Here is a 461,373-nt window from a genome sequence, read left to right as displayed (position 1 = left end):
CAACCAGCTGCAAGGACGGTACCTGTGAATAACCGCCCAATGTTGGGTAGGCAGCTGAAGACAAACCCGCCGAAACAGAAGATTTACTTAGTTGTGAAATGGCGTTGTCAATAGACAGGATGAAAGTATTAATCATTACAGGTCCCCCAAATACTTCGTAAGCAGATTGTCCACGGGTTTACATAGTTCTTCGGTCAAATCGGAATCATCTTGGCCAGTGATATCGACTGCAAACCCCAACGATCCGCGTTCAGTTTCAACGGACGCAATACAGTATGAGAGACCAATTGGGGTTGTCATTGTGTATGTAACCCCGTCGTGGACTCCGTTTTGCCGGTCAATTGGAAGCCCACCGTAACTGGCGAGGTTGGGATGTGCGATCGAAGCTCGCCAAATTCCGAAAACCTCAGACAATGCTGAACTTTCGGAACCTATGATGCATCCGAGTTGCCTTGTTCCTTTTACGCGTTGAGAAACCTCAGACTGCTCCCGGAACCCCAGCCTGTCTAAGCGCCCCATAATCTCAGGGTCGTCACACGGATTGGTCAGGACGAATTCGGGTGCGTCGTAGTTGTAGTGCCCATCGGGACCAAGTGGAGCATCACCGGGCTTCGGCGGATTGTTGGGTGGAAGCACACCCGCAGGTAACGTCACGCCCGAGTCAGTAGTGATGGTTGTCGCATTGTCGCCGACAGGTTGAACGTCCTCGCCGGATGCCTCGGTCGATGCGCAACTAGTCCCCGTTACTCCCCATAGAAGTGCTGACACTAGGGCGGCAGTAGGCGCCTTTTTCAATTTTCCCTCCCCAAAGAATTTGTGTGAGAAAGATATAACACTGCGATCACACTCGCGCTTGCTGAGAAGCCGAAAAATAGAGCGACTGTGGATAACTTTTTAGGGGTGTGGACAACGCGGTCGATGCGCAGAACCACGCCTCTGCACAGCCGCAACCTGCACCTTTAGAGTGTGTTCTCCGTGCCGTCGTTAAGCGTTGGCGGCAAACGTGGGTGTAATGACCGAAGTAATCCGAACGATTGGTTAGACTATGAGGCGCATTACAAAACCACGGGAGTGCCAACCGAAATTCCGGCACTGAGAGGACGCTAGGGATCGAGCGTCGACCGGACGAACCTGAATCTGGGTAATACCAGCGTAGGAAAGGGATGTGTTGCTTCATGGCCGCACGTGTATCTGTATCCGCTCCGCCGAAAGAGGGCGAGGTTACAACTGGCCCGATTTACCGCAGCAACAAGCATTACGACGAGGTTGCGTTCAGCAACGATTTCGGTGAGGCGAACCTGCGGATTCCAGTTCGTCGGATCAATCTGACGGACGGTACTCACTTCGATGCGTACGACACCTCGGGTATCTACACCGAGGAAAACCCGGAGCTGAACCTGAAGGAGGGTTTGGCTAAGACTCGTGACTCGTGGCCGAAGGCTCCGGCGGTGCCAGCGGTTGCGGGTTCTGAGGAGGCTCCGAAGGTCAAGACCCAGCTGGCTTGGGCGCGCGCGGGAATTGTCACTCCGGAGATGGCTTTCATTGCTGCTCGTGAAGATGTGGATCCGGAAGTTGTGCGCGAAGAGGTCGCTGCGGGTCGTGCCGTGATTCCGGCGAACCACAAGCACCCGGAGACTGAGCCGATGATTATCGGCAAGCGTTTTGCCACCAAGATCAACGCAAATATCGGCAACTCGGCCGTGACTTCGTCCATCTCTGAAGAGGTGGAGAAGATGGTGTGGGCAACCCGTTGGGGCGCGGACACGATCATGGACCTGTCCACTGGTAAGGACATTCACGAAACCCGTGAGTGGATTCTGCGTAACTCCCCGGTGCCGGTTGGTACGGTGCCGATTTACCAGGCGCTGGAGAAGGTCAAGGGTGACCCGGCCAAGCTGACCTGGGAAATCTACCGCGAAACCATCATTGAGCAGTGTGAACAGGGCGTGGATTACATGACCGTTCACGCGGGTGTGCTGCTGCGCTACGTGCCGCTGGCCGCCAATCGCGTGACGGGCATTGTTTCCCGCGGTGGCTCAATCATGGCCGCATGGTGCCTCGCGCATCACCAGGAGAGCTTCCTCTACACGCGCTTCGCTGAGCTGTGCGACATTCTGGCGCAGTACGATGTCACGTTCTCCCTCGGTGACGGCCTGCGTCCGGGCTCCATTGCCGACGCTAACGATGAGGCTCAGCTGGCTGAGCTGCGCACCCTCGGTGAGCTGACCAAGATTGCCAAGTCCCGCGGCTGCCAGGTCATGATCGAAGGTCCAGGCCACGTTCCGATGCACAAGATCGCCGACAACGTGAAGTGGGAAGAGGAGTGGTGTGAGGAAGCTCCGTTCTACACCCTCGGCCCGCTGGCAACCGATATCGCGCCGGGCTATGACCACATCACCTCGGCTATCGGTGCGGCCATCATTGCGCAGGCTGGCACCGCCATGCTTTGCTACGTCACGCCGAAGGAGCACCTGGGTCTGCCGAACCGCGACGACGTCAAGGTCGGCGTGATTACTTACAAGATTTCTGCGCACGCCGCTGACCTGGCAAAGGGCCTGCCACGCGCTCAGGAGCGTGACGACGCGTTGTCGAAGGCCCGCTTCGAATTCCGTTGGCATGACCAGTTTGCACTGGCTCTGGATCCGGACACTGCGCTGGATTACCACGATGAGACCCTGCCTGCAGAGCCGGCAAAGACCGCGCATTTCTGTTCCATGTGTGGTCCGAAGTTCTGCTCCATGCGTATTTCCAAGGACGTACAGGACTACGCGAAGGAACACGGCCTGGACTCCGTTGAAGCGATCGAGGCCGGCATGGCTGAGAAGTCCCAGGAGTTCGCTGATCAGGGCAGCCGCGTCTACCTGCCGATTACCGCGGAGTAGTTGGTTGTCTTAGAAGATGCTGAAGTAAGCCGCGGTCTAGCTCTATTGGGCTTGGCCGCGGTTTTCTTTTGATCTCACCTATTTCTGCCGGCCTCAGTGTTGAGCCTCAAATGGGGGTGGGTAAGGCACGCCTTAATTAAGGGATTAGGGAACCCTAACTAGTGGGATGTACATTGCTTATATGCACAGCCTGAGATTCCTGACTTTCGATAATTCCCACCGCCATCTCGCAGGTGCTCGCAACACTCGCAACACTCGCCGTTCATTCAGCTCTGAATCATCCACGGTTGGAGAAGACGTGCGTCGACCGGTGGGGCGGAGTGCGCGCAGAGCTGCTACTGCGGTTTCGCTGTCCGGCGCCATGGTCCTTTCGGCGTTTGTGTCTCCGGCAATGGCTGACACTGCGAAGCCAATCGTGCCGGACAATTTTCCCAATGTGATTAATCCAGCGGAGAACTTCCAGCCGCAGGATTCGCAGTATGCCGAATCTCCGGAAGTTACCGTTACTTTTGAGGACGGCACACCAGCTGAAGGTGCCACGGTTCATCGCGGCGATGTTCTTATTGTTCGCGGCAGTGGTTTCAATCCGTCGGCCAACCGTGGTGGTTACCCGCTGCCAATTCCTCCGGGTGTGCCCAATGGTGTTTACGTTCTCTACAGTGCGTTCCCGGACTCGTGGAAGCCGAGTGAAGGTGCTCCGTCCTCGTCGCGGAAACATCCGCACGACAACATTGCCTGGGTCACGCCGGCTGGAACTCTCGAGGCGATACCGAACCAGGGCGTCGATATGCGGCGTTCTATCGCTCGTCAGGCTACCCCGATGACAGATGACGGCAGTTTTGAAGCCCGCATTGTTGTTGACCCGCCAGAGACCCCAGCTGGTGATAACTGGGGTATTTACGTCTATCCGGCAGCCGGCTCTATTAATGAGGCCGAGGAAATCTATATTCCGTTGAATTATTCGGATGCTCCGGGCAAGAATGCCCCGGCTCCCTCCAGCGAGGATTTAGTAATTTCTGTATCTGCGCTGGAGAAGGTATTCGGCGCACTGGGTGGCGGAGTCACTGCTAAGAACGGTGCTCTAGAGCCTGAGGACGGTGTTGTCTCATTCACCCGCGACAATGACAACAGCGATGCCGAAGGGGAGAGCTACCGCGGAGAAGTTCACTTCACCGCGAAGTTCAGTCTGGTTCATGTGGTCGTTCGTAATCCGCGCATTGAGGACGGCCCGACTGGAAAGATTATTACGGCAGAGGTCTCGCAGGGCTACGATGTCGGTCCGGATGAGATGGAGCGTATGCCCATAGCCGCTGTTGTCAACAGTGATGGCGATCAGCTGATCACGACCATCGGCACTATCTCGCAGTTCCGGTAGTCCCTCCGGTCATCATGGCCGCCAATTGTTGTCCACCTGGCACTTCGTTCAAAGTAAGCCGTCATACCTTGCGGGTTCTTGTGGGGTTGTAACCACTGCCGTATTGGAATCACTACATTAGATAGAGGCGCTTACCAGCGATGAGGAGGAACGTGGGACGGCATAGTCGGGCAGAAGGACCGGTGTCACAGGATGGGGCATCGTCACAGGTTGCGGAGTCGCAACGTGCTGTTGCGGAGTCTCCGTCGCGGGCCTCGCGAAAAATATGGGTTCGCAAACCCAATCAGGCCCCTGCGCTGACGCAATCGCCTGTGATGAGCTGGCCTCTTATGCTGGTCTCGCTGCTCGGTGGTCTTGCCTCGCTGCTGGCCTGGAATGGCCGCACCCAGCCGGACGATTGGGCGTCGCTCTGGGTGGGCGGGCTACTGATGGACAGGGGACTTGAGTCCCATCTCTATGATGCCGATCCAATCGATTTCACCGCCATGAGCGGAGAGGTCTGGCCACGCCTGGCGCAGGAAGTGTCTGCGCCATTTACGCATCCCTTTGTGCAAAACCCTTTGTTTGCAAAGGCTCTGGGAGCGATATCCCACGTCATGAGCTTTGAAACCTCGGTTGCTTGGTTGCTGTTTCTTTCCGGAATGGCCGTTGTGGTCCTGGTCGCAGCTTCCTACCACCTGTGGTTTCGGTCGACCATGCCCTGGGGTATCGCAGCGCTGGTTACCGCATGCGTATTCGCCCTGCCGACCACTCTTAATTCGTTCTGGATTGGTCAGACGACACCGCTGATTGTCGCGGGCGTCGCCTATGGGCTTGCCGCCTCGCGCACTCGTCCTTGGCTCGCGGGCATCGTCCTCGGCATCGTCGCATCCATTAAATTGACTCCGTATGCGCTCATCGCCGTGATGCTCTTTTTCGCTTATCGACGGCGCGCAGCCCTCTGGTCGCTGGCCACCACGGCGGTACTGGCGGTCTGGATGTTTATCCGCATTGACATACCGGTTATTTCGGACTGGATTGATCGAATCGACGACATTGGTGCGTCGGTCTTGGTCGGTGGTGCGAATCAGTCGTTGGCGTCGACTTTAGCCACAGATCTGGGCAATCCTGATTTATTAGTAACAGTGGTTCGTGATTATCCGAGTCACGTGAAAACGATTCCACTGTGTATTGCGCTTGGCGTGGTGTTGATGGTCACGGCAGTTGCGTGGTTGAACCCGGTCTACCGGTTTGAGGTTCTAATCACCGGCGCGTGGCTTATTGCAGCCACATTCTCATCGATTCTTTGGACCCACTACATGTTGATGCTGGTCACGCCTGTGTTCGGTTTGGCCGCCATGGCGCGGACCCGATTGACCAGACAGTGGCCGTATATCGGTATTGCGTTGCTAGTGGTCCTGCTGACGTTCCCTGTGACAAACCCGATTGCTGCTACGCCGTATACCGGCGGATTTGTGTACTCGGGGATTACTGCGATGCTCTTGACGCTGGCATTGATGCTCATTATTGGTGGCTGCCACGCGTTTGCGGTACATCGGTACGGCGATGGTGATGCAGGCGAGGTTGGAGCTGGTTTTGGCAGTGAATTAGCTGCCGCGGAGACATTAAAATTTCCTCAGCCAGAGCCAATGGTCTTATTCGACTTGAGGAAGCGCTAGATTTAGCGGCTCAGCATAGAGACGATGTCACGGGCAGACATGTCGCTGTAAATCTCGTTCCGGGCGCTCTTAACCTGGTGGCCGAAGTGGACTGCGTTAGCGTCACTGCTGGTGTCGCGGGTAAGAGCTTCGCGCAGCGGCTGAGAGAAGAAGGCGCGCTTGGTAGTGAAAGAACGGGGGAACAGGTTTTCAAGGCTCACGGTATAAACCCTTTCTGTGGTCGGAATCCGGTCAGGATTCCGGTTTGAGAGTTTCTGTATTCAAATGGTTTTCTTTGATGCGGTTGCCACTATATGTCTGAATATGCCCGATATCGAGTTAAAACGGGCAAAAGTGACTAAGTGGATACCGTTCCCAACATGAAAGCTGCATCACACTGTGGACCGGCTTAATGCTCGGTCACGGTCAGTTGTGGGCTCCAATACAATGAAATCCGGAATCAAATGTGAAGTAGGAGTTTGGTTATGGCTATTTCTTCGGCACCCACCCCTGAGTCCCCGGATTCAGCGGATACCTCGGACGCGGCATCGCGCAGCGTTCCGGCGGCAGCGCTCAGTCACGTTGAGGATTTAATAGATTTTGTGGCTGCGTCGCCAAGCTCATTTCATGCGGCACAACAGGTCGTTGACCGTCTGAGTGCAGCCGGTGCCAGGGTCGTCGACGAGCACGAGCAGTGGCCAAGCGAGCCCGGTGCCTACGTCCTGCGTCGCGATGGCGCTGCCGTTGCTTGGGTCGTCCCGGAGACGCCGGCTGCCGATTTCACCGGTTTCCGTATTGTGGGTTCTCACACGGATTCGCCCGGTTTTCGTGTGAAGCCCAACGCGCGCACCTCCGCCGCAGGCTATGCGCAGGTCGCTGTAGAGGTCTATGGCGGCGCGTTGTTGGGAAGCTGGACCGACCGTGAAATCGAGTTCGCTGGTCGGGTAATTGATAAAAACGGCCATGAGCACCTTGCTCGCACTGGCCCGGTCGCGCGTATCCCGCAGTTGGCTATCCACCTCAATCGTGCGGTTAACGAAGAGGGGTTGAAGCTCCACAGGCAGAATCACACTGCACCAATCATCGGACTGGATACCTTCGGCACCGATGTGCACCAGATCATCGCTAATGCTGCGGGACTGTCTATCGACGACATCGTCGCCTGGGACCTCATTTCCTTCGACACTCAGCAGCCGCGCACCTTCGGTGCTCACGATGAGTTCCTGGCTTCTGGCCGACTCGACAACCTGCTCAGCGTCCACTCCTCCCTGGTCGCCTTCGAGACCTTGCTCCGTCAAAACTGGAGCACGTCAACCACCATCCCCGTCATGGTCGCTTTCGATCACGAGGAAGTTGGGTCCGCCTCCACCACGGGCGCTGCAGGGCCACTGCTTGCCGACGTTCTGTCCCGCATCGCAGCGGCCACGGGCGCTGACCTGGAACGCACTCAGCAGCTCTACCGCGGTTCCATCTGTCTCTCTGCTGACGGCGCACACGGTGTGCACCCGAACTATGCAGGCGAACACGAGCCGGGGCACCAGCCGGAACTCAATGCCGGCCCGGTGGTGAAGATCAATGCCAACCAGCGCTACGCCACCACGGCGGCCGGTCAGGCGGAGGTTGTCCGAATCGCAGCGGAAACCTCCAAGCGCATTGGCCAGGAAGTGCCGGTGCAGTATTTTGTCTCTGCGAACCACAAGCCATGCGGCTCCACTATCGGCCCGATCACTGCAACGCGACTGGGTATCGACACCATCGATATCGGAGCTGCGATGGTCTCCATGCACTCGGCGCGTGAGATGTGCGGCACGATTGACCCATGGTGGTTGGCCGAACTCACCGTGGATTTCTGGGGTGCCGGACACTAGCAGCTCGCTGGCAGCGCTGAAGTCTCCTCTAGCAGGGGAGATGTCGGGGCGCTGTGGCCGTCGTGAAGCGAAAATGGGTGAGGGAATTTCCGTAGCTGCTCGTCGTGGAGCCTATTTTCTGTCATGCTATGAACCATGACTGATGCTAACGACACCCTGCCGTCGCACCGCCTTGAAGTACCTATCGAAGAGGCGGTGGCATGGCGTCGCCAACTGCACCAGAATCCGGAGCTGAGCTTCCGGGAGTACAGGACCTCGGACATGATTGAGGATTTGCTCAATCAGTGGGACATCCCGACGTACCGGTTGACCCCGACGTCCGTAATTGGCGTCATCGAGGGAACAGCGGGCGACCCCAGCACTGGCCGTGTGATTGGCTACCGCGCGGATATTGACGCCCTGCCGATTCAGGAGGAAACGGGACTGCCGTATGCCTCGCGCACGCCAGGTGTGATGCACGCCTGTGGTCATGATGTTCACACGGCGATGCTGCTGGGCACGGCGAAGGTGCTCTCTGGAATGCGCGATCAGCTGCACGGCAAGGTGCTGTGCATCTTCCAGCACGCCGAAGAAATGCTGCCGGGCGGTGCTCGTGAGCTGGTCGACAAGGGTGCCGCCGATGACTTGGATGAGGTCTATGCCTTCCACGTCGCGCCGCATCCGGTGGGGCATGTGGGAATTTGCGCTGGGCGAGTGACAACCATGTCGGGCATTGTCTCCATCGCGATTCGTGGCCGTGGCGGTCACTCCTCGAACCCACAGCTGTCGATTGACCCGGTGCTCATCGCCAGTGAGGTGACTCTCATGCTGAACACGATTGTCTCCCGCGATGTGGATCCAAAGCACATGAATATCGTCAACGTCGGCTCACTGCATTCAGGTGAGGCCGGCAACGTGATTCCGGATACGGCCAACCTGGAAGTGTCCATCCGCTCGGTGGATGAGGCCGACTGGGAGATTGTCTGCCAGCGTATCGAGGCCGTCGTCAACGGCGTCTGCCAAGCTCACGGCGCACAGGCGACTTTCGACTGGCAGATTCCGTACCCGATGGTGGTCAACGCCGACATTGCAGTCAATCGTGCCTGGCATGCGGCGACGAAGGCAGTTGGCAACTCCAAGGTGTTCGCCGCCGATCCGTGGGCTCCTTCGGATGACTTCTCCTATTTTTCTCGTGAAGCGCCGGGCTGTTACATGTTCCTCGGCACCGGTGGCCCGGAAGCGGGTAATCCCTTCTTTCTCCACAATTCCAAGTTTAAAATTGTGGAGAGAGCCATGGTCAATGGCATGCGCACGGAAATCCAAATCGCGCTCGACGCACTGAACCCGTCGAAGAATCATCCGCCGGAGCGACCTGCCACATCTCCGACCATGCCCGCAGCAGGTTCCGTGCCTCCACGGCCGCGGAAGGCAGGCCTTGGCACGCCACAGTCGCATGCGGGCCAGGCGCGGGCGTCGTCAAGCGAATCGGCGGGGGAGACCTCACCGAGTCCTGAGGCGGCGGCATCAGATAATTCCAATCAGCCTCAGGCACCTAGAGAGGATGCATAGGACAATGTCCACGACCCCCAACGCCCCTAATAAGACGCTCGCTGCCGCACCTGAGTGGTCGAAGTGGGCGATTGGATGGCACGTCTATCCACTGGGGTTTGTGGGAGCGCCCATCCGTGAGAAGGATCGAGGCGCCGCGCCGGTCAATCGAATTCGCAAACTGATTGACTGGCTTCCGTACGTCCAGGAGCTCGGGCTCAACGTCCTGCAGCTGGCTCCAGTATTCGAGTCGACTAGCCACGGCTACGATACCGAGGACTACTACCGCATTGACTCGCGCCTGGGTACCGAAGAGGACATGAAGGCTGTCATCGAAGCTGCCCATGAGCGCGGCATCAAAGTGCTTTTCGACGGCGTCTTCAACCACATCGGGGCAGAGGCACCCGCGTTGAAGACCGCGAAGGAAAACCCTGACTCTGAAGAAGCACAGCTCTTTGCGTTTACTCACTCAGATGGCGACATGACCGCGCCGGTGTTTGAGGGCCATGAGAGTTTGGTCGAATTCGATCACACCAGTGACGCGACTGTTGATTTTGTCGTCAACGTGATGAATTACTGGCTGGCGCGGGGGATTGATGGCTGGCGACTGGATGCGGCCTACGCAGTGGACCCACAGCTTTGGCACAAGGTTTTGCCGCGAGTGCGTGCTGAGCACCCGCACGCCTTTATCTACGGCGAGGTCATCCACGGTGACTATGCGGAGATTGTGTCGGTGTCCGGCATGGACTCGGTGACGGAGTACGAGCTGTGGAAAGCGACCTGGTCTGCGCTGAAGGAGGAAAACTTCTTCGAGTTGGACTGGACTCTGAAGCGCCATAATACCTTCGCGGAGTCTTTTGTGCCGGTGACGTTTGTGGGCAACCACGATGTTTCACGCATTGCGACGCAGGTAGGGGCCGACAAGGCCGTGCTGGCGGCGACGGTGCTGTTTACCGTGGCCGGTGTGCCGCTGGTCTACTACGGCGACGAACAGGGTTACACCGGTCTCAAAGAGGAACGCATCGGCGGTGACGACCAGATTCGACCAGTGTTCCCGGATAGCCCGGAGGAACTCTCTGCGCTTGGTGAGGACCTCTACCGCGCTTACCAGCAGCTCGTTGCGGTGCGACGCCGGTTCCCATGGTTGCACTCCGCTCGCGTGGAGACTGATGAATTGCGCAATGGTTTTCTTCGCTACCGCGTGACCGCAACCGACGCGGCGCTCGTGGACGATGCTGCCGGAGCCTCGGGTGAGGCTGGAGCTTCCGGCGAGATGCCCTCGCTCGTTGTCGAGCTGAACCTGGAAAACGGCGCAACCAGCGCGGTGATCCGTGATGGTGACCACGTGGAATTTGAGTTTTCCTAGGCTCTCTAGGCGGCTCTAGGCTGCCCCGGAGAACCAAAACCGCCCGGACACAATGTCCAGGCGGTAATTCTTTCGTGCCCCATCGATGAGTGGGCACAAGGGGTAGTGACTGCGTTTATGTTTGCTGGCTACCCCTGTTTTCGCAGATGCAGTGATTACATCTCTGCGGTCTCAGCAGGGGTCATCTCGTCGGAGGATGCCGGAGTGGTGGCCTTCTGCTCGAAGGTCTCCGACGGGTTGGCCTGGTCGCCGACCTTCACGTCCGAGTCAACCTGATTCGGGGGAGAGCAAGCGACCAGGGCTGCTGCGGCAATGGCGGATGCGGCGATAGCGCCGGCGATGCGGTTACGCATGGATGTGGCTCCTCTGTCGGAAAAACAATAGCTACAAGGGGCTAATAAACTTTTCTCACATTATCTTAAAGCAATATCTTAGAGGATTCTTAACGGCTTGCGGGAACCAAGGGGCCAATCGCCCCCGCGCCGATGCATAGGGTTGCCCCCGGAGTCGCCTTTTCCACATCGACATGGAGAGTATTTCCGCCACCGTTGAGGTACACATAGCGCGGTCGCAGATCGTTGTTCATCTTCACGACTGTGGAACCACCGCGGGTTTGCTCTTCAGTCTCGAAAGGATTGGGGAGCGACAGGCGCACATCCATGTCCTCGGAGGCGGTGGCCGGGAACTCAAGCACCCAGTCACCGAGCTTGATGATGTTCTCCAACTTGATGTCCTCCGACGCGGTGCCGTCCTCGCCAACTGTGATGCGATGGCCACACTGCTCGACAGGGCCGTCAGTGACACGGGTGACCTCGGAGACCTTGGCGTCGATAAGCGAACCGTCTGTATTGAACATGCGCGGGTGACCGGTGACGCGCTCAAACGGCGGGCGATCGGAGACCGCATCAAACACCCGCGAGTACATGTTCATCGGAGCGGCGACGGGCACGAGAACTTCGAAGGGGACGGGCTGGTCGATGAGATTGTAGTCGATCGCCTTGTCGGGGCCAGCGGCATCGGCTTCCTCGCGCAGCGCGGACAGCGACGCCTTGGTGTTGCCGATCCACTCCATTGCGATGTCATCAGACCAGGCATTGCGGTAAGTGACCACGGAAATCGTGGAGGTGACAGCCAGCGCGATGCCCAGCGACCAAATCAGAATGTGCGTACGAGCCGGTAGCAGCGCTGGCGCCTCGTCCTTCGGTGGGAGTCCAGCCAGGGAGATCGCGACGCAGATTACGATCACGAGCGCGACATCAGAGTAGTAGTGCAAAGTGTGCGCCAGCACGCCAGAGGTGTTCTCTCCCGAGCGGAACAGGGTGATGGCGAACAAGGTGGTGAACATGTACGCCACCGATAGCGTCCACGGAGCCCAGCCACGGTAATCGCGGCCGATGAGGGTGGCGGACAGAATCAACAGGATAATGCCGCCGAGAGTAATCAGCTGAGACGAAGCGGAGGCAAACGGCTGTCCCGGAGCCCAGCGTTCCCAGCTTGTTGGTCCGCCGATGATGCCGGCAAAAATCTGGCCGAGGCCGTTGAAGAACAGTTCGGGCTGTAGCTTGTCGGAAATGAAGCCAGTGGTTTCGGCGGGGCCGAAGTAGTACCACAGTGCCCAGGCGCCGGTCAGCAGCATCGATGGGATCCAGATGACGAGGCCACGGCGGAGAACCTGCAGGATATTTCTGCGCTCCATGTAAGCCAAAGTGACGACAACCAGCATGGAGATCGGTGCGATAGCCAGGGACTTCTCAAAGAATCCCAGCGCCACTGCCAGCAGCACGAACAGGCCTACGGCTTCCCACGGGCGGGGGCCGAAGGAACGACGCATAGTGGTGCGAATGGCGACAATCATGAAAACCACGAATGCTAGGTGGAACGGCTGGGAATTGGCCGCGGCCGACCACCAGGTGTCGCCCGGAAGCATCAGCGGAGTCCAGGCGACGACCGTGATGAGGAAGAGCGATACCAGCGTGCGGCCGGTGAGAAGCTCAAAGAGTTTAGCTGTGGCGTATGTCAGCACTACCGACATCACGGCCATGGTGATAGCCGGTAGCCACCAGTTCCACGGCGCGATGAGGTGATAGAGGCCTTGCACCAAGAAGGCCAGTGGTGCAAGGTGCCCGTCGTGATCCTGAAGCAGGTAGTCCTTGCTCAGCAGTGGGGTGTCGTAAAGGTGGCCAACAATGATGAAGTCATCCCAGTAAAAAACATGGCTAGTCAGCACCAGAATGCGAGCGACAAGCTGTATCGCAATAACAACTCCGATGAGAGGCCACCATTGCTTCGCAGACAGGTCAAGTCTCTCGCCCCACGTCAATGTGGGCATGTAGTATGGGCGAGAACTTTCCTGCTCAGCGGTGTTGTCAGCACCAGGGGCCTCGGCAGTTTTCACTGCGGAATCCGCGACTGTCCCCTCATCGCCCACTGTCGGCGTATGAGGGGTTTGGGCAGTTGGGGTATCTCCTGTAGATGACCGCTCGGCTTTAGTCATGGTTCCTTATGTTATCTAGGCCATCTGCTGGGCGCGGTAGGGTAGGCAAAAGTTAGTGCTTAGGGCGTGTCGACACAGGCTTCATACGCCGCTAATGAATACATCAATAATGTTTGAGCAATACCGCTCGAGTTAAAGAAAAATAGGAGCAAGTGGGATGACGCAATCGGCGAGTGCAGCGCGCGCTAACTTCTCGTGGCGCAATATTGACATCATCATTGCAGCTGTTATCGGCGTGGCCGTTGGCCTGATTTTTGTTATCTGGAACATCATCGGCGGTGCGGGCTATGAAGCAGTCAACGCGCTTACTCCTGGTCTTGGCGGTTTGGTCGCTGGTATGTGGTTCCTCGGTGGTCCGCTCGGCGCGTACATCATTCGCAAGCCGGGTGCCGCTATCTTCGTCGAGGTAATCGCAGCGACGGTTTCAGCACTGATCGGTAACCAGTGGGGTATCTCCACCCTGTACTCAGGTTTGGCGCAGGGGCTCGGCGCGGAGCTGGTGTTCCTCATTTTGGCGTATAAGAGCTACAACCTGGTCACCGTGGTTATCTCGGGTCTCATGGCAGGTGTCGGCGCGTGGACTTTTGAGCTTTTCACCGGCAACCTGGCCAAGACTTTCGAATTCAACGTCATCTACCTGATCTCCACGGCGCTGTCGGGTGCCGTCCTCGCCGGTCTGCTGGCTTACTTCCTGGCTAAGGCACTGGCGGCAACTGGAGCGCTGGATCGTTTTGCCATCGGGCGAGAGCGGCACGACGACGTCTAGGAAAATCGATGACAGATGAGGCGTTGACGCGGGGGCCGTCGTCAAGCGGAAATGTCCCTGCGGTGAGCGCGCGGGGGTTCGGATATCGGCACGCGGGGCGCAAAGCTGCGGTACTGAACGACATCACGCTGGACATCGAGCGCGGTGAAAAGGTGCTGTTGCTCGGCGCGTCGGGGATGGGGAAGTCGACGCTGCTCGCCGCTATTGCTGGCGTGCTTGGCGACGACTCCGATGGCGAAGCCACCGGAAAGCTCCTGATTGAAGGTCGTACTCCTGCTTCCGCACGGGGTTCGGTGGGCTTGGTGCTGCAAGACCCTGACTCGCAGACGATTAGTGCTCGCGTTGGCGACGATGTTGCCTTTGGTGCGGAAAACCTGGGCGTTGCCCCAGCTGAGATTGGCAACCGAGTGCGCGCCAGCCTGGATTTGGTGGGGCTGGATTTGCCGCTGGATCATCCCACGCACAGACTTTCGGGTGGGCAGAAGCAGCGCCTCGCATTGGCAGGTGTGCTGGCAATGGGCGCACGGGTCATTTGTTTGGACGAGCCGACGGCCAACATCGACCCGGCCGGTGTGCCGGTACTACGCGATGCTGCGATTACCGCGGCGGAGAGGACCGGTGCGGCACTGATTGTGGTCGAGCATCGAGTGGATGCGTGGGTCGATGTGGTCGACCGCATCATCGTGCTGGGCCGCGGAGGTGTGATTGCCGATGGTGCACCGCATCGGGTCTTGGAAGACCACGGGCAAGCTCTGACGGATGCTGGGGTGTGGATTCCGGGAGCTCCGCCTGCGCTGCCGGACGCGCGTTCAGTTGCCCGCGACCAGGACGGGCACCCTAGCGGTGACATCGCGATCGAAACCCGTGGGCTGGACATCGGCTATGGCGCGAAGAAGTCGTGGTTCCGCGGTGGCGAAAATGTTGATCCGATTGCTCGCGATGTATCCGTTTCTATTCCATCTGAAGCTTCCACCTGCATTGTTGGTCACAATGGCAGCGGGAAGTCCACGTTAGCGCTGACGCTCGGCGGCCTGCTTGAGCCGATGGCGGGCACGGTCCAAGTGGCCGGCAGCGGTAGTGCGCCGTGGAAATGGCCGTCGAAGAAGTTGGCTACTCGGATTGGCACGGTGTTCCAGGACCCCGAGCATCAATTTGTCACTGGCACAGTGCTGGAAGAGTTGCAGCTTGGCCCCAAGCTTGTCGGTGTCAACGCTGATCAGCGCATCGAGGAATTACTTGAGCGGCTGCGGCTAACGGCTCTGACCAAGGCGAATCCGTTCTCGCTGTCCGGCGGTGAGAAGCGACGTCTGTCGGTGGCGACAATGCTGGCGACAGCGCCGGATATTGTGCTTCTCGACGAACCGACGTTCGGCCAAGACCGCCGGACATTCACCGAGCTGCTCACTTTGCTTCGCCAGCTTGCTGACGACGGCCGAACTGTTATCTCGATTACCCACGATCCATTGGTGGTACAAGCGATGGGGGACTACGTCATCGACATGGATTCGTTTCATCCGGAGCGGTCAGGCCGTGCGGCGCCGGGACAGCGTGGTTCAGGGGAGCAGGCCGGTCCGAGCCGCACTAGCGGTGCGCGCGGCCAGGGCGAAGCAGGAGGGAAATCGTGACTGAAGTCGGTTCCGCCGGTACGGCTGAAGGTACGCAGAGCGCCATTTCGAGTAAGCAGCCTTTCCTCGCGACGGTCAACCCGGTGGCGAGAGTACTGGGCCTATTCTTGCTCACCACACCGCTGCTGATTTCCATCGACTGGGTCTCCGCAGTGGTTGCGCTTGTCTGCACGCTTTTCTTGGTGCCGCTGTCGGGTTTGGGTTTTCGTCGTTTTCTAGGACGCAGCCTGCCACTTCTTATCGCCGCGCCCATCTCGGGCATCTCGATGGCGCTCTACGGCAACCCGGAGGGCAAAGAGTATTTCTCCTTCCTGCTTGCGCATGTGACGGATAATTCCATTTCCCTGGCCATCGCGATCATGTTGCGTGTGCTGGCTATCGGTACTCCAGTTGTCGTGTTGACAGCCAATATCGACCCCACCGATCTGGGCAATGGGCTGGCGCAGATTCTCAAGCTGCCCAGCCGGTTTGTGCTGGCAACGGTGGCGAGTTTGCGGCTCGTCGGCCTATTCATCAGCGATTGGCAGGCGCTGACCCGAGCCCGTCGAGCACGCGGTTTGGGTGACCACGGCGCAATCCGCCGCACTATTTCTCAGGTGTTCGCTCTGCTGGTGTTCGCGCTGCGCCGCGGCACCAAACTGGCTACAGCCATGGAAGCCCGCGGCTTTGGCGCACCGATTAAGCGTACGTGGTGGCACACCTCGACATTGGCCGCGCGTGACTATGTCACCATGGCCGCCTGCCTTGCCATCGCCGTCGCAGCAATCGGTATTTCCGTGTGGGCCGGGGAGTTCCGCTTCCTGGGTGTGGCGTAGCAAAGGCGTTTCGATCACGATGATTCTGCTTATCGATGGCCGTTCCGGCAGTGGCAAAACCACCTTTTCGGCAAAGTTGCACAGTATCCTCGGTTGGCCAGTTATCCACTTGGAGGATGTATATCCGGGCTGGTCCGGTCTGCAGAAAGCATCGGCCGCAGTTGCGGAGACCATTTTGAACCCCGCTCTACCGGCCGATGAGCGCGGGTATCGCCGGTGGGACTGGTACGCCAGTGAATTCGCCGAGTGGGTCCCCACGCCACCGGACTCCTCGCTCATCGTCGAAGGCTGCGGCGCTGTCACTGAAGCTAACCTTGCCGCTGCCCGCGCCATCGGCGACGGCAACGCCTGGGGAGTCTGGGTAGAGCTGGACACACAGACTCGATTTGCCCGTGCCATGGCTCGCGACGACCACTTCGAGGAACACTGGGACATGTGGGCCGAGCAGGAATCCCAGCATATGGCGAAGCACAATCCGCAACAGCTCGTCGACTGGACCATCAACGTCCCAGAACAGTTAGCGTGGAAGCTCTGATGAGAAAAACACTCGCGTGCCTCGGTGCAGGCTTCGGTTCCATGCTCCTCGTCGGCGGACTACGCGTCGCCGCTAATTCGGAGCTACGCCCACCACGCCTGCCCAATCGCAGACCTCCGCGGTGGGTTCTTCCCACAGTAGGTGCCGCGTGGACACTGGCCAGCTGCCGCGCCTACTACGCTCGCGCATCGCATCGCTTGACGACGCCCCTGCTCGCCGGCCTCGCAGTACCAGGAGCCGCAGCGATCGTTTTCGAGGCCGTTCGCCTTCGATGTGCAGCCCAAAAACCAACTCTGCCGCCACACACCGTGGTTGTACTGGGATGCGGATTGAAGAACAATCGGCCCTCGGCCCTGCTGGCCAGAAGATTACAGCGAGCAGTCTCAGCGTGTGATGAGCGTACCGAGCGAATCATCTGCTCCGGTGGGGTCGGCAGTGAAGCGGTGACAGATGCCACCTGCTCCGAAGCGGACGCCATGGTGGAGTGGTTGGAGGCGAACGCTGGGGACGTCGTAAAGCGCGGCGACATCGAGTTGATCCCCGAGGACCAATCGACGAATACGTCGGAAAACATTGACTATGCGTGCGAATTGATGCGCGGCATGGACGGTGCGTTGAGCGCTGGAACGGTTGTTGTGACCAGTGATTTTCATGCGCCACGGGTAGCGAAGCTCATGCGCGAACGGGGGCTGGAACCCTGGTGTGTCGTCGGCGCCTATACGCCGTTGAGGTACTGGGCGACATCGCTGCTGCGGGAATTCCTCGCGCAGTTTATTCTGTGGGCGCCGAGCGGCAACGCGAGAATTTTACGAATTTCGCGGGTAGAGCGAAGCGTTAGCCACTAGTATCGAACGAAGATAAATACGTCGTGCGGTGATAGTGCTGCGTAGAAATGCGTAGAGCGCGATATCGAACACGACATCGGAATCATTAAATCGGGAGGAACACCCACATGGCTTTGACCCCAGGATTCGACCTGTTCCAGCTGCCAGAGGAGCACCAGGAGCTCCGCGCCGTTATCCGTGATCTGGCGGAGAAGCAGATTGCTCCGTACGCAGCGGACGTCGATGAGAACGAGCGTTTCCCGGAGGAGGCCCTGAAGGCTCTCAACGAGGCTGGATTCAACGCCGTCCACGTGCCGGAGCAGTTCGGTGGTCAGGGTGCGGACTCGGTTGCGGCCTGCATTGTCATTGAGGAAGTTGCTCGTGTCTGTGGCTCGGCTTCTCTTATCCCGGCTGTGAACAAGCTGGGCACCATGGGCTTGATCCTCAAGGGCTCCGACGAGCTGAAGAGCAAGGTCCTGCCGGACATCGCCAACGGTGAAATGGCTTCCTACGCACTGACTGAGCGTGAGGCCGGTTCGGATGCCGGTTCCATGAAGACCCGCGCGGTCCGTGAGGGCGATGAGTGGGTCCTCAACGGCTCCAAGTGCTTCATCACTAACGGTGGCCGCTCCACCTGGTACACCGTCATGGCTGTCACCGACCCGGAGAAGGGTGCCAACGGCATCTCTGCATTCATGGTCCACAAGGACGACGAGGGTTTCCGCGTCGGTGGCCTGGAGCACAAGCTGGGTATCAAGGGTTCCCCGACCGCGGAGCTGTACTTCGAAAACTGCCGCATCCCGGCTGACCGCATCATCGGCGAAGAGGGCACCGGTTTCAAGACTGCCCTGGAGACCCTGGACCACACCCGCCCGACTATTGGTGCACAGGCACTGGGCATCGCGCAGGGTGCATACGACTACGCTGTTGGTTACGTGCAGGAGCGCCAGCAGTTCGGCAAGCCGATCGCTGCTTTCCAGAACACCCAGTTCATGCTGGCTGACATGCGTATGAAGATTGACGCTGCTCGTCTCATGGTCTACACCGCAGCCGCTAACGCTGAGCGTGGCACTGCTGAGGGCGGCGCTCGCCTGGGTCTGATGGCCGCAAACGCCAAGACCTTCGCCTCTGACGTTGCTATGCAGGTCACCACCGATGCCGTGCAGCTGCTCGGCGGTTACGGCTTCACCCGTGACTTCCCGGTTGAGCGCATGATGCGTGACGCCAAGATCACCCAGATCTACGAGGGCACCAACCAGATTTGCCGCATGGTCGCAGGTCGCCAGATTCTCGCAGACGCACAGAAGCGCTAATCACCAGCGCAAACTCTAAGCCCTCGCTGAAATGGCGGGGGCTTTTTCATGCTGCCACATCACTCAGAATTTGTCTCTTAACCCCAACGCGCGCTAGTGACTGCGTTTATGGTCGGCGGCGGTGGGGCGATGCGAGTTACTGACTGCGTTTATGACAGAAATGGCCCGAAAAACGGCTTCAAAGTGTCATAAACTCACACAGTTTCACATTTGCAGCCCGTAAATTTTGCGTTAAGTAGCAAGAAGCGTGTCCAATCGGCGTGCACCGGGGTCTACTTTTCTCTTAACCCCCGGTTTTTCGGCCGTCCCGCACGAGCACCGCACGAGTCCGGCACTCCAGCCCCGCACGAGTCCGGCACTACACCATCCACCAGCTCGCCTGCAGCCGCACGCATCAGCCTCGCTAATCACACCCTCATTTCGCCAACCAAGCACAGGCAGCTACAACGATTGCTTCTGCGCCCCGGTCAAGAGTGGGTTGGAGGTCAGGGGCAAAAGCTGGGTTGTGGTTGCCAACAGCGCTGCTCTCATCCGCGAAGCCGCCGAGCCCCCAGTACGTATATGGCACGCCAAGCGCATCGGGGATGATTGAGAAATCTTCAGAGGCGGGCACTGCGTCCAAGTCGGAGACTTCATCACCGAAGTACGCGTCGAATGCCTCGCGCACAGTATTCGTGGCGTCCCCGTCATTGTTCGTGAGGGGATAGCGGTCGTAGTAAGTGAACTGCGGGTCTTGAGGGCTGCGGGCAGCAACGCACTCTGCTCGTACAATGCGCTCGATTGCCTCTTTGAGGTGTTCGGTCACGGCGCTGTTGTAGGCACGAGTGTTGATGAGCAGCTCTGCGGAGTCAGGGATGATGTTGGACTTAGTTCCCGCCTGAATCGCGCCAACGGTCACCACTGCGGTCTCGGTGGCTGCTACCTCACGCGAGACAATCGTCTGAAGGCGCATCACAATGGTGGATGCCAAGACAACGGGATCGACACTGAGCTCCGGCATGGATCCATGGGAGCCATTACCGTGCACAGTGACTTTGACCGAGAATGCAGAGGAGAGAACTGGCCCGCGGCGAGTGCCCACATAGCCGCCGGGCAAGCTAGCTAGTACGTGTTGACCGAGATAAACATCGGGACGCGGAATAGCCTTCTCCAGATCTGCCGCCAGCATTGCGCGTGCACCTTCGGCGGTTTCTTCAGCGGGTTGGAAGATACCGATGAATGTGCCAGACCACTGATCAAGGTTTTCGTTGAAAGCCTGCAGCGCTGTGAGCAAAGACATCAGGTGGAAGTCGTGGCCACAAGCGTGGGCGACGGGGACCTCTGTGCCGGTCTTTTCATCAATCTGCGTTGCCGTGGAGGCGTAATCTTTGCCGGAAGTCTCCTTCACCGGTAGCGCATCAATGTCTGCGCGCATAGCCACAATCGGCCCGGCACCGTTCTCAATAATGGCAACGACGCCGGTGCCTCCGACGCGATGTGTGGAAATACCCGAAGATTCGAGCTCCTGAATAATCCGGTCCGCAGTGCTGTGCTCCTGCATGGAAAGCTCAGGGTGCTGGTGGAAATACTTGTACAGTTCCTCGCGCTGGGACTGGGTGGACGCGAGACCATTCAGAATCTTTCTGGCGCTCTCAGTATTAGTGCGCATACCTAAAATGTACGCCGACCTAAAGCGGACGGTGGAGGCCCTGGAAGGCATCCCCGTCCCGCCCCAAACCTCTAAGAGCTGCCTACGTCGTCACAAAGAACTTCTGGTTACGCTCGCCGCGGTAGGACTGGGCGGTTGCAGTTGCGGCGATGATAGAGGCAACGATCAGCAGGCCAGCTGTAATCAAACCGAGCACCGACGAGTCTCCGGAGCGTACCTGGGAAATCGTTCCGACCAGCGTCATTGATGCATTAATGACAAAAACTGCCGCCGCCACGGACAGCACCGTGCGCGCTGCAGTCGATCCTTCAAGGAGTTTGCCGGCAAGCCACCAGCACGCAATCGCCGTTGCCGTCTGCGCGATAATCGCGAACGCGAAGCTCACGGCCAAGCTGGTCTGCGCAGCAGAAACCTCGATGTTGTTGGCCTTTGCCGCTTCCGTAACAGTCGCGTCCCATTTCAATAGGGAACTGACCACGGTGAGGATTAGCGCTGGGACGTAAACATATACCGCGAGCCGCCACCACCTAAAGGACTGCGCCGCATGGAAAGGAACGTCTTTAGCCGAATTGACTGCCATAATTCCATACTCTAAACCACGCTGTCGCGGCGCGAAACGTCACTGCTAGGTTGAACTTATCGCTTGCCGACGAGCAGATAACCGGCAACCACCACAAAAGCTAACTTTTATACAGCGCTGGTGCGGTGCGGGTCGGTGAAGTCGACACCTTGGGTTTCCCACACGCGACGCAGTTCGTCAACGCCCTTAGCGCGAGCAAGGGCAAATTCGTTGGTCGTGGCGGGGACCGGCTGGAAGATTGTGACTTCGGTTTCCTCTATCGCGACCGGCGGGATTTCTGCCTTGAGCAGCACAAAACCGGTGAAGCGCGACTGATCCCACAGTGGCTGGCCGAAGTCGATTAGTGCCCCCTCGGTGAGGATGAGGCCTTCGATGCTTGGGGAAGCGGCAAGAATACCCAGCGGGCGGATGACTTCGTCCAGTCCACCACGAATAGGCAAGATGAGCTCGGCGCGCGGGCCAGAGTTGGTGTCCACCACCATTGCGGACGGATCCTGCATCGCCTCGGCACTGCAGCCGAGTGTTGCATAGGTGACAATCCGGTCTGTGTCAGGTCCGAAGCGCAGCATCTTCAGTGGCGCAGAGCCAAGGAAGGTCAGCTGGGCTTCGCCGGGTTTGGACTCTTCAAAGTAGGAGGTAAATGCTGCTCGGACGGCTTTGATGATCGCATTGCTATCAGGGCCGGCGGGAGGAATGGGGCCGGTTAAGTTATCGAACACGGGCGGTACTCCTTGTTGAGGTGGTCATTTTAGGTTGCGGGCGAAAGCTCAACAGCATCAGCCCACGTCGCATCGAGGTTCAAAGTCTGCATCCACGTATCAATGTTGTCACCGTGTGCAGCGATTGCGGCGCGTGCAGTCAGCGTGGTCTCGATAGCGAATTCGGTGAGTTCATCGCTAATCAGCCCTTGAGTGTGGGCCGCGACGAGCTCGTCGACATCTTCAACGCGAATCTGTGTGGTCGCATCGACAGGTAGGGGAGCTATGGCCTCAGGATCGGTCGGTGCCTGCAGGATGTCGAGATACAAATCGGTCATACGCCAGCACTGCGGATCAGTCCGGTCGATGCTGACAATATCGACGTAGCGTTGGTGTTCCACCTTCACGCCCGGGCGGAAGTGATAAATGCTGATGCGCAACCCCTCGTCGGCAAGCAGGAATGACTCAAGATATCCAAACTTTGGATGATCCATCCCACGGCGCATATAAAGGCGGCTGGGAGTGAGAGTTCGGAACTCGTCGACATTGCGCCGAAAGCCCTTGGGGTCGGTGTTGACCATTTCACGTAGGTCAAAGGTCTCGACTTTCGGAGGATGTGTGTCCTGACTCGAGCGAATTGGGGAGAGTGCAGGAGCTGCCGCGGTCGAAGCCGAAGTGGCCGGTGAAGTGGACATGCGAATACCTTAACGTGTAGGGGTTGCCTTTTTGGGCATAGAAAAGCCCTTTCTGCATACGTGATGCAAAAAGGGCTAGGGGAGAACTAGAAAAACTTAGTTCAGGCCGACCGGGAAGACACCGGCGGTCGGAGTGTAGCTGCAGTTGGTCGGACCAGGCTCTTCCTGAGTGGTGATACCGCCCTGCATGACAGCGATGACCACGCCCTTGCCCGTGTCAGCGGTGCCGTTGACAGCGCCCGGGCCCTCCTCGGCGTTGATGCCGTTGTTCTCCAGGGTGGTCTTGCCGTACTTGCCGTTAGCAACGTTGACCCAGTAGACATTCATCTCTGTGTCCTGCTGCTTAGCCAGCTGCTTGGTGCCCAGGCCAGTGAAAATGAAGCCAAGCTGGTTTTCTGGAACACCTGGCAGAGGCAGGTCTGCCGGGCCCGGAACGGTAGTGGCCAGGCCGAAGGAACGACCTTCGCCGCCGATGCACTTGTCGGCAACAGTAGGCAGCAGGAACTGGTTGGTCTTCGGGGCACCTTCCGGAACCTTGAAGCCCGGCTCGCCCTCGCCCTCACCAGTCAGGAAGTCAATTCCCTTGTTCAGTGCGCTGGAAATTTCCTCAGGAACGCCTGGGGAGTTAATGATGTCGCGCGCGTTGCCGTAGAGATTCGGCGAAGCGATGTTCAGGGAGTCCAGCGACGGGGAAGCAGAAGCGGCGGGAGTCATGCCCGCAGTGAGAATTGCAGCTGCACCCAAGGTCGCTGCGGCACGGCGCAGGAAGGAGCGTCCAGTCGAAACCACGGTGAAGAACCTCTCATTCGTGGGCTATTGGAGTCGGAATCAAAATTTCGGAATCGTTGCTCATCTTAGAACGACTCCAACGTGAAATGGAAAGATTTGAAAAAGAAATGTTCAGAATCTTCTCAGGAGATTAACGCACGGATTCCCGTGTGTCGCAAGTTAATTAGAGTGATTTTTGATGTAGAACGAGATGATTGTGAAAATTGAGGCGAAATGTGTATGTATGGGGTTAATGGTGTTTCGCAGTGTGTAAGCGGGTGAAGTCAAGTCTCATCCCGTGGGGTTACAACTATGGCATTTGGTCACATCTATCACATGGTGGGCTGAGAGATTGCCGTCGTGAAGCGTTGTGGCGCTGGCGGATATGCCGTTATGGCTGTCGGTAAAGCGGGGGTGCAGTAAGGGGGTAATTTATCCCTAAGGGTGGCGCGGCAGTGCCACTTTGCATGACGGATAGGTGCTCGGGGTTGCGAGAATCTCTGCCAGATGTGCAGGGGCATTAAGAAGGAGTACACTGTAGAACGCTTTATTACGCGTTGATGCGGGGCGTTAAAGGCAGTCGTAAAGACAGTCCTTTAGAGCAAGGCCGTATCTTTTTCTTTTAGTCCTCTTAGCTTGTTAGGAGCTATCCGCCTGTGAGCGATACCGAGTTCCGTAATGTCGCCATTGTCGCACACGTCGACCATGGCAAGACCACTCTCGTGAACGCCATGCTGGAGCAGTCCGGCGTTTTCAGCGACCACGAAGAAGTTGCAGACCGAGTGATGGACTCTGGTGACCTTGAAAAGGAAAAGGGCATCACCATCTTGGCGAAGAACACCGCTATTCGCCGAAAAGGTGAGGGCAAGAACGGCGAAGACCTCATCATCAACGTCATTGACACCCCTGGTCACGCCGACTTTGGTGGCGAGGTGGAGCGCGCACTGTCCATGGTTGACGGCGTCGTGCTGTTGATCGACTCCTCTGAAGGTCCGCTGCCGCAGACCCGCTTCGTCCTGGGCAAGGCGCTTGCTGCCTGCATGCCGGTGATTATTGTGGTCAATAAGACTGACCGCCCAGATGCGCGTATCGACGAGGTTGTCGAGGAAGCACAGGATCTGCTGCTAGAGCTAGCCTCCACCCTGGAAGACCCGGAAGCTGCAGAGGTCGCTGAGCGCAACCTTGAGCTGCCGGTTCTCTATGCCTCTGGTCGTGCCGGTAAGGCTTCGACCGAGAACCCGGGTAACGGCAACCTGCCGGAGTCCGAGAACCTGCAGCCGCTGTTCGACGTCATCACCGAGGTGCTCCCGGAGCCGTCCGCTGAGATCGATGCCCCGCTGCAGGCGCAGGTGACCAACCTGGACTCCAGCTCCTTCCTTGGTCGAATTGGTCTGATTCGTATCCACAAGGGCCGTATCCGCAAGGGACAGCAGATTTCGTGGATTCACTACGATTCCGAGGGCAATGAGCATGTCAAGAACGCGAAGGTTGCAGAGCTGCTGCGTACCGTCGGCGTGACCCGCGTTCCTGCTGAAGAGGCCATTGCAGGTGACATCGCCGCTATCTCCGGTATCGACGAGGTCATGATCGGTGACTCTCTCTGTGATGTCGAGCACCCGGACCCGCTGCCGCGCATCCTGGTCGATGAGCCGGCTATTTCCATGACCATCGGTGTGAACACCTCGCCACTGGCAGGCCAGGGTGGTGGCGATAAGCTGACTGCTCGTATGGTCAAGGCCCGCCTGGACCAGGAGCTGATTGGTAACGTCTCACTGCGCGTGCTGCCGACCGAGCGCCCGGATGCCTGGGAGGTGCAGGGCCGTGGTGAAATGGCGCTGTCCGTTCTGGTTGAAACTATGCGTCGTGAGGGCTTTGAGCTGACCGTCGGTAAGCCGCAGGTTGTTACCAAGACCGTCGACGGCAAGGTTCAGGAGCCGTACGAGCACCTGACCATCGATGTTCCAGAAGAGCACCTGGGTGCTGTCACTCAGCTGATGGCGGCTCGTAAGGGGCGCATGGAGCAGATGGGTAACCAGGGCACCGGTTGGGTGCGCATGGAGTTCCTCATTCCGTCCCGCGGTCTGATTGGCTTCCGCACTACTTTCATGACGGAGACCAAGGGCACCGGTATCGCCAATCACTACTCGGCCGGTTACGGCGAGTGGGCAGGCGAGATTAAGGATCGTCCGACAGGATCGTTGGTCGCTGACCGTACTGGCCAGATCACCGCTTACGCGCTGATTCAGCTTTCTGACCGCGGTACCTTCTTCGTCGAGCCGGGTGACCAGGCTTACGAGGGCATGGTCGTTGGCCAGAATCCGCGTGATGAGGACATGGACATCAACATCACCAAGGAAAAGAAGCTGACCAATATGCGCGCAGCCTCGGCTGATGCGACCGTGACTCTGGAGAAGGCGCACAAGCTTTCCCTCGATGAGGCTATGGAGTTCTGTGGCGCTGACGAGTGTGTTGAGGTCACTCCGGAGGGTATCCGCGTACGCAAGCAGATCCTCAGCGCTACCGATCGCGCTCGCGCTCGTTCCCGCGCGAAGGCCATGAATAAGAAGTAATTCGGGTTGCTAGGGGACTGGACCACCTGAAAAACCAGTCTCGGGGTAACTGACTCGACCAGGTGTCGAGTAATCTCGTGAATATGTTTATTCGCAGCCGTCGTCACGCAGCTTCTCGTCGATTTTTCGTAGCATCGACACTCTGCGTGACGGCGGCTTTGGCGTCTTCGTGCATGGCTCGCCCGTCGGACGCTCCGACTGTGCCCGGGCAGCAGGAAGCGCCGGTGCAACAGGAAGACACCGCTGACCAGGCCAAAAAGATGCGTGAAGTCACGGTCGGTGTCGACGAGTTTGTCGAAGGCTTCAATCCGCATTTGCTTGCCGACGTCTCCCCGGTGACCAGCCTGGTAGCGCGACTGACACTGCCTAGTGTTTTCACCCCTGCGCCGGTAGAGGGCGAGGCTGGTGACGCTAGTGCCTCCGCGCAAGCTCCCGGAGTGGTGGATAACGCTGCCAATGCTCGCTCGGCAGGAGCTCCCCAGTGGCTGCTCAACTCCGACTTGCTGGATTCCGTGCAGGTCATCGAGAGTGATGACAGCAAAGACGGTGACGCCAGAAACGGAGCTGGAAACGGGAAAGCGGCCGATGTTGACATCACGGATCCGACGGTAGCGGCAGAGCATGTCCGCTACCGCATTCGAAAAGGGGCGCAGTGGAGCGATGGCACGCCAATCAGTGGCGAGGACTTCCGCTACCTATTTTCCCAAGTCACGTCCACGCCAGGATCGTTGGATACGGCGACTTATGAGCTGATTAAATCCATTGATGTCTCCGACGGTGGCCGTCAGATTGATGTGACGTTCACTCAGCCGATTACGCATTGGCAGCGCCTGTTTGCACATCTCTTGCCAGCGCATTTGATGCGGTCGAACACTGATGGTTTTTCCGAAGGGCTGGCCAGCCGTTTCCCGGCCTCCGGTGGGCAGTACACCGTCGAGTCGATGGATGTCGGCCGCAACATCATTCGACTGGTTCGAAATGACCGCTACTGGGGTGAGCAGCCAGCAGCCTCGGAGGTTATTACGCTGCGTGCCATGCGTAGTGCCATCGATGGTGCGGAGCAACTGCGTTCGAAGCAGATCCAGGCCGTGCAGGTCCGTCCGACGGAGACGTCTGAGCTGACGTACGGTCTAGTCCCCGGTGTTGCTGAGTTCTTCCATGAGCCCAACCGGGAACTGGTTTTCAGTACCAACCTCGCGTCGAGCAGGCTTGCCGACGAGTCCGTCCGCCGGGCCATTCTGCGCACCATCAACGTTGCACAGGTCTCAGAGGTGGCCACCGGACGCCGAATCGCGGGTGGTTCTGGTGACGGTGGTGAACAGGAGAAATCCGAGGCACCTCAGGCCGGATTTACCGAGGACAATCCGCTACGAATCGGCATCATTAGCGACGGTATAGCGGCACGCGCTGCGGCTTTTGCGGTCGCTGACCAGTTGACTGCAGCTGGTATCCCCGCCACCGTTGTTTCGTATTCTCCGGCGGACATGCTGCGGTCTTCGTTGCCCTACGGAACCGTCGATGCCGTGGTGGCATGGGCAGAGCAGCCCAATTCCGTCCAGGCGGCCCGGGAACGCTATGCGTGTACGGAAGGCTCGATCAGTTCGCTACCGCCGAAGGACTTGGATGAAGCAGGCGCAGAGTCGGCTACCGAGTCTGAGTCAGAGGGCGTTGACAGTTCGACAAAACCTGCACCAAGTGAAGACCGGGGAAAGAGCGCTGAAGAGCAGAGCTCGCTGGACGGGACGACACCGTCTGAACGGTCCACATCTTCTACCTCAGCGGAACCGGCTGACCTAAATGGAGTACCTGTCGCTCCGAGATCGGCTGCTCGGAGCGAGAATCTTTCCGGCCTTTGTGACCCGCAGGTTGATGAGCTGCTCGCTCCCGACAGTTCTGCGTTGCCCGCTGAACTCGCCGATATCATTGCTGGCCACAGTATCGAGCTGACCTTGGTGAAAGACGGCTTGCTGACGGTCGTCAGCCCGGAAATTACAATTACTGGGCGGAAGGACTCTTCGCAGTGGACCGATGACCCAGTGTTGGGCCGCCTCGGTGTTCTGGGTGAGATTCGCCGAGTCGCGACGCAAAGCGGGACTCGAGAATCGTCGGAGAATTCTCAACCGGGAGATAATCCGCGCGAAGATACTGAGCAGGACGGTTCGGGTCAGAACCAAGAAGTCCGCGATAACGCCGGCCAGGAGAACAAGGGGAAGTAAGAAAGCCCGTGAAGTTACTTTTTGTTCACGCACATCCAGATGACGAGTCCATTTGGACAGGTGGTTTGATTGCGGCTGCCGCGCGCTCCGGAGCGTCGGTAAGCGTAGTGACCTGCACGATGGGCGAGCTGGGAGAGGTCATCGGCGCGCCGTACCAAGGGCTAGTTGCTGACGAAGCTGATCAGTTGGGAGGTTTCCGCGTCGCCGAGTTGCGCTCGGCGCTGCGTGCGCTGGGAGCCAATGGTCCGGACAATGTGCCGCATTTCCTCGGTGGTGCCGGGCGTTGGCGTGACTCCGGTATGGCAGGGGACAAGGGCAATGAGCATCCCCGTGCGTTCGTGAACTCAGGTGATGAGGCGGTAGCCCAGCTTCGCACCATCCTCGATGAGCTGCAGCCAGATCTGGTCATTACTTACGATGCCGATGGTGGCTATGGGCACCCGGACCACATTCGCGCACACGATATCACTGTCGCGGCGTGCGGAAATCGCTTTCCGACGCTGTGGGCGGTCACCGATCGTGAGGCAATGGCGGCGGGACTGGATGCCATTACCGTGGTGCCGGAGACCTGGCAGGCGTGCGATGTCGACGACTTCGCTACCGTGACCGGCCATTTCGAGGTTCAGCTGGATGATGCCGCTGTGGCGGCCAAGGTTGAGGCCATGCGCGCGCATGCGACACAAGTGTGGTTCGCCGATGGTTCCGTCAGCGAGGTTAATCCGGATGCTGTCTATGGGCAGACCGACGGCTCTGGTCGTGCGCGAGCCGTCTGGGCGTTTTCCAATTTGCTGTGTCAGCCGGTTACACCGACTGAGGCATACCGTTTTGGTACGGCGACCGCTGCGTCCCTGGAAGAGCTGGGGGAGCTGGTGAATATCCAATTACTGCCAGAGCCGGTAGCGAGCGTCGATTCTGTACCGAGTGTGGATTTGGAAGCGGAGGGGAGTGCGGACGATGAGTAACCCTCAGCCTCACGAAAGCGAAGACTTGATTAACGCTGCTGGCGGAAAGTTGAAGAACGAGCGCTTGAGTATTGAAAAGCGCACATTCGGGGATGAGCGCTATTGGGGGAATCCGGAACGTTCGCAGCCGCGCGAGAATTTCCATCAGGGCGAGGTCACGGTAGCGCTGGTCTGGCTGTCGCTGGCTGCGTTGGCAGCGTTGGTGATTGAAGTAGTTTTCCTCGGAGCGTGGATTACCATCGGCTCGGTTGCTATTCCGTTGCCGTGGACCATTCCGCTGGCCTATATTGCCAATCTGATCATTACCAACACAGCGTTGCTGTGGACTCGTGATCGCTCCAAAGCTGCAATTCCGACTGTCATCTGGGTGCTGGGCTTTGCAGGCATTCTGCTGTGGGCAGTGCTGCCCTTCGGTGGGGACTTGGCAATGGGGCAGTGGTTGCGAACAGTGCTGCTGCTTGTTTGCGGTGTGCTGGGCGGTGCCTGGCCACTGCGCCATCTGCGGGCACTCTAGCGAAAACCGCAGCGGATACTGCAGGAGACGGTGAGGAATTGATACAGGGCAGGCCCGCATCAATGTGGCTCTTTCTGGAGCCAGTTGAAAACAACACCCACGTTGGGTGTAGACTCCAATCTGAATATACCGCTCTGTCTATTTTGCTCTGTTTCTCGTCGGAACGGCATAATCGACAGATAGCGAAAGCCTCATCCCATATCTTGTGAGAAAGGTTCTTAAACCTAAAACCATGACTTACATCATTGCCCAGCCATGTGTTGACGTCCTCGACCGTGCCTGTGTTGAAGAGTGCCCGGTTGACTGCATTTACGAGGGCAAGCGCATGCTTTACATTCACCCTGATGAGTGCGTGGACTGCGGCGCTTGTGAACCGGTCTGCCCAGTCGAGGCCATCTTCTACGAGGACGATGTTCCGGATGAGTGGGTTGAATTCATCGATGCCAATGTCGACTGGTTCGATGAGCTGGGTTCCCCGGGAGGTGCCGCCAAGCTCGGCCCCCAGGACTTCGATGTGCCATTCGTGGCAGCTCTGCCGCCGCAGGCAGAAGACTAAAACCACAGAGGACTAAAGCTATTTCTTTCCCGGGAAGGACTTCATCACCGCCCATGTCAGCTGCCCGCAAGCGCGTAACTCCCGGTTCTCTTTTACCTCAGTTTCCGTGGGATTCTCTCACGCAGGCGAAAGCCACTGCGGCTGCGCATGAAGAGGGCATGGTGAATCTCTCGGTCGGCACACCAGTCGATGAAGTCGCTCCGATAATCCGGAAGGGCCTTACCGAAGGTGCTGCCGCACCGGGTTACCCACAGACCGTCGGCACGCCTGAGCTACGCGCGGCGATTGTTGCAGCGATGGCGCGGCGCTACGGCGTGACGGGACTGGAGTCAGCGGTCAATGGCGGCAATGTGCTTCCGGTCATCGGCACCAAGGAAGCGATTGGCTGGCTTCCCTTCCTCCTCGGCGTAGGCGCGGGGCATACCGTCGTCATCCCCGAGCTGGCATATCCCACCTACGAGGTCGGCGTTCGCATCGCAGGCGCTGAGCTGCTGCGTGCGGACTCGCTGACGCAAATCGGCCCCGCCTCGCCGACGCTGATGTTCATCAATTCCCCGGGCAACCCCAACGGCAAGGTCCTCGGTGTTGAACACCTGCGCAAGGTGGTTGAGTGGGCGCGTGCTCGGGAAGTCATTGTCGCCTCTGACGAGTGCTACCTGGGGCTCGGTTGGACTGAACAGCCAGTCAGTATTCTCGACCCGCGAGTGTGCGACGGTGATTTCACCAACCTGCTGGCTATTCACTCGCTGTCCAAGACGTCGAACATGGCGTCGTACCGCACCGGCTGGTTCGCTGGCGACGCGGACCTCATCGCCGAGCTGGTTTCCGTGCGCCGTCACATGGGGCTGATGATGCCGGGACCCATCCAGCACGCCACGATCGCCGCGCTTAACGACGACTCCCACGAGGCTGAACAAAAGCAGCGCTACAGTGACCGCCGTGAGATTCTGCATGATGCACTGGTAGCCGCAGGTTTTCGTATCGATGACTCCGAGGGCGGGCTCTATCTGTGGGCTACTCGCGGGGAAGACTGCTGGCAGACGGTTGATTGGCTGGCTGAACGCGGCATCCTGGTCGCACCGGGTAGCTTCTACGGGCCCAAGGGTGCGCAGCACGTACGGGTGGGGCTCACAGCGACGCTCAGCGACATCGAAGTGGCGGCGGCGCGTATTCGCGGCTAGCCCCGGCCAGATGTGCTGGCTCTAGCAGGCCGAATGCTGCAAACGGTGCCGACATCGGCATAGACCAAATCATAAAAAAAGGGAGTGTGCCGTGGGACGTGCCGCAGGCAACCGAGATGCGTGGTGGGGCCTCGAGAAGAACCGTAAGACTGCGCAAGTCGATGCCGCCGCTCACGAGTGCGAGGAGTACATCCCCTTTGAGCCGGCAATTGTGGCCGACACCGATGAGTTTCTGGTCGTAGACAAGCCACCTTTTCTGCCGGCGACTCCCAACGGCCGCATCGTGGCCAATACCGTGCAGGAGCGACTGCGACGTAGTCTTGAGGAACCGGAGATAGTGGCCGTTCACCGCCTGGATTTTCTGACCAGTGGGCTGCTGTTGCTTTCCCGGAATCCGGCTACCCGTGCGCGCTACCAGCAGCTTTTCCAAAACCAGGAAATCACCAAAGAATACGAATGCCTCACCGTGATGCCCGATGATTGGCATGTGGGGGAAACCAGGGATGTCACGCTTCTGCTCGATCCCAACCCGGCGGGGCGCGGAGTAAAAGTCGTGGAGACCGACGATTTCGCTCGCGCTGCCGCGAAGAATCCCAAGTTCAAGCTCGCACGCACAACCGTGACCTTCCTCGGCCGAGTAGCCGCGGACATCGGCGATGTGCTGGCGAACAGCCATGGCGGTGGTGCGACCAGCACCAGCATTCCGCTGCACGCAGTCGGCTGTGGTTGTGGGCATTGCGGGAGTCGCATGCAGGTGGGGCGCTGGCGGCTACAGCCCCATACGGGCCGCACGCATCAGCTGCGGGCGACGATGGACTGGCTAGGCTATCCCATTCTCGGTGAGGACACCTATGGCCGGAAAGCGGGGGCGCAGGGGCCGTCGGCAAGCGCGGGCAGCGCGCCAAAGTACACGCCGCAGCTGCGATTGACGGCAACCGCGCTGGCCTTTGTCGACCCCGTCACTGGTGAGCGACGTGTCTACCGGAGCGCGCGGAATATCGCGGCCCCGGCAGACGTGCCGACCACCCCTTAGTTAGCGTGCAGCTCCGCGCTGAGCTTCACCTTTTCGGCAGCCCATGGCACAACCTCGACTGCACCAGAGAGCGAGTTGCGGCGGAAGAGCATATTCGATCCGCCCGAGAGCTCGCGGGCCTTGAGCGTCTTCTTCACACCGTCTAGGGCAACGAGGCACTTGGTGCCGGCAGTGATGTAGAGCCCGGCTTCGAGTACGCAGTCATCGCCGAGCGAGATTCCGAGTCCAGCGTTCGCACCGAGTAGGCATCGCTTGCCGACGGACACAACTTCCTTACCTCCACCGGATAGTGTGCCCATGATGGACGCACCACCGCCGATATCGGAGCCGTCGTCGACGACGACCCCCTGAGAGATACGGCCTTCCACCATGGAGTGTCCAAGCGTGCCTGCGTTGAAGTTGACGAAGCCCTCGTGCATGACTGTGGTGCCCTCTGCGAGATGGGCTCCAAGGCGCACGCGGTCAGCGTCACCGATGCGGACTCCGGTGGGAGTGACGTAGTCGACCATGCGGGGGAATTTATCGATGGAGTAGACGGTGACAGGCCCGCGGCGTGACAGCTTGGCTCGGGTTACCTCGAAGCCTTCGACAGCACAGGGGCCAAAATTCGTCCACACCACATTGTTGAGCTTGCCGAAGATGCCGTCCAGGTTGATGCTGTTGGGGGTGGCCAGGCGGTGGGACAGCAGATGGAGACGCAGGTAGGCATCGATGGTGTCGACTGGTGCGTCATCGAGTGAAGCGATGGTAGCTGTGACCAGACGGCGGGTGGTGCCACGGTCCGCATCGGCTACGGCCAGATCTGTGAGGTAGGTGAAATCTTCGGGCAGTGCGTCGGCGTCGATGGTTCCGGTCGTGGTGGAGGTTGCCACGCCCTCTTCGATGAGCTTGGGGGCGGGGAACCAGACGTCGAGAACAGTATCGTTGTTAAAAGTGGCAATGCCGGTAGCTTGTGCTCCAAATTTCATGGAAAACAGGCTACCGGCATATCCCTATCTATGAAAAGTGTTCCGCAAATGTGTAGCAAGGAAATGTTCGGATAGGGGTAGCAGGGTGGTTAGGCCCTGCAGCCAGTTGCTAACGGCTAGTTGCTATCGCTGGACTCGAGAGCCTCGCGGGCCGCGGTGCGGCTCTTCTTAGTCAGTGCAGCGAGCACCGCGAGGAACGCAGTGACACACACAACGGCGATAACCTGCTGGCGAGCACCAGAATCGGTGAGCATGCCAACAGCGAGGCCCAGAATCAGGATGACCGCTACCCAGGACAGTGCCGGGTAGGCCCACATGCGAACGGAAAGCTCGTTGTTGGCCTCCATCTGCGGGCGCAGCTTAATCTCAGACAGGGCGATGACCAGCCAGATCACCAGCAAGCAGCCGCCGACAGCGTTCAGTAGGAAGACCAGGACACTCGAGCCGTCGAAGACAACCTGCAGGCCCACGGAGACGAAGGCGAAGACCATCGACATGATGACCGCACGGTTCGGAACTGCGCCTTCATTGGTGTGGGCGAAGAAGCGCGGTGCCTCACCGCGGGTGGACATCGAGTAGACCAGGCGAGAGGTTGCGTAAATCTGAGCGTTGAACGCGGACAGCAGCGCCAGAACGATAATGGCCTCCATGAAGCCAACGGCACCCGGAATGTTCGCCTGCTTCAGAACCTGGGTGAACGGCGACTCAGCTGCGGAGTCAGCGCCGTCAATCTGGGAGTACGGCAACAGCAGGATGATGACGGTCACGCAGCCCAGGTAGAACACAGAGATGCGGAAGATTACCGAGCGGACAGCAGCAGCGATGGAGCGCTGCGGATCTTCAGCCTCAGCAGCGGCAATTGTGACAATCTCGATACCGCCGAAGGCGAAGGCCACGGCCAACAGACCAGCGGCAATGCCGGACACGCCATTCGGGAGGAATCCGGACTCGGCAATATGCGTCGTACCGACGAAGCTGGTGCCTGGCAGCAGACCGAAGAAAAGAAGAACGCCAATGACCAGGAACGCGATAATCACCGCGACCTTGATGAACGCGAACCAGAACTCAAACTCGCCGAAACCGCGCACATTCGCCAAATTCACTACAGCGAAGAAGACAACACAGATCAGGCCTGGAATCCAGCCCGGAATACCGAACCACGCACCCATGATGGCACCGGCACCGGTAATTTCAGCGCCGAGCACCATGATGAGCATGAACCAGTAGAGCCAGCCGAGGACAAAGCCAGCCGAGGAACCAAAGGCCATCTCGGCATAGGTGGAGAAGCTACCCGGTGTCGGGCGGGCAGCGGCCATCTCGCCGAGCATCTGCATGACGAGGACGACAATGAAGCCAGCGATGACATAGGAAACTAGAACACCCGGGCCAGCTGCCTTAATGCCGACGCCCGTACCAAGGAAAAGACCGGCACCGATTGCGGAGCCAAGACCCATCATGGTCAGGTGTCGAACCTGCAGCCCCTTGCCCAGCTGAGCTGTCTCGCCGGAGGTGGAGGTAATTTGCGATTCGGTCATGTCGCAAACATTACCTCGCTGATAACAGGGGCAATAACCGTATTACGGGTTTACCCCCATTCACCGTTTTGGGGTCAACTAATGTGCCTTCACGAGCACCGAAAGTAGGTTATCCGGCCAGCTCATCCGGCACGTCGGCAAGCTGAGCGAAAGCAGCGGCACCTTCGTCATTGCCCGGGCGTTCCGTGCGGCGGACGCACACCGCCGAGTGGTCCGGGTGATGGTAGAAGTGCATGTTGTCGCGGCCCGAAATTTCCCATGCCTGAATACGGCGGTTCTCCGCGGGGACATCGATGGGCGTATCGGGGGCAATGAGGATGCTTCGGTCAATAATGCAGTCATTACCGAGGCTGACGCCGACGGTGCCGGCCGCGATATCGATGTGGCAGCGCTCGCCAACCGTGAGCGGCTTACGCTGACCGGAATCGTCATGAGCGGCAATGATGGAGGCTGACAGTCCCACCTTCGTGTGCGCGCCAATGACGACACCGGAGGATAGACGTCCCTCAATCTTGCATGGGCCCAGAGTGCCCGAGTTCAGCGAGACAAATCCCTCGCGCAGTACGGACGTACCCGGTGCCAAGTAAGCGCCCAACCGCACGCGCTCGGCCTCTGCAATGCGCACACCGGCGGGCAGCACATAATCGACCATGCGCGGCATGCGGTCGATGGCGTAAACGTGAATCAGACCGCGGACGCGCAAGTGGGTGCGCAGTTGCTCGAAGTTGTCCGGCAGACATGGCCCCTTGTTGGTCCACGCCACCACATGGAGTAGCTCGTAGAGCCCCTTGGTGTTTAGCTGGTGCGGCTTGACCAGGCGGTGGGAGAGCAAATGCAGGCGCAGGTAGGCATCGTGCGGGTCGACAGCAGGCTTGGACAAATCCTCAATGGACGTGCGCACTGCCACCTGCTCCACGCGGCGATCCTCGTCCAAAATCACCTGACGAAGCAACTGTGGGGTCAGATCAGCGGCGCCGAGCCGGTGAGTGCTCGATTCTACGACCTCATCGCTTAACTGAGGTGCGGGAAACCAAGTATCGAGAACTGTACCGTCCATTGCGATATTGGCGATTCCCGTAGCGACAGCACCAGATGTAATCATGATTCTTAATATTAGTATCCCTTTAAGGAATCTTCGCGGAAGGATGAACTATGCCCCTAGCTGGCCTTGAAAGCACACAGAAAATGAAGCAGTGGTTCTTAGTTAGCCTCATCATTGCTGTCAGTGTGCTCGGACTCGGCTTCGTCCTGTCCCTGCCGGTGGTCTTCTATGTCGGATTCGCACTGCTGAGTGCTTGGATTCTCGCCGTAGCCAGCTTCTTTGGTTTCGTTTTGCCGCCGCGAGCAATGCCAATTGGCGCAGTCGGTGTGGCTATTGCCGCAGTGGTTGCGCTCATCGCGCCGAACCGTCTTGTGCTGGTTATCGCAGTTGCCATCGCAGTGGGGCTCGGCGGTGGCATGATCGCCCGTCTTCTGCTGGAGCGCAAGAACCGCGATCAGCAGGCACGCATCGATGCCCTGCCGATGTGGGAGCGCGATGAGCTGGGCGATGTCGCCGAAACGCTTCGTCCTGCTTATCGACGAGACATCGATCCCACTCCAGTGCAGCTGCCACACGCAACGGCCAAGATTGTCGCGGCCGTCTGTAAGCCGCTGGCCGGTTCTACGGTGATTGTCAGCACGAATGAGCTGCGTCCGGTGATTGCGGTCTATGGCTCCCGTGTAGCTGTGGTCTATGGTCCCGGCGCGGGCGTTGTCGAGGAGGATGGCGGAAACGGAGAGGCGACCGATTCTGCGGGGGAGGAGCGGGCGCCGGGGTCGTCGACAAGCGAAACTCCGGAGGCAATCATTGCCCAAACTCTCCCGGAAGGAGCGAAAACCCTGGTCTTTGAGGTGGCTGATGGGCTTAAGCGCTCGGCGGAGGGGAGAATTGGTGTGACCTCCGCCGAACCGCATGAGCTGGCGTTGTTCCTCGGTGGTGGCGCGCCCGCCAATGGGGATGCGATCAATGGTCGTGCGGCGCATATTCATCACAAAATTCTGGTTTCGCTGGCGCACAATGGTTTGTACGCTTAATTGATGTGAAATCGAAGTTAAATCTGCTCCAAGATCCTGTAGACCTCACGGCGGCACTGGTGGACATCGAATCGGTGTCCCACAATGAGACCGCGATTGCGGATGCCGTCGAGGCGGCATTGCGTGAGGTCGCGCAGGCAAATGAGTCGATTGAGGTCCTGCGCATTGACAACAACGTGATTGCGCGGACCCATCGGGGGTTGCCGCAGCGCGTGATTTTGGCAGGACACCTGGATACGGTGCCGACTGCGGACAATGTGCCCTCGACGCGTGGGGTAGACGCGCAGGGGCGAGACACACTGTTTGGGTGTGGAACTGTGGATATGAAAAGCGGTGACGCAGTCTACCTGCATGCTTTTGCGACGCTGGCGGCAAGCCAGGAGTTGCAGCGCGACCTGACACTCATCATGTACGAATGCGAAGAAATCGCCGCGGAGTTCAACGGGTTGCGGCACTTGAGTGAGTCGCATCCGGAGCTCCTGGCTGGCGATGTCGCTTTGCTGGGCGAGCCCAGCGGCAATGTCATCGAAGCCGGCTGCCAGGGCTCTATTCGCCTGCGTCTGACCGCTCACGGCACACGTGCACACTCGGCTCGGGCGTGGCTCGGCGACAACGCCGTGCACAAGTTAGCACCGGTGCTGTCACGCATTGCCGCCTATGAACCGCAGACCGTGGATATCGACGGCTTGGCCTACCGCGAAGGGCTCAACGTCGTCTGGCTGGAGGCCGGGGTTGCCACCAATACGCTTCCCGACGAGGCGGTGCTGCGAGTCAACTTCCGATTCGCGCCCAACCGCAGCGCCGATGAGGCCATGGCACACTTCCGCGAGGTGCTGGGACTCGACGAGTTTGCGGCCGAGGACCTCACCGTCGATGTCGAGGATGTGAGCCCTGGGGCACTACCGGGACTGCATGCGGCTGCTGCGAAGGAGTTGGTTGCGGTCGCAGGCGACGTCGTAAAGCCCAAGTTTGGGTGGACCGATGTGGCGCGTTTTTCCGCGCTCGGCATTCCTGCAGTGAACTTTGGCCCGGGTGATCCGGCGTACTGCCACAAGAAGGATGAGCAGATTCCGGTCGAGTGCATTACGGCACTGTGGGAGGACCTGCGGCGGTACTTGACCACCGCGCCGGTGGCTGGGTGAGCCTAGAATCACACCCTGCCCTCGCTGAGCGGGTGCGCGTATGTCATTGCTGGCATACATTGTGAGGTTATGAAACCTGTACGTACTCCGTCCCCAGCTAAGCGCCGCGCACTCCGCGGCCCAATCGCGATTCGACAGGCGGGCGAACCGCAGGCGTCTACGACCGACCGCAGGCTGTTGTCACACAATCCGAACACGGACTGGCTGCACAACGACACCTGGCGTGTGCTGCGCATTCAATCGGAATTCGTTGACGGCTTTGGTGCGTTGGCGGAGATTCCGCCGGCGGTGACGGTGTATGGTTCGGCGCGTTTGCCAGAGGACAGCCCGTACTACCAGTGGGGCTTCGACCTGGGCAAAGCACTGGCGGAGGCGGGTTACGCGACCATCACTGGTGGCGGCCCGGGCATCATGGAAGCCGCCAACCGCGGCTGTTACGACGCCGACGGCCTTTCCATTGGGCTGGGCATTGAGCTGCCGCACGAGCAGCACTTGAATGACTGGGTCGACCTGGGCATGAACTTCCGCTACTTCTTCGTTCGCAAGACCATGTTCCTGAAGTACTCGCAGGCGTTTATCTGTCTGCCGGGTGGATTCGGCACGCTCGATGAACTCTTTGAGTCACTGGTGATGGTGCAGACCGAGAAGGTGGAAAATCACCCAATCGTGCTGCTGGGCACTGAGTTCTGGTCGGGGCTGGTCGATTGGATGCGCGAGAAACTGGTGGCCATGGAGCTGATTTCTCCGACTGATATGGACCTTTTCCTGGTCACCGACTCCATTGAAGAAGCGGTCGAGTACATCGAGGCCGCGCACGAAAAGTTGATGGAAGAGTGCGAGCCGACCTCTGACGTTCCCGAAAAGCTCCGCCGAGTCCGTCGCTTCAGCGAGAGGTAAGACGCTGTGCGGAGTTTTTATCAGGACTCCGCGGTGCCGACGGTGATGGCCATCGTCAATCGCACCCCGGATTCCTTCTATGACCGTGGCGCAACGGCTGCGGAGGAGGCCGCGCTTGCTCGCGTCGACGAAGTTGTAGCTACCGGCGCAGGCATTGTCGATATTGGCGGCGTCAAGGCTGGTATCGGTGCGGAAGTAACTGTTGCCGAGGAGATTGAGCGCGTGGTGCCGACCATCGCGAAGGTCCGCGAGCGCTATCCTGACCTGCACATCAGCGTCGACACCTGGCGCGCCGAAGTCGGGGAGGCCGCCATCAAAGCTGGCGCCAACCTCATCAACGACACTTGGGCAGGCCATGACCCGGAGCTGCTGGAAGTCGCTGGCGCCCACGGGATGGGTTACGTCTGCTCACACACCGGTGGAGCACTGCCACGCACCAATCCGGTTCGCGTGCGTTACGACGACGTCGTGGACGATGTCATCTCAGAAACCGGCAAGCTCGCCCAGAGGGCAGTGGACGCTGGCGTGCCGGAGGACCGCATCCTCATCGATCCCACCCACGACTTCGGCAAGAACACCTACCACGGCCTCGAACTTCTGCGGCGCTGCAATGAGCTCGTGGCTACAGGATGGCCGGTGCTCATGGCGCTGTCGAATAAGGACTTCGTCGGTGAGACTTTGGACCGCCCGGTCGAGCAGCGTGTGCCCGGCACCTTGGCTGCGACCGCCCATGCGGCAGCTGCCGGCGTTGCGGTGTTCCGTTCGCATCAGGTGTCCGAAACCCTTGATGTTTGCCGTATGACTCTGGCTATTTCCGGTGATTTTGCGCCACTGCATCCGGTGCGTGGGCTGGTGTAAGGGGCGTAGTTTGAGGCGCTTCACCCATGCCGCTGCGTGAAACAAAGGACTATGATGAAGAGAAGTAGTCGAAAATGCCGACAGGGATTCTAAACCGGGATCTTGAGCCGGGGTCGTAGACCGAGGTCTTGAACCGGGATTGTCAATCTCCTGGCTACCACAGCCGAGCTGGGGTGGCTGGTCGTCTCCTGCATCGACATTGTCTTAGAACGAAGGAGTTCACATGGCAGCAATGAAGCCGCGTACCGGTGATGGTCCGCTGGAGGCAGTTAAAGAGGGCAAGAAGATTGTAATGCGCGTCCCCGCAGATGGTGGTGGGCGCCTGGTGGTGGAACTGTCCCCGGAGGAAGCCAAGGAGCTCGGTGCAGAGCTTGTAGCAGTAGTGGAGTAGCAGAGTAGTGGGGTATCGGGTAGAGGCCGGGTAGAGGCGAGCCTGTCCGGTTTTGACCCAGCGGCGACCTACACAGGTGGTGTAGGTCGCCTTTTCTTCTTCAGGTGATAACGGCTCGAATGGAGGGGTTATGAACAAAAAGTACGGGCTGCAAATGTGAAACTGTGGGAGTTTATGACACTTTCAAGCCAGTTTTCGGGCAATTTTTGTCATAAACGTAGTCAGTAACTCGCATTGGAGTTACTTGGCTGAGCTCGTCACGGGCTAAGATAGTGAAAATTATTTTTCTAGCTCAGTTTGAGGAGTGACCGACGTGCTAGCTGACATCATTGATGTGCTTGCTGACCCCATCGATGGCACTGATTTGAAGTTTGGTGATGCCGAACGAATGACTCTGAAGTCCGAATCCGGACATAGCTATGATGTCGCCCGCCAGGGTTACGTTACGCTCGCCGGTGGGGCTGGTCTGCGCTACACCGGCGATGACGCCAAGATGATTACCGCCCGCGAGGAGTTCCTCTCTGGTGGCCACTATGCTCCATTCGTTGAGGCAGTTACAGGCAACGTCCAGGATGTGCTTGACGACGCCAACGTGTCCGAGGCCGCCAGGCCAGTCATCTGCGAAGTCGGTGCGGGCACTGGTTACTACCTCGCACACACGCTGGACAGCATTCCCAATTCCCGTGGTGTAGGCATTGATGTGTCTGTGCCGGCCGCCAAGCACCTGGCCAAGAGTCATCCGCGACTCGGTGCGGTTGTGGCCGATGCGTGGGCGCGTTTGCCGCTGCGTGATGGTTCCATCGATGCGCTTACGGTTGTCTTCGCACCTCGCAACGCGGAGGAGTTCGCTCGCGTGCTCAAGCCGGGCGGCCAGGTTGTGGTTCTGACGGCCACTACTGGTCATCTGGGCGAGCTTCGTGAGCCACTGGGCATCATCGATGTCGAGCGCGGCAAGGTCGAGCGCATGATTTCCCAGGCCGAGGGGCACCTCGTGCCTGTTGGCGACCCGGAGCTGGTGGAGTTCGGTATGAACCTCAACCAGAGTGCAATCGCCGCGCAGATCGGTATGAGCCCGTCGGCACGCCATATTCACCCGGAGGTGCTGCAGGAACGCATTGCAGCGCTACCTGCAGAGATGTACGTCACCGCCCGTGCCTACGTCACCCGTCTGGGGCGCCCGGGCGACTAGCGCCTACTCCTTGACCTCGGTTTTGTGAATCTGCTCATCCAGGTCTTCCGGATCCAGGTCAGCATCCGAGAATTCCGCCGTTAGCGGAAGGCGAAGCTGCAGGTCAGTGCCCGGGCACAGTTCGATAGTGCCCGAGCGCAGCTTAAAGTCCAGCACATGCCCGCCGCCGGTGCCGCCTTCCGCGAGGAAGTGCACGTGACAGCCGGGCACCGAAATTCCCTTCTCATAGACCGGCGTGCGGAAGCCCGCAATCGTGCCCTGCAGGTTCTCAAAATCAACCGAGGCGTCTTCTTCCGTCGCATCAACCATCTTCTGGTACGGCTTTTCCTGCTTTACGACGGTTCGAGTCTTCACCCACTCAAATTCGCCGGTAATCCGCAGTGCGTACATAAAGTTTTGGCTCGGCACCAGGGAATCGATGATGGGGCTAATTTCCTTGCGAGTCAGGTTTTCCGGCGCATCCATCACCGTGTGCGGGACGAAGTTGGTCACCACCGTGTAGGGGCTGCGCTGATCCATGGTGGCCCGGGTCGCGGAGCCGTCGTGACGCACCTGCCAGCAGACCCCGTCGAGGATTACCATTTCGCCATCGAGGCCGTCGAAGGTACCGATGCCGAAGTTTCCATGACCAAGGATTTCGCCAATGGTCATCTCGCCGTCGTAGATGCCATCGAGCAGTGCGGACATCAGTGAGTTTTGGAAAATTGTGTGTCGGACCGTTGGAAAATTCTCGTGAGTGGTCATGGAAGCCATTATATTCGCGATATTTGTAGCCCAAGCTGGGGCGGGTCGTCTGTTAGATGTCCGATCGGCTTGTGGGTAAGGAAATCGTGGCAAGAAAAACGCCCTGCGGAAAAATCCACAGGGCGCGATTTGGTGAATCGAGCGGTTGGTTCTACTTCGGCTGGATGGTGACTGTCACTTGGTCAGCAGTGGAGACGATATGAACGGTCTGGCCATCGGCAGCGACAGTGGCGTGACCGCCTTCGACATTCACTGTGAACCCATTCGGGAAGTTGATCGAGGGCACAACGAGCTCGCTGGTGGAACCAGGTGCGAAAACTCCGGTGCCGTCGACGCGGTTATTGTTCCAGCTGGCCTGGTAGACACGGGTGTCGCGGTTCCAGTCGGTAGCTTGCGGGGTGCCTGCGACCGCTCGCAGGTGTGGAGCGGCGAGGATGGTCATCTTGTCGCGGTTGAAGGCATCGGCACCTACAGGTCCTGGAACAGTAGGGTCGAAGACCATGCCCTGTTCCTTCTGGTTCTGCGTCGTCGGGTCGTTGCATCCGCAGTAGGACCAGTACTGCCAGCCGACCATGTGGCGGCGGGCAAGCGAAATTACGCCATTGAGGGTATCGGCATCGTCGGTCGCACCGAACTCGGACAGCAGTGTGGCCGAGCCGTTACCGGATGAGACGATTTCCGCATTGTCGAAGGTACGACCATCGAAGAAGTCACAGCCCGTGTAGGTGTTGAACAGGGCATTCGTGGTGCAGTAGACATGCCAGCTGAGGGCCGTACCAGCGGTTTCAGGAACCTCCGGGGCTGCCGGATTCGTGTTCAATCCGGTGTTCCACATGGAGTAGGGCTCGTAGTGGACAATAGCGTCCGGGTCCTTGTCGACAATCTGATTGGCAGCCTTCTGGTGCAGTTCATCGAGCTTTTCCTTAGCCGGGCCGCAGTCGCCGAGAGCCAGATAGCACAGTGGGTATGCGGAGCCTGGCCACGGTTCATTTATGATGTCGTAGCCCATCAGTCCCGGCATGTCGCCAAGGCGTTTGGCGACATGGCCCCACATGGCTGCGTAACGCTCCTGCAACCCAACGCCGCCTGGCCCTTCGCGGTTATTCAGGAAGTTGTCGTATGCCCTAATGAGTCCGATATTGAGAGCCTGGTTAGCGGGGAAGCCAACCTTTAAGAGGCTGGGAACCCCGTCGTCAATGACAGCCCAATCCGGGGCAAATTCGCCTTCGAACTTCTCGTTGTACATGTCCTGGTGGGCATCGACCAAGACCGCGATTCCACGCTCAGTGAGCATGGAGATAGTGCGGGCAATGGAATCCAGGTATTCGTCGTTGTACTCGCCGGGCTTTGGCTCTACTGCTTTCCAGATAATGCCGACTCGCATGGAGTCGAAGCCCTGCTGCACGAGCCAGTCAGCATCGTCCTCGTTAAAGCCTCCGGCCTCTGGGGTGTAAGGATCGTGCTTGTAGACGATGTTCGATCCCTGAGTGAGGAAAGCACGGCCGTCACCGTCGGTAAACCAGCGACCGGACTGTCCAAGGGGACCACGCTCGGTGATGGTAGCGGTACTAGGGGATGGGGCTACTTCTGTAGCGAGCGCCTGATGCGGTACTGCACCCGCTAGCGCTATGGCAATGGCGGCACCAACTGCTGCCACCTTCTTAGTGAATCTCATACTCAGTATGCTATTGACCAGGAATGATAAATTCAGCCAAAACTTAAATTAGGTTTAGGAAAGTGGGCAAAGGCATAAGTAAATGTCCTGAACGGGGTTAGTAAAAAGGCTAAAAAAGGCCCACCGCTTCCTTCTCGGAAGCGATGGGCCTTATGAGGAGACTCCGTTCGCCGCGCATCCGTGGCGTCTCGCAGACAGCCAGCTACATCAAAGACTTATAGACCTCGACGGTCTGCTGAGCGATGTTCTCCCAGCTAAACACATCTTCAGCGCGCTTCTTACCCGCCTGGCCAACCTTGGCAGCGCGGTCGCGGTCGGCGACCATGTTGTTGACAGCGGCAGCGATGCCTCGTTCGAAGCCCTCCGGATCGGACTCGTCGTAGTGAACCAGAGTGCCGGTTTCACCATCGACGACAACCTCCGGAATACCGCCGACATCAGAGGCGACAACGGCGGTGCCACAGGCCATAGCCTCGAGGTTAACGATGCCCAGCGGCTCGTAGATGGACGGGCAGACGAAGGAATCCGCGGCCGTCAGAATCTCCTGGATCTTCTCCTTCGGCAGCATGTCCTGCACCCAGAAAATGCCATCGCGCTTCTCCTGGAGGTCATGGACGAGCTGCTCAGTCTCCTTCGCGATTTCCGGGGTGTCCGGAGCGCCGGCGCACAGAACGAGCTGCACACCGTCGTCGAAAAGCGATGCGGCCTTGACCAAATGAGCGACACCCTTCTGACGGGTGATGCGGCCGACGAACGCGACCATCGGGCGAGACGGGTCAACGCCGAGCTCCTCCAGGACAGACCAGCCGTTCTGTTCCTTGGACTCTTCCCACGTCGGGCGCGGGTACCACAGCTCGGTGTCGATACCGTTCAGGACAACGTGGACCTTGTCGGGGGAGATACGCGGGTAGGCATCCAGGATGGCGTCCTTCATGCGCGCGGAAACAGCAATGACAGCGTCTGCGTACTCCATAGCATTGCGCTCGGACCAGCTGGAAACGTCGTAACCGCCGCCAAGCTGCTCGCGCTTCCATGGGCGGTGCGGCTCCAGTGAGTGCGCGGTTGCCACATGCGGAATGCCCTTGAGCAGACCAGTGAGGTGACCGCCCAGGCCCGAGTACCACGTGTGAGAGTGGACGACATCAATGTCGGTTGCCGCGGCGGCATTTGCCATGCGCAACCCCGTGGACAGCGTCTTAATCGAGGCGTTGGCATCCTTCAACTCCGGGTCAACGCCGTGGACATATACATCCGCCTCATCGCGAGGAGCACCCATGCAGTGCACATCGACGTCAACGCCGTCGAGGCCGCGCATGAAACGAGTCAGTTCAGTTACGTGAACACCTGCTCCGCCGTAAATCTCCGGAGGGTATTCCTTGGTCATCATGGCAACACGCATAGTTCCAGCGTAACCAGATTTGACAATTTCCGTCGCTTGATATGCCTGGGTGTGGGTAGCGGGGAGGGGAGACTGGCAGCGAGGAACGTAAATCGCATATAGGTTGGTTGGTGTGAGGAGTCAACCACATGTTTTGTCCATTGTCCTTGCCGGTGGCGAAGGCAAGCGTCTCTTCCCGCTGACGGAAGACCGCGCTAAGCCCGCCGTGCCTTTCGGCGGTAGCTATCGGCTTATCGACTTCGTGCTGTCGAACCTGGTCAACGCAGGTTTCTTGAAGATCTGTGTGCTGACCCAGTACAAGTCCCACTCGCTCGACCGTCACATTTCGCAAGCGTGGCAGCTGTCTGGCATCACCGGCCAGTACGTCACCCCGGTGCCGGCTCAGCAGCGTCTGGGTAAGCGCTGGTTCACCGGTTCGGCGGACGCGATTCTGCAGTCGCTGAACTTGGTTTACGACGAGGATCCGGAGTACGTCATCGTCTTCGGTGCCGACCACGTCTATCGCATGGATCCGCAGCAGATGCTGGAGGCCCACATCGAGTCTGGCGCTGGCGTGACGGTCGCTGGTATCCGCGTCCCGCGTTCTGAGGCCAGCGCATTCGGTGTCATCGATGCCGATGACAACAACCGAATCACCGAGTTCCTGGAGAAGCCGGCTGATCCGCCCGGCACCCCGGATGACCCGAACTCGACGTTCGCGTCGATGGGTAACTACATCTTCACTACCTCCGCGCTTATCGACGCTATTAAGCGTGACTCGGAAGATGAAAACTCCGACCATGATATGGGCGGAAACATTATTCCGATGCTGGTAGAGGAGGGCGAAGCTTTCGTCTGGGACTTCAAGGACAGCTACGTTCCGGGTGAGACCGAACGTGACAAGGGCTACTGGCGTGATGTCGGTACCATCGATGCCTTCTACGAGGCCAACATGGACCTGATTTCCGTCCACCCGGTGTTTAACCTCTACAACAAGAAGTGGCCAATCCACACCTTCTCAGAGGAGAACCTGCCTCCGGCCAAGTTTGTCCAGGGCGGTATTGCTCAGGCTTCGATGGTCGGTGCTGGTTCGATTGTCTCCGGTGGTACGGTCCGCAACTCGGTGATTAGCACCAACGTTGTGGTCGAGGATGGCGCGACGGTGGAGGGCTCGGTTCTCTTCCCAGGCGTTCGCGTCGGCCGCGGAGCAGTGGTTCGCCATGCGATTTTGGACAAGAACGTTGTAGTTTCCGACGGCGCCATTATCGGTGTCGATCCGGAGAAGGACGCAGAGCGCTTCAAGGTCAGCGCTGGTGGCGTTGTGGCCGTTGGTAAGAACCAGGTTATCTAGACTGTCTGAGTCCGACCGGCTGAAAAGGCACGTACCGTGGGGTACGTGCCTTTTGCCTTTAACCCTTTTTGCTACCTAGTTGCTACCTAGCCCCAAAACTGGCAGCCCTAAAAGTTGCGGGCTGCACCTGTGAATATGGGGTGCGCATGTGAATACGGGCATGGGCTGCAAATGTGAAACTGTGTGAGTTTATGACACTTTCAAGCCATTTTTCGGGCCATTTTTGTCATAAACGCAGTCAGTAAGTCGCAGTGGCCCACCGCTGCCGCTAGCCGGCCGGCCAACAGTAGAAAACTACTTCTTCACCAGCACAGTGGTGCCAGCTGCTAGAGGTAGGCGCATCACGTAAGCGTCGTCAAGCTGGAGCATATATTCGTCGGCTTCGCGGGCAGCGACGGTGTCACGGTCAGTGCGTGACGAGTCAGCGACAGTGCCGTCGAGGAGCGCGCCGGTCAGGACGAGCGCGCCACCGGAGCGAAGCAGCGGCCAGGCCTTTTCCTGGGCGGCGCGGAGGATCGCCGGGGCGACGTCCAAGTAGACCAAGTCGTAGGAGTCGGCGGCCAGTCGATCCATGACCTCCAGCGGCTGCGAAGGCAGGAAGCGCTGTCGGTTGGGGCGGATGCCTGCGGCTCGGAAAGCGGACTTTGCCAGAGACTGGTGCTCGAGCTCCGGGTCGATGCAGGTGAGAACGCCGTCATCGCCGAGGCCGGCGGCCAGGTGCAAACCGACTACGCCTGCCGCAGGCGATGCGATGACAGCGGCGGGGTGACCGTCGCGGCGGGCACTGGTCAGAGCCATGAGCGAGGTCAAAGCGGCGCCGGTCATCGTATCGGGGACGGCAACTCCGTATTCGCGAGCGCTCTCTCGGGCGCTTTCAAGGGCCTCGGAGACTACGGTCGTGTTGTTGACGTGCTGTGCAATAGCGTCACGTGCGGATAGCGGGGTAGCAGAAGAACTCGTTTCGGACACGTTCTATAGCGTAGGAAAAAACTTCGGGCAGGGCAGCGGGGCGCGCCGGTCAGTGCCGGACTAGGTGGGTAAACAAGCCTCAAGTTTGTCTGGACTCTCAAACTATTTTCAGGGTAAGGTCACTACAAACCTAAGGTTGGTAAGGAACACTGAACCTCATGCCCGAACGAGTCAAGTCCGAACGAGTCAGCGTAGGCGCCAGCCGCGAGGACGCCGCGTCCGCTGACGTAACTGAGCAACTGTCCGGCACCGCGGCTTTTGACGCAGGTGTGGGGGAGATGCCGTCGTGGTCGGAGCTGGTCCAGGCCCACGCGGATAGTGTTTATGGGCTCGCATATCGGTTGACTGGTAACCAGCAGGACGCGGAAGACCTGACGCAGGAGACATTCATGCGTGTGTTCCGCTCGCTGAAGTCATACCGTCCCGGCACTTTTGAAGGCTGGCTGCATCGGATTACCACTAACCTGTTTTTGGATATGGTCCGGCATCGGCAGGTCATCCGGATGGAGGCGTTGCCGGAGAACTACGACCGCGTCCCGGGTACGCTGAAGACCCCGGAGCAGGCCGTCGATGACGCGATGCTCGACCCGGATTTGGAAATCGCGCTGGCTGAGCTGCAGCCGGACTATCGCGCGGTGGTTGTCCTCTGTGATGTGGTGGGGCTGACCTACGAGGAAATTGCCAGCACCCTTGGGCTCAAGATGGGCACTGTGCGTTCGCGTATTCACCGGGCACGTTCCAGCTTGCGGGCGACGTTGGAGCGCCTGGAGAAGGAACGACAGGAGCTGCCGGAGTCGGTCACCGCAGGCTAGATTTCCCGCACTCAATCCGCGGGAGCGGCTATTGTGGGGCTAGTTAAATAGGTGCGATTTCTGGAGGTGCTGCAGTCTGTGATTCAGCAGGGCGATGACAAGCGTTTTTTGTCAACGGAGCATCTCGGCACCGAGGCGATTGCCGCTTTTGTTGACGGCGAGTTGTCGGTCGTAGCTGAGCGTCGTGCGCAGGCGCACCTGATGGCATGCCCGGAGTGTCGCCGGGAGGTCGCGAAGCAGCGGCAGGCAGCCAAGCGTCTGCGTGATAGTGCGCCCTTGCACATTCCAGCTGAGCTGCGCGCTCGTATTGCTGATTTCGCAGGCAGTTGCGAGGACTCAGAGCCCCATCGGTCGGCGCGGCATCTCACGCACCGTCCGCCGGAGTCGCTGAGTGCCGCGTTGGAGCAGATCGTTCGCGGTTTTCGTAAAGGTGGTAGTCACTAGTGGGCAAACATCGCTCTTTCGATGATTCCGCGTTCGCCCCGGACTCCGATCGTGCCGCCGCAACTGGCGGGTTACAGCGTGCTCCAGGGCAGAAGCTTGACGACGACACCAGTGCGACCGCCCAAGAGTATTCGCCGTGGCAGGATTCGTCGTCACGCATGACGACGGGGCGTCCAGCCCGCAAACCCGAAGCGAAAAAGAAGCCTCGCCCGAAGACGGCTCCCCGCGTCAGCGCGCGGGAAGTGATTTTTGGCCGCGAGGTGCCGTGGCGTGTGATTGCGGCATCGTCGGCCGTGGTGCTGCTCATTGGCGGTGTTGGCGGCTTTGTTGGCGGTTGGGCTGGCAAGTCTTTCCGCTCGGACTACCAGCGTGTGGAGCTGCAGCAGATCGAGGGGCGGCCGGGCAACGGTGATTTGACTGAAATCGGCAAGGTGGCGGAGGCTCTTCGTCCCGCGGTGGTGTCGATTGTGGTCAGTGCCGGTGAGGTCTCGGGCGTGGGCTCGGGGTTTGTCATTGATGGTGACGGTCATATTTTGACGAATAACCACGTCGTTTCGGCGGTGGCGGACCGGCAGGATATGCAGGTCTCCGTAACGTTTTGGGACGGCGGAAAGCTGAAGGAAGTGCCGGCCAAGATTATTGGCCGCGACCCGAAGACCGACCTCGCTGTGATTAAGGTCGAAGATGTTGCGGGGCTGACTGTGGCGCAGCTTGGTGATTCCAACGCGGTTGCGGTCGGTGACACAGTGATTGCGATGGGCTCGCCGCAGGGGCTTGGCGGCACGGTGACCTCGGGCATTGTCTCGGCGCTCAATCGCCCGGTGCGCCTGGCTGCTGAGGGGACCGACACGGACGGTTACGCCGATGCGATTCAGACCGATGCCTCCATCAACCCGGGTAACTCGGGTGGTCCACTGGTGGATATCCGCGGTGCCATTATCGGTATTAATACGGTGATTTTCAGTAGTTCGGGTGGCTCACAGGGGTTGGGCTTTGCGATTCCAATCAATTCAGCCGTTGCCATCGCGGAGCAGCTCATCGCCGGTGAGCAGCCGGTTCATCCGGGGATTGGCGTGACAGCGCGCACGGTTTCCAATGGCGCACTGACTGGTGCCGAGATTGCCAGCATCCTGCCGGGAGGCGTTGCCGACCGGGAAGGCCTGCAGGAAGGCGATGTGATTACGGCTGTGGGAGACCGCGCGGTATCGTCCGCAGATGAGCTCACGGTGGCGCTGTGGACTGTTGGCGCTGGTAATGAGGCGGTATTGAAGATCGTTCGCCACGGAGCCGAGCTGGAGGCGAAGATCACGCCGGAGTAGGGGGCGCTGGTTTCTGCGGATTTAGCAGATTTGGTGGATTTGGCCACGCAATGCTGCATGCGAGGTGCACTGTAACTAAGGTGGTATAACGTGTTTTCTAATGTTGGCTGGGGCGAGATTCTTGTCCTCTTTATCCTCGGACTAATTCTCATCGGACCTGAGCGGTTGCCGAAGGTAATTGAGGACGTCCGCGCATTGCTCTTGGCTGCGCGCACCGCAATCAATGACGCACGCGATAACCTCTCGGACGAGTTCGGCGAAGACTTCGACGATCTTCGCAAGCCGCTGCAGGAGCTCAACGATCTCCGTCGTCTCAACCCGAAGACCGCCATCACCAGGACGCTTTTCGACGGCGATGACACCTACCTGGACATGCTCTCCGGTAAGCCCGCAGCGGGTGGTGGCGGAACTGGTGCAGCCGGAGCTGCAGGAGCGGCCGGGCCTGCGGGTCAGCAGTACCAGCAGTCCAATACGAACCAGCCAGTGCAGCCGGCTCCGTCGCAGCAGCCGCTCCCGCAGCCGGGGACGTGGCAGGATCCAGTTGCCCAGGCCCGCCAACAGCAAGCACAGCAAACACCACAGCAGCCGCAACAACCTCAGCAGCCCCGTGGGGTGCAGGCCTGGGTCGACGACGACAACCTATAGAGGTTGCAAACCGTTCCCGACCGCAAGTTACTGACTAGGTTTATGACACTTTGAGCACAAATTTTGCCACGAAAGTGTCATAAACCTAGTCAGTAAGTGCACGCAGCCGCTTTGATGGATGCACCACCGAAAGCGCCCACAACACATACGCCCCAGACACCGCAGCCGCAAAAGCAGACGCCCCCTTCCCGGCACCGAAAATACCGGGGAGGGGGCGTCGCTGTGATCGTCGTAAAGCGAAGGCCTACTTCGGAGTTACGCCCAAGCCGAGCGACTTGCCTGCGAGCGACTCGCGACGAACAACCAGCTTGTCAGCGATAGCGTTCAGGGCCTCGCCCGCGCCCGAATCCGGCTTGGACAGGACAATCGGGGTGCCCTTGTCGCCGCCTTCGCGTAGCTCTGTGTCCAGCGGCACCTGGCCGAGCAGCTCGACCTTTCCGCCGGTGATCTGGGTAAGACGACGGGCAACGGTCTCGCCGCCACCTGCGCCGAAGACCTCCATCTTGGAGCCGTCCGGCATCTCCATCCAGCTCATGTTCTCGATGACACCGGCGATGCGCTGGCGGGTCTGCAGCGAAATGGTGCCGGCGCGCTCTGCGACCTCGGCGGCGGCCATCTGCGGGGTAGTAACAATCAGCAGCTCAGCGTTCGGCACGAGCTGCGCCACGGAGATGGCGATGTCGCCGGTTCCCGGGGGCAGGTCGAAAAGCAGGACGTCCAGGTCGCCCCAGAACACGTCCGCGAGGAACTGCTGGATAGCGCGGTGCAGCATTGGCCCACGCCAGACAACCGGTGCGTTGTCGTCGACGAAGTGTCCGATAGAAATCAGTGACACGCCGTGCGCCTGCGGAGGCATGATCATGTCGTCGACCTGGTGTGGCTTTTCCTCGGAGCCCATCATGTGCGGAATGGAGTGTCCGTAGACGTCGGCATCGAGGACACCGACAGACAGGCCCTTCGCGGCCAGCGCGGCGGCGAGGTTCACGGTCACGGAGGACTTACCGACGCCACCCTTACCGGAGGCGACGGCGAACACGCGGGTGCGGGAGTCCGGCTGGGCGAATGGGATCACCGGCTCGGAGGCGGTGCCGCGGACGGCGTTGCGGAACTCGCGGCGCTGCTCGTCATTCATCACATCGGTGGTGACGGTGACGTTGCCAACGCCCTCGATACCGTTCAGCGCCTCTTCGGTGCGCTCGATGATGGTGTTTTTCATGGGGCAACCGGCAATGGTGAGGTAAATCTCCACGGCCACGTCATTGTTGTCCGCCACCGAGATGGACTTGACCATGCCAATCTCGGTAATCGGGCGACGTACCTCAGGATCTTCGACCTGCGCCAGGGCGGTGCGAACTTCAGCTTCAGTAATCGTAGACATTATGTAGTGAATCTTATCGTGAGACCCCGCAAGACAAAGAACTACTGACAAAATCAGTAGTTTGCCGCTTCACGACGGTCACAGCGACCACCCCTCCGGCAAGCGCGGTGGCGGTGGAACGGGCGGCGGACCAGGCGGTGGAACAATTGCCAACCGTCTGACGTTGTCCTTGATAGAACGCTTTATAGCGATAGTTTTAGCAATATTTTTAGCAACTGAGTCACCTTTTACTGTGACAACAACTGCAAGGGAACGGTGAGAGTACCGATGGCAAATGGGGAAGCGGGCAGCGGTTGGGGGAGCGGCCGGGAACAGAGCATGAAGTCCCGGTTGCCTCAGCGCCAGGTGCCCGAGGGGTGGCCGGTGGGCAGTTTCACCAACTACTCCGACGCGCAGGCGGCGGTGGATTCGCTCAGTGATCGCGATGAGTTCCCGGTTTCCGACCTCACCATCGTCGGTGTTGACCTGATGCAGGTGGAGCGCGTGGTCGGCAGGCTGACTTGGCCGAAGGTGCTCGGTGGCGGCGCGCTGTACGGCCTGTGGATGGGCCTGTTCTTTGGCCTGATTCTGGGCCTTTTCCAAGAGGATTGGGCCAGTCCGCTGATTGTTGGCCTCGGCATGGGCGCCATCTTCGGCATTGTGCTGGCCGCAGTTCCGTACGCAATGCAAAACGGCAAGCGGGATTTCTCTAGCACTACGGAGATTGTTGCTCGTCGCTACGATGTCCTGTGCAATCCCCGCAATGCCGAGCGGGCCCGTGACCTGCTGGCGCAGCGGGCTCTCGGTGGGAACCGCGGGTAGGTTGCTGTATCCGTCGTAAAGCGATGCCTGCCAGAAGCAGTGTCTACAGCCACTTGTTGCGGCGCAGGACCCACACCAAAAACGCCACGATGGCAAACATGATGGCCAGGACGATGAAGTAGCCGTACTCCCAGTGCAGCTCGGGCATGTGGTCAAAGTTCATGCCGTAGATGCCGGCCAGGGCGGTCGGGACGGCGAGAATAGCCGCGTACGCCGAGATGGTACGCATATCCTGGTTCTGCTGCAGCTGGATTTTCACGGCGGCGGCGTCGATGAGGGCGGAGAGTCGTTCGTCGAGTCCGGAGACGAGGTCCGCGGCGGCGAGCTGGTGGTCGAGAACATCGGAAAGATAACGGCTGACGTCCTTAGGCATGATGTCTTCCCGCAGATTCATCAGGGAGCGCAGCGCCGGTGTCAGCGGATCGATCGCGTGGCGCATCTCCAGGATCTCTCGTTTGAGGATGTAAATGTCCTCAATATCCGAATCCAAGTTCGGCTCGAAGACTTCGTCTTCCATGATCTCCACGCGATCTTCCAGCTGCATCGCGATGCGCAGGTACGCGTCGACGAGGTTGTCCGTCAGCGCCCACAGCACGCCCGCGGGGCCGTAGTCGATGGCGTCGGTGGTGTTCTCCACGCGTGCGCTAATGCGCTGCATATCCGAGCTCGGCATGCCCATGCGAATGGTGATGACGTACTCCGGGCCGATGACAATCATCAGCTGGCCAGAGCGAATGATCTCATTTTCGTCATCCGCGAGACCTTCCGGGGAGTAGTGAATCGAGCGAATAACAAAAACTACGTGATCATCGTGGATCTCAATCTTGGGACGCTGGCGGTTAGTCAGTGCGTCCTCCACCGTCAGCTCATCCAGCCCGTAAAGCTCAGCGATGGCATCCATCTGTGTCGCGTTGGGGCGCGACAACGACAGCCACGTGAAGCCCTCACCAAAATTCCGTACCTCGGACAGCCCGGAGAAGTGGTCGTAGGTGCCGGGCAACCGCTTGCCGCCGATGTAGACGCCGCAATCGCGCAGGGCATCGCGCACCGCCCTCGACTGTCCTGTTCCTGTGCTTGACGACGAGCCGTTGGTGCGCGTCACCTTCGAGACAGCCGACTTCGCTGCGGATTTAGCCGCATTCGTCGCCCGAGCGGTTTTACCGGGTTTTGCTGTGGCCGACGGTTTTTGGCTTTGACCGGCCGAGCTAGTTCGCGGATTGCGAGCCTTCGCCGAAGCGCTGATGTTGCGGCTTTTCTCTTCGCCCATTCTGGGTGACCTCACAATCCGTTCGTAGGTTACGCTGGTGTCGATGATTGATTTTAGACGTGCGAACGCCGGGTTCCACTTTCGCATCCGCTCAATGGGGTGCAAGGGTAGCTCCACGGCTACTGCGTGCACTTTTACCGCCCTGGCGTTGGTCACTGGGGTGGCGGGGTTCGGTCTTGCCGCATGTTCTGATTTGGATCCGCAGATGCCCGTTCCTCCCGAGCAGGAGGCGGTAGTGACTGTCGGGGCAGACCTACGCAACCCTGAGCAAGCAGCTCTTGCGTACGTGTATGCGCAGAGCTTTGAGAGGATAGGTCGGCAAGCGGAGGTCGTTGGCATTCGCAATGCTGACGACCGGTTGCGGGCCGTACGCAATGAAGCGGTCCTGGTCTCCTTCGGATGCACAGGTGAGCTACTCGGCCTGAGCGACCCTGCGTCGGCGGCTTCACTGGCGGAGGAATACGCCGACGACTCCACCCCGGACAAGCAGTTCAGCGGAGAGTGGCGCGACCGCGTGTACGACGCATTTTCGCGGTCGCTGCCGGGCGAAGTAATGGCCACCGACGCGGGCATGGCACAGGGCTGCGCAGATGTGTCAGCTGACAATGCTGGGGCTGACTTGCCGCAATGGCTTGTGCCTTTCTACGTCAAGCCAGCGCTGGACCGAGATGATCGAGTCCGCGTGCTCAATGAAATTGCGGGTTCGCTGAGCACTGAGGACTTAAAGCTGATGACCCGGGCTGTGGCTGGTGGCGCCAGCCCTGAGTTGGTCGCTCAGGAGTGGCTGGATAAGGCGTAGTCGGGGTGGCGGGGGCTAGTTGTGGCGGTATCGGACGTGTATCTGCTGTTGGCTGCCGCCAAGTTTGTTGATTAACCCATGAATGCGGGCTGCAAATGTGAAACTGTGCGAGTTTATGACACTTTCATGCCATTTTTCGGGACATTTTTGTCATAAACGTAGTCAGTAACTCGCATTGAGGACTAAGTAGTAAATGGTGCCGACCCGGTGGCACGCCGACCGGACACGCTTTTTGACTATTCGCCCTTGATGCCTGGCAACGATCGCCCAAGCAACAAGAAAGGGGCTCCAACCGTTCGGGTGGAGCCCCTTAGCGTTTACACGCCAACTGGCGAAGACCAGTCAATGAGACCTACTTGAGAGCCTCTTCCAGCAGAGCCTTCTCCTCAATCTGGTGGACCTTAGCCACACCAGTTGCGGTGGAGGACTGTGCACGGCGGGAAACGCGGGTCAGCTTCGGCATATCCGGCAGAACCTCTGGGAGGTTCAGTGCCAGGAACGGCCACGGACCCTGGTTAGCCGGCTCATCCTGAACCCAGCGGACTTCCTCAAGATCCGGGTAGGACTCGAAGATGTCGCGGAGGCGGTTGTGCGGCAGCGGGTGCAGCATCTCCAGGCGAGCGATTGCAAGATCGTCGCGCTTGTCCTTCTTACGCTTCTTCTCCAGCTCCCAGTAGATCTTGCCGGAGCAGAGCAGCAGGGTCTTGATGCCGGACTTGTCCTTGGACTCGAAGTTCGGGTCATCGATGACCGAGCGGAACTTGTTCGGGTTGGTGAAGTCCTCGACAGCAGACGCTGCCATCTTGTTGCGCAGCATCGACTTCGGCGAGAACACAACCAGCGGACGGTGCAGGTCGGACAGGACGTGGCGACGCAGCAGGTGGAAGTAGTTAGCCGGCTCGGACGGCTGAGCAACGGTGTAGGAGCCCTCGGCTGCGAGCTGCAGGAAGCGCTCGATACGTGCCGAAGAGTGGTCCGGGCCCATGCCCTCGTAGCCGTGCGGTAGCAGCAGAATCAGCTTGGAGGTCTGACCCCACTTGGCCTCGCCGGAGGAAACGTACTGGTCAATGGTGGTCTGAGCGCCGTTGGCGAAGTCACCGAACTGTGCTTCCCAGAACACTGCTGCGTCCGGGTTACCCAGGGTGTAGCCGTACTCGAAGCCCATGCCTGCGTACTCGGTCAGAGCCGAGTTGTAAATCATGAAGCGACCACCGTTCTTGGACTTACCGTAGGCGTCGATCGGGTTGTATTCCGAACCGTCCTCGGAGTCAATCAGAACTGCGTGGCGAGAGGTAAAGGTACCGCGGCGGACATCCTCACCTGCGAAGCGGACGTCGATGCCAGCACCGGTGAAGGAGCCGATTGCCAGCAGCTCGGCCATACCCCAGTCGATGCCACCTTCCTGAGTCATCTCCGCGCGCTTCTTAGCGACCGGCGCAACACGCGGGTGAATCTTGAAGCCCTCAGGGAGGTTGACGTAAGACTGACCAATCTCGACGATTTCAGCCTTCTCGATGCCGGTCTTCAGACCATGCGGCAGCGGCTGAGAGCCTGCAATACCGGACTGTTCGCCCGGCTTTGCGTCCTGTGCTGCGCGGACCTCGTTGAAGACAGCTTCCATCTGGTCGTGGAAGTCTCGGCGAACTGCCTCGTACTCTTCCTCGGAAATGTCACCGCGACCAATCAGGTCCTCGGTGTACTGAGCGCGGACGCTTTCCTTTTCGTCGATGACCTTGTACATCAGCGGCTGAGTCATGGACGGGTCATCGGCCTCGTTGTGGCCGCGCTTGCGGTAGCAAACCAGGTCGATGAAGACGTCCTTGCCGTAGCGGTTACGGTACTCAACAGCCAGCTGGCCGACCCAGACGACAGCCTCCGGGTCGTCACCGTTGACGTGGAAGACCGGGCAGCCGTATGCCTTGGCGATGTCGGTTGCGTAGTAGGAGGAGCGACCGGAGTCCGGCGAAGTGGTGAAGCCGATCTGGTTGTTCACCACGATGTGGACGGTACCGCCGACCTTGTAACCACGCAGGGACATGAGGTTCAGGGTCTCCTGGACAATGCCCAGGCCGGCGAAGGATGCGTCACCGTGCAGCAGCAGCGGCATGACGGAGTAGCCCTCTTCGCCCTTGTTGATCTTGTCCTGGCGTGCACGAGCAAGACCCTCAACGACCGGGTTGACGGCCTCGAGGTGGGACGGGTTCGCAGTCAGGGTGACGTCAATCTCGCCCTCGCCGAACATCTGGATGTGACGGCCAGTAGTACCCAGGTGGTACTTGACGTCACCAGAACCGCCGACCTGTGCCGGGTCGATGTTGCCTTCGAACTCGGTGAAGATCTGGCGCAGTGGCTTGCCGACGATGTTTGCGAGCACATTCAGTCGACCGCGGTGTGGCATACCGATGACGACCTCATCCAGACCAGCACCAGCAGCGGTGTCGATGGCGGAGTCCATCAGCGGAATCAGCGACTCTGCGCCCTCAAGGGAGAAGCGCTTCTGACCGACGTACTTGGTCTGCAGGAAGTTCTCGAATGCCTCTGCGGCGTTTAGCTTCTGCAGGATGTACTTCTGCTCAGCGTGGGACGGCTTTGGCTGGCCGCCCTCAATGCGCTCTTCCAGCCACTCGCGCTCTTCGCGGTCGAGGATGTGAGCGTACTCGGAACCGACCTTGAGGCAGTATGCGTTGCGAAGGCGAGAGAGAACCTCGCGCAGCGTCATCGTCTCCTTGCCGCCGAAACCACCGACGTTGAAGGTACGGTCCAGATCCCACAGGGTCAGACCGTGTTCCTCAATATCGAGGTCAGCGTGGTTCGGAGCAGAAGTATTTGGCTGGTCAGAACGCAGCGGGTCAATGTCAGCCAGCAAGTGACCGCGGGAACGGTAGGCCTCAATCAGACGCATGACGCGGGTGTTCTTGTCAATACCCGTGTTCGGCAGATCCTGCGCCCAACGGATTGGGGTGTAAGGAACATGCATGGTCTGGAAGATGTGGTCCCAGAACTTGTCGTCGACAAGCAGATTGCTCATCGTGCGCAGGAACTCACCGGACTCTGCACCCTGGATGATGCGGTGATCGTAAGTAGAGGTGATGGTCACCAGCTTGCCGATGCCCATCTCTGCCAGACGGTCCGCGGAAGCACCGGCGAACTCAGCCGGGTAATCCATGGAGCCGACACCGATAATCGCGCCCTGCCCCTTGGTAAGGCGCGGGACGGAGTGGCGAGTACCGATACCGCCCGGGTTGGTCAGGGAAATGGTGACGCCCTGGAAGTCCTTACCGGTCAGCTTGCCGTGGCGAGCACGAACGACGATGTCCTCGTAGGCGTCGACGAACTGCTTGAAGGTCAGGGTTTCACACTCGCGGATAGCAGCAACTACGAGCGAACGAGAGCCGTCCTTAGCTGGCATATCAATGGCCAGGCCGAGGTTAATGTGCTCCGGGGTAACCAGAACTGGCTTGCCGTCAACCACCTTGTAGTTGTTGTTCATGTCCGGGTGGAGCATGACAGCCTTCACCATGGCGTAACCAATGATGTGGGTGAAGGAGATCTTGCCGCCGCGGGCGCGTGCCAGATGATTGTTAACCAGGGTGCGGTTTTCAAACATCAGACGTGCCGGCATATCGCGAACCGACGTAGCGGTCGGCATCTCCAGGGAGACATCCATGTTCTTAGCGATAGCCCGTGCGACGCCCTTCAGAGGCTCCTCGCCGGATTCAACAGCCGAAACCTTGGCTGCTGCATCCATTGGGGACTTCTTTGGCTTCGGGGACGCCGGCTTGTTCGGGGTCTTAGTGGGTTCGACTCCCTTGGATTCACGACGTCCGGTTGCCTTAGCTTCCTCCTTCGTGGCTGCTGCTGGCTTTGCCATATTGGAAAGGTCCTCGCCCTTTTGGGACGGGGTGTGGGTTGCGAAGAATTCGCGCCATTCCTGACCCACAGACTGTGGATCCTTCTGGAATTGCTGGTACATCTCGTCGACCAGCCATTCGTTCTGGCCGAAGCTCATGTCGCTGCTCACGGCAGGTACTCGCCTCTTTTCGTCTTAGTTTTACTAACTCACGTTTATTCTAATTAGCGCAAGCGTCAAAGTGTCATTCAAGGATAACGAAAATTCTGAATTACTACACCGTCGCGCTCCCCATATGGTACTTGCTCCAGAGCTCTGCGTATTGGCCACCCGCCGCTAGAAGCTCATCATGGGAGCCGTCTTCGACAATACGCCCGTGGTCAAGTACCAAAATCCGGTTGGCCCGAGCCGCTGTAGCCAGGCGGTGGGCCACAATAATTGCCGAGCGTTGACGCGACGCACGGTCAGTGGCTTCAAGGATTGCCGACTCTGTTGCAGGGTCGAGTGTCGCGGTGGCTTCGTCGAGAAGCAGCAGTTCAGGACGCATCATTTCGGCACGAGCGAGTGCGATGAGCTGACGCTGTCCGGAGGAGAGCCCTCGGCCATCTGGGCCGACGGGGTGGTGGAAGCCACCGGGCAGGCTGGCAATGGTGCTGAGGGCACCGACGTTTTTCGCGGCCTGCTGAATTTCAGCATGACTGCTGTCTGGCCGACCGTAGGAAATATTTGTTGCTACTGTCCCCGAAAACAGGTGTGATTCTTGGGGGACATAGCCGAGGGTTCGTCGCCAATCGTTAAGAGGGAAGTCGCGGATGTCAGTTTCGGAGGCTCGCACCACGCCGCCAACTGGGTCGTAGAAACGGGCAAACAACTTAATGATTGTCGATTTTCCGGCGCCGGTGGATCCGACAATTGCGACTGTTTCTCCGGCAGGAATCTGTAAATCGAGAGCATCGAGAACCTGCGGGCGTTCGTGCTCAGAGTTGGCGGCGGGGTAGGAGAAAGTCACCTTGTCTAAGCGCAAGTCGCCAGCAGCTGCGCGGGACGCGCCGTCAGTAGTGCCGTGATCTGGCATGGGGGCGGTCTGTAGGAGGTCATCAATGCGATTGAGGCCGACCTTCGCCTGCTGGTAGCCGTCGAAAACATGGGACAGCTGCTGAATCGGGCCAAAGAGCATTCCCAGGTACAGCGTGAAGGCGACGAGTACGCCGGGCGTCGTAGTTCCCGAGGCAACCTGTTGGGCACCGACAGCCAATACCGCGGCCGTTGCCAACTCAGAGACGAAGTTGATGCCGGGGAAGAATAGAGCCACAGCCAGCTGCGCTCGCTGACGGATTGCGCGGTACTTGTTGGATTCCTCGGCAAAGGAAGATTCGATATCGGCGACGCGGTGGTACATCTGAATCTCGCGAAGCCCACCAATGGTCTCCTGAAAATTAGCGTTGACCAAGGAGAGCTGCTCGCGTGCAGACTTGTATAGGCGCGAGGAGATTCGGCGGAATACCAGGGTGGCCACCACAATGATGGGAAGCGATGCCAACGCCACCGCGGCGAGTGACACCTGTGTGGCAAGCAACAGTGCTGTGACACCGAGCAGAGTAAACGCGGCGATTGCCCCTTCTGCCAGTCCCGTTTGCAGGAAAGAGGAGAGCGCATCGATGTCGGTTGTCATCCTCGTCATGATGGCGCCCGAGCGATTGGCCTCGAAGTAGTTAATGCCAAGCGACTGCAGGTGACGGTAGCAGCGCACACGCAGGGCATAGAGCAGCCGCTCACCAGTGCGCGCAGTAATAACAGCATTTGTGGCTACGGCAAGCCAACTGATGAGGACCGTCGCCAAGCCACCTGCGGCGCAGGCCCACAGCACGGCCTCATTGTGCTCACTGATGCCGTGGTCAATGGCGTAGCGCACGAGCATGGGGAACGCCAGATCGGCGACGGCAATGAGGGCGAGCAGCGCAATGACACTTATAAATAGGCCACGGACATAGGAGAGCAGCCGGCGCAGAGAAAAAAGCTCGGAGTTGTCGAGTGCCGCAGCGGGCACACGCGGTTTTTCGGTAGCGGGTGGGAGGTTTCGCACGCGCTCGAGAAGCTCAGGCGTCGCAGGAGCATTGGCGAGAGCCGCCCCCATGCCACCACGACCACCGCCGCGGCCACCTGGACCACCAGGTCCACCTGGACCGCCTCCGGCTCGGCCAACCCCGCGGCTCATTTGAGAAGTGGCACCTCCGAGACGGCGGGAAGAGGTGTCTGATGTGGAGTCGTCGGCGGTTGGAGCGGTTTCGTCGGGCCAGAGTTCCTCAGGGCTGGGGTCTTCACTGTCGATGGGGTCGAGAACAAGGTTTTCGATTTCGGGGTAGGCGCTCTGGTCGATGTCCATCAGCTCGGTGAAGCGCGGATGAGAAGAAATCAGTTCGGCCTTGGTACCAATGCCAGTGATGGCACCGTCTTCGAAAATGGCGATGTGGTCCGCCTGCTCGAGAGTAGAAGATCGATGCGCCACGATGACGATAGTCGTATCCGCCAGCTGCGAGGTTAGCGCGTTGAAGATTTCCAACTCTGTTGCAGCATCGATTGCTGAGGTCGCGTCGTCGAGAACCAAAACTCGAGGACGGGCGAGGAATGCCCGTGCTAACGCGACGCGTTGAGCTTGTCCGCCGGAGAGATTATGCCCGCGCTCGCCGATGGCTGTGTCCCACCCCTGAGGCAGGTCGTCGACGAAGTTGACCTGGGCGGTGGTCGCTGCGGCGACAATCTCTTCCTGGGACGCCGCGGGATTGGCGAATGCGATGTTCTCACGCAATGTGCCCGCAAATAGATAAGGAGTGTCCGGAACGACAGTAATAGCGTCATATACGTCGCTGGAGAGAATGCGCGCGGTATCTGTGGATGTGCCGTGGCTGGGCGCATCGATAGTGATAGTTCCCGAATCCGGCAGATAGTGACGGCCGAGTAACTCCGTGGCGATAGTCTTTCCGGACCCCGGTGGGCCAATCAACGCTAAGGTCGCCCCTGGCGCGACGGAGAATGAGACATCGTCGATAAGCGTGCGTCCGCCACGGCTGTGAGTGACGTGGTTGAAGGTGATGCCAACAGGGCCGTCGGGGAGAGGAAGCGCGTCGGTGGGTTCGGGGTTGTCTGGTCGGGCGTCGATGACATCGGAAATGCGGTCGATGCTTGCCGACGTCAGCTGTATCGAGATGACCATGTTGGAGACCAGACGCGACAGGGCAGTCAGGCTGGTGAGATACGTGGCAAAAGCTACGAACGTGCCTAGGGTGATGTGTCCGTTAATCGCGAGCCAGCCACCGACCGCGATATTTCCGACGAGGGACAGTTGCGGCAACGACTGTAGCGCCGGTTGGAATCGAGCGCTGAGTTTTGCCGCTCGCAGGCGTAGGGAATAGAGGAGCGACGAGTTACGCTCCATCTTCGCAACTTCGTTGTCACCCTGCGCAAACGCCTTAACAACGCGGATGCCGGAAACGGTTTCCTCGACTTGTCCGGCGATCTCGCCTGCTTGCTGTTGGGCAGCCCAGGTTGCGGCATGGAGTTTGTCACGAGAATTCACTGCAATGTAGACAATCGCTGGCACCACGGCGAGGCCGACCAGTGTCAGGGGCAGCGAGAGGGCGAGCATGATGCCGATTGTGATGAACAGCTTGACGACGGATCCCAGTGTCAACGGCAACATCGCCAGTAGTCCGGACACTGCCTGGAGGTCGGAAATTGACCGCGATACAACCTGGCCGGTGTTGACTCGGTCTTGTGCTGGACCATCGAGGTTTTGTAGGGAGCGAAGGATCTTTAGTCGCAGGTCGTGCTGAACATCAATGGAGAGTTTGCCGGAGAAGAATCTGCGCCCCACCTGGGCGACGAAGCGTACTAACGCGATGGCCAGAAAGACGGAAATGACTGCCTGCAGGGGAGTTAGGGAAGGCAGTAGGCGCGCGGGGACACCGCCATCGGAAGAGCCCGTTGCCACATCAATGGCATCTCTAGTGAGAAGCGGAAGTACGGACTCCAGCCCGACAACGATTAGCGCTGCGACAACGACGCCATAGAGCGGTAGTGGCCTGTGAAGAGACTGTTTCCACAAGAACTTCATGGGAGAGGTTCTGAGGGGTTTGCTCTGGGCCATGGTGGGTACCGCTCTTCCATTGAAAAACGTCGCTGAAGGGTAAGTCGCTGAAGGGTAATCGGGTAAGAGGAACTACTTATTCTTCTTTTTCTTCGGCCACTTCAGCGCCGAGGGAATAGAGAACCTAGATGACTTTGAGTCCTTCTTCGAGTCCTCAGAGGTGTTGGATTTAGCCGGTAGCTTTCGCTCAAAGTCCGACCAATCCTGGGGAAGTGGGCCCAGAGATGCGCGAGTGGAGCTGATAAGAATGCCACCGAGCTTGCGATTTGCGGAGGCCCCAACCACGGCGCCAATTCCAAATGGCAAAATCTTACCGATGATGGCCAGACGAGCGTTCTTCATCAAGCGCTTGCGTGCCTCGCGAATCAGCAGGCGGTTTGCTGCACCCAGCTGCGGAACACCAAGCCGTGGCAGTAGAGAATTCACGGAAGTTTTGGTCTGCTTCCGCAGCGATTCCTCGCCAAGCAGAGAGGCCATAATAGCTGTCCCCTCAGAACCACTCATGGCCGCAAGAATCAGCGTGCGACGGCGTTGCGGATTGGTGATGTCAATATTGCGCAGGGTTGCTGAGGCCAGTGTGTACCAGGCTGATGCTTCCAGGAACAGCAGTGATTCACCGGTAACCGCAGCCAAGCCCGTGATCATGCCGACGCCGGGAAGAACCGCACTGCCGCCGGCGGCACCACCGGTGCCAGTGACCAGGTTGAGGTAGTGGGAATCAATACGTTCCTGTACCTGCGCCGGAGTTTCATCTTTTTTGCGCTTGTGTAGGGAACTGACGTACCCGGTGATGGCAGACGACTGCCAGCTCATGGTCTTATCCAGGGTTTGGATAAGAAGGGTTCCCAGTTTTCCGGCATCACGTTCGATCGCTTCGGGGGTTGAGTTCACCGCATCAGTTACTGTGCGAGTTGAATCCTTCTTCGTCTTTTGGAACAAAGTAGTAGACCTCCTAAACGGGTCCGTTGAGAGCCATATGCCCATATAAACACTACTGAGCTGTGGGGAAATTCCGTAGTCGGTGGAAAAATAGACAGGTGTACGGCGATTAACACAGTCGATAGAAGGATGAGACTGGTGAACGATGTCACGCGGGGTGCCGCATTGCCTCCCGAGTACTCCCAGCTTTTGGCGGACTTTCCTCGGTTTTCCGCAGATGTCACGCCTCACGACGGCGCTGCGGAGTGGCACCTTTCTACCGAAGCTGTAGCCGCCGGAATTGAGGCTGGGAGAAAGCTGTTTCCCATGCCCGAGGTTGAGGTGGATACCCGTTTCCAGGCCCAGTTGTGGTGGTGGTCCATGTGCGGAGCATTGGTAGGGCCATCGCTGGCATGCGTGTTGGTGTCCGATCGAGTTCCAGTGTGGCAGTGGTCTTCTTGGCTCACATTTCTTCGAGATGACTATTGGGTTGGTTTCCAAGCTCAACAGTTTGAAAGCATTTCCGCTGAGGATGCGGATGAGCTGAAGGATTCCGGCGAAGCACTGGCTCATTTCTTGGAGCCGTTGGCTCAGGTTGTTGGAGAAGTCGGGGAAATCAAACCTGCCCCTCTTTGGGCCGTGGCTGCCGACTCCGTAGCTAACGCCGCAATATCCGCCGGTAATGAGCTGATGGAGCCCTGGCGCGGAGCGCTTATTGGCAAACATGTCGTTGAGGGAATACAGCGAGTACATCGGGTCCCTCTTCCTCGTTTCATGGATTCCTGCGGAGGCGAGGTGCGCCCCTGGGATGAAGCCGCTGCTGAATCGGGAGAAGAACCGGACTTCGATGTAGTTACTCACCTGGAGAGAGCTACTTGCTGCATGATTTATCACAGCCCAGATGCCGATCTGTGTGTCTCCTGTCCAAAACGTTCTCGTGAGGAACGCCATCAACTCTGGGCACGCTACTGAGCGCTCTGTTTTCGAGAATCGACAGCTGGCGGCCTGCTCCTCAACCGACCGCGTTGGCGGCTTTGCAGCAGCACGCACGCTGCCGGCGTGATCTTTCGCAGCAATTGCCGGGGGCATGAGCCACCCCATGATTGCGCGTTTGTCGCTACGATTGGCTGCGGGTAGAGGCCAATTATCTTTCAAGGGAGGATTCCACCCATGAGCTTTTTCGAGCAGATTGCTGCGGCACTGGACCGCGAGGGCATTGAAAGCCGTGTCAACGATGACACCCTCTTCGTCCCCATTACCTCTGACCTGGAGGTTCAGTTCGTCACCATTGATGAGGACATCCCGGCTGCCGAAGTTTACGTAGCCGCTGCCGATGTGGATGATGAGGACGACGAGTTCGAAGCTGTTCTGGTCTCCGCTGTATTCTCCGTCGAAGACGCCGTCGCGGCAGTCGCCCACCATGTAGCTACTGACCAGGTTGTTGGCCTGCTGCGCACTCTGCTCGATGGCGATGATGACCGCATTGCTGACCTGGAGTTTGAACAGGACCCCGAAGAGGCAACCCTGGTCACCTCCGAAGTTGGTACCTCCTCGTTGATTCAGGTTTTGGTAACTGCCCACAACAACGAGCCCAGCGCACACGTCCGCTTCATCTCCCAGGACGCAAACTTGGACGACATCGTCGACCAGGCCATCGCGGAGTTCTGGGACTCGGACACTGAAACGGTTCTCACCGATGATGACCGTCGCAAGATGTTCGCTGACCTCTACTCTGACATCCAAACCTTGCGCAATGAGGTTCTGACGCTGGGCACCTTCAAGGACTTTGACAAGTTGATGGATGTCCTTGCGCTCGTGGTAGACCGCGCAGAGGAATGGGAAGATCAGCTGGCACCCGTCGATGACGGGTATGCGGAGTACATCTACTCTGATCACGTTGCCTCCTTGGACGAGGATGATGACGACGAGGACGATGATGACCTCTACGACGATGGCGACTATGACGACGAGGACGACGAGGACGACGAAGAAGGCGACGACAGCGAGTAGCCGTACTGCGGCAGTGCTGTGACCAGTGCTAAGCCGCTGATGGGCTAGAAGAAAAGAGTTCGTTAGGACACGGCAGTGGCCGCGCGTCCCTGGTGCCAATCCAGCTATAACGGCGCCCGGGGAGTGCGAGGTCAGTGCCGTTTTCGTGTATCTTGCTGCAGTCCTGCGCACGATGGAGAGCCTCAGCCACAGCCCGAGTACGTCGGCGGTTTTCTTCCCGCGTCCGATTCGAACCGCCAATTCCGCGGAGGACTACCTCCGATGAGGATTCCACCTTGACGGAAACGGAGTACATGAACATGGGCTCATCCTTCAGGATGAAGTATTCCGCGTGCACGTCGGCAAGCTGAGAGACCAGTGCGCGAGGAAGCGCTATCCGTGATGCGCGGACGGTGACCACAGGCCCGTCGGGAAGCGAGAAGGTGTGATCTAGCGCGCCGGGCGAATGCCTACGGGCGATGGTGGGGTGGCAGAGGATTGTGCGGATGAGGTCGAGGTCTTCGAAACATTCTGCACGGTAGGTAGCGGATAGTGGGGGAAGAGCTAGGCGGCGATGAATGGGAAACTCGTCTGCTGTGTTCATGGCTCACAAGTTATCGAACGCCCCGGACTCATTTTTTCGAACATATAGAACGCATGTTCGAGATATGTTTAGCATCAATGGGTAACCCAAGTGGGGGTAGTCAATTGGCTAGGTATCTGGTGTTATTGCAGGGACACGTGGGGTTGTGGAAACGATTCGATAACGACTTTTGTAAAAGTCCAAGAGTCTGAGAAAACGCTATTTCTGGGGGTGGGGTGGTGGATTAGTGTAGGGGATGGTCCTAAAGGAAAACTAAAAATTTGAAAGATTCGTCTCAATGAAGCACGCAAGAAGTCGAATGGCGGTATCGGCTTTCGCAGCACTTTTGTCCTTGGCAGCCCCGGTCGCGGCACATGCTGTCGTGGTTGGTCCGGGTGACCCGATTCGAACTCCCATGGAGGGAAGCCCGTGGGATGGGCATCGAAATATCAACTCGCCGATGTGTTCGGCGGGTGTTCCTGGGACGGTGACGGACCGCAATGGGGAAAAGCATCGGGTCATGTTGACCGCAGGGCACTGCGTGAATGATGCTCCGGATGTGGGGCTGCCAATCGTTACCGGTGAGGTGTATGTGCCAACCACCGAAGGCGATAAGCGCATTGGTACGACAGGTGCTCACCGTTGGGAAGTGCCGCAGGAAGATGCCGGACTGGAGTCGTTGCCGGCGGCCTTTAATGGTGCAGACTATGGAGTAATCAACCTTGATCCGGACGTAGAAACTACCGGCGCAAGTTACTCCATCGATGAAAATGGTCAGAGCTACGGGGAGCCTGTAGCGATGACTGGCATTCAAGACAATGAAGACCTGCCGCGTGGCGAAGTCTCCTTCGATAATTTTGGCAAACCTATCTGTAAGGACGGCATGCGTACCGGACGTGCCTGTGGCTATCAGGTATTCCGGGCTCGAAACGGCATTTGGACGGTTGGTATTGGCGTTGACCATGGTGACTCCGGCGGAAATGCCTATGATCCGACCACTAACGAAGTTATTGGCGTAAATTCGATGACCTTCGGTCCGGTCTCGCGTGTGATGCCCGCAGATATCGCCATTCAGGAGGCCTACGGCATTCCCGACGGCCAGGTAAACGACCACTTTGAGGTATCGGATTCCACGGCTCAGCGCGACTCCACCTATCGCACCCTCAACGAGGATATGGCGGCGGATCAGGAGTACGCCCGGACGCAGAATTCGCAGGATTCTCAGGAAGGTTCTGTACCGCAGTTAACTGATCTTGTGGACCAGTTGCCGCAATCGCCGCAACTGCCTGAGCTGCCACAATCGCCCCAATTGTCACAATCGTCACAGCCGTTTGAGCTGCCTCAGTTGGCAGAAATTCAGCTTCCAAGCTTTGAGGGCTAGCACCAGTCTGAGAATCTGACAAAAATCACCCCCGAACCGTTAAGAGAGCCAGAATCATCCAAGGCGGATGGTTCTGGCTCTTGCATTGCTGTTGAACAAACCTTTTGATGTGTAATGCGCGTGCCGTGAAGGCGATTGAACGGTTCCTCGACTGAGAATTTCACCCTAGGTTCCATTTTTGGAGAGCTTTGTAAAGGTGTCCCCAATACACTGAGTGGGACAAGTTTTCTGTACAGAAATGGAGTATCGCACACTATGGTCAGTTCGAAGAAGGTCGCCACACTTACGGCTGCACTGTCGGTAGCTGCAGGTGGCTTTGTGCCCGGAATCGCGGTAGCTGAGGCTGCACCGGCAAACTCGGATGTTGTCATCGGCCCGGGCTCGCCGTTGCGAATGCCGTTCCCGAGCAGCAAGAACATCGATGGACGTCATGTTCAGTCCCCGATGTGCTCTCTGGGAGTTCCTGGCACCGTTGTGGATCAGAATGGCGTTTCGCATCGTGTCATCATGACTGCCGGCCACTGTGTTGTGGCGAAGGATACTGAAACCGGCGAAGAGGTCACCGGCCAGTTCTTCATCCCAACCAAGGATGGCGACAAGCTGGTCAACAAGGACTACATGGGCACCGATGTCATGCCGGAAGAGGGTGACTTCGACGAAAACACCACTATGCCGGAGTTCTTCAACGACCTCTTCAATAGCGGTGACTACGGCATCATTGAGGTTCAGGACGACATCAAGACCACCTCTATGTCCCACTCTGTTGATGAGTTCGGCAACGTCCACGGCGAGCCGGTTCAGATCGTCGGTATCGAGGACAAGCGCACTCTCGAGCCGATGGAGATTTCCTTCGACAACCTCGGTGAGCCCGTGTGCACCGACGGTTCCCGTACCGGCCGTGGCTGCGGCTTCCAGGTCTTCCGAGTCCGCAATGGTGTCTGGGCTATCGCTCCGATTGACCACGGCGATTCGGGCGGAAACGCTTTCAACCCGGAGACTCGCGAGGCCATTGGCGTTAACTCCATGGGCATCGGCCCGCTGAGTCGCTTCCAGCCGATTGACGTTGCTCTTGAAGAGCAGTACGACATCCCGGACGGCCAGGTCAACGAGCGCTTCAAGGTAGAGACCTCCACTGAACCGCAGTCCGAGTTCCGCACGATTGACGAGGACTCCCAGTACACCAAGCAGCACGTCCCACAGGAAGAGCCGGAGCTGGGCCCGATTGGCGAGCTGCTCCCAGAGGGCGTCGAGGTCCCGCCGGAGATTGCCGACATCATCTCGGAGAGCCCGTCTCTCCCGGAGCTGCCGATTCCGGAGCTGTCGGGTGCGACCGCTCAGGCAACGCAGTCTGTCAGCAACATTTCCTCGCAGGCGAACCTGCCGAGCCTGTTCTAATCAGGTCACCGCAGTCTCGTAGATAGGGCGTTCGCTTTACGACGCTCCGTTCAACCCCCTATTCCGCCACAGTGGCGGGGTAGGGGTTTGGCTTTCGTATTTTGGCCGCAAAATTATATAAGCTAAACGCACCAGCATACGAAAAGAGATATGCAGGAATCGAGTGATGGGACATTTTTTGCTATGAAGAGCTTTTCGACTGAGCTAGGCTATGACGATTCTGATGTGGAGTCAGTTGTAAACTACGCCGAAAAGATAGTCGGAAAATCTCTTCGAGAGGCACTTGGTGTCGAGGATTTGGATGATCCGAGGGTAAAGCGAGGGGCATTCGGTTCCGCGTTAGAGACACTCTATTTCAAGATTCCGGCTAACAGTAATGCAGAAGCAGACTTTACAAAAATAGGCGTCGAACTAAAAAGTACGCCGATGAAATTGACTAAAAAAGGTGATTATTCCGCAAAGGAACGTCTTGTCCTTTCGATGATTGACTACTTTTCACTCCCTGAGGAACAGTGGGTTGAGTCGCATCTGCTGGCCAAGATTAGCCGCATGCTATTAGTGGCATACCTTTTTGAAAAGGATAAGAATCCTGTCGATTACCAGGTTCTTCTCGCGAAGCTTTGGGAACTGTCGCAGGATGACATTGTCCAGCTTCGCAGTGACTGGGAATTGATTCAGGAGAAGGTCCGACGAGGACAAGCGCACACCATTTCATCTGGTGACACGATGTACCTGGAAGCCTGTACTAAGGCAGCGAATAGCACGATTACGCGGAAGCAGCCATTCTCGGATGAGCCGGCGAAGCCTCGGGCATGGGCCTTTAAGCGGAGTTATATTGATGTCATTCTCAACGGCATGCTTAATGCTCAAGAGATTGAACGAAAGCAATCAGAAGCAGATATGGATTTGCTTGGGCTGGTAAAGAAGCGATTCGCGCCGTATATGAATCGTACCCTTACTAGCTTGGCTGAAGGCTTGGGTTACAGTAACACCCGCCTTCCTAAGCATATTGGCAGTCTTATTGTTAAGAGTATTCTCGGTGTGGACAAGGAATCTGAAATTGCTGAGTTTGTAAAAGCTGGGATCGTCCCTAAGGTTATCCGTTTGAAGAGAAATGGAAAGCCCAAGGAATCCCTATCTTTTCCAAGGTTTTCCTACCGTGATTTGGTGGAGCAAGATTTCGAGCAAAGCGAGTTCAGTGAGCAGTTGGCGCAGAAGTACCTTTTTGTTGTCTTCTGCGAAGATGAGTCGAATCTTGGAGAGTTTCGACTAGCGGACGTACTGTTTTGGCAGATGCCTGACTCTGACTTGGTAGAGGCACGTGCATGTTACGACCTGATGCGGGAGCGTGTAATCGACGGGCGCGCTAGCGAGTCGGTTAAGAGTACGGAGAACCGTTGCTGTCACGTTCGGCCGAAGGCTCGAAACAAGGCAGATACAGCTGTTACTCCGCGAGGTGAAACTGTGGTCAAAAAGTCCTTTTGGTTGAACGCGGGGTACGTGGGTGATGAGATCAGTCGGGTTCTAAATTCCTAGAGATTTAGAAATAGTGTTCGAATAAGGCGGCGGTTTTGGTTAACTATCGGCCAGTTTGATCCGGCCTCTGTGTCATGGTTAGAATCACTCTGACGTATCAGAACACAGTAGCGATTGGAGAAACGTGTCTGATAAAACCATTCGCGTAGCCGAATTGTTCGCGGGAGTAGGTGGCTTTCGCCTCGGCTTAGACGGCTATCAGGATCAAAGCGACGGTATAGCATCTCTTCCGGCGGCAGGACCATTTGAGACCGTGTGGGCTAACCAGTGGGAACCACCAGGAACTCCAGCTCGCCAGTTTGCATGGCGCTGTTATGTAAACAGGTTCGGGGAGAACAGCTGTGTGAATGAAGACATCAACGTTGTTCTCGACAATGCGGAAGCCGGGCTGTTCGAAATTCCCGATGTAGACATGGTTGTGGGAGGGTTTCCGTGCCAGGACTACTCAGTTGCCAAACCGCTATCGCAAGCAGGTGGGATTGAAGGGAAAAAAGGTGTCCTCTGGTGGGATATCTACAGGTTCCTTAAGCTAAAGAGCCCCAAGTATGTCTTGTTGGAAAACGTTGATCGATTGCTGAAGAGCCCTGCTACTCAGCGAGGTCGCGACTTTGCAATTATGTTGTCGTGCTTCGGTGACCTCGGCTACTCCGTCGAGTGGAGGGTGATTAATAGTGCTGAGTATGGTTTTCCGCAGCGACGTAAGCGGGTCTACATCTATGCAGTTAAGAATCCCGGCACCTGGGAATTAGAGCAGCGCGCTAAGGATGGCATCATGGCCGCGGCTTTACCAATTGAGGAACCTCTGCATTTCACAGAAGTTGTGATTCCAGAGGATCCATATGAAGCAACAAAGACGTTTTCACTAGGTGCCAAGAAGTCTCCATTCGAAACTGGAGGCATAATGCAGAACTTCAAGGCGCTGACATTTTCTGTGGTTGAGTCCTATGATGGGCCTCGACAAGTTCTTGGGGATGTCCTTGTTGATGAGTCTGCTGTTCCAGATTCTTTCGTTATTCACGCGGATGAAGTTCATAAGTGGGAGTATCTGAAGGGTTCAAAGCGCGAAGAACGAGTCAATAAAAAGACTGGTTTTACGTATTTGTACAGTGAGGGGAGTATGTCCTTCCCGGACTCGACGGAAAAGCCCTCCCGAACGATTTTGACTGGTGAAGGCGGAAAATCGGCCTCCCGTTTCAAGCATGTGGTTAAGGTGGATGGAAGACTGCGTCGTCTAGTTCCAGATGAACTGGATGCTCTGCAAGGATTCCCTAAGGGATGGACGGACACAGGAATGACCGACGGCCATCGTGCCTTTTGCATGGGTAATGCACTAGTAGTTGGAATTCCTCATTTGATTGGCAAAGAGTTGGCCCGGCGAATTGAAAGTGAAATGGGCGACTCTGACTAGAGGTTTTAGAAAGGACCGTTACCTTGTCAGCTTCCCGTTCGCGCGACCTGCTTCGTCGTAAAGCAAAGTGCGAATCTCAGCCGGATATCGCATCGGAGGTGGGAAGCAAACCACAAGGTCGGGATTCTTGGCAGGGTGAATTAGACGGGACTAAACAGCCGATTCCGCGAGAGATTTGGATTCTGGTCAGCGCTGCGTTCATCATTGCGCTGGGCTTCGGTCTGATTGCACCGATCTTGCCGCAGTACGCGCGCAGCTTCGATGTGGGGGTGTTCGCGGCCAGCTTCGTGGTCAGTTCGTTCTCCATTTTCCGGCTAATCTTCGCGCCGGCATCGGGCTCACTGGTAGAGAAGCTCGGATATCGACGCACGTACCTAACCGGCATCAGTATTGTCGCGTTCTCGACTTTGCTTGTCGGTATTGCGCAGACATATTGGCAACTGCTGGCGTTTCGTGCGCTCGGAGGCATCGGTTCGACGATGTTTACGGTCTCGGCAATGGGGCTGATTGTGCGGATTTCACCGCCGGAGATCCGCGGTAAGAGCTCGGCCGCCTACGGCACAGCCTTCCTGTTGGGCAATGTCTTTGGCCCGATCATTGGTGCTGCAATGGGCGCATGGGGCATGCGGATGCCGTTTTTCATCTACGGTGGGGCGCTGATCGTGGCAACGATTGTGGTCGGCATGTCGCTGAGTGCGGAGCATCTTCGCCATGTAGTGCCCAAGCGCACGACCCCGGTGCTGAGGTTCTCCGAGGCAATCCGTGACTCGGCATATCGGAGCGCACTAGTCGGAGCCTTCGCCAACGGTTGGTCGAACTTCGGTGTGCGCGTCGCGATTGTCCCGCTGTTCGCCGCGGCAACGTTTTCCCATGTTGGCACCCCAGAACCGGGCAGCGATGGGGCAGTAGCCGCCACTGCCACAGCTGGTTTCGCGCTGACGGCCTTCGCGCTCGGCAATGTCACGGCACTGCAGTTTTCCGGCCGTCTCTCCGACCGCATCGGCCGTCGCCCTCTGCTCATCACGGGCCTGTTCATCAACGGCGTGTTCACGGGCGCTATCGGATTTAGCAGCGGTGCCATTCCGCTACTGATTCTCTCCGTCCTCGCGGGTTTCGGCGCTGGCATGATCAATCCATCGCAGCAGGCCGTGCTTGCCGACGTCATCGGCGCCAACCGCCAAGGTGGAAAGGTGCTGGCCAATTTCCAGATGGCTCAGGACTTCGGAGCGATCTCTGGCCCGCTGATTGTCGGCGCAATTGTGGATGCCGCAGGGTTCAAGGCCGGTTTCTTTGTTTGCGGTGTCATTTCGCTGGTCGCAATGGTGGGCTGGATCTTCGGGCGAGAGACTCTACCAGCCCACTCGTCGAACAGCGGAGCCAAAGAAGCCGAAGCAAAAACAGCTTAAGCAGAAGCGGATTTGCTAGTTTCCTTGCCTTCATCGACCTTTCGGCAAATAGCCACATAGATAGCGCCAGTAATGTTATGCACCACAGCGGCCACCGCGCCGGGAAGCGCTGCCTCCGGGGTAAAGAACTTCGCTGCCATACCGGAGGACAGGCCAGCGGACTGTGTGCCGACCTCCACGGCCACCGTGCGCTTGCCCGCAGTCGGCATCCCCACCAGCTGGCCTGCAAAGAAGCCGAGCACGTAGCCCAGAACGTTGTGGATGATCACAGCCACAAACACAATCAGGCCAATGTTCGCCAGGCTCTCAGCGTTCTTGGCCACGGCACCGAAGACCACGCCACCGATACCGAGAATAGAAATCCACGGCAGGATTGGGAGGATCTTGTTAATAAAGGTATCGGCCACAAAGCGGATAATCAGACCGCCAATCACTGGCAGGAGGACTGTCTGACAGAGGCTCCAGGCCATCCCGAGGCCGTCGACCTCCGTGTGCGCGTCGGCAAGCACGAGCATGAGAAACGGCGTCATGATTGGCGAAACTAGCGTCGACACGCTGGTCATAGCGACGGACAGCGCGACATCACCGCGTGCCAAGTAAGCGATAACGTTCGATGAGGTGCCGCCTGGGACGGAGCCCAGCATCAGCAGGCCGACGGCGAGTGCCGGGTTGAGTCCGAGGGCTTCAGCCACGGCAATCGCCAGCAGCGGCATGATGACAAACTGCGCAATGACGCCGAAGAGAATCGCCAACGGGCGCTTAGCGACCTGCTTAAAGTCCGGGATGGTCAGGGTGAGGCCCATCGCGAACATGATGATCATCAGGAAGTACGTGATGTAATCCGTCAGCGGAGTAAACGGGGCGGGGAAGAAGAATGCCAGCGCCGAACCCGCCAAAATAAAGCCCGGAAACCCGAGAACTTCAATCATTGCCGAGAGCTTCGACGGCTGTGTATCCGGCTGCCCGCCATTCCCAGAAAACTCGTCGGGATAATGTGGTTTTAGCGGGGACTGCCGGGGCGATGACGGCTGCGGTTCAGATGAATTACTATTGCTGGGCATTTTCGAGCGACCTTGGGTTTATACGTTGTGTAGTTGCAAAAGTCCGCCGAACGGTGGGTGTTCCACGGCGGAACATAGCTGATATGTGTACAAACTTGTAGGGAAAATGTTAGCCACCTCACCCCAGGAAATTACAAAATAGGCACCCCGAAGTGGGTGAAATGCGCTCGCTTAACGACGGCCCCAGCGCCGGGGCCTCATCCAAGAAATCGACCGCCTAGTGTTGTGACCTTGCGGACAGGAAATGGTTTTTTGACCGACGGTGGCGTAGTCTGGGCAATCGGTGTGAAATCCTGACGACAATGTCGCAGAGAATCTGGCAGCGGTATAAATTCGCTGGTGAAACGCTTGAAAGTGCATAGTGCATGATGGGCGCCCCTCCCCGGAAGTAAAAGCTGAATTGGGTTTGGGCGCAATTTTTCGAAGTATGTGCAAGAGAAGCGATGTCATCGCAATTCCGACGTGAGAGCACTGAAAAACAAGAACGTAAATTGGGCGGGTCATGTATGTGCGACCCAACTGTGAGTAATCAACTGTTGAATATTGAGTGTGCGGGCGAAAAGGCCCAGGAAGAGCCCCAAATGGCTAATAATGAAATGAATGGCAGCGTCGAGGAAAACCGCGAGGATCAGCGCGAAAACCGCGAGGACGCAATTGTGAAGGCCGAGGATGTAGTGGCCGGGGAAGCACCGGTGGTCGAAGAGAAGGCCGCTGAGGAAAAGACCGAAAAGGCCGAGGTCAAGGAAAAGTCCGAAAAGGCTGAGAAGAAGGCCGAAAAGAACAAAGACGACAACGACGACACCGTCGGCTTCGATGAGCTTGAGCTGCCGGATGACATTGTCAATGCAGTTCGCAAGGTTGGGTTTGAGACTCCGTCCCCAATTCAGGCTGCTACTATCCCGACTCTGATGAGCGGCCGCGACGTCGTCGGCCTGGCTCAGACTGGTACCGGTAAGACCGCGGCGTTTGCGCTGCCGATTCTGGCTCGCATTGATCGCTCCGTCCGCGCACCTCAGGCTCTGGTGCTTGCTCCGACCCGTGAGCTGGCGCTGCAGGTTGCGGACTCCTTCCAGTCGTTTGCTGATCACCTGGGCAAGATTCAGGTCCTGCCAATCTACGGTGGTCAGTCCTATGGAGTGCAGCTGTCGGGTCTGCGCCGAGGTGCGCAGATTATCGTCGGCACGCCTGGTCGTGTCATCGACCACCTGGAGAAGGGCTCGCTGGACATTTCCGACCTGCGTTTCCTGGTGCTGGACGAGGCCGATGAGATGCTGCAGATGGGCTTCCAGGAGGATGTCGAGCGCATTCTTGCCGACACCCCGGATGACAAGCAGGTCGCGCTGTTCTCGGCTACCATGCCGGCTGCGATTCGTCGCCTGTCCAAGCAGTACCTGACGGAGCCGGAAGAGATTACCGTCAAGTCCCAGACTCGCACTGCGGACAACATTCGCCAGCGCTTCCTGATGGTCAGCCACCGCAACAAGCTGGACGCGCTGACCCGCATCCTCGAGGTCGAGGAATTCGAAGCGATGATCATGTTCGTGCGCACCAAGCACGAGACCGAGGAGCTCGCCGAGAAGCTGCGTGCCCGCGGATTCTCCGCTGCTGCCATCAACGGCGACATCCCGCAGACTCTCCGTGAGCGCACGATTGATCAGCTCAAGGACGGTCGCCTGGACATCCTGGTGGCAACCGATGTGGCTGCTCGTGGCCTGGACGTTGACCGCATTTCCCACGTGGTCAACTACGACATTCCGCACGACACCGAGTCCTACGTCCACCGCATCGGTCGTACCGGCCGCGCTGGCCGCTCCGGCGAGGCGCTGCTCTTTGTCACCCCGCGTGAGGGGCGCCTGCTGCGCTCGATTGAGCGTGCGACCAAGTCCCAGCTGCACGAGATGAAGCTGCCGACCGTCGATGAGGTCAACGACTCCCGTAAGCAGAAGTTCGCTGATGATTTGACTGAGGCACTTGCCGATTCGCAGGTTCCGGTCTTCCGCGAGCTCATCGAGGAGTACGCAGAAGAGCACGACACTCCGCTGGTCGATATCGCCGCTGCTATCGCTGCGCAGGCACAGTCGGGCGACTTCCTGATGAAGGAGCCACCGCGTGGCCGTCGTCATGATCGTGACCGTGATCGTTTCGACCGCGACCGCAACCGTGGCCGCGATGGTCGCTCCCGCGGTGAGCGCGGTCAGGGCAAGCGCGCTGACCTGGTCGAATTCGAACGCGAGGGCACCGCAACCTACCGCATCAGCGTCGGTCGTCGCCAGCACGTCCGCCCGGGTGCCATCGTCGGTGCCATCGCCAACGAGGGTGGCCTGTCCTCCAAGGACTTCGGACACATCGACATCCGTGGCGATCACACTCTGGTCGAACTGCCGGCCAACCTGCCGCAAGAAGTCATCAACAACCTCTCCGATACCCGCATTTCCGGCCAGCTCATTGGGCTGAAGCTTGACGACGGCACCTCGGTCGACGACAGCGATGACTACCGCGGTGGCCGTGGTGGCTACCGTGGCGATCGGCGTGATGGCGGCCGCGGTCGCGGAGGATACCGTGGTGGTCGCGGTCGCGATGACCGTCGTGGTGGTGGCCGTGGCCGTGGTGGCTACCGTGGCAACTTCGATGACGGTGACGATTTCGGTGGCCGTGGTCGCGGTCGCGATGACCGTCGTGGTGGCGGTCGCGGTCGCGGTGGCTACCGTGGTGACCGTGATGACCGTCGCGGTGGTTACCGAGGCGGACGCCGCTAAACCTGCTAGGTGGGGTGAGCTGGGTGGTCGTCGTCAGGCGACAACCGACGACCGCCCTTGGCGCTGACCTAGAAAATAAAAAACTGCCGGTACGCATGTACTTTCAAACCCGATTAGTCGGGCCGAAACGTACAGACGCACCGGCAGTTTTATTGTGTCTGAGCGTGAGCTCTAGATGAAGAACATCAGGATGCCGGCGACAACCCACAGCAGGGAGAAGACGCCGGAGAACATAGCCAGCTGGCTCTTCTGCTTGTCCCAGTCGAGCTCTTCAGCCTTCTTGCGACGCTCGATGAACTCCGGATCGTCAGCATCCTCGTCTTCGTCAGCGATGCCGAGGCCGGCCATCATCAGACGCTGACGCGGAATGACCAGGAAGAACAGGAGTGCCCAAGCGATGATAGCCAGCAGGATTGCGGCGTGCATTGCCCCGGACTTCATGTAGGTAGACACATCGGTGAACATGACACCGAAGCCGAGCAGCGGCACGAGCAGCGACCACATGCCGTAGGTGCGCGAAATGGCGTGCATGGTGCGCGCGGCGCCGACCGTTCCTGCCTCTCCGCCGCGGGCTGCAAGCGCGAGCTTCGGGAACATCGAAATTGCGACAGTCACCGGTCCAAGCAGCAGGATTGCCGCCAGGACGTGAACCATAAGAACTACGTTTTGCACGTATTACCTTTCCACGACTGAATGTAGGCCTCGCGTTCAAGCGAGGAGTGGCCTGGATATTTCTTTATTAAGACCAGTCCTTAACTTAACGTGCTCGCACTATTTTCTCTATTTCGTGCCTTTCCTCGCGCGGATTCCACACGCAGCTGCCATCGCCTTCCAGTCTGCCGAGGATACGGGCAGGTCCCATTTAATGGCCACCGCTAAGTAACGATGCGAGTAGTCACACGCCTTTGCATCCTCGGGAAGCCATTCGGCCGGGCTGGCATCTCCTTTATCCCGGTTGACCGCGCTTCGTGTGGGCACGAGGTTGGTCTCGATATCGTTGCCAAATTGCCGACGCCTCTCGGAATCCCAGGCGTAGGCTCCGAAATCCCACGCCGCTGCCAACGGATAAATGTGGTCGATATCGACCTCATGCGCACCAACCGGGTCACCCGTGTAAGGGTCGGGGATTTCGCGCGGGGAGCCGTCGTCAAGCGAACACGCAGAGCCCCCGAACCAGGCCGCCAACACTTTATGGCGTGTATTGCAATCGGCAGAACCTGTCCAGACGTCAAAGCGCTCGCGTTTGTATCCGGTGACGGTGGGGCGGTCGGCGACGACGCGCACGGTGCGCAGTTGCTTGACGACGGCTTCCGTCTCCGAGCCCGCAGGGGAGGAGGTGACGAGAACTCGCGTAAGCGCAAAGGATGAGACAAAGGTGGCCGTCAGGGCGGCCAGGATGGCAAATAACAAAGGGCGCATACCTAGTTGGGCGCGAAAAATACTTTTTCGGTTCCCTTGTAGGTATGCGCCGGGGCTAGCTTGCGGGGCTAGCGGAGGCCAAGCCTAGATCAAAGCGTTAGACCAGAGCCTGCTTTGCTGCGTGGTCGAACTCTTCCTTGATCTTCTCGTTCGGCTCCTTGGTAAGCAGCGTGACAATGATCATCACGACAGTTGCAGCGGCGAAGCCCGGGACGATCTCGTAGAGAGTGTCGCTGAGCGAGCTCATGCCCCATGCGAAGGAGACAACCGCACCGGTGATCATGCCGGCAGCAGCACCAGGGGTGTTCAGACGCGACCAATAGAGGGCGGCCAGCAGCACCGGGCCGAATGCTGAGCCGAAGCCAGCCCATGCGAAGCCAACCAGATCCAGAATGGAGCTGTTCGGGTTAGCAGCGATGATTGCGGCGATGATGGCGATCAGCGCAACGGCGACGCGGGAGAGCGTCATGTAGGTCTTCGGACGCAGGGACTTGTTGACCGTTGCCTTGAACAGGTCCTCAATCAGCGCGGAGGAAGACACCAGCAGCTGCGAAGAAATGGTGGACATGATTGCTGCCAGCACTGCAGTCAGAATCAGGCCTGCAATCAGCGGGTGGAACAGGATGCGGGTCATGTCCAGGAAGATGGTCTCGTAGGAAGACGCATCAGTGACCGAAGCATCTGGGTTCGTAGCGAAGAAAACAGTTGCGGTCAGGGCCACGAGGACCGAGCCGAGCATGCACAGTGCCTGCCAGCCAACGCCCCAGCGGCGACCCTCAGTTGCGTCCTTTGCACTACGCAAAGCCATGAAGCGAACGATAATATGCGGCTGGCCAAAGTAGCCCAGACCCCAGCCGAGCAGACCGATAATCGTAATTAGCGGAATACCAGCGAACGGATCGAAGAAGGTCTCAACCGGCTGTCCCTCGCTGCCCGGGTACGGGTTGTTAGCAGCAAAGCTGAAGATGTCCGAGAAGGAGTTGCCGTTGTTAATCAGGTAGATGATGCCGACAGTCGGAACCGTCAGCAGCGCAATGAACATGATGATGCCCTGCACCGCGTCCGTGTAGGAGACAGCAAGGAAGCCGCCGAACAGGGTATATGCGACAGTGATCCCCGCAACCAGCAGCATGCCGACGAGGTAGCTGCCACCGAACGTCGACTCCCAGTAGCGGCCACCTGCGACCATGCCCGAGGAGACGTAGAAGGTGAAGAACAGCAGAATAATCAGGCCTGCGGCAACGCGCAGCACCTTCGACGTATCGTGCAGACGATTCTCCAGGAACGACGGCACGGTAATCGAGTTACGAGCAATCTTGGTGTAACTACGCAGGCGCGGTGCGGTGAACTTCCAGTTCAGCCATGCGCCTGCGACCAGGCCGATTGCAATCCAGGTCTGATTCAGGCCTGAAAGGTAAATCGCGCCGGGCAGACCCATCAGCAGCCAGCCGGACATGTCCGATGCACCCGCTGACAGTGCTGCGACGAACGGATGCAGACCGCGACCGCCAATCATGTATTCGTCATACTCTGCGGTCTTTTTCCATCCGGTCCAACCGATGTAGACCATCAACAGCAGATAAATGACTAGTGCGATGATGAACCATGTTTGTTGGTCCACAGGGCAACTCCTCATTATTTATTAGGCGTACAGTCGGACTCACGCACTGCCTAGCGCACCAAAAAGCATTTTCGGCGCACAACTCAATTTCGCTTAATCAAGTCTGCTTGACGACGTTCACAGCGCCGCGGCAGCATCGAGCCAAAAAGTGGCCGACGTCCACGGTGGAACCTGCGGTTCGCGATTCAGCACAGCTTCAGCTTCCGGACTATCTTCGACAGTCAGCGGAGCCTACTGGCACATGCGAACCATGGCAGAACTATTGCACGAGTCACACATTTTTAATTCTTGTGGCCTCTACGACGTTTTCATGTGATGCGCTGCATTGCAAGATAAAAAGCGTTGAAAAAGCTTTTAAAAATCGGTTAAGTGCGACAAATTACCTGGGAAAAGGGGTATTTGGGTAGAGGAGGAGTAATTTTTGCAAGATACATAATTCGAACATGCGTGCTAATGTTGTGGTGTGGTGGAAAAGCTGATCCGGGGTGCGTGGCAGAATCTTCATTGAACAAATATCTGGTGGCGAAGTCGCCGGGTGATTAGACGGTGATGACTGAGCAAGCAGTGGGGAGGAAGTAATGGACCAAGTTGCTAAGTCAGCGGTGCCGTTGCTGCTGCACGCGGTCTGGAAAGATGATTCGGGTCTTCACCTATGGGTGGAGCGGCCAGAGGGGCACCGGATTATTGCGGACGTGGATTTGCTGGAAGTCCCGGCGCATCAGCGTCGGCTTTTTGCAGTGCTGGACCAGGGGAGTCGAGCGCAACTGACGCTAAAACTGCGCACACCGAAGGGGCGGGCAGTAGAGAAAGCGGTACCCACATGGGTGTTCCCGCCATGGGCTGCGGTGACGGCACTGGTGCAATTGCAGGAGGAAGTTTCCTCGGCGGCGATGGCACCGGATCTTCGGTTCTTTGTGGATGTTGTACAGGGATTGGATGCTTTCGCACGCTCTGGGCGGGCATTGGTGGCGCTGACGTGGGAAGACAATGAGTGGTGGCCGACGTGGCGGATGTCGGAGGGGCTGAGTGAGATTGCTTGGCAGAGTCAGGTCATTTCTCGTACACCACCGGTATTGATTGATAACGGAGGCGCCACGGTGGCTGAGGATTTCATCAATCGGATGTTTCATTGGGTCACCAACGCGCTTCTGGCCGATCTGGATGAACCGGCAGAACAGCGGCAGAGTTTCGTGCGGTCGTTGTTGCAGTCTCAGTCCCTGGGGCGTGCGACGCCGGGGGTGGCGCAGTCACTGGCAAAGTGGAGGCTGTCGGCCGATGGTGAGGATGTTCGTCTGCAGCTAATGGTGCAGGAACCTGTTGGTTTTGAAGGCCAGCTGGAAGACTTGCCGGATGTGGATCTTCCGCAGCTGTTGGAGTTGCGGAATCGAGCGGATGAAGAAGGCGGCTCAGTAACTCGCTTCAATCCTCGTTCAGCTGCGGTGGAACATGAGACTCTATGGCCATTGCGGATGTACTACCGCATCGGCGTCGCAGCTCCGGAGCGCCTGAATCCAGAAATGTGTCGCCGGTCCGTGCTGTCGCTGCTTCGCCCGCAGCTATTGGCGGCACAGGAGGCATTCCCAACGCTCAAATATGCGAAAGCAGCGGGACACCCGGGCTTGGATCTGCTGCTGACCTCAGAGCAGCTGATAGAGCTTATGACTGATGGCATCTCGCAGCTGGCAAAGGTTGATATCGATGTGATGCTGCCGCCGAACTGGAAGTCAGTGGAGACCACCCTGCAGTTGCACACTGAAGTCGTCCAGTTAGATCCGACGGGGCCTGCTGGGCGCCGTTCGGAACCGAAACTCGGATTTGACCAACTGGTTGATTACGAGTGGAAGCTGGCCGTGGGGGATGCCGTACTGACGGAAGCGGAAATGCGTGAGCTCGCTGCATCGAGTACGGGGCTAGTGCATCTGCGAGACCATTGGGTGCACGCGAACCCAGAGGTAGCTAGGGAAGCCCTGAAGTTTTTGGTGGAGCAGACCAAGGCCGGGGAGGAAACCGGTAAGGGGCAAGCCACCCTGAAAGAGCTGGTCTTCGACGGTGGCTTAGAGTCGCAAGCTCCAGCAGCAGTGCCAGTCGCCCCCAGGGACCCCTCTTGGCTCAAGGCGTTGGTGTCGAAGTACTCAGACGGTTCCACGGCCCTCGCAGAGTCGGTCGAGGTGCCACCGAGTTTTGTCGGTGAGCTGCGGGAGTATCAACAGCGCGGTGTGGAGTGGCTGGCGGATATGTCCAACCGCGGCTTTGGTGTCATTCTCGCGGATGACATGGGGCTCGGTAAGACTGTGCAAATTCTGGCGCTGTTGGAGTATGAGCGCTGCCGTCGGAAAGCAGATGCTACGGCTCAAGGGCACAAGACTTCGCTGCTGGTGGTTCCGACAGGTGTGTTGCGCAACTGGGCAGCAGAAGCGGCAAAGTTCACTCCAGAGCTTAAGGTTGGGCTGCTGCATGGTTCAAACCGCCCTCATGGTGGGGAACTACAAGAATTTATCGGAAAACACGATGTTGTTGTGACGACCTATGGTGTTGCTACCCGCGATGTGAACGAACTCGCCCAAGTGCAGTGGGATCATGTGATTGCTGACGAAGCACAGGCAATTAAGAACCCCAACGCCCAGGTATCCAGAGCGCTGCGGAGCCTGGGCTCGCGGCACAACATCGCCATGACTGGTACTCCGGTGGAAAACGACTTGGGCGAGCTGCGCACCATCATGGATTTCTGTAATCCAGGCATGCTGGGGTCGGCGAATGCATTTCGCAACAAGTTTGCGATTCCCATCGAGCGTGATGGGAATGCGGAAATGCTACTGCAATTGCAGTCGATTACAGCACCTTTTATTCTGCGCCGACTCAAGTCGGATCCAGCTATTGCGCCGGACCTGCCCAAGAAGAATGAGCAGGTGGAGATGGTTCCTCTCACGACGGAGCAGGCTTTCTTGTATCAGGAAGCTGTGAAGGACATCGAGGACAAGCTCAAGCGCTCGAAGCGGAATCGCTCTGGCAACTTCGGGCGAAAGAGCATCATCCTCGGCGGCATCATGAAGTTGAAGCAGATTTGCAACCACCCAGCGCACTACCAGCACGACGGCTCAGGGCTGCTTAATCATGGGCAGCATCGCTCGGGCAAGGTTGCACGGCTGGAAGAGCTCGTCGATGAGATTGTCCAAAACGGTGAACGCGCGCTTGTGTTCACGCAGTTCGTGGAGTTCGGCAAGATGCTCGCCCCTCATTTCAGCAAGCGCCTGGGCGTGGACATTCCGTTTATCCAAGGGGCAATGACTCCGGCACAGCGCGAGAAAGTAGTGGCAGAGTTTAATGCCCCGGACGGCCCACCAATCATTTTGCTGTCTACTCTCGCGGCAGGTGTTGGCATCAACCTGGTTGCCGCCAACCACGTCATTCACATTGACAGGTGGTGGAATCCAGCAGTTGAAAACCAGGCCACGGACCGCTCTTACCGCATCGGTCAGCGTAAAGACGTACACGTGCACAAGCTGGTCAGTGTGGGAACGCTTGAAGAGCGTATCGACGAGCTGATTTTCGAGAAGGCAGAATTGGCGGATGCGGTTGTGCGCGCTGGTGAAACCAAGCTGACGGAGATGGACTTTCACCGTTTGCGGTCTCTGTGGCAATTGGACAAGGACAAGATTCAGTCACTGCGTGAATCGATGGACGCAGCGGAGTCAAAGTCCGGTGGGACGGTGACCGATGGGGTGAACCCGGAGGGCACGGCATCGGACTCCACAATCTCGGATGACGATTCGATTCCCAACAATGTGACCCCGTTTAGGGTCCAGAAGAGGTGGTACTGATGGCCGGTGACGGAGACGTGACATGGGGCGACAATGTCATCTTTGCCGAGTTTGGCAAGGGGCCCTCTGGAAAGCGTGGTCGTAAAAGGACTACGGCGCGAAGCGCGCCAGCAACCAGCTCGACGATTGAAAAGCTCCTGGCCACCCAGGACTGGGCTGGTGCATTTACCGGACAGCAGCGACGTGGAACCGCAGCGCGCGTGGCGGTCGAGCCACGTACTACTTTTGCCCGGTGGGTGTGGGAGTTCATCATCCGTGGCGCTGATTCGGGTCGTGTTCACAGAGGTGAGAAGTACAGGTTCGACGGCAATGTGCTGGGGCTTCGAATCGCGGATGGCTACATCATCGGTGAAGTGCAGGGCAGCCAGCCGGAACCATTTTCAGTCTTTATTCGGTTCCCACGGCGGGAGCAGAAACAAACTGACGACGTACTGCGGTGGTTGGTGAACAATCCGTCGGCCTTCACAGAGTTTGAGCACGGCGAGTTGCCGTATGAGCAGATGGAAATGCTGTTGTGCGATGGCGAAGAGCACATTTACAGCGAATGCACCTGCCCGGACCCGGCACCTGTGTGTAAGCACACCGTTGCAGTTGCCGCTCAACTTGTCGCTGATATCGACCGCGATCCGCTGTCGCTACTACAGCTGCGCGATTATCCGCAGCGCGAATTGCAACGCCGGCTTCAGGAACTAACACAGCTGCGAAACCGGACTGCGCCGAAGCGCCTCGGGCTTGGTGGCGCGGTTCGGGAGAATCCCAATAAAACCGCCCAGAAGTCGAATGACGCTGGTGGAAAAGATAGCGGTGACAACGAGCAGAAGAAGGTTGCCGAACTTTTCGCTGTCGAAGCCGACTACTGGGGCAATGATTTGGAACGAGTCAGTGTTCCTTCGCTCGAGGTTATTGACCCACTAACAGTTACCGACCGCAGTTTGCTGCATGAAGCATTGCAGCCAACCTGCGTAATTTCGAGAGAGACCATTCGTGCAGTCGCTGATTTGGAAGATTGTTGGCAACATCTGCAGGAATCGCTGAGCCTGGGACAAAAGGAGCGCTAGTCATGAAATTCATTCACACCTCAGATTGGCAACTGGGAATGACTCGGTGGTTCCTAGAGCTCGACGGCGGTGAAGCCCAAGCTAGGTTCCACGAAAGTCGACTCAACGCCATCGATCGCATCGGCGAGTTGGCGATTAGCGAAGGCGCTGAGTTCATTGTCGTCGCTGGAGACGTGTTCGATTCCAACACATTGCCGGACAAGGTGTTTTTGCGGGCTCTTGAGCGAATCGCCAAGCTACCCGTGCCGGTGTATTTCCTACCCGGCAACCATGATGCGCTTGATGCTTCTTCCATTTATCGACGTAGTGCTTTCGAATCTTTGGAAGACCGAGGAGTTTACGTAATTCGCGACAGCGCGCCCATTGCAATCCGTGACGGGGTGGAACTCATCGGTGTGCCAGTGCGCGGCAAGTATTCGGCAGACGACATCGTGGCGGAAATAGCCACGGAGCTTGAGCCCGCCGATGGAATCCGAGTGATGGTCGCACACGGCCAAGTAGAAGGCTTTGGTGCTGATGCAGGAGCCACCATTGATCTGACCAGCTTGGAACAAGCTATTGACCGCGGGGCGTTGCACTATGTTGCGCTGGGGGATTCCCACTCCACGAGCCAACTCGATCATGCTGGCAGAGTTTATTTCTCCGGCGCACACGAAACCACAGCGTACGACGACAAAGAACGGGATTCCGGCAATGCACTCGTCGTCGACATTGTAGAGAGCGGCCCCGAAAAGGACTCAGTTACCGTGGCCTCCCACCGAGTGGGGCAGTGGGCTTTTCATGCCATCGACATGGATATCACTGGTGCGGAAGACCTCGATGAGTTCTTTGCTGAACTGGACGGTATCGAGGCGAAGACAGACACAGCGGTGAAGTATTCATTGCGAGGAACCGTGACACTGTCGGAGTCGACTACCTTTGAAAATCGACTTGAGCAGTATCAACAGCTTTTCGCTGCACTTTATCGCCGGGAAAGTGGCTCCGATTTGACGGTGGTTCCGTCCGAGGGGGATATCTCTAATCTCAATCTCACCGGTTATCCGCTCATAGCTGCAGAAAAACTAACGGTCTTGAGCAAAGGGCGAACCGAGAGCGGCAGCCCCCTATCAGAATCTGAAACCACCGCAGCAGCCGATGCGCTTCGCTTGCTGGCGCGCCTGGCCGGAGAGAAGGAATAAATCATGCGTTTTCACGACATCGAATTACACAATGTACGTGCGATTGATTCACTCTCAATCACAGGGCTAGCCGAGCGGGGCGTGGTAGTGATTTCCGGTGAAAACGAGTCGGGTAAGACGACAATCGCCAAAGCTATTCACGTTGCGCTGACGACAAAATGGAAGTCCAGGTCAAGCGAAGCGCTTAGTCTGAACAGTCACTCCAGCCAGGAAAAGCCGCAGGTTAAGCTCCGGCTGGAGCTTGACGGCTACGAATTTACGCTGGACAAGATCTTTGGTAGCACCAAGGACACCGGCACAATCGTCACCGTCCACTCTCCGACAGCCGAGGTTCTTAAAGATGACCAGGCGGAAGAGTGGCTGGCCGCACGAATGCACAATGCTGACACCAAGAACCTGTGGCAGGTTTTCGTTGCTGAACAGGGGCAAGCGCAAAAGACACTCTCCTTGGGCGGTTATGCGCAGGTCACAAGCGCACTGCAGTCGGCATCGGGGCAGCGCGCGGAAACCGCAGAAGAGGTAGGTCTGTTTGAAGCCGTTGAAGCTGAATACGGCAACTATTTCCAAAAAAATGGCAAAGAGCGCAAGCAGCTTACCGACGTAGACAAGGAGCTGGCGGAAGCCCAGCGGGTGCGCGACGAAGCGGCGAAAAAGGTCCGAGAATTCGAAGCGCTCAATGAGGAAGCTGCTCGTAATGAAGAAAGCCAACACACGCAGCGGGCATCGTTGCCAGAAGCCAAAAACGAAGTCGAGCATTGGGCGCAGGCACTCGAAGAACTCGAAAAGTTCAGGGTTGCCGTGTCCCAGGCACAGGAGGTCTCTGCAGCGGCGAAGCAGCAGCTGGACTTAGCTAAACAGGCTCAGCAAGAGCGCGAAACCTTCATTCAGCAGGCACAAGATGCCAGGGATCAGCATTCCGTCGCAGAGAAGAAAGTTGCTGAACTTAAGGAAGCGTTCGATAAGGAGGTCGCAGCTTTAAAGAAGGCGCAGGAGGATCGCGATGCAGTTGTGACCGCGTACCGCGAAGCTCGAAAAGTAGAAGAGCTGGCTGCAGCTGAAGTCGCATTGGGGGAGAAGCGCGGCTTGGTCGAAGCTCTGTCGAAGCGAGTGGAGAAGCTCGATGAGCTCCGTGCACAATTGGCAGAGCACAAGGAGGTAATTGCACGAAATTCCGTTACCGAGGAGGTACTGGAAAAACTGTTGACCTGCGAACGCGAAGTTGTAACAGCCACCGCTGTGCTGGAGGCATCGAGCCCGAGTGTGCAGCTCTCGGCTAGTAGTGCGCAGGAGGTCACGGTCGACGGCGAGAAAGTGGGGCTAGCTCCGGAGGCTGAGACAGTTCAACGTGCGGTTACTAAGCCGTTGGCCATCGAAGTTGGCGACGTCACGGTTGCTATCCAGCCCGGAGACGGCTCAGATTCGCAGCAGCGCAAGCTAGAAAAAGCAGAGATATCGCTCAAGGAACAGCTTGAGGCGGCAGGCGCTGATTCCGTCGCGGAAGCACAAGAGGCACACACACGACGTCGTGAAGCGGAAAAAGCAAGATTCCAGGTGGAGACATCCATAACTGCGGTGTCCGACGGTGTGGAGTATCACCAGCTGACCGCAGAGTTGGACGATGCGAAGGAAGAAGCACGAGTACAGGGCGAGCGGTATCGGGAACTTGCGGGCGAGGATGCGCCGACGGAGATTGACTTGGTGTCGGCAAAGTCGCGGCTGGAAAAAGCTGCAGGGGGGCGTAGGGATGCCGAGTCGGAGCGTGACAACGCCGATATACGCTTGTCGAAGCTGGAAAAGCGACCTGCACACGCCAACTATACGAAGGCCAGCAGCGAGCTTGAAGGGGCTCGGTCCGTCCTGAAGGTCCGCGAAGATTCGCTTACGACGGCGCGAGAAAAAGCCTCGGATGCCGAGATTTTTGCTGCGGTGGAAAACCGAGGCAAGGACTATGAGGCGGCAGAAGAGCAACTGGCTGCGGCTCTGAAAGAGCTGGCGCAGCGGGATGCCGACGACGTGGAAGCATCGCTCGCGGGCGCTAAGCAGCGACGGGATGCAGTTGAGAATCGCCTGGCTGAGCTGGAAAAGCGCCGGCAAGAGATTCGGGTGCACTTGGACTATTTCGACAGCGCGAATGAGAAGCTGGCAGCTGCTGAGGGGGTAGTGGAGCGAACACAGCGAGATCGGGACTCGATGCGTCGCCGTGCAGCCGCCGCCAAGACTCTTATGGAGGTAATGACACAGGCACGTGCGGCATCGCGGAATGCGCTGGCTGACCCCTTGCTCCGCAAGCTCGAAGAGTACGGCGGCGGTGTGTTCGGTGCGGGAACCCAGTTCACGATGAATGAGGACTTGCAGATTGAGTCACGGTCTAATGCCGATGGCAAGTTCGATGTCGATGAACTATCTGGTGGAGCGCAAGAGCAGCTGGACATTCTGCTGCGCTTGGCCGTTGCCGGTGTCATGGAGGGCGGCCAAGGCGCCCCGGTGATTATTGATGATGCGTTAGGTTATTCAGACGAACACCGTTTGCGGCGGATGAATAATGCTCTTGCCAAAGCGGGGCGCGATATGCAGGTATTAGTCCTGACGTGCGATGAAGCTCGGTTTGATCGTGTGACAGGAGCGGAGTTTATGAAAATTCAGGATTTGGTTTCAAGATAGTAGGCTCTGTACATATGCAAGATGTTCCGTGGTTAAGTGATGAAGAGCAGCGGTTATGGCGCTCAATTCTGAACGCTAAACGGGCCGTTGACAGGTCAATCGACCTTCAGCTGCAAGATTCTCTCGATATTTCCACTGCAGATTTTTCGGTTCTGGTTGCTCTCTCCGAGGCTGAAGACAATGTTGTCCGCATGCGCACCCTGTGTGAGTCCCTGGAATGGGACCGCAGCCGAATGTCGCACCAAATTACTCGCATGGAGCGACGCGGACTAGTAACTAAGGAACGCTGCGCCTGCGATAACCGTGGTATCGATGTCACGCTTACTGAACACGGTCGAACCGTGATTGAGAAGGCGGCGCCGAACCATGTGAAGCTTGTACGTCATGTCGTGTTTGACGTGCTCGGTGAAAATATCGACTATCAGGGGATTTCCGCTGTGCTCGATAAGATTGCAGCGACCGCCAATGCTGCGGTCACCGATTCCGTCGACGGAAAAGCAGAGTAGTCAAAAGTTTTTCTGTGAGTGTTTTCTCATTTGTCTCCGCTTCGAGGCTCTCACCATTAGCCTAGAGCAGTATGAACTCATTTGAATGGCTGAGTGATGATGAACAGCTCTTTTGGCAGTCGATGGTAGCTGCTTTTCGCGAGGTAGAGCGCAATATTGAGCGGAGCCTACGCACTCGCACCGGGCTGACGTTCGCTGACTTTACCCTGCTCATCGCTTTGCATGAGGTGGAGGATGGGATTCTGCATGTTGACAAGATTTGTGATCGACTGAAGTGGAACCATCCCCGCGCGCTGCTGCATACCAACAGGTTGGAAAAGCGCGGATTTATTCACACCGAAGACCACGGCGAAGACCCGGACTCGGATTATGTCGTCGTCTTAACAGGCGTTGGTCGGCACGTGTTTGCCGAGGCGGCGCCGGATTATGTAGACACTGTTCGCCAGGAAGTTATTTCACCACTTGCTAATGAAGACCGCGAAGTGATGCTGAGGTGCTTCCAGTCGGTTCTCGAAAGGAAGTAAGACTTCCACGCCCTGCTAGTAAAACCACCACTAGCAGGGCGCTTTTTCTCTACGTTTCAAGCTGTAAGGTAAGGCGTGCCTAAAGCAAAGGGGTGACTGTTCACTTCTCTTTGTGCACCCTAAGTACCAAAAATTACGCAGAAATAAACAAGGCAGAAACTGAAACGCATGAGAGTCAATATTTTCGCCAAGGCTAAAACCGCGCCAAAGACCAAAACTCTGGCCGCAATCGGGTGTGCAGCGCTGAGCTTCGTCGCTACAGCATGCGGTGCGGACGCAGAGTCGAACGAGGCTGCCGACAACAAAGGAGAACTCACTGTCACTGATGTCGCAGGTCGCACTGTGACCTTCGACAAGCAGCCAGAACGAGTCGTGCTCGGTGAAGGCCGCGCCATGTTTGTCACCGCGATGCTTGACCAAGAAAACCCGGGTGACCACGTTGTCGCCATGGGCAGCGATTTGCATTCGGGCGCACCGTCGTTTGAAACCAAGCTTTTCGAGACGAACCCCGAGCTGAAAGACATGCCGACCATCGGCAATATCGCCAAGGGCGATGTCACAGTTGAAAACCTCATCTCCCACGACCCAGACGTGGTCGTCATGACCCTTGACCACAAGAAGGCCGCGGAGCAGTCCGGTTTCCTCACCAAGCTCGATCAGGCAGGTCTGAAGTACGTATTCACCGACTTCCGGCAAAAGCCCCTGGAGAATACCGCCAAGTCCGTCGAGCTCCTCGGCCAGATCGTCGATGAGCAGGACAATGCCAAGAAGTTCACCGACTTCTACACAAAGCGCGTCAACGAGATCACCGAACGTGCCGCCAAGCTCGAAGACAAGCCAAAGACCTTCGTCTGGCGAGCAGCCGGTCTCAAGGATTGCTGCTCGACCGTCAACAAGTCCAACCTCGGTGACCTTGTCACAGCAGCCGGCGGTGAGAACCTCGGAGACAGCCTCCTCGACACCGAATCGGGCGACGTGACCGCAGAGAAGGTCCTGTCCGTCCAGCCGGAGAAGATCATCGCCACCGGTGGTTCTTGGGCGCTCGATCCGAAGAAGCCGGAAGTGCTGCCACACGTCGAACTCGGCTACACCGCCACCCCAGAGACCGCACAGCGCACTCTGGAAGGCCTGCTGAAGACTCCGGGTTTTGACACCCTGACCGCGCCGAAGAAGGGTGATCTGTACGCCGCCTTCCACCAGTTCTACGACTCGCCGTACAACGTCTTCGCGCTCGAGCAATTCGCCAAGTGGATTCACCCAGAGGAGTTCGCTGACCTCGACCCGGTCGCTGACTTCGCCAAGTTCCACAAGGACTACCTGCCCTTCGAACTCAGCGGCACCTTCTTCACCGCGCTGGAGCCGACCAAGTAACCCATCTTCCACCATCGAAGAAGGAATCCGATGACTTACACCAATCTGCACGCTCCCGCGTCAGGGCTTGACGACGAACCCCGCGAGCCCACCTCCACCAACGACAGTGGCGGTCAAGAGTCGCAGCCCGCCACCGAACAGCACGAGTGTCCGTCGTCAAGCACGACCTACGACTCTGCGCGACAGTACCGACGACGCTCCGCCCGGAAGATTGCCGTTATTGCGGTGCTGGTGGGGCTGGCCGTGTGCGCGTTTGTAGTAGCGACGATCGTGGGGCCGATGTCACTGAGTGTGGGGGATGTCGTCCGGGGCATCGTGAGCCCGAATGATGTTGACGAAACCACTCGTACGGTGCTGTGGAAGCTGCGCCTGCCTGCATCAGTGATGGCAGTGCTGATTGGTGCAGCGCTGTCGCTTGCCGGTGCACAGATGCAGACAATCCTCGACAACCCACTGGCGGAGCCGTTTACCCTCGGTATTTCGGCTGCAGCGGCGTTCGGTGGGGCGGCATCGATTGTGCTGGGCTGGGTGATCATTCCGCATGCGCAGTTCAACCTGGCGGCCGTGGCCTGGGTATCATCCGTCATCGCGGTGGCGATTGTGGCGGCGGCGTCGGTATGGCGCGGCTCGGGTAAGGAATCGATGATTCTGCTGGGTATTGGTCTGGTGTTTCTATTCCAAGCGCTGTTGTCGCTGTTGCAATACCGCGCGACTACCGAGGCGCTCCAGCAGATTGTGTTCTGGACGATGGGCTCGCTCCAGCGCGCGAACTGGGTGGCCAACGGCATTATTGCGGCGGCACTGCTGATCGCCATTCCGTTCACCATTCGCTATGCGTGGGCGCTGACGGTGCTGCGACTTGGCGATGCCCGCGCAAAAGCCGTGGGCATCAATGTGGATAGGCTGCGCATTGCGACGCTGATTGTAGCCTCGCTGCTGGCGGCAACCGCAGTGGCCTTTGCCGGCATCATCGGCTTCATCGGACTGGTCGGTCCACACATTGCGCGCATGCTGGTCGGTGAAGAACAGCGCTTCTTTGCCCCGGCATCGATGGCGGCAGGCGCGGCGCTGCTGGCGGCAGCTCATGCGGTATCCATCACGGTGGTGCCGGGTGTGGCAGTGCCGATTGGCATCATTACCGCAATCGTCGGTGTCCCATTTTTTGTTGGCTTGGTTTTCCTGCGTAAGAGGACGGTGTGGAACTAATGGGCGTATTTCTCGATGTCAACGAAGTAGCTGCAGGCTATGGCAAGCGGAAGGTGCTGCGCGGGGCCTCAGTACGCACGCTGAAGCCCGGTACGGTGACGGGTTTGCTCGGGCCAAACGCTGCGGGCAAATCCACACTGATGACCACTCTGGCGGGGATTCGAAAGCCCATGTCCGGGGAGATTGCACTGACCCGTGACAATGAGCGGGTCATCGGCTCCGAACTGCGCGATGTGGTGGGCTACGTGCCGCAGGATCTGCCGGCTAGCGCCTCGCTGACCGCATTCGAATCGGTACTGGTCTCTGGTCGGCGCGCCGGGCGTCTGCGCGTGCGCGGCTCCGAGATTGAGCACACGGCGGAGGTTCTCCGGAAGGTTGGTATTGAGCACCTTGCCGACCGCTTCGTCGGCGAGCTCTCCGGCGGTCAGCGTCAGCTCGTCGCCGTCGCGCAGATGTTTGTCCGCGATCCCGAGGTCATGCTTCTCGACGAACCCACCTCCGCCCTCGACCTGCGCCACCAGGTGGAACTCCTAAAACTCGTCCGCGCGGAAGTCTCCTCACGGAGCTCCTTGGCGCTCGTCGCAATCCACGATCTCAATCTCGCAGCCCGCTACTGCGATGAGCTTGTCATGCTTCACGACGGCCACGTGGTTGCCCAGGGGAGTCCTGCTGACGTTCTCACACCGGATCTTTTGGCCCGCGTCTATGGAATTCGAGCCCGCGTGCTTAATGATGGAGGCGTTCCTGTGGTGTGTCCTATTGAGGAAGACCAGGTTTCTGAGGCCGCATAGTGCGGATTTGGCTGGGGTGCGGGGCATTTCGCTAATCGCCCCAGCCAAGTGGTAACATCTTTTCTCGTTGCACTTGTTGTGCTTGTGCCACACGCCCCCGTAGCTCAGTGGATAGAGCGCCGGTTTCCGGTACCGAAGGTCGGAGGTTCGACTCCTCTCGGGGGCACGTCTTATCCCTTAAGCGGTTAGGTTCGATTAGATTCGCCTGGTTGCTTGAGGGATTTTTGTTTCGGGTGTACCTGGCGGAAACGGGCCAATCCGAGTTACTGACTGCGTTTATGACAAAAATGACCCAAAAAATGGCCTGAAAGTGTCATAAACTCACACAGTTTCACATGTGCAGCCCGCCGGGGGATCCCGGTTAGTTGACCGGGCGACGAACCGTACCGTCCGGATAGCGGGCAAAGCGCCCCTCTTCAAAGGGTGCAACCGGATCGTTGGAATCAAACCGCCATGCGCCGAACTCGCCACGCTGGTAGGCATCGAATGCTTCAACGAGCTCTTCGCGGCTATTCGCGACAAACGGGCCATGCTGATACACGGGAGCGCCAATCGGTCGGCCTTGGAGGATGAGCGCGAAGGCCCCCTCGTCACCTGCAGAAATGTCCAGTGCCTCGGTTGAGCGCAGCACTGCGCCCTCTTGCACCAGCGTTTCGCCCTCGATAGTGAGGCTGCCGCGTAGAGAGTAGAGAGTCCGAATTGTCTCGGCATAATTGGTTGGTGGCAACGTTAGCTGTGCGTTCGGCTGCAAACGCAGCACCCACACGGCTACATCGGAATCTGGTGCAGCGGCCCAGGATTCCGGTGGTGGAGCAAGCGGCTGAGTATCGCCGAATGCGCCCGCGATGACCTTTATGTCGTAGCCGTGGCCATTGTCATCAGTGCCGGTGACATGCGGAGTGTCTTCTGCCCAGAACATCTGGAAGTGCGGCTTTGCCCCCTTGCCTTCGGGCGGCAGGTTCAGCCAAATCTGAAACATGTGGTGAGGATTGGGGCCGTCGTTATGCAGAAGCGGGAACATTTCAGCATGCGCAGTGCCTGCGCCGGTGGTCAGCCACTGCGTGTCGCCCTCGCCGTAACGAGCCTGTGCGCCCTCGGCGTCGGTGTGGTCAACAAAGCCTTCCTCGACGATCGAGATGGTTTCAAAGCCGCGGTGTGGGTGGGAGGGGAAGCCGGGGACGGTTGTGCCGTGGTACATGGACCAGCCGTCCTTGCCGGAAAAGTCCATGCCGATATTACGGCCGAGCAGAGAGGCATCGGGAGCCATAGTTTGGCCCTTGGCCTGTGGATATAGGTCATAGTGGTGGACGGCAAACAGGAATGGGTCCATACCTGGAAGCTGCGGATTATCGGCTACGGAGAATTTTTGAATGATTGCGCTCATGACAGGCTCCTTTGGCTAGCTAAATTCATCATCCACAACAAAATGTTGGCGTGTCAATCAAAATGCTAGCCAAGAACCGACCCGACTGTCTCTACTCAGCAATAATCACAATCAGCGTGCGCGGCCCGTGGACACCTTCGACTCGGGTGAGCTCGATGTCCGAGGTCGCAGAAGGCCCCGAAATCATAGTGATTGGAGCAGTGGGATCACTCTCGCGTAGACGGGAAAATGCCTCCGGAATGCCGTAGACGACCGTGGAAGCGGGCACAACGCAGATGTGAATATCCGGCACCAAGGTCAGCGCGCGGCGGCCAGAAGTGGCCGAACCGTCCAGGAAAATGGTGCCGGTCTCGGCGCAGGTGACAGCAGAGCTGGTGACAATCGCATCGAGCTCGTCCAGCTCTTCGGCGGTGAAACCGGTATCGACGCGAATCTCGGTGGTGGCCTTACCTCCACCAGACTCCAACCCCGCAACCCACTCGCGGTCTAGACCTTCGGGAATACCAATCAACGAGGCCCCGACATCAGCAATTGCCTTCTTCACAGCCTCATTGATGTCGGTTGCCGAGCTGCCACAGTGGCGCACGTCGGCCTTGTAATCGGCGATGCGCTCGTCGGCAAGCGAAATGATCTCTTTGGCCGTCAGGTCGGAGGAGCGCTCGTAGTCGCGGGGGATGTCGAAATGCGCGCCGGGCTCGCCAGGGATGATGCCCACGTCAGAGGCCAAGTCACGGCCTTCGAAGGCGATTTTCTGAGCATTGCGGATACGCTCGAGGATTTCGCTCTTGGCAATGTTTGCGGATGCTGAGGAGTGGGACATCGCTAGGCCTCCTTGCCGGATGTGTCGGACGAGTCAGATTGATCAGAACTCGACAGCCCATTAATCTTCGTCGGAACCTGATTGGTCGATTCGCGGGTCAGCTGCGCCGAGAAATCCTTCGAACCCCACAGTGAGCGGAACGGCTTCTTCGGCGGAACCGGCGTATCTCGCACATCCGACCACCCGCTGAGGAAGAGCGGCAGGGCGTGAATCTCGCCGTCCTTCAAACCGAGTACGCGGGCGAGGGAGGCCATCTTTGCGCTCATGTTCCAGAGCTTCTGATTGCCCATGATGAACCCGAGCGTGGCAAACAGCTTGCCCTCCACCGGCGGGCGGTGCTCCGTGACCTTACGGTGACGCAGCTCCAGCAGTGCCGCAGGGATGTCAATTCGCACCGGGCAGACCTCAAAGCAAGCCCCGCACAGCGAAGACGCATAGGGCAGCGAAGCATTCGGATCATCGTAGGAATCCATGCCAGTGAGCTGCGGGGACAAAATCGCACCAATCGGGCCCGGGTAGACCGAACCGTAAGCGTGACCGCCCACGTGCTCATAAACAGGGCAGATATTCAGGCATGCCGAGCAGCGAATGCACTTCAGCGCTTCACGCCCAATCGGATCTGCAAGAGTGGCCGAGCGCCCATTGTCCAGCAACACAATGTGGAAATTCTTCGGGCCGTCGCCGTCGGTCGTTCCCGTCCACAGAGAGGTGTAGGGATTCATACGCTCGCCTGTCGACGACCGTGGCAGTAGCTGCAAGAACACTTCCAGATCCTGGAAGGTGGGAAGCAGCTTCTCAATACCCATCACCGAAATCAGTGTTTCCGGCAGCGTGAGACACATACGGCCGTTGCCCTCTGACTCGACGACGGCCACAGTACCGGTTTCGGCCACACCGAAGTTGGCGCCGGAAATCGCAACCTTGGCCTCCATAAACTGCTCGCGCAGAAACTTACGGGATGCCTCGGCCAGATCGGCCGGATTGGCTTTCAAATCCGGGTCGACTCCTGGGATTCCATTGAGGAAGATCTCGCGGATATCCTCGCGATTGCGGTGGATAGCAGGAACCAGGATGTGGCTCGGCATGTCGTCGGCAAGCTGAACGATGAGTTCCGCCAGGTCGGTTTCGCGGGCGGTGATGCCGGCATCGGCAAGCGCTTCATTCAAGCCGATTTCCTGTGTGGCCATCGACTTAATCTTGACGACCTTTTCTTCGCCGGTCTCTTTCACCAAGTCCGTGATGATGCGGTTTGCCTCGGCGGCATCGCGCGCCCAGTGGACGTGACCGCCGGCATTCGTAACTGACTCTTCAAACTGCTCCAGCAGTTCCGGCAGACGCGCCATAACATCGCGCTTGATGTGGCTGCCCGCGAGCCGCAGCTGCTCCCAGTCATTCTTCTCGGCTACGACATGCGCGCGCTTCTGACGAATCGAACGCGTGGCATGACCGACATTTTCGCGCATGCGAGTGTTCTTGAGCTCCTCGTGCGCTGCGGCCGTGAACCCGCGCGTACCGCGCAGATGCCCGACGTTGTGCGGCGCGCGGGGAGGAAGGGCTGGCATGCCGACGTTAACTGCGACCATTACTGTTCACCTCGCAGGGAAGCTTCTTGGCGGTTGTGCACATCAAACGGGGTCTCCTTGGTGGAGGCCAGAATCTCGGCCATATGGATGGCGTGCACGCCAGAGTCCTGGCGACGCAGCGCGCCACCGATATTGAGCAAGCAGGAAGCATCGCCAGCGGTGACGAACTCCGCTTCCGTAGCGCGAATATTGGCTGTCTTGTCGGCAACCATTGCAGCGGAGGTCTCCGCATTCTTCACCGAGAAGGTGCCGCCAAAACCGCAGCACTCCGCCGCGCCAGGCAGCTCGCGCAGATCGATTCCATCGACTGCACTGAGCAGCCGCCACGGACGGTCGCCCACCTTGAGTACCCGCAAGCTGTGGCAGGTGGAGTGGTAGGTCACTGAGTGGGGGAAGTAAGCACCGACGTCAGTCACACCAGCGACATCGGTGATGAACTCGGAGAGATCCAGCGTCTTGTTCGCGCAGGCCTGTGCCGCGTGGACTTGGGCACGGGTACCGTAGCGGCCCGCAATCATCGGATGCTGGTGGCGAACGGCGCCGGCGCAGGAACCGGACGGGGCGACAACGTAATCAATCGAGGAATCTGCAAAAGCATCAGCGTAGGTGTCCAGCTGAGGAAGGACTTCCTTCTGGTACCCGGTGTTGACGTGCATTTGGCCGCAGCAGGTTTGTTGTGGTGGAAAGACCACATCGCATCCTAGGCGCGTGAGAACTCTGGCGGTCGCACTCACTGCATCTGGAAACATCATGTCCCCGATGCAGGTCGCGAAAAGTGCTACTTTCACGGTCGCTCCAAAAAGGGTTGAGGGGTAAGGCAATAATTTCCTACCTGAATGCTACGCCTAGCCCCGGATTAAATCTGTTCTCAACCTGAATTCGGCTGGATCGTGAAAGGGGCGCAGGACAGCCGGAGGCGGTGGCCTGCAGATACCCCTCAAATCAATCTTTTGGTGGCTGATGTTTCCACGACTGCGATTGACCTAATAGGATAGGCAATCGTGAATCCTGCTGATCTTGCTGTACTAGTCCGAAAAGTCACCGTCGAGGTTTTGACTGCCCACGATGCCGATGTCTCTATCGTGCCGGAAAACCCGACCGTCGAGCGTCCGCGTAACCCTGAGCACGGCGACTACGCAACCAATATCGCCATGCAGCTGGGCAAGCGCGTCGGCATGGTGCCGCGTGACTTGGCAACTGAAATTGCCACAGCGCTCGGCGCTTCTGAGGGCATCGATGAAGCAACCATCGCAGGCCCGGGCTTTATTAACATCCGCCTGGCCTCCGATGCCCAGGGCAAGATCGTCGAGGACGTCCTGGCAGCGGGGGAGAAGTGGGGCCATGCCGACTTCAACTCCAACCTCGACGTGAACCTGGAGTTTGTCTCCGCAAATCCGACCGGGCCGATTCACCTGGGTGGTACTCGCTGGGCAGCAGTCGGTGACGCTCTCGGTCGTGTCCTGTCTGCCACCGGTGCCAAGGTCACCCGCGAGTACTACTTCAATGACCACGGTCGCCAGATTGACCGCTTCTCCGACTCCTTGGTTGCAGCCGCTCGCAACGAGCCGACTCCGGAAGATGGCTACGGCGGAGAGTACATCCAGGACATCGCCGCTGCTGTGCTGGAGAAGAACCCGCAGGCACTCGAGGGCTCTGAGGAAGAGGTCCAGGAGCACTTCCGCGCCATCGGCGTGGACATGATGTTCGAGCACATCAAGAAGTCTCTGCACGAGTTCGGCACCGATTTCGACGTTTACTTCCACGAAAACTCGCTGTTCGAGTCCGGTCAGGTGGAAGCAGCTGTCAATTCCCTGAAGGAAAACGGCAAGCTCTACGAAGCTGACGGCGCATGGTGGCTGAAGTCCACCGATTACGGTGACGACAAGGACCGCGTGGTCATCAAGTCCGACGGCGACGCAGCCTACATCGCAGGTGACATCGCCTACGTTAAGAACAAGTTCGACCGCGGCCACAACCTGTGCATCTACATGCTGGGTGCCGATCACCACGGCTACATCGCACGTCTGCGCGCGGCCGCTGCAGCGCTCGGCTACAACGCCGATGGCGTCGAGGTGCTCATCGGTCAGATGGTCAACTTGCTTCGCGACGGCAAGGCTGTCCGGATGTCCAAGCGTGCGGGCACAGTGGTCACCTTGGACGACCTGGTTGAGGCAATCGGCGTCGATGCTGCTCGCTACTCGCTAATCCGTTCCTCCGTGGACTCCAGCCTGGATATCGACCTGGGGCTGTGGGCTTCGCAGTCCAGCGACAACCCGGTCTACTACGTCCAGTACGGTCACGCTCGTCTGTGCTCAATCGGTCGCCGTGCCGAAGAGGCCGGTGTGACCAGCGAAGGCGCTGACTTCTCCCTGCTGGTAGAGGACCGCGAAGGTGAGCTCATCCGCACTATCGGTGAGTTCCCGGCCATCATCAAGTCTGCTGCTGACCTGCGGGAACCACACCGCATTGCCCGTTACGCTGAGCAGCTTGCCGGTGTCTTCCACCGCTTCTACGACACCTGCCAGATCCTGCCAAAGGCAGACGAAGAGGTATCCGAGCAGCACCGTGCTCGTCTCGGCCTGGCTGAGGCTACCCGCCAGACGCTGGCCAATGCTCTGCAGCTGCTCGGTGTTACTGCACCTGAGCGCATGTAGTCGAACGCGCCCGTAAAACTACACCCCGTTGCTCCGCCCGGGTAACGGAGAAAGAGAGCTGTTTCGTGCCTATCGACGGCAATGGTTTCGAACTGGGTGGCTACACCCGACCCGATTCCACCCAATTTAATGAACTACCAGCGCATGTCTGGCCAACTACCGCCCGTCGTCGGGGCGATGACGAAGATAACCCCGGCTCGGTGGAAATTGGCGGCGTGAGCCTGGTCGACATTGCCAAGGAATTTGGCACTCCAGCTTTTGTCGTCGATGAGCAGGACTTCCGCTCCCGCTGCCGCTCGATGGCCAAGGCCTTCCGCGGTGCGGAGAATGTCCACTACGCATCCAAGGCTTTCCTGTCGAAGACCATTGCCCGCTGGGTAATGGAGGAGGGGCTGCATCTCGATGTCGCCTCGGGCAACGAGATGGCTATCGCTATGGCGGCGGGATTCCCAGCCAAGGACATGACCTTCCACGGCAACAACAAGTCCACCGCTGAGCTGCGTGATGCTATCTCCGCCGGCGTGGGCAAGATTGTGCTTGACTCCCGTTCGGAGCTGCGTCGCCTGTCCCAGGTGGCGGCTGAAGCAGGCGTGGTGCAGGACGTGCTCGTTCGCGTGAAGCCCGGTGTGGAAGCGCACACCCACGAGTTCATTGCTACTGCGCATGAAGATCAGAAGTTCGGCTTTTCCCTCGCGTCCGGTTCTGCGCTGGAAGCTGCGAGCGTAGTAGAGGATGACGACAACCTGCGCCTGATTGGCCTGCATTGCCACATCGGTTCCCAGATTGTCGATTCCGACGGTTTCATTCTCGCCGCCGAGCGCGTGTTCTCACTGGTGGAAAAGCTGGTCGAACGCCACGGCACTGAAATCTCGGAACACTTCAACACTCTCGACCTTGGTGGCGGTTTTGGTATCGCCTACACCGCAGGCGAGCAGCCCCTCGACGTTGCTCCGCTTGCCGACGAGATCCTCACTGCCGTAGACAAGCTTGCGCAGCGTATCGGCATTGCGACTCCGGCAGTGGCTGTTGAACCAGGTCGTGCCATTGTTGGCCCGTCCATGGTCACGGTGTACGAAGTGGGCACTTTGAAGGATGTGACCATCGATGATGGCATGACCCGTCGTTACGTATCGGTCGATGGCGGAATGAGCGACAATATTCGTCCGGCGCTTTACGGCTCGAACTATGATGGTCGCGTCGTTAATCGCGAGGTGTCCGGTTCCAGGATTCCCACCCGCGTCGTCGGAAAGCACTGTGAATCGGGAGACATTCTGATTAACGATGCGAACTACCCGAACGACATTGTCGAGGGTGATCTGTTCGCGCTCGCTGCTACTGGGGCATACTGTTACGCAATGGCCAGCCGCTACAACATGCTGACGCGACCACCAGTAGTGTCGGTGTGCGATGGTCAAGTGACCCAAATATTAAGACGAGAAACTGTACAAGACTTACTAAGCCTGGAGTGTGAAACGCCACGATGACTGCCGCAACGAATAATCCTGGAAAGGGCGAGGGCCACAAAGTTGGTGTCGCTATTTTAGGTCTTGGCACAGTCGGTACTGAGGTTTACCGCCTGCTCAACGAGAAGGCTGAGGACTTCGAGCGCCGCATCGGCGGACCGGTCGAGGTCGTTGGTATTGCTGTGAGCGACAAGACCAAGCCGCGTCCGAATGTGGATCAGGATCTTCTTACCGACGATGCTTTTTCGCTGGTTCAGCGCGATGACGTTGACCTGGTAGTCGAGGTCATCGGCGGCATTGATTACCCACGTCGCGTTGTGCTGGAGGCACTGCGTGCCGGCAAGTCGGTCGTGACCGCCAACAAGGCACTCGTCGCCGCTCACGGCGAGGAGCTCTCTGAGGCTGCCGATTCCTCGGGTGTCGACCTTTTCTTCGAGGCAGCTGTGGCTGCAGCTATCCCGGTCGTCGGGCCGCTGCGCCGTTCGCTGGCCGGTGACACTGTCAATAAGGTCATGGGTATTGTCAACGGCACTACCAACTTCATCCTTGATGCGATGGACTCCACTGGTGCGGACTACGACGAGATGCTGGCAGAGGCCACCCGCCTGGGTTACGCCGAGGCCGACCCGACTGCAGACGTCGAGGGCCACGATGCCGCTTCCAAGGCAGCTATTCTGGCCAGCCTGGCATTCCACACCCGCGTGACTGCTGATGATGTTCACTGCGAGGGTATTACCGAGATCACCGCTGACGACATCGCAGCCGCCAAGAGCGCAGACTGCACCATTAAGCTGCTGGCTACCTGTGAGCGGGTTACGGACGAAAATGGCAAGGAGTCCATTTCCGCCCGCGTGTACCCAGCGCTGATTCCACGTCGTCACCCGCTGGCAACTGTGCGTGAGTCTTTCAACGCTGTCTTCATTGAGGCCGAGGCCGCTGGTCGCCTGATGTTCTACGGCAACGGCGCTGGTGGTAATCCGACCGCCTCCGCAGTGCTCGGTGACCTCGTTGCAGCTGCTCGCAACATTGTCCACGGTGGTCGCGCACCGGGAGATTCCACCTACGCTAACCTGCCGATTCTCGACTTCGGTGACGTTCGCACCCGCTACCACATCGACCTGCACGTCGACGATCGCGTCGGAGTGCTTGCCGATGTCGCTCGTACCTTCTCTGATCACAACATCTCCCTGCGCACCGTCCGCCAGGAAGAGGGCGCCAACGGCGCTCGCCTGGTCATCGTGACCCACAAGGCACTGGAGAAGGATTTGGAAGCAACGGTCGATGAATTGCGCGCCAACGACGCGGTTTTGGCCGTCAACAACGTCATTCGTATCGAAGGAATGGATATCTAAATGGCACAGGAGCTTTTCCCGGGTCAGAAGGTCACCGTCACGGTTGCAGGTTCGTCAGCGAACTTGGGCCCGGGCTTCGACACCCTGGGGTTGGCAGTTGCGCTCTACGACATCGTCGAGGTCGAGGTCATCGAGTCCGGTGTCGTCGTTGAAATTCACGGCGAGGGCGAAGTCGACCTGCCGCGCAACGAATCTAATCTGGTTTTGCGCGCGATTCGCGCGGGCCTTCGCGCCGCAGGAGTCGAGGCACCGGGGCTGAAGGTTATTTGCCACAACACCATTCCGCAGTCGCGCGGTCTAGGCTCTTCCGCAGCCGCCGCCGTTGCTGGTGTCGCTGCCGCTAACGGTCTGGCGGGCTTCCCGCTTACCGATGACCAGGTAATCCAAGAATCCTCGGTATTCGAAGGCCACCCGGATAACGCTGGCGCATCCGTTCTCGGCGGGGCAGTGGTCAGCTGGACTGACAAGCCTGTCGATGGTCGCACCGCACCTCAGTACCGAGCAGTGAGCATTCCGGTGCATGAGTCCATTCAGGCGACCGCACTCGTACCGGCATTCCACGCCTCCACGAATGCAGTCCGTCAGGTGCTGCCGAGCGATGTTTCGCATGTCGACGCTCGTTTCAATGTCTCCCGTACTGCGGTTATGACCGCAGCGCTGCAGTCCCACCCGGAACTGCTGTGGGAGGGAACGCGAGATCGCCTGCACCAGCCGTACCGCTCCGACGTGCTGCCGGTGACCGCAGAGTGGGTCAACCGCCTGCGCAACCGTGGCTACGCGGCATTCCTCTCGGGTGCTGGTCCGACCTGTATGGTTCTGGGAACTACTGCAGTAGATGAGAAGATCTTGGACGATGCCCGCGAGGCTGGCATCAAGGTCATGGAGCTGGGAATCGGTGAGCCGGTTAAGGTCGTGGTCGACGGCTAAGCCGCAGCTGCGGCCAGGTGCCGGGCCAGTGGCTTAGCCTGCTACCTACTTTTCGCCCGGCCCCTTCAGTTTCACGATGCTGTACTGACCTGCGCTCAAGTGCGAGCGCAGGTCTTTCTTGTCGAACTTGCCCACTGAGGTCTTATCGATTGAGTCCACGAAGGCCCAGTACTCCGGCAGCATCCACTTTGGCAGCTTTGGCCGCAGTTCATCGCGGAGCATTTCAGCGGTCTCCTTGCTCTGTTCAACTTCCGGCATCAGCACCGTAATGGCCAGTGGGCGCTCACCCCACTTTTTATCTGGCATGCCGATAATCGCGCACTCGAGTACCTGTGGGCTTTCCATTACGAAGTTTTCCAGCTGAGCGGAGTAGATCCACTCACCACCGGAACGAATGACATCGCGAGCACGGTCATGAATAGTCAGGTAGCCGTCGTGAGTAATCGAGCCGACATCGCCAGTGCGGAGCCACCCGTCCTCGGTGAACTGTTCGCTAGCCTCGTCGACCTCCGCACCGCGGAAGAAGTGCGCGGTGCCTCCATCTTGAGCCTCCGGAGAGCTGTAGTAGCCTCCGGTGACCGTGTTGCCGCGCACCTGCAGCTCACCCTGGTTGCGGTCATGCAGGTCGAGCACGCGGTCGTTGTCATCAACAATGCGGAACTGCATGATGTCCGGGAAACGTCCTTGGCTGACACGGTAGCGTTCGCGGGCCTCACCGGAGGCGCCGTACGGAGGTCGTGCCACGGTACCGATAGGCGAAGTCTCGGTCATGCCCCAGAAGTGGATGACATCGACACCGTAGCGCTCTTCCCATAGCCGAATCAGTGCAGGTGGGACAGGGGAACCGCCCGAGAAAATCTCCTGCAGACTCATGCGCTTCGGAGGATTGCTGAGGTAGTGCGCCATGAGGTTAATCCACAGCGTCGGCACGCCCTGAGCTACGCGCGGCATTGAGGTTTCGATGATTTCTGCCAGACGCGGTGCGGACAGGTCCGCGCCGGGGAAGATCAGCGATGCCCCGCACATGAAGGAGGCCAGCGGCACGCCCCAGGACAGGACGTGGTAAATGGGCACACAGCAAAGCCACGGGTTTCCATGCGAAATGGCAAAGGAGTCAGTGGTGCGCATATTCAGGCTGTGCAAGTACAGCGAACGGTGGCTGTAGACGACACCTTTAGGTGCGCCCTCGGTGCCCGTCGAATAGCACATGGCTGCACCGGAGTTTTCGTCGAGCTCAGGCCAGTCGAAGCGGCTGGGGCGTCCGTCGATGAGTGATTCGTAGGAGTACCACGGGATGCCAGCCGGCAGTTGCTCAGCCACATCCGACAGATCACCAATACCGATAATGATAACGGCGCGGACGCGCGGGCAGTGCGGAAGAACCTCGGCGAGCAGCTCAATCTCGGTCGGGTCTGCGATGATGACCTGGTCATCGGCGTGATTGATAATGTGCACAATCTGATCCGGCATGAGCTGCTTGTTCAGCGGCTGGAATACCGCGCCCATGGAGGCGACGCCGAGGAAGACCTCGAAGTGTTCGGTGCAGTTGTACATCAGGGTAGCGATGCGCTGGTCACCGTCGATGCCGAGCTCATCGCGAAGTGCATGTGCCAGCGCACTAGCGCGCGCGGCGATGGCGGAAAAAGTGGTGGTCTCAGGTCCGTCACTGTTCCAGGAGGTCACCGGAGTCCGACCGTGAATGGTGCGACCGTATTCCACAATCTGAGCGATATTGAGAGGAATATGAGGCATCGTACTGCGCATGAGCTCTACAGTACCGACTCGCAGCCCCGCGACCTAGCGAAACGCAGGTGAGAACTAGTGTTGCTACCTGACTATTTGGTGACTATCCTTGGTCAATAGGTCGTTTTCAATACGCGGATAGATACGTACTTCTTCATGTACTCCGCATGCCGTTGACCTTCGCAGTTGTTCACACAACGCGATGGCGCAACGTGACATTGAAAACACATAAATCAGTAGTGCGACTACATAGTCTTGCGGTGCTGTGGACCTAAAATTTCCTAACCATCTTCAGCCCGGACGCTCGGGTTTGAGATGCGGAAATAATGTAGGCAAGATGCCTCGGTTTAGTTTCAACGTCGAGGTCTTTTGCCTGGCTTTTTCGATAATTTCCCGTCAGCTGCGGCTACTTTTCCGCACGTGGTAAAGGTTCGACGACGGAGCACACGCGGTGGCGGGCAGTAAGAGCGAAAAAGTGTCAATGACATAGCCCCCTGTAGAGAGTGACTACAGGGAAGGTCGATGAAAGGACATCCGTGACCGATACGGACACCACTGCCACGGCAGGCGGCCCAGAGAATCTTGCGGCCCTCCGAATGGCAGAACTGCGTGAAATCGCTTCCAGCAAGGGCATTCGCGGCATCTCCGCCATGCGCAAGCATGAGCTGATTGAGGCCATTAAGAATGGTGCCCCGGCTGCTGGTTCCGCTCCCGCTCGGAAATCCCGCGCGAAGAAGGCTGTGGCTGGGGCTGCGGATACCGGCTCCAAGGCGAAGGATGCCAAGGAATCGCCGTCGGAAAGAGCGGATAAGGGTTCCAATAAGAGCGCCGACAAGAGCGACAAGGGCAACGACAAGCGTGACGACGCCAACGCGGATGGCCGCGAGGAGATGTCCCGTTCTCAGCAGCGTCGAAATCGTCGTAACCGTGCTCGTCAGCGCGAGCAGGAGAATCAGGACGATCGCAGCAACGATAGCCGCGACGATTCCGATAACGGCAACGACCGCGGTGAGCGTAACGACAATCGCAACGATCGTAATGATCGTAATGACCGCGGTGATCGCAACGACCGTAATAACCGCAACGATCGCAACAACCACGATCGAGACAACGATGATGAAGGCCGCGGCAACCGCAACAACCGCCGCGGTCGCAACAACAATCGCAATAACCATGACGATGACGGTCGTGGCAACCGTAACCGCCGCAACCGTCGCAATCGCCGCGACCGTCGCGGACGCGATAACAACGGTGGGGGACACGGCGGCCAGGACGAGATCCGCGAGGATGACGTTCTCCAGCCGGTGGCTGGCATCGTCGATGTGCTAGATAACAAGACCGCATTCGTGCGCACGTCCGGATACCTGCCGGGCTCTAACGATGTGCTGGTGTCCGCGCAAATGGTTCGTAAGTACGGCCTGCGCAAGGGCGACGCCGTCACCGGTCAGGTCCGCATGCCGCGTGAGAATGGCTCGGGCCAGGTCACTCATGGCAACGGCCGTAATCGCCGCAAGTACAACCCGCTGGTCAAGGTCGAAACTGTAAACGGCATCGATCCGGAGCAGGCAAAGCAGCGGCCGAACTTCGCTAAGCTCACCCCGCTGTACCCGAACCGTCGCCTGCGTCTGGAGACCGAGCAGAAGATCCTCACCACTCGCGTCATCGACCTGATTATGCCGATTGGTAAGGGTCAGCGTGCGCTCATCGTTTCGCCGCCGAAGGCCGGTAAGACCACGATCCTGCAGAACATCGCGAACGCTATCGCGACGAACAACCCCGAGTGCTACATGATGGTCGTGCTTGTCGACGAGCGCCCGGAGGAAGTCACCGACATGCAGCGCAGTGTCCGTGGCGAGGTCATTGCCTCCACTTTCGACCGCCCGCCGTCAGATCACACGGCAGTGGCCGAGTTGGCTATTGAGCGTGCAAAGCGTCTGGTGGAACAGGGGCAGGACGTCGTCGTACTGCTGGACTCCATTACCCGCCTTGGCCGTGCGTACAACAACTCTTCGCCGGCATCGGGACGAATCCTCTCCGGTGGTGTGGACTCCAACGCTCTGTACCCACCGAAGCGCTTCTTGGGTGCTGCCCGAAACATCGAGGAAGGCGGCAGCCTCACCATCATCGCCACCGCGATGGTGGAGACCGGCTCCGCAGGCGATACCGTCATCTTCGAGGAGTTCAAGGGCACCGGTAACGCCGAGCTGAAGCTCGACCGTAAAATCTCCGAGCGCCGCGTGTTCCCGGCAGTGGATGTCAACCCGTCGGGTACTCGTAAGGATGAGCTGCTGCTCAGCACGGAGGAGGCTCGCATTATGCACAAGCTGCGCCGCATCCTCTCCGCGCTAGAGTCGCAGGCTGCTATTGACCTGTTGATTAAGCAGCTGAAGAAGACCCGGAACAATAAGGAATTCCTGATGCAGGTGGCTTCTTCTGCACCAATGGCCGCCGACGTTGATGTGGACGACATGCTTTAGCTGGGGTTAGCCGCAAACCACAGCACCTACTAGCATTTCACCCATCACAATCTGAAGGAATATTCAATGGCTAATCAGGTTTCCGCAGTTGACGACATCCTCTCCGAATACCACGGCCTTGAGGCGCAGCTGGCAGACCCCGAGCTGCACAACGACCCGAAGGCTGCCCGTAAGGTCGGCAAGCGCTTCAATGAGTTGCAGCCGGTCATTCAGACTCACAAGAAGTTGACTGAGGTCCAGGATGACCTGGAGGCAGCTCGCGAGATGGCATACGAGGACTCCGAATTCGCAGCTGAGGCTGAGCGTCTCGCTGTCGAGGCAGAGGAGCTCGAGGAAAAGCTCGCCGACCTGCTGGCTCCGCGCGATCCGCACGACAGCGATGACATCGTTATGGAGCTCAAGTCCGGTGCCGGCGGTGAGGAGGCAGCGCTCTTCGCAGGTGAGCTCGCTCGTATGTACCAGCGCTATGCAGAAAAGCACGGCTTTACCACCGAGATTCTCGGGCTGTCCGAGTCTGATCTCGGCGGCGTGAAGGACATGACTATGTCCATCCGAGCTAAGACTCCGTCCCGTGACGGTGCGTGGAGCGTGTTCAAGTTTGAAGGTGGCGTTCACCGCGTGCAGCGCGTGCCGGTTACCGAATCTCAGGGCCGTATTCAGACGTCCGCCGCTGGTGTGCTGGTCTACCCGGAGCCCGACGAGGTCGAAGACATTCAGATTGATGAAAAGGATCTGCGTGTCGACGTCTACCGCTCCTCCGGTAAGGGCGGTCAGGGTGTTAACACCACTGACTCCGCCGTTCGCCTGACGCACCTGCCGACTGGTCTCGTTGTTACCTGTCAGAAGGAACGCTCGCAGATTCAGAACAAGGCCCGCGCTATGCAGGTCCTTGCTGCTCGACTGCAGCAGATGAAGGAAGAGGAGATTGCCGAGGCCGCCTCTGACCAGCGTAAGTCTCAGGTGCGCAACATGGATCGCTCCGAGCGCATCCGCACTTACAACTTCCCGGAGAACCGCGTTTCCGATCACCGCATCGGTTACAAGGCTCACAACCTGGACTCGGTGCTGGGCGGCGACATGGATGACCTGCTCAAGGCCCTCCACGACGCGGAGCGCGCTGAGCGTCTTGAAGCCGAGTAGCCCCACGCCCGCAGAAAATAGCTCGCCGACGTTACCGGATTCCGTCCGTACCCTCGGCGAGCTGTTTCGCTATGCGCGTCGCACGCTTGACGACGCGGCGCTGGCTTCTCCGGATGCCGACGCGCGGGCGCTAATTGCAGCTGCTATCAATGCGGGACCGGCAGACATCATCTTCCGCGGAGACGAACCGTACACCGATGAGGACGGTCGCAAGTATCTGGCCGAGGTACTGGCCCGCAGAGTGGCTCGTGAGCCACTGCAGCACATCCTCGGTACGGCGCCGATGATGAGCCTGGAACTACAGGTTGGGCCCGGTGTTTTTGTACCCCGGCCGGAGACGGAACTGCTTGCGCAGTGGGCAATCGATCGAGCCCGTGAACTGGTCGCAAGTGGCGTCGTCAAGCCGAAAATCGTTGACTTGTGTACCGGATCTGGTGCGCTTGCGTTGGCGATTGCCGATGCCGTACCCGAAGCGGACGTGGTGGCTGTGGAGCTCTCTGAGCGGGCACGGGCGTGGGCTGCGAAGAATATCGAGACGTACGGCGATGGGCGTGTGCGTCTGATTGCTGGCGATGTCACGGATATACAGCTGATTGATGCTGGCGGTGAACTCGCAGATTGGGTAGATGAGACCGACATTGTTGTGTCCAACCCTCCATATGTGCCCGAAGACACCGAGGTTGCGCCCGAAGTGAGAGCTGATCCGCACTCTGCGGTCTTCGGCGGCGACGATGGGCTAGATGTCATTCGACCTATGATGAACCTAGTGGATGCGCTGGTGCGGCCGGGTGGAGTCATCGGCATCGAGCACGATGACTCTTCAGGAGACGATGTCAGTTCACTGCTGAAGGACACCTGGGATTACGCTGATGTAGAGATCCGCCGTGACTTTGCAGGCCGTGATCGTTTTACGGTGGGACGCAAAAATTAATCTTAAAAGCAAACTTTGAAGCAGGAGCAAATATCTGATGAGCAGGATTATGGACTGCAGCACAGATGAAAACCGCGAACGCGCAATTGCAGCAGCAGTAGATGCAGTGAAGGCAGGACGGCTGGTCGTTATGCCTACCGATACCGTCTACGGCCTTGGCTGCGATGCCTTTGATAACCAGGCCGTTGCCTCCTTGCTGCGTGCCAAGCACCGCGGCCCGGATATGCCGGTACCGGTGCTCGTGGGTTCCTGGAACACGATTGAGGGGCTCGTCCGCGAATACTCGCCAGCTGCTCGCACGCTGGTGGAGGCTTTCTGGCCGGGCGGACTGTCGCTGGTTGTGAACCAGGCGCCGAGCTTGCCATGGAACCTTGGTGATACCGCGGGTACGGTCATGCTGCGCATGCCGCTGCACCCAATTGCTATCGAGATTCTGCGCCGCACCGGTCCGATGGCCGTGTCCAGTGCGAACATCTCCGGCCAGGCACCGGCCACCAATGCCGTGCGTGCCAAGCAGATGTTGGGTGGGGAAGCGGCTGTCTACGTCGACGGCGGCGAAGCCACGATTGGCACCCCATCGACGATTGTCGATATCTCGACTCCAGTGCCGCGGATTCTGCGCGAAGGCGCTGTGTCAGCAGCGGCGGTTGCTGAGGTTTTGAGTACGACGCCCGAGCGACTGCTGGGGCAGTAGTCTTGGCTACCTAAGGTTTTTCCTGTTTAATATCTGCAGCGATTGTGTGGGTGAGTAGTACCTAGTGGCGGACATGAGCTTATTGGCAGCCCAGTCGGGTGGGGCAGGTGTGCCCATCCGCGAGCTCGCCATGCTCGTTTTAGTTTCCGCTGCTGTCAGTTATTTGCTCACTGGAGTAGTGCGTTTTGTGCTGGTTCGCTCGGGCTGGTTGGATGCGCCCCGCACGCGCGATGTCCACGATATTCCGAAGCCCAGGCTCGGAGGCGTGGCGATGTACTCTGGGGTGGTCGCAGCTATCGCCCTTGCCTCGGTTATGCCGGCCCTCAACCGTGGTTTTCCACCTATGACTCCAGATATGAGGGCAGTTGTGGCGGCCGCGTCGCTCTTGCTAATCGTCGGTATTTGGGATGACCTCTTTGACTTAGATGCCCTTACGAAGTTGGTGGGGCAGGTCGCGGCGGCACTGTTGATGTCATTTATGGGCGTCAATTGGTATCTGCTCTATATCCCGTTCAGTGGCGGCGCCACTCTCATTCTCGATCCAATCATGTCCACAGTCTTGACTGTCCTATTTACTGTGGCATTGATTAACGCCTTCAATTTTGTTGACGGAATTGATGGTCTCGCAGCTGGACTCGGCATGATTGCCGCAGCTGCAATCCTTGTCTATTCGATGGTCCTGCTTCACGACCAAGGCGGAACCGTGTCTGCCTATCCACCCGCGATGATCTCCGCGTGCCTCCTCGGCGCTTGCCTGGGCTTCTTGCCGCACAACTTCGAGCCCGCACGCATTTTCATGGGCGATTCCGGTGCCATGATGATCGGCTTGCTGCTCGCAGCGGCATCGGTGTCGGCGTCGGGACGCATCGCGCCCTCCATGTACGGCACCGCTGACGTCATCGCTCTAATCTCGCCGATTGTGGTCGTCATCGCAGCAATTAGCGTGCCAATGCTAGACCTACTTCTCGCTGTCGTTCGCCGCGTCAGTCAGGGCAAGTCACCTTTCTCACCCGACAAAATGCATATTCACCACCGCCTCTTGTCGATGGGGCACAGTCATCGCCGCGTGGTGCTAGTGCTTTACCTATGGGTGTCGGTCGTCGCGTACGCCGCCGTTGCCACCACCATTTTCCCCTTTGAATTCGTCGCTCTCACCTTCGGGGTCCTGCTTATCATCGCGGTTGTCTTCACCCTCCGTCGTCGCAATGCGCTTGCCGACGACCGTTCAAGGGGAGCGCGTCCCAGAAGTGGAAGTGGGGTCCGGCAGGTTATAAGACGTCGACGTGGACGCAGAAGGTACAATCTTCGACCGTGACTGAAAAAACAACTCCGGAGCCCGAGTCTAAATACGATGATTCGCGGCGACCGCTGCTGGCTGCTGCTCGCTCGGGCGCAATCGCGCTCGCTGTGATTACCGTGCTTTCGCTGCTGGTCTGGGGTGGCAAAAACGGTATGCCCGGTGTCTGGGGCGTACTCCTTGGAGCGGGCATTAGCGGAAGCTTCGTATTGCTTACCGTTCTAGGCATCCTCTTTACTGCTCGAACTTCGCCGTCCGTTACGCTTGCCGTTGTACTGGGTGGTTGGTTGTTGAAGATTGTCGTACTAATCGGTGTCCTGGTTGTTATTAGAAATCTTGAGTTTTATGACAACATGACTTTCTTCGTCACTGTTGTACTCACTCTGATGGTGACACTCGGTGCAGAAGTGTGGGGAATGTCGCAATCTAACCTCACTTATGTGCAACCAATGAAGGACGAATAGCTCGTTAATAACTTGTTGACCTGCTGAGAGGCTGCAATACGCTTCTAAAACCGCAGGTAATAAGCATATTGTCCAGTTTGTGCAGAAGATGCCACAAATAGAGGCCGAAACCCACAGAGGGGGTCGGCCTCTTTGTTGGATTCGGGGTCGGAAACGCGGGGGTGTACCGGGTGGGGAAAATGAGTCAGAACTGTTATCCTGAGTTTCGGGTAAGACGGCCTGTAGCGAAATAACTATCATTTCCACAGGTACGGTCCCCGTGAGCGCCGTGCTGATGAGCGAATGGAATCCGCGGCGCGACACGTTAAATGACGTCCTTCGCACCGCTTGACAATAGTTCTAGCGGCCCAATCACGGGAGAGAACGCTGAGCGTTACAACACTTGCCGAGATGCGGGGTGAGTTTCACTCACCCAACTTGCAGGAGGAGTATTTCCCGGGTGAACAATTTGGCGACTTCATTCTAGGTGGCAGTGGCGACTGGTACGCCATGGACCGCCTGATGATTGTTCGTCTTTTGATGGCCGTGATCGTCGCCGTGTTCTTCGTCGTCGCAATGCGTCGTCCGAAGCTCGTGCCGACTGGTCTGCAGAACGTTGCGGAGTTGATGCTGGACTTCGTCCGCATCCACATCGCGGAGGAGATTCTGGGTAAGAAGGAGGGGCGTCGTTTCCTTCCGGTTCTGGCCACCATCTTCTTCCTTGTTATCTCGATGAATATTGCGGCTATTATTCCTGGCCTCAATATTTCGCCGAACGCCCGAATCGGTATGCCACTGGTTCTGGCCCTGTTCGCATACGTTGCCTTCATTTACGCGGGCTCGAAGAAGATGGGCTTCTTCAAGTTTGTGAAGTCGGCAGTCGTTATTCCGAACTTGCCACCGGTACTCCACCTCATCGTGGTGCCGATCGAGATTTTCTCCAACTTCGTTCTCCGCCCAGTTACGCTGACCATCCGTCTGATGGCCAACATGCTGGCGGGCCACATGGTTCTAGTCCTGCTTTTCGGTGCCACGAACTTCTTCTTCTGGCAGCTGAATGGTTGGACCGCCCTGTCCGGGTTGACCCTTGTCGCTGCGGTAGCATTCACGCTGTTCGAGATGCTGGTGATTTTCCTGCAGGCATACATCTTTGCCCTGCTGAGCGCCGTCTACATCGAACTGTCGCTGCACGCAGACGAGCACTAACCCATAACTAATGAGGCCGCAACTTCGGCAACAAGGCCTCGCAAATTTAATAGCAAGACCCACTTGACCCACAAAAGCCCCGGGCCTACTTAGAACAATCTTTAATCCGGGGCCATCCTTTAAGAAAGGGAACGGTTCATAATGAACGACGTCATCCTCTCCGCCCAGGACGCTGTCCAGGCTGTCGACACCAACGCTGGCCTGAAGACCATCGGTTACGGTCTGTCCACCCTGGGCCCGGGCCTCGGTATCGGCATCGTCGCCGGCAAGACCGTTGAGGGTATGGCACGCCAGCCTGAGATGGCCGGCCAGCTGCGTACCACCATGTTCCTGGGTATCGCCTTCACTGAGGCTCTCGCCCTGATCGGCCTGGTCGCAGGCTTCGTTTTCTAAGTCCGGACCTTCAAGCGGAGAACACGTAAACCATGACAGATTTCACCTTTTTGCTAGCGGCGGGTGACCTCCCGATGGGAGAGTCCATTAACCCGCTGCTGCCAAAGACCTATGACATCGTCTGGTCCGTTGTCCCGCTGGTAGTTATCCTGGTTCTCTTCTGGAAGCTCGTTCTTCCGAAGTTCCAGGAGGTCCTGACCGAGCGGGAGGACCGGATTGAGGGCGGCATTGAACGCGCTGAAGCTGCACAGGCTGAAGCCAAAGCCGCTCTGGAAAAGTACAACAGTCAGCTCGCAGAGGCCCGTACTGAAGCAGCAAAGATTCGCGACGAAGCCCGTGCACAGGGTCAGCGCATCATTGCAGACGCTACGACCAAGGCTAATGACGAGAGCGCACGAATCATCGAGTCCGGTGAGAAGCAGCTCGCTGCCCAGCGTGAGCAGGTAGTCGCAGAGCTGCGCAAGGAAATGGGCCAGAACTCCATCAATCTCGCTGAGCGCCTTCTGGGCGAGCAGCTTTCCGACGACGTTCGTAACTCGTCGACGATTGACAACTTCTTGTCCAACCTTGACACCGTGGCCCCGGCCGGAAAGTAGGCGACATGCACGCAGCAAGCCGCGAATCCCTGGCAGCCCTTAGCCAGCGACTGGACGCCGCTATCAGTGGCGACAATGTCGCTGTTGCTCAGGCTGCTCAGACTGGTTCCGAGCTTTTCGACATCGTCGAGGTCCTGGACTCCGACCGCGGCCTGCGTGTCGCTGTCGCCGACACCTCGGCGACTGCGGAACAGCGTTCCGGCCTTGTCCGGAGCCTGTTCGCGGGCAAGGTATCTGAGACGACTCTTAACCTCGTCGTGGATGCTGCCGCGCAGGTATGGTCCACCCCGCGTGAAATGCGTGAGGGTTTGGTAGAGCTGGGCCGTCGAGCCCTCCTTCGCTCTGCCGAAGGCCAGGGACAGCTTGAGACTGTTGAGTCTGAGCTGTTCCAACTGGGACACATCCTGGCTGAGCAGTCGCAGCTTGAACAGCTGCTGGCCGACAAGGCCGCAACCCCCGAAGCCAAGCGTGGGCTCCTCGCCTCTGTGCTGTACGGCAAGGTCACTTCCGTGACCGAAACCCTCGCACTGCAGGCTGTTGGCCGCCCATCCAAGCGCCCCGCGGACGACATTGACTCCCTGTCCCGGCTAGCCGCCGGCCTGCGGAACCACGTCGTCGCTCGCGTGACCAGTGCCACGGCCGTCTCTGACGAGCAAGAGCGAGCACTGGCGGACAAGCTCGGCCGAGTCTACGGCAAGGCGATGTCCATCCACACCGTGATCGATAAGTCGATTCTCGGTGGACTGGTCATCCGGGTTGGCGACGAGGTCATCGACGGTAGCCTTTCAACAAAGCTTGAGAAGCTGCGCGTCGGCCTCGGCTGACGGATGGTTTAGACGATTAATCACTGGAAGAATATTACCGAGAGCAGGAAGAACATGGCGGAGCTGACGATCTCCTCCGACGAGATCCGTAGCGCGATTGCGAACTACACCTCGAGCTACTCCCCGGAGGCCTCCCGCGAGGAGGTTGGCGTTGTTATCAGTGCAGCTGATGGTATCGCCCAGGTTTCGGGAATGCCGTCGGTCATGACGAATGAGCTTCTGGAGTTCCCGGGCGGCGTTATTGGCGTCGCTCAGAACCTCGACACCGACAAGGTCGGCGTTGTGGTGCTGGGTAACTTCGAGTCGCTTAAAGAGGGTGACGAGGTAAAGCGGACGGGTGACGTCCTTTCGATTCCGGTCGGGGACAAGTTCCTCGGTCGCGTAATTAACCCCCTGGGCCAGCCGATTGACGGCCTGGGCGACATTGAGGCTGAAGAGGACCGCGTCCTCGAGCTGCAGGCACCGACCGTGCTGCAGCGTCAGCCGGTTGAAGAGCCGATGGCTACTGGTATTAAGGCCATCGACGCAATGACCCCAATTGGTCGTGGTCAGCGTCAGTTGATCATTGGTGACCGTAAGACCGGTAAGACCGCGGTCTGCCTGGACACCATCTTGAACCAGAAGGCTAACTGGGAGTCCGGTGACCCGAGCAAGCAGGTGCGATGCATCTACGTTGCTATCGGTCAGAAGGGCTCCACCATTGCTGGTGTGCGCCAGACCCTCGAGGAGCAGGGCGCACTCGAGTACACCACTATCGTTGCTGCCCCGGCGTCGGATGCCGCAGGCTTCAAGTGGCTTGCACCATTCGCAGGCGCCGCACTGGGTCAGCACTGGATGTACCAGGGCAAGCACGTCCTGGTCATTTACGATGATCTGACTAAGCAGGCAGAGGCATACCGTGCCATCTCGCTGCTGCTGCGTCGCCCGCCGGGACGCGAAGCTTACCCGGGTGACGTCTTCTACCTCCACTCCCGTCTGCTGGAGCGTGCTGCGAAGCTCTCCGACGACATGGGTGCAGGCTCGCTGACCGCACTGCCGATCATCGAGACCAAGGCAAACGACGTGTCGGCCTTCATTCCGACCAACGTCATTTCCATTACCGACGGCCAGGTCTTCCTCGAGTCCGACCTGTTCAACCAGGGTGTCCGCCCGGCTATTAACGTCGGTGTGTCGGTTTCCCGTGTTGGTGGTGCCGCACAGACCAAGGGCATGAAGAAGGTTTCCGGTAACCTGCGTCTGGACCTCGCGTCCTACCGCGACCTGGAAGCATTCGCAATGTTCGCATCCGACCTGGACGATGCCTCCAAGCGTCAGCTGGAGCGCGGTCAGCGTCTGGTTGAGCTGCTGAAGCAGAAGGAAAACCACCCGCAGCCGGTCGAGTACCAGATGACCTCCATCTACCTCGCTGGCGAGGGCGAATTCGACGATGTCCCGGTTGAGGACGTCCGTCGCTTCGAGGCCGAGCTGCTTGAGCACCTGCAGGACACTCAGCCTGCAGTCTTCGAGCAGATTGACGGCGGCGTCGCCTTCTCTGACGAGTCCAAGGCTGCTCTGAAGTCCGCTACCGCTAACTTCAAGAAGTCCTTCCAGACTTCTGAGGGCGCACCGCTGGCTTCCGAGGCTCCGGTCGAGGCACTCGACGAGGGCGAGCTCAAGAAGCAGCAGATTACGGTCTCCCGCAAGACTGCCCAGAACTAGGCAGGTTGAGCTACTCAATGACCGTTTTCGCAATTGAAGGGAGGGAATAGGACATGGCGAATCTTCGTGAACTTCGAGCCCGAATCAAGTCGGTGAACTCGACCAAGAAGATCACCAAGGCCCAGGAGCTTATCGCAACCTCGCGCATTACTAAGGCGCAGCGTCGCGTAGCAGACTCCCAGCCGTACGCCGACGAAATCGAGAAGGTCATCGGACGTCTCGCATCGGCTTCGTCGTTGGATCACCCGATGCTCGTAAAGCGTGAGGGTAACCAGCGTGTTGCAGTCCTGGTTGTCACCAGTGACCGCGGCATGTGTGGCGGCTACAACCACAACGTCCTGAAGAAGGCTGCAGAACTGCGTACCGCTCTGGAAGAGCAGGGGCATGAGGTCGTTCTCTACGTGACTGGCCGTAAGGGCACCGACTACTACGACTTCCGTGGTGTCGAGCTCGCCGGTACGTGGGAGGGCTTCTCCCAGGATCCGGACTACGCCGCAACCCACGACGTGCGTCGTCACCTCATTGATGGTTTCAACGCTACGGCCGAGGGCACTGCCAAGTACCGCGAAGGCCTGCGTGGCACCAACGGCGAGGCCGTTCAGGGCTTCGACCAGGTCCACGTTGTCTACACGGAATTCGTGTCCATGCTTTCTCAGATTCCGCGTGCACACCAGATGCTCCCGATTGAGCCTGTGTACGAGGATGTCGAGATTGCTCAGGGCGAGGACATGCTGTCCGATGGATCAGATGACCTCAAGCCGGACTATGAATTCGAGCCTGATGCAGACACCCTGTTGGCAGAGCTTCTGCCGCAGTACGTGTCCCGCACTCTGTTCGCAGTGATGCTCGAGGCCGCTGCCTCTGAGTCCGCTGCCCGTCGTAACGCTATGAAGTCCGCGACGGACAACGCTACCGAGCTGGTCAAGGACCTCTCGCGTGTTGCTAACCAGGCACGTCAGGCACAGATTACCCAGGAAATCACAGAAATCGTCGGTGGCGCCGGTGCGCTCGACGACAGCGGAGAAAGTGACTAGATATGAGCACAGCTCTAAGTGAGCAGAACACCACCACGGCTGTGGGCCGTGTTGTGCGTGTCATCGGTGCCGTCGTCGACGTGGAGTTCCCGCGTAACGAACTGCCGGCACTTTACAACGCGCTGACCGTGGAAGTTACCCTTCCTTCGGTCGCCAAGACCATTGTCCTCGAGACTGCACAGCACCTCGGTGACAACATGGTTCGTACCATTGCTATGGCTCCGACCGACGGCCTGGTCCGCGGTGCAGAGGTCAAGGACACCGGAAAGCCGATTTCGGTTCCGGTTGGTGACGTCGTCAAGGGTCACGTCTTTAACGCAATGGGCGACTGCCTGGATGAGCCGGGCCTGGGTCGCGATGGTGAGCAGTGGGGCATCCACCGTGAGCCTCCGGCCTTCGACCAGCTCGAGGGCAAGACCGAGATTCTGGAAACCGGTATTAAGGTCATCGACCTGCTGACCCCGTACGTTAAGGGCGGCAAGATTGGTCTGTTCGGTGGTGCCGGTGTCGGTAAGACCGTTCTGATTCAGGAGATGATTACTCGTATTGCACGCGAGTTCTCCGGTACTTCGGTCTTCGCCGGTGTTGGTGAGCGTACCCGTGAGGGCACCGACCTCTTCCTGGAAATGGAAGAGATGGGCGTTCTCCAGGACACCGCCCTCGTCTTCGGCCAGATGGACGAGCCTCCGGGAGTCCGTATGCGCGTCGCGCTGTCGGGTCTGACCATGGCAGAGTACTTCCGCGATGTTCAGCACCAGGACGTGCTGCTCTTCATTGACAACATCTTCCGTTTCACCCAGGCCGGTTCTGAGGTTTCGACCCTGCTGGGTCGTATGCCTTCCGCCGTGGGTTACCAGCCGACCCTGGCTGACGAGATGGGTGTTCTGCAGGAGCGCATTACGTCCACCAAGGGCCGTTCGATTACCTCTCTGCAGGCCGTCTACGTGCCTGCCGATGACTACACCGACCCGGCTCCGGCAACGACCTTCGCCCACCTCGATGCAACCACCGAGCTCGACCGCTCGATTGCATCGAAGGGTATTTACCCGGCAGTGAACCCGCTGACTTCGACTTCTCGTATCCTCGAGCCGTCGATCGTCGGTGAGGAGCACTACCGAGTTGCTCAGCAGGTTATTAACATCCTGCAGAAGAACAAGGAACTCCAGGACATCATCGCCATCCTCGGTATGGACGAGCTGTCTGAGGAGGACAAGGTGACCGTGCAGCGTGCACGTCGTATCCAGCGATTCTTGGGTCAGAACTTCTTCGTTGCTGAGAAGTTCACGGGTCTGCCTGGTTCGTACGTCCCGCTGAAGGACACCATTGTTGCCTTCGACCGCATCTGCAAGGGCGACTTCGACAACTACCCGGAGATGGCCTTCGACGGCCTGGGTGGCCTCGACGATGTCGAGAAGAAGTACGCTGAAATGCAGAAGAAGTAAGGGGCATCCTCATGGCTGAAATCACCGCTGAACTGGTTGCCGTTGAGCGACCGCTCTGGAAGGGCAAGGCCACCGTGGTCTCTGCCCAGACCACCGAGGGTGAGATCGGCGTGCTGCCCGGACACCAGCCGTTGCTTGGCCAGCTGGTCAACAACGGCACGGTGACCATCAAGACCGCAGACGGCAAGGTTCTTGTCGCTTCGGTACAGGGTGGGTTCATTTCCGTGTCTACCTCGAAGGTTTCGATCCTCGCGGATAAGGCAATCTGGGCTGACGAGGTTAACCTCTCCGAGGCCGAGTCCAACCTGACTTCGGATGACCCTGCAGTAAAGGCACAGGCTGAGTCGGAGGTCCGCGCGGCTCGTCGCGCTTCCACCAACTAGTCTTTTCGCCTGAACATCCGGTCGCACGACCGTATTCTTCCTGCTTCTTTAAACGGGGCGGGGAGCTCGCAAGAGAAATCTTGCCAGCTTCCCGCCCCGTTTTTCTTAGTTATTTTTCATGTCAGTGCAACAATCGGGTAGGGTTTGTAAAAAGCCTCTAAAGCGCTTTTGAACCAAGGTTCGTCGTCTATTCATCCGGATGCGAGGCTGGCAGATAGTGTTTTCAAGCGTAACCATGATGTCAATCATGTTCATGATTATCGGTGCGATGTTGATCGTCGGCGGGGTCCTTGCCCTGTGGCGTTTCGCCAGCCTGCATGCAAAAGGTACTCCTGTTATTGCTCGTCGCCTTCCTGCAGGTGATGGCAGTCATTGGCGCCATGGTGTCATTGTTTATTCAGAGTCGACGTTGAAGATGTACAAGCTACGTTCGCTGCGTCCTGGCTGTGATGCCGAATTTGCCCGTCACGATGTCACTATTGTGGATCGCCGAGATCCGACTGACATCGAGGCGGGTTTTTTCGCGCCCGGGCTTCGGGTAGTCAGGATTAAAACGGGGAAAAATACCGAATGGGAGTTTGCCGTGGACTCGTCCTCGGACACTGCGCTGGTGGCGTGGGTGGAGTCGAAGCCGTCGTCACGCCAGACTCGTGAGTTTCCTACAGATATTGAGCGACGCCTCCGTTCGGCTTATAACCGTGGCCGGGGAAGTCAGTACTAGTCTCTTACGACAGGCTATTGCTAAGGCTCTAGTGGGTATTGTTTTCTCCCGCGCGGCAGTCACGTTAGGGTAGGGGAATGCGCCTTGTGATTGCTGAATGCACCGTTGACTATGTCGGTCGCTTGAATGCCCATCTGCCTCATGCCCCGCGCTTGCTGTTGGTGAAAGCAGATGGGTCAGTTTCTGTGCATGCCGACGACCGTGCATATAAGCCTCTGAACTGGATGACACCGCCGTGCACGCTGACGGAGAAGGATATTCTCGACGAGTCGGGGGAAGACACTGGTGAAAAGCTCTGGGTCGTTGAGAATAAGAAGGGCGAGCAACTTCGTATCACTATCGGCAAGGTGCTGGCTGATAGCACGTACGAACTGGGAGAGGACCCTGGCCTGGAGAAGGACGGGGTAGAAGCGCATCTACAGGAACTGCTTGCAGATCAGTTCACAACGTTTGGCGAGGGCTACACCCTGATTAGGCGCGAATACCCAACCCCGATCGGACCGGTGGACCTGCTTGGCCGCGATGAAAACGGCGCCACCGTTGCAGTCGAGGTTAAGCGTCGGGGCGGTATCGATGGCGTTGAGCAGCTAACCCGTTACTTGGAGATGCTGAACCGCGATGAGCTGCTGGCACCGGTGGAAGGGATTTTTGCTGCCCAGGAGATTAAGCCACAGGCCAAGACTCTGGCAGAGGATCGTGGGATTCGCTGTGTGACCGTGGATTACGACGCCCTGCGTGGCCTGGAGTCCAATGAATTGCGGTTGTTCTAGCCATGCCTAGGCGAAACCACAAGCGGCGCGGTAATCAACGAGGCAACCAACGCGGCGGGCGTAATAACCACGGCCAGAATCGCGGCAGCCTGCCCACATTTGGCAGTTCTTTCCAAAACACCCGCACTGAATCTGGGCCTGCTGGTTGGCAGGACGTGGACTTTGCGGTGCGTAACATCAGCGCTGGACAGTCGAACAAGGTTTATCGCTGTCCAGGGTGCGACCAGGAAATCATGCCCGGGACCTCGCACATCGTAGCTTGGCCGCAGGATTATGGTGCAGGCGCCGATGACCGGCGCCATTGGCACACTAACTGCTGGCGCAACAGAGCTCACCGCACTATCACGCGCCGCTGGGGATAGATTTACTTAGCCGGCTCAACGAGCTCCAGCAGGACGCCACCGGCATCCTTCGGGTGGATGAAGTTGATGCGCGAACCTGCGGTACCGATCTTCGGCTCCGGATACAGCACCCGGGTGCCCTGCTCCTTCAGGTGCGCCATCAGCGCCTCCAGATCAGTGACACGAACTGCGTACTGCTGGATTCCTGGACCCTTCTTGTCCAGGTACTTTGCAATCGTGGACTGGTCATTCAGTGGCGCGAGAATCTGAACCAGAGTGCCACCTTCAACCTTGTCGGCCGGGCCGACCATGGCCTCGTGGACACCCTGCTCTTCATTGACTTCATCGTGGTAGTTGATGAAACCAAGGTTTGCGCGGTACCACTCGATAGCGGCATCAAAATCCGGGACTGCGACGCCGACGTGATCAACAGCGACTACGTACTTATGGGGAACGGGAATCTGTGTCTCACTCATAGTTCCCAGGGTACTCGCTATTATCGGCGCCATGATTGTCGCATTTTCTGTTGCCCCCACTTTCTCCGATCCTGAGCAGGGAATGGCTGAGGCTGTTGCTGAAGCCGTGCGTGTTGTGCGCGAATCTGGCCTGCCCAACGAGACCAATGCCATGTTCACCCTTGTTGAAGGCGAATGGGATGAGGTGATGGATGTCATTAAGCGAGCCACGGAAGCAGTCAGCCGTGTCAGTCCGCGTACTTCTCTGGTCATCAAAGCGGACATTCGCAACGGATATACCGGGCAGCTGCGTGCGAAAGTGGATGCGGTCGAGGATGCGCTGAAAGCCACCGACTAGTCTCTTGTTCGGATTGGACACGTAGGCTCTACATAGGTCTTTACATAGGCTTTACGACGACACTGGAGAGGAACCCCTTTGACGATGCCAGCTGGACATGGTCACGCACATGGCCATTCTCATGGTCACTCGCATGGAGCACACGGTCACCGCGAGTGCTCGACTCCGCCGCCACCACCCGGCACGGTTGATTTGGAGCAGCTCCACCAGCGCGCCGAAGCCGAACGTAAGCGCCGAGAGGAGATCGAGCGGGCAACCAGTGATCAGGGAAATGGGCTTCCTCCTGTAGTTGAGATTGTCCCGCAGACCCTTGAGGCAGAAGTCGTTCTGCGCTCGGAGCAGGTCCCGGTTATTGTCTTGATCGGCATGGCTGGAGCAGCTGATTCGTTGCGTCTTCGGGCTGAGCTAGAAGGCATGGCCCGTGAGGCTAACTTGAACTGGATCCTGGCGTGGGCAGATGCTGAGGAGCATCCGCAGCTGGCCCAGGCATTCGGTGTGCAGGCAGTGCCGACAGTCACGGCTGTGGCTATGGGCAGTCCCATTGGCATGTTTGTCGGCGAGAAAACCAGGGATTGGCTGGAGCAGTGGCTGGCGCAGGTTATGGAGGCCACTCGGGGTCGTCTCAAGGGGTTGCCGGCGGGAACTCGTATGGCTGGGGAGGGCAGCGGGCCGGAGGCTCCGGAGCCGACTGACTTCTTCGGCAATCCCGTACCCACCGATGACCCGCGTTTGGAGCAGGCTGAAGAGTTGCTCGAGGAGGGCGATTTCGACGGAGCGTTGGAGCTGTATGACGCTATGCTGCAGTCCGAGCCCGCAAATCAGGGGCTGAAGCGCGCTCACGCGAATGTGTCCTTCTTCGCCCGCGCTGCCAAAATCGATCGCAGCGCAGATCCAATTGCAAAGGCCGACGCTGCGCCGAAGGACGTCGCGCTCGCCCTCGATGCCGCGGATGTCACGATGCTTGTCGACGATCCAGCGAAGGCGCTCGATCGTTTGTTGAAGTTGCTCCCGCAGGTGTTTGGCGATGACCGTGAGGCCATCAAGTCGCGTCTACTAGAGCTGCTTGTGCTATTCGATACCGCAGATCCAGTGGCATTGGATGCACGCCGGAGGATGGCTAGCGCACTGTACTAGGAGTACTGGACTAGGGGCACTGTACTAGGAGCCTGGAAAGCGCTCAGGCTCCTAGCTTGAAGCGTCGGTGTATGGCCAGTCATCCGGAGCCATGAAGTAGTAGACGCTGCCCATTACAGCGGCCATAAACGCCATTAGCAACAGGAAAAGTGTTGCTTTCATTGCCACATGACGCTCCGCATACCAGGCGTAAAAGGCGTCCAATTTTGCTGCCAACCAGATGTTCAGGCGACGTGTCGGCGGATGCACCAACGAGAGAATTCCCAGTGCAACAAAGATGCAGAGCCATCCGGGAGCAGGAGTTGGCAAAATGATAATGCCAACAATGAGCAATACGAAGCCTGCGACGAGAAGAACCGGGGAGAGTACCGGCCCATACCAGGTGTTGCGCATATGGGCATGGCGAATCTGCATGCGGTCCATCAAGCGATGTACCTTTTCCTTCATTGCGATTCACTTCCTCCGATTTTCGGTGCCGTGCGCTATTTCTAGCAGCGGTCTCGGACGAGGCATCGTTGAAGCATTAAGCATCAAATGTGCAGCTCAACTGCCTGGGTGCACCGTTGGACATTGATTCTTTTAATCATGTCTATATTTAATCCATTGTTGCACAAAAGCTGCGCCCCAGTGCAACGAGATTTTTCGGAAGGTGGTAATCTTCCAACAGTTCTCAGTGGTTTACAGCAGTTACCACTGCATCTCATCCACCTGTTCACCTCAGACAGTTCATACTGCGCTAGGTGCCTTTGGTCTTCAGTTTTCTGCAGCCAGGAGTTTTGCATGCGACTTCGCCCCAAAGCCCTTCGCGCTACTTCCGCCTCGGTCATTGTTGCGCTTTCGGCCTCGACTCTGTTGGCGGGGTGCACCATCGATGTCCCAAGCACCACCGGGTCCAAGGCCACCACTGCTACCACAAAACCTAATGCTCCAGATAACGGTTGGGATGCTTCCGAGGAAGTCACCTGGTCTGATGCACAGGACGTCCTCGATACTGCGGCTAAGAGTTTCTCCGACAACTATGGCATTGATTTAGGTGTCTATTTGCGTGTCATTGACGGTCCATACAAAGGGCTCACGGCGTCGGTAGGCGAGGATACGAAGGAGTACTCCGCATCGACCATCAAGGCTCCGTTAGTGGTTACTGCGCTGAAGAAATTCGGCGATGACCTAGACAAGACGGTGACGGTCGATTGGGACAATGGTGTTGGCGGAAGCGTGATTGGCCCTGGCCAATACACGCTCGACGGGCTGTTGCAGTACGTGATGCGGTATTCGGACAACACCGCGGCGAATGGGTTGATTGACGCTGTCGGTGGTTTCGACGAGGTCAACAAAACCATCAAGGAAGCCGGTGTTGATGACAAGCGCTACCACCTGGGCAACAAGTTCAACATCCCCAATCCCAGCGGTGATCGGTCCTGGTTTACTCCCTCTCAAGCTGCGCTGTTCATGGCACGTCTCCAGGAAGTGGCCGATGGCACCTCAAAGCACAATTTCATTACCAAGGACACGGCACAAACTGCATTGACCTACCTCACTTACGGTGGTTCGCAGAAGTTTGTGATGTACGTCGGCTCCGCGGTCCAGAAGACCGGTGACACTGCCGAGGGCGTTAATGACCACGGTATTTTGTACACCGCAGCCGGACCCATCGCTTACGCCATTACGACGCGCTTTGATGAGGTGCCGCTCAATGAGCTTACCGACGGACTGCTCGGCCAGCTGGGTTCCCAAATAGCCCCGCTGCTGCCGGATTACAATCGCCTTGGTGAGGATGGCAAGCCACTGAGTGCTAAGCAGGCTGCGACGTGGAGTGCAGATGAGGATGGCGACGGCATTCCGGATCGCATCGGAACCGACAGCATGGATGGATCCGCGTACACCGATGATTCAGATTCTGCGAATTACAACGAATCTTTGGAACCTGACTGGTTCAATCCGTTCCGAGGATAAAACCTGGATACGCTCCCTAAAACAAAATTGCCCGTGAGTCAGGTTTTCAGGCCGAAACTCAGATCACTGAAAACCGTGCAGCACGGGCAATTCCTATGAGATTGTCTTTTGTTTGGCTTGATTCGGGACTAGCCCTGCCACTTCAGCCAAACGGCGGTGTTGGCCGGCAGCACCAAATCAATCGAGTGAGCCTGGCCGTTCCAACCGTGCTCAACCGCGGTCACAGTACCGTTTTCACCGTAGCCGGAGCCCTCGTAACGCGATGCGTTTGTGTTCAGGACCTCCGTCCATTGACCACCGCGCGGTACGCCAATCTTGTAGATTTCCTGCGTGGTTCCCGACAGGTTATAGACACAGGCGACGACCGATCCATCGGTGCCGTAACGGACAAAGGACACAACATTGTTTGTGGAATCATCCGCGTTAATCCACTGGAAGCCCTCTGGGCGGTCATCCTGGGTGTAGAACGCCGGGTTTTCCTTGTAGATGGCGTTGATGTCCTTAACCAGCAGCTGAATGCCGCGGTGGAATTCGCCGCTCCAACCTTCGAGGTTGTCCCAAGCCACGGACTCATCGTGGTTCCACTCGTGGTTCTGGCCAAGATCCTGACCCTGGAATAGAAGCTGCTTGCCCGGGTGTGCCCACATGAAGGTCAGGAAAGTACGTAGGCCTGCGGCCTTATCCCAATCGCCGCCCGGCATGCGCTCCCACAGCGAGCCCTTGCCGTGCACGACCTCGTCGTGGCTAATCGGCAGAATGAACTCTTCCGAGTAGGCGTAGACCATAGCGAAAGTGAGCTCATGGTGGTGGTAGGAGCGGTAAATCGGCTCCTTGCTGAAGTACTCCAGCGTGTCATTCATCCAGCCCATGTTCCACTTCATAGAGAAGCCCAAGCCACCGTGCTCGGTAGGTGCGGTCACACCCGGCCAAGAAGTGGATTCTTCGGCCACGGTGAGGAAGCCCGGGTTGTGCTTGTGTACCGTGGCGTTGAATTCCTGCAGGAACTGAACAGCATCGAGGTTTTCACGGCCACCGTACTGGTTCGGCAGCCACTCGCCTTCATTGCGGGAGTAGTCCAGGTACAGCATGGAAGCCACTGCGTCGACGCGCAGACCGTCGATGTGGAACTCTTCCGCCCAGTACAGTGCGTTGGCGTAGAGGAAGTTGCGTACCTCGTTGCGGCCGAAGTCGAAAACGTAGGTGCCCCAGTCGCGCTGCTCGCCGCGGCGCCAGTCCGGGTGCTCGTAGCAAGCCGTGCCATCGAAGCGGGCAAGTGCGAACTCGTCCTTCGGGAAGTGCCCCGGAACCCAGTCCATGATGACACCGATGCCAGCGGCGTGGAAGGCATCAACTAGACCGCGGAACTGATCTGGGGTGCCGAAGCGGCTGGTCGGAGCGTAGTAGCCGGAAACCTGATAACCCCAGGAACCGGTGAACGGGTGCTCACATACCGGCATGAACTCCACGTGGGTGTAGCCCATGTCGACCACGTAGCGCACCAGCTTCTCCGCCATAACTTCGTAGCTCAGGCCCTGCTTCCAGGAACCCAAGTGGACCTCGTAGATAGAGATGGGCTCTTCGGTCCAGTCAGTGTTGGCGCGCTTTTCCATCCACGCTTGGTCACCCCAGGCGTAGTCAGAGGTCGCAACAATCGACCCGGTAGCCGGTGGGAGCTCAGCAGCACGCGCCATAGGGTCGGCCTTATCGCGGCGCTGTCCCTCCGGTGTCGTGATCGCGAACTTGTAGACTTCGCCCTCACCCACACCCGGGATGAACAGCTCCCAGATACCTGCGCCACCCATAGAGCGCATTGGGTACTGCGCGCCGTTCCACATACAGAAGTCACCGACCACGGCGACGCCGCGTGCGTTCGGAGCCCAGACCGTAAACGAGGTGCCTTCGACCGTACCCAGCTCTGTGTCGTAACTGCGAAGGTGAGCACCGAGAACCTTCCACAGTTCCTCATGACGTCCCTCGCCGATTAGGTGTAGGTCACCAGCGCCGATAGTGGGGAGGAAACGGTAGCCGTCGGCACGCTCTACGGTCTCGCCGGAGTCCCACGTAATGCGCAGACGGTAGTCGAAGTCATCGCCGCCGGGGACGAGGGCGGTGAAGAAACCGTCGCCCAGGTTCTCCGCTTCAAACTCGCCGCGCGTGCTGACGACAGTAACTGCCTGAGCGCCGAAGACCCTCGTGCGAATAACCGTGTCACCGTCCACGACGTGTGCGCCGTAGATGCTGTGCGGATCGTGATGGGTGCAGTAGCGCAGGCGATCCATATCGCCGGAATCAATTGCGAGGCGGGGATCTGTGTGGGCTCCCATGGAAGGTCCTTCCGAAGCGTTTCTAGGTAGGTGAATGTGAAGTTGTTGAGTTCAGTTCTAAAGAATTAGAGGGAGGTAGGGGACAGTGGGCTGCTAACTCACCCGCCAGCCTAACGACGAATCGTTGCGACAGTAGTCAGGTCAGCGGCCCACTAACCCCGAAAGTTCCCAGCAAGCGTTCTAGCCCTCGTAGTCGGGTACGTCGCGCCAAGCCAACTTGTGGCGGAGCTTGACGTCGATTTCCGGCAGCTTGATGATGTGCGCAACGTTTTCCCACGGTGCCAGGCGGACGTAGTTGTCCTTGCCCCAGTTGAACTGGTTGCCGGTAATCAGGTCAGTGACATCCATGCGGTCGTGGTTGCGGAGCCCGATGCAATCCATGTCGAGGTGCACGGTAGCTTCCTGGGCATTCCACGGATCGAGGTTGAGAACAACGAGGATGGCATCGCCGGTGACCGGATCGAGCTTCGAGTAAGCCAGCAGGTTGTCATTGTCGATGTCGTGGAAGTGCAGGTTGCGCAGCTGCTGCAGAGCAGGGTGCTCCCGACGAATCTTGTTCAGCGTCGCAATGAACGGCTCCAGCGAGTTGCCGGTGGCCAGTGCCTGGTCGTAATCGCGGCTGCGGAGCTGGTACTTCTCGCTGTCGAGGTACTCCTCGGAGCCCTCCTTGACCGGAACGTTTTCAAACAGCTCGAAGCCGGAGTACATGCCCCACAGCGGAGACAGGGTTGAAGCCAGCGCGGCGCGGATGGCGAAGGCGCCACGGCCGCCCTTGACCAGGAAGTCATGCAGAATATCGGGGGTATTGACCCATAGGGATGGGCGAGCGATGTCCGCATGGCGGGTAATCTCCTTGCCGAATTCGGTCAGCTCTTCCTTCGTAGTCTTCCACGGGAAGTAGATGTAGGACTGAGTGAAGCCAGCCTTGGCCAGGCCGTAGAGGCGGGCCGGGGCGGTGAAGGCCTCGGCGAGGAAGATGACCTCCGGGTTGGTTTCGTGAACGGTTTCAATCAGCCATTCCCAGAAGTTGCCCGGCTTGGTGTGGGGGTTATCCACGCGGAAGACCTTGACTCCACGCTTGACCCAAAACTTCACTACACGCAGAACCTCTGCGTACAGGCCCTTGGCATCGTTGTCGAAGTTCAGCGGGTAGATGTCCTGGTACTTCTTCGGCGGATTCTCGGCGTAGGCAATGGTGCCGTCCGGCAGCACGGTGAACCACTCCGGGTGAGCCTTAGCCCAGGGGTGGTCCGGTGCACACTGGAGCGCTAGGTCGATAGCGACCTCGAGGTCGCGCTCCTTAGCAGCCTTGATGAATTCCTTGAAGTCCTTTTCGTCACCGAGGCTCGGGTGGATGGCGTCGTGGCCACCTTCTGCGGAGCCGATAGCCCACGGAGATCCGACATCGCCCGGTTCCGGGGTCAGGGTGTTGTTGCGACCCTTGCGATTGATTTCACCGATTGGGTGAATCGGGGGCAGATAGACCGTGTCGAAGCCCATGCGCTGAGCGCGATCAAGCTGTGCAACCGCAGTCTTGAATGTGCCGTGCAGCAGCTCGCCATTTTCGCCGTAACCACCGTTGGAACGGGGGAAGAACTCATACCAAGAGGAGTACAGGGCTTCGCGGCGGTCAACCTTGATCTTGCGGGTCTTTCCGCGGGTCAAAAGGTCGCGCACCGGGTGCGCCTGCAAAATGGCGCGGGTCTCGTCGGAAAGCGCGGCTGCAATGCGGGCGCGAAGATCGCCGTCGCCGCGCAGACCTGCGGCGATGGAGCGTAGGTGGTTGCGGTGGATAGCAGCGGCACCAGCGGCGGCGCGGTCGAAGAGAGCGGCGCCAATTTCTAGATCATTAGCGAGTTCAGCTTCGCTCTGACCGGCCTCGAACTTCTTGGTGATAGCGTTGCGCCACGTTGCCATCGGGTCGGACCAGGCATCAATGCGAATGGTCCACAGCCCCGGAACGTCTGGGACGAAGGTGGCATTGACCTGATTTGGATCATGGTCAGAAAAGTGCATTGGAATGCGCTGTGAGCGGGAAGCAAAAGCTGATTCCTTCGGCCCCTTGACGTTGAGCGTGGCGTTCATCGCGTCATGGCCTTCTCGCCAAATGACGGCAAAGGTTGGGACGACTTCACCCACTACGGCCTTCGATGGAGTTGCACCACCGTTGATTTGAGGACGGATGTCATCAATACCGATTCGACCAGTCATAAAAGACGTTCTCCTAATTGTCGGCGAGCTAGGTGAAAATCGAAGCAAAACCATCTCGAGTGAACTCGATTTGCTCTCTACCGAGGATAGATGAGAATGTCCAAGCGCACATTTGGGCAAAGTTAGGGCACCATGGATGTGTGGCTGAATTGGAAGAAGACTTTAACGAAGATTTGCTACTCGACTTTCGCGACGTAAACCTCATCCGTGGTGGCCGTACGCTGGTCGGGCCGGTCGATTGGCAAGTAGAACTTGACGAACGCTGGGTCATCATGGGGCCGAACGGTGCAGGCAAAACTTCTTTGATGCGCATTGCTGCAGCGGAGGAGTTCCCGTCTTCAGGGGTGGCCCATGTGATGGGCGAGCAGATTGGGCGCACCGACATGCGTGATCTGCGCACCATGATTGGTTTGACATCATCGTCGATTGCTCACCGCATTCCCAATGACGAAAAGGTCGCGGACCTTGTTATTTCCGCCAGTTACTCCGTCCTGGGGCGCTGGCGTGAGACCTATGAAGAGATGGATTTCGAACAGCTCTCCGAGATTCTCGAGCGCATGGGTGCTGAGCATCTTGCAGACCGCACCTGGGGCACTCTCAGTGAGGGAGAGCGCAAGCGCGTACTCATCGCACGAGCCATGATGGTCAACCCCGAATTGCTGCTTCTCGACGAGCCGGGAGCCGGACTCGACCTCGGCGGTCGCGAGGACCTCGTCGGTTACTTAGGCGAACTCGCACTCGACCCGGATGCGCCGGCGATGGTGATGATTACGCACCACCCGGAAGAAATTCCGTACGGCTTCACCCATGCGATGCTCCTCGACGAAGGCAATGTCATCGCACAGGGGCTTATTGACGACGTCCTGACCAGTGAGAACCTGACCAAGGCTTTCCACCAGGAAATCGTCGTCGATCGCATCGATGATCGCTACTTTGCGCGCCGGGCACGGCCTGCTGGAAAGCACCGGAAGAAGTAGAAGCTCATGGCGGTTCCGACACCTGAAACCCCGAATACACCCGCGTCGCCGAAACTGGCTGCGACTGTGTTGCTGCTCCGCGACACCCACTGCGGGCTCGAGGTCTACGTTCAAGAACGCGTATCCTCAATGCGCTTTGCGGCCAACATGACCGTGTTCCCCGGCGGTGGAGTAGACCAGCGTGATTTCCCCGCTGTCGCGAATGAGGTCATGGCCGTGACCGAGCCGTCGGAAGCCGACCCTGAGTCGCGGATCGCGCAGGCTTTTAACGTCGACTGCGCGCGGGCGCACGCGCTCACCTGCGCGGCCGTGCGTGAGACCTTTGAGGAAACAGGCACTCTGTTGGTTCGCGATGCTGGCGGTGAGATTGTCGCAGATGGTCACCGCTTCCACCGTCAGCGACGACAGTTGGAAGCCCACGAGTTGTCATTGACGGATTTCCTTAGCAATGAAAATCTGGCGCTCGATGCCGAACTCGTCAGTCCTTGGGCTAACTGGGTGACACCCGAATCCAACCCCATTCGCTACGACACCTATTTCTTCCTCGCCGCGCTTCCCGACGGTCAAAGGGCCGACGGTGACACCTCTGAGGCATCATCTTCAGGTTGGTTCCGACCGACTACGATTTTGGATGGATGGCGCCGTGGGCTACTTGGCCTCATGCCTCCGACCTGGGCGCAACTAACTCGCTTGGACGGCGTCAGTACTGTGGCCGAGGCTCTCGAGGCGGCCAGAAACACTCCGGTGCGACGCACCAGTAGTGACTTCCTCGGGGAACCTTTTATGGATGAGTACTTTGCCGTTGCCACCCACATGGGGCATTTGCGCAAACGTATGAACCGTTAGCCGACTACTCAACCCCCGTTAACCGGCTGATCCCTAGTTGGAAGGAGATAACGAGTGTCCCTGTCCGCTGCAGAGGTGGCCGCTGTTGCTGCTCACCCGGAGTGGCTAGATGAGGCCGACCAGCTCGCGCTCACTAAAAAGTCTCTGATTGCAGACTCCGCGCATCTACGCCAACACTGTGGCGAGTTTGGTCGCGCGGTCATTGAAGTTGCGGCAGCTCGGCGTTCGGCGGTCAGCAAACTGCCAGGGGACTGGATCTTCTCTTCCGAAGCAGCGCAACAGGCCACGCCCTTTGTCGTCGCGATGGCTCGCGCCCGTAGGCTTGCGGATCTCGGTGTCGAAGCAGTGGCCGATGTGACCTGCTCCATTGGTACTGAAGTGGCAGCAATTGACCACGAGGGCCTGACCGTCGTCGGGTCTGATCTCGACCTTGCACGGCTGGCCATGGCGCGGCATAACGTCGGCAAGAACATCTTCGCGCAGGCCGATGCTTTGCAACCGGCCTTTGACGCACCTGTCATTGTCGCTGACCCTGCACGCCGTTCCGGTGGGCGTAGGATCACCAACCCGGAGGACCTGCTTCCGCCACTGTCGGCGCTCATAGCCGCCTGGCCCGACAAAGAACTAGCTATCAAATGTGCGCCGGGCCTCGACTTCAGCGAGTGGAGCGGGGAAGTAGCTGTCACTTCGGTCGACGGTGCGGTCAAGGAGGCGTGTCTATATACGCCGGGGCTGGTCAGAGTTACCGAGGGGCAATCCGTAACGCGGTCGGCGATGGTTGTCCAGACCGTCGGTAAGCACAGGCCATTAGAGTTGTCGGCGGTGAACGTGCAGACATACGACGACACCATGCCTGACGACATCGACGTACGGGCGGCCGGTCGGTACATCATTGACCCGGACGGAGCAATCGTGCGCGCCGGGCTGGTGCGGCATTTTGCGGCGGCACATGGGCTGTGGCAGCTCGATGAACGGATTGCGCATCTTAGCGGTGATGCGTTGCCACAGGGCATTGCCGGGTTTGAAGTTATTGAGCAAGTGAATTTGAAGCAGGTTCGCAAGGCGCTGGCGGCGTTGGATTGCGGGGCGGCGGAGATTCTCGTGCGCGGTGTGGACGTGAACCCGGACGTGTTGCGCAAGCAGTGGAAGCTGAAAGGTGCCAGGGCATTGGCGGTGGTGATCACGCGTATTGGGCGGAGCGCGACGGCGTTTATCTGTGAGCCTCGAGAGATCGGTTAAGGACCGCGTTACGACGGAAAATTGGTGGGGGTAGCCTGTTGGGGATCGGTGTTTGCTGTTGGCGAATACCACGGAGGCAACTGCGATCGGTTGCGTATTATTAACCTCTGACATGCGGAAATGGCATGTTAGCGGGTGGGGTGGGCTCGTGACGTGAGAAAAAATTTAAAAAAATAACGACATTGTTATCTGGATCACCTTCGCATTGGCGACAGGTTCTGTTATCTTCAACACAGACGACCTAGAGCGTGGCCTGGTTCACTTTATTGTGAGGTGGCTTGCGAAGTAAGGTCAGATAAACGTTCACCAGTAATCAACCAGTAAGGACGACAGAAAAATGCCGAACATTGTGGTTCTGGTCAAGCAGGTTCCGGACACCTGGTCCGAGCGTAAGCTCACCGACGACAAGTTTGTCCTCGATCGTGAGTCTGCAGACGCAGTTCTCGACGAGATTAATGAGAACGCTGTTGAGGCTGCCCTGCAGCTGAAGGAAGAGCACGGCGGAAACGTTACCGTCGCAACTGTAGGCCCGGATCGTGCCATCGAGGCACTGCGCAAGGCTCTGTCCATGGGTGCTGACGATGCCGTCATTCTTTCGGACGACGCACTTGAGGGCTCTGACGCAGTCCAGACTGCATGGGCTCTGTCCAACGTCATTGACACCCTCGAGGATGTTGACCTCATCATCACCGGCAACGCCTCCACTGACGGTGGTACCGGCTCCGTTCCGGCTGTCCTCGGTGTTTACCGCGACCTCCCGGTTCTGACTCACCTGCGTTCCGTCGCTATCGACGGTGACTCCATCACCGGTGAGCGCGAGGTTGAAGACGGCATCTACCAGCTCAAGGCATCCCTGCCGGCAGTCGTCTCCGTCACTGAGAAGGCAAACAGCCCGCGCTTCGCATCCTTCAAGGGCATCATGGCCGCTAAGAAGAAGCCGGTCACCGAGCTGACCCTGGACGATGTTGCTGCTGAGGCAGAGCAGGTTGGTCTCGAAAACGCTGCTACCGGTGTCACTGGCTCCACTCCGAAGCCGGCTAAGACCGCTGGTGAGCGCATTAACGATGAGGGAGACGGCGGCGCCAAGCTGGCCGAGTACCTCAAGGCCCAGAAGTTCATCTAAGGCGCTTGACGCGAATAGAAGACAAATAGAGATACAAGTAGGAGAAAGATCACTATGACCGACGTCCTCGTTCTCGTCGAGCACGCAAATGGCGAGCTGAAGAACACCACCGCTGAACTGCTGACCGCTGCTTCCGCATTCGGCACCCCGGCCGCAGTTGTCGTGGGTACCCCGGGTACCGCTGCTGGCTTCGCAGACACCCTGGCCTCCTACGGCGCTGGCGAGATTCTCGCTGCTGAGTCCGACGATGCCGACAAGTACCTGATCACCCCTGAGGTTGACGTTCTCGTCGGCCTGGCCTCCGAGCGTGAGGTTCCGGTGCTGGTTTCCGCTTCCGCAACCGGCAAGGAAATCGCTGGCCGCGTCGCTGCGCTGACCGGTTCCGGTCTGCTGTCCGACGTTGTTGCTATCAACGATGACGCTTCCGTTAAGTACTCCATCTTCGGTGGCGAGTACATCGTTGACGGTGTCGGCTACGGCGCATCCCCGGTCTACGCTCTGCGTCCGGGCTCCGTTGACCCGGAGGAGAAGTCCGGTTCCGCTGACGTTACCGAGATTGCATTCCCAGAGATCGGCAACAACGCTGTCGAGATCGTTTCCTTTGCGCCGGCTGAGGGCGGCGACCGTCCGGAGCTGACCGAGGCTAAGCTGGTTGTTTCCGGTGGCCGCGGTGTCGCATCCGAGGATGGCTTCAAGAACGTTGTTGAGCCGCTGGCAGACGTTCTCGGCGCAGCTGTTGGTGCTTCCCGTGCTGCTGTTGACGCTGGCTACTACCCGGGTCAGTTCCAGGTTGGCCAGACCGGTAAGACCGTTTCCCCGGACCTCTACGTTGCTCTGGGTATTTCCGGTGCTATCCAGCACAAGGCAGGTATGCAGACCTCCAAGACCATCGTTGTGGTCAACAAGGACGAAGAGGCTCCGCTGTTCGAGATTGCTGACTTCGGTGTCGTCGGTGACCTGTTCGACGTTGTCCCGCAGGCTATCGAGAACCTGAAGTAATACGCACTTGCCTTAAGGCTGCTAGTTGCGTAAGGCTGCTGGCCGAGAGTCAACTCGGCTAGCAACTACCCGCTCGGGGTGGGCACAGATTTCCTGTCTGTTCCCGCTCCGAGCATTTTTTTGGTCCTACTCATCTGTTCGTGCAGACAGTGAGGTTTAACTATGGCGGATAGTGAGCATAAGCCGCACGCAGCGTTATACTGCCTGCATGCTTAATGACCACATCGTTGCCGCTCCGGACGAGAAGAGTGAAATGAAGTCTGCTGCGAAGACCCGTCACTTTGTGGATCATGCCGCGACTACGCCATTGCGCCCAGAAGCGCGCACGGCAATGGTCGAGAACCTAGGTCTGGCCAACCCCTCGGGGCAGTACGCCACCGCACGCATTGCGAAAAAGGTTCTGGAAGAGTCCCGAGAGGAAATTGCAGAGCTGCTCGGTGCCGATCCCATCGAGGTAGTTTTTACTTCCGGTGGAACTGAGGCCGACAATCTAGCGATTTCAGGCCTGTACTTCAAGGCCTCTGGCTCGGACATTGTGGTTCCACCAATCGAGCACGATGCAGTGTTGAAGACATGCCACCATCTGGAAAAGGAACACTGGGCCAAGATTGTTGAGGCTCCTGTAGGTGCTGATGGTCGCGTTGACATGGTGCAGTTCCCGGCGATGAGTCGGCAGAACACCGCGCTGGTGACGTGCATGTGGGCGAACAATGAGACCGGCACTATCCAGCCGGTGGAGGAGATTGCCAAGCGGGCGAAGGAGGCTCGCGTGCCTTTCCATATCGATGCTGTGCAGGCAGCCGGACATCTGCCAATTGATTTCCACGCAAGTGGCGCCACTACAATGGCCATCTCCGCGCACAAGTTCGGCGGTCCCCGTGGGATTGGGGCGCTGCTTGTTCGTCGTGAAGCGAAACTTACCCCGCATAACAACGGCGGCGGGCAGGAACGCGGACTGCGTTCGGGCACGCAGGACGTGGCGTCGGCGGCGGGCATGGCGGCAGGACTGCGCGCGGCGGTGGACGCGATGGCGACGGACAATGAACGAATCCGCGGTCTGACGCAGCAGCTCATCAGGGCAATCGTGCACATCGACGGTGCGATTATCCACACCAGCGAGCTCGCTTTGCCGGGGCACGTCTACGCTAGCTTCCCGGGCGCGGAGGCCGATAGTTTGATCATGCTGTTCGATGCGGCGGGAATTGACTGCTCTACGGGATCGGCATGTAGCGCGGGCGTTAACCGTCCCTCGCACGTGCTGATGGCGATGGGCGTTTCGGAGCCGGAAGCGCGGTCGTCGATTCGTTTTACGCTGGGGTACACCTCGACGCAGGCGGATGTCGACGCCGTCATTTCGGCGCTGCCGGAAACGGTCGAGCGGGCGCGGCGTGCGGGCATGGCTTAGTTTTTGCCCCGTGGTGGTACGGTGACACGTGCACAAAATCTAGAGGGGAAAGGTTGCAACGCAATGCGAGTTCTTGCAGCAATGAGCGGTGGTGTGGATTCTTCCGTGGCTGCGGCGCGTGCATTGGCCGCAGGTCACGAGGTCGTCGGCGTGCACTTGGCGCTGTCGAAAGATCCGCAGTCCGTTCGCGCTGGATCCCGCGGCTGCTGTTCGCTAGAGGACTCCGGCGATGCCCGCCGCGTCTGCGATGAGCTGGGCATTCCTTTCTACGTCTGGGATTTCTCCGAGCGCTTCAAGGAAGAGGTCATGGATGACTTCTACGACTCCTACGAGCGCGGCGAGACGCCGAACCCATGCCTGCGCTGCAATGAACGCATCAAGTTCGCCGCTCTACTAGAGCGCGGCATCGCGCTCGGCTTCGACGCTGTGGTCACGGGGCACTACGCTTTGCTTGGCGACGACGGCCTGTTGCGCCGCGGCCGCGATGCGAAGAAGGACCAGTCCTATGTCCTGGGCGTGCTGGATCGCGAGCAGCTGCAGCGCTCGATGTTCCCGGTAGGAAACACCGAGAAGCCAGAGATTCGTGAAGAAGCCCGCGGGATGGGACTAGGCACTGCCAACAAGCCGGACTCTTACGACATCTGCTTCATCCCGGATGGCAATACCAAGGCGTTCCTGGGCGCGAAGATTGGCCGTCGCCCGGGCACCATTGTGGATAAGGAAACTGGCGACACCGTCGCTGAGCACGACGGTGTCTACGGTTTCACCATTGGTCAGCGCAAGGGGATTGGCCTGGCGGGGCCGATGCCGGATGGCAAGCCGCGCTATGTCACCGGCATTGATGCAGAGACCGGCACGGTGACAATCGGCACGGCTGCGGACTTGAATGTCAACGTGCTCGAGGCCGACCGTGCCATCTGGCTGGCCAACCCGGATGAGGTACTCGCTGCCTCGGAGGCCGGCAAGCTGCAGGTGCAGGTGCGTGCGCATGGTCGCCCCATCGACTGCCGCATTGAAGTGCTGGCAGGACCTGACGATGACGTCACCGGACGCGGTGGCGCCTTCCGGCTGCACCTGAGCGATCCGCTTCGTGGTGTCGCGCCTGGTCAGGCCGCTGTTTTGTACCACACTGACACTGCGGGCGACTACGTGCTGGGCTCCGGCACGATTGTCTCGACCGCCCGTGAAGAGGACTTGTCGTGACCTCCTTTGTCGGCCTTGGCCCGATGCCGGGCCGCAATCCACACGAGGCGGCAGAGATTGTCATTGGCGAATGCCTGGAAGGTCACCTCACGCTACCGACGTTGCCCGCCCGTGGGTTCGGCGCCGATGCCGTCGGTCGCACGGCCGCCCTCATGGCTGACCTCGTCGTCGACAGGGGAGCGCGCTCCTGGAAAGTCGCCGACCGTCGTGGTCGCGCGAGTGCCTTGGCCACTGATTATCTCCACCGAGACATCGACGCGTGCGAGGAAGCGTGGGGACGCACCCCGCAGAAAATTCGCCTGACCGCTCTCGGCCCATGGACGATGGCGACTTCGGTGGAAAATGCCGCAGGCCATCTCATCGCCGTTGACCGCGGCGCCGTGAAGTACTTCGCGCAGTCGTTGGCCGCGGGATTGGCTTCCCACATCGCCGATGTCCGTCGGCGTTTCGACAGCGACATCGAAGTACTTCTGGCAGAACCCGCACTCGGCGCAGTCGTACAGGGCAAAATCAAGGCCCCGTCCATGCTGATGGGCAACGCGGGTTATCTCCCCGCCCAGGGGCACCGCGAGATCGCGGAGATCTTCCTCGAAGTCACAGGGCCGCTGCGTGACGACGAAATCGAAGTGACCATCGCGCTGTCGAGCCCCGATGGCCTGGCTGTTCAGGCCTTGGCGGATTCCGGTGCGGCCGGAGTGTGGCTACCTCGCAAAGAACTGACCACCACGCAGCAACTGGATTTTGCGGCTGCCGTGGTCGGTGCCGATATGTCCCTGGAGCTGGGTATTGTGCCAGTGACGGTCACGGAGCGAGAAGAGCACACGGGCGTCCCGGTGGCGACACCGGCTCGAGCACTCGCTGAGCAAGCAGCGCTGTTCTGGGATGAGCTGGGCTATTCGCGCCTACAGATTGCTGAGAGCCTGAATCTGGCGCCGATGGGCGGCTTTGCTGCCAGCTCCAATGAAGAAGCACAGGCGCAACTCGGCGCAGGCCGCAATGCCACGGAGCTTCTTCGTCGGGCAGCCGGTGACTTGGCTCGCGACGAATAGCGACCTTATTCCACCAGCGTATTGAGGTAGTCCGCGAAGTAGGGAAGTGTGAATTCCACGTATCCCGTCGACGCTGACACAATCAGCTCACGGTAAATCAGGTCATGGCGAAGCTGTGAGATGCCAGAGAGTTTGCGTCCCATGGTCTCTGCGATGACGCTCGTGGCCACGGGCTTTCCATTGGGGGAGAGGCGCGCCATCGCTTTGAGAAAATCAATCTGGCGAGGTGACACTTTCCGCAGGCTGGGCGCATGAACTTGCAGCCCGATGCGGCGGATGGATTCCGCTGCGGCATCCGAGACATGCTGAGCGGTAATGGTGTCCGAGTGGGCCAACCTGGCCTTCGCCCAAGCGACTGAGCCAATGGTCTGTATGAGATACGGGTAGCCGTGGCTGAGTTCAGCGGCCAGCTCGACGGCATCCTCGGTCATCGCGCGTTCGCCGAGTTCTGCAGTTCTGCGAATGATGTCCTTGGTGGTCTCCACGTCCAATCGGCCCAGAGACACGCGTTCGGCACGGCGTAAGAATGTTGCGCCCTCTAGCTGGAGCAAGTCTTCGATACCGCTGGGCAGCCCGGCTGCGACAAAGGCAATCTCCGCATCGTCGCGATTTAGGTCCTGGATTGCATGGGCAATTTCGTTGAGCTGTGCGGGTTCTGCACTTTGCACCTCGTCGAGAGTGAGCAAGATGCCGGATCCCTGTGGCATGAGGAGAGCCGAGAGATCCTGAAGTTGGCTGAGCAGATTCCTGCCGGGCTCGGGCTGAGAAGTGCTGACTTCCGTCTTAAACCCGCCAATGCCGGCGATGGACAGGCCGGTGAGGTGACGGCCCTTGCCCGTCGGTGCACTGTCAATGGCACTGAAAGCGCGCGGAATGGTGACATCGGTGAGCTCAGAAATCATTTCAGAGCCGATGTGAGCACGCAGCACAATCCATCCCAGTTGCTTTGCTGCGGCTTCAAACTCGTTGAGAAGTACCGTCTTGCCGATTCCGCGGGTACCGGAAATTAGCGCGGTTCGCCAGGGATTACCGGGGCCTTCCGCCAGAGCCAGCTCAAACGAGTCCAGCTCGACATCGCGCCCACCGATGATGGCCGGGGATCGGCCGAATGTGGGGTGGAAAGGATTGCGTGGGATGGAGATGGCCTTGTCGCTGCGAGTGGTCACGCATCAATAATAGCAATGGATAATCCACATCGACTTGGATAACTTGGATATCCCGCCGAAATTTGGATATTCGGTTTCCGTTGGATAATCACAAAAATCTGGATATTGGGAGAGCCGGGGAGGGTGAAGGGGTCGCTGCTCAGTCCATCGGCCACCCGAAGGTGAAGTCCGACGTATCCTTACCCTTTTCGGTCAGGTACTGCTGCAGGTTCTTCTTGTACTGGTAGTACGCGACGGCCTGCAGCTCCATCAGCTCTTCCCCTGATTTTTCGGTTAGCTCCCGGTAGTGGCGCGCCATCACCCATGCGATGCGCGCAGCCGCCAGAGCATCTTCGGTGGCATCATGTGCCCCGTCCAGGCGCACCTGATAATGGCGGGAGACATCAGTCAAAGTGCGTTTTTCACGACGTTCTGGGTCGACGTAATTATCCAGCACAAAGGGGTCGACGACGAGGCCGTCAACAGTAAAACTGGGATCCTGCGAGCGCAGTACCGTCAGATCATAAGCCGCGTTATAGGCCACTACGGTCAGACCATCGCGCCAGGCAGCTCGAAGGCCGGCAATGGTATCCGCTAGCACTTCATCGTGCGGGCGCCCCTCCGCGCGAGCTTTTTCAGTGGTGATGCCATGCACATCAGACGCAGCTTGTGGAATTTCGACACCGGGATTAGCGAGCATGATGGTGGAATCTTTGCCCTGCTCAGTCAGTCGGACCAGTGCGGAAGTGACAATCTTGCAGGTGCGAGGATCCGTGCCGGTAGTCTCCAGATCAAACGCGAGCATGCGTCGCGGATCGAAATTATGCATGTCTCAACTGTAGCGGAGAGTGCGGATTCGCTGAGGGGCAGGAACAAGGTCAAGAGAATTTCCGTGTCCTCCGGCGCATCCGGGCAATGACATAGAATGAGCGACGTGACTTCCTCGACCGATGAGAACTCCGACCTGTCAACCTCCGATTTGTCTTCGTTTTCCAGCGCCCCCGCCTCCGAGCCAGCGCCGGCGGACGTCCGGGAGAAGTGGCAAGATCTAGCAACTCGCATTCGTGAAAACGCTGCGCTGTACTACACCGCGCAGCCGGTTATCTCCGATGCTGAATACGACGAGATGTTCCGTCAACTGCAGCGGTTAGAGGAGCAGTGGCCCGATCTGGTGGTGCCGGACAGCCCCACGCAGCAGGTCGGTGCGCAGGTCGACACGCCTGCCGACGGGGAAGTGTTCGAGCCTGTTGAGCACCTCGAACGCCTTTACAGCTTGGACAATGTTTTCGATGAGCAGGAGTTGCGCGGCTGGCTGGCCCGCACCCCGGCCAGCACGTATCTGACCGAGCTGAAAATCGATGGCCTGTCTATCGATCTGGTCTATGAGAATGGCCGCCTTGTCCGGGCGGCCACCCGCGGAGACGGCCGCGTGGGGGAGAACGTCACCGCCAATGCGCGCACTATCGAAGATATTCCGCATGAAATCAGCGGCGAGAACATCCCCGACGTGCTCGAGGTGCGTGGTGAAGTCTTTATCTCGTTGGAAGAGTTCGAACGCATCAACGCCGATCGCGTCGAAGCGGGTCAGAAGCCGTTTGCCAACCCCCGTAACGCCGCCGCCGGTTCCCTGCGACAGAAGGATGTTGCAGAAGTGGCCAAGCGCCGGTTGTCCATGATTTGCCATGGAATTGGTCATATCGAGGGCTGGCGTCCACAGTCCCAGCACGAGGCATATCGTGCCTTGGACGAGTGGGGTTTCCACGTGTCGCCGTATACAAAGCAGGTTCATTCCGCGGATGACGTCGTTAAGCAGATGCAGTACTGGGGCGAGCACCGCCACGACGCCATCCACGAGATGGACGGGCTTGTGGTCAAGGTTGACTCCCTTTCCGAGCAGCGCGCGTTGGGCGCGACCTCGCGGGCGCCGCGCTGGGCGATTGCCTACAAGTATCCGCCAGAAGAGGTCACCACGGACCTGCTGGACATTCGAGTCTCCATCGGCCGAACTGGTCGTGCGACGCCATATGCCGTGATGAAGCCGGTCTTCGTGGCCGGGTCAACTGTCGAGATGGCGACGCTACACAACCCTTCCGAGGTGCACCGAAAGGGTGTGCTCATCGGGGACCGTGTGACCATCCGCAAGGCCGGTGACGTGATTCCAGAGGTACTCGGCCCCGTAGCCGATCTCCGAGATGGTAGCGAGCGAAAGTACATTTACCCGACTCTCTGCCCCGAGTGCGGTACTCGTTTGGCTCCGGCAAAGGACAGCGATGCCGATTGGCGTTGCCCCAATACCCGCTACTGTCCAGGTCAGCTGCGGCGTCGAATTGAATTCCTCGCCTCCCGCTCCGGGTTCGATATCGAAAACCTGGGGGAGAGGGGCGCTGCCGATTTGATTCATCGCGGCGTGCTTGCCGACGAGTCCCGCCTCTTCGACCTCACCGAGGAAGATTTGCTCGGCACTGAGGTCTACACTACGGCTTCGCGGAAAACCCTGAACGCCAATGGTAAGAAACTGTTGGCCAACATCGAGGCAGCTAAGGATAAAGAGCTGTGGCGCGTATTGGTCAGCCTGTCCATTCGTCATGTGGGTCCAACAGTGGCGCGGACCTTGGCACAGAAGTTCGGCTCGATGGAGGCGCTGCGCGCTGCGAGCCGCGAGGAGATTTCGGCCATCGATGGCATTGGCGAGATCATCGGCGATTCCGTGGCTGACTGGTTCGAGGTGGACTGGCACCGCGAGGTTGTCGAGCGCTGGGAAGCTGCCGGTGTGCGTATGGCCGATGAGGTCGCCGATCGTCCAGATCAGGTGCTAGAGGGATTGACCGTGGTAGTCACCGGCTCTTTGGAGGACTTCACTCGCGACAGCGCGAAGGAAGCCGTTATCTCCCGTGGCGGTAAGGCCGCAGGGTCGGTGTCGAAGAAGACCGACTACGTGGTGGTTGGCGAAAACGCCGGTTCCAAGGCCACAAAGGCCGAGGAGCTGGGCTTGCCCATCCTCGACGAGGATGGGTTCAAGCGATTGCTGGAAACTGGTCAGGCCTAGCTGGGGCTTGGCCCAGCCAGGATTTGACCCAGCCGGGCCTAAATCTTGGTCTCTTCCAGCTTCCAGACCTCATTGGCGTAATCGCGGATAGTGCGGTCGGAGGAGAAGCGGCCCGAACGGATGATGTTCAGGAAGCACTTCTTGGCCCACGCCAGCTCGTCGCGGTAGTCCTCGGCCATGCGGTCGCGGGTCTCGCGGTAGTCAGCGAAGTCGCCGAGGACGTAGTAGACATCGGCTGGCTCGTACCCGTTGGACTCCAGCAGCGAGAAGTGCAGGTCGTGGAACATTCCGCTGCCACCGTCAGCAAAAGTGCCGTCGACAAGCGAATCGACCGCGCGCTTGAGACCCGGCACCGTTTCGTAAGTGCCACGCGGGCTGTAGGTGCGACGCAGCTCCGGCAGCTCCTCTTCCAGCGCACCGAAGATGTAGGCGTTCTCTTCGCCGGCGGCGTCGACGATTTCGACGTTTGCGCCGTCCATGGTGCCCAGCGTCAGTGCGCCGTTCATCATGAACTTCATGTTCGAGGTACCCGAAGCCTCCTTACCGGCAGTGGAAATCTGCTCGGAGACGTCGGTGGCCGGGATGATGTGCTCTGCCGGGGTGACGTTGTAATTCTCAACGAAAGCGACCTGCAGGCGACCGTCCATGTCCGGATCGTTATTGACCTTGTCCGCGATAGCGTTGATGAACTTAATGATGGCCTTCGCGCGAACGTAGCCTGGGGCGGCCTTGGCACCGAAGATGAACACGCGCGGTGGCACGTCCAGCGCTGGGTCTTCCTTGATGCGGTAGTAGAGATCGAGGATGTAGAGCGCGTTGAGAAGCTGGCGCTTGTACTCGTGCAGACGCTTAATCTGGGTATCGAAGATGGCGTCCGGGTTCACCGAAATACCCTGGCGGTGCTCCAGCCAGGTGGCGAAGTCCTTCTTGTTCTCGTGCTTGATGTCGAGAATCTCACGCAACACGGCCTCGTCGTCAGCAAACTTTTCGAGCTCAGCGAGCTTGTCCAAGTCAGTGACCCAGGCGTCCGAACCCGACAGGCGAGTCAGCAGTGCCGACAGGCGCGGGTTGCACTGGTTGAGCCAGCGGCGCGGGGTGACGCCATTGGTCTTGTTGTTGAAGCGCTCCGGCCAGATATCGTGCCAGTCCTTCAACGTTTCGCGCTTAATAATCTCCGTGTGCAGGGCAGCAACACCGTTGATGGAGTACGCGGCGTAGCAGGCGATCCACGCCATGTGGATGCGACCGTGAGAAATCGGCGCCATGTAGTCAATCTTGCCCTGGTCGAAGCCGCGCTCCGCCAGGTCTTCGCGGAAGCGGCGGTCAATCTCGCGGGTGATCTCCAGAACGCGGCCGAAGAGACGGTCAAAAATGGAGTATTCCCAGGTCTCCAACGCTTCTGCCAGAACGGTGTGGTTGGTGTAGGCGAAGGTGTTGGACACGACGTTCCAGGCGTCGTCCCAGCTCATATCGTGCTCATCCAGGAGCAGACGCATCAGCTCTGGGATAGCGAGCACCGGGTGGGTGTCATTGAGCTGAATGGAGTTGTACTTGTGGAAATCGCGCAGGTCCTCGCCGTGATTCTCGATGTAAGAATCGATCATCGTCTGCAGCGAAGCGGAGACGAAGAAGTACTGCTGGCGGACACGCAGGACCTTGCCGTCATAGGTCGAGTCATTCGGGTAGAGCACGCGGCACAGGTCATGGACGCGCTCCCGTTCGACAATGGCGTCGGTGAAGCGCTGCGAGTTGAAGGCGTCATAGTCGAACTCACGCATCGGCTCCGAGTGCCACAGGCGCAGCGTGCCGACGTTATCGGTGCCGTAGCCGGTAATTGGCATGTCATATGGAACAGCGCGCACCACCAAGTCATCAAAGGTGACAATCTTGGACAGTTCCTCGCGACGAATGACGAAGGGGTAGCCCTCTTCCATCCACGGGTCCGGGTGCTCATCCTGGAAGCCATCTTCGAAGGTCTGCTTGAACAGACCGTAGCGGTAGAGGATGCCATAACCGGTCACCGGCAGATTCTGCGTGGCACAGGAATCCAGGAAGCAGGCGGCCAGACGACCCAGGCCACCGTTACCGAGAGCGGCGTCGTGTTCAGCCTCGAGCACGTCTGTCAGATTCTTGCCGTACTTTTTCACGGCAGCAGAGGCCTCATCCACCAGACCTGCATTGAGCAGGTTATTCAGCAGGGCGCGACCCATGAGGAACTCGGCGGAGAAGTAGTGCTGCTGGCGGGTAGCAGCGTATGCCTCCGTGGTGCGCTGCCAGTTGTCCGCTAGGTCATCGACAACAACCCGTGACAGACCGGACCAGAATTCCATCTCAGTGGACGACTGGGGGACACGGCCGGATTCGGCACGCACGTGGGATCCGACGAGGTCACTCAAGTTCGACATCAAAGAAGCTCCTTATTGACTGGTATCATTTCCAGACTTTACCGCTAAGCGTGAATCACTGCGCTCCATAGGGGAGGAGCCATAGGGTAAGAGCTTCGAGCAGAAGGGAGCAGCCCACAGAAGGGAGCAGCCCACTAGCCGCTGCTAGTCGATAATCGCACCGACAATCGTGCCAATACGTCCCAAGTGCTCAACCTCACTTGGCAGGAAGTCTGGCCCGCCGGGCCGGCCAATAACGAGAACGAGGCCCTTGCCCATTGGGGTAGCGGCAATGGAGGAGTCCATAACCGTCCAGTCCTCCGGAAGCCACGTTTCTTCGTCCGGATCCAGGTTTCGTGGCGAGTCAATCGGGGCTTCCGGCAGAGTCCGGCCGTTATCCTCTGGAGCAGCGGTAGAGGAAGCGCGACGTACCCACCGGCCATCGCTCTGTTCGCCGAGGACGATAGCCCAGCCGGCAGTCATAGTCTGAGGCAGGCCGTCGACGACATCTCCGAGGGCACGATCCAAATTCTTCGTGTGCTGTGAGAACTTGGCCAGCAGCGCAATCTGTCCGCGGCGGTCGACCGAGCCGGAAAAAGGCCTAATTGAATCGACTTCCACTCCGCTAATGGACTGAGCCGCCGTAATCAGTGTGTCTGGGAGCAGGCCCATGGGCAGGTCAACCACGATGTCGTCGACAACAACGCCATTAGCGCCGTAATCTACGACATCGACACTGCGAATATCACCTTCTACTTCGCCCAGGGCAGCCGCGACGTAGCCAAGTGCGCCTGGTTCGTCGGGAAGCTGGATGCGAAGGAGGTAACTCATGGCTGTGTGCACAACCTTTCGAATAATTGATAGTGATGCTTGCGGTGTAACTATAGAAGTAGTGATTTAGGCTACAGGGTAAACCTTTGAAATGTAAGACCCTGCGGACAACTACTTGGCGACAACGACTACTGTTGGCAAGTACAGCCCGCTCGCGCGGTTCAAAATCAGTTTCAACTAAACTTCTGTGCACTAGCTTCGTACGAAGAAATGAAAGGGGTACTAGCGTGCCAGCTATCTCACGCGATGAGGTCGCCCACCTAGCGCGATTGTCCCGTCTGGCTCTGACTGACGCGGAACTCGACGAGTTCGCCGGTCAGATCGACGGCATTATTAACCACGTCCAGGCCGTTCAAAAGGTGGCTGCGGATGATGTTGAACCGATGAGTCACCCCTCTTCGCTGTCCGGTGTGATGCGCGAGGACGTCGTCAAGCCGACGCTGACTGCGGAGCAGGCGCTGGACCAGGCGCCGTCGCAGGACCGCCAGCGCTTCGAAGTTCCCCAGATTCTCGGCGAGTAGGAGTACGTGGAAGAAATGATTGCAGCTAACCCGAACCTGCATGCCGCTGTTGCTGAGGACCCGATTCTGGGGCTGAGCGCTTTTGAGCTCGCACAGAAGATTCACGCTCGTGAGCTGACCTCGGTAGAGGTCACCCAGGCGTTCCTCGACCGTATCGCGGCAATTGATGAGGACATTCACGCATTCCTGCACGTCGGTGCCGAAGAGGCCCTGGCTGCAGCTCGCAAGGTCGATGAGTCGCTGGATGCTGGCGAGGAGCCGGCCTCCGCGCTGGCCGGTGTTCCGCTGGCGCTGAAGGATGTCTTCACTACCACCGATGCGCCGACCACCTGCGCTTCCAAGATGCTCGAGGGCTACATGAGTCCTTACGACGCAACGGTTACTGCCAAGCTGCGTGCAGCTGGCATCCCAATTCTGGGTAAGACCAACATGGATGAGTTCGCCATGGGCTCGTCGACTGAAAACTCCGCTTACGGCCCGACTCACAACCCGTGGGATGTTGAGCGCACCGCAGGCGGTTCCGGTGGTGGCTCTTCCGCGGCGCTGGCCTCCGGTATGGCTCCGCTGGCTATCGGTACTGACACCGGTGGCTCGATTCGTCAGCCAGCAGCTCTGACCGCAACGGTCGGTGTGAAGCCGACCTATGGCACGGTATCCCGCTATGGCCTGGTCGCTTGTGCCTCCTCGTTGGATCAGGGTGGGCCGACCGCGCGAACCGTTCTGGACACCGCGCTGCTGCACGAAATCATTGCTGGTCACGACGAGAATGACTCGACTTCCACGGAGCAGCCGATTGCCGATGTGGTTGCTGCTGCCAAGGAAGGTGCTACCGGTGACCTCACGGGGGTTAAGGTCGGCATCGTCAAGCAGTTCGACCGCACCGAGGGTTACCAGGCCGGCGTACTGGACAGCTTCCACGAGGCCGTCGACAAGCTTAAGGAAGCTGGCGCAGAGGTGGTCGAGGTCGATTGCCCGAACTTCGACCACGCACTGAGCGCGTACTACCTGATTCTGCCGTGTGAGGTCAGCTCCAACCTGGCTCGTTTCGACGGCATGCGTTACGGCCAGCGTGTTGGTGATGACGGTTCGCACTCGGCCGATGAGGTCATGGCTATGACCCGTGCCGCTGGTTTCGGCGATGAGGTTAAGCGACGCATCATCATTGGTACCTACGCGCTATCGGTCGGTTACTACGACGCCTACTACATCCAGGCACAGCGCGTCCGTACCCTGATTCAGCAGGACTTCGAGCGGGCCTTCGAACAGGTAGATGTCCTGATCTCGCCGACCACTCCGACCACTGCGTTTAAGTTGGGCGAGAAGATTGACGACCCGCTGAGCATGTACATGTTCGACCTGTGTACTCTGCCGCTCAACCTGGCCGGCATGTGTGGCATGTCCGTGCCGTCGGGCCTGGCTGAAGACACCGGCCTGCCGGTAGGCCTGCAGATTATGGCTCCGCGCCACGGTGACGATCGTCTGTACAAGGTCGGCGCTGCCTACGAAAAGGTTCGCGGCTCGATTGCATAAAGACGCTCAATAAGCCTTAGTCGGTTTTCTGCAACCGTCGTTTTCTCACTGAAGTGGGAGAGCGGCGGTTGTTGTCGTGTCGGGGAGAGTTTCATACATGCGCAGGAACGCAAACATGGAGAGAGTTAGATTTAAAAACCCACCGCGGTTTATGCCTTGGATCTATGGGCTGGTCATTGTCATAGCCATTGCCGTCAGTCTGGTCGCTGCGGTGGTCTTCGGCTCGGCGGATATCACCTGGTCCACCACGACACAGGTCATTTCGCATCACATCTTCGGCATTGAGCTCGATGAATCTGTGCCCGCCAGTTCGGACACCATCGTCTGGAATCTCCGCGCTCCCCGGGGTATTCTCGCAGCGATTGTAGGGGCGGGGCTAGCTGTCTCCGGTGTGGCTATGCAGACATTGGTCCGTAACCCGTTGGCAGACCCATATCTGCTAGGTATTTCCGCCGGCGCCGGTGCCGGTGCGACCGCGGTGATTATCTTTGGTGCTTTCTCCGGTAGCCCCATCGCGCCGCTGACATTCGGCGCACTCCTCGGTGCAGTCATGGCCACCCTCGCAGTCGGTGCTTTCGCCACTGCAGGCGGTGGGCTGACTCCGCTGCGCTTGGTGCTCTCTGGCGTTGTGCTCTCCGCTGCGTTTTCCGCGCTGAGTAGCTTCATGGTCTTCGCTGGGCCAGACCCGAGGGCCGCGCAGTCCGTGATGTTTTGGATGCTGGGCTCTGTTGCCGGTGCGACATGGCTGAAGACGCTGTTCCCGCTCATTGTCCTCATCGCAGTACTGTTGTTTTTCCTGGTCAAAGCCCGTCATCTGGACGCGCTGGCAACTGGTGAGAGCACCGCCGCGGCCGTAGGTATTGATGTTTCTCGGCTACGCACACAGGTATTTGTGCTCCAGGCTGTCCTCGTTGGCACGCTCGTTGCGGTCTCTGGCGGCATCGGGTTTGTCGGCCTGGTGATTCCACACTTGACCCGCATCTTGGTAGGGGCCACGCACCGCGTTGTCCTACCGGTTGCTGCACTCATGGGTGGACTGTTTCTCATCTGGGTGGACATCATCGCGCGCGTAGTGGGTGGAAGCCAGGAAATGCCGCTGGGAGTAGTCACGGGATTGGTTGGCGCACCACTTTTCCTCTACCTCATGAGCCGCTCGCACTACAGCTACGGAGGTGCCGAGTAAATGAGCGCTCTACAAAAATCTGTACTCGCCGCTAAAGATGTGCGCTGTGATATCGCTGGGCGCACGATTGTCAGCGGAGTCAACCTCAACTTCGGTGCAGAACCCATGACCGCCATCATTGGTGTTAACGGCGCGGGTAAATCCACGTTGCTGCGTGCGCTCGGTGGAATCACGAAACCGGCCACGGGCGAGGTCGAGATTAACGGCAAATCGATGAGCTCAATCAGCTCGAAGCACCGCGCCCGCGATTTGGCTTTCGTCTCGCAAAACGAGGTTCCACCCGCCGAAATGCGCGTGCGCGACTTTGTCTCCCTGGGGCGCTTGCCCTACCAGCGCCTTTTTGGTGGCAACACTGCCGAGGACAATTCCCACGTCGACCGTGCGCTGGAGCTCGTAGGTCTGGAAACGGTCGCGCAACGCCTGTGTGGGCAACTCTCGGGTGGGCAACGTCGTCGCGTGTGTCTGGCGCGTGCCATCGCCCAGGACTCGCCAATCATGCTTCTCGACGAGCCCACTAACCACCTCGACGTGCGCCATCAACAATCCGTCCTCCGTCTGGCCCGCTCCAGCGGAGCGTGTGTCATTGCCGCGATCCACGACTTGGACCTGGTGATGAACCACTTCGACCGCGTCATCGTGGTCGCGGACGGCGGTATCGCGGCCGACGGCATTCCCGCAGAAGTGCTTACCCGCGACTTTGTCGCCCAAATCTTTCAGGTTGAATCCTGTCAGCTCAATTCCCCCGCTGGCCGCCGCCACCTCGCAATCGATAGCGAGCTGGATGCTGCCACCATCAACTAGGAGTACTCCCTTGAATAACGCACATGCTTTCCGACGTCCCCTTCGTGCCTCAGCAGCTGGTATCGCTGTGGCTGCTCTGGCATTCGGAGCCGCCGCCTGTGGCTCTGATGAGGGAACGCAGGCCTCGTCGTCAGGCCTTACCCTCACCAACTGCGGTGAAGAAGTCAACTACCCGGGTGTAGCTAAAAAGCTGCTGATTAATGACGGCAATATTGCTTCGCTGGCGCTGGCTGTCGGTGCTGCGGATGAGATCACAGCGGTGAGCTCTATGGCCTCGCATCTGCCGGTGTTGACCGCAGCTTATGGCGATGCAATTGCGCAGAAGCCAGAAGTTGCGAAGGAATACCCGAATCTGGAGCAGGTCATTGCGGCCGAACCGGATGTGATGCTGGCGGGCTGGGGCTATGGCTTTAGTGAAGACAAGGGCATTACCCCGGAATCGCTTTCCGAGCACGGTATCGGTGCCTACACCCTGACGGAATCTTGTCGTACTGGTGACGCAGCCTCGGCGGGCAAGGAAGGCAGTGGCGACCCGGGGCATACTCGTGGTCTGGTGGATCCGTGGGAAGCTGTCAAAATTGATTTGAAGAATATCGCTACCTTGACCGGACACGACGGTGAGGGCGACAAGGTTATTGCAGATATTGATAACCGACTGCAAGCCCTGGATGCCGCGCCAAAGGGAGATAAGAAGCCAGTGGGCTTCCTCTTTGATTCTGTCGGTGAAGCACTATTTACCTCGGGTTCCTTTGGCGCACCGCAGGGCATCCTGGAAAAGGCCGGTGCAATCAATGCGACCGAGTCGATTAAGGACACTTGGACTACGACCTCCTGGGAGCATGTCGCGGAGATGAATCCTGACTTCATCGCGCTTGTGGACTACCCAGGTCAGACCTTCGAAGAGAAAATCAAGGTTTTGCGCACGAATCCGGCAACGAAGGATCTCGAGGCGGTCAAGGAGAACCGCTTTATTAACCTGCCGATTGCATTGTGGACGGAGTCTCCGCTGAACGTCGATGCCGCAGAGTACGTGCGCAAGGCGCTCGAGGAATATGGTCTTGTGCCGGCGTCGGAGGTGACGACGAAGATGGAGCTACCGTCTGAGCTACCAGGGCAGGAGTACCTGCAGAAGTAGTTTCGACCAAGGCCGTCAAGCACGAACTGACTAACGCGACTAAGGTGGGCATCATGCGAATTGCGACCCTTACCTCCGGTGGAGATTGTCCCGGTCTGAATGCCGTTATCCGTGCAATTGTCCGTACCAGCTCGAGCGAGTACGGCTCAACCGTCGTCGGTTTTGAGGACGGTTGGATTGGTCTTATGGAAGACCGTAGGGTCCAGCTTTACGACGATGAGCGGATTGACCGTATGCTGCTGCGTGGCGGCACGATGCTGGGCACCGGCCGCGTGCATCCGGACATTCTCATGTCTAACCTCGACCGCATCAAGGAAAATCTCTCTGATGCGGGCATCGATGCCCTGATCCCAATCGGTGGCGAAGGTACGCTGAAGGCCGGCAAGTGGCTTTCGGACAATGGGGTGCCGGTCGTCGGTGTTCCGAAGACTATTGATAATGACGTCAACGGTACGGACTACACCTTCGGTTTCGACACGGCTGTGGCTGTTGCCACCGACGCGGTTGACCGTCTGCACACCACTGCGGAATCCCACCAGCGCGTCATGATTGTTGAGGTCATGGGTCGACACGTGGGCTGGATCGCTTTGCATGCGGGTATGGCCGGCGGTGCTCACCACATTGTCATTCCGGAAAAGCCATTCGACATCAACGAGATTGTGAAGTCGATGGAGCGCCGTTTCCAGATGGGTGAGAAGTACGGCATTATCGTCGTCGCTGAGGGCGCCACCCCGAAGCCGGGCACCATGGAGTACGAAGAGGGCGGTGTCGACCAGTTCGGCCACCAAACCTTCAACGGCATTGGTCAGGTTATTGGTGCGGAGATTAAGAAGCGCACCGGGTACGACGTTCGCACCACGGTGCTGGGTCACATTCAGCGTGGCGGTACGCCGACTGCGTACGACCGCGTGCTTGCTACCCGCTACGGTGTCCACGCCACCCGAGCAGTACACGAGGGGGACTTCGGCAAGATCGTCGCTCTGCACGGTGAGAACATCGAGCGTATCGACATCGACGATGCGGTTGCTGAGTTGAAGGTTGTGCCGGATGGCCGTTACCGCGCAGCTGCTGCGCTGTTTGGTTAAACGCGTCGGTTAAGCACGCGTTGCTAAACATTTAGGCACATCTTCGTAACAAAATAGGCATACTGCCCGAGCTGGTGTATCAATCACCAGCTCGGGCAGTATGCTTTGTAAGGTTCCGGTTTTTGAAAAATAGACTTATATTTAGGATTTTCTCGTTATGTGGAAAAGAGCCACAACAATCGCGATGGCCTTTGTCGGCCTAACTGTCGGTGCCGGATTCGCATCCGGCCAGGAAATGATGCAGTACTTCGTGGCATTTGGCACTAACGGCTTGTGGGGCGTGGTACTTGCCTCCGTCGTGATGATTGCCAGTGGCCTGGCAGTGCTGTCAATTGCCAGCTACTTGCAGGCTGATGAGCACTCCGAGGTCTTCGACGTAATCACCCGCAGTTGGGTTTCGAAGATTTTGGATATCGCCGTGATGATCACGCTGTTCTGTACCGGCTTCGTCATGTTCGCCGGTGCCGGTGCGAACTTGAACCAGCAGTTCGGACTTGAGGTGTGGATCGGCGCCGTCATCATGGTTGCCCTGACTTTGGGTGTAGGCATGCTGGATGCCGACAAGGTCAGCCGCGTGATTGGCATGATCACTCCATTCATTATCGTGTTCCTGCTTGGAGCCGGTATCTACACTTTGTTCACCACCGACACGTCGATGTCGGAGGCCGCGCAGTACACCAATGAACTGTCGACATCGCTGCCACACTGGTCTATTTCTGCCCTGAACTATGTCGGTTTCTGTGTGATGGTGGCCGTATCGATGTCGATTGTCATCGGCGGTAGCTACCTGAACCCGCGTGAAGCTGGCATCGGTGGTCTCATGGGCGGGAGCATCTATGCAGGTCTGCTGACGCTGGTGACCTTTGCCCTCTTCTTCAAGGTCAAGGATGTTGGCCACGAAGATATGCCGACCCTGGCAATCGTCAATGACATCCACCCGGTCCTGGGTACCGTGATGGCAATCATCATCTACGCCATGATTTTTAACACGGCCATTGGCATGTTCTACGCGCTGGGCCGCCGCCTAACACGCAATACCCCGCACCGTTTCCGCCTGGTATTCATCGTGACCGTGCTGATTGGCTTTGGCCTAAGTTTCTTTGGGTTCAAGGCTCTGGTTGGCTCCATTTACCCGGCACTAGGCTATGTCGGTATCGCCCTAATCGTGATTCTGTGCGGTGCGTACCTGGCAGGACGCAACAAGCTGATGGAGGAGTCGAAGCGCCGCGGTCGTATCCGGAAGCTCGCACTCCGGAAGATGCATCCGAACAAGAAGTTCACCACCGCCGATCAGAAGAAGCTCGACCGCGCTTTGGCCAACTCCAACATTTCCAACGTCGATCTTCAGGAGAGCGTCCGCGACGACATCGTCGAGGAACTGGTCAGCGACGATAATGTTGAATTCACCGAGGATGACGCCGAGCGCATCGTAGAAAAGGATAATGAGCGCCTGGAGAAACTTTCCGAAATCGAGGAAGCCTCCGATGATGACAATCCTCGCGAGACCGCGAGGGACTCCTTCCCCGGCGAGGCCACAGCCACTGCGCCGAAGAAGCTTGCCGGACAGACTAAGAATGCATTCAAGCGCGTGGCTCACCCTAAGCCGAAGAAAGAAAAGTAACTAGCGCGACTAGGCAGCTCGAAAATTTAGGCAGCTTGAAAATAGAAGGCATCGCACCGGTAGGGAAGGGCGATGCCTTCTTCGTATGTGTGCCCCAAGTGTTCGTGGAGATACCAATGCAAGTTCGCCTCCACCTTGGCGCGAGTGGCGGGCTTGGAACGAAGCCAATAGGAACGGGTTCGTGCCAGCAGCACGATGTCCTCGATGGTCAGTGTCTGCTCCCAGGCCAGACGCACCTCATCGATTAGCTCCAGCTCCGGGTCAACCTCGGGGTAGAAACCGGGACGCAACACGTCGCCGGCGTGCATTATGCGGCTGAGCCGATGCACCCACGGTACGGAAACATCCAAGGTGTTCCACACCAACATAGCCACGCCATCCGCGCGTAGCACCCGAGTGAGTTCTTTACCTGCAGCTGTCGGGTCCACCCAGTGCCATGTCTGCGCACATGTTGCTACATCGACGCTGTTGGGCTCCAGTCCCGTGCGCTCCGCAGTGCCTTCCAGGCATTCCGCCGCTGGCACATTGTGCATCAGTGCTTGCCGCATCGCGGTGGAGGGATCGAGTGCCAGCAGGGTGGCATCGCGGTAGACGTCGGCAAGCGAGGCGGTGAGCTTTCCAGTGCCGGCGCCGATATCGGCGACTACCTGTGGGTGCGGTGCGAGACGGGTAAGCGCTTCGATGACGGTTGGAGGATATCCGGGGCGCACGCGGTGGTAGCCCGTGGCTCCGTCGGCGCTTTCCTGCAGGTCGTTGTCGAAAGTAGCGCCTGCGCGGTGGCGGTCAGCGGCGTCGCGGAACGTTGGCGTATCGCGTGCTGACGTCGGTGGAATCGGTGGGTGTTCGTTAACTCCGGGCACGACTTATACCCTAGGGCACGCGTGCGGGGCCATCGCTAGTAGACTCTACAAACATGACCGCTGCATACGCTGATGACTTGATGGACTTTGATGAGGTCCTCGAACGTTTTGACCCGGTAATGGGCATGGAGGTTCACGTCGAGCTCTCGACGAATACCAAGATGTTCTCCTCCTCCTCGGCGCACTTTGGTGCCGAGCCGAATAGCAACGTCGATCCCTGCAGCCTCGGCCTACCTGGCGCGCTGCCTGTGGTTAACCGTCAGGGCGTTGAGTGGGCCATCAAGATTGGCCTGGCGCTGAACTGCGAGATTGCTGAGTCCTCCCGCTTCGCGCGCAAGAACTACTTCTACCCGGACCAGCCGAAGAACTACCAGATTTCGCAGTACGACGAACCAATCGCCTACGACGGATATCTTGACGTTCAGCTTGACGACGGCACGGAGTTCCGTGTCGAAATCGAGCGCGCTCACATGGAAGAAGACACCGGCAAGCTGACGCACTTGGGCGGTGCCGATGGTCGTATTCACGGCGCCACGCGTTCGCTGGTGGACTGCAACCGCGCAGGTATTCCGCTGATTGAGATCGTTACTAAGCCAATTCTCGGTGCAGGGGAGCGTGCCCCAGAGGTTGCTCGTGCGTACGTTTCTGCGCTGCGTGACCTGGTGAAGTCCCTCGGTGTCTCCGATGCCCGCATGGACCAGGGCTCGATGCGTGTGGACTCCAACGTTTCCCTGCGCCCAATCGGCCAGGAGGAGTTCGGCACTCGTACCGAGACTAAGAACATCAACTCCCTGAAGTCGGTTGAACAGGCTGTTCGCTACGAGATGCAGCGCCAGGCTGCTGCGATTACTAATGGCGAGGAGATCGTTCAGGAAACCCGCCACTACCAGGAGACCGACGGCACGACCTCCAAGGGCCGCCCGAAGGAATCGCAGTCGGATTACCGCTACTTCAACGACCCGGATCTGCCACCTGTGATTGCGCCGCGTGAGTGGGTGGAGGAAATCCGCGCAACTCTGCCGGAGCTGCCGTGGGTGCGTCGTGCCCGTATTCAGGAAGAGTGGGGTCTGAAGGACGAGGAAATGCGCGACTTGGTTAACGCCGGCGCTCTCGACCTGATTGTCGACACCGTTGAGGCTGGTGCCGGCCCGGCTGAGGCTCGTTCCTGGTGGGTCGCTTACCTGGCACAGAAGGCCAACGAGGCAGGCGTGGAGCTGGCTGAGCTCGCGATTACCCCGGCACAGGTTGCACGTGTGATTGCACTGATTGAAGAGGGCAAGCTGACCAACAAGCTGGCCCGTAAGGCCGTCGACGGCGTGCTCGCAGGCGAGGGCGATGTTGATGAGGTCGTTGCTGCCCGTGGCCTGGAGGTCGTTCGCGACGACGGTGCTATTGAGAAGGCCGTCGACGATGCACTGGCTGCTAACCCGGACATCGTCGAGAAGTACCGAGCTGGCAACAAGAAGGTCGTCGGTGCCATCGTGGGGCAGGTCATGAAGGCCACCCGCGGCAAGGCAGACCCGGCTCAGGTCAACCAGCTGATTGCGAAGAAGCTGAGCTAGCCTCCCTGAAAGCTAATCCGGGGAACCGCCGGCGGCACCATCGCTCGGCAGTCTGACGACGCGTTCGTCGGACTCCGACGGTTGTGCCCCGGCGGTTTTGTTGGTCGTGGCACCCCAAACTTCAATACCCTGATTCGCTGCGACAGCCGCTACATACGAGATGTGGCCGAAGTCGCCGTCGACAAGCACTTCAGGGGAACCCTTGACCTCCCACGCCGCGTCGGGCCCACTTGACTTCGGACCCACCGGCATGGAGATGACCTTCTGCGCGTCTGGGATGGCAATGACCACGCGGTCACCCATCACTGCGCATCCACCGATGGAATCGTTCAGGTCCACACCGCCGAGGGGGTTAATCACAGGGCCGGTGAGCTGAACCAGCTGTGGGGTGCCGTCGAGAATGGCGGTTGCCAACGGCGGCATTCCGTCCGGACCATGGCAGAACTGCTGAAACTCAATGCCTGGATCTCCCACGAGCAATTTGCGCGGGGACAGGGTGTCCGAAGTTCGGTCAAAATAGATTCCGAGAATGCCGGGCTCGCTGAGGTCCGGAAGTTCGCGCACATCAGCGGTGCTGCCCTCCACGAGGGTGACGCGCGCAATGGTGTCGTCGTTACGCAAAACAAAGACCTGACGGTCCTCTTCAACCGAGGGACTGGGCAGCAGTTGTTTTGCAGGGGCGCCGAGCCGTGCGACCTCACGCGGTGTCTTACCCGGTGCGACAACGGTGAGTGCACCGTCGTCGGTGGCGACGAGAGCCTCCCCAGGGCCGGTTGAGGCTAGCGCGGTGGTAAGCGGTAGGCAGGCCGCGAGAGTGACATCGTCGAGGTCGCAGGGACCTTTGTCTTTGGCTTTGCTTTCCGTGGTTGGGACCGGGGTAGAGGGCAAATCAGGGGAGGAAAACTTCGGCATGGCAATGCCCGTCGGCTCTGACTTGTCTTCCGTAAACGGCAACTCAAGCGCGTTCGAGGCACTCATGCAGCCGGAAAGAGAGACCATCCCGATGACACCAGCGGCGAGCGCAGCACGACGACGCCGCCCGCGAGCGCGAGCCTGTGCACTGCTGGTGTGGACGAGGTGGAATCCCATAGGCATACACAATACAGCCTCGTTTCACGGCCACGCCTGCGACCAAAAGTGAGGCAGTAGATTTAATGTGGACGATGTGAGCGACTCAGAGAAGTACCCGAACGACCGCGCCCTCGAGAATGTGGAGGACGGATTCGATGACGATCTCGACGTCCCGACCTACCGCAAGCTCGCTGAGCCAATGAACGAAGAAACCAACCGTGATGACAGCGACAACACCGCAACGCAGGTTTTTCCGGGTGTGCCGGAAAAGCGCGTAGCGGAGGAGTCGGAGGCAGACCAAGAAAACCTGACTCCGGAACCTACCGCTGCATCAGAGACAGTGGCAGAGACAGAGGTTGAGCCGAGCTCGGAACCGGAGCCTGAAGTTCAGGATGAGCCGAAGAAGCGCTACGACGCCTACGCCGCTGCAGGCCGCACGGCACCTCAGGTGATTAGCCCTGCCGGTAAGCCTTCGCCGCGGGATGAACAGGCTGAAACTGAGTCAGCGCCCGCGGCTGATAAAGAGTCGGAGGTGGCCCCGGAGTCGGAGGCAACCGAAATCTTTGAGCAGCCGGCTCGTAGTGAGCGCGTTGATTCAGACGAGGATTTCAGCCAGCCGACGCAAGCCTTCTCGGCTTCTGAAGCGGCAGGAGCGTCCGCAGCGGGAGCTACTGCAAATAAGTCGGAAGCACAGCCAGCATTCGACGATGAGGCGGAGCCGACCTATGACTCTTCACGCAATTCCGCAGCTGAGACTCAGTATTTCGATGAATCGGATTTCGCTGAACCGGCTGCGTCCCGCGATACCGCTGGTGCAGCTGGCGCCGCTGGTGTTGCAGGAGCAGGCGTAGGAGCCGCCGGGGCAACTGCTGCTACGACTACCGCCGCTGCTGACGACGATGAAGACACGGACTTCTACGACGACAACGAACCGGAGTTCCGTCGCGGTACCACTGACTTCGGCCTCCTGCTGCTGCGTCTTGGATTGGGTGCGCTACTGCTGGTCCATGGTCTGACAACGCTGCTCGGCTGGGGCAACTCCGGTGGCACCACTGCGCTGGAGACACAGTTTAGCCAGAACAACTTTGCCCTCGGCCCTGTAATGGCCACTGCCATCCCAACGGTTCAGCTTATCGCGGGTGCCCTGCTTATCTTGGGTCTCGCGACACCGCTGGCCGCGGCGTTGGCGCTGGCATTGTCCGCCTACCTCAGCATGTTTGATGTGGCTACCTCTGCCAATGGTGTGAATATCGTTGGCCAGGACTCCAGTAACCTCCAACTACAGCTGTTGATGACCGCCATGGCGCTTGGCTTGCAGTTCACCGGCCCGGGCCGTATCGGCATCGATTTCGGACGCGGCTGGGCTCGTCGACCACTGGCATCGTCGTGGATCTTCGGAATTCTGTCCATCGCCGCAGCAATTGGCCTGTGGTGGCTGACGACCGGCACGCTGCCGTTTGTTGGCTAAGGCGGCTCGCAGCTGCACAAACAGTCGAGCGACCTAAACTAGGTTCTCCGTTAGGGCCGGGGTACAATGCCCCCTATGCCAAAGTCGAGACACGTACTAAAGACCACCCTCGCGGTGGTCTTTTTCATGTCTTCGATAGGCGCTACAACGTCGATTCACTCACCTTCGACAGCCGCTGCCGGCGAGCACAATGAGGTTGCAGCCTCCGTCTCGTCGGCAAGCGCCTGGCCGACTCATGAGGTGAGTCTGCCGCGCATGAACCTCAACGCCGAAGGGTTGATTGAGACTGACCCGCGCACGCAAATGGCGGTGAGCTACGAGCCGGTGGGCGTGGGGTACAGCAGCCAGGCATCGCAACGCCCGCTGCCGGCGCTATCCCTGATTAAGTTGTATATCGGTCAGTATGTGCTCGAACACGGCACTGCCGACGATGCCGAGCGCGTCGAAAAGATGATTTCGCGTTCCGACGACGATTTGGCCGCCGACTTTTACCGGAAGTACCCGGAATCGGTCGATTCCATTGCGACCGAGTACGGCCTGTTCAACACTTCCGGCGGAGAAAAGTGGGGAGTATCGAGGACCACCGCGGAAGATGTGGTGTCTTTTATTTCCCAGCTTCGTCTGAAGCATCCTAATTCTGAGGTGCTCGAGGCGATGCGACACTGGTCGCCGATTGCTGCCGATGGCTATCGACAGAATTTTGGTCTTGCCGGGCTGCCCGGCTCTGAAGGCGCGAAAATGGGCTGGTCCAACCGGCGTTCGTGGCACTCTTCCGTTGTTTTTGGCCCCGGATATGTAATGGCGGCCATTACCGAGGGCGGCAAATATGCACACACCGAGGACGTCGCTGAGGGGATTGCCGACGTCGAGTACCGGGATTTGGTGAAGCCCACGCAGAAGACTGGGCGCAAAGCCACTCTAGAAACGCCAAAGGCCCGTGCGGTAAGCACAGGCCTTTAAACGGGTTTGATCTAGCTAGTCGACAATGCGGATCGCGCCCTTATCCGCACTGGACGCCATCTTGGCGTATGCGCGCAGCGCCTTGGAGACCTTGCGCGGACGCGGCTTGTGCGGAGTAAATGGCTTATCGCGCTTGAGCTCCTCATCGCGACGAGCGGCCAGCTCCTCGTCGGACACCTGAATCTCAAGGCGTCGTTCAGCGACATCGATGTACACCGGGTCGCCGTTGCGGACGAGACCGATTGCGCCGCCGGCAGCGGCCTCCGGGGAAACGTGGCCGATAGACAGTCCGGAGGAACCCCCGGAGAAGCGACCATCGGTGACCAGTGCACAGACCTTACCCAGGCCAGCGCCCTTGATGAATGCGGTCGGGTGCAGCATCTCCTGCATGCCCGGGCCGCCGGAAGGACCCTCGTAGATGACAAAGAGAACTTCGCCCGGCTGCAAGGTGCGGTTCAAGATGACCGAGACAGCCTCTTCCTGGCTTTCTACGACGCGAGCGGTGCCCTCGAAGTGGAACTGATCCTCGCCGATACCGGCGGTCTTCAGGATAGCGCCGTCCTCGGCGATGTTGCCGCGCAGGACACACAGACCGCCTTCCTTCGTGTAGGCGTGGTCGAAGTCGCGGATGCAGCCATTTTCGGAGTCCGTATCCAGGCTCTCCCAGCGGTTGGATGTGGAGAACGGCTCGGTGGTGCGCACGCCGCCAGGGGCTGCGTGGAACAGTTCAATCGCTTCGTCAGTGGCCTTGCCGCCGCGGATATCCCAGTTGTCCAGGTGCTCCTCCAGAGATGGGGAGTGAACGGAGCGGACATTCATTTGCAGCAGGCCCGCGCGGCGCAGTTCGCCGAGGATGGCTGGAATACCACCGGCGCGGTGGACGTCCTCCATGTAGTAGTCCGAGTTCGGTGCCACCTTGGACAGACAAGGCACGCGGCGGGAAATCGCGTCGATGTCGGAGAGGTCGAAGTCGATCTCGCCCTCCTGGGCGGCAGCGAGAATATGCAGCACCGTGTTGGTGGAACCGCCCATGGCAACGTCGAGCGTCATTGCGTTGACAAACGCGTCGCGGTTGGCGATGTTGCGCGGCAGCACGGACTCGTCACCATCGTGGTAGTAGCTCTTCGCCAGGTCCACAATCAGTTCACCGGCGCGCGTGAACAAATCGCGACGCGCCTGCTGAGTTGCCAGGGTAGAACCGTTACCCGGCAGGGACAGGCCGAGGGCCTCGGTCAGGCAGTTCATCGAGTTTGCAGTGAACATGCCCGAGCACGATCCGCAGGTCGGGCATGCCGAGCGCTCGATGTCGAGCAGGTTCTTGTCATCGACCTTGTCGTTCGCGGATGCAGAAATAGCCGAGACGAGGTCAGAGCCGGGCTTGACGACGCCATCGATAACAATCGACGATCCCGATTCCATCGGCCCGCCGGAAACGAAGACCACCGGGATATTCAGACGCAGAGCCGCATTGAGCATGCCCGGCGTGATCTTGTCACAGTTGGAAATACAGACCAATGCGTCAGCGGTGTGAGCGTTGACCATGTACTCGACAGAGTCAGCAATAATCTCACGGGACGGCAGCGAGTAGAGCATGCCGTCGTGGCCCATCGCAATTCCGTCGTCGACAGCAATGGTGTTGAACTCACGGGGGACGCCACCGGCTGCGGTTACAGCTTCTGCGACGATGTCGCCAACGTCCTTCAGGTGCACGTGACCGGGAACGAACTGAGTGTAAGAGTTGGCAATTGCGATAATCGGCTTGCCGAAGTCGTTATCGGTCATGCCAGTTGCGCGCCATAGCGAACGCGCACCTGCAGCATTACGGCCGGCAGTGGTGACTTTAGAGCGAAGGGGAATCATGGGGGCTGCCCTTCCTAGATAGGGTGCAAGGTAATTAATTATCCATATTAATCACAAAAAGCCCCTAATGTCTCATTTCGTGGTCACTGGTGTCCGCATAATGAGATTTAGGGGCTTTGTGGACTGCTTATATGTTACTCGGCAGAGGCGTCACCTTTAGCCTTGGCATCAGCCTCAACCTCACTGACCTTCTTCATTACGGAGTGGCCATCGCGGTCGAAAACCTCGACCTTGTCATTTTCCGCCATACGAGCCGAAGCGATCGGATCTGGAATCAGACCGCCAGTGGCTTCCTTCAACTCCGGCAGCGAATTAAAAGAGATGGCCGGCAGGGCGATGCGCTCATCTGACTTGGTTACCGCAAAGGCGCGGCCGCCCTTGTTGAAGAAGATGCCCGCAAAATCGCTCCAGGGCACCGAACGGCGCTTGGACAATAGGTACACCGCAGTGATGCCGCGTGGCCCCACGGTGGTGCGTACTCGGAAAATCCAAAGCGTATAAATCAACGGTGCCAGGAAGGTAATGGCCAGCCACGGGGCAAAACCGGTGGCAATTACACACAGCACGAGCATGAACGCAACGATGAACAGATGCGTCTTCTGTGGGCGAAATCGCTGCGTCGCAATTTTTAGCTGTGGAGTCGAGTCAGTCATGGCCTTTGATTGTAGCGGGTGTTTCGGATTGGCTAATGCGCGGTAGGCAGTTGCGGGTTATTGCGTCCCTGCCGAGTTTGGTTCTGCGTTGTTAGTGGAGTCTGTCGACTGTGATCCGCCAGTGTTCTCGTTGTCGGTGTTGCTCTGAGTAGAGTCTGGCTCGGTGGAGGTGGCGGTCGAAGGTGCGCGGTTCTGCGTGCTCTGAGGCTGCTGTGAAGTCTCGGACGGCTGATTCTGTGATGTCTGAGTCTGCTGTGAAGTCTCGGTGGGCTGCACACTCTGTGTGGTGCTAGTCGGCTGCTTCGATGACTGCGGAGCTGACGACTCTTCCGAGTCCTCTTCCTGTGTCGTTACCCGATCGCTCCACCTGCTCGGTGCTAGCCATCCGGATGGGCCGCCCTCGGTCTCGACCGTCATGAGATTCAAAACGCCGAGGACAATTAGGGTTGCCAAGAGCATGATTGTCGAAACGCGAGCACGTCCACCTGCAGAGAGGATTCGCCGGATTTTCTGGCGCGTCGTGAGCGTCTTCCAGTCAGGGTGGCTAACCAGCTTGCGGATGGCGTTGTTGCTTCCGCTGTCCTCTTGCTCGCGTCGAGCATCATCGAGGTCAGCACCCGCATGCGGCAGGTCGGATCGCTCGTTCCCGTCTTGCTTATCGACGGTCTGAGTTTCCATCAGTTTGGTTTCTGCGGTATCCGGCTGGGCAGTAGTGTCCGCTACCGCTTCGACAACTTCGGTTGGAGCGCTGTCGCCGTCGTCAAGCTGTTGTTTTTTCTCTTGCTTAGCATCGGCCTGCCTGAGCTGTTCGATCATCGTGTCATCGCGGACATGACCGGTGATTTCTTCGGCGGGAGCAAACGGGGTCTGTTGGGCGCGCTCGCCGTAGTCATCCCACCAAGTGTCGATGACTGCGGCGCGGATGGCGCGCTCGATGAGCCATTGGTCGCCCGGTTTGCAGTCGACAATCAAGCGCATAGTGACGGTCCACGGCAGGCCCATAACCGTCGGCGGATTGAGCTCCGTGGAGGACTGCAGCTTGATCTCGGAGAGAACTGCATCCTTGACGGAGTCCAGTGCGATGGCACTCTTGGCGGCGGCGACAGTGCGCTCTTCCAGGTCCTTAATGGAGCCACCGGCGGTCATCGGTACGGGAACTTCAACAACAGCACGGGACCACTGTGAGGAGTAGTTGATACACATGCGTGCCTCGGAGTTCGGCACGATGATTTCCTCGCCGTTGAGGGTTCGGATCGTGGTGGCGCGCAATGTCATATTGACTACGTCACCTTGGACAGTGCCCGAAGGGGAGTGAAACTCTACCCAGTCTCCGATGCCGTACTGCTTCTCGGCGATGATGAACAGTCCGCCAAGGAAGTCGGCGATGACTCCCTGTGCGCCAAAACCAACAGCGGCGGAAACAACCGTCGCGGGGATAGCGGCGGCGGTCAGTGAGATTCCGAATTTCGACAGAATCGCGATGATTAAGACGAAGTATGCAATGACTTCGACGATGTAAACCACAGCGCCAATCAGTGCGCGCCGTCCCTTGGACTGCTCCTCTGAAGAGGAGATGTTTCCGTCCGCAATTGCCAGAACGAAACGTCGGATACGGGGAACAAGAATTAGCAGAATGGCCAGACATGCGATGGCAAGGCCGTTATTGGCCACCCATTGCCATGTCCGTAACAACATGTATTGCAAGAATTCCATGCCATCCACCGTAGGTCGTTCGCCTTAATATGCGCTGAGTTTAAAGGTAAAGAATTACGCATAAAGACGAGCTTTGGACTTGGGGCTTGCGGGGCTCGGGCGTGTAGGGCTCGGGTGTGCAGGCTTGGGTGTCCCCGGGGTCGTGGTCGGGGAGTTTCTGGGTAGAGTGATTCCCAAAGTTGGGGCGGGGTTCTCGTTGGAATCGGGTGGGTGCTCGGGGTGTGATACGGACGGCGTGTCCAATTGACGGGATTGACTTCTCACTATGTGGACGTTAGGGTTGTAGCCAACGCCACATTCGTAGCTTCTTTGCGTGAATGTGTGTTGAGTAGTTGCCCACCATGATCCAGGAGCGAAATCGTGAACGCGCACGAGCAGCACACCCCATCGCCCGCCCAATTCGCGGCTAAGGCGCGCACCAGCGCCCCCGAGCGAATTTCTGGTGCACAAGCCATTGTCCGATCCCTTGAAGAGCTTGGTGTCGAGGTAGCCTTCGGTATTCCCGGTGGTGCAGTGCTTCCGCTCTACGATCCGATTTATGACTCGGAAAAGCTCCGTCACGTCCTCGTGCGTCACGAGCAGGGAGCTGGCCACGCTGCCACTGGTTACGCGCAGGTTTCCGGCAAGGTTGGTGTCTGTATCGCGACTTCCGGCCCGGGTGCTACTAACCTGGTGACCCCGCTCGCGGATGCTCAGATGGACTCCGTTCCGGTTGTCGCTATCACTGGTCAGGTCGGTCGCCCGCTGCTGGGTACTGACGCTTTCCAGGAGGCTGACATCCGCGGTGTGACCATGCCGATTACGAAGCACAACTTCATGGTCACCGAAGCTGAGGACATCCCGCGCGCGCTCGCTGAGGCATTCCACCTGGCTTCTTCTGGTCGTCCAGGTCCGGTTCTGGTCGATGTCCCGAAGGACCTCCAGAACACGATGATCGACTTCACCTGGCCACCGGAGATCAACCTGCCGGGTTACCGTCCGGTGACAACCCCGCACCAGCGACAGATCGACGAAGCCGCTGAGATGATTGCTGCGGCAAAGCGTCCGGTGCTCTACATCGGTGGTGGCGTCATTAAGGCCGATGCTTCCAAGGGGCTGGTCGAGTTCGCCGAGCAGACTGGGGTTCCGGTCGTGACCACGCTGATGGCTCGCGGCGCATTCCCGGACTCGCACCCGCTGCACATGGGTATGCCGGGCATGCACGGCAAGGTGTCAGCCGTCGCTGCTCTGCAGAAGTCCGACCTGCTCATCACTATTGGCGCGCGTTTCGACGACCGTGTTACCGGTGATCTGAATTCCTTCGCGCCGAACGCGAAGGTAATCCACGCCGACATTGACCCGGCAGAGATTGGCAAGCTCCGCGAAGTTGATGTTCCCATCGTCGGCGATGCCCGCGAGGTCCTTGCCGCACTTAGCGAGTCCTACACCAAGCTCGGTCTTAGTCGCCCGCAGATTGCCGACTGGCTGAAGCTTCTCGACGGTCTCCGCGACGAGTTCCCCCTCGGGTGGGAAGAGCCCGCTGATGGTGCAATCGCTCCGCAGTTTGTAATTCAGACTCTGTCCGACATCGTTGGTCCAGAGGCCATCTATGCCGCTGGCGTCGGCCAGCACCAGATGTGGGCAGCGCAGTTCGTCCAGTACGAGAACCCGCGCACCTGGCTTAACTCCGGTGGTGCCGGCACGATGGGCTACTCAATCCCGGCTGCGATGGGTGCCAAGGCGGCTGCTCCAGAAAAGGAAGTCTGGGCCATCGACGGTGATGGTTGCTTCCAGATGACCAATCAAGAGCTGACCACCTGTGCAATGGAAGGTTTTCCCATCAAGGTTGCCTTGATTAACAACGGTAATCTGGGCATGGTTCGTCAGTGGCAGACGCTGTTCTACGATCAGCGCTACTCCAACACCAAGCTGCGCCCGGAGGATAACTCCTACCTGCCGGACTTCGTCCAGCTCTCCGAGGGGCTTGGCTGCGTGGCGATCCGCGTGACCAAGAAGGAAGATGTCGCGGCGGCGATTAAGAAGGCACGCGAGATTAATGACCGACCGGTGGTTATTGACTTCATTGTCGGTGAGGATGCTCAGGTGTGGCCGATGGTGGCAGCTGGCAAGTCCAATGATGAGGTCGAATACGCCCGCGGTCTGCGCCCGCTGTTCAACGATGAGAATTCAGCAGCTGAGGCCCCGGCTGACATCCACGGCACTGTTGTGGACAACGCCGAGGACGCCGCGAAGCAGCCCGACGCTAACCACCCGTCCATGAAGACCCGCTAATCGGGATCCGAAGCAACAGGAAGTGAGTCCCAAAATGGCTGAACTGCACACTCTATCCGTGTTGACCCTCGATGAGCCGGGTATTCTGGTCCGCATTGCGGGCATGTTCACCCGTCGAGGTTTCAGCATCCAGTCGGTTACCTCGGGTGAAACTGAGACCGAGGGAGTCAACCGCATCACCGTCGTGGTTGAGACGGAGACGCTGCCGATCGAACAGATCACTAAGCAGCTGAACAAGCTGGTGCCCGTGCTGAAAGTGGTCCGCCAGCCCCCAGAGACCATGGTGTCGCGCGGACTGCTGATGGTGAAGGTTTCCTGCGACAACACCAATCGTCCGCAGGTAGTCGATGCCGCCAATCTCTTCCGTGCCCGTGTGGTGGACGTTTCTCAAGAGTCTGTCATCATTGAGGCGACGGGTGAGCGCTCGAAGCTTGTAGCCCTGCTGGAGGTCCTCGAGCCGTTTGGTATCCGTGAGCTCATTCAGTCCGGTACCGTCGCAATGGCACGTGGGCCGAAGCCGATGCTCCAGGCCCGCTAACAACTAAACGCTAAGATTTTTAACGAATCCGATTCGAAAAGAGGCTAACTTTAATGGCTATTGAACTGCTGTACGACGACGATGCTGATCTGTCCATCATCCAGGGACGTAAGGTTGCCATCCTGGGCTACGGTTCCCAGGGCCACGCTCACGCTCAGAACCTGCGCGAGTCCGGTGTCGAGGTTGTTATCGGTCTGCGTGAAGGCTCCAAGTCCGCTGTGAAGGCTCGGGAAGCTGGCTTCGAGGTTAAGTCCAACGCAGATGCCGCTGCATGGGCAGACGTCATTATGGTGCTGGTTCCGGACACCACCCAGGCAAGGGTTTACAGCGAGGACATCGAGCCGAACTTGAAGGACGGCGACGCGCTGTTCTTCGGCCACGGTCTGAACATCCACTTCGACCTCATCAAGCCGGCTGACAACATCACCGTCGGTATGGTTGCTCCGAAGGGCCCGGGTCACCTGGTTCGTCGTCAGTTCGTCGATGGCAAGGGCGTTCCGTGCCTGATTGCCGTTGACCAGGACCCGAAGGGCGAGGGCCGCGACCTGGCTCTGTCCTACGCTGCAGCTATCGGTGGCGCCCGCGCTGGCGTTATCCCGACCACCTTCGAGGCAGAGACTGTGACCGACCTCTTCGGTGAGCAGGCTGTTCTCTGTGGTGGCACCGAGGAACTGGTCAAGGTCGGTTTCGAGGTTCTGGTTGAAGCTGGCTACGAGCCGGAGATGGCATACTTCGAGTGCCTGCACGAGCTGAAGCTGATTGTTGACCTGATGTTCGAGGGCGGTATTGCCAACATGAACTACTCGGTCTCCGACACCGCTGAGTTCGGTGGCTACCTGTCTGGCCCGCGCGTTATTACCGCTGATACCAAGCAGCACATGCGCGAGATTCTGTCTGACATTCAGGACGGCACCTTCACCAAGCGCCTGATTGCCAACGTCGAGGGCGGCAACAAGGAGCTCGAGGACCTGCGCGCTTCCTACAACAACCACCAGATTGAAGAGGTCGGCTCCAAGCTGCGCGACCTGATGAGCTGGGTTAAGGTCGACGCTCGCGCTGAGACTGCCTAAGTTTGTTGCTTAAGCGAATCCCTCGCTTGTTCGCGAAGTAGGGCTTCATCACTGAGCTTCACCGCCGTGATGAGGCCCTTTTCGTATCTCTCTCACTAGTATTCTTTCACTGAACCGTGTGGGGTAGACGTGTGGAATAAACGTCTGAGCCAAAAGCAACTACTGCCAAACGGGTGTAGCCCCAGTCCTATCCGGGGTTCTAATCTGGGTTGAAAGGTCTCCCTCAACAAAGACGTTCGATAGTCTAATCGTTGAAATCAAATCATTTCACGGAGGTAAATGTGCGAGTATCCGCAATGACGCGGCGCGTGACGGCAACCGTTGCCCTGACGGTCAGCCTGGCGTTGGGGTCAAGCGCCTTGGTCGCGTGTGGAAATTCCGACAGCGCTGTTTCCACGAAGAAGGTGGACGCTGAATCGACGGTGCTTAGCGACGACATCGCAGCGTCGGAAAGCCTGATCGACAGTTCGGAAGCGGTTGTCGTTTCCTCGGCAGGCTCTGCTGAGCAGCGTAGGGCGGCAGGCATCGCGGTTGCTGCTGGTCTGCCGATGCTAGTGGCTGGTTCTGCCGAAGATGCGGAAGATGACAGTACCGCCAAGAGCCCGAAGAAGGATGCTCGTGGCCGTGATACCGGCGCCGATATCGCCGATGTGGAAAAAGAGATTGACCGCCTGGGCGCAAAGACAGTCCTTACTGTGGGGGCAGTTGACCTGACTGGGGAAGAGGGCCGTCAGATCATTGCGGATCCGGGTACGACCGATGGCCTTAAGGAGCTCGTCGGTACCGAGTTTAAGGTTCTCAAGGAGACGGAGTCGAAGCCGACTCGCGCTGTCGTTGAGATGGATCCGGAGAAGCCAACTGTCGTCGAGGGCGATGCAACGAAGGATGGGGCAGCCAACCAGGAGGCTCAGGATCGCGCCAGCGATGGGCAGGACGACAAGGGACAGGAGAGCGTCACCCTGCCGAAGGGATCTCCGAAGGAGGTCAAGGACACATTGGCACTGGCCGCACCGGGTACCGGTTTGGCCTCCATTGCTACGGCCCGTGCCGCTGGCCTGAAGGTCAGTTGGTTGCCGGTGGGCGACGCGCGTGCTACCTCTGAGTCGATTTCCGCTGCTCGCGACGGCGAGTCCCTGATTGCTCTGGGTAAGGTTTTTGGCGATAAGGACAAGTTTGATCAGTCCATCGAGCTTGCCAAAGATGACAAGGTTAAGGAGCTGCCAGGTGGAGGCACACTGCTGTTCCCCGGTCGTCATCTGATTGCAACGTATGGTCACCCAGGTGTCGCTCCATTGGGCGTGATGGGCGAGGATGATCCGGAGGATGCCGTCGCACGTGCGAAGGACTACGTCAAGCAGTACGAGAAGTTCGCTGATGACCCGGTACTGCCGGCCTTCGAGATTATCGCTTCGGTCGCGCAGGCTGACCCGGGGCCACGCGGTGACTACTCCGAGCCGGCTCCGGTTGAGACTCTGAAGCCGTACGTCGAGGCCATGACCAAGGCCGGCGGCTACGTCATCATCGACCTGCAGCCGGGTAGTGCAGACTTCCTGGACCAGGCCAAGTTCTACGAAGAACTGCTGAAGATGCCAAACGTCGGTCTGGCGCTGGACCCGGAGTGGAAGATGGAACCGGGGCAGGTTCCGGCGACCCAGGTTGGTCACGTTAAGGCTGAAGAAGTCAACCGCGTTGCTGATTGGCTGGCTGAGCTGACTCGTAAGAACAACCTTCCGCAGAAGATGCTGATGCTGCACCAGTTCCAGCTACAGATGATTCGCGACCGTGAGACGCTGGATCTGTCGCACCCGGAGCTCGCATTCGTTCTGCATGCCGACGGCCATGGCACCGCGCAGGAGAAGTTTGAGACCTGGAACGTCATGCTGCAGGATTTGCAGCCGGAGATTTTCGAGGCGTGGAAGAACTTCATCGACGAGGATCAGCCGATGTTTACTCCTGAGGAGACCATGAACATCGAGCCGCGTCCGTGGTTGGTTACGTACCAGTAGGTTATAGACCAGCAGAAATAAAAATATAACGCGAAATATTTGCCGACTTGAATGTCGGGGGCAACGGCGCTTACTCCCTAAACAAAGGGTAGTAAGCGCCGTTTTGCTTAGGTAAGTCCCCCCGTGTCTCACCCCCAGAGTTTATGATGAGACGTAATGCGCGTGCACGCTTTAGTAGTTTTCTTAAGTGACACCGCACATACTGCATAAACTTTTCGAGACAAACCAGGAGATGCTTGTGAGCCAGAACGCTCGCCCCGTTGTCCTCATCGCCGACAAGCTGGCACAGTCCACTGTGGACGCATTGGGGGATTCCGTTGAGGTCCGTTGGGTAGATGGCCCGAACCGCGCTGAGCTCCTGGCTGCGGTTGGTGATGCTGACGCACTTCTCGTCCGCTCCGCTACCACCGTGGATCAGGAAGTCCTCGAGGCTGCTCCGAATCTGAAGATCGTCGGTCGCGCCGGCGTTGGCCTGGATAACGTCGACATCGATACCGCTACCAAGCGCGGCGTCATGGTTGTCAACGCTCCGACCTCCAATATTCACTCTGCATGTGAGCACGCAATCGCACTGCTGCTGGCCACCGCTCGCCAGCTGCCGGCTGCGGACGCGTCCCTGCGTGAAGGGGAGTGGAAGCGCTCTTCCTTCAAGGGTGTCGAAATCTTCGGCAAGACCGTCGGTATCGTCGGTTTCGGTCACATCGGTCAGCTGTTTGCGCAGCGTCTCGCTGCTTTCGAGACCAACATCATTGCGTACGATCCGTACGCGAACCCGGCCCGTGCTGCTCAGCTCGGTGTTGAGCTGGTTGAGCTGGAAGACCTGATGGCTCGCGCTGATTTCGTGACCATCCACCTGCCGAAGACCAAGGAAACCGCCGGCATGTTCGATGCTGAGCTCCTGGGCAAGGCCAAGAAGGGCCAGATCATCATCAACGCTGCCCGCGGCGGTCTCGTCGACGAGCAGGCGCTTGCCGACGCAATCAAGGCTGGCAACATCCGCGGTGCTGGCTTCGACGTGTACGCGACCGAGCCGTGCACGGATTCCCCGCTGTTTGGCCTGCCGGAAACTGTTTGTGCTCCGCACCTGGGTGCCTCCACCGTCGAGGCGCAGGACCGTGCAGGTACCGATGTCGCTAAGTCCGTACTGCTGGCCCTGGCTGGCGAGTTCGTCCCGGATGCAGTCAACGTTTCCGGTGGCGCTGTCGGCGAAGAGGTGGCCCTGTGGCTCGAGCTGGCTCGTGAGCTGGGTCTGGTTGCTGGCGGTCTGCTCGAGGGCGCTCCGGCTGCTGTTGAGGTCACCGCTCGCGGTGAGCTGCACACTGAGGACGTTAACGTTCTGGGTATGGCAGCAATCCGTGGACTGTTCTCTCTCATGGTGGAAGAACCGGTCACTTTCGTCAACGCTCCGCGTATCGCAGAAGAGCGTGGTGTGACCTTCACTGTCGAGACCGAGCCGGAGTCCGTCTCCCACCGCTCCGTACTCGAGGTCAAGGTCATCGGTGCTGATGGCTCCACCGCTACCGTCGTTGGTGCTCTCACTGGCCTGAACCGCGTCGAGAAGATTGTCCGTATCAATGGCCGCGGCATCGACATGCGCGCTCAGGGCCGTAACCTCTTCCTGCTGTACAACGACGTTCCGGGCGCTCTGGGTCGCGTTGCTACCACCCTGGGTGAGTCCGGCATCAACATCGAGGCTGCTGCTCTGTCTCCGCAGGAAGCAGATCAGACTGCCATCCTGGTGCTGCGCGTTTCCAAGGAGGTTCCGGAGGAGCTCGTCGGAAAGATTACCGAGGAGATCTCCGCTACCCACGCTCTGCAGCTCGAGCTGGACTAGTTCTGAGCGCCTAGGCGTTTTAGAGCTAGTCTCTAGCGCAGCTTCTACTGCATGAAAAAATCCCCTCCGCATGGAGGGGATTTTTGTTTCCCAGCTGATCTATGCAGCCGTAGCCCTACTGCCTAGCCCTTCATCGAGCCCTTCTCAATCATGTTGACGTGGAAGTCGAAGGCAGTACGCAGGTCGTGCGGGGTAGACATGCCCGGAGCGGTCTTCAGCGCGCGCTCGTAGTACTCCTCCAACAGTGGCTGGTACTCCGGGTGTGCAACGGAAATCATCTTCGCCACGCGGTCACGCGGTGCCAGGCCACGCAGGTCAGCGAATCCACGCTCGGTGATGATGACCATGGCGTCGTGCTCGGTGTGGTCAATGTGCGAAGCGAACGGAACGATAGTCGAAATCGCACCGTCCTTCGCCAGCGACGGCGAGATGAACGAGGAAACGAAGGCGTTACGGGTGAAGTCACCGGAACCACCGATGCCGTTCATCATGCGGCTGCCGTTGATGTGGGTGGAGTTGACGTTGCCGTAGATGTCGGCCTCAATCATGCCGTTGGTGGCGATTAGGCCGACGCGACGGACAACCTCCGGGTGGTTAGAAATCTGCTGCGGGCGCAGAATGATGTTCTCGCGGTAGCGAGCAGCCTCGTTGTTCATACGCTCGGCCGCTTCCGGAGACAGGGAGAAGGAGGTAGCCGAAGCGACGGTCATCTTACCTGCGTCAATCAGGTCAATCATGCCGTCCTGAATAACCTCGGTGTAGGCCTTGATGTTCTCAAACTTGGAGTCCAACAGACCCGCCATCACGGCGTTCGGAACGTTACCGACGCCCGACTGCATGATGTACTGGTCGTAAGCCAGGCGACCCGCGCGAACTTCGCCCTCGAGGAAGTCGAGGAAATGGCCGGCAATAGCCTTCGAGGTCTCATCCAACGGCTTGAACGGGGAGTTGCGGTCCGGCGCGTTGGTCTCGACAACTGCGACAACCTTGTCCAGGTTGATGTCGATGTAAGGGGTACCAATGCGGTCACCCGGGGCGTTGATCGGCACCGGCGTGCGGTTAGGCAGGTGCTGAATGCGGTAGATGTCGTGCATGCCCTCGAGTTCCTCGGACTGCCACGAGTTGACCTCGATGATGATCTTGTCAGCGTTGTCCATCCACTCGACGTTGTTGCCAACGCTTGACGACGGAACGAGGTGTCCATCTTCCGTAATACGAGTGACCTCAACAATTGCGGCGTCAATCGGCAGGAAGCCCTGCTCGATGTACAGCGCGGAGTGGGAGAGGTGGATGTCCTGGTACTTCGCCTTGCCGGAGTTGATGGACTTACGCAGTGCCGGATCGCCCTGGTACGGCATGCGGTAGCGAATGATGTCAGCTTCTGCCATCACGCCGTCACAGTCTGGGGCAGTGGAAGCGCCTGTGTAGATGTCGACAGCGAACTCTTCACCCTTGGCGTGAAGTTCCTTGCCACGGTTTGCCAGCGCAGTCGGCAGGGCCTTCGGGTAGCCAGCACCGGTGAAGCCAGAGATGCCGAGGGCATCACCATGATTGATAAACTGTGCAGCCTCGTCGGCGGTCATTACCTTGCCGCGCAAACCGGCATGTGCGATGCGATCAGACATGTCATCTCCTAGATAGACTGTTCGACTTTAGTTTTGTCGCCTAACCTAGCATGCGCTAACAGTGTGTTGCCACACCCGCAGGTTGAGAAGTGATTTATGACACTCTGATCGCTTCAGCGGGTCGTTTATCGGCGCTCTTCCAGGGGCTTTGTTACAGCAATTCCCGCACTTCTTCGTCAGTCAGCATGGCATCCTCGAATGCCTGCAGTGTGGCCTCTGGGTTAAATTTCACACCGATGAGTACGACCTCATTGGATGGTGGGACATCGGTCTGCGCCCACATGACGGCAGGGGTGATCTTCAGGTTCGGCCCCGCCTGACTCCACACGTGGGCGACTTCGAGGCGGTCGGAAATCCAGCAGTGCCCCTTGGATCGTACGAGCCCCTTTGTGCCGCGGAGAGCCTTAATCAGTCGTTCGCGGTCGAAGGGGCGGTTGCCTCGGAAAACAACCGAAGAAATGCCGTATTCTTCAGTCTCCGGCGTGTGGGGATTCGCAAGTTCTTCTGCATATCCGTGGAAAGTGGCCGCGGTACCTTCGTCGTAAAGCGATGCGTCGAGAATGGCAGAGGTGGCGATTTCGCCGTTAGTCACGCGGACGATGCGTGCGCGGGGGTTCATGGCGCGGATTGTTTCCTCGGTGCCGCCGGTGAGCTTTTCGCCGGCGAGGTCGGATTTGGTGATGAGGATGAGATCGGCGAATTCCACCTGGTCGACAAGGAGGTCAGCGACCGTGCGTTCGTCGTCAGGCAGTGCGCGTCCCTGGCGGAGACTGTCGAGGAATGTAGAGGCGTCGACGAGCGTGACCATCGTGTCGATGGGGGCGATGTCGGCGAGGCGACGGCCATCGTCGAATTCCCACTCGAAGGTAGCGGCGACTGGCATGGGCTCGGAGATGCCGGTGGATTCGATGACGATGTGCTCGAACTTGCCGCTGCGCGCGAGCTTGCCGACGTTTTCAACGAGGTCATCTCGCAGCGTGCAGCAGATGCAGCCGTTGGACATTTCGATGAAACGGTCCTCGCCGCGCTCGAGATATGTGCCTTGCTCGATGAGGGCGGCGTCGACGTTGACTTCCGAGAAGTCGTTGACGATGACCGCGATTTTGCGCCCCTGTGAGTTTGCCAGGAGGTTGTTGAGGAGGGTGGTCTTGCCGGCGCCCAGGAATCCGGACAGGACGGTGACGGGAGTGGTCTCGGTGGTGCTATCAGAAAATTCGGTAGAAGTCACCCGACAAGATTAGCGTACTGAAAATGATTATCAATAACTACTGCGCGAATTGAGCTAGGCGAGGGGTCGTAAATGTGTCGTACGGCTTATTGTCAGACAGTTGTGACGTAGGGCATAAAACGGTGTTGTAGTCGGCTTTAGTGTCGCGTGAAGTGTGCCTAAAATGGGGGCGCTTTCGGGCATCTGAATGAAAGGCACTAACCGCTTCGTTGATAGGGTTGGGGGTGTGCTTTGGTGTTCGAGGCACTACCCCGATAGTCGCGTTGGGGGATATAGAAAGGTGAATTCATGTCAGATCGTATTGCCCATGCTGGTCTCAAATCCAAGGTGATGACCGCGCAGGAGGCGGCGCAGTTCATTAACCACGGAGACATGGTGGGCTTTGCCGGATTTACCGGTGCTGGCTACCCGAAGGTTGTCCCGCCGGCTCTCGCTGAGCGCATGGAGGCCGCTCACGAGCGTGGCGACGAGTTCAAGATTAAGGTCTTGACCGGCGCGTCTACCGCTCCGGAACTTGATGGTGCGCTGGCGAAGGCCAATGGTGTTGAGTGGCGTATGCCGTACCAGTCCGACCCGGGAATGCGTAACCGTATTAATGCAGGCGATGCCTTCTATAGTGATATTCACCTGTCGCACTCTGGCCCGATGACTGAGCAGGGCTTCTTTGGCCCGGTCAATGTTGCTGTGGTCGAAGCTGTTCGCATTAAGGCCGATGGATCCCTGATTCTTTCCTCTTCGGTTGGTAACAGCATTTCTTACTTGAATGCTGCAGAGAAGATCATTATTGAGGTCAACTCCTGGCAGTCCGAGGATCTCGAGGGTATGCACGACATCTACAGTGTTGGGCTGCCTCCGAACCGTAAGGAGATTCCGATTGTGAACCCGGGGGACCGCATCGGCACTCCGGATGTTCAGATCGATGTCGATAAGGTTGTCGCTGTCGTCGAGACGAACGCCGAGGACCGTAACTCGCCGTTCAAGCCGCTGGACGATGACTCTAAGGCCATTGCCGGCTACCTGCTCGACTTCCTCGATGGGGAGGTCAAGGCCGGTCGTCTGCCGGAGAACCTGCTGCCGATGCAGTCGGGTGTCGGTAACATTCCGAACGCTGTGCTCGCAGGCCTGCTCGACTCCAAGTATGAGAACCTGACCTCCTTCACTGAGGTTATCCAGGACGGCATGGTCGACCTGATGGATGCTGGCAAGCTGACCGTGGCTTCCGGTACCGCATTCTCGCTGTCCCCGGAGTACGCAGCTCGTATGAATGAGAATGCTGCTGACTACCGCGAGAAGATTGTTCTGCGTCCGCAGGACATCTCCAACAACCCGGGTCTGGTCCGCCGCATGGGGCTGATTACCACCAACGGCATGATTGAGGCTGACATCTACGGCAACGTCAACTCCACTCACGTGGCTGGCTCCCGCATGATGAACGGCATTGGCGGTTCCGGTGACTTCACCCGAAACGCCTACATCTCTACGTTTGTGTCCCCGTCGCTGGCTAAGAATGGCGACATTTCCGCAATCGTGCCGATGGTCTCTCACGTTGACCACACTGAGCATGACGTGATGGTCATCATCACTGAGCAGGGTCTGGCTGACCTCCGTGGGCTGGCGCCGCGTCAGCGTTCCCGTGTTGTCATTGAGAAGTGTGCGCACCCGATGTACAAGGAGGCGCTGCTCGAATACGTTGAGCGTGCTGAGAGGGTCACCCCGTACCTGCATACTCCGCATGACCTGGGTACTTCTTATGACTTCCACCGTCGTTTCCTCGAAAACGGTTCCATGAAGCCGGTCGACTAGGTTTCTAGTGCGGTTCCCGCTTTACGACGAAGTTTGCGTCGTAGGGCGGGATTTTCTTTCGGCTTTAGTTCGAAATAGTGTTCGAGTAATGTGGAGATTTTTGGGGTGCGCAGCGGTTTGAATCCGGGGTGGGGGATATGGTGTGGGCGAATTGATAAAGAACTGTTCGTTAGAGGACCTCGTTAGGGAGGGGACAGTGCAATGTCAGAGTTGGAATCGTGTGGGGAATTTCGGTTCAGCCATGAGGTGAGGGCTCATTCGCTCGCTGAAGTGATGCGCGAGATTAATCGTCTGGAGATGGTTATCGCTCAGCGGGTCGCACCACCAGATGATGGCGATGTCGAAGCTCATTTGGCTTATTGGTCGGTGGTGCTTGGAATCTCACGCGCCGAAGTGAACAAATATATGGAAATTGGCTACATGCTTGGACGTATGCCGCAACTAGCGGAAATGTGTCAGGAGCGCGGGCATTTGTCGATGAGGCATTTAGCAATGCTTGGTAAACATACCCGACCTGTAGCCGATGACAAGGTTGACGCAGTGGAGTCGGGTCTCGTGGACGTCGTTAAGCCTAGGCGCGACGGGGAGGCACTCCGTGGCGTGCGTGCGATGGCAACGCGGGTGCAGCGAGTGATTGGTGAGTGTGCTCCGGAAGTGCGGCCACGTGATGTGGATGTCGCTGGGTTGCAGGCTGATAGGGTCCTGGCCCGGAATGTGGAGGCGACCGTAGATGCTGCAATTGATGCGGCGGCATACCAGGTCGAGGCGGATGGAGGGTCGGCGGATAATCCCGTGGAGTCGGAGGAGGTACGGGAGGTTCAAGCTGCGGCTCTCGACTACTTCGGCGATCGTATGACGGCTAAGGAGTTTATCGCAGTTGATGAACATGGTGACGCTGGAGTTACGACACTGACTACTGTACTCGAGCGGCATCATGCAGTGGAAGCCCTTGCAATTATCGACGCAGTGGCTAAGAAGATGAAAGTGAGTCGCGCGGCAGCTTTCATGCATGCGTTACGCGGTACTTGTGAGGTGGAGGTGAATCTGGAACTCTTCCGAGTGCTCTCTCCCGGGGAGGATGGCGAACCGGAAAACACTCCAGTGTGGCTCGCTGGCGCAGGTTGGCTTTCTTCGCTGGTGGCCGAGTCTTGGCTGAAGCGGGTATCGACATTGCGGGTGCTGGGGGATAGTGCGGTTGAGGGGTATCGGCCCTCCGAGTCTCAGCGTGCATTCGTGCGTGCCCGTGACGGTGTGTGTAGTTTTCCTGGATGCGATGTCCCCGCGGAAAAGTGCGATATCGACCATATTGTGGAATTTGATCACAGCCTTTCCGGTGGTGAGCGGCAAAAGGAAGGGGTCACGCACACAGATAATCTCCATTGTCTCTGTCGAAGGCACCACAACCTCAAAACTGCCGGTATGTGGCGAGTTGTTCGAGGTGATGATGGGATCGAAGCTTGGACGTTCCTCTCTTGTGATGAAGGGCCGTTTGCGCAGTCGGAAAAAGAGCACACTGGGCATGGTCGTTACACCTTTGCCTCGCAGACTGAAAAGAAGACCGCTGCGCTGGCTGAGCACAATGAGAAACGTCGCAAATTGCATGACAATCTCCGCGGCCTAGTGGATAAGGTGCGGCGGGATATGGAAAAGGAGAGAGCAGTAGGCGGGGTGGATTGTGAAAACGATGGAGATGGTAAAAATCGCGCAGACAGTGACGGGGGTGAGCGCTAGGTTCTGCTACACTCATTTGTGTCCATATAGTGAGAAGGGTATCTCAAAAAATGACTGAGGCAGGAAAGCTGAAGATCGCCGTCATCCCGGGTGATGGCATCGGCACGGAAGTTACGGCAGAGGCACTGAAGGTGCTCAAGGCTGCTATCGGCGAGTTCGACACCACCGAGTACGACCTCGGCTCGCGTCGCTACTTGCGCAATGGCGAACTGCTTACCGACGCCGATCTCGACTCCCTGCGTGAGCACGACGCTATTCTGCTCGGTGCTATCGGTGACCCGGCGAACGTTCCTCCGGGTGTTCTCGAGCGCGGCCTGTTGCTGAAGATGCGCTTCGCGCTGGATCACCACGTCAACCTGCGTCCTTCCAAGCTCTTCCCGGGTGTCGAGTCACCGCTGAAGAACCCGGGCGAAATTGATTTCGTGGTCGTCCGCGAGGGAACCGAAGGTGCTTACACCGGTAACGGCGGTGCGATTCGCGTCGGCACGCCACACGAGGTTGCCAACGAGACCTCCGTCAATACCCGCTTCGGTGCTGAGCGCGTTGTTCGCTACGCCTTCGAGCTGGCTATGACCCGTCGTAAGAAGCTGACCCTTGTCCACAAGACCAATGTGTTGGTGCACGGTGGCGGTATGTGGCAGCGCACGGTCGATGAGGTCGCTAAGGAATACCCAGAGGTAGATGTCGATTACTCGCACATCGACGCTGCGACAATCTACCTCGTCACTAATCCTTCGCGTTTCGACGTCATCGTCACCGACAACCTCTTCGGCGACATCATTACTGATGAGGCTGGTGCAGTGTCGGGCGGTATCGGCCTGGCGGCGTCCGGCAACATTGACGCCTCTAATACCAACCCGTCCATGTTTGAGCCCGTTCACGGCTCCGCTCCCGACATTGCTGGCAAGGGGATCGCTGACCCGACCGCAGCCATTCTGTCGGGTGCCATGATGCTGCGCCACCTGGGTCGTGAGGAAGACGCTCAGCGCATCGAGGCTGCTGTGGAAGCTGACATGGCTACTCGCGGTAGTGGCCCGATCAAGACCGCTGAGGTTGGCGACCGCATTGCTGCTGCTTTGAAGTAGCGCAGTAAAAAATAGGGGGGGAGAGGGCTAGGCAATCACAGTTTTGCCATCGACGGTAGTGATGTGAGTCTTACCGTCGGCGGTGTGCTCGATGAAGTCCGACGCATGTCCGACCTGGCGAAGTACATCGATGATGGTGTCAAGGGGGTATGGGGATGAGCTTCCTGCGCCGTTATCGGAATCATCCCCTCCCAGTCCTGCCACTAGCGCATCCCTCGTAATCTCCGCATGTCCCAGGTGCTGAGCCGCCTCGTGGAAGACATGCACAATCACGCCTTCGATGCTGCCGCACCACCAACGGTCCTTATCGGTAGGAATAACAGCAGGAGCACCAGCGCGGTCCACGCCTTGCAACTCCACCAGCGCGGATTCAATGGCCGCGCGGTCACGGTGGTAAATCTCCAGCCCTTCCGAAACACTGCAATGAGCAGAAAACTCCCCATCGCGATCACGGACATAATCACGCCCAAGGCAGACGCGCTCGAGCCAGTACCTCGCGGATCCGGTCACATGTCGTAACAGCACGGCCAGGGAGTTAATGGCTGGGATGGGGAGGGTTGCGTTGAAGGTGTCGTCGTCAAGCGTCGCGACGAGTGCCGCGAGCTTGTCCATCCTGCCGAGGATGTGGGCGTCGAGCGGCCATTCGGGATTTATTGAAGCGCTGTGTGTGGAATTGGTCATAAGGTCGAGTATTCCCGCAAATCAGTCCTATTGGGAGCAAAAATAGGGGATAATTGACCCCATGACCGTCGAGCTTGCGGAAATCGCAGACTTCCTCAGCCATACTCGCCCCTTTTCGGACCTCAACGATGAAGAGCGCGCGACTATCCCACCGCTTTTGACCATGCGCTATGCCCGTCGTGGAACGGAGATTATCCGGGCGGGTGCGGATAACAACAGCTGTTTCATTATTCGCTCCGGCATGGTGGATCTCTTTGACCCAGCTGGCACGCTGTTGGACAGGCGAGATGTGGGAGATCATTTCGGCTATTCGACGCTGCTGAGCAGTGACCCTTCGCTATACACGATGACGGCAGTGGAGGACTGCGTATTCCTAGTGATCTCCAAGGAGGTTTTTGACCAGCTCAATGAGCAGTTCGTAGAGGTCCGGCGCTATTACGGCGGTGAGAACGCGCGCATTCGCGCAGTGGCATCGAAGCTGCGGAGTACTGCGGCATCGGAGTCATTGCGCACACGGGTTGCGGATCTGATGGAAACATCGCTGGTGACCTGCAGTGCTGATGCGACAGTACAAGAGGCGGCGCAGATTATGACGGAGCGGAATGTCTCCAGTTTGCTCGTAATGGAGTCTGCAGGCGCCAACCAGAGCCCGCTCGTCGGCATCATCACTGACCGTGACCTCCGTCGTCGAGTGCTGGCAGAGGCGAAGCCCGCGGCGACGCTTGTAAGCGAAGTGATGACCGGGAACCCGGAAACCATCAGTCCCGACCTGCTGGTTTTTGAGGCCATGCTGCTGATGGCTGAGCGCGGTTACCATCATCTGCCGGTGCACGACGGGACGAGAGTGGTCGGCATGATTGTCATTGGTGACCTGCTGCGCAGTCTGCACACCGATCCCGTGTACGCGACGGCGACGCTGGCGCGGAAGAGCGATATCTCGGAGATTGCGGAGATTGCTCAGAACGCGCGGCGGATTGTCGGCCGGTTTATTGACCGAGGTGATTCGGGGGAGGAGGTCGCCAAGCTGCTGACTGCCGTGGCCGATGCTGTCACCCGACGCCTGGTTGCGCTGGCGGAGGAAAAGCTTGGGCCGCCACCAGTCAGCTACGCCTTTGCGGTACTGGGTTCGCATGGGCGCGGGGAGATGGGGCTCGCGTCCGATCAGGACAATGCGCTTGTTCTCGCCGACGACTACGACGCCGACGCTCATGCTGACTATTTCGCCGCGCTTAGCGACGAGATTTGCACCAACCTCGACCGAGTCGGTTATCCGCTCTGTCCAGGGGACATGATGGCCAGCAATCCTGCGTGGAGGATGACCAAGTCGCAGTGGCTGCGCACGTTCCACGGGTGGATTACCGCACCGGAGGCGGAGGCGCTGTTACATGCACAGACCTTCTTCGACATGCGAGCGGTAGCGGGCGATGTGCAACTGGTAGAGGAATTGCGCGCGGCCTACCTACCGCTGGCCCAGGGGTCGCAGCGCCTGCACGCGCACTTGGCCAAGCTCTCGGCCTGGCGGGAGCCGCCGCTCGGCTTCTTCCGTGGCCTGGTGCTGGAGAAGGGCGGCGAGCACGCAGAGACCCTGGACATCAAGAAGGGGGGAACTGCTGCTGTGGTGCAGATGGCGCGCCTATTTACTGTGGCGGCCGGGCTGCCGCAGCTGTCCACGCGTGAACGCTTGGCGGCGAGTGTGGGTGCCGGAAGCGTGAGCCGTCAGGGTGCGCAGGATCTGGCGGATGCGTTCGAGTTCCTGTGCACGGTGCAGCTTCATCACCAGCAGGCCCAGTTCAACGCTGGCGAGCAGCCGAATAACCACATCTACCCGAAGCGTCTCTCCAGCCTGGAACGCGAGCACCTGCGCGATGCGTTTGGTGTTATCCGCAAGTTGCAGCAGAGCCTCGGGGCGAAGTATCCCATCCGGGCGATGTCGTAGTTTAGCTGTGTGAGTTAGCTGTGTGAGCGCGCAATGTTGAAGTTTTTCAAACCCCGCAAGAGACTCTTGGACGCACCTATCCGCGACAATGCTTGGCTCGCGGTCGATGTGGAAACCACCGGTCTGGATCCCTCCAAAGATCAGTTGCTTTCCATCGGTTGGGTTGCCGTCGAAGGCCGCGACATCGTGCTGGAAGAGTCGGGTCACCTTCTCATTCGCCCAGAGCGCGAGGAGGTGAGCGTCGGCGAGTCGGCGACGGTGCATGGGCTTACCGACGACATGGTCGCAACCGGGGTAGAGGCAGAGGTGGCCGTCGGCAAGCTGTTAGAAGCTCTACGGGGACGGAAGCTGCTGGCGCACTACGCGCGGATGGAAGTTGGTTTCCTGGATCCGTTGTGCCGGAAGTACTTTGATGCGCGCTTTGATGTGCCGGTGGCGGACACGATGACACGCGAGTACGACGCAATTCTGCGAGCCAACCGCGAGCCGGTCCGTGATGAGCTGCGGTTGTGGTCACTGTGCGACAAGTACGGCATTCCCCGTTTTAAGGCCCATCATGCGTTCAACGATGCGCTGGCTTGTGCGTTGGTGTGGCTTGCGCAGGAATCGCGCGGAGTTTAAATCGTACATGTTTGAGAGTGGGGGTCATTGCATAGTTATTGCAATGTGACGTGTACCCTATTTTTATGCGTATTGCTCGAATCGCCCACCCAGAGGGCATGTGCTTCGCGCTCGTCGAGGGCGAAGGCAATGAAGTTACTTTGCACGAGATCGAAGGGCACCCTTTCGGTCAGCTGAATAAGACTGGTCGTTCCTGGCCGCTTGCCGACGTACGTCTGCTTGCCCCGATGCTGCCGTCGAAGGTCATCGCTATTGGTCGTAACTACGCTGACCACGTCGCCGAGGTGTTCAAGAAGTCGGCAGAATCGCTGCCGCCGACGATGTTCATTAAGCCGCCGACGGCCGTTATTGGTCCGGAAGCGCCGATTCGCATTCCGGATTTCGCCACTAACGTCGAGTTTGAGGGCGAGCTGGCACTGGTTATTGGTAAGCCGTGCAAGAACGTCAAGAAGGAAAACGCTCACGATGTGATCTTCGGATACACCATCGTCAATGATGTTTCTTCCCGTGACCTGCAGTTCGCCGACGGTCAGTGGGCGCGCGCAAAGGGCATCGATACCTTCTGCCCGCTGGGCCCGTGGATCCAGACGGAGCTGGACTACAACGAGCTTCCAATCAAGGCGCACCTGACTCACGAGGGTGTTACCGAGACTAAGCAGGACTCCAACTCCAACCAGATGATTATGTCCATCCCGGAGGTCATCGAGTTCATCACCGCCTCGATTACGCTGCTGCCGGGTGACGTCATCTGCACCGGCTCCCCGGCCGGTACCGCTGCGATGTTCCCGGGCGACCGCATCGAAATCGAGATTCCGGGTATTGGCAAGCTGGCCAACCCGGTGGAGCGGGCTTAAGCCGCTAGGGGCTTAAGCGCCCTTAACTCCAAAAGCGCGGAGCACAGTGCCCATTTTGGCGCTGGTTTCCGTGACTTCTTCTTCTGGGGCGGAGTGCGACACAATGCCGCCTCCGGCCCATAGTCGTGCCACGGACCCCTCAGTGTCGATTTCGGCACAGCGAATGGAGACCACGAACTCACCATCGCCATTCTCATCGCACCAGCCGACAGCGCCGGAGTAGAAGCCGCGGTCAGTCTCTACGGCCTGAATGACGCCGAAGGCGGATTCCGTCGGCGTGCCACAAATGGCTGGTGTTGGGTGCACCACCAGTGCCAAATCCAGCGCGGACAGCGACGGATCCTTCAATCGACCGCGGATATGCGTGGCCAAGTGCCACATCTCGGCAGTGCTCATCAGCTCGGGGCTGTCCGGAACATCCAGCGAACTGCACAGCGGCGCCAGGTTGTCGGCGATGTCATCGACAACGAAGGCGTGTTCATCCAGGTTCTTGCGCGAGTCCGCTAAACGACGAGCCGACGCCCGGTCCACCTCTTCATTCCGGGATCTCGGCAGCGACCCGGCCAAGGGAAATGCCTCAACGATGTCACCCGTACGGCGGACCAGCATCTCCGGGGAGGAACCGATGAGCAACTTGCCCTCATAATCGGAACCGGCGGGGGAGAGATCCACGACAAAGCCATCGCGGTTGGGGGATCCGTCGATCAGCCGCGATGCGAGTAGGAGCGGGTCAATCGGGGGATCGATTTCGAGTTCCACGGCGCGCGCGAGCACGACCTTTTCCAGCGCCGAGTACTCGATTGTGCGGATGGCTGCGGCGATGCGCTCAGCGTGCTCGTCGAGCGGGGGATCGTAAGCGACGATGTTGGCGTGGGGCTTCGGTGCGTTCCAACGGTAGTGCGCGGGTGGCTCCAGCGGCTGCGAGGAGCGGATGACTTCCCGGGGAACGGTCAGGGCGGCGGGCTTGTCCAAGTCGAAGGGCAATGCGCCGACTACCATCTTGTGAATGCCCGAGTGCAGTCCCTCGGCCGCGAGCCAGGGGTCGGAAAGCTGCTCTTCAATACCTTGCGTGCGGATGGAGCCGTGTGCCCGGGAGAGCAAAAAGTCCGGGGCGGTGGTCGGGCGGGACGTATCCCAGCGCGTCGAACGCTTCGGAGTCGCTGCAGGCTCGTTCGACGGGTGAGAATTCTCCTGCTTCTCTTCTTCGTTTCCGCCGCCCAGAGAGGGGTGGTTTTCCATGGACATAGCCCTAACCCGCCTCCTCAATCTAAACCCAGTTGTGCTTCAGTTTAAGGGGCAGGCTAACCCCTACCCAAAAAGGGCATACCCGCAGCGGTAATCGTCAGCTGATCGATGACTGCGCTCGCCGGCAGATTCGCGGCGTAGAGGAAGGTATCCGCAGCCTGCTTGGCATCGAACATTGGCTCGCTGCCTGTGAACGTCCCCAACAGGTCAGTCTGCGCATTGCCAATATCAATGCGCGTTGCTGTAATGCCATACTCGCGTCCGTCGAGGGCAAGCACATGGGTCATTCCGGCAAGCGCGCTTTTCGACGTCGCGTACGCCGCCGTATGGGCTCGAGGTACCTGCGCCGCGATAGAGCAGTTGACCAGGATTCGGCCGCCTGCTTGGTCCGCCTTCCCATCGCACCCCGCCTTCATCCGCGCGAACGCCTCGCGTGCGCATAGGTACGAGCCGACCACATTCGTATCGATGACCGCCCGGAAGTCCTCAATGTCGGTCTCTCCGAACTCTGCGGGCGTGCCGGGCAGCCCCGCATTGAGTACCGCAACATCAATGGTTCCCGTAGCCACCTGCGCGTCCTCAAACATCGCACGGACCTGCTCGGGGTCAGTGATGTCACACTTGGAGTAAGTGATGTTGTCCGCTTCGGCGGCAACGGCCTCGAGCGCGTCGATACGCCTGCCGCAGATATGCACGTGCCAGCCATCGGCGGCGAAAGCCAGAGCAATTTCGCGACCAATGCCCGCGCCGCCACCAGTTACTACTACCGTTTTGGTCATGAGCACTATTATTAACTGTTCTACGGTCTACGCACACATGTCCCCGCACGACGCCGTCAACGCCGCGCGTGACGACGGCTACCCGGCCGTGGAATTCTGGTGGCCATTTGACCTCGCAGTGCCCGCACCCGATGAGGTTTCCGGTTTTTGCGACCTCTTTGACGACAGCCTCGGTCTTTATGCCATGAATCTGTGGGGAGGGGACATGGCAGCGGGGCAGCGAGGAGTGCTCGATACGGATGGGCTGCCCGCGGGGCATCTGGAGGCAGTGAGCCAGATTGCGCGGGCCACTGGGCTGAAATGCTCGAACGTGCTGCTGGGGCGCTCGGGGGAGCTGACCGATTTGCAGGTGCAAAGACTGACTGAGATTACTGCCCAGCTGGAGCTCAGTGGGGTTCGCGCGTTGATTGAGCCACTGTCCGGGATGAGTGATTATCCCATTACAGATCCGTGGCAAGCCGAGGAGTTAGCTCAACAGACTGGTGCTGGTGTGCTCGCGGACTTTTACCATTTTGCAGCTAATGGCGTCGACGTGGATGCTTGGCTCACTGATGTGGAGACTGGAAGAGTGAGCCTGCCGGCGCACGTCCAGATTGCCGATTTCCCAGGCCGCGGTGCGCCGGGCACCGGTGAGGCACCACTGCGCAGCTGGGTTGAGCGGCTGCGAGCCGCCGGATACGCCGGCGAAGTGGCCGGGGAGTGGGCTCTGTAACCCTATGCAAACCCTATGCATGCCTGCAGGTGGGAGGGCGGGTATCGTGGGAAAGCATGTCAGATGTTCGCGTACGCTTTTGCCCGTCGCCAACCGGTACCCCGCACGTTGGCCTCATCCGCACCGCCCTGTTCAACTGGGCATATGCCCGTCACACTGGTGGCAAGCTGGTCTTCCGCATCGAAGATACCGATGCCGCTCGCGACTCCGAAGAGTCTTATCAGGCAATCATCGAGGCCCTGAATTGGCTCGGTATTGACTGGGACGAGGGCATCGATGTCGGCGGTCCGCACGGCCCGTACCGCCAGTCGCAGCGCAAGGACATCTACGCCGATGTATTGCAGCGTCTCATTGACGCCGGTGAAGCCTACGAGGCCTTTTCCACCGCTGAAGAGGTTGAGGAGCGCCACAAGGCTGCCGGTCGTGACCCGAAGCTGGGCTACGACAACTATGACCGCAACCTCACCGAGGAGCAGAAGGAAGCCTTCCGCGCAGAGGGCCGTAAGCCGGTGATTCGCCTGCGTATGCCGGACGAGGACATTGTCTTCGATGACCTCGTTCGCGGTCGTATCGAGTTCAAGGCCGGCCTGGTTCCGGACTTCGTTATTGCCCGCTCCAACGGTGAACCGCTCTACACCCTGGTTAACCCGGTCGATGACGCTCTGATGGAGATCACTCACGTCCTGCGTGGTGAGGACCTGCTGCCATCGACGCCGCGCCAGATCGCTCTCTACGAGTCGCTGAAGCGCATCGGTGTCGCCAAGTTCACCCCGGAGTTCGGTCACCTGCCGTTCGTTATGGGCGAGGGTAATAAGAAGCTGTCCAAGCGTGACCCGCAGTCCAATCTCTTCATCCACCGCGATAACGGTTTCATCCGCGAGGGTCTGCTGAACTACCTGGCACTGCTGGGGTGGTCTATGGACGGCGACCAGGACATCTTCACGATGGACGAGATGGTCAAGGCCTTCGATATCCACGATGTGCTGTCCAACCCGGCTCGCTTCGATCAGAAGAAGGCCGACGCTATCAACGCGGACCACATCCGCATGCTCGATCCGAAGGACTTCGAGCAGCGTCTGCGCACGTACCTGGAAAGCCACTTTGACTTCCCGGCCGACTACCCGGCGGATAAGTTCGCTTTCCTGGCAACGCTGCTGCAGACCCGTGTGAAGACGCTTTCCGACGCCTGGGACCTCTCGAAGTTCCTAGTTGTGGAAGAGGACGAGTTCACCTTCGATGAGCGCTCGGCACGCCGTAACTTCAAGGAAGACGCCGTCGCTGTCCTGGAGGCCACCATTGCAGCTGTGGAGCCGCTCAGCGAAGAGGACTTCGTCACCGAGAAGCTTGAAACTGCACTTCAGAAGGCCCTCATCGAGGACCTGGAGCTGAAGCCACGCAAGGCTTTTGGCCCGGTGCGCGTGGCCGTGACTGGTGCGCAGGTATCGCCGCCGCTGTTCGAGTCCATGGAGCTGCTTGGTCGCAGCCGCAGCCTGGGCCGACTGCGCAAGGCGCTCGAGGTCACTCCTTTTACTGCTGCTCAGTAAAGAGTGCGAGCTGGGCTGAGCGAAGCAGGTTCGTGTAAGAGCCCGCTTCCTTGCCCACCTTCTGCGGGTCGCGGTTCAGCATGTTCATGGAGGTTTCGCGGTAGTCCTTGACCAGCGACCCCATGTGGTTATTGAAGAACTCGTGCCAGTCGGTTCCCCAGTAGACCGTGCCGTCTTCGTTTTGCTTGAGCAGTGCGGCAAAGGCGTACACGAGTGGGTAGATGAACCCGTCCGGAATCGCGTAGCCGATGGGCTGGCGGTAGAACTTCGAGTACTTCTGTGGAGTTTTGCCAGTCCGCGGATTCTTCTTGTTGGCCTTGTCAACAGCATCAATGCCGCCGAATTTGCCGCCACTCTTGTTGTAGAGATCGGGTAGCTCCGCGTTGATGCGCTCGAAAATATCGATGAAGTCACGCGTGAGGTTCAAGGCACTGCGGACCTTCTCGTTGTAGAGAACGACCTCTTCGGTGCGCTCATTGATACTTTCAGTGCTGGGCTTAGTGACCTCTGGGGAACTCATGACATCCTCGAAGCGGTCAAGCAGCTTGGCCTTTCCGGAGTAGAGGCTGGTAGGGGTCGGTGCTTCAATCTGCTTGCCGTCGGCATCCTTCGGCAGGTCAATACAGGACAGTGGAATCCACGCCATAGCGATGACATCGCCCACCTTTAGTCGACCAGTATCGTTGGTGCGCCACTGCACGTTGTCGCTAATTCCCTGCGGCAGAGCATGCTTCAGATCGTCAAAGTAGCCGGCGCGATTGAGCTTTGCTTCCGCCTTGAGCTCCGCATTGTTGTTGCGGGCGGCACAGATATCGAGCAGAGCATCGGAGAAGTCCTGCACAGTGTCCTTGTCCCGAGCACCGGGAACGAGTACCTCTACCGGAACCTTGGCATCGAGCTCGGTGAGGCTTTCGTCGGCAAGCAATTCCTCGATTTCCTCGGAGCGCTCCATCCAGACCTCCTTCATTTCGGACCACGTCTTGATTTTGCGGCTAGGCGGTGGAGTGAGCTTGCCCAGGACGAACAGCGCAATAGCCAGCGAGTTGTGGCCGCCGTCGAGGATGCCTTCGATGCGACGGTTGCTGAAGGTGAAGCGGTAGAGATTGTCTTCACTGGTGAACTGAGTGGAGGCCAGGAGCACACCCTTGGACTTGTAGGCGAAGAGCTCCGGCGTGGTGTCGATGGTTTCCATGATGGCATCGGTGATGCGGCCGGTGCGGGACACGCGTGGGTTGGCATCGAGGTTGAGGCCCGAGATGATTTTCGCGAACTGACGGATAGTGACAGTGCCGATGACGCGGCCGATGGTGCCGTTCATTTGCTCCGTGATGTCGGAGAACTCCAGCTCGAGTGTGATGGGGGCGGTTGCTGTTGCCGTTGTTGTGGGGGAAGTCATGATGCTTGCCTTTCAGGGATGGTTTGTGGTGTGTGGCGGCTGTTTGCCAGCCGCTTCACCACGAAGTGTCTCCTGAAGGGCGGATCGACTTTGAGCTGCGATCGAATGGGCTTTCGATCTGGGATTGCGTTAGTTAGATGCACTGCATTGGTTATGCATTAGTTATGCGCTCTGCTGAGGTGGGCTGTGGGGAACTCGCGAATTTAAACGAACCTTTGACAACGAACCTTTGACCAGGTGATTTGCTCTTGTTCACGCCAATTGGCTATATTATTCCTCGTTGCGTTCAGCAGCGATGGCCTATGGTGTAATTGGCAACACAACGGTTTCTGGTACCGTCATTCTAGGTTCGAGTCCTGGTAGGCCAGCAGTGAAGAAGTTCATTGTTGAATGTATTCACTAACTGCAAGGTTCTAAGCCCCGTTCGTCTAGCGGCCTAGGACGCCGCCCTCTCACGGCGGTAACACGGGTTCAAATCCCGTACGGGGTACAAAGACAGCGCGAAAGCGCCAGTCTTTATTGGCCTATGGTGTAATTGGCAACACTACGGTTTCTGGTACCGTCATTCTAGGTTCGAGTCCTGGTAGGCCAGCGGAATTCGCTCACTCAGTTGGGTTGGATTCAGTTCTAAGCCCCGTTCGTCTAGCGGCCTAGGACGCCGCCCTCTCACGGCGGTAACACGGGTTCAAATCCCGTACGGGGTACAAAGTTACTCCCCAGTCAGTCGGCTGGGGAGTTTTTGTTTTTTAAGAATCGAGGCGACTATGACCAGGGGCGACTATGACCAGTGAACGTTTCGCACGACTGAAGCTTCTCCTAGGGGAGGAGGGGCTAGAAACGTTAGCTGAATCTACCGTCATGGTTGTCGGACTCGGAGGCGTGGGGTCGAGTTGTGCCGAAGCTCTTGCCCGAGGCGGCGTGGGCAACCTCATCTTGATCGACGGTGATGTCGTGGAGCCGAGCAATCTCAACCGTCAGGCGCTGGCTTTTGTCTCCACGATTGGCCGGGTCAAAGCCGAGGTCATGGAGGCGATGGTTGCCGATATCAACCCGGATTGTACGACCTATGCCCGCCAGATTTTTCTCACACGCGAAAACCTGGCGGAGACCTTCGAGCAGTTCCCGCGTCCGGATTACATCATCGACGCTATCGACGATGTCACCGGCAAGATTGAGATCGCGCAGTGGTGCGCGGAAAATCGTGTCCACCTCATTTCCGCTATGGGCGGCGGAAATAAGCTCGACCCAGCTCGGCTGACCTTCTCGAAAATCAATAAGACAAAGGTCTGTCCGCTGGCGAAGGTCGTCCGTCAGGTGTGTATCCGCCGACGCATTCGCGGTCTTGAGGTGCTGTACTCATCCGAAGAGCCAGTGAGAATTGCGGACAAGGGCAGCGGTACCAAGGCGGAAACCCTCGGTACCATGAGCTACATACCGCCAATCATGGGGCAGATGCTGGCCGGAAAGGTCATTCGCCGTCTGCTCGGGTTCGAGGAAACCCCGCTGGCCCCGCGCATCGGCGGTCCGGCCGACGAAAACCAGCCACCAACGGAAAAATGATGCGGCTCATCGATACCCACTTTCACTACGATTTCCTGCCACCGGCTTCGCGCGAGTGCTTCAAAGCCGATATTGCGCAGGAAGGCGTGGAGATCATCGCGCAGACAGTCCGCCCCTCCGGATTTGTCGAGCTAGAGCGCGAAAATCTCCCCATGGCCGCAGTCGGCTATCACCCGTGGTATATCGACGGCAACTACGAGCGCGAGCTTGAGATATTTCGCGAGGCCCTTCCACACACCCGTTTCGTCGGTGAGATTGGCTTGGACTTCGCGCCCCGCAGGCTTGACGACGTTCCCGCCGAGACTCAAATCCATGTCCTCACCGGCATCCTCGATGCTGTCCAAGCTTCGAGCCAGCCGCATATCCTGTCCATTCACACAGTCCGCAGCGCCGATACGGTGCTTGATCTGCTGGAACCACGCTTGGACTCCGGCAAAGGGGTAGGGCTCGGTCAGAATCTCGTGCCCATCTTTCACCGTTTCGGTGGCACCAACGATGAGCTGACCAGGCTTATCCGAGCCGGTGGCTACATCTCCGTCAATCCGCTCATGTTGCGGACCAAACGCGGACGGGCCTATGTGTCGCAGGTGCCCGTCGATAGGCTTTTGCTGGAAACTGACCTTCCGCGCGAGCCCGGAAGCGGTGATGCGGCGGAGGCGGTCTCTGCCGAGGTCATCGCCGCGTTGCGGGACACTGTCGCCGAAGTTGCGACTTTGCGAAGAATGGATGAAGCGGAGCTTAAAAACGCATTGGCAGAAAATGCGGAAACACTTGGAATTTAGTGCTTTGACCTGGTGATTTGCAGTTACTATCCACGTCTAGTGTATTGTTTAACAAGTCCGCAGCGCGCGGATGAAAGTTCTAAGCCCCGTTCGTCTAGCGGCCTAGGACGCCGCCCTCTCACGGCGGTAACACGGGTTCAAATCCCGTACGGGGTACAAAGATATATAGAGACAAGAGCCTTCACTCGTAATCGAGTGGAGGCTTTTGTCTTGCTGCTCACCCCTCCACCGCGGCACTGGATTTCCACAGTCCTAGTATCGAAACTATGAAACATTCAAAGCTCGTTTGTATTGGTCTCGGTCACGTCGGTTCGTATGTCCTGACATATGCCATGGAATCCGGGCTGTTCGCTGAGATTGCCACAATTGACACAGCACCAGGCGTCGCTCATGGCGAGGCTCTGGACCAATCCCAGTCCACTGGTGTTCCCGGCACGGACTATGTCAATGTGCATGCTGGCGACTACAGCGATTGCGCCGACACGGATATGATTATCGTCGCTGCTGGTGCGTCCATTCTCCCGGATCCGGACGACCCGGATTCCCGTCCGGACCGTGCCGGATTGGCCAAGCTCAGCGGGGAGGTGGTTCGCGATGTCATGCCGGGAATCGTGAAGCATACGCGCGATGCGATTGTCCTCTTTATTACTAATCCGCTCGATGCAGTGGTGCACTTGGCTCATACCGAGTTCGATTACCCCGCGGAAAAGCTCTTTGGCACCGGCACGATGCTAGATTCGGCCCGACTGCGCTGGGTAGTTGCCAAACAGCTCGGCATCGACCCGAAGTCAGTTACTGGCTACATGATGGGTGAGCACGGGCTTACGGCCGTCCCAATTTTGTCCACACTCAATGTTCAAGGTGTGGGGTGGACAGAACTGGAAAAATGGCATGGCACGCAGTTGCCTTCACCGCAAGAAATTCAAGATGCCGTAGTCGGGGCAGCTTACGATGTTCTCAATGCCAAGGGCTGGACTAATGCCGGTGTTGCACGCTCCGCTTTGGAAATTGCCCGCGCGGTGATGCTGGATCAAAACAGCGTCCACCCGGTGTGTACACGCTTGGATGGTGAATACGGGTTGACGGATGTCTCGCTGTCGATGCCAGCGGTGATCGGCCGAGGTGGAATCATTCGTCGTATGCCGCCACAGCTAAACAGCTGGGAGCTGGAGCGACTGCGTGAATCTGCTCAGTACATCTTGAGCACCGTCGAGAACATGTAGAAGAAATTATGTAGATTCCACTTTTGCCGAAAAAACACGGGGAAGTACTTTGCGCTCCTAAAATATTGGCATGAATTCGGCCAAGTCCACCTACGTTCCGGAGCTGACCAGCATTCGAGCCATCGGTGCGTTCGGTGTCCTGCTTACGCATGCCGCGTTCTGGACTGGACATTACACGGACGATTGGTGGGGGCGTCTCAACGGTCGATTCGAAATTGGCGTCACCATCTTCTTCGTGCTCAGTGCGTTTCTGCTCACAGGGCGTTGGCTCGGTTCGCCTGACGACGTCCCTGCGAATCGACCGGACTTGCGGAAGTACTTCACCAGTCGCGCGAAGAGAGTTCTGCCGGCCTACTGGATTGTGGTTACTGCGGCATTCCTCATTCATGCCGCAGATGACCCGCCACCATCGGGTGGGGGTTTGCAGGGCTGGCTGCGGTCGATGTCTTTTACTCAGACGCTCCAATTCGGCTGGATCCACCCGGGCTTGCCGCAGATGTGGTCGATGGTGGTGGAAGTCGGCTTCTACCTGGTGTTGCCACTGGTGGGACTTGGCATCTGGACGATTACTAAGGGGCGCCTGCGACCTGGCCCAACGTTGGCCATCATTATTGGTTTTGGTCTCATTGGCCCGGTCTGGACTGTGCTGTCGCATCAAGAAGAGCTGCTGCCGGTAGTGGCACGGCTGTGGCCGATGGCGTATTTCGACTGGTTCGCCATCGGTATGCTGCTGGCCTACGGGCGAAAAGTTGGCTGGCGCGTCAATTTGGCGGCCAGCTGGCTGATAGCGCTAGTCCTGTTTTTCCTATCCACAACCACCCACGTGGGGCCAGCAACCTTGGTGCCGGATGATGTCGACCAGGCGTTGTGGAAGACCACGCTGTATGGCCTGTCCGCTGGTGCATTCGTGGCCCCGATTGCGCTGGGTACGGAGGTCAGGTGGCTTCGTCATCCAGCCATGATTTGGTTGGGAGAGGTCTCATACGAGTCCACGTGCTGGTCATGGACTGGGTGATGACGTTGATGGGCTATCAGACCTTCCAAGGCTCGATGTTGGCAGTGGCAATCGTCACCGCTGCCTTTGCCCTGCCGCTGTCGTGGCTGCTGCGCCGCATCACTGATGTGCTTACGCGGCGACCGGGGCCTGCGAGCCCGTGGGCTACCTACCGATCGTCGTCGTCAAGCGGTCCGAGCTCAGCAACGAGCACTTCCTGCGCGACCTTCATCGCGGACAGTGCGGCCGGTGCGCCGCAGTAGCCGGAAGCGTGGACGATGGCTTCGGTGATCTCGGTGCGGGTCAGGCCGTTGGCGAGGGCACCCTTGATGTGGCCGCGCAATTCTTCGGTGGCGCGCAGAGCGACGAGCATTCCAATGTTGAGCAGGGAGCGATCACGCTTGGCCAGTCCTTCACGGCTCCAGACGGAGCCCCAGACGGTGGCGGTGATGTGCTTCTGCAGGGTCTCTCCGTCGGAGCCGGCGTTGCGAGAGAGGGCGGCATCGACGAATTCGTCGCCCATCACCTCGCGGCGAATTTGGATGCCGGCATCATAGCGGTCAGAGGAAAAGAGTTCATCATTGGGATTGCTCATGCTTGCTAAGTATAGGACTTGCAATGCGGATAAATTCCGAAATGTCCCCACTAGCTTCACTGCCGCGACGCATAACTACGCTGAGATTGCGAGTAAAACGGGTGCGGGTGGGGACGATGACGATGCGCCCGAGCGTTACCTGATCGCGAATTGCGCCGCGGGCGATGATTGTTGGCGCTGCCAGCGCAATCATGCCAGCACGCTGTGCCGAAAGGGAACCAAATTCTCCCGCGGGTTCGGCGAGATTCCCCAGTGTATCTTCCACGACCTTTCTACTGCCGGAACCGGGTTCGCGAATAACCAGCGGGGTAGTGCGCAGTTCCTCGATGAATATCTCGGCCCGCTCAGTCCACGGATGCCCCGTCGGCACAGCGAGGACCAGCTCATCGGTGCCGATGATCCGCTCTTCGAGGTCGTGTCGACCAGCCTCGCCCTCTACCAGGCCGAAGTCCACCGCACTGTTGGCCACTAGTTGCCGCACCTCACGGGAGTTTGCCTGCACCATTGACAGTTTGACTGCGGGATGTTGCCGGTGGAACTCGGCGGCCCAGCCGGGGTAGTAGAGCTCAGCGACAGTATTGGACACCGCAAGGGTGAGGTGGCGGGGAACATCGTCGGAACGCAAGCTGGCGGCAATGCCCGAAAACCTGTGGCAGGCGGCGAGGAGGTCTGGGAGTGCGTCGATAAGCACTTGCCCGTTTTCCGTGGGAGATACGCCGTAGGGGGAGCGTTCGAAGACGGTGATTCCCAGCGCTTTTTCCGCCCGCGCGATGCGTGCGGACATGGTCTGCTGATTGATGCCTAGCTCACGCGCGGCCTTGGAGATCGAGCCTGCACGGGCGGCGGTGAGAAGTGCTTCGAGTTCGGCCACAGCGGAGGGGTACATGCATTTATGGTACCCCTCACAGAGTTTGGTGATAGCTGTAGCTGTGGCAAGAACAAATACGGTATGAGCATGACCAACTCTTCTCGCCGTGATGTGCTGGCACCCGCCGGGCCCGCGTGGGCAGGATCTCTGATGGGTACGTCCATCTTCGCCACACTTGCGCACATCCATGAGGTGCCGGTGATTCCGGAGCTTCTTCTAGTCATGGCGGTGGGCATTCTCGGCTTTATGGTGGTCGGCTGGCTGCGCCTTCGAAACCCGCCTTTCCACTCGAAGCTGATGGCGCCGTGGGGCATGCTCTCGATGGGCATCATGGCTCTCGGTAGTGCTGCGACTGCGCTAGCTAGTAACTCATCGTGGCAGCTGATGTCCTGGTGGATCGGTGCGCCGCTGGCAATCTACGTCAGCCTTCGCCAACTGCGAGGATTCGAAGGCGAACCAACTTTTCAGTGGGGCCTCGCGCTAGTCGCCCCGATGGTGGCGGCGACAAGTGGCGCACAGCTGAGCGTTGACTACGGCACGTTCTATCACGTCTGCGCACAAATACTCTTTTGGATGGCGCTGATTACGGTTCTGCCGGTTTTCGTACGCTGCTACGTCGCGCTGTTCTCTGGCGCCATGCGCATCCCCGATTCCATCGCCGGTACTGCCTGGATTCCGCTCGGGCTGGTCGGTCAGTCCACGGCCGCTGCGCAGCTGCTTTTCAACCGAACCTCCGCTGTCGCTTACGGCACCGCTGTGCTCATTGTCGGTGTCTTCCTCGCCGCCATCGCTTTACGACGATTCACCCGCGCCGTAATCAGTTGGGCCGGATACAGCCCTGGTTGGTGGGGTGCAACCTTCCCCGTGGGCACTCTGAGTCTTGGTACGCACAGCCTGGGTGACATTACCGGCGTGCAGTGGCTATACGTGGCCAGCGCTGGGCTGCTGTGTTTGCTGGCTGTGCACTGGTGCGCGTGCGTGGCTCGATTTGTTTGGTGGGCGCGGAGCTAGCTAGTCAAGCTCGACCCGCACCCGCCCGTTGCGGTTCTGGTCTTCTCGTGGCGCAATACCCAGCGCGGCGGCGGGGAACAGAGCCGTGACGGCAAACAGCGCGGGGAAGCCCGCAGCGGCCACAATCGCACCCGAAACCGGAGGCGTTGCAGCGTAGATAATGTTCTGGAACGTGTTCTGCGTACCCATAGCGCGTCCGGACCAGAAGGGGCCTGCGTATTCAGCAACTGCGGTGAAGGCGAGTCCATTCGGGCTGACCACAGCAACGGCCAGTGCGCAGACCAGCAAAGTTCCAAGCGTGCGCCAATCAGCCCAGCTGGCAATCATCATTGCGACAGCCAAAACAAAGGTCGCACCCGAGACCCAGCGGTAGGGGCGGATGCGAGATCGCACTCGGTCAGAGACCACACCCATCAGTGCTCGCGATCCGGCACCGAGCAGCTGCGAGACCATCACAATTGTGCCCGCCGTGCCATCGGAGTACCCCACAGACAGCAACCACACCAGAATGTAGGCACCCATCATCGACTGCGGCCAGGACAGCAGCGCCGAGGCGATGTGGATGCGCACGAGGTACTTGCCGTCCCGGTAGGGGCTGGCCGTGACGGTGGGGTTCGAGGCATCAGGGCGAGGGGGATTCTTCACGCCTATCAGTACAAGCAACGCCAGCACGGCGCACAGGATTGCGGGCATCGCGAGTGCGACTCCGATGCTGTAATTCTGCGCGAGAGGGTGCAGGGTTACCGCTGATAGTGCAGCGCCGAGGGGCTGAGCCATTTGGCGAATGCCCATCGCAGTGCCGCGCTGATGCGGTGGGTACCAGCCCGACACCACGCGGCCGGATGCCGAATTCACGCTCGCCGCCGCACACCCGGCGAGAAAGAGCGTGGCCCCGAGCAGAGCCGGGCTTGACGACGAAGCTAGCGCCGCAAGCCCCGTCGTTAAGGCAGTAGAGGTCAGGCCGGCGAACAGAGCTGCGCGTTCGCCATAGCGGTCGACAAACCAGCCCCAGGCGATGAGCGTGAAGACAATACCGGCCGCCGGCATTGCTGCGACGAGGCCGGCGGCGGAGAGGCTTAAGCCGTTTTCCTGTAGGGATGGGATGAGAAAAGGCACACCCATGTGAACGACGGACGAACCGACCGCCGCGAACATGGACAGAAGAAGGACAAGGTGACGGTAAGCGGGCATTACAGTCGGGAGCTCATCTCTTCAGCGGCGCCGAGAACCTTTGCGCCCCAGCATTCGTAGGGCGACGGAGTCATGCGCTCCACGGGGCCGGAGACGGATAGGACTGCAATCATGCGCTGGTTGCTGTCGAAAACCGGGGCGGAGACGGAGGCAAGTGCGGGGTCGCGCTCACCCATGGACTCGGACCAGCCGAGACGTCGGCAGTCGTCGAGGTCCTGTTGGTTGAAGTCGGCGTCGGGAAGCATTCGCTCAGCGAGGTTGGCCGGGCCAAAGGCCAGGAGAACACGTGCGGCGGAGCCGGCGGTTAGCGGCATGCGAGAGCCAACTGGCACGGTGTTGCGCAGTCCGGTGGCGGGCTCCATGGAGGCAATACAGGTGCGGGTATCGCCGGTGAGACGGTAGAGCTGCACGGACTCTCCGGTTACCTCTACTAGCTTCGGCAGGATGTGCGCTGCGGCGTCGGCAAGCAGGTCGGTTGTGACAGGCGTGATCTCGGTGAGGCCGGGGCCCGTCGTCCAGCGGCCGTCCGGAGTGCGGGTGACAAGGCGGTGTACTTCCAACGCCGTGGCCAGCCGATGGGCGGTGGCGCGGGGCAGGCCGGTGTCGTCACAGAGCTCGGCGAGGGTGCGTGGAGTTTCTGCAACAGACTTGAGAATGAGTACCGAACGGTCGAGAACCTTAATGCCACTTAGAGCTGGCGTCTCGGATGTGCTAATCTGTCCCATGCCATGATATTAACATCTCATTCCTTGAGATAAAAGAGATATATCCGGAAGGCGGCTCACCCACTATGCGCACCACGGACACCAGCCCGAAGACTCTGGCCGAGAAAGTCTGGCATGACCACGTAGTCAAGCAAGGCGACAACGGCGAACCAGATCTGATTTATATCGATCTGCACCTCGTCCACGAGGTTACCTCGCCGCAGGCTTTTGATGGCCTCCGTCTGGCAGGGCGCAAGGTACGCCGCCCGGATTTGACCATCGCAACCGAGGACCACAACGTTCCGACCACTGTCGCCGGCGGCAAAATCAATCTGATTGAGGAGCCGACCTCTCGTACCCAGATTGCCACACTGCGCAAGAACGCCGAGGAGTTCGGTATCCGCCTGCATCCGATGGGCGACCGCGAACAGGGTATCGTGCACGTCGTCGGCCCACAGCTGGGCCTGACTCAGCCGGGCACCACCGTCGTCTGTGGTGACTCGCATACCGCAACCCACGGTGCTTTCGGTGCTATGGCCTTCGGTATCGGTACCTCGGAGGTTGAGCACGTTCTGGCTACCCAGACCCTGCCGCTGAAGCCTTTCAAGACCATGGCGGTCAACGTCACCGGCGAACTGCAGGATGGTGTTACCGCCAAGGATTTGATTCTGGCGATTATCGCCAAGATTGGCACCGGCGGTGGTCAGGGCCACGTTATTGAGTACCGCGGCGAGGCCATCGAGAAGCTGTCGATGGAAGCCCGCATGACCATTTGCAACATGTCCATCGAAGCCGGTGCCCGTGCCGGCATGATTGCTCCGGACGAGACCACCTTCGAATACCTGAAGGACCGCCCGCACGCGCCGCAGGGCGAGCAGTGGGACGAGGCAGTCGAATACTGGAAGTCCCTGGTTACTGACGAGGACGCGAAGTTCGACAAGGTCGTTGAAATCGACGGTTCCGCGCTGACTCCATTCGTTACCTGGGGTACTAACCCTGGCCAGGGCGTGCCGCTGGGGGAGACCGTGCCAGATCCGGAGTTCATCGCTGAGGACTCCGACCGCATCGCGGCCGAACGCGCACTGGAGTACATGGATCTGAAGCCGGGCACCCCGATGCGCGACGTCAAGGTCGACGTGGTCTTCGTAGGTTCCTGCACCAACGGCCGCATCGAGGACATGCGCGCCGTCGCCGACGTGCTGAAGGACCGCAAGGTTGCCGACGGCGTCCAGATGCTCATCGTGCCGGGCTCCGCAAAGGTCCGTGCGCAGGCTGAGGAAGAGGGACTGGGCAAGATCTTCGAAGAGGCAGGCGCCGAATGGCGTATGCCGGGCTGCTCCATGTGCCTGGGCATGAACCCGGATCAGCTGACCCCGGGCCAGCGTTGCGCTTCGACCTCCAACCGCAACTTCGAGGGCCGTCAGGGCAAGGGTGGTCGTACCCACCTGGTCAGCCCGGCTGTCGCCGCAGCCACTGCCGTCGCCGGTCACTTCGCAGCACCGGCTGATCTCTAACTGACTCTCACTGCCGATCTTTGTACAACAGACCCAAGCAGAACTTCTAAGGACCTTTCACTATGGAAAAGTTTGATACTCACACCGGCGTCGGCGTTCCCCTGCAGCGATCCAACGTCGACACTGACCAGATCATCCCGGCTGTCTACCTAAAGCGCGTCACCCGCACCGGATTCGAGGATGGCCTGTTCAGCAACTGGCGCAACAACGAGTCCGACTTCGTGCTCAACCGTCCGGAATACGCAAAGGGCTCCGTCCTCGTAGCAGGGCCGGACTTCGGTACCGGTTCTTCCCGCGAGCACGCCGTGTGGGCCCTGATGGACTACGGTTTCCGCGTCGTCATCTCCTCCCGCTTCGCCGATATCTTCCGTGGCAATGCCGGCAAGGCGGGGCTGCTCGCCGCACAGATGCAGCAGTCCGATGTCGAGCTGCTGTGGAAGCTGCTGGAGGCTAACCCTGGCATGGAGCTCACCGTCAACCTGGAGACCCGCACCGTCGAGGCCGGTGAGCAGGTCTTCCCGTTCGAGGTCGACGACTACACCCGCTGGCGTCTGATGGAAGGGCTTGACGACGTCTCCCTGACCCTGCGCAACGAAGCGGACATTGTGGCCTACGAGGAGAGTCGTCCGGCCCACAAGCCTAAGACGCTGTAGGTCAAAATCCTCACAAACTACTTCACCGGCAGCGCCGAGGCGTAGTAATCAGCCGTGGTCATCACACCGTCGTTGAAGCCCAGCACCCAGGCAGAGCCCTTCTTGCACAAGATTTCCTCGTCGAATGGCAGGGTGCCCTCAGCGGACCAGGCGGCAAGTAGGTCTGGGATGGTGATGCCCTGAGAGCAGATCACGCTGACTCCGCCGAGCGCGACAATGTCCTCGAAGGCCTTCTTGGACTCCACCTGGTTGGCAATCCAGTGCTCGTCGCCAAGCCGTTCGTCGACTGTGACCTGCATGCCCAGCTCTGCGGCGAGTGGCGCGACGGTGTCCTGGCAACGCACGGGCTCGGCGGAGTAGACCCGCTCGGGGCGGAAGCCTTCCAGGGCAGAGACGAGCAGTTCCGCTTGACGACGTCCCTTCTTATCCAGTGGCCGCAGTGCATCATTGCCGTTCCAGTTGGTGCGACGGTGCGCACGCCCATGGCGAACCAGAATGAGACGGGTGTCCGGTTCCTTGTTCATGCGCTTGCGGGCCTTGACCAGCACGTCGCGGTCGAGGTCGTAGGACAGCAGCTCCTCGGCTTCGTCCCAGGAGACCCAACGAAGCTCGTTGACCTCGGAGTTCTGTTCGAATTCGCCGTCTAGAACCTCAGCGGTCCAGTACCAGACCAGCTTCGTGCGTCCGGCGACAGGGTAAGAGACGTTGCCGACGAGCTTGCCCAGACGGACGCGGTAACCGGTCTCTTCCCAGATTTCGCGGACGGCGGTGGCAATGAGGTTCTCGCCGGCGTCGAGCTTGCCTTTCGGCAGCGACCAGTCGTCGTAGGAGGGACGGTGAATCACGCAGATTTCAGGGTTGTGGACATCGCCGCGCCATAGAACCGCGCCGGCCGCGAAGGTCGGCTTGGTGACATCCTGACCTGGCTTCGTTGGAATCTGGCGCAGGCGACCGGTCACGGAGGTATCGCCCTTGAGGTCCTTGTCCTCTTCGTGCATCATCGTGAATTCCCTTTCAATCCTTTGTCGCCGACCTAGTTTAGTATCGCAGTGTGAGAACGTCTCGCTAGACTTGTTGGAGATTAGAGACTAACGGAGGAAGGTCGCGGCGATGGTGCAGGTTTCAGTGATGGGTGCGGGCTCGTGGGGCACGACGCTCGCCAAGGTTTTTGCTGATGCGGGCAATCCTGTACGGCTGTGGTCGCGACGTGCGGAGCAGGCACAGCGTATTCAGATCAGCCGCGAAAACCACGACTACCTGCCTGGTCTGGGGCTGCCGCGCAACATCGAAGCCACCTCGGATGCAGAGGCCGCGCTGAAGGGCGCGGATGTGGTGGTGCTGGGCGTGCCCTCGCAGACTCTGCGTGACAACCTCAAGGTCTGGAAGGACTTCATCGGGCCGGAGACGATTCTGCTCAGCCTGGCCAAGGGTGTGGAGCGCGAGACACATCTGCGCATGAGTGAGGTCATTGCGGAGGTCACAGACCTGCCAGCAGAGCGTATTGCGGTGCTGTCCGGCCCGAACCTCGCCCGCGAAGTTGCGATGGAGCAGCCAGCGGCAACGGTGATTGCTTGCGCCGATGAGAACAACGCCAAGATGATTCAGGCGGCAGTTGCCACTAATTACTTCCGCCCGTACACCAACACCGATGTGATCGGCTGCGAAATCGGCGGTGCCTGCAAGAACGTCATTGCGTTGGCCTGCGGTATGGCCGCTGGTCAAGGATTGGGTGAGAACACGCTGGCAACCATTATCACCCGTGGCTTGGCGGAAATCACGCGTCTGGGCGACGCGGTTGGTGCAGAAGATAAGACTTTCGCGGGATTGGCGGGCCTCGGTGACTTGGTGGCCACTTGTTCCTCGCCGCTGTCGCGTAACCGTACCTTCGGCGATCGTCTCGGTCGCGGTGACACGATGGAGCAGGCGCAGCACGCTACGCGCGGTCAGGTGGCTGAGGGTGTGATTTCTTCAATCTCGGTCCGTGACCTCGCTCGTCGCAATGGCGTGGAAATGCCAATTACTGAGGCCGTTTACGCCGTCTGCCACGAAGGCGCGAAGGTCGATGAGACAATTCGCAAGCTGATGGGGCGCAGCCGCAAGTCGGAGTAACCACTTAAACGAGGTCGGGGCTAAACTTAGTCACCATGACTTCGTCGAATAGCTCGTCTGCAGATCGCATTTCCGTCGCCGTCATCTACGGCGGCGCAAGCCCTGAACACAGTGTTTCCTGTGTCTCGGCCGGCGCAATTATGGATCACCTGGATGAAGACCGCTTCCGAGTGGTTCCCATTGGTATTACCAAGGATGGTGTCTGGACCGTCGGCACGCGTGAGACGGATACGCTGCGCACGCAGGGGCGTACGATGCCTGAGGTCATCCCGGGCGAGGAGGTTGCGCTGAGCACCTCGCCGTCACGCCGCGGTGAATTCCGCTTCGTCACCGGTGATCGCGCCGGCGAGGTTTTCGACACCGTCGACGTTATCTTCCCGGTCCTCCACGGTCCGCACGGCGAGGACGGCACGATTCAGGGGCTCTTTGAGCTTTCCGGCATTGCTTATGTCGGCCCGGGCGTGCTCGCTTCCGCTGCGGGAATGGATAAGGAACGCACGAAGAATCTCTTGCAGGCAGCGGGGCTTCCTATTGGCAAGCAGGTTGTTTTGCATGTCGGCGAGTCGCTTTCCGACGAGGACAAGGAGACCCTTGGCCTGCCGGTGTTCGTTAAACCTGCCCGTGGTGGATCGTCGATTGGTATCTCCCGCGTCGATGATTGGGCGAATCTGGATGCGGCGGTAGAGCTGGCCCGAGAGCACGACTGGAAGGTCATTGTAGAGGCCGGTGTAGACGGCGCCGAAGTGGAGATTGGTGTGCTGCAGCGCGCTGACGGCAGCCTGCAGGTATCAGTTCCGTCGTTGCTGCGTGGCACGGAGGACTCTGACGAGGGCTTCTACGGTTTTGAGACCAAGTACTTGGATGATGTCGTCTCGGCGCAGATCCCGGCTGAGCTGCCGGAGGATGTTTTGAAGGCACTGGACACGGATGCTCGTCGGGCGTTCAGGGCACTGGGCTCTGATGGGCTGACTCGCGTGGACTTCTTTGTCACGGATAATGGCCCGATTATCAATGAGGTCAACACCATGCCGGGCTTTACCCCGATTTCGATGTACCCGCAGATGTTTGCGGCTTCCGGTGTTGCCTACGAGGAGCTGCTCAGCGCCCTGATTGAGCGGGCGCTAGTAGCTCGTCGATAGAAGTTGGTTCTTACTTTTCTTCGCTCGGCGAGATGTTCTCCAGGTTGTCCGCGATGACCGAGGAGAGCACCGGCATCAGTGAGCTGGCCTCCGACATCGGCATTTCAACGGCGACGAAGCGCTCCCGGCCCATGGCGTACCAGGTGGCGGAGGTACCGGAGGAAAGCGTTGGTTCGTTGAACCAGACAATGTCGCCAACCTGCGTCAGCTGCTGCGTGGTGGTGCTATAGCCAGCCGGCTCGTCGACACCACAGCGCAGCACCACCGGATCGGCTGGGGTGCCGCCCCAAATGACCATGTCCTTCGGCATGTCAGCCGGCATTTCCTCTGTGCTCAGACGGTGACGGTTGCCAAGCTCGCGGGGGAGGGCAGCCTCCAAGCCGCTGCAGCGCCTATCAGCTTCCGGAGCTGCCAGTTCTACCAGTGGGACGCCGCCGCGCTCCGGCTTGTTCTTGTACGCGGAGTCCGGGCGCAGCGCCTCGGCGAGGTCACTCAGGGCATCCTCCGCCTCTGCATTTCCTTCGGCGGTAATTGCAACAACCGGTTCGCGCCCGACGGTGAACCAAGTCGCCAAAGACTCGTCGGTACTGTCGACAACACGCAGCCACGAAATGCCCTTGACCTCTTCGGTCTTAGCCAGTTCGTTGTACTGGCTAGGTACGTTCGCGCCACAGCGCAGCGTGATGCGGTCTTGTTCCAAGTTTCGGTACACAGCGGCACCTTCTGGAGCTGGCTCTGCAATGTCGGCGCGAACCAGACCTGCGGCGCGATCTGGCAGTCGGTCGAGCAGTTCCGCACACTCGGGCGAGTCATTGGCGGGGAGCTCCGGGTTGGAAATCGCGACTGGCTTTGTCGCCTGATTATCCTGGTAAATCTTTGCGGCAAAAATGATGCCGAGGATAGAGATAATGGCGATAGCGAGTGCGATGCCCGCGCGTGTCCGGCTACCCTTGGACTGAACTGTTTCTCCCGATGGGGGTGCGTCTACCATGGGCCTGATTCTACGTTGTCCGGTACCAACTCCAATTGGTTGGGGGCAATACCGAGACGGGTTCCGCTATTAACGGTTAACCATCGACTATTAGGAATGTGACTCGACACTGTGACTGAATTGACCATTGGCGATATTGGCGAGTTTGGGGTCATTGAGGCCATCCGGGCTATCGCCCCGTCGGCACGCAATGGCGACGATGCCGCCGTCTTGACACAGACAACCCCCAACGCCCGTTTTGTCACTTCCACCGACATGTTGGTGGAAGGGCGCCATTTCCGCCTGGACTGGTCGACACCTCAGCAAGTTGGAGCTAAGGCCGCAGTACAGAACTTCGCCGATATCGAATCGATGGGTGCGCGTCCAACGGCCATGCTTTTCGCCATCTCAGCACCGTTGCATACTCCGGTGAGTGTGGTCACCGGTATCGCCGAGGGGTTGTGGCAGGAAGGCAAGCAATGTCCGGCGGAGCTCGTCGGTGGTGACATGGTCAGCGGAGATTCTCTGGTGATTTCCATCAGTGCGATGGGCGAACTCGGTGGGCTTGGGCGGCCGCTGCTGCGCTCAGCGGCACGCGCGGGGGATACGGTGATTGCGTCGGGACGCATCGGCTACTCTGCTGCGGGCCTTGCGCTGCTGCAGCACTGCGGAAGCCCGGCGAGGGTTCCGAGTGAGTTTGCGCAGCTGGTGGCAGCACACTGTACGCCCGAATTTGAATATCGCAGGGGTGCCACGGCGCGAGCCACAGGTGTGCGTTCACTGACGGACAATTCCGATGGACTGGTGGTGGATCTCCGCGCTATTGCGCAGGCCTCCAGGGTTACTTTGGAAGTTGACAGCAGTGCTATTGCGCCCGATGAGTTGCAGATTGCCGCTGGTGAATACCTGGGCATCGACCCGTGGGAGTGGGTGCTCACCGGAGGGGAGGACCATACACTGATCGGTTCGACGCCGGGGGAGCCTCCGACGGGGTTCCGCGCTATCGGTACGGTGTCGAAGGAAAAGTTCGATTCGGTGCTTATCGACGGCAAACCTCCTGCCCGCGATGCCGGTTGGGTTTCCTTTTAAGAGTTCGAAGAGGTTTTGAGAAGAAAGGCTGCATGACATGGATCCGTTGCCGGTCGAAGAAGGGTGGCAGAAGGTGCTGGAGCCAGTGGCCGATGACATCCACCGGATGGGGCAGTTCCTGCGCGAGGAGAACGCGGCCGGCTACGGTTACCTGCCCGCGGGCACCGATGTGCTGCGCGCCTTTACTTATCCATTCGATGAGGTCAAGGTGCTCATTATCGGTCAGGACCCGTACCCGACCCCGGGGCATGCGATGGGGCTTAGCTTCTCGGTCCAGCCGGATGTGAAGCCGGTACCGCGGTCGTTGGCGAATATTTTTAAGGAGTACTCCTCCGACCTGGGGCTCCCGGCTCCCTCCAACGGTGACCTCACTCCGTGGAGTAGGCAGGGCGTGGCCCTGTTCAACCGTGTACTGACCGTGCGCCCGGGTGCTGCTGCCTCGCACCGCGGTAAGGGCTGGGAGGCAATCACGGAGCATGCCATCAAAGCATTGGTCGCCCGTGATCAGCCTCTCGTGGCCATTCTGTGGGGACGCGACGCGCAGAGTTTGCAGCGTTGGCTCCCCGGCGTGGACTGCATCTGTTCGCCGCACCCGTCACCGCTGTCGGCATCCCGTGGGTTCTTCGGGTCGCGTCCGTTCAGCCGGGCCAATGAGTCGCTGATTCGTCAGGGAGCTACCCCTATCGACTGGACGCTAGAATAGGAATTCATGTCTTTGCAGATTGGTTCTGCCGCCATTGTCGGCTGGGTTGCCCGGGGGATTGACGCGCTTCAATCCCGCCGCGATGAGATCAACAGTCTCAATGTCTTCCCAGTACCGGATTCCGATACCGGGTCGAATATGCTCGCGACGTTGAGTTCGGCCTATGAGGAAGCGCAAAAGGCTGACGCTTCCGATGTTCGCGCAGTCACCGCGGCCCTAGCTGCCGGTGCAGTGCGCGGCGCCCGCGGTAATTCGGGCACTGTGCTCTCGCAGGTTTTTCGCGCGGTGGCTGAGGCTGCCTCCGGTAGTGGCATTGGCGTTGAGTCGGTACAACACTCGCTAAAGCTAGCTGTGCAACATGTTTCCCAAGCGATTGCCAATCCGGTGGAGGGCACGATTCTGACAGTCCTGCGGCACGCCGCGATTGCCGCGGAGGAATTTGAGGGCGACTCGATTGAGGAGCTCGCCGACACGATCGCGGATGCCGCTCGCGATGCGCTGGCGAAAACCCCCAGCCAGCTCCCGGCACTGCAGCAGGCGGGCGTGGTCGACGCCGGCGGCGCGGGGTTGGTCATTCTGCTCGACGCGCTTGCCGACGAAGTCAGCGGCCGCGCAGCCGCACCGGTCGATTTGCATGTCGACGCGCCACACGTAGCCACCGTTGAGATGGAGGTCATGTACCTGATTTCCTTGGCGGATACCCAGGCGGTGGAAGCGCTGCGAGAGCGGTTGAACCCGCTGGGCAATTCGCTCATCATCGCAGGTGATGCTGGTAATGCGCAGACCGCGCAGTACATGGTGCATATCCACACAGTGGAGCCGGGCGCGGTTATCGAGGCAGCACTTGACTTCGGTCGTCCGGAACGCATCCGTATCGAGGTGCTCGATGAGCCGGAGACAACACCTGACTCCACTCGCATCCTCATTGCGGTAGTGCCGGATGGTCCGCTGAATGATCTCATCACCTCCTCTGGGGCGATTGCTATCAGCCCGACCCCCGCTCCGACTCCCACATCCACTCCCACAGATCGCGCAGCCATCGCCGACCAGGAGTTCGCTGACAATGTGGTCACCAAGGCACTGACTGCCATGAGGGGCGCGGACGAGGTTATCCTGCTGCCAAATGGGCTGGTTAGCGACCAGGAATTGGCGGATATCGAATTCGCTGCTGCTGCGGCTAATCCGACTCTCGCGGTAGTGTCCACAGACTCCATTCCGGCTGGCCTTGCTGCCTTGGCCGTGCATTCGGCTGAGCTGCCGCTGGCGGTTGCTGCGTATGCGATGGGAGAGGCTGCCAATGGCACGCGAACGGCTGTAGTCGCTGCGGACGTCGATAAGCCCCTGGCTGACGCGCTCACAGAGACCATCTCAGACCTGTTGGCTGGCGGCGGGGAACTAGTGACTCTGCTGCTCGGGCGCGGAGCTGAGGGCGTGGACATAGCGCAAGTGCGGGCGCGGCTGGACAAGCCTGTGGAGGTCGTAGCCTATGATGCGACCGGCATCGATGAGCTGGTGCAGGTAGGAATCGAGTAGCGCGATGCTCGGATGGCTCGGCTCGGATTATGCGCGCACGCCCCTGAATATCGTGGTGGGGCCAAAGATTGCGAAGAAACTCCACACGGCTTTCGGTATGGAGACCGTCTCGGATGCGCTGACGAATTTCCCGAAGCGCTACGTGGCGCAGGGTAAGAGCTTAGATGTGTCATTTTCCGACATTGGCGACACCATCACCACAGTCGTGGAGGTGCACAGCATTTCGCCAGCGCCCGCCTTCGCAGACCGACGCAAGCCACTGAAAATCTATGTCAGCGACGGCGTACGCATTCTTCCGGCCGCGATTTTCGGTGCCGAATGGCTGCGCAATATGCTGCACCCCGGTGTGCGTCTGCTCATTGTTGGCACGCTCAGCGAGTTCCGCAATGAGCTGCAGCTGAAAAATGTTGACTGCATGGTGCTCAAAGCCGACGGTTCGGTAGGCGCAGCCACTGGCAAGCTGGCCACGCTGACGAAGACAGCCAAGGGGATTGCGGAGATGCAGCGGTTGCTGACGCGTCCTTACTTGCCCATTTACCGTGGCCGCAAAGGAGTAGCGGGTATTCACCTGGCTCTGTACATGCAGCGCATCCTCGAATGGTTGCCGCTGCAGCCAGACCCGTTGCCCGCCGCACCGGAGGGACTTACCGATTTCGATTCCGCGCTGCGTGGCGCACACTTTCCCTCCATCGCGGGCCCCGACATCGCACTTGCCCGACTGAAGTACGACGAAGCGCTTGAGCTCCAGCTCGCCGTTGGTGCACGCAAGCGTACTCAAGCGAGCCTCACCGCTCCGGCCTGCATGGAAGTCGCCGGGGGACTTCGCGGCGAGCTACGCCGAGGGTTGCCGTTTTCGCTTACCGACGGTCAGGTCGCGGTCGCAGCCGATATTGCGGACGATATGTCGCAGCCCAGCCCAATGAACCGCCTGCTAGCAGGTGAAGTCGGCTCGGGTAAGACCGTGGTGGCCCTACTGGGAATGCTGCAAGCAGTCGATTCCAGCAGGCAGTGCGCGATGCTGGCGCCGACGGAAGTCCTGGCCCAACAGCACTACCGATCGCTGACAGCGATGCTGGAGCAAGCCGGAGTAGCAGTGACTGTACGACTGTTGACGGGATCGATGTCGACGAAGGAGCGCCGGGCAACCCTGTTGGAGGCAGTCAACGGGGAGGCTGACATTGTCGTCGGCACGCATGCCCTGCTCAGTGAGGGCGTGGAGTTCTTCGATCTCGGGCTGGTGGTCGTCGATGAGCAGCACCGCTTTGGTGTGCGCCAGCGCGATCAGCTGCGAAGCAGGGGACGGGGTGGAATGACACCGCATCTGTTGGTGATGTCGGCAACCCCGATTCCGCGCACGGTAGCGATGACCATTTTTGGCGACCTCGCAGTTTCGCAGTTGACGGAATTGCCACGGGGACGTCAGGAAATCCAATCCTTTGTCGTACCGACGCTGGAGAAACCCCGCTGGGAGGCACGAACCTGGGAGCGCATTGGGGAAGAAGTGGCCAAGGGCAACCGCGCCTTCATTGTCTGTCCCCGCATTACCCGCGATGAGGAACAGTTCCTCGACGAGTCCGTGGAGGCGGTGTTCGACCGAGCGAGGAAAAAACTGCCCGGTGTACGTATCAGTCAGTTGCACGGCAATATGGCACCGGAGGACAAAGACCGCGTGATGCAGGCCTTTGCCACAGGACAGCTGGATGTGCTGGTGTCCACCACAGTTATCGAAGTCGGCGTGGATGTACCAGAGGCCACGATCATGATGATTCGCCGCGCCGAGAGCTACGGTATCTCGCAGATTCACCAGCTGCGCGGTCGTGTCGGCCGTGGTGACCGTGGTGGCCTGTGCTTCCTATGTACACACACGCATTCGCAGACACCGGAGCGCACCCGGCTGGACCGCATTGCCGCCACCACCGACGGCATTCAACTGGCGGAGCTGGACCTGGCCACGCGTAGTTTCGGCGATCTGCTCGGCGATGACCAATCGGGACTGGCAACCGGCCTCGGCCTGGTGGACCTCATCACCGACGGCGAAATCATCGAGCGCACCCGACATGATGCCATGGCTCTTCTCGATGTTGATGAGAGGCTTGTGGGAGAGCTTATCTCCGATATCGATGAAGAGCAGTCGAACTACTTGGACCGCTCCTAGTAAGACCAAAGTAGACTGTTGGGCATGGTAGATGTCTGTGCACCTTTTGCAGGAGTAGTCCGCTGGGAGGTCGCCGAGAAAGACTCGGTGACGACCGGTCAGGTTATTGCGGTCGTGGAGGCCGTCAAGCTAGAAGCGCCGGTTTTAGCGCCCTGCCCGGGCACGGTCGCGGAGGTGGCGGCAGATCAATTTGTGGATGTCGAAGGCGGTCAGCTGCTGGCAAGAATCACGCCAGCAACTCACAGCGCCACGGCACAGCACAACGGCAACGAGAACACATCGCACGAAGGGAAGTAGATGACCCGCATTATTGCAGGTGAGGCACGCGGTCGTAGGCTAGTCGCGCCTAAGGGAGAGACCACTCGGCCAACTAGTGACCGCGCGAAGGAAGCCATCTTTTCCTCCTGGTCCACACGCTTTGGGCTAGAGGGAACTCGCGTTCTCGACCTGTTTGCTGGCTCGGGTGCGCTCGGTTTGGAAGCGGCTTCTCGCGGCGCGCGTTCCGTCGTGTTGGTGGAAAACGATCCGAACGCCATTGCCGCTATTGAAAAGAACATTCGCACCGTGGGGCATCCCGATGTGGCCCTGTCTCCGATGAAAGTGTCGTCGTACCTTGCGGGCGCGCCGGGCGAGCCTTTTGACCGCGTCATCGCGGATCCGCCCTATGAGTTGGTGGGGGAGGCCGTTACAGAGATGCTCGAGGCGCTGCGTAGCTTCCTCGCGCCGGGCGCGGTCGTGACTGTGGAGCGTCACCGCGATGACGAGGAGACGCAGTGGCCCGAGGGCTACGAACAGCTCCAGCAGAAGCTGAAGCGTCGCATTCACGGTTTGGCGCGCTTCGACACCGCTATCTACAACGCTTAACGTTCTTCTTTACGCTTTACGACGGCCAAAGGTGGTTTGACCTCTATGACTCACGCATGCTGCCCCGGTTCCTACGATCCCATGACCTCTGGTCACCTCGATGTGATTGAGCGTGCCGCGCGCCAATTCGATCAGGTGACCGTGCTGGTTACCCACAACCCGAATAAGCAGGGCATGTTCAATGTCGAAGAGCGCATGGACCTCATTCGGCAGTGCACGCAGCACTTGGACAATGTGCAGGTGGACTCCTGGTCGAAGCTGTTGGTTGACTACACCTCCGCGCAGGGCATCTCCTGCCTGGTCAAGGGGCTGCGCTCGGCGGCGGACTACGAGTACGAGGCTCCCATGGCGCAGATGAATCGGCGCATGACGGGCATTGAGACTCTCTTTGTGGAAGCTGATCCGAAGTACGGTCATGTGTCGTCGACACTGATGAAGGAAGTTGTTCGCTACGGCGGTTCGGTGGAAGGGCTAGTTCCTGAGCCTGTCTTGCACGCCCTGCAGCGCCGACTGAAGTAGCATGTAAGTCATGTTTCGCGTCTTCGAATCTCTTGATGAACTGGTCCAGATCCTAGAAGAGGCACACGGCGTGCCACTGTCGGCCAATTGTATGGTTCCGCGTCAGCGTGTTCTCGAGTTGCTCGATGAGCTGAGGGATGCTTTCCCGGCTGAGCTCGATGACGCGCAGGATGTCTTGGACCAGCGGGATGAGATTATCAACGATGCTGAAGCCCGGGCGAACAACACCATTTCGACTGCGGATGAAGAAGCCCATCGCATTGTCGACGAGGCCGAGGCCCGCGCTAACCACACCGTCGAGGATGCCAATGCCCACGCAGCTGGCACCGTCGCGGCCGCTGAGGACGACGCCCGTCGCCTCCGCGAGGATGCTCAGCACGAGTACGACAGCATTGTGGATCGTGCTTCTGCCGAGTCCGATCGCCTGATTCACGCTGGTAACGAATCCTACGAGCGTTCCGTTGCGGAAGGCCGCGAGGAGCAGGCTCGCCTGGTCGCTGAGTCAACGGTCGTCCGCGAAGCCAACGACGAGGCGAATCGTCTGCTTTCCGACGCACACGCGGATTCCTCTCGCCTCCGTGAAGAGTGTGACCGCTACGTTGATTCCAAGCTCGCCGAGTTTGAACAGACTCTCCAGGAGACCCTGCGTAATGTCGGTCGCAATCGCTCGGTACTGCGTTCGGGGGCCGGTGCCGTCGGCGGTGGTGCAGGGGCACAGAGCGCGCCGTCTTCCTTCTCCGAGGGGCAGGAACGCCGCCGGTACGAGCGTTAGCGCATCTTCGGGGTAGACTGAGGTCTATCATGACTGACTCATCCCCATTTGTTCTGGACGTTTCGACATGTCTGCAGGGCGGCATGCCCGAGCAGTTCCGCAAGGTAGGCGATAGCCCCGTCCGCGTTGGTGTCGAGATGATTGGCATCGCCGCTGGCGAGGAGGTTGTCGTTGACGGCATTGTCACGAACCTCGGCAGTGGTGTCATGGTTGACGCGACTGTGACTGCCAAGGCCACCGGCGAGTGTGTCCGCTGCCTAGCCCCGCTGAATCCGGAGCTCAGCTTCCACATTTCGGCTGTCTTTTCCAACAACGAGGACTTCATCACAGGCGACGATGCCGAGGAAGAAGACCTTGAGGACGAAGTTGGCCAGATCGTCGACAATACGGTGGATATCACTCAAGCCGTCATCGATGAGGCGGGCTTGAATCTGCCCTTCAATCCGACCTGTCTGGATTTCGATTCCAGCTGTGCTGAGTCGGACTCAGAAGTGCCGGAGCCAGACGGCATCTCGGGTGAAGAGGAGCGCATTGATCCGCGTTGGGCTGGCCTGGCGGAAAAGTTTGGCTCGCTCGGCGACGAGAAGTAATCGACGACGACTTAGACGAAGACTTTAAAGGAGATATAACGGATGAGCCGCAAGCGTCGGCTAACCGGTGAGGCGGCTAGAAAGGCGGCTTTCGAGGCCGTCGATCACGCCCCGCTGCTGGAAAAACTCGGTGTTGAGCTATCAGAGGAGTCCCTGAAGCTCGCTTTGACCCACCGCAGTTTCGCGAATGAAAATGGCATGCTGACCAATAACGAGCGGCTAGAGTTCCTGGGCGACGCCGTGCTGGGCATGTGCGTTGCTGAAGAACTCTACCGTCGCTTCCCGGACCGCGCTGAGCAGGATATTTCCAAGATGCGCGCAGGTGTCGTGAACATGTACGCGCTGGCTGACCTGGCCCGCAGTATCGGGCTGGGAGAGCACATTCTCCTCGGCCGCGGTGAGAAGGCCACCGGTGGCGCGGATAAGCACTCGATTCTCGCGGACACCACCGAGGCGCTGCTGGGTGCTATTTACCTGCAGCATGGCTTCGAGGTTGCCCGCGAGACCGTGCTTCGCCTGTTCAACCAGATGATTGACGATGCCCCGACGGAGTCTCGCGGTCGGGACTGGAAGACGCTGTTGCAGGAGCGCCTGGCGGCCAAGCAACTACCGGCTGCCGAGTACACTGTGCGCACCACCGGCCCCGACCATGACCTAACTTTCTACGTCGACGTGCTGGTTGACGGCGTGGTTAAGGGCAGCGGTACCGGCGCCACGAAGAAGGAAGCCGAGATGCACGCCGCGCATCAGGCACATACTGCACTGGCATAATGCCCGAGCTTCCTGAAGTCGAGTCCGTACGCCGCGGTCTCGACACTTACGTCGTCGGTGGCCGCATCGACGATTCCTTCGTCTACAACGCTCGTGCCGTGCGGCGCCAACCCGGTGGTGCCGCAGAGTTTACCGGTCGTACGCGCGGGCGGACGGTTGTCGCTACGGATCGTCGTGGCAAGTTCATGTGGCTCACGCTTGACGACGACTCCGCAATCGCCATCCACCTGGGCATGAGCGGCCAATTGCGCGTGGAAGCTCCGTACACTCCCGATACGCTGCCTGGCCGTCACACCCGAGCCGCTTTCGACATCGCCCTGCCGGACGGCGCTCGGCACCTAATCAACTTCAACGATCAGCGCACCTTTGGTTGGGTCTGGGCCTGTGAAATGGTCGAATCCCATGGACGCGTGGTTCCGGAACCCGCAGCCAAGATCGCGCCCGATCTATTGGAGCCCACCGTCGATGTGGTTGCACTTGCACACCGCATGATGAAGTCGCGTTCACCGATCAAGGCCGTATTGCTCAACCAGAACATTGTGTCGGGTATCGGCAACATCTATGCCGACGAAATGCTTTGGGCGGCGAAGGTCGATGGTCGCGTGCCGGCGTGTGACCTTTCGGTCCGTCGTTTAGCGAAGCTTTTGCGCGAGGGACAATCCGTGCTCGAACGGGCGCTAGCGGCCGGCGGCACGAGCTTCGATGCGTTATATGTGCATGTCAACGGCGAAAGCGGCTATTTTGAGCGGAGCTTGAACGCCTATGGACAAGCGGGGGAGCCGTGCCCGAGGTGTGGGCGCGCAATTGTCCGTCTGCCATTTGGGAATAGATCGAGTTATCTGTGTCCCACCTGTCAGCGCTAGAATTTCCTTATGAGTTTCATGGAGCAAGCAACCGACTGGGTAAATGCTTGGAATGACAAGTACTGGCTGCTCATGATTGTTCTGCTGATTGGTACAGGTTTGTACTTCTGTTGGCGGACCATCATGGTGCAGATCCGGTACATCCCGGAGATGTTCAGGGCCATCACTGAAAAGCCCTCTGATATTTCTGAGGGCGTCAAGGGCATCTCGGCCTTTAAGGCCTTTACAATTTCGGCAGCCTCACGCGTGGGTACCGGAAACGTCGCAGGTGTGGCGGTGGCGATCACCACCGGTGGCCCTGGCGCGGTGTTTTGGATGTGGCTGCTCGCCGCGATTGGTGGCGCAACCAGCTTCGTGGAGTCTACGCTGGCACAGCTGTACAAGGTGCGGGATAAGGACTCTTACCGAGGCGGCCCGGCCTACTACATCACCAAGGGGCTAGGGGAGAACTGGCGCTGGATGGCCTCGCTGTTCGTCATCGCTATCACGGTGACCTACGGTTTCGTGTTCAACGCGGTGCAGTCCAACTCGATTACGGCGGCTGTGGCTCAGTCGACCGGGCAGGAGACACCGATCTTTAAGTTCTGTGTCGGTATCGTGCTGGCAATCTTGGCTGGTGTCATCATCTTCGGTGGTGTGCAGCGTATTTCGGCGGTGACGCAGATTGTCGTGCCGATTATGGCCGTGGCCTACATTATCCTCGGCCTGATTGTCTTGGCTCTCAACATCACCGAGGTGCCGGGCATGATCAAGCTGATTTTTGAGCACGCCTTCGGTATCCGTGAGATTGCTGGTGCTGCCGTCGGTACCGCCATGATGCAGGGTATTCGCCGCGGTCTGTTCTCCAATGAAGCCGGTATGGGTTCCACTCCGAATGCGGCGGCGACGGCATCGGTGTCGCACCCGGTCAAGCAGGGCCTCATTCAGACCATGGGCGTCTACTTCGATACCTGGGTCGTCTGTACCATCACCGCGGTTATCATCCTGCTGTCCGACCCGACTTTCGGCGGCGATGTAGAGGGCACCGCGCTGACTCAGACCGCGCTGTCAGCGCAGGTGGGTACGTGGGCTATCCACGCGGTTACGGTTATCATTTTCTTCCTTGCGTTCTCCTCGCTGGTGGGCAACTACTACTACGCCGAAGCAAATATCCCGTTCCTGTCTAAGAGCAAGGCTGTCCTGAATACCGTGCGCGTCCTGGTCATCCTGTGCGTTATTGGCGGAGCTGTCGGTTCCGTGCCGCTCGTCTGGTCGCTTGCAGATACTTTCTCCGCCCTCATGGCCACCATAAACATCATTGCCATTCTCCCGCTGGGTGGCGTCGCTGTCGCCCTGCTGAAGAACTACTCCGAGCAGAAGTCCAAGGGGCTCAATCCGGTATTCCACCGCGATGATCTGCCAAACCTCCGCGGCCACGACAAGATCGAGTGCTGGGACGGTTCCGACCCGATGACAGTGCGTGAGTCCGATGTCGCTTAACGACGTCCGCCTCACCGCGTGGGTACACGGTCGTGTTCAAGGTGTCGGTTTTCGCTGGTACACCCGCGCGACGGCTCTGGAGTTGGGGTTGGTTGGTTATGCCCAGAACTACCCGGATGGTCGGGTGTTAGTTGTTGCTGAAGGGCCACGGGCAGACTGTGAGAGTTTGCTCGCTTGGCTTGAGGGGCCGAATACTCCGGGCGATGTGACGGCAGTGGTGCCGTTATGGCAGGAACCGAAGGGTGCATTGAGCACGTTTGACCGTCGTTAAGGGGTGCCAACTGCCTTCCTCCCCCCCCATGTCGGTGTAGGAATCCGAAAAATTCGAAAACGTTCTATCCCTCGCTCTGCGCCATTGTTTTTACGCAGTTAGCGGGGGATTTTTCGTGTCTTGAGGTAGTCGATTGGGACGCTGAAGAGGTCTTAGAGCGCTGAACAACTACGCAAGTGAGAAAAAGAATACGTAAATACGGAAGTCGGGTGGTTTAAGTTAATAACTACCTACTGACAGACAGGGGAGGCACATATGACGCCTGAAGAAGTAATTGCACAGTCGGGAAACTCAGCGTGGATGCTGATTTCGGCTTCGTTGGTTTTGCTGATGACACCGGCGCTCGCGCTGTTCTATGGCGGCATGTCGCGACAGAAGTCGGTGCTCAACATGATGATGATGAGTTTTGGTGCGGTCGGCGTTGTCGGTGCCATTTACGTGCTGTGGGGCTGGTCGATGTCCTACGGATCGCAGTCGATCGGTGGTGTTTTTGCCAACCCATTCGAGTTCTTCGGTCTGCGTAACTCGATTACGGATGGTGACGGCAACTACATCGCAGGTGCGAACGGGTACCCGAACATCATCGACATCGGGTTCCAGCTCACGTTCTGCTCTATCTCGGTGGCGCTGATTTCCGGTGCGCTGGCTGAACGTGTGAAGTTCTCCACCTGGTTGATCTTCGTCGGCTTCTGGACGACGCTGGTGTACTTCCCAATGGCCTTCATGGTCTGGGGCGGTGGCCTGCTGAGCCACTCGGCAGAGGGGCTGTCGGCAAAGCTGTTCGGTACCGCTGACGGTGAAGCATTGATCGCTCCAATTGACTTCGCTGGCGGTACGGTTGTGCACATTGCTGCTGGTACTGCCGCTTTGGTGCTGGCGATTATCGTCGGTAAGCGCAAGTCCATCGATGGCAGCCAGCATCGCCCGCACAATCTGCCACTCGTCATGCTGGGTGCTGCACTGCTGTGGTTCGGCTGGTTCGGCTTCAACGGCGGTTCGGCATTTGCGGCCGACGGTGTCGCTGGTCTGGCATGGCTGAATACGACGGTGGCAGCGTGCGTGGGTATGCTCGGCTGGATTTCACTCGAGCGTATTCGTGATGGACATCCCACCTCGCTGGGCGCCGCTTCGGGTGTCATCGCAGGGCTTGTGACTATTACTCCGGCCGCAGGAGATATGAACCCAGTGACCTCGATCATTCTGGGCTATATCGGCGGTGCGCTGGGTTGCTGGGGAGTGGGCTTAAAGTACAAATTCAACTTCGATGACACCCTGGATGTGGTTGGTCTGCATTTGGTCGCAGCTATGTGGGGAACGATTGGTGTCGGTCTGCTGGCCAACGACCGAGGGCTGCTTACCGGCGGTGGCATCGACGGCCTGAAGTTGTTTGCCATCCAGATCATTATTGCTGTCATCGCAGCTGTGTTCTCGGGCGTGCTGACGTACATCATTGCCCGAGTCCTGAAGGTAACCGTCGGTTGGCGTATCCACGGCGAGCAGGAACATTCTGGTATCGACGTCGCTCAGCATGGTGAGTCGGCCTACACGTCAGCCAAGCAGGCGGCTGTGTAAACAACGCCGTGTAAACAATTTTGTGTAACAGGGGGCGTGCTTGGGGTAATTCAGCTCCAAACCGTAACTACGGGTAAGATATTGCTCCATGTATTTGAAATCGCTGACTCTGAAGGGCTTTAAATCCTTCGCTTCGGCGACGACGATGAAATTTGAGCCCGGCATCTGCGCAGTTGTCGGCCCGAACGGATCCGGAAAGTCGAATGTCGTCGATGCACTCGCGTGGGTCATGGGCGAGCACTCCGCCAAGACCCTTCGCGGCGGCAAAATGGAAGATGTCATCTTCGCGGGAACCTCCGGGCGAAAGCCCTTGGGGCGCGCGGAGGTCACTCTTACCATCGACAATTCCGATGGGGCACTTCCCATTCAATATAAGGAAGTCTCTGTCACGCGTCGCATGTACCGCGACGGCGCAAGTGAGTACGAAATCAACGGTTCTCGCGTCCGCCTCATGGACGTACAGGAACTCCTCAGCGACACCGGCATTGGCCGCGAGATGCACATCATCGTCGGCCAGGGCCGGCTTTCGCAGATTCTGGAGTCGCGGCCAGAGGAGCGTCGTGCGTTTATCGAAGAAGCAGCGGGTGTGCTCAAGCACCGCCGCCGCAAGGAGAAAGCGCAGCGCAAACTCCAGTCGATGCAGGCTAACCTCGACCGTCTGCAGGATCTGACAGGTGAGCTTTCCCGTCAGCTCAAACCGCTGAAGCGTCAGGCTGAGGCCGCCTCTCGCGCCCAGACTGTGCAGGCAGACCTGCGCGACGCCAAGTTGCGTTTGGCTGCCGCGGACTTCGTGGATTTGCAGGACAGCCTCAATGACATTGCTGGTCAAGCCAAGCTCATTGAGGAAAAGGTGGAGGCCGCCACGGAGCGAGCCGAGATTGCCGCTGAGCGCACTGCAGAACTCGAAGCCGAACTGGAGGACATCACTCCAGCTGCCGATGCTGCCCGTGACCTTTGGTTCCGTCTCTCCGCACTCGGTGAGCGTATTCAAGCGACGGCCCGCATCGCCGCCGATCGTGCGGCCGACCACTCCGTCGCTCCGTGGGTAGGCCCAGACCCGGACTTCCTGGAGCAGCGTGCCGACGATGCCGCCACCGAAGAGGCCACGCTCGCTGAGGCTGAGGCAGAGGCCCGTGAAAAACTGGAGGAAATCCGCGGAACGCTCTTCGACGCCGAGGAGACTTTCCGCGAAGCCGAAGCGGAGCACCTCGCGGCCGTTCGCGCAATCGCCGACCGTCGCGAAGGCGTGGTTCGTCTCATTTCCGCAGAAGAATCTCTGCGCACCCGATTGGAAGCCGCCGAGGCCGAAGCTGCACGCCTTGCCGAGCAAACCAATGAGGCCGACGAACGCCGTGCCGATGCCACTGAAGCTGTGGAAAACGCCGCGCAGGAGCTAGCCGAGGCAGAATTCGAAGGTCCCGAGCTGCAGAGTGCTTATGAACAGGCCAACCGGGAAGCAGAGCTGGCCTCTACACGGTTGAAAGAACTCCGCGCTGACGAGCGCGACCTCGAGCGCAGCGTCTCAGGTCTTTCCGCCCGCATCGAAGCTCTGGAGACCGCCCGCACCGCCGCTGCCAACGACGGCACCGCGTGGCTACGTGAAAAGCACGAGCTCGGCGTTCTCTCTGAAGTCATCGATGTCGACGCTGGCTGGGAAAAAGCGCTCACTGCCGCCCTCGGCGCGGCCGCCGAAGCACTGGTCAGCGAGGGCAGTGGAGATTCGCTTATCGACGAGCTTGTGGCCGCGGGCAAGGGTAGTGCCGTCGTTATCAATTCTGCGGATGCATCCGACTCCTGGCGCTTGGACATCACTCTACCCGCACAGGCATCCTGGCTGCTCGATCATGTGACAGTGCCCGCGGAGCTTTCAGGTTCGTTGACCTCTCTGCTCGTTGACATCGTGGCCTGCGACGACGAACAGGTCGCCCGTGAGCTGGTGACCCGGGATACTCGACTGCGCGTTGTTGACCGCGATGGTGTGCTGCGTGGCTCCGGTTGGGTAGCTGGCGGTGCTGGTGGCACTGCATCAGGTGTGGAAATCGCCGCCGACATTGCTAAGACTCGCGAAGAACTAGCAGAAGCACAGGTGCGTTTGAGTGACCTCGGTGGTGTGCTCTCCGGTGCACAGGCCGAAGAAGAGGACCGCCGCACGGACGCGGCGGCCGCCCGTGCTGCGCTGCGTGAACATCAGAGTCGTATGAAGGTCCTCACGGATGCCCGAACTCGGGCCACAGCGCAGCTGTCCGGCGTGGTGCATGATGCCGAACGCGCTGAGCAGCGCGGAGCCGAAGCCGCGGACCGAGTAACGAAGCTCCAGAAGGAGTTGGCGGAGGTCGCAGACCGCTTAGCTCGCGTTGACCGTGACCCCGAGGAGGGGGAACCGTCGACAAGCGAACGTGACCGTGCCTCGGAGGCGCTGACGGCTGTGCGCGCCATGGAAACAGAGGCGCGTCTGTCGCTGCGTACGGCAGAGGAGCGACTGTCGAGTGTACGAGGCAAGGCCGAGCGGCTCCGTCGCCAGGCTGCATCGGAGCGCGTAGCGAAGGCCCGCCATGAGCAGGCGCAGATGGCGAAGGTTGCCCAGCGCGAATTGGCAGAAGTCGTCGCGGAGCTGGCTGAGGATTTGCATGCGAAGGTCAGCGTGTCGTTGGCGCGGGCAGAGGCCGATCGCGACGATGCCGAGGCGCAGAAGAAGACGGTGTCGCAGGCACTATCAGCGGCCCGGACGGAGGCAAATACGGCGCAACGTGAGCTGGCACAGCTAACGGATTCCGCGCACCAGGGCGACATCGCCCGTGCGCAGGCGCAGGTCCGCGTGACCGAGGCTGCAGAGCGCATCGTCGACCAGTTGGGGCTGTCTGTCGATGACCTGCTCGCGGAATTTGCTCCTGATGAGAACTTCGACCGCGCAGCCGTGACGAAGCAGCTCAAACAGGCGGAGAAGGATCTGCGTGTGCTCGGCCGCGTCAACCCGTTGGCGCTGGAGGAGTATAAGGCGATGGAGGAGCGCTACTCTTTCCTATCCACGCAGCTCGATGATGTCCTCAAGGCCCGCCAGGACCTCACCGATGTTGTCGAGGAAGTCGATGCCACGATCCTGCAGCTCTTCACAGACGCGTGGAACGATGTCGAGGCAGAATTCCCCGCAGTTTTTCAAACGCTTTTCCCGGGCGGCGACGGACGACTGGTTCTCACCGAGCCGGACAACCTGCTCACGACAGGTATCGAGGTTGAAGCCCGCCCGCCGGGCAAAAAGGTTAAGCGGCTGTCGTTGCTCTCCGGCGGCGAGAAGTCGCTGACGGCGCTGGCAATGCTCGTCGCTATTTTCCGCGCGCGCCCGAGTCCCTTTTACGTACTCGACGAGGTGGAAGCCGCGCTTGACGACGTTAACCTGCGTCGCCTTATTGCGCTGCTCGAGGAACTCCGCGCGACCAGTCAGCTGATTGTCATTACGCACCAGAAGCCAACAATGGACGTTGCGAATGTGCTCTACGGCGTGACCATGCGGGGCGATGGTGTGACTCGAGTAATCTCGCAGCGAATGTCACCGGCATCCGCAACTCCGTCGACAGGAGCGGAGTAAGCGCGGAGTAAGTGAGGAAGAGTCGTTGATACTGCATAATGAGAGTTATGACTCCAACTCAGTGGATACTCCTTGTCGTCGCGATTGTCGTTATTATCGCGCTGCTCTTTGTTGTGGGCTATGTCCGCAGGAAGAACCAGCGCATTTCCTTTGCGAAGGAAGATACTAAGGAACTCACCCAGCAGGAGAAGTCTGGAAATTACCAGGCCACTAGTGGTTTTAACTTCGCTCCGGCCGGTGGTGGGACTGATACCCGCGAGAAGCAGCCGGTTGAAAAACCGATGTCGAAACCGGCGGAAAAGCCGATTGAAAAGCAGGCCCCGGAGCCAGAGGAAAAGCAGGCTGATATACCTGCCGATCAGCCGGACGGTTCACTGCTGAAACCAGAAGGTCGACTGGTTATTCCGGATAACCCCACCGAAATGGAGGGGGATTATGACCGCGTAATGCGGGAAATCCCAATCGATTTGCCAACGGCCGGGGAAGAGGAATCAGAGCCCGAGCCGGAACCACAACCAGAGCCCGAACCAGAACCGACGCCAGAGCCGGAGCCGGAAGCTGCGCCGGAGCCGACGCCAGAGCCAGAAGCAGAACAGCAGATTGACTCCATCGACCCGGCTGAGGGACGTCTGGGCCGCCTGCGCGGTCGTCTGTCACGGTCGCAGAATGCAATTGGCCAGTCTGTGCTCGGCATCTTGGGCGCGGGTGACCTTGATGAGGACGCGTGGGAAGAGGTTGAAGACATCCTGGTTATGGCTGACCTCGGTGCGGCTGCGACGCAGCGTGTCGTCGATAAGCTGCGCGAGCGTATTGCCAGCCAGAAGGTGAGCACGGAAGAGCAAGTGCGCGCCCTGCTGCGTGAGGTGTTGATTGAGGAGTGCAAGCCTGAGATGGACCGCTCCATCCGCGCACTTCCGCACGAGGGCAAGCCCGCAGTGATTCTGGTAGTCGGTGTCAACGGCACAGGTAAGACCACGACGACGGGCAAGCTGGCTCGTGTACTGGTCGCCGGTGGCCACCGTGTTGTTCTCGGCGCAGCGGATACCTTCCGTGCTGCTGCAGCCGACCAGCTGGAAACCTGGGGGCGACGCGTTGGCGCGGAGACCGTTCGCGGCGCTGAAGGCGCCGATCCTGCTTCTATTGCATTTGAGGCAGTTGCTCACGGTATCGAGTCCGGCGCTGATGTGGTGCTCATCGACACCGCCGGCCGCCTGCACACCAAGGTCGGTCTGATGGACCAACTGGACAAGATTAAGCGCGTGGTGGAGAAGAAGGCTCAGGTTGACGAAGTCATCCTGGTTTTGGACGCGACGGTTGGCCAAAATGGTCTACTGCAAGCTCGTACGTTCCGGGATGTAGTAGACATCACCGGCGTTGCCCTGACCAAGCTGGACGGTACCGCGAAGGGCGGCATTGTATTCCAGGTGCAAAACGAGCTCGGTGTGCCGGTGAAGTTGGTTGGCCTTGGTGAAGGTGCTGACCACCTGGCGCCGTTTGAGCCGGAGAGCTTCGTAGACGCACTGCTCGGCGGCCGCAAATAGTAACTAACATCGATGAGTGAATTTTCCATCGATTGGTGAGTACAGCGTCGCCCGTTGCCCCCGGCAAAAATAAAGGCCTCGGAGCCACCGCGTAGATTTCTGTAGAGGATACGCGGGGCTCCGGGGCCTTTAGTGTTGAGGTGCTAGGAATCTAGCGGAGAGTTGTGCTAGGAATCCTTTGAATTCTTGCGTGCGAGGCGGGTAGCTGCCACGCCACCGACCAGGAGTGCAAGAGCGGCACCGCCGAGGGCAGTCGCCTGAACACCAGTGACTGCTAGACCAGTGTTCTTGGTCCCGGTTTGCTTACCGTCATTCTTAGGGGTGTCGGGCTTGTCGCCTGGATTTTCCTCCCCAGGATTCTCGTCCTCCCCGGGCTGTTCGTCACCTGGGTTTTCATCGTCGCCCGGAGTGTCATCGCCTGGGTTCTCATCGTCGCCCGGAGTTTCGTCATCGGAGGTCGGACAGTAGCCGTAGACTCCGGTTGCCGGGTCGATCTTGCTCATATCACGCGGGGAACCGTCGGGGCACGTTGCGGTGTCATCGACTCCCGGCGGAATTCCGTCATTTTCTGGGGCATCTTCATCAGGCTCCGGAGTTGGGCCGGAATCATCTGAAGTGCCACAAGCACCGTAAGCCCCGGTTGCCGGGTCAATCTTGCTCATGTCACGCGGGGAACCGTCGGGACAGGTCTGGGTGTCCTCAACGCCCGGTGGGATACCATCGTTAGATGAACCTCCTGGATCCGGATTTGCAGAGTCATCTACACACTGGAAAGTACCGTCAACATTTTCAAAATGTTGACCGGCGGGGCATTCCGACGGGGCGGGGTCAGGAATCTGTGCGGTGGCAGCGCCAACGCCGATGAGCATGCCGGCTGAAGCGGCAGCGGCCACCATGGTCGAAGAGAGCTTCTTCATTTGGAAACCTCACAATGTCTATAGGAAAGCCCTGCAATCAAAGGACTTAAGGGGGAACACTGTTCACACTTTTGATTCTAATAACTAATTACAGTCTTTGGTGGTATGGGTTTGGGGAGGGGGTAAAGAGAAATTGTTGACTTGTCCAAACCCCAGCAAGGGGAAGTAGGAACTTATATTTACAACGCTGAGTGTGTACACCCGTTGTGGTTGGAGCATCTTTAGAACTCGCCACTGTTTACTCAGCAGGAGATTTTCCTGTCTTCGCTAGCGAAGCGTGGTACCTGATCGTGTCGGGTGGTGAAAGGCGGATGGGGCGTAGAGGTTCGGTAAAAAATCGGTGCCTGTGGGGTTTATGCTTCGAGCTATGGGAGTTATGACTTTTCGGAGGTATGGCGCACAAAAATGCTCCCGATGCTAAATAGGCATCAGGAGCATTTTATATTTCGTTACCGGGGTAGAACCCTAAGCTTCTTAGCGGTTCTTGCGGGCGATGCGGGTAGCGGCGACACCGCCGACCAGGAGAACCAGAGCGGCTCCACCCAGGGTGGTGGCGTCAACGCCGGTGGCTGCCAGGCCAGTGCTCTGAGTCGAAGAAGCCTTCTTGGACTCAGAGGTATTCTGCTCAGACTTCTTGGAGTCCGAAACCTTCTTTACGTTCTCGGAAGAGGTCGTCTTCTTGGACTCGGAAGCCTTCATCTCGGCCTTTTCCTTGGCCTTCTTCTCTTCCTTCGTGCACTTGTTTTCGTTCTTGCACTCAGCAGAGATCTTGATGTCAACGTTTACCTTGACATCCTTGCCGTCCTTACCTGGCTTACCGTCCTTGCCGTCCTTACCTGGCTTACCGTCCTTGCCGTCCTTGCCTGGCTTACCGTCCTTGCCGTCCTTACCCGGCTTCTCGTCGTCCTTGCCTGGCTTGTCAGCGTCCGGCTTGTCCGTGCCTGGTTTGTCAGTGTCCGGCTTCGCCTCGTCCTTGACGCAGACACCGAAGACGTTCGGGTTGCCTGGGACTGGCTTGCTCATGTCGAAGTGCTCGCCCTCCGGGCACTGCTTATCAGAAATGCCTGGGTTTCCCAGGTCGCCCGGCTGGGACTCATTGTCGCCCGGTGTTTCGGGCTTAGGGGCTTCCTGGTCCGCGACGCACTGGAAGGTTCCGCCGACGTTCTCAAAGTGCTGGCCGTCTGGGCACTTGTCAGGCATTGGGGCCGGAATTCCGTCAGTGGAATCCTGCTCAGGCTGGTCTGCGACGCACTGGAAAGTGCCTCCGACGTTCTCAAAGTGCTGGCCGGCGGGGCACTCGGTCGGCATTGAGTCCGGAATCTGTGCAGTAGCGGTGCCTGCGCTTGCAATCATGCTGGCGGAGAAGGCAGCGGCGGCGATAGCCGTGGTGAACTTTTTCATGAAAACCTCTCAAGGAGTCAAACGGTCAGAGACCAATGAATATGATTTCGCCGTTCATCCCTCGTCGTGCACGGCGGAAAATAAAACCAGGCCAACTGCGGTTAACTAGGTTCATGATTAACCATAAACTGGTTGATATATGAATCGTATTGGAGGTAGTTATAGGAATAACATCAGGTGCGCAGTGGCGTGCTTTGACCTGCTGCAATGCCGCCGGTTTGTTATTTGGCTTACACCATTCCGGGGGAGGTTCTCACTAAGGGTGCCCTTAGTAAAAGCTAGCCACTGGCGTTATCTTTCTGTTACCTAGCTGGTGGTAGCTGGGTTGGATAAACGTTCTTTATGTAGTAGGGCATTCATATCTGGAGGCTCGTTTAATTGTCACGTTAAAATAACGAACAGTAATCTAACGTCCTTGAGAATAAAAGAGCTTCATCCTATTGCTATTTTTTACTTCCTATTGTTTACACCCGAATCGGGGCATTTAGGGTGGGTGGGCTGCAATCGTTGTCGATAGGCGAAGCTGTAGATATGTGCCAAATGGAGTATCCAGCGGGTACGGTAGAACAGTTAAGAAAAAACAAGGCAAAAGGGGAGCTGGAAACTTGTTTGAGTCTCTTTCCGATCGTTTGACGGGTGCCCTGCGGGGGCTGGGCGGGAAGGGCCGCCTGACTGAGGCGGATATTAACGCCACCGCCCGCGAGATTCGGCTGGCTCTTCTGGAAGCCGATGTCTCCCTCGAGGTTGTCCGTACCTTCATCAAGCGCATCAAGGAACGCGCTAACGAAATTATTGGCAGCCAGACTGTCAACCCGGCAAACCAGATTATTGAGGTCGTCAATGAGGAACTGATTAACATCCTCGGTGGCGAGACTCGACGGCTGAATATGTCGAAGCAGCCACCAACGGTCATCATGCTGGCCGGTCTGCAGGGCGCTGGTAAGACCACCTTGGCCGGTAAATTGGCCAGGTACCTCACGGATCAGGGGCACACCCCGGTCCTCGTCGCCTGTGACCTGCAGCGTCCGGGCGCGGTGCAGCAGCTGGAAATTGTCGCTGAGCGTGCAGGCGTGCCGTGCTTCGCACCGTTCCCGGGCACCAGCCTCGATTCCACCCATGAAATGGGCACCAGCGAGGACAATCCAGTTGACGCCGCGTTCCGTGGCCTCGCTTATGCTCGCCAGCATCGCCACGATGTGGTGATTATCGATACCGCAGGTCGCCTGGGTATCGATGAGGTTCTGATGAAGCAGGCCCGCGACATTCGCGATGCCATCAACCCGCATGAAGTTCTGTTTGTCATCGACTCCATGATTGGTCAGGACGCGGTAGAGACCGCCAAGGCCTTCCGAGACGGCGTTGACTTCACCGGCGTTGTACTGACCAAGCTCGATGGCGACGCGCGCGGTGGCGCTGCACTGTCTATCCGTGAGGTCACCGGTAAGCCGATTCTGTTCGCCTCCACGGGCGAGAAGTTGGAGGACTTTGACGTCTTCCACCCAGACCGTATGGCCAGCCGCATCCTGGGGATGGGTGACCTAAAGACGTTGGTTGAGGTCGCTTCCAAGGAAATCGATCATGAGCAGGCTGCCAAGTCCGCCCAGAAGATTGGTTCCGGTGAGCTGACTCTCGAGGACTTCCTCGAGCAGATGATGATGGTCCGCAAGATGGGCCCAATCGGCAACATCCTCAAGATGCTCCCCGGCGGCGCGGAAATGTCCAAGGCCGCGGAAATGGTCGACGAAAAGCAGCTTGACCGCATCGAGGCGATTATCCGCGGTATGACTCCGGAAGAGCGCGAGAATCCGAAGATTCTGAATGCTTCACGACGTCGTCGTATCGCCAACGGTTCCGGTGTGTCCGTTTCAGAGGTTAACCAGCTCATCGAGCGTTTCAATGAGGCGCGGAAGATGATGGCGCAGATGGCCGGCCGATTTGGTATGGGCGGTGGTCGCCCATCGAACCGCAAGGCCAAGCGTGGTCGAAAGGGCAAGGGCAAGAATAAGCGCAAGGGCGCTAACCGTGGTCCAACGCCGCCGAAGGCAATGCGCGGTGGCGGGATGCCCGGTATGCCTGGAATGCCAGGTATGCAGGGCATGCCGGGTATGCCTAGCATGGCTGAACTGCAGAAGCTGCAGAAGCAGATGGGTAATCAGCTGCCAGAAGGTATGGAGGACTTTGACCTCAACAATCTCGACTTCGGACAGGGCAAGAAGTAGCGGGGACTAGAAGTAGCTAGTCCCGCAGAGCCTTCTGAATCTGGCGGTCCATTTCAGGACTGAAAGTGGCCGCTAGTTCATCGGTGATGTGATTGCTGTCGCGGTAGACGTAGATATTGCCAATAACTTTACGGCAGGTGGTCGGACCGCAGAAGATGTCGGAGAAATCTAGACTGTGCCCGTTGGGGAAGTTCGCAAGAATCTCCTCAGCGGGATTTTCTGCATTTAGGGCAGTTTTGCGGTGGATAGTGCAGTCTTCTTCCGCTTCTTCGCATACGCTGGGGGAGAATTGGTCCAAGTCCTCCCGTAGCGCCCATGGGTTATCGCGGATGGCGAAGAAATCAATTCCGCGTTCTTGCAGAGCAGCGAAAAACGAAACGTAACCATCCGGTGTGTAGTCGCCGGGCTGCGGTGGGTCCGCCTGGAACAGGGGTCTGGTTGAAGTGGTGAAAACCATCTCTGGCTGAATCTCGTCAATTTTCTGCAGAGCCTCGAAAGTCCAGGCCACGCAGATATCGCCGACTCCGTGGATCGGTTCTAAGGTCGCTGGACAGCCTTGTCGGAGAAGAACCACCACTCGGTACCCGTTGTTTTTGCCGTAGGCATCAATCGGGGCAAACCAATGTTCCATGTGCGAGCCGCCGACGATGACAATCGAGTCACTAGCATCTGGATCACCGTAGACACACGGCTGGGTCTCATCGCGCCAACGGCGATTCGGCGGGAAGTATCCGACGTCCTCACCGCCTGTCGCAAGGCAGCCATCGAGGGCAGGTTCCGGCCAAAGGTCCGTGATGAAATCGGTATTCGGCTTTGTGGCTGCCTTGGGGACCTCGTACCCGTCGGTAAGCGCGAGTGCACCTGGATAGACCTCTGAATCTAGGCTGGTGGCGGAGGCGCGATCGACGCGCACCTGTTGCACGTTGACAAGGCTGGACATGCCGACCAACGCAATGACGACAACAGTGCCGACTGCCGCTAGACGACGAGCCGGGCGACGATGCTTCATTGCGTGGATTGCATCGCCGACGACGGGCTGAGTCCGGGTCGGTCGGCGAGTCGATTGAGCCAGCGGCAGCTCGACATACTTGTTGGTGAGTTTGGCCAAAATAAAGGAAACGACGATCACTGCGGTGCCAAGCTTCAGCCCCGGAGTATCGCGGTTGAGGTAGTTTATGGCCAGGATGAGAAGAGGCCAGTGCCACAGGTAGAGCGCGTAGGCGCTCTGGCCTACTTCGCGCATTGGGCGGCTGGCCAGGAACTTGGAGATCCAGCCCGCCTCAGGGCCGGCGATAATAATCAGCGCAGCACCACCGAGGGGCCATAGGGTCCAAGGGCCTGGGAACTGTGCGGCGCCGTCGAAGATGAAACCGGTGGAGACTACCAGTGCGAGGCCGATGCTGGCTAACAGCACTCGAAGTGGCTTGGGCATGGGGATGGATCCCCGGACAAGAATCAGTCCGAGTAGTGCGCCGAGGCAGAGTTCCCAGAGGCGGCTGACAGTGGAGTAGTAGTTCCACCCCTGGTTCTCGGAGTGCATATAGAAGGCATAGGCAATCGAGCCGAGAGTGATAACTGCCAGCAACGGAGTGAGGATTCGGCGGAGTTTACCGCCGGTAGCGTCGGTGCGCTTCGCCTCCACCGGTGAGGTAACCGCGCCGACAATCTGGGGTGAGCGCGTCATCCAGGCGAGTAGGGAGATGAGCAAAATGGAGCCGAGATAAAACTGGCCCTGTACCGACATTGACCACAGGTGCTGCAGTGGGGAGGTTTCGCTCTCTGCGGCTGCGTAGTCCGAGCCCTGGAGTGCCAGTTCATAATTTTGGTAGTAGAGCAGGCTGGCGCGGAGTTGCTGGGCAATGTCGATCGTGCGAAGCGATGGAATGAAGTAAATGACAAACAGGGTTGTCGCAAAGAGGACCAGCACTAGTGTCGGGATTAGGCGACGCAGCGTGCGCCAGATGCTCCACCATGGATTGATGGACTGCCGGGGATTGATGGCATTGCGGTACTGCGCGCCGAAGAAGAAAAACCCGGAGAGCAAGAGGAATACGTCCACACCACCGGAAACGCGGCCGACGTAAACATGGAAAAGGACTACGAGGGCAATCGAAATGCCCCGTAGTCCGTCCAAGTCATACCTATATTGGGTGCCGGTGGTTTTCATAGAATGTTACGTTACCGCACTGTCAACGACGTTCAGCTTTAGTGGGTATGCAGCGTTTCGAGTGCGCAGTTTTGTTAATTTCCAAAAACTGCTGGTAACATACCTCGAGTTGTCTCAATGAGAATCCTCAACTGAGGCACGACTGCGAATTCATCGAATCCGGCCACGGCCGCCCGGTGGTCACGCGCAGTGTAAATATCCCAAGGGCAAAACCGGTCCGAGGTACTTCGTTAGTAATTACTCGTGAGCTCGGATGCATAAGTATTGTCCAGTGACATAGAAGAAAGAGGAACTCCTCATGGCAGTCAAGATTAAGCTGCAGCGCCTGGGTAAGATTCGTACTGCTCAGTACCGCGTCGTCGTTGCTGATGCTCGTACCCGTCGCAACGGTGCGGTCATTGAGAACCTGGGCATCTACCAGCCGAAGGAAGAGCCGTCGATCATCAAGATTGACTCCGAGCGCGTTCAGTACTGGCTGGGCGTCGGTGCACAGCCGACCGAGCCGGTTCTGGCTCTGCTGAAGGTCACCGGCGACTGGCAGAAGTTCAAGGGTCTCGAGGGTGCAGAGGGCACTCTGAAGGTTGCTGAGCCGAAGCCGACCAAGCTCGAGCTGTTCAACAAGGCTCTGGAAGAGGCCAACAATGGCCCGTCCGCTGAGGCCATCACCGCTAAGCGCCGCGAGGCCAAGGAAGCAGCTAAGGCTGCTAAGGAAGCTGAGGAGGCCGCAAAGGCTGCCGAGGCTGAGGCTGCTGAGTCCGAGGCTTCCGAGGACGCCGAGTAATAAGGACGCTGAGTACGCCGCTTAGCTAATCCGGGCGCTACCTTATACTTCAAGACGAAGTGTTGGGTGGCGCCTTTTTGCTTTACGCGGGGTGTTTTACAGAGCCTTTATAAGAGAGGGAGTGTGCGCGTGTCGGTAGCTGACATGGTGCTTATTGGCCGAGTGATCAAGCCCCACGGTGTGCGCGGGGAAGTCGTCGTCGATGCGACAACGGATGACCCGGAAGGGCGTTTCGCAGTCGGGGCCACGCTGTTGGGTGTACAGGCCGGCCGTGAGGAACAGCTGACTGTGAAAACGGCACGCCCGCACCAGGGGCGTTTGCTGATTCGCTTCGAGGAGATTCCGGGCCGCAATGAGGCCGAGCGTCATCGGGGTATGAAGTTTTATGCCGAGCCCGTCTTCGAAGACGAGGACTTTTATGACTTTGAACTTGAAGGCCTGCGCGTAGTCCATAACGGCACGGATATAGGCGAGGTCACTTCTATCGTCCGCGCGCCCGCTCATCGTCTCCTTGAAGTCACGCTTGACGACGGGGCCCGGGAGGTACTCATCCCTCTGGTAGAGGACATCGTTCCGGAAGTTGACCTTGAGAATACTACCGTCACCATCACGCCGCCGGAAGGACTGTTGGAGCTGTGAGCTTACGTCTCGATGTAGTCACAATCTTCCCGGAGTACCTCGAGCCACTGCGTCATGCGCTGCTGGGCAAGGCAATTGAGCAGGGCATTTTGAGTGTCGGCGTACACAACCTGCGCGACTGGGCGCCAGGTGTACATCAAGCCGTGGATGACTCGCCCTACGGCGGTGGCCCCGGCATGGTTATGAAGCCGGATGTCTGGGGCCCCGCCCTCGACGAGGTAGCGACGCTGAAAGCGGAGCAGTCGCTCACGTCCGCGGTGCCACATTTGGACAATGTCCGCCATGATCAGAAACTGGGTTTGGCCGAGGAATCTTCCTATGCTGCAGCGGAAGTGCCGTCGTTAAGCGAAGAAGATTCAGCGAAGCCCCTGCTGATCGTCCCGACCCCGGCGGGCGAGCCGTTTACGCAGCAGATGGCGCAGGAGTTCTCACACGAGGAGCACATTGTGTTCGCGTGCGGGCGCTACGAGGGCATTGACCAGCGCGTTATTGATGACGCTGCTAATCGTTACCGCGTGCGTGAGGTCTCTATTGGGGACTATGTGCTGATCGGCGGGGAAGTGGCGGTGCTCGTGATTGCGGAGTCCGTCGTGCGGTTGATTCCGGGTGTGTTGGGCAATCGCAAGAGCCACGAGGAGGACTCGTTCTCTGACGGTCTGCTCGAAGGGCCGTCCTACACCAAGCCGCGCGAGTGGCGTGGACTGGCAGTGCCGGACGTTCTCCTCAGCGGCAATCACGCGCTGGTGGACAGTTGGCGGCGCGATCAGTCACTCATTCGCACGGCCGAACGTCGTCCGGATTTGCTTGCCGACGTCGACCTCAGCGCCCGTGACCGGGAAATAATCCAAGGAGTCATTGGGGAAGTAACCGAGGAGAACTGCTAGTGGCACGTGTTCGAATTGCGCGACCTCGGCACGTCATTGGTTGGTTAGCTGTCCTAGGGGCACTGGCGTGGTTCACTCAGACGCAGCTGGCGGGGAGCGTGGATCAGTCGTTTGCGGGCTGGGTCAGTGACCTGCATGGGGCGCGGGATGGCCGCGTCGATAGTGTGATGCTGGCTTTGAGCGAGATTATCCGGCCGATTTACATCGCGCCGGTCACGCTTGTTGCTGCGGCACTCCTGTGGTTCCGCTTCCGTGCGTGGGCGTTGCTACTGCCGGCGTCATTCGGTTCGTCGATTGCGGTGACTTATGCCATGAAGTGGTTTTTGGGCCGCGACCGACCGGGTGAGGAGTTCTCACTGGTCAACCTGCACGATGCGGCGTTTCCTTCTGCACATGTGGCAGCGGTTACTTCCAGCGGTATGGCCGCGATGCAGCTTGCCATCCCCGTATTGCGCCGTACAGCCCGCAAGTTGCTCGACTTGGCCATCATCGCGCTTATCGGCGCTGTGGCACTGTCGCGCGTGTGGGTCGGGGCACACTGGCTCACCGATGTTATCGGCGGCCTCATCGCCGGAGTTATCGGCTTAGCAGTTGCGCTGCTAGTTCTTAGGAGATGGCCACGAGCACGGCGCTACGCGCTGCCTTAGTCTCCTCGTAGAAGGCCACGAGTTCGCGGTACCGCTGTGTCGCAGTGGCTTCGTCGATAAGCGAACCATTGTCCGTGATGCGGGCGGCAAGATCGATGCTTGCCAGCGTCTGGTGCACGTCGCCGACGCGATCGGCGCGGATGACTGCAGACAGCGGCTTGCGGCAGACGCGGTCGGCGCCGAGGATGGCCTCCGCCAGCGGGTCGCCGAGTGCCTGGCCGTCGATGGGATTGCCGGTCAACGTGCGCAGCAGGGACTCCCAGTCCGTGTCGATGTCCAGGGCATCTTCGTCCGGAACGTCGACGAAGTGCTGCAGGATAATCTTCTCCGCGCCGTCGGTAACAAGCCCCGCCGTGCCGCCGTCGCTGGTCGCCGCAGGTGCTGCGACCTCAACTAACCGCGCTGCCTCCTCATCGGAAATGCGCAGGTATTCGGCACAGAGTTTCTGCTTCATGGGGCTCCTTTTCCGGTGTTTACTGCGAGCCTTCTGTGGGGCGTTCGCCAATTGGTACTTCCACGATAGTAAAGTTGCCCGGGTGATTTCATCAGTAATTGCCCGAGAACTCGCCGCCACTGGTGCGGACGTTGCCGAAAGTGCCGTCGCCGCCGCTATCAAGCTTCTCGACGAAGGCAACACCGTGCCTTTCATCGCCCGCTATCGCAAGGAAGTAACCGGCGGGCTCGATGACACACAGCTGCGTTTCATCGAGGAACGCGTCGTTTACCTGCGCGAACTAGAAGAGCGCAAGCAAACGATTCTCGCCGCCATTGAAGAGCAGGGAAAGCTTAACGACGATCTCAAGGCCGCCATCCTCGCCTGCGACACTAAGGCGCGGTTGGAGGATCTCTACCTGCCGTACAAGAAGAAGCGCAAGACCAAGGCCGATATTGCACGTGAGGCCGGGTACGAACCGCTGGTGGAGGAGCTGCTGGCCGACCCAGCCGCGGACCCCGAGACTCTGGCCACTAAGTACGGCGAGGCAGCTGGTAAGGATGCGAAGGACGCTCTGACCGGTGCCCGTGCCATCTTGGTCGATCGCTTCGCTACCGATGCTGATTTGGTTGGCTCTGTCCGTGAGCAGGTGTGGTCCTCCGGTTCCGCCGCCGCTGCCGTGGTGGAGGGCAAGGAGACTGCGGGTGCGAAGTACCGTGACTACTTCGAGCACAACGAACCTCTGGACACCATGCCTAGCCACCGCGTGTTGGCCGTGCTGCGCGGTGAGGCCGAGGGCATCCTGACGCTCAACATCGATGCGGGTGAGGATGAGACCTACGAGCACATGATCCGTGAGGCCTTTGAGCTTCCCGACGGCGGTACCTCCAAGTGGATTGACCAGGCCGTTCGTTTCGGTTGGCGCACCAAGTTGGAGGTGTCCGCTGCCCTCGATGCCCGCACTCGACTGAAGGAGCGCGCCGAGGCCGAAGCCGTGGATGTCTTCGCCCGTAACCTGCGTGACCTGCTGCTGGCCGCACCGGCTGGCCAGCGCGCCACTCTCGGCCTGGACCCGGGATACCGCAATGGTGTTAAGTGCGCCGTTGTCGACTCCACTGGCAAGGTGCTCGACACTGCCATCGTCTACCCGCACCAGCCGCGCAATGACTGGTCCGGCGCCAAGGAGCAACTGGCCACTCTCTGCGCCACGCACCGCGTGGAGCTCATGGCCATCGGCAACGGCACCGCTTCCCGCGAGACCGAAACCCTGGCCCGCGAAATCGCTGACCTGATAGCTCAGGCCGGTGGCAAGAAGCCGACCCCTGTGGTGGTTTCTGAGGCCGGTGCTTCCGTCTACTCCGCATCGTCCCTGGCAGCAGCTGAGTTCCCGGACATGGATGTATCTCTCCGCGGTGCCGTATCGATTGCCCGCCGCCTGCAGGACCCGCTTGCTGAGCTCGTCAAAATCGATCCGAAGTCCATCGGTGTCGGCCAGTACCAGCACGACGTTTCCCAGACCAAGCTCGAGCACTCTCTCGATGCCGTGGTCGAGGATGCCGTCAACGCTGTCGGCGTGGAGGTCAACACCGCCTCTGCGCCGCTGCTCGGTCGCGTTGCTGGCGTGTCCTCGACTGTTGCGGACAACATCGTCGCTTACCGAGACGAAAACGGCGCTTTCACCTCCCGCAAGGAGCTGCTGAAGGTTCCGCGTCTTGGCCCGAAGGCCTTCGAGCAGTGCGCCGGCTTCCTTCGCATCCACGGCGCTAACAACCCGCTGGATGCCTCCGCCGTGCACCCGGAGTCCTACCGCGTCGTCGATGCCATCGCCGCTTCGACCGGCGTTAGTGTCCAGGAGCTCATCGGCAACTCCCGTGTCCTGTCCAAGGTGCGTGCTGCAGACTTCGTCGACGAGTCCGCAGGTATCGGCCTGCCCACCGTCCAGGACATCTTGACCGAGCTGGACAAGCCCGGCCGCGATCCGCGTCCCGAGTTCGTCACCGCCACCTTCAAGGAAGGCGTGGAGAAGGTCTCCGATCTTCAGCCCGGCATGATTCTCGAGGGCACCGTCACCAACGTCGCGGCCTTCGGCGCCTTCGTCGACGTCGGAGTCCACCAGGACGGCCTCGTCCACGTCTCCAACATGGCCCGCGGTTTCGTCTCCGACCCGCACGAGGTCGTCCGCTCGGGCGAGGTGGTCAAGGTGAAGGTTCTCGACGTTGACGTCGAACGCAACCGCATCGGTCTATCGCTCAGGCTTGACGACGACGCCTCGGATGCCAAGCCAAAGCGTGACGGCGGTCGCGGAGAAGGCCGTGGAGGCGGCCGAAAGCGTGGTTCCCAGAATAAGAAGCGCGGTGGAGCCAACCGCGGTGGAGGCGGCGGTTCCATGGCTGACGCGCTGCGCAGGGCAGGCTTTTAGCTCCTGATCTGTTAGCGCTTGATTTATTAGCGCATAGCCTATTGGCGCATAGCGTCGATGCGGCTGTTGATCTCACCCGCGACAGCCGCAGCCATTCCATCCGGTACGACGATGGTGTAATCGGACCCCGAGGTCTCAATCTTGACTGCCTCGCCTGACCGTGCCGCCACGGTGATGCGGCCATCATTGCCAAGTCGAAGCCCAATACCGCCACCGTCGGCCCAGTTATAAGTGGCCGGCTTCGCATATTTGATGGTTCGAAGCTCAATGGGGTGTTTCATCTTCAGCGGTCCACAGCCGTTAAAAACGGTAATGGAATCTGTCTTCGGGTCCGTGTCTAGTGTCATGCCGGTTTCATATGCGATGAGGAATAGCGGCGTGCACAGCAGAAAAACAATGCCGAGGCTTGGCAGGAACACTGCGAGCGCTACAGACACCACGCACCAGACTGCGAGGGTGACCTTGACCCCCTTAGAGATGGCCACACTGACATCGATGGGAGTCGGGGCTCCTTCTCGATGGGGCAACTGTGGCGATGTCGGCTCGGTGACCGTGGCGTCGGTAAGCGAGGAGTAGTCCTTGAGGCGGCGCGTCACGAGCAGGGCCGCTACTAGGCCGATGATGACGCCGGCTATTGCATAGATCCAGCCGATTCGGGCGGTCGTAGGGTCCGTCGTGCCGATCTGCGGGATGATAATCGCGAATTCAATGCCGATTAAGAAGCCGCAGAGGGCGAGGTTGGTTATTGCAATTGGCTTGCGCACGACAAGCGGCGTGCTGGTCTTTGCACCGAGCCAACCGATCTGCGCACATGCGATGACGATGATGGCCATAATCAATGTGCTTTGAATTGGCGGCATGAAACCGTTGGGAGTGCCGCTACCGCTCCAATGCGTTGCTAACTGCTCCGGTAGTCGGTCGGAAATGGCAATTACCCACAGAAGCTGTGCAATCGCCAGAACGCACGGGGCGATGATTGTTCCTCGAACAATCCAGGGGTCAAAGCGTGGAATCTGCTGCATGGAGACAATCTAGCAGTTGGGGGGGGCTTTGTAGCAACGGTCGGCAGCGGTCGTTATTGGAGTGCTGTATCAGCGTGACGTTGTAGCGAGCGGTTGTAGCGTGCCGTCTTAGTGTGCGCGGAGTTTCGCCAGAAGATGCACCTCGTGACATTTGATAACACGCTCAACAATTCACTCGAATGTACAAGCGAAAAAGTTTTATTAAAGGGGTTGCGCAATCGAATGGGTGTGCTAAAATGGAGGCATCAAGAACAAAGTGCTTGAGCTTCTCTTCTTGGCGTTGGGCTAGTGGTATTCACTGGTTATCGACACTGAGCGGGGTTGGGGCTTTGGGGGAACAATGTCTGAAAAAGATAGTCCGGCCAAACAACCGTCCGATGTTTACCAAGCGGCTCTGCTGCCTGAAGCGCCGCAGTTTTTCCACGAGTCATCCACGAACCAGTTGGCGGTGGCGGGTATCCAACGCAATCGCCTGGAACTGGGTATAGCTTGCGGTTGCACGCCGAAGTCGCTTGAGATTGATGTGGATGCATACATTGCTGAAATCGCACCCGAGTTGGGTATTTCCCGCGGTAAGGCGCTCGAGTATGTAGAGGTCGGCATTCAGTTAGCGCGTATGCCCCGGCTGGGTGCCTTTATTAAAGCTCGAGCTCATTTGCCCTTTGCGCATCTGATCACCATTGCTCGCGCGACAGCGCCGCTCCACGATCCAGAGGTGCGTGCAGCTGTTGAAGAAGAAATTGCCCGCTTTGTCATTCCCCGAAAGCATGGCGAGGCACTCCGGGGAGTTCGCAGCCTACATAAATTCCTGCAACGGGTTATCGAAGAAATTGAACCTCAGCTTCGCCCCAAAAACCTTCCGGGTGATGTCGATCCGCTGCTTCCTGCAGGAGAACGCGAAATAATAGGAGAGAGTATCGGTTTTGAAGAGAGCGACAACTTCGCGGAAGTTTTTATGGAGCTGGAAAAGACCCGCGCTCTCGAATTCAAAACCACCCTCGAGTCCATCTCCAGCTCAGCTGGCTGCACTCGAGTCGAAGCTTTGACACACCTCATCCGCGGCACCGCCGAGGCAAAAATCGTACTCAACCTATACTGTCCTGCCACAGAGGAGCGTCCCCGCACCGCCTGGCTTGGCGGCGTTGGCTGGATCTCGCAGTTAGCTACGCAGGCGTGGATTGATAAGGTCACGCATATTCGTATGCTTGCCGACGAAACCGCGGAGGGCTACGCCCCAACCGAAAGTCAGAGAGCCTTCGTTAAAGGTCGGGACGGAACGTGTCGCTTTCCGGGGTGTGATGTACCCGCGGAGCTCTGCGACATTGACCATATTGAGCCGTACGACAAAGAGCACCCAGAGGAGGGCGGGGCAACAGAAACGCCGAACCTCCACTGCCTCTGCCGCCGGCACCACAACATGAAAACAGCTGGTCTGTGGAATGTTGCACGTGATCGGGATGGGGTGGAACTGTGGACGTCGTCAAGCACGGGCAAAAAGGCGGTGAGCCTGGAAGACGGGCCGCTTGCCGGGCACGGGCGCTACACTTTCGACAAACGGGGACTGCGGATGACGCAGGCGCTGGCAGAATATAACGAGTATCGCCAGGAGCTGATAGAGCAATCACGGAAGCTGGTCGAGGAAGCGCGCAGGGGAGAAGACACCGATACTCCCAACCCGCAAGACCCCCAAGACTCGGAAGCTCCCCAAGACCCGCAAGACCCGCCGAACATGGAAGAGTTTGGTTTCTGACCAGGGGGTGTGTAATAATTTCCAGGTTGTCTTTATAGGCAGCTTTACCTGTTTCGGGCATGAACCGGCCGAGCGTCCCTCTGTGGGAAAGCGCCGCCAGGGTCCTCTGTCTATGCAAAAAGTAAAGGAATAAGTTTCCATGAACATTCTTGACAAGGTTGATGCAGCATACCTGCGCGACGACATTCCGGAGTTCCGCGCTGGTGACACCGTCGAGGTCGACGTAAAGATTGTCGAGGGTAAGACCGAGCGTATTCAGGTCTTCAAGGGCGTCGTTATCCGTCGTCAGGGCGGCGGCGTCCGCGAGACCTTCACCGTCCGCAAGGTATCCTTCGGTATCGCTGTTGAGCGTACCTTCCCGGTGCACTCCCCGAACATCGACGAGATTCGCGTTGTCTTCAAGGGCGACGTTCGCCGTGCGAAGCTGTACTACCTGCGCAACCTGCGCGGTAAGGCTGCACGCATCAAGGAGCGCCGCTAGTCTTTTGGCGCAAAATAATCCCCATCGAGTGTTGAGCTCGGTGGGGATTTTTCTATCGCGTATAGTCTTTTCCCATGACCGACGACGATTCTCGCGAACAGACTGACGGCCAAAAAGAAGACCGTACTGAAGGCTTGAAAGGCTTCCGGAAACTTGACGAGGAGCCTGAAAAGCACACTCCGTGGTACATCGAGATTCCAATCATTATCGTGATTGCCCTGCTCATCAGTGCTGGTGTGCAGTCCTTTATCGGCCGTGTCTACGTGATTCCATCCGAGTCGATGCAGCCGACGCTCAACGGATGTGTCGGGTGCACCGGTGACCGCATTTGGGTGGATAAGGTTTCCTACCAGTTCTCAGATCCCAAGCCCGGCGATGTTGTCGTCTTTAATGGCCCGGAGTCCTGGAATAGTAACTACGTGTCACAGCGTTCTACTAACCCGGTGGCAAACTCGCTGCAGACGGTTGGTTCCTGGATTGGCCTTGTCGCCCCTGATGAAAATGCGTTGGTCAAGCGTGTGATTGCCACGGGTGGGCAGACTGTGCAGTGTCGCCCAGGAGATCCCGGCATCATGGTTGACGGCAAGATGACAGACCAGGATTTCATTAAAACTCCAGCAGACAAGCCGGTGGTGGATAATCTTGGCTCAGAGCAGTGTGGTGGCCCGTACTTCGGGCCGGTAACAGTGCCGGAGGGGCATCTGTGGGTCATGGGTGATAACCGCACCAACTCCGCGGACTCTCGCTATCACATGGGCGACGAGCTGCAGGGTACTGTGCCACTGGATAACGTCGTCGGCAAGGTGCAGGCAATCATCCTGCCGTTTAACCGCATCGGTGGCGTCGATGATCCGGACATCCAGCACAACTAGTCAGCACAGTCTGCTCACGCCGCCGGCGCCGAAACTGCGGAGGCTGAAGCAGTCGCGCACGATAGAGGTCGCGCTGGCAAAGCGCGGCTTTGGACCTGTAGCCGGGGTCGACGAGGCTGGTCGCGGCGCCTGTGCAGGCCCGATAGTTATCGCCGCCTGCTGCCTTCCAGAACGCCCTATCGCAGAGCTGGATAAGCTCACCGATTCTAAAAAGCTCACGCCGGCCGCACGTGAACGGCTCTTTCCGCTCATCCAACGCTTCGCTACCTCTTTTTGCGTGACGACGATTCCCGCGTCCTACATCGACCAATTCGGCATTCAGGACGCGAATGTCACTGGAATGCGCCGCGCGGTAGCCGGGTTGGGACAGCGTCCTGGCTATGTGCTTACCGACGCACTCAAAGTGTCTGGCTTCACGGCACCCTATTTGCCCGTGATTGGTGGTGATTCCGCTTGCCGATGTATTGCTGCTGCGAGTGTCTTAGCCAAAGTCACCCGCGACCGCATTATGGTTGACCTATCGGAGAAGTATCCGGATTATGGTCTGGCGGGGCATAAGGGCTACGGCACGTCATCGCATATGGAAGCGATTTCACGCCATGGCGCAACCCCGGAGCATCGGTGGTCATACCGCAATGTGCGCTTGGCACACGCGGAGTATCTTGAGCACCCCGAATAGACCAACATGTACAAAAAGAGCAACATGTAAACACTCGAAGGAGCCGTCGCGGTCGTGAGCGCAGAAGATCTAGAAAACTACGAGGCCGACGTTGAACTATCCCTGTACAAGGAGTTCCGCGATGTCGTTAGTCAGTTTTCGTACGTTGTTGAGACGGAGCGCAGGTTCTACCTTGCTAATGCTGTGGAGCTGATTCCGCACAACAGCGAAAACGAGGTCTATTTCGAGCTGCGGATGTCGGATGCGTGGGTGTGGGATGTCCATCGCCCGGCTCGGTTTGTCCGCTACGTGCGCGTTATCACTTTCAAGGATGTCAATATCGAGGAACTGGATAAGCCGGACTTGCGACTGCCGTAGGTTATCGTCGCCTGTCATCGCTTGTTATGGCTAGCTGCTAACAGTTATCCACAGTCGAAAAATTATCCACAGTTAGGGCCCTCTGAGCATTTATCGGAGGGCCTTTGTCATGCCCGCTGTGCAAGAGTGTTTCCGAACCGCCAAGGCAGTAAACCGCCAAGGCACAATTCAACGGGGAACCAGGGGGACCAGGGCAATGACACAGAGCTTTGAAGAACTAACCACGAGACAGCTCGGCGCGTTTGGGGAGGATTTCGTCGCCGAGATGTTGGAGGATCAGGGGTGGGAAATTATTGCTCGGAATGAGCGGGTGGGGCGCTATGAGCTCGATCTTATTGCTGAAGATGTTGACGGCAGGCTGCATTTTGTGGAGGTAAAAACGCGGCGCAGCTCGCGAAGTAGTCAGTTTGGGGACGGCAGAGAGTCCATCACAGCAGCCAAGCTTCGTCATTTGCGCAAGGCGGCGGCACAGTGGCTGTCAGAGAGTTCTACCTACTGGTTAGAGTCCGTAGTTATCGACTGCGCAGAAGTCACAGTGTCCAGCCCTTCGTCCGGTCCTCCAGTCGTTGCAGTTACGTACATTCCCGCAATCAGCGACGCGATCATGTGGGACTGCTAGATGACTGTCGGTACAGCTCTTGCAGTCAGCCTCAGCGGCATTGAAGGAACTATTGTGCAGGTGGAAGCCGATGTTGGGCGTGGCTTGCCAGGAATGTATATCGGTGGGCTCGGCGATGCCGCCGTCGGAGAAGCCAAACATCGCGTGCGCACGGCGGTTGCTAACTCGCAGTTGCCCTGGCCGAAGACAAAGGTCGTGGTGAGTCTGTCTCCGGCGCATATCCGCAAGCACGGCACTAGCTTTGACCTCGCCATCGTCTGCGCCATCCTTATCGCAACCAGCGATGACATGGAGGCCCGAGGTCGTCTCCGCCACACGGTTCTCATTGGCGAACTTGGGCTCGACGGTTCCATTCGACCGGTGCGTGGAGTGCTGCCGCAAGTTCTTGCCGCCCGCGAGGCCGGTGCCCGTTGGGTTGTCGTCCCCGCCGCCAACGCCGCCGAGGCCGCGCTCGTCGACGGCATCGCAGTCTGCACCGCAGCCGACCTCACACAGCTATGGGGCTGGGTACTCACCGGCTCAGGTTTGACGACCGCGCTTAACGACGACCCCAGCGAACAAGCCTTCTCGGTAGACCTGGCCGATGTCGATGGCCAACCTGAGGCGCGCTTCGCCCTCGAGGTAGCCGCAGCAGGTGGGCACAATCTGTTCATGCAGGGTTCTCCGGGAACTGGGAAGTCCATGCTCGCTGAGCGCTTGCCCACAATTCTGCCGCCATTGCAGAAGTGGCAGCAGCTGGAGGTCACCGCGCTGCATTCGGTGGCCGGAGCGCTCGATACTGCGGACACTCTTGTCCAACATCCGCCGTTTGTGGCTCCACATCACAGCGCGACTGTGGCAGCGCTAGTCGGCGGCGGTGCTGTGCCCAAGCCCGGCGCGATTAGCCTTGCCCACCATGGGGTGCTCTTCTTGGACGAAATCACCCTCATGCGCCCGGCGGTATTGGATGCGTTGCGGATGCCGATGGAAAACGGGGTGGTCGTCCACCTGCGTACGCACCATCGAGTGACTTTTCCGGCGAGAACACAACTAGTCATGGCGACCAATCCCTGTCGGTGTGGGGCGGCGTATGCCAGCGAATGCACCTGTTCTAGTACCGAGCGAGCCAAGCATGGTCGCGCATTATCGGGCCCGCTACGCGATCGCATGGATCTCAACGTCACGCTCAGTCCTGCCGGGGCCAAGCTGGGAATTAAAAACAAAGCACACAATGAGCCCTCCGCGGCCGTTCGCGATCGGGTACAGGCCGCACGTGACCGTGCCCGCCATAGGTGGCAGGCCCTGGGGCTTGCCGACGAAGCAGCCGTCACCAACGCGAGTGTGCCACGCTCGCTTCTCCGTCGTCACGCGGGCTTAGACGAAGAAGCGATGGCGTTATTGGACTTCCAGTTGAGGAACGGAGAGATTACCCAGCGGGGAGTGGACAAAGTAATCGCAGTGGCGTGGACGCTCGCAGATCTCGGGGGAGTAGACGCGTTTACCTTCGAGCACGTGCAACGCGCCTGCCAGCTGCATGACCGCGAGGGCGGCTAATACAACCGAACCATTATCAAGGGGGAGAAATGGACGAAATTCACGCGTGGGCTTACCTGAATCGTGTGGTAGAGGCGACGCATCCGCAGATTGTGCGGCTCGTGACGGAGTTTGGGCCGGTAGAGGTAGCAGAGAGGATCAAGGCTCGCGCCGGGCTGCCGGAAGGTCTGCTCAATACGACGCAGGCACGGGCCGACGTTGACCAGAGCGGCCACGATTTGGAGCTGGCGGCAGCGATGGGGTGGCGTCTTATTTATCCGGGGCACCCAGAGTGGCCGGGGGAGCTGCTGTCCTGCTTTACGACGCTCGAAGTCCGTGACCGCGCCGATGCACCGCCACTTGCGCTGTGGGTGCGTGGCCGTGACTTGCGGGACGTGGTCAGTGAAGCGGTGGCGATTGTCGGAACGCGGATGGCCAGCAGCTACGGGACACAGGTGGCGGCCCAATTCGCGGGGCAGTTCGCGAATGCGGGGGTTAGTGTCATCAGTGGTGGTGCGTTGGGTATTGATGCCGCGGCGCATCGAGCTGCGCTCGACGCTGGCGGCACTACGGTTGTGGTCGGAGCCGGTGGTGTAGGGGTTGACTATCCGCGGGCGCATGCAGAACTCTTCGACGGGATTGCAGAGCGGGGTGCGCTGATTACGGAGTATCCACTGGGGGTGCGACCTGCGCGGCATCGGTTTTTGACTAGGAATCGTCTGGTAGCGGCCCTATCGCGAGCAACCACAATCGTCGAGGCGGGCTGGCGTTCAGGGGCGCGCAACACAGCGCACTGGGCAGTGAGGCTAAACAAGCCCTTGGGAGCAGTGCCGGGACCGGTGACGCTGCAAACTACCTCTGGCTGTCATGACCTAATCCGCAGTGGCGAGGCTGTCCTGGTGTGTAGTGCCGATAATGTGCGGTCGCTGTATCGGTCAGTTGGCACAGTGAACGAGGATGCTCAGCTTGAATTGTTGTGGGAAAAGTCGGCGGTGCAGAAGCTTTCTCGAAACGAGCTCGCTGTCTACGACTCTCTGAATTCTGCGGAGCCAACGCCGGTGGGAGAAGTCGCAGCGCAGGCGGGATTGGCCGTGGCGCTTACGACACATTTGTTGCTGGAGCTGCAGGGACAGGGGCTGACCAGTCGGGTGGAGGGTGGGTGGTTGCGCCAGGAACAGAAGCGTTAGTGAGGCGCTAATAAAGCCTTCTGCAGAGAATCTCGAAAAAATCTTGAATTAGGTATTGCAATTCTCTGTACGCTCAGTAATATAGGCAAGGCAAGCCTAAGTAACTGTTACGGAAACGGGCTTGTGACATGGGTGAGGCAATAGGGCAGTGGCTCTGGCGAAAGTCGGAGTCGCTGCCTTTTTCCGCTGTCTGGTGAGGTCTCGCGGTGTGCATCTACTAAGGTCAGAACCGTGAAGCGCGCAACCAATAACGACGACAGGACTGAGCTGGATCTCGGGTTATCCGCCAATATTGAGGCCGTGCTCATGGATTTTCTCGATGAGCTGACTTATTCCCGCAGACTCTCTGACGCAACCGTCCGTGCCTATCGAGCCGATCTCATCCCCCTCCTCGCCGGCCTGGACCACATCAGTGAACTCTCCACCCCTGTCATCCGTGCGCACCTCGGCGCGAAGCATGCGGAGGGTGCTGCGCGGTCATCGCTGGCTCGCTTAACGACGTCCATTCGCCAGTTCTGTAGTTGGCTCGTAGCTCGGCAAATTCTCGATGCTGATCCGTCGCTGCGGCTGTCAACGCCGAAGAAACATCAGCATCTTCCGGAAGTGCTCTCGCCGGAGAGGGTTGAGGAGGCAATCGAGAAAGTCTCATCCGAGGACAGCGCAGTTGCGGCTCGCGACTTGGCCATTGTGGAACTGTTGTATGCCACCGGGATGCGTGTAGAAGAGCTGTGCAAGGCCGACGTCTCAGATGTGGACTTTTCCCGCCACATCATCTCGGTAGTGGGTAAGGGGAACAAGCAGCGCATCGTGCCCTTCGGTGCACCAGCGGAGGCGGCACTCAAAGGCTGGCTCCAGGTGCGTGGAAGCTTTCATGCTTCCGCACAGGCCGAACATGCGCTTTTTCTCGGTGTGCGTGGAGGTAGATTGAATCCTCGTCAGGCGCGCCGAGTTATTCATAAATGGGCTGATGTTTCACCGCATGCTCTCCGACATTCTGCGGCCACGGCCATGGTGGAAGGTGGCGCTGACTTGCGTGTGGTGCAGGAGATGCTCGGTCATTCGAGTCTGGCGACCACGCAGATTTATACCCACGTCTCAGCGGATCGTCTCCGTGAAGTACATAAGCGGGCACATCCGCGCGCTTAATTGCGCAGGGTTGTTTAATTGCGTACAGGCTTGAGCACGATTGGTCTCCGCTGTATCAAATCCAGTGGGTTGAGATAGTCTTTGCCGCGCAGTGCGCCCCAATGCAGGCCCGGTTCGGGATGTTTGGCGTTGACCACAAGATGACCAATCACCTGGCCAGCGGCCACGTGGTCTCCCTTTTCTAACGCGGTATCTATGGGCTGATAGGTTGTGCGGATGCCATCGGCGTGCATGATTGACACGGAAGTCATTCCGGCGATCGAACCGGCGAAATGCACCACACCGGGAGCTGAGGCGCGGATTGGCTGGCCCGGGGAGGCGTTCAGGTCTACTCCGCGATGTCCAGGCTGCCAGCGTTTTTCCGGTGGGGTGTAGAAGCGTAGAACTTTGCCGTGCACAGGGAAAGTATGCGTAATAGCGGATATTGGCTCGCCGGTAGCTGCAGGTGGGCTTGGGGGTGTTGTTAGCGCGACAGCGAGCACGAATAGCGCTAATGTGCGCATTAGCGAGCGCCTGAAACTCTGCTTGGTTGTCATGCGCGATAGTGTGGCGGACGCTACACCCGTCGACAAGCGGCAGTGCATTGCAAACGGTTCTAGCTGTGGATGACTTTTTGTCCTGTGGATAGCAGGGCGTGTCAGATATTGCGACCTGCGCGATGTATCAGATAAGATTACGCTCGCGGTGTCTGCCTTAATGGGCGGTCATTAGCACAAAGACTACGCGCGCGACCCATTCCGGCTGGTTCACGGGTGCTCGGCAGGATATCTGTCGGGTGTGAGGCAGCGGGGGAGCGCTAGGGCACAGGGAAAGCCTGTGCGTGAACTGTAACCACCTATATCGGATAAGAAAGGAAGGGAAGCAGCCGCAGCCCTAGTCAGGCTGGACGTGAGGATCTTCCCTGAATATGACATGGCTGTTGTATCCATGCGAGAACTGCTCGATGCAGGTGTCCACTTCGGTCACCAGACCCGTCGTTGGAACCCGAAGATGAAGCGTTTCATCTTCACCGAGCGCAATGGCATCTACATCATCGACCTGCAGCAGACCCTGACCTACATCGACGAGGCTTTCGAGTTCGTCAAGGAGACTGTCGCTCACGGTGGCAACATCCTGTTCGTCGGTACCAAGAAGCAGGCTCAGGAAGCCGTTCAGAACGAGGCAGAGCGCGTTGACATGCCGTACGTCAACCACCGCTGGCTCGGCGGTATGCTGACCAACTTCGCCACCGTTTCCAAGCGCCTGGCTCGCCTGAAGGAGCTTCAGGCAATGGACGCTGCTGAGAACGGCTACGAGGGTCGCGGCAAGAAGGAAATCCTGATGCTGACCCGTGAGCGCACCAAGCTGGAGCGCACCCTGGGCGGTATTCGCGACATGTCCAAGGTTCCGTCCGCACTGTGGATTGTTGACACCAACAAGGAGCACATCGCTGTCTCCGAGGCTAAGAAGCTGGGCATTCCGGTTGTTGCCATCCTGGACACCAACTGCGACCCGGATGACGTTGATTTCCCGATCCCGGGCAACGACGACGCAATCCGCGCTGCTTCCGTGCTGACCCGCATCATCTCCACCGCTGTTGAAGAGGGCCGCAAGGCTCGCGCTGAGCGCGAGGCCAACGCTGCTCGCGAAGCAGCAGGCGACGCTCCGATCGAGTCCGCCGCTGAGAACACCGACCAGGCTGCAGAGATGGACGCCGAGGGCTCCGCTGCAACTGAGACGGCATCCGCTGAGTAAAGCTGAACTTTCTAACCACCACAAGTTCTAACCACCACAAGGAGGAACGCCCAGCATGGCGAATTTCACTGCTGCTGACGTCAAGAAGCTCCGTGAGCTGACCGGCTCCGGCATGAAGGCTTGTAAGGACGCACTCGTCGAGACCGACGGCGATTTCGACAAGGCTGTCGAGATCCTGCGCATTAAGGGCGCAAAGGACGTCGGCAAGCGTGCAGAGCGCACCGCTGCCGAGGGCCTGATTGCTGTTTCTGGTAACACCATGGTCGAGGTCAACTCCGAGACCGACTTCGTTGCCAAGAACCAGGAGTTCATCGACTTCGCCAACAAGGTCGCCGACGCTGCCGCAGCAGTCAAGGCAAACTCCCCGGAAGAGCTCGCAGCAGCTGACCTCGACGGTCAGACCGCAGCTGAGGCTACCCAGGAGCTCTCCGCAAAGATCGGTGAGAAGCTGGAGCTGCGTCGCGCTGCTACTCTCGAGGGCGACAACATCGCTGTCTACCTGCACCGCCGTGCAGCAGACCTGCCGGCAGCTGTCGGTGTTCTGGTTGCTTACACCGGTGAGGGAGAGGGCGCTGCAGAGACTGCTCACGCAGCAGCTATGCAGGTTGCCGCTCTGAAGGCTCAGTACCTGTCCCGCGAGGATGTCCCGGCTGACCGCGTCGAGGCAGAGCGCGCTGTCTACGAGAAGATTACTCGCGAAGAGGGCAAGCCGGAGCAGGCTATCGCCAAGATCGTCGAGGGCCGTCTGAACGGCTTCTACAAGGACGTTGTTCTGCTGGAGCAGCCGTCCGTCGCTGACAGCAAGAAGACCGTTAAGCAGCTCATGGAAGAGGCTGGCGTTACCCTGACCGGTTTCGTCCGCTTCGAGGTTGGTCAGCACTAATTCGCTGTAATTTGTGCTCTAACCTCTAGCTGCTAGCTAGTGTGAATGCCCCATCCGATTGCTTCGGGTGGGGCATTTTGCTGCCATGTTGCAGACAATGCGGAGCGTCAAGTGTGCCTTGCTGTCGTGACCGGGTAGACTCGTCTGCGACTTTTTAAACGGTGTGAGAAAGGTGCATGGTCATGGCAGAATCTGTCGAGCGCAATGGCTTCAAACGTGTGATGCTCAAGCTCGGTGGTGAGATGTTCGGTGGCGGCAAGGTTGGCGTTGACCCGGACGTGGTGCAAAACGTTGCCCGACAGATTGCGGAAGTTTCCCGAAAGGGCGTCGAGGTCTGTGTCGTCATTGGCGGAGGTAACTTCTTCCGTGGCGCACAGCTTCAGCAGCGCGGCATGGACCGCGCACGCTCTGACTACATGGGCATGCTGGGCACGGTCATGAACTGCCTGGCTCTGCAGGACTTCCTCGAGCAGGAGGGCGTGGACTGCCGCGTTCAAACTGCAATCAACATGGCACAGGTCTCGGAGCCGTACCTGCCGTTGCGTGCTAAGCGCCACCTGGAGAAGGGCCGCGTGGTCATCTTTGGTGCAGGTATGGGTATGCCGTACTTCTCCACCGACACCACCGCCGCCCAGCGCGCCCTGGAGATCGGCTGCGAGGTACTGCTGATGGCCAAGGCCGTTGACGGTGTCTACACGGCCGACCCACGTGAGGTGCCGGACGCAGAGCTGTTCGACGACATCACCCACCGTGAGGTTCTGGAACGCGACCTGCGCGTTGCGGATGCCACCGCTTTCTCCCTGTGCATGGACAACAACATGCCGATTCTCGTGTTTAATCTGCTTACCGACGGAAACATTGCGCGCGCGGTAGCCGGTGAGCAAATCGGTACTCTCGTCCACAGCTGATAAATTTGTTCGTAATACGTTCTTTCCACAGAGCGCTCTAGAACTATCTAGAACCCGCGTAGAAACCCGAGGTTAAAAACACAATGATTGATGAAGTCCTGCTTGACTGTGAAGAAAAGTACGGTAGCTCCGTAGAACACTGCCGCGAGGAGCTGACCCACATTCGCACTGGCCGTGCGAACCCGGCGATGTTCAACGGCGTTATTGCGGAGTACTACGGTGTTCCGACTCCGATTACCCAGATGGCTACCATTTCGGTTCCAGAGCCGCGCATGCTGCTGATTAAGCCGTATGAGCTGAGCGTCATGGGCGACATCGAAAACGCGATTCGCAACTCCGACCTGGGTGTGAACCCGACTAATGATGGCCAGGTCCTGCGCGTAACTATCCCGCAGCTGACCGAGGAGCGTCGTCGTGAGATGGTTAAGGTCGCACGTTCGAAGGGCGAAGACGCCAAGATCGCGATTCGCAATGTCCGTCGTAAGGGCATGGAAACTCTGAAGAAGATTCAGAAGGACGGCGATGCTGGCGAGGACGAGGTGCAGGCAGGCGAAAAGGAGCTGGACCAGGTCACCAAGAACTACGTCGAGCAGGTGGACTCCTTGGTTGAACGCAAGGAAGCGGAATTGATGGAGGTTTAGGCCTTCATATTCAACCGGGAGAGGGGATTTGAGGCGCCAATGCCAACGTCGAAGCCAGCGTCCAATAAGGAACGTGTTCTAGACGAACTACGGCTCATTAAGCCACGCAACTCAGCAGGTCGGAACCTGCCGGTTGCAATCACGGTGGGCGTAGCACTTGGTGCAGTCGTCATCATCGGCTTGCTACTGGGGGCGCTCGCCTGGACCGTTCTGGTCGCCGCGGCGGTTGGTCTCGCAACCTGGGAGGTCTGCGAGCGGCTCCGTGAGTCCGATTGGCAGGTCCCTCGCCCGGTATTGATTCTCGGCGGACAGCTGATGGTGTGGTTGTCTGCCTACTGGGGGATTGACGGTTTGGTCATGGGCCTGGCCGCGACTCTGATGCTCTTGCTGGTCGTTCGTCTGTTCTTACACGGGATGGCCGAAGCACCACGGAACTGGCTGCGGGATGTCGCAGTCGGTGTTTTCGTGATGATGTGGATTCCGTTCTTTGCCGCGCTAGCAGTGCAGCTGGTACGCATGGACAATCCCTGGGGAGTTGATCCGCGTCTGGTCATTGTGACCTTCATGATTGGGGTTATTTCAAATGACGTCGGAGGCTATGCCGCTGGTGTAATGTTCGGAAAGCATCCGATGGCCCCAAAGGTAAGCCCTAAAAAATCCTGGGAAGGGTTCGGCGGCTCTCTTGTACTCGCCACCATTACTGGAGCGCTCTGTGCGATCTTTATGTTGCACGCGCCGTGGTGGCAGGGCATCGTGCTGGGCATCGCCCTGGTTATCTCGGCTACGCTTGGTGACCTGATGGAGTCCCAGTTCAAACGAGATCTGGGGATTAAAGATATGTCCTCGATTTTGCCGGGCCACGGCGGTCTGATGGACCGCCTGGATGGCATGCTGCCATCAGCCGCGATGACGTGGCTGATATTGCAGCTATTCAGCCTAGTTTAATTCGGCTGGTTCAATCGGCCTTTAGTTGCCGCCCTTACGAATCTGGCGGCGCAGATCAAACATTCGCCAGCCACCGATGAGTGCGGTGATGAGGGCGCCGAGGATGGCAGCGAACAGCATTCCGACGCCGACTGGGAAGTTCCAGGTCCAGCCGAACAGGTTTAGTGCGGTCTCCTGCTGATTCTGCAGAATGAACACCAGCAGTACGATCAGCAAAACTGCACTGATGACCAGGCCAATCCACATAGAGCCCGCAGTGGTCTTTTTCACCTTACGCTGGCCAGGGGCGGGCGCTGGCTCCGGTGCGGAGTCCTTCTCTGTCGGCGCGTCAACGACTGGCTCTGGAAGGTTGTCCTGCTCAGGTGCAGGAGCCACGGAATCATTTGGGGAGTACGACGGAACGTCGTCGAAAAGCGGACTGTCGTTATTCGGCTGATTAGCGTTAGTCATACCTATCATTCAACACGTTTTGGCAGGTATGTACCACTTATAAAGGTTCACTTAGTTGCGGCTGCCGAGTCACTCATTAGGCCAAAACCGTCATTACATGCGAAAATGGGTGTCATCATGGCATCTTCACTTCCAATCGTTCTTAAAGCTCCACGTCGCGGCATGCCCGCGACCCATTTTGCGGACCTCGATGTTGAGGAACGGAAGGCTGCGGTCAAGGAACTGGGCCTGCCGGACTTCCGTGCCGATCAGATTGCCCGGCACTATTACGGTCGGCTTGAGGCTGACCCTATGACGATGACTGACCTGCCAGAAGCAGATCGTCAAAAGGTCAAGGACAGTCTCTTCCCACCTCTGTTGACTCCCGTTCGCCACATCACCTGTGATGACGGCGAGACTCGTAAGACTCTGTGGCGTGCAGGTGACGGTACGCTGCTGGAATCCGTGCTGATGAAGTACCCGGGGCGTGCGACCCTCTGTATTTCCTCACAGGCCGGTTGCGGTATGGCATGCCCATTCTGCGCGACGGGGCAAGGCGGTCTGCAGCGTAATCTCTCCACCGCGGAGATTGTCGACCAGGTGCGTGAGGCCGCTGCCACTATGGCAGCTGAGGGCGGTCGTCTGACCAACATCGTATTCATGGGCATGGGCGAGCCGCTCGCGAACTACAATCGTGTTCTCGCCGCCGTCCATCGCATCACGCGGCCCTCGCCGGAGGGATTTGGCATCTCGATGCGCAATGTCACCGTCTCTACGGTTGGTTTCGCGCCGAATATCCGACGGCTTGCCGACGAGTACCTGTCAGTAACTCTCGCGGTGTCTCTGCATACTCCGGATGACGAGCTTCGCGACGAGCTGGTACCGATCAACAATCGCTTTACAGTGGCCGAGGTACTCGATGCAGCTCGCTACTACGCAGACAAGACAGGCCGTCGCGTATCTATTGAGTACGCTTTGATTCGCGATATTAACGACCAGGATTGGCGTGCAGACCTGTTGGGTAAGAAGCTCCACAATGCTCTGGGCTCACGTGTCCACGTCAACCTAATCCCGCTCAACCCAACTCCGGGTTCGATGTGGGACGCCTCCCCGAAGAAGCAGCAGGAGGAGTTCGTCCGCCGCGTACAGGCCCAGGGGGTACCGTGCACGGTCCGCGATACCCGTGGCAACGAGATTGCGGCAGCGTGTGGTCAGCTGGCGGCTGAAGAAGTTTAGTCGCTGAATAGCAAAAATCCGCACCGAATTCGGTGCGGATCTTTTTGTGCGCTGTAGCGCTATAGAGCTGTCGCTATAGAGCTGTTAGGCCAGACTTTCTGCAAAAGTGGCTAACTCTACTGGTTCTGTCCTTCCGGCAGGCGGTTCCAGGAGCGCAGCTGAGAGTCGGTCAGGTTAGCGTAGACACCAGTGCCGTTAACCTGGTCACGTGCCCACTCCGGCTCAATGTGGCCTTCCGGCTTGTTGTGACCGGTAACGGTGCGGACCTGAGAACCCTGCGGGGCGAACAACTGCAGCAGCAGGCCAATAGCAATCAGGGCGGCGATGGCGACCAGCCACCAGTTCTCGACGTTGCCCTTGTGGTTACCAATGGTCATACCCAGCAGGAAAATCACGGAAATCCAGCCGGCCTTCTGCATAGCGCTCTTGCTAATGCCGTGCCAGCCCCACTTCGCCGACGGCTCGTCGAGGGTGCTGACGCCGCGGTAAATCTCTTCCTTTGGCTCGTGGTTGCTCACTTGAAAGTCCTCCTGTAAACACTTTCGGCGAATTGCACTCTATATGCACTTCAGTCTATCTGCGATTTTGCTGAAAGCGACTGAGCGCATTTTCAGACAATCTTGAGTATCGGGTGTAAGGATACCTTAGAACTTGCTGAAATTGGGACTTCGCCCGGCCGGAAACTCTCCGCCGGTGTGCTCGTTTGCCCAAAGTGGGGGTAGGGTGAGCACTCGTGACATTTCTTCTTGGAGTTTTACTCTTCGCAATCGGCATCGCGGTGACAATCGCCCTTCACGAATGGGGCCATCTCACCGCAGCTCGACTGTGTGGAATGCAAGTGCGTCGGTACTTCATTGGTTTCGGCCCAACGCTGTTTTCCTTCAAGCGGCATCACGCTGCGGCAGGAGGGCATGACACCGAGTATGGAGTAAAGGCAGTTCCGTTTGGCGGATTCTGCGACATCGCAGGTATGACCGCTATGGATCCAATCGATCCTGCCGAAGAACCCTACGCCATGTACAAGAAGCCGTGGTGGCAGCGCATTATCGTGATGCTCGGTGGGGTGGCAATGAACCTCATCGTTGGATTCATCATTCTTTACTTCATTGCCGTGACGTGGGGTTTGCCCAACATGGGTAAGGAAATGGCGCCACGCATTCAGGCGGTGCAGTGCGTCTCGCCGGCACAGCGTGCCGACGGCACGCTGGAGCCCTGCACTGGTTCCGGTCCTGCAGAGCGCGCAGGGCTACGTGCCGGAGATGTGATTGAGAAGATCAATGGCACCAAGATTACGTCCTACCCCGAGGCTGTGTCGCTTATTGGCAGCTCTGCAGGTGGCGACATCAAAATGACCATCGACCGCAATGGCACCTCCGAGACGGTCACGGTCACCCCGGAAGTCGTCAAACGCAAGACTAACGACGGCCAGGACATCGACCAGCCAGCGATTGGTATCGCCTTCCAACGCCCAGAAACTGTTCTCCACGAGTACAACGCAGTGACCGCCATCGGTGGTGCTGCCAGCTTCACAGGCAGTCTTTTTGGGGCGGTTTGGAATGGGCTGCTCTCCATCCCGGAGAAGGTTCCCGGTGTGGTTGCGTCCATCTTCGGTGCTCAGCGTGACCCGGCCAGCCCAATGAGCGTCGTCGGCGCTTCGCGTGCCGGCGGTGAATTGGTGGAGATGAACCAGTGGCCGTCGTTCTTCCTATTGCTGGCCAACCTCAATTACTTCCTGGCCGTGTTCAACCTCGTGCCGTTGCCGCCACTCGACGGTGGCCACATCGCCGTTGTTATTTATGAACGCATTCGAGACGTGATTCGCAAGGCATTCGGTAAGCCAGCGCTTGGGCCTGCCGATTACACCAAACTCATGCCAGTTACTATGGCCTTTACCGCGGTTTTGCTGGTATTCGGCGTTCTGGTCATGGCCGCTGACGTGGTCAATCCAATTGTGCTGAACCGCTGATAGCAGGTTGCGGCGTGCCAGCGTCGTCGTAAAGCAAAGCGGTGCTAACGTCAGCCCACATGGAACAAACTTCGCGCCGCAAGCCCCTGCTTCGCAGTATCTCGGCTGTGGCAATCACGGGTCTGGTGTTGTCATCCGCCGCGTGTACGCCGCGGCCTGACACCGGGCGCGAGGTGCTCGAGGAATTCCTGGGGGCGCTGGCGGGAGGGGACGTTGCTAAGGCGGCGGCACTGACTGATCACCCGGACTCCGCTGAAGGAGATCTGAAGGCGGCCACTGCCGGACTCCAGCCGGAGGGGCTTGAGTATGAGATTGCGGGTATCGATTCCAGCTCGAACCAGTCCTCGGCGGAAGTCGCCATGAATTGGCAGCTACCGCATCAGCGACGCTGGGGATATGACACCACTTTCACACTGACCAAGACTGAGACTGGGCAACGGGATTGGGCATTGCGCTGGTCGCCAGCATCCCTGCATCCACAGCTGGGGCGTAACCAACACCCAGAATTGCGCACTATCGCAGCTCCACGTCCGTCTGTGGTTGGCTCGGACGGTGCGGCCTTGCTCGAGCCAGGGACTGTGCACCGGGTAATTCTCCATCGTGATGGGGCGGAGAATGTGCAGTCGTCGATTAACCGGGCGGCGACGGTCATCAATAATGAAATGCCGGAAGACGGTCCGAAGCTTGACGCACGCGCTGTGGGGGAGCAGGCGAGCGGCGGAAGGGGTAATTTTTCGCTGATCGTGTTGCCGGCATCCACGCCACAGCGTGTCAAAGATGATCTCGCTGACATTGATGGAATTTCGGTTAACGATGAAGCCGCTATGGTGCGACCCGACCCGGGGTTCGCGCCCGATTTGATGAGCCGCGTGGAAAGACTAGTGGACACCGGTGATCACGGTGCCGATGGCTGGAATATCGTGGCGGCCAACGAGGGCGGAGCCGTCGTCGGCACCCTCTATGAGGTGTCTCCGGATGTAGCGCCGGCGGTGCAGGCATCAATTAGTAAAAAGGTGCAGGACGCAGCGCAAAAGGCCGTCGATACGCGGCAAGATGCTAAGGCAATGCTGGTGGCTGTGCAGCCGTCTACGGGCAAGATTCTGGCGGTAGCACAGACAGCGGAAGCAGATAAGGACGGCGACCTTGCGCTGATGGGACAGTTCCCGCCGGGATCGACGTACAAGATTGTTACTGCCGCCGCAGGTGTGCAGCACGAGGGGCTAAATGCGGGATCGACTGTGCCGTGCCCAGGTTCGATGGAGATCGGGCCGCGTATTGTCACCAACTACAACGGAAGTGGTGTCGGGAATACCTCGCTGAGCGATGCGTTCGCGCGGTCTTGTAACACCACGTTTGGCAACATCTCTCACAAGTTGGAGCCAGGGCAGTTCAAGGAGGAGTCCAAGAACTTCGGCATCGGCATCAACTATCACATCGCGGGCCTCGACACTATTACCGGCAGCGTGTCTGATGGCAGTGATGAAGTCGAGCGTATCGATGCGGGCTATGGGCAGGGCAATGACTTGACCAGCCCGTTTGGCATGGCGCTGGTTTCCGCGACGGTGGCGGCCGGACGCACTCCGACACCGTCACTCGTGCCAAGCGCGGGAACCTGGCAGTCGCAGGTATCAAAGCCACTGCCGCCTGAGGTTTTGAATGAGGTTCGCACACTCATGCGGGCGGTGGTGACCTCTGGTACTGGTTCGGCCATTGCCGGTCGAGGTGAAGTTTATGCAAAGACCGGTGAGGCCGAGTACGCTGGCGGCTCCCACGCTTGGTTTACTGGCTACCGCGATGATTTGGCCTTTGCCACGCTTATCGTTGGCGGTGGTGGTTCGGAGCATGCCGTGGCGATTACCGATGCCTTCTTTGCCAATATCGATGAAGGTTCGGGGGACGAGGGCTAGAGCATTTCTGGCTTTGAAACCGGCACAGGCCGAAAGGCTAATCCGGGGGTAGGGGTAGAGTATGTTCCATGATTCAGCGTTCTCCACTTACTCAGCAAAAGTCCACTCCAATTCGCACCGTTCCGGCACATATTGAACGGCCGGAGTACGCCTGGAAGGACGAGGTTCAGGAAGGCGTCGGCGAGCCGCTGGTACAGACTCCGGAAGATATTGAAAATATGCGAGAGGTCTCTCGCATTGCTGCCAACGCGTTGGTGGAGGCCGGCAAGGCCGTAGCTCCGGGCGTGACCACGGATGAGATTGACCGGGTGGTGCACGAGTACCTGTTGGATCACGACACCTACCCGTCCACGCTGGGGTACCGCGGTTTTGAGAAGTCGTGCTGTGTGTCTCTTAATGAGATTGTCTGCCACGGTATTCCGGATACTCAGGTTATTGAAGACGGCGATATCGTCAATGTCGACGTCACCGGATACAAGAACGGTGTCCACGGCGACACCAACGCGACTTTCCTCGCGGGCAATGTCTCGGAGGAGCACCTCCAGCTAGTGGAGCGCACTTACAACGCCACCATGCGCGGCATTAAGGTCATCAAGCCGGGCCGTGAGATTAATGTCATCGGCCGCGTAATCGAGTCTTACGCTAAGCGTTTTGGATACAACACCGTTCGGGACTTCACCGGTCACGGTGTCGGTACCACGTTCCACAATGGTTTGATTGTCCTGCACTACGATGAGCCGAGCCAGGACACGATTTTCGAGCCGGGCATGACTTTGACTGTCGAGCCGATGATTAACCTCGGTGAGCTGCCGTACCACATCTGGGAGAATGGCTGGACTGTGCAGAATGATGACTTCAAGTTCACAGCTCAGTTCGAGCACACGGTGCTGGTGACCTCCGACGGCTATGAAATCCTCACTCTGCCGGATGAGCAGAACGTGCCAGGCCAGTTCCAGACTGGTTGGAAGCCCGAGGCCTAAACCGTGCAGGCCCCTGCAGCTCTGATTGCCGGCTGCACCTCAGATGCCGGTAAGTCGGTTCTGGTCGCCGGCATGTGTCGGCTACTCGCGCGCCGCGGCGTGAAGGTCGCGCCCTTCAAGGCGCAGAACATGTCCAACAATTGCGCTGTCACGCTCGACGGCGGCGAGATTGGGCGCGCGCAGGCTCTACAGGCGTTGGCCTGTGGGCTGGAGCCGGATGTCTCCTTTAACCCGGTGCTTCTCAAGCCGGGCTCGGACCACACCAGTCAGGTGGTGGTCAAGGGCAAAGCCGATGGGCATGTGAGCGCTCTGACGTACCGGTCGCGGAGAAAAGCGCTGCGCGGAGTAGTTGCGGAGACATTGGAAGAGTTGCGGGGGCAGTTCGATGTCGTCCTGTGTGAAGGCGCTGGTAGTCCTGCCGAGGTCAATCTGCGAGAGTCAGACATCGCCAACATGGGGTTGGCAGAGCTCGCTGATCTGCCGGTTGTGGTCGCCGGTGACATTGACCGCGGTGGGGTGCTTGCACATTTCGTCGGCACGCATGCAATTTTGAGCCGCGAAGACCGCGCGCGGATTACCGGTTTTATCGTCAACAAGTTCCGGGGCGATGTTTCGCTGTTGACACCGGGATTGGACGTGGTGCGCGAGCACACCGGCGTGCCCGTACTCGGCGTAGTGCCTTTTATTCCGGGGCTGTGGATCGATGCGGAGGATTCGCTCGGTACAGTCGCTGGTGCGTCGGTAGGGCCGGCGAACGCACCGCTGGGTACGGAAACGTTGTCCGTGGCCGCCATTCGCTTGCCGCGCGTGTCCAACGCCACCGATATCGAAGCGCTTGCCTGTGAACCAGGGGTACACGTGCAGTGGACGGTCGATCCGTCGGTCGTTGCTCGCGCCGACCTGGTCGTGTTGCCCGGGACGAAGTCGACGGTCGCCGATCTCAAGTGGTTGCGCGAGCGTGGGCTTGACGACGTGCTGGAGAACCGAGCTGCCCGGGGGTTGCCGCTGATTGGCATCTGCGGTGGGTTCCAAATGCTCTGCACCACCATCACTGACTCGGTGGAGTCGGTAGCCGGGACAGTGAACGGGCTTGGAGTGTTCGATACCGACATTGAATTCGCGGGGACGAAGACGCTGGTGAGCCACCCGGATGGCTCTTACGAAGTCCACAATGGACAGGTTGTGCGAAGCAGCGAGGCGCCCTTTATCACTGAGCCTGAAGAAGGGGCGCGGCGTGGCATGGTGATGGGTACGCACCGCCACGGCTACCTGGAAAATGATCAGGCGCGCCGTCAGTTGCTGAGCGAAGTCGCAGTTGCCGTCGGTCGAGACGGCTTTGAGGTCAGCTCTAATACTTCGTTTGCCGAAGAACGGCTGCGGCAGATCGACCTGTTGGCCGATGCAGTCGAGGAGTACCTGGCTGGGCCCGCATTGGCCCAGGCCACAGGTATTGAACAGCTGGGCTAGTTATCGAACTCCAGGCCCAGGATTGCGTTTTCAATCAGCTCTGGCAGTGCTGGGTGAATCCAGTGCTGGCCCTTGACAACTTCGCGCACATCCATCTCGAAGCTCATCATCTGGATGCACTGCTGCACTAGAGTGGCAGCCTGCTCGCCGATGAAGTGCGCACCCAGCAGGCGGCCGGTGGCGCGGTCCGCAATCAACTTGGCAAAGCCATCGCGATCCTCCAGCGCCCAGCCGTAGGCGACATCGCCGTAGTTCTGTACCTTCACGGTAATGTCCGTGCCATTTTCCGCAGCCCAGGCGCGAGCTTCATCCTCGGTCATACCGACCTGACCAATCTGCGGATGTGAGAAGACTGCCGACGGAATGTAGCGGTGGTCAAATTCGCGCAGGTCCGACGGATTCAGCACGTTGTGGAAGACAACCTTGGCCTCATGGTTGGCAATATGCTTCAGCTGGTACGGGCTAGAGACATCGCCCAGCGCCCACACACCTTCGGCAGAGGTGCGGCCGTACTGGTCAACCTTGATGCGACCATCGTCGTGCATCGCCACACCACCGGCTGCAAGGTCCATACGGTCACCGTTGGGGATGCGTCCGGTTGCCACGAGCAGGGCATCGGCTGCGAGCTCCGTGCCGTCGTCAAGCGTGACCGTGACGATCTCGCCCTCCTGGGAGAGCTCAGTGATGGAGGTGTTCATACGGATGTCAATGTCGCGGGAGGCAACCTCGTGGAAGCGCTCGGAGATAGCGGCGTCTGAGCCACGCAGCATGACATCGGAGCGCACCAGCATGTGCACCTTCGTGCCGAAGGATGCGAAGACATGCGCGAACTCGCTAGCGATGTAGCCGCCGCCGACGACGATCATTTCGCGCGGAAGCTTGTCGACGCGCATGATGTTCTCGTTGGTGTAGTAATCGACCCCGGAGTCTGCGATGAGGCCCGGAACGTGAGGGCGGGAGCCTGCAGCGATGATGATGTTGTCGGCTGTGATGTCGACGGTTTCCTCGCCGATGCCGGTGCGAATAGTGCGAGGGCCGACGAACGTTGCGTGGCGGTCGTAGACATCGATATTGGGAGTCTCGTCCCCGCGGCGGTATGCCTCGCCGCCGTCGGCAATCTGGTCGACGCGCTGGGCAAAAACGCGATCCTGGATTTGCTTGAGATCAACGGAGTCGAAGGTGCCGTGCACGCCCAGGCGGCTGGCCTCGCGGATGTTGCGGGCGGCATCAGCGGCCAGAACGAACATCTTGGTGGGAATACACCCAACGTTGAGGCAAGTACCGCCGAAACGTCCTTCCTCCACCAGAGCGATACGGACATTGTCGTAGGCCGGGGCTGGAATGGAATTGCCGGACCCGGTTCCGATAATGATGACGTCGTAGTGGCGTGGGGTAGTCTCAGGCGAATTCTCAGTGGTCACAAGCACTCCTAGCATTCTGGTCAAACTAGTTTGGTTCAACCGTACTGAATGCTGATTTATTCCGAGTTCCTATTCTGTGCTCCTATTTTGAGCTGTCTCCTGGATTGACTGTGGCAAGGAACTGGAATGTCTCATTAAAAGCGCGGTCTAGTGCTTCGGGTGCGGAGAGATACACGTCGTGGAGAGCACCCGGAATCGCGACGTTGCGAGCCTGCGGTCCCAAGTGGGCAGTGGCATCGGCAATTTGCTCAGTGTTGAGGACAGAGTCAACGCGGCTGAGTTCCGGTGTGTAGTCGGAACCGAGAAGGTAGTTGTCCGAGTGGAGAACGAGCGTCGGCACGCCGGTATCGATACCGCGGCTGACACGTTGCTGGCCGACGATGATGGCATTGAGCCAACGCCAGTTCTTGTCATGGCCAGCCAGCGGCTTGAAAGTGCGGTTGTACTCCCAGCGTCCCTGGTGGTCGGCGCTAATGGATTTGCCATAGCCGCCCGCAGACTGCACCGGAATGAGACTGTTAGGGCGAATCCGCGACATAACGCGAGTCACCAGCGAGTACACGGGAGCCTTTGCCCGGGAAACGTGCAGAGTCAGCCACGGTGAGTTCAAGACGGCAGCTGTGACGGAAATATTGGGTGCTTGCGGGCAATGGCCGCCTGTGCTTCGTAACCAATCGAGCCAGAGCACGGCAATGAGACCACCAGTGGAGTGCGCATTAACAGTGACAGTTGTATGACCGGCGTGGTCTAACACTGCGAGTGCCCTGTTGAGATCCTCGAAGTAATTCGTTAGATCGCTGCAGCCATGCCAAGTCTGCCCCGGTTGGTGTGCGCGCCCGCACTTACGCAGGTCAATAGCGTAAAAGGCGTAGCCTTCGGCGTGGTACCGCTCCGCCACGTGCTTCTGGAAGAAATAGTCCGACATCCCGTGAATCCATAGAACCGCCGGACGTTTTTGGAAGTCGCTTGCCGACGAGTCGGGGCAGTAGCGGACCAATACCGCGTGTACGGATCCCTCACCGTCGGGATCCTGGCCGAGTTCGATGACATGTTGGCTGTAGTCTTCGCCTAGGTTATCGGGGTTAAAGGTGGGGGTAACGAAATCGGGAATATCGGTAGTCACAGGGTCAAGCCTAGCGCCGATTACCGGGGGTAGTGGGAATGTGTGCCACAATAGATTATGGACTGAGACGGTAGCTCTCTTTTGCGTCTTTAGTTGTGTGCGCGCATGTGAGCGAGCGCTAGTTTGAATCACTAATCAAGTTAGTAAGGATGTTGACAGCAAAATGGCTGATAACAAGCTTCCTGCTTCCAGTGGCGACGAGGTAGACGTCGTCCTCATCGGTGCAGGTGTAATGAGTGCGACGCTGGGTGTGCTGCTCAAGGAGCTCGAGCCATCCTGGTCACAGGTTCTGTTCGAGCGTCTCGATCAGCCCGCCAAGGAGTCTTCCTCCCCGTGGAACAACGCTGGTACCGGCCACTCTGCTCTGTGCGAGCTGAACTACACGCCGGAGAAGAACGGCAAGGTCGATGTCACCAAGGCTAAGCTCATTAATGAGCAGTTCCAGGTTTCCCGCCAGCTGTGGACCTCGCTGATTGAAAACGGCACCCTGACTGACCCGAAGGAATTCATCAACCCAGTTGATCACACCACCTTCGCTCAGGGGCCGGAGCAGATGGCGTTCATGCGTCGTCGCTACGAGGCACTTGAGAAGGAGCCGCTGTTCCACGGTCAGGAGCTCATTGAAGATCCGGACCGTTTCGCTGAGTACCTTCCGCTGATGTCCGAGGGCCGTGACTTCTCCAAGCCGGTCTCCGCTATTCGTAACCCGAATGGTACGGACGTTAACTTCGGTGCACTGACCAAGCAGTACCTGGCCGCACTGTCCGATATGGGTACTGAGATTCGCTACGGACACGAGGTCACCGGTCTGAAGCGCGACGGTTCCAAGTGGATCGTCACCGTGAAGAACCTGCACACCAAGGACGTTCGCACCCTGGTTGCCAACTTCGTATTCGTCGGTGCCGGCGGTGACGCACTGCCGCTGCTGCAGAAGGCTCGTATTAACGAGATTCGTGGTTTCGGTGGCTTCCCGGTCTCCGGCCAGTGGCTGCGCTGCACCAACGAGGAAGTCATTGCTAAGCATGACGCCAAGGTCTACGGTAAGGCTTCCGTCGGCACGCCGCCGATGTCCGTTCCGCACCTGGACACCCGTGTTATCGACGGCAAGCGCGGCCTGCTCTTTGGCCCGTACGCCGGTTGGAACATGAAGTTCCTCAAGAACGGTAACAACCTGGACCTGATTAAGTCTCTGCGTCCGGCCAACCTGCCGTCCATGATGGGTGTTGGTGTCCAGGAGATGGGGCTGACCAAGTACCTGATTACTGAGGTTCTGAAGGACTTCGACGCACGTATTGAGTCCCTGCGTGAGTACGTCCCGAACGCTCGCCCAGAGGACTGGGAGCTGATCGTCGCTGGTCAGCGCGTCCAGGTCATTAAGCCGATGAAGGCTCCGGTCTTCGGTACCCTCGAGTTCGGTACCGCGGTCATCAACTCGTGGGACGGCACCATTGCCGGCCTGATGGGTGCATCCCCGGGCGCTTCCATCGCTCCGGCTGTGATGATTAGCCTGATTGAGCGCTGCTTCGGCCGTCACATGGGCAAGTGGGCTCCGAAGCTGAAGGAGCTCGTCCCGTCCTACGGTACGCACCTGGCTGATGACCCGGCTCTGTTCAAGGAGGTCTGGGAGGCTTCCCAGAAGACCCTGAAGCTGGAGCGCTAGTAACTCGCTGAAGAGCTTCAAAGAGTTCAATTAAGCCAACATTGTTCTACCCCGCTGTGAGCCATCCGTTCGCAGTGGGGTAGAACTGTGCTTATGGAAAAAATCACGTCAGCGACCACTGCACAAACAGAGCCCACTTTTCCTTTTACTGCGATCGTCGGGCAGCAGCGACTACAGCTTGCGTTGATTCTGACCGCGCTATCCCCGGAGATTGGTGGTGTCGTCATCCGCGGTGAGAAGGGCACAGCCAAGACCACTACGGTCCGCGCGTTGGCGCCATTTCTCAGCGGATCGTTGGTAAACCTGCCACTCGGCGCTACGGAAGATCGAGTCGTAGGCTCCATCGATGTGGAGACCGTCCTGACTACCGGACACGCACAGTTCAATCCGGGACTACTCAGCGCGGCTGACGGTGGCATTCTCTATGTCGACGAGATTAACCTGCTGCCGGATCATCTCGTTGACTCCGTGCTCGATGCCGCAGCCACCGGTCGCGTGGTTGTTGAACGCGATGGTATCTCGCACTCCGCAACCTCCAGGTTCGTGTTGGTCGGCACGATGAACCCGGAAGAGGGCGAATTGCGTCCCCAGCTTCTCGACCGCTTTGGGCTCGCCATCGACGTCACCGCATCCAAGGATCCGGCTGTCCGCGCGGAAATCGTCGCCCGCCGCCTCGACTTTGACGCCGACCCGGAGAGCTTTGTCACGCGGTTCGCCGCCGACGACGATGCGCTACACGCTCGCATCGATCGCGCGCGCGCACTGCTTGACGACGTCGAATTGACCCCCAACATTCTTGGTCAAATTGCCACAGTGTGCGCTGCTTTTGATGTGGACGGGATGCGTGCCGACATCGTCATTGCACGTACCGCCCGCGCTCACGCTGCCTGGCGAGTAGCCGGGGACGAGTCGGCGCAGCCGGCACCCGGCAATCCAATTGAGATCACTGCGGAAGACATTAAGGTAGCTGCGGAAATGGCACTGCCGCACCGTCGTCGCCGTGACCCCTTTGATGAACCAGGACTGGACCAGGAACAGCTCGACGATGCTCTGCAGGATGCAGAGGAGCAGTTCCGAGATGACCAGAATCAGCCAGAGTCGAGTCCGGAGTCGGATCCAGAGCCCGATGCTGAGCAGGTCTCCCAGTTCGACTCCAACTCCGAACCTCAGGAGCCACAACAGTCGAATTCCTCGGGATCGAAGGGAGGTCGCGCCGCTGAAGGCGCCCCCTTTCGCCGTTCGTAAAATCAGCGTTGACGGTGTCGGCCAAGGGGATTCCGGTCGGCGTTCCAAGGCCATTGGCCCGCGGGGCAGCACCATTGGTGCCGAGCGGGGAGGCCATGGTCTCCACGTGCCGGCGACAGTGCTGGCGGCGGCCAATCGTGGCGCCCGCATGGGCGACTCCATGATTCCCCTGGAACCGGAGGACGTTCACGGCGCTATTCGACAGGGAACTGAGTCCAATCTGGTCGTCTTTGTCGTGGACACCTCGGGTTCCATGGCAGCACGCGACCGTCTGGCAGCCGTCACCGGCGCGGTCACATCGCTGCTGCGTGATGCCTACCAAAGCCGCGATAAAGTCGCTGTCGTTACTTTCCGCGGAAATAACGCCGAATTAGTTTTACCGCCGACGAAGTCTATCGACACCGCAGTACGTCGCCTCGCAGATGTCCGCACTGGTGGCCGAACTCCATTGGCCGAAGGATTGCTGAAGGCACACGAAGTGGTAGTTCGGGAAGCCCATAGGGAGCCCACACGGCGCGCAATCATGGTCTTGCTCTCCGACGGCCGAGCAACGGGTAAAAATGGCCTGCAGCAGGCGAGGGCTGTGGCCGCAAAGATCCGTCGTCAAGCGTTGGCGGCGACGGTGGTTATCGACTGTGAGCGCTCTCGCGTGCGGCTGGGGCTGGCACAGGAACTCAGCGTGGAATTGGGTGCGACCTGCATAAATCTCTCCGAACTCAATGCCGAAGCCGTGGCGGGCGTGGTCCATGCCTATCATCGAGACCATGGCACAAGGAAAGCTTGACCCCAAATCAATTCCCAACGATGGACTGACCACCAGGCAGCGTCGCATGATTCCGATTACTGCGGTGCATACGGGCCCAGGTAAGGGCAAGTCCACCGCGGCATTCGGTATGGCGATGCGCGCGTGGAATCAGGGGATGAATATCGGTGTCTTCCAGTTTGTAAAGTCGGCAAAGTGGAAGGTTGGCGAGGAAGCTGCCATGCGCCGGTTGGGCGAGCTTCACGACGACACGGGGGAAGGCGGCCCGGTCGAATGGCACAAGATGGGCGAAGGTTGGTCTTGGTCGCGTAAGCAGGGCACTGAGGAGGACCATGCGGCAGCTGCTGCCGAGGGATGGCAGGAGATTAAACGGCGCCTGGAAAATGAGGTGCACGACTTCTACGTCCTCGACGAGTTCACCTACCCAATCAAGTGGGGTTGGATTGATGTCGACGATGTGGTGGAGACATTGAGGAACCGTCCCGGCCGCCAGCATGTGGTGATGACTGGCCGCGATGCGGATCCGAAGCTCGTGGAGGTCGCGGATCTGGTGACGGAGATGACCAAGATTAAGCACCCGATGGATGTCGGACGTAAGGGACAAAAGGGCATCGAGTGGTAGCGCCTGGAATTGTCATCGCGGCGACAGCTTCAGGCACGGGAAAGACGACAATCTCCACGGGGCTGATGCGTGCACTGTCGCGTCGTCACGCGGTGGCACCTTTCAAAGTCGGACCCGATTATATTGATCCTGGCTATCACGGGGTAGCCGCTGGTCGTCCCGGGCGCAATCTGGATTCCTTTATGTGCGCGCCTGAGATGATTGGGCCGCTCTACGCACATGGAGCTGCCGACAGCGATATTGCGGTGGTCGAAGGGGTTATGGGGCTTTTCGACGGCCGCATTGGTGACGACCCGCTATCGGTGGAGGGCTCGACGGCTGAGATTGCCTCACTGTTGGGCCTTCCGGTGGTGTTGGTGATTGATGCCCGGCATATGTCGCAGTCGGCGGCGGCTGTTGTCCACGGTTTCTCCACGCTTCGCACTGACGTCCGTGTCAGTGGCGTGATTATTAATCAGGTGGGCAGCCCGCGGCATGCGGACATCATTACCCGTTCTGTGGAGGCCATGGGGGTCGAGGTGCTCGGCGCTATTCCGCGAGTGACTGATATTGAGGTGCCCAGCAGGCATTTGGGGCTGGTCACTGCAGTCGAGCAGGGTGAGCAGCTAGAAGCGGTCATTGAATCGATGGCCAACTTGGTGGAAACCTACATCGACATCGACCGGATTATCCAGCTTGCCCGGCAGCCCTATCCAGCTGAACCATGGGCCCCTGCACAGTTCGTTGCACCGCTGGCTCTTAATCGCCGCGTGCGCGTGGCGGTCGCGGCGGGTCCTGCGTTCTCGTTTACCTATGCAGAGCACCGTGAGCTATTGCAGGCCGCTGGAGCCGAGGTCGTGGATTTTGACCCATTGGTTGACGAACTGCCGGAAGCCGAAGGCTACATCGTGCCCGGTGGATTCCCGGAAGAGCATGCCGACGCGCTATCTATTCGTGATGACATTCGCCGCGATCTACGTCAGGCTGCCGATGATGGTGCGCTGATTCACGGCGAATGCGCGGGGCTGCTCTGGCTGCTTGAAGATCTCGGTGGGCGCCGTATGTGTGGCATCATCCCGGGGCGAGCGCACATGGCACGGTTGAAGCTGGGGTACCGGGAGGCTGTGGCGCTGACTGATTCTGCGCTGTGCCCGGTAGGAACGCGCGTGCGCGGTCACGAGTTCCACAAGACAGCCCTCACCGATGACACCGCAAGTGTCGCTGCTGCGGCCGGGTGGCAACCAGCCTGGGGTTGGCGTGGATATCAAGGCGAAACAGTTCGCGACGGCTTTGTTTCCGAGTCTGGGCGGATTCATGCCGGTTACCTGCATGTTCATCCGGCGGGTGCGCCGGGGAACGTCAGTCGCTTTGTCGCTTCGTGCGCCGGGTAAAGTGTTAGCTATGAGTTTGCTTCTCAAAGACTACGGTGTGTTGGTGATTGGCGGTTCCACGGCTGCAGAGCGCGTGATTCCTCGGCTGTTGGACTCTGGCGCTGATGTCACTGTGTGTGAAGGTGGGGAAGTAACAACTGCGATTGAGGCCTGGGCTGCAGACGGCCGTATTACTTTGACCCGCACCGGTTTTACCGAGGCGATGAGCTGGGGCAAGGCTCTCATGGTCTGCTGTGACGAGGCGTTGCTGCGTGAGGTGACTCTAGAGGGACACCGCCGAGGTATTCTCGTCGATGATGAAACCGGGGCTTCCAGCCCGCTTACTCCTGTGGCGCTGACCGGCCGTCGCGCGTCGCGCGCTGGGGACCTCGCTGGTCAGGTCGCGCTTGTGGGTGGTGGCCCGGGCGACCCCGGTCTGATTACCGTTGAGGGGCGTCGCTTGCTCCGGCTTGCCGACGTTGTCGTTGCAGACCACCTCGGTCCACTGTCGCTGCTCGGTGACTTGGAGCCGGATGTCGAGATTATTGATGCCGGCAAGCTTCCTTACGGCCGCGCCATGGCTCAGGAGCGCATCAATGAACTGCTAGTTCATCGTGCCCGTGAGGGCTACTTTGTGGTCCGGCTCAAGGGTGGCGATCCGTACATCTTCGGCCGCGGTTTTGAAGAGCTTCAGGAGCTACAGAAGGCTGGGGTACCGGTTCGCGTTGTGCCGGGTATTACTTCAGCACTGGCGGTACCGGGGACGATTGGCATCCCAGTTACTATGCGTGGCGTCAACCATGAATTCACTGTTGTGTCCGGTCACGTCCCACCGGGGCACAGGAAATCGCTGGTCAATTGGGATGCGCTGGGCCGGATGCACGGCACTATTGCCATCATTATGGGAGTTAAGAACGGGCCAAAGATTGCCGAGGCTCTGATGAAGGCCGGCCGCAGCCCGAAGACTCCGGCTGCGGTCATCCAGGACGGCACGCTGCCGAATCAGAGGTCGCTACGCTGCACACTCGGCGAGCTTGGCGAGAAAATGGTCGAAGAGGCAATCAAGCCGCCCGCCGTTATCGTCATCGGTGAAGTCGCGGGCCTGGATGAGGGCGATGAGTAAGAACAACAAGTCGAGCAACAACAAGTCGAAGAAACCAGAGCCAGAGCAGCAAAAGGCAGGGCTTGTTACTCGACTGCTTGCCGACGATCAGCTGCGTAGCGCTATCTGGATGGGCGCTGCGACCTTCCTGGTGTTTTACCTCGGAGCCATGATTATTTTCCGCCTCCTTCTCCTCGGCGGAGAAGGCTCGCGATACGACAGCATTTTCATCGCTGTCATTGCGCTCATTGCCGCCATTGTGGCAGGCCGGAAGCGCTACAACGACGACATTTAGTTTTCCGGGACGCGGAAGATGAGGGTGTCGTCGTCAAGCGAGACGTCGTATCCTGCGGCGCGTGCGATGTCGACGGCCTCTGTGGGGGAGGTCGGTGCCGTGTCGGAAAGGGCGATGGCGCGGGCAAATAGGCCCTTGTAGTGCTTGTTGAAGTGGCTGACGATTTTGCCCTCGGCGGTGAGCACGGTCATCGTTGTCGCGCTCTTGACTTTGCCCAAATTGGCGTAGGTGCCGGAACGAAGGTCGATGAGGAAGTCGACATCATTGAGAGCCTCGGTGATGGCGGTGCCCCAACGGCGCTTCATCGTCGGAGCTGCGTCGGCAGGCTGATCCGCGAAGGGGAGCTTGACCGTGCCAGAGAGACGGTAGTGGGGGATGAGGTCGTCTCCGCCAATGGCACCGAAGAGCGCTGACCCGATGGCGAGTCGAGCACGGCCGGTTTCCGGCAAATCGCTGGGGGAGAGTGCGTCGTAGAGCACCCCGGTATAACGCTCGAGAGCCGGCATGGTCGGCGACTCTAGGAGCGCGGCATTAGCTGTGACTTCGTCAGCAAGCCGTGGCCCCAGCTTCAGTGTTTTCATCGCGGCCTCCCTGTTCGCACTTAACTCCACGAGATCGGCTGCAATGCGCTCGCGGATGGGGTTGAGGGAGCCGAAGCTCAGCGAGGAAAAGTCCACTGCGGGATGGCTGCCACCAGTGGCTTTGGTTTCAGATGGGGGTAGGACTACGAGCATGGGCACCATAGTAATGCCCCGCATGTTGCGAAGAATGATCGACGGGTAAAATCAGCATTCATGATTACGCGAATGTCCCAGCTGTTCCTGCGCACACTGCGCGAGGATCCAGCTGACGCCGAGGTCCCTAGCCACAAGCTGCTCGTCCGTGCCGGCTACATCCGGCGAACTGCCCCTGGTGTGTACTCCTGGCTGCCACTGGGCTTGAAGGTTCTGCGCAACGTAGAGAAGGTTGTGCGCGAGGAGATGGAAGGCATTGGCGCACAGGAGCTGGCATTCCCTGCACTGCTCCCGCGTGAACCGTACGAGGCGACGAATCGGTGGACCGAATACGGCCCCGAGCTGTTCCGTCTGAAGGATCGCAAGGGCGCGGACTACCTGCTGGGGCCGACGCACGAAGAGATGTTCGCGCTGGCTGTCAAGGATCTTTTCAGCTCATACAAGGATTTCCCGACGACGCTGTTTCAGATTCAGACCAAGTACCGCGACGAGGCTCGCCCGCGCGCTGGTATTCTGCGTGGCCGCGAGTTCGTGATGAAGGACTCTTACTCCTTTGACATGGACGACGAGGGGCTGGAGAATTCTTATCAGCTGCACCGCGGTGCCTACCAGCGAATTTTTGACCGGCTGGGCATTAAGTACGAAATCTGCCACGCCACCTCCGGCGCTATGGGCGGTTCGGCCTCCGAGGAGTTCCTGGCTGTTAGCGAAAGTGGCGAAGACTCCTTCGTAGTCTCCACCGACGGTGAGTACGCCGCCAATGTGGAAGCCGTGAAGATTCCGGCAGTCGAACCGCAGCCGATTGAGGGACAACCGGAGGCGAAGGTTTACGAGTCTCCGAACTGCACCACAATCGCAGCACTTGTTGATTGGGCCAATGGTGCGGACCTCGGACGCGAGGTCACTGCTGCCGATACTTTGAAGTGCGTTCTCGTCGCCGTCGACCCGAAGAAGGTCGATAAGGAGGGCAACGCCCTGCCGGAACAGCTCACCGCAATCCTGGTTCCCGGTGACCGTGAGGTCGATGAAAAGCGTCTTGAAGTCGCATTTGAACCGGGTGAGGCGCGCTTGCTGGAGGACAAGGACTTCGCAGCCAATGACTTCCTGATCAAGGGCTACGTCGGCCCGCAGGGGCTCGCCGATCGCGGTGTGAAGGTCCTTGCTGACCCCCGCGTGGCGGAGGGCACAAATTGGATTACAGGAGCCAACGAGGAAGGCAAGCACATCGTCGATGTGGTCGCTGGTCGCGACTTCCAGATTGACGGTATCTGCGATGTCGCAGAGGTGCGTGACGGCGACCCGGCTCCGGAGGGGCATGGCACGCTAAAGATCGAGCGCGGAATCGAGATCGGTCACATTTTCCAGTTGGGCCGCAAGTACACCAACGCCTTTGAAATCGACATCCTCGATGTCAACGGTAAGCGTGCTCGTCCGACGATGGGGTCCTACGGCATTGGCGTGTCCCGCCTGGTCGCTGTCCTCGCGGAACAGCAGTTGGATGAAAAGGGCCTCAAGTGGCCAGTTGCCGCGGCACCGTACAAGGTTCACATCGCTGTGGCCGGCAAGAACGCCGAAGCAGCTGAGGCCGCTGAACAGCTGGCGGAAGACCTCAGCCAGCAGGACATTGAGGTGCTTTTCGACGACCGTCCGAAGGTCAGCCCCGGTGTGAAGTTCAAGGACGCCGAGCTGCTGGGTATGCCGTTTGTGGTCATCTTTGGCCGTGGCTACGCGGACGGCAAGGTGGAGCTGCGTAACCGCCTGACCAACGAGACCGACGAGGTCGCCGCTGACGGCATTGCAGCTCACGTCGCGGAGCTGGTTCGCAAGGCTTAGAGCCCGGGCAACGGCTCCAAGTTGTTGCCACCTAGCGCTGCCGCTCCGGCGGCAGCCACGCCAGCTGCCTGCAGCGCGAACATACGCATCCGAGGGTTATTAGCAGCGAGCAATACGTCTTCCCACGCCTGGGCACAATAGCGCTCCAATGCAATCATGTAATCGACGGGTGCCGTATCTGGCGAAGGAGCGCCTTCCGGCATATAGCCAGGTGCGCTCTCCGGCACCTCAACGTCGGAATCCTCCAGAATTAGTCGGGCACGATCGCGCAAAATTCGGTGGCGCTCGCCACGGGCCAAAAGTGCAGTAGTGGTATCGCCTCCGAGACGTGGTGCGGCTACGCCGACACCGTAAATCATCATGTATTCGGCTTGCAGTGCCTTAGTCATCTGTTCTTCGGCACCCGAGATTTCATCCCTGTCACTGGGAATCAATGGGATAAGTTCCTCCCACTCAGCGCCCGCAACACGCAGAGCGAGGACGATACCGCCATCGACAGCCGTGGCGAGGCGCGCAGTGTGCTCCTCCCGCAATGCAGTGCGTGAATCCAGGGCATTCGTCAGTACGGGATTGTTTCGCGAGTCCGTGAGCAGTAGCTTCGCGTCGGAACCGGTAACCAGGGATCCTGGGACTGCTACGTCCGAGCCACATTCATCGACAGGTTTACCGTCCTTGTGGGTGCCGCAGGCGCGTGTGATTTCCTTATCCAGTTCGGTAACCTGCGCGGAGCGCACCGCTGCGAGGTCAGGATTGGCGTCGCTAAGCGACTGTGCATCGCGCGCCGCCAGCGCATGGAGAACCTCAATGGCGTAATCGGGGCGCGGTGCCACCAGATGCGAGCACGCGGAAAGCGCAGGAAGTGATCCCACGGCGAGGGCAGCAGCGAGGAAGCCACGGCGCGAGAGAGTACGAGTGCGATGCGATGCGGAAGCAAAACTGGGGGAGGGAGGTTCAACAATCACCTCACTATGGTGCCACGGCGGGCGGCACTTTGTGTCAATGCGGTATGTGGAAAGCGCCCAGGTGCGCAATTCCTAGTACTTGACCTGTAGACTCTACGACTATGGCGATACCCGCACCCGAGAAAATTGAACAGTTTGTGAGCCCGGCGCTCGCACAAATCGGCCTGGATGTGGAAGATGTCAAGGTCGTTCGCGCCGGCGCAAAGTCACAGGTCATTGTGTTAGTTGACGCAGATGAGCGTCCTGACCTCGATGTTCTGGAACAGGCCACGTATGAAGTATCTTCGGCTCTGGATGCCGCGGAGGCACGTGGTGAAGCGGACTTCGGCGCTCAGGGCTACACCTTGGAAGTTTCCACTCCTGGTATTGACGCACCGCTGACCCAGCCTCGGCACTGGCGTCGTAACCGTGGTCGTATTGCGGAGATTTCGCTTGCCGACGGTTCCGCGATTGCAGCCCGCATTGGTGCGCTGTCGCCGGATGAAGAATCCATCATTCTCGTTACCTCTAAGGGGCCAAAGGGACGTTTGAAGGCTGTTGGCCAGCGTGTCCAATTAACCAATGTGGCCCGTGCAGTGGTACAAGTTGAATTCTCTAATCCGCCCGCAGCCGAGAAGGATTTTGCGGGACTAGACTATGACGATGCCTTGACCAGGCTGGAGGATAACAAGTGAAGATTGAACTAGCTGCCCTGCGAACCTTGGAAAAGGAAAAGGGTATTCCTGTCGACGAAATGCTGGGACTGGTCGCCCGAGCATTGCGTGAAAGCTACCGTAACACCACCGCACCGGCACAGTATGCGCGCGTCGAAATCGACCGTGAGACCGGTGACGTCATAGTCTTTGCCCAGGAGCGAGACGACGAGGGCAATCTCATCTCCGAATGGGACGACACTCCGGAGGACTTCGAGCGTACCGCTGCATTCGCTGTTCGTCAGACCATCCTTTCGCGTCTGCGGGATGCGGAGAGCGATAAGGTTCTCGACGAATACGCAGACCTGTCTAATCAGGTCATTTCCGGCGTGGTCCAGCGCGATGTCTATGCCAATGAAAAGGGCATTGTCGTCGTCCACATCGGTTCGGAGGCCAACGGCCGAGACGGTATTCTGATGCCGGCTGAGCAGCTGCCAGGTGAGGAACTCAAGCACGGTGACCGCATCAAGTGCTACGTCGTCGGTGTGAACAAGACACCGCGCGGTGTTGCGATTCACCTGTCACGCACGCATCCGGAGCTCATTCGTAAGCTCTTCGAACTTGAAGTTCCGGAAGTTGCCGATGGGGCAGTGGAATTGATTTCCATTGCGCGCGAGGCCGGTCACCGCACCAAGGTTGCTGTACGCCCCACGGTCAAGGGCCTCAACGCTAAGGGCGCCTGCATTGGGCCCCGCGGTCAGCGTGTGAACTCGATTATGAATGAGCTCAAGGGCGAGAAGATTGACATCATCGACTACGACGAGGATCCGGCGAAGTTCGTTGGTAACTCGCTGGCGCCCGCCAAGGTAGTTAGTGTCAAGATTCTGGACATGGACGAGCGCCGTGCACACGTTGTGGTGCCCGACTACCAGCTCTCTCTTGCTATCGGCAAGGAGGGACAGAATGCCCGTCTGGCGGCTCGTCTGACCGGCTGGCGAATCGATATCCACTCCGACGCGGAGTAGACACAACGTCAGCGTCCCAGCGGTTGCGAAAGTGGCGGGAAAGTGCCTAGGGGGTTGGCACTTTTCCGCCTTTTCGGGTTATGCTGGGAGGTGGCCAAACGACAAGGCGTGATTTTCCTATGCGAATTTTCGCGCTGAATTTCTTAGCAGGAAGGTGGGTGCGTCAGGAGTATGACGACTTCGCGGGTGCTAAACCCGAATTCGACAACTCATACGCCTGCACCCACACGTACCTGTATTGCAACTAAGCAGCGCCACAATTGCTCGGAGCTGCTACGCATTGTCGCCACCACCCGTTCAGATGGCTCAGTAGCCGTCGTTGCTGATCCGCATCGTCGGATGCAGGGGCGAGGTGCCTGGATCACCCCAACACTAAAGGCTTGGGAGATCGCCGACAAGCGCCGTGCATTTGGCCGCGCACTGAAGGTATCTACGCAGGTAGATGCGTTTCCGGTTAAACAGTTTATCGCCACGCACTACGAAGCGGCGGAGGGTTTCGCCCCCGCTGACGATGTGCGTGTCGCTAAGCAGGGAGGCAGGAAAAATGACAACAGAAAGACCTGAACACTGATGAGCACACGATGAAGCATCAGCGATGAACGGCAATAGATAAGAGGGAGCCCTGCAGGCGCTCTCGGTGCGCGGACAAATCCGCCATCGGGCGCTGCTCGGCCCCCACTAGTGAGGAGAGCAGTGTCCGGAAAGCTACGTGTCCATGAGCTCGCTAAGCAGCTCGGGGTCACCAGCAAAGAACTACTCGCCGAGCTGAAGGCTCAGGGCGAGTTTGTTAAGACCGCTTCTTCGACGGTGGAACCACCCGTCGTCAGGAAGATGAAGAAGGTCTACGAAGAGAAGAATGCTGGCGCAGGTGCTGACGCGTCTGCCCAGGCCCCAACTACCAAGGCTGCTGCTAAGTCTGCTGCTAAGTCGGGTGCCAAGCCAGCAGCTAAGCCAGGCGCTAAGCCTGCTGCACCAGCGGCGGCAAAGCCGGGTGCCAAGCCAGCAGCTAAGCCAGGCGCTAAGCCTGCTGCACCAGCTGCAGCAAAGCCGGGTGCCAAGCCAGCAGCTAAGCCAGGCGCTAAGCCTGCTGCACCAGCGGCGGCAAAGCCGGGTGCCAAGCCAGCTGCACCGTCCCGTTCGCCGAAGCCGGGACAGGAAATGCCACGCCCGCCGAAGCCTGCTGGCCCGAAGCCGGGGCCGAAGCCAGGCGCACGCGCACCGCGTGTGGCGAACAACCCATTCTCGACCGGCGGATCCTCCCGCCCGGCACCGCGGCCGTCCAACATGCCGCGTCCGCAGGGCGGAAACGGCCGTCCGGGCCCGAAGCCGGGAGCACGTCAGGGTGGCCCTCGCCCGCAGGGCGGAAACGGCCGTCCGGGCCCGAAGCCGGGAGCACGCCAGGGTGGCCCTCGCCCGCAGGGTGGACAGGGCCGCGGTAATAAGCCGAGCGGCAATCGTCCGACTCCGGCAATGATGCCTTCGCACCCGAACCCGGGGCAGATGCCTGCAAAGGCAAGCCGCGGTGGCGGTGGCGGTGGCTTCGGCGGCCGTGGTCGCGGCCCGGGTGGCCCGGGTGGCGGACCGCGCGGTGGCCGCGGCGGACGTCGCGGTGGAACTGCAGGTGCATTCGGGCGACCAGGAGGCGCCCCGCGTCGCGGACGTAAGTCGAAGCGTCAGAAGCGCAACGAGTACGAGGCAATGCAGGCACCATCCGTGGTGGGCGGCGTTAAGCTGCCTAACGGTAAGGGCACGACCATTCGCCTCGCACGTGGTGCATCCCTGTCTGACTTCGCTGAGAAGATTAACGCCGATGCAGCATCGCTGGTCCAGGCGTTGTTCAACCTCGGCGAAATGGTGACGGCAACTGCATCGGTCTCCGACGAGACCCTGCAGCTGCTCGGCGACGAGATGGATTACAAGGTCCAGGTCGTCTCGCCTGAGGATGAGGACCGCGAGCTCCTCGAGTCCTTCGACCTCCAGTTCGGTGAGGACGAGGGCGACGATGAGGACCTGGAGCAGCGCCCGCCAGTGGTAACTGTGATGGGTCACGTCGACCACGGTAAGACGCGCCTGTTGGACACGATTCGTAAGGCCAACGTCGGTGGCCACGAGTCCGGTGGTATTACCCAGCACATCGGTGCCTACCAGGTGCCGGTGGAGCTCGACGGTGAGAAGCGCAAGGTTACCTTCTTGGATACCCCGGGTCACGAGGCGTTTACCGCCATGCGTGCTCGTGGTGCCAAGTCGACCGATATCGCGATTCTGGTTGTTGCAGCTGATGACGGCGTCATGCCGCAGACGGTTGAGGCTATTAACCACGCCAAGGCCGCTGATGTGCCGATTGTCGTTGCAGTCAACAAGATTGATAAGGAAACTGCAGATCCGCAGAAGATTCGTGGTCAGCTGACTGAATACGGTCTCACTGACGAAGAGTGGGGCGGCGACACTATGTTCGTCGATATCTCCGCTAAGCAAGGTCTCAACATCGATCAGCTTCTCGAAGCAGTGCTGTTGACTGCCGATGCTTCGCTGGATCTGCGCGCCAATCCGGATATGGACGCTCAGGGTGTCGCCATTGAGGCTCACCTTGACCGTGGCCGTGGTCCGGTGGCAACCGTTATCGTTCAGCGCGGTACGTTGCGCGTCGGTGATTCCATCGTTGTCGGTGACGCATATGGTCGTGTTCGCCGCATGGTCGATGAGTACGGCAACGACGTCGATGAGGCCGGTCCTTCCCGTCCGGTTCAGGTGCTCGGCCTGACCTCCGTACCGGGTGCTGGTGACAACCTCCTGGTTGTTGACGAGGATCGTACGGCCCGCCAGATTGCAGACCGCCGCGACGCACGTCGTCGTAATGCGCTGCAAGCACGTCGTCGCAAGCGCGTCTCCCTGGAGAACCTGGACGAGATTCTGAAGGAGACCAACACCCTCAACCTGATCCTGAAGGGCGACAACGCCGGTACCGTCGAGGCACTGGAAGAAGCCCTGCTCAAGATCGAGGTCGACGACGAGGTCGCTCTGAACATCATCGACCGTGGTGTCGGTGCTGTCACGCAGACCAACGTCACGCTGGCTGCTGCGTCTGACGCCGTCATCATCGGCTTCAACGTTCGCTCCGAGGGCAAGGCCACCGAGGTTGCCAATGCTGAGGGCGTTGACATCCGCTACTACACGGTGATCTACCGTGCTATCGAGGATGTCGAGGCTGCTCTGAAGGGCATGCTCAAGCCGGTCTATGAGGAGAAGGAGATTGGTCGTGCAGAGATTCGCGCCATCTTCAAGTCCTCCGCAGTTGGCCTCATTGCCGGCTGTATGGTCGAGTCCGGAAAGGTCCGCCGCAACGCGAAGGCTCGCCTGGTTCGTGACGGCAACGTCATTACGGATTCGGCGACTATCGAGTCGCTGAAGCGAGAGAAGGACGATGCCACCGAGGTCGCAGCCGGTTACGAGTGCGGTATGGTGCTGTCCTACCCGGACATCCAGGTGGACGACGTTATCGAGGTCTACGAGATGGTCGAGGTTCCGCGCACGTAGCGACGTAAGCTAAACACTGCGTGAACTTTGATAAGGCGCTCCCTTCGGGGAGCGCCTTTTTGCGTATCGTGTTCGTTATGGGCTTCAAAACTAATCTCTTTGCACTCTCAGATGAACTGCCGCGAACGAATATTTTGAATTATCCTCCTGCGAGCGCAGAGGAGACTCTTGCGCAATTGGACAAGATTTGGCCAGGGAAATTCGCCTTTGATTCCGAAGAAACCATTGAGGATGGTCATAATTGGTACTTCCACGCGGTAGCGTTTGGGCCAACGCTGCTTTTCGGGACCGACGACGTATACGACCTTATTGAGGACCCAGCGTTGGCGAACGATCCTCGCGAAAGTTGGTCACTGTGCATCAATAGTGTTGTCGATTTCTGCCACTATAAGACTCCTACCAGGGAATTAGAAGCAAGCTGCGAAGACTATGATTTTGACATGCAGCGGTTTTTCAGCTCTGGACGACTGTTGGATTTCGAGGTACCGTTCGCTAACGGTGAACACGTCGAGGTACTACATCCGACGGATGTGGCTGAATGGGAACAAACCCATGGCAGTGTGGCGCCCAAGGATAAAAATGGTGAGGTAAGTTACCTTTTCCATCCGCTGGAGCTAGGTAATGCTGCGGTTAAATGGATTTTCGGCATCGAGGGAGAAACACCATTGCAGGACAGTGTGATGGATTCACTGCCTGACTGCTCCCATGTTAATGGGTTACCGATGTACAACTTCGTGGAGCGCCGTTAAGAGCGTACGGGTAGGCTGCGTTTCAGCTGCGCAATTCCGTAGTAGCGACTCCCCATGCCGTCGATGACATCGATGGTGGTGGCAGTGTTGTCGTGATGATTAATGGGTTAATAACAAAGGGCGAGCGTGCGGCGAAGCAATTGACTGCACGCGGTAAACGGGTGCGGGCGAAGTCGCGAAACATGCGGTTCGAAGTTGAGTAGTGTTTTGCGTGTTAGTATTAGCAGTCCTTTGTATTGAACCGTTTTGCCGGATCCCAAATGGGTCTTTGTCAGCGAAGGGGCACTTCAGGCCCCACGCTAAATGGGGTCTAGCTACGAATCGTTACGCACAGGTAGAGATAGATAGGGAGTAGCCAAAAATGGCAGATCCAGCACGCGCGCGCAGGCTGTCCAAGCGTATTCAGGAGATTGTCGCCAGCGCAATTGAGCGTGAGATTAAGGACCGGCGGCTGGAGTTTGTGACTATCACCGACTGCCGCGTCACCGGCGATTTGCACGACGCCACAGTTTTCTACACTGTGCGCGGACGTACGCTCGACGAGGAACCGGACTACGAGTCGGCAGCAGCAGCGCTGGAAAAGGCGAAGGGGCAGCTGCGTTCCCTGGTCGGTCGTGGCACCGGTGTGCGCTACACACCGACGCTGGCTTTTGAGGTTGACACGGTGCCGGAGATTTCCGCGCACCTTGAGGAGCTGCTCGATAAGACTCGCGCGCGCGACGCGGAATTGGCTGAGCAGGCTAGAAACGCAAAGCCCGCAGGCGATGCCAACCCATACCGCGACGAGGAGTAAAACTCTCCACCGGCCACATCTATCGATGAAAGGGGCACCCACGTGACCACTTCTCCGCAGGCTCAGGAGCAGGCAGCTCACCAGCTTTCCCAGGCGATTAATCGCCGCATGTCCAAGCCGATTCAGCAGATGCAGGATATGCTTGCCGACGCCAAGAAGGTCGGCGTCATTGCCCATGTTCACCCCGATGCGGATGCGATTGGTGCTGCATCTGCGATGGTCATGGCACTTGTACAGCGTGGCATTTCGGCTGTAGCCAGCTACGGTGAGAGCGATTTGCCAGCCAAGTCGCTGCTGACCATCCCCGGATGGGAGCGATTTGTCGAGTACACGGACTTGGATGAAGACATTGACACGTGGGTGACTGTCGACTGCGCAAGCCCGGGGCGCCTCGGTGCGCTGGAAGATCGCGTGATGGCCTCCGACCGCGTTATCAATGTTGACCATCACGCGACCAACACTCGCTTTGGGTCCGTCAACATGGTTGACGAACGCGCAGAGTCCTCGACCATGGTGCTCCTGGACTTCTTTGGTGTCTGGGGTATCAAGCTGACCACGCCGATGGCTCATGCTCTCTATGCAGGGCTGTTGACGGACACCGCATCGTTCCAGTTCGGCCATTCCCGCATGCACACTGCAGCGGCGCGCCTGCTGGATAAGGGGCTCAATCCGCGCACGATTGGTGCACAGCTGCTGGAAGAACATCCGTTTGCCTACCTTCCATTCCTGGGCAAGGTGCTTTCCACCGCGACATTGGTGCCCGAGTGGGGCGACGGCGCTGGCCTAATCCACGTCGTCATTGAGCACGACCAGACCGCCGAAGTTGGCCACGATGAGATTGAATCGGTCGTGGACATTGTGCGTACGACTAATGCGGCCGACGTCTGTGCCGTGCTTAAGGAGTATGAGCCAAACCAGTGGGCCGTCTCGCTGCGTTCTCGCGAGCTTGTCGATGTCTCCCAGGTCGCCCTGGAAATTGGCGGCGGTGGCCACGAGCGTGCCGCCGGTCTGACTCGGGAGTGCAGCAAGGATGAGCTGCTGCAGGCCATCCTGGACACCAGCGATGTCGCAGCCCAGGCACGCCGAGGCACGAGCGAGGCCTAGGGGATTGTCGGACTCGCGAGAAACTCAGGAGCGCACTGAGATTGAGCAAACTGGCATAGAGCAAACTGGCATAGAGCGAACCGGCATAGAGCGAACCGGGCACAGTGCGAAGTCAGATGTCAGCTTTCGCGCAATCGTTTCGCTTGCGCTGCCAGCGTTGGGTGTTCTTGCCGCGCCCGCACTCTATGTGCTGCTGGATACGGCTGTCATCGGTCGGCTTGGAGCTGTTCAGCTTGCGGCGCTTGCCGCTGGTTCGACGGTTTTTTCTGTGGTAACTACGCAGCTTACTTTCTTGGCTTACGGCACGACCGCCCGATCAGCGCGAGCCTTTGGCAGGGGCAACGTGGACGAGGCGGTTGAAGAGGGACTGCAAGCGACGTGGGTCGCCATCTTTGTGGGCCTTAGCCTCTTTGCCATCATCGTGGGGTTGGCACCAGTATTTACCGGTTGGTTAGCTCCTCATCCGGAGGTCGCTCATGATGCCGGGCAGTGGTTGCGAGTTGCTGCCTTCGCCATTCCGCTGACGTTGATTGCGCAGGCTGGAAATGGTTGGTTGCGCGGTATCCAAAACACTCGCGCGCCGCTGCTATTTGTGCTCTCAGGCCTTGTTCCGGCCGCCATTGTGATTGTGCCGCTGGTCCGCGCCTTCGGTCTCGAGGGCTCTGCGCTGGCCGTTCTCTTCGGCGAATTGATTACCGGCGGACTGTTCCTCCGCAGTCTTTTCAAAGAGTGCTCTAGCCGCAAGCTTTCCATGCGCCCGAATGGCGCCATTATCAAAAGCCAGCTGGTCCTCGGCCGCGATCTCATCGTTCGCTCCTTGTCCTTCCAGGTAGCGTTCCTCTCCGCCGCAGCGGTTGCTGGCCGCGTTGGGCCGACCACGCTCGGTGGGCACCAGGTCATGCTGCAACTGTGGAATCTGATTTCGTTGGTGCTCGACTCGCTAGCGATTGCTGCACAGACGCTCGTCGGTGCAGCGTTGGGCGGTAGCTCCACGGCCGTTGCCCGCTGGACTGGCAAGCGCGTGACGGTCTGGTCAAGCGTCATTGCCCTCGGCCTAGCGGCTGTTTTCGCAGTAGGTAATGCCAGCATCGTCCGCATTTTTACCGACGCAACAGGCGTGATTGACGCAGTCACCGCCGGACCATGGTGGATTCTTGTCGCAATGATTCCTATCGGCGGTGTCGTCTTCGCGCTCGATGGCGTGTTGCTCGGCGCCGGCGACGCAGCCTTCCTCCGTAACGCCACCGTTAGCGCGGTCCTGTGCGGATTCCTCCCACCGGTCTGGCTGGCGCAGGCATTTGGCTGGGGGCTGACCGGCGTGTGGTGCGGTCTCTTGGCCTTCATGATTCTGCGACTAATCTTTGTCGCTACCCGTTTCCGTGGAGAGAAATGGTACGGCATCAGCGCATGAGTGTGCTTGCCGACGTCCAGGAGTATCTGGCCAGGCATTTGCCCGCCGGTAGCCGGCTAGTTATTGACTCCAATGCCGAGCGTCCGTTTAGTGATGCGGAATTGCAGCAGCTCCGTAGCGCTGAGTTGAGGCTGTCTGATAGTGCAGCACCTGTTCGAATCCGTGATTTCACCCGAGGGCGCCTCGCTGCGCATGAGGCGGTGCAACGGCTAGGAGAGCCTGCCCCACATGGGATTGGCATGTCGACCACCGGAGAGCCGCTGTGGCCGCGAGGAGTCGTGGGGTCAATTAGCCATTGCGACGGGGCCGTGGCAGCCGTGTCCGCGAGCGCTGAACAGCTGCAGGGGATTGGCATCGATGTCGAGGTCGAGCAGACTCTAGAGTTAGGAATCATCGAGGCAGTCTTGCGCACTGACGAAGCACGCCTTGACCCGCTGGTGCAATTTAGCGCCAAGGAATCAATGTACAAACTCTGGGAGCCGATAGTCGGGCAGTGGCTGGACTTCGACGAAGTCTCCGTGCAACCGAGGAAGAAACGGATAGCAGCGCGAGGTTTTTCCCGAGGACTCACAGGGGGACCTTTACAGCTAACGTTTCACCGTGAGATTCCCGGCGCCTTCCGCGGAGTAAAGGGCTTCTGGGCTCGCGGTGCAGGCATCGTTGCAACCGCGGTGTGGCTCGAGCAGTCTTAAAATCCTTGAGAGGTAGTCATAGCGTGGCCGGGCGCACCACGAAGACCGTCTTAGCCCGTTTGCCAGATTCTGTGAGTAGCGCCGGAACCTTTCCCGTTGGTGACACCGCCGCATAGACTCCAGGTTTTCCGATCGGCTCCAGCCACTTGCCCTGAGCCAAATCAGCCGCCTGCTGTTCAGTAATTTCGCGGGTATCAAAGCAACGCAGGCAGGCCTCGTCCAGACTCATCGGCAGCAAGGAAGCGGCGCGCTCCGGGACTGGGCGTCGCATCTCCGCAATTTCTGGATGGGCGGTGTCGAACTGCTCGGCCTTCGCCGTGAGCTCGTCGATAGTCAACGCCTCATCAATAGTGAAAACGCCGGCGGCAGTACGCCGCAGAGCAGTGAGATGACCACCGACTCTCAGTGCATCCCCCAAGTCACGAGCTAGGGCGCGGATGAAAGTGCCGGCAGAGCAGTCGACCTCCACGTCGATATCGATGCACTCCCCGGGGCGCGAAGGATCGGAGTCGTGGCGGATGTCCAGAACCTCATAGCGGGTGATTGTCACTGGGCGCGCAGGGATATCGACCTTCTCACCACGGCGGATGCGCTCGTAGGCGCGGACACCGTCAATCTTCACCGCTGATACCGCCGCGGGTTTTTGCATGATTGTGCCGGTGAACTTCGCAATTTCCGCTCGAACCATTTCATCAGTCACCGATGCCGCCGAGGATTCGGAGAGCAACTCGCCCTCGGCGTCGTCGGTAAGCGTGGCAGCGCCGAGTCGAATGGTGGCTTGGTAGGACTTCGTGTCGGCGTGGACATGTGGCAGGAAACGGGTGCCGCGGCCGATGCCGAGGACGAGCACACCGGTGGCCATTGGGTCGAGGGTACCGGAGTGGCCGACCTTCTTGGTGCGGAAGATGCGACGGAGTTTGCCCACTACATCGTGGCTTGTCCAGCCTTGGGGCTTGTCGACGATGACAATGCCGGAGTCTGCAATCGGATCGAAGTCGGTCATAGACGCAATCCTATGTTGCGCTATATGCGGTGTGTTAAACGGTGACCAGTTACACTGGCTCTTTGTGGAGATTTGGTATGGCTTGGACAATGCACCCGAAGACCTGGGGGACACGGTCGTAACCATCGGAGTGTTCGATGGTATTCATCTTGGGCATAAGCGCCTGATAGCTGCTGCGGTCAGTGACGCTCGCGCTCGTGGCGTGAAGTCGCTGTTGATGACTTTCGATCCCAATCCCGTAGCGCTGTTTGCCCCGGATAAGGTGCCGCCGGCACTGTCCACCGTGTCCCGTCGCGCCGAGCTGGCAGAAGCGGAGGGAATCGATGCCATGCTTGTCGTGCCTTTCGACAAGAACTTCTCCAGCATCCCCGCAGAAGACTTTGTACGCACCGTTGTCCGCGACAAGCTGAATGCACAGGCCGTCTTCGTTGGCCAGAACTTCACCTATGGGCAGAAGGCCGCAGGTACCGCCGAGACTATGCCGGAGCACGGCTGTAAGTGTGGGGTCGACGTCACCATCGTCGACCTTCTCGACGTCACTGCCGCGGACTCGACCGAACGTGTTTCGTCGACACGTATTCGCGGTTTGCTTGCCGACGGTGCGGTGTCCGCAGCCGCCTCGTGTCTCGGGTACTTCTACCGTGTCGATGGTGATGTTCTTCCAGGTCAGGGGCGTGGAGGAGCGCAGCTGGGCTTTCCGACCGCCAATATTGACTTCGCTGAGGGCCTGGCAATCCCGGCTGATGGTGTCTACGCGGCATGGTTCACGGTTCAGCCGACGGCAGCCCGCCCGGAGCCGGACCCGAAGGGCGATATCGAGTTTGGGGTGCGCTACCCAGCGGCCGTGTCGGTGGGCACTAATGTGACCTTTGGAGACACTGATCGAACGGTCGAGGCCTACGTGATTGACCGTCATGCGGACCTCTACGGCACCGCTGGGCAGGTTGAGTTTGTCGACCGGATTCGCGGCATGGAGAAGTTCGACTCGGTCGAGGAGCTCATTGACCGGATGAACCAGGACGTGGCAGACACCGAAGCCATTTTGGCTAAGACCGATTAGCTGTTAAAGTAAAACGTCGGCTGTGACTGCGGTCCACAAGCAGTTGCGAGGAACCAGTTGCCAGACGCTGTTTGGTTCCGGGAAAGCCGAGAATGTGGACTGAAAAAACGACCATAATTTGATTCAAGGAGTTAGATTTACATGGCTTTGAACACTGCAGAAAAGGCTGAGATTCTCAAGGAGTTCGGCCTGCACGAGACCGACACCGGTTCCCCGGAGGCTCAGGTTGCACTGCTGACCGCACGTATTCGTCAGCTGACCGAGCACCTGAAGTTCCACAAGCACGATCACCACTCCCGTCGTGGTCTGCTGCTGCTGGTCGGTCGCCGCAAGGGCCTGCTGCAGTACCTGCAGGACAACGACGTTGAGCGCTACCGTAAGCTGATCGAGCGCCTGGGTCTGCGTCGCTAAGGTTCTCCCTAATGTCTTGTTTGTCAGAGCTTCATTGGTGTAAGTTGCTCTGTTAATTCAAGGCTTTTAAGCTTTTTAGACCCGCCGTTTGGGTTTCCATTGGATGGAAGCTCACGGCGGGTCTTTTTTTGATCACTTGTCGTTGTGGTATTCACTCATCGATGCGCTGTAGCGTGGCCACAAGTGAATCCCTCATCGACATGTGGAGGGGCTGATCGAAGGCGTGCGCATAAGTGCCGGGGCCCCATCGATAAGACACGGTAATTCGTCGATAAGACACGGTAAACCATCGATGAGTCAAGAAAAGTCATCGATAAGTGCCCCCGCCCCGCAAACTCCTAGAACCCCGCGTAGGTGCAAGAACCCAGATGCAGTGAGAGATCTCCGATCCGTCCAATACGAGAACTTTCCGCGTTAGCTGGTAGAATGCGTGACGCAAACGAAGTTCATTCGATCTTTTACAGGCGACATCGATGATCGCCGCTATTTCTAGGAGTAAGAAACCTATGGCCAACAGCAAGGCTGTTGAATTTTTCTTTGATGAGGATTTCGGTATTACCGAGGCCGTTGCCACCATCGACAATGGTGATTTCGGCACCCGCACCATTCGCTTTGAAACGGGCCAGCTGGCTCGTCAGGCCGATGGTTCGGTGACCACCTACTTGGACGAGGAGACCATGCTCCTGTCCACCGTCACCGCTTCCAACCAGCCCCGCGAGGGCTTTGATTTCTTTCCGCTGACCGTCGACGTTGAAGAGCGTATGTACGCCGCGGGCAAGATTCCGGGTTCGTTCTTCCGCCGTGAGGGCCGCCCGTCCACCGACGCCATCCTGGCATGTCGTCTGATTGACCGTCCGCTGCGTCCGACCTTCGTCAAGGGCCTTCGCAACGAGGTACAGGTTGTCGTCACCGTCATGTCCTGGGATCCGAAGGACCGTTATGACGTTGTCGCAATCAACGGCGCGTCAGCTGCAACTCAGCTTTCCGGGCTGCCGGTTTCCGGCGCTGTCGGTGGCGTCCGCATCGCGCTCGTTGCTGATGACAAGCACCCAGAGGGTGCATGGGTCGCTTTCCCGACCGAGGAGCAGCACGAGCAGGCTCTGTTCGAGATGGTCGTCGCTGGCCGTATCGTCACCCGCAAGCGTCGCGGCAAGAACGTCGAAGATGTCGCCATCATGATGGTGGAGGCCGGAGCAGGGGAGACCGTCGTCAAGCGTATTGCTGACGGTGCACCGGCGCCGACCGAGGACATCGTCGCCGCTGGCCTCGAGGCAGCAAAGCCGCACATCAAGGTTCTGTGTGAGGCACAGAAGGGTCTGGCTGAGCGCGCAGCGAAGGAAACGCAGGAGTTCCCGCTGTTCCCGGCATACAGCGATGAGATTTTTGACGCCGTCGAGAAGAAGTCCGCTAAGAAGCTGGCCAAGCTGCTCACCATCCCGGGTAAGCAGGAACGAGATGACGCCACCAATGAGTACATGGAGGACGTCGAGGGGCAGCTGCTGGAGCGCTTCGTATCCGATGATGTCGACGAGCAAGCTGCATCTAAGCAGATTCGCGCTGCATACAACGCAGTGATGAAGCAGATTGTCCGTGAGAAGATTCTCGCTGAGGGCTTCCGCATCGATGGTCGCGGTGTCACCGACATTCGTGACCTGGGCGTTGAGGTCGGGCTGATTCCGCGTGCCCACGGCTCTTCGCTGTTTGAGCGCGGCGAGACCCAGATTCTGGGTGTCACCACTTTGGACATGCTGAAGATGGAGCAGCAGATTGACTCGCTGACTCCTGTTACCTCCAAGCGCTACATCCACCACTACAACTTCCCGCCGTACTCCACCGGCGAGACCGGTCGTGTTGGCTCTCCGAAGCGCCGCGAGATTGGTCACGGGGCACTGGCTGAGCGCGCTCTGCTGCCGGTCGTGCCGTCCCGCGAGGAATTCCCGTACACCGTTCGCCAGGTCTCCGAGGCTCTTGGATCCAATGGTTCGACCTCCATGGGCTCGGTCTGTGCTTCGACTCTGTCGCTGTACAACGCCGGTGTGCCGCTGAAGGCTCCGGTTGCCGGTATCGCCATGGGCCTGGTTTCCGGCGAGGTTGACGGTGAAAACCGCTTCGTCGCACTGACCGATATTCTCGGTGCCGAAGACGCATTCGGTGACATGGACTTCAAGGTCGCTGGTACTGCGGACTTCATTACCGCACTGCAGCTGGACACCAAGCTCGACGGTATTCCGTCGAAGGTTCTGGCCGATGCTCTGTCCCAGGCTCGTGATGCACGTCTGGCCATCCTGTCCACCATGGCTGAGGTCATCGAGTCTCCGGACGAGATGAGTGGTCTCGCTCCGAAGATCACCACCGTTAAGGTTCCGGCTTCGAAGATCGGTGAGCTCATCGGTCCGAAGGGCAAGACCATCAACGGCATCACCGAGGAAACCGGTGCTGATATCTCTATCGAGGACGACGGCACCGTATTTGTCTCGGCAACTTCCGGTAAGGCCGCGGACGCTGCAATCGAGCAGATTAATGCGATTGCTAACCCGCAGTTGCCGAAGGTCGGCGAACGCTACCTGGGCACTGTCGTGAAGACTGTCGCTTTCGGTGCTTTCGTCTCCCTGACTCCGGGCCGTGACGGTCTGATTCACATCTCCAAGCTCGGTGGCGACAAGCGCATCGAGAAGGTCGAGGATGTCATCAATGTCGGCGACAAGATTCAGGTCGAAATCGCTGATATCGACAACCGCGGCAAGATCTCGCTGGTTCCGGTCGAAGACAACTAATGCTTGACGACGGAGGATGTGCTGTAGGTAGCCTCCGACAACGCGAGTAGCGAGGGCGCGGTTAGGTCACAAATTGACCTAACCGCGCTTTTGTTTTGGGTTAATCTCGGCTTTCGAAGGGATTAATCTTCGAACCCACGTGGAAGGTGATTTGCGCATGCAACTTGTCGCGCACGATCATGAATTCATTGACATTGCGGCCGGTGACTATGTCGCAAGTATTTCCCAGTTCGGTGGTGGTCCGAGATCACTGGAGTACTGTGGCCTGCCACTGCTGACTGACTATCCCAAAGGGTTCAATCCACCGTTGTCCGCAGGTACGCTCCTGGCTCCGTGGCCGAACAGGGTCGCTGACGGAGTATTCATCTTTGATGGGGAAGTACATCGGCTAGATATTTCGGAGCCGTCCCGGGCGAATGCTATTCACGGGTTTGTTGCAGATCGCGTTTGGTCTGTGGTCGATTCTGATGACAGCAGCGTCACCTTGGGCGTGGAAGTTGAGCCGCAGCCGGGCTGGCCTTGGGAACTCGGTCTGACCGTGCGTTGGCAAGTCACAGCCTCAGATGGCCTATCGGCGGAGTTCACAGTGCATAATCGCAGCGATAGGGAGTGCCCGTTTGGTCTGGGCTGGCATCCCTATTTAAGCGCGTTGGGCGCTGACTTCGGCAGTTGCACACTGCGGTTGCCCGTTGATAAAAACCTGCCACTGGAGCCAATTCGAAACTTGCCCGCCGGCCCAGCAGTGCCAGCCGAGACGGTGGTTCCCAGCCTTCGAGAGGGAGTATCCCTGGATGGACTGTGGCTGGATCACTGCTTCTTTGCTGCCGAGGAGACAGCGGGGAGTGACTCGCCGCGCCGTCGTGAAGCGCATTTGGTTGGACCAAATGGCAAGGGTGCTGTGCTCTGGGCCGATGATGAATTCCGCTTCTTCCAGGTCTATGTTGCGGACGCCGGACGACGAGAAGGATTTCCTGGGCACGGGAATGCGATTGCGGTGGAGCCAATGACATGTCCGCCGGATGCGCTACGCTCCGGTACCGGTTTGCTGCGAGTTCAGGCTGGAGAGACAACAACTCTTGCCATGGGACTGCGCGCGGAAACGGGCGGAAAATAGTTTTCCCAGCGCAGAAGAGTGCAGCCCCCTCAATCGGGTTAAAACCTTCTTAATTAATTCACCTGGAATTAAGAATGGAAAATACACTTGGGGACGAATGTAAAAGAATAGGTCTTCCTTTTGTTCCGGATAGTGGCTATCTGGCCCCACACTTCGGGGTAGGTCGAGCCACTTTCACGGCCTTGATGGGCGTGCACCAGCCAGGTGCCGAGAAAAAGAAATCCCAATTCGTGCATTTCCTGAATACGTTTTGACTCCCTAATTGTGAGGAGGCCGTCGTGATAGTGGCGCAATCAGCCCTACGGCTCGAGGCATCATGGGTGGATTACTCCATTGTTGCCCTATACTTCCTATTCGTCCTAGGCATTGGCTGGGCTGCACGAGCCAAAGTGTCCAGCTCCATTGACTTCTTCCTCTCTGGGCGCTCACTGCCGGCTTGGGTGACAGGGTTGGCGTTCGTCTCAGCCAACCTAGGCGCAGTGGAAATCGTCGGTATGTCCGCAAATGGTGTGGAATACGGTTTCCAGACCATGCACTACTTCTGGATTGGTGCGGTTCCCGCCATGGTGTTCCTGGGCATTGTCATGATGCCCTTTTACTATGGCTCCAAGGTTCGCTCAGTACCAGAATTCATGCTGCGTCGTTTTGGTCCCGGAGCGCACCTTGTCAACGCGATTTCATTCGCCGTCGCGCAGCTGCTCATCGCGGGTATCAACCTTTTGCTGCTGGCCAAAGTGGTCAATGCGCTACTCGGCTGGCCACTGTGGCTGACATTGGTCGTCGCTGCAGTCATTGTGCTGTCCTACATCACGTTGGGCGGACTGTCCGCAGCGATTTACAACGAGGTACTTCAGTTCTTCGTGATTGTCGCAGCTCTATTGCCACTGACTCTAATCGGTCTGCACAGCGTCGGCGGCTGGTCGGGGCTTAAGGAAAAAGTTGCCACTGAATCGCACTTCCACACCTGGCCGGGCACGGATATTTCTGGTTTTGACAACCCGGTAGTTTCAGTCATCGGATTGGTATTCGGTTTGGGATTCGTGCTGTCCTTTGGCTATTGGACAACGAACTTCGTGGAGGTTCAGCGATCCATGGCAGCCGATTCGCTGTCGGCCGCACGCAAGACTCCAATTATCGGCGCGTTTCCAAAGATGTTCATTCCGTTCATCGTGGTGCTGCCGGGCATGATCGCCGGCGCGACTGTCGCACCCATCATGGATCAGACTGCCAAGCCTAACGACGCAATTCTGTACCTAATGAGAGATTTGCTTCCCAACGGCCTGCTGGGCATCGCTATTGCAGGGCTACTAGCAGCCTTTATGGCAGGTATGGCGGCGAATATCTCCGCGTTCAACACAGTCTTTAGCTACGACATTTGGCAGACCTACGTCGTCAAAAATCGAGCAGATGATTACTACCTCAAGGTTGGTCGTATCGCTACCATTGGCGCGACCGGCATCGCAGTGTTCACCGCATTGATTGCCGATAATTTCGGCAACGTCATGGACTACCTGCAGACGCTATTCGGCTTCTTCAACGCACCGTTGTTCGCTACCTTCCTTATCGGTATGTTCTGGAAGCGCATGACGCCGACAGCAGGTTGGACGTCTCTGCTCGCAGGAACGGGTGCTGCGATTTTGTACTGGTACATCTCCGAGTTCACGTCGGCAAACGCAACTATCTTTGAGCTGCCGGGGCAGGGCACTGCGTTCGCTGCCGCCTCCGTGGCATTCGTCGTCGATATTGTGGTGGCTGTGGTCGTTTCGCTCATGACAACGCCGAAACCCGATGAGGAGCTGGTGGGCTTCGTCAAGTCCGTCACGCCGAAGGCTCACTTCACAGACGCTGCTGAGGCAGAGCTGCCATTGTTACAGCGAACTGTTCCGCTGGGTATTTTGTGCCTGGTGATGGCCGTAGTTCTTAACATCGTTTTCGCATAGGAGCTAGTGAGAAATCATGTCACGGACACACAACAATTCAACTGTAGAAGCGACTATCAGCACGGGTAATAAGAAAGCAGGTGCCTTTGACATTCGCAATGTCATTGGGGCGCTGCTTGGTCTTTACGGCATCATTTTGCTGCTGTCGTGGCTGTTCCTCGATCCTGGAGTTAACCCGGAGACCAGTGTTGCCAAAGAGCCGATGTATAACCTGTACAGCGGCATAGCCCTGCTTCTCTTTGCAATCGTTTTCTATACCTGGGCAAAACTGCGCCCAACGGTTGTCGAAGAATCATAAGGAGTAAAAATGACAACCGATGACCAGCATTCTCACGCTTTTTCGGTAACGCGCACTACGCTTGCCGACGGTCGCGAGCTAATCTACTTCGACGATGAACCGGACTATGTCTCGGGCAAAAAGACTCGAAAGTTAACCGACGAACGTGATTTGCCACAGGCGATTACGGAGTCGGAGCTGCGCCAAGATCCGCTGACGGGTGAGTGGTACTGCTACGCGGCGCACCGCATGAACCGCACCTTTATGCCTCCTGCTGGTGAGAACCCACTAGCTCCGACGCTGCCGGGACAACTTCCCACAGAGGTGCCTGCCAGTGACTACGACGTGGTGGTTTTTGAAAACCGCTTCCCTTCGCTTTCCATGCACATGGAAGTTCCGGATGACTTTGCCCAAACTGTCGACGGCGCCGAGATTTTCCCGCGGAAGCCGGCCTTGGCTCGGTGTGAGGTTGTCTGCTTTACCCCGAATGTTTCGGACTCCTTCCGGGATCTGACCTTTACTCGTGCTCGCACCGTTATTGAAGCGTGGGCGCACCGCACTGCGGAACTCAGCAAGCTCGAAGGTGTGAGGTTGGTGTTCCCCTTTGAAAACAGGGGCAAGGAAATTGGGGTAACGCTGCAGCATCCTCATGGGCAGATTTACTCGTACCCGTATCTGCCCCCACGTGCGGCAGCCATTGTTTCACGCGCGAAAGCCCACTTCGAAACCACCGGTCGTGACCTCTTTGAGGATGTCCTGGAGGCCGAAAAGGCTTCAGGTCGACGGATCATCGCAGAAGGGGAGTACTTCACCGCATTCGTCCCAGCTGCAGCTAAGTGGCCAGTCGAAGTCATGATTATGGCTAACCGCGCTGTCGGTGGTTTTCAGGAGCTGACCGATGCGGAGAAGGACGAACTGACAGCAATGTATCTTGACCTGCTGCGACGTATTGACCGATTCTTCCCCGGCATCGACAAAACGCCGTACATCGCAGCATGGAACCAAGCTCCGGTAGGCGAGGATCACCAGTTTGGCCGCCTCCACCTGCAGCTCTATTCCATGATGCGCTCTGCAGGACGCATGAAGTTCCTCGCGGGTTCAGAGTCCGGGCAAGGAGCCTGGATTTCGGACACGACCCCGGAGGCAATCGCTGACCGCTTCCGGGAAGTTGGCCAGACTCGCTGGCTTCCCACTCGCTCCCATAAACAGGCGGTATCTGACGTAACTGAGCAATTCCGCCGCAGTTTCGGTTCGGAACCACAGGGCGTCTTCCGCGCCCCAGGCAGAGTCAACCTGATTGGCGAGCATGTCGATTATGCCGGTGGTATCTGTCTGCCATTCGCGTTGGCACAGAGTACTTTCGCAGCGGTGGGTGCCCAGGCTGCTGGTGACTCGTGGACAGTGCGAGTTGTTTCGGACTTGATGGACAAGGACGACGTCGCAGACGGTGACAAGCCGGTTGCTATCGCAATGTCCGATGTCGGTCCGAACTCTCCTGCAAATTGGACGGGATACGCAGTTGGCACTATCTGGGCTATGCGTGAGGCAGGGCTGTTGCCCGCGGATTGTCCAAGCCTTGACATTGCGATTTCCTCCGATGTTCCGATCGGTTCCGGGCTCTCCAGCTCCGCCGCTCTGGAGTGTTCTGTCGGCGTTGCAGCCTTTGAGCTCGTCCACGGGCGCGCACCAAACGATGAAGAGCAGCAGGGAATTGTTGAGGCGGCTATCCGCGCAGAAAATGAGGTCATTGGTGCCTCTACCGGCGGTCTGGATCAGCGTATTTCCATCAAGGGCAAGGAAAACCACGCACTGGTGATTGATTTTGCGAAGAGTTCTGACCAGCTTGTAAAGGCTGCTTTCGCAGACGAGGACCTAGAGGTTTTGGTAATCAACACCAACGTTCGGCATAGTCTCTCGGATGGTCAGTATGCGACGCGTCGCGGAATCATCGATGCCGTGACAAATGGTCTTGGGGTATCTGATTTCCGCGGTCTGGATGATGCAGTTGGTGCTGCTATCAATTGGGCGAAGGAGAACGTCCCAGCTGAGGCAGATAGGGATCAATGGGTTGATACCGTGGCGCGCCGAGTACGTCACGTTGTTACCGAAATTGACCGGACGGCACAGGCGATTGAAAAGCTTTCCGAGGGGGACTTCGAGGCCTTTGGCACGTTGATGGTGGCAAGCCATCTTTCGCTGAGGAATGACTACGAAGTTTCCTGTCCAGAGCTGGATCTTGCTGTGGACGTAGCGCTTGAGCAGGGGGCGCTTGGTGCCCGAATGACTGGCGGTGGCTTTGGCGGCAGTGCCATTGCGCTGCTGCCACACGACCGTGTCAGTGCTGCAGCGAATGCAGTTGCGTCGGCCTTCCGTGACAGAGGAATGCCGGAACCGGAGTTTTTCGTTGGAAATCCCGGGCCGGGAGCAAGCCGCCTAGTTTAGGCGGTATTCCCCCCCCCGGTCTTGGGGGGGGGGCTACTGTAATGCAATCTTCTTCCGCTGCGGCTTGAGCAGCGTGGTGAGGAAGATTAGCACCACGGCAAATCCCGCGGCGGTAAACATCGCAATGCTATAGCCACGAATCAAGTCGTCGGCGGCAGGAGCTGCTGCACCAGTGCCGGACAGGCCAGTGGCAATAACAGCTGACAGCGCCACAAACAGTGCGGTACCGACAGCGCCGGCAACCTGCTGTAGCGTGTTCATGATTGCTGAGCCATCCGGGTAGAGGCGCTTCGGAAGATCACCAAGACCGAATGTGAACAGCGGAGTAAACAGCAGCCCCAGGCCAATCTCAAGGACGATGTGGCAGGCGACAATCCACCATAGCGGAGTCGATGCTGAGATGAAGCCGAGCCCGAAAAGACCGAGGGCAAGGACAATGGAGCCGGGAATTGCCAGTGGGCGCGGACCATAGCTGTCAAAGAGCCGGCCGACAGCCGGTCCCATCAGACCCATAACCAGTGGACCAGGCATCACAATCAAACCAATAGTCTTGACGTCGACACCTCGCAGATTGAGGTAGAGCGGCAAAATGATGATCACACCGAACATCAGCATGAAACCAATGGTCAGAATGATTGTGGACAGCCTAAAGCTCTTTGTGCGGAAGGTTCGAAGATCCAGCAGAGCTCGGTTGTGCGGTGCCAAACGGCGCTGGCGCATGATGAAGAACACCAACAGCACGATGCCGACTGCGCACAGGATTCCGTCGATAAGCGAAAACTCTGCGCCCACGCGGCTCAGCGCGTACACCAGCGGACCGAATGCGCCGGCACTGAGGAACACCGAGAGGATATCGATGGACTTCGCGGAGTTTTCCTCAATATTGGGAACGAGAATGACACCCACTACCAGCACAATTAGGCCGAGCGGCAACATCGTGTCGAAAAGCGCATGCCAATTGTTATTGGCAATCTCCAGAATGAGACCGGAGATGGTCGGTCCGATAGCAGGCGCGACAGCGATGACCACGCTCATTCGTCCCATCATGCGCCCGCGCTCATGCTCCGGTACTACGTTGAGCACCGTGGTCATCAGCAGCGGCAGCAGCACTGCGGTACCGGACGCTTGGACAATGCGTGCGAGCAGAACGATCGCGAAGTTTGGCGCGAAAGCACCGATGAGAGTGCCCACGACGAATAGTCCTTGACTGACCGCGAAAAGAATGCGGAACGGCACTGCCGAAATGAGAAATCCAGTGACCGGAATGACAACTGCCATGGTCAGTAGGAACGATGTTGTCAGCCAGCCTGCGGTAGCTGCGCTGATTCCGAGGTCCGCCTTGACGACGGGAATTGCGACGCTCATGACCGTCTCGTTCAAGATAGCCATGAATGCCGCAGCTAGTAGCACGTAAATGGCCATATAAGCACTTTTGGGCGCATCGGCCTGTGGTGCCTCCGAACTTGGGCTGAGTTCGGAATCTTCAGATTCAGAAACCAATTGAAGTCTCTTTCTATATATCGGTACAGAAATAGGTAATTGTCGAAGACATGGAATCTTAGCGCAACAAAAACCCCGTCGTAAGTCGACAAAAAGGCAAAGCGGACGGGGGCATTGGCACACAAGTTGGCCAACACATTCTAAGGTAAGGGAGAAAGATAAACCCGTTGGGAAAGGACAATAGCTGTGAGCAATATCAAGGTCGGCGTACTTGGCGCCAAGGGCAAGGTAGGGTCCACCATCTGCGAGGCAGTTGAAGCCGCCGACGATTTGGAGCTGGCAGCGGGTCTCGACTCTGGCGATGACCTGAATGAACTTGTCACCGCTGGTGTGCAGACCATTGTTGACTTTACTCAGCCCGACGCTGTGATGGGCAATCTTGAGTTCTGCATTAAGAATGGCATCAACGCCGTCGTGGGTACTACGGGCTTTACCAAGGAGCGCCTCGATCAGGTGCAGCGCTGGCTTGACGACGCCGCCGGTGAGGCCAATGTTCTTATTGCACCGAACTTCGCAATCTCCGCGGTACTGACGATGAAGATGGCGGAGCTAGCCGCTCCGTACTTCGATTCCGCTGAAGTTATCGAAATGCACCACCCTTTTAAGAAGGATGCCCCCTCGGGCACCGCTATCCACACTGCTGAGGCTATTGCTCGTGCTCGCAAGGAAGCCGGCATGGGGGAGCAGCCGGACGCCACTGAGCAAACTCTCGATGGTGCTCGCGGTGCTGAGGTCGAGGGCATTCCGGTGCACGCAGTCCGTATGACCGGTTCGGTGGCTCACGAGACCGTTATCTTCGGTGCAGAAGGGCAGTCGCTCACCATCAAGCAGGACTCCTACTCGCGCACCAGCTTCGTACCAGGCGTTCTGCTGGGTGTGCGCAAGATTGAGGATTTTCCGGGCCTGATTGTGGGACTGGAGCCGTTCCTGGGACTTTAATGGCCGGGAGTTAACTGAAAATGTCTGAAAATGTCACTCTCAAGGCGCAGCTAATCGCCGCGACCAACTTCTTCCCGCCGGAGGACATCGACTTTGATAGCGATGCCGATGGTGGGGAAGCATTGATTGAGTTCTCCGGCAGGGCTTGTTATGAAACGTGGGACAAGCCCAATCCACGAACGGCGACGAATAGGGGATATCTGCGACATGTGCTTGAGGTAGGCCACACCTCACTTTTTGAACACGCAAGTGCAAGCATCTATGTTCGTGGGCTGTCGCGCTCGTGTGCACATGAACTCACACGGCACCGCCACTTTTCCTTTTCGCAGTTGTCGCAGCGGTTTGTGCCGGCCAGTTCCAACAATGTTGTGGTTCCTCCCGCAATTGCGGAGGACCCGGATCTGTTGCGAGTTTTCGAAAGCGCGGTTGATCAGTCCCGTTTCGCCTATGGTGAGTTATTAGACGCACTGGAAGAGAAGTGGGCCGACGAGCCCAACGCTATCTTGCGGCGAAAGCAGGCACGCCAGGCAGCCCGGGCGGTTTTGCCCAATGCCACCGAAACTCGAATCGTGGTTACTGGTAATTTCCGGTCTTGGCGCCACTTCATTTCGATGCGTGCGACTGAGCATGCCGATGCTGAAATTCGGGAGTTGGCAGTGGCTTGCCTGCGGGAGCTGCAGCGCTGTGCCCCTGTTGCTTTTGGGGATTTTGAGATAAACACTCTGAAGGATGGGTCGGTCGTCGCGTCGAGTCCTTACGCCTTCGAGGGGTAATCGCACGTACAGTGTGAAGATATAGTCGATTGAGATTTTTAAGAAAAGGTAGTCAACAATGAGCACAGGAATTGCGTCAACTCGCGGTGCTGACATTTTCGGCACCGTCGCCGTAGCTATGGTGACCCCTTTTGATAAGGACGGAAACCTCGATGTCAAGGCGGGTGTGCAGCTCGCTGGTCATCTTGTAGACGGTGGCTGCGATGCACTCATTCTGGCCGGTACTACCGGCGAGTCGCCTACTACGACGGTTGAGGAAAAGCTTGAGCTTCTCCGAGCTGTCCGTGCAGAGATGGGTGACGAGGTTAAGCTCGTGGCCGGTGCCGGCACCAATGACACGGCCGGGTCCATCGAGCTGGCAAAGGCTTCTGTGGAGGCGGGCGCGGATGCGCTGCTCGTCGTCACGCCGTATTACTCCAAGCCGTCCCAGGAGGGGCTGTACCGTCACTTTACGGCAGTGGCTGACGCAACCGAGGCGCCGGTGTGTTTGTATGACATTCCGCCGCGTTCGGTTATTCCGATTGAAGTTGATACCATTTACCGGTTGGCGGAGCACCCGAGAATCCAGGCTGTTAAGGACGCCAAGGGGGATTTGGGAGCTGCCGCCGGCATTATCGCTAATACTGATTTGGCGTGGTACTCCGGTGACGATGTGCTGAACCTTCCGTGGCTGTCTGTTGGCGCCACCGGGTTTATTTCCGTTATTGGACATGCAGCCCCGCAGCTGCTGGCTGAGGTGCGCTCTTGCTTTGACAAGGGAGACCTTGCTGGTGCGCAGGCTGCCCACGCGAAGATGACTCCGCTGTTTGCCGCTCAGGCTGCACTTGGCGGTGTAAGTTTTGCTAAATCCGCTCTGCGTCTGCAGGGCATTGAGATAGGAGATCCACGCTTGCCGCAAATTGCAGCAAATGACCAGCAGCTTGAGGTGCTTGAAGAAGCTATGCGGAAGGCAGGTGTTCTGTAGTGGCTGAAGGACGCAATCGCGCCCGCAAGGTAACTCGTAAGGCTGGTCCGCCTTCCGAGTCCGACGTGGCTGCAGCAGAGCAGTCCAATAACTCTGCATCCAAGGGCTCCGACAAGGGTGGAGCTAAATCCAACGGCTCGAAGTCCTCGCAGCGTTCCGGTGAGCGTAAGAACTCCGGTAACGCTAAGAAGTCCCAAGGTTCTTCGAATTCTTCCAACCGCGGTTCCCGCGGTGGTCGCGGCGGCCGTGGAGGTAACCGCGGAAATAGTTCGAGGGGTGGCCGTGGCGGACGCGGTGGCAACCGTCGTAACGTAGTCCAGTCGATGCAGGGTGCAGACTTGACGCAGCGTCTTCCTGCACCGCCGAAGGCCCCCAAGGACGGCCTGCGCGTGGTTGCACTGGGCGGTATTTCCGAAATCGGTCGCAATATGACCGTGTTGGAGTACAAGAACCGCCTGATCATCGTCGACTGCGGCGTGCTGTTCCCGAGCTCGGATGAGCCGGGTGTTGACCTGATCCTGCCTGACTTCTCCTACATGGAAGACAAGTGGGATCGCGTGGAAGCTCTCGTGGTCACCCACGGTCACGAGGACCACATCGGTGCTATCCCTTGGTTGCTCAAGCAGCGCGCGGACATCCCGATTATTGCTTCTCGCTTTACCCTGGCACTCATTCAGGCCAAGACACAGGAGCACCGTCAGCGCCCGAAGGTCATCGAGGTCAACGACACCAGCCACATTCAGCGTGGTCCGTTCGATCTGCGTTTCTTCAATGTCAACCACTCGATTCCGGAGTGCCTTGGCATCGTCATTAAGACCGGAGCTGGCATGGTCGTCCACACCGGTGACGTGAAGATGGACCAGACCCCGCCGGACGGAAAGCCGACTGACCTGCCGGCGCTGAGCCGCTACGGTGATGAGGGAATCGACCTCTTCTTGTGTGAGTCCACCAACGCTACGATTCCGGGCTTCTCGGGATCCGAGGCGGAGTTGGCTCCAACTCTGCGCCGTCTGATTATGGATGCCAAGCAGCGCGTTATCGTCGCGGCCTTCGCATCGAATGTTTACCGCGTGCAGGCGGTCATCGACGCAGCTGTTAAGGCTGGCCGCAAGGTTGCCTTCAACGGTCGCTCTATGATTCGCAACATGCGCATCGCGCAGGAATTGGGGCTGCTGACCGCTCCGGAAAATACCATTGTGGAAATGAACGAGGCCGCTCGCATGGCGCCCCACAAGGTCGTGCTGGTGACTACCGGTACGCAGGGTGAGCCAATGGCTGCGCTGTCTCGCATGGCCCGCCGTGAGCACCGTCAGATCACCGTCCGTGATGGCGACCTGATTATCCTCAGTTCTTCGCTGGTACCCGGTAACGAAGAGGCAGTCTTCGGCGTTATCAACATGCTGGCCCAAATTGGTGCCACGGTTATCACCGGTAAGGATGCGAAGGTTCACACCTCCGGTCACGGCTTTGCCGGCGAGCTGCTGTTCCTCTACAACGCAGCTCGTCCGTCGAACGTCATGCCGATTCACGGTGAGTGGCGCCACCTCCGTGCCAACAAGGAGCTGGCTGTGTCCACTGGTGTGAAGCCAGAAAACGTTGTCCTGGCTCAGAACGGTGTGGTTGTCGACCTCGTTGACGGTCGCGCTCGTGTAGTTGGCCAGGTTCCGGTCGGTAACCTCTACGTCGATGGCGTCACCATGGGTGACGTCGACGCTGACGTGCTGGCAGACCGTGCTGAAATGCGTGAAGGTGGTCTTATCACCGTCACAGCCGTCATTGATAACCGCACTGGCCGCCCGTTGGAGAAGCCACGGGCTCAGGCTCGCGGTTACTCGGACGACGCCAAGGAAGTGCTCGAAACCGTCGAGCAGGTCGTTGACGATACTCTCTTTGACCTGGCTGGCAGTGGCGAGAACAACCCGTACCGTATGGCTCAGGAAGTTCGTCGCCGCACCGAGCGTGTCATTAACCAGAAGTGGCGTCGCAGCCCGATGGTTGTTCCGACAATCGTGCCGATGTCCTCTGAGGCAGCCGAAGAGGTTACCGATGAGGAAATCCAGGAGTCGCGCGAAAGTATCTAAATTTCTAGAGCGTCTTTTAGCGTAAGAGCCCGCATCCACCTACAACCGTGTGGATGCGGGCTTCTCCGTGCCTGGTCTAGGCTGGAGCTATGACTTTTGCTGAACGGGAACGTGAAGACCTAGCTAATCTACTGCTCAGCGTCGGCCCCGACGCACCGACCTTGTGCGAGGGGTGGACGACCCGGGATCTTGCCAACCACCTGTACATTCGCGAAAACCGTCTGGATGCCGCTGGCGGGATGTTCGTCAAGGCGCTTTCGGACCGCCTCGATGCTGTTACCGCTGAGGTCAATCGAATGCCCTACGTCGAAGTGGTGGGGAAGTGGGGTAGTGGTGCTCCGCGATGGAATCCAATGAACTGGGCAGACCGCTACGTCAACGCTGCGGAGAACTTCGTCCATCACGAGGATGTCCGTCGTGCCCAGGAAGGCTGGACCGTTCGTCAGCTGCCACCCTCCGGAGTTTCGGACCTGTGGCGTCTGGTCACTACTGCCGGCCGTATGATGTTGCGCGGTTCGACCTCGACCGTGGTGCTAATGCGTGACGACGGAGTTGCGGTGACCCTAATCGACAACAGTGCTAAAGGTGCTCCAGTTGTGACTGTCCGCGGAAGCGTCGGGGAACTGGTGTTGTGGCTCTATGGCCGTGGCGAGGTGCGCGTCACCATCGACGGCGACGAATCGGGCATCAAGCGCAACAGTCTTTAAGATCACGTTCTCAGTTCTGGACGGTCGCGACAGCACGCCTGTTAAACAATGACACGCGTGTGACTAATGTGAAAACGATCCGGCGTTAGCTGTAAGGTAATGGTCATGTCTGCGACCAGCCGAACCAGAACTGACAATCGTCGTGGATCTTCCCGCTCTGCGGAGACAGATGCCACGCGGCGATACCCCGTGCACAGCGCCACGGAGGAATTCGAGCGCACTCCTAGCGCTATGTCGTTCGTGGGCAATAGCTTGGCCAGCGCCTGGACTGAAACTGCCCGCGGCGTGGCCGGTCTTGCCCGGCGGGTCAGCGGTCGCAAAAATAAGCGAAACGAAGAGGAGAATATGTCGCGGCGCGAAAGTGACGCCGATTTTTCGACGAAGCCCCGTAGGAAGCGTCGTAAAGCAGCTAGCGGCTATGACGATGTAATTGAACCGCCGGCACCGGCCTCCGTGTCAGCTGACGAGTTCGACGCAGATTTCGAGGAGGGTGGTGAACCGGGATCGAAGGATGGCCTCGCACTACTCGTGCTGGCGTTGGCAATTGTGCTCGCTGGTTCGACATGGTTCCACCTGGCAGGGCCAGTGGGGGAGTTCATTGAAACGGCAGTGCGCACGCTCATTGGTATCGGCGCTTTTGTACTTCCGGTGCTGCTCGGTGTTGTTTCCGTATTGATGATGCTGGATGCGATGCCGCGTCGTGAACGTCTGACACCTACCATTACTGGAGCTTCGCTGATTGTGGTGGGTCTGCTCGCAATTGTGCATATCGGCTCTGGTCGTCCTGCGGACTGGCAGGGGCGACGTGCAGCTGGTGGCGCAATCGGTGGTTATATCGGTTCGCCGCTAGCAGCCGGGTTTACCTCGTGGGTCGCCGTGGTTTTGTTGCTGGGCATCGTTTTTTACGGCGCTCTGGTGCTCTCTGGCGCGACGGTGCGTCAACTCATCGATGCCACTAAGGAATACTTCAACTTTTCCGAGTGGTCTTCGCGTCGTGCCGGCGACGAGCCGGAATCGGACGATCCCTACGGCAATGTCGATGACATGCTGGAACGTCGTGCGAGCTGGGATTCCGATACCGCATATGCCGATGAGGACTTTGACCAGCCGACGCAGCTAATTGAGCGTCGCCCAAGCCACAGCAGCCGCACGCAACATTCCTCGTCTCGTTCGACCGGTCGCCCTGCTTACCGAGCGCCCCGTCGTGGCGCGGATAGCCGTATATCCGCACCCGAACCCGCGCCTTACGACGAACCGGATACTGACGGTAACCTCTACGATCTTTTGGACGAAGAGCCGCAGAGGAACCGACAGGCTCCGCGACGTGCCCGTCAGGTTGAGGATGTCGACTACGATTCGGCAAAGACCACAGTGTTCGATGTCCGGAATGGGGCACCGCACTCCAATCGAGTTTCCCCAGTGGAGCCGGCGTTTCCGGCAGCTGAGTACGTGGAGGAAGCTCAGTCGGATGCAGTACATCGCGACACCGCTGAGACAGAATCGACTATTCCAGCTGTCGGGGGCACGAACTACCACGCTGTCGACGAGGATTATGACGAGTACTCCGAGTACCCGACGCAGGAGGCTGCTGCAGCTAATAACAGCGAACGGAATCGTGTTTCCGATTCCCGAGCTCCGAAACAGCCCGCTGTTCAACCTGAGGCCGTAGAGCCGGCGAGCGCGCCGCAGGGCGAGTCGTCTGTCGATGATTCGCGGGATGCAGTGTCTGAGGCTACCCGCCGCACAATGGATGCCATTGCCGCTCGTTCTGGTATCGATGCCTCTAAGATTCCGGCCACAACTCCGAAGTCTGAATTGGAAAAGGATGCCGAGGGTACTTCCGGGTCGTCGGCACGCACGCCGGAATCTGACTACCACCTGCCATCGACTAATTTGTTGATTCCAGGTGAGCGTCCCAAGACACGTACGGCGACGAACGACCGCATGATTGAGGCGATTACTGAAGTATTCGCAGAATTCAAGGTCGATGCTGCGGTGACTGGTTTCTCTCGCGGTCCGACGGTGACTCGCTACGAGGTCGAGCTTGGCCCGGGCGTGAAGGTCTCGAAGATCACGAACCTGCAGTCCAACATTGCCTACGCGGTAGCGACCGACAATGTCCGCTTACTGACTCCGATTCCGGGAAAGTCGGCCGTTGGTATCGAGGTGCCGAACAACGACCGTGAGATGGTTCGGCTTGCCGACGTACTCAACGCGCCCAAGACCGTTGCGAACGATGACCCGATGCTGATCGGTCTCGGTAAGGATATTGAGGGCGAGTTTATCTCGCACTCCATCCAGAAAATGCCGCACCTTCTCGTTGCCGGTTCGACCGGTTCGGGTAAGTCCGCGTTCGTAAATTCGATGTTGGTTTCGCTGCTGACTCGTGCGACCCCGGAGGATGTCCGCCTGATTCTGGTGGACCCGAAGATGGTCGAGCTGACTCCATATGAGGGGATTCCTCACCTGATTACGCCAATCATCACTCAGCCGAAGAAGGCCGCGGCGGCTCTGCAGTGGCTGGTTGAAGAGATGGAACAGCGCTACATGGACATGAAGGCCGCCCGCGTCCGTCACATCAAGGACTTCAACCGTAAGGTCAAGTCCGGTGAGATTACGACCCCACTTGGCTCGGAGCGCGAGTACCGTCCGTACCCGTACATTGTCTGTGTCGTTGACGAGTTGGCAGACCTGATGATGACCGCACCCCGCGATATCGAAGATGCGATTGTGCGCATCACGCAAAAGGCCCGTGCCGCCGGTATCCACTTGGTGCTGGCTACGCAGCGTCCGTCTGTGGATGTGGTCACCGGCTTGATTAAGACGAACGTGCCATCGAGACTGGCATTCGCTACCTCGTCGCTCACGGACTCCCGCGTCATTCTTGACCAGGGCGGTGCTGAAAAGCTCATTGGTATGGGCGATGGCCTGTTCATCCCACAGGGTGCAGGCAAGCCGCGACGTCTTCAGGGGGCCTTCGTCACAGACGAAGAGATTCAGGCAGTAGTCGATGCAGCTAAGGCGCAGGCCGAGCCGGATTACACCGAGGGTGTCACGGAGGATAAGAGTGCTGAGGCTGAGCGCAACATTGACCCCGATATCGGAGATGACCTGGAAGATTTGCTTCAGGCAGTCGAGCTGGTGGTCACCGCACAGCACGGGTCGACCTCGATGTTGCAGCGCAAGATGCGAGTCGGTTTCGCCAAGGCCGGTCGACTGATGGATCTGATGGAAACTCGCGGAGTGGTTGGACCGTCAGAGGGATCTAAGGCACGTGAGGTGCTGGTCAAACCAGAGGAGCTCGAAACCATTAAGTGGATGATCAAGGGCGCAAACCCGGAGGATGCTCCTAAGGAAGAAGTAAACGTAGTCGACGCTGATCCGAATCAGTCTATGGCGTAGGACGACCCAACCTTACCGCCGTTTCTGATTGCGTGTATAGTCGGCACACGTGGAGGGGAGTATCCCCGGTAAAAGTGGATGTTTTCCGCTAGCCCGTGACGGTTATCGTCAGCACGGATTGGACGCACAGACTCGTCTTGCGCACATCGAATCCCGGTGCCGTCACTTTTGCCACTATGGCAGAAGCAGGAGAGACCTCCGGTTCATGTTCGCACGACCGGAGGTCTTTTTTAATATGCATGTCCCCGCATTGGTATGGATTATCACCATTGTGGTCGTCATGGGTTTTATCGCCTTTGACTTCTATGCACACGTTCGCACGCCGCATAACCCAACTATGAAGGAAGCCGGCATCTGGACCGCTTTCTACGTAGTCTTGGCATTAATTTTCGGCGGAATGGTGTGGTTGTTATGGGATCACCACCGAGGCATTGAGTTTCTATCGGGCTATATCACCGAAAAGGCGCTCAGCGTAGACAATCTATTTGTCTTTGCACTCATCATCGGCGCATTCAAGATTCCGCGCCAGTACCAACAAAAGGTTTTGCTGTTCGGTATTGCGATGGCGCTGGTATTCAGAGGCCTGTTCATTTGGGCTGGTGCGGCAGTTATTGCCAAGTGGTCTGACGTTTTCTACCTGTTTGCAATCTTCCTGATTTACACGGCTATCAAGACGGTGTACGACGAAGCCGTCGATAAGCCGGAACCCGATCCGTCGGATATGAAGCTGATTCAATGGCTGCGTCGAATCGTCCCAATTTCGGACCATTACAACAAGGACAAGCTGACCGTTAAGGAAAACGGCAAGCGTTACTTGACTCCACTTGCCATCGCGCTGGTGTCCATCGGTTTTATCGATGTGATGTTTGCGTTTGACTCTATCCCGGCTATCTACGGCCTGACGGATGAGGCATATATCGTCTTTACTGCAAATGCCCTTGCTCTCATGGGGTTGCGACAGATGTACTTCCTGCTCGACGGTCTGCTGGATCGCTTGGTGTACCTGGCTTATGGCCTGGGTGTCATCCTGGCCTTTATTGGTGTGAAGTTGCTGTTGCACGCACTGCATGAAAACAACCTGCCGTTTATCAACAGCGGTGAGAACGTGTCGGTGCCTGAAGTATCGACCTGGGCGTCGCTGGCGGTCATCGTCATCGTTCTGGTGGTGACTGTCCTGGCATCGTGGCTCAAGAGCAAGCGTGATGAAAACATGGGTGCGATTGCCCTTCCGCGTGTTCACCACGATGATGATGGAAGCCGCGATGGCCTCGGCTCTCACGCCTCCTCTACTTCTGTCAGTGAGGGGTCAACGTCGGCCGGAAGCGAAACTAACGGTTCACACACCGGTAAGAACGAGCCTGGGCGTTAATCGAACACGATTGTGAGATAAGGTAACAACTGTGACTGCTCCAAGTGCTGATACAAGCCGTGTTTCCAACTGGAACTTGCCCAATTTCCTGACCGTGCTTCGCATCCTCGGAGTACCGGTGTTCCTGTGGGTACTTCTTCAGGAGGGCGGCGAAGCCACCAATTGGCGCTGGTGGTCGTTTGTCGTATTCGCGCTTCTGATGGCGACTGACAAGTTGGACGGGCACCTCGCACGTAGCCGTAACCTCATTACCGACTTTGGCAAGATTGCCGATCCGATTGCCGATAAGGCTCTAATGCTGGCTGCGCTGATTGGTATGAACATCATCGACATTCTGCCGTGGTGGGTGACTGTCATCATCGTGATTCGCGAAGGTGGCATCACCATCTGGCGTATGTTCGCCCTGCGTCAGGGGCGTGTTGTTCCGGCTTCTCGGGGCGGCAAGATAAAGACGGTCCTGCAGTCTGTAGCAGTGGGGCTCTTCCTGATGCCAGTGGACTGGTTGTTCTGGCCGTCCTGGATTGTGATGGTTGCCGCCATTGTCGTCACCGTCGGTACTGGTATCCAGTACATTGTGGATGCGCGAAAGGTCTCGTAGAGAAATTAAGTGGAGGGTAAAGCTGTGAACACAGTCGAACGCCTCGCCCAGAGCGACGAAAACGCTGACGGTGTCGATGGCGTTTCGCTTCAACTCGTCCAAACGCTTACGGCTCGTGGCGAGACTTTTGCAGCCGCAGAATCACTTACCGCAGGTCTTCTCTGCGCTACAGTTGCCTCCGTACCGGGAGCCTCCGCCGTTCTCCGCGGTGGCGTGGTCACTTACGCCACTGACACGAAGGCGTTGCTTGCCGACGTGCCAAAGGATGCTTTGGCCGCATATGGCCCCGTGTCCGAGTTGACGGCCCGGTATATGGCACTTGGAGTGGCAAATAAAGCAGTGGCGGACTGGGGGATTTCGCTAACTGGCGTTGCTGGTCCAGCGATGCAGGATGGGCACCCAGTAGGTGAAGTCTGGTGTGGTCTGAAACCGCCGGGAGTTTCGTACCTTGATGGGGTAACTGCTGTTAGGTTGCCGGTGAATAAAGAGGGGTCGCGCGCGGAGATTCGTCGTCAAGCAGTGGTATTGGCGTTAGAACTGTTGTTGCAGAATCTCGACGGTGAGTAGAATTTTTGAAAATTGGGAACAGGTCGGCCTTCTAAAGCGTTAGAGAAAGTGATGACCAACAATACTGCACTTATGACCATTCGCTACCCAGAGGTAGATAGCGCTGCCGCTTTCGAAGCTTCCATGGATGCCACAGCACCGTCGGCGCGGGTGGCTGTAGGGGAGCAGCCTGGATCGGTTGCAAAGTTAACGGCACAGGATTTGGCGGAACGGGGAGAATCCCGTGAGCCACTCCTGCGAGAGGCACTGGGGGAGACGCTGCGTGATATCCGTTCGCGCAGTGGACAGACGCTGCGTGAGCTTTCTGAAAATGCGGCTATTAGCCCTGGTTATTTGTCTGAGCTTGAGCGTGGACGGAAAGAAGTCTCATCTGAGCTGCTGGCGTCGGTATGCGCGGCGCTTGGTGTGACGGTGTCGGATTTGATGATGGAAGCAGCCACAGCGATGGCCCTGCATTCGGCGAGCCCAGAATTGGCAGCGATGTAGAAATTGGTTGCGGCGGTGGAATTTCATTCCATTGCTCCGGTACTTAGCACCCGAAGACGCTCGGCTTTAGTTAAGATTGGGTGCGCGATAAGCACAGACCTGCTTTGAGGTAGTTGCAATAAGAAAGGTGTATGGGACGCTATGGCTAATCCATTTGTAAAGCTGTGGAATTACTTGATGGCCGCTTTTGATTCCAAGATTGAGGAAAACGCTGATCCGAAGGTGCAGATTCAGCAGGCTATCGAGGATGCCCAGCGGCAGCACCAGGAACTATCGCAGCAGGCAGCGGCGGTGATTGGTAATCAGCGCCAGCTGGAAATGCGCCTTAACCGTCAGCTCGCTGAGATTGAGAAGCTGCAGGGGAACACTCGTCAGGCATTGCAGCTCGCTGACAAGGCTCGTGCTGAGGGGGATACTGCCAAGGCTACGGAGTATGAGAACGCAGCTGAGGCTTTCGCAGCTCAGTTGGTTACTGCTGAGCAGTCGGTAGAAGATTTGAAGGCTCTGCACGATCAGTCGCTGCAGCAGGCGGCTCAGGCTAAGAAGGCCGTCGAGCGTAATTCCATGCAGCTGCAGCAGAAGGTCGCGGAGCGCGCAAAGCTCCTCAGCCAGCTGGAGCAAGCAAAGATGCAGGAGAAAGTCTCTGAGTCCCTGCAGTCGATGAATCAGATTTCTTCGGGGGCTACACCTAATCTGGATCAGGTTCGTGACAAGATTGAGCGTCGTTACGCTAACGCTCTTGGTCAGGCCGAGCTAGCTCAGAACTCGGTTCAGGGGCGTATGGCTGAGGTAGAGGCCGCAGGCGTTCAGCTTGCTGGGCACTCTCGCCTGGAGCAAATCCGCGCAGAAATGAACGGTGGCAACGAGCTCTCTGGTGGCGAGGCTCAGAAGTCCATCGAGGGAAGCGCTGCCTCCAACGTTGACCCTGCTGTTGCTGAGCGCATGCGCCAGCTGCGTGAGGGCAATTAATTCTCCTACTCACCTTCACCACGTGCGATTAGCGAATCACCCATTGCCTTCGAGCGATTAATGGTTCGGATGACCACAGGTACGCCGAAGGCAATGATTGAGCCGGCAGCCCCTCGTGCTTTTCGAGCCTCCAGTACCTCGGCAGCGGCCATAACCTGAAGCGGAATCATACGCAGCGTCAGCGATAGTGCGAGCGCGATGGTGTCGACTGGTAGGCCGAAACGGGCGAACGGCTGCATCGCAGTGGTCAAAGTATCCATGATGTCGCTGACGCGGGTCGTCAGCGTTAGCAATATTGCCGCTGCGATTGCGGCGAGAAGCGCGAGGAAGGTCGTCAGCGCTTGCTCACCCCCGGCGCGCCACCACAGGAGAAGCGAAAGCAGCGCCAAAATGACTACGGCTCCACGGAGCTGTCGGAAAGCAACCATTGGTGGCACCTTGGCCACCGCATAAGCGAGGGTGACAATTGCCAGGGCAATCGCCCCGCCTAGCCAGGTATCCACGAGAATCCCGGTGAGCAATAAAAATGCGATGACAATGATGAGTTTGGGGGCCGTCGGGAGCCTGTGCACAGGCGACTTATGGTTTAGGTAAAGCCCTAACGGGACATCGGCTGGATGAATCATGAGCGGCCTTCTTCCGCACGAGTCATATCGCTGACGTATCGGTCAATAACTTCCTTCGGCGCACCGTCGTCGACGATTTCTCCTGCGCTTACACGGATAACTCGGTCGAAGTCCATAAGAAAATCCAGATCATGAGTGACCACGATAATTTGCTGCTCAAGCTGGGCGAAAATACTCCGAATGTGGAGACGATTGCGCAAGTCGAGGAGCGTAGTGGGCTCATCGGCAATAATGGTCGTGGGATTAAGAATTAACACTGCCGCCAGCGCCAGTAGCTGTTTTTGTCCACCCGAGAGCAAGTGTGGCGAGGCGTCAGCATGATCGGCAAGCCCAAACCGCTCGAGGGCTTCCTGCACCAGCTGGTTGCGCTCATCCTTTGGTAGTTTTCGCTTGCGTAGTGAAAAGGCAATGTCCTCTGCGACTGTAGGCATCACAATTTGATTATCCGCATCAGAAAAGATGAAGCCGACATTCTTGCGAATTGCCTTTGCCTGCTTTGCGACATTCATGCCCTCATACGTGACCGTGCCACCAGTGACCGGGCCCAGGCCGTTAATGAGTCGCACCAGCGTGGACTTACCGCCACCGTTTTCGCCGATAATGCCAATGCGCTTCTCTGTGAGAGTTAGCGTGGTCGGCTTCAGTATCTGGCGTCCCGAATAGGTTGCGGAAGCGCGGTCAAAAGCGATGGTGGGCATAGTGCGACTCGAGACCCTTTCTAATTCTGTGGGGTTAATTGCCCGAGGTGGCTGCTTCCTTAACCAAACGACTTTGCTTACGGTTGGCAGCGTCGGGAAGCAAATCAGGGAAAGCCTGCAGTACTGCAGTAGCAATAAGCGCGGCTACGACAACCTTTGCCACGTCGCCTGGGATAAACGGGACGTTGGTAATCAGTGCGTCGGTGAAGCTAAGTCCCATACGCCAAGCCAATCCGACAGATCCGAAGAAGTACTGTAGTAGAACTCCAACGAGGCCCGCGCCGATGAAGACGCTGATTCGTGAAACTTTCGCCCGTGGTGCTTGCTGGGCAATCGCGCCGATTGCGAAACCTGCAATTAAGTAGCCGACAATGTAGCCCACGGTAGGGCCGGGAAGTGCGGCGAGAAGTGGTTTCCAGCCCGCCATGTTTGGGACGCCCACGAGACCAACAGCCAGGAACAGGGTAGTGGCGAGGCCACCGCGTTTGAATCCGAGAATCATCCCGGCCAGTGCGATGCCCATGTTCTGTAGCACGATTGGCACGCCGAGGCCGCCAACGGGAATGGCAATGCCGCCGAGCACGATGATCAGTGCTGCGAAAGCAGCGATAAGAGTGAGGTCATACACCTTGGAATTATTCACAGCTCTCATCTTAAACCCATGGGTTGAGCACTGTTCAGGCAGGGGAGCGGGGATTAGGTTATGAAAAGAGGGTGGCCAGGTAGGTATCAGTGACAGGTATCTTGTACGTTGGTCTCATGCGATTGGCCGATTTTCACAACTTCGTCAACCACGAATTTGGGCCTCAGCACGGCCCGTGGCTGTTGCATTCCCACGTACTGATGGAATATGGAAAAACTCCCGCGGAATTGCTCGAGGACGGGGTCGAACCTCGGGATATCTGGTGGGCGCTGTGTAGGGAACACGATATTCCCGAAGACCGCTGGTACGGTCCTGACGAATAGGTTCCGGCGTAGACGACGGTGAATGCTTGCCGACGGCTCTTGCGTGTCGTTGCCATTCGAACAGGGTTTCGCATATTATCGAAAGTGCTGATGAAGTCAATCCGTCTGATTCGGTATAACTTCCGGGTGTAACCGGCAGTAGAGGTGTCGCGGACCAATTTGGAACCGGAACGGCTAGTTTCGCGCCTAATTAAGTGTGAGCGAAGTTTCTGTTTTGGATGAAAATCGGGAGACACATTCTCTGAGTACGGCTCCAGAACCCGATACCGTACGCGACAATGACCGCGACAATGACAATGAGGAAGAACAACGAACTATGGCTCGTAAGAAGGCTACGGCTTCGAACCAGGGCAATGATCGCCTGAAGGCGCTCGATGTAGCTCTGGCGAATATTGAGAAGGACTTTGGTAAGGGTGCAGTTATGCGCCTGGGGGACGACAATCGTCCTCCAATTCAGGTTATTCCCTCCGGCAATATCGCTATCGACGTGGCCTTGGGCCTGGGCGGGTTCCCGCGTGGTCGTATCGTAGAAATCTATGGTCCAGAATCCTCGGGTAAGACCACAGTCGCACTGCATGCTATTGCAGAGGCGCAGCGGCAGGGCGGTATTGCCGCATTTATTGATGCGGAGCATGCGCTGGATCCGGTTTATGCGCGCAAGCTTGGAGTAGATACGGACAACCTTCTGGTATCCCAACCAGATACCGGTGAGCAGGCACTTGAGATTACAGATATGTTGGTGCGTTCCGGTGCTATTGACATCATTGTGGTTGACTCGGTGGCCGCGTTGACTCCGAAGGCTGAAATCGACGGTGAAATGGGCGATTCCCACGTTGGTCTGCAGGCGCGGTTGATGAGTCAGGCGCTGCGCAAGATGACGGGTGCGCTGTCCCACACCGGTACCACTGCCATCTTCATTAACCAGCTGCGTGAAAAGATTGGCGTCATGTTCGGCTCTCCTGAGACCACCACGGGTGGTAAAGCACTGAAGTTCTACGCTTCCGTTCGCTGTGACGTACGCCGAATTCAGACGTTGAAGGATGGCCAGGATGCGGTGGGTAACCGCACGCGCTTGAAGGTAGTCAAGAACAAGGTGTCGCCGCCGTTCAAGCAGGCAGAGTTTGACATCATCTACGGCGAGGGCATTTCGCGTGAGGGCTCGTTGATTGACATGGGCGTTGATAACGGCATTGTCAAGAAGTCCGGTTCGTGGTTTACCTACGAGGGCGATCAGTTGGGGCAGGGCAAGGAAAAGGCTCGTATGCACCTGCGCGAGAATCCAGAAATTGCCCAGGAAATCGAAGTCAAGATCAAGAAGAAGCTCGGCGTCGGGGAATTCGCGGAGGTCGAGGACGAGACCGATATCGATGCCCCTGTCGATGTCGTGCCGGACATCGACTTCGATGATTTGGAAGACTAGCTAGCTCGAGGCGTAGTGCCGCGACACACGAAAAGTGAGGACCGTGGAGGATCGTAACGGCCGCGATGTGCGGGAGACTATCGAAAAGCTTGCTCAGCAAATTGCGGAAGCTGACGGTAGTTCGCTCTACGATGCGGGTCGTGAGGAATCCAAGGCCCCGATTCGTGCTAAGGCACTGCGCTTGCTCGATCAGCGAATGCGTTCCCGCAAGGAACTCGTAGAAAGGCTCGAGGCAGTCGAGGAGTTTCCAACCTCGATGATTGAAGAAGTCGTTGATGACCTGACCCGAAGTGGATTGGTCAACGACGAGCTTTTCGCATCCGAATGGGTGCGGCAGCGCTTTGCCAGTCGCGGCAAGTCGAAGATGGTTTTGAACCGGGAGCTGCAGGAAAAGGGCATTGATGTTTCACTTCGTGCAGATGCGTTGGAGCAGATTACGCACAACGCGGAAGAAGAAGTCGCCCGGAAGCTAGCGGCGAAGAAAGCGGCCACTATTAAAACAGTGGCACCTGACTTCAACTCCAAGCAAAAGGATTTACGCAAAGTCGTCGGTGTGCTGGCGCGGCGTGGTTTCCCCTCTGAATTGTCCATGAGCATTGCTCGGGATCAGTTAGAAGAGCGATACCGGGAACTCGAAGAGGACACAGATTAGCGCCGGTGCCACCGCACGCCGGATTAGCACGCCGGCTGCGGACCCGTCAGGTTTAAAGGGGTCGCTGATTGGGGAAATGGGCCATAAACAGCTAACCTAAACTGCCGTGACTACCCCTTCTTTGAACTCTCAGCAGCAGTCTTCGCCTCGCACATATGAGGTACGTACGTTCGGTTGTCAGATGAACGTCCATGACTCGGAACGACTGTCTGGCTTGCTGGAAGAAAACGGTTATGTAGCGGCTGCAGAAGGCGATAATCCTGATCTGGTCGTTTTCAACACCTGTGCCGTTCGAGAGAATGCGGACAATCGCCTTTATGGCACGTTGGGACAGCTCAAACCAGTCAAGGATGCTCACCCAGGCATGCAGATTGCCGTCGGTGGCTGCTTGGCCCAGAAGGATAAGGACGTCGTCGTAAAGAAGGCCCCATGGGTGGACGTTGTCTTCGGTACGCATAACTTGGGTTCGTTGCCAGCACTGTTGGAACGCGCCGCTCATAATGACCGGGCTGAAGTCGAGATTAAGGACGCACTGGAAGAATTTCCCTCGGTGCTGCCGGCCAAGCGTGAATCCACTTACGCAGGTTGGGTGAGTATCTCCGTAGGCTGCAACAACACGTGCACCTTCTGCATCGTCCCCAGTTTGCGTGGTAAGGAACGCGATCGTCGTCCAGGCGAGATTCTCGCTGAGGTGCAGGCACTCGTGGAGCAGGGCGTTACTGACGTCACCCTCCTTGGACAGAATGTCAACGCCTATGGTGTTAACTTCGCCGACCCTGACATGGAACGCGACCGCTCGGCTTTTTCCAAGTTGCTGCGCGCCTGCGGCCAGATTGAGGGGTTGGAGCGCGTGCGCTTTACGTCTCCGCACCCAGCTGAGTTCACCGATGATGTCATCGACGCCATGGCGGAGACACCGAACGTGGTTCATCAGCTACACATGCCACTACAGTCCGGTTCCGACCGAGTGCTGAAAGACATGCGCCGTTCCTACCGCACCAAGAAATTCCTGGGAATTCTGGAGAAGGTTAGGGAAAAAATGCCGGATGCCGCCATTACCACTGACATTATTGTCGGTTTCCCAGGCGAGACTGAAGAGGACTTCCAGCAAACTCTCGACGTGGTGGAAAAGGCTCGTTTTAGCTCGGCGTTCACCTTCCAATACTCGCCCCGCCCGGGAACTCCGGCGGCAACCATGGCGGATCAGGTTCCACCACAGGTTGTGAAGGAACGCTATGGTCGGCTGCTAGCGCTTCAGGAGCGTATTTCCGAGGAAGAAAACGCTAAGCTAGTCGGCCGGGAAGTCGAGCTGCTGGTCAGCCAGTCCGATGGCCGTAAGAATGCGGAGACTCATCGCATGTCTGGTCGTAGTCGGGATGGCCGCCTGGTGCACTTCAGCCCGTCGGAAAGCGAACCAGGCATCGTCGACCGCAAGATTCGCCCAGGTGATTACGTGACAGTACGCGTGACCGACTCCGCACCGCACTTCCTCATTGCTGACTCCGGTGTGCTCACACACCGCCGCACTAAGGCGGGCGATAATGTAGAGGTCGGCCAGACTCCGACGACCGCGCCGATCGGAGTTGGTCTGGGCTTGCCAAAGATTGGGCGCCCGGAGAAAACGAGTGTAAGTGAGGGATGCGGCTGTGAGTAGTGACAAGGCTTCGCCGGAAAGTGATATGGAATCCACTAGCGAGCAGTCGGTGGAATCCGCGCAGGCGTTGCGGGTTCAGGAGCGCAAGGCCGCTGGCGAGCTGGATCTCGGCCGTGCGGTGATTCCGATGATGGTTGCCGTCATCGGCCTCATTACGAGTTTCTTCCTTCCGCACTCGGGCGTTGTTTTGGGCTTTGATGTGTTGCTGGATACGGATGTTGCGCATCAGTACTTCACGACTCGACCGGAGCGAATTTACTCCATTCTCGTGGTGGTAGGTGTCTTGCTAGCTATTGCCACGCTGATTACGCGGACGACGATTCTCGCATTCGTCACCTGGTTTTTTGCCTGTATTCAGATGGTCTACTCAGTCTTCGCTGGTTGGATGCGTCAGTCTCGTCCACAGGAACTGGCCGGCGAGGGTATTTCCTTCGGCCTGATGCTCGGTATTTTCTGCAGTTTTCTACTGGCCATCTCCGTGACTTTCATCGCTTTCCGACGTAGTAAGGAGCAGCTCGCAATCGCGACGAAACGTCGCAAGCACGCTGACACCGATCCGGTACTGCGCGCGCAGCAGGTTTACCTGCGGGCGGGCCTGACCCCGAATACGACTACGGATGTTGAGGTCGTCGACGACCGCCGTGAACGCGCTCGCCGACGCAATCGTGTCCAGCAGGGCAGTAGCGCGGATAATGTCTCTCAGCAGACCGGCGAAAAGGACGAACAGGTCAGCGACGAGTAGTGAGACTTTTTAACTAGCGCAGTAAGTATGGGGCTCTCTTCCATTCCGGAAGAGAGCCCCTTACTTTTAACCATCGACGCGTTGCCAGCGCGTAGCTGAGCCAGGATTCTGTTGCGGACGCCGGAGAGCGAGAACCTGCTTCCCCGACACACAACTAGCTTCTGTTAGAGCTCCTTGAGAGTCTCCGCGGCCTGCTCTGCCCACTGTCGCCACTGTTCGGCCTGCTCCCGAGCCTTGGCGGCCTGAGAAGCCTTGCCCTTCGCCTCGAGTTCGGCGGCCTTCTGCTCAAACTCCGCTGCGCGGTTGGCGAACTGCTGGACGCGAGCCTGTGCTTCGGGGTCGGTACGGCGCCACTGCGAATCGGCAGCATCGGAGACGCGCTTTTCCAGTGCGCCAATGCGGTTTTCATACTCACGCACACGACCACGCGGCACAAAGCCGATGGCCTCCCATTTCTCCTGCAACTGACGCAGTTCGTTGCGAGCGTGATCGAGGCCCTTGGACGGATCAATGCGGTCTTCGTATTCAGCCAGCAGTGCGTCCTTGGCCGCAGCGTTTTCCTCGAACTCCTTGTCTCGAGCTTCGTTGACCGCGTTGCGAGCACCAAAGAACTCATCCTGGGCGGCCTTGAACTGCGCCCACAGCTTGTCATCGACCTCGCGTGGGGCTCGACCAGCGGCCTTCCACTCAGCCATCAGGTCACGGAAGGCAGCAGCGGTGCCACCCCAATCAGTGGAGGTCTTCAGGGCCTCAGCTCGCTCAATGATGTCCTCCTTAACGCGGCGAGCAGCCGCACGGTTGCGGTCCAGTTCCGCAAAATGGGCACCGCGGCGGCGGTTGAAAGAATCACGCGCGCGAGAGTAACGGCGCCAGAGTTGATCATCAGTTTTGCGGTCGATGCCGCGAATCTGCTTCCACTCCGTGAGAATCTCGCGGATACGGTCGCCGGCGACCTTCCACTCGGTGGAGTTCTCTGCGAGCTCCTCGGCCTCTGCGGCGAGCTCTTCCTTACGTGCGATGGCGTTCTTACGGCGCTCTGCCTTGTCGTGAGCGACTTTCTCCTCTGCGACGTGGGAGGTGGCAATGACCTCTGCAAGGCGCTTATCCAGCGCATCGATATCGCCGAGAACCGTGGCGGTGGCAAGGCTCTCACGCAGTTCAACTGCGTTGTGAGAAATGGTCTTTGCCTCCTGCGGGTGGGAGACTACACGAGATTCCAGTAGCTCGACCTCGGTGGCCAGATCCTCGTAGCGCTTGCCGTAGTGGGCATAACCCTCTTCTACGGTGCCAGCCTGCCAGGAGCCAATATTGCGTTCGCCGGCGCTGGTGACCAGCCAAACAGTGCCGTCTTCGTCAATGCGGCCAAACTTCTTTGGATCATTGTGGACGGCATGTGCCACAGCGGCCGACCCCGCAGGCGCTGGAGTAGCTCCAGGGGCCTTACGATGAGCCGGCATTGAGCCTGGTCGAGGTCCCGGACGTGGACCCGGGCGTGGACCTGGCTTAGGGGAATTGCTGGTACCGGTCATAGTGGGTAAACCTCTTCCAATCTTCATGCAGAACTGCCGCGCGACACGGCTGCCATCAAACACTTACGGTATGTGCTCGAGTATCCCAAAAATTTTGGCACAGCGCGCGTAACACCGCCGGAATAAGGCATCGACTAGCCCCTCACGGTAGCGTTGAGGACGTGAATTCGCGTTTGCCTCGGCTTGTTATCGTTCCGCGTGCGCTCCTCATCGTCGAGGAGCTGGGTGGTTTTGCGCCCACCGCCACGGAATTGCGCCGTCATGCCCGTGAAACCGTCGCGACGCTGTGGACAGATGACGAACCCGGGGAGCCCGGCGCGGTCGCTATTATCACTGGCAGGATGCAGGCGAAGTCCCCGCACCAGACCAGCGCACCCGACAGTTTTTCTCCGTATGGGGTTGATGTCACGGTGTCAGGCGGAACCGAATTACCTGAGCTGCTGGGACGCTGGCTTATCGAAGACTACGCGCGACGGAATTCTGAAGGACCCACTGGCCGCGTCATTCAGGCAACGTGCTTCGACTCTATCGCTGAGGCACTCGCTGCCGGTCACACGCGTCTGCTTGTGCTTGTCGACGGCGCATTCGGCCTTGCGGACGATTCCCCGGTCGGCGTAATTGAAGGTGCAGCGGAGGTTGATGCGCTGTGCAGTCTAATTGCTGGTCAGGACTGCTCAAGCATTAACGTGGAAAATATTGTGTTTCCAGCTCCCGGCGCGTACGCGGCCGAGTTATGGCAGCAGCTGAGTAAAGCTGCTGAAAGCTGGACGGGGTCTGGAATGACCGTCGTAAAGCGTTCTTACTATGACAGGGCGCCTTACGGCATCGGTTACCACGTGGCCAGCTGGCAGTGTGTTGCGAAGTAAGAGCTCGCGTTTTTAGTTTTTGTGCAGGAGTGTGAACTGGGTAGTGACGGCTTTCGAGAGTGAGAGCTTGCCGGTGCCGATTGCGGTGGTAGGGCCGACGGCGTCGGGAAAGTCGGATTTGGGGCTGGTGCTTGCGGAGCAGCTTGGCGGTGAGGTCGTCAATGTTGATTCGATGCAGCTCTATCGAGGAATGGATATCGGAACAGCGAAGCTGTCGGTGGACCAGCGGCGGGGGATTCCGCACCACCAACTCGATGTGCTGAACGTGACGCAGCCGGCGAGTGTGGCGACGTATCAGCGTGAGGCGGTCGCGGATGTTGAGGCCATTCGCGCGCGGGGGAAAGTCCCCATCCTTGTCGGCGGGTCGATGATGTACGTACAGGCGTTGGTGGACGACTGGCAGTTCCCACCTACGGACCCTGAGGTACGTGCGAAGTGGGAGGCAGTGCAAGACGAGATTGGTCCGGCGGCGTTGCACGATCGGTTGGCAGAGATTGATCCGGATGCGGCGGCAATTATTGAGACCAACGACCCGCGGCGCACTGTCCGGGCTTTGGAGGTCATCGAGCTGACAGGTAAACCTTTTGCAGCGTCGAAGCCGTCGATTGATAAGCCACCGCGGTGGAACACTCGCATATTGGGGTTGCGCACGCAGGCGGAATGGCTAAATCCGCGGATAGAACAGCGTACGCGGGGCATGTTTGCCGCTGGCCTGGTGGAAGAAACTGAGAGTTTGATTGCGCAAGGGTTGCGCGAAGGTGTGACCGCTAGTCGCGCGATCGGCTATGCACAGGTGCTGGACTACTTCGATGGGGTTTACGACCTGGATACGGCTTGTGAACGCACGATTACTGGTACGCGCAGGTATGTGCGACGTCAGCGCTCCTGGTTCAACCGTGATCATCGGATCATGTGGCTAGACGCTGCCGGTGACGTGCCGGGACAGGCGTTTTCCGCACTTGGTCTGTAAGAGATTCGGACCTCCCGCTAGCATCAAGGGCATGGTTTCATTTGCCAAAGGCCACGGTACGCAAAACGATTTCTTGATTTTTCCAGATGATTTGGTGTCGATTGATTTGACCGAATCACTGGTCGCAGCAGTATGCGATCGACAGCGAGGTCTTGGCGCTGACGGCGTCCTGCGGGTTGCCCGTGCGGGGAAACTCGTCGATGCCGGTGTTTTGGCGGCATTGCCGGAGGGCGTTAAAGCCGACGATTGGTTTATGGACTACCGCAATAGTGACGGTTCTATTGCCGAGATGTGCGGGAATGGTGTCCGCGTCTTTGCACACTATATTGCCGCGATTCACAGTCCGGACAGTGTCGTCGACGGAACCTTGCGGGTGGGCACTCGAGCAGGGCTGCGCGCTGTTTCGATTGATGAGCTCAGCCGCAGGCACGCGGTCGTTGGGGTGGATATGGGCCAGCCGGAAGTCCTCGGCCTCGCTACTGCGTTCATTGGTTCGGGCAACAATGCCCAGAAATTCGCCGGGATTGGTGTCGACGTGGGAAATCCGCATTTGGCCTGCGTCATGCCTGGCCTAAATGCCGCCGCTCTGGCGGAGCTGGAATTGGAAGCGGCGGGTAGTGTCGTGAAGCCAGTGCGTGCCGACGAAGCCATGTTCCCGAACGGCCTCAATGTGGAAATTGTCACCCCGCTGGATGCCTCTGATTCGGTGTCCATGCGAGTAATTGAACGCGGAGTTGGTGAGACCCGCTCGTGTGGCACCGGTACGGTTGCGGCAGCTATTGCCGCGCTGGCCGATGCCGGCCGGACTGAGGGGGTTGTGACAGTCAAGGTGCCTGGCGGTGTGGTGACTGTGGATGTCCACAAGGCCAGCAATGCGGATGGGGACTTCTCGGCGACCTTGACCGGACCGAGCGTGATTCACACGCTCGGCGATATTGAGCTGGAAGCCCTGTGACTGGTAGCTATTGCTGCAGGAGCACTAGCGGGGTAGTGGAAGCGGTGGGGAATCAGCGGACTAGTGTCCGCCGCAGCCACCGTCGCCACAACCACAGCCGCCATCGCCACAGCCGCCTCCGCAACCTTGAGGCGGAATGATCTCACCGGTCAGTGAGAAAGTACCGGAAACGACCATGCCTGGCTGGGGAGCTTCGTCGCCGCCGGGGACAAGTACGTCCATAGGAGTCGGCAGAGCAAGGTTGAGCACCCAGAACTTCTTGCCGGTTAGCTCATTGACATGCTTGCGGGAGTTATTGATAACACCAGCCAGTTTCACGGTTGCGCTAGGCGATGCCTTCCCGACCTGATCTCCGACAATTGCCTTAGCACCTTCGAAGTCCAATGTTGTCGGGGTTGCCCCGGTGCGCTTCTCGTACTCTTCGATGGATGCGTCGAGGGTGAAATCAGTTGCTAGAGCTGATAGCGCGACATGCTCAAAAGTCTGAGTTCCGGCATCAACAATCATTGGCCCCTGTGACAGCAGGCAGGTAGCGACCTCGATGACCTTGTCAAAGTTATCCGAGGAGGGATCATCCTCGACGATTTCCACGAGCGCCAAGACATCGTCCACGCTGGATACATGGGCAGTGACGGTCGGGCTGCCCGCGAAGCCGGCGTAGGTAGAAAATGGTTCAACACCCAGGATGTGCAGACGCGCACCAGAGGAATCTTCGAAACGGACCAGCTGGCCACCGCGGACCTCGCCGATGACCGACAGATTGTCACTAGCGATCGCGGCTTCCATCGCGTCTCGCCAGCTGGGGTAGTCCATGCCAATGCTTCGCAAGTCAGTAGTCATACTTTTCGATGATACTTCCCATATCTTCATCTGCGAACTAACGAATCGCACGTGAGCACATTGTGCTCTGGGGTACCTAGAAGCATTCCTGCACGCCGCGGCAACTATTCGGATGGGACTAACAATTCTGCCACGCTAAATAGGTAAAGGTTAAGTGTGGCATAAATAACTTTCCTTAGGTGTGCCGGGTTTATTCCATTTAGGCATGCCTAAGAGTAAGCTCATCTCTGTAAACACGATTTGCTTAGCTTAATTCTTATCTATATAAGCGAGGTTTCTCATGCTCGGATTGCGGTCTCGAAAACAGTCGGATGACATTCAGTCGCTTGCCGACGTCCCGGTGGGGGTAACCGTCACTCTGGGAGCGTCGCATGTGGATGAGCGCCTGTGCCGCAGGCTTTCGCAACTGGGGCTTCGCCCTGGAATGAGTGTCACTGTGGGACGGAGTACGAGCGGCGGTGGGCGAATCGTCCATGCTGGCGCAACGCGCTACGCCATCGATGCCAGCACGCTGCACAAGATGTCCGTCGTGGGTTAGGTCCCCTACATCTCTTTTCTCACCTCCCTTCTGAAAGTAAACAATGACAACACCTATGGATTCCTCAACGCGAAAATTCGCATCTACGCCCAGCTGCCATGCTTGCAGTGGCGGAGCGCCAGCAAAGGATGGTGCACCTGTTGTCGCAGTGGTCGGCGCACCGAACTCCGGTAAGTCAACACTGTTCAATAGTTTGACTGGTGCGAAAGCGCAGATGGGCAATTGGCCTGGTACGACCGTAGAGGTCAGCCGCGGCGCGTGGAAGACCGATGCCGCTGAGTACGATGTCATCGATTTCCCGGGTGCTTACTCGCTGGATGCCATGAGCCCGGACGAAGAGCTCACTCGCGAGATGCTCATCGAGAAACCGGAAGAAGAACGCCCGGATCTCGTCGTTGTCGTTGTCGACGCCACGGCACTGGGCCGTGGTCTCTACATGGCCGCGGAATTGGCGGAACAGCCCCAGCGCATCGTTCTGGCTCTGACCAAACTAGATGTTGCCAAGGCCAAGGGCATCGATGTGAATCCGGACGCATTGCAGTCAGCTATGGGGATGCCGGTGGTGGCGCTGGATCCCCGTCGTAAAGCGGGAATGGCGCGGTTGGCCGACGCGGTAGCAGCGGCTCTGGACGGATGTAGTTCGGTGTCGTCACCGATTCGCCAGGTCGATGGTGAATCGATTGAACGCCGGGACGACGCACGCTTTGCCGCGATTGATGCGGCGGTTGCGGCATCTACGGGCGGGGTGGAAGATCGCCAGACTTTCTCCGACCGCATTGATAACGTGGTTCTTCACCCGGTGCTCGGACCGATTGTGTTCCTGGCAGTTATGTGGGCAGTCTTCCAAATCACGACGACGGTAGCAGCACCGTTGCAGGACGGTTTGGAAACCCTTATTACCGGTAATTTCGCAGATTTGGTTACCCGTGGATTAGAAGCGGTGGGATGGGACCATCCGATTGTCACCGGGCTGCTTGGAAACGGCATCATCGGTGGTGTCGGCATGGTGCTGACCTTCGTTCCGCTAATGGCACTCATGTTCCTGTGCCTCGCAGTACTCGAGGATTCAGGGTATATGGCGCGTGCAGCCGTGGTGGCGGACCGTGTCATGCGTGCAATTGGTCTTCCGGGTAAGGCATTTATTCCGCTCATCGTCGGCTTTGGCTGTAATGTGCCAGCAATCTCGGCAACACGTGTGCTGAGTAATCCGCGCCACCGCATTTTGACGGCTCTACTGGTTCCGTTTACCTCCTGCTCGGCGCGCCTGACCGTGTATGTCATGTTGGGTGCGGTGTTCTTTCCGGAACACGCGGGCACAGTCGTCTTCGCTATGTACGTGATCTCGATTCTGCTGATCGTTCTGACCGGCCTTGCACTGCGTAAGACCCTGTGGCGCACCATGCCGTCGGAACCGCTGGTCATTGACCTGCCAACCTACCAGCTTCCGACCGCACGGCTGGCACTATCTGTGATGTGGATGCGTCTGAAGGGATTCCTGCAGACCGCTAGTGGAATCATCGTCAGCACCGTCATCGTCGTATGGCTACTGATGTCTATTCCGGTTGTCTCCGGGCACTCCTTTGCCGATGAAGACCTGGCACCGCAGGACTCCGCATACGGTGCAGTCAGCGAAACTATTGCTCCTGTGTTTAACCCGGCAGGATTCGGTACATGGTCTCTGACAGGTCCGTTGGTGACGGGCTTTGTGGCCAAGGAAGCCGTCATTTCTACCTGGGCACAGACCTATGCAGTGGAGGACGTCACCGACTCCAATTCGAGCGAACAGGCCTCCAGCCCGCTCGCGGAGAATATTCGACGTGACTTTGACAATGCATCCGATGGACACGGATTGGCAGCAGTCTGGGCCTATATGATCTTCCTGCTGGCTTACACACCGTGCGTGGCTACGCTCGCGGCACAACGTCGAGAGATCGGCGTGAAGTGGACGGGCTTCGGTTTGCTAGCGCAGCTGGTCGTTGCATGGGCACTGGCCGTGATTGTTTTCCAAGGGTTGAAGCTGTTCCTGTAAAGCCTCGTTGATTCCTAGTAGCTTCGGCAAAGCTACTAAGTCACACTTGCGAACTAGAAATCAGATCCAACAAGAATCGCGATACGGAAAGGAGCTATCGCCGTGGGACTCTTTAGAGCCAGGAAGAATACGACGGTTACTCGTCGGCCTTCAGAAGCCGTTCAGGATGCAATTGCGCAGGGCATTAGCTCCCGACGCAAGATTTGCGAAATCACTGGCCTGCAGCGAGCAACGGTAGACCTCATCCTTGACCGCATGGAACACACCGGCCAACTGCGCCGGGAATCCCTCGGTGGCATGTGCCCAGGCGGAGGTTGTTCCAACTGTGGAATGTCCGACAGTGGTACGTGTGCTGGTGGTAGTTCTAAGAGTGGTCCGGTCGCACTGGTTCTGACACGCAGGCCACCTTCTGCAGCCTAAGTCTTGAGCTTCGGCTCGGTATTCTCCGCACACAATGCGGAGAATTTGGCTTGTCATGCGACAATAGCAGCTAGTATGACGAATTTTTCCAACAACTTTGATGAGGTCAGCGGCGAAACGTCGCAGCAAGCTCGCACCTCGCACGAGATGGACGATTTTTTCATCGACGCTAATGATGCTGGCGAAAACGCTGATAGTGCCTCCGGGGATGCGTTCGCAACGAACGTCGGCACGCAAAGGGAACCTACCGTCGGTGATTTGGATCTGGAGGCGCGTTCCTCTCTGCGCCGGCTGACCAGGTCAGTAGCACATACTGAGTCTGAAGAAGTGATGGTCGAGTACCGTCAGCTCCGACTGGAACGCGTTGTGCTGCTCGGTGTCTGGACATCCGGGACCCTGCAGGAAGCCGAAGTGGCGATGGAGGAGCTCGCCGCACTGGCAGAGACTGCAGGTTCGGAAGTTTTAGAGATGGTGCTGCAGCGTCGCGATAAGCCGGACCCTGGTACTTACGTGGGATCCGGCAAGCTCAACGAGCTTCGCGATATTGTCGCCTCTACCGGCGCAGATACAGTTATTTGCGACGGTGAGCTGTCTCCCGGCCAGTTGGTGGCGCTGGAGGATCGCCTTGACGCCAAGGTTATTGACCGCACCATGCTGATTCTGGATATCTTTGCTCAGCACGCGAAGTCCAAGGAGGGCAAGGCGCAGGTCTCGCTGGCACAAATGCAGTACCTGTACACGCGTCTGCGCGGCTGGGGCGGCAACCTATCGCGTCAGGCTGGTGGTCGCGCGGGCTCCAACGGCGGCGTGGGTCTGCGTGGTCCGGGTGAAACTAAGATCGAAACCGATCGTCAGCGCCTACGCCAAGATATGGCGCGAATCCGCAAGGAATTAGCTGGCATGAAGACTGCGCGTGAGATCAAGCGCGCACGTCGTAAGGCTGGACACCTGCCGCGCGTGGCAGTTGTCGGCTACACCAACGCGGGTAAATCTTCGTTGCTCAACGCACTGACAGGCGCTGGTGTGCTGGTGGAAGACGCGCTGTTTGCGACGCTGGATCCGACGACTCGTCGCACCAAGCTTCGCGACGGTCGCACGGTGATTATGACCGATACGGTCGGATTTGTTCGCCACTTGCCGACGCAGCTCATTGAAGCTTTTCGCTCGACCTTGGAAGAGGTGCTCGAAGCCGACGTCATCATGCACGTCGTAGACTCCTCTGACCCATTCCCGCTGGAGCAGATTAAGGCTGTCAACAAAGTCATCAACGAAATCGCGGAGGAAGAAAAGGCCGAGATTCCGCCCGAGCTGTTGGTAGTCAACAAGGTGGACAAGGCCGATGGCATCACTCTGGCGCAACTGCGCCACCAGCTCGATGATGCGGTCTTTGTCTCTGCGCGAACGGGTGAGGGGATCGGTGAACTGGAGACCCGACTTGAGCTTGCACTCAATGAGCTGGAGTCTCACGTCCACATGTTGATCCCCTATGACAAGGGCAATATTGTCTCCATGCTCCACGAAGATGCGACCGTGCTGTCGGAGACATGGACAGAGCAAGGCACCCAGATGGATGTGCGTTTGCCCACTAGCCTCGCGGATGAACTGTCGGCATACCGCATCGAACCTGCAGCGGATCCTCACTTCACGGCGGATGCGAATGAGGATAGTAGCAACGACGCCTAGTCGGAAAAGGGAGAGCGGAGTTGGAATAGGGAGAGCGACAAAGAGCTCCGGCAGTCCTGGGTTTAATGCGGTATCCGTGGCGTGATCTGCGGTGGGCATCCACTAGCATTACAACCATGAATTCTACTTCTGACGCGGAGACCCAACAGGGAACCTCCGCAAATCCGCCTGCTGAAAACGCCGAACGTGGCCGTCTTTTCGGTTGGGATATTCACGGTGACGGTCGAAAGATTGCACCGGGAGCCGTGGTGGCTCCCAACGAACGCCTCGATTGGCCTCGTACAATTGGCATTGGCGCACAGCACGTCATTGCCATGTTTGGTGCAACTCTTCTGGTGCCGCTGTTGACTGGTTTCCCAGTCAATACCACACTGCTGTTCTCGGGTATCGGCACGATTGTCTTCCTGCTAATCACCCGAAACCGCTTGCCCTCTTACCTGGGCTCGTCGTTTGCCTTCATCGCACCACTGACCGCGACACAGGCGCAGGGTATTGGTGTTCAGCTCGGTGTCGTGCTCTGCGCCGGCATCGCGCTCATGCTCGTTGGCTGCGTTGTAAAGTTCGCCGGCAAGCGTGTCCTCGATGCAGTGATGCCACCTGCAGTAACCGGTGCCATCGTCGCTCTCATCGGACTTAACCTGGCGCCTGCCGCCACGGAGAACTTCGCCACTCAGCCGTTGGTCGCATTTGTCACGATGGCATCCATTGTCTTCGCAACCGTCGCTGGCCGCGGTATGGTCAGCCGTCTGGGTGTCCTTATCGGCGTACTAATCGGCTGGGTCTTCGCCGCTGCCACTGGAAATCTCTCGCCCGAGGCTACAGAAACTGTCGGCAATGCCGCCTGGATTGGTCTGCCCGCATTCCACGCGCCGGAGTTCCACTTCAATGCGATGCTGATTGGTCTGCCCGTCATCGTAGTACTCATCGCAGAGAATGTCGGTCACGTCAAGGCTGTTGCTGCCATGACCGGCCGAAACCTCGATGACATCGCTGGCGATGCTCTTATTGCAGACGGTCTAGCCACCACCATCGCCGGTTCAGCTGGTGGTTCTGGTACCACTACCTACGCTGAAAATATCGGTGTTATGGCCGCTACCCGTGTCTATTCGACCGCAGCTTACTGGGTGGCAGCTTTCACCGCCATTGCACTGGCTTTCATTCCAAAGTTCGGCGCACTCATCTTGACCATTCCTACCGGCGTGCTCGGTGGGGCAACGATGGTGCTCTACGGCCTGATCGGTTTGCTCGGTGTGCGCATCTGGATGGACGAAAAGGTCGACTTCAACAACCCGGTTAATCTCACCGCTGCCGCCACCGCGCTGATCGCGGGTATCGGTAACCTCACCCTCGACATTGGTTCGCTGACGCTGGAGGGTATTGCTTGGGGGTCGGTCGGCATTATTATCGGCTATCCAATTTTGAACTGGCTCTACAATCGCATCGGCGAGAACCGCTCGTAGGCCACCCGTCCAGGGCAGAATCTCGCACGAATGCTTAACGACGGACCCCGTGACCGTTGCCACGATGTTTCGTCGTTAAGCTCTTTTGCTTTTTAATCGCTCAGGTCTTGGGCGATGAGTTCGGCGATTTTCTCTACCGCAACCGCGTTACTACTGGTCACAGTGACTTCATCGCCGAATTCGGCACCGAGTGCCATGAGCATCAACGAGGATGAAGCATCGGCCGGTTCGTTGTCGGGCTCGTCTGAGTCAAGGAGCTCGACCAGAATTTCTTCCTGAAAACGGGAGGCACGCTCAGCGATGACCGTTGCAGGGCGGGCATGAATACCCACCTTGGAGCCGACGTGGACATGTTGAGTAACCATGCGAGCGGCATCCTGCCTTTCTGCTTCTCGATTTCCTCGATGCCATTTCTGAGCTTAATAGGTTGCCCGGATGGGTTGGGGAATGTTTGCTGAAAATCGTAGAAATGCTCGTTGGGATAAACCAGCCGGTGCGGTAAAAACTACGCTTCCGCTGAAACGTCTGCTTCTAGGTTTTGATTATCGGTGCTGACTTGCCGCGGCCACAGGCTTTTAGCTGCCACAACGAGAATTGCTGCCACTATGCTGCCCAAGACGATTGCAGTAAGCCATGCGACAGGGTTGTCGATTGCAAACAGCACAAAAATACCTCCGTGCGGAACACGTGTGGCCGCACCCAAAGCCATTGAGGTGCCACCGGTGACGGCACCGCCAATCACAATCGACGGAATCACACGTAGCGGATCTGCGGCGGCGAAGGGAATTACTCCCTCTGAAATGAAGGCCGCACCGAGCACCCAGCCCGCTTTGCCGTTTTGACGCTCCGCCGAACTGAACAGCTTTGGTCGGAGCACAACTGCCAGAGATGTAGCCAATGGAGGTACCATGCCCGCCGCCATCACAGCGGCCATGACCTTCCATGATGCGGGATCTGCTGAGGCGATGTTTGCGACGGCAAAAAGATAAGCAGCCTTGTTGATCATTCCGCCCATATCCACGCACATCATTGCGCCGAGAAGACCACCGAACAGGAACGCCGCCGTCGTATCCAGTGATTGCAGCCACTGCTGCAGAGCCGTCATCAGCCACGCCAGCGGCATCCCGAGCAGCAGGTACATGGTGAGCCCAACGGACATAGCGCCGAGCATAGGAATCACGACAACCGGCATCAGCGGTCGCAGCCAGTCCGGGACTTTCATCCTCAACAGTAGGGCTACAACTAGTCCCGCCAGGATGCCTGTCACCAGGCCCCCAAGGAAGCCGGCGCCAACCGTGACCGCGATGGCACCGCCAATAAAGCCTGGTGCAATGCCGGCTCTGCCAGCCATGCCAAAGGCGATATAAGCACTCATTACAGCCACAATGACCTGCATGCCGTGGTTGCCAATGGCAAAAAGCGCCGAGCCGAGATACAGCCACAGCCCACTACGATCAATTAGCACGGTGCCGAGATCTTCTGTCGGCACAGCAATCGGGGCATCGAGTCCGATAATCTCCGGCAGCCGCAAATCCCTAGTCACGGCGTCAGCTACTACACCAACCTGATGACCGCCGACGAGGAATCCCAGCGCAATCAACAACCCCGATGCGGCCACGAACGGCACCATATAGCTGACACCGGTCATAATGGCATCACGAACCCAGTGTCCGAAGGCTTTGTCACCGCCTAACGATGATTTATGTGCCCCCACCTTCGTAGTTGCTTGTACCCTCTCAGATGAAGGGTCTGCGCCTGTAGTACCGGTTTGCGAACCGGCCTCCTTGTCGTGGTCATCCTTAGGTTGCGGCGCCTTTCGGTCGTAGGCGCGAACCCGTGATTGTTCTGCTTTTGCCTTCGCTTGTTTAATAACCGCAGTAGGTTCATTGACTGCCTTACGAATTGGCACTTTGACCTGTGGTTTATCGCTGAAGCGCTTAAGCCCCGTAACCCCAATATCGGCTGCGATTACTAGCACGTCGGCCCGGACAATTGCCTCTGCGGGGGCTTCCTGGGTTCCTGCCGAGCCCTGCGTCTCTACAGTTAGTGTGACATCAGACATGCTTTCTGCCGCGCCAGTAAGCGCTTCGGCTGCCAAATAAGTGTGAGCGATGCCCGTGGGGCAGGCTGTGATGGCGACGATATTGGTCTTCGTCGGAGGTTTTTTCGCTTTCCGACGCGGCGCTTTGGTGATGTGCTCGCTAATGATCCGGGCGGCCTCTTCATCGCTTTCAGCTCCGCGAAGAGCTGCGCGAAACCCCTTATCGCGAAGTGCCTTTGCGAGTGCGGCCAGAATGTCGACGTGGACATCGCTGTTAGTAGATGGGACACCGATGAAAAAGAGCAGGTCCGCCGGCCCGTCTGGTGTGGTGAATTCCGTAGCGCTGGTTAAGCGGGCAAACATCAGGGTCGGCTTCGACCAATCCTCATGGCGGCAGTGGGGGATGGCTATCCCGCCCGGCAGACCTGTCGGGGCCTTCTCTTCGCGTTCGAGGGCTGCTGCGACGATACCGTTGCAGTTGGTGGCGCGGCTGGTCTCTACAGCTTTAGCGATGAGGTAGTTAAGGATCCTCTCCTTTTGCGGACCGACATCTAGGTTAAGGAACACTGTCGACTCATCGGCTAAGTCTGATGCAATAGCGGAAAAATCTGCCGAAGAAGACATGGTTTTCTAATGCTCCTTATCTAGGCATCGAAAAGCTAAGCGTCGAGCTGCCATAACCGGCCGGCCTCGGGGTGCACCTGTTCTGGATAGGGGATGGTCGTACCGGGAAGACTGGTTGCCGCCGCCCCATAAGCTACGGCGGTGGTTAGTGCATCTTGGTAGCTATCACCGCGTTCGCGGGACATAACGTAGCCGGCCAAAGCACAGTCTCCAGCACCGACCGTCGACTGAGCGACTATCGAGGGGGAGGTAGCAGCGAAACAACCGCCTGACTTCACTGAAAGCACCGCTCCTGCTTCGCCGAGAGTGGCCAGGACTTCGGATACGCCAAGCTCGTTCAGCGCACGAGCAGCCTGCGCTACGGGAAGATAGTTCCCTTCGGCTGCAGCGGCCTCAAGTTCTTCGCCGTCCTGATTAATGATTTGACCAAGTTCGTAGGCGTTCGGCTTCATCAAGAAAGGTCGCACCTTTGGAAATGCGCGAACGACCTCAGTCAGTGGGCCGTCGCTCGTATCCATAGCAACACGAATATTCGGGTTGACCGAATACACCGCCTCGGTGCATTGAACGTAAAAATCCCTGGGGACACCAGGGGGCAATGAACCTGCGAAAACTACCCACGTGGCGTGTTTAGCATGGTGGATTAGTTTCTCCAGGACACGCCTACGGTGCGCTTTCGTCAATGTCATGCCAGGGGAATTGAGCTTGGTGGTCGTCCCATCTGGCTCTGCGAGTGTGAGATTAACGCGGGCTTCGTTAGTCGTGTTGATGGCTTCATGAGGTATGCCAGAGACTTCCAACAGGCGCGTGAATTTTCCGGAGTCCGATGCCGGGTAGAGCGCGAGCGTCTTTTCTCCGGCGTAGTGCAACGCCTTGGACACATTAATTCCCTTGCCACCAGCCATGTCCTCAGCCATTGGTAGACGGAACACGCCACCTCGCTTGAGCTCCGTATCGAGTCGAGCAAGTCGATCGATTGACGGATTTACAGTCAAGGTCAGGATCATGAAGCAACCACAACCTCGACACCTTGCTCCCTGAGGTCATTGACGAACTGTTCCGGGGCAGAGGAATCTGTAATCACGACGTCGATATCTTCCAATGCTGCAAAGCTGACGAGGAAGTCGCGGCCAAGTTTCGTCGAGTCCGCCATAACGATGACCTTGCGCGCATTCGTAATCATCGCGCGCTTTACCGCCGCTTCCTGTGGATCAGCAGTAGAAAGACCGTGGTCAATTGTCAAGGCATTAGAACCAATGAAAGCGACATCGGCACGCATAACCGCGAGAGTGCGGAGTGCCGTATCGCCAGCAACCGCCTGAGTAATGACGCGAACTTGGCCGCCAAGGAGTTGAAGCTCAATGCGGTTCGATCCTGCGAGTGTGATGGCGTTGGGAAGAGAGTTTGTGACAACCGACCAACGGCGGTTATCAGGGGAGTGGACCATCAGCTCTGCAAGAGCCTCGGTGGTAGTTCCAGCATCGAGAAAAATTCCACCACCAGAGTCAGGCAGAAAATCCGCAGCACAGCGGGCAATAGAGAGCTTCGCGTCCTTTTGCGCGTTCTTTCGAGCGGCAACTGAAAACTCAACAGTCTGAAAAGAACGAGTAGCCACAGCGCCACCGTGTACGCGGTGAACTGCGCCCTCTGCATCCAACTGAGCTAGGTCACGGCGAATCGTCTCTGCTGTGACATCGAAAGCTTCCGCAAGATCAGCGACCGTCACGCGCCCTTCGACTGCTGTCAAAGACGCAATCTTCCGGCGGCGTTCCTCTGCGTACATTCCCCGCTCCTTAGCTGTTAAGAAATCTCAGCTTTACTATCTGTTCCCAGTATGCCCGTTTATGTCTGTTTCGGGCAACGAAAATGTGGGAAATTAGAGGCTGCGTAGGACGCTGACAATCTTGCCGAGGATTTTGGCGTGCTCCGCGGGGAGTGGGTCAAAGGCGCGATTATGGGGCATGAGCCACTTGCCAGCAGCGTCTTCGTGCCATTCCTTGACTGTTGCTTCATCTTCAAACAGGGCTGCAACAAAATCTCCCTGTTCGACCACGTCTTGGGAACGGACTACCACCCAGTCTCCGTCGAGAATGCCCGCGTCAACCATGGAATCACCCACGACCTTGAGTAGGTATAGCTGACCAGAGCCCGTAATCTCCATCGGAAGTGCCATGTGACTTTCCACATGCTGCTCCGCCAAAATAGGGTTGCCAGCCGCAATCTGTCCAACGATAGGAACGAAGATTGGCTCTGGCATGTCCTCTGGCATCTCGGGAGTTTGGGTGGTGCCAGTAGCCTTTGGCCCAGGCTTTACCGGAGTGAAAGTGCCAGCGGAGGACTTCGAATCCCTTACGTTTACCGCGCGGGGTTTGTGTGGGTCGCGGCGGAGAAAGCCCTTCTTCTCCAACTCCTTGAGTTGGTATGCCACCGACGAGGTGGAATTCAAGCCCACAGCATCCCCAATTTCTCGAATGCTCGGTGGGTATCCGCGAAGTACGACGGCATCCGAAATGACGTCAAGAATCCGACGCTGCCGATCGGTGAGTGTTTTAGGGTTCGCTTTCTTCTTTTGAGCCATGGAACATCCCTTCTCAAACTCTTTCGAATGAATCATAACTCAAAACTGTTCGAATCGTCGAGCATCGAACACTGTGCGCCCTTGAATTCTTTAGAAAACGTGTACATTATCCGTGCTCGGAGGCGGTGATGATGTCGAAAATCGAAAATAAATCCGGATAGCAGTAGACAATATTCGAACATGGTGTTATAAATCGAACATGACAAGTTACTCGAACAGTCGTTTGATGAAAGGGTCTAGACGGATTCTCCGCATCCGCCCTTGGACATAGTCTCCACAGCGTCGGGAAACGGTCGTACAACTCTTATTCTCTCCAGGCCGGCAACGGTGGGAGAGTCAACGTTGGAAAGGGAGAAAACATGATGTCTACGGTTTCAACCGCACTTGGTGTTAGCAGCACATCTGATATTGACTTTTCTCAAGTTTCCGAGCTCCCTGCTCGGACGACACGGAAAGCCCCGTTGGTGTGGGGTGAACGTAGTGCGTCTTGCACACAGCACATCGTTCGGCCCGGTCAGCGTGCACGTATTGCACAGCGCAATCGAAATGGGGCTTCATCGGCGCGAATGCGGAGGGACAGGTCGCGGCCCAGTCATGTCTCGGTCAACTACGGGCGTCCGTCTCTATCCGTTAGCAGGGCGCAGCAGTCCAATCGTAGTGATGTATCCGCAGGCACTAACCTGACTCGCCTGATGGCGGTATGGGCTCTAGGGCTTGGTGCTTTCTTCGGAGTTTTCGGCAGCATGGTCTTTGAACAGGGACAAAGTGAGGCGGTCGAAAGCACCTTTACGTCTACGTACGCTTCCTACTCCGCGCAATAATCATTCCAGTTTCCGGTGTTGGGGTGGGACGTAGACTGGAGACCGTGTATTGCCAGTTTTGTCATCATGATCAGACACGAGTCTTGGACTCACGGTTGATAGATAACGGTATGGGGATTCGTCGCCGAAGGGAATGCCTGAATTGCGGCAAACGTTTTTCTACGATTGAACGCTCGCAGCTGATGGTCGTTAAACGGGATGGAATCCCTGAGGAATTCAACCGCGAAAAGGTTATCCAGGGTGTTCGACGTGCGTGCCAGGGGCGCGAAGTATCAGAGTCTCAGCTGAAGAAACTTGCACAAAAAGTGGAGGAGAGCCTCCGCGAGAAAGGCACGCCCCGGGTGGACTCAAACGATATCGGCCTTGCCATCCTTGAGCCGCTCAAAGAACTGGACGAAGTTGGCTATCTCCGCTTCGCTTCGGTGTACAAGTCCTTTTCCTCCGCGGACGATTTCGCGCAAGAGATTGCCAGCATGCGCAAGGGGAAAGGACCGCAGGCTAATGGCAACGAGGTTAAAAAGAACTAACGCAGTTTATCCACACGTTTCTTTATTCGAGTCAGGGATACGCTCTGGGCGGTACCCAGCCGTTGTGCGAAAAGGCTGACGCGCAGCTCTTGAATGAGCCACTGAATATCCCGTACCTCCGCGGAATTCGAACGTGCCTTAGGCAGCTGCTGAAGCTTTGCCGCCAAGTATTCGCGGGCCTCAGTCACCTCATCTTCACGTTCGGCATCACGGTCCGGGTCACGGTTCATTTCCTCAAGCCGAATCTCCATCGCTTGGAGATAACGTGGCAAATGTCGTAGGTGCTGCCAACCGTGCCTTGCCACAGCGCCCTTAGGGAACATGAACTCCAGCTGGCGACGCATATCGTCAATAGCATCGCCTTCCCACTTGTTTAGCTGATTTACCACCGAGACATAACGAGGCATTGCCTGGGCAACGCCGACGACCAATTGGCGCACCTCTGAGGCGACTCCAGAACGAACGTGTTCGAGTAGTTTGTCGAATTCCTTCGGATCGCGGACCGGGCCGCCGGCAGCCATCATACGGTCGCGAATCACTGCGACACGGCAGTCCTCGACAAGCCCATCGGCGCCCCCATGTGGCCATGCGTCCACGCCAACACGTTGCTGGAGTGGAAGCCCCTTAGTCATTTGTGCACCATTTACTGGGCAATCCCGCAATAGCATTGTCAAGTTTGTGGTCGCCAACGTCGCCTCAGCCTGAGCCTTAGTTGGTTTGACCTCAATGGCCACGCCATCCTTGGTGGTCACCAGCGTCGGATACATCGTGACGGACTGACCGTCGACATTACTTTTGACCGTTAATGAGACGGCGCCCAAGTTCTCTGAAGTCCACTTTTTCACAGCTTCGCGTGCTGCAGACTTCGAACGTTTCGACACAGCAGTTGAGACCGTCGAGGCATGCTTGTCTCGAAGCGCAGCAAGATCTCGGCTCTGATCGACGATCTTTCCATGGCGGTCGACCACTGCGTAGTTAAAGCGCAAGTGTGCTGGCAGCTTCGAAGGGGCAAAGTCTGCACCATTGATGCCCGAGCCTCCGAGTCGTCGTAAAGCATCGGCAAAAACATCGACGAAGCGGCCTGAGTACGGAGTCATCGTCTCCAGCGCGCGGCGTGCGAAATCCGGGGCGGGGACAACGGACTTCCGCAGTGCCTTCGGCAGAGTGCGAATGTAGGCTTCCGCGAGCTCAGCGCGAAGACCTGGTACCTGCCAGTCGAAGCCATCTTCACGCAGACCTGCAAGAAGAGGCACGGGGACACGGAGAGTCACACCGTCATCAGGGGCGCCCGGTTCGAATTTATAGGACAGAGAGAAATCGACCGAGCCCTGCTGCCACATTTCGGGGAAGGCGTTGTCGTCGATGTCGCCGGCTTCGGGGTTGAGCAGCTTATTGGGATCAAAGTCCAGTAGATTTGGCTGCTTGGGCTTAGTTTTCTTCCACCAGCGGTCAAAATTGGTGGCCGTGGTGATAGAGGCGGGCAGCTTGGAGTCGTAGAACGCGTAGAGCACGTCGTCATCGACGACAATGCCGCGGGAACGCTGCTTTTCCTCGATCTTCTCGGCTTCGGCAAGTTTGTCTTGATTGTTCTTAAAGAACTCGTGATGTGTGTTCCATTCGCCGTCGACAAGCGCAGAGCGAATGAAGATCGAGCGGGCGGCGTCGGCATTGACTCGGTGATAAGGCATCAAACGGTCAACCACCACGGGCACGCCGTAGAGCGTCGACTTCTGGTAAGCCATCGCTGCACCGCGCTTAGTAGACCAGTGAGGCTTTGAGTACTGGTGCTTGAGCAGATGAGGGGCTACCTTCTCTAGCCACTGCGGCTGAATCGTGCCGACGTTGCGCGCAAAAGTGCGCGAGGTCTCGACGATTTCCGCAGCCATCACCCAGCGAGGCGGCTTCTTTGCCAACGCGGACGAGGGGTGAATGAGGAACTTAGTGTTGCGGGTGCCAGTAAATTCCTTGCCCTCGCCCTCGCGCGTACCAATCATCGATAACAGACCCGGTAACAGTGACTTTGCCACCTCGTCGGGATTGTCGACACCGTTGGTTGAGCTGCGGGCCGAAAGATGCCAGCCCAGCTCGGCCGTTGCCTGGTGGAGCTGACGCACCAAGTCCTGCCACTCGCGAACGCGCAGATAGTGGAGGTACTCGCGCTTGCACATCTTGCGGAATTGGTTACCGCTAAGCTCGCGACGCTTTTCCTCCAGGTACTCCCAGAGCTTCAGTAGGGAGTTGAAGTCGCTGGTGGTGTCCTTAAAACGGGCATGTAGCTGATCTGCCTGAGCTTGGAACTCCAGTGGACGTTCGCGAACATCCTGCAGAGACAAAGCGGCGACAATGACGGTTACCGCCCCAAGAGTGGTGTTCTCGTACCCTTCGACCAGCATGCGGGCAAGACGCGGGTCGACTGGGATACGGGCAATTTGTCGGCCGATGTCCGTCAGCTCGGGGGCATCAGACCCCGACGTGGTGGTAATAGCCTGAAGCTCTGTGAGCAGGTTAATGCCATCGCGGATTGCTTTGTGCTCTGGTGGCTGGACAAAGGGGAAGTCCTCAATCGCGCCAAGCCGCAGTGAAATCATTTGCAGTACAACCGAAGCGAGATTGGTGCGCAGAATCTCCGGATCCGTAAACTCGGGGCGCGAGAGAAAATCCTCTTCGCTGTAGAGACGAATCGCCACACCATCAGCTACACGGCCACAGCGTCCAGAGCGCTGATTCGCGGATGCCTGGCTGATGTCCTCAACTGGCAGGCGCTGCACCTTCGTGCGGGTGGAGTAGCGGGAAATGCGTGCGGTACCAGTATCGACGACATACTCGATACCAGGGACCGTCAGCGACGTTTCCGCAATGTTGGTCGCCAGCACAATGCGACGCCCGGAATGCGGAGTGAAGATCCGATGCTGCTCTGCATTAGATAGCCGACCGAATAGTGGAACGGCTTCTACACCTTTCCAGTGTTTGCCCTCGATGGCTTCGGCAGCTTCTCGGATCTCTCGCTCACCCGAAAAGAACACCAGGATATCGCCGTCGCCAAGCCGCATCAGCTCTTCACACGCAGCGATTACACCATCGATCTGCTCGATGGCGACTTCCTTTTCCTGCCCATTCTTCGCAACAACGGTCCGCACCAGCGGGCGATAGCGGATTTCCACCGGGTAGGTGCGCCCCGACACCTCGATGATGGGCGCAGGGTGCTCGTCGTCAGGCGCGAAATGACGAGCGAACCGTTCCGGATCAATCGTCGCGGAAGTGATAATGATTTTCAGATCTGGACGCTGCGGCAGAATATGCTTTAAATATCCCAGCAGGAAGTCGATGTTGAGGCTGCGCTCGTGCGCCTCATCGATGATGATGGTGTCGTACTCGCGTAGCAGTCGGTCGCGGCCAATTTCGGCCAGCAGGATACCGTCGGTCATCAGTTTGATGCAGGTATCCTTGCTCACGCGATCATCAAAACGCACTGCATAGCCGACGTGCTGTCCAATCTTTTCGCCCAGCTCATGAGCGATGCGCTCCGCGACGGAACGCGCCGCAATACGACGTGGCTGAGTGTGACCAATCTTGCCCCGCACGCCGCGTCCCAGTTCGAGGCATATCTTCGGGATCTGCGTAGTCTTACCAGAGCCAGTCTCACCAGCAATAATGACGACCTGGTTGTTTTCAATTGCCTCTGCAATGTCGTCGCGGCGCGCGGACACCGGCAACTGGGCAGGGTAGGTGATGCGAGGAATCGCTTTACGACGATCTTCTAACCGCTCCAGCGCAAAGTCGAGGTCTGCAGAGATTGCAGACAGCGCCTTCGGCGCGGATGCTCGCTTTAGCCGGCGTCGGAAGGACTGAGCCTCCCGAATCGGCAATTGATCAGCGAGCTGGTAGAGCTCCTTTTTACGCGTGTCCTTAGCAGGTTTGCCAGAGCGCTGTGGCCTGGCGGAATTGCGGTGGCCGGAGTGGTGGTTTCCCGACTGGGCACGTGGAGCTGGTTTATCAGAACGGCTAGGAGTACTCATGGTTGCCTACTAGATTAGCCGCGTCTGGGGAGACAACCCACATCTGTGCTGATTAAGAGGTGCTCGAGATAGTCCGATGGCAGCAGGGAGCGTCCTACTTTGCGGCTGCTAGCTCTTCGGCAACTTCCTTGCAGTCCTCGCGCCCACAGTGCTGTGTCTCGGTGTGCTCCCAGCAATCATCGCAAATAAGCACCTGACGACGGCAGGTATCTTCGTTGATGCAGTTCTGGAAGGTGTTTGTGGGCTTGCCGCAGTGGACGCAGTGCCCGAGCTGTACGTAGTCCTCGTCTTCGATGCCATCGCCAAACTCCATATGCATGCGCTTGTCGAAGACATATAGGGAGCCTTCCCACAGCCCCTTATTGCCAAACTTTTCGCCGTAGCGCACAATACCGCCGTCGATTTGGTAGACCTCTTCGAAACCGCGGTTCTTCATAAGTGCGGAGAGGATCTCGCAGCGGATGCCGCCGGTGCAGTAGGAGATAACCGGCTTGTCCTTCATCCAGTCGTACTTACCGGATTCCAGTTCGTCGATGAAGTCGTGCGTGGTCTGTACGTCCGGGACGACAGCGTTTTTAAACTTGCCAATCTCGGCTTCCATTGCGTTGCGGCCATCGAAGAAGATGACATCGTCGCCGCGTTCCTCGACCAGTTTATTGACCTCTTCCGGCTTCAAATGTGTGCCGCCGCCAATGACACCATCGACATCGACTTTCAGCTCACCCGGAGCACCGAAAGCGACGATTTCGTCGCGAACCCTGACGGAGAGTTTTGGAAAGTCATCAGCGCCGCCTTCGCTCCACTTGAACTGCATGGAGTGAAAAGCGGGGTACTGCTTGGTTTTCTTGATGTACTTCTTGCAGGCATCGAGATCACCGCCGACGGTGCCATTGATGCCGTGCTCGGACACCAGAATGCGGCCCTTGAGCCCTAACGACTCGCAAAGATCGCGCTGCCATAGCATGATGGCACGCGGATCGGACAGTGGGGCGAACTGGTAGTACAGAAGAATCTTGCTGATGCTCACGGGGACTATTCTAGTCTGCTCTCTCAGTTATCCTATTTTCGGCGTGAGCTGCTGGTATGGCTTAGTGCTTCTGATAGAGAGCCTTCTTCTGGTACTTAGGCTCCGAAGTCACTAGCACACCGAGGTTGCGGAAAATTGTTTCGTCCACGCTGCCCAGAATGGTGGTGGTGTGGACATCGCAGTTTCGAAGGTTCTTCAGCTCGGCGAGGGCTGCGCGGGCATCGTCGCTGGTGGCCGCCGACACGGAAAGGGCGATAAGAACCTCGTCGGTATGTAAGCGGGGGTTGCGGCTGCCCAGGTGATGCGTCTTAAGCGTTTGAATTGGCTCAATGGCAGCTGGGGAGAGCAAGTGCAAGTCCGGGTCGATATTGGCGAGCTTCTTGAGAGCGTTGAGGAGCATTGCTGCTGAGCATCCGAGTAGTTCAGAAGTCTTGCCCGTGATGATTGTGCCGTCGTGCAATTCGATTGCGCTACCCGGTGCCCCGGTAGATTTCTCAACTTCAAGTGCTGGTGCGACGACTCGGCGGGCGGCTGTCGACACGTTGGCCTTGCTCATAATCATGGCAATGCGCTGTGAGACTTCGTCGTCTGCGCTGTTCTTGTGTTCGTCGACAAGAGCCTTGTAGTAACGGCGAACGATTTCCTGGTTGGATGCCTCTCGGCACACTTCGTCATCGTCGATACAGTAACCGGCCATATTGACGCCCATGTCGGTCGGTGACTTGTACGGCGACTCGCCCGCGAGCTTCTCCAACAGAGTGCGCAGCAGTGGGAAGACCTCGACATCACGGTTATAGCTGGTGACCTTGGTGTCATAGGCGGCCAAATGAAAAGGGTCGATGAGATTGATGTCATCGAGATCAGCTGTTGCCGCCTCGTAGGCCAGATTTACCGGGTGTTCGAGTGCCAGGTTCCAGATAGGGAAGGTCTCAAACTTTGCGTAACCGGAACGAATTCCGTGTTTGTGATCGTGATAAATCTGCGATAGACAGGTCGCCAGCTTTCCAGAGCCCGGGCCCGGCGCTGTAACAACGACCAAGTCCCGCGACGTTTGCGCCCATTCATTCAGCCCGAAGCCGGCTTCACTGACAATTTTCTCCGTGTTTGTCGGGTAGCCCTCGATATTGCGATGGCGGATTACGCTCAATCCGAGTCGCTGCAGGCGCTCAATGAAGTTCTTTGCCAGGGTGTTGTCGTCGGAAAGCTGCGTGACGACGACGCTGTCGACTAGAAACCCGCGTTCACGAAAGACATCGACGAGGCGCAGCACATCGTCTTCGTAAGTGATGTCGAGGTCAGCGCGGACCTTGTGGCGCTCCAAATCCTTGGCATTGATGCACACCATGATTTCCAGATCGTCTTTGAGGCGATCGAGCATAGCGATTTTATTGTCAGGCGTGAAGCCGGGGAGCACGCGCGAGGCATGCATGTCATCAAATAGCTTGCCGCCCATTTCGAGATAGAGCTTGCCGCCTTCACCTGCGATGTCTGCGCGCCGCTTCTTAATATGAGCGGATTGCATTTCGATGTACTTTTCGCGGTTAAAACCGACAGCCTGAGCCATGGTGCCCTTTCTGAAGTTGTGTCTGCGAGGAGCGCGCTAAAGCTTGCGAAATTCTACTGTGTCCATGGTAGTGATACTGCCTTGCGAATGTCGTATCGGTTACTGCTGTCGCGGGGGGAATTTTGGGAACTTTGGCTTATTAGGCCACGCGTAGGGGATTGTCTGATTAAAGTCCAACATATTGATATTCAAAAAGAAATATGAAGAGGATGTGACATGCTCGATCCCCAGATGGCATCATCGTCGAATTCGGCAGAACCAACCGCACGCGCCCCGTACCAAGTGGGCAGGCGAGGCTTCCTCGTCGGAGCAACTGCCGTGTCAGCTGCGAGTATGATGCCTGCCGTAAATGGTGCATCAAAGGCAAACGCCGCTCCTGCAAACGGGGCTTCTGCCGCCGCGGGGAATTCGACCACCACTTTGAATGTCGGTCGAGGAATGGCTGACATGACAGGCGAGCCACTCGGCGCTGGCATGAACGGGTATGCGGTCATGGACCAGACCACCTCGGGTCTGCGTCTTCGCCAGATGGCGCGTGCATTCATCTTCGGTGATGACAACGACAACCGTGTCGTCCACGTCACCGCAGATATGGGGCTCATGTTCCAGTCCATCCAGATGGAAGTTCTGCGGCGACTGCGAGCTCTCTTCGGAGACCTCTACCACGAGGGCAACGTGCTTATCTGCGCATCTCATACGCATGTCGCGCCGGGTGGTACATCGGGCCATCTTATGGTCGACCTGACTACTCTCGGTTTCCGTCCCGTCACTTTCGAAGCTGTGGTCGTCGGTGTGGTCAAGGCTATTGAACGTGCACACGCTGATTACCAGCCGTCGACTATCCACCTGACCAAGGGGATTGCCAAGGATGCGGGTGTTAACCGCTCCCTGGAGGCATTCAGGCGTAACCCCGAGGAAGAACAGCGTCTTTTCCCCGACGGAGTCAACCCGGAAAGCCATACACTGCACGTGAGTCGCGGTGGTCGCGAAGTCGGATTGATTAACTGGTATGGAATTCATCCGACCACCTTCGGCCCCGAGCACACCATCATCGACGGCGACAACAAGGGCTATGCAGCATGGAAGGTTGAGGTCGACCGCGGGGTTACCCACCGTGAGCCGGCCGATGCCCCCTTTGTCGCCGCATTTACCATGTCGTGCCCGGGTGACATCAGCCCGAACATGGGGCTCGTGCCAAATTCGGGTCCCGGCAACGGAGACGAAGCAGAGTCCGCCCGCATTCTCGGTCAGCGTCAGATTGACGCTACCCAGGGTCAGACCATTGCACTGCCAGGAGGCGGAATCTCTACCGTCCACAAGTGGGTCAACCTCGGCGATGTCGACATTGACGGCCAATTCACGCCCGACGGCCAGCCGCACCGCACTGGACCTGCAATCCTCGGTGCGGCCTTCGCAGCCAGTAGCCAGGAGGACGGCGGCGGCGAACCAGCCCTAGGTTTCAACGAGGGCCAGCGTGGAGGCACACCGTGGGTACGTCAGCTCAATAACGTCGTACTCCCGAAAAATATCGGGGAGATTCAGGGCGAGAAAGAATGCCTGCTGCCAGTGGGCTACATCGATGGTCTTCTCCAGCAGACCCACATGTTCTCCATCACCCGCATCGGTGGCTTCACCTTGATTACCAACGGCCTTGAACCCACCACGATGTCGGGTTACCGCATGCGTCAGCACGTCGCCGATGTCCTCGGCGTTCCAATCGACACTGTCATCTGCCAGGGCTACACCAACAGCTATGGACACTACGTCGTTACCCCAGAGGAATACGATCAGCAGGACTACGAGGGCGGCGCAACGGCTTTCGGCAAGTACACGCTCAGTGCGATGATCTCCATCTATCACGATCTCGCCCACGCGCTTGCCGACGGCATGGCTGTCGACCCGGGCAGTGCTGCAGGTGATCTCACTGGCATCATCCCGCCGTCGCCAGCAGGAGGAAAGACTATCGATTCCGTACCAATGGGCAAGAATTTTGGTGACGTGCTCGAATCGACTGCAAGCGTCACGGTAGGGCAGCAGGCCGTTGCCCAATTCGTCGCGGCAAATCCGAATAACGACTTGCGACTGGAAGACGGCTACCTACTCATCAAGAATGACCGCGGTGAGATCGTTTCTGACGACTGGGACCAGGCAACTGTCATTGAATTTGCCAAGGACGGTAATTACACCACCGCCAAGGTCACTTGGGAGACCGGAGGAGTCGCGCCGGGCAAGTATGACATCATCGTGCGTGGTAGCGCGTTGGGTGCCGGTGATTCGCTGAACGAGTTCGAGGGAGTCGCCGCGGTGGAGCTCGTGTAAGAACGTCCAATTAAATACGTCCATGCGCACAATGTGACTTATACTTCGGCCTTTAAAAACTCATCAAGGGCTTGTCTCACGTATAGTCCGTTGTGCGCGTTATTTGTATGTATCCGTCAATTTGGCAGGAGCAATTTGCTTCATGAATACCTCAAACGATCCATATAGCAACAACGATTCTTACGGTGACGGCAGCCGGGACAATGAGTCCAATAACTATGACTCCCAGAGTCACGGTTTTCCCAACAATGGTTCGCAGGACTACAACCCTTACGGGTTCGATTCGGACGCACAACATGGCCCGCGTGGACCAGAGGATTCGCCACAGTGGAATCAGACTTACGGCCGTGAACAGGCTTATGGCGAAATTCCTTCTTATGGAACTGGCGAGTCGCGCGATAGTTACGGCGGGCAACCCTATGGTGCGGACTCGAGCTACTGGCAGCACCAGTCCAGCGGGGCTTCTGCAGCCGGTGCACTTGCTCCCGGAGTCAACATGCCAGGTGGCGATGAGCCGCCGGTGAAGCCTGTGGCACAGGGGCCGACGAAGGTCGACATTGGAAGTGCCTTTTCCGCGGCGTTTCGTAGTCTAAACAGCAATTTTGCTTCCTGGCTTGGCATCATGCTGACGTTCTTCGCCGTACTAGTCGCACTGATTGTTGGCGCAGCGGCAATTCTCTTTGCGACTGGTGACTTCGATCCGGACTTTGAGCCGAACTATCCAGGCGATGTTCCGTTTGAGGATCTAGGGTCAATGTTCGCGACTCTCGGCGCGATGGCACTCCTATTTGCCGTGGGCATGTTCGCGATGCAGGCATTTATGCTGCGCGGTGCATTCGAAGCTGTCGACGGCCGAGTGCCGAGCTACGGTACTTTCTTCCGTGTAAACCGGTGGGGATCTCTTATCGGTGCCTACATTGTCACGTTCCTGGTGGGGCTGCTCGCCATGCTTCCGGGGATGGTGCTCTTCATCGCTGGAGTATCCCTGTCTGCCAACGGCAGTGAAGCTGCAGCTGCGATGATTCCCATCGGCTACCTGTTGGTACTTGTGCTGTCCATCTTCATCATGCCAATCACAGCGACTATGCCGCTTCTTGTTTTTGATGGTCGAGCAACAGCACTTGAGGCTCCGGTCGTCGCATGGCGCTTGGTGAAGCCTCAGTATTGGACGATGCTCGTTGCATTCATTCTGACGTCAATTGTTTCTTCCGCAGGTGCAATGCTCTTCTATATCGGTATGTTGTACACAGTCCCGCTTGCTCTCCTCGTGCAAGTACATATCTACCGTCAGCTCATCGGTGGCCGTCGAGTAGTTAATGAAGCCCAGGAGAATCCGGGTTATTACCCGCCACAGCAGTAGCCAAAAACGTACAAGAAAAAGCGCCCAAGGAACCGATAAAAATTGGTTCCTCGGGCGCTATTTCGTCAGCAGGTAATCCTGCGGGGGAGCGTTCGGCTATCAAAAGCCGAACCTAAGCTCTGAATATTTAGCGGGTAGCCTCAGCGAAGACAGCCTGTGCAACACCAGAGACGGTGCCTGCAATCTTCACAGCTTCCCAGACCTGCTCCTTGGTCAGACCAGCATCGCGGACGACCTTTGCGTGAGAAGTCACGCAAGCTTCACAGCCGTTGATGGCAGAAACTGCCAGAGACCACAGCTCGAAGTCTTCCTTCTCGACACCCGGATTGGAGATGATGTTCATGCGCAGGCCGAACTTGACCTGTGCGTAGTCATCACCGAGCATGTGGCGAGTGCGGTAAGCAACGTTGTTCATGCCCATAACGGTGGCCGCACCAAGCGCAGACTCGAAAGCCTCGTCAGACAGGTGCTCCTTGGCTTCCTCAGCGATCTCGGAGAAAACGGTCTCGTTGCGGGTGGCAGCAGCGGATGCAAGCAGGGTACCCCACAGCTGCTGCTCGGAGAGTTCCGTAGAACGGGTGAGAGTGCCAAGGTTCAGCTTCATGTCCTTGGCGTACTCCGGTAGACCGGAACGAAGGTTATCGATGCTCATATGAGTTACTTCAGCTCCTGCTTCAGAACGTCCATCTTGTCGATGTTCTTGGTCGGGTCATTCTTCTGCCAGTTACATGCGCAGACCTCTTCAGACTGAAGAGCGTCGAGAACACGCAGAACCTCGTCAACGTTACGACCGACAGCGTCCGGGGTAACGGAAACGAACTGAATGATGCCGTCCGGGTCAATGATGAAGGTTGCGCGGTCTGCAACACCGTCAGCGTTCTCGACGCCGAGTGCACGCATCAGGTCATGGCGGATGTCGGAGAACATCGGGAACGGGATGTCCAGCAGTTCCTCGTGGGTTGCACGCCAGTTGAAGTGGGAGAACTCGTTGTCGCCAGAGCCACCGAGAATAACGGTGTCACGGTCCTCGAATTCCTCATTCAGCTTGCCGAATGCAGCAATCTCAGTCGGGCAGACAAAGGTGAAGTCCTTCGGGTAGAAGAAGACGACCTTCCACTTACCCTCGTAGGACTCATTGGTTACCTGCTCGAAGTAGTCATCCGGAGAAGAAGCGTTTGCATCACGCAGGTTGCCGCCCTTCAGAGCGGTCAGAGAAAACTCGGGGAACTTGTCGCCAACAGTCAAAATTGCCATGGAATCCTCCTGAATGTATTCCTTTTGGGGTCACACACCATTATGCCTATGGATTCCCGAACCGTCAAGAGGAAAAAGTTAATAAGCTCGTGTAGGCTTATAGGTATGCGTAATAGAGATTATCGGCCCACTTTGCCTCAGTTACGTGCCTTTGTCGCGATTGCCGATACCGGTCACTTCGGTCAAGCCGCTGCCCGCCTCGGCATTTCACAGCCCAGCCTGTCACAAGCGCTTTCCACCCTTGAGCAGGGACTGGGGGTGCAGCTTGTAGAGCGTTCGACTCGCCGAGTGCTGGTGACGCCACTCGGTCGCGGTCTGATTCCATATGCCCGCCAAGCATCTGAAATTGTTGACGAGATCGTTGCTCGCGCCTCTGGCCGTACAGATGATTTGTCCGGACCACTATCCATTGGTGTTATCCCTACGGTTGCTCCATACGTGCTGCCCAACTTCCTCCAGTTGGTTCGTGACGAGCTGCCAGATCTAAAGCCTAGGATCGTCGAAGAGCCGACCGAGCGCCTCATCGAATCACTTCGCTCCGGCACCATTGATGCAGCCATCATGGCACTGCCGTCCGATGTGCCTTCCTTTGAAGAGATTTACCTCTACGACGAAGAGTTCTACATCGTCGTGCCAGAGGATCATCCGCTGGCAGGTAAGGAAGACGTAAAGCTTGAGGCAATCAGAGACTTGGACTTGCTTCTGCTTGACGACGGTCATTGCCTGCGCGACCAAGTGTTGGATATTTGTCGCAAGGTCGATGCTGTTCACGGCGAGACCTCCAGCTTGGAAACACGGGCGGCTTCTCTATCGACCGTCGTGCAGTGTGTTGCCGGTGGGTTGGGGCAGTCGCTTGTACCGGAATCGGCTGTCAAGATTGAGGCCGACCGTCCCGGCCTGGCTGTTGCACGATTCGAAGGTCCGGCACGGCCGGGACGCACCATTGGGCTGGTTCACCGGGCATCATCGGTACGCGGCGGCGAGTTCAATCGAATTGCCGAACTGGTACGGCAAGCATACATAGACGCTGTTGCCTAAAGCTCTCTTGGCGCATGCCGCAGTAGCGTACGAAATAAGCAAAAACCGGGCTGGCAGTTCCAGCCCGGTCTTTCGCGTTTATCCCTGAATAATTCGCAGCGATGCCAACCTGACTTCGCCGTATTCATCAGATGCAGCCAAGTCAACGTCCGCTTCAAAGCGCCAGCCGTGGTCGCCCTCGGGATCATCGAGTATCTGGATCACATGCCATAGGCCCTCACCAGCCTGGCGGTCAATCGAAATCATATCGCCACCGCGAGCCTTTGCATCGATGCCTAGGTCATCGTATTCATCGAAGTAGTCATCCATCGCGGCAGGCCAATTAGGTGCGTCGTCGAGGTAGTTGTCCAGATCGGCCAGCTCGTCCTCCTTTTCAAAGGCAAAGAGCTGCACGTGGCGGAACATGAGATTGCGCACCATACGGGTGAATGCACGTTCGTTGCCTGTAAGGGGCCGCGACTCGTCGGTGCCAAAAGCCGCTTCCTTGAGAGTTTCCTCGTCCAATGGCTTGTCCGGATCGGCCATCTGCGCCCATTCATCCACCAAGGAGTTATCCACCTGTACAACGAGCTCGCCGAGCCATTCCACAATGTCCCGGAGCTCCTCGTTAGCGGCTTCCGGTGGGAGAGTGTGGCGCAAAGTGCGCCAGGCATCGGTGAGATAGCGCAGGAAAATACCTTCGGAGCGGGCAATTCCGTACTCAGATACCACGTCCGAGAAAGTCATGGCCTTTTCCACCATCTCGCGCACTACTGACTTGGGCGACAGCGAAAACTCACGCACCCACGGGTGACCTTGAGCATAGGTGTCGAATGCGCCCTCCAGCTCGTCGGCAAGCGGCATCGGCCATGTGATGTCTTCGACGATGTTCATACGTTCGGTGTAATCAACACCCTCGGCCTTGAGCGCGGCGATTTCTTCACCGCGTGCCTTTTTCTGCTGCGCGATGAGCAGTGGGCGAGGGTCTTCCAGAATTGACTCAAACACACTGATGACATCGAGTGCGTAGTTCGGGCTGTCCTTATCCAGCAGTTCGAGCGCGGCGATGGCGAAAGGCGACAGCGGCTGATTGAGCGCGAAGTCACGCTGCAGCTCCATTGTCAGCTCGGGGCGGCAGTCATCGCCCTCGCCATGCGTGACGACGATACCCGCGGTGACCAAACCGCGGTAGAGCTCAATTGCGGTCAGAATGGCCTCATTTTGCTGGTGGCGGGTGTCGTGATTGGTGCGCAGCAGATGACGCATGTGTTCGTAGGTATCGCCTCCACGTGCAATGACGTTGAGCAACATACCGTTGGTAACTGCAAAGCGGCTGGTCAGCGGCTCCGGTGGCTGAGAAACGATTTTGTCGAAGGTCTTCTCCGACCATGTCACTTCGCCCTTGGGAACGGACTTCAGCCGCAATTTCTTCAGTTTGGCCTCATCCTGGCCGGCACGGCGCCGCAGCTTGGCGTTTTCGATTTCGTGTTCAGGTGCTTCGACAACTACGGTGCCCTCGGTGTCGTAGCCAGCACGGCCGGCGCGTCCAGCGATCTGGTGGAACTCGCGTGACTTGAGAATACGGCTACGACGGCCATCGAACTTGGCCAAACCGGTAATCAGCACCGTGCGAATAGGCACGTTGATGCCGACGCCGAGGGTATCCGTGCCACAGATGACCTTCAGCAGACCAGTCTGAGAGAGACGCTCAACCAAACGACGGTACTTCGGCAGCATTCCCGCATGGTGGACGCCAATGCCCTGGCGCACCAACTTGGAAAGAACTCGACCAAAGGCCGTGGTAAACCGGAAATCGCCAATCTCTTCGCGAATCCGCTCCTTCTCCTCCTTCGTCAGCAGCTTCAGACCGGTCAGTGCCTGAGCCTGTTCAGCTGCTTGGCGCTGGGAGAAAAAGACGATGTAGATTGGGGCTTTGCCGGATTCCAGCAACTCCGCCAGCGTGTCATGAACTGGTGTGTAGACATAGTGGAAATCCAGCGGTACCGGGCGCGTCGTACCTGTAACGAGGTTGACGTCGAATCCCGTGCGTTCCTTCAAATCCGTCTCAAACTTTTGAGTATCGCCGAGAGTGGCGGACATCAACAGGAATTGGCAACGGGAAAGCTCGAGCAAGGGCACTTGCCATGCCCACCCGCGATCGGGATCCGCATAGAAATGGAATTCATCCATTACCACCTGGTCAATATCGGCGTCGGCCCCGTCGCGCAGGGCGATATTGGCGACAATTTCCGCAGTTGCGCAGATGATGGGTGCACCACCGTTGACGGTGGCATCGCCGGTCATCATACCGACGTTCTCAGCGCCAAAGACCTCGCAGAGGGCAAAGAACTTCTCGCTGACCAAGGCCTTAATAGGCGCTGTGTAAAAGCTGCGTTGGCCACGGGCAAGCGCGCAGAAGTGGGCAGCAATAGCCACCATGGACTTGCCCGACCCTGTCGGAGTGGCAAGGATGACGTGGTCGCCACCAGCGAGACCAATAGCGGCCTCCTCCTGGGCCGGGTAGAGCGTGATGCCCTGATCCCTGGTCCAGGCAATGAACGAGTCCATAATCGCATCGTCGAAAAGGGACTCTGGAACCTCAGCTAGGTCGGGAAGCATTTCAGATAGTGACACGCTTCCCACCCTAGCGGTAACCCCGGATTAGAAGCGGAACCAGGGCTTCCAGCCGCGCCGACGGCGAGGTTGTTCCGGTTCACCGGATTCTTCGCTTCCCGCCTGCTCTTCCCGAGGCTGTTCTGACTCAGGCTGTTCGGCAGTGCCGTCTGCAGAAAACTCCGCAGACCTATCATCCGCCGAGGCCGACTCGGGTTCTTCCGAGTGTGCGTCAGTGTCCTCTGATGTAGTTGCCGAGGAATCCGAGTTGGCCGGGGTCTCCGCCTCGTCGTCAAGCGAGGAAGAATCCTCTACTGGGCGCAGCGGTTGAGAAGCGAGGAACCTTTCGAACTCAGCGCCAATCTCGTCGGCCGAAGGCATCTCGCCGTTAGGTCCAAGTAGGGGAGAAGTCTCCAGCTCTTGACGACGTTGAACTTCCTGGTCGTACTGTTCCTCGAGAAGATTGACCAGCTGAGAGACCTCGCCGGAATCATTCGTCTGCGTATTGAGCAGCTCCGCCACCCGCGCGGATTCCTTCTCCAACGCCTCAAGCGGGAGCTCGAGCTTGGCTAGTTTTGCTACCTCCTGCAACAGCCGCAGTGACGCCAGCGGATACTCAGTGGCCGCGACATAGTGTGGCACCTGTGCGGTGAAACCAAAGGCATCACAACCGCGGCTTGCGAGCTCGTACTCAATGTTCAGGCTCGCAGCCCCCGGAACTGTGACGCGGTTTCCCCAGGTATGCATATCACCGAGTTTCCGCTTATCTGTGCCGTGGGCGATGATGCCCAGCGGTCGGGTGTGCGGAACCGTCATCGGCGCCGAGTACAGCGACACAGTCCGACCGACATCGTAGCGCTCCGCCAAATCTGCCACGGCAGTCGAGAAAGCCTCCCACCGCATGTCTGGCTCAGGGCCAGAAAGCAGCAAGAACGGCTTACCGACGTTGTCGCGAACCACATTGAGTGACAGGTTCAAATCGGATACATCCACAATCTGGTCGTGGTTCATCGTCACAGAGGGACGGCGAGAACGATAATCAATCAGCTCGTCGATAGAAAAGTTCACCAATGGACGGTGCTCGAGAGCATCCAAGAGGAAACTAGCTGATTCCGAGACGGCATTACCGGCATCCGCATAACCGCTAAGTGCAATGACCAGGGTCAGATGGCCCTCGCTTCCCGTTACGTCAGGAACCGGAAAAACTACCTCGTACATATTGCCCTGAGGCTTGTCGGTCGGATCACTCACGTACGACTACCTCCTGCATCACATTTTTCGTCATTTGAAGTAAACAACCACGATACCGCAGAAATTATTCCAGTTATCCACAAGTTGAAAGTAGTCCACAGATGGGCCGATTTTTCCGGTCGCGCACAAGCAAGGCTGTTGCGGATTCGATAACAATGAGAGCCACCAGATGGCGAGAGGATTGTCCGCTGTCGAGCTATTCCAATGGGGGAAAAGGGGTAAGGAATTAATGGGAAACAAACAGAACTTCGGTGCAGGACAAAAGCCTGAAATTGAGCCGAGTGTTTTTCTGACGAACCTGCCGGGAATCGTTGGATTCTATCCGCGGGGGCAGGTAGTGATTGCGGCGTTGTATCGTCAGCAGGTCGAAGATCTCATCGATGGCAAGGTCGAGTTTGATCCGACAGCGCATGCTGGCCCGATGCTGATTAAGGATGTGGCCTCGATGGAGAACAATCCTGACTTGGTGCGGGCAGCCGCGGACTTCCTGCTCGATGAAGGATGCACTCACGCAGATGTGTTTATCATCGACGAATCCTGGGGGATTGAAAAGGACTCCACACCTATTACAGGCTGGCTGCGAGAAGGCGGCCTGCATGAGGTGCGTTTGGCGGGCGTTGCCACTATTGCTGCGGGGGAAGTTGTCACGGACGAGCAGGGAGAGATCGTCGGCATTGTCGGTGACAGTCTGATGACCGACAATGCAAATCTAATCTCCCGGCAGGGAGAGCAGATTTTCAAAAACTATGAGGAGTACCGCAGCTATTTTCGAGGTGGCCAATTCCACGACAGTAAAGACAGGGCTCTGATTGAACGCCTCCGGGAACGAGCGACAGCCGTTGAGCAGCCTAGGAAGCTCAAAATTGGTTCGGACAATCCCGCGCTCATTGAGCATTTCGACATGCTAAAAGCCGCCGTGGAAAACGTGGCCGATGGTGTGATGGATGCACATGAGGCGGTTCGCGATGAAACCGCGGGATATGCCATTGCTGCAGCACTGACCAACGTCACCTTGCGCGATATGTCCATGATTTTCATTACTACGCAGTTGGCGCAATCAATGGGAGAAATCTGGCGCGAGGCCGCAATCGTCCACCGCGGCAGCCTGCGTGCTAACGCTTTAGCGTGTTTTGCCATCGCAAAGTTCGCGGCTGGGCTGGAGAACTTTGCGCAAACAGCTCTCGATGAGGCAGCGGGGGAGCAACCGAATCATTCACTGACTCAGTTGCTGGAAATTGCGGTCGCCAATCAAATTGTGCCGAGGTGCGTTGGCACAATTCTTGGTGCGGCACAAGAGGTGCTGCGCAGGGTATACAAGGTGAAAATGCCGCGTATTGATTAGCGACCCTGCAAGCTGTGCTGCAGTACCTAGCGGTGCGCCGAGTGGGCTCGGTCGCCGAGGTTCTTGGTGTACTCCCATGCATCGGCGACGATGGTTTCCAGCTCCGTATGATTGGGCTTCCATCCGAGCTCGTCCATGGCGCGCTGAGAAGAGGCAATAAGGGTTGCCGGATCACCGGCTCTACGCGGTGCATCCTCAGCGGGAATCGGGTGACCGGTGACCTTACGGCAGGTCTCAATAACCTGGCGAACCGAAAAGCCGTCGCCAGAACCGAGGTTGAAGATACGGTGGGTTCCCGGCGTGTTGGACTCCAGTGCCAAGACGTGCGCATCGGCGAGGTCTTTGATGTGGATGTAGTCACGAACCGCGGTGCCGTCCGGAGTCGGCCAGTCATTGCCAAAGACCATAATCTTGTCGCGGTGACCGAGCGCAACCTGCAGTACCAGGGGGATGAGGTGAGTTTCCACCTCACGGTTTTCGCCAAAACCGCCCCAGGCACCCGCCACATTGAAGTAACGCAAGCTGGTAGCGCCGATGTTGTATGCCTTGGCGTAAGAGGCGATGGCGTAGTCCATGGCCAGCTTGGTGGCACCGTAAGGGTTGGTCGGTGCGGTTGGCATGTCTTCGGTAATTGGTGTCTTCTCTGGCTCGCCGTAGGTTGCAGCTGTCGAAGAGAACACCAGGTTATTCGTACCGGTATCACGCATTGCGTCGAGTAGCTTCAGGGTTTGGCCCACATTGTTGTGCCAGTAGTCGGAAGGAACTTCGACAGACTCGCCAACAAGCGATTTCGCAGCGAAATGAACGACGCCGTCGAAGCTGTCGGAGGACAGAACCTCGTAGGCCTTGTCCGCCACATCGCCTTCGACTAGGGTCGCGCCCTCTGGCACCGCATCACGGTTGCCAACAGAGAAGTTGTCCAGAATGGTGACGTCGTGGCCAAGAGAAATCAATACTGCCGAGCACACGCTACCGACGTAGCCGGCACCACCAGTGACGAGGAGTTTCATTTGATAATCACCATGATTGCGTGAGACAGAGTATCCGGAATGTCAAGAGAATGATCACCACGGGCGAGAGTCACGCGGCCGGCGGCAACCTCGGCAAGTGCCTCAGTACCCGGCATAATTCCAGCCTTGTGGAGACGCTTCATGTAGCTCTGCTCGACCTGCAGGATTTCGTTAATCTGGACGATCTCAACGGTGTACTCGCCGGGGTTTAGATCGGACAGTCGGCGAACGTTCTCTAACGACTCTGGTGACTGAGTCCCACCGAGGTCTCCCAAACCGGGAATCGGATTGCCGAATGGGGAGCGTGTGTAAGAGTCAAGCACGTCGAGAAGTTTGCGCTCGACCTCGTCACTCATTACGTGCTCCCAGCGGCAGGCTTCGTCGTGAACCTTGTCCCATTCGAGGCCAATGACATCCGTAAGTAGGCGCTCAGCTAGGCGGTGCTTACGCATGACAGCCGTGGCCAGCCTGCGGCCCTCGTCGGAAAGCTGCAAGCTGCGATCTGGGGCAACTACGAGAAGGCCATCGCGCTCCATGCGCGCAACGGTTTGGCTAACGGTCGGCCCCGACTGCTCAAGGCGTTCGGCAATGCGAGCACGCAAAGGAATGATGCCCTCTTCTTCGAGTTCGAAAATCGTACGTAAGTACATTTCCGTGGTGTCAACCAAATCCCTCACGGTTTTCCTCCGATAACACAGTCTTAAAAGTTTTCACTCAAGTATTAGGATAACCACACTTGCGCAAGAAAGATGTTAGGGCTCGCAAATCTAGTGGCTTTGGTGCTGATTAGGCAGCGAAAAGCTTGGTTCGGTGGGCGCTGCTGAGACGGAAGGGAGCGTACGCGATGTCGAAAGTTCGACGTGCAGACGAAAACGCCGACCGCCAGTGTGGATGAAACTCCGGCACGGGGTCGGCATTGAAGTCCAGCTCTATCTCAGGGCTGAAATTAGGAACCCTATCGATGTCACCGCCATGTGGCGTTAGTTTGCGTACTCACGCAGCTTGTCAGCACGGTCACCCTCGCGGAGCTTGGACATAACTTCCCGCTCAATCTGGCGGACGCGCTCTCGAGACAGGCCAAAGTGGCGGCCAATCTGATCCAGCGTGCGGGGCAGGCCATCGTCGAGACCGTAGCGGAGCTTAATAACTTCCTGCTCTCGAATCTCGAGAGTGGACAGAACCTTGCGGACATCGTGGTGACGCAGGGAAGCGACAACTGCCTCCTCGGCATCAGTTGCCTCTGAGTCCTCGATGAAGTCTCCCAGAGGAGCTTCCTCATCAGTGCCCACCGGCATGTCCAAGCTCACCGGGTCGCGGGACTGACGCAGCAGCATCTCAATCTTGGCTTCTGGAATGCCGGATTCCTCTGCCAATTCCTCATTCGTAGCCTCACGGCCGAGTTGCTGGTAGAGCTCACGCTTGATACGAGAAATCTTGTTGACCTGCTCAACCAAATGAACAGGGAGGCGAATGGTGCGCGACTGATCAGCCATACCGCGGGTAATAGCTTGGCGAATCCACCACGTTGCGTAAGTGGAGAACTTGAAACCCTTGGTGTAGTCGAACTTTTCCATGGCGCGGATGAGGCCCAAGTTGCCCTCCTGGATTAGATCCAGCAGAGGCATACCGCGGTTGGTGTAGCGCTTCGCCAGCGAGACCACAAGACGGAGATTGGCTTCGAGTAGGTGGGCGCGTGCAGCCTTACCTTCCTTTGCCAAAATCTTGACATCACGCTTCTTTGCGCGGGTCATTTTCGCGCCGGTCTGCAGCAAATGCTCGGCGTATACACCGGCTTCAATGCGCTTAGAAAGTTCCACTTCTTCTTCAGCGCTGAGAAGAGCAGTCTTTCCGATGCCGTTCAAATACACACGAACCAAATCGGCGGACGGATTGGAGTTATTGCCAGTGCGGCGCCCCTTGTCCCGTGGCTGACCTTCCAGTTCGTCATTTTGAATATCGGCACTCTTCATGAATCTGCCTCCTGGATTTTTAAGTGGACTCGATAACTACAACGCACGGAGTTACGGAAATGTTCCCGTGAAAGTTGATGAATGTCAATAGGGTAATTTTGCCATGCAAATATAATGTTAAGAAAAACTGCCGCGACTAGCATTCTATGAGAACTGTAAAGGGTCCATCATTGACGGATGCGACCTCCATCATCGCTCCAAATTGTCCCGTTTCGACCGTCAAGCCACGATTGCGCAAGTTCTCGACAATTTTTTCTATGACGGGTCCGGCCTCTGGGCCCGGAGCCGCGTCTACCCACGACGGCCGCCGTCCCTTCTTTGTCGCCCCCATCAACGTGAATTGGCTAACAACGAGCACCGGGGCGCCAGCGTCGACAGCGCTGAGCTCGCCATCCAGAATGCGCAGCTCCGCAATCTTGCGGGCCATCGTTTCCCAAGCATCGGCAGTGTCCTCGCGGCCAACACCTACGAGCGCCAAAATGGCGCCGGTATCGCCTCCGTCAACGTGGCCAACAACGGAGCCGTCGACAGTGACTGACGCGGATTTAACTCGGGTGAGAACGGCTTTCATTTACTGTTTATCCTCCAAGAGCTCGGCGGGGAGAATCAGACCATGGCGAACCAAGTCAACGACGATGGGAACTAGGGCGTCCTTGATTGCAGGGACTTCGGACTCATCAAAGGCTCCAAACATTGCCATGATGTCGATGACGGAGCCCAGGGCAGCTTCGGGATGCAGTGCACCCAGGATGGTTGCGACGGACTCATCGATTGAGTGTGTCCAGGCGGGGCCGTCGGTGCGTGAGATGCGCGTATCGAACTCAGTGAAGCCCTGGCCGCTGTCGACGTCGGCAAGCGAAACGCGTTCTAAGGCGACGCCGGGTCGCACAGTAAAGGCAGCTTCGAGGATGGTGTTAGCAGTTTGTGCGCGAAGCCATTCGGCGCGGCCGAGATACTCCTGGGCTTCGGCGCCGAAGGGAGCGGCCAAAGGCTGCGGCATTTCTTCGCACACGGCGGAAGTCGGGCCGGCAATGCGTTGGACTGTGATGTAGCCGAACCCGATGCCTGTCACGCCGCTGTTGCGGAAGTGCTCCAGCCAGGCACGGGAGCGCTCGCAGCCTTCTGGGCTGCGGGGGTCGATGGACTCGTCTCGAAGCCAGGTGCCGATGTATTCCGCCGGCGTGGCGACATCTCGTTGTGTTACCCACACTTCGAGGCCTTCAGCAGGGAGCCAAGAGGCGATGCGCTGTTGCCAACTTTCGCCTTCGATATGGGCCCAAGCACCGAGCAGATGCGCCGTGCCGCCGTCGGTGAGATGGTCGGCCAGACCGCGGATCATAAGTTCGGTGGCACCGTCCAGATTCAATCCTGAGTCACGGTAAACATGTTCCACACTTGGCAGCCCTACGACGAACGGCGGGTTCGCCACAATGCGGTCAAACTTCTTGCCTGCAACCGATTCAAACCACGAACCTTCGACGGCCTGCGCCTGGTCGAAGCCATTTGCGGCGAAAGTAGCGCGGGCAAAAAACAGCGCCCGGGGGTGAATGTCCGTCGCGACAATCGACTTTGCATCCGGCTGGGCAAGACTCTGGACGCCACAACCGGCACCGAGGTCGAGTACGGATTCCACCGCCGAGGTCGGCGAAATATCGAGGAGGGAGCGGGAAGCCCGCCCTACGCCCAAGACATGATCGGGTCCAGGAACGTGATCGCTCATAGAGGCATCGCGGTCGGAAAAGACAATACGGTCGACTCCCGCAATCTCGACCGGGCGCACATCGATACACACCTGTGCGTTGGTGGCGGTGCCGGCAAGTATGCCGCTGCCCAGTAACTTGGCTGTCAGCTCAGCCCCAAATAGCTGCTGTGCGTCGGCGAAATCGCCCAGGATGAAAAGACGCAACGCGGTCACAGTGTCCGCAGAAACGCCCTCAGTTTCGGTAAGTAGAACATCGACAACGCCGGGCTCACCGCGGTCCAGCGCGGCCAGTCCCTCGGCGCCTAGGACTCGACGCAGTGACTTACTGGAAAACTCAAGGCGCCTGAGCGCGGTGGCAAATTCCTCCGCACAGTCGACAAAATCACGAAGCTGCTGATCAGTCGGTGGGGTGAAGGTGGAGGGGGAAAAGGTCATCGTAGGCACTACTCTCGTCGTAAAGCGGGGCGGAGGGGCTAGTTAGGGGAGCTTGACGACGGATCGTCGTCTTCCGGCATATCGATGACATTTGCATCATCGAAGGGGGTTGAGATGGTCTCGTTACCGGACTGCGGCGGTGCGTCGGTGTCTTCGGTACTGGCGGCAGAACCGAGCGCGCGCATCTCTGCTTCCTTGAGGGCGCGCTGGCGTTGCTGCTCCTCCCATTTGCGGTTTTGCTCGCGTACAACTCCAGGCTTGTAGACGCGCGGCTTACGCTTGTCAGCGGGTTCTCCAACGCCATTGGCGATGACAACCGCGATCCACGGCATGGGTACGGAGACGACCATGAGAATCGCTGCGATCCACGGGACATCCCACCACAGATAAAAAGCGCCGGAAAGAAGCAGCAGCGGAATGCGAGACCATTGCAGGGCGGCGTAGACGTGGCGGCGGTGGTCATAGTTGCGAATCCGAGAGCCGCGGGCGTCGGTAATCAACGCCGCGTCTTTCTTGCGTCGCCGGGAACCTCCGCGTTTCGGCAGCGCGGAGTCGCGACGGTCATTGATTCGCGCCATGGTTGTCTAGCATACGCCTGTGGCGTGGGGTCGTCTCAACTAGCTATGCCCGTTGCAGCCGCATGCTCGCGTAGTCACAGCGATGTTGCGGATGGCTGTGGAAGGCAGCAGTCTGCAGCGGCCAGCACCTGGGTCGCTAGGCATAATTTGACCGATGGGGCACAATTGGAATCTGTGAGCACTCCATTGAAGACGACAAAGACGATTGAACGCACCGATACCCGCGTCGATGAGTCGACGAGGGACGACACTCCGAAGTTCTTCCATTACGTCAAGAAGGACCAGATCGTGAACTCCGCGGTCAACGGCTCCTACGTCGTTGCTCTGTGCGGTGAAACCTTCCCAGTGAAGAAGTCGGCGAAGCCGGGTTCACCGGTATGCCCTGACTGCGAGCGGATTTACAAGTCCCTGCGTCGCAAGTGAGCGGGCTTCGTAAATGGCAGCAGGAGGCCCTCGACAAATACCTGGCGACTAACCCCAAGGACTTCCTTGCAGTGGCGACACCGGGCGCAGGTAAGACGACCTTCGCCTTGCGTATCGCCAGTGAGTTGCTGTCGCGCCGGATCGTCGAGCGCATCATCGTCGTGGTTCCCACTGAGCACCTGAAAGTGCAGTGGGCTGCTTCCGCTGCTCGTTCGGGGATTGCGTTGGATCCCAAATTCACCAACGCCAAGGGTGTGGTAAACCCCTCCTACCAGGGAATTGTTGTGACCTACGCCCAAGTCGCAGTGCATCCGTTTAAGCACCATGCCGTAGCCACCGCTCGGCCGACATTGGTGATTCTGGACGAGGTGCACCACGGCGGCGATGCCAAGAGCTGGGGCGACGGTATTTCCGAAGCTTACGGCGATGTCGAACGCCGCCTGTGCCTAACTGGTACGCCGTTCCGCTCCGATGACGCAGCGATTCCGTTTGTTCGCTACTCGCCGGACGGCGATGGTTACTCGCGTTCCGTCGCCGATTACACGTACGGCTATTCCAATGCGCTTGCCGACGGCGTCGTGCGCCCAGTGGTCTTTTTGGCTTATTCCGGTGAAGCTCGCTGGCGTGATAGCGCGGGTGATGAGTTCGCTGCGCGACTGGGCACCGTGATGAGCCCAGAGGAGACCACGCGTGCTTGGCGCACCGCGCTTGACCCAAAGGGCGAGTGGATGCCATCTGTGCTGCGGGCAGCGCACACCCGGCTCTCGCAGATGAGGCAGCATATCCCGGACGCGGGTGGCCTAGTTATCGCCTCCGATGCGGCAACTGCCCGTGCGTACAAACGCATTCTCGAGCAGATTGCCTCTACGCCGGTGGCGTTAGTGCTCTCGGATGAACCGGGCTCGTCGGAACGAATCAAGACTTTCTCCGAGTCCACCGATGAGTGGATGGTAGCCGTGCGCATGGTCTCCGAAGGCGTGGACGTGCCGAGGCTGGCGGTCGGCGTGTACGCGACCAGTTCCTCGACTCCACTATTCTTCGCGCAGGCTATCGGACGATTCGTGCGAAGCCGCATGCCGGGGGAGACTGCTTCCGTCTTCTTGCCGTCGATTCCGGTGCTGCTCGACTTGGCCTCGCAGATGGAGGTGCAGCGCAACCACGTGCTCGGCAAGCCGGATCGGCCTTCGGAAGGCTGGGAAGATGACTTGGTCGCTGAGGCCAATCGTCGCAAGGATGAGCCCGACGAATTGCTGCCGGCCTACGAATCCATTGGCGCGGATGCTGAACTCGACTACCTCATCTACGACGGCTCCTCCTACGGCACCGCAACCGTTGCCGGTTCCGCCGAAGAGGCCGATTACCTGGGTTTGCCAGGGCTTCTCGACGCCGATCAGATGCGACTCTTGCTGCGTCAGCGGCAGGATGAACAGCTTAAAGCCGCCAGTGCCCGAGAGAAGGAAGCCCGCGAGGAGGCGAGGGAATCGTCGTCAAGCGGGGGCGAAGGGGGCGCGGTGCACCGGATTGAAGGATCGGCGTACCCAAGGCCGCAGAAGGTGGCTAGTGAGGTGTTGCCGAAGTTGCGGAAGGAGCTCAATACGTTGGTGTCGATGACAGCGGCGCGAACCGGTAAGCCACATGGTCAAGTGCATAACGAGGTTCGGCGCGCCTGTGGTGGTCCGCCGACTGCGCTATGTACGGAGGAACAGTTGCGTGATCGCATCAGCTACCTGCGTAATTGGTAGGGTTTCAAACGAACTGAGCAATCTATGGTGGAGAGAAGAATGTCGGCAAGCAGTGATAAGTCGAGGCCGTCGGAATTGACCGGCGGTGGTTTGTCGGCTGTACCAGGCAATGACGGTCGGACTATTGGCGTGCTGGCACTGATCTTTGGCGTCGGCGGACTCTTGATGTCCTGGATGATTGTTGGTGGCATCCTCGGGGTCTTTGGCATTGTTCTGGGCATTATCGCGATGGCGAAGGCAATGAGTGCTAAGAAGCGCGTGCAGGCAGCTGGGGGAGACGCGGTCATCAGCGGTTCGTTCGGATTGGGCGTGGTCGGCATTGTGACGGGTATTGCAGCCGCCGTGGTGTCGCTGATGCTGTATTCGTCGACATCAGATGCGATGTCGAAGTGCGAGAAGTTCGAGCGCACCTCTGGAGAGTATGCCGAGTGCATCTCTAAGCAGATGGGTACTGATCAGCCAAAGAAGCAATCGGAGTGAGTTCGGAAGCGACATCAATGGCGGTCTTACTTTGTGCCCGGAGTTTTCGGTCAACGCCAGATACGCAATCAGGAAATGAGCTAACCCCGTAATCCACCCCCGAAGCCCAACTGCCTGCAGTTTCGGCCGGGGGTTTCTTAGTGAAATCTCATATTTGGCCGAGTGTTGGTAATGATATTGGTGTCAGAAAGTACCCACATTTGGCATCCCCTACATGCGGTAAACGTTTGAACATGCGTGCAATACAGGATGTCTGCTGATTATTAAATAGGAGCGTGAATCGTGGCAGCGACATCTACGCGCGATAACTCCCCGGAACTGTCACCTGGCCAACAAGACCGTGGATACCTCAGCCGGGAGCTTTTCCGTAAGCGCACCGGTCTAGGACTCGGTATCATCCTGGCCCTGCTCGTGTACTTCTTTATGCCGGCTGAGCTCGATCACAACCTGCGTGCAACCGCAGGCGTAGCAGTGCTTATGGCCGTGTGGTGGATGTCCGAGGCTATCCCGATTGCCGTTACGGCTCTGCTGCCGCTGGCTCTATTCCCGATTCTCAACCTCGCGGAGATTAAGGATTTCTCGGGCAAGTACACAGACCCGACTATCTTCCTCTTTATGGGCGGCTTCCTGTTGGCGCTGGCGATGCAGCGTTGGAACCTCCACAAGCGCGTCGCATTGTGGGTTCTGGTGCTCATGGGGTCGTCACCAAAGATGCTGATTCTCGGCTTCATGGTGGCTACTGGCTTCCTGTCGATGTGGGTCTCCAACACGGCCACGGCCGTGATGATGCTGCCAATCGGTGTGTCCGTCCTGAGCCTCATTGTCCGAATGCTGCACGATGAAAAGGTTGCTGCAGAGGATACGGGCTCTGCGAGCGAATCCGTCGCTGAAACCCCCGGTGGGGATGCGCTGGAGGAGGCCGAGGAGTCGTCGTCAAGCTATGACCCGATGCCAAAGTCGAACTTCGGTATCGCGCTGATGCTGGGTATCGCTTACGCGGCATCGATTGGTTCGCTGGGCACCATTATTGGTACTCCTCCGAACGCTATGCTGGCGGCCTACATGGCGGAGCAAGGCGTCAATATTGGGTTTGGCCAGTGGATGCTGCTCGGTGTCCCGGTGGCGATTGTGCTCATGTTCTGTGCCTGGTTCCTGTTGACGAACGTGCTGTTCAAGCCGGAGATTACGCACATTCCGGGTGGCCGCGAACTCATGCGTGATGAACTCAAGCGCCTCGGTCGTATGTCGGCTGGTGAGCGTCGCGTGCTCATGGTGTTTATCGCGGCTGCGCTGGCGTGGGTCTTTGTTCCGGTGCTGCTGCCCGACACCAAGATCGCCGATGCAGTGATTGCGATGACTGTCGGTATTGCGCTGTTCCTGATCCCGGGTGGGCCTGACGGGGTGAAGCTCATGCGCTGGGAAAATGCGTTGGAGCTGCCATGGGGCGTGCTGCTGCTGTTCGGTGGTGGCCTGGCGCTCTCCTCGCAGTTCGGTGCCTCTGGGCTGTCGGACTGGATTGGCGAACAGCTGTCTACCCTCGGTTGGATGCCAGTGGCTGCACTTGTGGTTGTCGTCGGCGCAGTTGTGCTGTTCTTGACCGAGTTCACCTCGAACACCGCGACGGCCGCGACTTTCTTGCCACTGGTTGGCGCCATGGCCATCGGTCTGGGCCACGACCAGATGATTTTCGCCGTTCCAGTTGCACTGGCAGCTACTTCGGCCTTCATGATGCCGGTTGCAACACCGCCGAACGCCATCGCCTACGGCTCCGGCTACGTCAGCATGGACAACATGGTCAAGGCTGGTGTTTGGCTGAACGTCGTCGCACTGATTGTGATCTCTGTGGCTTCGCTGACGCTGCTGCAGTGGGTATTCGGCGTCGTGTACTAGTTGAGTAGGTACTGGCCCGTAGCAGATGGTGGGCCAGTGTGCTGGACCACCATCGGACCGCTTCGCCTAGCGTTGCTTAGATGCTCCTTCGCCCCGTTCCACTTTGGTGGTTCGGGGCTTTGGCTGCAAATGTGAAACTGTGTGAGTTTATGACACTTTCAGGCCATTTTTCAGGCCATTTTTGACATAAACGCAGTCAGTAACTCACTAGCGCTGACACCAAAAGAAGAATCGGGCTTGAATAAGGTGTGAAACCTCATTCAAGCCCGATTTTTCTAGTCAAACAGTTGGCCCCTGAACAACTTCAGGTTAAAGCTTTACTCCAAGTAGTCGCGCAGCACCTGTGAACGCGATGGGTGACGCAGCTTGGACATCGTCTTGGACTCAATCTGACGGATGCGCTCGCGTGTCACACCGTAGACCTGGCCAATCTCGTCAAGCGTACGTGGCATGCCGTCGGTAAGGCCGAAGCGCAAGCGGACGACACCGGCTTCACGTTCGGAGAGAGTCTCCAGGACGTCGCCAAGCTGATCCTGGAGGAGCGTGAAGCTGACGGCGTCAACGGCGATGACTGCCTCGGAGTCCTCGATGAAGTCACCGAGCTGAGAGTCACCCTCGTCACCGATAGTCTGGTCCAGCGAAATCGGTTCACGAGCGTACTGCTGAATCTCGAGAACCTTTTCCTCGGTGATGTCCATTTCCTTGGCGAGCTCTTCCGGGGTGGGCTCGCGGCCCAGATCCTGAAGCAGTTCACGCTGGATACGACCGAGCTTATTAATGACCTCGACCATGTGAACCGGAATACGAATGGTTCGTGCCTGGTCGGCCATTGCACGAGTAATTGCCTGGCGAATCCACCAGGTTGCGTACGTGGAGAACTTGTAGCCCTTGGTGTAGTCGAACTTCTCGACGGCGCGAATCAGGCCGAGGTTGCCCTCCTGAATCAAGTCGAGGAAAGCCATGCCACGGCCGGTGTAGCGCTTTGCCAGGGACACCACAAGACGGAGGTTGGCTTCGAGCAGGTGATTCTTGGCGCGCTGACCGTCACGAGAAATCTCGCGCAAGTCGCGCTTCTGAGCGTAAGCGATGCGCTCGCCGGCTTCCTTGGCCTCGTCAATCTTGTACTGCGCGTACAGACCGGCCTCGATGCGCTTTGCCAGACTGACTTCTTCCTCGGCAGTCAGCAGCGCGACCTTACCAATCTGCTTGAGGTAGGCGCGGACAGAGTCGGCGGAGGCGGTGAGGGCAGCATCTTTGCGGGCCTGACGCAGACGAGCGGACTCGTCCTCGTTCCAGACCTCGTCGCCCTCGTCCTCTTCATCCTCGTCTTCGTCTTCGTCCTCGTCGTCCTCTTCTTCATCATCGTCGAGGTCGTCGTCTTCGAGGTCGTCATCATCCAGATCGTCGTGAAGATCATCGTCTTCGAGATCATCATCCAGATCCGGGTCGTAGTCCTGCTCCTGCTCCAAGTCGTGGTCGAGTTCCTCGTCCTCGAGCTCTTCGTTCTCAGTTGCGTCGAGAGCCTGCGCGTCCTTCGCCTTCGCTGCAGCAGCCTTGGCCGCGGTGGCCTTCGCAGCCGTTGTCCGCTTAGTTGCCTTCTTGGCGGCGGCCTTACGCGTGGTCTTCTTAGCGACGGACTTCTTGGCCGCCTTCTTCACGGTCTTCTTGGCCGCTGCCTTCTTAGCGGTCGTCTTCTTCGCCGCAGTTTTGGTAGCAGCCGTCTTTTTGGCAGCAGTTTTCTTCGCGGCAGTCTTCTTTGCCACGGTCTTCTTCACTGCCTTCTTGATGGCCTTCTTTACAGCCTTCTTTGCAGGAGTAGCTGAACCGGTGCCACTCCCGGTGGATTGGTCCTGAGCTTGCCCCAGTTCGTTGCCTGCCACGAACGCCCTTTCACGATGTACGTTGTGTGCGCCGCCAAAGCCGCCGCCAGCTTCTCTCGGTCGAAGAGAAGCTCAACGCGCCAGTGGTGCGCCTTTACTTCGTCTATAGCCAACTAGCCGAATGGAAAACATTCAGAGCTGACCTTTTCGTGCCACGGTCATCAGTGTTGCTTTCTGGCTCCTAGCGAAGAAGTAATCGGTGAAAATCCTCATCGAAGCAGTGCGCTGGAATTCGATTTTCCCAATCCTCCTCGAGCCTGTTGATTATTCAACCTTGCCGTGAGTCAACTTCTTATTGTAAACCAATTCTTAAAATCGCCGCCACGGGGCATGGCTTCAAGCACGTGTCACGCCCGACACGTAGCTACCAATCCCCATATAAGAAATGAAAGTGGTTAAGGGTAAAGTCCCTGGTCAGCTGCAAAGGCGGCGCCAGCAATACCCGCATTATTATCCAAACTTGCGGGGACAACTGGAGTCTTACATGTCAACAGCGGAATCCACTTTTCGTGTTCGCGACTGATTCCGCCGCCGACGATGATCCGTGACGGCCAAAACAGTGCCTCGTAGGTCTTAAGCACCTTGCTCACGCGCTCAGCCCACTCTTCGAAGCCGAGCCCCTCCACATCCTTAACTCTCGCGGATGCAAAGTGTTCGGCCTCCATGCCATCAATGATGAGGTGGCCTAACTCCGAATTGGGGTAGAGCAGTCCGTCATGAATAAGCGCGGAGCCGATGCCTGTACCAAAAGTTAGCAACAACACGGCGCCTGTCTTATTGCCCGGATCGCCAAACTGGACTTCAGCGAGGCCGGCAGCGTCAGCGTCGTTAAGCACGTGCGCCTTGTTGTTGGGCAGGTATTTAGCGAAGAGCTCTTGGCAGTTCGTATTAACCCAAGAACCGTCAATATTGGCGGCCAGCAAGGCAATCTGATTCTGTACGACGGACGGAATCGTGATGCCGACATCGGAATCCCACTTCGCAATGTCCACAATTTCTGCAATGGTCTCCGCAACCGCTTCCGGAGTTGCCGGCTGTGGCGTGAAAATTTTAATGCGGTCGCCAATAAGCTGCCCAGTTTCAAGGTCTACGCGGCCACCCTTGATTCCAGAGCCTCCCACGTCGATGCCAAATCCAATTCGTTGTCCCATAGCTCAAATTGTACGAAACAGACACAATGGGGGCATGAGCAATAACTCGCATGGCACCGAACAACTCGCTAACAGCGCGGATAATAGGGGGTCTGCTGCACCGAATAGCCCCGGGTCCGTGCGGCCCAGCGTCGGGGAATTGCGTGACCGCGCGGTACTTATCGCCCGCGCAGCCGCGGCGCACATCGCCAGTCGTCGGGTCGAACTCGGCTCCGATGGCGTTTTAGCAAGTTCCGAAACGAAGTCCTCAGCTGTTGACCCCGTCACCGTCGTCGACCGTGAATCTGAGGAGCTCATTCGTTCGCTTATCAAGACGTTTAGCAGCTCTGACCGCATTTTGGGCGAAGAAGGCGGGCTTGACGACGGCGCGAGTTCCCCAGCGCAGGCTGCCAACGAGGGCGAAGCGGTGACCTGGATTGTAGACCCCATTGATGGCACGGTGAATTTCCTTTACGGCCTGCCCAATTGTGCCGTGAGTATCGCTTGCGCCGTAGGCGATGAGGTAGTGGCGGGTGCAGTGGCAAATGCGTCCTCGGGAGAGATTTACAGTGCAGCTAAGGGAGAGGGCGCTCAGGTTTCTCGACGGGACGGCACTGTGCAGACGCTTAGTTGTTCCCCAACGGCCGAGCTGGAAAAGACACTTGTGGCAACGGGATTCAGCTATTCCGCTAGTCTCCGGCAGGTGCAGGGCCGGATAGCGTCGCAGTTGCTGGGGGAGTGTCGAGATATTCGGCGCATGGGATCGGCGGCGCTGGATTTGTGCATGGTGGCGCACGGCCGTGTTGATGCGTATTACGAACACGACATCAAGATTTGGGATTATGCAGCTGGTGCTCTGATTGCGGCTGAAGCAGGCGCAAGGATTAGGGTCCCGGAATTCACTCAGTGTGCCAACGTTACTGGCCGGCCGGAGGGAGACCCGCTCGACTTTGGTGTCGGTGCGGCGAACTCTGAAGTTGCCGATGCGTTCTTCGAGGCATTGGATGGTGCTGTCGCGCAGGCTAGGAATTAGTGCGTCGGTCTAGGAGCAGGTGCTCGAGCCTAACGAGCTCAACCCCTCTAGGTCGGCTTGTTCGCCACGGTTCAATGCGGACATCGTTTCCTCAACCTGGCTGGCTACTTCGAGATCCTTAAACCCCTTACCCAAGGACACATCGACGGTTGCATCCGGCCGACCATCGTGGATGAGCTCAAAGCAGGGGAAAAGAGCGTGAAGCGCTGCGGCGTGGCCATTGAAGTCCTCGCCATAACGCAGCTGGCCGAAGCAACCGAGGTCTTGGTTTTCCACAATAGGGTCGTTGCCGTAGGGAACCTGCTCATCGAGGACAAAATCGAGCTGCCGCAATTGCTCGGCGACGGTTGTAGCCTGGCCGACTTTGCCGTTGGCATTATAAACGCGCACATGAACATCCGACGGTGGAACGACGTGCTCTCCGATTAGCGTGGTGGAGGAAACAGGGGTGCCAGCCGCGGGGAGGGAACAGGACACCGGATAACTTGCCGGTTGGCTCCGGAATGCCAATACCCACAACGTAGCGGCAATCACTACAGCAACGACGGAAACAACCACGTAGGGAACAATTTTTCGTCGATGTGATGCGCTCGTAATGCTCGCGGGGCCTGAACTCATAGCCATCATGTTATCGTCTCCTCGTCTAATAGGCATAGAAACCTATTTTGACCTGCAGAGATGACAGATTGCGTGAATTGCCTTAATATCCGCTGAGAAAGGCACTGGAGAGTACAGGGTGTCAATCGTCTCAACGCGTTGTATTCTCCGAGAAAAAGTCAGTTCACAATGTCTAGCAAAGGTCCAGAAAGAAGGTTTGGGACATGGCTGTAAACTACGATGCCCCGCGTACTCGTGAAACCGAAGAGCTGGAGACCGATTCCCTCGAGGGCCTTCAGGCTGCATCTGCTGAGAAGGAAATCGACGACACTGACGACGGCGAAATTGTTGAGCCGTTCGAGTTGCCGGTTGCCGACATCGCGGGTGAAGAATTCGATATGGATGTTGCCCCGAAGGGGGAGGATGAATTCACCTGTGGCTCCTGCTTCATGGTGATGCACCGCTCAATGATCGCAATCGATAACGGCGATGGATTCCCCATCTGTCAGGACTGTGCCTAATCCCCGCACAGCCGGGATAGCTTCCTAGGAAAAAGGAAAACCGCCACTACCACGGTTCTGGCGGCGCTGGGGCTGTCGGCAAGCGTGTAGCGGCGGTGAGAGATTTGACCTAGCGGTCGAAGAGACTGTCAAGCAGTGCCTCGGGGTGGCGGGTGGAGACCAGCCAATAGGGGGTGGGGTCGTCCGGATCGTCGAGGACTAGCAGCACCATCGTGGGAATCCACGTGTGTGTAACCAGGAACGCTGCTGGATCGAGCTGACGGCCCAACGCATTGCGCTGCGCGGACTTCGGGACCACCAGGGATTTGGCAACAACCGATGCTGGCAAAACTGCCGTGCCAGCGTGAAGCCAGCGTTCACCAGTGCTGTCCACTTCCACGGACACCGTGGTCTTCGACATAGTCAACAGCACCCACACGCCCACGGCCAGACAAATAATGCCGCCGATGACAAGCCAAATCGGTGAACGGTTAAAGCCAATCTGGGCCGTGCATACAAAAACGGCAGCAGCGCCGAGTACCCAGAACCACCAGGGAACCCAGAGCTTTTCGGAATAGACAATCGATGAATCTCCGCTCGAGCTCATTGCTATTGCCGCACCTTCAGAGACGGATGCTGAGCTGTCGTCGCGACGAGGCTGCAGGTTATCTTTTCCACTCACGGTTATCCATTCTAGGGCACGGCTATGCTCGGTACTGACAAGGCCGAAGTGCGGTTCTTAAAAGACGCGACAGCGAAGGATATACAAAGAGATGACTTATGCCCCGGTGCAAGTGAAAAAGCTCGCTAAAGACGCTGTGATTCCCCAGCGTGCGCATGCCGATGATGCCGGTGTGGATTTGAGCTCAGTGGAGGATGTCATCCTAGCACCAGGGCAGCGGGCGCTCGTGGGAACCGGTATTGCCATTGCTTTGCCGGCGGGCACAGTGGGATTGGTTCATCCTCGCTCCGGATTGGCTTTCAAAAAGGGGCTGTCCATCGTCAACGCACCCGGCACTATCGATGCCGGTTACCGTGGTGAGCTTAAAGTCTGCCTGATCAACTTGGACCCGACCAATGCGGTGGAGATCGCCAAGGGCGATCGAATTGCCCAATTGGTTGTGCAGAAGGTCGAGCTCAGCCCGATGGTGGAAGTCGATGAACTCGATGAAACTGAACGCGGTGCGGGCGGTCACGGGTCAACCGGAGTGTCCACGACGCTTTAAAACACCTCTGATAGCGCGGGGATCCTACTAAGTGTGGTTCAATGCGTGAAGAGCTCAATAAAGTGTTTACAAAGGCGTATACAAAGATTTCTTTTTAGCGAGGTGTCAATAAACCACCATGTGGCCATTTGGAAAGAAGAACCAGCCAGAAGAACCAGCTGCTGAGGCAGAGGCCGTTACCACCGACTCTGCGGCGCCAGCTTCTGAGGAGGCTACCGCAACCGTGCATGACGACGCGTCGGAAACCGCCGCGGAGAACGCACCAGCAAACGGCCCCTTCGATATCAACAGCGCTAGCCCGACGCAGTTTGATTTTTCGGACTTCGCGAAGGCCAGCCTGAACCTCGGTTCGATGCTGCTGCCTATTCCTCACGTTGGTGATATTCAGGTGGAGATGGGGCCGACAGGTCCAACCATGCTGCACGTCGCCACTGAGAATGGCCGCGTAACTCCTGTAGCATTCGCTGCTCCGACGTCGGGCGGTCTCTGGGAGGAGTCCGCTCAGGAAATCAAGGACGGTCTTGAGTCCGATGGCCTCGATGTCCATGTCGAGCAGGGGCCGTGGGGTTCTGAGGTCGTAGGTCGCACCTCCGACATGGAAATGCGAATCATCGGCGCCGACGGCCCGCGTTGGATGCTTCGCATGACGGCCTCCGGTCCAGCTAATCGGGCGGAGGAACTCGCGGACCTCGCCCGCGGTCTCCTTGCCCGTAGCTTCGTCTCTCGCGGTGAGAACCCGATGCCAGCAGGTCAGCCGCTTCCGGTTACGCTGCCGTCCCAGATGGCCGAGCAGATTCGTCAGGCATACCAGCAGCAGACCCAGGCTGCCCAAGCTGAAGGTGAACCCGGGCAGGTGCCAGGCGCTACTGGTATCAACCCAGATGGCTCCACCAATTAGTTTGGTCAACCCGCCAGCAGAGAGAAGCTAGCTGCTTGACCAGTTAGAAAAGGATCTGCAGGCGCGACTGTGCACTGCCCGCCGCCGTCACCCGACAGCGGCTTTTCTCTTGTCAGCGGGTAGTATCACACTGCGTGAACATCGAAGTGACTATTGACCGTCCCGCTGCCGGCGGAGAATTCATTGCCAGCTACGACGGACGAATCGGTTTCGTCACCGGCGGTATCCCCGGCGAACGCGTTGTTGTCGAAATTGCCAAACCTGATGCCAAGCTGTGGCGCGGCAATGTCGTTGAGGTTCTGGATGCCTCAGAGCATCGAATTTCGCAGCGTTGCGAAGCAGCTCAGCAGGGCGCGGGCTGTTGCGACTGGGGTTTTATTGATCCTGAGCACGCGGCGCGTCTCAAGGCTGATGTCTTGACCGATTGCCTGCGCCGTCTTGGACGTTTCACCGCCGACGAGCTGCCAGCTATCGATGTTCTTCCACTGGCTCCGACCTCCCGTTGGCGCACGCGCGTGCGGCTGGGTGTGGATTCCCAGGGACGAGCGGGATTACGGCGTTCCCGTTCCCACGAGCTCGTCATCGGCTCCGAGTGCGTCCAAACAGTTCCCAATCTCATCGCTGGCTTTTCGACGGCCGGAACCATCCCCGCCGCTAAGCCTGCTCGCGGTCGCGGGAGCAAGAAGCCGAAGCCAGGAGAACTCCATGTGGCCATGGACACGGAGGGTAACCGAAGTGCTGTGTACGTTTCCGGCAGCGGCAGGAACCGCAAGCAAACGGTGATTGAAGGCGAGCCAACCACACAGCACACTGTTCACGGAATCACTTTCGATGTGCCGACTACCGGTTTTTGGCAAGCCCATTGCCATGCCCCTGAGTTCTATGGATCGCGCATCATTGACCTGTTGGCCGGTCAGTCTTTCTCCTGTGGTTGGGATCTTTACGGTGGCGCAGGCGTTCTGTCGGCGGCACTTCGCAAGCTTGTTGACGCAGAGGGCTCAATTCTCTCTGTCGAGGGTTTTGCAGCGGCAGCGACGGCGGGGCGCAAGGCCTTCACTGCAGCTGACCACAGTGCGAATGCGTCGCCTGCGGCACCAGTCCGGTTCGTTACTGGGGATGTCGCCGAAGTAGTGCGCCGCGAAGTTGCTAATGAGGAAACTCCAAACCCGGATATCGTTGTTCTCGACCCTCCGCGCTCCGGTGCTAGTAAGGATGCCATTGCCGCTATTGCTGAGGCAAAGCCACGCGTGGTTGTACATTTCGGTTGCGATCCGGCGACTTTTGCCCGCGATGCCCGGTACTGGGCTGACTACGGCTACGCGTTCAAACACCTCGAGGTCGTGGACGCATTTGGTCTAACGCATCACTTTGAAACCATCGCAGTGCTGGAGCAGCTGTAGCTAGAGTGGCTGCCGCATGGGCGCAAGAACGTTGGCGCCGATCACGTCGGCAAGCAAATGTGCCTGCCATGGGCGGAAACCCTGTTCGCTGAGGTGAGCGGAGATTTCGGTAACGGCTGGCAGGCCGCCAGCGTAGTTGTCGTGGTGGCGGAAAACGAATGAGCCGACTGCGCGGCTGTGAATCCACCACACCAGTTCACGTGTCTGCGCGGAGGTAATGAGTGTGTCTTTGCGCAGGTGGATTTGGGCACAGACGTTGTCGATGCAGTCTCGCGTGGTTTCGAAAATTTCGGCGGCTTGTGGGGCATGCTCAGCCCAACGTCGAAAGTGGGGCATCTGGTTGGGAGCCTGCTTCTGGGGCTTCGGCCATGACGACCTGGGTTCCTGACGGGCTTCATTAACGACCTTCAACCAAGCGTCCGCGGCACCGCGACGGCGACGTGGAAATCCACGGATTGCAGTTAGTTCACGCTGCGTACCGGGGAGTTGTTCTGCGATTGTACGTAGAACGCTGTGACCCATGACGTGTGTTGGGGAGACATCACGGCGCTGCGCGATTTCGTCACGCTCAGTCCACAGTGCACGGGCGACGTTAAGTTGTTCGGGAGTGCGCAGCTTCCCAATCCCTTTGAGCCCCTGCCACGAGTGTACGACGTGCAGACCATCGAGGTATTTACGGTTTAGAGCGAGTTCGCGTTCGCATTCCTGTTCCAGCCATTCCAAACGGTCGAGCTCAGTCAGCGCCTGACAAAGAACCTCGGCGAGTTCGATGAGCAGCTCGACATCCAAGGCTGCGTAGTCCAGCCAATCTGCTGGCAGTGGACGAGTAGACCAATCCTCTCGACCGTGCCCCTTGGCAAGTCCAACTCCGAGGAGTCGCTCTGTCAGAGCTGCTAAGTTGACTCGCTCCAGGCCGAGAAGGCGGCCGGCCAGCTCAGTGTCAATGACTTTGGTGGGGTAGAGACCCAGAGCTGCGAGGCAGGGAAGGTCAGAATGAGCGGCGTGAATAATCCAGGTCAGGTCGTTGACTGAGGAACCGAAAACGGCCATCGCCTTGCGACCATCTTCGGGATCGATGAGAAAGGTGCCCGCTCCACGGCGGCGAAATTGAAGCAAGAAGGCGCGGTCGTCGTAGCGATATGCCGAAGCTCGTTCAGTATCGACTGCGAGCCAACCGTGTCCTTTGGCCAGCTGCTCACCGGCGTCAATAATGTCGTCGATGGCAGAAAGCACGCGTGGAGTTCCCTCGGCTGGGGCAAGTCTTACTTCTACGTCGGGACTAGTTTCCACGTCGGAGCTCATCGCACGCCTCTTCGGTCGTCGGTATCAGCAGTCGCCGGTATCAGCCCAGCAGGGAAACGCCGACGGGTGGCAGACCAGCGACGTTCGCTAGTACCTGAGCGAAGGATTCAACGTGGGTGCGCAGGTCGGTGCCACGAGCAGTCCACGATGCGCGCATTTCTAATTGAAAGGCCTGTGGCTTGCCGCCGATCTCGCCATAGCGGACAGAGTTCGTAGTAGTCACCGTGCCACCCAAGTTCGACAGTTCGGCGTTGTTCTCAGCCAGAGCCTCGGTGAGCCATTGCCAGGCAACCTGGGGAAGCAACGGATCTTCCGCGAGGGAGGCATCCATATCCGCCTGGATGTATGCAACCAAGCGCATGTCACCGTCCCAGGTTTCCTCACTGCGGGGGTCATGGAGCAAAATTAAACGACCAAAGGCATCGTCGTCCGAGGACTCGGGGACGATATCAGCTTCGGGCTGCGTGACCTCAAGCGAGACAGCGTGGCTAAACGGTGCCAGCTTCTGCGGTGGCCGAACGGTGCCCAGAGCAATCTCAGGTCGCAGTTCAGCAGAGTGCATTGACTGGACCGCGGCGCGGAAGTTCTGTGGCATTGAATCGGTTCCATTCACGCGCCTGAACTTAGCCATATGACGCTTGCGTTAGTGGGAGGCGCGCCGAAAAGAGTGGGAAGCGACCAAGCGGTTTGTTGAAAACGCACAGCAGGGCGAGTGATTTCCCTGCTCTTAGTACCCCACACATCAATTTTTAAGGTAAGTGGGGCATGATTGTCAGTATGAACAATCGTCGCACTTTGACTGATGCCCCGATTCTTGATGCAGCTTACGGTCGAACTCCTTCGCGCCGCCCGGTGTGGTTTATGCGGCAAGCCGGTCGTTCACTGCCCGAATACCGTGAGGTGCGCAAGGACATCGGTATGTTGGACTCCTGTTTCCGTCCGGAACTGCTCGCTGAGATTACTATGCAGCCGGTACGTAGGCACGACGTTGATGCTGCGATTCTTTTTTCCGATATCGTCGTGCCGCTGAAGGCTGCGGGTGTCAACCTGGATATTGTTCCTGGCCGCGGTCCAGTAATGGATACTCCGGTGCGCTCGGAAGCAGACATCAAGGCTCTACCGGAAGTCACGGAAGAGCAACTCGCTCCGGTGGCCGAGGGTATCGGCCTCATTCTGCAAGAGCTGACTGATACCCAGGCACTCATTGGTTTCGCCGGTGCACCGTTCACCTTGGCGTCGTACCTGATTGAAGGCGGTCCATCCCGCAATCACGAGCGCACTAAGGCGCTGATGCACTCGGACCCTGAATTGTGGGATCACCTGATGCAGAAAATCACTCCGATGGTGATTGCTTTCCTGCGCGCGCAGATTGGCGCTGGTGTGGACGCTATTCAGCTCTTCGACTCCTGGGCTGGCTATCTCACCGAGCGTGATTACCGCCGCTTTGTGTTGCCGTACTCGAAGGAAATCTTCCAGGCTGTCGCCGACGCTGGCATTCCGCGCATCCACTTCGGTGTGGGCACCGGCGAGCTTCTCGGTGCGATGGCTGAAGCCGGCCCAGAAGTCATGGGCGTCGACTGGCGCGTGCCACTGGACGTTGCTGCCAACCGCATTCGTGCCACGCTTTCCGACGTTCACCGAGGCGCAGACCCGGCGGAAAACAGCCTTGCATTGCAGGGCAACCTTGACCCGGCGATTCTCTTTGCCGGTGAAGATGCAATGACCCAAGAGATTCAGCGCATCTGCTCTGAGGCGGACCGTGCAATTAAGCGTGGTGACGCCCGTGGACATATCTTCAACTTGGGTCACGGGGTGCTACCGAATACCGATGCCGACGCGATTACGCGCGCCGTTGAGATCATTCACGCAACGTAAAAGCCGACGCAACAGGCGTGTAAAACACGCACTAGCTAATTTCCTACAAGTCTTATCGACCGTGCCCGCTCGAGGCGCGGGCATAGAGAAAGCGTACGAAATACCGTGGTTGCACAACCTTCTACCATTGCCGTCATAGGTGGCGGTATCTCCGGCCTGACCGCAGCGTATGAGTTGCGTAAAAAGCTCGGACCCGCCGCAAGAATAATTGTCATCGAGTCCAGTTCACAGGTTGGCGGCAAGCTGAAGACTCGACCAGGAGCTAACGGCCCTCTTGAAGCGGGCGCTGAGGCGTACCTTGCGTTCCGTCACGATGCCACCGAGTTTTTCAAGGAACTCGGTTTGGCAGATCAGCTAGTCGCCCCTTCGGGGCTGCCTTCCAAGCTCTACATTGGCGGTGAACTCAAGGACCTTCCGCGTAACACGGTCACCGGTATTCCAGGAAGCTCAGAAGGGTTGGGCTACCTCCTCAGCGAGGCCAGCCTCGCCAAGATTGATGCCGAGTCGAACCCCGAGCTCACTCCAGCCTTGCACTGGGTACTGGGAGACGACATGAATGTCGGCCAGCTGGTCGCGGCGCGGCTCGGTGAGGAAGTCGTTGACCGCATCGTCTCCCCGCTGCTCGGAGGCGTCTACTCAACCACCGCATACGACCTGGGCCTGCGTGCGACCATCCCACAGCTGGCGGCAGCGCTTGATGAAATGGCCAGTGCCGGTGATCATGTCAGCCTCACCGGCGCTGTCCAGCGCGTTCTGGAAGCACGTAAGCAGGCGCAGCAGGCGCGTCTGAGCAGTGAGGCTGCGACAGACTCGACGAAGACGAAGCGGCCGGTGGTCTTCCAAACGTTCCGCGATGGCTTCGAGGTTCTCTACAACACGCTTGTCGACGAATCGGCAGCCGAACTCCTCTTGTCGACGAAGGCTACTGGTCTGCGGCAGCATGACAACGGCTTTGAGGTGACAGTGGAACTGCCGTCGGAAAGCGGCACGAGCATTAGCACTATCGACGTCGACGGTGTTGTCGTGGCGGCACCTTCTGCAACCACATCGGAGCTGTTGAGCAATCTTGCGCCAGAGGCGGCCGAGCTCATTGGTGGGGTAGACACGTCGAACTCGGCGGTGGTCGGTATGTGTTTCGACTCGTCGGAAGGACTGCCGGAGATCAACGGCGTGTTGTGCGAGATTGGTGCTGACCTGTCCGCGAAAGCTTTTACAGTGTCGTCCCGGAAGTGGCCACATATTGGTGAGCGCTACGGTGCCGTTGTGAGGGCAAGCTTCGGCCGTTTTGATGATGACTCGCACGTGCATCGTAGCGACGAGGACCTCATCGCCAGGGCAAAAGCAGATTTGGCTAAGGCGACTGGCTTTGATGCCGAACCGACAGCGGTTTTCGTCCAGCGTTGGTGGGCGGGGATTCCACGCTTCGATATGGGGCATGGAGGCCTGATGGATTTTGCTCGCCAGGATTTGGCCGAGGTGCCTAAGCTTGCAGCAACAGGGGCGTGGCTCAGTGGCCCGGGCATTCCGGAATGTATCTCCAACGCCAAGGCTGCGGCCAGCAAGATTGCTGCGGAGCTGGCATAAAGCTGCGAGATTGGTGCTGAGTACGAAACTGGCGCTGACCCATCGTTTTTAAACAAACCTTTCAACCGAACTAGGAGACAACTAATGACCAAGCTCGATTTCAAGAAGCTCAACGACACCATCCGCTACACCATGTGGTCTGCCTTCAAGGTGACCCCAGGTGCACTCGGTGATAACCGCGAAGAGGCAGTGGCTAAGACCAAGGAATTCCTGGCTCGTTACGAAGACACTGATCTGATCATCCGTGGTTTCTACGATGTTTCGGCCATGCGTGCTGAAGCCGACTTCATGTTCTGGATCCACGCAGAGAAGCTGGAAGACCTGCAGGCGTTCTACAACGCCTTCCTGCGCGAGACTCCGCTGGGCAAGGCATCCACTCCGCACTGGTCGAACGCTGCGCTGCACCGTCCAGCTGAGTTCAACAAGTCGCACCTGCCGTCGTTCATCATGGGTGAAGAGCCGGGACGATGGATTGCGGTTTACCCCTTCGTTCGTTCCTACGACTGGTACCTGCTGGAGCCGACCGAGCGACGCCGCATCCTTGCTGAACACGGTATGGCCGGTCGTGACTACCCGGATGTGCGCGCCAATACTGTCCCGGCGTTCGCACTCGGTGACTACGAGTGGATCCTTGCATTCGAGGGGCCGGAGCTCGACCGCATTGTGGACTTGATGTGGAAGATGCGTTACACCGAGGCTCGTCTGCACGTCCGCGAAGAGATTCCGTTCCACACGGGACGTCGCGTCGATGACATCGCAGAGATCATCAACGTTCTGCCGTAGCTCACGCAATCAACGAGAGAATCAGCAGCGCCGCTGGTCAAGCCCCGTTAACTGACGGGATTTTGACCAGCGGCGCTGCTTCTCTATCTAGTTATTCAGCCGTCTTGTCCGGTTCGAGCGTGAGTGAAATTGAATTGATGCAATAACGCAGGTCGGTCGGAGTATTGTATCCCTCACCCTCAAAGACGTGGCCGAGGTGAGACTTGCAACGACTGCACAGCACTTCGGTACGGACCATACCGAGGCTGGTGTCTCGGCGCTCAATAATCCGGTCTCCAGCTAGTGGAGAGAAGAAGGATGGCCAACCGCAGTGAGAGTCGAACTTCTCGTTCGACCGAAACAGCTCGTAACCACAGGCCCGGCAGCGGTAGACACCTTGAGTCTTGGTATCGGTGTACTCACCGGTGAAGGCGCGTTCAGTACCTGCCTGACGCAAAACCTGGTACTCCGCGGCACTGAGGCGTTCGCGCCATTCTTCTTCGCTCAGATTCCAGTCTTCGCTATGCGAATCAACCATTCTGAATAGCCTCCTCAGACTTGAGATCAGATTCCTGATTAGACTTCCTGCCTGCTATCTTCCAGTCGCTCAGCCAGCTGAAGCCGGATGCAAAGCTACGCCCATTGACGGCATCCACAATCGTCATTCGAATGAGTGCTGCCGTGATGGAGAGAATAAGAACGGCCCATCCAATACCGCCGATTGCAACCGTGAACCACGGGAAAAAGAGGTCATCTTCATCAATCCACCAATTGGCGTAGAAGAAACAGAGTACGACTCCGAGTCCTGCGCCCCAATTCAACATGACTGTCGAACCAATATTTCCTTCATTGTCGCGAGCCAAAACCAATGGGCGAAGCACGGTGAGAACCATTGGCAAGAGCGTCATCGAGTAGTACTGCTGGCCCAGGCTGGAAAGGAAGAACGCGCCGGTGAAGAGAACTCCGGAAGTCGTAGCAATCCAGAATATCTCATCCCTTTCGAGCCAGCGAAGAAGGAGCACGACGGATACCAAGACGAAAATGCCGAAAAAGATCTGCCACAGCAAAATCAGGGTCGGATGGGCACCTAGCCAAACAAGCTGTCCAGTCAGTGAAGCATTTGCAAAGTCACGGACAACTCCCAGGTAGGGGACGGTGATATCTAGGTAGTCACGTGGTTGGACCATGAGCGGCCACGCAATGACATTGGCTGCAATTACCACTCCGATACTGGTCAGTACCGTAGAGAACTGCCTGCGCATGAACGGTAGGAACAGCATTGGCAAGAAAACAGGTTTAATGGTGATTGCGATACCGATGATCAGGCCGGCCAGGATATTGCGCCGCTCGGTCAGAGCAATAAAAAACAGCACTAATGCAAGGAAGAGTGAACCGTTGACGTTCGTAAAATCAAGGGTGTTGGTAACGGGTTCCGTGAGGTAGAGCAGTGCTATCGACGCTGGAATGATGGGGCCAGAGCGCGCAATACCAAGCCACCTCAGCAGCAATACAATTGCCGCAATGATTGCAGCTGACTGAAACACCGCAAACCAGATTCGGCCCGATTCAAGCGAGCCGAACAAATCAATCGGGGCTAAAAGTAGGGTAGCGCCTGGGGAATACAGATAGTGCGGATCGGCTGTTACGTAGTCTTCCGAATAAACGGGTACCTGCGATACGAATCGATTAATTGCCGACCAGACGGTCGTAAAGTCATCTGTGCCAGAAACGTCTTTCGGCAAAACCCAGGTGCGGTGAAAAATCACCACAGCTGCGATAGGCCACAAGAAAGCGCTGAGTCCTCGCGACACGTGCCGAGACAGAGGGCGTGGAGCCACCGAATTTGTCTCTGGCGTGTCCTTGGACGTTTGCGTTAATGCCGTTGCGCTTGCGCTCACGTCGATTTTTGGTTTACTCACAATACTCCACCCTACTGGGTGAAGCTGCGGGAATAGCGTAGGAAGATGTGTGAGTCGGAACGTAGGATATCCCGCACTTCAAAAGCCTGCGGGTTCGTCGAGTTCGAGTCCTCATCAGGGTCGTTCTCGCCGAAAGTCAGGGGGCCGTTACCCACCCACATCGGCGACAATGTCAGGAACAGTTCGTCGACGCACCCCTTTTTGAATGCTTCTCGATACATCGTCGATCCACCCTCTACGACAATGTCCCGATACCCATGTTCAGCCAGCCACGTTAACGCCGCTTTTACCGAGGGGTTAGGGAACTTAACGACGCGAGCCCCGGCCGACTCCATCTTTTTAGCTTTGTTCTTGTGAGCGGCTCTTGCCTCTTCATCATTAAAAGCATCTTTAGTCGGGGTGAAGATTATCGGAGGATTGACTTCTGCATTCGCGAAAAAGTCAGATTTTATATCTAAATCCAACGAGCGCGAAAGTGTGGACATCGCCACGTGCTCGGAGCGACCTAGCTTCTGTCGAACGGCCTCTAGGTACTCCGGTATCTCAACTGGCCCGTACCCCTCGGACGCAATGGTGCCTGTACCAACGAAAACGACGTCGGCAAGCGCGCGAAGCGTGTTGAAAACCGTGGCATCGGTGTCGTTGCCAAGCTGGCCAGAGGTGCCTTCGACGGCGCCGCGTCCGTCCAAGCTGGTGACGGCGATGGCCGTGACGGTGGAGGTGTTGTGAGACACCGCCGCTGTATCATGTGTCGTTTGCGCAGGTCGAGAAAGAAACTGCAGAATTTCGTCGGTCGATGGGCTTACGGAGGTGAGTGTAGCCATACCGCCGAGGTTAAGCCGACGATTGCAGAATAGGCAAGGCCTGGCTTATAAGGGAAGTATTATAATCGTTGTCATTTATAAGGATTGGACTTATAGTAGGGGCATGCGACTAACAGATACTCTTGAGAAGGCATTCAACGACCAGATCACTATGGAGCTCACCGCTTCCCACGTCTACCGCCAGCTGGCAATCGAACTGGACCTGCTGGATTTCTCCGGCATGGCAGAGTGGATGCGTGCACAGGCGGATGAGGAAGTTGATCACGCGAACCAGTTCATCGCACACCTCGATGCTCGCGACAACCACCCGCAGATTGGTGCTGTCGACGCACCGGAGGTGAAGGTCACTTCCGCAATCGATGCATTCCGCATTGCTCTCGAGCATGAAGAGAAGGTTTCGGCATCTATCCGTAACCTCCGCAAGCTTGCTGATAGCGAGGGTGATCTCGACTCCCGCCCGCTGCTGGACAGCTTCGTGGTTGAGCAGATTGAGGAAGAGGACACCGTGCGTGGCATCATCGGTCGCCTGGAGATTGTTGGCGACAACGGTGCTGGCCTGCTGCGTATCGACCGGGAGCTTGGCGCTCGCGACGCAGCTTAACGTCAAACTCGATTTGTGAGTTCGAAAAGAGAAGACCGCTCCAGGGAAGTTCCTGGGGCGGTCGTTTCTATGTAGCCTGAATATCAATTGACGGATCTGGCTTCCAATCAAACCGAAATTCGTGGAAGGGAAGATTCACCGTTTCCAGGTGGTAGAACGCGTTTTTGGCGTGCTTTGCGTAGTGGTATTCACGAGCTTTGATCGTTGTGATCGATAAGAGATTGCCATAATCGGGAAGGAACGTGTGTGCGTACTGCTTGAAAAACCCGGTTAAATCCAAAATCCAACCACCTTCCGCGCGAGTCAGTTCTGCGGCATAAAAATCGGTCGTGGCGACGTGCTCCATCTTTGTTCGGGCCTCGTCTCCATAGACAACGAGATTGTCACGCAAGAGTTGTACCCGGACCGCGTTAATTGCGCCGTCGCCTGCATTCAGTGCCCAAAGGTCGTCTGCGACAAACACCTTGATGCTATCGCTAGGCGAAATATTGGCCTGGGTGATGCGACCATAGAGTCGGCTGGAGAACAAGTCACAGGACGCCTCGTTGACATGGAGACGTATCGCACCTTTTCGGAACAACGTTGCCAAATTAGAATCGCGGTTGATAATCGATGTAATCGAGTTCTTCTCTTCGAAGAGCTCGGGATTAAACTCAATTACTCGAGGAACTGACAGGTCATCGTAAATACGCGGCTGGTTTTGTCGAATGAATGAGTCAACAAGGCGGCGCGAAACTTCCGGCTTGGGCGGAAAGCGATGTGGTTGGGCGCGATAAAGCGCCTTCTGGATACCGCAGGTATAGGCCTTGTCCTGCTGGGTGTTGTTGCGTTGAATTGGACACCCGGCATGGCAGAGATAGAAATACTCACAGCTAATGCAGTCACTGGATAGAGCAGGATTGGCCCGCTCATAAGCGCGAATGGCATCGCCGCCGCGCGTAATCAACTCAGGCATTCCCAGTTGGAGAATATTGCCAAACTTCAAGTCAGGTTCTGCCTGACCTCTGTGGCACGGGTAAACGTCCCCGTCCTTCTGCACTAGAAAGTTATTGGTGCCGCAATTGATCTGATTAGTGCAGTAACCGTGGGTAAATTCCTTGAACCACTCATAATAAATGGCTTGTTCGAACTTTGTGCCTTCGAAATGGAGCCGCAAAGCTTCGAAGAATTCAACCATTTCCTGCTGGTTGAGCTGGGAAGTGTAGTCCGACTTCACGCTATCGTAGGCAAACATGATGTAGAAGTCGGTAACCATGTCAAAACCATGTTCATCGAGCCATTCAATATCATGAATAAACTCGTCGATGCGTTCGAGGTGTTCTTTCCCAACTACGCAGCTTATCTGCTTGCGGAATGGATATTCACCAAGGAGCAAAACATTGTTAATTGTTCGCTTGAGGGTCGATTTCCCCGCCTTGGTTGTACGCAGTTTCTCATGCAGGCTAAATGGCAAATCAAAGCTGCCTGAAATGGAAACTTCGAACTCCTCGTAGAGGGGCCTTAATTTATCGAAGTTGTACAGATTGGTTTTAATGTGGATCGCTGCGCCGTTGCTGCCTAAAGCTTTGAGCTGCAAGCGATACTTAGAGCGATACTCCGTATATGCGTTGAACAGGTCGCGCAATACAGATGCTGGCAAAGTCGAAATTTCCGCACCGTGCAAAAGTAACGAGCTGATGAGGATTCCCTGGTGATCCAGATGGTTCGCAATGCGATTGAATTGTGACACTACATCCGAAGGATTGTCTTTGTTCTCGGTGAGATCGCCCAGGTAGCAGTAACTGCACCCAAGATTGCAATACTGGTTAGGAACAAAGGTCAGCTTAATTGCTTTGTGGTGAAGTCTGAATCCAGCTTTAGTGGTTACAGCTGCTTGAAAAGTGGCGTTGTCCGCAGCAGCGGTCTCATCAAGTGCTGGCACGCCGACGGTAGGAATCGTCGGTAACGGAAGTATTGTCTTAGCCATTATTATTGTTGTTGTTATTGTTATTGTTATTGTTGTTGTTCGAGTCCCCGCCGTCTCCGCTGTCGCTGCCGTCACCGAAATTTAGAGCGTCGCACCAACCGTTGGTAAAACTTCCTGTTTCAGAGAATGGACAGTCAAAGTCCGACTGGTCGAAATAGTCCGGAATGCTGCCGTCGCCACCGGTGCTCGCACCTGTACCGGTACGGTTATGGCCGCCAACGTCTGCAGTTCGCCGATATTTTTCCAGCTCATTTAGTTCTTCGTTTTCCCACGACTCATAGTTCGTCATTTTGCATCGGCCTTTTCATTCTTAGGACGCAGGCTAACTACCAGTGCGTTTGGTTGATTTGGAAGGTATCGTGTCGGCAGGATGGTCCCCGGGGTTACCGCTGCCGCCTCGTAATTCATTAACACCATTGTCTTAGTGACAGAGTAGGGCTCACCATGCGCCGGGAAGACAGACAGTCCAAGTTCATATTCATTGAGGCCACGAACTTTTCGTCCGGTGTCTTTGATGTATTTCACCTGTGAGTAAGTCGGACGTCCTCGTAGATCAGCCTCTAACATTTCGCGATCAAGAATTCCATCGCGAATCTTGACTTGGTTCAGGAAATCTTGAGCCCGTTTCTCATGCCTGCCGCGGGCAATCTTGACCTTCTCCGGTCGGTCTGGGCGGTACATCACAGGGACGAGTATGCCTTGCTGCAGGAGGGAGTGCTTATGTTCCGGTAGTTGACGGGTCAAAACCGACTTAAAGTGGCTCCCATCTTGTGCCTCGACTGCCATCTGCATGATGACCGTGTAGTAACCCTTCTTATCGGGCTTGCCGGTGACGCTGAAGGATTCGATCTGTCCAACACCAATATTCGCCTGTGGCCACTCCACAGGTTTATCGGATCCGCGGAATTCAACAAAAAATACTAAAAGGGATACAAATACGATAATAACTGCGAATATAAGAAAGTCGCCTACCACTTTATTTACTCCAGGTAATGGTCGAAACTGTGGTTTGGATTAAAGGCAAACCAAATGGGGCGATTGTGGAAAACAAACCTAGCCACAATCCCAGTAGAAAACAGCACCATCGGTCGTGCCAGTATTTTCGGAGCGGTACACCACGGCCTCGCCGGCGTGCATCTTCTTCAACGCGTCTGGGTGAAGGAATACGTGGGCCACACCTAGATCGCCCCACATGGCCTCGAAGGGGAGCTCTTCTTCTTCGAGATATGTGGAATCGATCTCTAGGAAGTGAACGTACCCATCAGGCTGAAAAGGGTCTTGCGCGAAAGCGGGGAAACCGCCAAGCATAATGTTGCTTTGGTTACTGGCTGCGGCTCGCAACTCAACTAGCTCGTCAAAGTAGTCATCGTTATCAAGAAAGTCATCGTCCTTTTCGGACTCCAACGCCTCGTACACTGCTTGGTCAGTGGGAGGGATCATTGCCACTGCACTAGACAAGGAAATCGGAGAGTTCATAACCGTCCCAATATCCTCGTTGAACGGGGAGCAGTAATCCTCGTGCTCTTCATCGAAGGCTGCTGGCTCCGCGGTATGAGGTCCAGGGAAGCTGTGGTTGCCAAAGCCTTCCGCAGGCTCAGGGATATAGCGAATCTCCATGCCGTTTCCTGGCGAATCTGAAGTAAATCCGCCGCTGAGGGGATCAGCGCCGACAAAGAGTTGAAAAATTCCTGATTCGGGAATCAATCCGTCGAGAGTTGCTTCGCTTGTCGACGCCCCCTCCGCACGCACATGACCGACAATATCCGCAAAATTCAGCTGAATGATGTGGAGCAGTGGCTGACCGCTCTTTGCGATGGGCCATGTCGCACCTTCCGGAAGATACGGCCTGCCACCGAAGTACGAACCATGGTCGGTGGGAGTGCTGTTGGAGTAGGGAAGGGTTACGCCTGGTTGAGCAAGTTGGATGAGGCCATCAGTGTCTTCGGAGATAAACTCTCCGGCCTCGATCAACGAGCGAAGTGCTTGAACCTGTGCTGTGAACTCTGACATGGCAGGTGGTTCTTTCTCTCGGAAAACAAGGTGTTTAATCAGGGATTATCCTTCAAACGAAAGGATGCTGCAATAGCTATCCACTGCAGCATCCTTTTCCTTGATTCGCCAAAAAACTCCCTTGTGGAGGACCACAAGGGAGTTAGCGTGGAGCGGATGACGGGACTCGAACCCGCGACCCTAACCTTGGCAAGGTTATGCGCTACCAGCTGCGCTACATCCGCAAATACGCTCGCCCATAAGGGCTTACGTGGTGCGCGATACTGGGATTGAACCAGTGACCTCTTCCGTGTCAGGGAAGCGCTCTCCCGCTGAGCTAAACGCGCATTACATCGAAACCGGTAAGGAATCTCTGCTGAGGTGGAAACGGGAATCGAACCCGTGTACACGGCTTTGCAGGCCGTTGCCTCGCCACTCGGCCATTCCACCGTGAGGCTGCCGCCTCAGTGGTTGCCTCGAAGTTATACCACAGAGCTTAACTTCTTGAGAAACCAGAGCGGATGACGGGACTCGAACCCGCGACCCTAACCTTGGCAAGGTTATGCGCTACCAGCTGCGCTACATCCGCATCACGTTGCAAGGAGAGCGAAGGAGAATCTCAATTGCTCTCTTGCGGTGCGAAAGATACTTTAGCGTGCTTGTGCGATTGATTACAAATTACCAGGTGAACATCTGTATTGTGCCTGTGGGCGTAGGGCTAAAGACCAACCTTTGATGCCTCTGAATCGCAACGATGTCATTTATTCGCTTTCGTGGGTTGGTTACTGGGGGCTATCGAGTCGCTATCGTCATGGAGTTCCATCGGTGGGGTAATAAATCGTCGAACTGCGCAATCGCAAACGCAATGCAACCCAATTAGGGAAACTTCCAAAACGCGTGCTAACTTATTCCGCAGAGCAGCAAAGGCTTAGTGCTTTTCTGTCCGAGTCCCATAGCTCAGTGGAAGAGCGTTCCGTTCACACCGGAAAGGTCGCTGGTTCGAACCCAGTTGGGACTACCATTTAAAACCCCGGTCGACGCATCGTATAAAAACTGCGCGGCCGGGGTTTTGCTGTGTGACCTGAACTATATTCGTCCCTCTCGGGAACTTTTCTGGACTACCATCCGACAATAGGTATAAGGGCAGCGGTCAGACTACTGCTGTTCTTCTCGAACTGTCCCGCTTAAAGGAGTTGAACTGTTCTAGTGAGTCCCCGGGTCGCTTCAGGCGAAACGTTTCGGTTCTCAAAGTCGGGTTTCCGGCGTGCAGTAGCCGCCGCTGCGGCGCTTGTAGTCTTTGCAGGTGCGTCAGTTATTAATGCTGGCCCCGCGCATGCTCACGATTCCGTGCTGTCGTCTAACCCAGGCGACAAGCAGGTTCTCGATGAATTTCCGCACCACGTTTCTCTCAAGTTCTCCGGCAACCCCAAGAACAATTTCAACACCGTTGCAATTAGTGATGCAGATGCCAAGGAAGTCCTGTACTCCCACGAGCCAGAGGTAGTGGGTAATGAGGTCTCTTTGGATATCCCTGAGGATATTAATCCAGGCCCTGGTAACTACATCATTGGTTTCCAAATCACCTCCTCTGATGGTCACTCCACCCGAGGAAAGACCTCTTTCTCAGTGGCTGATCCGGATGCTGCTGGCGCAGCCGAAGCCGGGGCAGAATCTCGTCAGACCGGTGCGCACGCCGAGGAAACGAAGTCAATACCGCTATGGGCTTATGGCCTCGGTGGTGGACTCATCGTCATCATCGCCGCTGTCGTCATCGTTATTAATCGAAAGGCAAAATAGACACATGAAGCTCAATCGCACTGCAACTGCACTGATCGCTGGTTCCGCAGCTCTGACCCTTGTTCTGGCAGGATGCTCGTCCGACGATAACACTGCTGCTGAGGTGACTGAGTCCGCAACTTCCGCGGCGACCGAAGCTACCTCTCAGATGGAGAAGAGCGATGCTGCTGTGCAGCTGGCCGATGCCTACATCAAGGAAAAGCCGGCTGACAAGGGCATGACCGCCATCTTCGGTACGCTGACCAACAACACCGATAAGGACATCAAGGTTTCCTCCTTCAAGCTTGAGGGACTGAAGGAAGGCACGAAGTTCGAGCAGCACGACACCAAGGACGGCAAAATGTTCGAGGTGCCGGAAGGTTTGACGATTCCGGCTAATGGCGAACTCGTTCTCGAACCGGGTAGCACTCACTTCATGATTATGGACAATGATGAAGCTATGGATGTGGGAGCTGAATACAAGCTCGTCATTGAGCTTTCCGACGGCTCTAGCATCACCCAGGACGTTGAGGTTCGCGTCCAGCCAGCGGGTGAAGAGGACTACGGTAATGACGGTGACCTGAACAACCCAGAGCACATGGGCGGCGGTGAGATGGATCACTCGGGTCACTAATTCTTGTGACAAGTTGGTCAAGTAATCGCTCGTCGTAAAGCGGGCGTGAGCTCAGGTACGTCGAGGAATTGACTAGCTGAATCTAATGGTGGCAGAAGCGCTGGAGTTGGCAGGTTATTGCAGCATATGCAACGAACTCCTGCGCTTTTCTTTTTCCGAAAAAGGTTTTCGATACGGTCGAATTGGATAGGCCAGTGGTTGCGTTGAAGCTATTGAAAAGTTGGCGGATTCCCAGCCATCTCATGTGCTCCAGTTCGAAGTAATCAGAAAGGTAAGAGTGCACAAAATGTCCGAAGGCTTTTCCAGAAGGCGTTTTCTTGGCGGGCTCGGCACCGCCGCAGGAGCCTCAGCGCTCGCCCTGGGGGCGCCGGAAGCCCAGGCGATTGGGTTGGAACCTCCACAGGAAGAGCCGCCGAAACCGCCTTTGCAGACAGCAACCGTACCTTTTGATGGCGCCCACCAGGCGGGGATTGCGACGCCCGCACAGGCGAATCTATGGCTAATTGCCTTCAACGTGAAGAAGGGGGTCGATCGCAATCGCCTCCAAAACCTCATGCGTGCCTGGACGGATGATGCCCGCCGAATGACAGCCGGCAAGGCTACTCGAACGGACTTGGAACCTGAGCTCATGGGGAGTCCGGCCAATCTGACTATCACTGTTGGATATGGGGAGAATTTCTTCACAATCATCGATAGGGAAGACCAGAAGCCTGAGTGGCTGGGAGATCTGCCAAAGTACGTTAACGATGAGCTCCGCCCGGAGTGGAACGGCGGAGACCTGTGCCTGCAGATTTGTGCGGACGACCCAGTAATGGTCTCCCATGCGGCCCGAATGATGATCCGAAATGCAGGTTCTTATTTGGATGTTCACTGGGTGCAAGCTGGTTTCCAGCACGCCAATGGTTCTACGCAGGAAGGCGAGACCCCGCGCAATCTCTTCGGTCAGAAGGACGGTACGGTCAACCCGCGCACTCGTGAAGAATTCGACAAGCAGGTGTGGATTGATAGTGGTCCGGATTGGTTGCGGGGCGGTACAGCGATGGTTGTCCGCCGTATCGAAATGGATATTCCAGGCTGGGATGTGTTGGACCGCGAAAGCCGCACTGTTATTACCGGCCGAGATATCGGCACCGGCGCGCCAATTGGAGGTAAGGACGAGTTTGAGACCGTCGACCTGGCGAAGACTGATGAATATGGTCTGCCTCTGACGGATCCGAACAGCCATGTTGCGCTGTCAATGCCTCCGAAAGAGAAACCTAATCAGCGGATTCTGCGACGGGTCTACAACTATGACCTGCCACCGGAACCGAATGGTCGATTCGAGACCAACACCGGCCTGGTATTCATTTGTTTCCAGAAGGACCCGTTGGAGCAGTTCAATCCGATTCAAGAGCGGCTGTCCAAGAACGACCGTCTCAATCAGTGGATTTTCCACATTGGATCCGCCGTGTTTGTTATGCCACGAGGAACTTCTGAGGAGGAGTACTGGGCCCAGGACCTTTTCGAGGCCTGAGTTTTGACCGTGCGGTAAAGTGTGTGAACGACTGACGAAGGTCACCAGGTATGTGATTTTCGAAGACACTTTGAAAAGGAGTACACGCACGCCGTGTCAGAAGAATTTGCAACCCCAGCACCGTTTTCCGTGCCCGCAGGAGTTTCTGCGGGCGAGGCGATGAGAGACCTGGGTTTCCCGAACAAGGGCGTTGACGCCATCGTTTGTGTCCGCGACCCTGAAGGCAATTTGAAGGATCTGTCCTTTAAGCCAGAAGTGGAAACCGTCTTCGAGCCCGTTCCGGCGAATACTCCGGACGGTCGCGATGTCATCCGCCACTCTGCGACTCACGTGATGGCTCAGGCCGTGCAGTTGGAGTTCCCTGGGACGAAGCTGGGCATTGGCCCTGCCATCGACAATGGTTTCTACTACGACTTCCGTGTCGATGAGCCTTTCTCGCCGGAGGATCTCAAGCGCATCGAAAAGCGTATGAAGAAGATCATCAAGTCTGGTCAGCGATTCGAGCGCTTCGCGTTCGAGTCTGCCGATCAGGCGCAGGAAGCGCTTGCCGACGAGCCGTATAAGCTCGAGCTGATTGTTGAAAAGTCGGCCGGCAAGGTGTCCGAAGATGATGAGGCCAATGTCGACGTCGGTGGTGCAGGTACGACCTTGACCGGCTACCGCAACGTCAATCCGCGTACTGGCGAGACCGAGTGGTTTGATCTTTGCCGCGGCCCGCACGTGCCGACCACTCGTTACATCCCTGCTTTTAAGATCACGCGTTCTTCCGCTGCGTACTGGCGGGGTGACCAATCTCGAGATAACCTGCAGCGTGTTTACGGCACTGCGTGGGAGTCCAAGGAAGCGTTAGACGAGTACCTTGACCGCATGCTCGAGGCTGAGAAGCGCGATCACCGCCGTTTGGGCTCCGAGCTGGATTTGTTCAGCTTCCCGGATGAGATTGGTTCTGGTTTCCCGGTATTCCATGTCAAGGGTGGCATCATCCGCAACGAGATGGAGCAGCACTCCCGTCGCCGTCATATCGAAGCGGGCTATGACTTTGTGAACACGCCGCACGTAACTAAGGGTGACTTGTTCAAGAAGTCTGGTCACCTTGACTTCTACGCGGATGGCATGTTCCCGCCGATGCAGCTCGACGGCGAATATGACGAACACGGCAACTGCACCAAGGCTCCGCAGGACTACTACGTCAAGCCGATGAACTGCCCGATGCACAACCTCATTTTCGCATCGCGTGGTCGCAGCTACCGTGAACTTCCGATTCGTATGTTCGAGTTCGGCACCGTCTACCGCTACGAGAAATCAGGCGTTATCCACGGTCTTACCCGAGCCCGTGGCTTTACGCAGGACGATGCCCACATCTACTGCACCGAGGATCAGCTGGAAGAAGAGCTCACTAATGTTCTCGACTTCATCATTTCGCTTCTGCGTGACTACGGCCTGGATGACTTCTACCTGGAGCTGTCTACGAAGGACGAAAAGAAGTTCGTCGGCTCGGATGAAATTTGGGAGAAGTCCACAGCTATTCTCCAGCGCGTTGCCGATGCTTCTGGCCTCGAGCTCGTTCCTGATCCGGGCGGAGCCGCTTTCTATGGTCCGAAGATCTCCGTCCAAGCCCGCGATGCCATCGGCCGTACTTGGCAGATGTCGACGGTACAGCTCGACTTCAACCTGCCGGAGCGCTTCGAGCTCGAGTACACCGCACCTGACGGAACCAAGAAGCGCCCGATTATGATTCACCGTGCGCTTTTCGGCTCCATCGAACGTTTCTTTGGCGTCCTATTGGAGCACTACGCAGGTGCTTTCCCGGCTTGGCTGGCTCCGGAACAGGTTGTTGGTATTCCGGTTGCGGATGACTGTATCCCACACCTGGAGGACTTTGCTGCACAGCTGAAGTCTCGTGGCATCCGTGTCCACGTGGATACGTCCGATGACCGCATGCAGAAGAAGATTCGCAACCACACCCAGGCCAAGGTTCCGTTCATGATTCTGGCTGGTGCCCGTGACATTGAGGCAGGTGCCGTCAGCTTCCGGTTCCTCGATGGCACCCAGATTAACGGGGTGGCAGTTGAGAAGGCTGTGGACATCATCTGTGATTGGGTTGCTTCGCGGAATAACGAACAGCCGAACAAGGAGAATGTCTCTGCTCTCTAGAGGTCGTTAACGCTCTCTAATTCGACCGCGTTGTTTTAACTGGTGAACCACGCGTGGTAATCCAAAGAAGTTGACCGCGAGGTCGTAAACTACAGCAGAGAAATATATGTGGTCGGGGCTCGAATGGGGACCCGGCCACGCAACGAAGGGGATGGCAGTGAATCAGTCGGGAAGTGAAGAGTTGCCTCCGCAGCAGCAGGGCAATGCCGGCCAGCAGGAATCGTCTGATGGCGTATACGTCGACAGCGGTTACGGCGAACCGGATCGGCTCACGCGCTTATGGGCACCGTACCGGCTGGATTACATCGTCAAGCGTGGTGTGCATAACTCCAAGCCATCCCGTAACCCCTTCGTTGATTTGCCGAAGCAAAGCGATGAGGAAGCACTCATTATCGCTCGCGGCGAGTGGGTGTACGCCGTTCTGAATCTGTTCCCGTACAACCCAGGGCACCTCATGGTGGTTCCATATCGCGAAGTCGCCAACCTTGAGGACTTGACCGACGAAGAAACAGCCGAGATGATGCGATTTGCCAAGCATGCGGTTCGTACCCTCAAATCGGTTTCGCGTCCGCACGCCGTCAATGTAGGTTTCAACTTGGGCAAAGCCTCCGGCGGTTCGGTCGCCGATCACCTGCATATGCACGTCGTACCGCGCTGGTCGGGTGACAGCAATTTTATGACCGTGATCGATGGCACCAAAGTGTTACCGCAGGCTCTTCGTCAGACTCGCGAGTTGCTTGCCGACGGCTGGCGTGCCCTTAATCAAGAGGATGGGGCAGCATGCTGAGTGTCCGTGGCAGGGCTCCAATCCGCCCAGTAGTTGAACCGATTGCCGCTGCACTTTTGCGGGTCGGCATTAGCCCGAACACGGTCACCCTGGTGGGAACGGTAGTTTCCGTTCTGCTTGCGGTAATCCTGATTCCTACCAACCATCTTTTCGCAGCTGCGGTGTCAATCGCTATTTTCACTGCTTTTGACCTGCTCGATGGCACGATGGCCAGACTGCGAGGGCGGGGAACGAAATACGGAGCGACGCTGGATGCTTCCTGTGACCGTATTACGGATGCTGCACTGTTCGGGGCGATAGCGTATTGGGTGGTGTATCACCATGGCGCGGATTCAGTGCTGCTCATTCTGACACTGATTACCATGGGATCGTCCCAGGTCATTTCCTACGTTAAGGCTCGAGCAGAGGCTAGCGGCCTCAAGGTCAACGGTGGTCTCGTCGAACGTGCGGAGCGCCTGATTATCGGTCTAATTGGCGTCGGGCTCCAGGGGCTTGGCGTGGACTATGCCCTCTACGTCGCGATGTGGCTCCTGGCGATTGGGTCGGTCTTCACCGTCGTTCAGCGCTTGTACATGGTGGCTAAGCAGCCAGGAGCGTTGGATCCCATCGCCCCGCCAGAAGGTGCAGCTGATAGTTCATCTATCAACCCTGACTCTGCTACGAAGTCCACGGGTTCGGCTGATTCCAACAACTAAAGGAGGATACGATGACTAGTTTCTTCCTGCCTCGCTCGAAAGATGATTTCGTTGCGCTCGGCTATATGGCCGGGTGGAAGATTTTTGGTCTGCTGCCGGAACGCGTGGCCTACCGCATCGGCAACATAGCCGCCGATCGTGTAGCAGCAAATCCAGCGACTACCCGCCAGCTTCGCAAGAACCTGGCTCGCGTTATGGGCTGTCCGCCTGAGGAAGTGCCGCAAGGTCTTATTCGGGCTTCCATGCGTTCCTATCTACGCTATTGGGTGGAGGCATTCCGGTTGCCCTCCATCGCGTCGCCAGAGTTGGCAGACACGGTCGAATCCACCAGCGATGGGCTCGAACGAGTTGCTGAGGCCCTCGAGGCCGGAGATTCCATCGTCATCCCACTGCCGCATTCTGGTAACTGGGATATGGCAGGTATGTGGCTCGTTTCCCGCCATGGTCGGTTCAGTACCGTGGCGGAACGGCTGAAGCCAGAGGTACTTTACGACGCTTTCGTGGAGTACCGCGAATCCCTCGGATTCCACATTCTCCCGCTTACCGGTGGCAAACCCGCGATGCCGGAACTGCAGAAGCGATTGGAAGAAGGTGGCGTTGTGTGCCTGCTGTCTGATCGTGACTTCGGCGGCCACGGGGTCCCGGTCACTTTTTTCGGCGAGCAGACGACAATGCCGGTCGGTGCAGCAAAGCTGGCACAGGACACGGGCGCTCGGCTTATGCCCGCGGGCCTGTCCTACACGCGCGATGGTTGGCGTTTTGTAGCGCATCCATTCGTGCCGACTGAGGGGCGCAATCTACCTGACATTGTCCAGGACATCGCTACTGTTTTTGAATCTGATATTGCCCAGCATCCAGCGGATTGGCACATGATGCAGCCACTGTGGCCGGCGGATAAGAAGAGGTCAAAGTAGCCGTGCGAATCGGAATGGTGTGCCCGTACTCGTTCGATGTCCCAGGAGGGGTTCAAGCTCACGCGATTGACTTGTGTGAGGAGTTTATCCGTCGCGGCCACGAGGTCAGTCTTATCGGCCCAGCTAGCGCGCAGGCGGACGTGCCGGATTTCGTTGTTCGAGGTGGTGCCGCCATCCCGATTCCGTATAACGGCTCGGTCGCTCGGCTATCTTTTGGTCCCCGCACCAGCCGTCGAGTCCGCACATGGATTGAGGAGGGTAGCTTCGACATTCTTCATATCCATGAGCCGAATTCGCCCAGTTTTTCAATGCTGTCGTTAGTAAACTCGGTCGGGCCAATTGTCGCGACCTATCACTCTGCGGCGACGGACTCCCTAGCATTGAAGTTGGCCACGCCATTTTTGCGGAAGTACCTTGAACGCATTCGGGGAGGCATCGCTGTCTCGGAAGTGGCTCGTCGCTGGCAGGTTGAGCAACTCGGCGGCGACCCGGTTCTCATTCCCAATGGTGTCCGTGTTGGAGATTTCGAGTCCTGCCCGGCCGCCTCATCGTTGCCTGAGATTCCGCCACGGCGTGAAGGGGTCTATCGGCTTGTCTTCCTCGGACGCTTCGACGAATCTCGTAAGGGCTTTGACGTCTTGCTCGACGCGTTGCCAACAATACGTGCGGAGATTCCACAGCTTGAGGTCTGTGTCGTTGGTGATGGTGATATCGCGGCAGCTCGTCGTAAAGCGGGCAGAAACGCAGATGTCCTGCATTTCGTCGGCAGACTGTCGGAGGATGCTAAGGCGTCAATACTCGCCGATGCGGATGCGTACATTGCCCCGCAGCGTGGTGGAGAGAGTTTCGGCATCGTGCTGGTAGAGGCGATGGCGGCGGGTGCGCCGGTGATCTCCAGCGACATCGATGCGTTCAAACTCGTGCTTGACGACGGCCATTACGGGCTTCACTTTGAAAACGGTAACTCCGCAGACCTTGCGGATGCAGTCGTACGCCTTTTGACGCAGTCAAAGTTGGGGGAGGAGCTTCGCGCACTCGGGCATAAACGGGCTTGGGAGTATGACTGGTCGCAGGTCGCCGACGGCGTTCTGCGTGTGTACGATACGGTGCGCATGGATGGCGAAAAGGTCGTCATTGCGCCATAGAGATTTCCGTCGTGTTAGCTGATTAAACGCAGCGGAGTGAAAGTGGGTTTTCGGTGGACGTAACCGTTCCAATCTGGGTCGTTGTCCTAGTCATTGCGCTGATTGTCGTACTCGTTAGCGGTTTGGTGGCTTCATCGACAGCGACGCGTTTGAACCGTATGCACATTCGCACGGACTTGGCGCGTTCTTCACTGGAAGCGGCGTTGGGGCGAAGGGCCGCAGTCGCTCGTGCCGCCTACCCGGAACTCGCCGGCGTAGTGACGAAGGTGGAAGCCACACCACTTAGAGCCAACAACACTGGACAGCGCGCAGACGTGGAAAACGAACTGACTAGGAAAATTGTGGCGCTCTATGAGGAACAGCCCGTGGACCGAACGATGGCAATTGAGCTTTCTGACGCCCACACGCGGCTCGAGCTCGCCCGCCGTTTCTACAATGATGCGGTGACGGATACGAAAGCACTGCGAGCCAGGCCGCTAGTACGCGCGCTGCGGCTGGCGGGCACTGCACCCGAACCGGAATATTTCGATGTTGCAGACGGACTGACAACTGCTTAATTGTGGGAAAATTCGCTGTTGTGCTGGAAGTTCGCCGTGTTTTGTGACTCAATGAACAGCACTGTCTAGTTCAGGCGTTATAGTGTTAAACGACTACAAACGGTCACATTCACCAGTTTTATTAGGGAAGTAGGGTTCGTTGAGCACGGTTGAGAACAACTCCGGGCAGGGCACCGCACGCGTGAAGCGCGGTTTCGCTGAGATGATGAAGGGCGGCGTCATTATGGACGTCGTTACGCCGGAGCAGGCCAAGATCGCTGAAGATGCCGGCGCAACTGCCGTGATGGCGCTGGAGCGTGTCCCCGCCGATATTCGCGCAGAGGGTGGCGTGTCGCGTATGTCTGACCCGGACATGATCGAGGGCATTATCAATGCCGTCTCCATTCCGGTTATGGCCAAGGCCCGAATCGGCCACTTTGTTGAGGCACAGGTTCTGCAGTCCCTCGGTGTTGACTTCATTGACGAGTCCGAGGTTCTGACCCCGGCCGATTACTCGAACCACATCGACAAGTTCGAATTCACCGTGCCTTTCGTCTGTGGTGCGACCAACCTGGGTGAGGCTCTGCGCCGCATCAACGAGGGCGCTGCCATGATTCGCTCCAAGGGCGAGGCCGGTACCGGTGATGTCTCCAACGCTGTGACTCACATGCGCACCATCCGCGCTGAAATTAACCGTCTGCGTTCTATGGCTCCGGACGAGCTCTATGTTGCCGCCAAGGAGCTGCAGGCACCGTACGAGCTGGTACGCGAGGTCGCTGAGACCGGTAAGTTGCCAGTCGTGCTGTTCACCGCAGGAGGCATTGCAACTCCGGCTGACGCTGCAATGATGATGCAGCTCGGTGCCGAGGGTGTCTTTGTTGGTTCCGGTATCTTCAAGTCCGGTGATCCGGAGAAGCGCGCCAAGGCTATCGTCCAGGCAACCCAGCACTACGATGATCCGAAGGTCATCGCTGATGTCTCCCGCGGTCTCGGCGAGGCAATGGTCGGCATCAACGTCGACGAGATTCCGCAGCCGCACCGACTCGCTGAGCGTGGCTGGTAAAAATGGCTAACATCCGCGAGGTATTAGATCTGGAGCAGATTGACCGGGACATTTTCCGTGGCCCAGTCATTAAGTCAATCCTGCAGCGCACTTTCGGTGGCCAAGTTGCCGGCCAGTCCCTCGTCGCGGCGACGCGCACGGTGGGTAATACCTTCGCGGTGAACTCCCTCCACGCCTACTTTGTAGGCCCGGGCCGCCCCCATATCCCGACGGTGTACATGGTCAAGCGTATTCGCGACGGCCGGTCTTTCTGCCACCGATCCGTCGAAGCTGTGCAAGATGGCCGTACGATTTTCGTCATGCAGGTCAGCTTCCACCGTAAGGGGGATGAGGGACTCGAGCACTCTGACGTGATGCGCAAGGTGCCAGATCCTGAAGACGTGGTCACCGACACCTCTGAGATGACGAACACACGTCGTCTACTAATGCGCGAGTGGGCGGACTGGGATATCCGGGTAGTGCCGAATGATCAGTTCGAACACAACAAGTACACCCCGTCCCAGCAGCTGGTGTGGTTCCGGTGCAAGGATCGCCTGCCGGATAACGAGACCTTCCATGTCTGCACGCTGGCGTATATGTCGGATATGACTTTGCTGTCATCGGCACTCGTTCCGCATCCAGGCGTTGAGGTCCAGGAAGCCAGCCTCGACCACGCGATGTGGTTTATGCGTCCGTTCCGTGCGGATGAATGGCTGCTCTACGACCAGATTTCGCCATCGGCGCACGCGGGTCGCGCATTGACTCACGGTCGCATCTTTAACCAAAAGGGCGAGCTCGTGGCCGTCGTCACGCAGGAAGGGCTGACCCGAAGCCTGGCCCCGGGTGTCGAGCCCGTGCCAGTGGCGACGAACTTCGATGCTCGCAGTGAGAACCTAGATTAATGACACAGGAAACAATCGGTATCCTCGCTCTTCAGGGCAACGTTGCCGAACACGGATATGTGCTTGACCAGCTCGGCGTCCCGCACCGAAAGGTGCGCTTGCCCCGTGATCTGGAAGGGCTTAGCGGCCTAATTTTGCCCGGCGGCGAGTCCACAACCATGAGCAAGCTGATGGTCTTCAATGAGCTTGAAGACCCGCTGCGGGAAGCCCTCCGCGATGGCCTTCCGGCATATGGCACCTGCGCCGGCATGATTTTGCTTGCCGACGAAGTGCTCGATACCCGTCCGGATGCCGTTAGCCTGGGGGCGATTGACATCACCGTCCGTCGTAACGCATTTGGCCGGCAAGTGGATTCCTTCGAAACTGACTTGGATATTCCGCAGCTGGCGATCAGTGGTGACCAGCCGCCTGTACACGCCGCCTTTATTCGCGCACCGTGGGTCGAGCGTGTCGGTGATGATGTTGAGGTGCTAGCGCGGGTGCCAGAATCGGCTGGAGAGACCGCAGGTACAGTGGTCGGAGTACGGCAGGGGGCTGCGATGGCCACCAGCTTTCACCCGGAGTCGACGGGGGAGACGCGGCTCCACGAGTTCTTTTTGCGAGAGCTTGTCGGCATTTAAATCCCCGGTTTGTATAATGAACACCTGACGAATTCCCATCTACATGGGTATTGACGAGAGGAATGGTAGGAACTAGCACATGGCGGGTCATTCAAAATGGGCAACCACAAAGCACAAGAAGGCTGCTAATGACGCCAAGCGCGCCAAAGAGTGGGCAAAGATGATCAAGAACATCGAGGTCGCGGCTCGTACCGGCGGCGGTGATCCTGCTGGTAACCCCACCCTCGATGACATGATTAAGAAGGCCAAGAAGGCCTCGGTTCCCAACGACAACATTGAGCGTGCCCGCAAGCGTGGTTCCGGCGAGGAGTCCGGCGGTGCTGACTGGGAGACCATTGTCTACGAAGGTTACGCACCTGGCGGTGTCGCTTTGATTGTGGAGTGCCTGACCGATAACCGTAACCGTGCTGCTTCCGATGTGCGCTCGGCGTTCAACAAGAACAACGGCAACATGGCAGACAACGGCGCCGTGGCGTACCTCTTCGAAAAGAAGGGTGTCGTCGAGCTGCCGAAGGGCGAGCTGACCGAGGATGACCTGCTTATGGCGGTTCTCGATGCTGGTGCAGAGGAGGTCAACGACCTGGGCGAAAAGTTCGAGGTTGTCTCCGCCTTTACCGATCTGATGAATGTCCGCACCGCTCTTGTCGATGCCGAAATGGAGTACGACTCCGCAGATCAGGACTACCGCGCTTCTACCACGGTGGCTCTCGATGCTGACGGTGCACGCAAGCTCTTCCGTCTGATTGACGCTCTCGAAGAGTCCGACGACGTGCAGAACGTCTACTCGAACGCCGACATCAGCGACGAGGTTATCGCCGAACTCGAAGACTAGGCGTTTGCTTGGCGACGGTTCCGCTGACCGGCTTCCCGGCGTTAAAGGATGCTCGTGCAGGGTAGTCTGCAGCGCTGAATTGCGCGGCGAGCTGGTGTGAATGGAAGATCCCCATCGGAGAGTCGTCCGATGGGGATCTTTTTTTTGGGGGGGGGGAGAGAGACAGACAGAGTCAAAGAGTGTGTCTGATCCTCAGGATAGCGACTGGTCAGAGCCCGCCTGCGGGTAGCTCCACACCCTGGGGTTAAGGAGAAAAACTGACAACCCGACACACTGGCAACCTCAAAAAATTACGGGCTGCGCGTGTGAATACGGCTGCAAATGTGAAACTGTGCAGGTTTATGTCACTTTCAGACGATTTTTCAGGTCATTTTTGTCATAAACGCAGTCAGTAACTCGCATTGGGGTAAGTAGCGAAGGGTGCCCGCCCGCCGACGCGCCGGTCGACACGCCAGGCGGACATATTTTTGTCTATTAAACCGATTTTGGTTTCTGAAAGTTTTAGTTGAACCGTTTTAGGAGAACCACTGAGTCGGAGGTCCGGCCATCAGCAACAGTGTGAAGACCACGACGAGAACAATGAGGATGACGAATGCCGAGATAAACGGGCGGCGAATAATCATCGCGAGTGCCCACTCGAAAATGTCCTGTGGCTCCTCGGATTCGTCGGTAAAGCGCCAGGGCCGATCCAAGAGGCCTGCCTTCAGGGTGTTTCGTTCAAACGGATAGGTTGCGAATGGAATGATAGAAGAGGCGAGGCCGATGACACCGCGGCCAAAGCTCCACTGCTGGTTGATCCACACCATGATGGTGGTGACTACGTAGCACAGGAACGTAAAACCGTGGATGCCGCCGAAGATGGTGGTGGCGATGTCAGTGACTTTGAACAGGTACTTCAGTGCCAGCCCCAAGAGCAGCAGAGCCCACGTGACCATTTCAGCTGCAGCGAGAACGCCGTAGAGCTTCTTCGGTGAATTCATGGTGTTAAACCTATCAGAATCAACGGTTGGTGCCCCGTGTAGCTACGATACAAACAGCTGTTCGAAATGTGGTATTAGTGGAGAGGTGAATTATCGAGCTGGATCTCTGCGGGTGATGGGTATCGACCCTGGCCTTACTCGTTGTGGTCTCTCCATTGCGGAAGGTGCTCAGGGCAGGAAAGTCATTCCCATTGCGGTGGGGGTCGCCCGCACACCAACCACGGCATCGTTGGAGGATCGTCTTCTGCGGCTTTCCAATGCCGTGGAGCAGTGGATGGATGAGTACGAGCCGGACGTGGTTGCGATGGAACGGGTATTCGAGCGCGGCAATGTGTCCACCGTAATGCAGACTGCGCACGCGGTTGGTGTCCTTGTCCTCGCTGCGGCGAGACGCGGTTTGGAAGTGCATATGTACACGCCGTCGGAGGTAAAGAAGGCGCTTACCGGCAACGGTCGGGCTGATAAGAAGCAGATGACCATGATGGTGACGAGAATCCTCGGGTTGGAAACTCCGCCAAAACCTGCGGACGCAGCGGATGCGTTGGCCATCGCTATCTGCCACTGTTGGCGTGGTCCGGTTCTGCAACGCCAGCGCGACACCTTGGCTGCGCTTGCTAAGCAACACGAGGAGCGGGAGTTGGAGCTTTCTCGCCGTGAGAATCCCTCGCGGTAGGGGAGCCTGCTAGAGCACACTTGTGAGTTCGGCGTTTATCTCGGTGTCTTTCGGGAAGCCGTAGTGAAAGGAATTGTGAGAAGTGATTGCATCTCTACGCGGTGAGGTTATCGATCTCGGTGCGGACTATTGCGTTATCGAGTGCGGTGGTGTCGGGCATTTGGTCACCATTACGGGCAGGTTAGCTTCTCAGTTGGTGAGGCATGAGCAGACTTTCATGTTGACCACAATGGCGGTTCGTGAAGATGCGATTACGCTTTTTGGTTTTGCCAACTCGCAGGAACGTGAGATGTTTGCGCTCTTGCGCACTGTCTCGACAGTGGGGCCAAAAGTAGCGATGTCTGTTCTATCGGTACTGTCGCCGGCCGAGATTGCCAATGCGGTTGCCTCAAAGAATGCCAAGGCCCTCCAGGCGGCTAACGGCGTCGGCAAGCGATTGGCGGAGCGCCTGTTGGTTGAGTTGAAGGATAAGGTCGAGGTTTTCGCGGATAGGGCGGTATCCCAGCCGGAGGAAGCTGCAAGCGGAGCAGCGCCTGGCATTGTTTTGAAGGCAGATCTGGATCAGGTCGTTGGTGCTTTGGTCGGGCTTGGGTTCCCGGAAGCTGATGCGAATGAGGCAGCGGAGACTGTTGTTCGGATTGATCCGACCTTGGATACATCAATGGCGCTGAAGGCGGCGCTAAAGACATTGGGCGAAAAGTAAATCCAGGTCGAGGACCTGCAGCTACATTGATGATGAAAAATGGCAGTGCACTAGGATGAGGGGACTATGAGCGATATCGAGCGCACGGAGTTTAACGTGTCGGGCAATCCCTTCAGGGACTCTTTAGATGGAGCAGCCAACGACCATTTTGGCGGTGGGGGAAATGGTGCACAACGTGATGTCGATGCCCGCGCTCAGGTCGAGGAAGTCGATGCGGAATCGAACCTGCGACCAAAGTCGTTAGGGGAGTTTATCGGCCAACCCAAGGTCCGCGAGCAGCTGGATTTGGTGCTCTCCGGGGCACGGGGACGAAATGTGACTCCGGACCACATTCTGCTGTCGGGACCTCCCGGCCTGGGTAAGACCACCATGGCCATGATTATTGCGCAGGAGATGGGGTCGTCCCTGCGAATGACGTCCGGTCCGGCGCTTATTCGCGCTGGCGATTTGGCAGCAATGCTATCGAACCTGCTCGAGGGCGATGTACTCTTCATTGACGAGATCCACCGCATTGCCAGGCCCGTGGAGGAAATGCTCTACATGGCAATGGAAGATTTCCGTATTGATGTCATCGTGGGCAAGGGGCCTGGAGCTACGTCAATTCCACTCGAGATTCCACCTTTTACGCTGGTAGGCGCAACGACGCGCTCGGGTATGCTGACTGGCCCACTGCGTGACCGTTTCGGTTTTACTGCGCAGATGGAGTTCTACGAGGTCGAGGATCTGACAAAGGTGGTTACCCGTGCCGCTGGGATCCTCGGGGTGGATATCAGCCCAGAGGCTGCAGTGGAGATTGCCTCGCGTTCGCGAGGTACACCGCGAATTGCCAACCGTCTACTGCGTCGCGTTCGCGATTTCGCAGATGTTCACTCCGGTGGCGTTATTGATCTTGGTGCGGCCAAGGCGGCGTTGATTGTCTTCGATGTCGATGAGCTTGGGCTGGACCGCTTGGACCGCGCAGTGCTGACTGCCCTGGTCAAGGGGCACGGTGGCGGCCCGGTGGGCGTGAATTCCCTGGCGTTGGCAGTCGGTGAGGAGCCCTCGACTGTGGAAGAAGTGTGCGAGCCCTACCTGGTCCGTGCCGGGATGATTGCGCGTACATCGCGCGGACGCGTGGCAACTGCCCGAGCATGGCGGCACTTGGGGTTGCAGCCTCCGGAGGGAACTATCGGAGAATAGCTTTCTCATCGACCCGGCCGGGGCAGTGTGGAATTGCTAGCTGGCAATTCGTTAAACTCGGCAGACATGGATCAAACTATTCTCCTCCTACTTATTTTCTTGTTCCTGGCGCTGCCAATTTGGCAGATCATCAAGCAGAACAAGCAGGTGCGCACCATTCGGGACATGCAGGATAAGTTGGCCCCGGGCGCAGAGGTCATCACCGGTTCCGGTATGCATGGTGTGGTCGTTGATACGACCGAAACAACCGTCGACCTGATTATCGCTGACGGCATCGTGACCCGGTGGGAAAAGGGCGCCATTGCCCGCAACCTCACCACCGGTACCGGAGCTAGCTACGCTCACCGTGACCGACGTGGCCGTGTTTCCGATGCGCCAGATGACCACGTCGGCGACGTCCAAGAAATCACCGGCCACGGCCCGGCTGACAATGCAGCTTCGGACGTCAATGAGCAGGTCGAGAACCCGAATACTCCGAGTACCCCGGATAACCCGGGTACAGACGGTTCCACTTCCACCGAAAAGCAGTAGCAGTTTTTTGCACGCCCACGCCCCGTCGGTTTGCATGCATCCAAGCTGTAGCGTGCGCCGTGAGGCTAGCGGGCGCGTCCCAGGTTTCGCCGTCGGCAAGCGTGGGCAAGATTTTCACTAAATAGGTACAAGTCAAAACCGGCGCACTACGCTAAATCGGTTATTCTCTAGCGGTTGGTGTTTATAGCTTTGCTTAGCGACGCCCGCAATGCCTCTTCCTGGTATCGCGCGATTTCGCGGTGCGGTTATAGACCTGCGTTTCTACCCGAAGCGCTTAAGTACCTAAACGTCACGATTCAGGAGACTTTGCTTTGAACAGCAAATCCAGATCCGGTGCGAATACATTCAAGAGGAACTGGCCGCAGTGGCTGTTGGCACTGTTTGTTGGCTTCCTCATCCTTACGTACGCACTCGTCTTTTTCACCGGCGGCGGATCAGCCAAGCCAAAGTTGGGCATCGACTTGCAGGGTGGTACCCGAGTAACCTTGGTGCCGCAGGGCGAAAAGCCGACGCGCGATCAGCTGGACCAGGCTCGCAAGATTCTGGAGAACCGCGTAAACGGCATGGGCGTCAGCGGCGCTCAAGTTGTCACCGACGGTGACACGCTGGTCATTACCGTGCCGGGTGAAGACTCACAGGAGGCGCGTACGCTCGGCCAGACTTCGCAGCTCTTCTTCCGTCCGGTAGAACAGCCCACCCAGGGCCCTGATGAAGCTGCCTTTGGCGAGGTAGTTAAGAAGACTGCTGAAGATTGGGTGTCAATCGGTGTCCTGTCGAAGGAGGACGCCACCAAGCGTGTTGATGACCTCTACAAGGACATGAACGAAACGCAGAAGCGTGCAATTGATGCCTTCAAGGAACAGAACCCAGATCAGCCGGTTCCCGAGGAGCTGACCAAGTCGCTGGGCGAGGCCCCGAAGTTGGACGCAACAGCTCCGGCAAAGCCGGCGAACTCAATTGAAGCGGCCGAGCTGCGTACGAAGGTTCGTGACGTGCTGTTGGCGACTCGCCAGTCCGAAGACCCAACGACACAGTTTGCAGCCGCTGCGCTGATGACCTGCGATAACCGCGATGCAGTTGATCCGCTACAGGGGGCCGATGACCCGGCCAAGCCGCTGGTGACCTGTGCGCCCGAAGGCGGTAAAGCCATCTTCCTGGGCAAGGCTCCGCTGTTGATTGGGCAGGAGGACGAGGCCAAGGGCCAGCGTCTGTCCGGCGACGCTATTGATACCAATGCGCCGATTAACGGTGGTTACGATCAGCAGTCTGGTCAGATTCAGGTCTCCTTTAGCTTCAAGTCCGGGAAGAATGACACCGGCGCTCGCACATGGACCAAGTTGACCAATGACTACCTGCAGCGGCAGGTCGCTATCGTGTTGGACTCGAAGGTCATTTCCGCCCCGGTGATTCAGGAGGCAACCCCAGTTGGTTCTGCCACCCGCATCACGGGCGACTTCTCAATCGACGAGGCACAGGGGCTGGCCAATAACCTGCGTTATGGTGCACTGCCGCTGTCGTTCGCAGGTGAGGACGGCGAGCCGGGCGGCACCACCACGACTATCCCGGCCATGCTTGGTTCGGCTTCCTTGGAAGCCGGTCTGCTTGCCGGCATTATCGGTATCGCCCTGATTGTCGTCTACGCGATTGCTCTCTACCGCGGCCTGGGCGTGATTTCGCTGGTTTCGCTGGCAGCAGCTGGAGCGATGGTCTACGGCGTCCTTGTCCTTCTTGGTCGTTGGATTGGCTACTCGCTCGATCTCGCTGGCATCGCCGGCATCATCATCTCTATCGGCGTAACGGCTGACTCCTTCATCGTCTTCTTCGAACGCATTAAGGACGAAATCCGCGCGGGTAGAACTTTCCGCTCCGCGGTTCCGCACGCTTGGCGACGAGCACGGCGCACCATCCTATCGGGTAACTTTGTGTCCATCATTGCGGCTGTGGTTCTTTACATCCTGGCCGTTGGCGATGTCCGCGGTTTCGCGTTCACACTTGGTCTCTCCACAGCATTCGACATTGTGACGGCTTTCCTCGTGACTGCGCCGTTGGTCATCCTGGCTACTCGTAAGTGGCCAGCTTTGTCCAAGCCGTCGATGAACGGCTTCGGCTCGGTCATGGAGATTGCACAGAGGAATAAGACTGTAGCTGCCGGTAAGAAGGCCGGAGCCTCCGATGCCTCCGCCAGTACGGCTGCCGACACCGGTGCAGCTCACTCCAGCGCGAATGAGGGGAAGTAGGAATCCATGAATACTACTCAGACGAATCCGGCGCTAATCACTGAGCCAGAAAGCGTGAAAGACGACTCCTTTTTCCGCCGCCTCTACACCGGCGAGGGTGGAATCAACATCGTCGGCAAGCGGAAGCGCTGGTACCAGATTGCCGTCGCCATCATCGTTGTTGCTTTCGCAGCGATGCTGATTCGCGGGTTCAGCTTCGGTATCGACTTCGAGGGCGGTACCAAGATGACTATGCCGCCGGCCTCAGTGACAACTGAGCAGGCCGAGGAGGTTTTCACCGAGGCGACCGGCGTGAAGCCGGAGCTGGTACAAATTATCGGTTCTGGTGAGGGCCGAATCCTGGAGATCACCTCTGAGAAGCTGACTCAGGACCAGATTAATAGTGCTCGTATCGCGTTGAATGATGCATTCAAGCCCGTCGATGTGCAGGGGCAGCAGACCCCGGATGCCATTGGTGACTCGACCGTGTCGGAGTCGTGGGGCTCTTCGATTACCAACCGAATGCTGCTGGCTGCAGTGGTGTTCCTGGGTCTGGTGTTCATCTACATCACCATTCACTTCGAGCGCGACATGGCCATTGCCGCAATTCTCGCCCTGGTTGTGGATGCAATCGTGATTATGGGCATCTACGCGCTCATTGGTCTTGACGTCACCCCGGCAACCATTATCGGCTTGCTGACAGTGCTGTCGTTCTCCCTGTACGACACCGTCGTGGTTTTCGACAAGGTCGACGAGAACACGGCAGGCTATCGTTCATCGACCCGTAGAAGTTACGCCGAGTTGGTGAACCTGGCGGTCAACCAAACCATCATGCGTTCTATCAACACCACGGTGTCGACGCTCCTGCCAATCCTGGCACTGATGGTCATCGCCGTGGGCATGCTAGGGGTCGGAACGCTGAAGGACCTTGCACTCGTTCAGCTCATCGGCATTATTCAAGGTACGTTCTCTTCGATCTTCCTGGCTTCGTCGCTGTTGGTGTCTCTTAAGTCGCGGCAGCGTGAATACCGCAAGCATGAAGAGGCGGTACTGTCTGCCCGCGCAAAGGCATCTGAGGGAGCCGGTTCGGGCACCGATTCCGCCACCACTGATGTTGCGGAGGACTCGGGCTCGAAGGAGCCGTCGGCAAGCGAAATGGAGCAGTCGACGCCGAAACGAACGGTGACGACTCCGACGCTTGAGGGCGATGAAAACAAGCCGCTGTCCTGGCGTCCGGGGCAGTAGAAGGTAGCGCCTCCCAGTGGTTCGGGTGAAACTACTTTAAAAGCGCATTGTGCGGGTATCGTTGACAGGTACCCGCACTTTTTCTTTTCGCCGAAAAGGAGCTTAAACCTGTGTCGTATGCACACGCGCGTGAGGCATTAGCCGATCAGATTCGGTTTGTGCCCGATTTTCCAGTTGAGGGCGTACTCTTCGAGGACTTGACGCCGGCGCTTGCCGACGCCACGACGTTCGCCCTGATTGTGGACGAGATTTCCGCCAAGGTGGAAGAGTTCGGGGCTGATGTTATAGGCAGCCTAGATGCGCGTGGATTCCTGCTGGGTTCTGCGGTGGCGTACAAGCTCGGACTGGGAGTGCTCGCTATTCGTAAGAAGGGTAAGCTGCCACCGCCTGTGCTGACCGAGACCTATGAACTGGAATATGGTACGGCCGCGCTTGAGATTCCGGCTAGTGGTTTTGAGCTGAAGGGCAAGAAGGCCGTACTTGTCGACGATGTGTTGGCAACTGGTGGCACCCTGTGTGCAGCTCGCGCTCTGCTGGAGACAGCTGGAGTCGAGGTAACCGGGCTGTGCACCGTGCTGGAGGTTGAAGGCCTGGGAGCTCGGGAGAAGCTTGCTGATCTGCCTCTGTACGTGGTTAATAAGGGGTGAATGAGTCATGGCTGAAGGGCCCGCACGCCGTTATGGTGCCCGCCTAGCGCGAAGCCTTACCGGCAACAGAACGAAGATCCGCCCGGTGCTAGATCCCCTTGTCGCGGTGCATCGACAGGTGCATCCGCGCGCAGATTTGGCTGTGCTTCAGCGTGCCTACGATACCGCCGAGCGCCTTCACGACGGCGTCTATCGGAAATCCGGCGAGCCATACATCACTCACCCGCTTGCAGTCGCTACTATTGCGGCCGAGATCGGCATGGATACCACCACGCTGGTGGCAGCGCTGCTGCATGACACGGTCGAAGATACCGATTACACGCTGGAGGACCTGGAGCGGGACTTCGGCCCAGAAGTCGCACGGTTGGTCGACGGCGTGACCAAATTGGATAAGGTCGCGTTGGGCTCCGCCGCCGAGGCAGAGACCGTGCGAAAAATGATTATCGCCATGAGCCAGGACCCGCGCGTGCTGGTTATCAAGGTGGCTGACCGGCTGCATAACATGCGCACAATGCGCTTCCTGCCGCCGGAAAAGCAGGCTAAGAAGGCCCGTGAGACCCTCGAGGTGATTGCACCGCTGGCGCATCGTTTGGGAATGGCCAGCGTGAAGTGGGAGTTGGAAGATCTCTCCTTCGCCATTTTGTACCCGAAGAAGTACGACGAGATTGTGCGTTTGGTCGCAGATCGAGCGCCGCAGCGGGACCGGTACATCCAGGAAGTCTCCGAGATGATTCAGAAGGATCTGAAGGAGTCTCACATTGCTGCTGAGGTACAGGGCAGGCCGAAGCACTACTGGTCGATTTATCAGAAGATGATTGTCCGCGGCCATGAGTTCGACGAGATTTTTGACCTGGTCGGACTTCGAGTTCTGGTGGACACGACCAAGGACTGCTATGCCGCCATGGGTGCCGTCCACTCGCTGTTCAAACCCATGCCGGGGCGATTCAAGGACTATATTTCCGCGCCGCGTTTCGGGGTTTACCAGTCGTTGCACACAACGGTCATCGGTCCAGGTGGCTCCCCGCTAGAAGTGCAGATTCGCACCCATGAGATGCACTACAACGCTGAGTACGGCATTGCCGCACACTGGCGCTACAAGGAAACCAAGGGCTCTCACAAGGGAGATTCCGCCGAAGTCGATCAGATGGCGTGGATGCGTCAGCTGCTGGATTGGCAGCGGGAGGCCGCAGATCCTAACGAGTTCCTGGACTCCCTGCGCTATGACCTCTCAGTCACTGAAATTTTTGCGTTCACACCTAAGGGCGATGTCATCACATTGCCTGCGGACTCCACGCCGGTCGACTTTGCCTACGCGGTCCATACTGAAGTAGGTCACCGATGTATTGGTGCCAAAGTCAACGGCAAGCTAGTGGCGTTGGAATCACCGCTAAAAACTGGCGACCGCGTCGAGATTTTCACGTCCAAGGATGCCGATTCCGGTCCGTCTAAGGACTGGGAGAAGTTTGTTAAAACTCCACGTGCGCGGGCAAAGATCCGTCAGTGGTTTGCCAAAGAGCGCCGCGAGGAGGCACTCGATGCCGGCCGTGACGCGCTGGCTGCAGAGGTACAGCGCGGCGGTCTGCCGATGCACCGCCTGTTCACTCCGGCGTCCATCAAGCAGATTGCCTCCGAGCTGCACTATGCGGATGTCGATGCGCTCTATACCGCTATCGGTAAGGGGCAGGTCTCAGCGCAGCATGTGACTCACCGGCTGATGGCGCAGTTCTCGAGCGCGGACGATGCCGAAGAGCAGTTGGTCTCCCGCACGCCAATTTCAAAGATGAACGTGCACAACACTCCGCGCCGCGCTGACAGCACGGGTGTGTTGGTAGAAGGCAGCGCGGATATGGCCGCTAAGCTCGCCAAATGCTGTACGCCTGTGCCGGGCGATGCCATCTTTGGCTTCGTCACCCGCGGCGGTGGGGTCAGTGTGCACCGTACGGACTGCACTAATGCGGAGAAACTGCACCAGGAGCCCGAGCGCATTATCGAGGTTTCCTGGGCAACGGATTCCTCCGGTGCGGTCTTCATGGTTACGGTGCAAATCGAAGCACTTGACCGTCACGGACTGCTCTCGGAGATCACTCGCGTTTTCTCCGATCAGAAGGTCTCAATCCTGTCGACGTCCTCTCATACCTCCGATGACCGCGTTGCCGTAATGCGTTTTAGCTTCGAGGTTTCGGACACTAAGCAGATGGGCTATATCTTCAACATTCTGCGCGGTGTCGAGGGAGTGTTCGATGTCTACCGCATTACTTCTGGTCAGTAGGCGGTTTAGTAGCCATCGATATGTGAAAAAGGATGAGACCGCGTAGATACTAAAACAGGGCCAAGGTGATTCACCTTGACCCTGTTTTTGATTAATTTCTCAATCAGTTAGTTGAGTCAACTACTTGACTTCCGCCTTCTCAATACGGACTTCCTTAGCTGGCTTACCGTCAGAGGTACCGCCACCCTCGATACCGTTCTTCGCAATGTCCGCAACCGTCTTGGTGCCCTCGTCAGTCATGGAGCCAAGCACGGTGTACTGCGGAGGCAGCTGAGAATCTGCCCAGTTGAGGAAGAACTGGCTGCCGTTGGCATCCGGGTCACTCGGGTTTGCCATGGCGATAGAGCCCTTCGGGTACACCAACGGGGTGTTCTGATCCAGGCCGGAATCCTTGACCGGCCACTCGCCAGCGAACTTGAAGCCCGGTCCGCCGGTACCGGTACCAGTCGGATCGCCACACTGCAGAACGTTCAGGCCACCACCGGTAATACGGTGGCACACGGTGTCGTTGAAGTAGTTGGACTTGGCCATGTGCTCAATTGCATTGACGCCGCAAGGTGAAATAGCGCGGTCCAGCTCCATCGGAATGTCGCCCTGGTTAGTCTTCAGGGTGATGGTTACAGTGCCAGTGGCGGGAACGTTGTCGGTAGCTGGCTTATCTATGTCCTTCGATGCCTCGCCATCATCCGGGTAGTCACAGGTCACGGTTTCCGGAAGTGGGGAAGAGCGCTTCATTGGAACCTTTTCACCGCCGACGGGAGTAGCTGTCAGAGCTGCAGGTTCGACTGGAGTCGTGGATTCATCAGCGGCCTCATTGTCGTCAGCGCCGCCAGCCGTGGTCAGCAAGTAGATGCCGCCACCGATAAAGAGCAGGATAGCCAAGGTAGTTACGACAACGCCCAGTGGCTTCAGCTTCTCGGCACGTGCACGGCGCTTAAGTTCGCGCTCGAGCGTCCGCATCGCATCTTTGCGCCTTTGCTCATTATTGGCCACTAGTCTTTCTCCGTATCTGTTAGTCATCTATTGCTGGTGACGGAACACCAGCGGACGATTTTGCCCATTGATAGTGACCGCATTTGAAGTAACAGCTCAGTCGGTCACCGTCGCGTACACAATCGACCATTATGCCCGGGATTGCTTCCCATTTGCGAGATGACAGGCCAACGAGCAAGGGGAAAGGTGCTCTCTTCCCGTTGTTGGAAGGCGCAAATAGCCTGCCGGGGGCTGTACACAATCGTTACAATGGAGCGCCATGGAGATATTTGGTTTTGCAGCCGGCCCTTTTCAGACCAACTGCTACGTGGCAACAGGCGCTCCGGAAATGGACGGCCTGTCCACCCCATGCGTCATTGTTGACCCGGGCATGGGGGCGTTCGAGGTAGTACGCGGCGAGGTTGAGAAGCGAGATTGGAAGCCGGAAGCAATTCTGCTGACCCATGGTCATATCGACCATGTCCGCGATGTCGCGGAGGCCTCCGACTTCTGGGATATCCCCGTCTTCATTCACGAAAGCGACAATGTGTTGCTGGCCAATCCGAAGCTCGGCGGTTCTTCTTTCGGACACCTCTTTGACATCGATTCTATGCAGGCTTATACGGAAGCCGATTTCTTCGAGGATGGCGACGAAGTAAAGTGGGCAGGGTTGAATTTCGAAGTCATTCACGCTCCGGGTCACTCTCCGGGATGCGTGATGCTGCGCGCTTCCGATGGGGAAGATGAGATTGTCTTCAGCGGGGACGTCCTCTTTAAGGGGGCTATCGGTCGCGTAGATTTGCCGGGCAGTAGTCCGGAGCACATGCAGCAGTCGTTGAAGGATAAGGTCCTCCCGCTGGCGGATGACCTCATGATTCTTCCGGGCCATGGCTCCGCATCGTCGATAGGCGAGGAGCGCGCGACCAACCCGTTCCTGCAAAACCTCACCTAGCCTGGCTGACACCTCGTGAGAGTTGGCAGGTAGAGTTAGCGGGGTGAACTCTAGCCAGAAGCCAAAGAAGTTGAAGCCATTCTCCGCGCCCAAGGGCGTGCCGGATTACGTCCCGCCGGTCTCCCGCGAATTCGAGGCGGTGCGAAACTCATTCCAGCACCGCGCACGACTTGCGGGCTATGAGCACATTGAGCTGCCAATTTTCGAGGACACCGGGCTTTTTGCACGTGGCGTAGGTGAATCGACGGACGTCGTCACCAAGGAGATGTACACGTTCGCCGACCGCGGCGGCCGCTCCGTCACCCTGCGCCCGGAGGGTACCGCGGGCGTGATGCGCGCGGTCATTGAGCACAATTTGGATCGCGGTCAGTTGCCGGTCAAGCTTTCCTACGCGGGGCCATTCTTCCGCTATGAACGCCCGCAGGCAGGCCGTTACCGTCAGTTGCAGCAGGTGGGCGTAGAGGCAATCGGCGTCGATGATCCTGCGCTGGACGCTGAAGTCATCGCGCTTGCCGACGCATGCTTCCGCGGTATCGGACTCGAAGGCTTCCGCCTTGAACTGACAAGCCTTGGCGACAACACCTGCCGCCCTGAATATCGCGCTAAGCTGCAGGAGTTCTTGTTTGACCTGCCTCTGGATGAGGAAACGCGCCACCGTGCAAACATCAACCCGCTGCGCGTCCTCGACGATAAGCGACCGGAAATGCAGGAAATGCTTGCCGACGCGCCGCTGATGCTGGACCACCTTTCTGACAGCGCTCGCGGTCACTTTGAAGCTGTGACTGGACTGTTGGATGACATGAAGGTGCCCTATGTCATCAATCCTCGAATGGTGCGCGGACTGGACTACTACACCAAGACGTGCTTCGAGTTTGTTCACGACGGCCTTGGTGCTCAGTCGGGTATCGGCGGCGGTGGTCGCTACGACGGGCTGATGGCGCAGCTAGGCGGCCAAGAGCTGTCTGGAATTGGCTTTGGTTTGGGTGTGGATCGCGCGCTGCTCGCACTGGAAGCAGAGGGCAAGCATGCCAGCGATGGTCGACGCGTCGATGTGTATGGTGTTGCGCTCGGTGAAGAAGCCGCTCACGCTATGGCGGTGCAGATCAATAAGCTGCGCCAAGCGGGTATCCGCGCAGATATGTCCTACGGCGGCCGCGGTCTGAAGGGCGCGATGAAGGGTGCCGATCGCGCTGGAGCCCGATTTGCGTTGGTCCTCGGCGAGTCTGAATTGGCCGCGGGCGAGGTTCAGCTGAAGAACCTTGAGTCCCACGAGCAGCACGCAGTCGCCCTAGATGCACTGGTTCAGGAGTTGCAGTCGCGCATCTAGGAAACGCGCATTTGTTAAGTGCGGAGTCTAGCTGTAGACGCCGCGCTCGAGAGTGTCGCACTGAGACATCTTTCCTGACTTGTAGCCGGTGAGGAATGCCTTCGTACGCTGCTCGGCCGAGCCGTGGGTCCAGGAGTCCGGTTGAACACCACCGCCGGAATGCTGCTGGATGGTGTCATCGCCAATGGCCTTCGTAGTTTTGAGGGCATCGGCAACTTGCTCGTCGGAAAGCGGTTCGAGGATTGCGTCCGGCCCCTTGTCCGCGTAATGAGCCCAGATACCCGCGTAGCAGTCGGCCTGCAGCTCGATCTTTACAGCGTCGGAATCGGGGCCCGGTTCGTTGTAGTTACTGCGGCCGAGTGTGCCCTCCAACCTTTGGATATGGTGGGCGAATTCGTGGGCCACGACGTATTCCTGTGCGAGCGGTCCGTTGCCTCCGCCCATGCGCTCCAGGGTGCTAAAGAACTCCGTGTCGAAGTAGGCCGTTTGATCGGCGGGGCAGTAGAACGGGCCGGTGGACGAGGACGCTGCGCCGCAGCCCGACTGAGTGGAGCCTTCAAAGAGGACTAAGCCTGGGTTCGTGTACTCGATGCCGGCCTGTGCGGGGAGTTGTTCTTCCCAGACTCGGTCGACCGAAATACCGGTGAATTCCATCCGGCAATCGATGCGGCTGTTGGCATCTTCGCCGGTCTTGCAGGGATCCTCGCCAGGGGACTGCTGTGCAGTCTGCGAGGACTGGTTGTTCTGGGCACCTGTCAGCTGTCCCAATTGTCCCGGGTCGCCGCCGAGAAGTAAGTACAGGCCGATGAGGACAAGGCCGCCGATACCGCCACCGCCTACGGCGATAGCGCGGCCACCACCCGAGCGTCGCTCGGCACGAGCCGAGCTCTTTTGGAAGTCATTCCGGAAGGTCATAGGAGTAAGACTATTGCATAAGGTGCGGAAAACGGGCCATTGAATAGCGCTGCGTCATAGTATCCGCATGTAAATCAACGTCAGGATCTACGGAGAACTTTGTCTAAGTGAGTACATGAAGCCCGAGGTAGGCCCAAGGCGATGACCGGTAATAAGCAAAATAGCCGGGGTCTTCTTCTCACCTTTCTGGCTTCAAGGTAGACTACACGGACGAAACCGCTATCCACAGCGTTAATCCCTATAGCACCAATTTTGGAAGGACCAATTCGCAGTGCTTCGTACGCATCTTGCCGGAGACCTCCGCGCTGACCTCGCCGGCAGCACAGTAACCCTGACCGGTTGGGTAGGACGCCGCCGTGACCATGGTGGCGTGATCTTCATCGACATGCGTGACCGCTCCGGTTACGCCCAGGTTGTGTTCCGCAACAGCGAAGTTGCTGAGCGTGCACACCACCTGCGCAGCGAATACTGCATTCAGGTCACCGGTGTCGTTGAGAAGCGCCCGGAGGGCTCCGAAAACCCGAACCTGGCATCGGGTGAAATTGAGGTCAATGTTACGGAGCTGACCATCCTCAACGAGTCGGCGGCATTGCCGTTCCAGCTCGAGGATGTTGGAACTTCTGGCACTGTCGGCGAGGAAGCCCGCCTGAAGTACCGCTACCTAGACCTACGCCGTGAAGGCCCGGCCAAGATTATGCGTCTCCGTGCGGCTGTCAACCGCGCAGCCCGTAAGGTGCTGGACAGCCACGACTTCACCGAAATCGAGACCCCGACGTTGACTCGCTCTACGCCGGAAGGTGCTCGTGACTTCGTGGTGCCGGCTCGTTTGAAGCCGGGCACTTTCTACGCACTGCCGCAGTCCCCTCAGTTGTTCAAGCAGCTGCTTATGGTCGCTGGCATGGAGCGCTACTACCAGATCGCCCGCTGCTACCGAGATGAGGACTTCCGCGCTGACCGCCAGCCGGAGTTCACTCAGCTCGACGTTGAGATGAGCTTCGCCGAGCAGGACGATGTCATTGCGCTGGCAGAAGAGATTCTGGTTGCTATCTTCGCCGAGGCCGGTGTCACTGTTCAGACCCCGATTCCACGCATGACCTTCAAGGAGGCCATGGAGAAGTACGGTTCTGACAAGCCGGACCTGCGCTTCGACATTCCGCTGGTGGAGTGCACCGAGTTCTTCAAGGACACCACTTTCCGTGTCTTCCAGAACGATTACGTCGGTGCAGTTGTTATGGACGGTGGCGCATCGCAGCCTCGTCGTCAGCTCGACGCTTGGCAGGATTGGGCCCGCCAGCGCGGCGCAAAGGGCTTGGCCTACATCCTTGTTGGGGAGGACGGCACTCTGGGCGGCCCGGTTGCCAAGAACATTACTGACGCAGAGCGTGAAGGCATCGCGGCGCACGTAGGCGCGAAGCCGGGTGACTGCATCTTCTTCGCTGCAGGTGACGCTAAGAGCTCCCGTGCACTGCTGGGTGCTGCTCGTGGAGAGATTGCCAAGAAGCTCGGCCTTATCAAGGAAGGCGACTGGGCATTCACCTGGGTCGTCGACGCACCGTTGTTCGAGCCGGCTGCCGACGCTACCGCTTCCGGTGACGTTGCCCTGGGCCACTCGCAGTGGACTGCTGTGCACCACGCCTTCACCTCGCCGAAGCCAGAGCACATGGATACCTTCGACAAGGATCCTGGCAACGCACTGGCTTACGCCTACGACATCGTCTGCAACGGTAACGAAATTGGTGGCGGCTCCATTCGTATTCACCGCCCAGATGTCCAGAAGCGCGTCTTCGATGTTATGGGCATCGGCGAGGAAGAGGCACAGGAGCAGTTCGGCTTCCTGCTGGATGCCTTCCAGTACGGCGCTCCGCCGCACGGTGGTATCGCATTCGGTTGGGACCGTATCGTTTCCCTGCTGGCCGGCGTTGACTCCATTCGCGAAGTTATCGCCTTCCCGAAGTCCGGTGGCGGCGTTGATCCGTTGACTGACGCCCCGACTCCGATTACCGCTCAGCAGCGCAAGGAGACCGGTATCGACTTCAAGCCGAAGCCAAAGCAGAAGGCAGACGGCGTTAAGGCAGCAGCCGACGCAGGCGACAGCAAGTAAACAAAGAAATCACATTGCGAGGAATGTGATCTGCCACTCCAGCGTGAACAGCGCGAGTGGCGCCAATTCCTCCTAACCAAGGCGGTACTGGCCACAACGCAACATCCGTATCGCCTGACTGAAACTGGCTCATTGAAAGGGCATTCAATGGAGTACTCGGACGACGCTGCAGCAGAAGTTGACAGCGTAGTTAAAGATGCAGAGACACTGCTTTCCGCACGATTCGGCGGCACTCCAGTGTTGTCGGATCCAGAAGTACTTACAGGTCAGTCAAACGCTCTTGTTGTCCGCGTACGGGTCGCCACAAATCCCTTTATGCAGGAACGCACGGTCGTCGTAAAGCAAATTCCTACGACGACTGAAGGCGTCGATCCCGCCGTTTTACGGGAAGTCGTGGCGTACCAGTTCATCAATACACTGCCTGACGACGTCCGCCCGGGGCCTCAGCTTCTTGCTTACGATGTTTCAAAGCAGCTATTGGTTCTCAGCGACGTCGGTGTCGTGGACACTCTTGCGGACGTACTCTTTCGTGGCGATGAAGAGCGACGATTGCGCGCATTCCGCAGCCTCGGCGCTTCGCTGGGTCGGATGCATATTCACACGCATACTCGTGAAGAGGGATTTGAGACCCTGCGTCGTCGTATGTGGGTGAAGAACAAGGTCGATCGCGAGGCTCTCGAGGCGCGTGACCACGGCATTGTGTCGGGGATTCGCTTTGGTATGCGAGCTGTCGAGGGGTCCGGCATTCCTGTTCCCGACGCTGTGCGCTCTTTCGGTGAGGATGCTGCTCGTCGAATTGAGAAGGGCACGCATAGGGCGTTTACTCCGTTTGACCTCGCCCCGGACAACATTCTGCTGGCGGATAAGGTCCAGTTCCTCGACTATGAGTGGGCTGGTTACCGCGATGTCATCTTCGACGTGGCCAGCGTCGTCGCAGGCTTCCCGCTGCACGTTTTCGTGGAGCGTCCATCGGAGGCAGAGGTCGACGTGTTTGTCCGTGCCTGGATGGAAGAGATTCGTGACCATTGGTATCGCGGCACGAGCGACCGCCGTTTGATGGCGTTCATCGCTGCGGCGTTGCTCGGTTGGTTTTTCATCTCCGCAACGGTTTCCTTCTTCGGTTCTCCAAAACAAGCGCTGTGGGTGGGGCATGAAGGACGCACGGACCTGAAGCCGGAAGTTGGCGGCTCAGCACTGGAGCGGCGCGACATGGCTAACACGGCTCGCGCGATTGCACAGTTCGCCCATAAGTGTGAGGACGATCGTGCCGACGAGCTGGAACAGTTCGCGCATGCAGTCATCGATTTCTTAGAGCAAGAGGAAGGCTAGGGCACACGTGGCGGATCCGAATAAGCTGCCGTCAGGCGGTGCAAACGGCTCCGCCGATGACGCTCCAGGGCTTTTCGACGAGCCTTCGGTCGCCGGACCTACAGCGGCCAAGAGCCAAGGTCGGAGTGCGGGGCCAGCAAGCACTGGCCTGAACTCCGATGCGAGCGCCTACTTTCACCCAGGTGCACACGCGCCGTTGGCGGTTCGGATGCGACCGCGAAACCTCGATGAAGTCGTTGGTCAAGACCACCTGTTAGCCCCCGGAGCACCGTTGCGCCGTCTGGTCGAAGGTGGCGGCGACACCTCCGTTATTTTGTTTGGCCCTCCCGGAACTGGCAAGACCACTCTCGCCAGTTTGATTTCCGCGGCGACTGGACGACACTTTGAAGCGCTTTCCGCGCTTAATGCAGGAGTGAAGGAAGTGCGTGCGGTTATCGATACTGCTCGTCGCACACTCGTTAACCAGGGCATTCAAACGGTGCTCTTCATCGACGAGGTGCACCGTTTTTCCAAGACCCAGCAGGATGCCCTGTTGGGTGCCGTGGAAAACCGGATTGTCCTTCTCGTCGCGGCAACGACGGAAAACCCATCCTTCTCAGTGGTGTCCCCGCTGCTCAGTCGGTCACTGCTGTTGCAGTTGCAGTCACTGGACGACGAAGCCGTCGGCACGCTCATTGATCGAGCACTTACCGATGAGCGCGGCCTGAATGGTCGCGTCAGTATGACAGACGATGCACGTAAACAGCTCATTGCGCTGGCAGCTGGTGATGCTCGTCGTTCCCTCACGTACCTCGAGGCAGCCGCAGAAGCCGTCGCCGATGGTGAGCAGATTACCGCTGAGTCGCTTGCCAATTCGATCAACAGAGCCGTGGTTCGCTATGACCGCGACGGCGACCAGCATTACGACGTCACCAGCGCGTTTATTAAGTCCGTTCGCGGATCTGATGTCGATGCTGCCCTGCATTACCTGGCGCGGATGATTGAGGGTGGGGAAGACCCTCGGTTTATTGCCCGCCGAATCGTTATTCTGGCCAGCGAAGACATCGGTATGGCCGACCCGACAGCTCTGCAAACCGCCGTCGCCGCGGCGCAGGCAGTTGCCTTGATAGGGATGCCGGAAGCCCGGCTGACGCTGGCGCAGGCCACGATTCACTTGGCAACAGCACCGAAGTCGAATTCGGTCATAAGCGCAATCGACGGGGCATTGAAGGATGTTCGTTCCGGGAAGACCGGACCGGTGCCACCACATTTGCGGGACGGACATTACAGCGGGGCTAAGGACCTTGGTCACGCGGTGGACTATATCTACCCGCACAATGACCCCATGGGTGTCGTCGCCCAACAGTATCCACCAGATCAGTTGGTGGGCACTGATTATTTCGTCCCATCCAATCACGGTCGTGAAAACGGCATGGCTGAATACCTCGGACGCATTCGCCGAATTATCCGGGGGAGCCGCCGGAAATCGAAGTAGGCGAGATCGGTCGGAATCTACGGGGTGCCGGTGGGGTGGTTTTAAAGTTGCTCGAACCGAGCGGGTAGACTGCTAGTTTTGTATTAAACATCTCGGACGCTCGACGTGAAACGAGGAAGTAGAACACCGTGCAGACTCATGAAATTCGAAATCGCTTCATCCAGCATTTCGTAAAGGCGGGACACACCGAGGTCCCCAGTGCCTCCCTGGTTTTGGATGACCCGAACCTGCTGTTCGTTAATGCCGGCATGGTGCCGTTCAAGCCCTACTTCCTCGGCAATGAGACTCCGGACTTCTCCACCGCGACCTCAATTCAGAAGTGCGTGCGCACACTGGACATTGAAGAGGTGGGTATCACCACCCGCCACAACACCTTCTTCCAGATGGCGGGTAACTTCTCCTTCGGAAATTACTTCAAGGAAGGTGCCATCACTCATGCATGGAGCCTTCTGACTGGTGCTGTTGAGGACGGCGGCTTTGGCATCCCGGCTGAGAAGCTGTGGGTGACGGTTTTCCTCGATGACGATGAGGCCCATGACATCTGGCACGAGAAGGTTGGTGTGCCGGAAGAGCGCATTCAGCGCCGAGGCATGGCGGACAACTACTGGTCCATGGGTGTGCCTGGCCCGTGTGGCCCGTGTTCAGAGATTTTCTACGACCGCGGCCCGGAGTACGGTGCTGACGGTGGCCCAGAGGCGGACGAGGATCGCTACATCGAGATTTGGAACCTCGTCTTCATGGAAAACGAGCGTGGCGAAGGAACAGGCAAGGACTCTTTCGAGATTCTTGGCCCACTGCCGAAGAAGAACATCGATACCGGTATGGGCATCGAGCGCGTTGCTTTCCTGCTACAGGGTGTCGACAACGTCTACGAAACCGATCTGCTGCGTCCGGTTATCGACGAAGCTGAGCGGCTCACCGGTTCGAAGTACAGCTCCAACCACCAGGACAACATCCGTTTCCGCGTCATCGCCGACCACAGCCGCACCGGCTTGATGCTGATGCTCGACGGTGTCACCCCCTCGAACTCCGATCGTGGCTATATCCTGCGTCGCCTGCTGCGCCGCATCATCCGCTCTGCGCGTCTGCTCGGCGCTAACGGTCCAGTGCTGGAGAAGCTGATTGGTATTGCGGCCGAGACCATGACCCCGTCGTACCCAGAGATCGCGGAGAACTGGAACCGTATTCGCCGCGTCGCCGTCGCCGAGGAAAAGACCTTCACCAAGACTCTGTCCGCCGGTGAGGAGCTGTTCGAACGTGCTGCCACCAAGGCCAAGGCAGAGGGTAAAACCGTTCTATCCGGTCACGACGCCTTCACCCTGCATGACACCCACGGCTTCCCAATCGACCTGACCATCGAGATGGCCGAAGAGGCCGGCCTGACCATCGACCGCGAGGAATTCGATCGCGAGATGGCTGAGCAGCGTGCGCGCGCAAAGGCCGACAGCCAGGCAAAGAAGCAGTCTCACACCGACCTGCATGTCTACCGCGAGTTCATCGATGAACACCCGACGTCCTTCACTGGTTACGATCGGCTTGCCGACGAATCCACGATTCTTGGCATCATTGCCGATGGCCAGAAGCAGTCGTTTGCCGCAGAGGGCGATGAGATTGAGGTTATCCTCGATCGCACTCCGCTCTACGCCGAGGCCGGCGGTCAGCTGGCTGACCGTGGTCGTATCGTGACTGATTCCGGCGCTGTGGTCCACATCAACGATGTTCAAAAGGTGGGCAAGAAGCTGTGGCTGCACAAAGGCATTGTCACCGCTGGTGAATTCACTCCGGGTGTCTCCGCTGAAGCTTTGGTCGACGAGCAGTGGCGTCACGGTGCTCGTCAGGCGCACACTGCAACTCACTTGATTCACGGTGCTCTGCGTCAGGTACTGGGGGATACTGCAACTCAGGCTGGTTCCATGAATAAGCCGGGCTACCTCCGTTTCGACTTCAAGTACGGTGAGCAGCTCACACCGGAACAGCTCCGTGAGATTGAGCAGATCACCAATGAGGCTGTCGACAACGACTGGGCTGTCAATACTGCCGAGATGCCTTTGGAAGAGGCCAAGGCAGCTGGTGCCATGGCATTGTTCAACGAGAACTACGGCGACATCGTCCGCGTTGTCGAGGTCGGTGGCCCGTTCTCAATTGAGCTGTGTGGCGGTACCCACGTTTCGCATTCTTCGCAGATTGGTCCGGTAGCTGTGCTGGGCGAGTCCTCGGTCGGATCGGGCGTGCGCCGTATTGAGGCTTACTCGGGTATGGATTCCTTCCGCTACCTGTCCACCGAGCGTCTCCTGGCTGAACGACTGGCCACTGAATTCAAGGCTCCTTCTGCTGAGCTGCCAGACCGCATTGCAGCACTGGCTGAAAAGCTCAAGGCTGCAGAGAAGCAGCTCGCTGATTTCAAGGCCGGACAGCTGCTGGCCAATGCCGCGTCTCACCTGGAGTCCGCTCGCACCATCGGCGATGTCACCTACCTCGGCCTTAAGCTTCCCGACGGTACGGAGATGAAGGACATCCGTTCGCTGGCTAATGACTTGGCGAAGCGCCTTGCGGATCGCCCAAGCGTCATTGCGTTGATTTCCAACGCTGGCGGCAAGGTTCCGTTTGTGGCCTTGGTTTCGGATGAAGCCGTCAATCGCGGTATTAAGGCCGGCGATTTGGTGAAGCTGATGGGCGCTGAGGTCGGCGGCAAGGGCGGCGGTAAACCGGCAATGGCACAGGGCTCCGGCTCTGATGCTTCCGGAATCGACGCAGCATTGGCCGCGGTTGAGGCCGAACTGTCCAAGTAGCCAATTAACGGCTGTGCTATCGGAAGAGCAGTAAACAATGGCTAAGCCCCGTATTGATACCCCCGGTCAGGATGATCCTGGTCGGGGTCGACGGCTCGGAATCGACGTCGGCGATGTCCGCGTTGGCGTCGCGGTCTCTGACCCCGACTGTATCCTGGCGACCCCGGTTGAAACAGTCACTCGAGCAACGGGGCGAAAAGATCCTGACGGGCCGGATATTGACCGGCTCGTGGAACTTGCCACTGAACTTGAGGTCGTCGAGATTGTTGTCGGCATGCCCCTTATGCTCGACGGCTCGTTCGGGACTTCTGCGCGGAAAGCTACTGACGTTGGATTCCGGCTGCAGCGCCGACTCGGTGATCGAGTCGTAGTGCATTACGCCGACGAGCGGATGACGACGGTAATGGCCCAATCACGACTGCACGCAGCAGGTATTGATGTTAAGTCCGGTCGGAAGATTATTGACCAGGCTGCGGCAGTAGAAATTCTGCAGTCCTGGTTGGACAGACGGGCAAAAGCTTTGGACGAAAATACCGAGTAGGGGCACACAAAAGTTACCGAAAGGTGACAATTCACCCACCTTTGCGCAATTATTAAGTGTGTAATACCTAAGCACGTTTGTCGCGTGCATAGGATTTGAAAAGTTGAAGTGGCGATTCACACCTACAATGCAACCTAGTGCTACGACTTCGTCGTAAAGCTATGTCGCACCAGTCGTTATTAGTCGCGTGTCGTACCTGAATGGGAAGACTCCTTGCTGATACCGATGGGAGAGTGAGCTGCATTCGAGGAGATTATTGATGAGTAAAGACGCGCAGACTGCGCGCCGCACTGATAGCGGCGGTGCCGACCGGGACCGCGCTGGTGCTCGCAGCGGTGGGGCAAAGCCTCGAGTTCGTCACCGCCAAACGGCAGTGGCAATCAATGTAACTTCTGTCCTGTTATGCGTGTTGGTCCTCGGAGTGATTGGCCTCGTCTGGAATCGTGGCGGCATTGTTGACGATTACGATGGCAAAGCTGAGGGTCCATTGACGATTGTTGAGGTCAGTGAAGGCACGTCACTTACTGATTTGTCCAACCAGTTGGTGGAAAGCGGCGTCGTCAAGTCTTCCCGTGCGTTCATCCAGGCCGCGAATGAGAACTCTCATTCAAGTGAATTGCAGCCTGGTTTCTACCGACTCCATCAGCGGATGAAGGCCGACGAGACCGTCGAGGCTCTTCTGGATGTGGAAAATCAGGTCGGTACCGTTGACATTCCGACTGGCGCCCGTTTCGCCGATACCCGCATTGTGTCCTCATCAGATGTACGTAAGGGAATTTTCTCGCTTATTTCTGAGGCCACTTGTGTTGAGGACAATGACTGCGTGTCCAAGGCCGATCTCGAACGTGCTGCTGGCGAGGCCGATTTGGCCGCGCTGGGTGTTCCAGAATGGGCACGGGACGCGGTAGCTGCGCGTGGCAACGACCCTCGTCGTCTTGAGGGACTCATTACGCCGGGTATTCATCACCTTGACCCGCAGCAGACGCCCGAACAGATGCTGGCAAAATTGGTCAAGGAATCGGTGAAGAATTATGAGGACACGGGTCTCATGGCTTCAGCGGACATGGTTGGTCTTACTCCATACGAGCTGATTACCGCAGCTTCTTTGATCCAGATGGAGGCCCCAGATGGCGACTTCGATAAGGTCGCTCGCGTTATTCTCAACCGTCTCGACGAACCGATGCAGCTGCAGTTCGACTCGACAGTCAACTACGACCTGCCAGATCAGGAAATCGCAACCACGGATGAGGACCGCGCGCGAAAGACCGCGTGGAACACCTACGCCAAGGAGGGGCTGCCGGAAACCCCCATTGCTTCGCCCTCCATCGAGGCGATTCGTGCCATGGAAAATCCGGCAGACGGCACCTGGCTGTACTTTGTCACGGTGGACAAGGAAGGAAATACTGTCTTTAGCACGACCTTCGAAGAGCACGAGGCCGCTATCGACGAGTCACGCAACAATGGCGTGCTGGATTCCAACCGCTAAGAGGTAGAACTCCTATGCCTATAACTCATCGCGCAGCCGTGCTGGGAGATCCGATTGATCACTCGTACTCGCCGGCTATTCACAACGCCGGTTACCGCGCTGCGGGAATGAATGACTGGCACTATGACCGCATCCGATGCAACGCCGAAGAGCTTGCCGACGTCGTTGGTGGCGCAGACCCCAGTTTCCAGGGGTTTTCCGTCACGATGCCCGGCAAGTTTGCCGCGCTGGACTTCGCCGATGAAGTCAGTGAGTGCGCACGGCTCATAGGTTCAGCGAACACTCTGGTCCGTCGCGATTCGGACTGGTTTGCCGACAACACCGATGGCGACGGCGTACTGGGAGCACTGCGCGAGATAGACTGCACGAACGCACCACGTGGCCGCGCCGTTGTTGTTGGTGCCGGTGGCACAGCACGGCCGGCACTTTGGGCGCTGTCGCAGCTGGGGGTCAATCATGTGACCGTGGTAGCGCGCTCCGAGCGCGCATATGACATTGAACCATTAGCTGCCGCGCTGGGGATGGAATTTGTTTGGGTGACTTTTGATGTTCCAAACCTGGCAGATATTGCTGGTAATGCCGACGTGCTGGTCTCTACGGTGCCGTCAGCCGCAATTGAGTCGGTTGCTGGCTACCTCGCTCGAGCACCGAAGATTCTCGACGTCATTTACAATCCCTGGCCAACCCCACTTGTGAAAGCAGCGGAACGCGGAGGGACACAGGCGGTCGGTGGATTGTCCATGTTGCTACATCAAGCGGTGGGACAGTTTGAGCAGTTTACTGGACGCACTCCCGATGTCGAGGCGATGCGTGCAGCGCTGCCGAACTAGCTTACAACCGTTACAATCCCAAAGTTATGGGGTGGGGAATAACTGAGATAGGGCTGTCTCCGATTGGACAGCACAGGATTGACCCGGTCTACCTTGACCGGGTTTTCTATTTCCTAGTCGTGATGCTTGTACTCGGCTGGGGCGGTATTGGCTGCTGGTTGGATGTGACTCGGCGAAGACTACCGAACTGGTGGTTAGTGCTAGGGGCAGTGGGTCTGATAGCAACCACTGGAATGGTGCTCCAGCAAAAGAGCACCTTGGCTGACAATCTCGCCAGTGCAGTCGCAGCCATAGGAACAGGAATAGGCCTCTGGTTTGGCCTCTATGTAGCAGTCTTCATCTTCAACCCACGCTCTATGGGGGCTGGAGATGTGAAGCTCGCAGCAATTCTCGGGGGCGGTGTCGGTCTGGTATCGGGCGAGCCAGTGGCGACAGCAATTTGGATTGCAGTGGCAATTCTGTTGGCTGCCGGACTCACTCTCCTCATGGCAGGAGTCACCGCGGGAAAGCGGGGCTGGGGTGACCGTCGTAAAGCAAAAACAGCGCCTGTACCGGCGAGCGTGCCTCATGGGCCTGCGATGCTTGCAGCAACCGCCATTGTGTGGGGGATAAGCGGAGGGTACCTACAAGTCCCCTGAAGCGGTAGACCAGGGGCGATGAATTGGGGCATATTTGAAACTTGTATGCCCCCAAATGCACAAGAAGTACGGCAAACGTGACATTATGATACCTATGCTTCGTTGGACTACCGCGGGTGAATCTCACGGCAAAGCGCTTATCGCTCTCGTAGAAGGCGCGCCAGCCGGACTTCCCCTGACTACAGATGACGTATCACGCCACCTCGCACGCCGCCGCCTCGGCTATGGTCGCGGGGCGCGAATGAAGTTTGAGGCTGATGAGGTCACCCTGCTGACTGGCATTCGACATGGTGAGACGCTGGGATCGCCGATTGGCATTATGGTCGGCAACTCCGAATGGCCCAAGTGGACTGAGGTCATGAGCCCGGATCCAGTTGACCCAGTTGTTTTGGATACAGCTCGTGGCGCCACCTTAACCCGCCCGCGCCCGGGGCATGCCGATTTCAACGGCATGCTGAAGTACAACCACACCGATGCTCGAAACATCCTGGAGCGTTCATCGGCTCGCGAGACTGCAGCACGTGTGGCGGCATCGGTTGTGGCACGCTCAATTCTGCGTGAGACTCTCGGTGTGGAAGTTGTCAGCCACGTTATTTCCATCGGTCGTTCGGAGCCCTGCGAGGGGCCACTGCCGACCTTCGCTGATCAGGACAAGATTGACGAGTCGCCAGTGCGTGCATTCTCCGCAGCTGCGGAGGAGTCGATGATTGACGAAATCAAGGCCGCCAAGAAGCAGGGCGACACCCTCGGTGGCATCGTCGAGGTCGTTGTCCACGGTCTGCCGGTGGGTCTGGGATCGCACATTTCCGGTGATGCCCGTCTGGATTCGCAGCTTGCGGCTGCCTTGATGGGAATTCAGTCCGTCAAGGGCGTGGAGATCGGCGACGGTTTTGAGGAAGCCCGTCGCCGTGGCACCGAGGCTCACGATGAAATGGTGCGTACCGACGACGGCGTGGATCGGGAAACTAACCGCGCCGGTGGCCTGGAGGGTGGCATGACTAATGCTCAACCTCTCGTTGTGCGTGCTGCGATGAAACCAATTTCGACCGTTCCGCGTGCGCTGAAGACCGTCGATATGGCCAGCGGCGATGCAGCTACCGCAATCCACCAGCGCTCTGATGTCTGCGCGGTCCCGGCCGGCGGTGTTGTCGCAGAGGCAATGGTCGCGCTGGTACTGGCGCGTGCAGTGATGGAAAAGTTCGGCGGCGATAGCCTGGAGGAAACCAAGCGTAACGTTGAGGGCTACTTGGAGCAGACTCGACGTCGCCTTGATTGGAAATAGCGCCACAGTCGCGCACACGAAGAAGGGTAAAACGAGGGGAATGTCCGTTCCTACTATTGTCCTTGTCGGACCGCCCGGATCGGGAAAGTCCACCATCGGTCGTCGACTGTCTCGTGCATTGAGCACAAGACTCACCGATACCGATGAGATGATTGAACAGCGCATGGGCAAGACTTGTGGGGAAGTCTTTTCCGAGCTGGGAGAGCCGGAATTCCGCCGTATCGAGGAACAAATCGTGGCGGAGGCTCTGACCCACGACGGAATCGTCTCACTTGGCGGTGGTGCCGTGATTTCGCAGGCGACCCGTGACCTGCTGGCAGACCATAACGTCGTCTACCTCGAGATCAGCATTGCAGAGGGGGTCCGTCGTACAGCGGGTAACAATTCGCGCCCGGTGCTCCAGGCGGATGACCCTGAGGCTCATTACCGCGCGCTCTATGAGGCTCGCCGAGCTTTTTACGAAGATGCAGCCACTTTCAAGGTGCGTTCCGACGAACGTTCCCCGCAGCGCGTTGTGGCCGAGATCCTCAGCTACCTCGATGAAACCTGCGACGAGGCTTAACTGGCGACTCTTAAAAGGCGGCAGCTAATCACTGCCGTATAACCAGCAACTCCATACATTTCTTACGCTAACGACTAGGGACTGACAATGAACTCAACCCGCACAATCCGTGTTGAAGGCCCATCCCCGTACACGGTAGCCATGGGGCATGGACTCACCGAGCAGATAGCGGAGGCCGCTACGTTTGCCTCCCAGGTTGCGGTGATTCACCAGGAGAGCGTTCAAGAGCTGAGCTTCGGCGTCATCAAGGCTCTGGCGGACAAAGGAGTCGACGCCTTTAGCATCCAGGTTCCGGATGCGGAGGAGGGCAAGACGCTCGCAGTTGCTGAAACAGTTTGGGACACTTTTGGTGAACGCGGTCTGGGCCGGCGTGACGCGGTAATCGCGATTGGCGGCGGTGCAGCTACAGACTTCGGTGGATTCGTCGCCGCCGCGTGGATGCGTGGAGTGAAGGTTATCCAGGTCCCGACGACGCTGCTCGGCATGGTCGACGCAGCTGTCGGCGGTAAGACCGGTATCAACACTGCAGCCGGCAAGAACCTGGTCGGCGCTTTCCACGAGCCTGCCGCGGTGTTCTGTGACCTTGATGTCCTGCGCACCTTGCCGAAGGCCGAGCTGATCGCGGGCTCGGCAGAGATTATCAAGGCCGGATTTATCGCGGACACGAAGATTCTCGATCTTTACGAGGCAAACCCGCAGGCCTGCCTCGATGTTGACGGTGACCTGCCAGAACTGGTCGAGCGCGCGATTGCTGTCAAGGCACGCGTTGTCGCTGAGGATCTGAAGGAATCTGGCCTCCGTGAGATCCTGAACTATGGCCACACTTTCGGTCATGCCGTTGAGCACTTTGAAAACTACCGCTGGCGCCATGGCCATGCCGTAGCTGTAGGCATGGTTTATGTTGCCGAGCTGGCCAAGATCACCGGACATATTGATCAGGAACTCGTAGACCGCCACCGTCGCATCCTAGAGTCCATTGGTCTGCCAACGACCTACCAGACAGGTCGTTTTACCGAGCTCTACGATGCGATGACCAGGGATAAGAAGAACCGCGACGGTGCGATCCGATTCGTTATTCTAGAAAACCCCGGTGAAACAGCCCGTCTTGAAGGCCCGGGAATGGATGACCTCGAGCGTGCATACGAACTGCTCTGCAACAATGGGCACGCCGCATCGGAGGAGTCAGCCCGCTCATGACCTCTCTTCGCGCAGCAACTGATGCCACAGCGGCGATTCCGACCGTGCTTGTTCTGAACGGCCCGAACCTCGATCGTCTGGGCAAGCGTCAGCCAGAAATTTACGGTGCCACTACTTTGGCCGATGTCGAATCTGAACTTCGCACCCTAGCCAAGGAGCTTGGCGTCGTGGTGGATTGCCGCCAATCCAACTATGAAGGTCAACTCATCGAGTGGGTTCATGAAGCTGCCGACTACGGTTGGCCAGTCATTATCAATCCAGGGGGGTTGACACACACCTCCGTCGCCCTACGTGACGCGCTTGCCGAAATTGCCGACGGCGCGGGCTTCCACGAGGTCCATATTTCAAACATTCACGCCCGGGAGGATTTTCGGCACCACTCGTACCTGTCGGCGCTTGCCGCGGGCGTTATCGTCGGATGCGGAACTGATGGGTATTCCATGGCACTGAGAAGGGTGAGTACGAAACTATGACAGATATCTCCACGAACTACGCCGCCCGCCGAGCCGCTCTTATCGACGCATTGTCCGACAACGACTGCGACGGTTTCCTCACAGTCGATCCGACGCATGTTGGTTGGCTTACAGGTTTCCACGGCTCGAATGCTGGTTTGATTGTTGCGGCCAGTGGGGAAGCGCTGCTTTCCACCGACGGCCGCTATACGGTTCAGGCTGGCAAACAGGCACCGGACGTGGAGTTACTCACCGCCCGCAACACCGGCGTGGCACTCGTCGGTCAATGCCGAAAGCTGGATATCTCGCGTCTTGGTGTTGAATCTGAGTTCCTCACTATGGCCGCTTATCAAGAGCTAGAGGATGCCCGGCCACAGGCACTCGAGCTGGTATCGACTACGGGCGTCGTCTCTAAACTGCGGGAGGTCAAGTCCGATACGGAACTCGTCGCTCTGCGCCATGTCGCCGACATCGCGGTCTGCGCATTCGAGGACTTGCTTCACGACGGCATCGTGGTCGCCGGCCGCACGGAGCGCGAAGTCGCCGCAGAGTTGGAGTACCGCATGCGCATGCATGGCGCCGATCGGCCTAGCTTCGACACGATTGTCGCGAGCGGCCCGAATTCCGCCAAGCCACACCACGGGGCGGAAGATCGCGTAATCGAGGCAGGTGACCTGGTCACTATTGACTTTGGCGCCTTTGCCGGGGGCTACAACTCAGATATGACACGTACCCTCTTTGCCGGTGAGGCGGGAACGTCGTCAAGCGAAAACGATCCGAACAATACGTCGTCAGATTTGGACGGCGCGATTGTTGCCGGGGTGGAGTTCGCAGACGAGAAGGCCCGAGAGATTTACAATGTCGTGCTGGAAGCCCAGCTGGCTGGCGTAAAAGCGGCCGTGCCAGGGGCTGATGTTGTGGCTGTAGACGCAGCATGCCGGGACATTATTGAAAAGGCTGGTTATGGGGAGCACTTCGTTCATTCCACCGGCCACGGAATCGGTATTGAGGTGCATGAGGCTCCATTTGCTGCTCGCACCGGCAAGGGGAAGTTGGCAGCTGGCATGACGTTGACCATCGAGCCTGGTATTTATGTGCCGGGGTTCGGCGGTGTGCGCATCGAAGATACGTTGATTATCACCGACACCGAGCCGGAAATTATTACGCAGCTGCCGAAACCGCGGGCCTAACATCACGGCGTTTTATTTTTCTCTCGATGAGATACGGAGTATCGTGGTTTCGTCAGAGAGCTTTTTAACAATTTCAGGAGAGTTTAGTTGGCTACCACCGCAGATTTTAAAAACGGTCTAGTTATCAAGCACGACAATAAGCTTCAGCAGATCGTGGAGTTCCAGCACGTCAAGCCAGGTAAGGGTCCGGCATTCGTCCGCACCAAGCTGAAGGACGTTCTGACCGGCAAGGTTGTTGACAAGACTTTCAACGCTGGCGTCAAGATTGAGACTGCTACCGTCGACCGTCGCGACATGACGTACCTGTACCACGACGGTGAAGGATACGTCTTCATGGACGACAAGACCTACGACCAGATTTCCATCCTGGACGCTCAGATGCCGGAGGGTGCTAAGTTCCTGCTTCCGGAAACCACCTGCCAGGTGTCCTTCCATGAGGGCAACGTTCTTTTCGCTGAAATGCCTGTTTCGGTTGAACTGAAGGTTGAGCAGACCGACCCGGGTCTGCAGGGCGACCGCTCCACCGGTGGCACCAAGCCGGCAACTTTGGAGACTGGCGCTGAGATTCAGGTGCCGCTGTTCATCGAAACCGGCGACGTACTGAAGGTCGACACCCGTGACGGCTCCTACCTGTCCCGCGTCAACCACTAATTCCCTCATCTAGTTCACCCTTTTGTTGAGAGCGATACATACACATCCATGACTGAAAAGGATCACAAGTCCGTCGAGACCCCGGATGCGCAGGAGTCCGCGAAAGTTCGCGAACCTAACTACAAGCGCCACGGCGCGCGCTACCGTGCGCGCCGTCGTGCGGTAGATCTGCTATTTGAGGCCGAGCAGCGAGGCGTCGACGTCGTCAAGCTTCTTGAAGAGCGGCTGGAAATGGTCCGTAATCCCGATTTGGATGTGAACCCAATTGCGGAGTACACCGAGCAGATCGTGCGCGGTGTAGCTGCGGAAATTATCGGTATCGACTCGACGATTTCTTCGTACCTGACGGAGGAGTGGCCGCTGCGCCGTCTACCAGCAGTCGACCGTGCTATTTTGCGTCTTTCCACCTGGGAGCTGTTCTACAACTCCGACGTGCCTCCGCGTGTGGCCGTGGTGGAAGGCGTTGAGCTGGCATCGGAATACTCCACTGATGTGGCGGCACCGTACATCAACGCAGTTCTCGATGCCGAGGCCAAGATTGCCGACCAGGCACGCCTGGCAGCAGCAGCTGTTAGCACTTCGGTGGGCGAGTCCCAGTTCGACGAGGCTATTCAGGCACAGGCTGCTGCAAATGAGGAAGCTGACAAGGCACTGGCTGACTCCGATGAGATGGCTAAGATTACCGGCCTGGACATGAGCGATATTGCCAAGCTGGTGGCTGAAGACGTGGCTAAGAGCGAGAACGGGTCCTAGCCAATCAAAGCGGCCGGGCTCACTGCGAGCCGATCACAGTCGGTTCTCGCGGATTGTCTGAAACTCCAAGTCCCTTTTTTGGGGGCTTGGAGTTTTGTTGCATTTAGAGGCAATTTAAGTGTGAGTGCTATTCTGGTCAGCGGAAGTTTGCACCGCGACCGTAGTTGCGGGTCACGCAAACTGATAATCAAATATCCACAATCAAGACATCCTTTAACGGACCGCACTGAGAGGCGGGGAAGGAGGTCACGATGAGCGAAGGAACGCCGCAAACAACCGAGCTGCTCAATGCAGACGAAGTTGCACGTACCATCGCGCGCATCGCGCACCAAATTATTGAAAAAACTGCGCTGGATAGCCCAAATGCTGGGCGCGTAGTTCTCCTCGGCATTCCATCTGGTGGCGTACCGCTGGCGGAGAAGCTAGCCGATTTGATTGAACAGTTCTCCGGCATTCGCCCGGAAACTGGATCGCTTGATATCACCCTGTACAGGGATGACTTGCGCAAGGGCCCGCACCGCGCCCTGCAGCCCACGAACATTCCAAACTCCGGAATCGACGGCACCACCGTTGTTCTCGTAGACGATGTCCTCTTCTCAGGTCGCACAATTCGTGCCGCACTCGACGCTATTGCTGACATCGGTCGCCCGCGAGTAATTCAGCTTGCAGTGCTGGTTGATCGTGGTCATCGTCAACTACCAATTCGCGCCGATTACGTCGGTAAGAATCTGCCAACTTCCCGCGACGAAGACGTCGATGTGCTGGTAGAGGCACTTGACGGCCGTGACGCGGTTATTCTCACCCGGGCGGAGGAACAGTGAAACACCTGATTAGCATTGCGGATTTGACCAAGGATGAAATTGTCGGCCTGATGGATGAGGCCGATCGTTTCAAGGAGGTCATCCGCGGTCGGGAAATTAAGAAGCTGCCGACCCTGCGCGGCCGCACTATTTATAACCTCTTTTACGAGAACTCCACGCGTACCCGCTCTTCTTTTGAGACTGCGGGTAAGTGGATGAGCGCCGATGTTATTAATATCTCGGCTTCCTCTTCCTCTGTGAAGAAAGGCGAAAGTCTGAAAGACACCGCGCTGACTTTGGATGCTATCGGCGGCGATGCCATCGTCGTTAGGCACCCATCGTCGGGCGCGGCACAGCTGATCGCCAAGTGGACTGAGGAATTTGGCAACGGCCCATCGATCATCAACGCGGGTGACGGAAAGCACCAGCACCCGACGCAGGCTCTCCTGGACGCGGTGACGTTGCGTCAGCGCCTCGGTGGAATTGAGGGGCGCAAGGTCGTCATCGTTGGCGATATTTTGCACTCTCGCGTCGCTCGCTCTAACGCCGATCTGCTAAGCAAGCTCGGCGCCGAGGTCGTCTTCGTCGCGCCACCGACGCTGCTGCCGTTTGGCATCGAGACCTGGCCGGTGCGTGTTGCCTACCGCATGGAAGACGAGATTCGCGATGCTGATGCCGTGATGATGCTCCGCGTTCAGCAGGAGCGCATGAACGGAGGCTTCTTCCCATCCCATCGCGAATACGCCACTCGCTACGGGCTGTCGAAGGCTCGCGAGAAGATGCTTCGCGACGACTGCATTGTGATGCACCCAGGCCCGATGCTTCGTGGCATGGAAATTAACGATGCCGTCGCTGATTTGCCGCGCACTGCCGTGCTGCAGCAGGTAGCCAACGGTGTCCACGTCCGCATGGCAGTTCTTTTCACACTGCTGACCTCAGGTGTTTCCGCCAACTTGGAAGGGCAGGCATAAATGTCGAATCGCAATGAGTATGACGAAGCCTCGTACCCCGAGGTAGGACCATTGGCAGCACCCGCACGGGGACAGCTGCTGCTGAAGGGTGTGCGTCCCTACGGTGAAGGCGAAGACGTCGACGTCTTGATTGAAGATGGCGTTATCGCTGAGATTGGAGAAAATCTCACGGCCGAGGACGGGGTAGAGGTCCTGGAGTTCGACTCCCTCGTTCTCTTGCCAGGCCTGGTTGACATCCATGTGCACCTGCGGGAGCCGGGCCGTGAAGATACGGAAACCCTGGCCACTGGTTCCGCTGCCGCAGCACGCGGTGGTTTCACCGCAGTGTTCACTATGGCCAATACCGCGCCGGTAACCGATGACCCCTCGATTGCTGAGTCGGTGTGGCTCAAGGGCCAGGCGCTGAACCTCTGCGACGTTCACCCGGTCGGATCCATTACTAAGGGGCTGAAGGGCGAGACGCTGACTGAGTTCGGCATGATGGCAGACTCGCAGGCGAAGGTACGCATGTTCTCCGATGACGGTAAGTGCGTTGACAATCCGCTGATTATGCGCCGCGCGATTGAATACGCCCGCGGCGAAGACGTATTGCTGGCGCAGCACTGCGAAGATCCGCGTCTGACCGCAGATGCATCGGCTCACGAAGGTCCGACCGCCGCACGACTCGGCCTGACCGGGTGGCCGCGCGTAGCTGAGGAGTCCATCGTGGCCCGAGATGCCATTATGGCTCGCGACTACGGCGGACGCATGCACATCTGCCACGCTTCCACCGAAGGCACGGTTGAGCTGGTCAAGTGGGCAAAGGAGCATGATATTCCGCTGACCGCCGAGGTTACCCCGCATCACCTGATCCTCACCGATGAGAAGTTGGAGACCTACGACGGCGTCTACCGCGTCAATCCGCCGCTGCGTGAGCAGCGCGACACCCTGGCTCTGCGTCAGGCTCTGATTGACGGGATCATTGACTGTGTCGCTACCGACCACGCTCCGCACGGCTCTGAAGAAAAGTGCTGCGAGTTCGAGCACGCTAAGCCCGGCATGCTTGGTCTGGAGACCTCGATGCCAATCATCGCCGAAGAGTTCGTTTTGAAGGGCGATTGTGATTGGCGCTGGCTGGCCAAGGTCATGAGTGAGCGTCCCGCTCAAATCGTGAAGCTACCGGGGCACGGCCGTCCGATTGCTGTCGGTGAGCCTGCCAACCTGACCGTTGTTGACCCGGGCAAAAAGTGGACGGTCCGCGGCGAAGACCTGGCGTCGAAGTCTGAGAACACTCCATATGAGGAAATGGAGATGGCCGTGTCCGTGGCAGCTACCGTGCTGCGCGGTAAGGTGACCGCTCTTAACGGAGAGGTCGCTGGATAATATTCATGTCAACGCATAAAAATTCACATGCGTCCCGTATGATTAATGTAAATTCCTCGCACGCTACCCAACTGAAAGGCAATAACGTGAGCAACGAGTCGCAGGCCGCGGCCGCTACAGCGGCAGTCCTGGTATTGGCAGATGGCCGAGTGTTCCGCGGACGCGGTTTCGGCGCCACCGGTACAACCCTGGGTGAGGCAGTTTTTACCACCGCTATGACGGGCTACCAGGAAACCCTGACGGACCCGTCCTACCACCGCCAGCTGATTGTGGCTACCGCACCACAGATCGGCAACACCGGTTGGAACGATGAGGACTACGAGTCCCGCGGAAACAAGATTTGGGCAGCTGGCTTTATTATCCGCGATTTGTCGCGCATTCCCTCCAACTGGCGCTCGGAGCGCAGCTTGGAAGATGAACTGAAGGCACAGGGCATCATCGGTATCCGCCAGATTGATACCCGCGCGCTGGTTCGCCATTTGCGCGACAATGGCTCGATTGCCGCTGGTATTTTCTCCGGTGAGGACGCACAGCAGCCCGTCGATAAGCTGGTGGAAATCGTTCGCGCTCAGCCTGCGATGAAGGGCGCGGATCTGGCTCGCGAGGTCAGCACCGATGAGGCCTATGTCGTGGAACCGCAGGGGGAGAAGAAGGCACGTGTTGTGGCCTACGACCTGGGCATCAAGTCCAACACCCCGCGTGAGCTGGCTAAGCGTGGCCTGGAAGTCGTAGTTGTTCCGGCGAACACTCCGTACGAAGATATTAAGAAGGAATACCAGCCGGACGGTGTCTTCTTGTCCAACGGCCCGGGTGACCCGGCAACTGCTGATGAGATGGTTGCGGTCGCCAAGGCTGCCCTCGATGACGGCATGCCGCTATTCGGTATCTGCTTCGGTAACCAGATTCTTGGTCGCGCACTCGGCCTGAATACCTACAAGCTGGTCTTCGGTCACCGCGGCGTCAATGTTCCGGTGAAGGACCACCGCACTGGCCGTATTTTTATCACCGCTCAGAACCACGGTTTCGCACTTGAAGGCAAGGCCGGCGAGAGTTTCGATACCCCGTGGGGCGAGGCAGAGGTTACGCACACCTGCCTTAACGACGACGTCGTGGAAGGTGTCGCACTGAAGAACGGCATGGCCTTTTCTGTGCAGTACCACCCGGAGTCCGCAGCCGGCCCGCACGATGCGCACTCTCTCTTTGATGACTTCCTGGCGCTGATCCAGAAGGTCGATTTCAACAAGTCCGCAACCGGAAACTCGAACAAGTAGGAAAGGGCTAAGGGACCTAACACCATGCCACGTCGTACAGACATCAACCACGTACTGGTTATCGGCTCCGGCCCGATTGTTATCGGTCAGGCCTGCGAGTTCGACTACTCCGGCACCCAGGCTTGCCGCGTGCTGCGCGAAGAGGGCCTGAGAGTCACGCTGGTCAACTCCAACCCGGCAACGATTATGACTGACCCGGAGTTCGCAGACTCCACCTATATCGAGCCGATTGAAACCAAGTACATCGAAAAGATTCTGGCCAAGGAAGCTGCAGAGGGCAACCCGATTGACGCTGTCCTGGCAACTCTCGGTGGCCAGACTGCACTGAACGCAGCTATTCAGCTGGACCGCGAGGGCATTCTGGAGAAGTACAATGTCGAGCTGATTGGTGCTGATATTCCGGCCATTCAGCGCGGTGAGGATCGCCAGATGTTCAAGGACATCGTCGCCAAGATTGGTGGCGAATCCGCTCGTTCCCGCGTCTGCCACAACATGGAAGAAGTCCATGAGACTGTTGCAGAGCTCGGTCTTCCGGTCGTTGTTCGCCCTTCGTTCACCATGGGCGGTCTGGGTTCCGGTCTGGCCTTCAACCAGGAAGACCTCGACCGTATTGCAGGTGGCGGCCTGGCCGCATCGCCCGAGGCCAATGTTCTGATCGAGGAGTCCATCCTCGGCTGGAAGGAATTTGAGCTCGAGCTCATGCGCGATGGCGACGACAACGTCGTCGTGGTCTGCTCCATTGAAAACGTTGATGCCCTCGGTGTCCACACTGGTGACTCGGTGACTGTCGCCCCGTCGATGACTCTGACCGACCGCGAGTTCCAGACCATGCGTGACCAAGGCATCGCAATTCTGCGTGAGGTCGGCGTTGACACCGGTGGCTGTAACATCCAGTTCGCCATCAACCCGAATGACGGCCGCATCATCACCATTGAGATGAACCCGCGTGTCTCCCGCTCGTCGGCGCTTGCTTCCAAGGCAACTGGTTTCCCGATTGCAAAGATTGCTGCCAAGCTGGCTATCGGCTACACCCTCGATGAGATCACCAACGACATCACCGGTGAAACCCCGGCAGCGTTTGAGCCGGTGCAGGACTACGTGATTGTCAAGGCTCCACGCTTTGCTTTCGAGAAGTTCCCAGGTGCTGACGATACGCTGACCACCACCATGAAGTCCGTCGGTGAGGCCATGGCTATCGGCCGTAACTACATCGGCGCGCTCGGTAAGGTCATGCGTTCGCTGGAGAACAAGCCAGCTGGTTTCTGGACTGTTCCGGATGAGGACTTCGCAGGTGAGCGCGCAAACGATGTCAACGCTGTCCTTGAGGATCTGAAGCGTCCGACTGAAGGTCGCATCTACGACGTTGAGCTGGCTCAGCGTCTGGGTGCTTCCATCGAGCAGATCCACGAAGCTTCCGGCCTGGATCCGTGGTTTATCGCCGAGATGGAAAACCTGCAGGATATCCGCAAGGAGCTTATCGACGCTCCGGTGCTGACCTCCGACCTGCTGCGTGAGGCTAAGTACTGGGGACTGTCCGACGCCCAGATTGCTGCGCTGCGTCCGGAATTGGCCGGGGAAGACGGCGTGCGCGAGCTGCGCTGGCGCCTGAACATCCACCCCGTATTCAAGACTGTCGATACCTGCTCCGCCGAGTTCGAAGCACAGACTCCGTACCACTACTCGGCATACGAGCTGGACCCGGCTGCTGAGTCCGAGGTCGCCCCGCAGACCGAGAAGGAAAAGGTCATCATCCTCGGTTCCGGTCCTAACCGCATCGGCCAGGGTATTGAGTTCGACTACTCCTGTGTCCACGCGGCGCTCGAGCTCTCCCGGGTTGGGTACGAGACCGTCATGGTCAACTGCAACCCGGAAACGGTTTCCACCGACTACGACACCGCAGATCGCCTCTACTTCGAGCCATTGACCTTCGAGGATGTCCTCGAGGTCTACCACGCTGAGAGCCAGTCCGGAAAGGTCGCAGGCGTCATTGTTCAGCTCGGTGGCCAGACTCCGCTGGGCCTGGCGGAGCGTCTGCAGGCCGCAGGCGTTCCGATTGTCGGCACTAGCCCAGAGGCAATCGACCTGGCTGAGGACCGCGGTGAGTTCGGCAAGGTGCTGGCTGAGGCGAAGCTGCCGGCGCCGGAGTTCGGTACCGCCACCTCCTTCGCAGAAGCTCGCCAGGTTGCCGCTGGTATCGGTTACCCGGTGCTGGTCCGTCCGTCCTACGTCCTCGGCGGCCGTGGCATGGAAATCGTCTACGATGAGGCCACTCTGGAGGACTACATCAACCGCGCTACCGAGCTGTCCAATGAGCACCCGGTACTGGTTGACCGCTTCCTGGACAGCGCCATCGAGATTGATGTTGATGCACTGTGTGATGGGGAAGAGGTCTACCTCGGCGGCGTTATGGAGCACATTGAGGAAGCCGGTATTCACTCCGGCGACTCCGCGTGTGCGCTGCCTCCGATGACTCTGTCTGCAGGCATCATCGACAAGGTGCGTGAATCCACCAAGGCACTGGCACACGGCATCGGTGTCAAGGGCCTGATGAACGTTCAGTACGCACTCAAGGACGAGACGCTCTACGTCATCGAGGCCAACCCGCGTGCATCTCGTACCGTACCGTTTGTCTCCAAGGCAACCTCAGTTCCGCTGGCTAAGGCCGCGTCCCGCGTCATGATGGGCGCTACTATCGCGGAACTGCGCGAAGAGGGCATGATTCCGTCCAACTTCGACGGTGGCTCTCTGCCTGCTGACGCTCCGATTGCGGTTAAGGAAGCCGTCCTGCCGTTCAACCGCTTCCGCGACTTCGAGGGCCGCGCTCTCGACAGCCTGCTGAGCCCGGAGATGAAGTCCACCGGTGAAGTCATGGGCTTGGCAGACAACTTTGGTGCCGCTTTCGCCAAGGGCGAGCTGGCCGGTTTCGGTGAGCTGCCGACCGAGGGCACGATCTTCGTCTCGCTGGCCAACCGCGATAAGCGCACTCTGGTCTTCCCGATCCTCACGCTGGCGGATATGGGCTTCCGCATCCTGGCAACGGAGGGTACGGCCGGTATGCTGCGCCGCAACGGTGTTGAGTGTGAGGTCGTCGCAAAGCGTACGACTGATTCCGATGCGCCGACGGACGAGCGCGACATCGTCGACATGATTCGCGACGGTGAGGTTGACATCATTATCAACACCCCGTCCGGTTCTGCTGGCGCACGCTCTGACGGATATGAGATTCGCGCTGCTGCTGTGAGCCAGGGCGTAACTTGTGTGACCACCGCTCAGGGGGCCGTCGCCGCACTGCAGGGCATTCTGGCACTGCGCAACGGTGAGATGAGCGTTAAGGCTCTGCAGGAACTCCACCCGGCAGAGTTGGCTGCTCAGGAGCAGGCCTAACATGACCGCGAAGGCTGAAGGTTCCGCAGTGCGGACAGTCAAAGGTTTCGGCGATCGCCTCAGCGAGGTTGTCGCCGAGCGCGGTCGGCTCTGCGTGGGCATCGACCCGCACCCGGGGCTGCTGGATGCCTGGCAGTTGCCGCATTCGGCTGACGGTCTAGAGCGTTTTGCCGCCACATGCGTCGAGGCGTTCGGTGACATCGTTGCCGTCGTCAAGCCCCAGGTGGCGTTCTTCGAAGCCTACGGTTCCAAGGGCTTTGCCGTCCTGGAGCGGACGTTGGCGGATCTGAAGGACGCCGGTGCGCTGTCGATTGCAGATGCCAAGCGGGGCGATATCGGTTCGACGATGGCTGCATACGCTGATGCCTGGCTGTCGGATAGCTCGCCGCTAGCCGCCGACGCACTGACGGTATCTCCGTACCTTGGGTTCGGTGCTCTTGATCCGGCGTTTTCGTTGGCGTTGGAGAACGGACGCGGCCTGTTCGTGCTGGCCGCAACGTCCAATCCGGAAGGTGCGTCCGTACAGAAGGCGACGGTTTCGGGTGAGAGTCTGGCTCAGACCATGGTCAACCAGGCAGCCGCTATTAATGCCCGCCAGATTGACGCTGGTGCAAAGGCGGGCAGCATCGGCGTTGTTGTTGGCGCAACGCTTGACGACGCCCCGGTGCTCAGTGACCTGCGTGGTCCCATTCTCATGCCCGGTGTGGGAGCTCAGGGTGGAACCCCGGCCGATGTAGATCGTCTGGCAGGGGAATCCAAGGGGCTTGCACTGCCAAATATTTCGCGTGCAATTCTCTCCGCTGGGCCTGATCCTGCTGCGCTGCGGCGCGCAACTATTGAAGCTGCGGCTCCGTTCCTATCCGAGAGTTAGCAGCGAATCGACAATTTGGCAGAGGCCCGCAGGGCGCACCTCATAGAACAGGTGCCCCTGCGGGCTTCTTCCGTACCTAGCTGCCGAGATTTTCCTAATGAGCCTCAGGTGGCGGCGGAGTAGGTATAGGCAAGTTACTGTGACGATTCCTGGGAGATTTCGTACAAAAACCGTGGTCAATTTCCATTCTCCTGGGCAAACGGTGCTACAATCGCCGGAGTTGGTTGACCACGACCGAAAGGTGGGGCGGATAAAGCCCTGGTGTCATTTTTATCGACACCCCGTCAGCATTTGCCTCAACAACCGGTAAGTGCGGTACGGTCTCCAATCGTTAAGCACGGTGTCGTTGCCTGCCCTTGGTGGACGCGAGGCTCGTGCAAGTAAATAAGAAACTAACCAATCTATTTTTACGGAGGAACACGTGGCCCTTCCGCAGTTGACCCCGGAGCAGCGTGCAGCAGCACTCGAGAAGGCAGCTCAGGCCCGCAAGGTACGCGCAGAGCTCAAGGACAAGCTGAAGCGTGGCGCTATCGACCTGCCAGAGGTTCTCAAGCAGGCTGACGAGAACGAGATCATCGGCAAGATGAAGGTCTCCGCTCTGCTCGAGGCTCTGCCGAAGGTCGGCAAGGTCAAGGCACAGGACATCATGAATGACCTGGAGATTGCTCAGACCCGCCGCCTGCGTGGCCTGGGTGACCGTCAGCGTCGCGCTCTGCTGGAGCGCTTCGGCTACGCAGTGGAGGACTAGTCGCAGTGGCCGGGAATGAAAACGGTCAGCTGGTAGTCCTTGCCGGCCCTGCCGGTGTGGGAAAATCCACTGTTGTCAGTCGGCTCCGTGCCGAGGTTCCCGGACTGTACTTCAGCGTTTCCATGACCACCCGCGCCGCACGGCCGGGTGAGGTCGATGGCCGCGACTATTTCTTCGTGACCCCGGAGAAGTTCCAACAGCATATTGATGCAGGAGAGATGCTCGAGTGGGCTGAAATCCACGGTGGTCTGCAGCGTTCTGGAACGCCGCGTGGCCCGGTGGATAAAGCTCTCGCCGAGGGACGTCCGGTACTCGTTGAGGTGGATCTGGCGGGAGCCCGCTCCATCCGTAAGGTAGCGCCGAATGCTCACCTGCTGTTCTTGGCTCCGCCAAGCTGGGAGATTCTCGTCAGCAGGCTCACTGGTCGTGGCACGGAAACCGAGGCGCAAGTCAAGCGTCGCCTGGAAACCGCGCGAGTGGAAATGGATGCTCAGCACGAATTCGATGAGGTTGTTGTCAACGACAATGTCGATGATGCTGTGGCGGCCATCGCTCAGGCGCTGACTACTGGCAAGTAACAGGGCGACTCCACATCATCGATAGTAGAAATCGTTTCCAAGCAATGGTGTTTCTATTGCTCCGACGGTTTCTATTGTCACCCCAGTAACTCACGTTCTATTGAGGAAAGATTTCTCGTGACCCAGGAAAATACCGCCACCGAGGCAGTGTTCGACCCGCCAATTGGTATTACCAATCCGCCGATCGATGAGCTGCTTGGTAAGGCTTCTTCGAAGTACGCTCTGGCTATCTTCGCTGCCAAGCGTGCACGCCAGATTAATGACTACTACCAGCAGATTGACGAAGGCATGCTGGAGTACGTTGGCCCGCTGGTTACTCCGGGGGTCGCTGAGAAGCCTCTGTCCATCGCTCTTCGTGAAATCAACGCTGGTCTGCTGGACCACACTGAGGGCTAGAGCATTTCCTTAAGGGGAGATATCTGTATGCATGCCGCCGGTAATGCTGACGTATCCGAATGTTTAAAGGTTGTCGTCGGGGTTGCCGGCGGCATCGCTGCATATAAGGCCGCACACGTTGTTCGTGGCTTCAAGGAACTCGGTCACGATGTTCGCGTCGTTCCCACCGAGTCCGCATTGAATTTTGTAGGTGCGGCTACTTTCGAGGCGCTGTCGGGGAACCCGGTGTCGACTACGGTTTTTGACGCAGTCGATGAAGTTCAGCATGTCCGCGTGGGGCAGGAGGCCGACCTCGTCGTCGTGGTTCCCGCGACTGCCGACTTTATGGCGCGTGCCGCACACGGGCGTGCCGACGACCTTCTCACCGCAACTTTGCTTGTGGCGACCTGCCCGGTGGTTCTGGCTCCTGCCATGCACACCGAGATGTGGAACCATCCAGCTACGCGGGATAATGTCGCGATTCTTCGTCGCCATGGCACTATTGTCCTCGATCCGGCCCATGGCCGTTTGACTGGTAAGGACACTGGTCCAGGTCGTCTGCCGGAGCCAGAGCAGATAGTTTCGCTGGCATTGGCTGCAGTCGAGAATCCGCGCCACTTCCGCCGCGACTTCGAGGGCGTGCGCTTCATGATTACTGCCGGTGGCACCCGTGAGGCTATCGACCCGGTACGTTTTATCGGCAACCACTCCTCAGGGCGTCAGGGCTTCGCGCTAGCTGAGATGGCAGCACAGCGTGGCGCTCTGGTCACTGTGGTGGCAGGACATACAGATCAGTTGCCGACACCGCTGGGCGCGAATGTGGTAAAGGTTGATTCCACTTTGGAGATGGCCGAGGCCGCCCACGAACACTCCAAGTTGGCCGATGTCTGCATTTTTGCCGCTGCCGTCGCCGACTTCCGTCCGGCATCGACCGCTGGGGCCAAGATGAAGAAGGGCGTCGCAGACGACGCTTTGAGCAACATCCAGCTCGTAGAAAACCCTGACATTCTGGCTACCACTGTGGAGCGTCGTAAAGCGGGCGAGATTCCGGCAACCACGACGATGGTGGGCTTTGCGGCTGAGACCGGCGACGAGACGACGACGCCACTCGAGCTTGCGAAGCAGAAAATTGTGCGCAAGGGCTGCGATTTGCTCATGTGTAACGACGTCTCAGGTGGGCAAACTTTCGGTGCGACGGACAATGTCGGATGGTTGTTGTCTCTCGATGGCGAGCAGTGGGACGTGCCGCGGGGCTCAAAATTCTCGGTGGCCGGTTCGATTTTGGATGCAGTTTCCGAGCTGCGACAGGAACCTCAGCCAGCGGAGTAGCGGAGGCCTACTACGGCGACTGAACCGCTTGGTCTATAATTATCGAATCAAACGAAAACCCACGCCGCAGCGACACCGCAGGCGTGGGGAAATGATCTAGAAGAAAGTTGTACTGCTCGTGGCCTCTAATCTTCGGCTGTTTTCCAGTGAATCTGTTACCGAGGGGCACCCAGATAAGATTTGCGACTCGATTTCGGACTCCATCCTTGACGCTATGCTCGCGCAGGATTCTGCATCGATGGTCGCCGTTGAGACTGTGGTGACTACCGGTTTAGTCCATGTTGTTGGCGAAGTTCGCACGAAGAGCTACGTTGACATCCCCGGTATTGTCCGGAGTCGACTGAAGGAGATCGGTTTCGATTCTTCTGAAAAGGGCTTTGACGGCAAGACCTGCGGCGTCTCCGTTTCGATCGGTGAGCAGTCCTCAGATATTCACGACGGTGTGCACACTTCTCTGGAAGCACGCAGCTCTGATGGCGAAGTCGAAGCAGAAGATCTCAAGGGCGCTGGCGACCAGGGGCTGATGTTCGGCTACGCTACCAACGAAACTCCGGAGTACATGCCGCTACCGATTGCGCTGGCACACCGCCTGGCTCGCCGCTTGACGCAGGTACGCAAGGAAGGCATCGTCCCATCGCTTCGACCGGATGGTAAGACTCAGGTCACCTTCGCTTACGACGAAGACAATAACCCGGTGTACTTGGACACTGTTGTGGTGTCCACGCAGCACGACCCGGATGTGACCCAGGAGTGGATTACCGAGCAGATTAAGACTCACGTAGTCGATTGGGTGCTCGACGACGCTAACTTGCGCGAGCGCTTTGTTACCGATGAATTGAAGCTGCTGGTCAACCCGTCTGGCCAATTTATTATCGGTGGGCCGATGGGCGATGCCGGCCTGACCGGCCGCAAGATTATCGTCGACACCTACGGCGGTATGGCTCGCCACGGTGGCGGCGCATTCTCGGGTAAGGACCCGTCAAAGGTGGACCGCTCCGGCGCTTATGCCACCCGTTGGGTTGCGAAGAATGCCGTGGCTGCGGGTCTGGCTGACCGCCTGGAGATTCAGGTCGCCTACGCTATCGGCCGCGCTCGCCCGGTAGGCCTTTACGTCGACTCTTTCGGCACCGGTCACGTTTCAGACGACGCCATCCGCGAGGCTATCAACAAGGTCTTCGACCTTCGTCCGGCCGCTATTATTCGTGACCTGGACTTGCTGCGCCCGATTTATGCGCAGACCTCCACCTACGGTCACTTCGGCCGAACTGACTTGGACCTGCCGTGGGAGCAACTCAACCGTGTTGAAGAGCTCCGCGCAGCCGCTGGCCTGGGATAAACACCACCCGCCAGCATGACCCTGGGGTGGGGAAGTAGAGTAAGACTCTATGACCGACGCCCCCTTCGCACCCGCCGCCGCAGCTGAGAAGCTGCCAGTCGCGCGGGTGCTTCCACTTTTGGGGCTGCCGCAGTTGGATCGCCCCTTCGATTACCTGGTTCCGCGCGCGCTAGCGGAGGAAGCGGTTGTCGGTTGCCGGGTGCGGATTCGATTCCACGGCCAATTGGTCAATGCGCTGGTGCTGGAGCGCTGTGCCACGCCCACTCACGACGGCAAACTGTCCTATCTCAAGGATGTCATCAGCACTGAGGTTGTCTATCCGCCACAGCTTCGACGGTTGGTGGATTCTCTGGCGGAGTATTACGGCGCAACACGCTCAAACATCATTCGCTCCGCCATCCCAACCCGCCATGCACGGGCCGAACGTGCCCGCAAGGAGAACATGCCCCCGACGTGGGAGGAATTGGGAAAGCTTGCCACCGAGGATCCGGATCTTTCCGCTTGGGGCAACTATGTCTTCGGCGAATCCTTTGTCGATTCCGTCCGCAAGGGCGCCCCGGCACGCGCAGCGTGGCAGCCAGTTCCAGGGGAACAGGTGGCAGCCATGCTCGCCGCGCTCAGCGTTTCGGTCGCCCGCGATGGTGGCGGTGTTCTCATCATTGTGCCGGACGCACGCATGCAGGCGCGCTTCGAGAGCGCTTTTCGCGAGCTCATTTCTGCCCGTCAGCTCACTCTTCTCGGGGCTGGTCTCGGGCCCGAGTCCCGCTATCGCCGGTACCTGGATATCCTGCACGGCCAGGGGCGCATAGTCGTCGGCACGCGTTCGGCAGCGTACGCCCCAGTGCAGAATCTGCGTTTAGCAGTGATTGTCGATGATGGCGATGACAACCTCGTAGACCCCCGCGCACCCTACGTCCACTCTCGCGAGGTGCTGGTCACGCGAAGTGCGCAGGAGGGATGCGCTCTTATTTTTGCATCGTATAGCCGTACAGCAGAGGTGCAGCTGCTGGTCTCCTCAGGTTGGGCGCACAATCTGGTTGCAGGCGCCGACGCCCTAGCTGAATCCATGCCGGAGATGATTGCCTCCACGGACACTTCCGAAGACCCGGATGACGTCAGTAGGGGACGCCTTCCTGCCATCGCTTTTCGACGGGCAAAAGCCGCGCTGCGCGAAGAGCTTCCGATTCTGGTCCAGGTACCCCGCAAGGGATATGTACCGACATTGTCGTGTCGTTCCTGTGGTGCTCCTGCGCGCTGTCGCTGGTGTAACGGTCCACTGGGAATTCCACCGTCCGATAACCCGGACGATCCGGCGCCGCCGACCTGTCGGTGGTGTGGCCGCATCGACATCCACCACCGTTGCCATAGCTGCGGTTCCACCAAGATTCGGCCAGTCGTGGTCGGCAGTGAACGTACGGCGGAAGAGTTTGGTCGTATTTTCAGTCCATTCCCAGTCGTCGCTTCCTCTGGCGAACGGATTGTTGACGACATTCCCGAAGGCCCGAGGGTCGTGGTGGCCACGCCGGGAGCCGAGCCTTATGCGCCGGAGGGCTACGGTGCAGTGATGCTGCTGGACACTTGGGCGATGCTCGGCCGGCAGGACTTGCGCGCTCATGAAGAGGCCTATGCGCATTGGTCTCGAGCTGTCACGCTTGCGCGACCGCGGGAGCGAGGAGGGGCAGTGGTTATCGATGCGGATGCTGCAGTCCCGACTGTGGCCGATCTTCTGGCATGGGACGCGGTAGGCGCTGCGAACAGGGAATTGGCCGACCGTACAGCCGCCACTCTGCCTCCGGCCTTTCACGTGGCAGCGGTGGACGGGACTGAAGAGGGCCTGCGTAACTTCATGGAGTCCCTGGAGGTTCCATCGGGCGCGGAAATCCTGGGGCCGGTAGACCTTCCCCGCAACGCCAGACCACCAGCAGGCGTGGAACCGGGTACACCTATTCAGCGGATGTTGGTGCGCTGTGACCGTCGGCAAGCACGGGCGGTGGGAGCGGCGTTGAAGGCAGCACAGGTCGTTCGAGCGACCAGGAAGGACCCGACGCCGGTGCGCGTTGTCGTCGATCCGATTAATTTCGGCTAGCTGCTAAAATGAGCGCGTTATCGCTTGATTCACACCAGTTTTCTTGGAGGCTCTAAGTTCATGGCAGTTCGTGAGGTACGTCTTTTCGGCGATCCGGTGTTGCTGTCCAAGGCGGATACCGTCACTGATTTCGACGCGACGCTGTCGCACCTGATTGATGACATGTTCGACACGATGGACGAGCAACAGGGCGTCGGGCTCGCGGCAAACCAGGTCGGCGTGCTGCAGCGCGTTTTCGTCTACGACTGCAACGGCACCCGCGGGCACATCGTCAATCCGGAATGGGAAGCCATCGGCGACGAGACTGTCCACGAAATCGAAGGATGCCTATCTATCCCGGGTATTAATGGACCCGTGACTCGACACGCACGTGTGCGCGTTACTGGCCAGGATCGCCACGGCACACCGGTGAGCTTCGAAGCTGATGATTTGCTGGCTCGCTGTGTGCAGCATGAAAGCGACCACCTGGATGGTGTGCTGTTTTTGAAGCGTCTCGAGGGCGACGAGCGCAAGACCGCGATGCGTTCTCTGCGTGAGCAGGACTGGTTCCTCAACCGCGGTTAACTCACCTGCGCCTAGACCCCTGGGTGTGGCGCCCCGAGTTTCATCACTAGATTAACTAGAACAACTAGGTCCACCAGGAAGGAATCCACTTACTGTGCGCCTGATTTTTGCCGGAACCCCGGAACCTGCTGTCGTTGCACTGAAGAAGTTGCTCGAAGACTCCCGTCATGAAATCGTCGCTGTTCTCACTCGCCCCGATGCCCGCCGTGGCCGCGGTAAGTCGCTTTCGCCCTCGCCGGTGAAGGCTCTGGCCTTGGAACACGACATTCCCGTGCTCACCCCGACGACCCTGCGCGATGAAGAGATCCAGCAGCAGATCCGCGAGTTAAACGCCGACTGCATCCCGGTGGTCGCCTACGGCAATCTCGTGCCGGAGGAATTGCTCGATGTACCGACGCACGGCTGGGTCAATCTGCATTTCTCACTGCTTCCTGCTTGGCGAGGTGCCGCGCCGGTGCAGGCAGCTATCGCTGCCGGCGATGAAGTCACGGGTGCCAGTACTTTCCGGATTGAAAAGGGTCTGGATACCGGACCAGTTTTCGGTACCGTCACCGAAGCGATTCGCCCGACCGATAATGCCGACGACCTTTTGACCCGCCTGGCATACTCCGGCGCGGATCTTCTAGCCGCCACCATGGACGGCATCGAAGCCGGTGCGTTGCGTCCGACCGCTCAGCCAGAACAGGATGTCAGTTACGCCGCTAAGTTCGGGCCGGAGGATGCCCGAATCGTTTGGACTCAGCCGCGACATCTTCTTGACCGCCGCGCTCGTGCATTCACGCCTGCCCCAGGTGCGTGGACAACTCTCGACGGCGCACGTTTGAAGGTCGGAGAGCTCACCCCGCTTTCCGACGAGGACAGCGCCGCGGTCGACGAGGTGCGAAAGGCAGCTGCTCCGGAGGCGGCAGCCGCCACACCGGGTGAGTTGGTAGTGGAGAAGCACCGAGTATCTGTGCGTTGTGCCGATGGCTATGTGCAGCTGGTGAAGGTGCAGCCACAGGGTAAGAAGATGATGGATGCGTCCGACTGGGCGCGAGGTAGCCAACCCGGCGGAAAGGTCTGCGAGTAAATGGGCAACGACAAACCCCGCCACACCGGTGGCGGACGGCAGCGCGGCAACCGCAGCGGACAGAACCGCAATGACCGCAACCGTAACCGTGACAACAGAGGTGGGGACAATCGCGGTGGCATTGACCAACCGCGCAAGGTCGCACTGAAGGTACTAGCCGACGTTCGCGAGAATGATGCTTACGCGAACCTGCTGCTGCCCAGGTTGCTGAAGGCACACAAGCTCAAGGGTCGGGATGCTGCTTTTGCAACTGAGCTGACGTACGGCACACTGCGGGCGGAAGGCCTGTTGGATGCCGTGATTGAGGCATCGTCGTCACGCCCGTTAAACGATATTGCTGGACCGGTGATGGATGTGTTGCGCCTGGGCACGTACCAGCTGCTGCGTACGCGCGTCGATGCCTACGCGGCGGTCGATACCTCGGTGCGGGCGGTGGCGAAGGTAGCGGGACCTGGTGCGCGCGGCTTTGTCAATGCCATTTTGAGGAAAGTTTCCTCGAAGACCGAAGGCGAATGGGTGGCTGAGGTCGCGCCGGATCCTGCGACCGATCCGATTAGCTACGTAGCGATGAAGCATGCCCACCCGCGCTGGATTGCGATGGAGTTTGCCCGCGCACTCGGTGCACAAGCCGGTGAGCTGCAGCAGGCACTCGCTGCCGACGATGCGCGCCCGTTGGTGCACTTGGTCGCTCGTCCGGGCGAGATTACTGCTGAGGAATTGGCACTGATCACCGGCGGTGAAGAGGGACCGTGGTCGCCGTACTGCGTGCGCTTGGATTCCGGTGCCCCAGGAGAATTGGAGCCGGTCCGACAGGGCTTGGCTGCGGTGCAGGACGAGGGTTCTCAGCTCATTGCGCGTGCCGTCACCATGGCACCCGTTGCCGGTGAAGACAGCGGCCGCTGGTTAGATTTGTGTTCCGGCCCCGGTGGTAAGTCAGCTTTCATCGGCGGCATCGCAGCTATTGAGGGCGCGAAGCTCGACGCTGTTGAGGTATCTGCGACTCGCGCAGAACTGGTGAAGAAGGCCACGGCCGGGCTGCCAGTGACTGTAACCGTTGCGGATGGTCGCGATACCGGGCTGGAGGCAGGCTTTGACCGCATTTTGGTAGACGCGCCGTGCTCTGGTTTGGGCTCGCTTCGCCGTCGCCCGGAAGCGCGCTGGCGGAAGTCGCCGTCCGATCTGAACTCCTTGACTGCGCTGCAGTTTGAACTGCTCAGTGAAGCTGTGCGTCTGGCACGGCCGGGTGGCATCATCGTCTATTCCACGTGTTCTCCGCATCTGCGGGAAACCAGGGGCATTGTCGATAGGGCAGTGACGGAATTGCCGGTGACGGAGCTGAATGCACACGAGTTGGTAGCGCCGATGACTGATGTCGGACCGTATCCATCTGTGCAGATGTGGCCACACCGCCACGGTACCGATGCGATGTTCTTCTCAGTTTTGCGCAAGAACGACTAGGCTCAGAGGTTATGAGCGCACCAATTATTGCCCCGTCCATTCTCGCTGCTGACTTCGCTCGCCTCGACCGCGAGGTTGAGGCTGTAGCCAATGCAGATTGGCTGCATATCGACGTCATGGATGGCCACTTCGTTCCCAACCTGTCCTTCGGCGCTCCGGTGCTGGAGGCCGTAGCTGCGGTGACGGACAAGTACTTGGATGTCCATCTCATGATTGAGAACCCGGAGAAGTGGGTCGACACCTACATTAAGGCGGGGGCGAGCTCCGTTATTTTCCATGTGGAAGCCGTCGACGATGCCATCGCACTGGCACGCCACATTCGTTCCCAGGGCGTGAAGGCCGGGTTCTCGCTGCGCCCGGGTACCCCAATTGAGCCGTGGCTGGATCACCTCGCCGAATTCGACGAGGTGCTGGTCATGAGTGTCGAACCCGGTTTCGGGGGCCAGTCCTTTATGCCGGATCAGCTAACCAAGGTCGAGAAGCTGCGTCAGCGCATTGATGCCGAAGGTCTGGATACTCTGATCGAGATTGACGGTGGTATCTCCGCCAAGACCATCGAATCCGCTGCCGCCGCCGGTTGCGACGCCTTCGTTGCAGGGTCGGCCGTTTTCGGCGCTGATGATCGTGCGGCGGCTGTCGATGAGCTGCGCGCATTGGCCACTACTGCTGCAACTAAGTAGACGGCGGTGAAGCACGGTGGCACAGTTTCCGGATCTCGTCTCCGCACAGCCGCTGACTGACGCTCAAGCTATGGCATTGGCCATAGAAGCCGGCCAGCGAGTTCGGGGCACCACCTATCCCAATCCACCGATTGGTTGCGTCATCCTCGATACCGCAGGGATTGCGGTAGGAGTGGCCGGAACTGAGCCGGTAGGTGGCCGACACGCAGAGCCACAAGCATTAGAAATGGCGGGGGCACGAGCTCAGGGCGGTACTGCAGTGGTCACACTAGAGCCGTGCAATCATATCGGCCGTACACCACCGTGCACCGAGGCACTTGCGGCAGCCGGAGTTTCCCGCGTCATATTTGCGGTCGCCGATCCTAATCCCGTGGCCGCTGGCGGCAGCGAGTGGTTGCGATACAAGGGAATCGACGTGGTCGAGGAGTTCCAACGCAATCGTGTGGCGGATGGCTATCTGCGTCCATGGTTACACTGGCAGCGCACTCGGCGCCCACACATCACGCTGAAGACGGCGGGCACGCTGGATGGTTTCGCCGCCGCTACCGACCGCACCTCGCAGTGGATTACGGGGGAGCAGGCGCGGGCACGGGTACATATCGATCGTGCACGTCGGCAAGCGATTGTCGTCGGAACGGGAACAGTGCTCGCTGACAATCCGCGATTGACCGCGCGCACACCAGACGGCGAGGAGCTGTCAACGCAACCCCTGCGCATCGCGATCGGCACCTCGGAGGTCGCCGCCGATGCGAATATCCGCGGCGATAACTTCCGCCACATTCGCACTCACGATGTGGAAGTGGCGCTGGAGACAATGGCGGATATGGGACTTATTGACGTGCTGGTAGAAGGCGGCCCACGGCTCGCCAGCGCTTTCTTAGAAGCCGATGCTGTCGACGCGATTGAGTCTTACATTGCCCCGGCGTTTCTCGGAGCTGGTCTGCCGGTGACATCGGCCAACCATGAGACCACCATCACTGACATCTCGCGCTTTCGTACCGTCGCGGTCGAGACTCTGGGAGATGACATTTTGATTACGGCTCTCCGCAGTGGCAAAGATCGCGGGTAGACCGGCTAGAGTTAATTTTGTAAAAATCTTTCAATTTATAACAAACGGTAAAGGATTTTCCTGACCACTATGTTTACGGGAATTGTTGAGGAACTCGGCGAAATTCGCGAAATCCACCGCGAAGCCGATTCCATTACTCTGACCATTCGCGCGACCACCGTGCTTGACGACGTGCACCACGGTGATTCCATTGCTGTCAATGGCGTTTGTTTGACCGTCGTGGAGTTTGGCGATGATTTCTTTACCGCTGATCTCATGCAAGAGACTCTGGTTAGGTCGAGCCTCGGCCAAGTTGAGGTCGGCTCCAAGGTCAACCTCGAACGTGCAACCGCAGTCGGTCAACGCCTTGGCGGCCATATCGTGCAGGGACATGTCGATGGCACCGGCGAGGTTATTTCGCGCACGCCAGGGGAGCGCTGGGAAGTAGTGCGGATTTCGCTGCCGGAGCATCTCTCCAAGTATGTCGTGGAAAAGGGCTCAATTGCCGTGGATGGTACTTCGTTGACCGTCTCTGCAGTAGGCGAGGGGTTCTTTGAAGTCAGCCTGATACCGACGACGCTGACGGACTCCGTTATTGGTTCGACCGCGGTAGGCACCAAGGTCAATTTGGAAGTCGATGTGCTAGCCAAGTACGTCGAGAAAATGTTGGAAAGATAAGCTACAAGACTGTGATTAAGTTCGATTCTGTAGAGCGGGCCATTGCGGACATCGCAGCCGGTAAGGCCGTGGTCGTCGTCGACGATGAAGATCGTGAGAACGAGGGCGACATCATCTTCGCCGCCGAGAAGGCAACGCCTGAACTTGTTGCCTTTATGGTTCGCTATTCCTCTGGTTACATCTGCGCGCCGCTGACCGCCGAGGACTGCGAGCGTCTGAATCTGCCACCGATGGTGTCAGAGAATGAGGATGCCCGCGGTACCGCATACACAGTGACCGTGGATGCCAACACCGGTACGACCGGTATTTCCGCCACAGATCGTGCGAACACCATTCGTACTCTCGCTGACCCCACGTCGAGCCCGCACGATTTCACCCGGCCAGGACACGTGGTCCCGTTGCGAGCTCGCGATGGTGGCGTCCTCGTCCGTGCCGGCCACACCGAGGCTGCGGTCGATCTCGCCCGCCTGGCAGGGCTCCGTCCTGCCGGCGTGCTGTGTGAGGTTGTCTCCGAGGAAGACCCGACCGGTATGGCGCGCGCGGAGGAACTGCGTCGCTTCTGCGACAAGCACGATTTAGCGCTGATCTCCATTGAGCAGCTGATCGAATACCGTCGCCACAACGAGCACTTGATTGAACGCGTTGTCGAAACCAAGCTGCCGACCGACTACGGCGAGTTCCGTGCCATTGGGTACCGGAGCCTTATCGACGGTGTTGAGCATGTCGCTCTCGTTGTGGGGGATGTGTCTTCCAACGATGGTCAGGACGTCCTCGTGCGTGTGCACTCCGAATGCCTCACTGGCGACGCACTGGGATCTCGCCGCTGCGACTGCGGTCAGCAGCTGCACAACTCCATGCGCATGGTTCACGAAGCGGGGCGTGGCGTCATCCTCTACATGCGCGGTCACGAAGGCCGAGGCATTGGTCTGATGCCGAAGCTGCAGGCCTACCATCTGCAAGATGAAGGCGCTGACACCGTTGATGCCAATCTTGCGCTCGGTTTGCCGTCGGATGCCCGTGAGTACGGCACTGGTGCACAGATTCTGCAGGATCTTGGAGTCACCACTATGGCGCTGCTGACGAACAATCCGACCAAGCGTGCCGGCCTAGGTGGTTATGGACTGGAGATGAGCCGCCGGGTACCGGTGCCAGTTGAGGTCAACGAGGATAACTTGAAATACTTGTTGACAAAGCGCGAACGCATGGGCCATGAGCTCCCTTGGTTGGATGAGTACATGGAGACCCACGGCATTTCGACAGAAGGAGCACAGTAGATGAGTGGCGCAGGTCTTCCTGAAATTTCCGTTCCCGATTCCACTGGTGTGACCGTCGGTCTGGTCACCTCTCACTGGAACGAGGAGATTACTGGGCAGCTTCGTCGTGAAGCGCTGTCCCAGGCCGAGGAGGTCGGCGCTGTAGTCACGGATGTGACTGTCGTCGGTGCTCTGGAGATTCCGGTTGTGGTGCAACAGCTCGCGCGAACTCACGACGCCGTGGTGGCGCTGGGGTGCGTTATCCGCGGTGGTACGCCGCACTTCGACTATGTCTGCGACTCGGTGACTGAGGGCCTGACGCGGATCGCACTGGACTGTGAAACGCCAGTTGGCAATGGTGTGTTGACCTGCAACACTGAACAGCAAGCAATTGATCGTGCCGGCGGTGAGGGCGCCGCGGAGAATAAAGGTCGCGAGGCCATGGCCGCAGCGCTGCACACCGTCGCAGTGTTGAAGTCCCTTCGTGAAGGTGGAGCTGAGTAAGAATGGGTAACTCCGAACGCCACAGCAATTCGACTGCCGTCGACACCGGTAACGAAGACAAATGGCTGTTGGAAATCACCTCGCAAAAGCTGCGTCTGTGGGCGATTATCGCTGCAGTTGTGGTTTTCGCTATCCATATCTTCATGGGTATCGTGGTGGACTTTGGTAACACCGGAGCTTCGGTGACCGCTATCGACCAGCTGGCTTTCCCAATGATTGGTTTGATCATCGCCGGGGTAATCCTGCTGCTGACTCGGGCTCGCGTTCGCGTAAATGCCAGGGGTGTGGAAGTCCGCAATCTACTCAATGCGAAGTTTTACCCGTGGGTCGATATCTACGGCCTGAGTTTTCCAAAGAAGTCCCGCTGGGCTCGCTTGGAGCTGCCTGACTTTGAGTTTGTGCCGATGCTCGCGATCCAGTCGGCCGACGGCAGCCGCGTCGTGGAAGACATCCGCCGGTTCCGTGAACTTGAAGACAAGTTCATGCCGGAGGACTAACCCAAGGACACGTTTTAAGGACACCGTAAGTGACTGACCCTTCTCAGTACCGTCCCGCCCCCGGCACCATTCCCACGGAGCCGGGGGTGTACCGTTTTCTCGATTCAACCGGGCGCGTTCTCTACGTCGGCAAGGCGAAGAATCTCCGTGCGCGTTTGTCTAACTATTTCCAGGACTTAACTCGGCTTCATCCCCGCACCCGCCAGATGGTGCAGTCCGCTTCGAAGGTGACGTGGACTGTCGTCCACAATGAAGTCGAAGCGCTGCAGTTGGAGTACACCTGGATCAAGCGCTTTAATCCGCGGTTCAACGTGATGTACCGCGACGACAAGTCGTATCCGATGTTGGCCGTCAGCGTTGGAGAGCTGTACCCGCGGCTCTTTCTCTACCGAGGACCGCGCCGGAAGGGCGTGCGTTATTTCGGGCCTTATTCACACGCGTGGGCTATCCGAGAAACTCTCGACTTGCTTACACGAGTTTTCCCAGCCCGCACCTGTTCAAAGGGAGTCTTCAACCGGCAGCAAGCCCTGGGGCGGCCCTGTTTGCTCGGCTATATCGACAAATGCTCGGCGCCTTGTGTCGGCCGTGTCAGTGCCGAGGAACACCGCGAAATTGTCCGTGGTTTTACCAGCTTCATGTCGGGAAATACGGGCCCGGTCACGAGGCGCTTAAAGAAGGAAATGGAGGAAGCTGCCGGCGAGTTAGACTTCGAGCGCGCCGCTAGTCTGCGCGACAACCTCGCTGCCATCGACAAGGTCATGGAGCGGCAGTCAGTCGTGCTTTCCGACGCCGCCGATGCCGACTTTATTGCGCTAGCAACCGACGAACTGGAAGCGGCCGTGCAGATTTTCCATGTTCGGGCGGGACGTATTTACGGTCAGCGCGGCTGGGTAGTGGAGAAGTCCGGCGAGTACGCGACTACGGAGTTTCGAGAGGGAGAGACTGACCCCAGCTTGGGTGGGCTGCTAACGCAGTTCCTGACACAGTTCTATGGCGACGCCGCCAAGCACGCGGATGTCGACGGCGATGAATCAACCACTGCCGCCCAGGTTGTGCCACGCGAAATTCTCGTTCAGGCCACGCCCGACGATCTTGACGAGGTTACTGCATTTTTGGCCGATATTCGTGGCACCAATGTAGATATTCGCGTCCCACAACGCGGTGACAAGCGGACGCTCATGGAGACCGTGCAGAAAAATGCAGCTGAAGCGCTACGCCAGCACAAGCTAAAGCGAAGTGGAGATCTAACTACTCGATCGCAGGCTCTCTCCGAACTCCAGGACGCGCTATTTATGGATGAAGCGCCGCTGCGCATCGAGTGCACTGACATCTCGCATATTCAGGGCACCGATGTGGTGGCCTCGTTGGTGGTCTTCGAGGATGGATTGCCCAAGAAGTCCGACTACCGTCGCTACCGAATCAAAGATGCAGCAGGTGACGGTCGCTCGGACGACGTCGGTTCTATCGCTGAGGTGGTGCGCCGTCGTTTTCTGCGCCATAACGAGGACAAGCTCGCCATGCCCGATGATGCAAGCGAGATGTTCGTCGAAGAGACGACTGATGCCGTCGATGAGCAGTCGCGGAGTAACCGCAAGTTTGCCTACCCGCCACAGTTGTTCATCGTCGACGGTGGTGCACCGCAGGTCGCAGCCGCACAGGCGGTCCTCGATGAACTCGGGGTCACCGATGTGACGTTGGTGGGAATTGCCAAGCGCTTAGAAGAGCTGTGGATTCCCGACGATGATGAGCCGCTCATTCTGCCGCGTAATTCGGAAGCGATGTACCTAATCCAGCGAATTCGTGATGAGGCGCACCGCTTTGCCATTAATTATCACCGTCAGCAGCGATCTAAACGCATGCGCTCGTCGGTGCTTGATGGCATTAAGGGGCTGGGGCCAGCACGCCGCAGTGAGTTGGTCAAGCACTTTGGTTCCGTTGCGGCGCTGAAGAAGGCCAGCGTCGAGCAGATCGAAGAAGTGGCTGGTTTCGGGCCGATGCTCGCGAAAACTGTTTACGATTACCTCCATCCAGACGAGAAGTCGTCAGAGCCAAACTCGGATGTCGGTCCGGGAGAGTAGGCGTAGAAGTAGGTAAACAAGTGGCTAAAACCGCACTTGAAACAGTGCTAGGGGGTTTACTTCCGCTAGTAAAACCGAGAGCGGTTGGGCGGAATTGTATTAGAGTGATGGCATGATTACTTCGGGTTATTCCCCTCAGGCTGAAAAGTCACTTGTGTTGATTACCGGCATGTCCGGTTCCGGACGCAATACGGCCGCCAGCGTCTTGGAGGAGATGGGCTGGTATGTCGCAGACAACCTGCCCCCGGAGTTGATTATGCGCATGGTCGAGTTGTCGTTTGAAGCGGACTCTCCAGTAGAGCGCCTCGCTATCGTCACCGACGTGCGCTCGCGCGCGTTCGCCGGCAGTTTGGGGGAGGTGCTCGACGGACTCCGCAATGAGGGGCGCCAGCCCTATGTCATCTTCTTTGATGCCAACGACGACACCCTCATCGCCCGCTACGACTCTGTCCGCCGCACCCATCCGCTGCAGGAAAATGGCACGCTTTCACAGGGTATTGCCGCTGAACGTCAGATGTTGCTGCCAATAAAGGGCATGTCGGATTTAGTAGTGGATACCTCTGACATGAGCGTGCACGATTTGCGCCGTGAGTTAGAGCATCAGTTGTCGGATACCGCTAGCAAGATTCAGCAGATCACCATCGAATCATTTGGGTTTAAGCACGGTGCGCCGCGCGATGCCGACATGCTTTTCGACGTCCGTTTTCTCCCCAATCCCTATTGGGTACCTGAGCTGCGTGCGGGCCGCGGTACCAACAAAGCCGTGGCCGACTACGTGCTGTCCCAACCTGAGTCTCAGGGGTTTTTGGACAACGTCACAAACTTGATTGAATTGGTTTTGCCCGGGTACCGCCGTGAGGGCAAGGGTTTTATGACTATCGCTGTGGGATGCACCGGAGGCCATCACCGAAGTGTGGCCATGTCGGAGGCGCTGGCTAAGAAGCTCGAGGGAGTTTCCGGGATCAACGTCAACGTCGTCCACCGCGATATTGACCGCAACTAGCGGTTTTAGTGGAGGTGTAGAAATTGACATCAATTACCAGTCTGGGTGGCGGTCATGGTCTATTTGCCACGCTGAGAGCTGACCGTCAGGTTGCGGACCATGTCACAGCGGTGGTCACAGTTGCCGACGACGGCGGATCCTCGGGTCGCCTTCGTCGTGAGCTGGGGCAGATTCCCCCTGGAGACCTTCGCATGGCACTCGCCGCGCTTTCCGCAGATACGGAAAAAGGCGATCTGTGGGAAAAGACACTGCAGCACCGCTTTGGCGGAACTGGCGCACTGGCAGGGCATGCGATTGGCAATCTGATTATCGCTGGCCTCACCAGTGTGATGGGAAATGAAGTCGACGCGCTTGACGAAATTGGCCGGTTGCTGCAAATCCGGGGTCGAGTCGTGCCCATGTCGCCGATCCCGCTAGAGATTGAGGCCGAAGTCGTTGGCTTGGAGCAGGATGCTCGCGTTGTGCGCCAGGTCCGTGGCCAGGTCGCAGTGGCCACGACACCTGGCCAGGTGCGCCGAATCCGGCTGATTCCTGAGACTCCGCCGGCATCCGAGGAGGCCATTGAAGCTATCCTCAATGCCGATTTGGTGACGCTGGGTCCGGGTTCGTGGTTTACTTCGGTTCTGCCACATCTTCAGGTGCCCGGGCTGCGGGATGCTCTGCAAGAAACCAATGCCACAACCGTCGTGGTGCTGAATCTTGTCGCCGAGCCGGGGGAGACCGCCGGTTTTTCTTCCGAACGGCACATCCATATGCTCACGCAGCATGCACCTAACTTGAAGCTCAATTACGTGCTTGTCGACGACAACACGCCGCTCGCGGATACCGAACGAGAATACCTGCAGCGAGCGGCGGATAGCCTAGACGCGCAGGTTGTCTTCGCCGATGTGCAAGAAGTTGATGACCACGGAGCTCTGACGGGTCGGCATTCGCCGGAGAAACTAGCTGTCGCACTTCGTCAGTTCCTCTAAAGCGTCCGGCCAGTCGAGGGTTTTAATGCATTCTCCTGCGAGGATGCAATAGACAATCAACTAATTGCCACTCGATTGGTACCGGATACTATCCTTGAGGTTTATTGCTAAAGCTCAAATGGGGTTAATTTTACCTAAATTAACCAGGCCCAAACCCAGCTCGCACACATGAAATGAGGATGGACAGCATCGTGGCATTGACGGCGAAGGTCAAAGACGAACTAGCCCGCGTGTCAGTTTCGCAGGAAAGCGCTCAGGCAGCGGAGATTTCGACCCTGTTCCGCTTCGCAGGAGGACTCCACCTGGTGGCAGGTTCGATTGTGCTGGAGGCTGAGTTGGATTCCGGCGCTGTCGCACGCCGCCTGCGCTCCATGCTGGCCGAACTCTACGATGTCAAAGCCAGCCTCAATGTCTTGTCTCCCGGTGGCTTGCGAAAGACCTCGAAGTACATCGTGCGGGTAACCGATGGCGCGGAACTCGTCGTTAGGCAAACTGGCCTGATTGACTCTGCAGGACGTCCTGTACGTGGGCTACCACGCAAGCTGATCATGGGGCAGAAAATTGATCAGGAAGCTGCATGGCGGGGTGCTTTTTTGGCACATGGTTCACTGACTGAGCCGGGGCGGTCCTCAGCTTTGGAAGTCACTGCTCCTTCTGCTGAAGCGGCACTCGCATTGGTGGGATGTGCTCGTAGGCTCGGAATTACGGCTAAGAGCAAGGAGAATAAGTCCCGCGGTGGCGATCGCGTAATCATCCGGGAGGGCGATGCAATCGGTGCGCTGCTGACGCGAATGGGAGCCCAGACTACTCGCCTGCAGTGGGAAGAACAGCGTATGCGTCGTGAAGTGCGAGCGACGGCCACTCGTTTGGCAAACTTCGACGATGCCAACCTGCGGCGCTCGGCTCGTGCGGCCGTTATTGCAGCAGCGCGAGTAGAGCGTGCTTTAGAGATTCTCGGTGACGATGTACCAGACCATTTGGTGTCTGCAGGACAGCTGCGCATCGAGCACAAGCAGGCTTCATTGGAAGAACTTGGGCAGCTGGCCAATCCGCCAATGACCAAGGACGCCGTCGCAGGACGCATCCGCCGTTTGCTCTCCATGGCGGACAAAAGAGCAAACGAACTCGGAATTCCCCCCACAACTGCAGTCGTTACAGACGAACTTTTTGACAAAGAAGTTGACGAGTAAAGCACCTGTTATGCCTAGTCAGGTGCGTAATTTTGGATAAATCTCCGTTTATTTGGGATTTTCGCACCAAACCACCGCTGCGCGAATGAAAAACCCAACGTACACTTCTGTAGTGAACCTGTTGGAGCGCAATCAGCGCCCTGACAAGTGGCATCGATTCGCCAATCCATTAAGGAGATTATTGTGACGGTTCGTGTAGGTATTAACGGTTTTGGTCGCATTGGCCGCAACTTCTTCCGCTCCCTGCTCGCTGCGGGCGCTGACCTGGAAGTCGTTGCTGTAAACGACCTCACTGATAACAAGACCCTGGCTCACCTGCTCAAGTACGACTCCATCATGGGCAAGCTTGACGCAGAGGTCACCTACGACGATGAGTCCCTCACCGTCAACGGCAAGCGCATCGCGGCATACGCTGAGCGCGACCCGAAGGACCTGCCGTGGGGCAAGCACGAGGTCGACATCGTCATTGAGTCCACCGGTTTCTTCACCGATGCCAACGCTGCCAAGGCTCACATCGAGGCTGGCGCCAAGAAGGTCATCATCTCCGCTCCGGCTAAGAACGAAGACGCAACCTTCGTTGTCGGTGTCAACCACACTGACTACGACCCGGAGAAGCACAACATCATTTCGAACGCTTCTTGCACCACCAACTGCCTGGCTCCGATGGCTAAGGTTCTGGACGACAAGTTCGGCATCGAGCGCGGTCTCATGACCACCATCCACGCATACACCGGTGACCAGCGTCTGCACGACGCTCCGCACAAGGACCTGCGTCGCGCCCGCGCTGCTGCACTGAACATTGTTCCGACCTCCACCGGTGCTGCAAAGGCAGTCGCTCTGGTTCTGCCGCAGCTCAAGGGTCTGCTGGACGGCTACGCACTGCGTGTTCCGACCCCGACCGGCTCTGTCACCGACCTGACCTTCACTGCTAAGAGCGAGGTCACCGTCGAGTCCGTTAATGCTGCCATCAAGGAAGCTGCTGAGGGCGAGCTCAAGGGTGTTCTGGGCTACAACGAGGACCCAATCGTTTCCAAGGACATCGAGGGCGACCCGCGTTCCTCGATCTTCGACGCACCGCTGACCAAGGTCATCGGCGATCAGGTCAAGGTTGTCTCCTGGTACGACAACGAGTGGGGCTACTCCAACCGCCTCGTCGACCTGGCTGTCTACGTCGGTGAGCGCCTCTAATAACTCACCTGGTTAATCCCAGACCCCGAACGGGCCGGGGTGGTTGCGCCTGAGTAGGGCACGCCACCCGCGGCCCGTTTTTTACACACTTTCACAAGGATTTCATTGAGATGACTGTTAAGACTGTCAAAGACCTGATCAACGAAGGTATTGAAGGCCGTTACGTCCTCGTCCGCTCCGACTTTAACGTCCCACTGAAAGACGGCGTTATCACCGATCCGGGTCGAATCGATGCTTCGCTGCCCACCCTGTCCGCGCTTGTCGAGGCCGGCGCCAAGGTCGTTGTTATGGCTCACCTGGGTCGCCCGAAGGGCGAGGTTAAGTCCGAGTTCTCCCTGGCCCCGGTCGCTGAGGCGCTATCTGAGCGCCTGGAGCAGTACGTCGCGCTCGCCGGTGATGTCTCCGGTGAGGACGCGCACGAGCGCGCTAATGGCCTGACCGAGGGCGATGTACTCTTGTTGGAGAACGTCCGCTTCGATCCGCGCGAGACCTCCAAGGACGAGGCAGAGCGCGCCGAGTTCGCAGCCGAGCTGGCTGCACTAGTTCCGGACGGAGCGTTTGTTTCCGACGGTTTCGGTGTTGTTCACCGCGCCCAGGCTTCCGTCTTCGACGTCGCTAAGAAGCTGCCGCACTACGCCGGCAATCTGGTTCAGGCTGAGCTTGAGGTTCTGCGCAAGGTTGCAGAGACCCCGGAGAAGCCGTACACCGTCGTGCTCGGCGGTTCCAAGGTTTCCGACAAGCTGGGCGTTATTGAGGCTCTCGCGCCGAAGGTTGACTCCCTGGTCATCGGCGGCGGCATGTGCTTCACCTTCCTGGCTGCCAAGGGCTACGCCGTTGGCGCATCCCTGCTGCAGGAAGAGATGATTGACACCTGTAAGGATCTGCTGGACCGCTACGGCGATAAGATCGTTCTGCCAACCGACGTAGTCGTGGCTGACAAGTTCGCTGCAGACGCTGAAAACAAGGTGGTAGACGCCACCGAGATTCCGGAAGGCTGGATGGGCCTGGACATCGGACCGGCTTCCGCCGAGGCATTCGGCAAGGTGCTCGCTGAGTCCAAGACTGTGTTCTGGAACGGCCCGATGGGCGTGTTCGAGATGGAGGCTTTCGCAGCTGGCACCCGCGAGGTTGCACAGGCCATTATCGATGCCACCACTAACAACGGTTGCTTCTCCGTCGTCGGTGGCGGCGACTCCGCAGCAGCAGTACGTACTCTGGGGTTGAACGAGGACGGCTTCAGCCACATCTCCACTGGTGGTGGCGCTTCGCTGGAGTTCCTCGAGGGTAAGACTCTGCCGGGCGTCTCCGTCCTGGAAGACTAAGATTTTTCCACCACCGGATTTTCATCGCTTAAAAATCCGCTAATTGATAGGGAAGTGAATTCCACCACTATGGCACGTACACCATTTATTGCTGGTAACTGGAAGATGAACCTGAACCATCTCGAGGCTATCGGTGTGGTGCAGAAACTCGCGTTCGCTCTGCCAAAGGAGTACTACGACAAGGTTGACGTCGCTGTCATCCCGCCGTTTACCGACCTGCGTTCGGTCCAGACTCTGGTTGAGGGCGATAAGCTCGGCGTCACTTACGGCGCGCAGGATGTCTCAGTCCACGAGTCCGGCGCTTACACCGGCGAGATTTCCGCATCGATGCTGGCAAAGCTCGGCTGCACCTGGGTCGTCGTCGGTCACTCCGAGCGTCGCGATATGCACGCAGAGGACGATGAGCTGGTCGCAAAGAAGGCCAAGGCAGCACTGCGCGAGGGCATGAACCCAATCGTCTGTGTCGGCGAGCCGCTGGAGGTCCGAGAGGCCGAAGAGCACGTCGAGTACGTTGTCTCTCAGGTCAAGGGCTCCCTGGCTAATCTGACCAACGCTGAGCTGGCCAAGACCGTCATCGCTTACGAGCCTGTCTGGGCTATCGGCACCGGTAAGGTCGCATCGGCTGCAGACGCGCAGGAAGTCTGTGCAGCTATCCGCGAGACCGTCGCAGAAATTGGGGACGCGAACATCGCAAAGGAGATGCGCATCCTCTACGGTGGTTCCGTCAAGGCCGAGAACGTCGCTGAGATCGTCGGCAAGCCCGACGTCGACGGCGGCCTCGTCGGTGGCGCTTCGCTCGACGGTGAAGCATTCGCGAAGCTCTGCGCACTTGCTGCAGATGCCGCTCAGAACGCCTAAGTGCATATAAATTCAGAACAACTGATAAGATAGGCGCCATGCGCGACCCCGGATTGGTTTTATTGATTCTCATAAAACCGATTCGGGGTTATTGCCTTTAGGCGGACTCAATCCAGGCACACCGACTGGCAATAAGTCAGCGCAATACATTTCCCGAGGCTTTCCACTTCGAATGCCCGGCAATTTTCAAAGGACGTGCTCAATGAACGAACAAGTACATGGTGACACTGACCGACACACTGCAAGCAATGAGCAATCCTCTTCGACCGCTACCGCGAAGCAGCAGGACTTGCTCTGGGAGGATATTCGCCACCTGGGTCGAATTCTTGGGCAGGTAATCCGCGAGCAAGAGGGTGACGAGGTCTTTAACCTGGTCGAAAATGCTCGCCGTGCAGCCTTCGAACTCCATCGTGGCGATGGCGACATCGAGAAGCTCACCGGCCTCTTCCGCGATATTGACCCTGCCGAGGCAAGCCCTGTCATCCGTGCTTTCACGCACTTCGCACTTTTAGCTAACCTCGCTGAGGATTTGCACGAGGAGCTGGGCATCGAGGCATCTCTCGATGCTGGCGATCCGCCGCAGGACTCCACGCTGGAAGCAACATGGCAGAAGCTTCGCGACGCCAAGGTTTCCAGCAGCGCCATTGCGGATATGATGGACCACATTGAGGTCGTCCCGGTTCTGACCGCACACCCAACGGAAACTCGTCGTCGCACAGTGTTCGATGTGCAGAAGCACATCACGGCCGCAATGCGGCGCCGCCACGAGATCCAGGCAGCCCCGATGAATGCGCGCACCGCGGACCGACTCGCTGAGATTGATGCCGATATCCGTCGCCGGATCCTGACGCTGTGGCAAACGGCTCTGATTCGCATGAACCGCCCGGATATTCGCGACGAGGTCGAAGTTGGTCTTCGCTACTACCAGCTTTCTCTGCTGGAAGCTGTGCCACAGATTAACCGAGACGTCGTCAAGCACTTGCGTCAGCTCGGCGGCGACAAGCTGCCGGCTAATCCAACCATTCGCATGGGTTCGTGGATCGGCGGTGACCACGACGGCAACCCATACGTGACGGAGGAGACGCTGCGCTACGCCTCCGATAGGGCAGCGGGTACGATCCTGCGTCACTACTTCTCGCAGTTGCACCTGCTGGAGCGCGAGCTCAGTCTCAGCGACCGCCTGACCAAGGTCACCGTAGATTTGGTCGGCTTGGCCAGCCGCGGCCACAATGACGTACCAAACCGCGAAGATGAGCCGTACCGTCGTGCGGTTCACGGTATCCGCGGTCGCGTGGCGGCAACAGCGGTGAACTTCTTCGACGAGTCCATCATTGAGGGCGACTGGTCGGAATTCACTCCGTATGACAGCGCCGAGGAGCTACTTGAAGAGCTCTCGATTATCGACGACTCCCTGCGGTCCAGCCACGATGACCTCATCGCCGATCACCGCCTGCGCGACCTGATGGATTCAGTGGAGGTATTTGGTTTCCACCTGTACTCGATTGATATCCGCCAGAATTCGGACTCTCATGAGGAAATCCTCACCGAGCTGTTCTCCGCTGCCGGTGTGGTGGACAACTACGCGGGATTGAAGGAAGCCGACAAGGTCGAACTGCTGACCAAGGAACTGCAGTCCTCCCGTCCGCTGGTTTCGACTTCCGCAGATCTTTCCGAAGCTACGGCTCGCGAGCTAGGCATTATGCGTGCGGCATCTCGTGCGGTGCGCAAGTACGGTCACGACGCGGTACCGCACTGCATCATTTCGATGTGTACATCGGTCTCCGACCTGCTGGAGCCGATGATTCTGCTCAAGGAAGTCGGTCTGATTCGCCCGAATGGCTCGCAGCCGACCGGTTCTGTTGACGTCATCCCGCTGTTCGAAACCATCGAAGACCTGCAGGCTGGTGCCGACGTGCTGCGTGCTGCGTGGGACATTCCGGTCTACCGCGCATACGTGTCCGCACGCGGAGATCTGCAGGAAGTCATGCTTGGCTACTCCGACTCCAACAAGGACGGCGGGTACTTCGCTGCAAACTGGGCGCTTTACGACGCGGAGGTCGCAATCGTGGCAGCCGCGAAGGACAACGACATTCGCCTGCGTCTCTTCCACGGCCGCGGAGGTACCGTTGGCCGTGGTGGCGGACCGTCCTACGAGGCAATTCTGGCGCAGCCGTCGGGTGCAGTCCAGGGGTCGGTGCGTATCACCGAGCAGGGCGAGATTATCTCTGCCAAGTACGGTCACCCTGCAGCGGCACGCAGGAACCTCGCCGCACTTGTTTCGGCAACGATTGAGTCGACTCTGCTCGACGTCGATGACCTGAAGAACCCAGCTCGCGCCCACGAGATTATGTCGGAGATTTCCGACATGTCTCGCGAGGCCTACTCGAAGCTCATGCACGAGGACCCGGGCTTTATTGACTTCTTCACGTCGTCGACCCCGGTCGATGAGATCGGCAGCCTGAACATCGGTTCGCGTCCGACCTCACGCAAGCAGACCCAGACCATTTCTGACCTGCGCGCAATTCCCTGGGTACTGTCCTGGTCGCAGCAGCGTTCTATGGTGCCGGGCTGGTTTGGTGTCGGCTCTGCACTGCAGGAGTGGATCGGCGAGGACGAAGACGGTTCCCGCCTGGCTGAGCTCCGTCAGCTCAACGAGATTTGGCCGTTCTTCAATTCGGTGCTGTCGAACATGGCGCAGGTCATGTCCAAGGCTGACCTCAACCTTGCGCGCGCCTACGCTAGCCTGTGCCAAGATAAGGCCGACGGTGAGCGCATCTACGGCATCATCAAGGCAGAGTTCGACCTGACTTTGGAGATGTTCCTGAAGGTAACCGGGTACAAGCACCTGCTGGAGGACAACCCGCTGCTCAGGCGCTCGGTGGACATGCGCTTCCCGTACCTTATGCCGCTGAACATCATCCAGCTGGAGATGCTGCGTCGCTACCGTGCCGGCGATAATCGCGACAAGGTGCGTCGGGGCATTCAGCTGACCATGAATGGTTTGGCAACTGCACTGCGCAACTCCGGCTAGGAATTCGCCTAGGGATACGGCTAGGGATACCTAGCCAGCGGAGCAATTGCGCTAGTATAGTTGGAGTTCTTAAAGAAGCGACGTTTCAAAAGGAAGTGCGCGTGTACCTCGCCATTCAGATTGTCCTGGTCATCACATCCATCCTGATGACGCTGTTTATCCTGCTCCACAAGGGTAAGGGTGGCGGACTGTCCAGCCTCTTTGGTGGCGGCATGCAGTCGAATCTGTCCGGTTCGACTGTGGTGGAGAAGAACCTTGACCGCGTCACTATTGTGACCGTGATTATCTGGTTGCTCTGCATTGTCCTGTTGCTGCTGTTCAATACTTTCGGCTGGTAGGTTCCGCACGCAGCACGCCCCACCGCAGGCCTTTAAGCAATAAAAATTCCCGTCGATAGCATT

General features: G+C 58.2%; 395 protein-coding genes, 11 tRNA genes, 1 pseudogene and 1 riboswitch. Of the genes and pseudogenes, 295 read left to right on the top strand and 112 right to left on the bottom strand.

The features are described 5' to 3' along the window. Positions 1-1,055: 1,055 nt before the first annotated feature. A riboswitch (TPP riboswitch) is annotated at positions 1,056-1,177 on the top strand. The 3 genes from thiC to CRD13_RS02755 all read left to right on the top strand — a co-directional run bounded on the left by thiC (position 1,176) and on the right by CRD13_RS02755 (position 5,915). Beyond that, positions 1,176-2,882 (top strand): phosphomethylpyrimidine synthase ThiC, encoded by a 1,707-nt coding sequence (gene thiC / locus CRD13_RS02765; RefSeq protein ID WP_069359584.1) that lies wholly within the window; start codon positions 1,176-1,178, stop codon positions 2,880-2,882. (Overlaps the previous riboswitch by 2 nt.) A 181-nt stretch (positions 2,883-3,063) precedes the next feature. Beyond that, positions 3,064-4,257 (top strand): HtaA domain-containing protein, encoded by a 1,194-nt coding sequence (locus CRD13_RS02760; RefSeq protein ID WP_246822225.1) that lies wholly within the window; start codon positions 3,064-3,066, stop codon positions 4,255-4,257. Positions 4,258-4,571: 314 nt separating this feature from the next. Next, positions 4,572-5,915, top strand: coding sequence for a glycosyltransferase family 87 protein (locus CRD13_RS02755; protein ID WP_255467757.1), 1,344 nt, complete (start codon positions 4,572-4,574; stop codon positions 5,913-5,915). 2 nt (positions 5,916-5,917) lie between these two features. Here CRD13_RS02755 and CRD13_RS02750 read toward each other — a convergent pair whose 3' ends face one another. Further along, a complete protein-coding gene (locus tag CRD13_RS02750; protein WP_048732933.1) occupies positions 5,918-6,115 on the bottom strand; it encodes a hypothetical protein in 198 nt (65 codons plus the stop codon). 264 nt (positions 6,116-6,379) lie between these two features. Between CRD13_RS02750 and CRD13_RS02745 the strand changes: the two genes are divergently transcribed. The 3 genes from CRD13_RS02745 to CRD13_RS02735 all read left to right on the top strand — a co-directional run bounded on the left by CRD13_RS02745 (position 6,380) and on the right by CRD13_RS02735 (position 10,655). Beyond that, entirely contained in the window at positions 6,380-7,762 is a 1,383-nt protein-coding gene (locus CRD13_RS02745) for a M18 family aminopeptidase (RefSeq protein ID WP_187401232.1), read from the top strand. Between the two features lie 135 nt (positions 7,763-7,897). Next, positions 7,898-9,310, top strand: a complete 1,413-nt coding sequence (locus tag CRD13_RS02740; protein ID WP_048732929.1) for a M20 family metallopeptidase — start codon at positions 7,898-7,900, stop codon at positions 9,308-9,310. Between the two features lie 4 nt (positions 9,311-9,314). Then, entirely contained in the window at positions 9,315-10,655 is a 1,341-nt protein-coding gene (locus tag CRD13_RS02735) for an alpha-amylase family protein (protein WP_049172705.1), read from the top strand. A 155-nt stretch (positions 10,656-10,810) separates the two neighbouring features. Here CRD13_RS02735 and CRD13_RS02730 read toward each other — a convergent pair whose 3' ends face one another. Then, positions 10,811-11,008, bottom strand: coding sequence for a hypothetical protein (locus CRD13_RS02730; protein WP_049172707.1), 198 nt, complete (start codon positions 11,006-11,008; stop codon positions 10,811-10,813). Between the two features lie 89 nt (positions 11,009-11,097). Beyond that, positions 11,098-13,149 (bottom strand): hypothetical protein, encoded by a 2,052-nt coding sequence (locus CRD13_RS02725; RefSeq protein WP_187401231.1) that lies wholly within the window; start codon positions 13,147-13,149, stop codon positions 11,098-11,100. 157 nt (positions 13,150-13,306) lie between these two features. Here CRD13_RS02725 and CRD13_RS02720 point away from each other — a divergent pair, with 157 nt between their 5' ends. The 6 genes from CRD13_RS02720 to CRD13_RS02695 all read left to right on the top strand — a co-directional run bounded on the left by CRD13_RS02720 (position 13,307) and on the right by CRD13_RS02695 (position 19,027). Then, positions 13,307-13,915, top strand: a complete 609-nt coding sequence (locus CRD13_RS02720; protein ID WP_048732921.1) for an ECF transporter S component — start codon at positions 13,307-13,309, stop codon at positions 13,913-13,915. An 8-nt stretch (positions 13,916-13,923) separates the two neighbouring features. Then, entirely contained in the window at positions 13,924-15,540 is a 1,617-nt protein-coding gene (locus CRD13_RS02715; RefSeq protein WP_049193648.1) for an ABC transporter ATP-binding protein, read from the top strand. A 44-nt stretch (positions 15,541-15,584) separates the two neighbouring features. Next, on the top strand, positions 15,585-16,355 hold the full coding sequence (locus tag CRD13_RS02710) for an energy-coupling factor transporter transmembrane protein EcfT (RefSeq protein ID WP_049172749.1): 771 nt from the start codon (positions 15,585-15,587) through the stop codon (positions 16,353-16,355). A 19-nt stretch (positions 16,356-16,374) separates the two neighbouring features. Further along, complete coding sequence (locus tag CRD13_RS02705) at positions 16,375-16,890, top strand: hypothetical protein (RefSeq protein ID WP_187401230.1); 516 nt, start codon at positions 16,375-16,377, stop codon at positions 16,888-16,890. Further along, positions 16,890-17,735 (top strand): YdcF family protein, encoded by an 846-nt coding sequence (locus CRD13_RS02700; RefSeq protein ID WP_069359577.1) that lies wholly within the window; start codon positions 16,890-16,892, stop codon positions 17,733-17,735. The genes CRD13_RS02705 and CRD13_RS02700 overlap by 1 nt, the downstream gene beginning before the upstream one ends. Positions 17,736-17,842: 107 nt before the next feature. After that, the gene (locus CRD13_RS02695) at positions 17,843-19,027 is read left to right on the top strand and encodes an acyl-CoA dehydrogenase family protein (RefSeq protein ID WP_016422383.1); all 1,185 of its coding nucleotides are present in this window, start codon (positions 17,843-17,845) and stop codon (positions 19,025-19,027) included. Positions 19,028-19,442: 415 nt separating this feature from the next. On the opposite strand, the gene CRD13_RS02690 is transcribed toward CRD13_RS02695, so the two are convergent. From CRD13_RS02690 to CRD13_RS02670, 5 genes are all read right to left on the bottom strand, one after another. Continuing rightward, the gene (locus tag CRD13_RS02690) at positions 19,443-20,675 is read right to left on the bottom strand and encodes an amidohydrolase (protein ID WP_088611454.1); all 1,233 of its coding nucleotides are present in this window, start codon (positions 20,673-20,675) and stop codon (positions 19,443-19,445) included. 82 nt (positions 20,676-20,757) lie between these two features. Continuing rightward, entirely contained in the window at positions 20,758-21,255 is a 498-nt protein-coding gene (locus CRD13_RS02685; RefSeq protein ID WP_069358859.1) for a hypothetical protein, read from the bottom strand. Between the two features lie 107 nt (positions 21,256-21,362). After that, entirely contained in the window at positions 21,363-21,974 is a 612-nt protein-coding gene (locus CRD13_RS02680; protein ID WP_069358858.1) for a suppressor of fused domain protein, read from the bottom strand. A gap of 29 nt (positions 21,975-22,003) precedes the next feature. Continuing rightward, entirely contained in the window at positions 22,004-22,648 is a 645-nt protein-coding gene (locus CRD13_RS02675) for a DUF402 domain-containing protein (protein WP_069358857.1), read from the bottom strand. A gap of 96 nt (positions 22,649-22,744) precedes the next feature. After that, positions 22,745-23,437, bottom strand: coding sequence for a hypothetical protein (locus CRD13_RS02670; RefSeq protein WP_016422388.1), 693 nt, complete (start codon positions 23,435-23,437; stop codon positions 22,745-22,747). 635 nt (positions 23,438-24,072) lie between these two features. Here CRD13_RS02670 and typA point away from each other — a divergent pair. From typA to CRD13_RS02635, 7 genes are all read left to right on the top strand, one after another. Next, on the top strand, positions 24,073-25,986 hold the full coding sequence (typA, locus tag CRD13_RS02665) for a translational GTPase TypA (protein ID WP_070429521.1): 1,914 nt from the start codon (positions 24,073-24,075) through the stop codon (positions 25,984-25,986). 83 nt (positions 25,987-26,069) lie between these two features. Then, on the top strand, positions 26,070-28,202 hold the full coding sequence (locus CRD13_RS02660) for an ABC transporter family substrate-binding protein (protein WP_187401229.1): 2,133 nt from the start codon (positions 26,070-26,072) through the stop codon (positions 28,200-28,202). Between the two features lie 8 nt (positions 28,203-28,210). Further along, on the top strand, positions 28,211-29,164 hold the full coding sequence (gene mshB / locus CRD13_RS02655) for an N-acetyl-1-D-myo-inositol-2-amino-2-deoxy-alpha-D-glucopyranoside deacetylase (RefSeq protein WP_076773360.1): 954 nt from the start codon (positions 28,211-28,213) through the stop codon (positions 29,162-29,164). After that, entirely contained in the window at positions 29,157-29,678 is a 522-nt protein-coding gene (locus CRD13_RS02650) for a hypothetical protein (RefSeq protein WP_049172726.1), read from the top strand. The genes mshB and CRD13_RS02650 overlap by 8 nt, the downstream gene beginning before the upstream one ends. Before the next feature lie 232 nt (positions 29,679-29,910). Further along, positions 29,911-30,234, top strand: coding sequence for a ferredoxin (gene fdxA, locus CRD13_RS02645; RefSeq protein ID WP_005509435.1), 324 nt, complete (start codon positions 29,911-29,913; stop codon positions 30,232-30,234). A gap of 53 nt (positions 30,235-30,287) precedes the next feature. Continuing rightward, positions 30,288-31,415, top strand: coding sequence for a succinyldiaminopimelate transaminase (dapC, locus tag CRD13_RS02640; RefSeq protein WP_016422393.1), 1,128 nt, complete (start codon positions 30,288-30,290; stop codon positions 31,413-31,415). A 91-nt stretch (positions 31,416-31,506) separates the two neighbouring features. Further along, the gene (locus tag CRD13_RS02635) at positions 31,507-32,448 is read left to right on the top strand and encodes a pseudouridine synthase (RefSeq protein ID WP_070437953.1); all 942 of its coding nucleotides are present in this window, start codon (positions 31,507-31,509) and stop codon (positions 32,446-32,448) included. Here the strand turns inward: CRD13_RS02635 and dapD are convergent. The 3 genes from dapD to CRD13_RS02620 all read right to left on the bottom strand — a co-directional run bounded on the left by dapD (position 32,445) and on the right by CRD13_RS02620 (position 36,053). Beyond that, the gene (dapD, locus tag CRD13_RS02630) at positions 32,445-33,416 is read right to left on the bottom strand and encodes a 2,3,4,5-tetrahydropyridine-2,6-dicarboxylate N-succinyltransferase (RefSeq protein WP_070652888.1); all 972 of its coding nucleotides are present in this window, start codon (positions 33,414-33,416) and stop codon (positions 32,445-32,447) included. The genes CRD13_RS02635 and dapD overlap by 4 nt on opposite strands. A 116-nt stretch (positions 33,417-33,532) precedes the next feature. Beyond that, a complete protein-coding gene (locus tag CRD13_RS02625; protein WP_172620259.1) occupies positions 33,533-34,936 on the bottom strand; it encodes an amino acid permease in 1,404 nt (467 codons plus the stop codon). A gap of 124 nt (positions 34,937-35,060) precedes the next feature. Then, complete coding sequence (locus CRD13_RS02620) at positions 35,061-36,053, bottom strand: succinyltransferase (RefSeq protein ID WP_049193666.1); 993 nt, start codon at positions 36,051-36,053, stop codon at positions 35,061-35,063. Between the two features lie 83 nt (positions 36,054-36,136). Between CRD13_RS02620 and CRD13_RS02615 the strand changes: the two genes are divergently transcribed. The 6 genes from CRD13_RS02615 (at position 36,137) to CRD13_RS02590 (ending at position 41,504) form a co-directional block, all read left to right on the top strand. Next, positions 36,137-37,027 carry a hypothetical protein gene (locus tag CRD13_RS02615; RefSeq protein WP_255456290.1) on the top strand — a complete coding sequence of 297 codons (891 nt, stop codon included), beginning with the start codon at positions 36,137-36,139 and terminating at the stop codon, positions 37,025-37,027. Positions 37,028-37,032: 5 nt separating this feature from the next. Next, positions 37,033-38,169, top strand: a complete 1,137-nt coding sequence (dapE, locus tag CRD13_RS02610) for a succinyl-diaminopimelate desuccinylase (protein ID WP_126107955.1) — start codon at positions 37,033-37,035, stop codon at positions 38,167-38,169. 69 nt (positions 38,170-38,238) lie between these two features. Continuing rightward, positions 38,239-39,066, top strand: a complete 828-nt coding sequence (locus CRD13_RS02605) for a TIGR00730 family Rossman fold protein (RefSeq protein ID WP_048732866.1) — start codon at positions 38,239-38,241, stop codon at positions 39,064-39,066. Positions 39,067-39,111: 45 nt separating this feature from the next. Beyond that, a complete protein-coding gene (gene folP / locus CRD13_RS02600) occupies positions 39,112-39,924 on the top strand; it encodes a dihydropteroate synthase (protein ID WP_070652962.1) in 813 nt (270 codons plus the stop codon). A gap of 223 nt (positions 39,925-40,147) precedes the next feature. Next, the gene (locus CRD13_RS02595; RefSeq protein ID WP_005509573.1) at positions 40,148-40,315 is read left to right on the top strand and encodes a DUF3117 domain-containing protein; all 168 of its coding nucleotides are present in this window, start codon (positions 40,148-40,150) and stop codon (positions 40,313-40,315) included. A gap of 313 nt (positions 40,316-40,628) precedes the next feature. Next, positions 40,629-41,504: a methyltransferase domain-containing protein gene (locus tag CRD13_RS02590; protein WP_049190045.1), complete on the top strand. Its 876-nt coding sequence runs from the start codon at positions 40,629-40,631 to the stop codon at positions 41,502-41,504. A 3-nt stretch (positions 41,505-41,507) separates the two neighbouring features. Here CRD13_RS02590 and budA read toward each other — a convergent pair whose 3' ends face one another. The 3 genes from budA to glgA form a co-directional block, all read right to left on the bottom strand. Then, a complete protein-coding gene (gene budA / locus CRD13_RS02585) occupies positions 41,508-42,257 on the bottom strand; it encodes an acetolactate decarboxylase (protein WP_083280597.1) in 750 nt (249 codons plus the stop codon). A 142-nt stretch (positions 42,258-42,399) separates the two neighbouring features. Further along, a complete protein-coding gene (locus CRD13_RS02580) occupies positions 42,400-43,923 on the bottom strand; it encodes a cellulase family glycosylhydrolase (protein WP_070546829.1) in 1,524 nt (507 codons plus the stop codon). Positions 43,924-44,125: 202 nt separating this feature from the next. Further along, positions 44,126-45,322, bottom strand: coding sequence for a glycogen synthase (gene glgA / locus CRD13_RS02575; RefSeq protein ID WP_070546826.1), 1,197 nt, complete (start codon positions 45,320-45,322; stop codon positions 44,126-44,128). A gap of 112 nt (positions 45,323-45,434) precedes the next feature. Between glgA and glgC the strand changes: the two genes are divergently transcribed. After that, positions 45,435-46,652 carry a glucose-1-phosphate adenylyltransferase gene (gene glgC, locus CRD13_RS02570; protein WP_042388575.1) on the top strand — a complete coding sequence of 406 codons (1,218 nt, stop codon included), beginning with the start codon at positions 45,435-45,437 and terminating at the stop codon, positions 46,650-46,652. A gap of 294 nt (positions 46,653-46,946) precedes the next feature. On the opposite strand, the gene CRD13_RS02565 is transcribed toward glgC, so the two are convergent. After that, a complete protein-coding gene (locus CRD13_RS02565) occupies positions 46,947-47,621 on the bottom strand; it encodes an O-methyltransferase (protein WP_049193703.1) in 675 nt (224 codons plus the stop codon). A 158-nt stretch (positions 47,622-47,779) separates the two neighbouring features. Here CRD13_RS02565 and sigE point away from each other — a divergent pair, with 158 nt between their 5' ends. From sigE to tatB, 4 genes are all read left to right on the top strand, one after another. Continuing rightward, on the top strand, positions 47,780-48,433 hold the full coding sequence (gene sigE, locus CRD13_RS02560) for an RNA polymerase sigma factor SigE (RefSeq protein WP_070429357.1): 654 nt from the start codon (positions 47,780-47,782) through the stop codon (positions 48,431-48,433). Between the two features lie 51 nt (positions 48,434-48,484). Then, on the top strand, positions 48,485-48,877 hold the full coding sequence (locus tag CRD13_RS02555; RefSeq protein WP_239271898.1) for an anti-sigma factor: 393 nt from the start codon (positions 48,485-48,487) through the stop codon (positions 48,875-48,877). Further along, positions 48,877-50,196 (top strand): trypsin-like peptidase domain-containing protein, encoded by a 1,320-nt coding sequence (locus tag CRD13_RS02550; RefSeq protein WP_187401228.1) that lies wholly within the window; start codon positions 48,877-48,879, stop codon positions 50,194-50,196. The genes CRD13_RS02555 and CRD13_RS02550 overlap by 1 nt, the downstream gene beginning before the upstream one ends. A 90-nt stretch (positions 50,197-50,286) precedes the next feature. Further along, positions 50,287-50,841, top strand: coding sequence for a Sec-independent protein translocase protein TatB (gene tatB, locus CRD13_RS02545; RefSeq protein ID WP_070429355.1), 555 nt, complete (start codon positions 50,287-50,289; stop codon positions 50,839-50,841). A gap of 244 nt (positions 50,842-51,085) precedes the next feature. On the opposite strand, the gene CRD13_RS02540 is transcribed toward tatB, so the two are convergent. Beyond that, complete coding sequence (locus CRD13_RS02540; RefSeq protein WP_049193006.1) at positions 51,086-52,219, bottom strand: Mrp/NBP35 family ATP-binding protein; 1,134 nt, start codon at positions 52,217-52,219, stop codon at positions 51,086-51,088. A gap of 318 nt (positions 52,220-52,537) precedes the next feature. Here CRD13_RS02540 and CRD13_RS02535 point away from each other — a divergent pair, with 318 nt between their 5' ends. Further along, on the top strand, positions 52,538-53,020 hold the full coding sequence (locus CRD13_RS02535; RefSeq protein WP_255467756.1) for a general stress protein: 483 nt from the start codon (positions 52,538-52,540) through the stop codon (positions 53,018-53,020). A gap of 43 nt (positions 53,021-53,063) precedes the next feature. On the opposite strand, the gene CRD13_RS02530 is transcribed toward CRD13_RS02535, so the two are convergent. Continuing rightward, positions 53,064-54,287 (bottom strand): magnesium and cobalt transport protein CorA, encoded by a 1,224-nt coding sequence (locus tag CRD13_RS02530; protein ID WP_187401226.1) that lies wholly within the window; start codon positions 54,285-54,287, stop codon positions 53,064-53,066. Between the two features lie 43 nt (positions 54,288-54,330). Here CRD13_RS02530 and CRD13_RS02525 point away from each other — a divergent pair, with 43 nt between their 5' ends. Beyond that, positions 54,331-55,086: a hypothetical protein gene (locus CRD13_RS02525; protein ID WP_187401225.1), complete on the top strand. Its 756-nt coding sequence runs from the start codon at positions 54,331-54,333 to the stop codon at positions 55,084-55,086. 352 nt (positions 55,087-55,438) lie between these two features. Here CRD13_RS02525 and CRD13_RS02520 read toward each other — a convergent pair whose 3' ends face one another. The 3 genes from CRD13_RS02520 to CRD13_RS02510 form a co-directional block, all read right to left on the bottom strand. Beyond that, on the bottom strand, positions 55,439-59,107 hold the full coding sequence (locus CRD13_RS02520; RefSeq protein WP_070858429.1) for a multifunctional oxoglutarate decarboxylase/oxoglutarate dehydrogenase thiamine pyrophosphate-binding subunit/dihydrolipoyllysine-residue succinyltransferase subunit: 3,669 nt from the start codon (positions 59,105-59,107) through the stop codon (positions 55,439-55,441). 103 nt (positions 59,108-59,210) lie between these two features. Further along, positions 59,211-63,047 carry an ABC transporter ATP-binding protein gene (locus CRD13_RS02515; protein ID WP_187401224.1) on the bottom strand — a complete coding sequence of 1,279 codons (3,837 nt, stop codon included), beginning with the start codon at positions 63,045-63,047 and terminating at the stop codon, positions 59,211-59,213. A 105-nt stretch (positions 63,048-63,152) separates the two neighbouring features. Beyond that, positions 63,153-64,019, bottom strand: coding sequence for a hypothetical protein (locus CRD13_RS02510; protein ID WP_070858431.1), 867 nt, complete (start codon positions 64,017-64,019; stop codon positions 63,153-63,155). Between the two features lie 138 nt (positions 64,020-64,157). Here CRD13_RS02510 and CRD13_RS02505 point away from each other — a divergent pair, with 138 nt between their 5' ends. Both CRD13_RS02505 and CRD13_RS02500 read left to right on the top strand, forming a co-directional pair. Beyond that, positions 64,158-64,970, top strand: coding sequence for a (2Fe-2S)-binding protein (locus CRD13_RS02505; RefSeq protein WP_187401223.1), 813 nt, complete (start codon positions 64,158-64,160; stop codon positions 64,968-64,970). A 198-nt stretch (positions 64,971-65,168) separates the two neighbouring features. Continuing rightward, a complete protein-coding gene (locus CRD13_RS02500) occupies positions 65,169-66,008 on the top strand; it encodes a hypothetical protein (RefSeq protein WP_187401222.1) in 840 nt (279 codons plus the stop codon). 28 nt (positions 66,009-66,036) lie between these two features. On the opposite strand, the gene CRD13_RS02495 is transcribed toward CRD13_RS02500, so the two are convergent. Continuing rightward, on the bottom strand, positions 66,037-66,591 hold the full coding sequence (locus CRD13_RS02495; RefSeq protein ID WP_187401221.1) for a hypothetical protein: 555 nt from the start codon (positions 66,589-66,591) through the stop codon (positions 66,037-66,039). Positions 66,592-66,868: 277 nt separating this feature from the next. Between CRD13_RS02495 and CRD13_RS02490 the strand changes: the two genes are divergently transcribed. The 5 genes from CRD13_RS02490 (at position 66,869) to CRD13_RS02470 (ending at position 73,696) form a co-directional block, all read left to right on the top strand. Then, the gene (locus CRD13_RS02490; protein WP_255467755.1) at positions 66,869-67,951 is read left to right on the top strand and encodes a S1 family peptidase; all 1,083 of its coding nucleotides are present in this window, start codon (positions 66,869-66,871) and stop codon (positions 67,949-67,951) included. A gap of 255 nt (positions 67,952-68,206) precedes the next feature. Beyond that, positions 68,207-69,346 carry a trypsin-like serine protease gene (locus tag CRD13_RS02485; RefSeq protein WP_242451381.1) on the top strand — a complete coding sequence of 380 codons (1,140 nt, stop codon included), beginning with the start codon at positions 68,207-68,209 and terminating at the stop codon, positions 69,344-69,346. A gap of 150 nt (positions 69,347-69,496) precedes the next feature. Further along, positions 69,497-70,882, top strand: a complete 1,386-nt coding sequence (locus CRD13_RS02480; RefSeq protein ID WP_069358841.1) for a Sau3AI family type II restriction endonuclease — start codon at positions 69,497-69,499, stop codon at positions 70,880-70,882. A 124-nt stretch (positions 70,883-71,006) separates the two neighbouring features. Then, on the top strand, positions 71,007-72,290 hold the full coding sequence (gene dcm, locus CRD13_RS02475) for a DNA (cytosine-5-)-methyltransferase (protein WP_069358840.1): 1,284 nt from the start codon (positions 71,007-71,009) through the stop codon (positions 72,288-72,290). Between the two features lie 23 nt (positions 72,291-72,313). Next, positions 72,314-73,696 carry an MFS transporter gene (locus tag CRD13_RS02470; protein WP_070429347.1) on the top strand — a complete coding sequence of 461 codons (1,383 nt, stop codon included), beginning with the start codon at positions 72,314-72,316 and terminating at the stop codon, positions 73,694-73,696. On the opposite strand, the gene CRD13_RS02465 is transcribed toward CRD13_RS02470, so the two are convergent. After that, entirely contained in the window at positions 73,693-74,625 is a 933-nt protein-coding gene (locus CRD13_RS02465) for a bile acid:sodium symporter family protein (protein WP_187401219.1), read from the bottom strand. The two genes, CRD13_RS02470 and CRD13_RS02465, sit on opposite strands and share 4 nt — an antisense overlap. A 713-nt stretch (positions 74,626-75,338) precedes the next feature. Here CRD13_RS02465 and CRD13_RS02460 point away from each other — a divergent pair. Then, on the top strand, positions 75,339-77,513 hold the full coding sequence (locus tag CRD13_RS02460; RefSeq protein ID WP_187401218.1) for a DEAD/DEAH box helicase: 2,175 nt from the start codon (positions 75,339-75,341) through the stop codon (positions 77,511-77,513). Between the two features lie 171 nt (positions 77,514-77,684). Here CRD13_RS02460 and CRD13_RS02455 read toward each other — a convergent pair whose 3' ends face one another. From CRD13_RS02455 to putP, 3 genes are all read right to left on the bottom strand, one after another. Next, a complete protein-coding gene (locus tag CRD13_RS02455; RefSeq protein ID WP_187401217.1) occupies positions 77,685-78,185 on the bottom strand; it encodes a DUF2269 domain-containing protein in 501 nt (166 codons plus the stop codon). 108 nt (positions 78,186-78,293) lie between these two features. Beyond that, complete coding sequence (locus CRD13_RS02450; RefSeq protein ID WP_187401216.1) at positions 78,294-78,932, bottom strand: HNH endonuclease family protein; 639 nt, start codon at positions 78,930-78,932, stop codon at positions 78,294-78,296. A gap of 97 nt (positions 78,933-79,029) precedes the next feature. Then, positions 79,030-80,553 carry a sodium/proline symporter PutP gene (gene putP / locus CRD13_RS02445; protein ID WP_370549528.1) on the bottom strand — a complete coding sequence of 508 codons (1,524 nt, stop codon included), beginning with the start codon at positions 80,551-80,553 and terminating at the stop codon, positions 79,030-79,032. A gap of 578 nt (positions 80,554-81,131) precedes the next feature. Here putP and CRD13_RS02440 point away from each other — a divergent pair. The 10 genes from CRD13_RS02440 (at position 81,132) to CRD13_RS02395 (ending at position 93,832) form a co-directional block, all read left to right on the top strand. Then, the gene (locus CRD13_RS02440; protein ID WP_070862732.1) at positions 81,132-84,371 is read left to right on the top strand and encodes a DEAD/DEAH box helicase; all 3,240 of its coding nucleotides are present in this window, start codon (positions 81,132-81,134) and stop codon (positions 84,369-84,371) included. After that, positions 84,371-85,429 (top strand): hypothetical protein, encoded by a 1,059-nt coding sequence (locus tag CRD13_RS02435; RefSeq protein ID WP_070429342.1) that lies wholly within the window; start codon positions 84,371-84,373, stop codon positions 85,427-85,429. The genes CRD13_RS02440 and CRD13_RS02435 overlap by 1 nt, the downstream gene beginning before the upstream one ends. A gap of 2 nt (positions 85,430-85,431) precedes the next feature. Continuing rightward, a complete protein-coding gene (locus CRD13_RS02430) occupies positions 85,432-86,607 on the top strand; it encodes a DNA repair exonuclease (RefSeq protein WP_070652904.1) in 1,176 nt (391 codons plus the stop codon). Positions 86,608-86,610: 3 nt separating this feature from the next. Further along, a complete protein-coding gene (locus tag CRD13_RS02425) occupies positions 86,611-89,268 on the top strand; it encodes an ATP-binding protein (RefSeq protein ID WP_147765746.1) in 2,658 nt (885 codons plus the stop codon). A 14-nt stretch (positions 89,269-89,282) separates the two neighbouring features. After that, positions 89,283-89,774 (top strand): MarR family winged helix-turn-helix transcriptional regulator, encoded by a 492-nt coding sequence (locus CRD13_RS02420; protein WP_049194116.1) that lies wholly within the window; start codon positions 89,283-89,285, stop codon positions 89,772-89,774. Between the two features lie 71 nt (positions 89,775-89,845). Next, positions 89,846-90,298, top strand: a complete 453-nt coding sequence (locus CRD13_RS02415) for a MarR family winged helix-turn-helix transcriptional regulator (RefSeq protein ID WP_070437896.1) — start codon at positions 89,846-89,848, stop codon at positions 90,296-90,298. Positions 90,299-90,466: 168 nt separating this feature from the next. Then, positions 90,467-91,669, top strand: a complete 1,203-nt coding sequence (locus tag CRD13_RS02410) for an ABC transporter substrate-binding protein (RefSeq protein ID WP_070429338.1) — start codon at positions 90,467-90,469, stop codon at positions 91,667-91,669. Between the two features lie 30 nt (positions 91,670-91,699). Further along, positions 91,700-92,875 carry an iron ABC transporter permease gene (locus tag CRD13_RS02405; RefSeq protein WP_070546782.1) on the top strand — a complete coding sequence of 392 codons (1,176 nt, stop codon included), beginning with the start codon at positions 91,700-91,702 and terminating at the stop codon, positions 92,873-92,875. Beyond that, entirely contained in the window at positions 92,875-93,666 is a 792-nt protein-coding gene (locus CRD13_RS02400; RefSeq protein ID WP_070546779.1) for an ABC transporter ATP-binding protein, read from the top strand. Before CRD13_RS02405 ends, CRD13_RS02400 begins: the two co-directional genes overlap by 1 nt. 93 nt (positions 93,667-93,759) lie before the next feature. Next, positions 93,760-93,832 (top strand) — tRNA-Arg (locus CRD13_RS02395). 195 nt (positions 93,833-94,027) lie between these two features. Here CRD13_RS02395 and CRD13_RS02390 read toward each other — a convergent pair. The 4 genes from CRD13_RS02390 to CRD13_RS02375 all read right to left on the bottom strand — a co-directional run bounded on the left by CRD13_RS02390 (position 94,028) and on the right by CRD13_RS02375 (position 98,241). Beyond that, positions 94,028-95,050: a pirin family protein gene (locus CRD13_RS02390; RefSeq protein ID WP_070546777.1), complete on the bottom strand. Its 1,023-nt coding sequence runs from the start codon at positions 95,048-95,050 to the stop codon at positions 94,028-94,030. Between the two features lie 91 nt (positions 95,051-95,141). After that, positions 95,142-95,870 (bottom strand): LUD domain-containing protein, encoded by a 729-nt coding sequence (locus tag CRD13_RS02385; RefSeq protein WP_083301607.1) that lies wholly within the window; start codon positions 95,868-95,870, stop codon positions 95,142-95,144. Between the two features lie 2 nt (positions 95,871-95,872). Then, positions 95,873-97,453, bottom strand: a complete 1,581-nt coding sequence (locus CRD13_RS02380) for a LutB/LldF family L-lactate oxidation iron-sulfur protein (RefSeq protein WP_187401214.1) — start codon at positions 97,451-97,453, stop codon at positions 95,873-95,875. Next, positions 97,453-98,241 (bottom strand): (Fe-S)-binding protein, encoded by a 789-nt coding sequence (locus CRD13_RS02375; RefSeq protein WP_042388597.1) that lies wholly within the window; start codon positions 98,239-98,241, stop codon positions 97,453-97,455. Before CRD13_RS02375 ends, CRD13_RS02380 begins: the two co-directional genes overlap by 1 nt. Positions 98,242-98,454: 213 nt before the next feature. Here CRD13_RS02375 and argS point away from each other — a divergent pair, with 213 nt between their 5' ends. The 4 genes from argS (at position 98,455) to thrB (ending at position 103,849) form a co-directional block, all read left to right on the top strand. Next, positions 98,455-100,107: an arginine--tRNA ligase gene (argS, locus tag CRD13_RS02370; RefSeq protein WP_187401213.1), complete on the top strand. Its 1,653-nt coding sequence runs from the start codon at positions 98,455-98,457 to the stop codon at positions 100,105-100,107. A gap of 65 nt (positions 100,108-100,172) precedes the next feature. After that, on the top strand, positions 100,173-101,591 hold the full coding sequence (gene lysA / locus CRD13_RS02365; protein WP_187401212.1) for a diaminopimelate decarboxylase: 1,419 nt from the start codon (positions 100,173-100,175) through the stop codon (positions 101,589-101,591). Next, the gene (locus tag CRD13_RS02360) at positions 101,588-102,922 is read left to right on the top strand and encodes a homoserine dehydrogenase (protein WP_016422448.1); all 1,335 of its coding nucleotides are present in this window, start codon (positions 101,588-101,590) and stop codon (positions 102,920-102,922) included. The genes lysA and CRD13_RS02360 overlap by 4 nt, the downstream gene beginning before the upstream one ends. Then, positions 102,923-103,849: a homoserine kinase gene (thrB, locus tag CRD13_RS02355; RefSeq protein WP_049190091.1), complete on the top strand. Its 927-nt coding sequence runs from the start codon at positions 102,923-102,925 to the stop codon at positions 103,847-103,849. Positions 103,850-103,894: 45 nt separating this feature from the next. On the opposite strand, the gene CRD13_RS02350 is transcribed toward thrB, so the two are convergent. Next, positions 103,895-105,613 (bottom strand): long-chain fatty-acid--CoA ligase, encoded by a 1,719-nt coding sequence (locus CRD13_RS02350; RefSeq protein WP_150963227.1) that lies wholly within the window; start codon positions 105,611-105,613, stop codon positions 103,895-103,897. Positions 105,614-106,128: 515 nt separating this feature from the next. Here CRD13_RS02350 and rho point away from each other — a divergent pair. From rho to nucS, 16 genes are all read left to right on the top strand, one after another. Further along, positions 106,129-108,069 carry a transcription termination factor Rho gene (rho, locus tag CRD13_RS02345; RefSeq protein ID WP_150963225.1) on the top strand — a complete coding sequence of 647 codons (1,941 nt, stop codon included), beginning with the start codon at positions 106,129-106,131 and terminating at the stop codon, positions 108,067-108,069. 66 nt (positions 108,070-108,135) lie between these two features. Further along, positions 108,136-109,209, top strand: a complete 1,074-nt coding sequence (gene prfA / locus CRD13_RS02340; protein WP_016422451.1) for a peptide chain release factor 1 — start codon at positions 108,136-108,138, stop codon at positions 109,207-109,209. After that, on the top strand, positions 109,196-110,140 hold the full coding sequence (prmC, locus tag CRD13_RS02335) for a peptide chain release factor N(5)-glutamine methyltransferase (protein WP_150963224.1): 945 nt from the start codon (positions 109,196-109,198) through the stop codon (positions 110,138-110,140). Before prfA ends, prmC begins: the two co-directional genes overlap by 14 nt. 37 nt (positions 110,141-110,177) lie before the next feature. Then, positions 110,178-110,834: an L-threonylcarbamoyladenylate synthase gene (locus tag CRD13_RS02330; RefSeq protein ID WP_005509411.1), complete on the top strand. Its 657-nt coding sequence runs from the start codon at positions 110,178-110,180 to the stop codon at positions 110,832-110,834. 82 nt (positions 110,835-110,916) lie between these two features. Then, a complete protein-coding gene (locus CRD13_RS02325) occupies positions 110,917-112,149 on the top strand; it encodes an MraY family glycosyltransferase (protein WP_224784249.1) in 1,233 nt (410 codons plus the stop codon). Further along, a complete protein-coding gene (locus CRD13_RS02320) occupies positions 112,146-112,595 on the top strand; it encodes a hypothetical protein (protein ID WP_005509564.1) in 450 nt (149 codons plus the stop codon). Before CRD13_RS02325 ends, CRD13_RS02320 begins: the two co-directional genes overlap by 4 nt. Positions 112,596-112,985: 390 nt before the next feature. Next, positions 112,986-113,780, top strand: coding sequence for a F0F1 ATP synthase subunit A (gene atpB / locus CRD13_RS02315; RefSeq protein ID WP_016422455.1), 795 nt, complete (start codon positions 112,986-112,988; stop codon positions 113,778-113,780). A 141-nt stretch (positions 113,781-113,921) separates the two neighbouring features. Continuing rightward, on the top strand, positions 113,922-114,173 hold the full coding sequence (locus CRD13_RS02310; RefSeq protein ID WP_016422456.1) for an ATP synthase F0 subunit C: 252 nt from the start codon (positions 113,922-113,924) through the stop codon (positions 114,171-114,173). A 32-nt stretch (positions 114,174-114,205) separates the two neighbouring features. Continuing rightward, positions 114,206-114,769: a F0F1 ATP synthase subunit B gene (locus CRD13_RS02305; protein ID WP_005509352.1), complete on the top strand. Its 564-nt coding sequence runs from the start codon at positions 114,206-114,208 to the stop codon at positions 114,767-114,769. 5 nt (positions 114,770-114,774) lie between these two features. Beyond that, complete coding sequence (locus tag CRD13_RS02300) at positions 114,775-115,593, top strand: F0F1 ATP synthase subunit delta (RefSeq protein ID WP_070429330.1); 819 nt, start codon at positions 114,775-114,777, stop codon at positions 115,591-115,593. Between the two features lie 54 nt (positions 115,594-115,647). Further along, positions 115,648-117,291 (top strand): F0F1 ATP synthase subunit alpha, encoded by a 1,644-nt coding sequence (gene atpA / locus CRD13_RS02295; protein ID WP_005509387.1) that lies wholly within the window; start codon positions 115,648-115,650, stop codon positions 117,289-117,291. Positions 117,292-117,344: 53 nt separating this feature from the next. Next, positions 117,345-118,325, top strand: a complete 981-nt coding sequence (locus CRD13_RS02290; RefSeq protein WP_005509705.1) for a F0F1 ATP synthase subunit gamma — start codon at positions 117,345-117,347, stop codon at positions 118,323-118,325. 2 nt (positions 118,326-118,327) lie between these two features. Further along, the gene (atpD, locus tag CRD13_RS02285; protein WP_005509621.1) at positions 118,328-119,767 is read left to right on the top strand and encodes a F0F1 ATP synthase subunit beta; all 1,440 of its coding nucleotides are present in this window, start codon (positions 118,328-118,330) and stop codon (positions 119,765-119,767) included. An 11-nt stretch (positions 119,768-119,778) separates the two neighbouring features. After that, on the top strand, positions 119,779-120,150 hold the full coding sequence (locus CRD13_RS02280; protein ID WP_187401211.1) for a F0F1 ATP synthase subunit epsilon: 372 nt from the start codon (positions 119,779-119,781) through the stop codon (positions 120,148-120,150). A 217-nt stretch (positions 120,151-120,367) separates the two neighbouring features. Next, positions 120,368-120,871 (top strand): DUF2550 domain-containing protein, encoded by a 504-nt coding sequence (locus CRD13_RS02275; RefSeq protein WP_187401210.1) that lies wholly within the window; start codon positions 120,368-120,370, stop codon positions 120,869-120,871. A gap of 77 nt (positions 120,872-120,948) precedes the next feature. After that, positions 120,949-121,641 (top strand): endonuclease NucS, encoded by a 693-nt coding sequence (nucS, locus tag CRD13_RS02270; protein ID WP_005509457.1) that lies wholly within the window; start codon positions 120,949-120,951, stop codon positions 121,639-121,641. A 364-nt stretch (positions 121,642-122,005) separates the two neighbouring features. Here the strand turns inward: nucS and mce are convergent, their stop codons facing one another. Beyond that, entirely contained in the window at positions 122,006-122,458 is a 453-nt protein-coding gene (gene mce, locus CRD13_RS02265; RefSeq protein ID WP_005509354.1) for a methylmalonyl-CoA epimerase, read from the bottom strand. A 31-nt stretch (positions 122,459-122,489) separates the two neighbouring features. Here mce and CRD13_RS02260 point away from each other — a divergent pair, with 31 nt between their 5' ends. Then, entirely contained in the window at positions 122,490-122,795 is a 306-nt protein-coding gene (locus CRD13_RS02260) for a thiamine-binding protein (protein WP_049172056.1), read from the top strand. Positions 122,796-122,879: 84 nt separating this feature from the next. After that, entirely contained in the window at positions 122,880-123,929 is a 1,050-nt protein-coding gene (locus CRD13_RS02255; RefSeq protein WP_070595727.1) for a co-chaperone YbbN, read from the top strand. Between the two features lie 51 nt (positions 123,930-123,980). Here the strand turns inward: CRD13_RS02255 and CRD13_RS02250 are convergent, their stop codons facing one another. Beyond that, positions 123,981-124,376, bottom strand: coding sequence for a TIGR02611 family protein (locus CRD13_RS02250; RefSeq protein WP_016422463.1), 396 nt, complete (start codon positions 124,374-124,376; stop codon positions 123,981-123,983). Positions 124,377-124,709: 333 nt separating this feature from the next. On the opposite strand from CRD13_RS02250, the gene CRD13_RS02245 reads away from it, so the two are divergent. Further along, positions 124,710-125,882 (top strand): serine hydrolase, encoded by a 1,173-nt coding sequence (locus tag CRD13_RS02245; RefSeq protein ID WP_016422464.1) that lies wholly within the window; start codon positions 124,710-124,712, stop codon positions 125,880-125,882. A gap of 128 nt (positions 125,883-126,010) precedes the next feature. On the opposite strand, the gene glgB is transcribed toward CRD13_RS02245, so the two are convergent. Beyond that, positions 126,011-128,206, bottom strand: coding sequence for a 1,4-alpha-glucan branching protein GlgB (glgB, locus tag CRD13_RS02240; RefSeq protein WP_187401209.1), 2,196 nt, complete (start codon positions 128,204-128,206; stop codon positions 126,011-126,013). A gap of 180 nt (positions 128,207-128,386) precedes the next feature. Continuing rightward, positions 128,387-130,417, bottom strand: a complete 2,031-nt coding sequence (locus CRD13_RS02235; RefSeq protein ID WP_070595729.1) for an alpha-1,4-glucan--maltose-1-phosphate maltosyltransferase — start codon at positions 130,415-130,417, stop codon at positions 128,387-128,389. Between the two features lie 140 nt (positions 130,418-130,557). On the opposite strand from CRD13_RS02235, the gene CRD13_RS02230 reads away from it, so the two are divergent. The 8 genes from CRD13_RS02230 to CRD13_RS02195 all read left to right on the top strand — a co-directional run bounded on the left by CRD13_RS02230 (position 130,558) and on the right by CRD13_RS02195 (position 139,258). After that, a complete protein-coding gene (locus CRD13_RS02230) occupies positions 130,558-131,394 on the top strand; it encodes an ABC transporter ATP-binding protein (protein WP_048735276.1) in 837 nt (278 codons plus the stop codon). A 6-nt stretch (positions 131,395-131,400) separates the two neighbouring features. Beyond that, on the top strand, positions 131,401-132,240 hold the full coding sequence (locus CRD13_RS02225) for a hypothetical protein (RefSeq protein ID WP_016422468.1): 840 nt from the start codon (positions 131,401-131,403) through the stop codon (positions 132,238-132,240). A 54-nt stretch (positions 132,241-132,294) separates the two neighbouring features. Continuing rightward, positions 132,295-133,479 (top strand): SAM-dependent methyltransferase, encoded by a 1,185-nt coding sequence (locus CRD13_RS02220; RefSeq protein ID WP_187401208.1) that lies wholly within the window; start codon positions 132,295-132,297, stop codon positions 133,477-133,479. Positions 133,480-133,816: 337 nt separating this feature from the next. After that, positions 133,817-134,602, top strand: a complete 786-nt coding sequence (locus CRD13_RS02215) for an electron transfer flavoprotein subunit beta/FixA family protein (RefSeq protein WP_049172072.1) — start codon at positions 133,817-133,819, stop codon at positions 134,600-134,602. A gap of 54 nt (positions 134,603-134,656) precedes the next feature. Continuing rightward, complete coding sequence (locus tag CRD13_RS02210; RefSeq protein WP_016422471.1) at positions 134,657-135,601, top strand: electron transfer flavoprotein subunit alpha/FixB family protein; 945 nt, start codon at positions 134,657-134,659, stop codon at positions 135,599-135,601. A 253-nt stretch (positions 135,602-135,854) separates the two neighbouring features. Then, a complete protein-coding gene (locus CRD13_RS02205) occupies positions 135,855-137,006 on the top strand; it encodes a cysteine desulfurase family protein (RefSeq protein WP_070605137.1) in 1,152 nt (383 codons plus the stop codon). A 63-nt stretch (positions 137,007-137,069) separates the two neighbouring features. Beyond that, entirely contained in the window at positions 137,070-138,209 is a 1,140-nt protein-coding gene (gene mnmA, locus CRD13_RS02200; RefSeq protein ID WP_048735286.1) for a tRNA 2-thiouridine(34) synthase MnmA, read from the top strand. Then, positions 138,206-139,258 carry a methionine synthase gene (locus tag CRD13_RS02195; protein ID WP_048735289.1) on the top strand — a complete coding sequence of 351 codons (1,053 nt, stop codon included), beginning with the start codon at positions 138,206-138,208 and terminating at the stop codon, positions 139,256-139,258. The genes mnmA and CRD13_RS02195 overlap by 4 nt, the downstream gene beginning before the upstream one ends. A 5-nt stretch (positions 139,259-139,263) precedes the next feature. Here the strand turns inward: CRD13_RS02195 and CRD13_RS02190 are convergent, their stop codons facing one another. Beyond that, on the bottom strand, positions 139,264-140,424 hold the full coding sequence (locus tag CRD13_RS02190; RefSeq protein WP_048735292.1) for an ATP-binding protein: 1,161 nt from the start codon (positions 140,422-140,424) through the stop codon (positions 139,264-139,266). Positions 140,425-140,563: 139 nt separating this feature from the next. Further along, positions 140,564-141,232, bottom strand: coding sequence for a 3'-5' exonuclease (locus CRD13_RS02185; protein WP_069358819.1), 669 nt, complete (start codon positions 141,230-141,232; stop codon positions 140,564-140,566). Between the two features lie 96 nt (positions 141,233-141,328). Here CRD13_RS02185 and ligA point away from each other — a divergent pair, with 96 nt between their 5' ends. Further along, complete coding sequence (gene ligA, locus CRD13_RS02180; RefSeq protein ID WP_101738712.1) at positions 141,329-143,449, top strand: NAD-dependent DNA ligase LigA; 2,121 nt, start codon at positions 141,329-141,331, stop codon at positions 143,447-143,449. 38 nt (positions 143,450-143,487) lie between these two features. Here ligA and CRD13_RS02175 read toward each other — a convergent pair whose 3' ends face one another. Next, positions 143,488-145,854 (bottom strand): glycogen/starch/alpha-glucan phosphorylase, encoded by a 2,367-nt coding sequence (locus CRD13_RS02175; RefSeq protein WP_069358818.1) that lies wholly within the window; start codon positions 145,852-145,854, stop codon positions 143,488-143,490. A 144-nt stretch (positions 145,855-145,998) separates the two neighbouring features. Further along, positions 145,999-146,664, bottom strand: coding sequence for an amino acid-binding ACT domain protein (locus tag CRD13_RS02170; RefSeq protein WP_048735304.1), 666 nt, complete (start codon positions 146,662-146,664; stop codon positions 145,999-146,001). Between the two features lie 227 nt (positions 146,665-146,891). On the opposite strand from CRD13_RS02170, the gene gatC reads away from it, so the two are divergent. From gatC to CRD13_RS02135, 7 genes are all read left to right on the top strand, one after another. Then, positions 146,892-147,185 carry an Asp-tRNA(Asn)/Glu-tRNA(Gln) amidotransferase subunit GatC gene (gene gatC, locus CRD13_RS02165; RefSeq protein ID WP_005509328.1) on the top strand — a complete coding sequence of 98 codons (294 nt, stop codon included), beginning with the start codon at positions 146,892-146,894 and terminating at the stop codon, positions 147,183-147,185. A gap of 15 nt (positions 147,186-147,200) precedes the next feature. Then, on the top strand, positions 147,201-148,715 hold the full coding sequence (gatA, locus tag CRD13_RS02160) for an Asp-tRNA(Asn)/Glu-tRNA(Gln) amidotransferase subunit GatA (protein WP_187401207.1): 1,515 nt from the start codon (positions 147,201-147,203) through the stop codon (positions 148,713-148,715). Positions 148,716-148,830: 115 nt separating this feature from the next. Then, complete coding sequence (locus CRD13_RS02155) at positions 148,831-149,898, top strand: FecCD family ABC transporter permease (protein WP_370449368.1); 1,068 nt, start codon at positions 148,831-148,833, stop codon at positions 149,896-149,898. Beyond that, complete coding sequence (locus tag CRD13_RS02150; RefSeq protein WP_187401206.1) at positions 149,899-150,699, top strand: ABC transporter ATP-binding protein; 801 nt, start codon at positions 149,899-149,901, stop codon at positions 150,697-150,699. It begins immediately after the preceding gene. Between the two features lie 10 nt (positions 150,700-150,709). Beyond that, on the top strand, positions 150,710-151,834 hold the full coding sequence (locus CRD13_RS02145; RefSeq protein ID WP_069358816.1) for an ABC transporter substrate-binding protein: 1,125 nt from the start codon (positions 150,710-150,712) through the stop codon (positions 151,832-151,834). A 53-nt stretch (positions 151,835-151,887) separates the two neighbouring features. Then, entirely contained in the window at positions 151,888-152,919 is a 1,032-nt protein-coding gene (locus CRD13_RS02140) for an ATP-dependent 6-phosphofructokinase (RefSeq protein ID WP_038628534.1), read from the top strand. Positions 152,920-153,076: 157 nt separating this feature from the next. Further along, complete coding sequence (locus CRD13_RS02135; RefSeq protein ID WP_070429320.1) at positions 153,077-154,540, top strand: hypothetical protein; 1,464 nt, start codon at positions 153,077-153,079, stop codon at positions 154,538-154,540. Between the two features lie 26 nt (positions 154,541-154,566). Here CRD13_RS02135 and CRD13_RS02130 read toward each other — a convergent pair whose 3' ends face one another. After that, the gene (locus CRD13_RS02130; protein WP_187401205.1) at positions 154,567-155,400 is read right to left on the bottom strand and encodes a class I SAM-dependent methyltransferase; all 834 of its coding nucleotides are present in this window, start codon (positions 155,398-155,400) and stop codon (positions 154,567-154,569) included. 53 nt (positions 155,401-155,453) lie between these two features. Here CRD13_RS02130 and gatB point away from each other — a divergent pair, with 53 nt between their 5' ends. Further along, the gene (gatB, locus tag CRD13_RS02125; RefSeq protein WP_016422487.1) at positions 155,454-156,962 is read left to right on the top strand and encodes an Asp-tRNA(Asn)/Glu-tRNA(Gln) amidotransferase subunit GatB; all 1,509 of its coding nucleotides are present in this window, start codon (positions 155,454-155,456) and stop codon (positions 156,960-156,962) included. 12 nt (positions 156,963-156,974) lie between these two features. Here the strand turns inward: gatB and CRD13_RS02120 are convergent, their stop codons facing one another. Continuing rightward, positions 156,975-158,051: a glucose dehydrogenase gene (locus CRD13_RS02120; protein ID WP_224433177.1), complete on the bottom strand. Its 1,077-nt coding sequence runs from the start codon at positions 158,049-158,051 to the stop codon at positions 156,975-156,977. A gap of 76 nt (positions 158,052-158,127) precedes the next feature. Between CRD13_RS02120 and CRD13_RS02115 the strand changes: the two genes are divergently transcribed. Together CRD13_RS02115 and CRD13_RS02110 are read left to right on the top strand one after the other, a co-directional pair. Continuing rightward, positions 158,128-159,501, top strand: coding sequence for a DoxX family membrane protein (locus CRD13_RS02115; protein ID WP_224784010.1), 1,374 nt, complete (start codon positions 158,128-158,130; stop codon positions 159,499-159,501). Between the two features lie 75 nt (positions 159,502-159,576). Then, on the top strand, positions 159,577-160,461 hold the full coding sequence (locus tag CRD13_RS02110) for a hypothetical protein (protein WP_241482424.1): 885 nt from the start codon (positions 159,577-159,579) through the stop codon (positions 160,459-160,461). Positions 160,462-160,476: 15 nt separating this feature from the next. Here the strand turns inward: CRD13_RS02110 and ilvD are convergent, their stop codons facing one another. From ilvD to CRD13_RS02095, 3 genes are all read right to left on the bottom strand, one after another. Beyond that, the gene (gene ilvD / locus CRD13_RS02105) at positions 160,477-162,321 is read right to left on the bottom strand and encodes a dihydroxy-acid dehydratase (RefSeq protein WP_070429318.1); all 1,845 of its coding nucleotides are present in this window, start codon (positions 162,319-162,321) and stop codon (positions 160,477-160,479) included. Positions 162,322-162,455: 134 nt separating this feature from the next. After that, complete coding sequence (locus CRD13_RS02100; protein ID WP_049190118.1) at positions 162,456-162,974, bottom strand: PH domain-containing protein; 519 nt, start codon at positions 162,972-162,974, stop codon at positions 162,456-162,458. Between the two features lie 57 nt (positions 162,975-163,031). Next, a complete protein-coding gene (locus CRD13_RS02095; protein WP_049190143.1) occupies positions 163,032-164,687 on the bottom strand; it encodes a mechanosensitive ion channel family protein in 1,656 nt (551 codons plus the stop codon). A gap of 360 nt (positions 164,688-165,047) precedes the next feature. Between CRD13_RS02095 and CRD13_RS02090 the strand changes: the two genes are divergently transcribed. From CRD13_RS02090 to serA, 5 genes are all read left to right on the top strand, one after another. Further along, complete coding sequence (locus tag CRD13_RS02090) at positions 165,048-166,958, top strand: acetolactate synthase large subunit (protein WP_187401204.1); 1,911 nt, start codon at positions 165,048-165,050, stop codon at positions 166,956-166,958. 34 nt (positions 166,959-166,992) lie between these two features. Further along, positions 166,993-167,496, top strand: coding sequence for an acetolactate synthase small subunit (ilvN, locus tag CRD13_RS02085; protein ID WP_187401203.1), 504 nt, complete (start codon positions 166,993-166,995; stop codon positions 167,494-167,496). Between the two features lie 53 nt (positions 167,497-167,549). Continuing rightward, complete coding sequence (gene ilvC / locus CRD13_RS02080) at positions 167,550-168,566, top strand: ketol-acid reductoisomerase (RefSeq protein ID WP_049194075.1); 1,017 nt, start codon at positions 167,550-167,552, stop codon at positions 168,564-168,566. A 281-nt stretch (positions 168,567-168,847) separates the two neighbouring features. Beyond that, complete coding sequence (locus CRD13_RS02075; RefSeq protein ID WP_049194074.1) at positions 168,848-170,572, top strand: hypothetical protein; 1,725 nt, start codon at positions 168,848-168,850, stop codon at positions 170,570-170,572. Between the two features lie 238 nt (positions 170,573-170,810). After that, positions 170,811-172,406, top strand: coding sequence for a phosphoglycerate dehydrogenase (gene serA / locus CRD13_RS02070; protein ID WP_049190146.1), 1,596 nt, complete (start codon positions 170,811-170,813; stop codon positions 172,404-172,406). Positions 172,407-172,528: 122 nt separating this feature from the next. Here serA and CRD13_RS02065 read toward each other — a convergent pair whose 3' ends face one another. Both CRD13_RS02065 and CRD13_RS02060 read right to left on the bottom strand, forming a co-directional pair. Then, on the bottom strand, positions 172,529-174,031 hold the full coding sequence (locus tag CRD13_RS02065; protein ID WP_048735346.1) for an acetyl-CoA hydrolase/transferase family protein: 1,503 nt from the start codon (positions 174,029-174,031) through the stop codon (positions 172,529-172,531). A gap of 151 nt (positions 174,032-174,182) precedes the next feature. Then, complete coding sequence (locus CRD13_RS02060) at positions 174,183-175,259, bottom strand: GTP-binding protein (protein WP_049172106.1); 1,077 nt, start codon at positions 175,257-175,259, stop codon at positions 174,183-174,185. Between the two features lie 288 nt (positions 175,260-175,547). On the opposite strand from CRD13_RS02060, the gene CRD13_RS02055 reads away from it, so the two are divergent. The 3 genes from CRD13_RS02055 (at position 175,548) to CRD13_RS02045 (ending at position 179,878) form a co-directional block, all read left to right on the top strand. Next, positions 175,548-177,062 (top strand): acetyl-CoA hydrolase/transferase family protein, encoded by a 1,515-nt coding sequence (locus CRD13_RS02055; RefSeq protein ID WP_070605060.1) that lies wholly within the window; start codon positions 175,548-175,550, stop codon positions 177,060-177,062. A gap of 201 nt (positions 177,063-177,263) precedes the next feature. Continuing rightward, on the top strand, positions 177,264-178,793 hold the full coding sequence (locus CRD13_RS02050; protein WP_049194072.1) for an HNH endonuclease signature motif containing protein: 1,530 nt from the start codon (positions 177,264-177,266) through the stop codon (positions 178,791-178,793). Between the two features lie 68 nt (positions 178,794-178,861). Then, entirely contained in the window at positions 178,862-179,878 is a 1,017-nt protein-coding gene (locus CRD13_RS02045; protein ID WP_101687711.1) for a 3-isopropylmalate dehydrogenase, read from the top strand. 27 nt (positions 179,879-179,905) lie between these two features. Here the strand turns inward: CRD13_RS02045 and CRD13_RS02040 are convergent, their stop codons facing one another. Then, positions 179,906-180,559 carry a DUF664 domain-containing protein gene (locus tag CRD13_RS02040; RefSeq protein ID WP_049172112.1) on the bottom strand — a complete coding sequence of 218 codons (654 nt, stop codon included), beginning with the start codon at positions 180,557-180,559 and terminating at the stop codon, positions 179,906-179,908. 61 nt (positions 180,560-180,620) lie between these two features. Here CRD13_RS02040 and CRD13_RS02035 point away from each other — a divergent pair, with 61 nt between their 5' ends. From CRD13_RS02035 to CRD13_RS02025, 3 genes are all read left to right on the top strand, one after another. Beyond that, the gene (locus tag CRD13_RS02035) at positions 180,621-182,495 is read left to right on the top strand and encodes a DUF294 nucleotidyltransferase-like domain-containing protein (protein WP_187401202.1); all 1,875 of its coding nucleotides are present in this window, start codon (positions 180,621-180,623) and stop codon (positions 182,493-182,495) included. 66 nt (positions 182,496-182,561) lie between these two features. Further along, positions 182,562-183,116, top strand: a complete 555-nt coding sequence (locus CRD13_RS02030) for a 3'-5' exonuclease (protein ID WP_246821108.1) — start codon at positions 182,562-182,564, stop codon at positions 183,114-183,116. 65 nt (positions 183,117-183,181) lie between these two features. Continuing rightward, positions 183,182-183,970, top strand: coding sequence for a fumarylacetoacetate hydrolase family protein (locus CRD13_RS02025; RefSeq protein WP_048735367.1), 789 nt, complete (start codon positions 183,182-183,184; stop codon positions 183,968-183,970). Positions 183,971-183,982: 12 nt separating this feature from the next. On the opposite strand, the gene CRD13_RS02020 is transcribed toward CRD13_RS02025, so the two are convergent. Continuing rightward, positions 183,983-185,215, bottom strand: a complete 1,233-nt coding sequence (locus CRD13_RS02020; protein WP_070546722.1) for an isochorismate synthase MenF — start codon at positions 185,213-185,215, stop codon at positions 183,983-183,985. Between the two features lie 56 nt (positions 185,216-185,271). Continuing rightward, on the bottom strand, positions 185,272-185,994 hold the full coding sequence (locus CRD13_RS02015; protein ID WP_187401200.1) for an SDR family oxidoreductase: 723 nt from the start codon (positions 185,992-185,994) through the stop codon (positions 185,272-185,274). Between CRD13_RS02015 and CRD13_RS02010 the strand changes: the two genes are divergently transcribed. Both CRD13_RS02010 and gltX read left to right on the top strand, forming a co-directional pair. Next, complete coding sequence (locus CRD13_RS02010; protein ID WP_239271942.1) at positions 185,993-186,706, top strand: TIM barrel protein; 714 nt, start codon at positions 185,993-185,995, stop codon at positions 186,704-186,706. The two genes, CRD13_RS02015 and CRD13_RS02010, sit on opposite strands and share 2 nt — an antisense overlap. Before the next feature lie 56 nt (positions 186,707-186,762). After that, positions 186,763-188,250, top strand: coding sequence for a glutamate--tRNA ligase (gene gltX, locus CRD13_RS02005; protein ID WP_187401199.1), 1,488 nt, complete (start codon positions 186,763-186,765; stop codon positions 188,248-188,250). Here the strand turns inward: gltX and CRD13_RS02000 are convergent. Further along, complete coding sequence (locus tag CRD13_RS02000; protein ID WP_255467753.1) at positions 188,234-189,646, bottom strand: hypothetical protein; 1,413 nt, start codon at positions 189,644-189,646, stop codon at positions 188,234-188,236. The genes gltX and CRD13_RS02000 overlap by 17 nt on opposite strands. Before the next feature lie 296 nt (positions 189,647-189,942). Between CRD13_RS02000 and CRD13_RS01995 the strand changes: the two genes are divergently transcribed. From CRD13_RS01995 to CRD13_RS01955, 9 genes are all read left to right on the top strand, one after another. Beyond that, positions 189,943-190,014 (top strand) — tRNA-Gln (locus tag CRD13_RS01995). Between the two features lie 49 nt (positions 190,015-190,063). Then, positions 190,064-190,136 (top strand) — tRNA-Glu (locus CRD13_RS01990). A gap of 30 nt (positions 190,137-190,166) precedes the next feature. Continuing rightward, positions 190,167-190,238: transfer RNA gene (locus CRD13_RS01985), tRNA-Gln, on the top strand. 39 nt (positions 190,239-190,277) lie between these two features. Then, positions 190,278-190,350 (top strand) — tRNA-Glu (locus CRD13_RS01980). Between the two features lie 76 nt (positions 190,351-190,426). Next, on the top strand, positions 190,427-191,206 hold the full coding sequence (locus CRD13_RS01975) for a ThiF family adenylyltransferase (RefSeq protein WP_048735404.1): 780 nt from the start codon (positions 190,427-190,429) through the stop codon (positions 191,204-191,206). Beyond that, on the top strand, positions 191,203-191,988 hold the full coding sequence (locus CRD13_RS01970) for a TatD family hydrolase (RefSeq protein ID WP_241482131.1): 786 nt from the start codon (positions 191,203-191,205) through the stop codon (positions 191,986-191,988). Before CRD13_RS01975 ends, CRD13_RS01970 begins: the two co-directional genes overlap by 4 nt. Before the next feature lie 83 nt (positions 191,989-192,071). Further along, positions 192,072-192,144 (top strand) — tRNA-Glu (locus tag CRD13_RS01965). Positions 192,145-192,254: 110 nt separating this feature from the next. Continuing rightward, a complete protein-coding gene (locus CRD13_RS01960; protein WP_149420980.1) occupies positions 192,255-193,211 on the top strand; it encodes an L-lactate dehydrogenase in 957 nt (318 codons plus the stop codon). Positions 193,212-193,281: 70 nt separating this feature from the next. Then, positions 193,282-194,226: an acyltransferase gene (locus tag CRD13_RS01955; RefSeq protein WP_255467752.1), complete on the top strand. Its 945-nt coding sequence runs from the start codon at positions 193,282-193,284 to the stop codon at positions 194,224-194,226. Positions 194,227-194,374: 148 nt separating this feature from the next. Here CRD13_RS01955 and CRD13_RS01950 read toward each other — a convergent pair whose 3' ends face one another. Both CRD13_RS01950 and CRD13_RS01945 read right to left on the bottom strand, forming a co-directional pair. Next, entirely contained in the window at positions 194,375-194,800 is a 426-nt protein-coding gene (locus CRD13_RS01950; protein ID WP_070546713.1) for a carboxymuconolactone decarboxylase family protein, read from the bottom strand. Beyond that, the gene (locus tag CRD13_RS01945; protein ID WP_070546711.1) at positions 194,784-195,686 is read right to left on the bottom strand and encodes a LysR family transcriptional regulator; all 903 of its coding nucleotides are present in this window, start codon (positions 195,684-195,686) and stop codon (positions 194,784-194,786) included. Before CRD13_RS01945 ends, CRD13_RS01950 begins: the two co-directional genes overlap by 17 nt. A 69-nt stretch (positions 195,687-195,755) precedes the next feature. Here CRD13_RS01945 and CRD13_RS01940 point away from each other — a divergent pair, with 69 nt between their 5' ends. Continuing rightward, positions 195,756-196,679 (top strand): TDT family transporter, encoded by a 924-nt coding sequence (locus CRD13_RS01940; protein ID WP_224433164.1) that lies wholly within the window; start codon positions 195,756-195,758, stop codon positions 196,677-196,679. Here CRD13_RS01940 and CRD13_RS01935 read toward each other — a convergent pair whose 3' ends face one another. Both CRD13_RS01935 and CRD13_RS01930 read right to left on the bottom strand, forming a co-directional pair. Beyond that, the gene (locus CRD13_RS01935; RefSeq protein WP_049189543.1) at positions 196,680-197,870 is read right to left on the bottom strand and encodes an MFS transporter; all 1,191 of its coding nucleotides are present in this window, start codon (positions 197,868-197,870) and stop codon (positions 196,680-196,682) included. Next, on the bottom strand, positions 197,870-198,595 hold the full coding sequence (locus CRD13_RS01930; RefSeq protein ID WP_049171587.1) for an IclR family transcriptional regulator: 726 nt from the start codon (positions 198,593-198,595) through the stop codon (positions 197,870-197,872). The genes CRD13_RS01935 and CRD13_RS01930 overlap by 1 nt, the downstream gene beginning before the upstream one ends. A 65-nt stretch (positions 198,596-198,660) precedes the next feature. Here CRD13_RS01930 and leuC point away from each other — a divergent pair, with 65 nt between their 5' ends. Together leuC and leuD are read left to right on the top strand one after the other, a co-directional pair. Next, positions 198,661-200,088 carry a 3-isopropylmalate dehydratase large subunit gene (leuC, locus tag CRD13_RS01925; protein ID WP_049189542.1) on the top strand — a complete coding sequence of 476 codons (1,428 nt, stop codon included), beginning with the start codon at positions 198,661-198,663 and terminating at the stop codon, positions 200,086-200,088. 62 nt (positions 200,089-200,150) lie between these two features. Further along, entirely contained in the window at positions 200,151-200,741 is a 591-nt protein-coding gene (gene leuD, locus CRD13_RS01920; protein WP_049189541.1) for a 3-isopropylmalate dehydratase small subunit, read from the top strand. A 17-nt stretch (positions 200,742-200,758) separates the two neighbouring features. Here the strand turns inward: leuD and CRD13_RS01915 are convergent, their stop codons facing one another. Continuing rightward, entirely contained in the window at positions 200,759-201,739 is a 981-nt protein-coding gene (locus CRD13_RS01915) for an NUDIX hydrolase (protein WP_187269737.1), read from the bottom strand. 112 nt (positions 201,740-201,851) lie between these two features. Here CRD13_RS01915 and CRD13_RS01910 point away from each other — a divergent pair, with 112 nt between their 5' ends. Continuing rightward, positions 201,852-202,850 (top strand): NAD(P)H-dependent glycerol-3-phosphate dehydrogenase, encoded by a 999-nt coding sequence (locus CRD13_RS01910; RefSeq protein WP_016422532.1) that lies wholly within the window; start codon positions 201,852-201,854, stop codon positions 202,848-202,850. Positions 202,851-202,885: 35 nt separating this feature from the next. Next, on the top strand, positions 202,886-203,989 hold the full coding sequence (locus CRD13_RS01905) for a D-alanine--D-alanine ligase family protein (protein ID WP_049171570.1): 1,104 nt from the start codon (positions 202,886-202,888) through the stop codon (positions 203,987-203,989). A 10-nt stretch (positions 203,990-203,999) separates the two neighbouring features. Here the strand turns inward: CRD13_RS01905 and CRD13_RS01900 are convergent, their stop codons facing one another. Next, positions 204,000-204,980: a DUF3515 domain-containing protein gene (locus CRD13_RS01900; RefSeq protein ID WP_048735456.1), complete on the bottom strand. Its 981-nt coding sequence runs from the start codon at positions 204,978-204,980 to the stop codon at positions 204,000-204,002. 111 nt (positions 204,981-205,091) lie between these two features. On the opposite strand from CRD13_RS01900, the gene CRD13_RS01895 reads away from it, so the two are divergent. From CRD13_RS01895 to ftsY, 16 genes are all read left to right on the top strand, one after another. Then, entirely contained in the window at positions 205,092-206,048 is a 957-nt protein-coding gene (locus CRD13_RS01895; protein ID WP_070643959.1) for a thiamine-phosphate kinase, read from the top strand. A gap of 37 nt (positions 206,049-206,085) precedes the next feature. Then, on the top strand, positions 206,086-206,751 hold the full coding sequence (locus CRD13_RS01890) for a uracil-DNA glycosylase (protein WP_187401198.1): 666 nt from the start codon (positions 206,086-206,088) through the stop codon (positions 206,749-206,751). A 6-nt stretch (positions 206,752-206,757) separates the two neighbouring features. After that, on the top strand, positions 206,758-208,284 hold the full coding sequence (locus CRD13_RS01885) for a DAK2 domain-containing protein (RefSeq protein ID WP_149420978.1): 1,527 nt from the start codon (positions 206,758-206,760) through the stop codon (positions 208,282-208,284). Between the two features lie 4 nt (positions 208,285-208,288). After that, positions 208,289-210,439, top strand: coding sequence for an ATP-dependent DNA helicase RecG (locus CRD13_RS01880; RefSeq protein WP_149420977.1), 2,151 nt, complete (start codon positions 208,289-208,291; stop codon positions 210,437-210,439). A gap of 24 nt (positions 210,440-210,463) precedes the next feature. Then, positions 210,464-210,736, top strand: coding sequence for an acetyl-CoA carboxylase biotin carboxyl carrier protein subunit (locus tag CRD13_RS01875; RefSeq protein ID WP_049171558.1), 273 nt, complete (start codon positions 210,464-210,466; stop codon positions 210,734-210,736). Next, positions 210,737-211,303 (top strand): 16S rRNA (guanine(966)-N(2))-methyltransferase RsmD, encoded by a 567-nt coding sequence (gene rsmD / locus CRD13_RS01870; RefSeq protein ID WP_049189536.1) that lies wholly within the window; start codon positions 210,737-210,739, stop codon positions 211,301-211,303. A gap of 45 nt (positions 211,304-211,348) precedes the next feature. Continuing rightward, positions 211,349-211,822 (top strand): pantetheine-phosphate adenylyltransferase, encoded by a 474-nt coding sequence (gene coaD / locus CRD13_RS01865; RefSeq protein ID WP_049189535.1) that lies wholly within the window; start codon positions 211,349-211,351, stop codon positions 211,820-211,822. A 10-nt stretch (positions 211,823-211,832) separates the two neighbouring features. Further along, complete coding sequence (locus tag CRD13_RS01860; RefSeq protein ID WP_049171555.1) at positions 211,833-212,594, top strand: DivIVA domain-containing protein; 762 nt, start codon at positions 211,833-211,835, stop codon at positions 212,592-212,594. 29 nt (positions 212,595-212,623) lie between these two features. Then, a complete protein-coding gene (locus CRD13_RS01855) occupies positions 212,624-213,184 on the top strand; it encodes a DUF177 domain-containing protein (protein ID WP_048735478.1) in 561 nt (186 codons plus the stop codon). A gap of 42 nt (positions 213,185-213,226) precedes the next feature. Beyond that, positions 213,227-213,955, top strand: a complete 729-nt coding sequence (gene rnc / locus CRD13_RS01850; protein ID WP_049189534.1) for a ribonuclease III — start codon at positions 213,227-213,229, stop codon at positions 213,953-213,955. Beyond that, complete coding sequence (gene mutM / locus CRD13_RS01845; RefSeq protein ID WP_070595145.1) at positions 213,955-214,818, top strand: bifunctional DNA-formamidopyrimidine glycosylase/DNA-(apurinic or apyrimidinic site) lyase; 864 nt, start codon at positions 213,955-213,957, stop codon at positions 214,816-214,818. The genes rnc and mutM overlap by 1 nt, the downstream gene beginning before the upstream one ends. An 18-nt stretch (positions 214,819-214,836) precedes the next feature. Continuing rightward, positions 214,837-216,297 (top strand): sodium:alanine symporter family protein, encoded by a 1,461-nt coding sequence (locus tag CRD13_RS01840; protein WP_070827420.1) that lies wholly within the window; start codon positions 214,837-214,839, stop codon positions 216,295-216,297. Continuing rightward, entirely contained in the window at positions 216,287-216,568 is a 282-nt protein-coding gene (locus CRD13_RS01835) for an acylphosphatase (RefSeq protein WP_069358780.1), read from the top strand. The genes CRD13_RS01840 and CRD13_RS01835 overlap by 11 nt, the downstream gene beginning before the upstream one ends. 255 nt (positions 216,569-216,823) lie before the next feature. Continuing rightward, positions 216,824-218,140, top strand: a complete 1,317-nt coding sequence (locus CRD13_RS01830; protein WP_069358779.1) for an ammonium transporter — start codon at positions 216,824-216,826, stop codon at positions 218,138-218,140. Between the two features lie 88 nt (positions 218,141-218,228). Further along, complete coding sequence (gene smc, locus CRD13_RS01825) at positions 218,229-221,723, top strand: chromosome segregation protein SMC (RefSeq protein ID WP_187401197.1); 3,495 nt, start codon at positions 218,229-218,231, stop codon at positions 221,721-221,723. A 47-nt stretch (positions 221,724-221,770) separates the two neighbouring features. After that, on the top strand, positions 221,771-223,264 hold the full coding sequence (gene ftsY / locus CRD13_RS01820) for a signal recognition particle-docking protein FtsY (protein WP_187401196.1): 1,494 nt from the start codon (positions 221,771-221,773) through the stop codon (positions 223,262-223,264). Positions 223,265-223,431: 167 nt separating this feature from the next. Here the strand turns inward: ftsY and CRD13_RS01815 are convergent, their stop codons facing one another. Together CRD13_RS01815 and CRD13_RS01810 are read right to left on the bottom strand one after the other, a co-directional pair. Further along, entirely contained in the window at positions 223,432-224,181 is a 750-nt protein-coding gene (locus tag CRD13_RS01815) for an intestinal mucin (protein WP_187401195.1), read from the bottom strand. 474 nt (positions 224,182-224,655) lie between these two features. Beyond that, positions 224,656-225,582, bottom strand: a complete 927-nt coding sequence (locus CRD13_RS01810; RefSeq protein ID WP_187401194.1) for a hypothetical protein — start codon at positions 225,580-225,582, stop codon at positions 224,656-224,658. Between the two features lie 605 nt (positions 225,583-226,187). Here CRD13_RS01810 and ffh point away from each other — a divergent pair. Then, positions 226,188-227,801, top strand: a complete 1,614-nt coding sequence (gene ffh / locus CRD13_RS01805; RefSeq protein ID WP_048735500.1) for a signal recognition particle protein — start codon at positions 226,188-226,190, stop codon at positions 227,799-227,801. 16 nt (positions 227,802-227,817) lie between these two features. Here the strand turns inward: ffh and CRD13_RS01800 are convergent, their stop codons facing one another. Continuing rightward, entirely contained in the window at positions 227,818-229,935 is a 2,118-nt protein-coding gene (locus tag CRD13_RS01800; protein WP_255467751.1) for an acyltransferase family protein, read from the bottom strand. A 331-nt stretch (positions 229,936-230,266) separates the two neighbouring features. Between CRD13_RS01800 and rpsP the strand changes: the two genes are divergently transcribed. From rpsP to CRD13_RS01780, 4 genes are all read left to right on the top strand, one after another. Further along, positions 230,267-230,749 (top strand): 30S ribosomal protein S16, encoded by a 483-nt coding sequence (gene rpsP, locus CRD13_RS01795; RefSeq protein WP_038628648.1) that lies wholly within the window; start codon positions 230,267-230,269, stop codon positions 230,747-230,749. A gap of 144 nt (positions 230,750-230,893) precedes the next feature. Continuing rightward, positions 230,894-231,388, top strand: a complete 495-nt coding sequence (gene rimM, locus CRD13_RS01790) for a ribosome maturation factor RimM (RefSeq protein ID WP_049189548.1) — start codon at positions 230,894-230,896, stop codon at positions 231,386-231,388. Continuing rightward, on the top strand, positions 231,385-232,272 hold the full coding sequence (gene trmD, locus CRD13_RS01785; RefSeq protein ID WP_049189528.1) for a tRNA (guanosine(37)-N1)-methyltransferase TrmD: 888 nt from the start codon (positions 231,385-231,387) through the stop codon (positions 232,270-232,272). The genes rimM and trmD overlap by 4 nt, the downstream gene beginning before the upstream one ends. Then, on the top strand, positions 232,272-232,919 hold the full coding sequence (locus CRD13_RS01780; protein ID WP_049189527.1) for a phosphatase PAP2 family protein: 648 nt from the start codon (positions 232,272-232,274) through the stop codon (positions 232,917-232,919). The genes trmD and CRD13_RS01780 overlap by 1 nt, the downstream gene beginning before the upstream one ends. On the opposite strand, the gene CRD13_RS01775 is transcribed toward CRD13_RS01780, so the two are convergent. After that, on the bottom strand, positions 232,879-233,373 hold the full coding sequence (locus CRD13_RS01775; protein ID WP_049171521.1) for a DUF1877 family protein: 495 nt from the start codon (positions 233,371-233,373) through the stop codon (positions 232,879-232,881). The two genes, CRD13_RS01780 and CRD13_RS01775, sit on opposite strands and share 41 nt — an antisense overlap. Positions 233,374-233,455: 82 nt before the next feature. On the opposite strand from CRD13_RS01775, the gene CRD13_RS01770 reads away from it, so the two are divergent. Further along, positions 233,456-235,771: a Tex family protein gene (locus CRD13_RS01770; protein WP_070429302.1), complete on the top strand. Its 2,316-nt coding sequence runs from the start codon at positions 233,456-233,458 to the stop codon at positions 235,769-235,771. A 38-nt stretch (positions 235,772-235,809) separates the two neighbouring features. Here CRD13_RS01770 and CRD13_RS01765 read toward each other — a convergent pair whose 3' ends face one another. Next, positions 235,810-236,793 (bottom strand): DUF1648 domain-containing protein, encoded by a 984-nt coding sequence (locus CRD13_RS01765; protein ID WP_049171516.1) that lies wholly within the window; start codon positions 236,791-236,793, stop codon positions 235,810-235,812. Between the two features lie 340 nt (positions 236,794-237,133). Between CRD13_RS01765 and CRD13_RS01760 the strand changes: the two genes are divergently transcribed. From CRD13_RS01760 to CRD13_RS01720, 9 genes are all read left to right on the top strand, one after another. Beyond that, positions 237,134-238,543 carry an HNH endonuclease signature motif containing protein gene (locus CRD13_RS01760; protein ID WP_187401192.1) on the top strand — a complete coding sequence of 470 codons (1,410 nt, stop codon included), beginning with the start codon at positions 237,134-237,136 and terminating at the stop codon, positions 238,541-238,543. Between the two features lie 139 nt (positions 238,544-238,682). Next, positions 238,683-239,024 (top strand): 50S ribosomal protein L19, encoded by a 342-nt coding sequence (gene rplS, locus CRD13_RS01755; RefSeq protein WP_048761860.1) that lies wholly within the window; start codon positions 238,683-238,685, stop codon positions 239,022-239,024. Between the two features lie 74 nt (positions 239,025-239,098). Further along, positions 239,099-239,896 carry a signal peptidase I gene (gene lepB / locus CRD13_RS01750; protein ID WP_048735525.1) on the top strand — a complete coding sequence of 266 codons (798 nt, stop codon included), beginning with the start codon at positions 239,099-239,101 and terminating at the stop codon, positions 239,894-239,896. After that, positions 239,871-240,575 (top strand): ribonuclease HII, encoded by a 705-nt coding sequence (locus CRD13_RS01745; RefSeq protein ID WP_224783775.1) that lies wholly within the window; start codon positions 239,871-239,873, stop codon positions 240,573-240,575. Before lepB ends, CRD13_RS01745 begins: the two co-directional genes overlap by 26 nt. Before the next feature lie 54 nt (positions 240,576-240,629). Continuing rightward, positions 240,630-240,932, top strand: coding sequence for a DUF2469 domain-containing protein (locus tag CRD13_RS01740; RefSeq protein WP_005509529.1), 303 nt, complete (start codon positions 240,630-240,632; stop codon positions 240,930-240,932). 196 nt (positions 240,933-241,128) lie between these two features. Then, positions 241,129-241,551 (top strand): YraN family protein, encoded by a 423-nt coding sequence (locus CRD13_RS01735; protein WP_070546680.1) that lies wholly within the window; start codon positions 241,129-241,131, stop codon positions 241,549-241,551. Next, positions 241,552-243,084, top strand: a complete 1,533-nt coding sequence (locus CRD13_RS01730; RefSeq protein WP_049170772.1) for a YifB family Mg chelatase-like AAA ATPase — start codon at positions 241,552-241,554, stop codon at positions 243,082-243,084. 29 nt (positions 243,085-243,113) lie between these two features. Then, positions 243,114-244,250 (top strand): DNA-processing protein DprA, encoded by a 1,137-nt coding sequence (gene dprA, locus CRD13_RS01725; protein ID WP_049170775.1) that lies wholly within the window; start codon positions 243,114-243,116, stop codon positions 244,248-244,250. Between the two features lie 291 nt (positions 244,251-244,541). Continuing rightward, the gene (locus CRD13_RS01720; RefSeq protein WP_049170927.1) at positions 244,542-245,396 is read left to right on the top strand and encodes a tyrosine recombinase XerC; all 855 of its coding nucleotides are present in this window, start codon (positions 244,542-244,544) and stop codon (positions 245,394-245,396) included. A 14-nt stretch (positions 245,397-245,410) separates the two neighbouring features. Here CRD13_RS01720 and CRD13_RS01715 read toward each other — a convergent pair whose 3' ends face one another. Beyond that, the gene (locus CRD13_RS01715) at positions 245,411-245,932 is read right to left on the bottom strand and encodes a murein hydrolase activator EnvC (RefSeq protein ID WP_070429359.1); all 522 of its coding nucleotides are present in this window, start codon (positions 245,930-245,932) and stop codon (positions 245,411-245,413) included. Between the two features lie 376 nt (positions 245,933-246,308). Between CRD13_RS01715 and rpsB the strand changes: the two genes are divergently transcribed. The 5 genes from rpsB (at position 246,309) to CRD13_RS01690 (ending at position 250,507) form a co-directional block, all read left to right on the top strand. Continuing rightward, positions 246,309-247,130, top strand: a complete 822-nt coding sequence (gene rpsB / locus CRD13_RS01710) for a 30S ribosomal protein S2 (RefSeq protein ID WP_038628671.1) — start codon at positions 246,309-246,311, stop codon at positions 247,128-247,130. Positions 247,131-247,185: 55 nt separating this feature from the next. Next, on the top strand, positions 247,186-248,013 hold the full coding sequence (gene tsf / locus CRD13_RS01705) for a translation elongation factor Ts (protein WP_048735543.1): 828 nt from the start codon (positions 247,186-247,188) through the stop codon (positions 248,011-248,013). Between the two features lie 182 nt (positions 248,014-248,195). Next, on the top strand, positions 248,196-248,921 hold the full coding sequence (gene pyrH / locus CRD13_RS01700) for a UMP kinase (protein ID WP_070429358.1): 726 nt from the start codon (positions 248,196-248,198) through the stop codon (positions 248,919-248,921). Between the two features lie 83 nt (positions 248,922-249,004). Continuing rightward, a complete protein-coding gene (gene frr, locus CRD13_RS01695) occupies positions 249,005-249,562 on the top strand; it encodes a ribosome recycling factor (RefSeq protein ID WP_038628675.1) in 558 nt (185 codons plus the stop codon). Positions 249,563-249,601: 39 nt separating this feature from the next. Beyond that, complete coding sequence (locus CRD13_RS01690; protein WP_048735546.1) at positions 249,602-250,507, top strand: phosphatidate cytidylyltransferase; 906 nt, start codon at positions 249,602-249,604, stop codon at positions 250,505-250,507. Positions 250,508-250,528: 21 nt separating this feature from the next. Here the strand turns inward: CRD13_RS01690 and CRD13_RS01685 are convergent, their stop codons facing one another. Next, entirely contained in the window at positions 250,529-250,957 is a 429-nt protein-coding gene (locus CRD13_RS01685) for a lipopolysaccharide assembly protein LapA domain-containing protein (RefSeq protein WP_070439607.1), read from the bottom strand. 117 nt (positions 250,958-251,074) lie between these two features. Between CRD13_RS01685 and rlmN the strand changes: the two genes are divergently transcribed. Next, positions 251,075-252,172, top strand: coding sequence for a 23S rRNA (adenine(2503)-C(2))-methyltransferase RlmN (gene rlmN / locus CRD13_RS01680; RefSeq protein WP_187401191.1), 1,098 nt, complete (start codon positions 251,075-251,077; stop codon positions 252,170-252,172). Between the two features lie 116 nt (positions 252,173-252,288). Here rlmN and CRD13_RS01675 read toward each other — a convergent pair whose 3' ends face one another. Beyond that, the gene (locus CRD13_RS01675; RefSeq protein WP_038628682.1) at positions 252,289-252,690 is read right to left on the bottom strand and encodes a DUF2631 domain-containing protein; all 402 of its coding nucleotides are present in this window, start codon (positions 252,688-252,690) and stop codon (positions 252,289-252,291) included. A 215-nt stretch (positions 252,691-252,905) separates the two neighbouring features. Between CRD13_RS01675 and CRD13_RS01670 the strand changes: the two genes are divergently transcribed. The 4 genes from CRD13_RS01670 (at position 252,906) to CRD13_RS01655 (ending at position 258,492) form a co-directional block, all read left to right on the top strand. Next, positions 252,906-254,138 (top strand): RIP metalloprotease, encoded by a 1,233-nt coding sequence (locus CRD13_RS01670; RefSeq protein WP_049170790.1) that lies wholly within the window; start codon positions 252,906-252,908, stop codon positions 254,136-254,138. Between the two features lie 59 nt (positions 254,139-254,197). Next, positions 254,198-256,045, top strand: a complete 1,848-nt coding sequence (locus tag CRD13_RS01665) for a penicillin-binding transpeptidase domain-containing protein (protein ID WP_147765697.1) — start codon at positions 254,198-254,200, stop codon at positions 256,043-256,045. A gap of 68 nt (positions 256,046-256,113) precedes the next feature. Next, a complete protein-coding gene (gene map / locus CRD13_RS01660) occupies positions 256,114-257,025 on the top strand; it encodes a type I methionyl aminopeptidase (RefSeq protein ID WP_049170794.1) in 912 nt (303 codons plus the stop codon). A gap of 3 nt (positions 257,026-257,028) precedes the next feature. After that, positions 257,029-258,492 (top strand): cobyric acid synthase, encoded by a 1,464-nt coding sequence (locus CRD13_RS01655; protein ID WP_049170796.1) that lies wholly within the window; start codon positions 257,029-257,031, stop codon positions 258,490-258,492. Here the strand turns inward: CRD13_RS01655 and mtr are convergent. Continuing rightward, positions 258,489-259,928, bottom strand: a complete 1,440-nt coding sequence (gene mtr, locus CRD13_RS01650) for a mycothione reductase (RefSeq protein WP_049170798.1) — start codon at positions 259,926-259,928, stop codon at positions 258,489-258,491. The two genes, CRD13_RS01655 and mtr, sit on opposite strands and share 4 nt — an antisense overlap. A gap of 67 nt (positions 259,929-259,995) precedes the next feature. Further along, positions 259,996-261,036, bottom strand: coding sequence for an alpha/beta hydrolase (locus tag CRD13_RS01645; protein ID WP_049170801.1), 1,041 nt, complete (start codon positions 261,034-261,036; stop codon positions 259,996-259,998). Positions 261,037-261,199: 163 nt separating this feature from the next. Between CRD13_RS01645 and mqo the strand changes: the two genes are divergently transcribed. The 7 genes from mqo (at position 261,200) to CRD13_RS01610 (ending at position 268,072) form a co-directional block, all read left to right on the top strand. Continuing rightward, the gene (gene mqo, locus CRD13_RS01640) at positions 261,200-262,696 is read left to right on the top strand and encodes a malate dehydrogenase (quinone) (RefSeq protein ID WP_049170803.1); all 1,497 of its coding nucleotides are present in this window, start codon (positions 261,200-261,202) and stop codon (positions 262,694-262,696) included. Positions 262,697-262,789: 93 nt separating this feature from the next. Continuing rightward, positions 262,790-263,941: an ATP-binding protein gene (locus CRD13_RS01635; RefSeq protein ID WP_048735587.1), complete on the top strand. Its 1,152-nt coding sequence runs from the start codon at positions 262,790-262,792 to the stop codon at positions 263,939-263,941. 106 nt (positions 263,942-264,047) lie between these two features. After that, positions 264,048-264,725 (top strand): VWA domain-containing protein, encoded by a 678-nt coding sequence (locus CRD13_RS01630; RefSeq protein ID WP_224784241.1) that lies wholly within the window; start codon positions 264,048-264,050, stop codon positions 264,723-264,725. Beyond that, positions 264,706-265,326 carry a cob(I)yrinic acid a,c-diamide adenosyltransferase gene (gene cobO / locus CRD13_RS01625; RefSeq protein WP_187401190.1) on the top strand — a complete coding sequence of 207 codons (621 nt, stop codon included), beginning with the start codon at positions 264,706-264,708 and terminating at the stop codon, positions 265,324-265,326. The genes CRD13_RS01630 and cobO overlap by 20 nt, the downstream gene beginning before the upstream one ends. After that, on the top strand, positions 265,320-266,696 hold the full coding sequence (locus tag CRD13_RS01620) for a cobyrinate a,c-diamide synthase (RefSeq protein ID WP_049189650.1): 1,377 nt from the start codon (positions 265,320-265,322) through the stop codon (positions 266,694-266,696). Before cobO ends, CRD13_RS01620 begins: the two co-directional genes overlap by 7 nt. A 10-nt stretch (positions 266,697-266,706) precedes the next feature. Beyond that, positions 266,707-267,798, top strand: a complete 1,092-nt coding sequence (gene cobA / locus CRD13_RS01615; protein WP_049170808.1) for a uroporphyrinogen-III C-methyltransferase — start codon at positions 266,707-266,709, stop codon at positions 267,796-267,798. After that, on the top strand, positions 267,791-268,072 hold the full coding sequence (locus CRD13_RS01610) for a hypothetical protein (RefSeq protein WP_239271971.1): 282 nt from the start codon (positions 267,791-267,793) through the stop codon (positions 268,070-268,072). Before cobA ends, CRD13_RS01610 begins: the two co-directional genes overlap by 8 nt. On the opposite strand, the gene CRD13_RS01605 is transcribed toward CRD13_RS01610, so the two are convergent. Then, positions 268,069-268,806: a YaaA family protein gene (locus CRD13_RS01605; protein WP_049189654.1), complete on the bottom strand. Its 738-nt coding sequence runs from the start codon at positions 268,804-268,806 to the stop codon at positions 268,069-268,071. The two genes, CRD13_RS01610 and CRD13_RS01605, sit on opposite strands and share 4 nt — an antisense overlap. A 60-nt stretch (positions 268,807-268,866) precedes the next feature. Here CRD13_RS01605 and CRD13_RS01600 point away from each other — a divergent pair, with 60 nt between their 5' ends. Continuing rightward, positions 268,867-270,639, top strand: coding sequence for a proline--tRNA ligase (locus tag CRD13_RS01600; RefSeq protein WP_069358757.1), 1,773 nt, complete (start codon positions 268,867-268,869; stop codon positions 270,637-270,639). Here CRD13_RS01600 and CRD13_RS01595 read toward each other — a convergent pair. Continuing rightward, positions 270,636-271,601 carry a DUF4439 domain-containing protein gene (locus tag CRD13_RS01595; RefSeq protein ID WP_239271973.1) on the bottom strand — a complete coding sequence of 322 codons (966 nt, stop codon included), beginning with the start codon at positions 271,599-271,601 and terminating at the stop codon, positions 270,636-270,638. The two genes, CRD13_RS01600 and CRD13_RS01595, sit on opposite strands and share 4 nt — an antisense overlap. A gap of 101 nt (positions 271,602-271,702) precedes the next feature. Between CRD13_RS01595 and rimP the strand changes: the two genes are divergently transcribed. From rimP to CRD13_RS01550, 9 genes are all read left to right on the top strand, one after another. Further along, positions 271,703-272,275, top strand: coding sequence for a ribosome maturation factor RimP (gene rimP / locus CRD13_RS01590; protein ID WP_016422583.1), 573 nt, complete (start codon positions 271,703-271,705; stop codon positions 272,273-272,275). Then, positions 272,272-273,258 (top strand): transcription termination factor NusA, encoded by a 987-nt coding sequence (gene nusA, locus CRD13_RS01585; RefSeq protein ID WP_016422584.1) that lies wholly within the window; start codon positions 272,272-272,274, stop codon positions 273,256-273,258. The genes rimP and nusA overlap by 4 nt, the downstream gene beginning before the upstream one ends. A gap of 171 nt (positions 273,259-273,429) precedes the next feature. After that, on the top strand, positions 273,430-273,822 hold the full coding sequence (locus CRD13_RS01580) for a YlxR family protein (protein WP_016422585.1): 393 nt from the start codon (positions 273,430-273,432) through the stop codon (positions 273,820-273,822). 129 nt (positions 273,823-273,951) lie between these two features. After that, positions 273,952-276,792: a translation initiation factor IF-2 gene (gene infB / locus CRD13_RS11090; RefSeq protein WP_147719065.1), complete on the top strand. Its 2,841-nt coding sequence runs from the start codon at positions 273,952-273,954 to the stop codon at positions 276,790-276,792. Positions 276,793-276,812: 20 nt separating this feature from the next. Next, positions 276,813-277,541: a hypothetical protein gene (locus CRD13_RS01570; protein ID WP_048733528.1), complete on the top strand. Its 729-nt coding sequence runs from the start codon at positions 276,813-276,815 to the stop codon at positions 277,539-277,541. Between the two features lie 361 nt (positions 277,542-277,902). Beyond that, positions 277,903-278,334 carry a 30S ribosome-binding factor RbfA gene (rbfA, locus tag CRD13_RS01565; protein ID WP_016422588.1) on the top strand — a complete coding sequence of 144 codons (432 nt, stop codon included), beginning with the start codon at positions 277,903-277,905 and terminating at the stop codon, positions 278,332-278,334. Positions 278,335-278,376: 42 nt separating this feature from the next. Beyond that, a complete protein-coding gene (locus CRD13_RS01560) occupies positions 278,377-279,438 on the top strand; it encodes a bifunctional oligoribonuclease/PAP phosphatase NrnA (protein ID WP_049170820.1) in 1,062 nt (353 codons plus the stop codon). 4 nt (positions 279,439-279,442) lie between these two features. Further along, complete coding sequence (locus CRD13_RS01555) at positions 279,443-280,849, top strand: MATE family efflux transporter (protein WP_222866609.1); 1,407 nt, start codon at positions 279,443-279,445, stop codon at positions 280,847-280,849. Further along, positions 280,828-281,541 carry a 4'-phosphopantetheinyl transferase gene (locus CRD13_RS01550; protein ID WP_187401188.1) on the top strand — a complete coding sequence of 238 codons (714 nt, stop codon included), beginning with the start codon at positions 280,828-280,830 and terminating at the stop codon, positions 281,539-281,541. Before CRD13_RS01555 ends, CRD13_RS01550 begins: the two co-directional genes overlap by 22 nt. Positions 281,542-281,557: 16 nt before the next feature. Here the strand turns inward: CRD13_RS01550 and truB are convergent, their stop codons facing one another. Continuing rightward, positions 281,558-282,544 (bottom strand): tRNA pseudouridine(55) synthase TruB, encoded by a 987-nt coding sequence (gene truB / locus CRD13_RS01545; protein WP_016422592.1) that lies wholly within the window; start codon positions 282,542-282,544, stop codon positions 281,558-281,560. A gap of 64 nt (positions 282,545-282,608) precedes the next feature. Here truB and CRD13_RS01540 point away from each other — a divergent pair, with 64 nt between their 5' ends. From CRD13_RS01540 to galK, 7 genes are all read left to right on the top strand, one after another. Next, the gene (locus CRD13_RS01540; protein WP_042388641.1) at positions 282,609-283,604 is read left to right on the top strand and encodes a bifunctional riboflavin kinase/FAD synthetase; all 996 of its coding nucleotides are present in this window, start codon (positions 282,609-282,611) and stop codon (positions 283,602-283,604) included. 141 nt (positions 283,605-283,745) lie between these two features. Continuing rightward, positions 283,746-284,015: a 30S ribosomal protein S15 gene (rpsO, locus tag CRD13_RS01535; protein WP_016422594.1), complete on the top strand. Its 270-nt coding sequence runs from the start codon at positions 283,746-283,748 to the stop codon at positions 284,013-284,015. A gap of 506 nt (positions 284,016-284,521) precedes the next feature. Beyond that, on the top strand, positions 284,522-286,789 hold the full coding sequence (locus tag CRD13_RS01530; protein ID WP_222866608.1) for a polyribonucleotide nucleotidyltransferase: 2,268 nt from the start codon (positions 284,522-284,524) through the stop codon (positions 286,787-286,789). A 157-nt stretch (positions 286,790-286,946) separates the two neighbouring features. Next, positions 286,947-287,903 carry an aldose 1-epimerase family protein gene (locus tag CRD13_RS01525; protein ID WP_016422596.1) on the top strand — a complete coding sequence of 319 codons (957 nt, stop codon included), beginning with the start codon at positions 286,947-286,949 and terminating at the stop codon, positions 287,901-287,903. A gap of 278 nt (positions 287,904-288,181) precedes the next feature. Next, positions 288,182-289,843, top strand: coding sequence for a sodium:solute symporter family protein (locus CRD13_RS01520; RefSeq protein WP_187400126.1), 1,662 nt, complete (start codon positions 288,182-288,184; stop codon positions 289,841-289,843). A 16-nt stretch (positions 289,844-289,859) separates the two neighbouring features. Continuing rightward, entirely contained in the window at positions 289,860-290,141 is a 282-nt protein-coding gene (locus CRD13_RS01515; protein ID WP_049189429.1) for a hypothetical protein, read from the top strand. Between the two features lie 9 nt (positions 290,142-290,150). Further along, the gene (gene galK, locus CRD13_RS11120) at positions 290,151-292,562 is read left to right on the top strand and encodes a galactokinase (protein ID WP_187400128.1); all 2,412 of its coding nucleotides are present in this window, start codon (positions 290,151-290,153) and stop codon (positions 292,560-292,562) included. 33 nt (positions 292,563-292,595) lie between these two features. Here galK and CRD13_RS01505 read toward each other — a convergent pair whose 3' ends face one another. Further along, positions 292,596-293,984: an MDR family MFS transporter gene (locus CRD13_RS01505; protein WP_224784239.1), complete on the bottom strand. Its 1,389-nt coding sequence runs from the start codon at positions 293,982-293,984 to the stop codon at positions 292,596-292,598. A 264-nt stretch (positions 293,985-294,248) separates the two neighbouring features. Here CRD13_RS01505 and dapB point away from each other — a divergent pair, with 264 nt between their 5' ends. From dapB to CRD13_RS01450, 11 genes are all read left to right on the top strand, one after another. Further along, positions 294,249-295,001, top strand: coding sequence for a 4-hydroxy-tetrahydrodipicolinate reductase (gene dapB / locus CRD13_RS01500; protein WP_187401187.1), 753 nt, complete (start codon positions 294,249-294,251; stop codon positions 294,999-295,001). A 20-nt stretch (positions 295,002-295,021) separates the two neighbouring features. Then, positions 295,022-295,774 carry an FAD-dependent thymidylate synthase gene (gene thyX / locus CRD13_RS01495; RefSeq protein ID WP_016422599.1) on the top strand — a complete coding sequence of 251 codons (753 nt, stop codon included), beginning with the start codon at positions 295,022-295,024 and terminating at the stop codon, positions 295,772-295,774. Between the two features lie 58 nt (positions 295,775-295,832). Next, positions 295,833-296,738: a 4-hydroxy-tetrahydrodipicolinate synthase gene (gene dapA / locus CRD13_RS01490; protein ID WP_016422600.1), complete on the top strand. Its 906-nt coding sequence runs from the start codon at positions 295,833-295,835 to the stop codon at positions 296,736-296,738. Continuing rightward, positions 296,738-298,819 carry a ribonuclease J gene (locus tag CRD13_RS01485; protein ID WP_049170842.1) on the top strand — a complete coding sequence of 694 codons (2,082 nt, stop codon included), beginning with the start codon at positions 296,738-296,740 and terminating at the stop codon, positions 298,817-298,819. The genes dapA and CRD13_RS01485 overlap by 1 nt, the downstream gene beginning before the upstream one ends. A gap of 89 nt (positions 298,820-298,908) precedes the next feature. Then, positions 298,909-299,526, top strand: a complete 618-nt coding sequence (locus CRD13_RS01480; RefSeq protein WP_070566282.1) for a TIGR03085 family metal-binding protein — start codon at positions 298,909-298,911, stop codon at positions 299,524-299,526. A gap of 105 nt (positions 299,527-299,631) precedes the next feature. Next, the gene (locus tag CRD13_RS01475; protein WP_187401186.1) at positions 299,632-302,928 is read left to right on the top strand and encodes a DNA translocase FtsK; all 3,297 of its coding nucleotides are present in this window, start codon (positions 299,632-299,634) and stop codon (positions 302,926-302,928) included. A 235-nt stretch (positions 302,929-303,163) separates the two neighbouring features. Further along, complete coding sequence (locus CRD13_RS01470) at positions 303,164-304,297, top strand: TerC family protein (RefSeq protein ID WP_016422604.1); 1,134 nt, start codon at positions 303,164-303,166, stop codon at positions 304,295-304,297. A gap of 31 nt (positions 304,298-304,328) precedes the next feature. After that, positions 304,329-304,895, top strand: a complete 567-nt coding sequence (gene pgsA, locus CRD13_RS01465; RefSeq protein WP_016422605.1) for a CDP-diacylglycerol--glycerol-3-phosphate 3-phosphatidyltransferase — start codon at positions 304,329-304,331, stop codon at positions 304,893-304,895. 24 nt (positions 304,896-304,919) lie between these two features. After that, positions 304,920-305,462, top strand: coding sequence for a CinA family protein (locus CRD13_RS01460; protein WP_016422606.1), 543 nt, complete (start codon positions 304,920-304,922; stop codon positions 305,460-305,462). Positions 305,463-305,513: 51 nt separating this feature from the next. Continuing rightward, positions 305,514-305,948 carry a helix-turn-helix domain-containing protein gene (locus CRD13_RS01455; RefSeq protein WP_016422607.1) on the top strand — a complete coding sequence of 145 codons (435 nt, stop codon included), beginning with the start codon at positions 305,514-305,516 and terminating at the stop codon, positions 305,946-305,948. Between the two features lie 141 nt (positions 305,949-306,089). After that, positions 306,090-306,917 (top strand): PspA/IM30 family protein, encoded by an 828-nt coding sequence (locus tag CRD13_RS01450; RefSeq protein WP_005509356.1) that lies wholly within the window; start codon positions 306,090-306,092, stop codon positions 306,915-306,917. Between the two features lie 5 nt (positions 306,918-306,922). Here the strand turns inward: CRD13_RS01450 and CRD13_RS01445 are convergent, their stop codons facing one another. The 3 genes from CRD13_RS01445 to CRD13_RS01435 are packed head-to-tail and all read right to left on the bottom strand — an operon-like array spanning position 306,923 to position 308,893. After that, the gene (locus tag CRD13_RS01445) at positions 306,923-307,543 is read right to left on the bottom strand and encodes an energy-coupling factor transporter transmembrane protein EcfT (RefSeq protein ID WP_049170855.1); all 621 of its coding nucleotides are present in this window, start codon (positions 307,541-307,543) and stop codon (positions 306,923-306,925) included. Further along, positions 307,540-308,241 carry an energy-coupling factor ABC transporter ATP-binding protein gene (locus CRD13_RS01440; RefSeq protein WP_049170859.1) on the bottom strand — a complete coding sequence of 234 codons (702 nt, stop codon included), beginning with the start codon at positions 308,239-308,241 and terminating at the stop codon, positions 307,540-307,542. The genes CRD13_RS01445 and CRD13_RS01440 overlap by 4 nt, the downstream gene beginning before the upstream one ends. A 34-nt stretch (positions 308,242-308,275) precedes the next feature. Beyond that, positions 308,276-308,893 carry a biotin transporter BioY gene (locus tag CRD13_RS01435; RefSeq protein ID WP_049170862.1) on the bottom strand — a complete coding sequence of 206 codons (618 nt, stop codon included), beginning with the start codon at positions 308,891-308,893 and terminating at the stop codon, positions 308,276-308,278. An 80-nt stretch (positions 308,894-308,973) separates the two neighbouring features. Here CRD13_RS01435 and CRD13_RS01430 point away from each other — a divergent pair, with 80 nt between their 5' ends. From CRD13_RS01430 to CRD13_RS01410, 5 genes are all read left to right on the top strand, one after another. Next, positions 308,974-309,207 carry a DUF3046 domain-containing protein gene (locus CRD13_RS01430; RefSeq protein ID WP_005509697.1) on the top strand — a complete coding sequence of 78 codons (234 nt, stop codon included), beginning with the start codon at positions 308,974-308,976 and terminating at the stop codon, positions 309,205-309,207. 316 nt (positions 309,208-309,523) lie between these two features. Continuing rightward, a complete protein-coding gene (gene recA, locus CRD13_RS01425; protein ID WP_049170952.1) occupies positions 309,524-310,627 on the top strand; it encodes a recombinase RecA in 1,104 nt (367 codons plus the stop codon). A 43-nt stretch (positions 310,628-310,670) separates the two neighbouring features. After that, on the top strand, positions 310,671-311,279 hold the full coding sequence (locus CRD13_RS01420; protein WP_049193012.1) for a regulatory protein RecX: 609 nt from the start codon (positions 310,671-310,673) through the stop codon (positions 311,277-311,279). A gap of 106 nt (positions 311,280-311,385) precedes the next feature. Continuing rightward, positions 311,386-312,933 carry a tRNA (N6-isopentenyl adenosine(37)-C2)-methylthiotransferase MiaB gene (gene miaB / locus CRD13_RS01415; protein WP_049170866.1) on the top strand — a complete coding sequence of 516 codons (1,548 nt, stop codon included), beginning with the start codon at positions 311,386-311,388 and terminating at the stop codon, positions 312,931-312,933. Beyond that, the gene (locus tag CRD13_RS01410; protein ID WP_016422614.1) at positions 312,926-313,675 is read left to right on the top strand and encodes a hypothetical protein; all 750 of its coding nucleotides are present in this window, start codon (positions 312,926-312,928) and stop codon (positions 313,673-313,675) included. Before miaB ends, CRD13_RS01410 begins: the two co-directional genes overlap by 8 nt. Before the next feature lie 164 nt (positions 313,676-313,839). Here CRD13_RS01410 and CRD13_RS01405 read toward each other — a convergent pair whose 3' ends face one another. Then, the gene (locus tag CRD13_RS01405; protein ID WP_070437345.1) at positions 313,840-315,204 is read right to left on the bottom strand and encodes a DUF349 domain-containing protein; all 1,365 of its coding nucleotides are present in this window, start codon (positions 315,202-315,204) and stop codon (positions 313,840-313,842) included. Positions 315,205-315,365: 161 nt separating this feature from the next. Between CRD13_RS01405 and CRD13_RS01400 the strand changes: the two genes are divergently transcribed. The 3 genes from CRD13_RS01400 (at position 315,366) to dapF (ending at position 317,995) form a co-directional block, all read left to right on the top strand. Then, positions 315,366-316,070, top strand: coding sequence for a hypothetical protein (locus tag CRD13_RS01400; protein WP_070546958.1), 705 nt, complete (start codon positions 315,366-315,368; stop codon positions 316,068-316,070). Positions 316,071-316,137: 67 nt separating this feature from the next. After that, positions 316,138-317,040 (top strand): tRNA (adenosine(37)-N6)-dimethylallyltransferase MiaA, encoded by a 903-nt coding sequence (gene miaA, locus CRD13_RS01395; RefSeq protein WP_049189646.1) that lies wholly within the window; start codon positions 316,138-316,140, stop codon positions 317,038-317,040. A gap of 31 nt (positions 317,041-317,071) precedes the next feature. Beyond that, a complete protein-coding gene (gene dapF, locus CRD13_RS01390) occupies positions 317,072-317,995 on the top strand; it encodes a diaminopimelate epimerase (protein WP_070549546.1) in 924 nt (307 codons plus the stop codon). Positions 317,996-318,055: 60 nt separating this feature from the next. Here dapF and CRD13_RS01385 read toward each other — a convergent pair whose 3' ends face one another. Further along, positions 318,056-318,835 carry a hypothetical protein gene (locus CRD13_RS01385; protein WP_049189638.1) on the bottom strand — a complete coding sequence of 260 codons (780 nt, stop codon included), beginning with the start codon at positions 318,833-318,835 and terminating at the stop codon, positions 318,056-318,058. Positions 318,836-319,115: 280 nt separating this feature from the next. On the opposite strand from CRD13_RS01385, the gene CRD13_RS01380 reads away from it, so the two are divergent. The 5 genes from CRD13_RS01380 (at position 319,116) to CRD13_RS01360 (ending at position 324,965) form a co-directional block, all read left to right on the top strand. Then, on the top strand, positions 319,116-319,373 hold the full coding sequence (locus CRD13_RS01380; protein ID WP_016422620.1) for a FeoA family protein: 258 nt from the start codon (positions 319,116-319,118) through the stop codon (positions 319,371-319,373). A 55-nt stretch (positions 319,374-319,428) separates the two neighbouring features. Further along, the gene (feoB, locus tag CRD13_RS01375) at positions 319,429-321,402 is read left to right on the top strand and encodes a ferrous iron transport protein B (RefSeq protein ID WP_255467750.1); all 1,974 of its coding nucleotides are present in this window, start codon (positions 319,429-319,431) and stop codon (positions 321,400-321,402) included. Between the two features lie 102 nt (positions 321,403-321,504). Beyond that, the gene (locus tag CRD13_RS10890; protein WP_101687554.1) at positions 321,505-321,822 is read left to right on the top strand and encodes a FeoC-like transcriptional regulator; all 318 of its coding nucleotides are present in this window, start codon (positions 321,505-321,507) and stop codon (positions 321,820-321,822) included. 75 nt (positions 321,823-321,897) lie between these two features. Beyond that, complete coding sequence (hflX, locus tag CRD13_RS01365; protein ID WP_070566265.1) at positions 321,898-323,505, top strand: GTPase HflX; 1,608 nt, start codon at positions 321,898-321,900, stop codon at positions 323,503-323,505. Positions 323,506-323,621: 116 nt separating this feature from the next. Then, positions 323,622-324,965, top strand: coding sequence for a uracil-xanthine permease family protein (locus CRD13_RS01360; RefSeq protein WP_224433128.1), 1,344 nt, complete (start codon positions 323,622-323,624; stop codon positions 324,963-324,965). A gap of 92 nt (positions 324,966-325,057) precedes the next feature. Here CRD13_RS01360 and CRD13_RS01355 read toward each other — a convergent pair whose 3' ends face one another. From CRD13_RS01355 to lexA, 5 genes are all read right to left on the bottom strand, one after another. After that, complete coding sequence (locus tag CRD13_RS01355) at positions 325,058-325,330, bottom strand: HPr family phosphocarrier protein (RefSeq protein ID WP_016422625.1); 273 nt, start codon at positions 325,328-325,330, stop codon at positions 325,058-325,060. 140 nt (positions 325,331-325,470) lie between these two features. Further along, positions 325,471-327,630: a fructose-specific PTS transporter subunit EIIC gene (locus CRD13_RS01350; RefSeq protein WP_187401184.1), complete on the bottom strand. Its 2,160-nt coding sequence runs from the start codon at positions 327,628-327,630 to the stop codon at positions 325,471-325,473. 35 nt (positions 327,631-327,665) lie between these two features. Beyond that, positions 327,666-328,637, bottom strand: coding sequence for a 1-phosphofructokinase family hexose kinase (locus tag CRD13_RS01345; RefSeq protein ID WP_070601517.1), 972 nt, complete (start codon positions 328,635-328,637; stop codon positions 327,666-327,668). After that, a complete protein-coding gene (locus CRD13_RS01340; protein WP_016422628.1) occupies positions 328,634-329,413 on the bottom strand; it encodes a DeoR/GlpR family DNA-binding transcription regulator in 780 nt (259 codons plus the stop codon). Before CRD13_RS01340 ends, CRD13_RS01345 begins: the two co-directional genes overlap by 4 nt. Before the next feature lie 93 nt (positions 329,414-329,506). Then, a complete protein-coding gene (gene lexA, locus CRD13_RS01335) occupies positions 329,507-330,208 on the bottom strand; it encodes a transcriptional repressor LexA (protein ID WP_016422629.1) in 702 nt (233 codons plus the stop codon). A gap of 865 nt (positions 330,209-331,073) precedes the next feature. Here lexA and nrdR point away from each other — a divergent pair. Beyond that, positions 331,074-331,556, top strand: a complete 483-nt coding sequence (nrdR, locus tag CRD13_RS01330; RefSeq protein ID WP_042388651.1) for a transcriptional regulator NrdR — start codon at positions 331,074-331,076, stop codon at positions 331,554-331,556. On the opposite strand, the gene hrpA is transcribed toward nrdR, so the two are convergent. The 3 genes from hrpA to CRD13_RS01315 all read right to left on the bottom strand — a co-directional run bounded on the left by hrpA (position 331,553) and on the right by CRD13_RS01315 (position 338,163). After that, complete coding sequence (gene hrpA, locus CRD13_RS01325; protein WP_016422631.1) at positions 331,553-335,572, bottom strand: ATP-dependent RNA helicase HrpA; 4,020 nt, start codon at positions 335,570-335,572, stop codon at positions 331,553-331,555. The two genes, nrdR and hrpA, sit on opposite strands and share 4 nt — an antisense overlap. A gap of 94 nt (positions 335,573-335,666) precedes the next feature. Further along, a complete protein-coding gene (locus tag CRD13_RS01320) occupies positions 335,667-336,599 on the bottom strand; it encodes a rhodanese-related sulfurtransferase (protein WP_187401183.1) in 933 nt (310 codons plus the stop codon). A 61-nt stretch (positions 336,600-336,660) separates the two neighbouring features. Further along, on the bottom strand, positions 336,661-338,163 hold the full coding sequence (locus CRD13_RS01315; RefSeq protein WP_016422633.1) for a DUF1846 domain-containing protein: 1,503 nt from the start codon (positions 338,161-338,163) through the stop codon (positions 336,661-336,663). Positions 338,164-338,379: 216 nt separating this feature from the next. On the opposite strand from CRD13_RS01315, the gene CRD13_RS01310 reads away from it, so the two are divergent. Then, a complete protein-coding gene (locus CRD13_RS01310; protein WP_187401182.1) occupies positions 338,380-340,482 on the top strand; it encodes a neutral/alkaline non-lysosomal ceramidase N-terminal domain-containing protein in 2,103 nt (700 codons plus the stop codon). 142 nt (positions 340,483-340,624) lie between these two features. Continuing rightward, complete coding sequence (locus CRD13_RS01305; RefSeq protein WP_016422635.1) at positions 340,625-341,842, top strand: hypothetical protein; 1,218 nt, start codon at positions 340,625-340,627, stop codon at positions 341,840-341,842. Positions 341,843-341,969: 127 nt separating this feature from the next. On the opposite strand, the gene CRD13_RS01300 is transcribed toward CRD13_RS01305, so the two are convergent. Further along, positions 341,970-342,494, bottom strand: coding sequence for a carboxymuconolactone decarboxylase family protein (locus CRD13_RS01300; protein WP_016422636.1), 525 nt, complete (start codon positions 342,492-342,494; stop codon positions 341,970-341,972). 5 nt (positions 342,495-342,499) lie between these two features. Then, entirely contained in the window at positions 342,500-343,096 is a 597-nt protein-coding gene (locus tag CRD13_RS01295) for a peroxiredoxin (RefSeq protein WP_016422637.1), read from the bottom strand. 105 nt (positions 343,097-343,201) lie between these two features. On the opposite strand from CRD13_RS01295, the gene CRD13_RS01290 reads away from it, so the two are divergent. After that, positions 343,202-344,134 carry a hydrogen peroxide-inducible genes activator gene (locus CRD13_RS01290; protein WP_049189738.1) on the top strand — a complete coding sequence of 311 codons (933 nt, stop codon included), beginning with the start codon at positions 343,202-343,204 and terminating at the stop codon, positions 344,132-344,134. Between the two features lie 78 nt (positions 344,135-344,212). On the opposite strand, the gene CRD13_RS01285 is transcribed toward CRD13_RS01290, so the two are convergent. Both CRD13_RS01285 and CRD13_RS01280 read right to left on the bottom strand, forming a co-directional pair. After that, positions 344,213-346,732 (bottom strand): RNA helicase, encoded by a 2,520-nt coding sequence (locus tag CRD13_RS01285; RefSeq protein WP_187401298.1) that lies wholly within the window; start codon positions 346,730-346,732, stop codon positions 344,213-344,215. A 42-nt stretch (positions 346,733-346,774) separates the two neighbouring features. Then, on the bottom strand, positions 346,775-347,977 hold the full coding sequence (locus CRD13_RS01280; RefSeq protein WP_187401181.1) for a PAC2 family protein: 1,203 nt from the start codon (positions 347,975-347,977) through the stop codon (positions 346,775-346,777). A 229-nt stretch (positions 347,978-348,206) separates the two neighbouring features. Between CRD13_RS01280 and CRD13_RS01275 the strand changes: the two genes are divergently transcribed. Further along, on the top strand, positions 348,207-349,319 hold the full coding sequence (locus CRD13_RS01275) for a DUF4192 domain-containing protein (protein WP_255467748.1): 1,113 nt from the start codon (positions 348,207-348,209) through the stop codon (positions 349,317-349,319). Between the two features lie 26 nt (positions 349,320-349,345). Here the strand turns inward: CRD13_RS01275 and galE are convergent, their stop codons facing one another. The 6 genes from galE to CRD13_RS01245 all read right to left on the bottom strand — a co-directional run bounded on the left by galE (position 349,346) and on the right by CRD13_RS01245 (position 355,014). Then, the gene (gene galE / locus CRD13_RS01270) at positions 349,346-350,329 is read right to left on the bottom strand and encodes a UDP-glucose 4-epimerase GalE (protein WP_150963147.1); all 984 of its coding nucleotides are present in this window, start codon (positions 350,327-350,329) and stop codon (positions 349,346-349,348) included. After that, positions 350,326-351,006 carry a metal-dependent transcriptional regulator gene (locus CRD13_RS01265; RefSeq protein WP_016422643.1) on the bottom strand — a complete coding sequence of 227 codons (681 nt, stop codon included), beginning with the start codon at positions 351,004-351,006 and terminating at the stop codon, positions 350,326-350,328. The genes galE and CRD13_RS01265 overlap by 4 nt, the downstream gene beginning before the upstream one ends. Before the next feature lie 303 nt (positions 351,007-351,309). Beyond that, entirely contained in the window at positions 351,310-352,299 is a 990-nt protein-coding gene (locus tag CRD13_RS01260; RefSeq protein ID WP_016422644.1) for a sigma-70 family RNA polymerase sigma factor, read from the bottom strand. A 136-nt stretch (positions 352,300-352,435) separates the two neighbouring features. Next, on the bottom strand, positions 352,436-352,870 hold the full coding sequence (gene dtd / locus CRD13_RS01255; RefSeq protein ID WP_016422645.1) for a D-aminoacyl-tRNA deacylase: 435 nt from the start codon (positions 352,868-352,870) through the stop codon (positions 352,436-352,438). Further along, on the bottom strand, positions 352,871-354,436 hold the full coding sequence (locus tag CRD13_RS01250; protein WP_187401179.1) for a methyltransferase: 1,566 nt from the start codon (positions 354,434-354,436) through the stop codon (positions 352,871-352,873). Positions 354,437-354,474: 38 nt separating this feature from the next. Next, positions 354,475-355,014 (bottom strand): DUF3099 domain-containing protein, encoded by a 540-nt coding sequence (locus CRD13_RS01245; protein ID WP_070652960.1) that lies wholly within the window; start codon positions 355,012-355,014, stop codon positions 354,475-354,477. 174 nt (positions 355,015-355,188) lie between these two features. Between CRD13_RS01245 and CRD13_RS01240 the strand changes: the two genes are divergently transcribed. The 4 genes from CRD13_RS01240 to CRD13_RS01225 all read left to right on the top strand — a co-directional run bounded on the left by CRD13_RS01240 (position 355,189) and on the right by CRD13_RS01225 (position 359,549). Next, entirely contained in the window at positions 355,189-355,437 is a 249-nt protein-coding gene (locus CRD13_RS01240) for a DUF3039 domain-containing protein (RefSeq protein WP_005509477.1), read from the top strand. After that, positions 355,434-357,179, top strand: a complete 1,746-nt coding sequence (locus CRD13_RS01235) for a DEAD/DEAH box helicase (RefSeq protein ID WP_048733265.1) — start codon at positions 355,434-355,436, stop codon at positions 357,177-357,179. Before CRD13_RS01240 ends, CRD13_RS01235 begins: the two co-directional genes overlap by 4 nt. Before the next feature lie 39 nt (positions 357,180-357,218). Continuing rightward, positions 357,219-357,659, top strand: a complete 441-nt coding sequence (locus CRD13_RS01230; RefSeq protein ID WP_016422649.1) for a hypothetical protein — start codon at positions 357,219-357,221, stop codon at positions 357,657-357,659. 282 nt (positions 357,660-357,941) lie between these two features. Continuing rightward, positions 357,942-359,549 (top strand): DASS family sodium-coupled anion symporter, encoded by a 1,608-nt coding sequence (locus CRD13_RS01225; RefSeq protein ID WP_187401178.1) that lies wholly within the window; start codon positions 357,942-357,944, stop codon positions 359,547-359,549. A 317-nt stretch (positions 359,550-359,866) separates the two neighbouring features. On the opposite strand, the gene CRD13_RS01220 is transcribed toward CRD13_RS01225, so the two are convergent. Together CRD13_RS01220 and ppgK are read right to left on the bottom strand one after the other, a co-directional pair. Next, entirely contained in the window at positions 359,867-361,429 is a 1,563-nt protein-coding gene (locus tag CRD13_RS01220; RefSeq protein WP_016422651.1) for an RNA polymerase sigma factor, read from the bottom strand. A gap of 395 nt (positions 361,430-361,824) precedes the next feature. Further along, positions 361,825-362,580: a polyphosphate--glucose phosphotransferase gene (gene ppgK / locus CRD13_RS01215; protein WP_042388657.1), complete on the bottom strand. Its 756-nt coding sequence runs from the start codon at positions 362,578-362,580 to the stop codon at positions 361,825-361,827. Positions 362,581-362,614: 34 nt separating this feature from the next. On the opposite strand from ppgK, the gene CRD13_RS01210 reads away from it, so the two are divergent. Further along, on the top strand, positions 362,615-363,592 hold the full coding sequence (locus tag CRD13_RS01210) for an inositol monophosphatase family protein (protein WP_187401177.1): 978 nt from the start codon (positions 362,615-362,617) through the stop codon (positions 363,590-363,592). Positions 363,593-363,601: 9 nt separating this feature from the next. Here the strand turns inward: CRD13_RS01210 and CRD13_RS01205 are convergent, their stop codons facing one another. After that, entirely contained in the window at positions 363,602-364,210 is a 609-nt protein-coding gene (locus CRD13_RS01205; protein ID WP_168166690.1) for a LytR C-terminal domain-containing protein, read from the bottom strand. A 203-nt stretch (positions 364,211-364,413) separates the two neighbouring features. Between CRD13_RS01205 and CRD13_RS01200 the strand changes: the two genes are divergently transcribed. Continuing rightward, positions 364,414-364,710, top strand: coding sequence for a DUF4193 family protein (locus tag CRD13_RS01200; RefSeq protein WP_016422655.1), 297 nt, complete (start codon positions 364,414-364,416; stop codon positions 364,708-364,710). A gap of 109 nt (positions 364,711-364,819) precedes the next feature. Here CRD13_RS01200 and CRD13_RS01195 read toward each other — a convergent pair whose 3' ends face one another. Then, positions 364,820-365,296 (bottom strand): DUF3093 domain-containing protein, encoded by a 477-nt coding sequence (locus CRD13_RS01195; RefSeq protein WP_049173043.1) that lies wholly within the window; start codon positions 365,294-365,296, stop codon positions 364,820-364,822. Positions 365,297-365,462: 166 nt separating this feature from the next. On the opposite strand from CRD13_RS01195, the gene dut reads away from it, so the two are divergent. The 3 genes from dut (at position 365,463) to CRD13_RS01180 (ending at position 368,213) form a co-directional block, all read left to right on the top strand. After that, the gene (gene dut, locus CRD13_RS01190; protein WP_049173041.1) at positions 365,463-365,915 is read left to right on the top strand and encodes a dUTP diphosphatase; all 453 of its coding nucleotides are present in this window, start codon (positions 365,463-365,465) and stop codon (positions 365,913-365,915) included. Between the two features lie 118 nt (positions 365,916-366,033). Continuing rightward, on the top strand, positions 366,034-366,813 hold the full coding sequence (locus CRD13_RS01185; protein WP_069358721.1) for a DUF3710 domain-containing protein: 780 nt from the start codon (positions 366,034-366,036) through the stop codon (positions 366,811-366,813). A 134-nt stretch (positions 366,814-366,947) separates the two neighbouring features. Then, positions 366,948-368,213 carry a class I SAM-dependent RNA methyltransferase gene (locus CRD13_RS01180; RefSeq protein WP_187401176.1) on the top strand — a complete coding sequence of 422 codons (1,266 nt, stop codon included), beginning with the start codon at positions 366,948-366,950 and terminating at the stop codon, positions 368,211-368,213. Here the strand turns inward: CRD13_RS01180 and CRD13_RS01175 are convergent, their stop codons facing one another. Together CRD13_RS01175 and CRD13_RS01170 are read right to left on the bottom strand one after the other, a co-directional pair. After that, entirely contained in the window at positions 368,214-369,515 is a 1,302-nt protein-coding gene (locus CRD13_RS01175; protein ID WP_069358719.1) for an HRDC domain-containing protein, read from the bottom strand. A gap of 40 nt (positions 369,516-369,555) precedes the next feature. Further along, on the bottom strand, positions 369,556-370,110 hold the full coding sequence (locus CRD13_RS01170; RefSeq protein WP_016422661.1) for a DUF3000 domain-containing protein: 555 nt from the start codon (positions 370,108-370,110) through the stop codon (positions 369,556-369,558). Positions 370,111-370,280: 170 nt separating this feature from the next. Between CRD13_RS01170 and hemE the strand changes: the two genes are divergently transcribed. From hemE to hemQ, 3 genes are all read left to right on the top strand, one after another. Then, on the top strand, positions 370,281-371,390 hold the full coding sequence (gene hemE / locus CRD13_RS01165) for a uroporphyrinogen decarboxylase (protein WP_101688166.1): 1,110 nt from the start codon (positions 370,281-370,283) through the stop codon (positions 371,388-371,390). A 105-nt stretch (positions 371,391-371,495) separates the two neighbouring features. Further along, complete coding sequence (gene hemG / locus CRD13_RS01160) at positions 371,496-372,974, top strand: protoporphyrinogen oxidase (RefSeq protein ID WP_101688167.1); 1,479 nt, start codon at positions 371,496-371,498, stop codon at positions 372,972-372,974. 84 nt (positions 372,975-373,058) lie between these two features. After that, complete coding sequence (gene hemQ / locus CRD13_RS01155) at positions 373,059-373,757, top strand: hydrogen peroxide-dependent heme synthase (protein WP_049173031.1); 699 nt, start codon at positions 373,059-373,061, stop codon at positions 373,755-373,757. A 91-nt stretch (positions 373,758-373,848) separates the two neighbouring features. Here the strand turns inward: hemQ and msrB are convergent, their stop codons facing one another. From msrB to CRD13_RS01140, 3 genes are all read right to left on the bottom strand, one after another. Continuing rightward, entirely contained in the window at positions 373,849-374,274 is a 426-nt protein-coding gene (gene msrB, locus CRD13_RS01150; protein ID WP_048733231.1) for a peptide-methionine (R)-S-oxide reductase MsrB, read from the bottom strand. Then, positions 374,267-375,523, bottom strand: a complete 1,257-nt coding sequence (locus tag CRD13_RS01145; protein ID WP_070827430.1) for a glycosyltransferase family 87 protein — start codon at positions 375,521-375,523, stop codon at positions 374,267-374,269. Before CRD13_RS01145 ends, msrB begins: the two co-directional genes overlap by 8 nt. Positions 375,524-375,666: 143 nt before the next feature. Then, positions 375,667-376,479: a dihydrofolate reductase family protein gene (locus CRD13_RS01140; protein ID WP_049193029.1), complete on the bottom strand. Its 813-nt coding sequence runs from the start codon at positions 376,477-376,479 to the stop codon at positions 375,667-375,669. 103 nt (positions 376,480-376,582) lie between these two features. Here CRD13_RS01140 and CRD13_RS01135 point away from each other — a divergent pair, with 103 nt between their 5' ends. Continuing rightward, positions 376,583-377,080 carry a ferritin gene (locus CRD13_RS01135; RefSeq protein WP_070438323.1) on the top strand — a complete coding sequence of 166 codons (498 nt, stop codon included), beginning with the start codon at positions 376,583-376,585 and terminating at the stop codon, positions 377,078-377,080. A 67-nt stretch (positions 377,081-377,147) separates the two neighbouring features. Here CRD13_RS01135 and CRD13_RS01130 read toward each other — a convergent pair whose 3' ends face one another. From CRD13_RS01130 to CRD13_RS01095, 8 genes are all read right to left on the bottom strand, one after another. Further along, on the bottom strand, positions 377,148-379,046 hold the full coding sequence (locus CRD13_RS01130; RefSeq protein WP_083325623.1) for a radical SAM protein: 1,899 nt from the start codon (positions 379,044-379,046) through the stop codon (positions 377,148-377,150). Next, positions 379,039-379,335, bottom strand: coding sequence for a hypothetical protein (locus CRD13_RS01125; protein WP_070438326.1), 297 nt, complete (start codon positions 379,333-379,335; stop codon positions 379,039-379,041). Before CRD13_RS01125 ends, CRD13_RS01130 begins: the two co-directional genes overlap by 8 nt. Further along, a complete protein-coding gene (locus tag CRD13_RS01120) occupies positions 379,332-380,021 on the bottom strand; it encodes a hypothetical protein (RefSeq protein WP_040360643.1) in 690 nt (229 codons plus the stop codon). Before CRD13_RS01120 ends, CRD13_RS01125 begins: the two co-directional genes overlap by 4 nt. Positions 380,022-380,099: 78 nt before the next feature. Next, a complete protein-coding gene (locus CRD13_RS01115; RefSeq protein WP_049193214.1) occupies positions 380,100-381,056 on the bottom strand; it encodes a DUF1963 domain-containing protein in 957 nt (318 codons plus the stop codon). Positions 381,057-381,204: 148 nt separating this feature from the next. Continuing rightward, a tRNA-Gly gene (locus CRD13_RS01110) sits at positions 381,205-381,280 on the bottom strand. A gap of 27 nt (positions 381,281-381,307) precedes the next feature. Continuing rightward, positions 381,308-381,382, bottom strand: a tRNA-Val gene (locus CRD13_RS01105). Positions 381,383-381,414: 32 nt separating this feature from the next. Further along, a tRNA-Cys gene (locus CRD13_RS01100) sits at positions 381,415-381,485 on the bottom strand. Positions 381,486-381,551: 66 nt separating this feature from the next. After that, positions 381,552-381,624 (bottom strand) — tRNA-Gly (locus tag CRD13_RS01095). A gap of 357 nt (positions 381,625-381,981) precedes the next feature. Between CRD13_RS01095 and CRD13_RS01090 the strand changes: the two genes are divergently transcribed. From CRD13_RS01090 to CRD13_RS01025, 14 genes are all read left to right on the top strand, one after another. Continuing rightward, positions 381,982-382,056: transfer RNA gene (locus CRD13_RS01090), tRNA-Val, on the top strand. A 185-nt stretch (positions 382,057-382,241) separates the two neighbouring features. Beyond that, positions 382,242-382,832: a copper resistance CopC family protein gene (locus tag CRD13_RS01085; protein ID WP_049190805.1), complete on the top strand. Its 591-nt coding sequence runs from the start codon at positions 382,242-382,244 to the stop codon at positions 382,830-382,832. Positions 382,833-382,836: 4 nt separating this feature from the next. After that, the gene (locus CRD13_RS01080; protein ID WP_070429453.1) at positions 382,837-383,445 is read left to right on the top strand and encodes a copper chaperone PCu(A)C; all 609 of its coding nucleotides are present in this window, start codon (positions 382,837-382,839) and stop codon (positions 383,443-383,445) included. A 286-nt stretch (positions 383,446-383,731) separates the two neighbouring features. Further along, on the top strand, positions 383,732-384,958 hold the full coding sequence (locus CRD13_RS01075) for a Dyp-type peroxidase (protein WP_147765657.1): 1,227 nt from the start codon (positions 383,732-383,734) through the stop codon (positions 384,956-384,958). 159 nt (positions 384,959-385,117) lie between these two features. Next, positions 385,118-387,112 (top strand): threonine--tRNA ligase, encoded by a 1,995-nt coding sequence (gene thrS, locus CRD13_RS01070; protein WP_222865026.1) that lies wholly within the window; start codon positions 385,118-385,120, stop codon positions 387,110-387,112. A 151-nt stretch (positions 387,113-387,263) separates the two neighbouring features. Continuing rightward, positions 387,264-387,899: an HIT domain-containing protein gene (locus tag CRD13_RS01065; protein ID WP_042388668.1), complete on the top strand. Its 636-nt coding sequence runs from the start codon at positions 387,264-387,266 to the stop codon at positions 387,897-387,899. Then, positions 387,893-388,594 carry a phosphatidylinositol phosphate synthase gene (pgsA, locus tag CRD13_RS01060; RefSeq protein ID WP_048731329.1) on the top strand — a complete coding sequence of 234 codons (702 nt, stop codon included), beginning with the start codon at positions 387,893-387,895 and terminating at the stop codon, positions 388,592-388,594. Before CRD13_RS01065 ends, pgsA (CRD13_RS01060) begins: the two co-directional genes overlap by 7 nt. An 11-nt stretch (positions 388,595-388,605) precedes the next feature. Beyond that, entirely contained in the window at positions 388,606-389,508 is a 903-nt protein-coding gene (locus tag CRD13_RS01055) for a phosphatidylinositol mannoside acyltransferase (protein ID WP_069358711.1), read from the top strand. 2 nt (positions 389,509-389,510) lie between these two features. Next, the gene (locus CRD13_RS01050; protein WP_187401175.1) at positions 389,511-390,653 is read left to right on the top strand and encodes a glycosyltransferase family 4 protein; all 1,143 of its coding nucleotides are present in this window, start codon (positions 389,511-389,513) and stop codon (positions 390,651-390,653) included. 53 nt (positions 390,654-390,706) lie between these two features. Further along, the gene (locus tag CRD13_RS01045) at positions 390,707-391,210 is read left to right on the top strand and encodes a hypothetical protein (protein WP_016422677.1); all 504 of its coding nucleotides are present in this window, start codon (positions 390,707-390,709) and stop codon (positions 391,208-391,210) included. 139 nt (positions 391,211-391,349) lie between these two features. Then, positions 391,350-392,252 (top strand): pyridoxal 5'-phosphate synthase lyase subunit PdxS, encoded by a 903-nt coding sequence (gene pdxS, locus CRD13_RS01040; protein WP_049172998.1) that lies wholly within the window; start codon positions 391,350-391,352, stop codon positions 392,250-392,252. A 2-nt stretch (positions 392,253-392,254) separates the two neighbouring features. Continuing rightward, positions 392,255-393,133, top strand: coding sequence for an acyl-CoA thioesterase II (locus CRD13_RS01035; protein ID WP_049193681.1), 879 nt, complete (start codon positions 392,255-392,257; stop codon positions 393,131-393,133). Next, on the top strand, positions 393,133-393,753 hold the full coding sequence (gene pdxT, locus CRD13_RS01030) for a pyridoxal 5'-phosphate synthase glutaminase subunit PdxT (RefSeq protein ID WP_048731318.1): 621 nt from the start codon (positions 393,133-393,135) through the stop codon (positions 393,751-393,753). Before CRD13_RS01035 ends, pdxT begins: the two co-directional genes overlap by 1 nt. A 79-nt stretch (positions 393,754-393,832) precedes the next feature. After that, the gene (locus tag CRD13_RS01025; RefSeq protein ID WP_048731316.1) at positions 393,833-394,585 is read left to right on the top strand and encodes a YebC/PmpR family DNA-binding transcriptional regulator; all 753 of its coding nucleotides are present in this window, start codon (positions 393,833-393,835) and stop codon (positions 394,583-394,585) included. A 515-nt stretch (positions 394,586-395,100) separates the two neighbouring features. Here CRD13_RS01025 and CRD13_RS01020 read toward each other — a convergent pair. Further along, positions 395,101-395,565 (bottom strand): DUF3817 domain-containing protein, encoded by a 465-nt coding sequence (locus CRD13_RS01020; RefSeq protein ID WP_049193684.1) that lies wholly within the window; start codon positions 395,563-395,565, stop codon positions 395,101-395,103. Between the two features lie 115 nt (positions 395,566-395,680). On the opposite strand from CRD13_RS01020, the gene ruvC reads away from it, so the two are divergent. The 8 genes from ruvC (at position 395,681) to CRD13_RS00980 (ending at position 405,028) form a co-directional block, all read left to right on the top strand. Further along, a complete protein-coding gene (ruvC, locus tag CRD13_RS01015; protein ID WP_048731311.1) occupies positions 395,681-396,238 on the top strand; it encodes a crossover junction endodeoxyribonuclease RuvC in 558 nt (185 codons plus the stop codon). An 82-nt stretch (positions 396,239-396,320) separates the two neighbouring features. After that, positions 396,321-396,941 carry a Holliday junction branch migration protein RuvA gene (gene ruvA / locus CRD13_RS01010; RefSeq protein ID WP_048731308.1) on the top strand — a complete coding sequence of 207 codons (621 nt, stop codon included), beginning with the start codon at positions 396,321-396,323 and terminating at the stop codon, positions 396,939-396,941. A 66-nt stretch (positions 396,942-397,007) separates the two neighbouring features. After that, positions 397,008-398,120: a Holliday junction branch migration DNA helicase RuvB gene (gene ruvB, locus CRD13_RS01005; protein ID WP_049190793.1), complete on the top strand. Its 1,113-nt coding sequence runs from the start codon at positions 397,008-397,010 to the stop codon at positions 398,118-398,120. A gap of 66 nt (positions 398,121-398,186) precedes the next feature. Further along, positions 398,187-398,651: a preprotein translocase subunit YajC gene (gene yajC / locus CRD13_RS01000; RefSeq protein WP_070438357.1), complete on the top strand. Its 465-nt coding sequence runs from the start codon at positions 398,187-398,189 to the stop codon at positions 398,649-398,651. A gap of 311 nt (positions 398,652-398,962) precedes the next feature. Beyond that, positions 398,963-400,888 carry a protein translocase subunit SecD gene (gene secD / locus CRD13_RS00995; protein ID WP_070595299.1) on the top strand — a complete coding sequence of 642 codons (1,926 nt, stop codon included), beginning with the start codon at positions 398,963-398,965 and terminating at the stop codon, positions 400,886-400,888. A 6-nt stretch (positions 400,889-400,894) separates the two neighbouring features. Then, on the top strand, positions 400,895-402,112 hold the full coding sequence (secF, locus tag CRD13_RS00990) for a protein translocase subunit SecF (protein WP_088611530.1): 1,218 nt from the start codon (positions 400,895-400,897) through the stop codon (positions 402,110-402,112). Between the two features lie 110 nt (positions 402,113-402,222). Next, complete coding sequence (locus CRD13_RS00985) at positions 402,223-402,759, top strand: adenine phosphoribosyltransferase (protein ID WP_016422687.1); 537 nt, start codon at positions 402,223-402,225, stop codon at positions 402,757-402,759. Between the two features lie 7 nt (positions 402,760-402,766). Next, entirely contained in the window at positions 402,767-405,028 is a 2,262-nt protein-coding gene (locus CRD13_RS00980; protein ID WP_016422688.1) for a bifunctional (p)ppGpp synthetase/guanosine-3',5'-bis(diphosphate) 3'-pyrophosphohydrolase, read from the top strand. A gap of 120 nt (positions 405,029-405,148) precedes the next feature. On the opposite strand, the gene CRD13_RS00975 is transcribed toward CRD13_RS00980, so the two are convergent. Continuing rightward, a complete protein-coding gene (locus CRD13_RS00975) occupies positions 405,149-405,988 on the bottom strand; it encodes a peptidylprolyl isomerase (protein WP_222866607.1) in 840 nt (279 codons plus the stop codon). Between the two features lie 292 nt (positions 405,989-406,280). Between CRD13_RS00975 and CRD13_RS00970 the strand changes: the two genes are divergently transcribed. Together CRD13_RS00970 and hisS are read left to right on the top strand one after the other, a co-directional pair. After that, positions 406,281-406,952 (top strand): MBL fold metallo-hydrolase, encoded by a 672-nt coding sequence (locus tag CRD13_RS00970; RefSeq protein WP_070549607.1) that lies wholly within the window; start codon positions 406,281-406,283, stop codon positions 406,950-406,952. Between the two features lie 43 nt (positions 406,953-406,995). Then, on the top strand, positions 406,996-408,279 hold the full coding sequence (hisS, locus tag CRD13_RS00965) for a histidine--tRNA ligase (RefSeq protein WP_070549606.1): 1,284 nt from the start codon (positions 406,996-406,998) through the stop codon (positions 408,277-408,279). A gap of 27 nt (positions 408,280-408,306) precedes the next feature. On the opposite strand, the gene CRD13_RS00960 is transcribed toward hisS, so the two are convergent. After that, positions 408,307-409,194: a neutral zinc metallopeptidase gene (locus CRD13_RS00960; RefSeq protein WP_016422692.1), complete on the bottom strand. Its 888-nt coding sequence runs from the start codon at positions 409,192-409,194 to the stop codon at positions 408,307-408,309. A gap of 271 nt (positions 409,195-409,465) precedes the next feature. Here CRD13_RS00960 and aspS point away from each other — a divergent pair, with 271 nt between their 5' ends. The 45 genes and pseudogenes from aspS (at position 409,466) to secG (ending at position 461,310) form a co-directional block, all read left to right on the top strand. Next, the gene (aspS, locus tag CRD13_RS00955; protein WP_016422693.1) at positions 409,466-411,295 is read left to right on the top strand and encodes an aspartate--tRNA ligase; all 1,830 of its coding nucleotides are present in this window, start codon (positions 409,466-409,468) and stop codon (positions 411,293-411,295) included. A gap of 147 nt (positions 411,296-411,442) precedes the next feature. Then, positions 411,443-412,624: a phosphotransferase family protein gene (locus CRD13_RS00950; RefSeq protein WP_016422694.1), complete on the top strand. Its 1,182-nt coding sequence runs from the start codon at positions 411,443-411,445 to the stop codon at positions 412,622-412,624. Positions 412,625-412,772: 148 nt separating this feature from the next. Next, the gene (locus CRD13_RS00945) at positions 412,773-414,098 is read left to right on the top strand and encodes a replication-associated recombination protein A (RefSeq protein ID WP_224433708.1); all 1,326 of its coding nucleotides are present in this window, start codon (positions 412,773-412,775) and stop codon (positions 414,096-414,098) included. Positions 414,099-414,226: 128 nt separating this feature from the next. Continuing rightward, on the top strand, positions 414,227-416,887 hold the full coding sequence (gene alaS, locus CRD13_RS00940) for an alanine--tRNA ligase (protein ID WP_187401173.1): 2,661 nt from the start codon (positions 414,227-414,229) through the stop codon (positions 416,885-416,887). A 37-nt stretch (positions 416,888-416,924) separates the two neighbouring features. Next, positions 416,925-417,428 (top strand): Holliday junction resolvase RuvX, encoded by a 504-nt coding sequence (gene ruvX / locus CRD13_RS00935; RefSeq protein WP_049193736.1) that lies wholly within the window; start codon positions 416,925-416,927, stop codon positions 417,426-417,428. 259 nt (positions 417,429-417,687) lie between these two features. Further along, positions 417,688-418,914, top strand: a complete 1,227-nt coding sequence (gene mltG / locus CRD13_RS00930) for an endolytic transglycosylase MltG (protein ID WP_070602568.1) — start codon at positions 417,688-417,690, stop codon at positions 418,912-418,914. A gap of 14 nt (positions 418,915-418,928) precedes the next feature. After that, positions 418,929-419,744 carry a shikimate dehydrogenase gene (locus CRD13_RS00925; RefSeq protein WP_187401172.1) on the top strand — a complete coding sequence of 272 codons (816 nt, stop codon included), beginning with the start codon at positions 418,929-418,931 and terminating at the stop codon, positions 419,742-419,744. A gap of 26 nt (positions 419,745-419,770) precedes the next feature. Further along, entirely contained in the window at positions 419,771-420,382 is a 612-nt protein-coding gene (locus tag CRD13_RS00920; RefSeq protein WP_049190770.1) for a prepilin peptidase, read from the top strand. A 94-nt stretch (positions 420,383-420,476) separates the two neighbouring features. Further along, positions 420,477-421,664 (top strand): chorismate synthase, encoded by a 1,188-nt coding sequence (aroC, locus tag CRD13_RS00915; RefSeq protein WP_180802971.1) that lies wholly within the window; start codon positions 420,477-420,479, stop codon positions 421,662-421,664. A 40-nt stretch (positions 421,665-421,704) separates the two neighbouring features. Then, positions 421,705-422,226: a shikimate kinase gene (locus CRD13_RS00910; RefSeq protein WP_048731844.1), complete on the top strand. Its 522-nt coding sequence runs from the start codon at positions 421,705-421,707 to the stop codon at positions 422,224-422,226. 87 nt (positions 422,227-422,313) lie between these two features. After that, positions 422,314-423,423: a 3-dehydroquinate synthase gene (gene aroB / locus CRD13_RS00905; protein ID WP_069358704.1), complete on the top strand. Its 1,110-nt coding sequence runs from the start codon at positions 422,314-422,316 to the stop codon at positions 423,421-423,423. Next, positions 423,420-423,896 (top strand): type II 3-dehydroquinate dehydratase, encoded by a 477-nt coding sequence (gene aroQ, locus CRD13_RS00900; RefSeq protein WP_069358703.1) that lies wholly within the window; start codon positions 423,420-423,422, stop codon positions 423,894-423,896. Before aroB ends, aroQ begins: the two co-directional genes overlap by 4 nt. After that, positions 423,893-425,065: a Xaa-Pro peptidase family protein gene (locus tag CRD13_RS00895; protein ID WP_016422705.1), complete on the top strand. Its 1,173-nt coding sequence runs from the start codon at positions 423,893-423,895 to the stop codon at positions 425,063-425,065. The genes aroQ and CRD13_RS00895 overlap by 4 nt, the downstream gene beginning before the upstream one ends. Before the next feature lie 87 nt (positions 425,066-425,152). Beyond that, the gene (efp, locus tag CRD13_RS00890) at positions 425,153-425,716 is read left to right on the top strand and encodes an elongation factor P (RefSeq protein ID WP_016422706.1); all 564 of its coding nucleotides are present in this window, start codon (positions 425,153-425,155) and stop codon (positions 425,714-425,716) included. A gap of 48 nt (positions 425,717-425,764) precedes the next feature. Next, positions 425,765-426,286, top strand: a pseudogene (gene nusB, locus CRD13_RS00885) (transcription antitermination factor NusB); the annotation flags it as partial. A 434-nt stretch (positions 426,287-426,720) separates the two neighbouring features. Beyond that, positions 426,721-427,290 carry a bifunctional pyr operon transcriptional regulator/uracil phosphoribosyltransferase PyrR gene (gene pyrR / locus CRD13_RS00880; RefSeq protein WP_016422708.1) on the top strand — a complete coding sequence of 190 codons (570 nt, stop codon included), beginning with the start codon at positions 426,721-426,723 and terminating at the stop codon, positions 427,288-427,290. Beyond that, on the top strand, positions 427,287-428,240 hold the full coding sequence (locus CRD13_RS00875) for an aspartate carbamoyltransferase catalytic subunit (protein WP_016422709.1): 954 nt from the start codon (positions 427,287-427,289) through the stop codon (positions 428,238-428,240). Before pyrR ends, CRD13_RS00875 begins: the two co-directional genes overlap by 4 nt. Continuing rightward, entirely contained in the window at positions 428,241-429,602 is a 1,362-nt protein-coding gene (locus tag CRD13_RS00870; RefSeq protein WP_016422710.1) for a dihydroorotase, read from the top strand. A gap of 38 nt (positions 429,603-429,640) precedes the next feature. After that, positions 429,641-430,873, top strand: coding sequence for a glutamine-hydrolyzing carbamoyl-phosphate synthase small subunit (gene carA / locus CRD13_RS00865; RefSeq protein WP_255465687.1), 1,233 nt, complete (start codon positions 429,641-429,643; stop codon positions 430,871-430,873). 24 nt (positions 430,874-430,897) lie between these two features. Next, positions 430,898-434,257: a carbamoyl-phosphate synthase large subunit gene (carB, locus tag CRD13_RS00860; RefSeq protein WP_049193726.1), complete on the top strand. Its 3,360-nt coding sequence runs from the start codon at positions 430,898-430,900 to the stop codon at positions 434,255-434,257. Position 434,258: 1 nt separating this feature from the next. Continuing rightward, a complete protein-coding gene (gene pyrF / locus CRD13_RS00855; RefSeq protein WP_070438379.1) occupies positions 434,259-435,128 on the top strand; it encodes an orotidine-5'-phosphate decarboxylase in 870 nt (289 codons plus the stop codon). A gap of 421 nt (positions 435,129-435,549) precedes the next feature. Continuing rightward, positions 435,550-435,876, top strand: coding sequence for an integration host factor, actinobacterial type (gene mihF / locus CRD13_RS00850; RefSeq protein ID WP_016422714.1), 327 nt, complete (start codon positions 435,550-435,552; stop codon positions 435,874-435,876). A 5-nt stretch (positions 435,877-435,881) separates the two neighbouring features. Beyond that, positions 435,882-436,454, top strand: a complete 573-nt coding sequence (gene gmk, locus CRD13_RS00845) for a guanylate kinase (protein WP_070438382.1) — start codon at positions 435,882-435,884, stop codon at positions 436,452-436,454. A gap of 117 nt (positions 436,455-436,571) precedes the next feature. Further along, a complete protein-coding gene (gene rpoZ / locus CRD13_RS00840) occupies positions 436,572-436,850 on the top strand; it encodes a DNA-directed RNA polymerase subunit omega (protein ID WP_005510796.1) in 279 nt (92 codons plus the stop codon). A 27-nt stretch (positions 436,851-436,877) separates the two neighbouring features. Beyond that, positions 436,878-438,158: a bifunctional phosphopantothenoylcysteine decarboxylase/phosphopantothenate--cysteine ligase CoaBC gene (coaBC, locus tag CRD13_RS00835; RefSeq protein ID WP_187401171.1), complete on the top strand. Its 1,281-nt coding sequence runs from the start codon at positions 436,878-436,880 to the stop codon at positions 438,156-438,158. A 118-nt stretch (positions 438,159-438,276) separates the two neighbouring features. After that, positions 438,277-439,494, top strand: coding sequence for a methionine adenosyltransferase (gene metK / locus CRD13_RS00830; protein ID WP_016422717.1), 1,218 nt, complete (start codon positions 438,277-438,279; stop codon positions 439,492-439,494). 49 nt (positions 439,495-439,543) lie between these two features. Then, entirely contained in the window at positions 439,544-441,580 is a 2,037-nt protein-coding gene (locus CRD13_RS00825; RefSeq protein WP_016422718.1) for a primosomal protein N', read from the top strand. Between the two features lie 60 nt (positions 441,581-441,640). Then, positions 441,641-442,144 (top strand): peptide deformylase, encoded by a 504-nt coding sequence (def, locus tag CRD13_RS00820; RefSeq protein WP_016422719.1) that lies wholly within the window; start codon positions 441,641-441,643, stop codon positions 442,142-442,144. A 94-nt stretch (positions 442,145-442,238) separates the two neighbouring features. After that, entirely contained in the window at positions 442,239-443,213 is a 975-nt protein-coding gene (gene fmt / locus CRD13_RS00815) for a methionyl-tRNA formyltransferase (RefSeq protein WP_016422720.1), read from the top strand. Continuing rightward, entirely contained in the window at positions 443,214-444,671 is a 1,458-nt protein-coding gene (locus CRD13_RS00810; RefSeq protein WP_016422721.1) for an RsmB/NOP family class I SAM-dependent RNA methyltransferase, read from the top strand. 11 nt (positions 444,672-444,682) lie between these two features. Continuing rightward, entirely contained in the window at positions 444,683-445,351 is a 669-nt protein-coding gene (rpe, locus tag CRD13_RS00805; protein WP_016422722.1) for a ribulose-phosphate 3-epimerase, read from the top strand. A gap of 16 nt (positions 445,352-445,367) precedes the next feature. Further along, positions 445,368-446,420, top strand: coding sequence for a bifunctional diaminohydroxyphosphoribosylaminopyrimidine deaminase/5-amino-6-(5-phosphoribosylamino)uracil reductase RibD (gene ribD, locus CRD13_RS00800; protein ID WP_016422723.1), 1,053 nt, complete (start codon positions 445,368-445,370; stop codon positions 446,418-446,420). Between the two features lie 69 nt (positions 446,421-446,489). Continuing rightward, positions 446,490-447,077, top strand: coding sequence for a riboflavin synthase (locus tag CRD13_RS00795; protein WP_048731872.1), 588 nt, complete (start codon positions 446,490-446,492; stop codon positions 447,075-447,077). Positions 447,078-447,088: 11 nt separating this feature from the next. After that, on the top strand, positions 447,089-448,351 hold the full coding sequence (locus tag CRD13_RS00790; protein ID WP_016422725.1) for a bifunctional 3,4-dihydroxy-2-butanone-4-phosphate synthase/GTP cyclohydrolase II: 1,263 nt from the start codon (positions 447,089-447,091) through the stop codon (positions 448,349-448,351). After that, positions 448,352-448,834, top strand: a complete 483-nt coding sequence (gene ribH, locus CRD13_RS00785) for a 6,7-dimethyl-8-ribityllumazine synthase (RefSeq protein WP_016422726.1) — start codon at positions 448,352-448,354, stop codon at positions 448,832-448,834. It abuts the gene before it with no gap. 2 nt (positions 448,835-448,836) lie between these two features. Next, entirely contained in the window at positions 448,837-449,331 is a 495-nt protein-coding gene (locus CRD13_RS00780) for a PH domain-containing protein (RefSeq protein WP_070604562.1), read from the top strand. Between the two features lie 29 nt (positions 449,332-449,360). Then, positions 449,361-451,409, top strand: a complete 2,049-nt coding sequence (gene uvrC / locus CRD13_RS00775) for an excinuclease ABC subunit UvrC (RefSeq protein WP_070604564.1) — start codon at positions 449,361-449,363, stop codon at positions 451,407-451,409. A gap of 112 nt (positions 451,410-451,521) precedes the next feature. Then, positions 451,522-452,412 carry an RNase adapter RapZ gene (gene rapZ / locus CRD13_RS00770; protein WP_005510809.1) on the top strand — a complete coding sequence of 297 codons (891 nt, stop codon included), beginning with the start codon at positions 451,522-451,524 and terminating at the stop codon, positions 452,410-452,412. A 23-nt stretch (positions 452,413-452,435) separates the two neighbouring features. Beyond that, a complete protein-coding gene (gene yvcK / locus CRD13_RS00765) occupies positions 452,436-453,383 on the top strand; it encodes a uridine diphosphate-N-acetylglucosamine-binding protein YvcK (RefSeq protein WP_048731879.1) in 948 nt (315 codons plus the stop codon). A 191-nt stretch (positions 453,384-453,574) separates the two neighbouring features. Beyond that, complete coding sequence (whiA, locus tag CRD13_RS00760; protein WP_048731892.1) at positions 453,575-454,573, top strand: DNA-binding protein WhiA; 999 nt, start codon at positions 453,575-453,577, stop codon at positions 454,571-454,573. Positions 454,574-454,756: 183 nt separating this feature from the next. After that, complete coding sequence (gene gap / locus CRD13_RS00755) at positions 454,757-455,761, top strand: type I glyceraldehyde-3-phosphate dehydrogenase (protein WP_048731894.1); 1,005 nt, start codon at positions 454,757-454,759, stop codon at positions 455,759-455,761. A 110-nt stretch (positions 455,762-455,871) separates the two neighbouring features. Further along, positions 455,872-457,083, top strand: a complete 1,212-nt coding sequence (gene pgk / locus CRD13_RS00750) for a phosphoglycerate kinase (RefSeq protein ID WP_049172950.1) — start codon at positions 455,872-455,874, stop codon at positions 457,081-457,083. A 69-nt stretch (positions 457,084-457,152) separates the two neighbouring features. Next, positions 457,153-457,941 carry a triose-phosphate isomerase gene (gene tpiA, locus CRD13_RS00745; RefSeq protein WP_049172948.1) on the top strand — a complete coding sequence of 263 codons (789 nt, stop codon included), beginning with the start codon at positions 457,153-457,155 and terminating at the stop codon, positions 457,939-457,941. 202 nt (positions 457,942-458,143) lie between these two features. Continuing rightward, the gene (gene ppc / locus CRD13_RS00740) at positions 458,144-460,972 is read left to right on the top strand and encodes a phosphoenolpyruvate carboxylase (protein WP_255467746.1); all 2,829 of its coding nucleotides are present in this window, start codon (positions 458,144-458,146) and stop codon (positions 460,970-460,972) included. 101 nt (positions 460,973-461,073) lie between these two features. After that, entirely contained in the window at positions 461,074-461,310 is a 237-nt protein-coding gene (gene secG / locus CRD13_RS00735) for a preprotein translocase subunit SecG (protein ID WP_005510775.1), read from the top strand. Positions 461,311-461,373 lie beyond the last annotated feature (63 nt).

The organism is Corynebacterium sp. LK26 (assembly GCF_014335085.1).
In the GTDB taxonomy this organism is placed as follows: Bacteria; Actinomycetota; Actinomycetes; order Mycobacteriales; family Mycobacteriaceae; genus Corynebacterium; species Corynebacterium jeikeium_D.
Note: the sequence above shows the minus strand (reverse complement) of the source record. Positions and strands in the feature narration are given on the sequence as shown.

What these genes read in the sequence shown, in the direction of transcription:
- thiC (WP_069359584.1), top strand. Translation starts at nt 1,176, where the DNA reads ATGGCCGCACGTGTATCTGTATCCGCTCCGCCGAAAGAGGGCGAGGTT.
- CRD13_RS02760 (WP_246822225.1), top strand. Translation starts at nt 3,064, where the DNA reads ATGCACAGCCTGAGATTCCTGACTTTCGATAATTCCCACCGCCATCTC.
- CRD13_RS02755 (WP_255467757.1), top strand. Translation starts at nt 4,572, where the DNA reads ATGAGCTGGCCTCTTATGCTGGTCTCGCTGCTCGGTGGTCTTGCCTCG.
- CRD13_RS02745 (WP_187401232.1), top strand. Translation starts at nt 6,380, where the DNA reads ATGGCTATTTCTTCGGCACCCACCCCTGAGTCCCCGGATTCAGCGGAT.
- CRD13_RS02740 (WP_048732929.1), top strand. Translation starts at nt 7,898, where the DNA reads ATGACTGATGCTAACGACACCCTGCCGTCGCACCGCCTTGAAGTACCT.
- CRD13_RS02735 (WP_049172705.1), top strand. Translation starts at nt 9,315, where the DNA reads ATGTCCACGACCCCCAACGCCCCTAATAAGACGCTCGCTGCCGCACCT.
- CRD13_RS02730 (WP_049172707.1), bottom strand. Translation starts at nt 11,008, where the DNA reads ATGCGTAACCGCATCGCCGGCGCTATCGCCGCATCCGCCATTGCCGCA.
- CRD13_RS02725 (WP_187401231.1), bottom strand. Translation starts at nt 13,149, where the DNA reads ATGACTAAAGCCGAGCGGTCATCTACAGGAGATACCCCAACTGCCCAA.
- CRD13_RS02720 (WP_048732921.1), top strand. Translation starts at nt 13,307, where the DNA reads ATGACGCAATCGGCGAGTGCAGCGCGCGCTAACTTCTCGTGGCGCAAT.
- CRD13_RS02715 (WP_049193648.1), top strand. Translation starts at nt 13,924, where the DNA reads ATGACAGATGAGGCGTTGACGCGGGGGCCGTCGTCAAGCGGAAATGTC.
- CRD13_RS02705 (WP_187401230.1), top strand. Translation starts at nt 16,375, where the DNA reads ATGATTCTGCTTATCGATGGCCGTTCCGGCAGTGGCAAAACCACCTTT.
- CRD13_RS02700 (WP_069359577.1), top strand. Translation starts at nt 16,890, where the DNA reads ATGAGAAAAACACTCGCGTGCCTCGGTGCAGGCTTCGGTTCCATGCTC.
- CRD13_RS02695 (WP_016422383.1), top strand. Translation starts at nt 17,843, where the DNA reads ATGGCTTTGACCCCAGGATTCGACCTGTTCCAGCTGCCAGAGGAGCAC.
- CRD13_RS02690 (WP_088611454.1), bottom strand. Translation starts at nt 20,675, where the DNA reads ATGCGCACTAATACTGAGAGCGCCAGAAAGATTCTGAATGGTCTCGCG.
- CRD13_RS02685 (WP_069358859.1), bottom strand. Translation starts at nt 21,255, where the DNA reads ATGGCAGTCAATTCGGCTAAAGACGTTCCTTTCCATGCGGCGCAGTCC.
- CRD13_RS02675 (WP_069358857.1), bottom strand. Translation starts at nt 22,648, where the DNA reads ATGTCCACTTCACCGGCCACTTCGGCTTCGACCGCGGCAGCTCCTGCA.
- CRD13_RS02660 (WP_187401229.1), top strand. Translation starts at nt 26,070, where the DNA reads ATGTTTATTCGCAGCCGTCGTCACGCAGCTTCTCGTCGATTTTTCGTA.
- CRD13_RS02650 (WP_049172726.1), top strand. Translation starts at nt 29,157, where the DNA reads ATGAGTAACCCTCAGCCTCACGAAAGCGAAGACTTGATTAACGCTGCT.
- fdxA (WP_005509435.1), top strand. Translation starts at nt 29,911, where the DNA reads ATGACTTACATCATTGCCCAGCCATGTGTTGACGTCCTCGACCGTGCC.
- dapC (WP_016422393.1), top strand. Translation starts at nt 30,288, where the DNA reads ATGTCAGCTGCCCGCAAGCGCGTAACTCCCGGTTCTCTTTTACCTCAG.
- dapD (WP_070652888.1), bottom strand. Translation starts at nt 33,416, where the DNA reads ATGAAATTTGGAGCACAAGCTACCGGCATTGCCACTTTTAACAACGAT.
- CRD13_RS02620 (WP_049193666.1), bottom strand. Translation starts at nt 36,053, where the DNA reads ATGATTACATCTGGTGCTGTCGCTACGGGAATCGCCAATATCGCAATG.
- CRD13_RS02615 (WP_255456290.1), top strand. Translation starts at nt 36,137, where the DNA reads ATGAAGCAGTGGTTCTTAGTTAGCCTCATCATTGCTGTCAGTGTGCTC.
- CRD13_RS02605 (WP_048732866.1), top strand. Translation starts at nt 38,239, where the DNA reads ATGAAACCTGTACGTACTCCGTCCCCAGCTAAGCGCCGCGCACTCCGC.
- folP (WP_070652962.1), top strand. Translation starts at nt 39,112, where the DNA reads ATGGCCATCGTCAATCGCACCCCGGATTCCTTCTATGACCGTGGCGCA.
- CRD13_RS02595 (WP_005509573.1), top strand. Translation starts at nt 40,148, where the DNA reads ATGGCAGCAATGAAGCCGCGTACCGGTGATGGTCCGCTGGAGGCAGTT.
- budA (WP_083280597.1), bottom strand. Translation starts at nt 42,257, where the DNA reads ATGGCTTCCATGACCACTCACGAGAATTTTCCAACGGTCCGACACACA.
- CRD13_RS02580 (WP_070546829.1), bottom strand. Translation starts at nt 43,923, where the DNA reads ATGAGATTCACTAAGAAGGTGGCAGCAGTTGGTGCCGCCATTGCCATA.
- glgA (WP_070546826.1), bottom strand. Translation starts at nt 45,322, where the DNA reads ATGCGTGTTGCCATGATGACCAAGGAATACCCTCCGGAGATTTACGGC.
- sigE (WP_070429357.1), top strand. Translation starts at nt 47,780, where the DNA reads ATGCCCGAACGAGTCAAGTCCGAACGAGTCAGCGTAGGCGCCAGCCGC.
- CRD13_RS02540 (WP_049193006.1), bottom strand. Translation starts at nt 52,219, where the DNA reads ATGTCTACGATTACTGAAGCTGAAGTTCGCACCGCCCTGGCGCAGGTC.
- CRD13_RS02535 (WP_255467756.1), top strand. Translation starts at nt 52,538, where the DNA reads ATGAAGTCCCGGTTGCCTCAGCGCCAGGTGCCCGAGGGGTGGCCGGTG.
- CRD13_RS02530 (WP_187401226.1), bottom strand. Translation starts at nt 54,287, where the DNA reads ATGGGCGAAGAGAAAAGCCGCAACATCAGCGCTTCGGCGAAGGCTCGC.
- CRD13_RS02525 (WP_187401225.1), top strand. Translation starts at nt 54,331, where the DNA reads ATGATTGATTTTAGACGTGCGAACGCCGGGTTCCACTTTCGCATCCGC.
- CRD13_RS02515 (WP_187401224.1), bottom strand. Translation starts at nt 63,047, where the DNA reads ATGAAGTTCTTGTGGAAACAGTCTCTTCACAGGCCACTACCGCTCTAT.
- CRD13_RS02500 (WP_187401222.1), top strand. Translation starts at nt 65,169, where the DNA reads ATGAGCTTTTTCGAGCAGATTGCTGCGGCACTGGACCGCGAGGGCATT.
- CRD13_RS02495 (WP_187401221.1), bottom strand. Translation starts at nt 66,591, where the DNA reads ATGAACACAGCAGACGAGTTTCCCATTCATCGCCGCCTAGCTCTTCCC.
- CRD13_RS02490 (WP_255467755.1), top strand. Translation starts at nt 66,869, where the DNA reads ATGAAGCACGCAAGAAGTCGAATGGCGGTATCGGCTTTCGCAGCACTT.
- CRD13_RS02485 (WP_242451381.1), top strand. Translation starts at nt 68,207, where the DNA reads ATGGTCAGTTCGAAGAAGGTCGCCACACTTACGGCTGCACTGTCGGTA.
- CRD13_RS02480 (WP_069358841.1), top strand. Translation starts at nt 69,497, where the DNA reads ATGCAGGAATCGAGTGATGGGACATTTTTTGCTATGAAGAGCTTTTCG.
- CRD13_RS02465 (WP_187401219.1), bottom strand. Translation starts at nt 74,625, where the DNA reads ATGATTGAAGTTCTCGGGTTTCCGGGCTTTATTTTGGCGGGTTCGGCG.
- CRD13_RS02460 (WP_187401218.1), top strand. Translation starts at nt 75,339, where the DNA reads ATGGCTAATAATGAAATGAATGGCAGCGTCGAGGAAAACCGCGAGGAT.
- CRD13_RS02450 (WP_187401216.1), bottom strand. Translation starts at nt 78,932, where the DNA reads ATGCGCCCTTTGTTATTTGCCATCCTGGCCGCCCTGACGGCCACCTTT.
- CRD13_RS02440 (WP_070862732.1), top strand. Translation starts at nt 81,132, where the DNA reads ATGGACCAAGTTGCTAAGTCAGCGGTGCCGTTGCTGCTGCACGCGGTC.
- CRD13_RS02435 (WP_070429342.1), top strand. Translation starts at nt 84,371, where the DNA reads ATGGCCGGTGACGGAGACGTGACATGGGGCGACAATGTCATCTTTGCC.
- CRD13_RS02430 (WP_070652904.1), top strand. Translation starts at nt 85,432, where the DNA reads ATGAAATTCATTCACACCTCAGATTGGCAACTGGGAATGACTCGGTGG.
- CRD13_RS02425 (WP_147765746.1), top strand. Translation starts at nt 86,611, where the DNA reads ATGCGTTTTCACGACATCGAATTACACAATGTACGTGCGATTGATTCA.
- CRD13_RS02420 (WP_049194116.1), top strand. Translation starts at nt 89,283, where the DNA reads ATGCAAGATGTTCCGTGGTTAAGTGATGAAGAGCAGCGGTTATGGCGC.
- CRD13_RS02415 (WP_070437896.1), top strand. Translation starts at nt 89,846, where the DNA reads ATGAACTCATTTGAATGGCTGAGTGATGATGAACAGCTCTTTTGGCAG.
- CRD13_RS02410 (WP_070429338.1), top strand. Translation starts at nt 90,467, where the DNA reads ATGAGAGTCAATATTTTCGCCAAGGCTAAAACCGCGCCAAAGACCAAA.
- CRD13_RS02405 (WP_070546782.1), top strand. Translation starts at nt 91,700, where the DNA reads ATGACTTACACCAATCTGCACGCTCCCGCGTCAGGGCTTGACGACGAA.
- CRD13_RS02400 (WP_070546779.1), top strand. Translation starts at nt 92,875, where the DNA reads ATGGGCGTATTTCTCGATGTCAACGAAGTAGCTGCAGGCTATGGCAAG.
- CRD13_RS02390 (WP_070546777.1), bottom strand. Translation starts at nt 95,050, where the DNA reads ATGAGCGCAATCATTCAAAAATTCTCCGTAGCCGATAATCCGCAGCTT.
- CRD13_RS02385 (WP_083301607.1), bottom strand. Translation starts at nt 95,870, where the DNA reads ATGTCCCACTCCTCAGCATCCGCAAACATTGCCAAGAGCGAAATCCTC.
- CRD13_RS02380 (WP_187401214.1), bottom strand. Translation starts at nt 97,453, where the DNA reads ATGGTCGCAGTTAACGTCGGCATGCCAGCCCTTCCTCCCCGCGCGCCG.
- CRD13_RS02360 (WP_016422448.1), top strand. Translation starts at nt 101,588, where the DNA reads ATGACTGCCGCAACGAATAATCCTGGAAAGGGCGAGGGCCACAAAGTT.
- thrB (WP_049190091.1), top strand. Translation starts at nt 102,923, where the DNA reads ATGGCACAGGAGCTTTTCCCGGGTCAGAAGGTCACCGTCACGGTTGCA.
- CRD13_RS02350 (WP_150963227.1), bottom strand. Translation starts at nt 105,613, where the DNA reads ATGCGCAGTACGATGCCTCATATTCCTCTCAATATCGCTCAGATTGTG.
- prfA (WP_016422451.1), top strand. Translation starts at nt 108,136, where the DNA reads ATGGCTAATCAGGTTTCCGCAGTTGACGACATCCTCTCCGAATACCAC.
- CRD13_RS02330 (WP_005509411.1), top strand. Translation starts at nt 110,178, where the DNA reads ATGAGCAGGATTATGGACTGCAGCACAGATGAAAACCGCGAACGCGCA.
- atpB (WP_016422455.1), top strand. Translation starts at nt 112,986, where the DNA reads ATGCGGGGTGAGTTTCACTCACCCAACTTGCAGGAGGAGTATTTCCCG.
- CRD13_RS02310 (WP_016422456.1), top strand. Translation starts at nt 113,922, where the DNA reads ATGAACGACGTCATCCTCTCCGCCCAGGACGCTGTCCAGGCTGTCGAC.
- CRD13_RS02305 (WP_005509352.1), top strand. Translation starts at nt 114,206, where the DNA reads ATGACAGATTTCACCTTTTTGCTAGCGGCGGGTGACCTCCCGATGGGA.
- CRD13_RS02300 (WP_070429330.1), top strand. Translation starts at nt 114,775, where the DNA reads ATGCACGCAGCAAGCCGCGAATCCCTGGCAGCCCTTAGCCAGCGACTG.
- atpA (WP_005509387.1), top strand. Translation starts at nt 115,648, where the DNA reads ATGGCGGAGCTGACGATCTCCTCCGACGAGATCCGTAGCGCGATTGCG.
- CRD13_RS02290 (WP_005509705.1), top strand. Translation starts at nt 117,345, where the DNA reads ATGGCGAATCTTCGTGAACTTCGAGCCCGAATCAAGTCGGTGAACTCG.
- atpD (WP_005509621.1), top strand. Translation starts at nt 118,328, where the DNA reads ATGAGCACAGCTCTAAGTGAGCAGAACACCACCACGGCTGTGGGCCGT.
- CRD13_RS02280 (WP_187401211.1), top strand. Translation starts at nt 119,779, where the DNA reads ATGGCTGAAATCACCGCTGAACTGGTTGCCGTTGAGCGACCGCTCTGG.
- nucS (WP_005509457.1), top strand. Translation starts at nt 120,949, where the DNA reads ATGCGCCTTGTGATTGCTGAATGCACCGTTGACTATGTCGGTCGCTTG.
- mce (WP_005509354.1), bottom strand. Translation starts at nt 122,458, where the DNA reads ATGAGTGAGACACAGATTCCCGTTCCCCATAAGTACGTAGTCGCTGTT.
- CRD13_RS02260 (WP_049172056.1), top strand. Translation starts at nt 122,490, where the DNA reads ATGATTGTCGCATTTTCTGTTGCCCCCACTTTCTCCGATCCTGAGCAG.
- CRD13_RS02255 (WP_070595727.1), top strand. Translation starts at nt 122,880, where the DNA reads ATGCCAGCTGGACATGGTCACGCACATGGCCATTCTCATGGTCACTCG.
- CRD13_RS02250 (WP_016422463.1), bottom strand. Translation starts at nt 124,376, where the DNA reads ATGAAGGAAAAGGTACATCGCTTGATGGACCGCATGCAGATTCGCCAT.
- CRD13_RS02245 (WP_016422464.1), top strand. Translation starts at nt 124,710, where the DNA reads ATGCGACTTCGCCCCAAAGCCCTTCGCGCTACTTCCGCCTCGGTCATT.
- glgB (WP_187401209.1), bottom strand. Translation starts at nt 128,206, where the DNA reads ATGGGAGCCCACACAGATCCCCGCCTCGCAATTGATTCCGGCGATATG.
- CRD13_RS02235 (WP_070595729.1), bottom strand. Translation starts at nt 130,417, where the DNA reads ATGACTGGTCGAATCGGTATTGATGACATCCGTCCTCAAATCAACGGT.
- CRD13_RS02225 (WP_016422468.1), top strand. Translation starts at nt 131,401, where the DNA reads ATGGCGGTTCCGACACCTGAAACCCCGAATACACCCGCGTCGCCGAAA.
- CRD13_RS02215 (WP_049172072.1), top strand. Translation starts at nt 133,817, where the DNA reads ATGCCGAACATTGTGGTTCTGGTCAAGCAGGTTCCGGACACCTGGTCC.
- CRD13_RS02210 (WP_016422471.1), top strand. Translation starts at nt 134,657, where the DNA reads ATGACCGACGTCCTCGTTCTCGTCGAGCACGCAAATGGCGAGCTGAAG.
- CRD13_RS02205 (WP_070605137.1), top strand. Translation starts at nt 135,855, where the DNA reads ATGAAGTCTGCTGCGAAGACCCGTCACTTTGTGGATCATGCCGCGACT.
- mnmA (WP_048735286.1), top strand. Translation starts at nt 137,070, where the DNA reads ATGCGAGTTCTTGCAGCAATGAGCGGTGGTGTGGATTCTTCCGTGGCT.
- CRD13_RS02185 (WP_069358819.1), bottom strand. Translation starts at nt 141,232, where the DNA reads ATGCATAATTTCGATCCGCGACGCATGCTCGCGTTTGATCTGGAGACT.
- ligA (WP_101738712.1), top strand. Translation starts at nt 141,329, where the DNA reads ATGAGCGACGTGACTTCCTCGACCGATGAGAACTCCGACCTGTCAACC.
- CRD13_RS02175 (WP_069358818.1), bottom strand. Translation starts at nt 145,854, where the DNA reads ATGTCGAACTTGAGTGACCTCGTCGGATCCCACGTGCGTGCCGAATCC.
- CRD13_RS02170 (WP_048735304.1), bottom strand. Translation starts at nt 146,664, where the DNA reads ATGAGTTACCTCCTTCGCATCCAGCTTCCCGACGAACCAGGCGCACTT.
- gatA (WP_187401207.1), top strand. Translation starts at nt 147,201, where the DNA reads ATGATTGCAGCTAACCCGAACCTGCATGCCGCTGTTGCTGAGGACCCG.
- CRD13_RS02155 (WP_370449368.1), top strand. Translation starts at nt 148,831, where the DNA reads ATGGAGAGAGTTAGATTTAAAAACCCACCGCGGTTTATGCCTTGGATC.
- CRD13_RS02150 (WP_187401206.1), top strand. Translation starts at nt 149,899, where the DNA reads ATGAGCGCTCTACAAAAATCTGTACTCGCCGCTAAAGATGTGCGCTGT.
- CRD13_RS02140 (WP_038628534.1), top strand. Translation starts at nt 151,888, where the DNA reads ATGCGAATTGCGACCCTTACCTCCGGTGGAGATTGTCCCGGTCTGAAT.
- CRD13_RS02135 (WP_070429320.1), top strand. Translation starts at nt 153,077, where the DNA reads ATGTGGAAAAGAGCCACAACAATCGCGATGGCCTTTGTCGGCCTAACT.
- gatB (WP_016422487.1), top strand. Translation starts at nt 155,454, where the DNA reads ATGACCGCTGCATACGCTGATGACTTGATGGACTTTGATGAGGTCCTC.
- CRD13_RS02120 (WP_224433177.1), bottom strand. Translation starts at nt 158,051, where the DNA reads ATGGGATTCCACCTCGTCCACACCAGCAGTGCACAGGCTCGCGCTCGC.
- CRD13_RS02110 (WP_241482424.1), top strand. Translation starts at nt 159,577, where the DNA reads ATGCCAAAGTCGAGACACGTACTAAAGACCACCCTCGCGGTGGTCTTT.
- ilvD (WP_070429318.1), bottom strand. Translation starts at nt 162,321, where the DNA reads ATGATTCCCCTTCGCTCTAAAGTCACCACTGCCGGCCGTAATGCTGCA.
- CRD13_RS02100 (WP_049190118.1), bottom strand. Translation starts at nt 162,974, where the DNA reads ATGACTGACTCGACTCCACAGCTAAAAATTGCGACGCAGCGATTTCGC.
- CRD13_RS02095 (WP_049190143.1), bottom strand. Translation starts at nt 164,687, where the DNA reads ATGGAATTCTTGCAATACATGTTGTTACGGACATGGCAATGGGTGGCC.
- ilvN (WP_187401203.1), top strand. Translation starts at nt 166,993, where the DNA reads ATGGCTGAACTGCACACTCTATCCGTGTTGACCCTCGATGAGCCGGGT.
- ilvC (WP_049194075.1), top strand. Translation starts at nt 167,550, where the DNA reads ATGGCTATTGAACTGCTGTACGACGACGATGCTGATCTGTCCATCATC.
- CRD13_RS02065 (WP_048735346.1), bottom strand. Translation starts at nt 174,031, where the DNA reads ATGTCTGATCGCATCGCACATGCCGGTTTGCGCGGCAAGGTAATGACC.
- CRD13_RS02055 (WP_070605060.1), top strand. Translation starts at nt 175,548, where the DNA reads ATGTCAGATCGTATTGCCCATGCTGGTCTCAAATCCAAGGTGATGACC.
- CRD13_RS02050 (WP_049194072.1), top strand. Translation starts at nt 177,264, where the DNA reads ATGTCAGAGTTGGAATCGTGTGGGGAATTTCGGTTCAGCCATGAGGTG.
- CRD13_RS02040 (WP_049172112.1), bottom strand. Translation starts at nt 180,559, where the DNA reads ATGACCAATTCCACACACAGCGCTTCAATAAATCCCGAATGGCCGCTC.
- CRD13_RS02035 (WP_187401202.1), top strand. Translation starts at nt 180,621, where the DNA reads ATGACCGTCGAGCTTGCGGAAATCGCAGACTTCCTCAGCCATACTCGC.
- CRD13_RS02025 (WP_048735367.1), top strand. Translation starts at nt 183,182, where the DNA reads ATGCGTATTGCTCGAATCGCCCACCCAGAGGGCATGTGCTTCGCGCTC.
- CRD13_RS02020 (WP_070546722.1), bottom strand. Translation starts at nt 185,215, where the DNA reads ATGTCCATGGAAAACCACCCCTCTCTGGGCGGCGGAAACGAAGAAGAG.
- CRD13_RS02010 (WP_239271942.1), top strand. Translation starts at nt 185,993, where the DNA reads ATGAGCACTATTATTAACTGTTCTACGGTCTACGCACACATGTCCCCG.
- CRD13_RS02015 (WP_187401200.1), bottom strand. Translation starts at nt 185,994, where the DNA reads ATGACCAAAACGGTAGTAGTAACTGGTGGCGGCGCGGGCATTGGTCGC.
- gltX (WP_187401199.1), top strand. Translation starts at nt 186,763, where the DNA reads ATGTCAGATGTTCGCGTACGCTTTTGCCCGTCGCCAACCGGTACCCCG.
- CRD13_RS02000 (WP_255467753.1), bottom strand. Translation starts at nt 189,646, where the DNA reads ATGACTTCCCCCACAACAACGGCAACAGCAACCGCCCCCATCACACTC.
- CRD13_RS01975 (WP_048735404.1), top strand. Translation starts at nt 190,427, where the DNA reads ATGACCAGTGAACGTTTCGCACGACTGAAGCTTCTCCTAGGGGAGGAG.
- CRD13_RS01970 (WP_241482131.1), top strand. Translation starts at nt 191,203, where the DNA reads ATGATGCGGCTCATCGATACCCACTTTCACTACGATTTCCTGCCACCG.
- CRD13_RS01960 (WP_149420980.1), top strand. Translation starts at nt 192,255, where the DNA reads ATGAAACATTCAAAGCTCGTTTGTATTGGTCTCGGTCACGTCGGTTCG.
- CRD13_RS01955 (WP_255467752.1), top strand. Translation starts at nt 193,282, where the DNA reads ATGAATTCGGCCAAGTCCACCTACGTTCCGGAGCTGACCAGCATTCGA.
- CRD13_RS01950 (WP_070546713.1), bottom strand. Translation starts at nt 194,800, where the DNA reads ATGAGCAATCCCAATGATGAACTCTTTTCCTCTGACCGCTATGATGCC.
- CRD13_RS01945 (WP_070546711.1), bottom strand. Translation starts at nt 195,686, where the DNA reads ATGTACCCCTCCGCTGTGGCCGAACTCGAAGCACTTCTCACCGCCGCC.
- CRD13_RS01940 (WP_224433164.1), top strand. Translation starts at nt 195,756, where the DNA reads ATGACCAACTCTTCTCGCCGTGATGTGCTGGCACCCGCCGGGCCCGCG.
- CRD13_RS01935 (WP_049189543.1), bottom strand. Translation starts at nt 197,870, where the DNA reads ATGCCCGCTTACCGTCACCTTGTCCTTCTTCTGTCCATGTTCGCGGCG.
- CRD13_RS01930 (WP_049171587.1), bottom strand. Translation starts at nt 198,595, where the DNA reads ATGGGACAGATTAGCACATCCGAGACGCCAGCTCTAAGTGGCATTAAG.
- leuC (WP_049189542.1), top strand. Translation starts at nt 198,661, where the DNA reads ATGCGCACCACGGACACCAGCCCGAAGACTCTGGCCGAGAAAGTCTGG.
- leuD (WP_049189541.1), top strand. Translation starts at nt 200,151, where the DNA reads ATGGAAAAGTTTGATACTCACACCGGCGTCGGCGTTCCCCTGCAGCGA.
- CRD13_RS01915 (WP_187269737.1), bottom strand. Translation starts at nt 201,739, where the DNA reads ATGCACGAAGAGGACAAGGACCTCAAGGGCGATACCTCCGTGACCGGT.
- CRD13_RS01910 (WP_016422532.1), top strand. Translation starts at nt 201,852, where the DNA reads ATGGTGCAGGTTTCAGTGATGGGTGCGGGCTCGTGGGGCACGACGCTC.
- CRD13_RS01905 (WP_049171570.1), top strand. Translation starts at nt 202,886, where the DNA reads ATGACTTCGTCGAATAGCTCGTCTGCAGATCGCATTTCCGTCGCCGTC.
- CRD13_RS01900 (WP_048735456.1), bottom strand. Translation starts at nt 204,980, where the DNA reads ATGGTAGACGCACCCCCATCGGGAGAAACAGTTCAGTCCAAGGGTAGC.
- CRD13_RS01890 (WP_187401198.1), top strand. Translation starts at nt 206,086, where the DNA reads ATGGATCCGTTGCCGGTCGAAGAAGGGTGGCAGAAGGTGCTGGAGCCA.
- CRD13_RS01885 (WP_149420978.1), top strand. Translation starts at nt 206,758, where the DNA reads ATGTCTTTGCAGATTGGTTCTGCCGCCATTGTCGGCTGGGTTGCCCGG.
- CRD13_RS01880 (WP_149420977.1), top strand. Translation starts at nt 208,289, where the DNA reads ATGCTCGGATGGCTCGGCTCGGATTATGCGCGCACGCCCCTGAATATC.
- CRD13_RS01875 (WP_049171558.1), top strand. Translation starts at nt 210,464, where the DNA reads ATGGTAGATGTCTGTGCACCTTTTGCAGGAGTAGTCCGCTGGGAGGTC.
- rsmD (WP_049189536.1), top strand. Translation starts at nt 210,737, where the DNA reads ATGACCCGCATTATTGCAGGTGAGGCACGCGGTCGTAGGCTAGTCGCG.
- coaD (WP_049189535.1), top strand. Translation starts at nt 211,349, where the DNA reads ATGACTCACGCATGCTGCCCCGGTTCCTACGATCCCATGACCTCTGGT.
- CRD13_RS01860 (WP_049171555.1), top strand. Translation starts at nt 211,833, where the DNA reads ATGTTTCGCGTCTTCGAATCTCTTGATGAACTGGTCCAGATCCTAGAA.
- CRD13_RS01855 (WP_048735478.1), top strand. Translation starts at nt 212,624, where the DNA reads ATGACTGACTCATCCCCATTTGTTCTGGACGTTTCGACATGTCTGCAG.
- rnc (WP_049189534.1), top strand. Translation starts at nt 213,227, where the DNA reads ATGAGCCGCAAGCGTCGGCTAACCGGTGAGGCGGCTAGAAAGGCGGCT.
- mutM (WP_070595145.1), top strand. Translation starts at nt 213,955, where the DNA reads ATGCCCGAGCTTCCTGAAGTCGAGTCCGTACGCCGCGGTCTCGACACT.
- CRD13_RS01840 (WP_070827420.1), top strand. Translation starts at nt 214,837, where the DNA reads ATGGAGCAAGCAACCGACTGGGTAAATGCTTGGAATGACAAGTACTGG.
- CRD13_RS01835 (WP_069358780.1), top strand. Translation starts at nt 216,287, where the DNA reads ATGTCGCTTAACGACGTCCGCCTCACCGCGTGGGTACACGGTCGTGTT.
- CRD13_RS01830 (WP_069358779.1), top strand. Translation starts at nt 216,824, where the DNA reads ATGACGCCTGAAGAAGTAATTGCACAGTCGGGAAACTCAGCGTGGATG.
- smc (WP_187401197.1), top strand. Translation starts at nt 218,229, where the DNA reads ATGTATTTGAAATCGCTGACTCTGAAGGGCTTTAAATCCTTCGCTTCG.
- ftsY (WP_187401196.1), top strand. Translation starts at nt 221,771, where the DNA reads ATGACTCCAACTCAGTGGATACTCCTTGTCGTCGCGATTGTCGTTATT.
- CRD13_RS01815 (WP_187401195.1), bottom strand. Translation starts at nt 224,181, where the DNA reads ATGAAGAAGCTCTCTTCGACCATGGTGGCCGCTGCCGCTTCAGCCGGC.
- CRD13_RS01810 (WP_187401194.1), bottom strand. Translation starts at nt 225,582, where the DNA reads ATGAAAAAGTTCACCACGGCTATCGCCGCCGCTGCCTTCTCCGCCAGC.
- rpsP (WP_038628648.1), top strand. Translation starts at nt 230,267, where the DNA reads ATGGCAGTCAAGATTAAGCTGCAGCGCCTGGGTAAGATTCGTACTGCT.
- rimM (WP_049189548.1), top strand. Translation starts at nt 230,894, where the DNA reads ATGGTGCTTATTGGCCGAGTGATCAAGCCCCACGGTGTGCGCGGGGAA.
- CRD13_RS01775 (WP_049171521.1), bottom strand. Translation starts at nt 233,373, where the DNA reads ATGAAGCAGAAACTCTGTGCCGAATACCTGCGCATTTCCGATGAGGAG.
- CRD13_RS01765 (WP_049171516.1), bottom strand. Translation starts at nt 236,793, where the DNA reads ATGCAGCAGATTCCACGCTTTGACCCCTGGATTGTTCGAGGAACAATC.
- CRD13_RS01760 (WP_187401192.1), top strand. Translation starts at nt 237,134, where the DNA reads ATGTCTGAAAAAGATAGTCCGGCCAAACAACCGTCCGATGTTTACCAA.
- rplS (WP_048761860.1), top strand. Translation starts at nt 238,683, where the DNA reads ATGAACATTCTTGACAAGGTTGATGCAGCATACCTGCGCGACGACATT.
- lepB (WP_048735525.1), top strand. Translation starts at nt 239,099, where the DNA reads ATGACCGACGACGATTCTCGCGAACAGACTGACGGCCAAAAAGAAGAC.
- CRD13_RS01745 (WP_224783775.1), top strand. Translation starts at nt 239,871, where the DNA reads ATGATCCGGACATCCAGCACAACTAGTCAGCACAGTCTGCTCACGCCG.
- CRD13_RS01735 (WP_070546680.1), top strand. Translation starts at nt 241,129, where the DNA reads ATGACACAGAGCTTTGAAGAACTAACCACGAGACAGCTCGGCGCGTTT.
- CRD13_RS01730 (WP_049170772.1), top strand. Translation starts at nt 241,552, where the DNA reads ATGACTGTCGGTACAGCTCTTGCAGTCAGCCTCAGCGGCATTGAAGGA.
- dprA (WP_049170775.1), top strand. Translation starts at nt 243,114, where the DNA reads ATGGACGAAATTCACGCGTGGGCTTACCTGAATCGTGTGGTAGAGGCG.
- CRD13_RS01715 (WP_070429359.1), bottom strand. Translation starts at nt 245,932, where the DNA reads ATGACAACCAAGCAGAGTTTCAGGCGCTCGCTAATGCGCACATTAGCG.
- rpsB (WP_038628671.1), top strand. Translation starts at nt 246,309, where the DNA reads ATGGCTGTTGTATCCATGCGAGAACTGCTCGATGCAGGTGTCCACTTC.
- tsf (WP_048735543.1), top strand. Translation starts at nt 247,186, where the DNA reads ATGGCGAATTTCACTGCTGCTGACGTCAAGAAGCTCCGTGAGCTGACC.
- pyrH (WP_070429358.1), top strand. Translation starts at nt 248,196, where the DNA reads ATGGCAGAATCTGTCGAGCGCAATGGCTTCAAACGTGTGATGCTCAAG.
- frr (WP_038628675.1), top strand. Translation starts at nt 249,005, where the DNA reads ATGATTGATGAAGTCCTGCTTGACTGTGAAGAAAAGTACGGTAGCTCC.
- CRD13_RS01690 (WP_048735546.1), top strand. Translation starts at nt 249,602, where the DNA reads ATGCCAACGTCGAAGCCAGCGTCCAATAAGGAACGTGTTCTAGACGAA.
- CRD13_RS01685 (WP_070439607.1), bottom strand. Translation starts at nt 250,957, where the DNA reads ATGACTAACGCTAATCAGCCGAATAACGACAGTCCGCTTTTCGACGAC.
- rlmN (WP_187401191.1), top strand. Translation starts at nt 251,075, where the DNA reads ATGGCATCTTCACTTCCAATCGTTCTTAAAGCTCCACGTCGCGGCATG.
- CRD13_RS01665 (WP_147765697.1), top strand. Translation starts at nt 254,198, where the DNA reads ATGGAACAAACTTCGCGCCGCAAGCCCCTGCTTCGCAGTATCTCGGCT.
- map (WP_049170794.1), top strand. Translation starts at nt 256,114, where the DNA reads ATGATTCAGCGTTCTCCACTTACTCAGCAAAAGTCCACTCCAATTCGC.
- mtr (WP_049170798.1), bottom strand. Translation starts at nt 259,928, where the DNA reads ATGCTAGGAGTGCTTGTGACCACTGAGAATTCGCCTGAGACTACCCCA.
- mqo (WP_049170803.1), top strand. Translation starts at nt 261,200, where the DNA reads ATGGCTGATAACAAGCTTCCTGCTTCCAGTGGCGACGAGGTAGACGTC.
- CRD13_RS01635 (WP_048735587.1), top strand. Translation starts at nt 262,790, where the DNA reads ATGGAAAAAATCACGTCAGCGACCACTGCACAAACAGAGCCCACTTTT.
- cobO (WP_187401190.1), top strand. Translation starts at nt 264,706, where the DNA reads ATGGCACAAGGAAAGCTTGACCCCAAATCAATTCCCAACGATGGACTG.
- cobA (WP_049170808.1), top strand. Translation starts at nt 266,707, where the DNA reads ATGAGTTTGCTTCTCAAAGACTACGGTGTGTTGGTGATTGGCGGTTCC.
- CRD13_RS01610 (WP_239271971.1), top strand. Translation starts at nt 267,791, where the DNA reads ATGAGTAAGAACAACAAGTCGAGCAACAACAAGTCGAAGAAACCAGAG.
- CRD13_RS01605 (WP_049189654.1), bottom strand. Translation starts at nt 268,806, where the DNA reads ATGCTCGTAGTCCTACCCCCATCTGAAACCAAAGCCACTGGTGGCAGC.
- CRD13_RS01600 (WP_069358757.1), top strand. Translation starts at nt 268,867, where the DNA reads ATGATTACGCGAATGTCCCAGCTGTTCCTGCGCACACTGCGCGAGGAT.
- rimP (WP_016422583.1), top strand. Translation starts at nt 271,703, where the DNA reads ATGGCGATACCCGCACCCGAGAAAATTGAACAGTTTGTGAGCCCGGCG.
- CRD13_RS01580 (WP_016422585.1), top strand. Translation starts at nt 273,430, where the DNA reads ATGACGACTTCGCGGGTGCTAAACCCGAATTCGACAACTCATACGCCT.
- rbfA (WP_016422588.1), top strand. Translation starts at nt 277,903, where the DNA reads ATGGCAGATCCAGCACGCGCGCGCAGGCTGTCCAAGCGTATTCAGGAG.
- CRD13_RS01550 (WP_187401188.1), top strand. Translation starts at nt 280,828, where the DNA reads ATGGTACGGCATCAGCGCATGAGTGTGCTTGCCGACGTCCAGGAGTAT.
- truB (WP_016422592.1), bottom strand. Translation starts at nt 282,544, where the DNA reads ATGACCGACTTCGATCCGATTGCAGACTCCGGCATTGTCATCGTCGAC.
- rpsO (WP_016422594.1), top strand. Translation starts at nt 283,746, where the DNA reads ATGGCTTTGAACACTGCAGAAAAGGCTGAGATTCTCAAGGAGTTCGGC.
- CRD13_RS01530 (WP_222866608.1), top strand. Translation starts at nt 284,522, where the DNA reads ATGGCCAACAGCAAGGCTGTTGAATTTTTCTTTGATGAGGATTTCGGT.
- CRD13_RS01525 (WP_016422596.1), top strand. Translation starts at nt 286,947, where the DNA reads ATGCAACTTGTCGCGCACGATCATGAATTCATTGACATTGCGGCCGGT.
- CRD13_RS01515 (WP_049189429.1), top strand. Translation starts at nt 289,860, where the DNA reads ATGTCACGGACACACAACAATTCAACTGTAGAAGCGACTATCAGCACG.
- galK (WP_187400128.1), top strand. Translation starts at nt 290,151, where the DNA reads ATGACAACCGATGACCAGCATTCTCACGCTTTTTCGGTAACGCGCACT.
- CRD13_RS01505 (WP_224784239.1), bottom strand. Translation starts at nt 293,984, where the DNA reads ATGGCCATTTACGTGCTACTAGCTGCGGCATTCATGGCTATCTTGAAC.
- thyX (WP_016422599.1), top strand. Translation starts at nt 295,022, where the DNA reads ATGTCTGAAAATGTCACTCTCAAGGCGCAGCTAATCGCCGCGACCAAC.
- dapA (WP_016422600.1), top strand. Translation starts at nt 295,833, where the DNA reads ATGAGCACAGGAATTGCGTCAACTCGCGGTGCTGACATTTTCGGCACC.
- CRD13_RS01480 (WP_070566282.1), top strand. Translation starts at nt 298,909, where the DNA reads ATGACTTTTGCTGAACGGGAACGTGAAGACCTAGCTAATCTACTGCTC.
- CRD13_RS01475 (WP_187401186.1), top strand. Translation starts at nt 299,632, where the DNA reads ATGTCTGCGACCAGCCGAACCAGAACTGACAATCGTCGTGGATCTTCC.
- CRD13_RS01470 (WP_016422604.1), top strand. Translation starts at nt 303,164, where the DNA reads ATGCATGTCCCCGCATTGGTATGGATTATCACCATTGTGGTCGTCATG.
- CRD13_RS01455 (WP_016422607.1), top strand. Translation starts at nt 305,514, where the DNA reads ATGACCAACAATACTGCACTTATGACCATTCGCTACCCAGAGGTAGAT.
- CRD13_RS01450 (WP_005509356.1), top strand. Translation starts at nt 306,090, where the DNA reads ATGGCTAATCCATTTGTAAAGCTGTGGAATTACTTGATGGCCGCTTTT.
- CRD13_RS01445 (WP_049170855.1), bottom strand. Translation starts at nt 307,543, where the DNA reads ATGATTCATCCAGCCGATGTCCCGTTAGGGCTTTACCTAAACCATAAG.
- CRD13_RS01440 (WP_049170859.1), bottom strand. Translation starts at nt 308,241, where the DNA reads ATGCCCACCATCGCTTTTGACCGCGCTTCCGCAACCTATTCGGGACGC.
- CRD13_RS01435 (WP_049170862.1), bottom strand. Translation starts at nt 308,893, where the DNA reads ATGAGAGCTGTGAATAATTCCAAGGTGTATGACCTCACTCTTATCGCT.
- recA (WP_049170952.1), top strand. Translation starts at nt 309,524, where the DNA reads ATGGCTCGTAAGAAGGCTACGGCTTCGAACCAGGGCAATGATCGCCTG.
- CRD13_RS01405 (WP_070437345.1), bottom strand. Translation starts at nt 315,204, where the DNA reads ATGACCGGTACCAGCAATTCCCCTAAGCCAGGTCCACGCCCGGGTCCA.
- dapF (WP_070549546.1), top strand. Translation starts at nt 317,072, where the DNA reads ATGGTTTCATTTGCCAAAGGCCACGGTACGCAAAACGATTTCTTGATT.
- CRD13_RS01385 (WP_049189638.1), bottom strand. Translation starts at nt 318,835, where the DNA reads ATGACTACTGACTTGCGAAGCATTGGCATGGACTACCCCAGCTGGCGA.
- CRD13_RS01380 (WP_016422620.1), top strand. Translation starts at nt 319,116, where the DNA reads ATGCTCGGATTGCGGTCTCGAAAACAGTCGGATGACATTCAGTCGCTT.
- feoB (WP_255467750.1), top strand. Translation starts at nt 319,429, where the DNA reads ATGGATTCCTCAACGCGAAAATTCGCATCTACGCCCAGCTGCCATGCT.
- hflX (WP_070566265.1), top strand. Translation starts at nt 321,898, where the DNA reads ATGACGAATTTTTCCAACAACTTTGATGAGGTCAGCGGCGAAACGTCG.
- CRD13_RS01360 (WP_224433128.1), top strand. Translation starts at nt 323,622, where the DNA reads ATGAATTCTACTTCTGACGCGGAGACCCAACAGGGAACCTCCGCAAAT.
- CRD13_RS01355 (WP_016422625.1), bottom strand. Translation starts at nt 325,330, where the DNA reads ATGGTTACTCAACATGTCCACGTCGGCTCCAAGGTGGGTATTCATGCC.
- CRD13_RS01350 (WP_187401184.1), bottom strand. Translation starts at nt 327,630, where the DNA reads ATGTCTTCTTCGGCAGATTTTTCCGCTATTGCATCAGACTTAGCCGAT.
- CRD13_RS01345 (WP_070601517.1), bottom strand. Translation starts at nt 328,637, where the DNA reads ATGATCCTGACCTTGACTGTAAATCCGTCAATCGATCGACTTGCTCGA.
- CRD13_RS01340 (WP_016422628.1), bottom strand. Translation starts at nt 329,413, where the DNA reads ATGTACGCAGAGGAACGCCGCCGGAAGATTGCGTCTTTGACAGCAGTC.
- lexA (WP_016422629.1), bottom strand. Translation starts at nt 330,208, where the DNA reads ATGGCTCAAAAGAAGAAAGCGAACCCTAAAACACTCACCGATCGGCAG.
- hrpA (WP_016422631.1), bottom strand. Translation starts at nt 335,572, where the DNA reads ATGAGTACTCCTAGCCGTTCTGATAAACCAGCTCCACGTGCCCAGTCG.
- CRD13_RS01315 (WP_016422633.1), bottom strand. Translation starts at nt 338,163, where the DNA reads ATGGCTCAGGCTGTCGGTTTTAACCGCGAAAAGTACATCGAAATGCAA.
- CRD13_RS01310 (WP_187401182.1), top strand. Translation starts at nt 338,380, where the DNA reads ATGCTCGATCCCCAGATGGCATCATCGTCGAATTCGGCAGAACCAACC.
- CRD13_RS01305 (WP_016422635.1), top strand. Translation starts at nt 340,625, where the DNA reads ATGAATACCTCAAACGATCCATATAGCAACAACGATTCTTACGGTGAC.
- CRD13_RS01300 (WP_016422636.1), bottom strand. Translation starts at nt 342,494, where the DNA reads ATGAGCATCGATAACCTTCGTTCCGGTCTACCGGAGTACGCCAAGGAC.
- CRD13_RS01295 (WP_016422637.1), bottom strand. Translation starts at nt 343,096, where the DNA reads ATGGCAATTTTGACTGTTGGCGACAAGTTCCCCGAGTTTTCTCTGACC.
- CRD13_RS01290 (WP_049189738.1), top strand. Translation starts at nt 343,202, where the DNA reads ATGCGTAATAGAGATTATCGGCCCACTTTGCCTCAGTTACGTGCCTTT.
- CRD13_RS01285 (WP_187401298.1), bottom strand. Translation starts at nt 346,732, where the DNA reads ATGCTTCCCGACCTAGCTGAGGTTCCAGAGTCCCTTTTCGACGATGCG.
- CRD13_RS01275 (WP_255467748.1), top strand. Translation starts at nt 348,207, where the DNA reads ATGGGAAACAAACAGAACTTCGGTGCAGGACAAAAGCCTGAAATTGAG.
- galE (WP_150963147.1), bottom strand. Translation starts at nt 350,329, where the DNA reads ATGAAACTCCTCGTCACTGGTGGTGCCGGCTACGTCGGTAGCGTGTGC.
- CRD13_RS01260 (WP_016422644.1), bottom strand. Translation starts at nt 352,299, where the DNA reads ATGAAGAGTGCCGATATTCAAAATGACGAACTGGAAGGTCAGCCACGG.
- dtd (WP_016422645.1), bottom strand. Translation starts at nt 352,870, where the DNA reads ATGAAAGCCGTTCTCACCCGAGTTAAATCCGCGTCAGTCACTGTCGAC.
- CRD13_RS01250 (WP_187401179.1), bottom strand. Translation starts at nt 354,436, where the DNA reads ATGACCTTTTCCCCCTCCACCTTCACCCCACCGACTGATCAGCAGCTT.
- CRD13_RS01245 (WP_070652960.1), bottom strand. Translation starts at nt 355,014, where the DNA reads ATGGCGCGAATCAATGACCGTCGCGACTCCGCGCTGCCGAAACGCGGA.
- CRD13_RS01230 (WP_016422649.1), top strand. Translation starts at nt 357,219, where the DNA reads ATGTCGGCAAGCAGTGATAAGTCGAGGCCGTCGGAATTGACCGGCGGT.
- ppgK (WP_042388657.1), bottom strand. Translation starts at nt 362,580, where the DNA reads ATGGGACAACGAATTGGATTTGGCATCGACGTGGGAGGCTCTGGAATC.
- CRD13_RS01210 (WP_187401177.1), top strand. Translation starts at nt 362,615, where the DNA reads ATGAGCAATAACTCGCATGGCACCGAACAACTCGCTAACAGCGCGGAT.
- CRD13_RS01205 (WP_168166690.1), bottom strand. Translation starts at nt 364,210, where the DNA reads ATGAGTTCAGGCCCCGCGAGCATTACGAGCGCATCACATCGACGAAAA.
- CRD13_RS01200 (WP_016422655.1), top strand. Translation starts at nt 364,414, where the DNA reads ATGGCTGTAAACTACGATGCCCCGCGTACTCGTGAAACCGAAGAGCTG.
- CRD13_RS01195 (WP_049173043.1), bottom strand. Translation starts at nt 365,296, where the DNA reads ATGAGCTCGAGCGGAGATTCATCGATTGTCTATTCCGAAAAGCTCTGG.
- dut (WP_049173041.1), top strand. Translation starts at nt 365,463, where the DNA reads ATGACTTATGCCCCGGTGCAAGTGAAAAAGCTCGCTAAAGACGCTGTG.
- CRD13_RS01185 (WP_069358721.1), top strand. Translation starts at nt 366,034, where the DNA reads ATGTGGCCATTTGGAAAGAAGAACCAGCCAGAAGAACCAGCTGCTGAG.
- CRD13_RS01175 (WP_069358719.1), bottom strand. Translation starts at nt 369,515, where the DNA reads ATGAGCTCCGACGTGGAAACTAGTCCCGACGTAGAAGTAAGACTTGCC.
- CRD13_RS01170 (WP_016422661.1), bottom strand. Translation starts at nt 370,110, where the DNA reads ATGCCACAGAACTTCCGCGCCGCGGTCCAGTCAATGCACTCTGCTGAA.
- hemE (WP_101688166.1), top strand. Translation starts at nt 370,281, where the DNA reads ATGATTGTCAGTATGAACAATCGTCGCACTTTGACTGATGCCCCGATT.
- hemQ (WP_049173031.1), top strand. Translation starts at nt 373,059, where the DNA reads ATGACCAAGCTCGATTTCAAGAAGCTCAACGACACCATCCGCTACACC.
- msrB (WP_048733231.1), bottom strand. Translation starts at nt 374,274, where the DNA reads ATGGTTGATTCGCATAGCGAAGACTGGAATCTGAGCGAAGAAGAATGG.
- CRD13_RS01140 (WP_049193029.1), bottom strand. Translation starts at nt 376,479, where the DNA reads ATGGCTACACTCACCTCCGTAAGCCCATCGACCGACGAAATTCTGCAG.
- CRD13_RS01135 (WP_070438323.1), top strand. Translation starts at nt 376,583, where the DNA reads ATGCGACTAACAGATACTCTTGAGAAGGCATTCAACGACCAGATCACT.
- CRD13_RS01130 (WP_083325623.1), bottom strand. Translation starts at nt 379,046, where the DNA reads ATGGCTAAGACAATACTTCCGTTACCGACGATTCCTACCGTCGGCGTG.
- CRD13_RS01125 (WP_070438326.1), bottom strand. Translation starts at nt 379,335, where the DNA reads ATGACGAACTATGAGTCGTGGGAAAACGAAGAACTAAATGAGCTGGAA.
- CRD13_RS01115 (WP_049193214.1), bottom strand. Translation starts at nt 381,056, where the DNA reads ATGTCAGAGTTCACAGCACAGGTTCAAGCACTTCGCTCGTTGATCGAG.
- CRD13_RS01080 (WP_070429453.1), top strand. Translation starts at nt 382,837, where the DNA reads ATGAAGCTCAATCGCACTGCAACTGCACTGATCGCTGGTTCCGCAGCT.
- CRD13_RS01075 (WP_147765657.1), top strand. Translation starts at nt 383,732, where the DNA reads ATGTCCGAAGGCTTTTCCAGAAGGCGTTTTCTTGGCGGGCTCGGCACC.
- thrS (WP_222865026.1), top strand. Translation starts at nt 385,118, where the DNA reads ATGAGAGACCTGGGTTTCCCGAACAAGGGCGTTGACGCCATCGTTTGT.
- CRD13_RS01065 (WP_042388668.1), top strand. Translation starts at nt 387,264, where the DNA reads ATGGCAGTGAATCAGTCGGGAAGTGAAGAGTTGCCTCCGCAGCAGCAG.
- pgsA (WP_048731329.1), top strand. Translation starts at nt 387,893, where the DNA reads ATGCTGAGTGTCCGTGGCAGGGCTCCAATCCGCCCAGTAGTTGAACCG.
- CRD13_RS01055 (WP_069358711.1), top strand. Translation starts at nt 388,606, where the DNA reads ATGACTAGTTTCTTCCTGCCTCGCTCGAAAGATGATTTCGTTGCGCTC.
- CRD13_RS01035 (WP_049193681.1), top strand. Translation starts at nt 392,255, where the DNA reads ATGGCTAACATCCGCGAGGTATTAGATCTGGAGCAGATTGACCGGGAC.
- pdxT (WP_048731318.1), top strand. Translation starts at nt 393,133, where the DNA reads ATGACACAGGAAACAATCGGTATCCTCGCTCTTCAGGGCAACGTTGCC.
- CRD13_RS01025 (WP_048731316.1), top strand. Translation starts at nt 393,833, where the DNA reads ATGGCGGGTCATTCAAAATGGGCAACCACAAAGCACAAGAAGGCTGCT.
- CRD13_RS01020 (WP_049193684.1), bottom strand. Translation starts at nt 395,565, where the DNA reads ATGAATTCACCGAAGAAGCTCTACGGCGTTCTCGCTGCAGCTGAAATG.
- ruvC (WP_048731311.1), top strand. Translation starts at nt 395,681, where the DNA reads ATGGGTATCGACCCTGGCCTTACTCGTTGTGGTCTCTCCATTGCGGAA.
- ruvB (WP_049190793.1), top strand. Translation starts at nt 397,008, where the DNA reads ATGAGCGATATCGAGCGCACGGAGTTTAACGTGTCGGGCAATCCCTTC.
- yajC (WP_070438357.1), top strand. Translation starts at nt 398,187, where the DNA reads ATGGATCAAACTATTCTCCTCCTACTTATTTTCTTGTTCCTGGCGCTG.
- secF (WP_088611530.1), top strand. Translation starts at nt 400,895, where the DNA reads ATGAATACTACTCAGACGAATCCGGCGCTAATCACTGAGCCAGAAAGC.
- CRD13_RS00980 (WP_016422688.1), top strand. Translation starts at nt 402,767, where the DNA reads ATGGCTGAAGGGCCCGCACGCCGTTATGGTGCCCGCCTAGCGCGAAGC.
- CRD13_RS00975 (WP_222866607.1), bottom strand. Translation starts at nt 405,988, where the DNA reads ATGCGGACGCTCGAGCGCGAACTTAAGCGCCGTGCACGTGCCGAGAAG.
- CRD13_RS00970 (WP_070549607.1), top strand. Translation starts at nt 406,281, where the DNA reads ATGGAGATATTTGGTTTTGCAGCCGGCCCTTTTCAGACCAACTGCTAC.
- CRD13_RS00960 (WP_016422692.1), bottom strand. Translation starts at nt 409,194, where the DNA reads ATGACCTTCCGGAATGACTTCCAAAAGAGCTCGGCTCGTGCCGAGCGA.
- CRD13_RS00950 (WP_016422694.1), top strand. Translation starts at nt 411,443, where the DNA reads ATGGAGTACTCGGACGACGCTGCAGCAGAAGTTGACAGCGTAGTTAAA.
- ruvX (WP_049193736.1), top strand. Translation starts at nt 416,925, where the DNA reads ATGGCTAAGCCCCGTATTGATACCCCCGGTCAGGATGATCCTGGTCGG.
- mltG (WP_070602568.1), top strand. Translation starts at nt 417,688, where the DNA reads ATGAGTAAAGACGCGCAGACTGCGCGCCGCACTGATAGCGGCGGTGCC.
- CRD13_RS00925 (WP_187401172.1), top strand. Translation starts at nt 418,929, where the DNA reads ATGCCTATAACTCATCGCGCAGCCGTGCTGGGAGATCCGATTGATCAC.
- CRD13_RS00920 (WP_049190770.1), top strand. Translation starts at nt 419,771, where the DNA reads ATGGGGTGGGGAATAACTGAGATAGGGCTGTCTCCGATTGGACAGCAC.
- aroC (WP_180802971.1), top strand. Translation starts at nt 420,477, where the DNA reads ATGCTTCGTTGGACTACCGCGGGTGAATCTCACGGCAAAGCGCTTATC.
- CRD13_RS00910 (WP_048731844.1), top strand. Translation starts at nt 421,705, where the DNA reads ATGTCCGTTCCTACTATTGTCCTTGTCGGACCGCCCGGATCGGGAAAG.
- aroB (WP_069358704.1), top strand. Translation starts at nt 422,314, where the DNA reads ATGAACTCAACCCGCACAATCCGTGTTGAAGGCCCATCCCCGTACACG.
- aroQ (WP_069358703.1), top strand. Translation starts at nt 423,420, where the DNA reads ATGACCTCTCTTCGCGCAGCAACTGATGCCACAGCGGCGATTCCGACC.
- CRD13_RS00895 (WP_016422705.1), top strand. Translation starts at nt 423,893, where the DNA reads ATGACAGATATCTCCACGAACTACGCCGCCCGCCGAGCCGCTCTTATC.
- pyrR (WP_016422708.1), top strand. Translation starts at nt 426,721, where the DNA reads ATGAGCGAAGGAACGCCGCAAACAACCGAGCTGCTCAATGCAGACGAA.
- CRD13_RS00870 (WP_016422710.1), top strand. Translation starts at nt 428,241, where the DNA reads ATGTCGAATCGCAATGAGTATGACGAAGCCTCGTACCCCGAGGTAGGA.
- carA (WP_255465687.1), top strand. Translation starts at nt 429,641, where the DNA reads ATGATTAATGTAAATTCCTCGCACGCTACCCAACTGAAAGGCAATAAC.
- carB (WP_049193726.1), top strand. Translation starts at nt 430,898, where the DNA reads ATGCCACGTCGTACAGACATCAACCACGTACTGGTTATCGGCTCCGGC.
- pyrF (WP_070438379.1), top strand. Translation starts at nt 434,259, where the DNA reads ATGACCGCGAAGGCTGAAGGTTCCGCAGTGCGGACAGTCAAAGGTTTC.
- coaBC (WP_187401171.1), top strand. Translation starts at nt 436,878, where the DNA reads ATGCATGCCGCCGGTAATGCTGACGTATCCGAATGTTTAAAGGTTGTC.
- CRD13_RS00825 (WP_016422718.1), top strand. Translation starts at nt 439,544, where the DNA reads ATGACCGACGCCCCCTTCGCACCCGCCGCCGCAGCTGAGAAGCTGCCA.
- def (WP_016422719.1), top strand. Translation starts at nt 441,641, where the DNA reads ATGGCAGTTCGTGAGGTACGTCTTTTCGGCGATCCGGTGTTGCTGTCC.
- CRD13_RS00810 (WP_016422721.1), top strand. Translation starts at nt 443,214, where the DNA reads ATGGGCAACGACAAACCCCGCCACACCGGTGGCGGACGGCAGCGCGGC.
- rpe (WP_016422722.1), top strand. Translation starts at nt 444,683, where the DNA reads ATGAGCGCACCAATTATTGCCCCGTCCATTCTCGCTGCTGACTTCGCT.
- CRD13_RS00795 (WP_048731872.1), top strand. Translation starts at nt 446,490, where the DNA reads ATGTTTACGGGAATTGTTGAGGAACTCGGCGAAATTCGCGAAATCCAC.
- ribH (WP_016422726.1), top strand. Translation starts at nt 448,352, where the DNA reads ATGAGTGGCGCAGGTCTTCCTGAAATTTCCGTTCCCGATTCCACTGGT.
- CRD13_RS00780 (WP_070604562.1), top strand. Translation starts at nt 448,837, where the DNA reads ATGGGTAACTCCGAACGCCACAGCAATTCGACTGCCGTCGACACCGGT.
- rapZ (WP_005510809.1), top strand. Translation starts at nt 451,522, where the DNA reads ATGATTACTTCGGGTTATTCCCCTCAGGCTGAAAAGTCACTTGTGTTG.
- pgk (WP_049172950.1), top strand. Translation starts at nt 455,872, where the DNA reads ATGACTGTTAAGACTGTCAAAGACCTGATCAACGAAGGTATTGAAGGC.
- tpiA (WP_049172948.1), top strand. Translation starts at nt 457,153, where the DNA reads ATGGCACGTACACCATTTATTGCTGGTAACTGGAAGATGAACCTGAAC.
- ppc (WP_255467746.1), top strand. Translation starts at nt 458,144, where the DNA reads ATGAACGAACAAGTACATGGTGACACTGACCGACACACTGCAAGCAAT.